Source organism: Stieleria magnilauensis (assembly GCA_007753675.1).
In the GTDB taxonomy this organism is placed as follows: Bacteria; Planctomycetota; Planctomycetia; order Pirellulales; family Pirellulaceae; genus Stieleria; species Stieleria magnilauensis.
The window spans coordinates 1029793-1491165 of record CP036432.1; the positions used below are offsets into that span (position 1 = coordinate 1029793).

Sequence of the window (461373 nt, forward strand, 5' to 3'; positions counted from 1 at the left end):
ATGCCTACTAAGCCACCTCCCCTCGTTTTGTGGATACACTAAACCGACAGGCCGCGAGCCGTCCGGTATCAGCTTGAAAGGCCGGAGGGCTCGCGTCCTTCCGCTTACAAGCCCTGACGGTGGTAGCGGAACGGCGCGAGCGGCCTGTCGATTTAGTTCCTGGGGACGGTTGATTCGATTTTGGTTCCGGACGAGGCTTTTATGGTGCTATGCGGGGCATCCAGAGTCGTTGGTAAGCGTGTTGACGGGATCGTGGCGTTCGCTTGTGGCGGATTTCGTTCGAAATGCCCCCTATCTCCCCTAGTTTGCTGTTCCGAGCGATTGTGTCGCCGCGGCGGCGCGCAGCTTCGCCAAGTAACTCATGATTTTCTTCAGATTGAATCCGGTCGCCGCCCAGCGCCATTCTTGATTCACACCTGCGATACCTCGAAGCAGGAATCGCCGCATATCAAGCGTGCTCTTGATCACGGCGAAAGGCGTTTCACCGAAATGCTGACGACGAGAGTAAGCCTCTTTGGCTGCAGGCGTTTCCATTCGCGCACGCTGCCGACGTCGCGCTCCTTCATGCTCATCATGCATCGTCTCGCGACCACGTGGCGGGCCAGGCTTGCGACCACGTCGCTTGCCCGCTCGCTTGTCCGACGAGGTCGCTTCGCTGGACTCCTGGGACGATGCCTCGCTGCTGCTTGCCTCGTCTTTTGGCTTCACGTTCTTGCGACAACGCCCAGCCAGCGTGCAGCCCTCGCATTCAAAACAGGTGTAAACCTTTCGCTGCACCGGAGAGCCGTCGCCATGCGTCGTGTTCTCGGTCGTCCGATGTGAAAGCACTTTGCCTGCCGGGCAGTAATAGCAGTCGTTCGCTTCGTCGTACACAAACGCTGCTTTGTCAAATCGTTTGGTTTGTGGATTAACCGGCAACTGATCAATCTGATCGGCGGCAACGGGCTCAGTCAAATCCGAACGCTCGGCAGGGTTGTTCTCGCGATTGGTTTCGGCAAGCGGGCCAATCAGTTCGATCTGTTTTTCCTCAGCCGCAGTGAGGTTTTTGCCCGTCGTGTAAGCCGAGTCAGCCATGACTCGCTTAATGTCAATTCCAAAGTCGTTGGCCACACAGTCGACGATGGTGGCAAATTCGTGGTGTTCGACGTTGCCGATCAAGACGTCCGCCGCAACGATCAGGCCGCTCTGCGTTTCGGTCGTCGCCATCGGAGTAAAGTTGGCTGCGTAACCACCCTCCTTATTGGGAAGAATGCGACTGTCCGTGTCAGTCTTGGGTAACTGGGCGGGGCCCTTCGTCCCATTTTTCCTGCGGACTTCGTCCATCGCATTGACCGTCTCCAGATGAGCGGCCAGTTGTGAGCGGCGTGACTTCAAGTTGGCGACGGCGGCGGGGAGGCGGTCCGCCGAAACGTCCTGGCCGATGAGATCTTCGTCGCATGCGTCGTTGACTTCGAAGGTTTCCAGGGCCTCATCAATTTGCGCGTCAAGTTCTTCGAGTGCTTTGGCTAATCGTTTGGCCGTCCAAGTCTTGTATTTGTTGGCGTCAGCCAGGATGCGTGTGCCGTCGATGCACAGTTCCGAGAGATTGGCGATCCCCAGGTTGATCGCCAGCTTGACCATTTGTTTGAAGATGCCTTTGACTGCATCACTATTGTTTCGGCGGAAGTCGCTGATCGTGCTGTGATCGATGCGGCGACCGCTGCTAAGCCAGATAAAATCGATCGAATGCTTGAGTTCGTATTCAATGTTCCGGCTGGATCGGATTCGCCGAATCATGGCAAACAGCAGGATCTTTGCCATTACGCTGGGATGGATCGGCGGCTGACCGAATCCGCCGTTGTAGGCCGCCTCCCAATCAGTCCAGTCCATCTGATCGAGGATCTCGTCGACCAAGCGAACGGGATGATCCTGAGGGATGAGTTCCTCCAGGGCGGTGGGAATGAGGACCAGTTGCCCGCGTGGTGTAGGAGCTTCCTGCCAATAGCTGGTCTTGGGTTGTCTCTGGCTCACTGGGCAAGCCTCCCTGCGTGAGAAGTGAATCGCGACGACGATCCGCCAAGAATAGCAAACATCGTGACGATGCCTACTAAGCCACGTCCCCTCGTTTTGTGGATACACTAAACCGACAGGCCGCGAGCCGTCCGGTATCAGCTTGAAAGACCGGAGGGCTCGCGCCCTGCCGCTAACAAGCCCTCCCGTTTGTTGTCAAAGTGGATGGCACGCCCCACGCCCACATCCCCCTCCTCGTCTCCCACACTCCGTCCATGGATGAAATCGTCTATCACGACCGTTACCGCGACGAGTCATGCGTCGAAAAAGTCTACGGCGACAAGGCGCTTCGTTGGACGTATGGGACGTGGGGCGGAAAACTCGCCCTGGCCGCGATGGTGAAACGGGCTTGGTTTTCCCGCTGGTACGGCTGGCGGATGGACCAACCGACAACCCGCGAGAAAATCAAACCCTTCATCGCGGAGTTTGGACTCGACGCGAGTGAGTTTGCCCGCAACCCGGACGAATTCGCCAACTTCAACGAGTTCTTCTTTCGCAAGCTGAACCCGTCGGCCAGACCGATCGATCCCGATCCCTCGACCCTCGTCTTCCCCGCCGACGGACGACACCTCTGCGTGCCCGATCTGTCACGTTGCGAGGGGTTGTTCGTCAAGGGCCAGATGTTCGATTTGGCGACGCTGCTGCGTGATCCCGAACTGACGCGTCGGTATTCCCAGGGAAGCTTGCTGCTGTCTCGGCTATGCCCGGTCGACTATCACCGTTTTCACTTTCCCGCCGCCGGACGCCCCGGACTGGCACGCTTGATCAACGGACCGCTCTACTCGGTCAATCCGATCGCGTTGTGTCAAAACATTCACATCCTGGCGACCAACAAACGTGAGATCACGATTCTAGAAACCGAAACGCTCGGTAACGTCTTGCTGTTGGAGATCGGTGCTACCTGCGTCGGCGGAATCTGCCAGACCTATCGCCCGGGCGACCCGGTTTCCAAAGGGGATGAAAAGGGCTATTTCCGATTCGGCGGTTCATCGACGATCGTCATTTTCGAGCCCGGTCGCATCATGTTTGATGACGATTTACAGCAACACTCCGCCGACCAGCGTGAGCTGTACGCCCGAATGGGTGATTCGATGGGCAAAATCGTCTGACGCCTCGAAAGGAATACCCACCGATGGCAGCGCGAACCCACGGATGACAGCGCGCTCCAATCCGTGGGTTCGCGCTACTATCTGTGGGTTCGCGCTGCTATCCGTGGGCTCAATGGTCATTGCAACACTCTACAAGTGGCAGGCGGTCCCTCTTCCGCTCGCCAAAATCCAACCCGAAGATTCAACGCTGACACAGCGCAAGGTCAGCGTTGGCGGGAACTTGACGCGCGACAAAGGAGTTACAATACCGGACCGCAAGGAGGTCCCTGCTGTGAGTTCTTCCCCACCTGCCAAGAGTCTTTCAATGATTCGCCTGCTATCGTCCTGTTGCATTGCCCTGATTCTGACCGTTGCGACCACGGCATCTGGCCAGGAAGCAACGGCACCGAAAAAAACGGCCCCCACGCCGCCGCCCGTGATCGACCCGATCAATGCGGCCATGCAAACCTTCGTCGAGCAAGGGAAAATCTCCGGCGCGGTGACCTTGGTCGGCCACCGCGGCAAGATCGTGCATTTGGGTGCGGTCGGGTTGGCCGACATCGAAATACAAAAGGAGATGCGTCCGTTCACGATGTTTTCGATCGCTTCGATGACCAAGCCGATCACCGCGACCGCAATCATGATCTTGCAGGACGAAGGCAAGCTCAGTGTGGACGACAAGGTCAGCAAGTACATCCCGGCCTACAAGGATCTGAAGCTGAAAGACGGGTCGGCACCGAGCCGTGAGATCACGATCCGCGACGCCATCACGCACACCTCGGGACTGGCCGGTGATCAACTGTTCGATGGATCACTCGCAGAGGCGGTCGACCAACTGGCCGAGCGACCGCTGGCGTTTGAGCCCGGCACGAAGTGGCAGTACAGTCCGGGGTTGAACGTCGCCGGACGGATCGTTGAAATCGTCTCGGGTCAGTCGTTTCAAGCATTCCTGCAAGAGCGAATCTTTGAACCCGGCACGATGACGTCCACCACGTTCTTTCCTGACGAGAAACAACAGCGTCGCATCGCAACGTTGTATGGCCCGGGTGAAGAGGGACAGTCGCTGCAGGCGGTTGCCAATCGCATTTCGAATCCGGCCGAGGTGAAAGCGCCCAATCCGTCGGGCGGTCTGTTTGCAACTGCTCGCGACATGTTCCGGTTCTATCAAATGGTGTTGAACCAAGGGAAATTCCGCAAGCAGCAGGTCGTCTCCGAAGACGCGGTGACGCAGATGACGTCACCGCAGACCGGCGATTTGGAAACCGGGTTCACGCCCGGCAATTGCTGGGGGTTGGGCTGGTGCATCGTCCGCGAACCACAAGGCGTGACCGAAATGTTGTCTCCGGGAACGTTCGGACATGGCGGGGCATTTGGAACCCAAGGCTGGGTCGATCCCAAGACACAAACCATTTACGTGTTGATGATTCAGCGGACCAAAATGGGCAACAGCGATGGGTCGGACATTCGCAAGGCGTTCCAACAGGCGGCCAGCGAATCGCTGGGGCTGTAGGTCCGCGGTGATTCGGCATTAAAAAAAGGCGGCTCTGCGTGGATCACGCAAAGCCGCCTTTTTAGTGGTGAAGCGGAACGCTTGTTAACGCGGCTAGAGCGCCGGAGTGGTGTAGGGTTCGACGTCGCCAACCATGTGGAAGTGGTTGTGGTCGATGTAGACGACTTCGACGGCTTCTTGATCGTGCAGCGTGTGCGGCACGGGGTAGCCGATCGTGGTCTTCTCTTCGAAGTAGATCGTGCACTTGTAGTGTGCGTGGTGCAGTTGGGCGGGGCCGATCAGCGGATAGAATCGAGGCGGATCGACGTAATCGGCGATCTTCTCTTTGATGATCCGCACGTCGTTGCGTTGCTTTTCATACAGCAACGGAATGCCGCCTTGGACGGGACGTGCACTTTCGAGTGCATGCATCACTTCGTCGTCACTGGGGGGATCGAGTGCGACCGGGGCGCCACCAGAGGTGGTCGGGCCGAGGATCGGCACCTTGTCGTAACGCTCTTTCTTCCAGAAATCCTCTTCCGCCTTATGTTGATAATAAGGACTCACCGGGATCGGAAATCCCAAGAATCCGAGGTTGTAGTTCGTGCCGACGCCCCAGCAACCCGTCGTCCCGACGGCGACACACGCCATCGTAACCAGGGTGACTTTGCGTGCGAGAGACGAAAGGGCATGGCTGCCTTTCGTGGCCGATTCCAGACGGTCTGCCTGGGCGGCGTGTTTTGTTTGACTGTTCGTCGTGTTGGTCATCCGAGCAACCTTCCCTGGTGTTCGATAACAAGACCGCGCGTCGGAGCACGGTTAGGTTCCGCTTGTACAGACAGTTATCGTGTGAACTTATACGGATCTTGCGGGTAATTCAGGAGTTTTAGCGAATCGCCGAGCTGCCGGCTGTTTCACGACAGCGGATGTTCCACACCAAGCCGCTCGTGCTTTGTCAGATGGAAAAGCGACCTGCCCAAAAATGGCTCGCTTCTCTCCCCGATCTGTTGGAGTTGCGTTGGCCGAGCGGATCAGAGGGCAGGCTGTCACTTGCGGAACGAAGAAACGATGACTGGGCCCAGCGATCGCAGCGCGAACCCACGGATTTCTCGCACCCTGTCATCGGTGGGTTCGCGCTGCCATCGGTGGGTATTGTTTTCGATTGTTACCCCGGGTGAACGTGCTGGAGTGCTTTGTCACGATTGAATCGGAGGGTTGACGCCGCAGCGGAAGCCGCCAACGCTGTCTGCGGATCGCCATCGGAGCCATCGTGTTTTCTGTTCGCGTTTCAATAAAAAAAGCCGCGAGGGACAAATGAGTCCCTCGCGGCAGCGATTTCCAGAACTGTGGCTGGAGTCACCTTCGCCTACCGAGTTCGCCTTAGCGATCGGTGAAGTCCAGGAACCACCATCCGTCATCCCATTCCAGTGACACCTTACGCCATCCCATCGGGACTTGAGGGTAAGGATAGAAGGGACCGATGTAGGGCCACGCCGAGGGGCTGTACTGCTGAGGGTAAGTCAGGGCAGCATAGTTCGGGTAGGATGCGTAACCTGGCCAAGCGTAGTTGGGCAGATTGGGAGCGTCGTAGCGTGGGGCTCCGACGCCGGCACCATGATTCATCGCAACAGGAGTGCCTTGCATCGGCATCCCCATCGCGGGGGAACCCATGACCGGAGTCGCGGCTTGGGCGACCGGAACGGGCTGATTCATGTGGTAGGGCGACGCCATCGCGGGCACTTGGTCCACGTTGACTGGCGCCATCCGATTGCTTGCCAGTTGAGCTGGCACGCCGGTGGGGCGGCTGAGTGCCGGTGCGGGCTGACCGATCACGGTGATCGCTTGGTCGATCCCTTGAACACCGGGTGCGGATTCAGCAATGCTGATGATCCGTTGGCGTTGCTCGACCGATCCGGCTCGGCCTTCGATCGAGACGATTCCATCAAGGCATTTGACATCGACGCCAAATCCCTTCAATCGTCCGTCTTTTTGGGCGGCACTGAGAGCCTGGACGACGCCGGCAACGACTTGTTGGTCGCTCAATCCGGCGGGTGCAGCCAGCTCGACCGCGGCCGTGGTTTGAACTTGTCCGGGGGCGATTTCCAAAGCAGCAACGCTTTGGGGTGCGTCCGCGATGATCGGCTCAAACGCCACTTCAGGTTTGGTTTCGGCGGGTTGCTGCAGACCGGCCGTCAGCATGTTGCGGAGCGACTGATCGCTCGTTGCAGCTGCCGGCTCAACCGGTTGCGGCTCCGTCGCCTTCTCTGCTGCTTTCGCAGCCTTGACGGCGACTTCGTCGACGACCTTTTCGATCCCTTCAACGCCTTCGGCCGCTGACAGGACGAGCTGCTTTTGTTCGCTCTCGCTGACACTGCCGCGGAACAGGACGACGCCCTGGTCTACTTTCATGTCAAGCGTAAAGTCTTTGAGGGCACCGGAGTCACGGCTGCCCTTCAAACGGGTCATGATTTCTTCGGCAATCTCTCTGTCGCCGCCAAAGGCCGAAGCGGGGCCCAACGCGGTGATCGCAGCGATCGCCAATCCTAGATACTTTCGTCGCATGGGAAATGCCTCCTACAGTTCCAAATCGCTCCGGCCGGTGACGTTGCAAGAGCCGCCCGCGACGTTCGCGGGACTCTTTATCACGGGTGGCACAACGCCTACGGAAAATCCGTGTGGGACCGGTGTTGCTGTAGATTTCGGCGGTTCCGCCTGCTATCAGGTAGGTTTTTTCGGATTTTGCCGTCGAATCAAGCGTGCGAAGCCGTAAAGATTACCTAGCTTGCCGCAGAGGTCACCGAATCAATCGCCGATCGCAGCTCGGCAACAAATTTGGCGACCGCATCGCGTGCCTCGGCGGCGTCGGCATGCTCTGCAATCCGTCGGACAATCGCCGAACCGACGATCAGCCCATCGGCGACCGGAGCCAGCTTGGCCGCGATTTCCGTGCCGCTGATCCCGAATCCGATGCAAATCGGCAGCTCCGTCTGGCCCCGCAACCAGCTCACGCTCTCCAATAGATCCGCCGGAAGCTCATTTCGCTCGCCCGTGATTCCGGTCACCGACACATAGTACAGAAAGCCGGACGAGGAATTCGCGATTTCAATCTGACGCTGCCGCGGCGTCGTCGGCGTGACCAGTTGAATCAGACTGAAATCTTCGTCACGACAGATCTGTGACAGTTCGCCGGCCTCCTCGACCAACAGATCCGGCACGATGGCGCCGGCGTACCCCGCCGCTTTGGCCCGTTGGACGTATTCCCGCAGCCCCACCCGAAAAATAATCGCGTAGCTGACCATCGTCACCAGCGGCATGCCCAGCCCGGTGGCCTTGTCCTTGCCCAATTGAAAGGCGTCCTGCAACCGGAATTTGTGATCGAGCGCCCGCTGATAGGAGGCTTGGATCACCGGGCCGTCGGCAATCGGATCGCTGTACGGAATCCCGATCTCGCATAAATCCGCACCCGCGGCGGCCAAACCGTCCAAAATGGTCCCGGTCGCCTCGATGCTCGGATCACCCGCCGTGATAAATGGCATCAATGCCTTTCGTTGTTCGGATTTCAAACGGCTAAAGAGGTCGTCGATGGCGGACATTTCGAGGCGTCAACGGGATGGATAGGAAAATGGAATGGCAGAGAGTGTGGAAAGGGTACTCAAAACAACGGGCGCGGTTTAGACCCCCGAGCCAATCTGACCGGCCGCCACTTCGGATTCGATCGCCGCAGCCAACATCAACATCTGCAGCAATTGGCCCAGAGAATGGGTGTCGATCACCGGCAGGCGGATCAGATTCTGCCGTACACCTAACGTCTCAAGCTGTCGCCGGATCACGGGCAGCTCATCGCGGTGCAACTGCGGCAGGGCCGACGAATCATCCAAACCGGTGACCGAACCGGCCGGCGCGATGGGAAGCGGATCGGTACGAATGGCGTCGACGACGACATGGTTGCAAACGATCGAATCACCCGTCCGATGCCCGTGTTCGAGTTGCCCCAGCAAGTCGCTCCGGGCAAAATCCGTTGCCAAATCAATGGGCTCTCGGTCCCCCCGAGGTTCGCACCGGTGCAACGTTTGTCGCCACCGGTCCAGCCCAGCGAGACTGCGTGCCCACCAGGCAAACACCCGTGACGGCTCGATCGATGACGTCAAACCGTCCGGTCCGACCAGGCCGTTAGCGGCCAAAAAACGCAAGACGAGATTCGTCTCGAATGGGTCGCTGCGAAAGTTCGCGTTGACCGCCGCGGCCCCGACGAGCAGTTGGATGCAATCGAGTCCCAGAAACGCCGATGGCAGCAATCCCAACGGAGCGAACACACCCAACCCGCCGGTTAGGTTGCTCGACACTTGCAGCCGTTCGCCGCAGCCGGGGGAACACTTTAAAATCTCGGCGGCAAATCCGGCGTCTCCGATCGGCGTGACCAGACGCGACCTCAGCGCCGAATCAAGCTCCTCGCCGGCGATCCTGTTTCGGTGCAGCAGATGCTGAAGCACTGGACGATCATGGACCGGTTCCGCGTTACCGGCGGCGATCAACGCCCACCTAGTTTCCGCGGCGCTGTCGCCGTATCCGCCGACGGCCAACCGGTTGAGCAGCGATTGCAGCTGATCATTATCCAGCTCGTCGTCGACAAAGTAGATCCGCGGTTTGCTGCCGCGGGCCGCTCGATCGAGTTCATTGTGATATGGATCGCAGCACGCCTGGAACAACGCTTCGCCGCCGGCAACATCGCCGAAGGATCCGACGACGACCAATGCGTCAATGAAATCGTGCGTCTGGTTGGCAATTCGAAAGACATGCCCCAGTTCACTCGCCTCGCGATACTTCTCATACGCCAACAACTGTTGTTCCGGCAACGAAAAGAACGTCTGCGTTTCGGGCAATCGCGGTGTCAGCGCTTCGGCGTCATCGAAATCGATGGCCTGCGAGTCGACAAACGTGTCGCGGACGCGTTGCAGTGCGGCGATCAACGGCCCAGATGGCGTTTCTTGGTCGGTTTCGAATCGCAGCAGCGGCATTGGCGGGAGGGTTTACAAAAGCAACAACAAAAAGAAAACGCCATCGAAGGTAAAGGCCTCCGATGGCGTGAATGTCGTTCTTTTGCACGATCAATGCAATGAGCGATCGATCAGAATTGCGCCAGCAACTCGTCGAGTGCACGCAATGACTCTTCGTCGTCGCTATCCGAACCCGAATCGGACGACGTGCCGTTCAGGGCGGAAGCGGCTCGAAGCTGGTCAGCGGCGAGCAGATCCAAATCCGACGTCGCCGGTCGTGCCGCGGCGGAACTGGACGCTGCGATGTTTGCCGAGGACTCAGCCGAAGCGGCAAGTGTGGCGCCGTCCCAATCGCCCGTCAAAGGCGTCCATCCGGCATCACCAGCGGGACCGAATGCGAACAGGTAGTCGGACGCACCGGACCGGAACGTGTCGATCAAGTGGAAGATCGAATCGTCGGGCTGATACAGACCGATTGTGTCGATCTTGTCGCCGTTCCAGTCACCCACCAAGGGCGTCCAACCCACGTTGCCCGAGGCGCCGAAGGCCACATAGATATCCGATGCACCGCCGGCGAACGAGTTGGACAGGTGGAAGAGCGACAAGTCGGGCTGATACAAACCGATCGTATCGGTTCCATCTCCGTTCCAGTCACCGGCCAGCGGTGTCCAGCCGGCGTCACCGGACGGTCCGAAGAAGGCGTAGATGTCGGACGAACCCGATCCGAAGGAATTCTTCAGGTGGAACAGAGAGATGTCGGGTTGATAAAGCCCGATCGTGTCAACGCCGTCCCCGTCCCAGTCGCCAGCCAGCGGGATCCATCCGGCATTCCCGGACGGGCCAAAGGCGAACAGTTGATCCGACGTACCTTGGCCCAGCGAGTTGACCAGGTGGAACATCGAGGTGGAGGGTTGATACAGACCCACGGTGTCGGTTCCATCGCCGTCCCAGTCGCCGGCCAGTGGAATCCACCCGGCGTCATTGTCCGGTCCGAAGAGGGTGTAGTCGACCGAAGCGCCCGTGGCCAATTCACTGTTCAGATGGAACAGTGAAATGTCGCCCTGGTACAAGCCGACCGTGTCCATCTTGACCAGATCGTTCGCCGAAACGATGACGCCCGCGTCGATGTTGATCAGGTTGGTTTCGCTGCTAAAGTCCAGCACTGCCGTGGCACCCGTATTCGGGTCGATGTCGCTATCGATCGAAACGTCGCCGCCGACCATCAAGGGGGAGAATTGGTCGAGGGAATCCAGCCCGTCGATGCGTACCCGGTAATCACCGCCGCTCAGGTTGTAGAAGGAGTAATGCCCATTGGCATCAACTTCCATCGACGCGACTTCGGTGTCACCATCGAGCAGCACAGCCGTTACGCCGGTCAGTGCGACATCGCCGTCTTCACGCACCCCATCGCCATCGACATCGACGAACACGCGGCCGGAGACACTTTGCTGGCTCGGATCAGGGAAGTCCGCCGAAACAACGTTGGTTTGGGTGAAGGAGGTTTGGAACGACTCATCAAACGCACTGCCCGAGACGTTACCGCTGACGTCCACCGACAACGTGCCGCTCAATTCGCCGCTGGCGAAGTCCAACGCGGAGTTCAAAATCGCGTTGAATTCTGCGTTCGTCACCGTAATGCCGCCCACGGTTGCCGAGAACGTTCCATTGATGTGATTGGGCGAGATGCTGTTGATCTGCAGCGTCATCGGGTTCGAATCGGACACGACTTCGATGTCGCCCGATTCCGCCGACGCTTCGAAGGTGCCGTCAACGTTTTGGCCATTGACCTGTCCATCCAAGCCACCGTTGCTGGTGATGGTGACGTTGGTCAGGCTGATGTCGCTGGCGTCATCCAGTTTCGGATCCAGAATGGTGACATCGAATCGCAGCACCACGTCACCGTCGACTTCCAGTCCGTTGGAAAGGTCCGAGAATGGGATCGTGACATCGATAGGGATCAATCCGCTGCGGGCGTTATAGTCCACCGCGGCACGAACGCCGGCATCGATATTGAGCAGGTTGGTGTTGCTGGAAAAGTCCAGCGATGCGGTCGTCCCGGTCGTGGGATCGATGTTGCTATCCAGCGTGCCGTCGGCGCCGACCATCACCGGCGAAAATTCTTGCTCGGCTCCCAAGCCGTCGATGCGGATTTTGAAATCACCGCTGCCGAGGTTGTAGAACGAATAGAATCCGTCGGCGTCGACGTTGACCGAGTCGATTTCCGTGTTACCGTCGAGCAACACCGCCGTCACATCGTCGACGGCGAGGTCGGTTTCGCTGCGGACTCCATCACCGTCGGCATCCAGGAAGACACGGCCCGAAACACTCTTCAAACTCGGGTCGGGGAAATCCGCCGTCACGACGTTGGACTGTGAAATCGTGACTTCAAAGCTCTCGTCGATCGCACTGCCGGACACGTTACCGGAAAGGTTGATGTCCAAGGTGCCGTTGAGCCCACCGCTGCTCAGGTCCAGATCCGAATCTAAAATCGCCTGGATGATACCGGCCTGCCAAGCTTCGCTTCCGATCGTCGCGTCGATGGAACCACCGAGATGGTCAGGAGCCACGCTGTTGACTTGCAGAATCGAGGCGCCGCCACTGGCAAGGATTTCCAAGGCGTCGTTGTTGGCCGAGGCGGAGTAACTTCCTGAAACGTTTTCGTTGTTGACTTGCCCGCTCAGCTGAGCGTTGCTGGTCACTTCGAAGTTCGTCAGATTCACATCATCTGGAGAATCCAGATGCGGATCAAGCACGACGGCGTTGAATTTGATCACCGCGTCGCCATCGATGTTCAGCCCGTTGGAGCTATCCTGGATCGGGATCGTGGCGTTGACCGGGATCAAGCCCGCCGCCAACAGGTTTCGCTTTTCAAGACTTTCTATCCGGTTGAATCTACGTTTCATTTTTGGGTTCCTCGGTGCTTTTCATCGTGGGGGGAGGTGGCGATCGGAGAGCGACGCGGAAAGACGGAGTCAGTCGCCGTGCGCTGGTCGATTGCCGACAGTCGCCGACTCCATCAACGGAGCCGGTCTTGAAGGATTTGGATGATTCAGCAATTGGCTGCTTCAGCCGACCGAGGCCCGAACGCAAGTGATGTGCCAGAAGAGGGACTTGAGCTTTGCGTCCGCCGCGGAACACCCGCGGGGTGCCGTCCGCGGATGTCCGGAATATCACGGTAAAACCAGCTGTGCCGGCAACGTTTTCGGTTCTCTGAAAATTCTTCCGGTCAGAAAATTCCATGGTCAGAAAAATCATTCATGCGACTGACCCGATCCCCGACGGAAGTGTTGCGATGGCCGATTCTGGATCAACGTGTTTCGTCGCTGACCGCCCTGAAGCCGTTCCAGCCGGGAATCGAATTCCCTCTCGAAGAAGCGATCGACAGGGCATGGATTGATGCCTGGCCCACTTTGGAGGACGCCCCGTCTGGGCTAACATTCTCCTTATTCGCTGCCGAGAATCGCCGGCAGGTTGGCAACCCAGCCCCTTTAGATCCACGCCTTATCGACTCCAGAACCATGACCGAAGTCCGCCGAAAACCCGTCGTTTTGATTGTTCGTGATGGATGGGGCGAGAACCCGTACCCCGAGTGGGACAAAGCCAATGCCGTCGTTCAGGGTAAAATTCCTGTCTCCGACTCGCTGATGGAAACCTATCCCAACGTGTTGATCAAGACATCCGGCGAAGACGTCGGGCTGCCCGCCGGCGTGATGGGCAACAGCGAAGTCGGCCACCAAAACATCGGTGCCGGACGGATCGTGGATCAAGAAGTGATGCGAATCACCCGTTCGATCCGCGAAGGCGAATTCTTCAAGAACGACGTGCTGCTGGGGACGCTCGAGCACATCCGCAAGACCGGCGGCGAACTGCACATTTTGGGGCTGATGTCCGACGGTCGCGTCCACAGCGATTTGGATCACGCACTGGCCGTCGTCGACATGTACAAAGACAGCGGGCTGCCGGCGGATCGGTTGGTCGTGCATGCGATCACCGACGGTCGCGACACCTCGCCCAACGGTGGCTTGGGCTACGTGCAAAAAGTCCAAGACAAACTCGATGCCGCCGGTGTGGGCCGTGTCGGAACCGTCGTCGGCCGCTTCTATGCAATGGACCGCGACCTGCGATGGGATCGCGTCCAAAAAGCCTACGATGCCTTGACCAAGGGGGCTCAGCGCACCGCCACGTCGGCCCAAGAGGCGATCCAGGCGTACTACGACAACCCCACCGAATCGAGTCGCAGCGGGGATGAGTTCATCGAAGCGACGTCGATCGTGCCCGATGGCGGTTCGGCCGCCACCATCGGCGACGGAGACGCGGTGGTGTTCATCAACTATCGCGGTGACCGAACCCGCGAAATCACCAAAGCGTTTGTGTACGACGACCAACAATGGGCGGACATTCCCGGCGGTGGTTTTGATCGCGGTGCCAAGATCAACGATCTGTACTACGCCACCATGACGGGGTACGAAACCGGATTGCCCGTCGAAGTCATTTTCGAAAAGCCTCCCAAGATGCCCAACATCCTTGGCCAGTACGTCAGCGAGAAAGGGCTCAATCAGTTCCGCTGTGCCGAGACGGAAAAGTACCCCCACGTCACGTTCTTCTTCAACGATTACCGCGACACCCCGTTCCCCGGCCAAAACCAGGAAATGGCTCAATCGCCTCGCGACGTCTCGACCTATGACCAGAAACCCGAGATGTCGGCGGCGGAGGTCACCCAATACGTACTCGATGAAATCAAGTCCGGCCGCAGTGAACTGATCATCGTCAATTTTGCCAACGGTGACATGGTCGGTCACACCGGAGTCTTAGCCGCGGCGGTCAAAGCCGTGGAAACGGTCGACGCGTGTGTCGGAAAGCTCGTCGATGCGACCTTGGACGCCGGCGGATCGCTGGTGATCACCGCCGACCACGGTAACTGCGAACAGATGATCAACCCGGAAACCGGCGGACCGCACACGGCGCACACCACCTACGATGTTCCGCTGATCGTCGTCGAGCCTGGGTTGGAAGGAAAAACATTGCGGCAGGGCGGCCGACTGGCCGACATCGCGCCGACGGTCCTGGCCTTGATGGGGCTGGAAAAGCCGGCCGAAATGACGGGCGAAAGCCTGATCGACCTGTCGTGATCTCGATTCGGAATCCGCAGGGGCGGCGCGCCACCGGTGACAATTTCGCTCGCCCCTGCTAATTTTTCCTTCGCGTTGTCGCCTGTTCTTTTGCCCGCCGATCCGCCAACCCCGCCCCTGAAACGACCATGAGTGATTCTGCATCGAGCATCGTTTACACATTCACCGACGAAGCTCCCGCGCTTGCCACGCTGTCTTGGCTGCCGATCGTCCAAGCGTTTGCCGCAAAGGCTGGCGTGGCGGTTGAGACCAAAGACATCTCGTTGGCGGGCCGCATTCTGGCAAATTTCCCAGAGTCGCTCAGCACCTCGCAACAGCGTGAAGACGCGCTGACCTTGCTCGGCGAACTGGCCAAAACGCCAGCAGCCAACATCATCAAATTGCCCAACATCAGCGCCTCGATTCCGCAACTGACCGCGGCGATCGCCGAATTGCAGGCCGGCGGTTTCGACATTCCCGATTACCCCAGCGATCCCAAGACGGATGCCGAGCAGGAGATTCGTGCCCGTTACGCCAAGGTGCTCGGCAGTGCGGTCAATCCCGTGCTCCGCGAAGGCAACTCAGATCGCCGGGTGGCAACCGCGGTCAAAAACTACGCCAAAGCCCATCCGCACTCGATGGGCGAGTGGTCCTCCGACTCGCCGTCGCACGTCGCCCACATGACCGAAGGCGATTTCTACGGTAGCGAAAAATCAGCGATACTCCAGAACGCCGGTGCTTTGAAAATCGAGTTGGTCGCCGCTGACGGAACACGCACCCCGCTGCGTTCGCCCGTGCCCGTCGACGCCGGCGAAATTGTCGATGCCTCGGTCATGTCCATCAAACAGCTGCGTGCGTTCTATCAGGACCAAATCGCCGACGCGCGAAAGTCCGGAATCCTGCTGTCGTTGCACCTCAAAGCAACGATGATGAAGGTCTCCGATCCGATCCTGTTCGGTCACGCCGTCAACGTCTACTTCGCAGACGTGTTTAAAAAGCATGCCGACACCTTCGCCGAACTGGGCGTCAATCCCAACAACGGCGTCGGGGGCCTGGAGGCTAAGCTGGCGGGGCTGCCCGAAACGAAAGCCGATGAGATCCGCAAGGACATCCAAGCGGCTTACGAAAACGGACCCTCGCTGGCGATGGTCGATTCCGACCGTGGGATCACAAACTTGCACGTGCCCAGCGATGTGATCATTGACGCGTCGATGCCGGCGGCCATTCGCAGCTCGGGGATGATGTGGGGACCGGACGGAAAACTGCATCCCACCAAAGCACTGATCCCCGATCGCTGTTACGCGGGCGTCTATCAAACCGTGATCGAGTTCTGCAAACAGAACGGCGCGTTTGACGTGACCACGATGGGTTCGGTCAGCAACGTCGGACTGATGGCGAAAAAGGCAGAAGAGTACGGCTCCCACGACAAGACCTTCGAAATCCCCGCCGACGGGACGGTCGTGGTGACCGACGACTCGGGGGCGGTGATTTTTGAGCACGCTGTCGAAGCCGGCGACATTTGGCGGATGTGCCAAACCAAAGACGTGGCGGTTCGAGATTGGGTCGGCCTGGGCGTCCAACGGGCGCGGCTGACCGGAAACCCCGCCATCTTCTGGCTCGATGACCAACGCGGTCACGACGCCAACCTGATCAAAAAGGTCAATGAGTATCTGGCCGATCACGATACCGACGGCTTGGACGTCCAGATCATGAACACCGTCGACGCGACCCGACATGCTTGTCAACGTGCACGCGATGGTCAGGACACCATCGCGGTGACGGGCAACGTGCTGCGGGACTACTTGACCGACTTGTTCCCGATCCTGGAACTCGGTACCAGCGCCAAGATGCTTTCGATCGTTCCGCTGTTGGCCGGCGGAGGCTTGTTTGAAACCGGCGCTGGTGGTTCGGCCCCCAAGCACGTCCAGCAATTCGTCTCCGAAGGTCACCTGCGATGGGATTCGCTCGGCGAGTTCTTGGCGTTGGCCGTTTCGCTGGAAGACCTGGGGCGTAAAGCGGGTGACGAAAAGATTGCCGTCTTGGCCGAAACGCTCGATGCCGCGACCGATCAGTTTCTGGTCGAAGACAAATCGCCCAAACGCAAGGTCGGCGAGCTGGATACCCGTGGCAGTCATTTCTACATGGCGCTGTACTGGGCCGAAGCCTTGGCCGCGCAAACGAAAGACGCCGAGCTTGCCGCCGCCTTCACGCCGGTCGCCAAGACACTGCGTGAAAACGAAGCCAAGGTGGTCGACGAACTCGGCGCGGCACAAGGCCAGCCGGTCGACCTGGGAGGCTACTACCAGCCGGACTGCGAAAAGGCCACCGCCGCGATGCGCCCCAGCACCACCCTCAACGAAGCGATCGCAAGTTTAGCGTGAGCCGTTTGATCTCCCGCGCACCGTCAGCCGTTTGGCGTGAGCCTACGGGCGCGCCGAGCGCGTGACCTTGCACGATGCCCGAACGCTAGCGCGAATCGGCTGATACCCCGCGCACCATCAGCCGATCGGCGCGAGCCTACGGGCGCTCTTTGGTCGCTGGGATGACCCCGGCGGGGTCAAAGCGAGTAGCCGGAGGTGAGCGGAGCGACACCTCCGGACGTCCCGCCCCGCGCCTGACGCGACCCCGAAGGGCGTCGGTGGGAATTCCGCGACGGCCTTCCCGGAGGTGTCGCTGCGCTGACCTCCGGCTACTGGCTGGAATCCCTCCGGGATACCGGATTCGCTGGCGCGAATCGGTTGGCGTAAAACGCGGTCGTACTGTTAGCGGTTGGGCGCGAGCCTTCCGGTCTGCCAACGCTGACACCGGACGGCTCGCGCCGTTCCGCTGACACACGCGGCTATTCGTCGCGATCCCTCACTGCTCGCGAACTTCCGCCGCTGACAAAAAAAGATCGTCGTCTCGATCCAGCTCGCGGAACGACTCGATCGGACCGAGGAATTCGTTTTCCGACACATCGCCGTCTCGATTGGCGTCCATGTGAATCGCCCAACTCGGCCGTTCGTCGGACTCCTCGGTAACGCGGCGGCTGAACTGAAATCGTGCGTCGTCTTGATCCGGTTCGCCACGGCAGAACTGGATCATCAGGGTATCGGGGATGTCGCTGGCCGAGAGCGCGACGTTTTCCGTGGCCAAGGCTCTCAATCGCGCAGATGCCGATTGAATTTCGCGCGTGGAGAGGAATTGATCATGATCCAGATCCAACCAGGCAAAGACACCGTCGGGATGTTCGGCCGCCCTGCCGCGGACTTGAAAATTCCAGATCGATTGTTTTTGCTGCAACGCCTGATTGATCTCCAGAAAACTCAGCTTGCCGTCGCCGTTCTGGTCCAATGATTCCAGCGGAAATTGATCCTTTGCACCGTCGGGGATTTCACTTTCATCAATCGCGCCGTCCTTGTTGGCATCGAGCTGAACGAACACTTGGCGTGGAATTCGGTTCTGTGTCGTCGGCATGTCCAGTGCAACGGCACCCACTTGGAACGCCTGTCCCGCGATCCAACAGAAACCCGGGTGATGTTCGATCCGGACGTCGTCGCCAACCGCTGCGTGCGCCTGTGTCTCCACGGTCGATGCCGACGGATCGGAGCTGTCGAACCGGACGGCGAGCGTCAATGCCGGGGCAAGTGTCAGGATTGACTCCGCCTCCGCCTCCGAGATCCAATGGTCCCGATCGGCGTCAATTGATTTCACCGGGTTGGATGGATGCAGAACGGGATCCTCTTTCAGCATCCCGCCCATGGTGTAAGACAGATTCGACCAATTGACGTAACCGGAGAGATCCATTGCGACATCGCCTTGACGGTTGGATCGATGACGCCGCCAGGCATCGGTTTCGTTTTCACGCAGTCGCGTCAACTCGGCAAAGTCGATGCAGTGATCAGAATTGAGATCGATCTCCCGCAGTAACGATTCGCTGGCCTGTTGGATCTCGGTCGGATCGAGTTTTCGGTCTTGGTTTCGGTCGATGGCTGCATACAGCGGCGAAGCCGAACGGTTGGCCCATCGAAATGCGTCGGTCCCGAACAGGCGAAACGCTTGCGAAACATTGGAATCACGAAAGAGGAACCGAACCAACTCTTGCTCGTCGACCCGTTTGTCTTTGTTGCGGTCGTAGCGTTTGATGAGTGCTTGTTGTTGAGACTCGACGCGTGAGGCGGTTTGCCCGAAGGTAGCGGGGTCGCCCGCGACGTGTTCCAGTAGCTGATCCCAGCCAATCGCATCCTCATCGGACTTTTTCAACGTCGCCCGCACGGAAGCAAGTTTCTCCGCAAACGCGTCGTCAAGCGGTTGGTCGTCGACCCACACGTCCAAGTCGACCAACAAGGGGCCTTTCGACGTCGGCAGCCATAGACGGTAGGCGGCTCGAGGTTCTTCGGTTGAATCGGGCTTGTCAGCTGAATCGGATGCCACTTCAACAGCCGAACCTTCGCCCATCGCGGCATCGAGCTGTTTTACAACGTCCGCACTGATGTCTGCGCCGGCGTCTGCTCCGGCAACTGCCTCGTTTTCCGCTGGAGCAGGATCCGCGGCGACGGGATTAGACTTGACCGCGTCGTCGTCTTGCTCGCGTTCGGTTTCGGACGTTAGCGACGCATCAGGGGACGGGACGATGGCAGGCTCAACGGTTTCTTCCACCGTCCCATCGGGCGTGGTGATCGTCTGGGACGGCGATCGTTTTGGCCCACGATCGCATCCGGCCAGTGCGATCGCCGCTGTCATTGCGGTCGGGATCAGAAACGATCGACGCATCAGCGTTGCGAGACCGCTCCGGCGTTGTCCTGTTCGTGGGATCACAACAACACCTGATCGATCGGGTTGCCTTCGGCGATCGCGATCGGTCGGCCGCCTTCGGCAATGTTTTCGCTTTTCGGGTCCACACCCAACGCTTTGCAGAGCGTCGCAAGCAGGTCTTGCTGATCGATCTTTCCGTCAATCACTTCCATACCGTCAGCGCTGGTGGCGCCGAAGGCCTGTCCGCCGGCGACGCCTCCGCCGGCCAGCACGCAGGAGAACGCTTGGGGGAAATGGTCTCGTCCGCCGTTGGAATTGATCACGGGCGTGCGTCCGAACTCGCCCGCCCACAGGATCGTCGTTTTTTCAAGCAACCCGCGATCGGAAAGTTCCGTCATCAACGTCGCCCAGCCAGCGTCCAGCTGTTCACTCAGCCGTTGAACCTGTTCAAAATTGTTCGCATGCGTGTCCCAGCCCAGCCCATCGCCCAACGTGACTTCGACCAGCGGAACACCGCGTTCAATCAACCGCCTGGCCATCAAACAGCCTTGCCCAAACGTGCCACGTCCGTAGGCTTCGCGCACCGTGTCCGATTCGGCAGACAGATCGAAGGCGTCTTTGGCGTCGCTGCCCAACATGTCGATCGCCGACCGATACACCGTGTCTTGGGCGATGATGTTGGGGGCGTTTCGCGTCTTCAAGTACGACGCCTGCATCGACTCCCAAAGCGTCAACCGGCGTTCAAAACGTTCCGAGTCGACGAATCCATGTGGCTGTAAATGATCGACACGAAACTGGGCGAAGTTGTTCGCCGCCGGTGGCCCTGAAACACTAACAGAGGTTGCGGCGAATTTGGGACCCAAAAAACCGGGACTCTGCGAGCCGCGGGCGAAGGGTCCCGGCGCGACCGTGACGTAGTGGGGCAGCTTGGAATCGGGGTTCCTCAATGATTTCGAAAGCGAGCAGCCGATCGCCGCGTAGCGGACCGGGCCACCGGCGATGTGACCGGTGCGCATCACCGTGGTGCCGCGCTGGTGGTCGCCTTCCTTGGTCGCCATGCCACGCAGGATCGCCAGTTGATCGGCCTGTTTGGCCAGTTGGGGAAGGTGTTCGCTGAACCGCAGTCCCGGTACGGCCGTCGCGATCTCTTTGAAGGAGCCGCCGTTCTTGTGCTTCGGCTTCATGTCGAACGTGTCGAGCTGGCTGGGACCGCCCGACATCCAAAGCAACACGCAGTGGCGCTGATCGTTTTCCGTCGCCTCACTGGCGACCGCGGCGATCGATTGCAGTAGCTGACTCATCCCGATCGTCCCGCCGATGGAAACGGCGCCGGCGATCGTCTGACGGCGATTGAATGCGGGGGATTGGAACATTTCGATCTCGATGTCGGGTGTGCGGTCTCGTTCCCAAGCGGAACCCGCGAATCAGGGGAACATTGCCCCGCGCTGCCTCTCCTACGGACAAACAAAACACTCGGCGGTGTTGAGCAAGATCCAAGTCAGATCACTCAGCCGCGCCGAGGAAGACGGGGAGGATGGTTCGGCGGACGCTTCGTTTAGGTAAGCCAGAAACTGTTGCAGTTCGGTCTCGCTGGGCGGTCGAGACAGACAGGCCAGGAATAGGGTTTCAATTCGATCGGAATCCGAAAAGAACGGTGCTTCCATCGACGCGATCAGACCGCTTTGTTCTTTCGCGGTCGCGACCAGCATCTCCGGGCCGTTCATCATGCCCAGCACCTGAACGACGCCGTGCGGATAGTCACTCGGCGCAGCCTCGGGGGCTTTCATGCGGCGAAGGAATTCGTCACGAACCGCTTGTTCGGCTTGCGGCGAATCCACCGCTGCATTGAACCGCCCAAGCAACACGTTTTGATGAAGACTGTCGAAGTACTGGGACGCCGAAAGGGTTTTGACATTCATCGCGGCGAAAGCATCCGCCCTTGGTTGCTGGCCTTCGCTGATCGCGCTGGTCCGATGATAGACCTTCGTGCGGGTCAGCATGCGATAAAGCTCACGCAAGTCAAAGCGGTGTTCCACCAAGTAGTCGGCCAGGTACTGCAGCAATTCGGGATGGCTGGGCGGATTGCTGGAATCCATCGCGTCGACCGGATCGACAAGCCCACGTCCGAACAGATGCGCCCAAACGCGGTTGGCCGCGGCGCGTGCGAAGTAGGGGTTGTTGCGCGAGGCCAGCCAGATGGTCAGTTGACGCCGTCGAAAGTCTGTCGGATCGGCTTCCGGTGGCGAAGTCGCGCCCGGATACCGCGGCGCCATGACTCGATCGGAATCGGGGAACATCACTTCCGCACCCGATCGATCTTCGATCGCTTGGCCGCCACCGCGCAGATTCGTCTCGCTCAATTGCAGCTGCGCAAAGAACGCGGCGAACGACCAAAAATCATCTTGCGTCCATCGGGCAAAGGGGTGGTCGTGGCACTGGGCGCATTCCAGTTGAACGCCCATGAACAATCTGGATGTCGCCGCAGCCAGTTTCACCGGTTCCAAGTTCCGCGACGTGTAAAAAATCGCCGGCCCCTGATCACTCTTCCCGCCGGCGGTCAAGAATCCGCCGACCAGATGATCATACGGCGTGTTGTTGAGGAACTGTTTTCGTAACCAAGCGTGCAGGGCCGCCGCATCAACCTGGCGGTCGTCAGACGTTTCCGCCGGAAGCAAAAATTCATTCCAGCGATGGGCCATGTGGGTCGCAAACCGAGACGAGCTCAGCAGCGATTCGATCAACTGTTCCCGTTTGTCGATCGACGGGTCCGCCAGAAAACGTCGCAGTTGCCAAACCGGCGGGGCGACGCCGGCAAGGTCCAGCCAGGCACGTCGACAGAACTCGGCATCGCCGCTTCGCGGGCTAGGGCGTGTCGCCGTTTCCTGCCAAGATTCGCTCAGGTACTGATCCACACGATCCGATGGCGACGCAAATCGATCTCCCGTCGTTTCGCCACAACGGGCGACGCTTCCGATGGAAACGATGAGGGCGAGAACGCAGTGAATGCAAACAATTCGCATCATGAGGCCAATGGAGAAGTGAGGCATTGCTATTGTGTTATACCACTTGTCATGGCGCCACGCACGGAGATTCAGACTCAGCAGAATCAGGCTCAGGGATCCAGGCACCTCAATCAGAACGAAAGAATTCGGGCGGTTTGACGCCGCTGACTCGTAGCCGGGGCGCCGAGACGTTAACATTGGCGTGACGCGGAACAAACTTTTGAGATTGAGCAGTAGCGGATGATCCCAACGACCCTGAGTGCGGCCAGAATTAAACAGGTGGTCGGCGTTCTTGTGATGTGCGGTTTGATGGCCTTGCCTCCGGTTTTCTCGACCGGTGTGCTGGCCCAGGAGGATGTGTCCGAAAGCACAGTCGGGTCGCCCGCAAGCGACCCCCAAGCGAAGGAGCCTGCGGGTGTTGCCGTCACGGTCATGCCGTCTGGCGTCCAGCGGTTTGCCAGCGGCGGATGGGCGTCACTAGCTGTCGTGGGAGTCAATCACACCGATCAGGATGTCGAAGAGGTCGTATCGGTCTTTGTGGGAGATGATCCCAACCTTCAATTTTCGACTCGGTTTTGGCTCCCCGCGCGAAGTAAACGCCAATCCTGGTTGCCGCTTGCGATTCCGCCGAGCGAGCGGATCGACGGCAATCGTGTCGACCTGTCGATGATTCGCATTGCCGAGTCGGAGGGAGAAGAGTCGTTTACCGAGAACGTGAATCAGATGCCCGTGTCGGTGCGGTCGTTGATGTTGGCCGACAACGAGATCAACACGGGGCTGTTTGCCGGTCCACTTGATCTTGAAGGGGAGACGCGACGTGAAGCTACTCGGGAGCGATTGAACGCTGTCCTGAACGCGGGGCGTGATTCGGTCACCATGAATCCGAGTGATCTGCCGATCGTCAGTTTCTTGTCCAATTTTTTGCCACCGACCTATGGTGCATTGGACGAACTGGATCAAGTTGTGATCGCCGGCGACCAATTGCAGTACGATTCCGATGGAGTCGTCGCGATCCGGCGTTGGATCCGCCGCGGTGGTAGGGCTTGGATCATGTTGGATCTGACCAGCCAGTCTCTCGTCAACGATCTTCTTGGTGACGACGCGGACTTTACCGTGATCGATCGCACCGAATTGAACGAGTTTGAATTGCAGACCACCGATCCGGTCAGGGGAACGGCCGGTTCGACCGAAAGTTGGTCGTCGGAAACTCCAGTCGCAATGCTGCGGGTGTTGACACAGGCCGACGACGTCATCTGCCGGATCGACGGCTGGCCGGTCGCGTTTCGCAAACGTGTCGGTGATGGCGACGTCCTGTTCACAGCGTTGGGCGCCGATGGCTGGATTCATTCCGACCAAAAAGTGATGGCCGGCTTGAACCAACTGGCGCGAGAATTTTTTGAACCCAAGAACCAACCGCAGGATCTGGTCGCCGCGATGAAACCGATCGTCGATGACCAGATCGGCTATCAGATTCCCAGCCGTTCAACGGCCGCCTTCGTGCTGGGCGTCAACGCGTTGGTGATCTTGATCGGCGGAGTCTGGTGGGCCCGCCAACGACGACTCGAACGCATGGCGTTTCTAGTTCCCGTCTCGGCTATCGTGACCACGCTGATCATGTTGGCGATCGGTTCCTCACATGCCACCGCAATCCCCTCGACGGTCGCCACCAGCCAAGTCGTCCAGGTTCAGCCGGCCACCGGCGAAGCCGATGTGTCCACGATCCGCGCCGTCTACAGCCAACAAAGCGGTGACTTGGGGTTGGTGTCCAATCACCAGGTGATGACGATGCCGCTGGAGAACACGGGGGCGTCGCAAACACACCGAGTCAGTTTAGAAGACGACGGCACCAGCCGCTGGCTCGGTCCAGGGCAACCGCCTGGCGTCGTCCGACATCTAGTGTCCGATTCATCCACCACGCTCCAACAGCCGATCCGCGTGCGTGGCACGTTTGATGGCCAGGGTTTTCGAGGAACACTCTCCGGGCTCGACCCCCAAACCTGTCAGGATGGACTGATCGTCGCGTCGCCGGGGCCGATCACCGCGGTGACGATCGACGCGGATGCTTCCGCGGGGCAAGTCATCGCGGCAGCCTCCGATCGGCTTCCGCCCGGTCAGTTCATCCCCGGTTCCATTTTGACCGACCAGCAGCGGATGCGTCAGGACTTCTATGACGCGGTGCTCACCTCCTCCGAAGGTCATTCGCTCGGCCAGGGACCGTCGCTGTTGGTATGGACCGATCCTTTCGAACTCGGCGTCCAGTTCGACAACCGTTTCGATCAACGCGGGGCGGCGTTGGTGTCCATTCCCATTCAATTAGAACGACCCGCTGGCGGCGTCGAATTTCGAATCCCGTCCAGTTTCATCCGAACCGACGCTTTCTGGGGAGCCCAAGGGCGAACGACGCTGTTTAGTCCGCGCACCGGAATGTGGCTTGCCGAGATGACGAAGGCGGCCGAGGCGCAGTTGCTGTTTCGTTTCCCCGATGTCGTCGCACCGATGACGCTGCAACAAGTCAATGTGACGATGAAGATCAACGCGCCGTCGCGCACGTTTTTCGTCAACGCACTTGTCGATGATCAGCCCACCCGAGTCTTTCAGCTGGACAACGCCACCGGGGTGATAACGTTCACAATCGACCGTAGGGATGCGCTGCGTTTGCATGCCGACGGCGGGCTGTATTTGGCGTTCGGCGTCACCGAATCGTTCGAGGCGACGGAGCGAAAGGCCAACGCGTCGGACTCGGGCGAAGCGGGCGATCAAGTGGTCGACAACGCGACTTGGCAAATCGACTACGTTCATCTCGATGCAGTGGCGCAGATCAACACCAGCGACCTTCCCCCTCTTGACGAAGCTTCCGACACAGGCAAACCGTGAGCGATCAACAACCCATCATTGAAACCGTGGATCTGACCAAGCGGTATGATGAATTCACCGCCTTGGATTCCCTCTCGATCACCGTCCACAGCGGCCAGATCTTGGGGTTCATTGGACCCAACGGTGCCGGCAAAACGACCACCATCCGAATCCTGGTCGGGCTGCTCAAGCCGACCAGTGGCACGGCCCGAATTGCCGGTGCGGACTGTCTGACCGAATCGCGAAAGATCAAACGGCTGGTCGGCTACATGCCCGATGATTTCGGCAAGTACAGCAACATGCGGGTCGGTGAGTATTTGGATTTCTTCGGCGCCGCCTACGGGATCGGACGACGCAAGCGGATCGTACGCATTGATGAAGTGCTGGAGATCGCCGGCGCGACATACATGAAAGACCTGTTCGTCGATGCACTCAGTCGCGGGATGCAGCAACGCGTGGCAATCGCCCGAACCTTGATGCACGATCCCCAAGTGATGATCTTGGACGAACCGGCCAACGGGCTTGATCCACAAGCACGGATCGACATGCGAACGATGTTGTTGCGGCTGGCGGACATGGGAAAAACATTGATCGTCACCAGCCACATCCTGCCCGAGCTGGCGCGGGTGTGTGACATCGTGGCGATGATCACCAAAGGGCGGCTGCGGGCGTTCGGGACGCTGGACGAAATCATGCGTGATATCCAGCAACGACGCACCTTCGAAATTCAATTGGTCGACCACGACCAAGTCGATCGTGTGGTCGCGTTGGTCGAGTCGTGGTCCCGCGAGATGAACCACGAATCCGAGGTGACCGGGGCGACGACCGAGACGATGGTTCGTTTTACCACCGGATTGAACGACCGGGAAATCACGCCGTTGTTGACCCATCTGGTGGGGTCTGGCGAAGCGATCGCCCAGTTTCGCGAAGTGCCGACCGATCTGGAGGATGCCTTTTTGTCGGTCGCCAGCGGAAGTCACGGCGGCGATGCCCCGCAGACTCAGCCGGCAACGCAAGAGGCGGCTTCATGAGTTCGGCATTCAATCCCGTCGTGCAACGCGAGTTTTTCGGAATCGTCCGCTCGCCCAAAGCATTCGCAACGCTGTTGGCGCTGACAATCACGTTTTCGATTGCCGTGCTGATGCGCTGGCCGACTGATGCCACCGTCGACTTGAGCGGTGTGCAGTCGATCCAGGTGTTTCGTGTGTTCGGTTACGGCTTGTTGGCAGGCGTCGTTTTTTTGGTGCCCGCGTTTCCGGCGACCTCGATCGTCAATGAAAAGAACGCCGGCACGTTGGCCCTGTTGTTGAATTCGCCGCTCAGCCCGCTGTCGATCTATTTCGGCAAGCTCGCCGGCGTGTTGTTGTTCGCCCTGCTGGTCTTGCTGGCCAGTTTGCCGGGCGCTGCGGCCTGCTACGCGATGGGAGGCATCGACCTGAAGAGCGGGCTGGGGCTGTTTTACTTCGTGCTGTTGTTGTTGGTGTTTCAATACGCTACGTTGGGGATGTTGATCAGCAGCTATGTGCAATCGACCGACGCCGGAGTAAGGCTGACTTATTCGGTCATCTTCGCGCTGTTCTTTCTGACGCTGATCCCGAATGCGTTTTTTCCCGGCGGATCCGGAGTGATGGGAACCGTCGCCCAGTGGGTGCGCTACCTTTCCCCCGTGCCGGTGGTGATGCAGATCATGGGACAGGGCGGATTGGGTTCCAAGGGACTGATCACCTCACCCGGCAACATGCAGTTCATTCTGTTCACGCTGGTCAGCAGCCTGGTCTTTGCCGCGGTCACGATTTCCAGATTGAACTATCGGATTTTCGACCAGTCACGGGCACAAGGCGTGATCACCGATGACCGTGGATTGGTCGCCCGCTTGCTTCGACGTTTCCTGTTTATTGTCGACCCCCAACGACGCAAGCCTGGCATCCCGTGGTACCTGAACCCGGTCATGGTCAAGGAGTTTCGTTGCCGTCGCTTCGGCCGATCTCAATGGCTGTTTCGATTGGTCGCGCTCTGTGCCGTCGTCTCCATGGTGCTGACCTTTGCCGCTGCCACGAGTGTGACGAGTTGGGGCACCGAAACCATCGGCGGGTTGATGGTGATTTTGCAAGTCATCCTGATCGTCGTGATGACTCCCAGCCTGACCTCGGGGCTGATCAGCGGCGAACGTGACGGCGGTGGTTGGGAATTGCTGCGTCTGACACCCCTGTCGTCGCTAAAAATCGTCCGCGGAAAATTGCTCAGCGTGCTCTGGACGCTGTTGTTGGTGTTGATGGCGACGCTGCCGGGGTACTTGGTGATGATCTACATTCAGCCCCAGATGTGGTACCAGGTGAACTTGGTGCTGGTCTGTCTGGCATGGACGGTGGTGTACACGGTGGCGGTCAGCGCCGCGGTCGGCAGTCTGTTTCGAACCACGGCCGTCGCGACCACCGTCACCTACGTCGTCGTGATGTCTCTGTTCGTGATTCCGCTGTTGGTCTGGCTCGGACGCGGCGCCCCGTTCGGATTCGAAATGGTGCAACGCGTGTTGCTGATCAACCCGGTTGGCGCGGCACTCAGCGTGATCGAAACGCCCGGTTTTGAGCATTACAACCTGCTGCCCGCCGCGTGGTACGTCGCCGGTGGCTTTTCGGCCCTCATGTTCTTGGTCTTTGGTTTAAAAGTATGGCGTCTCACTCGTCCCGTCTAATGGTTGCGGTTTGGATTGCCGTTGCCCTCGCGTCGCTTCCCGTGTGCGGCATCCCCTCAGGGGCTGCCGATCCGGCGGCCGCCGCGTCATCAATCCTGGACGTCGATGACGTGATGGAGACGGACCCTGCGTTTGCCTATCGGGAATCGCTGCTGGTAATCTCCAACGATGCGATACCGCTTTGGTTGGAAGCGCTGTCCCGGCCCAACGCCCAATTGCAACGTGTCACGATCGACACGATTGCTATCGCACACCGCCGTGGAATGGAAGGCATTGACGTCGCTTTGCCGGCACTGGTCGAATTGGCCGGGCAGAGCGAACTGGACGCCTCGGTCAGACGAGCGGCGGTTCGTGCATTGATCGCAATGGACGCCCGCGATCAGTCGCCGCTGTTGGCGATGTTGGCTGAGAAATACGGGATCGCCATTTCCTCGCTCGTCGAACCCGCGTTGGTGAAATGGAAGTCGCCCGAAATGTCTCAGCAGTGGCTGACGCGGCTCAGCGGCAGCGGGGCGCGGCGGCAATCCCTGTTGATTGCGATCCAAGGCGTGGGCGCCCTGGAACTGCACGACGCATCCAAACCGCTTCGTCGCTATCTCCGAGATGTGTCCTTGCCCGGTGGAATCCGATTGGCCGCGGCGCGGTCGCTCGGACAACTGTCCGCCTCGGGGCTTGAGCCGCTGGCTGCCGAGTTGATCGATGGCGCGCAGGATGACGGCGATGTCGTCGCGGACCTGTTGGCCATTGCACTGTTGAGCCGACACACCGACCCGGCGACGATCCAGTTGCTGCAATCGCTGATGGGCCGCAGCAGTACCGCGGTCCAATCCGAAGCGTTACAACGGCTTTATGAAATCGATCCCAAGCTCGTGCTCGATTTCACCGAGCAGGCGATCACCAGTCCAGACGTCAATGTCCGTTGCACGATTGCGCTGGCGCTGATCGACAGCAAACAGGTGCCTCACATCGCGTCCCTCGCCACGCTGCTCGATGATGTCAATCCAAGTCTACGCCGGCAAGTGGCAGCGGCGTTGTTTGAACTGGCCCAGCTTCCGCCGCTTCGCGATGAAGTCATCTCGCAAGCGTCTGGGATTCTCGATCAAGACTCCTGGCGTGGCTGCCAGCAAGCGGCCCGCGTGCTGGTCAGTTTGGACTACAAGCCCGCCGGGGATCGACTCGTTGATCTATTGCGACATCCACGCGGCGAAGTGATGGTGACGGCCGGTTGGGGGCTCCGTCGATTAGGGCAAAAACAACACCTGCCGGCAATGCTGGGACGCGCCACCGAAATCCATCAGCAGTTTCGACAGGGAAAACTCAATGCGGGCTCACCCGGCGCGGTCGATCTGATGTCCCAGCTCTTCCAGGCCTTTGGACAGATGCAATACCGCGAAGCCGACGGGCTGGTCCGAGCCTACGTGCCGCGCAGTTTTTCACTCGGCGAGCGGGCGCGGACCGCCGCATCGTGGAGCGTCGGGTTTCTGTACCCCGACGAGGCCCCCGACGATCTGGTCAACATGCTGCTCTCGCGACTCAATGATGTCGAATCGCTGGAACCGGAGTACGGGACCGTGCGAGCGATGTGTGCGCAAAGTCTGGGGCGGATGAAGGCGAAAGCTGCCGTGCCGGATTTGCGACGGTTCGCCACCGACTTTGGCAGCCAAGTCAGTTTCTCCTGTCACTGGGCGATCGAGCAGATCACCGGACAGTCCTCGCCGCCGACCGTCTCACCGATCATCAACGACTACGAAGACTGGTTCCTGAAACCGGTGTCCGCCGACGAGTGAAACGGTGCAAAACGGGGCAAAACGATGACGGGCAAAACGATGGGGGAGGCAGAATGATGGGGGAGGCAGAATGATGGGGGAGGCAGAATGATGGGGGCATAGGCACCAAGTTAAGAATTAACCCGCCCTGGTAGGGAGGTGCGAGCGCAGCGAGGGGCATGCGCATCAATTTAGGAAGTCGCCCTCCCGTGTGAAGGTCGCGCAGTTTTTAAAGGCGCTGATCATAAAGGGCTTTCGTCACTCTCCCCCTGGGAGGGTCGAGCGAAGCGAGACATCTGAGCTCTGAGCAAGTGGCTTGTTTTCGGATTTCAGGAATTTTCGAGGTAGGGGACGATACCGGGTAATCGGCGTTTGAGAGTTTCAATGTATCGACCACAGTCGAACGGGATGCGGGTCTGCCAGACGCGGTAGAGAATCCGGATCCAACTACGTGCGAGCTTGCGTAGCACCGCGTGGTGTTTCATTCCTTGGGCTCGTAACATTTGGTAGCGAGCTTTGGTCCACGGACACCATGTCCGGGCTGCGGCTGCAAACTCATGAAAGGTTTGGCGAAGGTATTTCGGGCAGGCATAGCGCCGTTGAACATGACGCTGCTTTCCGCTTTGACGCGTGATGGGTGCGATTCCGCTAAAGGAAGCCAGTTCATCGGCATCGGACCAGCGATCACGCTGCGAACCGAACGCACACAGAAGTCGAGGCGCAAGTGCTGGGCCGGCTCCTCGGAGCGAGGAGAACAGGTGGGCATCGCCGTGAGCCTTGAACGACTCGCTAATCTGTTGGTCGAACTGCTCAATCGTTTTGATGGATCCTTCGATTTGCTGAGCCAAATGCTTAACCGTCATGGACATGGGAGTGATCAGGGCAGAGTCATCGCAGAGCAACGGCGAGCTACGAATGGCATCGAGGGCTTCTTTTTGCCGCTCCTCATTTCGGACTCCGTGTTCTCGCAGAACCCGAACAATCAACCGACGATCAGCACGACGGAGTTGCCTGGGATCAGGCCACCGCTTGAGTACAGCCAGTAGCAAATCCAGCTGGTGGGATTTGCCGAACAGCTCCAAAACTACAGGAAAATACTGTTTAAGTACGCTGATAAGCTGCTGACGCAGTTTTGTTTGGCTGCCTACGATGAAGCGTCTTTGCTCGCAAAGCCGGTTCAGCAATCGCGTCTGCTCATCATCAGGCAGCCATGCCTTAAGGGTCTCGATTCGTTCGCGAAGAAGCCTGGCCAGATACATCGCGTCGGTAGGATCACTTTTGCCATCGCCACCCGGATAGCTTTCTCGATAGCGAGAGAGTTGTTTAGGGTTAATCGGGTAGAGAACGATGTTCTGACGGAACATCAAGGCATGGATCAGGGGGCCCTTGGACTGTTCGAGCATGATCGCGATTTTCCCGCCCTTGGCTTTCTCAGTCATCTTGGCGATCCATTGGTTGATCGCTTCGGGGGTGTGGGGCAGTTCCATCGCCGATTCTCTGCCTTGAGAATCAATGATGTGGCAGTCATGTTTCTGATCAGCCCAATCGATTCCAACAAAAAGCGCGATGGATTGGTTGAGTGTGGGTGAATTGTCGTTCATGCTGTAGTCTCACCGAGTTGAAAGGCTTGTGTGATTGGTAGTCCAGCCTCACCCACTTCGGAAACCTTATAGAGAGCCCGCTAAGCTACATCTGAGTGATCCGTTTTGGGATGAAGCGAGCGGTGTGCTCGGAAGTCTCGCTAAGCCGTCATGCGGCTGGGGAGGGGATCCGTAGCACTCCGCTGGCTACCGCTTCAAATAATAATCAGCGCGGCGTTGAGAATCCGCCATGCCAAAGCTGCGCTGCGGAAAGGGCTGCGCGATGGCAAGGACGCTCAACGCCGAACACTGAGGAGATGCTATAAGGGGAGGGTTGCGCGGCCGGGCACCCACCAATGCCACCAATGACGCAAAACCTCCCTCCCAGTGTCGTCGCACACTCCTCCGCGACCCTCCCTGGAAGGGCATTGGTATCTACACATTTGTGCGTGTCAGATCTGTTCTGAGTGGATGGTTTCGGCCAACGGCCGTTCACATCCAAAGCCTTGGGCATCGCCCAAGGTCCGCAAACGAGAACGAGAGTGATTGGCCAACGGCCATACACAAAGGCCTCGTCAAACGCGAAGGTTGTGCATGGCCGTTGGCCAAATCTAAACTCATTGCGATCAGGTTCCTGGGGCAACGCCTGCCTACCTCGTTGAGCTGTGTCACCGTGAAAGTTCGTCAAACCAGTGCGAGTCGGCTTGCACCCTTGGCCAGGTCCAGACAAATGATCAGCTTGCCATCGGCACGGGCAAAGGTGCCGCTTTTTAACCGTGAAACCGAGGCAACTTCTGTCAACAAGATCGGCTTGCCCGCGTGCGTCAGCGCGGGAGCCTGGGTGATTGACGTGGCGTCCACCGAGATCGTGAAATCTTTGCACGCCAGCGGGGCTTCGATAGCGATCGTGCCAGCGTCGTGTCGTGTCAGCACCGTCAGTTTCTTTGCCGCCCAATAACGCGCAATTTCACTGACCTTCATCCATAACGTCTCGTTGCCGAATCGTGACGCCAGCGATTCGACCACGCGTTTGAACGCCTCAAATCCCGTCTTGGTCCCGTTGCAATACATGCCCGGCCAATGGCACAGCATCACGGCCGGCTGGCCGCGCTCGATCAAGTCCACCATCCGCCCCGACGTGGCATCGGCGCTGCAGTACAGATCCGGCTGCGACACCTTGCTGCCTTCCCAGCTGCCGAACCAGTCACCCGTCCCCGCCGGCACGTTCATCGTCAGGTTGGAAAGAACCTTGTCGCCGTCAAATTCCAGCTGGGGTTCGGTCGATTCATCACCGGTTTTGACGTACTTGAAATAGTGCGGCAACTCGCTGCCGTAAACATCACGGACCGCTTGGCCGGCCGCGACGGACAGCTTGTCTTTCACGCGGTTTCCAAATCCACCCGGTGTGGTGATGCCGTCGCAGTGCAAGCCGCAATTCTTCAAGATGCGAAGCGCATAAGCCAGGTATTCGGTCAAGTGATCGGTGCTGATGTCGGTTTGTGGATAGCTATTCTCCATCGTCCCCGCGTTGACTTCGGCCATCGGTCGGCCGGTCTTCAGATCGATCACCCGAGTGTGGGTGATCATCTCGGGATGGATGTCCCAGTTGGGCATCATCAGATCACGTACGAGCGCCAAGCTCTGGTCCAAGTCCTGTCGCGACCATCCAGGCAGCGTCCGGTCCAGCCAGCCGACACAGGCGGGATAGGGAACGATGCTGTATTTTCCTTTGACATCGTGCTGAGCGCACCATTCGCCAAACTCGCGGACAAACTGGTCGGGAATTTCACGCGGCCAGTCACGCCACGGCTGTTTGTAGACGTCGCGTTCAGGCCACGCATGGGCGAATTGCGGCATGCAAAAATGGCCCATGTTCACCAGGCAAGTCGAATCATCAATGATGAAGGACAGCGGCACCCGTGCCCGCGGATGGAGCACCTCGATGGTTGCCGAGTTCGGTGACGTGTCCTCAGCGACGGATACGCCAGACGAAGACAACGCGGCCATGCCGCCAAGGGATGCGGCCGTCAATCGGATCGCATCACGTCGGTTGATGATCATCGGCTAGCCTTTAAGCCTCGTGTGTGTCGGTCAGAGCACTAGAAACGGCGTCAGTATAGCGTGCGGCGCGCCGGCGAGGGAAAACCCTTGCTCGCGCCGCATCGGGTTGCACCTGTTGTGCGGAACACGCTTCTTCCCCCGTGTTTCTTCATGATTTCCAGCATCCTGCCGAGAGCGTTTGCATCGTTTGCTCGAACGGCAATCCGCTCAATCACAGTTTGACCTGTAGGACGATGATTCCACCATCCGACAACAGAAATGCGTCTAGAGAGACTCATCCCAGCTGTTCCATTGGCCTGCGTATCGCGAATGTCAGTCACAAAGACCACGCATCGGATCGATCGAAAGGTCGTCCAAGATGACGTGCTGCACGTCGGGGCGCCGAATGTAGGTGACCGCGCCTACTTCAATCAACTCGTCGACCAGATGTTCGAGCGGCGATGGTTTACCAACGACGGTTGCGTGGTCAAAGAGTTGGAAGCGAAATTGCGTTCCTATTTGGGCGTTAAACACTGTTTCGCCGTTTGCAACGCGACCAACGGTCTGCAGTTGGCCTATCGCGCGCTGAATCTGACCGGCGAAGTCATTGTGCCATCGTTCACCTTCGTCGCGACAGCCCATGCGGCACAGTGGTGCGGGCTGACACCCGTCTTCGCAGACGTCGATCGCGACCATCATACGATTTGTCCGCACAGCATCGAGTCGTTGATCACTGAGGAAACCAGTGCGATCGTCGGCGTGCATCTATGGGGAAACCCCTGCGACACCCAGGCGATCGAGGACTTGGCTCGCAAGCACGGTTTAGCGGTCGTCTACGATGCGGCGCATGCGTTTGCCTGTTCGAAAGACGATCAGATGGTTGGCAACTTTGGTGACTGCGAAGTGTTCAGCTTCCACGCCACCAAGTTCTTCAACACGTTCGAAGGCGGAGCGATCACGACCAACAGCGACGCGCTGGCGGAGCGACTGGCGTTGATCAAAAATTTCGGGTTTGCCGGAATGGACACCGTCGTCGACTTGGGCACGAATGCAAAAATGCCCGAAATTTGCGCCGCCATGGGATTGTCGCTGTTGCCGTGCCTGGATCAGCTTCTGGAAAGGAACCGACACAATCACCAGCTCTACCGTGCGCACTTGGACGGGATTCCCGGGTTGCGGCTGTTGACGTACGACCACCTTCAACAGAGCAATTGGCAATATGTGGTCATCGAAATCGACGAGAGTCGCTTTCGCGCCAGCAGAGACGGATTGGTGGCTCAGTTGCACGCGCAACAGATCCGCGCCCGTCGATACTTTTATCCCGGCTGCCATCGGATGGAGCCCTATCGGTCGATGGCTCGCAATCAAAACTTGACGCTACCCCACACCGAGACGCTTTGCAATCGCGTGGTCTGTCTGCCGACCGGTTCGGCAATTGACGAATCAGACATCGAACGAGTCTGTCGGGTGATCCGCGGATATTAAGGTCCAGCCTTCTCGCACCCCTCTTCATTTGGAATTAGGTCACGATGGCACGCAGCAAACCCAAAAGCCCGAAACGACGAAGGCCGCGACCGCGCCCGCCGCAGCGTCCCGTTACCGACACGCAAGCACTCGCGGCGAAAATTGACACCGCGTTAACGCTGCAGAAAGCGGGGAATCTGGAACAGGCCAAGCAATTGTATTGCGAAGTGCTGAGCGTGGATCCAAACCACTCCGATGCCTGGCATCTGCTCGGCATGACGCTCTACTCCGCAGCGGCCTATCCGAGTGCGCTGGAGTGTTTGGAAAAGGCGCATGGGCTGCTGGGGGATAACCCGGAACTGATGGGCCATCTGGCGCTGGTGTATCACGCGCTCGGAGACCTCCAGCGGGCTCGGCAAATGCTCAGCCAGCTCGTGTCAGTTGATCCAAACAATGCCGACACACGCAACAACTTCGGAGTCTTCTTGCTGGAGCTCGGGCAATTGGAACAAGCCGAGGAGCAGTTTCAGCATGCACTTCGGATCAATCCGGGTTCCGAACAGGCCTCGATGAATCTGGCAAACTGTTGGGTCCGGCAGAATCGTCTTCACGACGCCGAACAGATCTATGATGACCTGGTGCGACGCAACGGAGACAACCTCGACGTCCTGGGCAATCTCGGTGAATGCTACCGCCGCCAGTGTAAATGGGAGCAGTCACTGGAGTTGCTTCAGCGTGTGGTGCGGGCCCGTCCCGGTGACGTGGTTTCCAAATTGACGCTCGCGCGGACGCTGGTGAATCTGGGGCGGCTTGACGAGGCGGCCGAGCGTTTGGAACAGCTCATTGCGGAGTTTCCCCACTATCCCAAGGCGCACCATTATTTGGGGACTGTGTCGCTCACTTTGGGCGACGTCGCGAAAGCGGAGTCGGAGATTCAGTTGGCCTTGCAGCTCGACCCGGCGGACGCGCACGCACTCTGCTCGCTGGGGTTCGTCTATATCGAAACCGACCGGCGTCGTGAAGCGGCCGAATGCTTCGCCGAAGCTGTCAAGCTCGATGCCCGCATGAGTGGCGCGCATGGCTGTTTGCTGTATTTGATGAGCGGCGATCCCGACATCGACCCAAAGCAACTGTTCGAAGAACACGTCCGCTGGGGCGAGGTGCATGGAAACGTCCAGCCGCTTCAGCGACACCTCAACGTGCGTGATCCGAACCGCAAGCTGAGGATCGGTTACGCGTCGGCAGACTTTCGCGAGCACGCCGTCACGGCGTTCTTCGAGCCGCTGTTGAGTCTTCGCGACCGATCAAAGTTCGAAGTCTATTGTTATTACGAGTCCGGTGTGGAAGACCACGTGACCGGGCAATTGAAGTCGCTCTCGGATCATTGGCGCGTAACACTCGGTTACTCGGACCAGCAGGTGGCGCAGCAGATTCTGGATGATCAGATCGATATCATGGTGGATCTGGCCGGACACACGTCGGGGAATCGGTTGCCGGCGCTGGCCTATAAACCGGCGCCGATCCAGATCTCCTGGCTCGGTTATCCCAACACCACGGGATTGAAGGCGATCGACTATTGCCTGACCTGTGACGTGCAAAATCCCGTCGGCGAGCCCACGTTGCACACCGAGGAACTGATTCGGATTCCCGGTGGGTCGTTTTGTTTTGCACCGCCCCAAAACGCTCCCGAATTGTCATCCTTGCCTGCCCGCCGCAACGGCTATGTGACGTTCGGATCGCTGCACCGACCGTTCAAGATTTCCTCCTCGACGCACGATTTGTGGGCGGCTGCCTTGAAGGCCTGTCCCGATGTAAGGTTACTCGCGTTCAACACGCGGTTCAACGACTCGTTGAAGCGGGAATTGATCAGCGCGTTGGTTCAACGTGGTATCGATGAAAGTCGAATCGAAGTCCGCAGCACCTATCGCGGCGAGTCGTATTTAGAAACGTATCACGAGATCGATCTCGGGCTCGACACGACTCCGTGGGCAGGCGGGACGACGACGATGGAGGCCTTGTGGATGGGGATCCCGGTCGTCGGCTTTTATGGTGCCAACCGACCCTCGCGGGGCACCGCGGGGATCGTTCACCACCTCGGCAAGCCGGAGTGGATTGCCAAGTCGATCGACGATTATGCGTCCTCCGTTGGCCGACTCGCCGGCGACCTCGACGAGCTGGAACGTCTGCGAGGTACGCTGCGCGAGACGACGCGGCGCACGATCGCAGACCAACAGCGTTTCGTCACCGAGCTTGAGAAAGCGTATCGCCAAGCCTGGAAACGCTGGTGCGACCAACAGCTCGCACCCGCAATCACGTCGGCCATCCCCACCATCGAAACGGCCGCACCCAACGTCTCTGGCGATGTCTGCTCCTAACACCTCAGCGTTACGTTAATGGCAACTTAACGATCATTCCCCGGGGACCGACCCCGCTCCAGACCAATCGCAATCCTCCTACCCCAAAATCTTCCTACCTCTAATCATCCTACCCCTAATCTTCCTACCCCTAATCTTTCTGCCCCTAATCTTTCTGCCCCTAATCTTTCTGCCCCTAATCTTTCTGCCCCTCTTCAAGTAGGTCACGCTGTGCGTGACAATACTCTAAAATCATTCTGCCCCGAAATATTCTGCCATCCAGCTCGCCATCTTCATCCCCGCCGACGCGACCGTCCGCACTACTGATGGATCAAACGTCTGAAGAACCCCTGACCGCGAGGCCGGCGCAGCATGGCAATCACGGACGCCCTGATCCTGTTGAGCACTCCGTCTGCACCACTGGGAATGGCGGTTGTGCACTCACCGGAGAACGATTCGTCAGGGGAAAGGGGTGGGACGTCGATCTCCGCCTGACCGCGGAGACCAGTCTCATCACTCGCCAATGGTTCCGTTTGCGGAGCGTGTAAATCACCACCCTGGGCAGGCCCTGCGAGCTGGGGGCCGCCCCCTTCCGACGCTGCGTTTGTCTTTTCCGCGTTCCGCAACTCCTGCAAACGATCGAGTGGACTGACGACGTCCTTCTCGGCGTCGTTCAAACAATGCAGATAGATCATGGTTGTCTTGACGTCCTTGTGCCCCAGCAGTTCCTGGACTTGGCGGATGTCCGTATTGTCCTGCAACAAATGCGTTGCGAAACTGTGGCGGAACGCATGCGATGTGATTCGCTTCAGAATCCCGGCACGCTCGACCGCTGGCTTCAATCGAGACGGAAAGGTGCCCTCATGCATGTGATGACGGTGCATTCGACCGCTACGCGGGTTCTTGGATCGTTGACGAGAGGCGAACAGAAATTGCCATCGCAGCTCCTTGTGCGCGTTGGGATACTTGCGATCGATCGCGCGAGGCAAGTACACCGAAGCGGCACCCTCATCGAGGTCGCGCTCGTGCAGCGATTTTCGCCAAGCCAATTGCCGGCGTAATCCATCCACCGCAGTGTCCGGCAGCGGCACCCGCCGATCTTTCTTGCCCTTGGAATCGCAGACGATGATCAACTTCTGGTCGAAATCCAAATCCTTCACACGCAAGCTCAAGCATTCACTCAGCCGTAACCCGGCACCGTACATCAGCTGCGCCATCAGCAAATAGACTCCGTCAAGTTGCTCCAACAACACTGCAACTTCTCGGTGGCTCATCACCACCGGTGTTCAGACGCATTGTGCGACGCATCTGCTGAATCACCGGGGGCTCCGTGGCGTCGATCTGCCCGACAATTTCGTTCATTTCGGGGCCCGATAGCTCTGCCTGACGCTCCGAACTCGCCTTGTAACGCAATTGCGCCACGATCCGGTCCAGTCGCTCACCGCCATCCCGGTGAAAACGTTTCTGATAGTCCCAGAGCGCCTCAGCGATTTTCAATCTCTTCCAAGCCGGCGTGCCATTCTTCTTGCGGTCTATTAGGAATTCGATCACATCGGATTGACGAAATTGCCAACCCGCATTGGCTCCCGCACCATGAAACTTGGCAAGCTTTTTGTGCCAAATCAACGCCCAGTCGGGCTTGCCAGACTGCTGCATCCCACCGCCATTCTGCGTCGCCATCGGCCCATTCCCCCTCTGCGAAACCGGTTGGTAAGCCCGCTGTAGACAGTTTTTCGCTACGGAGGGGGTGGGTCAACCCTATCGGGTTGCAATTCTGACGAAAAACTGGATAATTCTGTGACAACTTATCGCCGACCCGCGGATAAGGCCGTCAAAAACTTATCCACCCGAGGATAAGGCGGCAGATAAGCCCCCCACCGCGGGCGACCAGGTAATAAACAAGTTCCTCGTCAGTAGCGAGACAACTCCAGACGTCGATCTGATTTGACGGATTTACTGGGCTGATTGCATGAGTGTCACGCTCTTTCGCCCAACGGAATATGCGTTGAGCTTTGGGCATCGGACGGTTTCGGTCGATTGATCGATGCCGCACGTTTGGATCGATTGCTTTGGATCGTCACGGCCTCTCGGCTGATGCAAATCGGAGACTTGGTCCGCGCCGCGAAGGACCTGCGTGCAGTTCCGATGAAACGCACATCAGCCTCTCCACGTGCCACCATGCCTGTTCTCTTTTCGTGTCATTTGTGTTTTTCGTGGTGAACCACCGCTAAATTGGTCCGCCAAATTCACGCCGCTCGTTTCGCAGACAAAGATTTGCGTCGTCTGTTTCGCCGCGGTATCCTCTTGCATCGGTCGCATCCAACGCTGCCGCCGAGCAATCGACGAGATCCGAGGAACAAAGCCGTGCACCTGAGCACTCGATCGCGTCTGTTTTGAGCTCAAATTTGTCCGCTCGTGCCAGGTGACGGCGGCCGTTCTGCCTATTAGTTCACCCAATGGGATCAACATTCCTTTACATCGCTGATGACGCAATGTATCCCTGCGGCGGAACCGAATGCCACCATTGTGAACGCCAAAACGTACCGATATTCACGTATTTCGGTCACATTGTGGACGCAAAACTCGCGAAGAATCCGCAACTCGCAGAAGACGAACCTGACATCGACGAACTTTGCGCGGATTGCATCTTGTCGGGCAACGTTCGCAAACATCTGATCGATGAGATCACAGCGACAATCAACCGTTTCGCCTACGACAAAACCGCCGCAACCGAGGCCTACCATAGATTCCCCGATATCCCGCTGTTTATGCAGTATCGAGACTGGCCGATCTGCTGCGGCGATTGGTGCGAATTCATGGGTTGTCCGTCAGCCTACGAAGAATCAAAGAGGATTCCGAACATACATGCTTACTGGGAGCGTGGCCCAGTCGCATGGAAATCTGAATTCGACCTAATGCCGGAGTCTTTACGGGAGGTTAGCTTGTTCAGGTGTCAGGAATGTTGGAGAATGTGGTTCACATGGCAGTTCACGTGAGGCAGAACCAAGCAATGCACCCGAGTCGCGAAGTCGGGCGTTTGGCAATTGAGAATTGCTCGTCGCGACCGGGTGATTGCGGACGTTCACGCTGCTAACCGACGCCTGACAGCAACGGCCCACCTCTTCTCTGTGTCCCTTCGTAGCCTCGGTGGTTGTTCATTCTCCACGGCTTGACTGGTGCGTTCAAAGGACGCCCACCGGAGTTGATCAGACGTCCATTTCCTAAGATTCGCATTTGATGTCATCGTTCGATAGGTACGCTGACGTACTTGCTGGAAGGACCTCACGCAAAGTCGCCAAGCCGCAAAGATCTGAACCCACTCCTTCGCGGCTTAGCGTCTTTGTGTGATTCTTGACTCTCTTGATGCGCGCTCGACTCGGTTGAACGAGACAAACCGACGCCTGTCGATTCCAACGCTGACAACCCACGCCTGACGTGCCGGCCGCAAAATGGGATTTTCGATTTCCCACTGCGTTTCAAATTGAGTACATTGGCAAAGAGCGGCGATGGCGAGGGCCGTCGTCGTGGCCGGTCGCGTGAACCATGTGTTCCTGAAAGAGTTTAGGCCTTTCGATTGATTTTCCATGCTTTTTCAACTTGATCGTGAGTGCGGATTCACGATAGGGGCGACAGCACCATCTTGGTGCCTTCGTTGTGGTTCGACTGACAGATGTTGTTGACGCTTTGAACGTCGATGGTTGGATCTGATTTCGGGCAGTTGCGGGTCGTTCTTTTCAGAGCCCTCAGCGTTGAAGACCCAGCGACCGCACCCCATACATTCCTTCGTGGGTCCCATCAATGCGTTTGCAATGATGCCTTGGCACGATCGGCCAAGCACAGATTTTTCGATGCGATCCGCCCACCGCAATCCAAGGCTCCTAATCAGTGCAACGTTCGACTATCAGGCTGTGAAGTGAATCACAACGAGGTCGGATCTACACATGGTTCCGGGCGAATTGGATAGGGTGAGCAACTCGGGTCCACAAGACTTGTCACGGTTGTGTCAAGCAGCAGAGGCCGAGCCGATGCCATCTCTGTTTCAAAGCTTCATGAGGCAAATTCGTGAGGGTGATGTATGAGTTGGGTTGTGAATTAGATTTAAGCTGCACGCTTGTTTCTTGTCTTCAATTGACTTTTACGGCGAGCGATCATGGCGTCGCGGCATTCGGTGTAGGATTGTTTCTCAACGAGCATGTTCCGGATGATCACCGACATCCGTCGCATTACCGCGGTCCGTGCGATACGACTTCCACGACGTGCACGAATCGGCTTGTACCACTGCTTCATGACAGGGTCGCGACGCAACACGTGTTGCGTGACTTGAGCGAGCAACCAACGCGCCATCGTGCTCCCCGTCTTGGTGATATGTCCGCGTCGCCCTTTGGCGTCCCCGCTGTCGCGAACACCGGGAGTCAATCCCCAGTAGTTTGCAAGGCTCTTGCCACGTGGGAAGCGTTTTGCATCACCGATACGACTGGCCAATGCCAGCGCGGAGTAGTATCCACATCCGGGGATGGTGCGAAGCAATTCGACTTCTTCGATTCCCTGACCACGAGATACAATGGTTTCTTCGAGTGACTTCATTCGCGTCGTTAAGCGTTCGAATTCCCCGAGGTGATAGTCCATTTCAGTTCGATCCCACGAAGGTAGTTTGACCGTTTTTAGCCAGGCGATGGCCTTCAACGTCGGGAAGGTTTTGGTCGGCATAGACCACTGCAGGTTGTGACGTCTGAGGATGTGTTTGATTTGATTGGTCGCACGGGTTCGCTGCCTCCCGGCTTGTTGCCGCAGTAAAGTGATGCGTTGGTTCTCGGCATCAATTGGAGAGGCGGCAATGACCTGTCGAACACCTCGAATCGGAATCCGATTGGCGATGCGCTCGCGATTGATCCACAGCAGTTCGCTGAGTGCGTGAGCGTCGCGGCGGTCTGTTTTTACTTTGGGCTTCTTCTCTGGTTGGATCAGAATGACTTCGGTGCATCCGAAGTTTGGCAGGGCCAGGAGCAGCCAATCGTTGAATCCACAGACTTCGACAATCGCGAAATATCCATCTGCTTCGGCCCTGGATTTCAGTCCGTTAAAGAACTCCTCGAATCGTTTGGGCTCCGTGCTGACTTGGCGATTGAGGATGACGTTTCCGTCGGATCCACGAAGTGAAAGAGTGAGTTGCTTTGCGTGTTGATCGATTCCGAGGTACAACATGGGTTCGGTTCTCCGAGAGGGACTTTGTATCAATTTGGGCTCGTGGGCTTAGCTCCCGATCACCCGACTCCCAGCATCTCGGAGAGCCGTTTTTTTGAACACCCAACTCTTTCATCGAAATCGGTGCACCGCAGTCGGCGAGTCAAGTTTGTTTTTGAGTTCCGGTCGATCGCGCCGACGCGGTGACCACCGCCGTTATGTCGCTTCAGTGTTCGCGTGAGCACGATTTGCGAATTTACAACTACGATCAAAAGGAGTTCCCGATGGGGAATCGACAATTTACATCGGAAGAAGCAAAAACGATCGGCGACCAACTTGGCGTCGATTGGAACAAGATCCCAATCGACGAGTTTCGCATGGGTTTATCCGTCGAACTGGAGCATGGTGCAAATGCCGCTGAAACGAATCTTACCGATGATGATTTGATCGCAACCGGAAAGATCGCGTTAGCACACCTCAAAGAATTCGCAGATTACTATACGCGCCTCGGAAAAATGGAAGCGGAGGCCGACGACTACTGGTCCAAGAAAAAGTAATTCCAAACCAACAGACTGCAAAAACCCAAATGTCTCCCCCTGGTCGTGCTGGACGTCATGTCCAGGCCAACCTGAAAGAACGCATTGTCTCCCCACAAAGAACTTCATCGCACCGATCGCATCGGCTGGCTACGCGCCGCCGTATTGGGCGCTAACGACGGCATCGTTTCAACGGCCAGCTTGGTTGTTGGCGTTGCTGCGGCTGACGCGACACACAACAACATCATGATCGCTGGCGTTGCTGGTCTGGTCGCTGGTGCCATGTCGATGGCCGCAGGTGAATATGTTTCCGTTAGTTCTCAAGCTGACACGGAAAACGCCGACCTTGCCCGTGAGCGAAACGAACTTGCCACCGATGGCGATGCGGAGCTTATTGAACTTACCGCAATCTATGTCCAACGCGGATTGGACGAATCGCTTGCGATTCAGGTTGCCGAACAGCTCACGAAACATGATGCAATCGGCGCACACGCACGCGATGAATTGGGCATCTCCGAGACAATGAGCGCACGTCCCGTTCAGGCGGCGTTTGCATCCGCCGCCATGTTCTCTGTTGGCGCGGCGCTTCCGCTTGCCACCGCGTTTTTACTTCCTGAAAAACGTATCCCGATCATTGTTTCCGTTACTTCACTGTTCTTTCTTGCGTTGCTTGGCGGCGTTTCCGCTCGCGCGGGCGGTGCTCCGATTGCAAAGGCTGTTGCACGCGTGACATTTTGGGGCGCACTGGCAATGGCAGCAACGGCCGGGATTGGTGCTATTTTCGGGGTTGCAGCATGATGGATACACCAACGACAATCACAGTCGCGACATAACCAGTAAGGATTTGACTTCGCGAGCTTGCGAGCCGAAGTTCAAGTCCTCTGTTCAAGAAGCCCGATAACGCTCGCTCGGCCGCCTAAATCTCTCTTGGATTTTGCTTCGATGGCCCGGGCTCGTTCAAGACGTATCTGCCAGGTGCGATGCTCTTCGGCGGTTGCCATGCTGGTCTCGATACGGTGAGCCGGCGGCAGCGGATGTGCGTTTTGCCTGCCAAGGTGCGCTTCGGCACCACGTCTGCGCGAATTTGAACGCGATCAGCGCAGAGCGTCTCTGTTCGCCTCCCCGATGACGTTTGATTTTGTGTCTCCGATTTCCGTTGAACGTTCAATTGGCTCTCCTTTGAAACGCCGCCGGTGGAGGTCCACGAGGAAGTGGCATCGGGTCGAAGCTGACCGTCACCACACGCAGGTCACCACCACAGTGGGCACAGCGAGGCTCGCTGACGAGACGTTCCGGTTGTGGAGCATGCCCGCTGGCCAACCAGTACACCCAGCCCAGATGCATCCACACAAGGAGTTGCAGTTCATCCAGGCGGATCGCCGAATTGCTGCTCATCCAGCCATAGTGCCGCACTTTCTGGAATCCGCTGGGGAGAATGTGCTGCGCGAATCCCTCGACGAACTTGACACCTTTAACGTTCCGCTCGATCGTCCGCTTGGCCTTTGTGGGCGTGACGGTGTACGAGACCGAACTGTCGGTGACCGAGACGATCCGTTTGTCGCTGATCGCGACTCGATGGATGTAGGGCGCGAGGTAACGCAATGAGCCCCACGCATTTCCGACCGCTTCGATGTCCACCACGAAGTTCTTCTTCCACGCTTCGCGCGGCACCGAATCGTAAAGTCCACAGCGGCGAAGCTCGTCAGCCAACTTCGCTTTGTAGACCCGAACCAGGGTGCCGTGGCGAAACAGGAAGCCTTGCGGTGTGCTCTGCCAGCCGATCGCCGCGCCCTCCTCATCGACCTTCACTCCACCGCCGGGGATGATGTAGTGAATGTGCGGATGATAGACGAGCGGATCTCGCCCCCAAGTGTGCAGAACGCCGAAGTAACCGAGCTTGCATCCTTTCAGTGCTTTGGTTGCGGCACCGACGTCCCGAATGCTCTGTGCCGAAGCATCAAAGAGCGAACGATAGCCTTCACGTTGGTTCGCGCGCAGCACCAAGCCGACTTCACGGGGAACCGTGAAGGTGACGAAGAAGTGATGAACCGGTAGCAACCGCTTCTGATGCTTCTCGATCCAACGTTGCGACTTCTCGTGACCACAGGTGGCGCAGTGACGATTTCCGCAGCTCCGTCCCGTCCAATGCGTTTGGCCGCAGCCGTCGCATCGATACAGGACTCCGCCAAGGGCACCGGTTCGGCAAAACGGCAACAACGAGATCACGCGTGCAACCTGATACAGTGACTCGGGGAGCGGGTCGGGAAGCTTGGCGAGGTATGCCGGTCCATGCTTGGCGATGGCTTCGGCCAGCGTGGACACGTTTCGGCGACCGGTTTACTTCAGTCGTGCGGGACAGCCGAGCGCATCGGGATCATCGTCGTCCCCCGGCAACTTTCCGAACAGTCCGTCGATCGCTCCCCGCGCATTGGCCTCCGCATCTTCGGTCAGATGTAGATAAACGAGGGTCGTCTGCAGCGAGGAGTGCCCCATGTATTTCTGGATGACCTTCAGCCCAACTCCGGCTTCGAGCAGATGCGTTGCGTAAGCATGTCGCAACGTGTGGATCGTGATTTTCTTGCCGAAGTTGAGCTTCTTGGCGATCTGCTTCATCGCACCTTGGACGGTGGTTTCCGACATCGGACGCTCGGCCTTGCTCTTGCCATGGATGTCGAAGCAGTACCCGGGCGAAACGGCGGGGAAGATCCACGTGTCGTGATGATGGGTCAGCCAATAGGCACGCAGCAACTTCAGAGTTGATTCTGGCAGCGGGACGTAACGATCCTTTGCCCCTTTGCCGCGGTGGATGTGGGCAAAGCCGCGTTGGCTTTGCAGATCCGTCGTCTGCAGATGAAGCGCTTCGTTCAGCCTTAAGCCCATCGAATAAGCGGTCCAGAAATACGCGTAAATCCGCAAGGTGTTCGCCTGACCGATCAACTCGTGGGTTTGGCTGATGGTCAGGACTTCCGGCAGTGCGGTGATGTTTTGCAGTTTGAGCATGGAAAAGATGTCCCAGTCTCGCTTGCAGGTGCGGGTAAAAAAGAACTTCACTCCCGAGAGGGCACACGCAGTGAACCGTAGGCGAAACCTCGGTCGTTCTTGAGGTGCAAGAAGAATTGGCGAACATGGTTCTCAGTGACTTGGTCGGGGGAGCACTTGGCGAAATCGGAGAGTTGCCGGATGGCACGGATGTATCCGTCGTGTGTCCGCTTGGCCATCCCGGAGAGTTGCAGGTCTTCGCTGAGTTTTTGACGAAGATCCTCGGGAAAGTAGGCCCCCAGAGCAGCAGACTTTTGCGAATTGCGGCGACGATTGTTAGACTTGGACATCGAAAGTTCCTTGTGGAAGGAGTGTGTGAAGCGGTTCACCGTGAACCGCTCCTTCCATCAAGGTCTCATACCCACCAAAATCCCGCCGCGAAGCGGCTTACTTGAACAATCGGATGCACGACGAGTCGCCGAGTAGTGGTTTTTGAAGTGGAGGATCGCTCGCGGCGACCGCGTGATCCGTTACGTTCCTCGTAGGAAGCGAGACAACTCCAAACGTCGATCAGTGGTGATGGATTTACTGGGCCGATTGATCGAGTGTCGTGCATTTTCGGTCAACGCAATCCGCGTTGAGCTTTCGATGTCGGACCGTTTCGATCGATTGATCGATGCCGCACGCTTGGGCCGAATGGCTTTGGATCGTCACGGCTCATTGGCTGACGCGAATGGGAGACTTGGTGCGCGCCGCGAAGGACCCGTGTGCGGTTCCGGTGGAACGCACATCAAACTCTCCACGTGCCACCATGCCCGTTCTCTTTTCGTGTCATTTGTGTTTTTCGTGGTGAACCACCGCTAAATTGGTCCGCCAAATTCACGCCGCTCGTTTCGCAGACAAAGATTTGCGTCGACTGTTTCACCGCGGTATCCTCTTGCATCGGTCGCATCCAACGCTGCCGCCGAGTAATCGACGAGATCCGAGGAACCAAGCCGTGCACCTGAGCACTCGATCGAATCTGTTTTGAGTTCAAATTTGTCCGCTCGTGCCAGGTGACGGCGGACGTTCTGTCGTCACTTACTGCGACGTCATTTCCGAGGGTTTTGTTTTTTGCCAAGTGTCAAGTTTAGCCTTCGAACGCTGCTCATCCTTGTCGCGGTGCTCGCTGTTGCAACGCAAATTTGGATGAATCTGGAGTACAATAAACGTTGGCAGAGGACTCGAGCAGACCTTCGAGTTTGGGCCACCAACGTGGGTGTTGGTGAAAAACGACGTTCATCGCATTTCACTTGTAGATTTGCCACTCAGTCAACACCATCGGCAACTTTCTCCGTTTCGACTTTTAGGTTACGGAAAGCGAAGGATGGTAGTTGGATACAAAGTACGGGGCCAACTCACCCTACTCGAATTTTTGTTGTTCCACCAGGAAAATGGGTCGATAGCGTAGAGGACGTCATCGAGACATGGGACCAGTTCCGATCGCACTAACTCGTCCTGAACACGTCAACAGCAAAACACTGACAGAACCATGAAATGCACGGCAGGACGGGAGTCGCGATTCTTGGACTGCTTGCAAGTCTTTCGCCCGTCCACCGTGATTTCTACCGTTCTGACACAAACAAACACTGTTTCGATTTTTAACTCTTTGGAGGGATTCGTAATGTATCGCTTTATTGCTTGTTCAATCGTTTTTCTATTGGCAGTTTCGTCAAACGCCGCCGAACCACCGAGTCGCCACCAGGACGAGCTTTGCGAGATCAAACACCTGCTGTCCGATCTCACCCGTCGTGTTGCCAATCTTGAAAATTCGATTTTGAATCAACAGACGAGTGCGGACGTTTCGATTCACTTCGATCTACTCCGTATTCCGTACAGTTCTGATGACGAACGCGAACTAGCACGAACCCAAATTTCGGCCAAGGGGCGCGACACTTACTTCGCGGGACATTTCTCGACAGATGCTGGATGGCGCAATATTTTGGTTGATGATTCTTGCGACATCGAATCAGGTGTGGTTCGAACTGCAGCCCTCTCGCTAAAGACCGGGTTAATGAGTGAGATTCTTGACGACGGCAAGGCGTTGTACATCGTGCATGTGACCAATCGGACTCACTAGGGACGGTCAGAACCAGCGGATGCACGTGAGCCGCCGAATTGACTTTATTGAAGTGGTCAGTCGATCGCGGCGGCCACGTGATCCGTATCGTTACGTGAAAGAATTGGAATATCGACCGATTCAACGAAGCATAGACAAGTTCCCGAGACGCAAGCCGTCACGCCCACTGAAGTTCTCAATCGCTCGTTTGCTATTCGCTACTGCAGGCGTCGCGATGGTGATTGCAACGATGCGGACCGTAGTCGCTCGCACGGGCTTGGACGCCCCATACGCGAGCATTGTTGGTTTCGCATTCGCCGGCGCATTTCTACTGGCATCGCTACGAGGCGACTGGGATCAACTAGGTGCTGCCTGTATACTCTTGTTTCCGACATTGCTCGCAGCCGCGTTTGTCCCGGTCGCGATCCCGTTCATCTTGGTTTCCGTCTTCGAGTTTGGGTTCGTAGGTGCATTCATCGAGAATCGTAGACGCAAAAAATCACCCGGCGCAAAGAAGACGAGAATCACGTAACCATGCCGTGCACCGAAGGACGGCTTGCGCGGTTTTTGGAGTGGAAAATCAATCGTCCGTCCTCGGTGACGGCTGCCGTTCTGCCATTGAAGATGCATGAAACTGTTCGCTGATTTGACAGCTGACGACATTCGCAACCACCCCGTGTGGGAATTCTGCAATGACGTTGAATCCAAATTCGGCGACGCAACTGTCATCCGACCGGTGAATGACGTACCGGTTTCCGACCTTGGCAATCGCGTGGTTGGGACGACACTGCAATTTGCAAATGGTGACTCCGTTGTTGGCATACTGAGTAACATCGACCTTAACGATCACACGCAAACAGAGCATTTCGTTGCACTGACCTTGTACCGTGATGACGGCAAGCTGTTCCATTTGGCCCGGTACCATGACTTCAACATCGACACTCACGGCCCAAACGAATGCGCTGCTTTCTTCGGCCTCGGCATCGCGGACGTCTTTCCAATCACCTACGATATCGGCTCTGTAGCGATCGGTGTTCCGGCTTCAATTCGTCGCGAGATACACGCTCAGCCGAAGCGACGTCTCGATGACGACGAGTTGATGCGGATGGCTGTTTCTGGCTGATGCGACCGAAGAAGGCAGAACCATCCGATGCAACCGAGCGGCGAAGTCGGACGTTTTAAAGTGGATGATCAACCGTCGCCGCCGGCTGATCGGTAACGACTATGAAGTCCGACATATGCAAGTGGCGGGTGCCACAATTTTTGGATTTTTAATTCGACATGGTCAGTGGTTCCTTGGGAGTGTCTTCGTTGGTGAGCGTTGAGGGAGTGGCCGCCTCGCGGTGATTCGTCGTGACGTTTCGACAAGGATGTTGATTAAACGACTATTCGAGGTGTGAACGCAATTGAACTTCTCGTAGATCCGCACTCGGCGGACTGCGTTCCCTCAGTGGTCCTTACACGGTTCAACCATCATTGATCGGTGGTGTGATTCCGCGCTGGATGCAGCTTGCCTGGAGGCTTCTTTGACTGGAGGCGTCATTGAGCAGCAAGCTACCTTCCGTCGGTGTGGCACATTCTTTAGGGCGACGTGTCTGAACCCTCTGCCGATTCGCTGCAGCGAATGGCTCCTATTGCGAAGGTCCAGTGTCAGCTTGTCTCGGTACTCACACACTCGGGTAGGTCTTCTCCTTGATCGATCGTCTCGGCGAGTCTCGCGGGGGCTCCCCGTCGGCTCGTGATTGGTCTTTGTGGTTGTTGGTGGAACGGGACGTGGTGGGTTTGAAAGCGAGGAGGTCCGATTCGTTACGCCGGCATCAAGTTGCCAGTCAGCCGGTACTGGTTGTCCTCGTCGCTCGGTGATTGATAAAGCGAGCAGGGCTGATTCGTTACGCCGATGTCAAACGCATCAGTCACGCGATACTAGCTTTCCTGCTCGCCGTGGCTTGGAACGCGACTTCGTCGCTGACTTGACGGGAGTGGACTTTTTCTTCGGTTTGGTCGCTTGTGGCGTCGCCTTTTCAGTTCGGCTTGAAGGGTTCGATGACGGACGCGTCTTCTTGTTCGTTGGCTTGGCCTTAGAGGTTTGTTTCGCATCTTTGGCTTGACGGGCCTCACGGCGCAGTCGGGCTTTACGTTGGTCGCTGTTCTCCTTGGGTTTCATGTTGAGCAGGGACTCCTTCAGCTTGTCTGGCATTTCGCCATACGACTCGGTGACCTCGACCATCCGTTTCGGTTCCCAGTCCTTTTCGTCACGCAGCATCGCCCAAGCGATCACGGCGATCTTGCGTGCCAGTGCGATTCCGGCCTTCTTTTTGCGGGTCTTTTGTTTGCCGCAGATTCGTTCGTAGATGCCTTTGGCCCATGGATTGTATCGCAGCGATGCCCACGCACACTCGACAAGGATGGTTCTTGCCAGCGGGTTGCCGCGTTTGGTGATCCGGCCGTTGCGATCGGTCTCGCCGGATTGATACTGACGTGGCACGAGCCCGAAGTAGGCGGACACTTGGCGTCCATTTTTGAATCGATGGGGGGCGTCGATACAGGCGACGAGGATCTCTGCGGTCCGCGGTCCGACACCTGGAATCGTGCGCAGGCGCTTGATGCGTTCATCGTTCTTGCCGAGTTCTTCGAGCCTCTTGACGATCGTGTCGAGTTGCTCGGTCAGTGAGTCGAGGATGGTCAACTCGATGTCGAGCTGGCCTTTCCAGAGTTCATCGGGAGTGCAGTCTTGGATCCCTTTGCGGAACGAATCGATGCGTTTTCGTCCGGTGTGCCAGGCCTTGTCTCCTTTGTCGATTTCGATCCCATGGTTGACGAACCACGCGCGAATGGTGTTCTTGGTTTTGTTGATTCGGCCGTCGAGCGTCTTTCGATACTTGACCAGTGATCGGAATTCTCGGTGCTCGGGCGAAGGCATGTGGACGGACTTGAGTTCCCCCATGGCAGCCATACGGGCCAGCTTCAAGGCGTCGTCCTTGTCGGTCTTTCGTTTGACGTTTGCCCAACGCCAGGCTTCTTCATTGGTCGAACAGACGAGTGTGTTTCGCTCGAAGGACTGCGCCAGATCGTTGATCCATCCGGAAGGCCCGCAAGATTCCATGACGACCAGATCGGCCAGCCGGCCTTCGTTTTGGAAGACACTCTGCAGGTGTTCGCGTTTGGTAGGCGTCGTGAGGAACGTTTTCTTTCGAGTTTTTGAATCGTAAACGCAACAAACAGAGTTGAATTTGCCGAGATCAAGGGCGAGAATTTTCATGGTTACTGTGTCCTTGGTTTTGGTGGGTGGAGCGAATGTGACTGGCAGTCGCAAGCTGCCAGAATCACGGGTCCGAGTCGCCAGTTTACAAACAAATGACTCCCGCCCACCAAGCCTCGGACTTACATGGATTCTTTCGCCGAATGGAATTGCTTGGCCGAATCCGCTTCATCGCATGCCGCACAACGAAGAACTCGTCGCCTTTTCGATCTATATTGTTTTTAGCGGGTTGGCCGTTCCGCTGGTCGCAAAACTGAACGTTGCGTATCCCAATGCTTCAGCGATACTTCTCGTCTTAATCGCCACGCCAATGCCTTTCTGGGTTGCAGCAATCCGATACAACATTCACGAGAGGTTGTTTTCCGCGTTGAGATGGCACTTGATGGCATTGGTCGCCGGAGTGCTGATCGCGATCCTCGGCATTGCATTACTGGCACTTTGCAACCACGTGGTCTAAACACTGCGTCCGTGATCAACCAGTTCTTGATTGCATGCGACGGCATGAATTAAGATTGATGTCATCGGGTGGACTGATCGACACGACAAGTCTCGGCGAACCAAGGGGTACCACTGAAATCATGACTCCGCTCGACGTCTCAACGATACTTGGCAACAAAACTCGTCCGTGGTTTCACGTTTGCCAATTGAGCATTGGCCGACAGGCCGCAGCAGAATTCTTCGATGTCGATGCCGTTGCTGCAGACGAACCCGGATTAGGTGATGGCGACTATTGGGCCGTCAAATTTGACTGCGGACTCAAACTTGCATTCGAGTTTTTTCACTGGAGCAAAGGTGGATCGGTGTTTGCGGACCTTCCCTGCTCCCAGCATGCTCGCCGCCATTTACGTCACTGGGACTCTGAACTCGTTGACGTACCTCGTGACATGCAAGAGCCTGATCGTGGCGCGATGATCGAGCGGTTCGCCGGCGAAATGCCAGAGCTGCTTGAACTTGATGCCTTTCAAGTTTGGCGACAGGGTGACGATGGCAATCAGGTGAAGATTGGTATGCCGACAACCAAGCGCGACGCAGATTGTTGGGTCGCGGAATTTGAATCACACCACCACAAACAGATATACTGGGCATCCCGGTGCGTCAGCGCTTCAACGTGACGCATAAGAGGGCAGAACAATGCCGTGCCCACGGAGCACGGCTTGCAAGGTTTCGCAAATGGAAAGTGGTCTCTCCATGCCCGGTGACGGCTGCCGTTCTGGCAAGATGAGTGCTGCACTGAATCCCTACGCTCCGCCACAAACCTTGAGCACCGACCTCCGGTCGTTTGGCTCACGGTATCGCGTCGATAATTCCAGAACTACGATTCGTGAGTTCCAGAACTTATCCGGCAGACCAATCATAGGAGCAATCGTCTGGTTAGCAGCGCGAGCCGGATTGACAGAGCTCAATGGACAGATAATTGACGGCCCCAAGGCATTAGCTGAGGACCAATGCGAAGTTGATGATCTCCACGATCCTGTTCGCAGTCACCTGCTATCAGTCTGCGATTCTGCCCGGACGCTTGGTTTTCATTCGCCCGTTTACTCAGTGTCAAACTCAACGGGTGTTGAGGTTCACGGCGGAGCCATACGGATGTTGCATGACACCGGACGATCGTTTCTTCAGATACTCGCTTCCGCCTCGGGCACATTAATGCAAGGCTACGAGATAATCGTGTCTGCAAAATCAACACCTGCATCCGTGTTTTCGACTACAAACGGCCCACCGAACTACAATTTGTCTGATGGGGTAACAGCGCGCCGGCATCTGGGGGCAACGCTGAATGAGTTGCTCGACTACCACAACGAAATGACCGACCAAATCAACGACCTGATGATGTTTCGGTCATTTGTGGACGCTGGGGCAGTCATGGACCACCTTTCGACGTTATACTATCGTGACAAAATCGCCCGTGGGATATTCGTGGAAGAGCCAGAACCATGACAATCGGGATAGGGGTCCGGATCGCTCCGGAACCCCTCCCACACCACCGGACATGCGGGTCCGCATCCGGCGGTTGAGCACGAGTTTCAAATCTTCGCGTTGCCGCGAAGACTTGGGGCCATTGAATCACGACCAGCGCCGCAACTGGTTGACCGCCATACGGCGATTTGTCTCCGAAGAGACAACAGCACGAGCTACCCACGATACGTACTTGCTCGTTCCCTTCGGGACTTCGCCGGCCACAAGGGTCCGCTACGATGCCCTCTGCTGACTTCCAGTCGGCACCGAGTCACTTTCGAATGCACGGCCCTGGCTTTCGGGCAAGCCCTACTCCCAGGTACGCCAACTGGATCTCCCCAGATAAGAACGCGATCTGTCCCTGCCCAAGCTCCCCATTTACCTACGCCCAGAGCTTTTTCAAGGCATCCGCCTGGCTTCCGGTTCGGCTTCGCGGTCAGCAGCCAGCTGGAACGCTTTGGGTCGCTCTGCGACGGGCCTGGAGTCGTCGGCCTCGTATGAGGTTTCTGTTCGTAACAACCGCAGGTCTTGGCGAGCATGTGGTCAACGGCGTGATTCAGGTTGACACTTACGCACACATTCCTAGGCTTCCTCTCCACGGTCTGTTGCTTCGCCGCAGTTGCCCTCGCCTCGTACTGTCTTTCGTTAGAGATTCATTTGGTATACTGACTCCAAGAAAGTAACCGGAACTAAGTACAGGGGACTTGCACCCCACAAGATCACGCTCATGCTGGACGTACTGCACCGGAGAACGCGAGCTGGGCGGATTGAAGTTGAGAATCTTTCGCGCGTTCCCGGTGACGCGTGCCGTTATTTGGCAGAGAAACGATTGGACCACACATTGCCGCAATCTGATTGGGAGGCCGACATTCGGGCAGAGTTCCCAGATTGGCAAACAGATGCTGCCGTTGAACGGTGGCCTGCTATCAAGGAATCACTCCACGTAGGACAATCCGTGACTGGCAACGTCATATCACGCGCACCATTCGGTGTATGGCTCGACATTTCCGTCAAACAACCGGCGCTTCTGCTGGTCGTGAATGTGGACGGTGCAAACAAGAAAGGTATATCATTTGCCGACTATCCGCAGATCGGAATTGAACTGACGGCACGGATCAATGCTCTTGGTGACAAGGGCGAAATTGGACTCACTCAACAAAATCCAGACAGGATGATCGAGGGCGAGGAAGCCAAATAACCAAGCCGTGAACTGGCGCACTCATTCACGCGGCAACTGAATTCAAAGCCTTCCGTTCGTGCCCGGTTACGGCAGGCGTTCGTCCGCTCAAGTGCCTACATTGAATGACCGTCGAATCGAATTTCCGTCAATACTTGACTGATGCGGGGGTGCGATGGTCCCTACTCGATTCCGCTGCTGCGATCGACGCCGAGCGGAGGTGGCGAGACGTTTATGGTCAGACGTTTGTTGAGCGTTCGCGTGTGAAGACCGGGGCGAAGGCGGACAATGAATATCGGATGGAACTAAGTGCCGCGTACCTAATCGTGCCCTTCACGTCCGGTGTCAACGGACTTCCCGTTCATGTGCTGCATCGCCGCCTCAGCGCGTACGAATGCAACGGCCCACTTGTCGACTTTTCCAGTTTCCACGATGTAGAACTGTTTGTATCGCCTTTCGACTACGAATGGACGATGGTGTACACTCACGAGGATCACGCATGCGGCGGCCCTTACTTCCATCGCCGAGAATGGATCAACGCGGACGAACCAGGCGATGCACCCAAGTCGCGGAGTCGGCGTTTTTGACAGTTGAAAATCTTTCGCCGCGACTGGGTGATCGCGGTCGTTCACGCCGCTGACCGACGCCTGACGGCAGTGCCGATTTCTCTTTCGTGTGTTTGGCGTGTTTCGTGGTTCCCTCTTCTGCGATGTTCTCAGCATCGTCCAAAACCTGAAATTCAGGCAGCGACTGGTGCGCTCGAAGTGCGCGCAACGGATTTCATCAGACCTCCGTTTCCTGGGATTCGCTTCTGATGTCATCGTTCGACAGGTACGCGGTCGACTGGGCCGAACGAAAAGAACCGATGGCTGAAATGGTGACCTCTCAGTGTTTGCCGAGTCCAACGGAATCGATGGATCGTCTTTGGTTGGTTGGGCGATGTGTCTTAGGCCCGGAGGGCCGATAGAGTATTTGCCGGTGGTGTCAGCCACCGGGGATGGATTCCATACAACGCTCAAGGCCCAGCGGGCCGACACAGTAATCGGGGTTTGAGCGTTCCCGGGCGGCTAAGAGAACAATTGTGTCGGCCCTTCAGGCCTTTGTACTTCATTGCCCTAAAAACCGGTGGCTGACACCACCGGCAAACACTGTGCCAGCCCTCCGGGCTTCATCGTACCTGTCCAGCGAAAACAAGTCTGAGCCAGACACCTCGAATTTCCATCGGCGATTCCAATCGAGTACATTGGCCCCCAGCGATGATGGTTCAAACTGTCGTCGTGGCCGGACGCGTGAACCAAGTGGTGCACCGCAGTCGGCGAGTCAAGTTTGTTTTGAGTTCCGGTCCATCGCGCCGACGCGGTGACCACAGGACGTTCCCCGACCGAATGGCAGTATTGAATACGCTTCATGCTTTGGCCCATTGTCCTACCGTTTCAAATAACGGGCGTTGCTTTCCTGCTTGCGGTCGTACTTCTGACTGCCACGCGAACGCCACGGAAATGGACTCGCATCAACACACTGCTGATTTCGTCCATCGCGGCGATCGTTCTTTTCATACCCTCGTGTACTGGTGTCATGTTCGTCGCGGACTCCATCCGCTTCGGGCACTTCCATTACGACTCGTTTGACGCAATCCCCGACTTTCGATCGCAACGCTACTTGCCTCGCGCCGCATCGAACATTGAGATGCACAAGCACGCCAATGGCTACAGAGCACGGTACGACATATCCGCCACCGACTTTAAGGCCTATCTCGACGGATTGTGGACGCAATACGGTGAGCATTCCGCCGTCGAGCGTGGTGGTTTCATGGAGGAGGGGCAAACGGTGTCACCTGAGCTATTCAACCATGCATTTGACGGACTAAACTGGTCGTGTCCCGCGACTGCTATCGTCTATTACAGTCCATCCGAGGGTGATGGCGGTGGCGCAACGTACTACTTCGATGCTGACGCTGGCCTAATGTTTCAACGAACGGGGTTCTGGTGATCTGCATGGAGAGGCGGGGAACCACCCCGTGCACCGGAGCCGGGCTTGCGGGCGTTTTGGCAATGGTTGACTTTACACTCCCGGCCCCGTGACGGGCACCGTTCTGTGGAAACAACATCGAAGTTTAAGAGGCGAGTTGATTGTCTGACGTGCCGCATTTATTGATCGTCGGTGGACCGAACGGATCCGGCAAGACAACGGTCGCGATGCGATACTCAGCGTTTCTGTCTGTGCCCTACATTGGAGCCGATGCAATCGCGGTGTCGATCTGTCCCGCGGACCCCGCATCTGCAAGGATTGCTGCAGGACGACAGTTCAGTCGAAGTGTAGGAGAATTCCTTGCAAGTGGAACATCCTTTGTTGCTGAATCGACATTATCAGGACGATCCCTTCGCAGGAATCTGATCAAGGCAGGGCAACGCGGCTTTGAGATCACGATCGCATTTGTTTTTGTCGACTCGGAAGACGTTTGCGTCGCCCGAGTGGCGGAGCGAGTTCGCAAAGGCGGACACGATGTTCCGGAAAATGATATTCGACGCCGTTTTGGTCGAAGTATCAATAACTTCTGGACAGTCTATCGAGGATTGGCTGACAATTGGGTTGTATTGTACAATGGAGGTGGTCGCATTCAGGATGTTTCAGCAGGGTCACGTTCCCATCTGACGATTCGCGACTCAACGCTCCACTCCCTTTTTATGACCTCGGTGCAATCGCAAGATGATTAGACGGGCCAAGCTAACTGCCAAGACATACGCTACCGTTGACGAGCTCATCCGACTCGGAGGAATTGCCGTCGAGGACGCCCAGGATGAAAGCAGACGTTTAGGCGTACCCAACGTCTACTCGATCAACGGTCGACTGTACTACGAAACGCCATCTGGTGAACTGTCGTCGGAAGACCCGTACAGGGAGAAACAGTCAGCCACAGAACCAAGGGATGCAACTGAGCGGCGGAGTTAAGGTTCTTTGTGAGATGATGTCACCCGCCGCCGCCAGTTGATCCCGGTCGTTCACGCTGCTGACCGACGCCTGACGGCAGTGCCGATTTCTCTTTCGTGTGTTCAGCGTGTTTCGTGGTTCCCTCTCCTGCGATGTTCTCAGCATCGTCCAAAACCGGAAATTCAGGCTGCGATTGGTGCGCTCGAAGTGCGCCCCTCGGATTTAGTTCGACCTCTGTTTCCTAGGGTTCGCTCCTGATGTCACGGTTCGATAGGAGCGCTGGCGCGCTTGCTGGAAGAGCCTCACGCAAAGTCGCCAAGCCGCAAAGATTTGAACCCGCTACTTTGCGGCTTCGCGTCTTTGCGTGATTCTTATCTTTCTTGGTGCACGGTCGTCTCGGCCGAACGAGGCAAACCGACGCCTGTCGATACCAACGCTGACAACCGACGCCTGACGCATTGGCTGCTGATTGGGAGACGCGATTTCCCTCGGTGATTTCAATCGTGTACATTGGCAACCAGCGATGACGGCTCAAGCTGTCGTGGTGGCCGATCCGCGTGAACCAAGTGGTGCACCGCAGTCGGCGAGTCGAGTTTGTATTTGAGTTCCGGTCCATCGCGCCGACGCGGTGACCACCGCCGTTCGCCCGTCTATCGAATGAAAGCATTCACACCGAAGTCAACGGCTTACCTGAGAGCAGGGCAATACTGGAGCCTTCCGCTAAAACGCGGCCTCTATGGTTGTGGTGTTGTGCTTTCACGTGTTGAACGCGAAGGAAAACCAGACACTAGAATGTTCCTAGCCGGACTGCTTGAGTGGATCAGCGATTCGCAACCGACAGACGAAGCAATTGTGAATAGGCCAATCGCCTCAAGACACTTTGCGCACATCAAGATGATTCAAATGACGGGTGGCCAACTTATTGGCGAGCTTACTCCTTGGTGGGAAATCGATAATCTTGGTTCATTTAGCGACGACATACCGACGGCGGGATACAATGTTTTTACCATCCTTGCCCAAAAGCAAGCCGATGCGAAGTAATGCTTAGGGGCGAACCATGCGATGAACCGAAGTCACGGAGTCGTCGTTTTTGACAATGGAAAATCTTTCGCCGCGACTGGGTGATCGCGGTCGTTCGTCCAAACTAGCTTCACGGAGCCTGGAGTCGCAGTGTTGCCCGACGCTCATCAAGATACTTCTCGATTGCGTTGTGACCGCGTTGCGTTTGATTGACTACAAGTGACAGATTTTGCGGGTATGGCGCGATCTCTGCGGGTCCGCCATTTGTGTCCCAGGAGTTTTGTTCAACAGATTGCTGGATGCTTTGAATCAGCTTCCCAAAGTCTGCAATCGATTCTGGTCCGTCTGCCAACACCAAATCGGAAACGCGATAGTGCCGCTTGACCAGCTTGGCGTTCTGTGATTCCGCCCAACCATTGTCGTATCCTTTCGCGTAGCCTTCACTGCCGCCCCGTTCTTTTCCCAATTTGAATGCACCAAATCCGACTGCGAGCAAAAGTATCGCGAAGAGCATAGCTTTCAACCCAAATTTCGCTCTGGGATGAATTGGGACCTTGATGTGAAACTCAAACGCATCCATCTTAATGCACCCTGTGTTTTCGATCTCAACTTGCAACCTGCACATCCTATGGCATCATCCGCTCAGTGGACAACAGGCTGTCTGAGTGGACGGACGAACCAGCGAATGCACATGAGCGACGGAATCAGCTTTGTCCTTGAGTTTAGAACGTATGCCGTCACCATGTGATTCGTATCGTTCACGCTGCTAGGCGACGCCTGACACGCTAGTCACTACGATTCGTGTCATTCGAGTGATTCGTGGACAAATCTCTTCTCCGCCGATTTCGTGAATGTCCAACGCCTGACATCCCGACTGCGATTGGTGCGCTCGAATTACGCCCACCAGATTGCATCAGACCTCTGTTTCCTGTGATTCGCTCATGACGTCACGGTTTGAAGTGTACGCCGATGTAGCTGCTGGAAAGACCTCACGCAAAGTCGCCAAGCCGCAAAGATTTGAACCCGCTCCTTTGCGGCTTCGCGACTTTGCGTGATTCTTATAACTCTTGGTGCGCGGTCGCCTCGGCCGAACGAGGCAAACCGACGCCTGTCGATCCCCACGCTGACGACCGACGCCTGACATCCCGACCGGAAAATGGGGGCCTCGATTTCCCGTGGCGTTTCGGATTGAGTACATTGACAAAGTCCGCCGATGGCTGTGCTGTCGTCGTGGCCGGACGCGCAAGCCATCCGCTCGCACACGCCGTCACAAAGTTGGCGTCAATTGAAGACACATGCTCGCTCGCGGTGCCTCGCTAAACGGTGGACGTTGAAATCAATCGCATTGCTTTCCGCTTTGACGGTTGGCGTGCGGTCACGGTGGGGCGGCGTTGCGTGGGACTCCGGGTCGGAAGGCTGACGCCAGCTTCTTGAATCCTCTGGCCGCAGGTCGTCAGCGTTTTGGTGCGGTCGCCGTCTTGATCTCTTCTGGACCGTTGAGTGATTCGCAGGCGTATGGCTCCCCCGTCACTCGCGTCGTGTGGTCCGCGGTGTTTGTCTTTTAGTGAAAGACCAAACCGACCGAACGCACGACGCGATGATCCTTGGGAGTCGAGCGGCATTGGAGGTTGGAGGTGCACCTGTTAGATCCGAACGTACTGTGTCGGCCTTCCAGGCCTGCGCGGAAGTTGCATCGGGGACCGGGCCCTGACGGGCCCGGCAGTCACTCTGTCAGCCCGCTGGGCTTTTTTATCGTAGGGTGACGCTGCGCTGACCTCCGGCTACTCGCTGTGATCCCTCCGGGATGTCGATTTGCTTGCTCTGGCAAGTGAATAAGAAAACGCGGCGGTGCGGGAGGCGGAGCCGGTTCCGCCTCCCGCCACCCAACTCGATTTTGCCTGGGACAAAAACGCTGGCACGCATTGGCAGGATCCGTTCTAATCGAGTCCGATCACGGGCCCAAGGGAAGGCCGACAAAGTTATGGCGTCGATCTATCCCTGTTCCTTCGCATGCGTGGATAGATCGCAAACGTTCTGTCTACAACTGGCACATCGTGAGGTCCAAAATGATGCGTCCCGGTTTCGTTTGTTTGCTGGCCTTCACCATGGCCGCGGCCATTGCTACCGAGTTACCCGCTCAGGTCCCCACACCGGAGTCGAGCGCGCGTGAACAGTTCAACCAAGTGTTCGTCAAAGTCATCGTGCCCATCACCCCTCACACTCCTAAGCAGGACGGCCCCGTCGTTGAGTCTTGGGTTGCAGAGCAGCTCAAACAACTGGGCGAGTCCGAATACTTTGCTGTCACGAACTGGGTGCCTGTTTGTGACGGGCTACTTGCGGACGATCTCGTAGACAATCGCGTTCGTCTTCACGGCAAACTCCCCTTTTGCCCTGTTGGCGGAGACATTCCTGAACGGGAAAACGGTCGCTTGTTGGTTCGCGTTGGAGGCTTTACGCCAGGCGGTGGCGAAGCGAACATCAGGCTACCGGATGAACCAGGTAGTCGAGCCGTTGGGCCCGTGCGGTTGCTTGTTGGGAAAGAAGGAAAGCGGATGAAGATCGAAGAAGGGCTCCCATATGTGGCAGTCATCATTGCGCCGCCACCTCTGGAGAGAGTCACGTTACGCGGCGATGCCAAATAGGCAGATCAAGGTGATAAACCGGAGCCGCCGATCACGCGAATTCTGAAATCATCGTTGTTTGGCGGCGGCCCGATTACCGCCGGTGTCTCTGCGACTCAATCGATTGTTGTCATGAATGTGGATCAGCTTGCAGCCGAGCAACTTAAAGACTTTGACCGGCAACGTCCCGGTAGTTCTTTCGCGAATCCCGAAGTTTTCCTTTCTGTTGAACAGTCTTACGCGTTGCAGTTCCAGGTAGCAGGGCTTCGCGAGCAGCGCGGTGAACAAGTGGCTGGCTACAAGATCGGCTGCATCAGTCGCACGATGCAAAACCAACTCGGTCTCGACAGTCCGGTTTTCGGTCACGTTTGGCAGTCAGAACTGCACGCGTCTGGTGGCACGCTCCACGCGACGAGGTTTGATGGGTTAGCGATCGAAGGTGAGTTCGCAGTCCGATTGGCCGACGACGTGCCGTCTGCTCAATGGTTGCGGCGGAATGCCGAGGTCCTCGCGGCAGGCTTCGTTGTCATCGAGCTTCACAACTATGTCTTCCGTGGATTACCCGATCGACGTGCGGCCGAATTGATTGCCAACAATGCGATTCACGCTGGAGTTGTGCTTCCCGTCGAGGAGACGCCGCTTGAGAACGCCGAAGCTCTCTCCTCTGCAACCGTTCGAGTCTTGCGTAACGGCGAGCTTCTCGGAGAGGCTGCGGGAAGTGAGCTTGAGGGCGGCCCGCTGGCCAGTGTGGTCAGCCTGGCAGAACACCTCGAGAAATACGGCCGCCGATTGCGTCGCGGCCAAGTCGTCCTGACCGGCTCCCCATTGCCACTTTGGCGCGTGGCGGTCGGGGACGTTATCGAAGTACAATGTGACCCGTTTGGCAAGACGGCGAGGGTGCGCGTTGACGATTAGAAACGCTGAGCCATTGCGTGAACAGTAGCGGCGAAGGCGTCGCGTACGCGTATTTGCCGGGAGGATTGCCGCAAAAGTTGTCGTCTGTTTCGTTTCAACCATGAACCAGGAGTTGTAGTGCGGGAACTGAAACGAAGGGTGATTGGGCTATGCCTTGTCCCCGTCCTATTGGCTGTGCTCGATGGATCCGTGACACTGATTGGTCAGCCGGTGGGTTACTGGGGCGGAGATTATTCACAAGCTCTCGAAGGTACCCCAGCATTTCGGATTCTTCTTAGACAAGGCCCTGCAGTGTTCATGGCAGGGTTAGCAATCTATATGTCAGCATTTGTTGGCATGATTGTGATGCTGCCGCGAACACTAGCCCTCGCTATTTGCCTTCAATTCACCCTCGGTCACACGATTGGCGCGTTTTCGTGGATCAACCGCTTTCCGCACACTCGAATGTTGCCCTTCGTCATCAACTCGGTCGCTGCACTCAGTCTAGCGTTAGGCATTCATTGGGTGTGGACGTCCCCACTGCAGGAAGACACCTTGTTGGTTTCAAGTTTGCCAACGGTCACTCGCTGGGCACTCGTTGCGACGCTGTGTTTCATCACGATTCTGTTCATGCTTCCGTGGGAGTGAGTCGACCTGAGGCCCAGGTGCTAGCTGCACCGCACTTTTGATCCGCCGTAGAACGATGTGTTGCACACGGAGCGGCGGGGGGCGGCGCTACTGAAATCAAACTCGTTGAACTTAATCGAATTGCTTTACGCTTAGACGATTGACGTGCGGTGCCGATGGTGCGGCGTTGCGTGTGGGTTCCGGGCGTCAGGCTGGCGCCCGCTTCTTTGATTCTCTGGCCGCAGGTCATCAGCGTTTTGATACAGTCGCCGTCTTGATCTCTTGTGGCCCATCGTGTGATCCGCAGGCGCATGACTCCCCCGTCAATTGCGTCGTGTGGTCGGAGAGTGACGACGCTCGATTGAGCGGGATTGAATTTTCGGGGGCAGATTGCGGTGGCTTGCCGGCAAACGCTGCGGCGTTGAGCTAAAATTCGGCCATCAGCGTTCGATAGGCGGCGAAGTGAGACGTGGAAGTGAGTCGGCGGAGACGATGAATCAGCATGCACGTACGATCCGGTTGCGATCGCGCGATCGGGTGCACCCGCGACGGCGTCGACTCCGCGGCGAGGTTTTGGAACGCCGAGATTTGTTGGCCAGCGACTTCGGTGACGCGCCGGCACCCTACCCGACCACGTTGGCAGCCGATGGGGCCCGACACATCGCGACCGGCCCAACGCTCGGGTTCTTTCGTGACACCGAAGCGGACGGAGTTCCGTCCGTCGTCGCGCAGTCGGACGGGCCTGATGAAGACGGGGTCACGATCGGAAGCCTACGCGTCGGCCAAGTCGGGGCATCGCTGATCGTCAACGTTCAAGGTGGTCCGGCGAAGCTCGATGGCTGGATCGACTTCAACCGCAACGGCCGGTGGGACGGCGGATCGGAAAAGATCGCCTCCTCCATATCGCTGGTGAGTGGTTTCAGTACCTTGAATTTTGATGTGCCCATCGATGCCAAACCGGGGTTGTCGTTCGCCCGCTTTCGATTGTCCACAGTGGGAGGGCTCGGCGTGATCGGCGAAGCGGCCGATGGTGAGGTAGAAGACTATCCGCTGACGATCGGCGGGCTTGCCGCGACAGATGCGGTGTTGCCGCACGAGTTGATTGGAGTGGCAGGAACGCCGGAAATTGCAGCGTTCACAACGTCTGACATGGACGGTGATGGTGACGTGGATTTGATTGCAACGTCCCCCGCGACGAACCAGTTGCTGTACTTCGAAAATGACGGGGGGGAGCAATTTGAGCAGCACGTGATCGACCAGGTCAACGCGACCGAGATTGTTGTCAGTGACCTGGACCGGGACGGTGACACGGACATTGTCATCGCACAGGGCGCGGGCGACCGAGTCGTTTCCTGGTATGAGAATACTTCCCCTGGAGTTTTTGTGGCTCGTTCGATCAACATCAGATTCTCATCATTCGGGGTGACCACGTTAGACGTTGGCGACATTGATGGAGACGGCGATATCGACATCGCGTTCGGGGTACCTCGCGACGATAGCGTGTATTGGTTTGCCAACCGGGGTGACATGAACTTTGACTTCCGATCGACGAGCACGTTTGGTTTCATTGCGGACACGCCCCGCGACCTGACCCTCGTCGACTTTGAAGGCGACGGAGACCTGGACATTTTTGTCTCTGACGAAACGGCAAACGATTCCACGGGAATTGTCTACTTTGAAAACCTGGGGGCGTTAGGCTTTGGGATCGACAGCGTGGGCGGGGTTGCCAATCGTACGTTTGTGTCGTTCGACGTTTCCGACATCGATGGCGATGGTGATCTTGATCTGCTGACGGGAGCATCGACCGGGACGATCGAATGGTTCGAGAATCGCGGGACCGGCGTTTGGTTCAATGGCGGAACGATTCGATCGGCGGGCAATCCGGTCGGCACCGTCCAAACCGGTGACCTGGACGGTGACGGTGACTTCGATGTGGCGGCGACACTTGTTGATGACGATCAAGTCGTTTGGTATCGCAACGATGGGGCTGAGAACTTTACCGAAGTGTTGGTGCGGTCGATCGATGCACCGAATCCAATCGCCATCGTCGACCTGGATCAGGACGGTGATCTGGACGTTGTGACTGCGGCCGCGGGAGACGACGGCTTCGTTTGGCATCGCAACATCAACGCGCCCGATTTTGGAGATGCCCCGGCGCCTTATCCGACGTTGCTCGCTGACCGCGGTGCCTACCACGTGGCGACGGGACCCAGACTGGGAGCGACCCGCGATGTCGAAACCGATGGGATGCCGTCGCCAAACGCCGACGGCGACGGGCCCGATGAGGACGGCGTTTTATTCGGCGATATCGAACCCGGGCAAATGGCCGGATTCAATATCGATCTACAAAACGCATCAAGCGGGAAAGTCACCGCCTGGATCGACTGGGATGACGACGGGATTTGGGAAACTGATGAGAGAATTCGTACCGGTGCCGACGTGATCCCTGGTCTGCAAACGTTGAATTACAACGTTCCCGCGGACGTCCAACCGGGCCGGCGCATGGCCCGAGTCCGACTCGCATCAGAGACCATCACCGACCCCACCGGCTACGCCGCCGACGGTGAAGTGGAGGACTTCCAGATTGCGATCGGCGGGGACGTCGAGGTCGTTCTGCCTGATTCGCTATCCAGCGACGTGTATGTGGAACTCAGCGGTAGCGACCTGCAGGTGGTCAGCTCTACCTTGCCGACGCAGATTTTCTCGTCGACTCCTTTGGCTACGACCCGCTCGTTGTCGATTCGAATGGGGGCCTTCGACAACGGAACCTATCGTAGTCGCGTCGTCGTTGATTTCCGTGACGGCTTCTTTTCCCTTCCCGGTGGGATTCTGATCGAAGGGCAATGGGTGAACGGGATACCGCAAAGCCGCCAAAATGTTGAAATCATCGGCACGGGAGCCACCAACGCAGTCTACAGGACGGAGAATCTACCGCTGGGCAACGGTCGGTTCGAAGTCGAGCAGGGTGGGATTCCGTCCGTGATTCGCTTGAAGGAGATCAACGATGTTCGCATCAATCAGATGGTACAGATCACGATTGATGGTGATCTGGAGCTTCGATTCAATGAGCTGTATCTCGATGCGGATGACCCCATCAAATTGGGGCCGGTGACCAAGTTCACTGGAGGGCAGCTCGATACCCTCCATTCCACCAGTCCGATCGTGTTCGGCAGAGATTTGATCGTAGATGTCGTCTACCGTGGCGGAATCAAGGTAGGAGCCTTTGCAGATCTCTTCTTCGCCCCGAGCTATAGCGGAGACTTTTCGTCGAGGACGTACCAGGACCATCCTCTCGGGACCGAATGGGGAATTCGAACGGACGAAGCGTTTTTCTATACGCTGCAATTGTTCGACGTCGCCCAAGTTGGTGGAGTCGTCTTGAACAACCGTCCCGATGACACTCAACGATCCACCGTGACCGAGGTCAACGTTGAAATCGAAGGTTACGTTGAGGTCGATCCGGGGGCATTTCAAGTCAGAAAGCGTGGCACCGGTGGTGGAACCGTCGATCACAGCGTGACGGTTGCGACGGTCCAAGGAAATACGGTCGCCACCCTTGCGTTCAGCGGAGCGATGACGCGTGGCGCGAATCATGCGTTGGTCGACGGCAACTATGACTTGACGATCGATCCCACGAAAGTCCGTCGCCGTCGCAGCACCGTCATCCTCGATGGAGACGGTGATCAACTTTCGGGCGGAACGTTTGAATTTGGGGTCGCAGAAACAGACGGGTTCTTTGCACTCTACGGAGATAGCGACGGCGACCGCGACGTCGACGGCCAAGACTATGGCCGTTTCGGATTGACGTTTTTGAAATCGGAGAACGACCCGTTATTTAATTCCGCTTTCGACAGCGACGGCGACGGAGATGTCGACGGTCAAGACTACGGCCGTTTCGGTCAACGATTCCTGACGACACTGGCATTTGATTGAACTCCCCTACGCCGTCGCTCGACTCGCTCAATCAACAGGCCCCGATTAGGCGATCGATTCGAAGGTGTCGGTTTCGGGGAGCGCGGGGATGGTGCCTTGACGTTCCATCTCGTTGGCTTGGTCGGCGATTTGGGCAAAGCCATCGCGAATTTGACCGAGGAGCTTCTTGCCGGTTGCGTAGTCCTTGGCGTCGAACTGGACCATCACGAAATGCAGCAGACGCGCGATGTTGAAGGCGACTTCGTCTTCGTCGGGTTTGAGTCCCGCGTGAATCGTCATGATGGTTTTTCGCAGCGCCAACTCGTGCTTGCAATACAGCGTTTGGTCGCCCGCTTCGGCGGCAATTTCGCAGGATTCGATTTCGCCGATCGCACGATCGTAAAGCATCAGCAATAAGTCGACGCGTGTCCAACCACGTTTGATACTCGTTCGTTGGTAGGTCTTGAGCAGATTCATTCACTATCCCCTGTGCACAAATGCCGTGTGAAGTTGCCGTATGGAGTGTTACTTTTTGTTGTTGCTGAAGTTACCCAGCGACGTTAATTGGGTTGAAATGAAGTTCCCGGTGGTCTGCAGTTCGTTGATGATGCTTTCCAGCGCCGTGAATTCTGCGATCAGGTATTCACGTTTGGATTCGGTCAGTTTTTCGACCTGTTCGATGGACTTGTCGATCGACGCGATTCTGGATTCGAAGGTTTCGTTGACTGTCTTGAGCAGTCCGGTTTCGGCATCCAAGACGCTGCGGATGTAGTCGTTGAGGCGACCGGTGATGCCTTGCGTCACCGTGAGTTCGGCCTCGCTACCGGAGTTGATCTGGGCGGCCGTGAGGGTGACTTCGACCCGCAAGTCGGCGGTGTTTTCGTTGTCGGGATCGCCGGTGAGTATTCGTCCGGTTCCTTTGGCGATTTCTTCGACGCCATTGACCAGAAAGCGACCGGCAACGTTTTGGCCGGCATCGTTTTCGCTGCCGGTAAATCCGAGGATCGAGGCTGCGGTGCCGTTCAGGCTGGAGATGTTGGCGGCGGAACCGTAAGCCTCGGTCGTGATACTGAGTCGGTTGTCACTGCCGACACTGACATCGACTTGATGGACGCCGAGGGTGGAGGAACTGTTGATGACCGATTCGAGGTGGGCGGCCAATTCGCTGGTGGTGTAGGTTCCGGGATTCAGTGTCAGGGTTTCGCTGACGATACTGTCGACGGTGATTTCAAAACTGTTGTTGGTTCCATCGACCACGATGCTTGCTGCGGCGGCGTTGGTGGCGGTGACCAATGCCTGCTCGGCGGCTTGTGTGATGTCGACTTCGTAGGGCGTTTGAGACGGCTCGGTTCGTCCGGTGCCGCCGAGGAATCGGACACCGGAGCTGGTGGAGACGCCATTGAGTCCGAACAGATTTCGGATGTCTTTGACGTCGATACCTTCCAGTTCGCCTTTGAGGGCCTGGTCCAGTTTTGCAGAATCGATGGCCAGTTTCCCCTGCAGGTCCAGATCGACACCGATTTCACTGAGCCGCGCGACGGCGGAATCGGGCACCGTTTCGGAGACGATGGTCAGCAATTTGTTCTTGATGGTGCTGGCCGACCGATCGCCCAGCAGTGGGTTACCGACTTCGGTATCGGGGTTGTATTGCGATTGAGTGTCGATGAATTCGATGATCGTGTTGAAGTTATCGACGAATCCTTGCACTGCTTCCTTGGCCGATTCGGTATCGGCTTCGATATTGATGTTGATCACACCGCCGGGATCGGCCTTGTTGAGTTCCAGGGCGACGTTTTCGATCAGGCCATCGACGGTATTGGAGTCGTATTCGGCCGAGATCGCCCCGATACCCGAGCCGAGTTTGACGATCGCGTTGAGCGGGGGTTGAACGGCGGGGCCTGAAAAATCGGGCAGCACACCGCTCAGCGGATCTTGCGCGCTGTTGACGGTGATGGAATTCACTGCACCGGTGCGTTTTGAAGACAGCAGGATGCGGTGGGAACCGGCAGCTTGGTCGAACACGATGCTCGCATTGATGTCTTCGACTTGCTCATTGATCGTGTTGACGAAGCCTTTGAGCGTATTGTTGCTGGCGTTGATATTGATCGTCTGTTCGGCTCGGTCGCCGACTTTGAACGTGATATCGCCGCTGGCGATTTGATCGGTGGTCGAGGAGAAGCCTTGCGAGGCGACCTGGTGGGCGGTGGCGAGTTGCTCGACGCTGATTTGGTAATTGGAGGCGATCGCACCGCTGCCGGGCGTCGCGGTGACGACGTCTTCGTTGGTGCTGGAGGCAACCCGGGCGTCAAAGACCGAGTTGGTGGCTCGGTTGAGACGCGTCAACGAGGACTGAAGCGTGACTAGTTGCGCCTCGATGCCTTTAAACGAAGTCTGCTTGGTGGCGACCTCGGCTTTGCGCGAGTTGAACGTATCGATTTGTTGTTGCTGGAACCCGAGCAGGCTATCGATGATGCCGCTGGTGTCAAATCCAGAAACGATCCCGTCAATGGTGAACATCGTCAATTAACTCGTGGCGAAGTATTGCCGCGTGGGCATTTCGAGCGTCAGGAAGCGGGCTCTCACGCTGCGGGTCGCGTCGGAACATGGCAGCCCAAGAGCGCAGCACCCTGACGGGTTTCAGTCATCCAAGTTGATCACGTCGCGAGTCCGTTCTGGTCTCACCCCAGATTGCTCCATCGGAAACCTAGATCGCTTGCATCGTGATGTTCACGCAAAAGTTTGAACCGACGGTAAACCCCCACGCCTAATCCGAAGGACGGCTAAGGTTTCACTTTGCTTAAAAAAGATCAGCGTACCCACCGCGGTCGCGCCGCCGATTTGATCAGGCGGCGGGAGCGCGGAGAGTACGCTGACGCGGGCCGCCGAGAGTGGAAAGGGTGGATTTCCAAACTCGGCGGTGAGTCTCAGTCTGGTCTGTCTTACTGAAGCAGTGACAGAACCGATTGCGACGTTTGGTTGGCACTGGAGAGCACCGAAGTTCCTGCTTGCACCAAGATTTGATTGTTGGTGAATTTGGAGATTTCTTCGGCGAAGTCCGTGTCACGAATGACCGATTCGGCGTTGACGGTGTTTTCCAGAGTCGATCGCATGTTGTTGGCGATCGATTCGAGCGTGTTGGACTGGAACGCACCCAGTTCGCCTCGCATGTTCGACAGCTCGTCGATCGATGCGTCGATCACCTTCAACGCGTCTTGAGCGTTGTCGAAGGAGGTGACGTCGATTTCGTTCAAGCTGTTGAACTTCGATCCGGTCACTGCAACGCCCATGGCGTCGGCGTTGACCGATTGGATCGAGATTTGAGCGGTCTGGTTTTGGTTGGCACCGATTTGGAAGACCAGGGCGTTGTTCTGGATCGAAACGTTGCCCTGAGCACCGGTTTCGGTCAGAACGGCGTTGGTGGCCAATTCGCCGATGCGGACGACCGTGCCTTTGGACGAACCGGAAACGCTGGTCAGGGTGTTGCCCTTACCGGAAGCGGCAACGCCGTCGATGGTACCGGCGATGTTGGCACCTTGGTCGGTATCGAGGGTCGTACCGAAACCGGACGACGTACCCGCAGCAGCGGTATCGGAAACGACTTCGATTTCTGCTTCGGAGCCGAATTCGATCGATCGCAGACGGGTTCCGCCGGAGATGTCTTCGGCGACGACGCCGGTTTGGTCGGTGAATTCGTTGATTCGAGCGACCACGCCGGCTCGGCTCAGGCCCGAGTTCAGGGTGATGCTGACGCCGTTGACCGAAAGGACTTCGTCGGCGGCCAGGTTGCCGGTTTGCGAGGTCCCTGCGGTGATGTTGGCTCGTTCACCTTGGCCGGTGATGGCGACGGCGTAGGTTCCGTCGCTGGTGTTGCTTCCGCCCTTGAGGAACGTGACATCGGTGTCGGAAGTGGTACCGGTGACACCGGCGGTTCCGTCGAGCAACGTTTTCTCGCCGAACTGGGTGTTGGCGGCGATCCGGTTGATCGTGTCCAAGGCGTTGTCGATTTCCGCCTGGTTGGCGGCGAAGGCGTCGGCGTCGTTGACGCCAGAGTTTGCCGAATCGAGTGCCAGCGAACGGACCTTGATCAGGATGCTGTTGATCTCGTTCAGAGCGCCTTCAGCGGTTTGGACGACGGCGACAGCCTTTTCGGTGTTGTCGATGGCGGTTCGAAGACCGGCGATTTGAGCACGTTGTTTCTCCGAAATCACGAGAGCAGCAGGACCGTCTGCACCCCGGTTGACTTTGAAACCCGTCGACAGTCGTTCGATCGACTTGTTCAACGCGTTCGAAGATCGGTTCAAATTGTTGCGGGCATTCAGAGCGCCGACGTTGTTGGTTATTGTTAAGCTCATTTCTCTTGCTAACTCTGGATTAGGGATTCAAAGAAACGTCCGTGACAATGAGTGCATCCGTGGCTCTTGCGTGTGAAGGAGGACCCCCCGCAAGATTACAAGTCGAGAATTGACCTGGCCGTATCGACCGCAGCCTCTTTGGTCAGGTATTCGCCGCTTTGTATTTTCAGTTTGACTGCTTCCACCACGGACTCTCGCACATCAGCTGACTGCTTGAGGACCTGTGATAAATCGCGGATCGAATCAAGTTGAATCGGGGTCGAGGGCGCCGAAGACTGAGCCGCCGAAGCCTGGGTCGGCGATGACGTCTCACTCTGCTGTGCCGTCGACTGGGAATCGAGCCGCTTGTATTGAGCGGGCTGCGAATTTCCAATTGGGTTGATTCTCATTTTTCTCTCTCCGCAATGGGTGACTGAAATGGGTTGTCGAGAGGCCGGTGGCGAACTTGCGTATAAATTCTTCAAGCCGCAAAGCTTTTTTAGTCGATACAGTCGTAGCGAATGAAGGGACAATAGCGCATGTCCGGAATGCGCCAAATCCATCGCTTTTCCAAGCCCCATCCGATTGATGCGGGCGACGTCTCATGCAGGATGCAACACGGTGTTTCGAGCGGAAGTCTTGTGGATTTCAGTGTTTCTGGCGATCGGTGCGGTCGGCGGGCTGGTCTACAATTGGCCCTCGGAGCCGGAGGTGGACGTCGAGTCGCCGGTTGTCGTTGAGCCGTCCCCGGCCGTCGAGGTTGCCGCCGACTCCGCTGCCGAACCGGCCGCGAGCGAAGAATCGGGAGCTGTGAAACCTGCATTGGGGGTGAACCCTCAGGCAGCGCTGGCGGATCCCGATGCGGTCTCGGGGATCTGGAATGACTCCGGTCCGTCGTCGCAGCGTAGCCAGCCGATCGACTTCGGCGTGCTCGAGTTGGGCGATCGCCTATTGCTCGGCGGGAATTCGATCGGTGCCGTCAAGCACTACAGCAAGCTCTGGCAGCAAGCCAATCTGCCGGTCGACTGTGCCGTTCTGATCCGGCTGGGTTTGGCGTCGGAGTTGGCGGGATTGCATCAGCAAGCCGAAAAGCATTACCACAGTGCCATCCGTGTTGCGAAGAAGGGCTCGGCACAGCAATTGGTCAGTCTGTTGGGGTTGGCCCGGCTTTGGGAACGCGAAGGTCAGTTGGGTGAAGCGATCTCGCTGTTGGGTGAGTTGTTTCTGGTCTACTCGCATGAGGGCTACCCGGTGATCATTCGGGAGTCGATTCATCAGCAATTGGCCGACTGCCTGCAGCGGCGACTGCTCGCCAGTCAAGTCGTTATCGAGGCGCTGCGAAAAGAGCCGATGGAGTACCATTGGTCCCCGGTGATGGTGGAGCCGATTCTTGAGCTGGCTGATTTCAAGTCGCCGACCGACCCGCCGGCAAATCCTGCGTCAGGGTTGAAGCTGCTGCAGGACTATGACGGTGGCGTCTCGCTGATGCTGGTGCAGGCTCATATGGAAGGCATCTCGGTGTTGGAGCTGATTTCAGAGTTGCAGCGACTGTCTGGGTTGCAGGTCATTGTGACCGAGCAGGCCAAGTCGTCGCTGGTCGGGCGTCTGGCGGATGTTGATTCGCCCGTGATGCCCGTCTCGATGTTGTTGGATCACGTGCTGGAGCCGATGGCGTTGGCTTGGAGTCAATCCGAAGGCGTGTTGACGATCATGGCACGCGATGAGTTGACGTCCAAGGATCTGGCTTCGTTCGACTTAGCCCGTGCGCAGCGAATCTTGCGGCAGGTTCAGTTAAGCCTCAACAAGGAGGAAGGGCTGGGGCATGCCAGCGGTGTCGAGCGTACCGCCGCGGCGATCATGAACGAGGGCAACAACGCTCGTCTGTCTGGCGGCTGGGATGTTGCGGTGGAAAAATACCGTTCGGCCCGAGATGTTGGTCCGGCTGATGAACTCAGTGCCAAGCTGTATTTCAACGAGGCATCGCTCTCGCTTGTTCGTGGCGAGAAACTTAACGCCTTGCATTCGAGTTACATGGCGCTCGATCAAACCTTGTCGGCGGAGCTTCAGGCTCAGGTCTATTCAATGATCGCGGACTTGGAGTTGGAATTTGGTCAGTTGGAGAAATCGATCACGGCGGCGTCACGTGGATTGCGGCGGGCCGACGACCCGGCAGTGTTCGCACGAGCCGCGATGACGCTTGCGAAGGCGTATTTGTTGACGGGAGATCCGTATTCTGCGAATGCCGTGCTGTTTGAAGCGTCGCCTAGCTTGAGCGGCGGGGCATTGGAGCGGCTGGCGAGTGTGTTTTCCTCGTTCGCGAGGTTTCAGCATGTCGGGCCAACGCTCGGGTTGCAGGATGAAGGGCAACGCGTGGTGTTGGCCCTGGCGGCGCTGCAGCCGGACGATGTCGTTTCGTATGCTGATGCGTTGGTCGTTTCCAAGGCCTATTCGGCGGTCGGTTTGCGATCCAATGCCATCGATCGCTTGAACGAGGCATTGGACATCGCCCCGGCTGGTTATTGGAACGAGCGGATTCGGTTGCAACTTGCAGAGATGTACTATGCTTCGCAGGCGTTAGACAAAGCGAACGAGACGATTGAGTCGTTCGGGACGGTTTCTGCAACGCTGTTGCCCAGGGTGTTGTACCTGCACGCGTCGATTCAATTGGAATTAGGGAATCTGGAGCAAAGTGAAGCGATCTGTCGGCGTCTGTTGAGCATGGACATCGATCAGGAGATTCAGTCCAGTGCGCTGGAAAAGCTCGGTCAAACGCTGCAGCGATCGGGTGACCACTACGCTGCCGCCTTGTGCTTTGCGGGGCTGTTGCCCAAGTCCGAAGGGGCGGCGTCAGAGGCTGGCGGTGAAACGGCGGTGTCGCCATGAAAGTTCGAACACAACCCTCAGAAGGCTGCGTCACGTTGATTGCAAGAGTATTCGGTAAGCGTCTGTTGGTGTTTCCGCTGGTCGCGTTGTGGGGGCTGGCGGGGCCGGTGTGTGGTCAAGCGACCGAACGGGACGCGCCGTCGCTGCGTTCGATGATGACCGGTAATTCTGCAAGTAACCAAAACGTGCAAGATCGTCTCGATGCCCTGATCAAGACCACGCAGGAGGCCCGGTTGGAACGTCAATCGGCAGGCGATCCAGCGTCCCAGCCAGAGACGCAGCCGGCGTCCCAATCGGGGCGGCCGAGTGCTTGGGTTCCTGGCGGCGGCTCTGTCGATGGTGACGGGGCGGCCGATGGCACGGAGGCTGGGTCATCGGCGGGGCGGTCAACCAGAAGTCTGTCTGAGATTCGCGAACGCATTCGGATTCTTCAGCGGCTTCGTCGTGACCGAATGATGGCCGCGCCGACCGGGCAAGCGTCCGGGATCCCTGGGGGGACCGCAGCGCCCACGCTGTCCGTGCCCAGCGGCGACGTGATTCAAGCGGATCCGGTTGGTCGTCCCGGGGCGGCAGCAGACTCTGGCTCGGCGCTGTCGTCCATCGACGACAGCTTGAACAATGCGGCTCCGGTAAGCGATGCCGCTGAAGAACCTGCGCCCGAAGCCGACAGGCCCGCTGAGCGGATTCTGCCCAATCCGGTCAATGCCATGGCGCTCGGCGAAAGCCTCTACCGTACCGGAAATTATGAATCGGCACTCAAGGCGTTTCGCTCTGTATCGGTCGATGCGCTTTCCCAGTCCGACCGCACCTGGCTGGATCTGCTGATCGCGCTGTGCCAACGTAAACTCGGCGAATTTGAGAAAGCTCAGGGAACGCTGCGGGAGATCGCCAATGAAGAATCGACGGATTATCCCGTCAAAGCAGCCAAGTGGTGGCTTAAGTATGCAGAGGCTGCGGATGGAACACAGGTGAAATTCAATCGCGTGTCAACAGAATTCGATGCCCTCCTGGAAAGGTCAGAAACCTATGTTAGCCCATGAAGAACAGACGCTGATCGACTACACCATCAAGCTCAAGCAGCAGTACCAGTCTCTCAGTGAGATCGTCGATGCGATTGAACGCGAGCCCGGACGTGGTGTCGAGGCGATCAACGAGCAGATGAAGCAAATCAAGCAGACCGAGGATCTGCTGCGACCGCTCCGCGAGCGTTATCAAGAGGAACATGAGCACGCCAGCGGGCAGATCAAGGCCTTGACGGACGAGACCATCGACGTGGTCAAATCGTTGATGCCGAAATTGGCCGGCCTGGAGAAAGCGTCGGTCGACTCACTGCGACGGCTGTTTCCAAAAATTCAAGGAAGTGTACGCGCGGTGCAAATGCAAAACGCCTATCGGGGGAACCATCACGCCTGACGCGACCTTCGGGATTCGCATCCGTGCGTCTTTAGGATGATTATCACTCAATCACCAAAAATCAAACAGCTGATCAAGTTTGCTCAGCGAGCGGGGCGTTCGAGTGCCCCGGTGTTGCTGACCGGTGAAAGCGGTACCGGCAAGGAGCTGTTTGCCGAACTGATCCATCAATCCAGTCCCAGGTCGTCCAAGGCCATGGTGACGGTCAACTGCGCCGCGCTTCCAGAGAATCTGCTCGAAAGCGAACTCTTTGGGCATGAGAAGGGCGCTTTCTCCGGCGCCGTCGCGGCGCGGCAAGGACGGTTCGAGTTGGCCAACGACGGCACACTGATGCTCGATGAAGTCAGCGAAATTCCGATCGCGTCTCAGGCGAAATTGCTGCGTGTTTTGGAATCGAAGCGATTCGAACGCGTCGGCAATAGCACGCCGATTGACCACGATGTACGAATCGTCGCGGCATCCAACAGAGACCTTCAACACGAAATCGACGAAGGCAATTTTCGGCTGGACCTGTTCCACCGAATCAATGTGATTGAAATTGTGATTCCGCCACTGCGTGAGAGGATCGGTGACATTCCGCCGTTGGCGATGCATTTCATCGGGCAATTCAAACACGAGGGCGAAGTCGAAATCGAAGGTTTGGATGCGCCTGCGATGAAGGCGCTGGCCCGTCATGATTGGCCGGGAAATGTTCGCGAGCTACGCAATGTGATTCACCGGGCTTGCGTGTTGTCGGACGGTCCGAGAATCAGCGTCGAGCATCTGGGGCTGCCCGAGACCGCTGAGTCCGTGGACCGGCGGAGCGGCCACAGCGCTCACGCCGGCGTCGCAGACCGTACAGCAGACCGCGAATCGGACCGTGCAGCAGATGGCGAGGATCAACCGGAGCCGCTGCCGGAGCGTTGGCTGCATACGCATTTGGAAGAGGTCGAACGGCAGATCATTACCGCTGCGATTGATCGCTTCGGCAATCGGCGTTTGGTTGCGGAAAAATTGGGAGTCTCGCCGCGAACGCTGACCAATAAAATCAAGCGATACCGCGAAAGTCCGGGCGAGGGTCGCAAGGCAGCCTGAGTGCTCTGTCCAGATGAAGTTGCGGTTGCGTTTGTCGCGCGGAAAAGGGGTCAGGTACCAAAAACCAAATGGCCCATTGGGTGCTTCGCATTTTTGGTACCCGACCCCTTTTCCGCGGCACCCTAAATCAAATAGCTGACGGAGCACTGAGGAAACAATTGCCTCTGGCGATGCAGGATTTTCCGCGCCGATGACTTGAGGAAATTTCAGAAATGACGGTTGATCATTCTGCGTAAATGACCCGCCGATAAGCAAGCTATTTTGAGCCTCTGATGAGTTTGGCACAGCGTTTGCCAAGTGTTCCGCTGACGTGTCTGCGGACTGAAACTCACTTCGAGGAAAAAATGGCAAACCTCATTTTCGATTTCCCTTGCACGACGTCTTGCTCCGATAAGCTGCCGTCGTCTCAATCGAAGGGCAAGTCGGCAGATGCAGCCGGAGCGGCTGAGTCGTTTGAGTCAGTTGTGAAGAAGCTTCTGGCAAGCGATGATCCCGACGCCCAAGCGGAGGCGTCAGCAGTTGCGACGGCCAATGCCGCGGCATCCACCACTGAATTTGTCGTCGCTCAGGCAACTGGCAGCGATGGCGAGACTTCAGAGCGGCCGGACACCGATTGGGAATCGGCAAGCTTGGTGGTCGACGCGATGCCGCAAGATGATGCAGGCGACGCGAGCGACGTCAGCACGCAAGGTGATGCGATGGCGATCCCAGTCGATCCGTTGCTGTCGCCGCATTTCGGGCTGACCGATGGTTTGTCGTCCGTCCTTCGTGACGACGCGAATCATGGCGACGTCGATGCGGTCTCCACAGCAGATGCCGACGCTGCAATGGAAGCTGAGGTGATGGAAGCTGAGGTGTTGGAAGCTGACGCCGAGGGATTTGCCGATCTTGGGGCCGAGGGGCTGCTGGTCGACGGCACCGAACCGGTGAATGGTGCGGATGCTTCCGATGACGATGCTTCCGATACCGATACCGATGCTTCCGATGCCGAGCTTTCCTCGGACGCTCGAAGCGATGCAACGGTTTTCGACGCGGTCAGCAACGCGGACGTTCAGCCTGCGGAGACTCACGCTGCCGAAACCAAAACACCGCTGGACGACCGCGGTAACGCAAACCAACGCGAACGTGCCGAGAAAGCCCATCTGCCCGATGAGTTCGCGTCATCGAAGGACGATCAGGCGAACTCGCAAGCAGGGGCTGTGCCGTCACAGGTTGATCGGGTTGGTAATGCAACGGCCGAGGCAGGAAATGGCGAGCGCCAGGACGACCGATGGGAGTCAGCAAAGCTCGCGGATGATGCAGCGGCGATCTTCGGGACTGCCGAGGGACTGCAAGTGCAAGCCGTTGTCGGAGCTGACTCGGTCGATGGAGTCGAGGGGCTGAGTGAATCCAGCGGACCGGTTTCCGGAGTCGCGACGCTGCAGCAAGCCGCCGAGTCACCTGGAGTCGCCGAATCACCCGAATCCGCCGAGTCAAATTCTCGGGTGGCAGATCGTTTCGACAGCGAAGTCACATCGAACGAACGAGACCGGGCGAACGATGTTGATGCGGCCGCCGACGACACCGTCACTGAACAGCTTGCCGGGCAAAATGCTCAACCACAAATCGCATCGGGGTTGGCGTCCGACTCGGCCGGTGAAACCGCCCATGAAAATGCTCCCGCCATGGGAGCAATCCAACCGGTGTCGAAAGAGTCGGCCGACGACTCGGAATCGCTGGACAGTCAAGATGCCGGCGAGCTGTTTGTCGATTCAGAAGTGCTTGAGTCGGTGTCGATCGATACGCAAAGCCAAACCGAACTTGATGGGCAACCGTCTTCTCGCGGTGATTCGTTTGACGCGATGGTTTCGGGTGAACCGATCGATGTGACCCCGGACCTGAGCGAACAGCCCTCGGTCGTGCCGATCGAGTCTCCGTTCAATGCGGCGGCCGAAATGGTTGTCGACCAGGAGATCCTGGAGACACTTTCGTTGGAAGAATTCATTTCGCAGTCACCGGCATCACCGGAAGCGGTCAAAAAGTCGGCTGAAGTGATCAGCGATGCGATGCGATCGAGTCTGCAGCTTGAAGGACAGACCGTCCGTGTCGAAATTCATCCGGCCGAACTGGGAACATTGAAGATTCAGGTCACGCAGTCCGATCAAGCGATCGAAACACAGATCATCGCAACCGAATTCGTCACCAGCGAGTTATTGACCAGTCATCGCGACCAGTTGATGGAGGCCCTCTCGGATCTCGGATTCGAAACATCCGACATCAACATTTCATACGACGATCAATCGTCGACAGAATCGGATGGTCGTCAACCGACCGCCGAACATCGCTACCAATCAAAACCAGAAACAACGCAGACGCAGGGGAGCCGAGCATCGGTTTCCGGCGGCGGCGTCAACATCGTGGCATAAGGAGAGACAGATGGAAGGAATCACCTCGCAATCCGCTTCAATCGACTACTTTCAGTTGTTGACCGTTCAACTTCAGCACCAGGATCCGGTGGATCCCGTTGATCAGGAAGGTTTGATCAATGACTTGACGCAGTTTTCCATTTTGGAAGGGATCGAAAACCTCAATGCGTCATTCAACCAATACATGCAGCTGCAGGAACTGACGCAGGGTGTCAACCTGATCGGCAAGTCCGTCGACTACCTCGATGAAGCATCGGGTTCGATCAAATCCGGTGTCGCGACCGACGTCTTCAATATCGATGACTCCATCCAGGTACTCGTCGATGGTCAGACCGTTTCCCTGGATCAAATCGCACGCGTGGCCGAGGCCGCGTAACAACCGGGACGGCTACCAAACCGGGAGGTCGAACCTCCCGCTGAACTCTCTCCCTTTTTCTCTCTTTCATTTCATTTCCATCCAAACATCTACCATCTTTAGGGGCAACCTATGTCTAGATCTTTGATGACCGGCATCACCGGACTTCGCACCCATCAACAAAAACTTGACGTCGTCGCCAATAACCTGGCCAACATGAACACGGTGGGGTTCAAATCTCAATCGGCCGTGTTCAGCGACTTGATGTACAACGTCGCTCGGGGAGCGTCGGCGGCCACCGAAGACAGCGGCGGCATCAATCCGCAAGCGATCGGAACGGGGGTGCAGACTGCACAGATCACGCGAAGCTTTACTCAGGGGACGTTGGAATCGACCTCGCAAATCTTTGACTTTGCGATTCAGGGCGAAGGCTTTTTTACGTTAGCTGGTCAGTCCAACGACAACGTCTACTCGCGTGCGGGAGCCTTCTCGCTGGATTCAAACGGTCGCTTGGTCGACCCGGCGACCGGATTTTTGGTGCAGCGAATGGGGGATGTCGGCGAAGGGGCCGACGGCGGTGTCGCGTTCCAAGACATCGGCGAAAGCTACATCAACGTTCCGATCGGCGCGCCGATCGCCGGCGAAGCAAGCAGCATGGTGAACTTCACCGGCAACCTGCCGTCAAGTTCTTCGCCGCCGGTTGCCGAAGTGCTGCAGTCCTTCACTGGATTCTCCACGTCGTCCGGAGTGGCCGATGGAACCACATTGCTGAACGATTTGACCATCAACACGACGGACTATGTCGCCGGTGACGTGATTGAGATCTCCGGGACGAATCCCGACGGGACGCCCTTTTCCGCGAACTTGAACGCGGAGACCGCTACGCTTCAAGATCTCGTCGACTCGCTCAACGGTGCGTTGACCGGCGCGACGGCTGCTCTGGCCGCCGACGGTACGCTTTCGGTCACTTCGGACACGACCGGCGAGGGGTTTCTCAGTCTGTTGCTTCGCGATGCGTCGGGCAACGTGGGCGGATCAAGTTTCTCTGCCAACTCGATGTTTCTCAGCACCCAGGGCAGCAACGGTGACACGTTTGAGTTGTCCATGGAAGTGTTTGACGTTCGAGGCGAAAGCCACCGGATCAATTTTGACTTTTTGAAAGAGTCCGCGAATACCTGGTCGGTCACCGCCGACATTCGTGCCGAATCGGGGGTGTTGATCGACAACTCCGTACTGAATCTGACGTTCAACGAGGACGGCAGCTATGGTTTGGCTGGGCTGACCGGGGTGGGCGACGCGAACATCGAGATCCAATTCAATGGAATCACCGCACCGCAAGAGATCGCGTTGGATTTCTCCGGACTGAGCCATCTCGCGACGGATTTTTCGATCACTCAGATGCAAGACGGTATCCCACCGGGGTCGCTGACGTCTGTCGCGGTCTCGACAACCGGCGAGCTGACGGGCTTGGCTTCCAACGGACGGGCGATTCCGCTTGCCCAACTCGCGATCGCCACGTTCAGCAATCCCAACGCACTCGACGCCGTGGGCAGCAACTATTTCAAGCAGTCGATGAGCAGCGGAGAAGCATCGCTGGGAAGCGGAATGTCCGGTAACCGAGGACAGATCATGGGAGGCCAGCTTGAGCGTTCCAATGTGGATATCGCCCAAGAGTTCACCCAATTGATCGTCGCCCAGCGTGGTTTCTCGGCCAACGCACGGACGATTACCGTGTCGGACGAAATGCTGGAAGAGCTGACCAACATCATCCGGTAACGTGAGCGTGCTTAGGCAGGCTTCGGTTTGACACCATGGGTACGTCGATGACGCCAAGGGGCATTGAGCCTCTTGGCGTTTTTCGTTTCAACGGCTGCGTTTGCCGAGGTGTTAGCGGCAGGACGCAAGGCCTCCGGTTCCTCATCGTTACCCGAACACCGGAGGGCTCGCGCCCTGCCGCTAATAGTGCTTCACAGAACACCGGAGGGCTCGCGCCCTGCCGCTAATAGTGCTTCGCGGAACACCGGAGGGCTCGCGCCCTGCCGCTAATAGTGCTTCGCAGCGTTGCCTATTGGGTCCTTGTCCGCAGCTTACATGATGCCGCCGTGAGTCCGGATCGGAGTCAGGTGACTGGGCGAATCAAGGAACCAGAATCGTTCCCACTCGTCGATCACCGACCGCATGTCTTCGGAGGTGTAGAGCAACTGCTGGACGCGGCGTTCAGGACGCGGCGAATAGATCGGAAGAAAGCATCCGACGGAGCTGCTGACGCAGACGGCCAGCATGGTGAGTTGGAACAAGCGACGCATAGGACGTTCCTCCGTGAACGTTTTCAGTTGGGCCACGACCCCTGTGACGATCGATTAATCTTCGTCCCAGCGACCGGTAATCTTGTTGGACGGCGTGGTATCGGTTGGGGAAACCTGGGCACCGGCGTTCGCTTCGTCAACGTCACCTGACAGCTCGTCATGGTGAACGTCGAGTTCTGCGTCCTGAACCCTGACCTCCATGTACTTACCAGGCTTGAAGGTAACGACGTACTTTTCCGGTACGATCACCTCGTCGCCTGTCCGGGGATTGCGCGCACGGCGTGCAGCCCTCGGCTTGACTTCAAAGACGCCAAAATTCCTCAGCTCGATTCGACCCTCGCGGACAAGCGTCTCGATAATCGAATCAAAGGTCTTTTGGACGATCTTCTTCGTCTGTTGTTGCGTTAGGCCTACTTCGTCAGAAATCGTTCGGACGATGTCTTTCTTGGTCACTCCCGACTCCTGCTGGCTCTCCGCCGACCCAAAATACGCTTGAGGGCGAATGATGTAACCCTTTGCAAGCTTTCAACTTAAAGGCCGAAGCATAGGGATGCCGGAGTCGGTCGTCAAGCCAACGCCCCCATGTGATCGGGGGCGGATTTCTGGCAAAGCAGACCGCTCTTGGTATGAATGTCGGCATCTTCGCACCGGATTCTTGAAGCATTCCGCATAACCGGAAAAATTGTTGCGACTGGAGCGTCGTCGGGGCCGGTTGCCTGGCTGCCGTCGCCGGACGGCGGAGCATCCACGCTCTGGCGGGCGTGGATGCGGCAGCTGTTTGAGGATGAAAACTGCGGTTCCCATTGATGGCGGGAAGGTACCGGTGCGTTTTCGGTAGAGAGCGGGGGGGCGGGCGGTCAGGCAAACCGACATCAACATTTTCCCCCGACGATTCGCCCCTCGCCGTTGATGCCGCCGGCGAGCGGCAGCGAATGTGGTCGACGTCGCAGCAGTTACCGCAGAGCGCTATACAGGCTACGCTTGCTGGCTTTGGGGATGGCAATCGGTGTCGGCTGGACGTCAAACGGGATCATGGCGACATGATTCGCTGCGACGCCTTGGCGACCGGGAACACGTTTGGCGTGTGCCGCATTGAGGGCGCTGTATTGTTGCATCAGCCGACGAATTTCCGGCTCATACTGAAATCCACCGCCGGGCAATTCACGACCGAGTGATTCAAAGCTGCCGATGGTGACGACGGAGCGATCGCGGTCGTGGTACTGGTAGGCTTCCTCGCCCTGCTTGCGAAGTTCTTTGACCATCTTGTCCGCTTGACGGGCGAATTTGGCCATCCGCTCTTCGCTCGGCTTGAATTTGTCCTGGTTCTTGGCGCCAAGAATCGTTCCACAGGCGTTGAAGGTTCGGACCACGACGGTGAACTTGCCATCGGCTTCCAACAGGTTGTGGTCGGTGCCTTCGTTGAGTTGTTTGACGAATGAATCGACTTCGGGTTGTTGAAAGAACCCTTCGGGCAGCAGCGGATTTCGGGTGACGAAGGCGGCGGCCATTGGGTTGCGACCGCGGCCTTTACGTGATTTGAACAATTGCTCGCCGAACGCCTTGATCATCGACGCGGGAGATTCGGTGTTGTATTCGGCGGCGACATCGTCGGGATCGCGGAACACATCGAGGTCTGCCGATTTGAGGCGTTCAAGGTCCCGGTCGATGCTTTCGTGGTTGACCGAGTCGTATTCGCCGACCAAGACGGCATACGCCTGGTATTGGTGGGGGTTCGCATAGCGGGCCCGTCGGCCGGTCGCGTTGTCTTCGCCGGCGGTGCCGGTGAAATTGAATTCTTCTTTGTAGATGAACGCGGGCAATCGAAGCTCACTGCGGATTTCGACAGCGGTTCGTTGGGCACGGTCTTTGGCGTCTTCACCCACAAAAGTCGTTGCGAGCAACAGCCAGGGTCCATCCTCTTCGGTCAGCACGAACGAGTCCGCTTCGTCGATCGGTTTTGATTTTCCGAACAGCCGCAACAAGCTCGGTGGGGCAGCCTGGGCTGGGGCGGCGGACAGCCCGGTGACAACGGCGGCGGTGCAAAACGCGGCAAACGAACGTCGGGAGGGACGCATCATCGGTTGGTTTCCCTGGATTATCGAGTCGATAGATCGTCAACTCGTCCCTAGGTAACAAATCCGATGTCGGGGGCGAAAGAGAGTTTTGGCGGGAGAGGTGCATCACGCGCCGGTCGCTGACGCTTCCCGCTGGAAACACGTCGCCGCGTCCGGTTCGGGCTACAGCTTCGGCACGGGGCGTTTGGGTGCTTTTTGGAGCATCCGTTTTTGATCGTCGCTGGCCGGCCGCGGGGGATTGTTGTTGTTGCCCGGGTTGCGTCGTGGCGGCGGCGACAGATCGGTAAAATCTTCGGTCCATGTCCATCCGATCGGCACTTCCAGCTCCTTCTTGGCGAGCAATTCCCACGGTGTTCCGGGGTGCTCCTTGACGACGGTCTCGAGCAGCATTTTGGCCGTTTCGGCTTCGCGTTTCCATTTGCTGCCGACGGTCACTTCGTCGCTCGGCTCGAGAATCCAGGTGTTGTTCTTTTCTTTTTCGAACGACATGCCCAATTTCGCTTTGGCCAACATGGCATTGTACGTTTCGGTGCGGACTTTCTGGGCCAGGACGCGTCCCATGGCGAGATCGAAGCCGGCGCGCCAACGCGGACTCTCTTCGGACTCTCGGTACTTCATGCCCGGTTCCAGCGTCATCGCCATCCGTGCCAGGGGCTGCTCGAGTCGCGCTGCGTCTTGCTGTGCGCGGGTCAAGTCGCCCGACAGTCGGGCTTGGTCGGTTCCGATGAAACGCAGTCTTGGGCGGCTGATGCCGGTGACCGGTTTGAGTTGGGCCGCGGTGACCAGGGCGGTGCGCAAGGGGCTCGATTTGACTTTGGCGACGTAATCGCGCGGCGACAAATAGTCGGGGCGATAGCGAGACATCGCGGCCGGGTCAAAGAAGTACTCCATGTCCGAAGCGTACGCGGCCACGTCACGCTTGTTGACTCGGCGAGAAACGTTGCGATTGGGGTGGACGTTGAAGTAGATCCCACCGGTTTCATAGCTCAGACGCGTCAACGCGTAGGGGCCGAAGCCGCTGTCGATCGTCGGCTCTTCTTCGAAGTTGGCGGTGAACGGCAATTGGACGCGCTCGGGCAAAAACGACTCGGGGCCTTGGTCGACCGATGCCCATTGCGGGGATTGGTCGTACTTGGGATCGGGATCGATGTACTTGACCAACGTTTCGCGGCGTCCGAAGGGAGCCGGGACGCCGATGATGTGAACCGGCATACCGTATTTGCGGCAAATCTCGATCGTGTCTTCGACCTGCTGTTCGTCATCGCCACGTTCGTCGGTGACGACGATCAACAGCACGTTCCGCTGCGGTTCGTTGCCGCCGCGGCTGACGCGCAGCGACTTGTACTGTTCGGCGGCGCTTTTGACGGCGGTGAAGACGCGTTCCATGCCGGATGCGTCGGTTTCGATGTTGTCGACGATCTGTTTGATTTCGTCGACGTCTTCGGTAGGCGTCTCGGTGTAGAGCGTGATTTTTTCGCCGAACCCGATGACGGAATTGAGCAATTGGGCGTCGTGGTTCATGCCGCGTCGACGTTGCGCGGCCAGCTCTTTCTCGTCCTTGGCTTTGGCGTCAGCGATAATGCCCAACTCGTCATAGATCCGGTCGAATCGGTCGCGGATCTCTCTTCGTTGGCGGTGCAGCGATCCGCTTTGGTCGAACAGCCAGACGACCAACGTCGGACGCTCTTCCATCGATTGCAGAATTTCGAAGGTGAGACGATCGACGGCACCGGCCGCGCCGCTGGCGCCTTCGCCGACGGTGCCTTTGCGGTCGGTCAGGCGGTCCATGGGGGCCATCGGTTGGGAAAATATTCGATTGACTTCGATGTCGCCCAAATCGCTTTTTTCAAGTTCGACGGGACTGGGGATCTCGGCGATTTCCGCGAACATTTCAGCCGACGCGTCCGCCATCTCGGCCTCGGCGGTGCTGTTGGCGCCGATCGCGATCTCCGGCATTTCGCTGAACACCACCTCTTCCACCAGCGGTTCGGATTCGGTTTCCACCGGGGGTGAAACGATCACGACCGCTTCTTCGTCTTTAAAAACGGCGCTGGGCGCGATCGCCAACGAGACGATGATCAAGATATGCACGGCCATGCTGCCAATCAGCGCCGCGGACTCGTCCGTCTGCAGAACCGGTTCTTCTTCCAGCTCCTCCTCGTCCCAGGCATCGACCTCTTCCAGATCCTGATCCCCCAGACCCTGATCCTCCAGATCGACAGCGTCGACGGGACGCTCCGGAAACTCGGCCGAATCGGTGCTGGGAAATTCAGTGGTACTCATGCTAACATCCGATCCTGGAAAACTTGCAGAGAGGGGGTGAGCGAAGCACCGCAAAAGCGGGCCTGGCGAACGGGGAAAGCCTTGCCGTCGTGATCGCTGCCTAGACAGTGTCGCTGAGCTTTCACAAACTTTCAACGTAGAAACGACTTTGAGACCACCTGTTCACCTGAACTCTATTTAAACGAACGCTGATCTCGCACACTTTGTACCCAAAACGACCCTGGTGGGGGGGCAGAGTGTGCAATGCCCGGGATCGCTGGAAACGCCGGCTACGATAGGAATATTTGTGACGCAACGATTGATCGCGATCGGAGACATCCATGGTTGTCGCACCGCCCTGGAAACAGTGTTGGATGCGATTGATCCGACCGGCGAGGACATCATCGTCACGCTGGGCGACTACATCGATCGGGGACCGGATTCTCGCGGGGTGATCGACACCCTGATTCGACTCGCCGATCGTTCGCAGTTGGTCGGCGTGCTGGGCAACCACGAAGAAATGATGTTGGAGGTCCTGCATCACGGCGGATCGCACCACGCCTGGTTGAAATATGGCGGCGTGGAGACCTTGGAAAGCTATGGCTTCGACGGCGATCTTGATTTCTTGCCGCCTGAACACCAACAGTTTCTCGATTCGCTCGGCGATTTTTATGTCTCCGGTGACTTCTTCTTCACCCATGCCGCCTACGATCCCGAGTTGCCGTTGGAAGAGCAAGCGATCGAAATGCTGCGTTGGTATTCGCTGACCAATGGCATTCCGCCCCAACATCAAAGCGGCAAGACCGCGGTGGTCGGACACACCGCCAATCGAGACGGAGAGATTCTCGACTCGGGCCACCTGATTTGCTTGGACACCTATTGCTATGGCGGCGGTTGGTTGACGGCGATGGACGTCAACACCCGGCAGGTTTGGCAGGCGAATGAAAAGGGTGAGCTGCGGCAGTAAGCACGGCCGCAGGAAGTGCTACCGACGACGACGCTGAAGGACCACGCCGCAGCTGGCGAGCATCAGCATCGTTGCCGCAGCGGGTTCCGGAATGGCGACCGCGCCCACCGTCACGACGCCCGGGGTGAAGCTGAAATCGATCTCGTCACCGGAGGCTTGTGCGAAGAATGATTCCGGACGGACGCTCACGCCATATTGGTCACCCGCAGTTGCCGCCGCCGATGACCCGCCGAGAAGATGTGCAAGGTCAACGCTCGCCAGCAGGTGTCCGCCGGTGACCGACGTGTTCGAAAAATCCGCGGTGCCGTCACTGACAATGATTTCGACGGGCGATGAGACAAGCGTCGCATCGAATCCGTTGATAACGGAATCACTGTTGCCCACAAAGATGTAGTCGGCGTTCTGAAGAAACGTTTCCGATTGTGGATCGACGAAAACCAATGAACTGCCCGGAGCGGCGCTCAGCGGTGTGATCTGCAGAATCAACTCAAATTCAGCCAAATTCTGCGGCGGTGCGTCGCTGGCGATCCCAATATCCAACAACAGGTTGCCGCCCGGATCGACCGTTCCGCTGCCGACGGAGATTTCAAAATCGGCCTTCGCCGGGGCGACCGACAACAACAACGCGGTCGAAACGGCAATCAGTAGTCGGGCAATCGCGTTGGACTTGGGCATCAGTCGTGGTCCGAGAAGAGCGTGTGGGATCGCCCGGTGCGACGGGAGAATCACGGGAGTGTTCACCCAGTAGAATAGTTAGAAACCGAACCGGGATCGAACACTTTCCCGACCCGTCCCGATTTTTGCACCGTTGCCCCCGTTGTGATCGCGTTGATCTTTCGTCCCAATCACAATGTCAATGAACCCAGCCATGACCCGACCGACGCGGATTGGAAACAGCTACGCATGACTTCAACCCTGACCCCCCGCCGGCCGGTCGCTTTCCCCCCGGGGTTCGTCCCACGAACATCGTTTCGCCACATCGCGATCGCATCGATCTTGTCCCTGGCGGTGCTGGGGTTTGTCGAAGCGGTTCAGGCGGGGATGAGTAGCGAAAATGTGGTGGTGGTGGTCAACGGTGATTCGATGGTCTCGCGGACCGTCGCCAACTATTACATCGATGCACGCAAGATCCCGACGAAGAACGTGGTCGTGCTGAGCGACGTCCCGAGCGGCCTTCATGTCGAATTGGAGGCGTTTCGCGATCAGATTCTCAAACCGCTGTTGGCCGAGATTGATGCGCGGGGGATCTCGCCCGTCGCCCGTGTGATCGCCTATTCGGCGGGCTTTCCCACCGCCGTCAAGATCTCGTCGCATTGCGACAAGCTCACCGATCCGACGGCGAAAAAGTACCAGTTGCCGGTCGCTTCGATCACGGGCCTGACCTATTTCTATCGCTACGTCTTGGCCGACGATCCCGGATACCTGAGTTTTGCGTCCAACCTGTATGCGCGGGGAAAATTCGAGCGGCACTTTCTGAACCCGTTTGCGGGAGAAAAAAAGTCCGAGTTTGAAGCAGCCATGAAACTGCTCAAGGAAGAAAAGTACGCCGAATCGGCAGCCATTTGGAGGAAGCTGCACGAGGGGCACCCGAAGACGATGCCGGCGCTGGCGCTTCGCGCCGCCGAGGCGTATTCACTCGATGGGCAAGCCGAACCGGCGGTCGAGATGATTCGTGCGGCACTCAAAGCCGGCTGGCGATCATCCAGTTATCTGACCGAGACGCCGGCACTGGAAAAACATCTCGACGACCCACTGATTCAAAAAGCCCTGCCGTATCTTGATGACAGTCCGATCGCTTGGCAGGGACCGCAAGCGTTTTCGTCCAGCGTGGGGTGGACGTTGACCGGCAGCCCGGTGGAAATCAAAGACGGTGGGATCCCCTATTTGTGCGCGTGTTCGTTGGCCGTCGTGCATCCAAATGGTTCCACCCTCAGCGATGCCGTTCGGATTCTGTTGCGCGCCGGCAAGGGCGATCGAACGTTTCCCCGAGGTCGCTTTGCGTTCAGCACGACCGGAGACGTTCGATCAAAAACCAGGTTTCCGGGCGTCGCCGACACGATCGTCTATCTGCAAGAAAACGGATTCGAAACCGAAGTGTTCAATGCCGTCGTTCCCTTCAAAGAAGGAGCGATCGTTGGTCTGATGCTCGGCACCTCGACGGCCGATGTGATGGGAAAGCCATGGATCCTGGTGCGGGGGTCGATTGCCGAGAACTTGACCAGTTACGGCGGGGCATTCGATATCGGATCCCAAACCAAGTTGACGGCGTTCCTCAGTGCCGGCGCCGCGATGTCGAGCGGTGCGGTCGCCGAGCCCTTTTCGCTGCAGTACAAGTTTCCCACACCGATGCTTTATGGGTACTACGCCCGGGGACTTTCGGCGATCGAGTCCTTTTATCAATCCGTTGCGTCACCCTATCAATTGCTGATCGTGGGCGATCCGCTCGCGCAACCGTTCGCAAAAGCGCCCGATGAACTGGTGGAAGCACGCTTCGTCACCGACGGCAGAAGGCGGATGAAAATCTCACGTCGTTCGCTGCGATTAAAAGTCCCCAAGTCGCGACCCGCTTCGTTGGAACTGTCCATCGATGATCGGATGTTTCAAGTCGTTCCGCTGACCGGTGCCGTGGAGGTCCAAACCGTCGACATCAATTGGCCCGAAGGCACGTCCGGAATCTATGACGTCCGTGCAACACTAACCGGGCTCGATCGTACCGAACCTCGCGTCACGTTTGTGTCGCAAGTCGACGTTCAAGGCGATCGCCCCGCGCCGACGGCCACCGTCACCAAGGCACGCCAACAGGCCGACGGGTTCGGCAATGACGGCAGCAACGCGACAGCGATCGACGTCAGCCTGCAATGTCCCGGTGCCGACCGAATCGAACTCCATCATCTCGGTCAAAGCGTCGCGAACGTGGAGGGCGACGAGGGCACGGTGACAGTGGAAACCAAGGCTCTCGGTGGTGGCCCCTTGCGGTTTCGTCCGATCGCGTTTTTCGGCGAAACGAAAGTCCGTGGCAAAACGCTGATCGATCAGGTCGACGCGCTCAAATAGTTCTCCACCGCTTTTCGAATCTCCGCCTGCACTTCCTCAGGCGAACGCGCGGCGTCGATCACGGCAGTGAATGGACTCGCTCGGGGCAGCTCGGTCAGAAACGATTGGCGGACCGACTCCATGTATTCCGCCCCACGAGATTCCATCCGGTCGGTGGGCCCTTCGATCCGACGCAACGCTTGTTCAGCCGGCATGTCCAGCAACAGCGTCAAATCGGGGTGGACCCCCCCGTTGGCCAGCTCTCCCATTTGCCAGAGCAAGTCCGGGGAAACCCCCGTCGGGCCATCACTGACACTTTGGTAGACCACGTTGGCCAACAAAAAACGATCGCTAATCACGCTTTTTCCGGCGGCGAGCGTCGGTCGAATGGTCGTTTCAACCATTTCACAGCGGCTGGCCATGAACAGCATCGCCTCGGTTCGTCGATGCATGGTCAGCTGGCTTTCGAGCAACAGTGCTCGTAAGCGTTGACCGATTTCCGAACTTCCAGGGTCGCGTGTCGTCAGGAACTCCATGCCGAGTTCACCCAGGAGACGCTCCAGCCCATGGATTTGCGTGGATTTACCGACGCCGTCGATCCCGTCGATGGCGATGAAATGACCTGTTTTGGGGGGCATTGAGACTTATTTTGAAACGTAAAAAAGGGAATCAATCAACGGTGCGATTCGACTGGATGGAGCCGATTTTCGGTAGGGGAAGTCGGCTGATGTTGCTGAAATGCGGCGTTCTGCCACCTCCGGCGACTCTGTGAATGCCTAACAAGAGTGGTTTTGGGTTTTTAAGCTTGATTAATGTGCTCAGAAGGGGTAAGTTCTTCCCCTTGCAGCCCTAGTCAAAGGATGTCTCTCTTTAGGAATGGCTGATGAGTACTAACAGTCTTGTTCGCTTCACACGGTCTTGTCCTACGTGTGGCCGGCGAATTCAGATCCGTGGCTCGTTGCTCGGTCGAGTCGTCGCCTGCCGTCATTGCAATGCGGAGTTTGTGGCGTCGGCATCGGATGACGCAACCGGCAGTATTGATGACGCGCAGCGGTTGATGGATCGAGTGGAATCGGTGCTGTCGCGAAGTCAGCCGCCAATGATCGACACCCCTACTTCGACCACCACGCCCGCCTCGACGACCACGCCCGCCAGCTGAGGCGCAACGGGACCTTGAGCTGTTCCTCGTCGTGGTGGCGTGCATTACGAGGGCAAATCTCGCGCTTTGTAGCACAATACTGCAAAGTGAAGCGTCGTTTCTTCCAGTCCGGGCCCGTAGGCTCGCGCCAAACGGCTGATCATGGTTTGACATCAGCCGGTTCGTGCCAGCGTCCGGGCCTTCCCATTTGGCTGATTGGCCGTTTAGCCCGCTGGCTGATTGATCGAGTGCCCGCCAGGCTGGACACTCGCTGACCAAGTGGTTGTCATTAAACCGGCGATGGGCGAGCCGACGTGCGACCGGACGGGGGATCACGTGGCTGGTTGCGCATTGGCCCTCTTTTTGCTCCTGGACTTTGTTCGGGCATCTGCCGCGAACTATGGAGCTTGGCAATGGGCAAGGCTGAACGTTTAGAGAGACGATTAGAAAGACGACTCGGAGCAATGGCGCCTGCTTCGCAAGCCATGACTGCCGAAGAGACCCAAGTCGTCGACGACGAAGAGGCATCGGGCGTTCGCGTTGATCGGCCGCTTGTGCCGGCGATGACCGCTGCGGAAACATGGAATCCAAGCGAGCTGTTTCAGGTCAAATGTTTCACCGCCCGTTCGCTTCAAGATTATGAAGCAGCTTTTCGGACGTTGCACGACAGTTACGTTCGCGCTGGGCTTTGTGATCCGACTGCGAGCGGGATGCGTGTCTTGCCGTTTCACCTGTGGCGAGAGACACAGGTCTTTTCCGGGCGGGCGGATCACAGACGCGTCGCAACCCTTTCGTTGGTGTTAGATGAAAACAATCGACTGCCGATGGAGGAAGTCTTTGAGGAAGAAGTTCAGCGAGAGCGCGAGAGACACGAATTGACCGCTGAGCTTTCTTCGTTCGCCGTTGCACCTGATTTTTCCCAGCCCCGGACGGAGCATCTGGTTGCCATGACGGCTGCCGCCGTGCAGTTTGCGCGTTGGCAGGGCGTCGACGATCTGTTGGCGACGGTGCACCCGAAACATGTCCGTATCTATCGCCGCATCATGGGATTTCAGCAAATCGGAGAGGTCGCGCCGCACGGAGGAGTGATGGGGCGACCAGCGGTCCCGATCGCAGCACCGGTCAACGACATCCAAGCCGTTCATCCACGGTTCTTGCAATGGTACTTTGGCAATCGGATTCTGAAGGAACAGGTTCGTCGGAGTTATCTGTCCGAGCAGGGCTATCGGTATTTTCGACCGTTTGCCATTGGTGCCGAGGATGGTCGGTACCGCCGTCCACGTTGATCAGTGCGTCCGCCTGGCCAGTCACTGTTCGACCAAGTGTTGTTCACGTGTAGTGGGCGACCATCTCTCGCACCGATTCGGCGACCGTCTCGCGGAACTCGGCCGGCTCGATGACCTCCGCATCCGCACCCAGGGAGAGGACTTTGGGCAGGATCTCCCGCGGGTGAGCGGCCGGGACGGTCAGCATGGTCTGGTCGTCGCCCAGGTCTTCCAGCGATTGTTCCGGATGCCAGGGGTCTTCGCGAAGGTAGGCGGCACTCCGTTTTCCCAAGCGAATTTTGACCAGCGTCGTGGAATCACCCGAGAAGATTCCGATGCTGCTGCCCAGGTACTTCGACAAGTCGATCTGTGGATCAGGCTTGAAGTATTCGTCCAGCAGCGTGGCATGATGAAATCGATCCAGTTTCCAATTCCGTAAACGCTGGCGGTTCTCCGCTTGATCGGTCGTTGTCGTGCCCGGGACCGCTGCCACGATGTAGATGCTGCTCTGATAGACGGCCAAGCCGTAGGGTTCAATTTTTCGAGTCGACACCGGTTTGCCGATCGATTCGTATTCGATTTCGACGAGTCGATGCTCCAGGATCGCGCGGTTGATCGTTTTCAGCATCCCTTCTTGGCGTTCGTAGGATTTGCTGGGCGAGCCGAAGACGTGCAGCGCGGCACGGTACCGCGCGTAGTGATCGAAGACGCCGTTGGGCACCGCTTCTTGGACTTTATTCCAGAAGGTCTCGATGCCACGCCAGTATTGGGTGCCCATCAGCGGATAGAGCAGTTCGCGTCCGATCGACAGGGCGATCAATTCGGTCGCCGAAATGCCGATCTCGTGGACATCGGTGGTGTTTTGGCCCAATTTGAACACGCGTCCACGTTGGACGGTTTCCGATTGGATGTCAAAGCCCGCGGCCTGCAGTGCTTCTAGATCGCGGCGGACCGTCCGCTCGTGCAGTTTGGTCAGACCCAAGTCCGCGACCAAATCGCCTCGCAGTTCTTCCAGGGTGCGACCGAAACGCGACAATTCGAGCAGTTGGAGCAACTTGTGCTGGCGAATGAGTTGTTCATTGCGTGCCATTTGGGATTCGTCTCCTTACGAGTCGCGACCAAAAGAGAACACGAGTTGTGCCGCTCGTGAAGCCCCGGCGTCGAGTCGGGGTGGCCGGATTCTACGCGTCACCTCGGCTGCGGAGCAGTGGTGTGCCACTGGATGGACCAAAAATCGATCCCATTTCTCGCGTCGCTCCCACCGCCCGGGGTCTGTCCCCGCAGTGTACATTCCGTACACTACGGGGTCTGTCCCCATGCGGAAATTGTGTACACCTCGGGGGCTGTCCCCATGCACCTCGGGGTCTGTCCCCATGCGGGAAATGTGTACACCCCGGGGTCTGTCCCCGGGTGGGGAATGGGACGGATGGGACGAATAGGACTTATGCGTCTTATGGGTCCCCTGGGTCCTATGTCGCTGCGGGGCTTTGGGTTTTGCCTGGTCACTTGTGCACACCTGGGGTCTGTCCCCGGGTGGGATGGGGTCTGTCCCCATGCGGGAATTGTGTACACCGCGGGGTCTGTCCCCGGGTGGGGAATGTGCACCGTGGGGTCTGTCCCCATTCGGGAATTGTGTACACCGCGGGGTCTGTCCCCGGGTGGGGAATGGGACGGATGGGGCGAATAGGACCTATGCGTCGTATTGGTCCACTGGGTCCCATTCTCGTGGCGCTTGGGGTCTGTCCCTGGGCTGGGGCGTGGGACCGGGACCGCTTGGGGCGTGTTCCTGGGGAAGCGGGCACGGGGATTTCGCGAGCGTCGGGGATGTTCCCAAACTCAGGTGATTGCATCATCATGCGGGTTCAGACATTTCGCTCTTTTAACTTTGCCAACCCATGCCTCTCGATCCAGATTTTGAGACCGCCCTGAAGAACCATGCCGTCGAACTCGACGGCAACGTCGCTGCTCGATTGCAGGCTTATGCGGAGGCGATGTGGAGCTGGAACGAAAAACTGAATTTGACCCGTCACACGACGTGGGACCTGTTTGTCGGCCGTGACTTGCGAGATTGCCTGCAATTGGCACCCATCCTCGATCCGGGCGAGGAAGTCTTGGATCTGGGCAGTGGCAATGGCGTGCCGGGGATCCCACTGGCGATCCTGCGACCGGACATCGATGTCTCTCTGGCCGAATCGGTTGCCAAGCGAGCCAGCGTGCTGGGCGAATTGATTGCCGACCTGGATCTGCCGGTACCGGTCTATTCGGCGCGGGGCGAGGACCTGTTGGAGGACTTCCGCTTCAGCAGCCTGGTCTGCCGCGCCGTGGGAAGCATCTCGAAACTCTGCCGCTGGATCGAGCCCCATTGGAGCAACGTCGACCGCATGCTGCTGATCAAAGGCCCGAAATGGATCGAGGAACGTGGCGAAGCCCGGCATCAGGGCTTGATGGGCAATTTGCAGTTGCGCAAGGTCGCGTCTTACCCGCTCGGCGACGAGACCGATGAAGAGCAAGGCGCCATCGTCCAGATTTGGCCGAAGGGACGCGAGCTGTCAATGAAAATCAGCTGACGGGCAAAGCTGATGGGCAATGCGACGGGCGGGCGACCACGCCCACGTCCAGGGCTGGATCATTCTTTCTCCGCTGGTCGTTGATCAGCCCGTTTGATGGGAGGCCCTCAAACGTAGTTGGGCGTCGGCGGACGGTAGTCGCCCAGGTCGATCGACTTGAACCAATCGATCGTTTGCCGCAATCCATCGGCGAGCTTGATCTTGGGTTCCCAGCCGAGTTCTTGCTTGGCCAGCGAAATATCCGGCCGCCGACGGGTCGGATCGTCTGCCGGAAGCGGTTTTTGAACCAATTTGCTCGCCGACCCGGAAATCTCGATCACCTGTTCGGCCAATTCGCGAATCGTGAATTCGTCCGGATTGCCGATGTTGACCGGTCCGACAAAATCATCGTGATTCATCATCGCGATGATCGCGTTGACCAGGTCGTCACGAAAACAAAACGAACGAGTTTGAGAGCCGTCGCCGAAGATCGTGATGTCTTCGCCGGCCAAGGCTTGACGAATGAAGTTTGAAACGACGCGTCCGTCAAAGGGGTGCATCCGGGGGCCGTAGGTGTTGAAAATCCGCACGATGCGGACGTCAACGCCGTTGCTGCGGTGGTAATCCATGAACAGCGTTTCGGCCGCCCGTTTGCCTTCGTCATAACAGGCGCGAATCCCGATCGGGTTGACGCTGCCGCGATAGGATTCCACCTGCGGATGGACTTCGGGGTCGCCGTAGACTTCGCTGGTACTGGCTTGCAAGATTCGTGCGCCACAGCGTTTGGCGATGCCCAGCATGTTGATCGCCCCCATCACGCTGGTTTTCATCGTCTTGATCGGGTTGTACTGGTAATGCCCGGGGGCGGCCGGGCAGGCCATGTTGTAGATCTGGTCGACTTCCAAAAACACCGGCAGGGTGATGTCGTGACGGATCAGCTCAAAATTGGGCAAGTCGAGCAAGTGGGCGACGTTGGTCTTCTGGCTGGTAAAAAAATTGTCCAAACAGATGACATCGTGGCCCTGCTGGACCAGACGTTCGCACAGGTAGGAGCCCAAGAATCCGGCACCGCCGGTGACAAGAATGCGTTGAATCATGTGTCGGATGGGTAAGTCGTTGAGAATCACTCGCCCGTCCACTTGCTCGGTGAGCGAGTGAACGGTTGAATCGGCCGCCGCACTTGGACGGACATCGTATCGAAACCTGCGTCTCGGCACGACCGCGATCGCGGCAGTTTCGCTGCGATCGCGGTGCTACGTCAAAATGGAAGGCTTCTTGACCCGGAAAATGCGACCTGATCTTCCATTACGGGTCGATCAGTCGGTTGTCGATCAACCGCGTCGCGCCGACTTTGGCTGCGATCAGCGCGACGGCTCGGTCGTCGAGCTGCCGGATCGGTTGCAAGGTTTGCGCATCGACGAGTTTGGCGTAGTCGATGGAGTCGACGCCCTGTTCAGGTCCGTCGGCCAACAACGTCGCCTGCATGATGCGTTCGATTGTGGCGGCATCGCGTTGCCCGTCGTGGACCGCGTGCTCGGCGGCATCAAGCGCCGCGAACAGCCGCAGCGCCCGGATTCGTTGTTCGGCGTTCAGGTAACGATTACGGCTGCTCATGGCCAGTCCATCGGTTTCGCGCACGGTCGGACAGGCAACAATCTCAATGGGAACATTCAGATCTCGGACCATCGCCCGGATCACACACAGTTGCTGATAGTCTTTCTGGCCAAAAAATGCGTGCGTGGTCGGAAGGATGTGAAACAGTTTCAGCACGACCGTGGCGACGCCTTGAAAGTGCGTCGGTCGGAACTCGCCTTCGAGGGATTGGGCGACACTGGGCGGCTGGACCGACGTGCTGAATCCGGGCGGGTAGATGTCGTCCGATTCAGGGACAAAGACGGCGGAGACACCTTCGCGGCGCAGCCCTTCCAGGTCGGCATCGATCGTTCGCGGATAACGGCTCAGGTCTTCGTGGGGCGCGAACTGGGTCGGGTTGACGAAAATCGTGGTGACGGTGTGGTCGCACTGGCCGACGCTGGTGCGTGCCAAAGAAAGATGGCCTTCATGCAACGCCCCCATCGTCGGCACCAAGCCGACCGATGCATCGCGACGGCGCCATTGCCAAACAAGCTCGGTGGCCTGTTTGGTCGTTCTTAGAATCTGCATTTCGCTCGTCGGTTAAGGCATGCTCGAGGTCGCTTCGGCAAGCACATGCTCTGCGACAAAGATCGGCAACGGCGGCGAGAAGGTGACGGCGACGGCGATCGCGTCACTGGGGCGAGAATCGATTTCGATCATCTCGCCGTCTTCGGTCTCAAGCCGCAATTGAGCGTAATAGGTTTGATTGCTCAAGTCGCTGATCACGACGCTATGGATCGAAGCGCCGAGCGCCTCGGCCGTTCGCACGACCAAGTCGTGGGTCAGCGGTCGGGGCGGTTGATAGCCGTCTTCTTTGACACGTCGGTCGATGTTGGTCGCTTCGAAAATGCCGATCAAGATGGGGAACTCACGCTCCCCATCGATCTCGCGCAAATAGATGACTTGGCTTTCGGTCAGCTCGGAAATGATGATCCGAGCAAGTTGCATTTGAACCGGCATCGCGGCGGACCAGAATGGGACTGGAAATCAAAAAACGTTACGCTGGTTCCAAGTTTACCACCGATCGCGGCCACCGACACGATGCGACGGCGTGCTATTTTTCCAGACGGAACATCGTGACACCCAGCGGCGGCATGTTGACAAGGATGCTGTCGGGGCGTCCGTGGTGGCCGTCGCCGGTCGATTTCGAGCCGGGATAGTTGCCGACGTTCGATCCGCCGTAGCGTTCGCTGTCGCTGTTGAAAATCTCTTTCCAAAAACCGCTCTTGGGCACGCCGACTCGGTAGTTCGACCGCACCACCGGTGTGAAATTGCAGCAGATCAAGATCGGCTCGGTCCCCGGCAGGCCCTTACGCAGGAACACCAACGTGCTTTCCTGCCAATTCATGCAGTCGACCCATTCGAAACCGTCGCCGGTGAAATCCAATTGGTGCAACGCCGGGTTTTCGATCACCAGTTTGTTCAGATCCGAAACCAGATCCTGCACGCCGCGATGAGATTCGAAATCCAACAGCAACCAATCGGGGCCATCGTCGTGGTTCCATTCGTTCCACTGAGCCAATTCGCCGCCCATGAACAACAGCTTCTTGCCGGGGTGTGTCCACATGTAGGAATAGAGCAACCGCAGGTTGGCAAATTTCTGCCACACGTCGCCAGGCATCTGGCTGATCAGTGAGCCTTTGCCGTGAACAACTTCATCGTGCGAGAGCGGCAGCATGAAGTTTTCGGTGAAGGCATAGATCATGCTGAAAGTCAGATCATTTTGATGATGCCCGCGGTGAATGGGTTCCTTCTGCATGTACGTCAGCGTGTCGTTCATCCATCCCATGTTCCACTTGTAGGTGAAACCGAGTCCGCCGTCATAGACAGGTCGTGAAACGCCCGGCCACGCCGTCGACTCTTCGGCGATCGTCACCGCACCGGGATGGTGTTCGTGAACGGCCACGTTGAACTCGCGGAGAAAATCAATCGCTTCCAAATTTTCGCGACCGCCGTACTGGTTCGGAATCCAGCCGCCGTCTTCGCGGCTGTAATCCAGGTACAGCATTGAAGCGACCGCGTCGACTCGCAGGCCGTCGATGTGGTATTTCTCCAACCAGAAGATCGCGTTGGCGACCAGGAAGTTGCGGACTTCGTTGCGACCGAAGTTGAAGATCATCGTGCCCCAGTCCGGGTGTTCACCCTGGCGTGGGTCTTCGTGTTCGTACAGCGCCGAGCCATCGAAGCGCCGCAGCCCGTGCGCGTCTTTGGGGAAGTGGGCCGGAACCCAGTCGACCAACACGCCGACATCATGTTGGTGCAGGTAATCGACGAAGTACATGAAGTCTTCGGGGCTGCCGTGCCGACTGGTGGGGGCGAAGTAGCCGACCGTCTGGTAGCCCCACGAACCGGTGAAGGGGTGCTCGGTGACGGGCAGCAATTCGACGTGGGTGAAATTCATCCGGTGGCAATAATCGACCAGACGATGCGCCAAGTCACGATAGTCCAGCCAGCCGTGCGTGCGGCCGGGGCCTTTTTGCCAGCTCCCCAAGTGGCACTCGTAGACGTTCATCGGGGCGTGCATCGGATCGGTTGCCGCACGCCGCTCCATCCACGCATCGTCGTTCCACTGGTGCTTGTCCAAATCCGTGATGATCGATGCGGTCAACGGGGGCAGCTCGGCGGCGAACCCGACCGGGTCTGTCTTGTCGATCCATTGACCGTGCTGGTCCAGAATTCGGAATTTATATTTCTGACCCGCCTTGGCACCCGGGATGAACAATTCCCAGATCCCGACGGACATGTCCAGCTTGGCGACGTGACCGCGTCCGTCCCAGCCGTTGAAATCACCGACCACCTGGACGATTCGGGCGTTGGGCGCCCAGACGGCGAAATTGACGCCATCGATGTCGTCGACGGTACGCAGTTGGGCGCCGAGTGCTTCGAAGAGCCGATAGAATTTGCCTTCGCCGAGCAGGTAACGATCGAAATCGGTCAGAATCGATGGCACCGCGTAGGGATCGTTCGTCTCGATGAGTTTGCCAGTTTTGTCAGCCATTTGAATTCGATAACTTGAGTGCGTCGAGGGTGTCACCTCATCATTATGCCCGATCGAGGTCGCGTCGACCGTGCCTGAGCAGATTGCCTCAAAAAACCCCGCTGGATGCAGTTTACGCATCGGTCGACGCTTTCCGGTGGGCTGATCGACGATCCAAGCGGCCTGGGCATCCGGCAAAAAACTGCGGACGGCCGTCGCTTTCGTGCCGCGGTAGTCGACCGTGTGCGGGCCGAGGATTGACGAAGGATTCTCCAAATGACCGTCAACGAGTCGTCCGAGATCGGTGAGGGAAATCTGTGTGTGCATGTCGAAAAACGATGGGTCCAAAAGGGGCAAATTTGACAAGCGACTCGCAAAATCCATTGCGGAGCCGGGATTGAATGACTGCGGAGCCGGGATTGAATGACTGCGGAGCCGGGATTGAATGACTGCGGAGCCGGGATTGAATGACTGTGGAGCCGGTGAAACCGGCAAACCGCCAGGGGTGCGAACTGCCAACGAGGCACGCCGCGGCGATGGTCGGGAGCGGGATGTCCCGGTTTATTCCGATTCCAGGTCTTCGGCGGTAAACCGTCCGCGGCGGCGGAGGCTGGATGGTGTCGGGGGGGCGGCCGCGTCGCCGTTGATCAGCCGACGCAACCGTCGGCTGGGGGCCGGAACGCTGCTGCGAACGTTGTGTTGTGATGCGTTGGACGCTGTGTTTGGGAGGTTGCCCAGACGTGACTGGCTTGCCGGTGGGTCGATGCGGTAGTGGGATGGATCGGCCGGCGAGGGCTGCCGCGGCAGTCGCACCGAAGCCGAGCGGGTGGTCGGATCGAGATCAGCGTCTTGGCCGAGATCAGCGTCCTGACCGAGAGCGTGGTGCCCGTGGCTGACCAGGCAGGAACTGACCAGGCAGGCTTGCACGCGATGAATCGCCAGGGTGCGATCGATCCGGCGCCACAGGTCGGCGTGCTGCACATCGATCCGACGGCCAAAGTGTTCCCAGCGAAAGTTGTTTTGGCGCCAGCGGGGCAGCGAGTTGGAGAGCGAACGAATCAGGTAGCGATTGTTGCTCAACAGCGTCACCGCGCTGGGGCCTTCGAGTGATTCCAGTCCCCGGACGGCAGCCAACAACGTCAGCCGATTGAGGTCGCCGAGTTCTTGGTCTTCGGCATCTAAAATCAATTCCCCGTCGGCCGCTTCGAGTGTGAATCGCCACCGTCCATCGGTGAGCGATCGCGAGTAGGCTTCGCAAACGAGCAGGTAATCCGTTTCAATTGCTGAGTTCTGGTGGGAGGGGAGTCCAGAGGAGGGCACGGCAATTGGTGGATTATGGAGGGCTCGGTTTTGCGTCATCAGCGAAGGGCCGACGGGGTCCATTGGGAATGACAGCTTCACGGCACGCAGCTCCATTGACGATGCTTCGGGAAGAAAACAGACTCGCGTGACATCAGCGAGTGACTTGGCATCCGGGCCGCCTGACCAGTGATCCATTCCATTGAGTGCGACGACGAGAGTTGCCCGCAGGATTGGGAGGGGCAGGCACTCTCGTCGTGCAAGAGTGGACTCGTCAAACTTTGCCGCGTCGCCAAAGTTTGTCCAGTAGATTTTGCTTGCGCCGATTGAAGGCCGCTGTCAGGACGCTACCATTCGCTACAATCGGTGCCCTTTACGGCTCGACCCGTCTTCGCGCCGGCCTGTTGATGGAGTCGGTTTTTCGAATGCACGCGATCAGGTCAGTCACGATGCGTCAGCGAGGGACGCCGCGTGGCCCCTTGCTCACGCGTGCGGGCTTGGATCAACTGGCCGGCGCGCCTCCCGCACCACCGCATCGCCAAGTTCATTTCTGTTTCCAATCATCATGCCGAGCAACACTCAACGCCCCTGGTACCACGACGGTTTGCGGTTCGAATGCACGCAGTGCGGAGCGTGTTGCAGTGGCGATCCGGGCTACGTCTGGGTCGAACAAAACGAGATCGATGCGATGGCCGAAGCGATGAGTTTGTCGGTCGACGAATTTGAATCTCAATTCGTCCGCCGCGTCGGTGCGCAAAAGAGTTTGCGTGAGTATCCCGACGGCGATTGCATCTTGTTGGATCCCCAGCAGCGGACGTGCTTGGTTTACCAGGCACGCCCGATTCAGTGCCGGACCTGGCCGTTCTGGGATTCAACGATCGAGACCAAGAAAGCATGGCGGGAGACGTGCGAGGAGTGTCCCGGCGCCGGCAAAGGCAAGCTGTACACGTTCGATGAAATCGAAGTGCAGCGAAAGCAGAAGAGTGTCTAAACCTGCCACTGGCAGATTTGTATGGCGTCGGCGGCCAGATTGCCATCGAGCAAGGGCGACACTTCACCGCTACGAATCGATTCGGCCGCCGCGTCGAGTTCCTTGACGAAGCTGGAGATCGGATCGCCGCCGCCCAGATCAGGTCGTTCGACGCGTCCGTCTTGATGAAGAATCACCAGCGGGATGGTCGCCGTGGTTTCGTCGGCATAGGCGGCGAACTCAAACTGAATCGTTGCCCGTTCGAAGGAGACTTCGTAGCCGTGGGTGAAGCCCCGCGCCGGAGAATCGATGACGCCGCCGCCGGCCGAAACCGGTCGCCCGTCGGGATAGCGGAACAGCGTTTCGTAAAACTTCGGCACCGAGTCTTTGCGTATGCAACTGCTTTCCACCGAGTCCGGCATCCCGAACAAGACGCGAATCAAATGGGCGTCATGGACGTGCAGATCGATCAGCGGCCCGCCGACACTGGTCGGATCGTAGAAATCCGGAATCCAATCCGGCGGTGAGATCGTGCGTTTGAATCGTCCCGCGATCGGCCGTCCGAAGCGACCATCCTGTGCGGCGTCGACCAACAGCCCGAACTCGGGCATGAACGGCAACACGTGGGCGACCATCACGTCGCCGGGGCCGCCGAGTTCCGCCAACCGCCGCGCATCGTCGGCGGTCAAAGCCAACGGTTTCTCGCACAGCACTTTTTTTCCGGCGGCGATCGATTTTTCGATCGCTTCGGCGTGCAAACTTGGCGGCAAACAGATGTCAATCAAATCGATCGAATCATCGGCCAACATCGCGTCGAGTGATTCGTACACGTTCATGCCGGAAACATCGATTTGCTCGCCGGGAGGGCCAAAGTTACCCTTGATCCCCGTCCAATCGCCGCCACGTTTTGCTTCGTTTCGACTGCAGAAAGCCACCAAGTCAGCTTGATCACTTCGCTGGTAAGCCAGATAGTGGATCCAGCCCATGAACCCGACGCCGACGATTCCCGCACGCATACGCTCTGTTGTCCTATTCAAAGTAAGTTTTCGGGCCATTGTAGCTCGTCGTCTCCAACGAGTCAGTCGCCCGCAGCCGCCGAGGGATCCGTTGGAACCGCCGAGTGATCAAGACGAACAAGTGACCAGGCCGATGCGTGAAAACCTATCATTGATTCCGTTTCGCTTCTACAGTTTTAAAATGAAACATTCCAACGCACCGACGAATCGGCTCGGCTTGATCGCCATCCTTTGCCTCAGTCTATCAGCCGGAGGGGTCGGATTGGGGCAGGCCCCCGAAGCGGGGCCGTGGCCGCAATGGCGCGGCCCGACGTCGGACAATCACGCCTCGGGCGATGTGTCGTTGCCGCGTCATTGGGACTTGCGGACGGGGGAAGGCGTCGCCTGGAAAACCAAATTACCCGGCCGCGGGCATTCGACGCCTATTTTTGTTTCCGACGCGATTTTTTTGACCACGGCGGATGAGGACGCCGGCACGCAATCGGTCGTAGAACTCGACGCGCGATCCGGAAAGCTGCGTCAAGAGATCGTGTTGCACCGCGGCACGCTCCCGCCTCGCATCCATCCCAACAACTCGCACGCCTCTCCGTCGATGGCCTATGACGGCGAGCGCTTGTTCGCATCGTTCCACACCGACGATGCGATTGTGGTGACGGCGCTGTCGACCGATGGCAGCCAGCTTTGGCAGACCCGCGTCTGTGAGTTCAAACCGTCCAGTTTTCAATTCGGGTACGGCGCTAGTCCCATCATCGAAGACAACGTGGTGATCGTGGCGGCCGAGTATGACGGCAAGGACAGCGGGATTTACGCGCTGGATCGCACCAGCGGCAAGCAAGTGTGGAAAATTGCCCGGCCGCAGAACTTGAACTTTGCGTCTCCGATCGTGACGACCATCGCGGGATCGCGGCAGTTGTTGATCGCCGGGGCGGAGACGTTTTCGGCCTACGATCCGTTGAAAGGACGCTTGATCTGGCAGGTCCCGACGACGACCGAAGCGATCTGTGGGACGGTGGTCTGGGACGATCGTCACGTCATGGTCAGCGGCGGCAATCCGGACGCGGGGACCTGGTGCGTCGCCGCCGATGGAACGGAGAGGCTGATGTGGAGCAATCGTGTGATGTGCTACGAACAGTCCCTGTTGGCGATCAAAAACTACCTGTTCGCCGTCGCGGACAATGGTGTCGCCTACTGTTGGCGGACACACGATGGCAAAGAAATGTGGAAGATGCGTTTGTTCGGTGGCGGAATCAGCGCGTCACCACTGCTTGCCGATGGACACGTCGTCGTGGCAACTCAACGCGGCGAAGTGTTTCTGTACTCGGCGTTCCCGGATCGCTTTGAATCCGTTGCCAAAATCCAGACCGGTGACTCCATCTTCGCCACCCCGGTTGCCATCGAAAACCGTCTTTATGTGCGAACCGGCATCAACGAATCCGGTCGTCGTCAGGAATACCTGATCGCCATCGGCCCGTAGTCACTCGGCTAGCGGCCGGCTGACCGAAGTGGCGTCCGCTTCCAGCTTGCGTCAACGACCGTCAGGTCACGCCGTGCGTGACAGGCTTGCTAAACTAAAACACACGACGCTTCTCCATCATTTCCTGGTTTTCAAACGACTCATGAAATTCCTTTGTTTTAGCGATCTGCACCGCAATACCGAAGCGGCGCGAAATCTGGTTCGGCTTGCCGATGAAGTAGACGTCGTGATCGGCGCCGGAGATTTTGCCAATCGTCACGAAGGTCTCGCCGACACGCTGGAGATTCTGGCGGAGATCGAGAAGCCGTCGATTCTGGTGCCGGGCAACGGGGAGACCGTGGAAGAACTTCGCAGTGCCACCGAGGACTGGAAGTCGGCTACCGTGTTGCACGGAGAAGGATGCGAGATTGGTGGCGTCCCGTACTGGGGCGTCGGGGGCGGGATTCCCGTGACACCGTTCGGCGATTGGTCGTATGACTTTGACGAAACGCAGGCGAGTGAGTTGCTCAGCGGTTGCGACGAGGGAGGCGTGTTGGTGGTGCACTCGCCGCCGCTTGACACGGTCGATCGCGACAGTGGTCGCAGGGTCCGGGGCAGCCAATCGATCCGCGATTGCGTGTTGGCCAAGCGTCCGCGATTGGTGGTCTGTGGTCACATCCACGATGACTGGGGAAAGCAGGTCAAGCTCGAGGAAAGCCTGGTGCTCAACGCCGGTCCGCGGGGCGTGGTCGTCGAAATCGACTTCGACTGACACCGCGGCAGTGGATTCATTGCCATTTGAATGGGCAGAATCATCTTGCCAAGGCCGCCTTCTGGCGACGGCAGCTGCGCAACCGTTTTTTTTCTGTCGGCACTATTGCCAGAAGCTGTCCGTCGTGGACCGGTGCGGCAGCGACTCGATCGGTTTCGGTTGCGGGGGCGCTGCCGCAGGTTTAGCCGGGGTGTGTTGCGGTGGTTGGACGACCGCTGACCAGATGGCGACCGGGGCCTTCCGTTCGACCGGCGTCGGTACGGCACTGATCGGCGCGGGGGAAACCGGCACGGGGGAAACCGGCACGGCGATGGGCGGAAGTTGTTGTTGGGGTACGTAGGTCGCGGGTGCCCGATGGTACTGGGTCGCGCTCGGCAGGCGGCGGTGATAGCTGGACCCGCGCGAGGGTTGGGAACGCTGGCGGCTGAAGTTTGCGTTTTTGTTGCTCGTGTAAAACGCGCCCATCCGCTTGTTCATGGGTTTGGCCCAGCCCCATCCGCTGTTGCCCCCGGCCGATGCATCGCCAGTGGCCAACAGGCCGGATCCGAGGACGGTGAGAGCGACAAGCAGTGCAAAAGGTTGGGGGCGGTTCACGGTGTTGACCCTTTCAGATTCGGGATGGGATGGAAATCACGCGGGAGACGTTTACCAAGCGGCACCATCAAGACGATGTTACGGCGTCGGCGCCGAGAAAGAAAATAAAATTCTCAACGAGTCTCTCGAGCGGTCAGAACCCTTCCCCGGAGCATCATTCTGCCACCGATGATTCTGCCAAACGCTTGCCTGAATCACGCGGCACGTTAGGATAGTGTGAACCGAGGAGGTGATTTTGTGTCACTTCCGACGCATCGATACTCGCCGGCGAGTCGCAGAGTTTGCGGTCCGTCGCGGGCACCGACCAGTCAGGGGGGCGACTTGGATTCGACCGGATGATTGGAAGCGTATGGTCGCGTGTCGTGGTTGATCAGTTGGCCACGTAAAAAGCTGATCACAATTTTTAATTGCAGATGAAAATCTCCAATTGGCTGCCTAATTACAGGCTGCCCGGACTGATGGGGGCTGCCAGAGTCGCCTGAAAGTCCGTCACAATTCTGGATCGCCCGCCGTCCTGCTCGAGACGCGGCGGGTTAAACAAGATTCGAGCTAGCGAGCCACGTAGTTTGTCCAGCAACGCCGTGGTAAGCGAAGCGAGTTTCGGCTCATAACCGCAGGACTACACACGTAGACGCCGTCGTGGACGCATCGCGGGACGAGGGTTCAATTCCCTCCGCCTCCATCACAAGCCGATTTGCGAGAGATCGCAAATCGGCTTTTTTTCGTCGATTCGATGCTGCTGGCCCAATCGTCCGCGACTTTTAATTGCGCGGTTTTGGGTTGCCGTGCGTTGAGGCTATGAACCAAGTTGCAACCAGGACGGACGAAGGATCATCACCAATCCGAGCACCAGAATGACGGCCCCGCTGAGCAGTTTTAGCCACCTCCCCTCACGCTCTTGCAGTTTGCGGTGCGAAAGCGTCACGACGACCACTGCGACCAGCAGCGTATCGTCCAGCATGTAGGCCAGGATATACAGCGATAGAAACGCGTAGTTCTTCCAGGCGGGGTAGTCCTGGATCGTCAGCACTTGAGTGTACAGAGCCGGCAGCCCGGCCGTGCACAACAGTTCGATCATGTTGACGATCACCGCCAAGACCACCGCGCCGGTCAAGGCCACCGTCAAATACTTGGCGCTGACGATCTCGCGGACGCGTCGGTACAACCCCGGTTTGCTCGATTCGGGAATCGAAAACGAAAGACCTTTTTTGAACGCAAAAAAGTCTTTGACGTTGATCACGCCGATGAACAGCGCCAGGAATCCTAACGCAAGTTGCACCGGTCTGGCGATTCCGATCAACAGGAAAATGTTCAGCCAGGCCGCCATGAATGCGAAGTAGGCCAGTCCGCTGATGAAGACGAACGTCCCTGCGATCAGCAGGATCTTGCGGCGGTCTTTGATGTTGACCAACACCGAAAGCAAAAACACCAACACCCACATGGCGCAGGGGTTGAATCCGTCCACCAGCCCGATCGCCAAAGTGAACAAGGGCATGCCTAGCTTCGAAGCGCTGACCGGACCCAGCATCGGAACATCGATCGTATCGCTCGTGACCACTTCTATCGGCGTTTCGCTTTCGCCGGACTGCGACGGCGTGGCTTCCTCGGGAAGCTCCAACAAATCCATCGGGATCTCGACGGCGTCATCCTCCTGCTGCGTCGCTTGAGCAACCAGCAGTGCCATCGGCAAGACAGTGGCGTAAGCTTCCAGCTTGCGATCGGTGTCGCCGGCAAGTTGGAAGCTTGCGCCACTTGTTCGCCGACGGCTCAAGGGTTCTGGCCGTTCCATCCCGGACACGTCCCTGATCAATTGCTCCAGTTGGGCGCCCGTGCTTTCGTCGCCCTGGTAACCGATCAAGATGCGTCTGGCAAAGTCAATTGTCGGCAACCCCGGCGGGCTGCCGGCTTTGCGACACAGCGTTTCCCACTCTGTCCTGGCCGTCGCGGATCGATCGACATCATGGATCACGAAACGAATCGCCGGCCACCGTTGTTGCAGGGTCGGCAGAAACGCTTTCAGTTTGCCGCACTTGGGGCAAGTCGTTCGAGTGTAGAGGTTGGCGGTGAAAAGCTGTTCGATCTCCGGGCCGGTTCGCCTGGCATCGTCGAATCCAAAATACATCCTGTCGCAGGCGTAAAATGCCGGCAGCAACGGTTTCTCTCGGCCCGCTTGTTTGGACAGTTCGTACAGGCGAATCAGTTGTGTTTTGTCATGCAGCACATCATGAAGACGAATGTCCAGCCCGTTGATTCGCTGCTTCAATTGATCGCAATACTCCTGAACCGCATCGGCGGATTCGCGATCGCTGCGGACAAACACATCGAGGCGAATTTGATACGTTGCTTGATCGGGCGGAGGGTCGTCGGCGCGTATCCAGGTCAGCGATGCGGACGACCAGAACAGACAGCTCAGTAGCGCAATTCGGAAAGCCATGGTTGATCGGCCCATGATGCGTGTTGGAAATCGGTAGCCCCTCTCCACACACACTCTCGGTGCACGACGCATACCAATGGCGTGCTTCCAATCGTCACAGGCTCAGGCTGACTCTTCAGCTTTAGCGCGAAGGTTGGCGACCGAGTAACGTCGCGTCGGTTTGGAATACAGCGTTCGCTGCGCGTACTCGTCGTCGGGCTGTTTGCACCGCTGAATGAACTCTACAAACTGTTCGACAAACAGGTCGACCTGCTTCCAATTGGTGAACTCATAATCAAAACGCGTGTCGGTCGGACCGCCCCCTTTCTTGACGACCAACTGCACCAGTTTGCGTTTCAGCCAGTTGTACTTGGAATAGGTCAACGCGCCGGCGAAATGCGTCGTCAACAAGGGGTTCCAATCCGTCTCGTGCAAATAGGCTTCGGTGATCTTTCGAATCTCATCCTGTTCACTTTCGTCGTTGCTGAGGATGCCCAGGCTGACCGAAAAAAACGCCGACGGCATTTCGTGCAGGATGTCGCGAAACTGTTTGAGATACTCCGCCAGACGGACGTCGTAGTGGGAGTAGTGAATCGGGGAGCCGACGATGACCGCGTCGTAGGCATCCAGCGCGATCGGCCGATTGGGACCGACTGCAATGTTGTGCCGGTCCGATGCAATGCCTTGCGCGGCTAATCGTTCGGAGATGCGACGGGCGATTTTTTCGGTTTGGCCTTCGTCAGTCGCAAAGAGAATCAAAGTCCGCATTCAACCTGTCCTTGCCGGAGCGTTGAGACGTTAAAGCATCGCGGTGAGCGTTCCGGACACCGTTTTTGCGAAGATCAACAGCGACATGATGGCGATCACGATCACCGATATCCAAAAAACCTTTTCGTGCGGAGAGTCCTTCCAATCGATTCGACTCATCGTTCTGCCTTGGGTTTTAAAGACCAGCGTGCTCGGTTCCACGCTTTTCGAACGCTTTGACACGACGCTAGGAATTTGCAGAATGCATCTTCTGTGCCAAGTCCGCCGTGTCGCGATTGACCGTCACATCGTGCAACATTGTCGCGCGTTTGTCGCGGATTGGCCATTTTCGCACACTCCGTCCACGAGGCCGTTCGATTGCTTTGGATCCTGATTGTCGCGCAGTTTCTGCTCGCCGCGGTGCTCGTTTTGTCCGCCCGCTGGTCGCCGCTGCCCGTCGTGACCTTGATGATCGCCGCGCCGGGGATCGGCTTGGCGGTTTGGGCGTGGGCGAAAGTGGGATGGCGGAAAATTCGAATCCACCCGGCGGCGACCGAGCAGACAGAGTTGCTCACTGACGGGCCGTACGCAATCGTGCGTCACCCGATGTACGCGGGATTGCTGTGGTTTACCGCTGCGTTGCTGTTGACCCCGCTGGTGTGGTGGCGGGTGGTCAGTTGGGTCGCGCTGCTCGTCGTCCTGTACGCCAAATCTGCGCACGAGGAGCAATCGATGCGCGAGCGGTTTGACGGCTACCAGGCCTACCAGAACAGGGTGGGGCGTCTGTTTCCGGTGCGCCGGTAACCGGATGAACCATTCTTGGTCGCGACGCCTGGCGTGATCGCCGCCGCGGTTAGCGTCCGATCAGCGGTGGTGTCGCGCCCAACGGCACGAAGTCTGCTGGTGTATAATCAAGCCGACCCGACGGTGTTTTCTGGTGACGATCCTAGGACCACGGAACTGCAGGCGGTGTGTCATGGATAATGCGGAGTCTCCATCCTCAAATTCGTCCCTTTCGTCCGTCGACGATCCTGCCGAGCGGCGACGCGTCGGGTTGGACGAAAACAGGCGGATCGCAAATCATCTCGGCGAGATCGCCAGTTTGCTGGAATCGCAACACGCCAGCGAATTCCGTGTGTCGGCCTACCGCAAGGCGGCCGGCACGTTGTTGAACCTTCAAACCCCCGTGCGATGGATTGACCAGAAGCATGGGATCGAGGGCTTGATTCGAATCGAGACGGTCGGGCAATCGATCGCGAGTCTGATCGACCAGTATTTGAGAACCGGTCGAGTCCCGCTGCTGGATCGGTTGCGTGGTGAGGCGACCGCGGAAAGGATCTTTACGACATTGCCCACGATCGGTCCCGAACTGGCCCATCGAATCTATGACGCGCTGCACGTGGAAACACTTCCCGAACTGTACAACGCGGCGATCCACGGCAAACTCGGTCAGGTCCCCGGGATTGGGCGGAAACGGGCCGCCGCGATTCAAGAGGTGCTGGCTGAACGATTGCGGCGAAACCCCAGTCCGATGACGCCCTTGTATCCGCAGACAGATCGTTCGATTCCGGTTGCCGAGATCTTGGACGTCGACGCCGAGTACCGTCGCAAAGCAGAACAGGACAAACTGCCCAAGGTCGCGCCCACCAAATTCAATCCCGGCGGTGTCGCCTGGTTGCCGATCTTGCACACCCAGCGTGACGACCGCCACTACACCGCCTTGTATTCCAACTCGGCACGCGCGCATGAATTGAACACGACGAAGGATTGGGTGGTGATCTACCGTGACGACGACCAACAGCACGGCCGCTGGACGGTGATCACGTCCCAGTTCGGGAAACTACACGGATGCCGAATCATTCGAGGCCGCGAAGACGAATGCCGCGACATCTATCTGAGGTCCCAGCAACGAAACCAGTAGCGTCCAAAGCCGTGCTTCAGTGGTTAATAATATGGCACGAAGGGCGTCGGCACGTAGATCTCCACTTCGTAATGCTGTTGCAAGAACGTGACCAGATCCGCCAATTGCGTCACCGTCATTTCGTCATTGTACGACCGCATCTTGGAAACCTCGCCCTCTTGGATCTCGTCGGATTTGTAACCGAGCGCGAAGCGGTGGGACGGGTTGATGATGGACGTCACGAGGTCTCCGTAGGTCACCACGTATCCCTTTTTGCCACCCAGGGCGACCGTCGTCACGTCTTCGGACACGCTGGCGTCCAACTCCACTCCGTCCACCGTGTGACACCCGTTGCACTGCAACGCCACAAACGTCGCCTTACCACGTTCGGCATCGCCTTCGGGCAACGTGAACCCCCAGCCGGACTTTGGATTCGGCGTGCATCCAACTAGCGCCGACAAAAAAAGCACGCCCAACGCAGTTTTGAATGACTTGATCATCGATCGATTTCGATTGGGGAAAGACCTCGAACCGTAACAGACCAAGCACAATCGCAAGCGTTGTGCCAACCGTGATGTCGTGCTTTCTGACGCAGCGTTTGGCCGGTGACGCACACTTCGCGAAATGGTGTGCGTTACCGCTCAGTACGCTTTGGCCAGATCGGTCAAAGCGATGGACGGAAAATGAGTGGGACCCGACGTTTGTTTTCCGTTGGTTACTAAATGACCAACGTCATGCCCAGCACCAGACTCTCTTGCACCACATCCCGATCGCTAACGGTTGTGATGTCGATCAGCGGGGCAAAGCCCGAACTGCGGACGTATTCAGCCGACACGCTGCAATAGCCGTTCAGGTGGCGGAAATAGCCGATCACCAACTGGCGATTGAATTCAAATTCTGAGCCGTCGGAGCCCTGGTCACCCGCACTCCAGCTGACACTGACGTACTGCGGGCAGGTGTCCCGATCGATCCAATAGGCGGCTTCGGTTCGATAGGCGCTGACCAATGTTCCGGTGACCGGCCAGGGATGGGTGGTCGAAACAAATTCTCCCGCCAAGGACAATCGGCCCTTGTCGATACGGCCGTTGACGTTCCATCCGCTGTTGTAATCGGACCCGAATTGGTTCGACTCCAAATGCTCGGCACTGAAACCGTCATAGATGGTTCCGAGTAGGAATCCGACGCCCAGTTGGACCGAGTGTGTGGAGGAGTCTCCGGTATGCCAAGTCGCGTTGGCCGCCAGGTTGTTCAGTTTGCCGCGCTCGGGCGAATCATTCAGACGGATTCCGCGGCCACCGTTGATTGCCGCCGCGGTCAGGTCCCAGCGTTGATCGTGGTATCCGATGCCGACGCCTTCTGCCAACGCGGCGAAATAGTGCCAAGTGACGGCCTGGGTGAACGGGCTGAGCGTGCTGAAATCGCCAAAGCCGACATTTTTCTTGCCGAGATAGAAGTAGAACGGCGAAACGTCCAGATCACCGATCAAAGCGTACGCCTGTCTGACTTGCAGGCTGCCCTGTTTGAAATCACCGAAGCTGAAGACGTCGGAAAACAATAGTTCTCCGTGGACGCTGACCGTGGGCGCGACATACGCGGTCGCGTGCGCGTTGGCTTGCAGCATCCGCGCGTCGGTGGCTGTTTTGCCGCTGAAATCCGTCGGAAATCGGCCCAGGTAAGGAAACTTGTTTTCTGTGTTGGTCGTCGCCGCCAGAAACGAAAGCCGTGCCTGGCCGCCGACAACCACGGCGGGCGACGTCGATCCGAATTGCCGGCGGTGATGCAGCAGATGCCGTTCTTTGTCCGTCTGTCGGTTCTGGAAATCGAGCATCTGCTGGGTCAATCTGCCGTTGAGCCGCAACCAGTGCCGAGACGCGGATCGCTCAGCGGTCGACCATCGCTGGCTGACCGGTGCGCTGACCGGTGCGATTTCCGGTGCGATTTCCGGTGCGCTGACCGGTGCGATTTCCGTCACCGGATCCAACTCGACGTCCGCCTCCCAGTCCGCTGGTTCTGCACCACCGTGCGTAGGAGCGGGCTGCGCGATCGCACACGTCGCGGTCAAAAACGGCCCGGTCAAAAACGAGACCGCGATCCACAACAGCATGAAACGACCGGTGGTGGCAGCGCCGCAACAGCGGGGCAGGCTTTTCACCTCGCTGTCGGCTGGTTGATGCCGGCCGAACGATCCGTGTCGATTCCCCATCGGCTTATCCGCTATAAAAAGGCGTGTCCATTTTCGGCTCGATCGCAATAACGCCGTCAATCACATGCGTGCCCGACGCGTATCGAATGAATCGGTTGGGACGACTTTGCAGGTTAGGATACTTTTCCGGCCGGCAGCATTTCTCAATCAAAACGCGGCCTTTGACACAGACTATGAGCGCAACAAAGGTCCAGACCGATAAAACCAGCGTGTTTCACGCCATCGACATCGCCAAGATCTATCAGATGGGCGAAGTGCAAGTGCACGCGCTGCGCGGGGTCAGCCTTGAGCTTTACGAAGGCGAATTCGTCGTGCTGCTGGGGGCATCGGGCAGCGGAAAGTCGACGCTGCTGAACATCCTGGGCGGTTTGGACTCGCCCACGTCAGGAACGGTTCATTACCTGGATCACGAACTGACCGCCAGTGATGCCTCCGAGCTGACGCGTTATCGCCGCGACAACGTCGGTTTCGTGTTTCAGTTTTACAACCTGATTCCCAGTTTGACGGCTCGTGAAAACGTTGAATTGATCACCGAGATCGCCACGTCGCCGATGGACGCAATGGATGCGTTGGATCTGGTGGGATTAAAGCCCCGCGCCGACCACTTTCCCGCTCAGCTTTCCGGGGGAGAGCAGCAGCGCGTCGCGATTGCTCGGGCGATCGCGAAGAATCCGAACGTGTTGCTGTGCGACGAACCGACCGGCGCGTTGGACGTGCAAACGGGGATCGTGGTGTTGCAAGCGATCGGGCAGATCAATCGACAGTTGGGGACCACCACCGCGGTCATCACACACAACGCGGAGATCGCCAAAATGGCCGACCGGGTGATCCTGTTGTCCGACGGTCACATCGCCGGCATCGAAACCAACTCGACCAAGGTCGCGGCGCAGGACCTGAGGTGGTGAGCGATGCGAAAGCTGGACCGCAAGCTGCTCCGAGACCTGTATCAATTACGTGGGCAAGCGGCGGCGATCGTGTTGGTCATTGCCGCCGGCGTCGCCACTTTTGTGATGTCGATGTGCGCCTATCGTTCGTTGACGGCGACCAAGGACGCGTTCTACCGCGACTATCGGTTTGCGGACGTCTTTACCTCAACACACCGGGCTCCCGACGCGCTGTTGCCGCGACTGCGCGACATCGAGGGAGTCGCGGCTATTGAAACCCGCTTGGTCTACGACGTCCTGTTGGATGTGGTCGGCATGTCCGAGCCGGCCACCGCTCGATTGATCAGCGTGCCCGACCGCGGCCAAAGCGAGCTGAATCAAGTTTACATCCGCCGTGGTCGCATGATCGAGCCGTTGCAAAGTGGCGAAGTCGTGGTTTCGGAGGTGTTTGCCGCGGCGCACGGATTTGTGCCCGGTGACCAGGTGCGTGCGATCATCAATGGCAAGACCCAATCGATGAAGATCGTCGGGATCGCGTTGTCGCCGGAATACGTCATCCAAGTTCAACCGGGCAGCGTTTTGCCGGACGACAAACGGTTCGGCATCTTCTGGATCGGCCGCCGGGACTTGGAAGCCGCCTTCGACATGACCGGCGCCTTCAACAGCGTTACCGTCCGTTTGGCACTCGGTCACGAGACGGCACGCGTGATCGATGAACTGGATCGCTTGCTCAAACCCTATGGCAGCGTCGGCGCGTACGACCGTGACGAGCAATTGTCGCACCGGTATTTGTCCGACGAATTGTCACAGCTTCGCGGCATGGCGGTGATGGCACCGGCGATCTTTTTGGGCGTTGCCGCGTTTCTGCTCAACATCGCAGTCTCTCGAATCATCACCCAGCAACGCGAACAAATCGCCGCGCTCAAGGCCTTCGGGTATTCCGATTTCGAAGTCGGCGCCCATTACCTGAACCTGGTGTTCGTGATCAGCGTGGGCGGTAGCATTGCCGGTTCGTTGATCGGGTTTTGGATGGGGGCCAATATGATGGGAATGTATGAGGAGTTTTACAAGTTTCCGGCTTTGACGTTTCTGATCAATTGGCCTGCCGTCGCCGCCGCATTTTTGATGACCAGTGCTGCCGCGGTGGTGGGGACGTTTCTGTCGGTACGATCAGCCGTCACATTGCCGCCGGCCGAAGCGATGCGGCCCGAGGCGCCGCCGAGCTACCGAACGTCTTGGTTTGAGCGTGTGGTTCCCAAGCGGTTTTTGGCACCGGAAATGCGGATGGTCGTCCGTAACTTGACTCGGCGACCGGTCCGTGCGGCACTTTCGGTCGTCGGAATTGCCATGGCCGTCGCGGTGATGGTGCTCGGCAATTTTTCCCTCGACGCGATGAACTACATGATGGAGTTTCAATTTCGTCTGGCCCAGCGTCAGGACCTGACCGTCACCTTCGTGGAACCGGCGACCGAATCGGTGATGTACGAAGTGCAAAACCTGGACGGGGTCTTGGAGAGTGAAACGATGCGGAGTGTCGCCACCCGCATTCGATTCCAGAATCGTTCGCGTCGGATCGGCATCATGGGGCTGCTGCCCGATCCCCAACTGTATCGATTGTTGGATGCCGATGAACGCGAAGTGCGAGTGCCCGAATTCGGGATCATGCTCAACAGCAAACTCTCGGAGGTCTTGGGGGCCTCGATCGGTGACGAAGTGATCGTCGAGGTCTTGGAAGGCAAGCGTCCGACGTTGACGATGGAGGTTTCGGCGATCGTGGAAGAATACGCGGGAATCAACGCGTACATGAACAAACGCCGCCTTCACGAGGTCCTGTTGGAATCCAACGTTGCTTCGGGGGCGTTTTTGAAAGTCGATCCGAATCGCATCGATGCGGTGTTCGCCGAACTGGAAGAACGCCCGGGGGTGGGCAGTGTCACGATCAAGGACGCCATGATGCAAAGTTTTGAACAAACCGTCGCCGAGAACATCTTGGTCATGCGGTCCTTCATCGTGATGTTCGCCGCGGTGATCGCGATCGGCGTGGTCTACAACACCGCCAAGATTTCGTTGTCCGAACGGCAGCGTGACTTGGCGACGATGCGTGTCATGGGGTTTACCAATCGTGAGGTATCCACCGTGCTATTGGGAGAGATCATCATTTTTACCGTGTTGGCGATCCCGCTCGGTTGCGTGATCGGGTACGGTTTGGCGGCGGTGATGACGGCGGGGTTGGACACCGACAACTACCGGATTCCGTTGGTGGTCAGCCGAAACACGTTGCTGTTGGCTTCGTCGGTGGTCGTGGTGGCGACGATCCTTTCGGCGCTGCTGGTGCAACGACGCGTGAAACGTTTGGATCTGATCAGCGTGCTAAAAACAAGGGACTAGTGGTGCGATTTTCGCTAAAGACATTGCTGTGGGGAATCCTGGTGATCTCGCTCGTCATGGTCGCCGTCGCTGCGCTGTTCCCCAAACCCGTTGCGGTCCGAGCAACCCCGGTCACGGTCGGGCCGCTACGGGTGTCGGTGGTCGAAGACGGTAAGACCCGGATTCGAGAAAAGTACACCGTGTCCGCGCCGGTTTCGGGCCGTTTGTCACGCATCGAACTCCGCGAAGGCGATTACATCAGTGTGGATCGCTTGCTGGCGGTGATTCTGCCCAGTGACCCCGCGTTGCTGGACCAACGTTCGTTGGCCGAGACCCATGCCCGGGTTCAAGCCGCCGAGGCCGCCGTGCTGCGAGCCGATTCCAGGGAGCAACAGGCCAGGATCGATTTCGGCTTGAGCCAAACAAAATTCGATCGTGCCAAACGTCTGCTGCCCCAACGTGGCATTTCGCAGGACGAATATGACATCGCCGAATCGCAAATGCTGGCGGACAAACAAGCGATCGAAACCGCGTCCTTCGAATCGGAAATCTCACGATTTGAACTCAAGATGGCCAAGGCGGCTCTGAATCAATTTGAACAAGACGACGACGAGGTCCAAGTCGCTCCCTTTGAAATCTTTTCTCCCATCGACGGTCGAGTGCTGCGGGTGATGGAAAAAAGTTCCACGGTGGTCAACGTCGGAACACCGTTGATCGAACTGGGCGATCCACGCAACCTGGAAATGGAGATCGACGTGTTGTCGACCGACGCGGTCAAAATTCGAACCGGCGCGGACGTCACGATCGAGCACTGGGGTGGGGAATCTCCGCTCAAGGGCAGCGTGCGCGTGGTGGAACCCGGGGCGTTTACCAAGATTTCATCGCTCGGCGTCGAAGAGCAACGCGTCAACGTGATCGCCGATTTCAACGAACCGCCCCAGCGAATCGCTTCGCTGGGAGACGGCTATCGAGTCGAGGCTCGGATCACCATCAACCAGCTCGACAAGGCCCTGTTGATCCCCAACAACGCCCTGTTTCGCTACGAGCAACAATGGCATGTTCTGGTGGTGCAAAACGGCGCCGCCGAACTGCGGAAGGTCGAGATCGGCATCCAAAACGAATCACAAGCCCAAGTCGTTTCGGGATTGGTCGAGGGGGAACGCGTGATCGAATACCCCAGTGACCAGCTCAACCCGGGTACGCCGGTCACCGTGCTGAAGGATTAATACTCCGCCCAGATCTGAAGGCGGGTTTCGTTTTTCGAGCGGAAAACGGGGCAGGCTGTAACGTGTGGAGCGACGAAACGACCACCGAGCCCACCGATGGCAACGCGGCCCCACGGAATTTTTGAACACTATCATCGCTGGGGCCGCCCTGCCATCGGTGGGTAACAATTTCGATGGTTTCTTGGACTTGCGGCCCTGGGACGCGGTAGAATTTGGATTCAACTTTTCAGTTGTCGCGCCCGATGCAATGTCCGCCCACGCCTGCTCAACAGGTCCGCTTCACGGCGACCGAAGCGTTCGACGCGATGAGTTCACTTACGTCTTTTCGAGAACCGGTCACTGGGGAAGTCAACATGGCAACGACAAGTATGCTTGGCAACGCGACGCCGAAGCCTGTGTCACGGGTGAGACCGTCGAAGGTCGATCCACGGACAGCTCAACCGTTTACCTTGGATCAGGAACTGGAGCCGTTCGGAACCTGGGCCGGCGATCCGATTCTTGTGCCGCCCAAAGACGCGAGCAAGGAAATGGCCGAGACGATGCTTCGTCAATCGGGCATCTTGACGTCCAAAGAGAAAAGCTGGGAATCGGTCGTCGAAGAACATCGCGGCCAATTCACGCAAGTCCGAGAGCTGGAACTGACCAAGGCTTCGATCCGGCTGCCCCAAAGCAAGTTGTTCTTCACCGTCACTCAGCAGGACCACTTTGACAAGATCACCGATCCGATCCCCGCTTGTGTGCAGACCCGCCTGGACGAATTCCTTGCTGGGCCCGGCAAGCGACGCGGCGTCAAAGTCTATTACCTCAAGCCGCTCTGCATTGAAGTCGATCACGAACTGATCTTCACTTCCCGCGAAGGCCTGATGTCCGCTATCACCAAGGTTCAGGAGGAAGTGTTTACCGAATACCGTCGCATGTATCTGTTCCGACGTCCTCGGCACACGCTCGGAAAAATGGCTCACGCAACCATGGCCATGCCGCGAGCGATCGCAAATCGGGCGATCCAGCGGCGTCAGAAAGCGATCGATGCCTATCAGGCCAAGCTGGAATTTCAGCGTCGTCGAATCGCGTTGCGGGCGGCCAAAACCTTTGAGAAAAATCGCACGACCGGGTGCTCGTTCGATGAGATGTTGGAGCTGACCAACCCGCTGCAACGTCACGACGTGATCGAGCAGTACGGCGTGGAGAACGAACTCTCGCGCGCCAAACGCGATCAGTTGATTCGTATGGCGGCGGGCCAGATCCCCTGGTTCGTCGCGTTCACACTCGGGATGTCGTACTTGGTTTCGGTCGGCATCACCATCGGTACGTCCTTGTCGCCGCCGGTCATGGTTTGCGACCCCGCGTTCGTCGCGGAGTTCCCCGGATCGAACGGGCAAGTGCTCAAGATCGGCCACTTCGATGAAGTCGCGGGTGTGACCCACGTCGAAATCTGATCCAGTTGCTTTAGCGATGATCCCGTTGTGTCGAGTCGTCCAGCCCTCGCCGACGACTGGTTAGAATGGTGGGACGGCGACAGGGCGTTGCGCTGTCGCCGGATTGTTCCGACACACAGTTCTGACACACTGCCCATTTCGTCGAAGACACTGGAAGCTCCCATGGCCACACGATTCATCTTCAATCCACCCGTCGATGCCGCTGAGTTCGACGAAAAGGTCGCGTTGCAGCAACACCCCGAGCACCGCATCTCCATCAAAAGCGGCAGCACAGTCGTCGATGAACTCACCGTCGAAACGGATTCGGAGACCGAGATCCTGAATCTGCAACAGGAGTTGGCCAAACTGTTCGGAACCGTGACTGTCCAACGCGGTGTCCATTTGCTTTAGCACGACCGCTTTGAGGCGTGTTCGCGTTTTCTGTATGGCCGCCTCCTTTGGTCGCTGGCCTCCCCCTCTCTCCATGGCACCTTCGCTGCGGACGACGGTCTCTACACAGCCAAAGCAACCCTCCCTGGCAGCATTGGTATCCACGAATCTTTTGCATGTCAAATCAGTTCTGTTTGGATGGTTTCGGCCAACTGCCGTTTACATCCATCGACTTGGGCATCGCCCAAGATCTGCAAACGAAAACCAGAGGGATTGGCCAACGGCCATATACAAATGCCTCGTCAAACGCGAGGGTTGTGCATGGCCGTTGGCCAAATTGAACCTCGTTGCGATGAGGTTCCTGGGGCGGCGCAACCTTCGCAAATGCTCGGTTTGCTTGCCCCAGGCTAGGGATATGCATGCCCTTTGGGCAAAAAGCGACTTGTGCAGATACCAATGCCCTGGCAGAGAGAGTCGAGCGCAGCGAGGGGAGGGTCGATGGTCATCTTAGGCAGCGTTTGCGCGGATTGGCGTTCGTAGACTCGCGCCAAACGGCTGATCATCGATTGATGTCAGCCGGTTTGCGCCAGCGCGAGCGACCTCCTCATTCGTGTTGGTTTAGCGGTATCGGGAACCTGCCGCGTCGGGCTGTCGCGCCGGCAGGGTGCCGCCTCCAAATGAGGATCACTTCTACACCTTAGCGAGCTACCTTTCTTGCCCAACGCTCAGGTGAACTCGGTGGTGACACTTGATTTCCGATTGCTGCGGAGTGATTCGATCTCGGGCTTGATCAGGGAGATCACTGACCACTCACTGTAGGGTCCGTCTCGTTCTTTTGGTTATTCATCATGCCACCCTGATCGACGCTTGGGTGGGCAACCTTTCGCCCGGAATGGTGTTCTATAAGCTAAAGGACATATCGATGATAAAGAGAGGAGAGGTTGGGTTTATGGTTGTAGCAACACGCATTAGAAACACCGCTAGGAGCCGTGGCCGCATCTAAAGACGGCCGGGGCAATAATTCGCAACCTCATCCCTTGACAATAATTTCGAATGAGCAAGCATGTAGGATCCCACCCTTATGCAAGCACTTCGTCCAGCGGTCTCATCGGTGCCGTCACTCGCCCACCCAAAAGAAGCGTGTTGAAAGATCCGGATGCGCGCAATGTGAAGTTCTTTAATTGCGCGTGAAATCAACGAAACTTATTGGCCGCAACGTAAGTTAAAAAGACTTGTATTTCTGAACTACCTTTTCACTTTTACATCGAGACCCTTCAATGAAGCGTTCCGCTCGCCCGAGCAACGGTTTTACACTTGTTGAGCTTTTGGTTGTTATCGCCATTATCGGTATCCTCGTCGGTCTATTGCTTCCCGCCGTCCAGGCAGCTCGAGAAGCCGCCCGACGAATGAGTTGCAGCAATAACTTCAAGCAATTGGGGTTGGCCGTCCATAACTATCACAGCGCCTACAAACAGCTTCCTATCCATGGCGTAGGCACCGGCAGCACCGACGGAGGCAGCGCCCCCTTCGGTGTCGTCACCGCTACCACCAACTGGTGGACGAACTATGGCGATGCCAACGCGTGGCGGTTGAGTGCCCTGGTCGGTTTGACTCCATTCATGGAGCAGCAAGCGATTTGGGACGAGATTTCAAACCCCAGCTACATCAACGCGATTGATCCGACCAACCGACTGAGCGTTCCTTGGCCCGCGATGGGGCCAACCGTGCAGTTCATCCAATACCGTCCCTGGGTCACCGAGATCCCGATGCTGCGTTGCCCCAGCGATCCCGGCGTCGGTCTGCCCGCTCAAGGGCGAACCAACTACGCCGCCTGCCTGGGCGATTCGATGGAATGGTCGGTTCGCGGCCCGAAGCAGCACCAAGCGTCGACCGGAGAGGTCGTCGCCAACTCGAGTTGGGCCATGCGTTCGCTGGCCGCCGACCGCGGAGTGTTTGTGCCTCACAAAGACTCCAAGTTTCGCGACATCCTGGACGGCTTGTCCAATACGGTAGCCTTCGGTGAAATCCTCACCGACCTCGGCGACCGCGATGCACGGGGAACCCAAAGCATCAACGGTAACCCGCCCAATGAAATTCGTTTGAACCCCAGCTATTGCGTCGACAACAATCAGCTCGATCCCGATCGACCGGGATATTGGGCACCGGCGACGCCGACGGAGAATGCAAACAATGGACGTGGGTTCAAATGGGCCGACTTCCGACCGAACTTCAGCGGTTGTCATACGATTTTCCCTCCCAACGCACCTATCGGCGGCGGCAACAACTCCGGGCAAACCGGCATGTTTCCTCCGTCTAGCCGCCACCAAGGTGGGGCGCATGTTCTGTTGGCCGATGGTGCGGTGATCTTCATCACCGACTCGATCGAATCAGGCGACTTGCACCAAGAAATGGTTTGGCAGTCCCCCGTCAACGGTGTCTCCGTCCCAGGCTCGAAGAGCCCCTATGGACTTTGGGGAGCACTCGGCACGCGAGCCTCTCGCGAAACGATTCAAGAACAATTGAATCAATAGTCTGGTGAATCGCTAGCCCGCCGCAGCGTTGGCTTTGGCGGGCACCGAATCCGATAACATAAAAAAACTCTCGGCCCCGCAGCGGGCCGAGAGTTTTTTCGTTGTTGGTCACCGCACCAAAAGGCGATGTTGCAAAACGCGGTGCGGCACCGCTGCAAGCGGCGCACTCGCTGAGATCGCTCGATGTTATTTCGTGGCTTTGTCGGCGTTCTTCATCTCGCCGGCCAGCGCCGATTGCTCGGCGGCTTCGGTTGCCAAGTACTCGTCAATTGCAGATTGGTCGGCATCGGAGACGGCATCGGGCGTTGGTGAGGAGCACCCGGCCAGACATAAGGCCAGCAGACCTAGCGATAGCGTTTTTGCGAACGGCTTCATTCATATATCCTTGTAAAGACGATAAGTGTCATGGGACAGGCCAGAATTATAACTGTCCAGTCATTTTAGCATAGCTGGCATTTTAGCTTCGTCTCGAACAAACAACGCCGTGTTCCGCTGTCGGGGCAAGCAGTCCGCAAGCGATTAGGTGGCGATACGAATGCCTCGAAACCAAGCCGCCAGCCACGGCGCGACGAACAGAACGGAAATCCCGATCGGCATCAGTCCACCCTGCTGCAGGTTGTAATCGGCGGAAAGTTGTTGCCACGAGAGGCCGGCCACAAACCGGCCGAAAAGCAGTTCAAATGCCAGCGTCAGCACCAACCACATCACGCCCGCCTGCAGCAGGTCCCTGCGGCGTGTCGGACCGATCCAGCGGATCGACAACGTGGCGATTGCGAACAGGATTGCCGAGCCGGTGAAAACGCCGAGCTGGTTCGAACGAAACTGGCCGACCAGAGGGACCAGGGTCAGGGCTCTGGTGATTCCATGAGCGATTTCGGCGACGATCATGACCAGCCAGATCGCGATGATGCGTGCGGTGAGCTTCACGGCGTTTTTTCCTCAAGCAACGGGCGACTTCAGCACGTTCGGTGTGTGCCTGGTGGGGCGATCGGACCGGCCTCAGCGGCGTAGCTCAATCCCCAGGCTCTTGATTCGCGACGCAAGTGTGGTCGGTTTCATGCCGAGCAATTCTGCAGCGCCACCGGCTCCAGACACCTTACCCTTGGTTTGTGACAGGGCGCGGCGAATGTTGTTGGTTTCCAGTTCACGCAGTTCAGCGACCGTCATCACGCGTTCGTCCTCGGCGGGCCCGGTCGCGTCGTCGGTCGCGCCGGGGCCGCTGGCGGAAGGTCGGTCGCTTGCGGATCGACCGGGGGCAAGCTGGAATCGTAACCGTCCGGCTTTGGCTGTGATCATGGCGCGTTCGAGGACGTGCTGGAATTCGCGAACGTTGCCGGGCCAATCGTAACGTTGTAACTCATGCACGTTTGCCTTGGTCAGCCGGGGTGTCGGACGGCCGAGCTTGCGGGCGAGCTGTGTGAGAAGGTGTTCGGCGAGCAGCGGAATGTCTTCCTTGCGTTGGCAAAGCGGTGGCAACTCGATCGGAAAGACACTGAGGCGATAGTAGAGATCAGCGCGGAATCGTCCGGCATCGCTTTCCGCTTTCAAGTCGCGATTGGTCGCCGCGATGATCCGCACGTTGACGCGGCGTGTACGCTCTTCGCCGACACGTTCCAGCTCTGATTCTTGAAGCACTCGCAATAGCTTGCTCTGCAGATCAAGTGGGATTTCACCGATCTCATCCAGGAACAACGTACCCCCGTCGGCCAATTCGAAACGTCCGATCCGATCACGCACCGCGCCGGTAAAGCTGCCTTTGGTGTGGCCGAAAAATTCACTGTCATACAGTTCACGCGGGATCGCGGCACAGTTGACTTTGATCAGCGGTCGATCGTTGCGTGTCGAACGCCGATGGATTTCGCGGGCGACCAGTTCCTTGCCGGTGCCGCTTTGGCCGGTGACCAAAACCGTTGAATCGGTCGGTGCGACAAGCTCAATCTGCTCGGCGACTTTTCGCAGCGCCGCACTTTGGCCGACCATGTCACCGAACGCATTTCTCGTCCGCACTTCCTCTTGCAGATAGTCGTTCTCCATTTCCAAGCGGCGGCGCAGCGATTCGATCTCTTCCCACGCCGACGCATTGGCAAGCGATGCCGCTGCGTGGTTGGCGATCGAACGCAGCCAGTCCAGGTCGTCGTCGTTGATCGTGCTGCGACTAAACACGGCCAGCACCCCGAGCACTTTACCGCGGTACACCAACGGTTGGCCACCGAAACCGCGAATGCCTTCCGCTTCGGCCCAATCGGGGTGGACCAGCCAATCGGGCTTGCCGGCCAGATTGCCGACTTCCAATGGTTCGCCTGTCGCCGCGATCCGGCCCACTTTGCGGACTCCGATCGGGAACCGTCGAAAGGCGCCGTCGGTTCGCGACAGGTCACGCTGCGGGTCCACTAACGACGCACCGCCGCTGGCTACCAAATGAAGACACCTGGTTTGGTCGGGGCACTCTTGCCGCAGCGGACACGTTTCGCAGCCCGCTCCCGGACGAATCAGCCAGATCCTCACCAAGGCCACCGCCGGCGACGCGGCAATGTGATCGACGATCAGCTTCAGCGCATCGTTGACCTGCAGCCGTTGGGCCATCTCCAGCAGCAGCGTCTTGGGCTGTTCAATCAGGGGGGGCTTGTCATTGAGCATCTGCGAAACATAAGCGAAAATTCGTGAGAGGCAACCGAGATTTCGGGGATCTACGAGATGTCGGTACTTGGCAGATTCTCGTGTGCGTTCCGTAAAACGTGTGTGCGTAGGCACTTGCGGTTTTTTTAGCGGCTTTGGTCCGGGGCTTGCGATAGGGAATCGCAATGAGCAGTGACTTCCACTGCTTGCCGTTCAAAACCCCTTTGTATGAGGACAGTAGCGATGACCCGAATCAGCCCCATCAACCCTGCAACCGCAACCGGCACCGCCCGAGAATTGCTCAATGGCGTCGAGTCCAAGTTGGGCATGATCCCGAACATGATGTCCACGATGGCCAACTCACCGGCCGTCTTGGACGCGTACCTGAAATTCAGCGGCGCGCTCGCCGCAGGCGGACTGTCGGCCAAAGATCGCGAGCGAATCGCGTTGGCTGTCGGGCAAGCCAATCGATGTGACTATTGCCTGAGCGCTCACACGGCGATCGGCAAGATGGTCGGGCTGACGGCCGAGCAGATCCGCGATGCCCGGTCGGCGGCCGACGCCGATGCAAAGTCCGACGCGATCGTGAAGTTTGCGGCACAGTTGGTTGAAAAACGCGGTTTGGTTTCCGACGACGAAGTCGCGGCGGCCCGTCGTGCAGGGCTGGGGGACGGCGAGATCGTCGAAGTCGTGGCCAACACGGCGCTGAACCTGTTGACCAACTACTTCAACCACGTCGCGGAAACGGACAACGATTTCCCGCCTGCCGAGCCGATCGACTCAGCTTCGTCCTGTGGCTGCCACAGCGACACGTGCAGCGTGGCCTGATTAACGCCACGAGCCGATCACCGTATTGACCATCTTTTTGAAAGGAGGATGACAGCATGCCAAAGCCAACCGACATACGACCGCCGTTCACTCGCGAAACGGCGGCGCAAAAGGTCCGGGCCGCCGAGGATGCATGGAACACGCGCGACCCAGAACGTGTTTCATTGGCCTATTCCGTTAACAGTCAGTGGCGAAACCGTGACACGTTCGTCCAAGGGCGTCCGCAGATCGTCGAGTTCTTGTTGGGAAAGTGGGACAGGGAGCAGGAGTACCGTTTGGTCAAACAATTGTGGGCATTCACCGATAACCGGATCGCGGTTCGGTTTCAGTATGAATACCACGACGAAACGGGAAACTGGTTTCGTGCTTACGGCAACGAGAACTGGGAATTCGATGATGACGGTTTGATGCGACGCCGCGAAGCCAGCATCAATGACGACGCGATCGACGAATCGGATCGCAAGTTCCACTGGCCCCTTGGGGTTCGCCCTGCGGATCATCCCGGCTTGGGAGAGTGCGTGAAGTAGGCGAGGCGTGATCGGAAAGTCGGCCGCCCCAGACGGCGGCCGACTTGTCGCGAACGCGGGTCAGACTCCCACCACCTCGCGCCAGGTTTTGGCCATCAGTTGGTGCCCGAGTGGGGTGGGGTGGACGCCATCGCCGGCCAGCATTTTGGGCTCGGTTCCTTCGGCGACTGCATCGTCGAACATGCTTTGGAAGGGCACCCAGATTGCTCCGGCGTTCTTGGCGACGTCTTTGGCATACTCGCGGCGGACGGCGAATTCAGGGAACCACTTGTCGCGGTTTTCCTTGACCGTGCCGCTCATCAAAACAAACGGCTCGCAGATCACGAAGGTGGTCGTCGGAAGTGCGTTTCGCGTGCGTTCCAGCAACGCGGCAAATCCGTCGCGATAGGTTTCCGAAGTTCCGTCGTAACGGCCGTTGAGCTTGTGCCAGATGTCGTTGACTCCGATCAGGATGCTGAGGATTTTGGGTTCAATTTCGAGACAGTCTTTCTCCCAGCGGCGGTCCAGGTCGGGAACCTTGTTTCCGGAAATGCCCCGATTGTGGATTTGCAGGTTGAGATCCGGGTAATCGTGATGCAGCGATTCGGCGATGAAATTGGGATAACCGCGTCCGAGTCCCTCGTTGGCAACGGGCGATTTTTTGTTTCGCCCGGCATCGGTGATCGAATCACCTTGGAACAGGATCACGTCGTCCTTGGACAAGGTAGTCTTCTCCGCAGCAAGAAGCTCGGGCTGGTTGAGGCAGGCAACGGTGCCCGCCGAGGCGGCGACGGACAAAAAGGTGCGACGTTTCATCTAGGATCTTGCCAAAAGGGGGTGAGTGTAAAAACAGAGCCGAGCGGGTGTGTGCCATGGTATCACGCCAACGCCACCCGACCGTGCCGCAAAGTTTAATCGATCGCGCCCCCGGCATCATCTCGCCTCCGCCGCCGCATCCCCTCCCAAATGGTGCCACCCGCCTTGATTGTTCAGCGCGTTCAAGGCGCGGCGGCTTGTTCGAGGTAGCCGGCGATCACCGATTCAAGAGTGCGGTTGGCTTCAGGCTCTTCTCGTGACATAGGGGCTGCCTGCCTGGATGGAGAACGGATGCTGTTCCGATACCCTCTTTTTCTATCAGTTCCGTGCGCCCCGATCCACTATTGGAGGGGTGGCCTCGATGGTTGGACTGGCATTGATGGGCGATCATTCAAGCTCCTGATCGCTTGCCATCTCGCTGCGCGCGTTTTTCGTGGCGTGGCGCTCGGTCATCGCCGCACGCGAGTGACCGACCAACGCCTGGGTGGGCTCGACAACCAACGTATCGGCAATCGCTGTGCCGGCACGTCGACCCGTTGCTCAGCGACAGCGTGTATCCAGATCCGGACGGTGGAGATCGTCTTGGTTGGTACACCGCGTTCAGGCCTGCGTAATGTGCAAGAATCTTGGGCGAGTCATGTGGTCCAAGATCGATGGCGGTGCAAGCGGTTCTGAAGACAGACTGCCAGCGGATATGACACCGGCGGGCGGAGACTTTGCCGTTGGGGGCTAGCCATCGGCTGGGGCTCCCGTTTTGAATCCGTGCCAGTCCGCTACGACGGAGATGCAGTACAGATTCCAGATTGAACCGGGGCCGCAGACTAAAGAGGTGGTCACGCTCAGGGGCGTTCCGGCCGGGGTATCACGGCATTTTAAGATAGCGACGCGGACGGGACTCGAACCCGCAACCTCCGGATCGACAGTCCGGGGCTCTAACCAATTGAGCTACCGCGCCGAAGTTTGGTTCGCAAAATGTTGCGTGCCATCCTTCGTGGATGCGGGATTATATCGATGGTCGATCCCGCCGCAAGACCATGCTTCGGCTCATTTGCATATCTTTCTTTAACGTTCTGGGTCGGATTGTTTTGGCTGGTCGCATTTTGCCTAAAAAACCGCGTTCGTGACCCTTCGGATTTCTGCACAGCGGTCAGATTTTGTCTTTCGATGCTTGGTGGAGACCTAGCATTTTTACGGTGGATTGCGTGCCGAGTCGCGAAAATCCACGCCTTGTTTTCGATTGCCCGTTCACTCGCCCCAAAATCGTCGCCATGTTTTTTAGCGTTCACCCGCCCGTTCTGGCCTCCGTCAGCGACTTGATCCGAGATGTCGGCAACGAATTGACCACGTATTCGAGCCAAATGACCACCACGCACTGGGGAATTGTCGCCGGATGCGCCGTCGCTTTCGGCTTTTTGTGCTTGAAAGGCAGCGGTGTAAACCGATAACAGCTTGGCGACGTAGAATCACGAGAGATCTAGAATCATTTGTTGGGACCGACCGTTGACCGGTCCGGTCGGCCCACCACCCGGCGAGCCCTCTTCGCACGGAGAACTGGAAATGCCACTTTTTGAAATAGAAACTAATTCCCACATCATCATCACCTGGGCAGAGAACGAAGATGCCGCTCGTGATGTGGTCCATGACGCCTATCCCCACGATGAGGTTGTCCGGCTGACCAAACGTCCTCGCGACACGTGGGTGATCAGTAAGGGCGCGTTGGGATTGACCAACACCACGCTGGATCCGTGCATGGTCGCCCGCGAATGTCTGAATCGATCGGCCGGTGACAAGGTCAATGCGATTCGTTTGTACCGGATGGAAACCGGCAGCGACCTCGATCAGGCTCGCAAAATGATCGAATCGAACATGGTCATGGGCTGGTAGCGAAAGCCAAGCCACCAAGGCGTCGGGCATTCTCCGACGCCACCTGCGCAGCAAGTTCCGCTGCTTGGCGTATTTCTTGCCCTCGTGCGTAGCCGTGCAGGAACGCGCCGTGAAAAGTGTCACCGCAACCCGTCGTATCGACCGCCAATTCTGGTGAAACCGCCGACTGGTGAAAACTCGCTCTGTCTCGCGTGACCCAATCACTTCCCGCCGGTCCGTCGGTGACCGCGACGATCTCGCAATCGAGTTCCTCCATCAGTGATTCAGCCAACTCTATTGCAGGGAGGCGGCGCAGGGAGTCGGCCGGCAATCGGACATGCGCTTCGGCAAACTGCCGCGCCAGAATCGCGAAATCAGCGGCGCGGAGCATCGGCAGAATCTCCGCGCGATAGCGATACGCCCCACCGTCGAACGAGATCTTGACTCCACACTCTTTGGCGACGCGAATCGCCCGCAAGCAAATCTCGCCGTGCCGTCCATTGAAATGCAGGATCTTGGATTGCGAAATGAGCTGCTCGATTTGCGGCGTCCACTGCAACCGTTCACACGCTGAGCCGGGCGAAAAGACGATCGTCCGCTCGGCGGATCGTCGTTCGGACCAGATCGACGCGGCCGAACTGGTCAACCCCGCGTGACGGGCGACCGCTTGCGTGTCGATGCCCTCGGCGCCGAGCGTCTGGTGAATTCGAATTCCCGCCGGGTCATCGCCGAGAGAATCAATCAGCGCGGTTTTAGAACCCAGTCGTGCCGCGGTCGCCATCGCGACGGTGATCCCACCCCCGATGCCTTCGACGTGCCGCTCGGCCTGAACGACCGAACCGGGTTGCGGCAGCGAATCGACCAGCATCAGGCTGTCCCAAACGGAGACGCCGATACCGACGATGTCAATTCGGTGACTCATCCTTGATCGATCATTTCTTTCGCACCACTGGCGACCGAGGCCGACGCGGCCAAACACATTGCCACCGACCAACGTCCGTCTTGGGCGGTGCAATGCAGCGGGCGACCGGTCTGAATCGCCTCGGCGACGCGGACGATCTGGTCTTCCAATTCGAACAGCTCTCCGGTCGGCTTTTCGATCGGCACGTCGACCACTTCGTTGCCGTCGAAGGCGCGTAACTTGAACGTCGGGTGTCGGGTCCGATCCATCGCCCCGCTCCAGGACGCCCACAGCGCGCCTTTGCTGCCGGTGACCTTGGCGGTTTGGTGGTGTTCGAACGCGCTAAGCGTTTGTGAGACGACGGCGTAGGCGTCGCCGGCAAAGTGCATGATCGCACTGAAGTTGTCTTGCAACTCGGGACGCTCCGGATCTCGAGAATTGGCCGTCGCGTAAACCGACTGGGGGATGCCCGCCGATTCCAGGTACCAGCGTGCAAGATCGAAGAAGTGGATCGGTTCTTCCAGGATCCAGTTTCCGACCCGATTGATGTCGTAACGCCAACCGCCGGCGCCTTGACGATACGGGTTTCTGGACAGTTCGACCAGACAATATTGCGGCGTGCCGATGAACCCGTCTTCGATCATCTCCTTGACCTTGCCCCACATCGACGACAATCGCAGCTCGTGACCGACGCACAGCAATCGATCGTGTTTTTCAGCTGATGCGATCATTGAGTCGCATTGGTCCAGGTCGATGCCCATCGGTTTTTCGAGCAACAGATGCTTGCCCGACTGGAGCACCGCCGTGGCGACTTCGTGGTGCAGATAGCTGGGGACGACGACGTCAATCACGTCCAAGTCGTCGCGTGCGAGCAGGGCGTGATAGTCGGTCGTGACGAAGGCGTCGGGATACGCTTGCGACGCGTCGGAGGCCGTCGCCTGACTGTGCGCGGCGATCCCGATCAGCTCGGCGTTGTGTGCTTTGGTGATCGCATCGGCATGGTGTTTTCCCCAGGCGCCGAATCCGATCAATCCATATCGAACCAAATTCATCGTGTGTTTGAAAAAGTGAGGAAGGGCATTGGAAGTAAGAAGACTCACGCGGCAAAAGGTTTGTGGAGGCCGAACAGTCAGACGGAATCAATTTCGTAGCCGGAGCGATACGCCCGCGACATCAACCCGTGTGCTTCATCGTCGCTTACAACACGTTCCGATTCGGCATCCCATTGAACGGTGCGGCCCAACCGCAAGGCCAGATTGGCGAGGTGGCAGGTCGTCAACACGCGGTGGTGCGTCGCGATATCGGAAATCGGCACGTCACGCGTCTTCAAGCAGTCGACGAAGTCTTGCATGTGCGACGTCGGTTGCCTACCTCGATACAACTTCGTGATCGCATCGTCGTCGAGTGGTTGATCTTTCAACGCGTCGACCGGGATGCCTTCCAGCGTCCCCCGATTGACGAAGAAGCGTCCGCGGTCCCCTTCAAAGGTGATTCCATTCCGCGTCGAGTCGATCAGCATTTCGATGCCGCCGGGAAAGTTGCACGTCACCGAAAACTCGATGGGGGTGTTGTACATGTCACTTCGGGTCGGCATGCCGCCCCGCAGCGGCTGGTTCATCGTGGCGGTCCCGCCGACCGAAACCGGTCCACCATTTTCTTGGCCGATGGCCCATTGTGCGATGTCGACATGATGGGCTCCCCAGTCGCACAGCTGCCCGCCGGCGTATTCGAACCACCACCGAAACGTGCGATGGGTCCGCTGGGGAATGTACTCGGTCAGCGGTGCGGGACCGAGCCAGCGTTCCCACTGGAGCGTCGTCGGTGGCGTGGCGGTGGCGAACGGGCCACCCTTCCATCCCGGGCCCAGTCCGATATGGATGCGTCGGAGATTGCCGACGCGGCCGTCGCGAACCATCGCGATCGCTTTCAAAAAACGTTGGTCGTATTCGGTCCGTTGCTGCGTGCCGACCTGGAACACTCGGCCGGTCTCTTGTGCGACCTTGCGCAGCCACTGGCCTTCTTGGATCGTCACAGCGACGGGTTTTTCGCAGTACACGTCTTTGCCCGCCCGCATCGCTTCGATGGCAATTTTGGCGTGCCAGTGATCCGGGGTGGCGATCAACACTGCTTCGATCGATGGGTTATCCAGGACGCGGCGGTAGTCGTCCACAATCGTCGCTTTGCCGCCGCAGATTTTTTGGTTCGCAAAGTCGGCGGCGACCGAATCGAGTTCGCAGATCACGGGGATGTCGGCCAGTGAAGCGGCTTGGGTGCCGATCGCAATGCCGCGGCCTTGTCGTTTGGTTTCCGGTTGCCAGCCGGCGCCGATCAGTCCGAACACCGGCCGATCGTTTTTGGCCGCAATCGTGGTGTCCGTTTGATAGGCAACGGTGGTGGCCGCGATGCCGGACGCACAGCGTGCCAGAAAAATTCGCCTGGTCGTTGACATGGTGGTGCTCTGGGGAGGGAGATGCGAGTCGCAAGCTGACGCCACGGTCACAGTGTAACACCAGCTGGTCGTCATCGGGTAAGCTGTTGATTCGTGCGGCTTGAATGCTGTCCCGCCCTCCCTCCTTCCTTCATTGCACCGGTATTCATGACTCCCCTTCAAGGTATGCGTGACGCTGCGGTTCCCGGTCAGCGAAACGAGAATGACTCGTTGTTTCCATTGGCGATGACCTGTGACGAAGGCGCGGTGACGCTGGATCAATTCATCGATTGGGTGTCCGAAAGTCGTGAAGACTTGTTGGCGCTTTCCAGTCAGCACGGCGCGGTGGCGTTTCGCGGGTTTCCAACCCCGACGGTGGACGAGTTCGATGCCTTCATTCAGGCGCTCCATCTCGAAAATTTTCCGTATGCAAAGTCGCTGTCCAACGCGGTCCGCATCAACCGGACGCCGCGGGTGTTTTCCGCCAACGAAGCCCCGCCGGAGGTGAAGATTTTTTTTCACCACGAGATGGCTCAAACGCCGCTGTATCCCAAGTACATTCTGTTTTACTGTGAGACCGCGCCGGAATCCGGCGGTGCGACGCCGTTGTGCCGAAGCGATATTCTGTTTGCGAAACTGGCCGAGCAGTGTCCGGAGTTTGCGGCCAAGTGTGAATCGACCGGATTGCGTTACACCAACGTGATGCCTGGAGTTGACGACGCAAAATCTGGGATGGGACGAAGCTGGCACAGCACGCTGGGGGTGGAAACCAAGGCGGAAGCGGAGGCTCGACTCGGCGAGTTGGGTTACCGCTTTGAATGGTTGGCCGACGATTGCTTGAAAGCGACGACGCCGCAATTGCCCGCCGTCATGGAAGTTTCACCGGGGCAGAAAACGTTCTTCAATCAGTTGATCGCGGCCTATTGCGGTTGGAAGGATGAACGCAACGACCCGTCGGACGCGATCCGGCATGGCGACGGTACGAAGCTCGATCCGGACGCCGTCAACGTGGCCGTTCAGCTCTCCGAAGAACTCACCTATGACCATCAGTGGCAGGCCGGAGACATCGTGTTGCTGGACAACACGGTGGCGATGCACGCGCGGCGTCCTTTCCAGGGAACTCGCAAGGTGTTGGCGTCATTGGCGGAAATGCGAACGCATGCCTTTGACGCAGTGGGTTAACCGAAATGGATGACGAAAAACGGAATCCCGAGGAGCCGTCGGTCGATCGTCCGGGCGAACCGGTTGTGTTGGACCCCGGCGAGAATTCATCGGGTCGCTGGTACGATGGAGTAACGCGTTACCAGTGGCTGATTCTGATCATCGCCTGCGCGGGTTGGGTCTTCGACGTTTATGAAGGCCAAATCTTTAACATCACTCGCAGCGACATGTTGCTGGAAGTGTTGGATGGTGACGAAGCGGCGGCCAAGGCGTGGGGCGACAATTTTTTGGCCATCTTCCTGGCCGGTGGGACGATCGGCGGGCTGTTGTTCGGATCGCTGGCCGACCGATGGGGCAGACGCCCGATCATGATCGCGACGATCCTGATGTACTCTGTCTTTTCAGGATTGACCTATTTCGCCAACGACATTTACGTGATCGGAGTGTTGCGTTTTCTCGTCGCACTCGGGATCGGCGGTGAATGGGCGGTCGCGGCAAGCTTGGTGGCGGAGGTGTTTCCCAAGAAAGCGCGCGCCCAGGCGGCGGGGATTTTTCATGCTTCCAGCATCTTGGGAACGTGGCTGGCAGCGCTGTCGGGGATTCTGGTCGGCAGCCACTGGCGCTATGCCTACCTGCTGGGGGTGCTGCCCGCGCTGCTGATCGTTTGGGTGCGGGCGAGCGTGAAAGAACCCGAGCGTTGGCAGGCGATTCGGAACAGCGAGGTGGGGCAGAAGTCCGGCAGTTTTCGCGATCTGCTGTTGAACCCGAAATGGAACGGTTTGGCGTTTCGTGGGATGTTGTTGGCCGCGGTCGGATTGGGAACGTTTTGGTCGGTGACGGTTGCGGGCCAGGACCTCGTCAGAGCGTTGTTGTTGTCGCTCGGCAGCGATCCCGAAGCCGCCGGGGCGAAGAGCAAGTTTGCCTATGGCATCGTGCAAGCGGCCGGCGGAGGTGCGGGCTTGCTGGCGTTTGGTCCGCTGTGCGCCCGTTTCGGCCGCAAGCCGACGTTTATCGCCTATCACATTTTGGCTTTGTTGATCGTGCCCGTTGTGTGTTTTCTGCCGCAAACGTACACACAGATGCTGTTCATCCTGCCCGTGTTCGGGTTCCTGACGTTGGGGATGCACTCGGGTTATGCGATCTATTTTCCGGAACTGTTTCCGACACACATTCGCGCGACCGGAGCGAGTTTCTGTTTTAACGGGGGACGTCTGTTGGCGGTCCCGGTGCTGTTCTTTTCCGGCTGGCTGAAAGGGCGTGAAGATATCTCGCTTCAGCACGCCGTCTGGTGGTTGTCGTCGTTGTTCTTGGTGGGCATCGTGGTGATGTTGACACTGCCGGAAACCAAGCAGCGAGACCTGGTCGAGAACTGATGTTTTCTGGCGACCTGACCGTTTTCTTGTACATCGGCGTGATCGCATTGGCGGCGGGATTTGTCCACAGCGCGATCGGGTTCGGGTTCGGAATCGTCGCGGTGACACTGTTGCCGTTGGTCGTCGAAGTTCGCCAATCGCACGTGGTCATTTCAACGGCCAGTGTTCCGGTGTTGATGATGGCCGCGTGGGCGTATCGCGACGGGGCTGATTGGTCTGCGCTGTGGCGCGCGTTGGTCGGTGCGGCGATCTGCATGCCGTTGGGGTTGTTGGCGTTCGAGTGGGTCTCGCCGGACTGGTTGATCCGGGGAACGGGGTTGGCGATTCTGGCGATGGTGGGGATCAGTTTTCGGAATCGGCGTCGGGCAAAGATGGACATGAAATCGAGCGGCGGATCGTCATGGTTTGCCGGCGCGTTGGGTGGTTTTTTGGCCGGTGCCGTCACGATCGCGGGGCCGCCCGTCGCCGCGTACGCGTTGTCACAGCCCTGGGAACAGGCCCGATTCAAAGCGTTCTTGAATCAGTTCTTGTTCGCGGTGTCGCTCTACAAAGTCACGGGGCTCGCGGTGCGTGGGTTTATTGATCAAGAAACGCTGGTGCAATCGGCGGCGCTTGCGCCGATGGCGATCATCGGCATCCAAGTCGGCGCGATTTTCAGCCGTCGACTTTCGACGCAGCGGTTCCACGTCTTTGTCGCGATCGCGTTGGTGGCGGTGGCGATCTATTTCGTCGTCAGAGGGGCCGGCGAATAACGTTCTGGTCCACTAGTGAATCCAACCCAGGTAATCGCGAAGGATGGACCAGCGGGGCTCGTTTTCGCCGTTGGTTTTGCCCAGCACCCAGTGGTCGTAATAGTCTTGGGCGGTGCCGTCTTTCTGACGCAAACCGACCCAATACTCCAGGAAGTCGCGCATCTGGGCGTCTCGATTTCCCACGGCATAAAACAGCGGCAAGCTGGCCTGCAGTTCCGTCGGGATGATGACTTCGAATCGGGGGTACATCAACGTAAACGCCGCGCCGCTCTCGGCGCTGATCAGTAGGGCATCCAGGTCGGGATGATTGCCGATGAAGAAATCTCGATTGTCGGCGATCTCGACGAGCGTGGCATCGGGGAGCGCGGTTTTGATTCGGTTGACGAAACCGCGGCTGACGTCAACGAATCCGATCCGCAAGTCATCCAGGGCCGAGATGCGTTTGAGCGTTCGGAAATCGTTGGACCGAAAGTCGCGGGTGACCAATGCCAAGTTGACGTCCATGTAACTTTCTGTGTGCGCCATCGCTTGGGCGCGTTCCAGCGTTCCCACCAGTCCGGACATGACGATGTCGAAGTGGTCGGCGTTGAGTTGCGCGACCAGCGTGTCCCGATCAAATCGCACCAGTTCCAAGGTGACGCCCAGGTCGCGGGCGAGAGAGTGGGCCATTTCCACGTCATAGCCGACCAGCGTTCTGCGATGATTGAAGTAGGCGAAGGGCAGTTTGTCTTCGTTGTAACCGACGCGGATGGCACCGCGGCGGCGGATCCGTCGGAGCAGAGATTCTCCGTCGCGAAGGGGTTCTGGATTTGGATGGGGCTGTTTGATGACGATGTTTTCGACCGGCTGTTCGAGTAACTGCATCCGCTCGATGACGTCGTATTTGTTGTCGGCCATCGAGATCACTCGATACAAAACCAGTCGCACGCCGACCAGAATGATGATCCCGAAAACGCAGACCACCAACGCGTATTTGGCCAATCCCCAAAACTGAAAACGCAGCAAACGGTTGAAACCGAAGATCGAGATCAATGTCAACACGCACAGGTGCATCGCTCCGACGGCATCACCGAGACGTTCGCCATAGACGCCGGAGACCAGGAACAGCTGGAACATGTCATGCGGCAATTGCATTTGGTCCAGCAGGAACGGGATGGCGACGATCGGCCCACCGAAGAATGAAAACAACCCCGAAAAGAGAAAGCCCGGGTACTCAGACGCCTTGATCGGGGCGCCCAGGAACCATGCCGCGAACGGAATGAACAGCATGCTCAACAGTTTGCCGACATGGGGAAACGGATAGGCGGTTCCGTAGAGCAGATCGATCGTCGGCGATTCATCTTTTCCGTCGATCTTGACCTGTGTTTCAAAAAGCCGTTCGGTGTTTTCGATCAGCATGGGCAGCACGATGATCAGCTTTCCGGTGGCAAAGGCGGTCAACATCGGCTCTTTGACGACGAACAAAACTTGTCGATAGGTCAACGGGGTCAATGTCGTCACCAGCAACGGAAGCACGACGAAACCCAGAAAGACGGCACCGGCGGTGTAGGCCACCAAATACGCCTGAAGCCGTCCGACTTCGGCCAGTGAGACGGTCCCCGCGGTGCTTGCGGCAATCGCGAAGATTCCGACTGGTGCCAACCGCGTGATGAACTTGCTGATCCGCAGCAACACGTCGGCGGCGACATCGAGTTGGCTTAAGACGATCGTGCGATTGCGTGATTTGGACAACGCCAACCCGCAACAGATGCCGAACAGCACGACGGCCGGTACCTGGTTGTTCGAAAGCGACTCAAAAATGTTTGCAGGGATGAAGTAGGAAAGGACGTTGAGCGGCTCGGGGCTTTCGATCAGCGCGGTGCTGAAGAACGATCCCGCACTCCATTCGGGAAACGACGTGGGCATCACCCAAACCACAGCCAAGCAACTCGCCCACAGGCCCAACAGGACCGTCCCGCCGATCAGGGCCAACCGACGGCTACTACGCAGCCTGAGTCGACCCAGGCTGACGACCAGCGTGACCAAGATGTAGGGCAGCACGGTCATCCGCAACAGTCCCACAAAGGCCTCGCCGATGATCGCCAGCGGTGCGCACAGCTCGCCGGCGAACAGGCCACCGAAAATGCCCAAGGCCAGTGCGATCAAGATTTGCGTCGACAGGTCCACGCGGCGGACGAACCGCGCGTAGTATCCCTGGACCGATGGTCGCGTTGAATCGGTCGGATTCGACTGCTCCGGCATGACATCTCAAAAAGGCAGAACGGTGGCGTTGCTCCGGCGACGCACCGCGATGGATCGACGCGATTCTCTGGTGAATCGTCTGACGATCGTTATAGCGAAAGAATGGAAGTCCCGTTCACCCCGCATCGGGATTGCCAGCACGTGATCCCAGCACGTGGCGTGAGCCAGTGGCGCGTGAGGGTTGTGCGTTGTGGGTACGCGCCGGTCGCTAACGCTTCCCGCTGGGTGCCGGTCGCTGACGCGTCCCGCTGGGGTGCCGGTCGCTGACGCGTCCCGCTGGGGTGTTAGGTTCCGTCGGATGCTGGGGTTGGGGGGGGAGTGGCCGCGGTGTCGTCGCTGCGGCGGCGGTTTTGTTCGGCCAAGCGGGCTCGATCTTCGGCGCGACGGTTCTGGCCTTCCAGATGATCGGTCCAGCGCCGGCGTCCGTGTGACTGAGTCGGGCCTGGGGCGATCAAGAAAACAGCTCCGAGTCCGAAGATCAATCCGGCCATCATCGATCCAAACGTCATCGTCGTCGTGCCCGGTCCCAGCGGTTTGTCGGAGACTTGTGGTGGCCCGAGTTCGGCAACCAGGTTGGTCGACAGCGCTGCCGATCGACTGGCCCGGGCATCGACGAGTCGTTGTTCTGCTTCGGCCAATTGTTCTGATCGCTGTCGGAGTTCGGAATCGATCTCGGCGTACGTGGTCCGCGCTTCGGCCAGCATTTGCAGTTTGTCGGAGAGGTTGTTGACCTTTTCCGAGAGCTTTTTGACTTGGGTGACCTGCAATTCCAGCATCGGCTGCATGGAAGCGATCACCGACAAGGTTTCCTGGATGATGCGTTCACGGATCTCTCGTTCGGTCGCGATCGCGGCTTTGCGTTTCGGGTTCTCCAACGTGTAGACGCCGGACAGTTGACTGGCCCGCAGTTGGGCGTCGATCAATCCATCTTTCAATCGCTGCAACGACGGTTGGCTGTTGAGTAGATCGCCTCCGCTGATCAATAACTTGGTCGGGTCTTTCGAGCCGGCAACGAGCAACGCATGCAGTGACTGGAGCTTTTCAAGTTCCAATTCGGCCAGTTGCAACTGTTCTTTGGTGGCCACCAGTGAACGCCGGTAGCTGCTGTCGCCGCCGTAGGTGTCGTTCAGATTGCGCAGCTCGCCAAGGTCGGCGCCAAATTGGACTTCGATTTCTTGCATCCGCGAAGACACTTCGTCGAGATTCTGTTTCGCCAGGTCGCGGGCATGGGTCAGTTCGACGATCACGCTATCGGCGCGAACGCGTCGGACATCGCGCAAGTGTTTCGTCAGGGAGTCGAACATGGCGTGACAAAACTGGATGGCGCGCTCGGGGTCTTCCGCTTTGACTTCCAGATAGACGACTTCGGTGTTGCCGAAATCGGCGCCTTGCGGAGCCAAGAGATTGACGGACGATCGGATTGTTCCATTGACCTTGGAGAGCGACGGCCAGTCCTCGTCCAATCGCCGATCGGGCGGACCGATCTCGCGCAATGCCGCCGCCACGACTTCGCGGTTTTGGGCCATTTCAAGAATGGTTTCCTGTGCCGCTTTGAGTTCCGTTTGGCTGGCGAAGCGGCCGAGTCGGTCGACCGCACGCGTCGCTTCGTCACGCACCACCAGTGGCTGGCGGGCGGAATAGACGTCCGAGGTGAAGAAGGAATAGGAAACGCCGATCAGGCCAAAGACCAGAACGGCTCCGATCCAAAGAGGCGCGAAGAGCACCAGGACGTTCCGAATGTGTTTCCAGGGGATCGGCGCAGCAGACATGGCATGCTTCAGAAGGGTAAGTGGAAATCTCTCCCAACCCTACGAGCGCCTTAATTCGGCGCGATCGCGATGTCTGTTTCAGTGACCGCAGTCCGGCCAGATGGATGCGGCCGGTAAAGATTGTGCGGGAAATGACGATTAGGGATCACCGAGGGTGATCCCTTGTCCCGCCCTTGTCCCGACTAGGCGACTGGAGTCGGCTCGTAGGGGATGTCTTCGATCAAGTCCATCGGCAGCGGTTTGACTTCTACGCCCGCTGCGGTGCAGATCGCGTCGATCGCTTCTTGAGCTTCCTTGACGGTGTTTTCACGCGTTTGGCCCTTGTAGCGGGTCGGCGACGCGGAGGGGCTGATCGGACCTTCGAATCCGGTCGCGATCAAGTGCTTGACGACATTGACGTGGTTCAATCCGCCTTCGACGGCCGGCAGCACGCAATCCAAGCGGGTGGCTTTGGACGGATCGGCGTCGTCGGCCAGCGTTCCCAAGCGGACCGCAACGATGCTGGATCCGGGGATTTCGCTCAGTTGGTCCATGCCGCCGTCACCGACTGCCCAGTCCCAGGTGTCGATGATGTAGCCGACGTTCGGGTTGGAGACGGCTTTGACGATGGCGATCAGGCCTTCGACGTTGCGGACGAAATCAAACTCTTTCGATTCACGAAGCACTTTGCTCGCGTTAAACCCAACACCCAGCTGAATCCCTTTGGCCGACAGCACGTCGGCGACCTGCGACAGGCGGTTTTGTTGGGTGGTGAAGTATTCGTGGTAGGGCAAGCGGTCGGTGGCAGCGGGCAAATTGATGTAGGCCCGTTTGGCTTCCAGGTCAGCAGCCAGTTCGGTCAGCGGATGCAGTGCCCCGACTTGACTGGTGAACGCGTCATCGTCGGCATCCAAGTTGATTTCCAATTGGAAGCCCCCGATTTGCTCCAGACGTCCCATCCCTTCGCCCATCGCGGCTTTGAGAAACTTTGCCGCGTCATCGGCCGTGGTCCGTTGCGAGCGACGCAGGATCTCGTACATGTCGATGTCCATCGACGCAAAGCCGTAAGTCAGTGCGAGTTCGATCAGTTCGCTTTGGCGTCCGTTAATTCCAAGAGACTTGGGCGAGAAATTCTTGAGCATTCGTGATCCTGTCAGTGGTTTGCCAAGACGTCTTTCCCCGGGGCCAGCGACGCGTCGGCATAAAGGACGCCGAAAGGGTGGTCACCGTAGGGGGTCTGGCTGCCTGTGAAAAAGGGTGGTGAAAGTGATTGGTTTGCGACTTTGGCGGCGTAGTATCGCAGAATCACCCCAAATCAGCCAAGGGGCGTTTCACCAGCTAATTGACGAGAATTTCAGCGATCGTTCGGAAACAGGCCACTGACGAGGCGTTCACGGCCCGCGTTTTGCAAAGGACGGAAATTGGGGCCGAATTCCGCCGAAAACCATTCAAACTCGGACGATAATCTGCTTTAATAGCACGATATCGGGCCGTTGAGGTTCGATCCCCACCCCCAAACGCGTAGTGAAATTACCCACCTTACTACGCCCCACATCCGATTTCAGAACCTGTCGCGGTTCGACCTGCCCTGTCCGGCCACGACGTGGGCAGGCCGCGATTGCGATGGGCAGGTTTGCTCGAATCTACACTCTCGCGAAGAATCAACAATGATTTGATTCAACCCCAGCGAGATGGATCTGGAATCGGATCCCCCACCACAGTTCCGCGTCACTTTATGAACAGCTTTCCAGCGTTTGACGCCGCACGGCTCCCCGCCGCGCCGCTTGCCCCGACAGGGCGACTCCGGTTGCTCGGAGCGATCGGTGTGGTCTTGCTGTCCCTGGGGATCGCTTGGCACCAACCGGTGGCAGCCGAATCGCCGGTTGACGATCAGACACGAGCGACATTGACACGGGGCCAACAAATCTACGCCCAGCAATGCTTGTCCTGTCATGGAGAAGGCGGTCGTGGAGAGACGGACGGATACGCTGATCCGCTGGTCGGTGACGCTTCGATCGGCGAGTTGGCAGAAATCATTTCGGACACGATGCCCGAGGAAGACCCCGAGCTGTGTACCGGCGATGACGCGAAAGCCGTCGCGGAGTTCATCTACGAATCGTTTTATGGCGAAGCGGCACAGCTGAGAAACCGCCCCGCCAGACAGCAGTTTTCACGGCTCACCGGCACGCAACTGCAACAGAGTTTGGCGGACCTTTATCAACACTTCTTTGGCGCACCGTTCCGTGTCAAGGAACGTGGGCTGAGTGCGTCTTATTTCAACAGCGGGCGTTGGGACAAAAAGCACCTGAAGGTCGAGCGTGTTGATCCGGTGCTGGATTTCGACTTCGGCCACGACCCGCCGGTAGAAGGTGTGACGCCGGAAGAGTTCTACGTTCATTGGTCCGGTTCACTGCAAGTCGAGCATACCGGACGCTACGAAATCGTGGTGCACTCGACGTGTTCGATGAAGGTTCGTTTCGGGCATCACGAACATGTGTTGATCGACAATCATGTCCAGTCTGAAGGGCGAACCGAATTCCGTCGGACGTTGAACTTGATCGGTGGGCGTCAGTACGCGATCCAAATCGACTTCACGCAACGCAAACGGAAGACCGAACAACCACCGGCGAAGTTCTCCTTGCGATGGGTGCCGCCGGGAGGAACGGAAACGGTCATCCCGAACGAGTACTTGTTGCCGTCGACGTTGCCGAGCGGATTCGCGCTGCAAACCAAATTGCCGCCCGATGATCGCAGTTACGGCTACGATCGTGGAACGCGTGTGGATCGTCAGTGGGAAGATGCGATCACGTCGGCGGCGTTGGAGTTTGGCGACGCCGCGGTCAAAGAATTGTGGCCTCAGTACAAGCGACAGCACCGCAAGGATTCGGATGAAAACCGCGGCCGGCTGCGAGGATTTCTGACGGAGTTGGCGTCGGTCGCATTTCGTGGTCCCATCGATGATGAAACCAAACGGCTTTACGTCGACGATCAAGTGGACGCGGTCGAAGATGATCAGATGGCGATCGCGCGGGCTTGTTTGATGATCATCAAATCACCGCGGTTCTTGTATCCCACGTTGGACCACCAGGCACCGATCAGCCGGCGTGTTGCGACGCGCTTGGCGTTGACGCTGTTTGATTCGCTGCCCTCGGACGCTTGGCTGCAAGACCAGGCCGGTAAGGACAGCTTTGCCATCGATCCCAAGTCAGATCAAAAGAAGGTCGAACAGCGGATCCGTCAGGCAGCGCTGCGAATGTCGGAGGATCCGCGACTGCACGGGAAAGCGATGGAGATGTTCTTTGATTGGCTGGATGTCGATCCGGCGGCGGAAATCTCCAAGGACCCCGAAAAGTTTGCCGGTTTCGACACCCACCTGCTGCTCGACTTGCGGCGGTCCCTGGAATCGACGATCAGCGACGTGCTCTGGTCCGAATCAAGCGACTATCGACAGCTGTTTCTGCGTGATTGGAATTGGACCAACGAGCGGCTCGGTGCGTTTTATGGCGAGGGTTGGATGCCAGCGTCAGAGAGTACCGGCCACCAACTCGTGCGCAGCAAACCGGCCGCGGGCAAAACGTTTGGTGTGTTGACGCATCCGTTGGTCATGGGCCACTTGAGCTATTACGACACGACATCGCCGATTCACCGCGGCGTGTTTCTGATTCGGCGTGTGCTGGGACGAACGCTCCGACCGCCCAACGAGGCGTTTACGCCGATCGATCCCGAACTGCACCCTGACCTGACGACGCGACAGCGGGTCGAACTTCAGACCGGCGAAGCGAAATGCCAAGTCTGTCACCAGAAGATCAACGCGCTCGGTTTTCCGCTTGAAAACTATGACGCCGTGGGACGCTATCGTGCGACCGAAAAAGGCAAGCCGATCGATGCTTCCGGCGGCTATGTGACGCGTGACGGCCAACAGGTCGAGTTTGCCTCGCCCGAGGATTTGGCCCGGTTTCTGGCCGAGAATGACGACGCCCACCGGGCATTCGTCGAACGGGTTTTCGAACATTTTGCAAAACAACCGCTCGCCGCTTACGGTGAAGAGGTTGCCAATGACTTGGTGAGACGATTTCGTGAGAGCGATTTTCACCTCCGCCACCTGATTGTCGAAATCGCGGTCGTGGTTGCGACAGACGAGTTCAATAAGGAGAACTTCAATGAATCGACGTGAGTTTCTTGCGCAGTTGGGTGTCAGTTCAGCCGCGGCAAGCCTGCTGATGGGGCTGCCGAGTCTTGCATTTGGGGCCGAAGCGTCGGCGCGACGGCGGCGATTGGTGTTCGTGTTCAGCCCCAACGGTGTGATCCCGAAACACTTTTGGCCTGACAGCACCGGTAAGGATTATGACCTGAAACGTATCCTGGCGCCGCTGGGCGAATTCAAGGATCAAATGCTGACCGTCAAAGGGATTTGCAACCAGATCCAAGGTGACGGTGACGGCCACATGCGTGGGATCGGATGCCTGTTGACGGGCATTGAATTGTTCCCAGGAGACATCCAGGGCGGAAGTGATACGCCCGCGGGTTGGTCGATGGGGATCTCCGTCGATCAACACATCAAGAATCGATTGCAAGCCGATCCCGCAACGCGAACTCGTTTCGGTTCGTTGGAGTTTGGGGTGATGGTCCCCGACCGCGCCGACACCTGGACGCGGATGTCCTACGCCGGGGCAAACCAACCGGTCGCTCCGATCAGCGACCCCTATCAGATGTTCGACAAGCTGTATGGTCAAACCAAGAATCGCCAAATGCTCGCCAGCGTGTTGGACGACTTGGCCGGTGACTTCAAACGCGTCAGCCAGTCGCTCAGCAGCGAAGACCGCCAACTGTTGGACCTGCATTTGGATTTGGTTCGCAGCGTCGAAAAGGATCTGAAGACCGAGTTTGCCGCAGCGACCAAAAACGATGGTGCCGGACATGCCGTCCCCAAACTGCCTCCGAATATCGAAGAGCAGAACGACAACATGCCCGAAATCACGCAGATGCAGACGGAGTTGTTGGTCAACAGTTTCGTCGCGGATTTTGCCCGCGTGGCAAGTTTTCAAATCACCAACAGCGTCGGTCAGCCGCGCATGAAGTGGTTGGACATCAACGAAGGTCACCATGGACTTTCGCATGAACCGGACAGCAACGAAGAAGCCTACGAGAAGCTGATTCGCATCAACACCTGGTATGCCGAACAGGTGGCGTACATGGCCAAGCGAATGAAAGAAACGCCGGACCCGTCGGGCCATGGATCATTGTTGGACAACACCACGATTGTCTGGACCAATGAGCTGGGCAAAGGAAACTCGCACACCCGCAATGACATTCCCTTCGTGATGGTCGGCGGCGGATTGGATTTTCAATTCGGCCAGGCCTACGACTTCGGTAAAGTCGCGCACAACCGATTGCTGCTTAGCTTCTTGGAAGGGATGGGAATGCCCGAGACGACGTTCGGCAATCCCGACTTCTGTGGCGACGGAGCACTGACCGGTTTGATGGCGTAGGGGCCATTGTTGCGTCGCTGCCGTCGCCAGGGCGGCCTGTTGATTGTAGCCCGCACGCGTTAGCAAGGGGCCACGCGGCACCCCTCGCTCGTGCGTCGCGCCCGGCATCATGGCGTTGATTTCGGAACATCGATTCAATCGATAGTCCGAGACGACCGAACGTCCCCGTTCGAGCATCCGGCGTTTGGTTGTTACGCGACGCCCGAGGTGCAGCAAGTAGCTCGAATTCCGTTTCCGACGTCTGAAAGTGGCGGCTGACCGACATTTTCCCACGCGAACACGGCGATTTGTGACGATCGGGTGGGGAGTGGCGGCGGATTCCCTAAGAGAAGCGGGAAAGATCGACAGTTTCCACTCGACGGGGAAACATTCTGGCATTAACCTCTTCTACAGCGGTGACGACAAGTCGACACCGTTAGCGTTCAGGTGGTTTTGCCCCAACCTCCTGGACGCGTTTTTTTTGCGCCGACGGCAAGGTCTCGCCAGATTCCGTGTCAAACCCGGCATCACGCACCGGGCGGCTGGAGCGATTTGATGTACCACGTCACCTTGGCGCTGCTCTGGTGAGCGACCAGGGCGTCGAACAACGCGTTCGCGGCATCGCGGCGAAGCGGGTTCAGATCGGCGACGTTTTCGTAGGGAATCTGTTCGACTTGCTTTTCGTGCACCAGAACCAGGTGGAAGCCGAGCGGGCTGCGGACGGGCTTTGACACCGCATCGGTTTCGGTTTCGCGAATCGCGTCCATGACCGCTGCCGGCAGGTCCCCGGGCTTGGACACCCATCCGATTCCGCCGCCTTGTTTGGCCGTCGCGCCTTCGCTCTGGCTGATCGCCAGTTCTGCGAATCGTTTCTTCAATTTGTCCGGCGAGCCAGATTCGGATTGGAGCTGCGAAGCGATCGTCTGGATCCGCTGTTCGGCGATGGCTTCGGCATCCGGGATCTCTTTGTCCACTTCAATGAACAGATGCGAAACGTTCCATCGCGCGGACGAATAGTTTTCTGAATGAAGCTCGTAGAAGCGTTTCAAGTTGGCGTCGGTCATCTTGCTCTTTAGATAGCGGCGCCACGCGGAATCCCAGTCACGTGCGTTTCGAACGGAGCGTTCGTCGGTTCGCCGTTGGGCGCAATACTCGTCGAGGTTGGATCGTTTGCGGCGCAGGTCATCCAAGAACTCTTCCCAATCGCGGTCCAATAACGCTTGCAGATTGGCACCGCCCTGCTGACGCAGTGACTTCATGGCCAGATGCTGCCGCACGAGCAACGCGGATGACGCTCGCTGGACGTCCAGGCTCACCTGCGAAAGGTCGTTCGCTTTCAGTTTCGAGGTGAGCAAAAAATGCAGTTCGCCGAGGAACACGGGTTCGCCGTCAATCGAAGCGATCGGATCGGTGGGCCGCAGCGCTGGTGGTTCAGCGAGCAGCGTGGAAGGCAGAACGAGCAGCGTGGTAGGCAGAACGAGCAGCGCGATTAGAGCGCCGTCAATCCACCGTGCGGTGTGTGGTTGGCGGTCGACGAATGAGGACGAAGGCTGGGAACGGGCGATCATGGCAGCACGATGTCTTGCAAGACGAAGTCGACTTCGTTGCGAACAACGGAGGTCGGGGATTCATAAATGAGTTTGGCACCCTCGAGTTTGTCGATCTCGAACAGGTAGCCCATGCCGACGCCGGATTCGGTTTGTCGGTACAGTTCGTAACCTAGATTCTCTACCCGATTCCCGGCGGCGTCACGAACGTACACCGGGTTTTGAAAGATCCATTGGCGGTGGCTTTCCAGGGCTCGGTCGGCGTCTTTGAGTTCGACCGAGAATCGAATCTCGTAGAGTGCTCCGTTGCGTTGGACGCGTTCGAGCGTGACCGTCATGGCGTCAACGTTTTGGTTGCTGCCGACTTCGGTCAACGGCAGTTCAAACGTGTGACGTTTGCCGGGCAACAGGGATTGGATGGTTCCGCGAAGCGATTCGATCCGGGTCGGGCTTTCGGTGGGCAGTTCCAGCGGCAGATAAAATTCGCTGAACGCCAATTCGCTGTTGGCAGCGATGTCGATGGTGTTTTCGGTCGTTTGGGGTTTCAGTGATTGACCGTCATCGAGTTTGCCGGAGAGTTGTGCGACGGGGATGGTCAACCCGATCGGTGTCAGCCCCGGTTGCCAGGTGATTTCCATGGACAGGTTCAAACCGCTTTGCCCGGGTTGGTTGAACACGCGGCGGGCGCTGACCGCGGTCGGTTCGATGCGATACACACCGCTGTAGGCCGCCGAGTCGACGCGCGATTGGCGGGTCTCCTGACGCGGAACCAGTTGCAAGGTTTCGCGGTCGCCGGCGTAGTGGTTGATGTCCAAGTTGGTTTGGTCCAACACCAGATCGACGGCATGCCAGAACGAGAGCGGTGCGTTGGACGATTGAACGGGCAACGACTCGTCGGCGGAGTGTTCGAATTCGATTTCGCTTTCACGGCTGATCACTTCCAGTGCCTCGCCGAGCGTCGTGACATCGCCCAAGCGGATTCGAATCGCCTTGGACTGTGTTTTCGCTTTCAGCGTCATCAGTGCCGCTTTGACGCGTGAGAGTCGTTCGCTGGCTTCGATCGAGAACTCGGGGCGCGACTCAGGCAGATACGGCAACGCGTCGGCACCGGCCTCGATCAAAGCTTTTTCGGCGGCACTGCGATCACTCGCCTTGCGGGCGTCCAACTGATCGACCCATTCCAGCACGTCGGTCTTGGAAACCGGTGGCGTGTCCTCGAGAGGTTCGGCCTGTTGGCCACGGGCATTCGGTCCGGCAATCAAACCGATTAGAAGTGCTGCGATCAGCGGGGCTGGGCCGCGGCGACGGGGCGTCGTCCGCAGAATCGTTTCGACCGTTCGATTCATCTCGTCTCCACAAATGTATCCGATCACGAATGAACAAGTTTTTGAGCTAGGTTTGGATTGCATCATGTTACCAGAGCTTCCCGTGAGGTTACGCCGACCCGGTGAATTCGGCAACGAAAACGGTTGGATTTGCCATTTTCGAACTCCTGTTACCGATCCCGGAACCGGCGGGACGCTTGTCATCACTCGCCCCACACCCGCTTGAGTCACGCAACCACGATGAATCAAACCATCACGCGACGTGAAGTCTCCTCGTTGTCCTTTCCCGCGTCCCTTTCGGCAATTCGAACGCGCTGCTCGGCAATTCGATCGCAAAACTCGGTGAAACGCTTCGTCGCCGTGACGCTTCTACAGGTGCTGATTGCCGGCGGGATGTTGTCGGCCGGCCGATGCAGCGGCGGGGCGCCGGGGTTGATCGAATTCACTTTGGGCAGCAATTCACTGTTGGGGATCCCGATCATGGACTTTCCCTCGGAACTGATCGTGTTGGCTCGCGACGGGCAGTTGCACACGTTGACGGGCAAAGCGAAAGAGACGATTCGCGCGTTGGATGCATCGTATCAGCCTGCGACGTTGATGGAGATGAAGGTTGATCTTCAAAAGGAATTCGGCCGCGACTTTGAAGTCATCAGCACGCAGCATTTTCTGGTTGTCCAGCCGCGGGGGCGCGGCGAGCGCTGGCCGCAACTGTTCGAGCGATCGCACCGTGCCTTCGTCGCCTACATGTCGCGACGCGGCGTCAAGATCCGCCGGGGACGATTCCCGATGGTGGCCGTCGTGATGCCCGATTCGGCGGCCATGTATGCCGAGTTGCAGCGGATGAACGTGGACGTCAAACGGGTCGCCGGAATCTATGCCCGAGAGAGCAACCGTGTGATCACGCACGACGGCGGGCATCTGCGATTCATCGCCGACACCGTTCGGCACGAGGCCGCGCACCAGTCTGCCTACAACTACAACGTGCATAGCCGCGTCGTGATCACACCCCGCTGGGTGACCGAAGGCGTCGGGCAAATGTTTGAACCCGAAGCGATGGTGCGGGGCCAGTCCGGGCTGCACACGCGAGACCGCGTCAATCAATCCAGTCTGGAGCAAATCAAAATCCGATATGACGGGGGGCGTTCGCCGGAGTTTGCCGAAGCGGTCCGCGATCTGGTCGGCGCCAACGAGATGTTTAACAACCCCGCGACGACCGCTGACGCCTACGCCGTTGCCTGGGCGATGATGTTCTATTTGGCTGAGCGTGAGCCGGAGCAGTTTACCGCGGTGCTCTCGGGAACCGCATCCCGGGGGACCTACCAGCCGTACGATCGATTCGCCCGACTGAATGACTTTGAGCGTTGGGTGGGAACGGACATCGATCAATTTGCGAAAAAAGTGTCTTGGTTTCTCAAGTCGCTTTAGCCAGGATGTTTCAAAACAATGGCCGAGGGCGTAAACTAGCGCGTTAGGTCGCAGTTCGCGTCCGCCCTGAAACCGCCCGCCTGGGACTCTGCACTGATGATGACGCCGCGATATCTGGTCCCTTTTGACACGCGTCACGCGGTCCACAGGTTCACGGATGTCTTGATCATCGGCGGCGGGCTTGCCGGATTGCGCGCCGCCAATGCCGTCGATTCTCACCTGCGGGTCTTGGTGGTCACCAAAGATGTACTGCGAGAATCCAACAGCACCTACGCCCAGGGCGGGATCGCCGGTGTGCTGGATCCCGACGATCGCTTTGAAAATCATATCCGCGACACGCTGGTCGCCGGTGCAAACCTGTGCGACGTCGACGTCGTCAACATGGTCATTCGCGAGGGGCCCGGACGGATCGAAGAGCTGGTCCGCTGGGGCACGCAATTTGACCTGGAAGAAGGCGTGTTGGAACTCGGTCGCGAGGGCGGCCATTCTCATGAGCGCATCGTTCACGCCCAAGGCGACGCGACCGGGGCGGAGATCATGCGGGCGGTGATTCAGCGGACGCGGTCCCTGAAAAACGTTCGCATCTTGGAAAACACCTTCACCATCGACTTGCTCACGCACGGCGGACAATGCCGTGGCGCGATCGTTTCCGAAGACGGCGGACCACCGATGATGGTCTGGGCCAAAGAAACGATCCTGTGCACCGGCGGTGCCGGCCAGATTTTTCGTGAGTCGACCAATCCCGCCGTGGCGACCGCCGATGGTTCGTCGTTAGCCTATCGCGCGGGTGTTCAACTGAGCGACATGGAATTCATGCAGTTCCACCCCACGGTGTTGTACATCGCCGGTTCCTCGCGGTCGTTGATCACCGAAGCGATCCGCGGCGAAGGCGCCCATCTGGTTGATTCCAACGGGCACCGATTCATGCCCGACTACGACGAGCGGGCCGAGTTGGCACCCCGAGACGTCGTCAGCCAATCGATCATTCGGCAGATGCAGGTGACGTCACATCCCTGTGTTTACTTGGACCTTTCGCACCTGGATGCCAAGCACGTCGTGGCGCGGTTTCCCGGGATCGCCGAACTCTGTGCCAAGTTCGGACTGGACCTCGCCAGTGATCGCATTCCGGTTCGACCGGGTGCGCACTACATGCTCGGCGGTGTGACGGTGGACCGGCAGGGACGTACCAGTTTGCCGGGGCTGTGGGCGGCCGGTGAAGTGACCAGCAGTGGCTTGCATGGCGCGAATCGATTGGCCAGCAACAGTCTGCTCGAAGGGTTGGTCTATGGTGCGGCCGCCGGCGGGGCCGCGTCGCGGTCGGCCAGCGAAGGCGATCATGAGATGCGGGCGATGCAGATTCGCCAGTCCGCCACGTCGCCCACCGAATCGTTCGACATCGATGATGTTCGCATCTCGCTGAAGAGTTTGATGGGACGATTGGTCGGAGTCGAACGCGATGCCGAGGGGTTGCAAAAAGCCGCCGACACGATTCGTTCTTACGCCGCGTACGCGATGAATCATCAATTCGAAGATGAAGCCGGCTGGGAACTGCAAAACCTGTTGACCACCGCCGCGATCATGGTTTCCTCGGCCATGGTGCGAACGGAATCGCGGGGCGTCCATTTTCGAAGCGATCATCCCGCGCAAAACGATGAACAATGGCGCCGCCATCTGACCGTCCAAATCAACGTGGACGGCGGTTACCCCCAACGCGGCGCCTTGCTCGAGCCGGAACCGGTGACGAACAGTCGCTGAGTGTGGGTAGGAAGATTTTGGGGTAGGAAGATTGGCGAAATCGAAGGGATGGTGCATTGCATTATTTTCTTACCCTCGAAATCTTCTTACCTGTTTTTCGTAACGGCTAAGCAAGCGAGGGGGCCGAACGCGTACGCGAATCAACTGACGTCAGTTGTGTTTTCCTGCCTATTCGCTGCATTTTCGTCGCGGGGCGATCACAGAATCGATTCGGCAGAGATCGAGCGATGATTGGATTCGCGATGTTGCGCGAGCGAGGCAGGGCTCCGGGACCGGTGTAAGACTCTGCTCTGGACCGAGTAATAGAGTGTGGTAACTGATTCCACATCCGTACTCGTTTTCCATTGGCAACACCAACTGATGTCCCATTCGCCGAACTTGATGCAACCGTTTGATCTGCGTGGCCTGTCGCTGGCCAATCGCGTGGTGCTGGCACCGATGACCCGTGCGCGGTCGGGCGGTGACCGTGTCCCCAACGCTTTGATGGCTGAGTACTACTGGCAACGCGCAACCGCGGGATTGGTGATCACCGAAGCGACGGTGGTTTCAAAGCAGGGGATTGGATGGGTGGATTCGCCGGGAATCTACACCGATGAAATGACCGAGGGCTGGCGATCGGTCACCGAGAGTGTTCATGAGGCGGGTGGCAAGATTTTCATGCAACTGTGGCATTGTGGCCGCGCCTCGCACAGCAGTTTCCACGACGGCGAGCCTCCGGTGGCACCTTCGGCCATCAAGATCGACGGCGACACCATCCACACGCCGCGGGGGAAAGAACCCTACGAGGTGCCGCGCGCGTTGACGACCGAAGAGATTCCCGGCATCGTTGCCGACTATCGCGCCGCCGCGGAACGCGCCAAACAAGCGGGCTTTGATGGGGTCGAAGTGCACTCGGCCAACGGTTATTTGCTCGATACGTTCCTACAATCCAAAGCGAATCATCGTGACGATCGGTACGGGGGCAGCATCGAGAACCGCTATCGGATTCTCGGTGAAGTCGTCGAAGCGGTTTCCGAAGTGTTTGGCTCGCAGCGCGTCGGCGTCCGCTTGTCGCCCAACGGTGCGTTCAATGCCATGGGGTCGCCGGACTATCGCCAGCAATTCACGTTCGTCGCCCAAAGTCTTGATCGGTTGGATTTGGCCTACCTGCACGTCATGGACGGACTGGCATTCGGGTTCCATGAGCTTGGCGACCCGATGACGCTGGGCGAATTCCGCGAGGTCTTTCGTGGACCATTGATGGGAAACTGCGGGTACACGCAAGCGACCGCTGAACAGGCGATTGAATCGGGAGCGGCAGACCTGATCTCATTCGGTCGGCCGTACATCAGCAATCCGGATCTGGTGCGCCGTTTTGATGAAGGATTGGAGTTGGCACCGGAGGCGGACATGGGCGATTGGTACCAGCCCAACGGCGAGAAAGGTTACACCGATTTTCCGTCGTATCAGACGGTTTGATCGGCTGCTGCTAGCGGCATCGTGACCGCTTACAGCGTCATCGTGACCGTGGTCGGGCCGCCGGGGGCGGACTCGACCGTCACGGTTTTTCCGACCAGTCGGGCACGGCCTTTCATGGAGCGAATCCCAAACCGGTTGGGATCGATTTCGGCCGGGTCAAAGCCTGTACCGTCGTCGGCGATCACCAAGCGATCGGGCTGGCAGCGGATCGAAACGGTTTTTGCGTTGCCGTGACGCGTCGCGTTTCGTAGCGCCTCGATCAAAACGCGATAAGCGGTGGTCGCCTGGTCGCGGTTCCAGTTTGAATCGCAGACCGGGCTTGCCGGATCGACGTCCCAAACCACCTGGCAATCCGAGCCACCGATTCGGTTGGCGGTGTCTTTCGCCGCGGCCAGCCAGGACAACTGATCGAGTTCGGGCGGATAGATCTGAGTCAGCAGATTTCGCGCAAGGGCCAAGGCTTGCTGGAGCCAATCGTCGGATTTGGCGATGCGATCCAAAAGCGGCGCCAGCTCGCCGGCCGCAGTGGTTGGATCGTCAGCCGAACGCAACGCGGCCTGCAGATTTGCCGACGCGGCAAACATCAACGGGATCAACAGGTCATGCACATCATGACCGATCTGTGAGCGTTCCAGATCAATGATTTGGGCGGCGGTCAGTTCGGAGGATTGCGAATGAGAATCTTCCGCGTCACCGTTTCCCGTCACGCCGGCGGGGCTCAACCGAACCAACCTTTCTTTTCAAAGCTGGCGATCGCCTTGTCTTCGCTGCCCTGGATGTCGAACAGTTTGTTCAACTTCGTGATTTTGAAGACTTCCAAGACGTTCGGCGAGACTTCACAGAACTTCAGTGCAACGCCCTGGGCTTTGCATCCTTTGTTCAGCATCACCAACTTGGTGATCATGGCCGATGACATGAATGAGACGCCACGAAAGTTCAGCAACAACTTTTTGTGGATTGCCTGGGGAACGGCGTCTTGCAGCTCACGGCCGACTTGCTCGATCCGTTGGCTGTCGAGAATCTTGCTGTCCATGAATCCGACAACCAAGATTTCGCCGTTGTTTTCCGTTGTGGTGGCGGACATTGCGAGTGGTTCTGAGAGGGGAGTGACAAGCGGAAGCTGGATGGGCTGTCGCGAAAACTCGCCCCATCCAGCCGCTGTAGGTTAGCAGCGTCGGGCGCCGGTCGCAATTCTCCGGCCGACAAACGGGATCGGAGAGGCCAAAATTAGTGGGCGGACTTTCGGAACACACCCGTGGCGTTGACCATCACGGTGTTGACGGCTGGGTTGTATTGCGCCATTCCGGTGACGTAAACGACGTCGCCCTTTTCCAAGGCCAGCGTTTGGCGGGCATCGCCTTCCAAAATGCCGCCGTCTGGTCCCTTGAACTGGACGATCGCCCGCGGGGCGTTTTCCAGTTTGCGCTTGCAAAACGGGCAGTTGTCGGCGTGCTCGGGGTCACCCTCACCGTGTCCTTCGTCGGGCAGCTGGGAGATCATGAAGGCCAATTGTCCCGGCTGGAACGGATCGGCCGCACCGGCGTCAATGCGGCCGCCCAGGACGACCGAGACCTCGTCGCTGCCCGCTTCTTTGATCTCCGTCGGCGTGGAGACTTCGCCATCGGGCATTTCGGTCAAGACGAAGGAAACGTCCTGTGTGGGTGTCGGGCCGAGGCTGGTCGAGGACGCGTTTTCGAAGCTCGAATCGGAGCTGCCGCTACAGCCGGCGAGTGTCCAGCAGGTCAGCAGCAAGGCGGTGCCGCAGAGGAATCTGGCCATCAGTTCGCGTCCTTTTTCAGCGTTTCAATTGCTTCGTCGATCGACTTGCTGACGTCGTCGTAGCTCTTGCCCTTGGCGTTGCTCTCTTCGCTGCCGTGCAGGCCTTGATCGACGGCGGTGAAATCATCCAACAGTGAATCAACTGCCGCAGCCGCCGCCGTTTTCTGCTCGGAGTCGTCCATGGTTTGGATAAAGTTCTCGGTCGCAATCAGGACTGCGCCGATGTGGTGCAGCGGACCGTGAGCGGCATCGGTATCGCCGGCGGCGAATTCGTCGCGGATCGTGTCACGCAGTGATTCGATCTCTGTGACCGCTTCGGACAGCGACTTGAAGTCATGGCTGTGCGCTTCGGCGTGATCGTCGTCATGGTCGTGCCCCTCGTGGTCGTCATGGTCGTGATCGCCGTGCTCGTCATGGTCATGGCCGTCGTGGTCATGATCACCGTCATCGTGGCTGTGGTCGTGATCCGCATCGGACGCCTCCGTCACCGTCGTGGTCGATTTGTCTTGGCAACCCGGCAGGACTGCAAAACCAAACGCGGCGAGAAATCCCAAGGTTAGCGAGAACGATTTGGACGTCATCGAATTGGTATCCAGAAAGTGTAGACGGGGGAAAGGCCGGCGGCGGTGCTGCGCCCGCGGTCCGGGGGGCCAATACATTATCACGTTCTACGTCGATTTGGCCAATCGGTTCGCCGGAGGGGTTGAGACGGGGGGCGAGTTGCGTGGGTCACGCTGTGCGTGACGTTCGGCTCAGGCATCCGGCATGCACAGCATGCCGCGCGTGGCATCTGGCATGCACAGCATGCCAGATGCGTGTCATCCGGCATGCACAGCATGCCCTACGTATTTTATCTCCCCCCCCTCCTTGTCTCCTTGTTTGTCCTATTTCCGGCTGTTTCGTCGGCGATCGGACTCTTTGAGCAGGATTTTTCGCAGACGGATGCTTTCCGGGGTGACTTCCACCAACTCGTCGTCTTCGATGTATTCCAGCGCCGCTTCCAGCGACATGTCGCGTGGCGGTTTCAGGATGACGTTTTCGTCGCTTCCTGAGGCCCGCATGTTGGTCAGCTTTTTTTCGCGACAGGGATTCACGTTCATGTCGTTGTCGCGTGCGTTTTCGCCCACGATCATGCCTTCGTACGTTTCCACGCCGGGACCGACGAACAGGTCACTGCGGTCCTGTAGGGCGAACAGTGCGAAGGGCATCGTTTTCCCCGAAACCATCGAGATCAAAACGCCGTTGGCGCGGCGGGGGACTTCGGGTTCGACGGGGCGATAGCTATCGAAGCGGTGGTGAATCTGTGCGGTGCCACGCGTCGCGTTGAGCAGCCGGGTTCGCAATCCGATCAGACCGCGTGAGGGGATCGTGAATCGGAGCAAGCTGTAATCGCCGCGTTGTTTCATTTCCTCCAGCGTCCCACGGCGCAGCCCGACCAGTTCCATCACGGGGCCCATCGCGTCGGTGGGCACTTCGACCCGCAGCGACTCGAACGGTTCGTGGGGTTTGCCATCGATGTCGCGATTGATGACGCGTGGTTTCCCGACGCTCAGTTCGAATCCTTCGCGCCGCATCGTTTCGATCAAGATCGCCAAATGGAGCACGCCACGTCCCTTGACCGCATAGGACTCGGTCCCGGGGATCAATTCGACGCGGAGGGCGACGTTGCGTTCGAGTTCTTTTTCCAGCCGAGCCTTGATCTGACGCGTGGTGACGTATTTGCCTTCCCGGCCCGCCATCGGAGACGAGTTGACGGCGAACACCATTTCGAGGGTGGGTTCATCGACGGCCGGCCGATCGAACGGGTTATTTGCGTCGACTGCGCAAACCGTGTCCCCGATTTCGACGTTGTCGAAGCCTTCGATTGCCACGATATCCCCGGCACTGGCGACTTCGGTTTTCGCCCGTCCGAGATTATTGAACACGTACAGCCCCGCAATCTTCTGTTTGACCGGCCCTCCTTTTTGGTGCAGGTCAATCGTCTGGCCGGCGCGAATCTGGCCCGATTGAATTCGGCCAACGGCGATCCGTCCGACGTACTCACTCCAATCAAGCGTCGTCACCAGCATCCGCAGCGGGGCTTCGGCGTCGATTTCGGGACCCGGCAAATGATCGACCAACAGATCCAGCAGTGGCCGCATGTCGTTGTTGGGCTGGTCGGGGTCCGTGGTCGCAAATCCCTCTCTGGCGCTGGCATAGACATAGGCGACCGAATCGAGTTGGTGCTCACCACCGAGGTCGGCCAACAATTCGAGTGCTTCATCGAGCGCCTCGTGCGATCGCGCATCGGGGCGGTCGATCTTGTTGACCACGATGATCGGTTTGACCCCCGCCGCCAGTGCTTTTTCCAAGACATACCGCGTCTGTGGCATCGGGCCTTCGGCCGCGTCGACCAACACCAGGCAGCCGTCAGCCATCGTCATCACCCGTTCGACTTCACCGCCAAAATCCGCGTGCCCCGGCGTGTCGATCAGATTGATCTTCACGTCGCGGTAGGGAATCGCAATGTTTTTCGAAAGAATCGTGATCCCACGTTCTCGCTCCAAGTCATTCGAATCCAGGATGCAATCGCCCTTGAGTTCCGCGTCGCGGAACTGACCGCTTTGCCGAAGCAAACAATCAACGAGCGTGGTTTTTCCGTGGTCAACGTGGGCGATGATGACAACGTTTCGAATATCGGTGCGGCGATCAGCCAAAGTGGAGTTGGTCACGAAAAACGCTTGCAGGGTAATGGAGAGACTTCGAAGGGACTCAGCGGGCCGTTGACGTGGCACCGATGTGGGGAGGGGGTGTCGAGTTGTTTCGCAACGAAAATCGGTAGGAAATGAGGATTCGCGCCAACCGTTTGAGTCACAGAAACGAAAAGGAATTTTCCTTGTCGGACAGATAGTGAATACGCTTGGGCGATTTCTCGCTAGACCTTTCCTGCCGTGCGGGTGTCAGCTTCGCTAGCCGCTCGCACAGGCGTTCCGTTGGCCCTAAGGGTTTTGGGAGCGTCCGTCTCCGGTCTGCAGATCGGTGTACCGTTGCGAGTTATGGTCAGCTATGTAATATTCCCTGGCCAAGGAACTTGCCGTTTTCGTTTGCCCACCGACGTGGGCATTTGCTCGCTGCTCGCTTGTGAAAAAAATCACAAAGTGCCCCGTGTCTGCTTGATCCTCCGGCGCCTGATTCCGTCCCCGCGTTTGTTTTCGTTCCCGCGTTCAGTCCAGCGTTCAACCGTTTTTCGAAGCCTATGATCACGATCAAAGAAGGATTGGATCTTCCGATCCTCGGCACGCCCGCTCAGCACATCGAAGTCGCCAAGCCGGTCACGCAAGTGGCGTTGGTCGGGGACGATTACATCGGCATGAAGCCCACGATGTTGGTGGCCCCGGGCGACAAGGTGAAATTGGGTCAGCCGTTGTTTACCGACAAGAAAACCGAAGGCGTGACGTACACGTCGCCGGCGGCGGGAACGGTTGCGGACGTGATTCGCGGTGAAAAGCGGAAGTTTGAGGCCGTGGTCATCGACGTCGATCCTTCGCCGGGCGAATCGGACAGCGTCATTTTTGACGTCGGCGACGTCAATGCGATGGATGCGGCGGCGTTGACGGAGTTGCTGACCACCAGCGGGCTGTGGACGGCCTTGCGGACGCGTCCGTTTGGCAAGGTTCCTGCCCCGGGCACGAAACCGAGTTCCATTTTTGTCCAGGCGATCGACACCAATCCGCTTGCCGCCTGCCCGGCCACGGCGATGGCCGACCGCAAGGATCAATTCATTTTGGGGCTCACCGCGATCACGAAGCTGACCGACGGCACCGTTCACGTCTGCAAGGCTCCCGGATCAGCGATCCCGGGCGGCGCGGTCGATGGCGTCACGGTCACCGAGTTCGGCGGCCCCCACCCGGCCGGATTGGTCGGAACCCATATCCACGAACTCGATCCAGTCGGTCCGACCAAGACGGTGTGGTACCTGGGTTATCAGGACGTGATGGCGATCGGCGCCCTCCTGACGACCGGCAAGTTGGACGTGCGACGTGTGATTTCGCTCGCCGGTCCCGTGATCGGCAAGCCGCGTCTGTTGGAAACCCGCATCGGAGCCGACATCAGCCATTTGGTCGAGGGCGAGTACGATGCCAGCATCAAGGTCCGCCGGATTTCCGGATCGGTACTTTGCGGACGCACCGCCAGTGCCCCGCACAACTTCTTGGGACGCTACCACACCCAGATCTCGGTGATCCAGGAAGGTGACGAGCGAGAGTTTCTCGGCTGGCAGAAACCGGGCTTTGACAAGTTCAGCACGACCCGCGTGTTCGCGTCGACGATGTTGCCGAACCAGAAGTTTGCCTTCACGACCAGCACCGGCGGCAGCGAGCGGGCGATGGTTCCCTTGGGGACTTACGAGAGAGTGATGCCGCTGGATATCTTGCCGACGCAATTGCTTCGCGCGTTGATCGTCCGCGACACCGACCAGGCGCAGCAATTAGGCGCTCTGGAGCTGGAAGAAGAAGACTTGGCGTTATGCACCTTCGTCTGTCCCGGAAAATATGAATATGGCTCGTTGCTTCGCGAGAATTTGATCACGATCGAGCGCGAAGGCTGATCCGAACCGTTCACAGACACCTAGCGGACGCGGCGGGGAGCTGCCGAGCCGTTCCATTTACTCAGAAAAAACCGTTATTGGGCAAGACTGACCAATGAAAGCACTCCGCGCTGCTCTGGACAAAGTCCATCCGCTGTTTGACAAGGGCGGACCGCTGCAGATCGCGTATCCGGTGTACGAATCGATTGACACGTTTCTGTACACGCCGGGCGAAATCACTCACGGGCAAACGCACGTGCGTGACAATATCGATCTGAAGCGAATGATGATCACCGTTGTGATGGCTCTCGTGCCAGCGACGCTGTTTGGAATGTGGAACGTCGGCTATCAGGCGAACACCACCATTCAGCGTGCCGCAGAGGCCGGCGAGAAGTATGTCGGTGATTGGCATTACACGATTCACAACGCCATGGGTTTCACCAATGACCCGGGCAGTATCGCCGACTGCATGATGCTCGGGGCGATCTTTTTCATCCCGATGTACTTCGTTTGCATGTTCGTCGGCGGTCACATCGAAATGGTCTTCAGTGTCCTGCGCGGGCACGAGATCAACGAAGGCTTCCTCGTCACCGGGTTGCTGTTTCCGCTCACCCTGCCGGCCTCGATTCCCCTCTGGCAAGTGGCCGTCGGGATCGCTTTCGGCGTGATCGTGGCCAAGGAGGTGTTCGGGGGAACCGGACGAAACTTCTTGAACGTGGCCCTGACCAGTCGAGCGTTCCTGTACTTTGCACACGCCGGCCAGATCAGCGGCGACAAAGTTTGGACGGCGGTCGACGGTTTCAGCGGTGCGACCGCGCTGGGGCAGATGGCCGTCGCGACGCCCGATCCGGGCGGCGAAACCAACGCGGCCTTGGCCTCGCTTGAATCAGTCAATTATTCACTCGGTGCGGCCGATCCGGTGACCTGGACGGAGCCGATCACGTGGACCAGTGCGTTCCTGGGTACGGTTCAGGGATGCGTGGGCGAGACGAGTGTGTTGATGTGCCTGATCGGTGCGGCGATTCTGATTGGGACCGGGATCGGTTCCTGGAAGATCATGGCCGGTGTGCTGGGCGGTGTCGCCGCGACGTCGTTGTTGCTCAACGGTGTCACCACGGGTAGCAACCCGATGATGAGCGTCCCGTTCTACTGGCACTTCGTCGTCGGCGGTCTGGCGTTCGGGCTGGTGTTCATGGCCACCGACCCTGTCAGTGCTTCGATGACGGAGAAGGGCAAGTGGATCTACGGCGCGCTGATCGGTTTCATGACCGTCTTGATTCGATGCATCAACCCGGCGTTTCCCGAAGGCATCATGTTGGCCATTTTGTTCGGCAACGTGTTCGCGCCGCTGATCGATTACTTCGTTGTTTCCGCAAACGTTCGCCGGAGGATGGCACGCTATGTCACAACGTGATTCAACTGTTAACACCCTGCTGACGGCGACCATCCTGTGCGTCGTCTGCTCGCTGGTCGTCAGCGTTGCCGCTGTCGGACTCAAGGGCAAGCAGGAAGAAAATAAGATGCTCGATCGCCAGAAGAACATTCTGGATGCCGCTGGGCTGTCGATCGGCGAATACGGTAAACCGGCCAGCGAGCTTTCCAAGGCGCAGATCGAAGAGCTGTACGCCTGGGTCAGCGAAGAGCTGGTCGATTTGGAAACCGGCCAGATCGTCAAGGACATGGATCCCGCCGATTACGACCCGCGCGAAGCGGCGGACAAGGTCGACACGAGCACCGAGATCGGCGAAGTGCCGTACGATCCAGGTGTCAGTCGCCGCGAGAAGGTGGCGAAAGTTTACTTCGTCACCAAGCCCGGCACCGATGGCTTTCAACAAGTCGTGTTGCCGGTCTACGGTAAGGGCCTGTGGTCGACGCTTTACGGATACCTGGCACTTAAGGGCGACCTGGAAACGATCCAAGGGTTGACGTTTTACGAACACGCCGAGACGCCCGGATTGGGTGGCGAAGTCGACAACCCGGCGTGGAAGGCTCAATGGGAAGACCAGAAGCTGTACGACGAAAACGGGCAGCCGGCCGCCTTGGTCTACAAAGGCACCGCGCCTCCGGGAAACCCTTACGCGGTCGATGGATTGTCCGGAGCGACCATTACCAGCCGGGGCGTGACGAATCTGTTGCGTTACTGGGCCAGCGAGGATGGATACGGACCATTCTTGTCACAACTGAAGAACGGCAAGTCGAAGACATCGGGGTCCTGAGAGATGGCTGAAAGAACTACAAAATCTGTGATCGTCGATCCGCTGGTCGACAACAACCCGATCGCCTTGCAAATCCTCGGGATCTGTAGTGCGTTGGCGGTGACGACCAAGATGGAAACATCGATCGTGATGGCCGTTGCCGTGATCGCCGTGACGGCGTTCAGCAACCTGGCCGTCAGTGCGATCCGCTCCTACATCCCCAGCAGCATCCGGATCATCGTCCAGATGACCGTGATCGCCTCGCTGGTGATCGTCGTCGACCAATTCCTGAAAGCTTACTTCTTCGACATCAGCAAGCAGCTTTCGGTGTTCGTCGGCTTGATCATCACCAACTGTATTGTGATGGGTCGCGCCGAAGGATTTGCGATGAAGAACGGCCCTTGGCTGAGCTTCTGGGACGGGATCGGCAACGGACTCGGCTATGGCCTGGTGTTGTTGTTCGTCGCGTTCTTCCGCGAACTGTTCGGCAGCGGAACCTTGATGGGCTACGTCATCCTGCCGCTGGACCGCAACGGCGGCTGGTACAACCCCAACAACTTGATGCTGTTGCCACCGAGTGCTTTTTTCTTGATCGGCTTCCTGATTTGGTTGATCCGAGCATACAAACCGGAACAAATCGAAGAGTCCTGAGGATAGAACCATGTCAGAAATCATCGAAACCCATCTCAGCATCCTGCTGAAAGCCGTCTTCGTCGAAAACCTCGCGTTGGCGTTTTTCCTCGGGATGTGCACGTTCCTTGCGATCAGCAAGAACGTCAAAACGGCGATCGGGCTCGGCATCGCCGTGATCGTGATCGAAGCGATCACGGTGCCGGCCAACCAGTTCATTTACGCCTGGTTCCTCAAGAAAGGGGCTTTGACGTGGGCGGAGGGATTCCTTCCTGTTTCGCCCGGTTACTTCGCGACCGTTGACCTGACCTTCCTCGGGTTCATCAGTTACATCGGCGTGATCGCCGCCATGGTTCAAATCCTGGAAATGTTCTTGGACAAGTTTTTCCCCGCGCTTTACAACACGCTGGGGATCTTCCTGCCGCTGATCACGGTGAACTGTGCCATCTTGGGTGCGTCGCTGTTCATGCAAGAACGCAACTATTCGTTCGCCGAGTCGTGCACCTACGGCTTGGGCTGCGGGATCGGTTGGGCGCTCGCCATCGCGGCGCTGGCCGGCATTCGAGAAAAGATGAAATACAGTGATGTCCCCCCGCCGCTTCGCGGTTTAGGAATCACGTTCATCACCGTCGGGCTGATGGCGCTCGCATTCATGTCGTTTAGCGGAATCCAGCTCTAACGCGGCTGTTGTCCGTTCAGCGAAAGCAACTTTGACCAGACGATACTCAGAAACCTCAAATCAAATCGATCCGATATGGGCACCGTAATCCTTGGCATCGCAATGTTCACCCTGGTCGTGGTGGCGTTGGTGGTCTTGATCTTAGGCGCGAAAGCGCAACTTGTTGCGTCAGGCCCCGTAAAGATCATGATCAATGACCAAAAAGAGATCGAAGTACCCGCCGGCGGAAAGCTGTTGGGCGCCCTCGCCGATGCCGGCGTGTTCGTCTCCAGTGCCTGCGGCGGCGGCGGAACCTGTGCCCAGTGCAAGGTCAAGGTTCACGAGGGCGGCGGCGAAATCCTGGCGACCGAAAAAGACCACATCTCCAAGAAAGCGGCTCGCGAAGGCGAACGTCTCTCTTGCCAAGTGGCCGTCAAACAGGACATGAACGTCGAAGTTCCCGCCGAAGCGTTCGACACCAAAAAATGGGATTGCACGGTCCGTAGCAACCACAACGTGGCCACCTTCATCAAAGAGTTCGTGCTGGAACTGCCCGAAGGCGAAGACGTCAATTTCAAGGCCGGTGGTTACATTCAAATCGAATGCCCGCCGCACGTCGTCAACTACAAAGACTACGATATCGAAGAAGAGTACCACGAAGACTGGGACAAGTACGACATCTGGCGATTCGTGTCGAAGGTCGATGAGCCGGTGATTCGTGCCTACTCGATGGCGAACTATCCGGGCGAAAAAGGCATCATCATGCTGAACGTTCGCGTCGCCACCCCGCCGCCGAGAAATCCGGAACTGCCGCCGGGGAAAATGAGTAGCTGGATCTTCAGCCTGAAGCCCGGTGACAAAGCCACCATCAGCGGTCCCTACGGAGAATTCTTCATCAAGGACACCGACGCCGAGATGGTCTACATCGGCGGTGGTGCCGGGATGGCTCCGCTGCGGAGTCACATCTTTGAACTGTTCAAACGGCAAAAGACGGATCGCAAGGTCAGCTACTGGTACGGGGGCCGAAGTCTGCGTGAATTGTTCTACATCGATCACTTCCGCGACATCGAAAAGGACTTCCCGAATTTCAAGTTCAACATCGCTCTTTCCGATCCCTTGCCCGAAGACAACTGGGACGGCTATCAAGGGTTCATCCACCAGGTGCTGCTGGACAACTACCTGAGCAAGCATCCGGCTCCCGAAGACATCGAGTACTACATCTGTGGACCGCCGATGATGAACCAGGCCGTGTTCCGCATGCTGGACGATTTGGGTGTCGAACCGGAAAATATCGCCTACGATGACTTCGGCGGCTGATCTCGATTGAGACGATGGAGTCGGCACGGTCCATTCCCCAACGATCGGTAACAACCATGATGATCCAACAAACGCGACGAGCATTGCTGCTGGTCGCGTTTCTTTTGTTTCCCCTGACAGGTTTCAGCACGTCCCCGGCGAGCGCCCAGGACGAATCGGCTCCGCGAACCATTCGCGAGTACCGCGGCAAGACGATGGGCACGTCGTACATGGTCAAAGTCGCCGGTGCGGGGGCGCTGGACGACCAGACGCTGCGGTTCGCCATCGATGCCGAACTGAGACGCGTCAACGACCAGATGTCGACCTATTTGAAATCGTCGGAGATCAGCAAATTCAATCAGTCGACGAGCACCGACTGGTTTGACGTCAGCATCGAATTCGCCCAAGTCGTCGCGGCGGCTCAATCGATCGCCGAGAAGACGGACGGCGCGTTTGACATCACGGTTGCGCCGTTGGTCAATGCATGGAACTTTGGTCCCACGGAACGTTCGTCGGCGGTTCCCGACCCGGACACGATCAAATCACTGATGGCGACGGTCGGCTACAAGAAGTTGGAAGTTCGAACCGATCCCCCCAGCGTGCGAAAGCTGATTCCCGAGCTGCAGATCGATCTCTCGTCGATCGCCAAGGGGCACGGTGTCGATCGAGTGGTCGACAAACTGGACGAACTCGGCGCGCACGACGTGTTTGTCGAAATCGGTGGCGAGGTGCGGACCAGCGGCGACAAGCCCGGCGGCGCCTGGAAGGTCGGTATCCAATTGCCCGATGCCGCCAAGGACACCGTGATGATCGCCCATCCGATGTTGCGGAATGAACCGGCCGGCAACGCGATGGCGACGTCGGGAGACTACCGCAACGTGTATGTCGTCGACGGCAAACGGTATTCGCACACCATCGATCCGCGGACCGGTTCCCCCGTGGAACACGACCTCGCATCGGTGACCGTCATCGCCAAGAGCTGCATGGAGGCCGATGGCTGGGCGACCGCCCTGAATGTGCTGGGACCGGAACCTGCCTTGGCGATCGCGACACAAAACGACCTTCATGCCTTGCTCGTCTCGCGCAGCGGGGCGAAGGAGTATCAAATGGTGGGCACCGGAATTTTGGCTCAGTACGCCCAGGCGGCGCCCGATGCGGCGGAAACCACCAGTTGGTTGGCGGCACTGGTACCGATCGCCATCCTGACCTTCGGCGTGTTTTCCATTCTGCTGTTCGCGATGGCGATCGGAGTCGTTTTCGGTCGGCGATCGATCAGCGGTTCCTGCGGCGGATTGGCCAACAAGACCAACGAAGACGGCAGCACCAGTTGCTCCCTGTGCAGCAATCCCTCCGACGCCTGCAAGGAACTGCGTGAAAAGATGGACTCCAAGCAATCCACGATGTAGCGACAAGTGGCGTAAGCTTCCAGCTTGCGTCGTCGGAATCGCAAGCTGGAAGCTTACGCCACTCTTTCGAACCGGATTCTTCTTCCCGTCTGTCGCTCGTCGTCCGCCGCACCTTGGTTATCGGGTAGGCGGTAGTGGACGAGGCGACGAGTCCTTGCCTTTCGGGTAGTGGACGAGGCGACGAGTCCTTGCCTTTCGGGTAGGCGGTAGTGGACGAGGCGACGAGTCCTCTGTAGTTGGCATCTCGGCACGGACTCGTCGCCTTGTCCACGACCCGAAATCAACGCAATGTTGCCAGACGCGAAGTGTGAGCGAGGGACGCCGCGCGGCGCCTTGCTAACGCGTGCGGGCTTCAATCGACAGGCCGCTAACGCAACAGCTGCCACAACCGCTGGTCCAGCAACGATTCGGCGACCAACATCGCGCCGCTAAAATCCTGCTCGCGCGTGTGTTCGTTGGGGATCGCAACGACGTTTGCGCCCGCGGCGACGCCCGCCGCGCAGCCGTTGCCGCTGTCTTCGAGCACCAGCATCTGTTGCGGCTGAAGCTGAAAGTTTTCGGCCGCGGTCAGGTACATCTCGGGGTGCGGTTTGCCTTGGCGGACGTCGTCGCCGGTCAACACAAAGGTGAGTGATTGCCGCCAGTGCAGTTCGGCGAAGATCACGTCCACCCACTTTCGGCGACTGCTAGTGGTCAATGCAAACGGGACGCCACTGCGTTGAAGGTGATCGATCCACTCTTCCAATCCCGGCATTGGCCGCAGCAGGCCCGGCAACAGTTCCCCGTACAATTGGTCCGATTCGGCCAGCAATTCCTCCGCGGAATCGTCCAGTGCGTGGTAATCGATCATTTGTTGGACGGCTGCCGTACCGATCCGCCCCATCATCCGTGCCTGCAGGGCCGCACTGTAGCGGTGTCCGCGACGTTGTAAAATCGTGTCGCCGACTTGCCAATAAATTCGTTCGGTATCGAACAGCAATCCGTCCATGTCCAGGGCGACTCCCGCCACCGCGGGAATCGGCTCGCTATCATCTCGCTGGGGGATCGGTTCAAATACTCGGTGTGGCGGTGTCGCCATTTCTGTCCCTTTTCGCTTTTGCGCAATTGCCGTGTCTGGATCGGTCGACCGAATTCTTACCAACTGGTCCATCGACGGAACAGGCCCGCTGACGCGTGGGATCAGCGAAGTCAGTACGTCGGGGTGGATCGATGAAGACGCGGCGCATTGGTCGATCGAACCCTTTTTGCCGATCGAAACGCAGACCTTGGTCGAATACCTGAGCAACCGGGTGGAGAAATCCGCCGGACTGGATCCAGCGGGACGCGAGGCCTTTCAATCCGCGGTCCAACAGATCAGTGAGCACGTGGCGGCGAAGACGTCGCAGTACCATGCGCAATTTTCGGATCGGTACCACGCGGTGGATCCGGACAGCGATTGCAAGATCCCGATTGATCTGCAAAGCGAGCAGGTCGTCGACCACTCCCAGCGGCTGATGGCGTTGTGTGATCAAATCTTAGCCGATGCCGCCTACCAGAAGCTGAGCCAAGAGGAGATCGAGAAATGCGTCGGGGTTTCGAGTCATTGGGGTGTCCCGATGAGTGCGAATTTCGGCCTCTTTCAACAACTGGCCGTCTATGCTCGAGGGGACATCATCGGGCGGCGATGCAAACGGCGTCTGCAAAATCTGTATCGCATGGAGATGGTCGATGTTGCCATCTATCAACGGCTCGTCGTGCTCTTTCAACTGGCCGAAGACCACGAACGCGGCGAGATGCTGGCCGCCGGACAGTTCCATCTGCGGATCTTTAAAAACATTCCCAAACAGGACGTGGACATGTTGTTGCCGGGCACGCAAGTTCGGCTCAGCAAACTGGATCGCGTCAAGGTGATCGCGCCCAGCCTGGGTGGATGGCTATTGTCACTGCAAAAGATCTCGCGGTTCGTGTTGGTGACACTTGCGTTGGCCGCGTACTACTCCACCGCCCTGGTCATCGGTTTAATCCTCGCCGGGATCGGCTATTGTGTCAAAAGCTTTTTCAGCTACTTCCAAACCAAGAACCGTTATCTGTTGGATCTGACACGGAACCTCTACTTCCAAAAGCTGGATACCAACGCCGGCGCCGCGTTTCAAATCATTCAACAAGCCGGCCGCCAATCGACCAACGAAGCCTCGCTGGCGTACTATGCGCTGGCGACCGAACCCGAACCGGTCAGCCGGCGCAGACTGAGACGCAAGTGCGAGCGATTGATCCGCGAGGCGATCGAAGTCGAAATTGATTTCCGGGTCGACCGGGCGCTCGAAACACTCTTGCAACTCGGTCTGGTAACAGAAGCCGTCGACAACAAGCTAAGCCTTGCCGCCGCGCCGAGCCGGGAGGGGGAAGGTGGGGTGGCAGAATGATACGGGGCAGAATGATGGCGTAGCAAAACGATGGGGGCAGAACGATGGGGGCAGAACGATGGGAAGGCGGAATGATGGGAAGGCGGAATGATGGGAAGGCGGAATGATGGGAAGGCGGAATGATGGGAAGGCGGAATGATGGGAAGGCGGAATGATGGGAAGGCGGAATGATGGGAAGGCAGAATGATGGGAAGGCAGAATGATGGGAAGGCAGAATGATCAGGCAAATACATCGATCCCCCCTTTCTCCATCATTCTGCCATCCCCTTTTCATTGTTTTGCCCCCATCGTTTTGCCCATTCGCTCGGCATGAGGAAGAAAGAATAAGCGGCAATGCGACCACAATCAGCGGTCCCTTCCGCCCGCCCCTTACTGCCCGCTCCCAAATCCGATCGGTCGATTGGCGCGCCGATGCTCATTGGCAAGCGACTCTTGAGCCGACCCGCGGTAGACGGCATTGAATTCGTACCGGTCGTCGTAGGCGGACCAAGGATGCAGGGATTGATAATGGGTTTCCCCTGGGGACATCGGCCGGCTGCTAATGCCGTCACCTGCGGCCGAAAACATCTCCACCGCGCACCCAATTTCCTCAAACTCCGCGCGGACCTCTTCCCCGCGATGGACGCCCCAGAATTGAATCATCCAGTTGCCGCCCATGTCAGCCGTGACAGAGGCACTGTCGATTCGATCTCCATCGGAGCCGTAAAGTGTTGCGATGATCCTGGCCCCCGGACGCGCGGTACCCGAAAAAATCGGGTCTGTGGCCAGATCGGGCACCACTTGGCTGAGCAATCGATTGGTGAACACCGACGATTCACTTTCGTACCGTCGGGCAACATCAAACGGGTTGCTGAAGTTGTTGAAACCGTCAAACGTAAAGTACGTCAGCGACGTCGGCGTTGGATCGTTGAAGCCGCCGGTGTCGCCCGGTGCGTTGGGGTTGTGACTGCCCGGATCGCTGCCAGAGTCCGACCAATCGGTCACACGACGAATCGTTTGGTTGGATTGATTCAACACGGGACGGCCCGCCGCATCGACGGGCATGCCCGCCGCCATCGCCTGATTGACCAAGTCCACGTTGGCTTGACCGGGTATCGGTTTGACGCGCACCACCAGTTGCACCAAGATCTGCTCGCCCGGCGCCAGACGCCCGCTGCTGCCGTCAAACATGTTTTGTGACGGGGCGTCAGCGTATCCGGGCTGCAGGTTCGGATCGACCGTTGCGGAACTTGCAATGATGGTGGGCTCGGTGACCACGGAGTCAAAGTTGTCTCCAAATTGGGATTGGACATCGTCGAGCAGTTCGATGTTTTGCAAATAAACCGTGCCGGTGTTTTCGACCATGATTTGGATCGTCACCAGCGATGACATCCCAACCCGTTGCACGTGCGTGACGCGTTTGGCGACGCCGATTTCCACGAATTCCAACGACACCGGATCGTCGGGGTCATTGTCATCGTCGCTATGGTCATCGGGGTTGGCCGGATTACCATCGACGTTGGTCGGATCGGTGGGGTCGTCCGATCGGTCCCAGACCATTTGACCCGTCGCCGGATCCTTCGCCGCGACGAGGGCTTGGGTTTCGAAATCGCCATTGGCGTCATCGCGGACCGAATCGAGCCTGCGACCAGGACCATCGGGATCGACTTCGATCGTGAGCCGGATCACCAGGAACTGGCCGGAATCCAATCGCCCCGATTCAGCGGCGTCGATCAGCGACGTCCCGGTTCCCTGCCCGGAGTATTCGGCATTCAATTTCGGAACGTCGCTGGCATCACCGTCTACCACGGACGGTGCCGAGACGATTCCGACAAAGGCGCCGCCCAGATGGTCTCGCAGGTCCTCCACCAACACCAGCTCCTCGAGGGGAGTCGAGCCGTTGTTGTCGATGCGGATTTGATAGGTCACGTCGTAGTTGCCCGACACCCCGCTAGCCGACGGGATGGGCGATCCGATGATCTGCTTGGTCAGGCTAAGCATTGGAATCCGGTGGATGTTCGGATCGTCGGGCTCATTGTCGGCAATCGGATCCAGTTCAACATTCGTCGGACGATCCGGGTCATCACTCAAGTCGACGGCGGTTAACCCAGAAACCTCGCCGACACCGCTCGCCTGGGCTTGAGCGATCATGGAGCCATTGTCGACCGAGATGCCTGGTGCGTCTGGATCGACTTCCACCGTGAATCGAATCGTCACGGATTCGCCTTGCAGCATGCGATTGAAGACGCCGGCAGAGTTGTCGACGATCGAGGGATTGATCGAGGTCCCGTCGTAGGCGGTGTTTAACGTCAGGGGGCGGTCTGCTGTCGTGTGGATCACCGCCGGCGGGACTACCACGTCGATGAATCCGTTCCCGAACAGGGTCGAGAAATCTTCGTCGATCGCGATCCGTGTCAATGGATCATTGCCGGTGCTGGTGATCGTCAACTCGTAGGTGATGTCAACATTGCCGGTGGCTCCCGACGCGGCCGGCGTGGTTGCGACGGTTGCTTGGGTGAGCTCCACCAACGGATGGGTGATCGTGGATGTATCGCGGGCGTCTGCCACGTAATCGTCTTGCCCGGTGTGGCCGCCATCGCCGTCGCGTTCGCTGTTGTCTCCGCTGAAAACACTGTCCGGCAACGACGTCCAATGGACGACCGCATCATTCTGGACCGTGTTGGTGATCGCGGCCAGATTGTCGGTGACGCGGACGTCGTACCGGATCGTGGCGGTTTGTCCGACAGGAAGCGAGTCCAGTCGTAACGCCACTGACCCCGAATCGGAGCCGTCAAATTCCACGCCCGCTCCCGTGACCGTCACCCCCAGCAACTCCATTCCGGCGGGAAGTGTGTCCAAAAAGCTGAGGTCGTGAGCGGTCGCATTGCTGCCAGCGTTGTGGCTGATCGTCGTCGTGTAGCGGATCACTTGATTCAGGGAAGGCGTGTGATCGCTGACGGTGACGGCAAGAGCGAGCTGAGGTTCGTGGACGGTGACAGAACCGGCTGACACCGGCGGGGTGGTTTTCAGCGTCCCACGGTGGTTGTAGGTCAGCGTCGCCGATTCGTCCAAGATCGTTGCGCCCGAGACGGGGTGGGATGCGTTGGACGGAACATTGGAAACGCGCGCCGTGTAGGTCAGCACGATCGATTCGGTGACGCCGTTGTCGGTGTCGAAATTGGTGACGTCGCCCAAGTCGAACGTCAACGTTTGGGCGCCGGTTCGGCCGTCACCGGAGATCGCTGGCGAAAACGTCGCGGTGGTCCAGGTGAGGCCGGCGGAGTGGATGACCGAATCGAGCGAAACAAACTCTAGTCCCAAATCCATTGTGTCCGAGATCACGAGTGCCTTGGCGTCACCCTCGGGCAGCGTGACTACCAACTGATACGTCACCGATTCTCCGATCACGGCATCATTGAATCCATTGTCGAGACCATTGATGCTGGTGCCGAGCGGTGACTTGGAAAAGCCAATCGGATTCACGCTGAAAGTGGTCCCATCGGTCGCCGCGTAGTTGTTCAAGGGGGCCGATCCACTGGTCGGAAAACCGTCCACGCCGGTCCGCTCCGTGGGGGCGTCTCCGTTCAAACTGGACCAGGCGATGGCCGCGTTGCTGGAATGAAGGTCACCCGGCATGACATCGGCACCGATCGTGCCGATGACCGCGATGGTCAACGATTCCGTCAACGCGATATCGATCGTTTGCCCGGCTTCGAGTTGCAATCGGTTTCCGGCCAGCAGTTCAAATGCGGCAGTCAAATCGCCCAGGACACTGTGCGTGACAGTGTACGACGTGATGTCCATGTCCGTCGGCAGCGATGCGGAGTAGGTCGTGTCGAAGGCGTCGGCCTGGCTGTCCGGTGTGTGGCGGATCGTCGAAGTGTAGGTGACCGCATCCAAGGCATCGCCGGTCGATGTGCTGACCGACTGAATGACTTGCAAGCTCGGCTCGATGACCGTCACGTCCGTGGCACTGCTAACGGCCGTCGCATCCGAGACGCCACCACGAATCCAAACAAACTGCACGTCATTGCTGAGGGTCTCGGACTGTTGATTGACCGACGCATTGACGACTCGGGCCGTGTAGACAATTTCCAACGACTCGATCTTGGAATTGTCAGCGTCGCGATTGATGATTTGTCCAAAATCGAATGTCAGTTCCTGTCCGACGACAGAGGGATGGTGCGCTGCGAGCGGGCCGATCGGAACACCATCGCTGGTGATGATGTTGGTCGCGGCACCGCCGCTGGTTACCGCGAGACTGTCGACGGAGACGAATTCCAGCCCCGGATCCAACGTGTCGATGATTCGCGCGTCGTCGATCGTCGACTCCGGAATCTGAACGCGGATCCGGTATTGGACCAGTTCTCCGATGACGGCTTCCGTCGTCGAGTTCCCGGCGTCGGTGATACTGGTTCCCACCAGTTCCTTGGTCGTGACCGGGCGAATGATGCGCAGATCCTTCGCGCGGGTGGCGCGATAATCGTTGACGCCCCCATCCCCGGTGCGTTCGACTGCGGTCGCCCCGTCCATGCTGGTCCAGCGGGCGTCAGCATTGCCGGTCAAGGTTTGCGCGGGGGTGACCGATTGGCTGACGAAGCCGGTCACTCTTAGTGTCAACGTTTCGCCCTTGCGAAGATCAAATCCCTCCGCCGCGATGGTGGTGACCGAATTGGTGCTCGGCGACAGATGGAACAGCGAGGACAGATCGCCGGCGCTGGAATGAATCGCCGAAACCAGCGAGACGTGTTGCAGCTCGCTGGGCAAGACCTCCGAGAGGATGACGTCAAACGCATCGGTGTCACTGGAAGCGGAGTGGCGAACGACCAAATCCAGCGTCACGCGATCACCGGCGTCGACGTGGTTCGGCGAGGCCACATAGACCAATTCTAAATCAGGTTCGATCACGGTGACGTCGGCCACAGCGCTGGCGGTCGATCGGGCCACACCATTGAGGTCCCATGTCACCCTGGCGGCATTGGAGAGCACTGTGCCGTCGTGGTCGCCTTGGTTTCCGGCGGTGTTGTCGGTGCGTACGGTGTAACGGATCGTGATCGTTTCTGGTGCCGCATCGTTGGGAGCGTTGATCAAATTTCCAAAATCGAATCGAACCTGTTGTCCACTGATCTGCGGCGTGACCGGACCGGAAGCATCTGACACGATTGCGTCATCGACGGTCACGGCATCCAGACTTTCAAACACCAACCCGGGTTCCAGCGTGTCGATCACGACCGCGCGGTGCATGGTGGTTTCGGGAATGGTCACCACCAACTCATAAGTTGCACGCTCGCCGATCACGGTTTCCGCCAGCCCGTTGTTGGCGTCGACGATACTGGTCGAGACGAGCGATTTGGTGACGGTCGGTGAGAACACGGTCAGCAGCGCCGATGCGTTGTCGAAATGGTGATTCACGCCGCCGGCGCCGGTTCGTTCGCCCGTTCCGCTGCCCGAGCCACCGGGCACATGGCTGCCGGTCGGGTTTCCGACGGTCCCCGATGCCGGCAAGCTGGTGTAGGTCAGATGCGCGGGTGTGATGAGAGCTTCACCCGGTTGTACGGACGGTTCGAGCGTTGCGTCGAAGGTCACTGTCACGCGACCGCCGCTGGGGATCTGGGCCAACGCGATGTTGACCTGATTGCCGGTCGAGTGGTCGGTGATGGTTCCGAATCCACCGCTGTTTTGGACTCGGATCGTGCCGGTGTGCAGGGTGTATTGGTCGGGCAACAGGCTGGTCAGTCGAGCTTCAAAGGCGTCCGAGGTGCTAACATTGTTGTCGTTGCTGAAATTGATGGTGAATGTCACCCTGTCTCCGGCGTCCGCGTTGGGTTGAGAAACACGGATCGCCAAGTCGTCGATCGTCGGTTCGACGACGCGCGTATTGGCTTGATTGCTGGTTCGCAGAGTTTGCCGCCCGGGCTGATCCGTTGGGTTGATAGAAAGTTGAAAATCATTGCGCAGCAGCGTGTTCTTTTGTGCCGAGGCGTGATTGAGCACCAGAGCATTGAACTCGATCACGATGAATTCGGCGTTCGCATCGTTGTCTCGATTGACGATGGTGCCGAGCTTGAACTGGGGATCGGTGCCGTTGTTGTAGGAATCGATGTCAGTGTTCAGACTACTTGTTGAACCGACATTGACATCCGGAAGTGCGAATGTCGGTGAGATGACGGTGCCGCCGAAAGAGTTTGCGGCGCCGCCGAGGCCGACCGGCAGCCTGGCCGATCCGTTTGCCGAGGAAATGCCGGCGTCGGAAAGGAAGGCCAACGTGGCCGTGCCATCATCGAGGTACCGCATTCCGCTCCGCAGACGATCGCGGATCACCAGATCCGGTAATGTGCCTTCGGGGATTTCGACAACCAGCTGATAGCGTATGACTTCGCCGATTGCGACACGCTCGCTGCCGCTGGTAAACCGGGTGTGCGCCTCGCTGGTTGCCAGGATCGAAAGGTAGGTCGCGACGTTTTGGACCGTGATTGTTGCATCGTCGGCGAGCGACCCCGCCGGCAGGCTGTCCGCGTGATTCGCTCCACCGTCGATCGCACCGTAGGCGATGATCTCGGCAGAGGTTTGGTAAGTCTGGTTGATCTCCACGTCCTCACTGAGCTGAAGATCGTAGGTGATGATGATCACGTTGGATCCGCTGCTGCCCCCGTCGGCTTGTTTTTGGATCGCCCCCTCCGCGGCCGATGGGTCCGTGATCTCGATGCCGGTGGTAAACAGATCGCCGGTGAAGTGCAGCGCCGTGCCATCACCACGATGGACTTGCAAATTCAGCCCCGACGCGGCGATTGCGAATTGGGGCAGCAAAGCGTCGACAATGGTCAAGTTGAAGCCGTCGGCGCCGCCCGAGTTTTCGATCGCAATCGCGACTTTCACGCGATCCCCCGCATCGACGTCGCGAAGATTGGCATCGATCGGATGGACGGCCAGATCAGCACCGGTGATCCGACCGGTAAAAGGGATTGCCGTGTCGCCGGGCGACGCGAACGCCGTCGGGGCCGGGGTGGCAGTGAATCTGGGGCTGGTGCCATCGGTCGACACCATCCCCTTGCTGATCGTTAATTCGGGCGCCGCGGCGAGGTTTTGGGTGATCGTGTTCGACGAGCGGACTTCCGTCGTAGTCAATTGATACGTTGCGATCGCCTGGTTGGTCAGTAACAACCCGTCGTCAAACCGCATGTCCTGCGCGGTGACGGTGAACAGGATTTCGATGGTTTCCGCGTCACTATTGATGACATCAAAATTTCCAAAGTTGAAATGGACGCTGTTGGAGTCACCATCGACCGCCAGCGTCGGAGGGTCGGTGCTCGCTGCGACCTGGTTCAACGTGTGAGACGGACCGTAGCTGAACATGCCCGCAGGCGGCGGTGTGGCGGAAGGGCCACCGCCTGCGAACGCGGTGACTTCGGTGGCCTTGTAGATGGGCAGCGGCAGGAAATCGGTCAGGATCAAATTTTCGAAGTCGGCGGTAGGCATCGAAAACGCGAGTCGGTACGTGATCGATTGCCCGGCCATGATCGGGTCGTTTCGCTTGTCCGTGTCTCCATCGATGGCGTAGACGGATTTGCTGATCGTCGGGCCGACGATCGCGACGCTGGTCCCGCTGGAATCGGATTCGAACTGTGTGTCGTTGACTCCGTCGCGCACGCGACCGGTCACCGTGACCGAACTGGCCAACGGATCACCGGCATCGACCGATCGGTCCCCCGACAGGAAGTACGTCGTGAAGTCTTCTTCAATGACGGTCCGGAAACGGATTTCCACCGTCGTGCCGCCGTCTGAAACCGCATCGTCAAAGAGGTCGCCCGTCAGGATGCCATCGCTGATCACCGACGCGAGGTCGAAGCGAACTTCGGTCGCTCCGGTTCCGGAGGTGTGCTTGGTGACGGAGTGTTGTGTTGGAGAGAACGTCCCACTGGTAACGAGGCCTTGCTCGCGTATCACAAAGTGCGGCTGGAAGGAATCGTCCCACAATTGACCGTCGCTCAAAGTGTCTTGAACGACTAGGTCGGCGAACTCGAAATAGTCCGAGACTTGAAAGTGCATGACGTATTCCAGCGTGTCGCCGGGAGTCGCACCGCGTGCTCCGGTGTCGTGGACGATGGAGACGGACTGTTGAATCGACAACGATTGTTGCGAAATGGCGGTATCGGTGGAATTGTCGTTGTCGGTCATCGGAGCTGATTGATAGACCCCGGTGACCACCGCATCATTCACGGCGATCGTGTCGTCGCCGCTTGCAGCATCAAGGACCGGATTGCCGTCGGCATCGGTGCGGTCGATCCAGGCGTGATAGCTGATCACCGCGTCGAGCCCGCCGGATCCGGTCAGGTTGCCCAGATCGACTGTGAGCCGGTTTCCGGGCGGGTTTTGCGGGGATCCAGCGATGGGCTCCGTCGTCGAATAACCGCCCGCCGTGATGACCTGAAGCGATCCGGGGACATAGACGTACGAGTGAGGCAGTATGTCTTCCACCAGAACCTGTTCGACCGTTTCGCCCTCGGCCAGTTTTAACGTCAACGTGTAGGTGATGGGGAAGTTTGGGCCCGTGCTCCGCTCCGCCTCGGCGGCGTCGCTGGTTTTCACCAAATGCAACACCGTCGGCGTGACAGACCCTGTCACCGCCGTGCCCAGAATCGGTGGATCGGTCATTCGGTTGTCGAGCGGATCGTTGCCCAGTGCAAAGAAACCGACCGCAGACAGATCCAGCGGCGTGCCGACGGACGCTCCGTCTGCCTTACTAAGCGTTGCGGTCAAAAGAACGGTGGCATCGGGCTGTTCGGGGACAAAGCTTCCAAACGGCAATTGATACACCAGCAAGGTGTCGCCGGCAGTGCCGGATACCGTTTGTCCCGTCACCGGATGCAGGATGGGATTGCCGCTATCGTCGATAAGATCTCCATTGACATCGAATCTGCCTGCCACGGTCGGGGTCAGTGTCCCGCCGAAGATCGTGGCGTGGTTGATGCGAATTCCTTGCGGTACGTGCAGATCAAAGTAGGGCGCGAATCCGGCGTCCGAGGGTGTCGTGGACGTGTTGTCGAAGCTGACGGCGAATTGAAACCCTTCGTTGAGAAACGCTTCTGATGGCAGTTGAAGGGAGACGTTTGGTGTCGGAGCCGTCGCCGGGGCCAGTTTGCCAAGCCATTGTGTTTGCGTCGTGTCACCCCAGAGTGACTTTGTGTCGAGCTGTCCCCGATGGATCTCTCGTTCCCCGTCGCCGCCGTCATCGCGAGTTCCGGGGGTGTCATCGGAGTTGGCTTGCTGGGCGCGGGCGTTGGCATTCGAAATCGTCTGGATTTCCGGCGCTCGTTCGTCTGGGCGATCTGGATTGGCGATCCCGGTGTCGTCCGGTGTCGCATCGAGTGCGACGAAATCTGCGACGTCGGCATCGAATAGCAGGCGTTCTTCAAGCTGTTCGGACAGACGCCGTCGAAGCGGCTTTTGGGAGAGATTCATGGGCGTCATCGTTCAACGGCTCCGTGCAGCCGACGAACGTTGGGGAGGCGCCGGCTGCCGAGTGGTTCGGGGGGAGATCGACATTCACGGTGGGCGTTTGTGTGAGACATGCGCGGTCACCGGATACCGATTTCTGTTGATAACGGCTGGGGGCAAACCCTCAGTGGAGTGAAACCTGCGGGTTTGCCCTCGCGATTAGCCAAGGACTGACAATCAGGGGATCCGTGACGTCTGTAGCGATCGGGTGACGTCAGGGCGTTGCCTCGAAAGATTTACTTCTTGACAGACGAGCCGCTACCGTTAAGCTTAAGGAATTAAGCGTAAGGCACTAGTCTTCCGTCTCAGCATATTTTTCGCGTAGTGGACGAGGCGACGAGTCCTTTGCCAATATGCCGACTGCAGAGGACTCGTCGCCTCGTCCACTACCCGAGAACCAAGCAGTGGACTCGTCGCCTCGTCCACTACCCGAAACGCAAGGTGACAAGGAGCCTAGGAGAACCGGATGTCTGAGCAACTGCCTACCGATCGTGAACTGCAAATCCTCGGCGTCCTCTGGGCGCGCGGTGAGTGCACCGTGCGCGAGGTGTACGAGGAATTGCGTGGGCAGGGCGAAGCGTTGGCTCAAAACACCGTGCAAGCCTTCCTGCGGTTGATGACCGAAAAAAAGCTGGTCACCTATCGGCAACAGGGGCGGGCATTCGTTTACCAAGCGGCTGTCGCTGAGAAACGCACCCGCGGTCGATTGGTATCGTCGCTGGTGCAACGCGCGTTTGACGGAGCGGTCGACGCGCTGGTGCAGAGCGCTTTCGACGCCAAGCCGCCCAGTGAAGCAGAGTTGCAACGACTTGAGGAATTGTTGAAGCAACATCGAGCCGGCAAAAAGAAATCCCGCTGACGATCGTAGCGAGAGTTGGTTTCACGACACGTCCACATCCATCGAGATTGATTATGTCTGACTTCTCTTTTGAATGGCTCGATTCCGTTTGGATCAGTTCGGCGGTCGTGTTGTTTTTCTGCTGGCTAGGCAGTTTGGCACAGCGCAGCCCGCAGCGACGCCAGCGGTGGTGCGAGGGAGGGATCGCGTTGTCGCTGTTGGCGGTGGGCTTGGTTTTTGTTCCGATTCCACGTCCTGTCGTTTTTGAAACAACAAGGCAACTGCAAACGATCCGGTCGTCGACGATCATCGAAGCATCGCCAACCCTAGTGACAGCACAGAGTCAGGTCGATCCGCCGGCGATCGACGACTCGGTTGCAGCCGTATCCGCCGCGCCCCGTTCTGTGCGGCCGGTGTCAAGCATGCGTTCGTCGATTCGATGGCGAGGGTTGTTGACAGACGCTTATCTGGCCGGCGCCGGACTCTGTGTGCTTTTCTTATTGATCGGGCGATTGCGGCTGCATTGGATCGAATCGGCGGCGCGGCCGGAGTGTTCCAGCGAGGTCGCCCCGCGTGTTCGTCTGCTGGTCAGTCCACGAGCGAGTCGACCGTTCTGCTGTGGAATCGTTCGGCCACGGATCGTTTTGCCGCCGCTGGTCGCCGACAGTGAGCACCGCCGGCATGTTCTTCGGCATGAGGCGATCCATCTTCAACGAGGCGATGCCTTTACGCGCGCCATGATGAACTTCGCGATTCCGGTGTTGTATATCAATCCGTTTTATTGGTTGCTGAGACGATCGGCGATCATGGCTTCGGAACACGTGGCCGATGCGATGGCGTCAAAGTCGACATCGGTCGATGCCTATTCCACCGGAATGATTGATTTGGCGCGATCGCTCCATGCCACTCCTTCGGTCTTGTCGGTTGTGGGCGCATGGACCAGCCAAACCTCGCTCACAAAACGGCTTCACTGGTTGTTGCAACACCGCCGTCAATCGCGTCGGTGCACTGCGCGATGGTCTTGCATGAGCGGCTGTCTGGCGGCCGGATTGTTAGGCGTGGTGACGTTTCTATTTGGCTGCGCGCCGGAGGCGGCGCGAACGGGTGAAGTTGAGCGCGTCGGTGATTCGATCGCCGGCAGCATCTGGTCGATGACACCCGATTTGCCTGGCAGTGCCGGTCGGATCAGCGATTGCGACGTGAAAGTGGTTCGCGGACAGGTGATGGACGACGGGATGCCGGTCGGGGACGCCGAGGTCTGGGCGGTCGGTTACGGACGGATCGGCGGACGCGAAAAAGTCGTGACGGATCAGGACGGGCGTTTTCAACTCACGCTGCCGATCGATCCGCGAATGGCAATCCGTTCGTGGAACCTTTCCGTGTTCAAAGGCGATCGATTTGGGCGATCGGGAAAGGTGTCCCAAGACGGCGACGTCACCATCAGCCTGCAATCGGGGCATGCGGCGGAATTCGAGGTTCGGGATCGATCATCCGGTGATTTGATTTCCGGTGCGCGCCTGTTCTTGACGGATGGTCGTATCGTCGATGCGGCGGACGGTCGTTGCCGGATCGGCGGCCTGCCAAAAGGGCTCACTCGTCTGGTCGTGGTTGCACCGGGATTTGCCCGTCGAGCGATCGAGGTTGATCTCTACTCCGGAGACCAAGAGCGTCTGGTGGTCAAGCTGGACACGGGCGGTCGAATTCATGGGCGGATCCTTGATCGAGCCGGCCAACCCGTTGCGGGCAACCCCGTCGGTTTACTGATCGGCCACCAAAGCCTGCAGCCGGCCATGCAGCAACTCACCGACAACGATGGGGACTACTCCATCGACGGCATGCCGATCGATCGCCCCGTGCGCATCAGTACCTATTCCCACAAGACCGCGGGTGGGGCTTCGTGGGAGACCCACACGGTGTCGATCGGTACGGCGAAAATCGCGGAAGTCGACTTTTCCGTCGATGGTGATCACGCGGCACCGCCCGAAACGGACTCGCCCGGAATTCGCGCGCTCTCGTCCGACGACCCGGATCCCGGCCGAGGGGCGATACGTGGCCGCGTGTTGCTGCCCGACGGAGAACCGGCGACGGAATTTGAACTGTCGTTCCAGTGGCCGCGTGATTGGCAGCCGGGTGAAGAGATTATCAGCGGTGGTCCGGTTGGAAACGCGTGCTTGTTCACTCCCGCCGATGGCCGTTTTGAGTTCACGGGGCTGAAAAAAGGCGGGACGTACCGACTCGTCGCCGCCGCGCCGGGATACCAAGACGCCGTTATGTCCCGAGCAGATGCGGTGGCGCTCGCGGAGCTGGAATCAGCCGCCTTGATCAATTTGCAACTGAAGCCGGCGAGCGATGCAGTCATCACGGTAATCGATCAGGCGGCGCAACCCATTGCAGGAGCGGATGTCTGGTTGGTGCCCGAAGACCCAAATCGTCCGCTCGATGCGCACCCGCTTGTCCGTCGGCGTCTGCATGGCAAATCGGATGCGGACGGGAACGTTCAATTCTCGGCGATCCCATTTGCCGACGGAGTCTTGATTGTTGAAAAGGATGGCAAGGGGACCGAGCAACTCGCATGGAACGGAACGAACACGTCCGTCACCCTGTCGAGTCCGGCCGACCTGAAGGTCCAGCTCTCACGCCCAGGCAGTAGTGCCGAACCTGTGTATGTCTTTCTGCAACGCGTCGGAAGCAACTGTCTGAGCGCCCAGACGGCGAAATCCGGTGAGACGGAGGTGGTGTTTGAAAACATCACCTCGGCCGAGTACATGGTTTCCATCGAGTCGAACGATTACCTGCTGAGCGACGGTACCTGGGAACAGGAGATCGGTAAGGTGGAACCCGGCAGCATGAAAGTGGTCAAATTGAAGTTGAAACCGCGTGGAAAATAGGTCTTGGCCGGAGGAACTGTGATGCGGGGAGGTGGCAAAACGATGGTGGCAGGAGGGTGGGAGGAGAGATGGCAGAATGATACGGGGCAGAATGATGAAGAGCAGGATACGTGGCGTATCCTGCTCAGGCTTGATCGCTGAGCATCATTCTGCCAACCATCATTCTGCCAACCATCGTCTTGTCAGCGGGCGACGTGGAGATAGCGACCGCCAGGGCTATTGGGCTTGGCGGTTGATCGGTTCGTCGACGACGATGGATTTCGGGAAATCCGCCGCCTCATGGCCTCCACGATCATCCCAGCGTTTGTTTTGGCTGTTGCCTTTGGGCTGGTTCATCGGGATGTCCATTCCGCCGGCGTCTCCGAGCATCGCGTACAATTTGTTTTCCATCTCTTTGGCCACCGACTTGTAGTCTGGGTCATTGATCAGGTTTTTGGTTTCACCCGGGTCGGTCGTCAGGTCATACAGTTCGTCGACGTCCCAAAGGCCGTAATAGGTGATGTACTTGAAGCGATCGCCCCGCAGTGCGAATTGCGTCGGTGACTGCGGAAAGTTTTTCTCCCAGTAATAGACGTACAAGAAGTAGTCGCGCCACGGGGAATCGGGTTTGTTGGGAATGTCCAGGAAACTTTCGCCATCCATGTACGAGGGCGTCTGCAGGCCGGCGGCGTGAAGGATGGTGGGTCCGACATCGATGTTCCCGATCACGTTTTCGATGACTTTGGCGCCTTCAAACAGATTCGGGCATTGCATCATCATTGGGACGCGGATCGACGCTTCGTAGGAAACGCGTTTGTCGATCAAGCCGTGTTCGCCCCACATGAACCCGTTGTCGCCCATGTAGATGACCAGGGTGTCGTCGTGCACGCCCATGTCTTTGAGTTGTTGCATCACGCGGCCGACACTGTCGTCAACGGCCAAGATCGATTCGCAATAACGGCGATACAGGTAATCCAAGCCTTTATCGCTGTGGTAAGAGAAATCGATTCCGTGCCAGCTGTTGCGTTGGTCGCGGACCCAGCGCGGGGCATCGTTTTCTGCCTTGATGTTCTCACCGCGGGGCAGGAAGCTGAGGTCGGCGTCGGCGTAGCGCCCTTGGTGTCGCTCGGCGGGCGTGAAGTTGGCGTGGACGGCCTTGTGCGACAGATACAAAAAGAACGGTTCGTCACCATCGCGTTGCTTCAACCAGTCGACGGCATAGTCGGTCAATTCGTCGGTGATGTAGCCTTCTTGTTTGACGCGTTTGCCATTCACGTTGAGCGTGTACTTCGGGCCGGGCGGAAGATAATTGCCTTGGCCGCGAAAGCTGATCCAATGGTTGAAGCCGGGCCGCGGATCATCATGGTCGCCGCCCATGTGCCATTTTCCGATGAACGCCGTTTCATAGCCCGCACGCTGCAGATACTGTGGAAAGAACAGCGTCCCGTCCGGGACCAGGCGATTGTTGTCGATCACACGGTGCTTGTGGGTGTACAGTCCCGTCAAGATGGAGGCTCGACTCGGCGAACACAAGCTGGTCGTGACGAAGGCGTTCTTCAGGTGCGCACCGTTGGCGGCCATCGCGTCCAGGTGCGGGGTTTCCAGAAACGGATGCCCGGCAAATCCCATCGCGTCGAAGCGATGATCGTCGGTCAAAATAAAGACGACGTTGCGCGGTTTGACACCTTCGCGCTGGGGCGTCGCGGGAAGTTCCGCTGACCGTGCTTCAGGGTGCAACAAAAACAGAAACGCCAGCGCGGTGGAAAACGCCGGCGTGAGAAGACGCGTCTGGATGAACATCTTGGGGGTGGGCTCCGAATTCGGCGGGATTAGACAATCGAGAGCCCCGTAGTCTAAACCGAAAGTGGCGTCAGCTTCTAGCTTGCGTTTCGGAGATTCTGGCCGCTGGCTGCTAAAGCAGCCTGGAACGCAAGCTGGAAGCTTACGCCACTGCCAGTTGTGGCTAGCGGGTTGGTCGGGTGGCGATGCGTTGGCCTTTGGGACGCAGCACGTAGACCTTCGGATCGTCGACCACAAACGTCGTGCTCCAACGCTGTCCGTCATCGGCGCTGCAAACGTTGTAGAAAAACGTTCGGAAGCGTTCGGCGCGATAACCGTATGGGAACTGGCTGGTGATGTAGTCGTCTTCGGTCAAGTCATCGACTCCGGGCGAAGCGTAATAGTGCACCATTCCGTCGGGGGTGACACTCATGCCCAGAGTCCACCAGCCGGTCGTCGTGATTTGGGGGCCGCGGAAATCACCGCCGCGTTGGTTGCCGCGGACACGCAGGTACGCGTAATCGTGGTCCTTGCGGGTGGTGGACTTGCTTTCGAATTCCACGAACATCCCGGGCCAGTAGACTTCGTTGCCCATTTCCTGGGTGGTGCGTTTGAAGATCCCGACGCCGACTTCTTTGTCGACCATCGCGGTGGTTTCCAACGCCAGTCGGAATCCGAAATGCGGTCCGCTGCGGTTTTCCCAGCTCTCCACCGGCGGAAGATAGACTCGCGTCGTCACGCTGGGGACTTCGGCGATGTCGATCCGTCGTTTCAGGCGGTATTGGACGTTTGCGACGAAGTCGTCTTGGTGCATGGTGCCGCTGGGCCGGCCGGGAATGCCGGTGAACTTGCTTCGCATCAACAACGCTCCGGTGCTGCCGGGGATTCCGCCCGGTGGAGTCGCTACCCGTTTGACTTCGTCGGGATGCCCGCGTTTGATGCCTTCGTACCAGCGACCGTTGGTGCTACGCCCCATCGGGCCGCGTTGATTTTCGTCGATGTCCTCGGTGCTCTTGGGGTTCCGCGGCACATAACCCCAATTGGGGTCTTCGAAGTCGTCCGAGACGCCAACGATTTCACTGCCGGTGCCGGGGACGACAGGCCGCTGGGCGTTGACGTCGGTTCCTGAATTCGCCAGGCCTGCGAACAAGGTGACAGCGAGGCCTCGGCCGCACCATTTCGAAACGGCGGCGAAGGTTTCCTTGAGCGAGTTTGTCATCGCTTTTTCCGTTGGTTTGGATCAAATCATCAGCATGAAACAACGGAGATCGGCTATCGCTGGGCGGGATGCAATGAAACGCACCCGCGCATGCGGTTGGACGATGGCCTTCCCCCTTGTCAAGATTGATCGGCAACCAATTGGAAGATCTGTAACGGTTTTCCCGATTTCACCGGTGACGCGGGGCGATCCGCGCAAAGCTTGCTCGGCGTTCTGTGGTGGGCTAGGCTGGCGGAATTCAATTCAAAACCTGGATCGAGACCTCGATGCGTTTGACATTCATGCTCCTTTTGGCCTGCGGTTTCAGTTCCCTCGCAAAGGCCAAAACGATCTCGGAGGCGGAGCTGGAGTTCTTTGAGGCGAAGATTCGGCCGGTGTTGGTCGAGCATTGTTATCCGTGCCACAACTCCGTCGACTCGTCCGAGGGGGGATTGGTAATGGATCACCGTGACGCGGTGCTGCGTGGCGGTGACGAAGGTGCGGTCGTCGTCGCAGGCGATCCGGGCGCAAGTCGTCTGATCAAGATCCTGCGTCACGAAATCGAGGGCCTGGAGATGCCCGAAGGTGGGCCCAAGCTGGACGAATCCATCGTTCGTGATTTTGAAAAATGGATTCGCATCGGGTTGCCCGATCCCCGCGACAAACCGCCGACCGACGAGGAGCTTCAAGCGTCCCGGTCGTGGGCCGAAAAGTTGGAGCGGCGAAAGCAGTGGTGGAGCTTCCGACCCATCGTTTCCAATGATCCGCCCGCCGACCGAAACGATTCGCCCCATCCGATCGACCGCTTTATCAACCGTGAACTGGAAAGTAGCGGGTTGCAGGCGTCTCCTGCCGCCGATGGTGCGACCCTGGTTCGCCGCTTGTATGTGACGTTGACTGGCCTGCCGCCGTCAGCCGATCAGGCAACGAGCTGGACACGGCGGATCGACGATGCGCCGGATCGTCAGGCGGCCGTCGAAGAACTGATCGACCAGCTGTTGGAGAGTGATCAATTTGGTCCGCGGTGGGCGCGACATTGGATGGATTGGATTCGTTACGCCGAGTCCCACGGCAGCGAAGGCGATCCGCGGATTCAAAACGCCTGGCACTATCGCGACTATCTGATTCGCGCGCTCAACGCAGATGTTCCCTATGACCAACTGCTGCGGGAACACGTCGCCGGCGACCTGTTGCCTGAACCGAGAATCAATCCGCAGCTAGGGATCAACGAGTCGATCGTCGGGACGGCACATTGGCGGATGGTGTTTCATGGATTCGCGCCCACCGACGCTTTGGATGAAAAGGTTCGATTCATCGACGATCAAATCAATGTCTTTAGCAAAGCATTTTTGGGGCTGACGGTTTCTTGCGCCCGTTGTCACGATCACAAGTTTGATGCGATCAGCCAGGCCGATTACTACGCGTTGTTCGGTGTCTTGGCTTCGTGCAGACCAGGACGGCAGGTGATCGACCTACCGTCCAAACAAGAACTTCACCGCGAGACGCTGGCGGAACTGAAAACGCAGATCCGCGAATCGGTCGCGTCACAGTGGCTGGTCGAATCCAACGTCGCCACGGAGCGATTGTTGAATTCAGATTCGAAACCCGGCAAGTCGGTCGGCTTGGTCAACGTCTTGCAGGGGCTGCGTCAAAAGGTCTCCGATGGAACACCCTTTCAGGCGGCCTGGACCGAGACGGTGGAGTCTCAATTGAATCATCATAAGATGTATGACGAGTTCTTTACAAACTCGGCAAGCGCGCACTGGGGTCTGGGAGACGATGGTGCACGGTCCCGTTGGTATTCGTCTGGCTTGGGACTGGAGGGAGATACAGCCGCGGGGCAGTTTTCGATGGACGTAAATGGCGAGGCGGTTTTGTCTGGCATCTACCCGGCAGGCGTCTACACGCACGGGCTTTCGTCGAAGCATCCCGGGCGGCTGACGTCACCCGATTTTTATTTGAAAGACGGCCAGGCGATCTGTGCCGAGGTGATCGGCGCAGGCGACGCCAGCATTCGTTACGTGGTACAGGACTATCCGCGCAGCGGGACCGTCTACCCGGTCACTCGACTCAACGGCGACTGGAAACTGGAGCGGTTCGATCTGTCGTACTGGAGTGGCGACGCGGTTCATTTGGAGTTGGCGACCGCGATGGACGCGCCCTTGTTGACGTCCGACAAGCCGCGGTCGTGGTTCGGCGTGCGGCGAGTCGTCGTGACGGACAACGATCGCGAAGTTCCCAAGCCGGCATCGGAAGCGTTCTTGGCGTTGATCGAGTCTGATCAGGCCGCGGGTGCCGCCGATGCAACCGAGGTCGTTGTGCCAGCCGATTGGTCGGAACTGGAGTCGTTGTTGCTTGCGTCGATTCGACGTGCCGTGGTGGATTGGAAATCGGGCTCGATGACAGACGCACAAGCGATCCTGCTGGACGATTGCATGCGGACCGGTACATTGCCCAATGCGTTGGGTCGGCTTCCCGAGTTGAAAGCGCTGGTGGACCGATACCGAAAACTTGAAAATGAGATCCCCGTTCCGACACGTGTTCCCGGTTTAGAGGAATCTGAGGGAGTCGACCAGCCGCTGATGGTCCGCGGGAATCACAAGCAACTGGCGGAGCCGGTGCCGAGACGATTTCTCGAAGTGATCGATGACCGCGCGTATCAATCGCCGATCAGCGGACGTGCGGAGTTGGCCGAGGATTTGTTGCGGGACGACAATCCGCTGACTCGGCGTGTGATCGTCAATCGCATTTGGCACCATCTGTTCGGCAAAGGGATTGTCTCCACGCCGGACAATTTTGGACGTCTAGGAAATCCGCCCTCGCATCCCGAGTTGCTCGATTGGCTGGCGATTCGGTTCGCCAAGGACGGATGGTCGATCAAGAAATTGATTCGGCTCGTCGTGACTTCGGAAACCTGGCAACGCTCATCGTTGCCGCTGCCGGGCGTCGAGAAAGCGGACCCGGAGAATGTGCTGCTGGCTCGAGCGAACGTACGGCGGTTGGAGGCCGAAGCGATTCGGGACGCATTGTTGAGTGTCTCGGGGCGATTGGACGACCGACAGTTTGGCCCGCCCGTCGGGGCCGCTGCGCCGCGCCGGAGCATTTATGTTCGGGTGATCCGCAATGATTTGGACCCCTTCCTACGCGCCTTTGATTTTCCCGAACCGTTCAGCAGCGTCGGCCGGCGGGACGTGACCAATGTTCCCGCTCAGTCGCTGGCGATGATGAATGATTCCCAGATCGCCGGCGTCGCCAATGATTGGGCAAGTCGAGCCCTGGCGGAGGCAGCGTCCGATGGCGACCGCAACGGTATCGTTCGCATGTTCCTTGAAGCGTTCGGTCGGCAACCGTCGGATCAGGAAATCGCCCAATCGGAAACGTTCTTGGACGAGATGCGTTTGGTCGTTGCCGAGCGGACACGACAGCGAGCCGAGTTGCAACTGCAGATCAACCAAGTCGAATCGGCGATCGGCGCCCGGTGGCAGATGGCCCGCGAGCGTCTTGACGACCAAGCCGAATCCGGCGGCCAGCAGTCAACGGTCGAAGTGCCTTCGCCGATCGGCCGTTGGGACTTCACGACGGGGCTGAACGATCAAGTCGGTAGTGCGAACGTGACGCTGAAGAATGGTGCGCGGCAAACCGAACAGGGGTTGATCGTGACCGGTGGCGGCTATGCCTTGACCGATCCGATCGACGTCCCGCTGTCACAGAAGACGTTGGAGGTTTGGGTGAAGCTGAATGATCTGAACCAGCGCGGCGGCGGTGCGATGACACTGCAATCGAAAAATGGCGTGTTGTTTGACGCGATCGTGTTCGCCGAGCGAGATCGCCGGCAGTGGCTCGCCGGCAGCAACAGCTTCCAGCGCACCGAACCGTTTGGCGGCCCCGAGGAGTCGTCGGCCGATCGCCAACCGGTGCAGATTGCGATCAGCTATGATGCGGACGGCCAGATCGTCGGTTATCGCAACGGTCAGCCTTATGGGAAGTCGTATCGCAGTCGTGGGCCACTGGCGTTTGACCCGGGCGAGTCCATCGTCGGGTTCGGGATCCGGCATCTGCCCGCGGGCGGAAATCGCTTGCTATCCGGCACGATCCTGCAGGCGAGGCTTTATGACCGTGCGTTGACGGCGGAACAGATCGCGGCATCGGCGTCGAATTCGGCATCCTTCGTTTCCGAAGAAGTCCTGCTGAAACAACTGACCGAAGCCGAACGAAATGCGATGCAACGGGATCGCGCATCGCTGGAAGAATTGAACCGTCAATGGAAGTCGATTCCCGAATCCAAGCTCAGCGAGACGGGGCAGGCCTGGTCCGAGTTGGCTCGCGCGTTACTGTCGTTCCAGGAGTTTCTTTATGTTCGCTGATCATCGACCACACCCGCCGCTGCCAATGCGTCGCTCACGCAGACTGTTTCTGGAACGCTGTTCGACCGGATTCGGTGCCGCGGCGCTGACGGCGATGATGCAGTGCAACGGATGGGGAAACTCGGGCGGGGCGGCGCCGGAAGCGGTCTTGCCCGATGACGCGGCGCTGCGAACGTTTCATCACCCGCCCAAAGTCAAGCATGTGATTTTTTGTTACATGTCCGGCGGCGTTTCGCACGTCGATTCGTTTGATCCAAAACCTAAACTGGAAGCGTTGCACGGACAGCCGATGCCGGTTCAGGTGGAACGGACTCAGTTCAATCGTAACGGCAACGTGATGGCCAGCCCGTTCACGTTCAAACCGTCCGGCGAGTCGGGGTTGCCGATCAGCGACATGTTTCCCGAAATTGCGTCGGTGGCGGATGAGTTGGCTGTGGTTCGTTCGATGACGACACCGGTCAACGAGCACGCGCAGGGTAACTTTGTGATGCATTCGGGGTTTCCCTTCATGGGGCATCCCAGCGCGGGGGCGTGGTGCTCGTACGGACTGGGCAGCGAGAACGAGAACCTGCCCGGTTTTGTCGTCTTGCAGAGCGGCAACGCGGTCGTGCCGCACGGCGGATTGAGTCTGTTCAGCAGCGGGTTTCTACCGGCACAACATCAGGGATCGGTCTTGAAAGCGGACCAGGCCGAAGCGATCCGCAATGTGCGTGCGCGAGGCTTGCGTGATGATCAACGGCGGCGCATGGAATTTGCGAAATCGTTCGACCAACAGTTTTTGAATCAAGCCGGGGGCGACCCACAAGTTGAAGCGGCGATTGAGAACTATGAAACGGCGTTTCGGATGCAGACGTCCGTGCCGGAGCTGTGTGACATCTCTGACGAAAGCGAGTCGACGCGACGCCAATACGGGTTGGATTCCAGCGATCAAGAGAAAGCGGCGTATGCGCGTCAGTGTTTGCTGGCTCGACGGTTGGTCGAGCGCGGTGTCCGGTTCATCGAACTGAGTTGTTTGACGAAAGGGATCGGTGCCGGTGGAGCGGCCAACCCATGGGATCAACACGGTGATCTGGAGAAAGGACACCGGGCGATGGGATTTCAAGTCGACCAGCCGATCGCTGCGTTGATCAAAGATCTGCGGGCCCGAGGGTTGCTCGATGAGACGTTGATCGTGTGGGCGGGGGAATTCGGCCGGACGCCGTTTTCGCAAGGCAGCAACGGGCGGGACCACAATCCGCAAGGGTTCAGCGTTTGGCTGGCCGGCGGCGGGATCAAGGGCGGCACGTGGTACGGTGCAACCGATGAATTGGGCTACCACGCGATCGAGAACAAGTGCACGGTCTATGACCTCTGGGCGACGGTGCTGCACCTGCTAGGCGTCGATCATGAGAAACTGACCTTCCGTTACAGCGGACGCGACATGCGGCTAACCGATGTCCATGGCAACGTCTTGACGGGCATCCTCAGCTAAGTAGTGGAAGCACTAATTGCCGAACGTGCTTTGGATCAGCACCAGCATCTCGCCTTGGTTGTCGGTCGGGTCGACGTCGAACATCCGTAGGAACAAACGTCCGGAAGCATCGGCGACAAAGTCGCCACCGTGTTTGACCACAAACGGCTTGGCGGTTTCCAGTTCGCTGGGCGATGATGCGATCACGCCGATCAGCGTCCCCAGTTTGATTCGCGAGTCGCGTGGTCTCATCTTTTCAGGGATCTCAATTCCCTCCGGTCCGGTTTCCAACACCACTCTCCACGTGCCTTTGACTTCGACGTGAACCGGCATGCCCTTGATCAGCTGCGCCCCAGAATCTTGCCAGCCTCCGGTTGCCTCGACTTTGATCACCTTGCGATCCTTCATCGATTGCATCTGCAGCATCCGCTTCACGCCCGCGTCGGCTTCGGGGTATTTGGGGACCAGACGCGCCATCGCCTCGAAGACTTCGCGAGCCTTGTCGTATTGTTTTTTACGTTCGTATTCCCCGGCCAGTTTTTCCGCTTTGACGATGAACTCTTTGTGCAGCGAAAGCAATTCAGGGTCGCTGGGGAGATCCGGCTGATTCTTCGCGGCATCCTTCACCGCCTGGTCCATCCGCCGCTGCATCTGCTGTTGCTGCTGCTGGAATCGTTTCAGATTCGCATTTTGGGCGAGAGCGGTCTGCCGGCAGTCATTGGCCAGGCAAACGGCGAGGACGACGAGGAGCAACGGGAGTCGATTCATGGTGTGAATGAGATTGTGTGACGGCGTCTTGCTGGGTCGGTACACGTTGATTCTAGAACGGGCAAAAAGGGGATTTGTCATTCGAAAACGGGGGAACTCCGCAAAAATCGTGACGGAGGTGCCCAGCATTCTTGGCAGGAAGAGTTGGTCAAAAAATGGGTTGGTCAAAAAATGTCGGGGGTGGCGGGAAGGCCTGCAGGGTGACAGCATTTTTTGACCAACAAATTTTTTGACCTTCTCTCTTTTCCCCGGCGACACGGTGCAGGTGACGGCTGATGGAATGGTCGGACGCAGGCAGACGGTGAGTGGAAAGTACAGTATCGTCGAGAAACGGCGAAACCTCGCGGAAAAATGCGACCTTTGAGCGGTGCTAGACGCTTTCAGGACGGGCGGTGCGGGGTGTTGCAGAGCCGGTGGTGCGCTTATAACGTTCGCGTTTCTGGTCTCCCTTCACCGTCTCTCCAGCGAAAAACCCCTCCGATGCCACGCGTTCAACCGTTTCGTGCCGTTCGCCCCACCGCGGAAAAAGCCGCCCAGGTCGCCAGCGTTCCTTACGATGTCGTCAATCGTGACGAAGCGGCAGCGTTGGCCGATGGAAACCCGGACTCGTTCTTGCATGTGGTTCGCCCGGATATTGATCTGCCGCCGGAAACCGATCCCTACGCGGATGAAATTTACGCCAAGGCCGCCGAGAACCTGCAGCGTTTGATCCGCGACGGGGTCCTCAAACAAGACGCCGAGCCGAGCGTTTTTCTGTATCGCCAGATCATGAACGGCAAGAGCCAAGTCGGTGTCGTGTGCTGCTGTCACGTGGAGGATTACGAGAACAACTTGATCCTGAAGCACGAATTCACGCGACCGGCCAAAGAAGACGACCGGACCCGTCACGTGATGACGCTCAACGCCCACGCCGGCCCGGTCTTTCTGACCTATCGGGATGATCCCGACTTGAACGGGTTGGTCGATGCCGCGATCCGAGAAACCCCACTGTACGACTTTATGGCCGACGATGGCGTCCAACACACCGTTTGGCGTGTCGCAAAAAGTGCCGCCTACGTCGCGTCCCTGACCGCGGTGCCGGAATTCTATGTCGCCGACGGGCACCACCGGGCGGCCAGTGCCTGGCGCGCCGGGAAAGCTCGACGTGAAGCCAATCCCGATCATAACGGAACCGAAGAGTACAACTGGTTTTTGACGGTGTTGTTCCCGGCGTCTCAATTGAACATTCTGGCGTACAACCGAATCATCAAAGATCTCAATGGCCAAACACCCGATCAGATTCGCGAGCGATTGAGCGGCGTCGGCAAGCTGGAAGAAACCAGCGATCCGGTTCCAGACCGCGCGGGAACGTTTTGCATTTACCTGGATGGGAAATGGTGGCGGCTGCGGGTTCCGGCCGATTCGATTGATCATCACGATGCGATCAACAGCCTGGATGTCGCGATTTTGGAGCAGCGGGTGATTCGCCCGATCTTCGGAATCGAAGATGTTCGCACCGATCCGCGCATTGACTTTGTCGGCGGGATCCGCGGGACGAAGGAACTGGAGAAACGGGTCGACTCGGGCGAGTGGGCGATTGCCGTTTCGATGTTCCCGACATCGATCGAGCAATTGATGGCGGTTTCCGATGCCGGAGAAGTGATGCCGCCCAAGAGCACCTGGTTCGAGCCGAAGTTGCGAAGCGGATTGCTGACGCACCTGTTGGACTGAACCCGTTGATAGCGGCAGGGCGCGAGCCCTCCGGTCTTTCGTGCCGCCGAGCGGCGGCACCGGACGGCTCGCGCCGTTCCGCTAACACTCGCTTGTGGCACCTTACGGCTCGCGCCGTTCCGCTAATCGCGGGGACCGAACGGATCGCGGCGGTTCACCGAATGTTTTAGAGTCCGATCCGCGCCAGAAATTCGGACTCGGTCAGGATTTCTAATTCTGCTCGACCGGTCAGGTCATCGACTTGCTGTCGATCGACATCGGACGATCCGAGCACCACGCAATTGGTCGATGCGTCGATGTCGACTTGGTGAACGCCGCCGCTGCGACGGGCCAAGTCAATCGCTTGTTCATTGCTGATGACCTGAAGCCGGCCGACGAAGACGATCTGTTTGCCACGCAGCGGCTGAATGAATTCCGCCCGGATCGACAGCCGCTGCAAGTCGATGGCGGATTCGGTCGATGTCAGTGATCGTGTCGTCGCGTCCGCGTAGCCGGCTTGCGACTCACCAACGATGGCGGCTTCGTCGAACGGGTTCATCGGAAGCGGCAACAGTTGGCTGCCGCCACGCCGTAGCGTCCGCTTGGGAAGTCCCTTGTCGGTTTTTCGTTTGGACGCCGACTTGCGCGGGTTGCCCTTCTTTGACGCGTGGCTGACGCCCCAGGGGCCCGCTTTGCCACGCTCGATGCGGAGTTTCTGTTCCAGGTCTTCGATCGACTCGGCGGCTCGGGCGATTCCCGCCGCCAACAAGACTTTGGCGCACGCCCGCGAGTCTTCCAGTGCGTCGTGATGTTTGAATTCGACGCCCAGCCAATCCGAGAGCGGCTTGAGCCCGAAGCGTCGGCGGTCGGGCCAGGTTTGACGTGCGATCAGTCGCGTGCAGGAGAACCGCAGATCGGGGATGTCGCACTGGTGCCGCTGCAGGCACCCGATCAAGACGCCGATGTCAAACGGGGCATTGTGGGCAATCAGGCAGTCGTCGGCCAGGAACGCTGCAATCTCGCCCCACAACTCGCCGAAGGTCGGTTCGTGTTGGACGTCTGCCGGGGAGATGCCGTGGATGCGAATGTTGCCCGGTGAAAAAAAGAACGGGTCCGGGCGGATCATCCACATCTTTTCCCGAACCATCTGGCCGTCGCGCACGACGACCGCGGCGAGTTGACAGGCGCTGTCGCGACGTCGGTTCGCCGTTTCGAAATCGATCGCCGTAAAATTTGCCAGGAACGTCATGGCGAAAGTTTACGGGCCGACGCCACGATTCCCAAGTGGCGTAAGCTTCCAGCTTGCGATTCTCTTTTTTCCAGGCTCCGCCTGGGAGCATCACGGTCGTGGAGGCTGCCACCATCGGAACGAGGTGGACGCCAGGGTGGGAACCCTGCGAAGCGGCAAGCAGGAATGCTTACCCCACGAGTATTCCGCCACACCTTGGTTTTCGGGTAGGCGGTAGTGGACGAGGCGACGAGTCCTTGCCAATCTTCCGGCTACAGAGGACTCGTCGCCTCGTCCACTACCCGAAAATTGAGCTGCGATAGTCGACTAGCCGGCCATGCGGGAGATGCGGTTGCCGGGTTGGGCGATTTCGCTGGCGCTGGGGTGGTAGCGGTACTGCATCAGGTAGGCGTCTTCGACGGTGTCGTCGTAGAAGTCGCGGAGCACGCTGATGGCCCGGAACCCGAGATTCTTGAAGAACAGCTGGGCGTCCAAGTTCGTTTCTCGGACTTCCAGCATGATGCGATTGCGGCGCTCGTGCGACAGTTTTCCGAACAGCTTGCTGCACATCGAGTTTCCGACGCCGTGGCGGCGTTGGTCGGGATGGACGGCGAAATTCAGAATGTGCAGTCGGTTCTTGTGCAGTTCGTAGATCATGAAGCCGACGATTTCGTCGTCTTTCTCAGCGACCATGCCGATGCAATTGCGTTGTCGCAGGCAACGGATGAAATCCTCCTCGGTCCAGGCAAATTCGAAACAGCTCTGTTCGATTGCGAGGACGGACGGCATGTCGCGACGAATCATCCAGCGGATGTGCACGCAGACCGGAGTTTCTTTGGCTTGTTTCACTTCTGGGCTCCTTTCCAGCGAGACGAAACCCGGCCGGTGTCACCGGTCCGGTAATTCGAAAAATGCGTCAACAAAACCAGCAAATCGTCTCGATCATCGCGTCGTTTGCCGTGTGCGGGGAAAATAGCAAACGACCCGGCCCGAACCAAGACAGATTGTGAAGTCTTTCGAATTGGCGCGTTTAATTCTCTCACTGCATGTGTTCCGGGACGCGTGTGCCCCGCCCCGACCGGATCCGCAAGACGTTGCGAATCAATCATCGAGGGCGCTGCGTCCTTCCCATTGAATAATTAGATTCAAACGGTTCTGTCGGGGGGACGCTACCGAAAAGACAGCAATCTGGGGAAAATTTTCTGGCTAACTCAACTCAGCTTGCCAAAGCCCTAAAGCCGGGTTCTGGATGTAGTAGAATTCGCTGCCGTCGACGTCGGTGTGCCAGCCGTCGGTCAACGTGCCGACGTTGTAACGGTTCATCAACGCGTTGATGTCGCCGGGCGTGTATCCGACCGACGAGATCTCTTGCGAAGTGAGCTTTCCAGCCGCATAGACGACTTCAAAACGGTTTTCATGGGAGCCATGAACCAGGTGTGCCGCGGCCGATGGGTTGGCGGCCAAGTCTTCGTTTTCGGCGACCAACTGCACGATCTCTTTTTTGGTGCGGTAGCCGTACTTGCGAATCAGCCGATCAATCTCGCCATCTTCTCCAAACTCTTCCACCGCCGGGCCCAGGATGGTCAGCCGTCCGCCGGTCGCGATCGCCAATCGAGTCCGGTAGATCGCCTTGTTCCCCAGCCAGGTGCTTTTGAATTCCGACGGATCCAGGTAGGCGACGACGTGTTGGGGAGGCTTTTCCAGGTGCGTGATGTTGACTTGGTAGGCGAGCTCGGCGGCTTTGAAGAACGTTTCGTGATCATCGCCGATGTACAGACCACGCGTGTGCAGCGTTCCGTCGCGCATTTGCTGGATCACGGTCAAGGCGTAGACGATCGGCATGCCCTTGCAAAACTCGTCTTGGGCGTAGTTGAGGATCTGCCGCAGAGGCGTGTTCGCCCGTCCCAGTGTTTGTTCGATGCCGTAGACCGCGCTCAAGTAGTGGCTCTCGTTGATCCCCTCGACGCCACCGGTTCCGACAAAGACGTTTTTGTTGTAGTTGGCCATCCCGATGACTTCATGCGGCACGACTTGGCCGATCGAAAAGATCAGATCGTGGCCGCCGTCACGGAGCAATTTGTTGACTTGGGCTTTCCACGGTTTGTCATACACCCCACCGGTGACGTCAGAAACATACGACGCCGGTACCGTGCCCAAGGTGACCACGTCATCGCGCCAGCGGTGGGGGCGAAACAGATCCAGCGGCACACCGGGGAACATGTGCGACAGTTGCTCGGGCTTCATCGCGCTATGGGTGCCCAGTGCCGGCATGATGTCCGCGACGCGTTCGCCCAGCATCTCGTGGCACAGCGCCGTGATTTCACCGGCGCGGCTGAACAGTCGTGTGTGGTCGGGCGGCAACAACAACGCTTTTTCGGGCAGCCCGATCTTGGCGAAGGTTTCTTCGAGCGCGCGACGCAAGTCGTCCGATGTGAGTGAAGTCGATTCGCTGCCGGTTTCAAAATAGGTCGTCATGGTCCGTGGTCCGGTGTCATTCTTCCTGGCTGCCGTGGCAATCGCGGGGGATCATCCGCCCGGGGCCGTCGCTGCCGTAATGGATTTGAAGCGCAGATTCGAAATCGTCGCGCGTTTTAATTTTGACAAACGCCTGGCGAACCGATTCATAGTCCGGGTGCGATTGGCTGTATTTAATGGCGAATTTTCTCATCAACAAGGGGGCCCGCCCCGCGCCATAGGTTTGCTCACAGAGCGTAAAGTGTTCGCGCATCACATCGGCTTGCTGGTACAGCGACGGCGGGTCGGGCAGCGGTTGTCCGCCGGCCAACGCGCGGGCTTGTTGGAAAATCCAGGGGTTGCCGATCGCGCCGCGGGCAACCGTGACGCCGTCGATTCCCGTTTGGTCGATCATCCGCAGGCAGTCTTCGGCGGAGAACAGATCGCCGCTGCCGAGAATCTGCATCGATCGGCCGACGTGTGATTTCACTTCGCTTAAAAACTGCCAACGACTGGGTCCGACATAACGCTGGACGACGGTTCGGCCGTGGACGGTGGCGGCGGCCAAACCGGCGTCCAAGGCACCGTCCAAGATTTCGAAGAACGCATCGCGGGATTGTTGTGTGTCGTCGATGCCGCGACGCATCTTGACGGTGACCGGGATGTGATGCGGAACGATGTCGCGGGTCCGCTGCAAGATTTCGATCGCGACCTTCGGCTGTGACAGATGAAAACCGCCCCGGCATCGTCCCAAAACCTTTTTCACCGGACAGCCGAAATTGACGTCGATGATGTCGAACCCGGCTTCGACCAACTTGAGCGCCCCGAGCGAAAACTGCTCCGGTTCGGCGCCCATCAATTGTCCGCCGACGGGGTGTTCGTCGGGATGAATGTCCAAGAAGTGTTTCGTCTTTTGTCGTTTACCCAGCGCCAACAAGAACTGGTCCAGCATCACTTCACAGACGCTGTAGCTGGCGCCATGTCGTCGCGCGATCACACGCATGGGCAGGTCGCTGTAACCACTCAATGCCGCTTGCACGACCGGGAAACCGATCCGAACGTTGCCGATGTTCAGGTCAGGGTATCGACCGGGGGCCGCCGTTTCAGAGGTGTCCATGGGGGCGGATGCGACAGAACGCGACCGCCCGCCGGATGCGACCTGTCGATCGCCGACGCCAACGGTGCCCCCATTCAATTCCCCAAGCGGACCCGTCATGATGTGGTGTTACCTGAGCTTGCCGTCGATTGATTTCGTTGCATTGTCTCGCATTGTCTCTGTTTTTCCCGTCGTTAAAACCGCCTATCCCATCGACCATGAAGATCGAAACCGCACCGTTTGGAACCGCCGACGACCAACCGATCACCCGCTACACGCTCATCAATTCGAGCGGCCACCGAGTCAGCGTGATGAATTTCGGCGCCACGCTGCTGGACGTCGAAGTGCCCGATCGCGACGGAAAGCTGGCCAATGTCAATCTGTGTTTTGATTCCCTGGATCGCTATGTCGCCGGGCATCCGTACTTTGGCAGCAGTGTCGGTCGGTTCTGCAATCGCATCGGCAACGCGAAGTTCACGATCGACGACACTGAGTATGCTCTGGTCGTCAATCATGGAAAACACCAACTGCACGGCGGGATCAAGAATTTTTCCTACCAGGTTTGGACGGCGGAGACACTGGAGCAGGACGGATCGGTCGGCGTGCGGTTCCGCCTGACCAGCCCCGATGGGGACAACGGCTTCCCCGGCAACGTCAATGTGACCGCCGAGTACAGCTGGAACGACGCCGACGAGCTGAAAATCGTCTATTCGGCGACCACCGACAAGCCGACGCACGTCAATTTGACCAACCACAGCTATTGGAATCTGCGCGGTGCGGGGACGGGGACCGCCAAAGACCATGTGGCGACGATCCAGGCGGATCAGTTCTTGGACGTCGACGAGGACTTGATCCCGACCGGTAAGTACAACGACGTGCAGGGGACGCCACTGGATTTCCGCACGCCGACCCCGCTGGGCGACCGCCTCGACCAGCTCCCCGCGACCAAGGGTTATGACCACTGCTACGTCGTGCGTGGCGAGACGGGCCAGTTACGAAAAGCGGCCTTGGTGGCCGATCCCGAGTCGGGGCGGACGTTGGAGATTGAAACGACACAGCCCGGGATCCAACTCTACACGGCCAATCATCTCGGCGGCGGACCCGAAAACGCGGGCAACGGATCGCACGACGCGTTCTGTCTGGAGACTCAGCATTACCCCGACGCGCCCAACAAGCCGAACTTTCCCAGCACGCTGCTGCGACCGGGGGACAAGATTTCTGAAACGACGGTGCATCGTTTCGGCGTCAATTAGTATTCCGTCTCAGCTAGATTTTCGGGTAGTGGACGAGGCGACGAGTCCTCTGCAGTCGGCATATTGGCAAGGACTCGTCGCCTCGTCCACTACCGCCTACCTGACCCCTTTTCCGCTTGCGGGCGACGACCAGCGCCGCTCACAGTTCTTTCAACCGCACGTTGCGATAGTAGACCTCCAGCGGCGGCCCGCTGTGGACCTGCAGCCCGATCACGCCCTCGCGTTCGATCTCGGGATCTTGCTCGGTGTAGTCCACCGTTTGGACGCCGTTCAAAAAGATCTGGATCCGGTCGCCGCGGGCGATGATTTTCAGCGTGTTCCACTGGCCGCGTTTGACCGTCTTCATCGCCAACTCAGGCGATTCGGCCAAAAACTTTCGTCGTCTGGATTCATCGTACAACGCCCCCCAACAGGTGCCGTTGGGCATGAATCCGATGTCGGCCTGATAGCCGATGACTTCGGTATCATTCGGGATGCGTTTGGTGCGGAATTGCACTCCGGCGTTATTGCCTTGACCGACCAGTTTCGCGTCGACGGTCAATTCAAAATCGCGATAGGTCTTGTCGGTACACAAAAACTGGTTGGCGGGTATTTTTTCCGTCGCACTGCCGGCAACGATCGCACCGTCCTGGACGCGGAACCATTGGGTGTCACCGTTCCATCCGTCGAGGGTTTGTCCGTCGAACAAGGGAACCTCATCGCCCGGGGAGGTGTCAGCGGCTGGCGAGCAGGCGGCGGGTACCAGGCAGGCGGCCAGCAAGACCAGGCACGACCATCCGGACAGCAGGGTTGGACGCGGGAAGTTGGGCATGGCGGGGAATCCGATGGCGGGAATCGCCGAAAGTCCGGCGGATTGTGAAACGGGCAGCGATCATGATAATAGCCGTCAGAGCTCCCGTGCGATGAACTGCCTCGGTTTTTTGCCCCCACCGCAAGCTGGAAGCTTACGCCACGTCTTCATCCCCCTTTCCCCAAACACCGTTACCGATGTCCCAGCTGAACAAATACTCGAGCAAAATCACGCAGCCGAAAAGTCAGGGTGCCTCCCAAGCGATGCTCTACGCGACGGGATTGACCCGCGAAGACATGGACAAGCCCCAGGTCGGGATCGCGAGTGTTTGGTACGAGGGCAACAGCTGCAACATGCACTTGCTGGACTTGGCCGCCGAGGTCAAGCAGGGCGTGGAAGCGGCGGGCATGGTTGGGATGCGTTTCAACACCATCGGTGTCAGCGACGGGATCTCGATGGGCACCGATGGGATGAGCTACTCCCTGCAAAGCCGCGATCTGATTGCCGATTCGATTGAAACCATCATGGCGGCCCAGTGGTACGATGGGCTGATCGCGCTTCCCGGCTGTGACAAGAACATGCCGGGTTGTCTGATCGCGATGGGACGCTTGAATCGTCCGGCCATCATGGTTTACGGCGGCACGATCAAACCCGGGTTCCGCAACGGAGAAAAACTGGACATCGTCAGCGCCTTTCAGTGTTACGGCCAGTTCATCGCCGGCCAGATCACCGACGACGAGCGTCAAGAGATCGTCGAGAAGAGTTGTCCGGGCGCGGGAGCCTGTGGTGGCATGTACACGGCCAACACGATGGCCACCGCGATCGAAGCGTTGGGCATGTCGCTTCCCTATTCCGCCAGTGCTCCGGCGGAAGATCAACAGAAAAAAGACGAGTGCCGATTGGCCGGCGAAGCGATGTTGGAGTTGTTGAAGAAGGACATCAAGCCGCGCGACATCATGACGCGCGCCGCATTCGAAAACGCAATGGTCACCGTGATGGCACTCGGCGGCAGCACCAACGCCGTGTTGCATTTGATCGCGATGGCACGCAGCGTTGACGTTCCGCTTTCGATCGATGACTTCCAATCGGTTAGCGATCGGATTCCCTACCTGGCCGACCTGAAACCGAGTGGAAAGTTCGTCCAAGAAGACTTGCATTCGATCGGTGGGACGCCGGCGGTGATGAAGTACCTGCTCGAAAAAGGACTGATGGACGGTTCGTGTCTGACCGTGACCGGCAAGACGCTGGCCGAAAACGTCGAAGGTCTACCCGGACTAAAAGAAGGGCAAAAGATCGTCAGCACGGTTGAAAAACCGATCAAACCCAGCGGCCACATTCGAATTCTCAAAGGCAGTTTGGCGCCCGAGGGCGCGGTGGCAAAAATCACCGGGAAGGAAGGATTGAAATTCACCGGCCCGGCCCGTTGCTTTGACAGCGAAGAAGCAATGTTGGCGGCGCTGGAGCAGAAGCAGATCCAGAAAGGCGACGTCGTCGTCATCCGGTACGAAGGCCCGCAAGGTGGTCCCGGAATGCCGGAGATGTTGACGCCGACCAGTGCGATCATGGGAGCCGGTTTGGGATCCGACGTCGCGATGATCACCGACGGTCGATTCAGCGGCGGGAGCCACGGGTTCATCGTCGGGCACGTCACCCCCGAAGCGCAGCTCGGTGGCCCGATCGGATTGCTCCAGGACGGTGACCAAATCACCATCGACGCGGAAACCAATTCGCTGGATGTGTCGCTGTCGGCCGAAGAAATCGCATCGCGGAAATCGGCGTGGAAAGCCCCGGCGCTCAAGGCGAATCGCGGGACGCTGTACAAGTACATCAAGACCGTCAAATCGGCCAGCGAAGGTTGCGTGACCGACGAGTAGGATGGCGTGATCAGAAAGCGTTACAATGAAGCTTGATGATTCCCCCCCTCGATTCCCTCCTTGCTCAAAATGCGACTCATGAAAATCCGTTGTTTAGCCGCGTTATTTCTTGGTCTGCTAACGCTCTCTTGCCAAGCTGACGATTCCGGCGGCGGACAAGCCGTCGATTCCGAATCGCTTTGGATCACCTCGATTACCGCTGCCGGTGACGGAAGTTTTGTCGCCGGCACGGCAACCGGATTGCTGTTACGCCCCGGATCGGTCGCAAGGTTCCAAGCCGACGCGCCCGGCCAACTGGAGCAGCTTTACGAGCATCCCGCGGCCGTGTGGACGGTGGCGACCACGTCCGATGGCAAGAAGATCGCCAGCGCGGACTACAAGGGCAACTTGGTCGTCTACGATGTCGACGCCAAAACGCCAACGACCCACGAGGGGGCCTTTGAACGATGGTGCCAAAAAATCCTCGTTTCACCCGATGACCAGATGATCGTCGCGGGGAACGAATCGGGGAAACTGTTTGCCTGGAGCATCGCTGACGCCAAGGTGTCCAAATCAGTGGAGCTCAGTCAGGCGTCAATCACGTCGCTGGCGTTTTCTCCCAACAAGACCCAGCTGGCCGCCACCGATGGTGAAGGAAAAGTCCATCTGCTGAAATGGCCCGAGCTGGAAAGCACCGGGGCCGTGGCGGTGGGTGAAGAGACCGCATGGTGTGTGGCGTATGAAAGCGATGCGTCGCTGATCGTCGGTTCGGCCGATCGCAATCTGTACCGTGTCGAAGCCAAACCGGATGCGAAACCGGAATCGATCGCCAAGGGCACGGACTGGATCACCCGAATCGCCGTCTCGGACGCCGGCCAGATCGCGGCATCTGAAGTCAGTGGCAAAATCCACTTCGCGTCCGGAGGCAGCGTGTCGACGATCGGTGCCGAAAGCGGTGTTTGGGCGCTCTGTTTTCGGGGGGCTGGGCAATTGCTCGTCGGCACCCGCAAGAACGGCATCGTCACCGCCGGGCAACGTTGGGCGTGGCAACCCGCCGTCGCGAAAACGGCCGAGGCCAAAGAATGACGAGTCCGGATCTGCCGGAACGTGTGACGGAATCGGAACCGCCCAAACCGAAAAAAAACTGGGAATATGTCGCCCGGTTCGGCTCCATGCGAATTCTCGGCGTGCTCAGTGCGCGGGAGAGTTTTCGCTATAACGATCAGGTGGTCGCGCGGACCGAACGCGGGACCGAGATCGCCACGGTGCTCTGTGAAGCGACGCCCAACGCGCTGGATTCGATGAACGAACCGACGGCGGGAAAGATCGTCCGGCGGCTTTCCGAGGACGACCGCAAGCAGTGGGAACACATCCAGGGGCAGACCCGCGATGATCTGGCGATCTGTCAACGCTGCGTCGACGCGCGGGCGTTGAAAATGGACCTGGTGGACGTGGAACGGCTGCTCGGCGGAGAACGGATCGTCGTCTACTACGTCGCCGAGGGGCGGGTCGATTTTCGCCAGTTGGTCCGCGATCTGGCCGGCGAGTTCCAGACCCGGATCGAAATGCGGCAGATCGGCGTCCGCGACGAGGCAAAGCTGCTGGCCGATTATGGCGATTGCGGACAACCGCTGTGCTGTGCGACGTTTTTGAGCAAGATGCCGCCGGTCTCGATGAAGATGGCTAAACTGCAACGATCGACCCTGGATCCGACAAAAATCTCTGGGCGATGCGGGCGACTAAAATGTTGTTTACGCTATGAGTTTGAGACCTATGAGGCGCTGGCGGCCGAGCTGCCGCCGATCGGTGCGGAGATTTTGACCCGAGAAGGCAACGCTTCGGTCTTGGCTCACGACATTCTTTCGCAACAATTGATGGTGCGGACGGAGGACAAACGGAGGATACTGTTAAGTGTCGACCAAGTCGTTCGCGTGACCAAGGCTCCGCCGCCAGCCAAACCCCGCCGCAGCGGGCGCCAAGGCGGCACCCGAGACGCTTGACGGTTGGTCGAGGACGACGGTGTGATGAATCTGATAAAATCGAATCAAGATAGACCGCGACATGAGCAATGAATTGACCAACTCGCCCCTCCAAGCGATGCGAAAATTGTTGAAGGAGGACGCGCGGTACAAGTACGAGGCTTATCAGTTCATCCGAGAAGCCCTGCAGTTTGCCCACGAGCATCTGCCCGAGCTGACCGAAGCCGCCGTCTCGGCGGAATCGATGTCCAAAGGGCGGCCCAAACACATCACCGGCCAGCAACTCTGTGAAGCCTGTCGTCGATACGCCATCGACCAATACGGCTACCTGGGCAGCATGGTCTTGGGGTCGTGGGGAATCAAATCGACCAGCGACTTCGGTGAAATCGTCTACAATCTGATTCGCATCGAGCAGATGCGAAAGAGCGAGTCGGATCGTCGTGAAGACTTTGACGACGTTTACCCCTTCGACGGCGCGTTCGAACCCGAGTTCTCGTTGTCGAAAGTCGTTGACGATCTGGAATGCTAAGCACGCATTCGGTCGCCAAAGTGGGGTCAGCCTCGTGATTGCCATTGCATCCGGCAGCCGTTGTGAAACATAAGCAAGCTGGAAGCTTCTACCACCATGCCATCCATGATCTCACCCGCCCAGCTTTGCGTGATGCGCGTTGCATGCTGCTTGATGGTCGCGTTCACGTTGAGTGGAACCCTGACGCTTCATCCGGACTGCGTCGCACAAGACGCCGCCGTTGAAGAGAGTTCGCCGTCGGCAAACGAGACCTCTCAAGCGGCTGACGAAAAACCCAAGGAGCAGGCACGCAAAAGTTATCTGGGACGTGTCGTTGCTAAACCGATGAGCCATCTCGGCGCGTCCTGGTTGGTGCGACCGGAACGCGACGAAGAAGAAAGTGCTTCCGAATCGTTTCAGAAACTCGAACTCAAGCCGGGAATGGTGCTTTGCGATCTCGGCTGCGGCAACGGTTATTGGACGCTGCCGATGGCTAGAAAGGTCGGGCCGGAAGGAGCCGTCTATGCCGTCGACATCCAGCCGGAGATGTTGCAGAAACTCCGTCAACGCGCCGATCAATTCGGCCTGAAAAACATTCGCCCGGTGTTGGGAACGATCGACAATCCGAAGTTGCCGGAGAACACCATCGACTTGCTGTTGATGGTCGATGTCTACCACGAGTTTTCGCACCCGCAATCCATGCTCTGGGAGATTCGGCGTTCCTTGACGCCTACCGGAGTCGTGGCGTTGCTGGAGTACCGAAAAGAGGATCCGACGGTTCCGATCAAGCTGCTGCACAAGATGTCGAAGCGTCAGATCATGAAGGAATACCACGCCAACGGGTTCAAGCTGGTGCGTGAATACAACGAATTGCCGTGGCAACATCTAATGTTTTTCGCCCGCGACGACAGCCCACTCGAAGTGATCGAACCGGAGCCGACCGAACAGGTGCTCAAACGCATCGGCCCCGCGCGAGAGCGGTAATCGCGCTGCTGTCCAGCCTTCAGACGCTACGTTGGTGTCCAGCCTTTAGGCGCATCTGCAACGCCGCAGGCGTTCCGCGTGTCAGGCGTTCTGCCCACGCCCCGCACCAAAACGTCAACATTCATGCAGCCGCCGCCCGGACGCTGGCGCGAACCGGCTGATGTCAAACGATGATCAGCCGTTTGGCGCGAGCCTACGGCCTCCAATCCGAGGAAACGACGCGTCACTTCGCGGTGTCGGCTAACGCCCAAACACCAACGCGTTCCCGCTACAACACATTCGTTTTGATCGCCGATCCGTCGGGACGCGTCAATCGGAATTGGAATTGCCAATCTTGTGCCCAGGGTTCGGTTTGGGCGTTCTGCATGACTTTGATCATCACCGTGTTTTCGCCATCGACCAACTCGCAGTCTTCGACATATTGGTCGATGCGGGTTCCCGAGTGATAGACTTCGTTGCTGGACACGAGTTTGCCGTTGATCCAAACTTTGTTGGCGGTGATGCAGCCGATGCGAATCTGTGCCGGCATCGGCGTTGCTTCGCCGTCGACGGTGAAGGTGGCAAACAGGTAAGCGGCGGCATCTTTCTCGTTGGACAGCGGTCCGTTCAGATCGACCATGCCCAGGTTGTCATCGCTTTCAATTTGTTGCCACGTGACGGTTCGTTTCTTTCCTGTTTCCGGTTTGGGTTCGCCGGCGGCATCTCGGGCGATCGGCGATCCCGATTCGAGGTAACGGTTTTCGGGAACGTAGGCCGTGTCGAAGTGTTCGCTGTCGGTGTTGTCGAAGGGGCCGATCAGCCACCAGCGACGCATCATGCCCAGTTCTTCGGCGAGGTCAATGTTGACGTCCAGGTCGGCCAGGAGCTTGGCCGTTTTTTCTAGCTGTTTGGGGCTTCGGCCATGGGCGATCACTTGGCGAAAGACCTGCTTGGCCTGATCGGGTTGCGTCGACATCAGCTCCGCGCCCGCCTGGATCAACGATTCGATCTTCAGGTAACGGATCGGCAGCGAGGGGTCGGTTTCGGCATCGGCCAGCAATTCGGACGTCAGCCCCTGGTCGTGTTGGGTCAACAGCTGGTACGCGACGTAGCGAGCGTCGGCGTTCTTGGAGCGATCGGCAAAGAACCCCAGCAACGCGTCTTTGGGAAAGGGCCCATTGTCACTGACATCGGCCGCGATCGCCCGCAGCCAGTTTTTCCCGCGTTTGGAGGCGTTGTCAAAACCCTCCAGAACATCGGTGACTTGAGAACTGGGCAGCGACTGAAGCTGGTGGGCGGCTGCCGACGCGTCTTGGTCGAGTGCCACCGAGCCGTCGGTCTTGGCAATCGCTTGAAGCGACTGTTCCAAGTCGGGCTGGGCTGAAAACGCCGCTGGAATGAACCACATCATCGCCAGCGCGATTCCCACGAGAGGTCTCACGCCCGCGCGGGACGCGAACCAACGGGAGCGTAAGCGGCAGCCGGGATGACTAGGAAATAGACAAAACGTTCGAGTCATGTTCATCGATCAAGTGAGTCCGGTTGGGGCGGGCGAGATTGGCAGCATGATAGCCGAATCGGACACCGCCCGTCGAACACCTCGATCGGGAACGTCGCTTAGAGCAGGTCTTCTTTTTCCAGGATTTCTCGATACTGATCACGTTCGCGGCGGGTCGCTTCGAGGTCGAAGACGAGATACTTCATGTCCAACCGAAGTTGCGACAGGGCCTCTTGGACGAGGTTCAGGATGCGACGCCGACGGGTGCTGCAATCGATCGCTCGTGAAAGCGCCGGCGCGACAGTGTCTCGGTAGCGTGCGGGGAGGGCGTCGATCGCTGCAGTCAGCTCACGCAATTCTTGAGGAACTTCGTCGCCAACTTGTTTGTTCGATCCGATCGTCGTCTTTTGCATGCGCCAGGGCTCCGGAGAGAGATACGTTGAAGGGTTGCTTTGATTGCCGTCCATTGCACTCGCGATGCCGAATCCAGCCAGCACAGCCGAGGTTTCTGCGTAAGGTGTGTTGCGGCAATGGTTTAGGGTGATCGCAGTTTTTGCGTTGTCAAAAGGAAACGGTGAAAAAAAACAACACCGTTTCGGCTTGGCTTGGCACCCTAAATCTTGATACACAAACGTCTTACGTAGTAAGCGACGGGTTGCGACGGGATGTGGAGTTTTCTCTACATCGTCGCGTCAACCGCACACTTTGTTACACGAGTCACCGGCAGGCTATCAGTGGTTGCTCCGATAGCGACGTCCCCGTCGTCCTGCTGATTGTTTGGGCAACGCAGATTTGGGTCAACAATTGAAGTTCAAATACCGAGTGCCGCGTCCGAAAGTGTTGTCAGTCGTTCGGGCTCGGCAAAGCTTGCCGTCGGGTGAACGTTCCGGGATCGCACCGCAGGGCCGAAGGCCGGGTGGTGCGGAGCGCGCAAAGAGCGAAAAAGACGCATCCGTGCCCCCGGTCGGATCGCCTCGGCAGCCATCCCTCGCTGCCATCTTGATCGCCGTGCTTGTCACCGTTTTCGGGCTCCTGGACGACTCGGCCGCGCGAGCCGATCTGTTCGATTCGCTGGATGCCTATCCGCCCCGCTGGCACCTGGACACTTCCGATTGCGACGCGCGCGTGATCGATCACAAGAACCTCGCCGGTGGCGGAGTTGATGGTGGCGGTTGCGAGTCGCTGACGTTTCAAGCCGGCGTCGGCAGCGAGTCGATCTTGATCTATCCGATCGAACCGGTTCGCGCGTTCAATGATCTGGTGGCCAACGTTTCGATCATGAGTGCCCGCAAGGGCGCACGGGTCGGCTTCCGCGTTCGGTTTCCGTTCGTCCGAGATCCACAGACCAGACGCCCCGTCGCGGCGATCATCTATGGCGCGACCTATGAGCATCCTGGCAAATTTCAATCGCTTGGGATCGGCAATGTGGAGCGCGAGCTGCGAATCAAAATTGCAAAGCTGCGCTCGGTCCACGGAAGTGATGCGAACGTCAAGAATCCCTACATCGATGGGATTGCGATCAACGCCTACAGCGGTCCGGGGACGACGACGTTGCGGATCGACCAAGTGTCCGTTCGCGGAATGATTCCGGTGGGAGATCACGGCCGTGTGGAGATGGTGCCGCCGAGTCGTGAAACCGAGACCGTGGACGCCCCCGGCGAAAACGCTTCGCTGCAAGTACCGCGATTGTTGCAGATGCGACGCCCAGCCGCTTCGCCAGAACGTTCCGGTCAAAACGTTGTGGTGTCGGCGTTTCCACAGGACAACGTGATTCGCATCCTGGAACATCGTGGAGAACCTCTCGACTGGGTTCGCTCGTTGGGTTTCGATGCGGTCTTGTTGTCGCGTCCTCCGACCGCGGATCTTTTGCGTGACGCGATCCAGTCGCAATTGCTCGTTTACGCACCGCCGCCGGTGGCGCCCGATCCGACGATCGCCGCGTTGCTCGATCCCGTGATGGCGTGGTACCTCGGCGGGGGCGTCGCGCTGGACAACTCTCGTGTTTCACAAACCGATCAAACCGTTCGGCGTCTGCGACTATTCCCCGAGACCTGGCAACGCCCGATCGTGATTGCGCCGGTCGAACGTTGGGCGGGTTACGCGTCGGTCGCTGATGCGATCGTTTCCGATGCGGCGCTCCGCAGTCGGGGATTGTTGGCCGCGGAGCAGACGCTGCTGTACCAGGATCGTCGCGCCCGAATCGGCAGTGGCACCGAAGTGGCTGTTGCGATCGAATCATCGCCACCGAAAAAGTTGGCGGAGATGAATCGATCGATCAGTGCTGCGATCGGGGCGCCCCCGGGAGGCAACTTTCGCTGGCATTCGATGTTCACTCAAGTCGTTCAATCGCTCGAACAATCACCGCGCGCGATCGTGTTTCGGTCACACGAGTCGCTCGTCTCCGGATCGGTGTTCGCTCATCAGCGATCGATGGCGCTCAGCTATGTCAATCGATTTGTAGCCATGATGGGGCCGTGGATCGCCTCGTCACGCCCGTCTGCGGCCTATCGAATTCAGGGCGCCGCCTATCGCTGCGGCCGACTGGACGCCGACGGAGACCAGTTCTTGCTGTTGACGTCTGACCAGTCGGTTCGCGATCAGGTGCTGGCGGGTGATGGCCGCGCCGTCGAGATCTTGTTGCCGCCGGAGATGGTCCATCGCACCGCGTGGCGTTTGACCAATTTTTCGGCCCAGCGGATCGACATCGCCCCGACACCCACCGGTGCCCGGATCGAAATCGTTTCACCGGATGTCGCGGAAGTCATCGTGATCAGTGCCGATTCGTCGCTGGGCGCCCGGCTTAACCAATCCGCGCGACGCTTTGCCGCCAGGGCAGCGTCGGATCGGTGGCAGTTGTGCGTCGATCAGGTCCGTCAGATTCGTCAAGACTGGGATCATGCCGTCAGCTCCGGCGCGACCGAGGCGATCATGCCGGTCGATTTGCTGACCGCGGCGCGTCGAACGCTCGATGACGCCGAGGCTGTTTTTCGTGCCGGCGACGCCGAAGCCACGTTGCGACTGTCGCGCCGCGCCGACGCCTGGTCGGTTCGATCCAGTCTGCAGCTTTCCCAGGCACTGCTGTCGGGAACCCTGCCATCGTTTTCGCCACGGCACGTCAGCAGCCCGCCGCTCGATGAAGGGCGTCCGACGTTGCAAACGGCGTGGCAGCCCCTGATGGGAGACGAGGGCTGGAGCGAGAGCTTGATCGCGACAGGCGGCCTGGACCAGCCGGAGGTCTTGTCGTCCGGTGGTTGGACGTTTGGACAGCGAAAACTGGTTCGGGCGCAGTCGGACGCCCGCTGGATGTCCCGTGGATTCTTCAGCGGCCAAGGTGCGATCGCTCTGTCCGCCGCCGCGACGGTCGGTGAGTCACTCGGCGGCGGCTATGAAGGCACGATCGCGATTCTCTCCAGCCCCACGGTCAGGATTCAGCCCAACCAGGCCGTTCGTGTCGATGCAATGATTCGTACGATCGGGTTCGGTGCGCCGCATCAGGGGATTCTGGTCTATGACAATTTAGGCGGCCAAGAGATGGGGATCTTGGTTCGCGGCGCCACCGACTGGACTCCGATTCGTCTGTACCGGCAAAGCACTGGCGAGACGGAGGTGCGGGTGATGTTTGAGGTGATCGGCGATGGAGAAGCCGTGGTCGACGAAGTCGGAATTCGTGTCTGGGATCCCGCCCCGTTGCCTGCACTCCCCTTGCGAAGTATCACTCCCTAGCTCCGGCACGTTCGCATTTTGTTTACGCTGTTGGCAATCACTCCTACCCACGCAAGATAAAAATCCCGAGCCGTCAAGCATGCCAACGACCATCAATGGAATTGGGACCCAGTACTACGGCCGAAAGAACCCGCGCGTTTATGGCGGTATCTGTGAATCATGCCAGCGACACGTGACGCTGACTGACTACGAGACCGGTTATTACGTCGTTGTGTTGTTCATTCCGGTCATCCCGCTGGGGAAGAAACAGATCATCGGGGAATGTTCGGCTTGTCGGCGGCACCGTGTGATGCCGCTCAAAGAATGGGAGCGGATCAAAGAGGAGAACTTGGAGAACGGGTTGGCCAGCTTGGCGGACAACATGGACGACCCGTCGAAGGCGCTCGAGTTGCTGCAGAGCATGACGGTCTTCAATCAGCTTGACGAAGCGATGGAGCTTGCCGCGGCAACCGCCAAGCAGCATGCCAAGGACTTTGACACCCTGATCGACATCGGATCGTGGTATGAACGCCAAGGACAGACGGAGCTGTCGAATCGATGTTTCGACCAGGCGATCGCGTTGGACCCCGCGCATCCGACCAGCAAACGGATCCAAGGCGTCGACGCACTTCAGTCGGGCAACCCGAACGAGGCTGCGAAACACTTCGAGCCGCTGCGCAAGTCGGCCGACTTCTACGACCCGTCCTTGTTCTACATGTTGGCCGGCGCGTATCAAGCCAAGGAAATGCACGAAGAAGCGCTGGAAGAGTTCAAGGATCTGTTGGTCCGAATCCCCGAGTTCGGCAAAGACAAGGAATTCCGCAAAGCCGTCAAAAAATCTGAAAAGGCGATCGGAAGCCCCACCTCAATCCTGCCCAAGAAAGGGCTGTTCGGTTGATTTCGCTGTGAACAGGAGTGAAGCCGAAGCTCCCGTTCGTCAATGAACGAGACACTCAACGCCTGCGAGAGCTGGCCACGTTTGGCTGCAGAGCAGCGAGACGGAACGGCTAAAGCCCCATACCGCGAAGTAAACATCGATGAGGGGCCCGGACGCTGGCGCGAACCGGCTGATATCAAACGAATATCAGCCGTTTGGCGCGAGCCTACGGGCCCTCACCTTAGGAACCGACGCTTGACTTAACGGTATTGGGCTAAAGCCTGGACGCCAGCGCGAGCAGCCTGTCGAACGGTTTTCAGGGCATTCTGCTATTGCGTGCGTCTGGTTTAGTCCGTTGGCGAATCGGCCGCAAAGACGTGGAAGTACAACTGTCGGTAAACGAGGGAGTTGACCCAGTTGCGCAGAGCATACCCACAGTGCTTCAGATTTTCCTCGCTATAGTTGTTCGACTCGCCGCCGCTGGGATGGACGCCGTCATTCGAAATGATCGTTCCATTCCATGACTTCCCCGGGCGAACTCGCAAGCACTCGGCATGGAAATCGGCCAAAGGGACTTGCTTTTCACGGGCAACCACTCGGATAATCTTGTTCGCGTGTTCGACAGGCTCGTCGTGGCCGCGTCGCGGAGGAATGGTGTTTAAAATCGGTACGCAGTGGACCGCGATGCATCGATCCACGACTTCCTCTAGACCCGCGCGGTACCCTTCCGGAACTCGCCCACCGGAAATGTCATTCGTGCCAACCATGATGATCGCTGCTTCTGGTTTTTGCTGTTCCAGCACGTTGTTCATCGTCCCCAGAATCTCTGCGTATCCCCAGCCAATATAGGGTAGGTCGGCACGCGGTGCAGACCGCAAGTTCGGACGTGGCCGATGGCACCAATCCTGCCGCTCTGGAGCGGCTATAATCAGTGCCCCTGCAATCTGATCCTACCTCCCATAGCGTGAGTCACCGTGATGTCAAACCGAAGAACCGTCTTGAAGGCTGCCGGCCTGGCCGCTGTTTCTCAAATCGCCTTGGGAACCGCCATGCGGCCGGCGCCGGCCAGTGCCGCCGCCAGCGAACGTATTCGTTTGGGGGTGATCGGGATCGGGCCGCGCTGCCGGTATGTGTTGGGTGGGATGCTGAAACATGCCGACGTGCAGTGCGTGACGATTGCCGATGTCCAAGCCTCGCGTCGCGAGCAAGGGAAACAGTTGGTCGATCAGCAGTACGGTGACGCGAACTGCGAAACGGTGATCGATTTTCGGCGTGTGCTCGATCGCAAGGACATCGATGCGGTCCTGATCGCGACCGGCGATCGTTGGCACGCCACCGCGTCGATGTTGGCCGCCGAAGCCGGCAAAGATGTTTACAGTGAAAAGCCATGTGGGATCACGATCGATCTGTGCCGCCGACTCTCCGAGACCATTCGCCGAACCGGACGTGTCTTTCAAGCCGGGACGCAACGCCGCACGGTCGCAAACTTTGCCCAGGCCGTCGAGCTGGCTCACACGGGAAAACTCGGCAAGCTTCAGAAACTGCATGCCACGGTTTACATCCCAGAGATCAACACGACGTGGTTGCCGGGACAACCGACGCCGGATCCCAAGGTGTGCGACTGGAACATGTGGCTCGGCCCGGCGCCGTGGCGACCCTTTCATCAAGACTACGTGAACGGTCGTTGGCGCGGTTACGTTGATTTTGATTCGGGCGCGCGGTTGCTGGACTGGGGCGCCCATACCGTGGACCTGTGTCAGTGGGCCAACCAATCCGATGACACGATTCCCGTGGAGTACTCGCCGGATGAAACAGGCATCACGGCGCGCTATGAGAGCGGTGTGGAATTGAGAATCCATTTCCTGGAAACGCCGTTCGGGGAGCGTCCCGGTTGGGTGCAATCGTTGGGCACCTGTCCGGTTCGTTTCGAAGGTACCGAGGGCTCGGTCGAAGTCGGCGATAGCGGCGGCATCGTGATCAAGCCTGAATCGATCGGCAGAGGGTTGCCGCAATTGCCGAAGAAGGAATCCGGACTGGATGTGGAGGCTCATTCGAGGAATTTCTTGGACTGCATCAAGTCACGTGAGTTGCCCAACGCCAACCACATCGTCATGCGTCGATCGCACACCGCATCCCACGCCGCCGCGTTGTGCTGGCTGCTGCAGCGGAAGTTGCGGATGGATCCGTCGACGGAGACGTTCATTGGCGATGACGAGGCAAACCGATTGCGGTTCCGCCCCGAGCGGGATTGGGCGTAGGTCCGCCTGCACTTGGGCATCGCCCAAGGTCTTCAAACGAGAACGAGAACGAGAGGGATTGGCCAACGGCAATAAACAAATGCCTCGTCAAACGCGAAAGTTGTGCATGGCCGTTGGCCAAATTGAACCTCATTGCGATCAGGTTCCTGGGGCGGCGCAACCCTCGCAAATGCTCGGTTTGCTTGCCCCAGGCTAGGGATATGCATGCCCTTTGGGCAAAAAGCGACTTGTGTAGATACAAATGCTGCCAGCGAGGGTGACGGCGAAAACGGAACGACCGGCGGGGGGACGGGTTCCGTATCCTGCAGACGATTGGGGAATGCTTTAAACTGCTGGGGGTACGTCCAGCGAACGCCGGGCTGACCATCTGCCCTGCCCCATCCTGCCTGCCCTGCCCCCTCTTTCGACTTACCCCGATGCTTTTCAGGTTTAAAATGCTTCGCTCTCGATCTTCGATCTGTTGTGTCGCCGTCGTCGCACTCGCGTTGAACTCTGGCGTGGTCGATGCCGACGATTGGCTCGGATTTCGCGGCGACGGTCGCTCGTTTGCGCCCGATGCGAAAACCCCTGCCGAGTTTGATGCCGAATCCGGCAAAAACATTGCGTGGAGGGTGGCGACGACGGGGCGTGGAATTGGCGGCCCACTGGTCATCGGAGATCAAGTGATCGTGACGGGGTGCGGGGGGGAAGACGAACGAGATCTGTATGTCGAATCTTATTCGGTCGCTGATGGAACGTTGCAGTGGTCACGCCCGATGCGTGCCACGGGCCGACCGTTCACGCACCCGACCAGCTCCAACGCGTCCCCCACGCCGGCGAGCGACGGCGAGCGGATCTTTGCATTGTTCAGCAGCTGCGATCTGGTCTGTTATGACTTGCAGGGGCATTTGGTGTGGTATCGGGCACTGGCAATCGACCGTCCCAAGACGGGCAATGACATCAGCATGAGCAGTTCACCGGTTGTCGTTGGCGGCGTGGTCGTCGTGCAGCTCGAGAACCAAGGCGACTCATTTGCGGCGGGGATTGACGCCGAGTCCGGCGAGATCTTGTGGTCCAACGCGCGAAACGCGTCGTCCAACTGGTCGTCGCCGCAGCCGGTTCAAACCGAGGACGGCATCACAGCTGTCGCGATGCACAACGGCCGGGGAGTGGAATTGGTGGATGTCAAAACCGGCGAGGTGCTCAAACGCTTTGACGTCTCCGGCGATGGAACCGCGTCGAGTACGTTTGCCTCGCCCTACATCATCGTTCCCGGGCAATCCACGACAGCGATCCGGTTGAGCGCGGCGGAGACCGTGGGTGAAGATGCCGTGGCGACGATCCAGTGGCAGAGTAACAAGCTTCGCCCGCAACGCTGCAGCCCGGTCGCATCGAACGATCGAATCTACATGGGACGCGGGAGCACCTTGATGGCCGGTTCGATCAGCGACGGATCGATTCTCTGGCAAGCGCGGCTCGGTAAGTTGAGTAACGTTTGGGCCACGCCGGTGATGACGGCGACGGGGATTTACATCGTCGGTTCGGATGGAAAAGTGATCGTCGTGGAGGATCAGGGCGACAAGGGCGAAGTGATCGGGGAGTCGGAGCTGGGCGAGTCGGTGTTGGCCAGCCCGGCGGTCAGCGGCGACGCACTGTACTTTCGCAGCGAACGCGGATTGATCAAAGTCGCCGGCTGAGCGGCAGAGATCCTGATCGCGATGGCGACGGAGAAGACGCGGACGATCGCAAGTTGGACGCCTGCGCCACTAGGCGGTCATCGATTTGCGATAGTACTTACGTCCGGCTTGGTCGGGCGCGAAGGTGCGATCGAGTTCGGCGGGATTTTTTTTGAACCAGGAAGCAACCGTGCCGAGCGTGTAGGGGAACGGGCCGTGGCCGCGGTCGGCGGCACTTTCCAAGGTGGCTTTCCAACTGTTGATGATCGGCTTGATCGCTTGATAGCCGTCTCTACCGATCGGTGTGGCCGCGACGGCGCTGACTTCGCCGCAATGAATCAGGTACCAGCTGTGGCAACCGTCATAGCCGGGGACCGCATACACAAAGCTGAACTTGCGGCGCGCGTTTGCCAACATGGTCAGTTTGCGGTGCACGTAGCGAAGCGATTTGAGCGTCTGGTACGCCCTGCCGGCGAGTTCGTATTGTCGATTGGCCGAAGCGGATTCCATTTGATCCTGGAGCGCGATCAACGGTTCATCGTTGAATCCATCCAGAAAGCTTTCCGCCGCGTTGACTTGACTGGCGTATTCGCTACGCGTGCAGGCGGCCGCACAGGGACCCAGGCAGGTGTTCAATTCCAATCGCAGGCAGCCGGGGCGATGATCGATTTGGAACAGTGAAAGCTGTTCGGCAAATTCGAACGTTTGTTGTTGGCTGCAATCGCGCAATCGAAACACTTTGTTGAGCGCGTCGACGGCGTTGGCCATTCGTTTGGCACCAAAGAACGGTCCCTGCAGTGCGATGTAGTCTTTGGGGATTTTGGGCGAAAGGAAGAACTGTGGTGCCGGGGCGCGTCCCAGGCACAGGTAGACCGGCCGTTGACGTTTGGGGACGCCCTGGACGTTCCACCGCGGCGTGAATTGGCGAATCAGCTGTTGCTCGCGCAACAAGGCTGCAAACTCACTCGGTTGCGTCTCCCATTGAATCGCGCGGGTGTTTTCGATGATCCGTCCGCCCTTCTCTTCTTCATTGGCGGCACTGAAATAGCTGAGCAGTCGATTTCGCAGCGACTTGCTCTTGCCGACGTAGATCAGGTCCCCGGAACGATCGAGCATTCCGTAGACACCCGGCACCCTGGGGCAGGATTGGCGGATTTGGCGGTTCAGCTTTTCTTTGGTCGTGGCCCCGACGGCTTCAACCGGGCGAGCGACGCGGGGATTGAAGGGATCGATCCCGAATCCAAATTCGTCGTGATTTGGCGATAGCACGTCCACTTCGAACCCTTCCCTGAGATTTCTTCACCCGCGATCAATCGGAGCATTATGACCGATAATGGGGCGGATTGAAAATCGCAGTTTCCGGCAGGGCGTTTGGGGTGGGTTGCTGGCAAAGATTGGGCGGGGGGGACCGGTTGCTGACGCGTCCCGATAGGCGGTATTTCGGCACGTGGCGTGAGCTAGTGGCGGGTGTGGATGGCTGACGGGGCTATCCCACCGGGGTCTCGTTTTCGTGCTGGTGCTCGATGAGTTCCGATTGGGTGGTGCGGCACAGCTCAAGCAATTCGTTGGTGTCGCGCAGCAGGTCGAGCCAGGAGATTTCTTGTTCGCTGGCTCGCTGGCGGATGCGATCAGCGGCTTTCGCGATCGATTCGATGTCACAGCGACGGGCGTACATTCCCAAACGTTCCGCCAGCGTTTGCATCCCCTCGGTGTCTTGGCTGTCGATGGCCGCGGCGAGGCGTTCGACTTGAAATCCGATTTGGATTGCGGCTTCGCTGTTGACCGTCGCATCGGGCTCGGGTTTGCTGGTGATGACGCTGGCGAAGTGCTCGACCAATTCGGGATCGAACTGAGACCCGGCGTAGCGTCGCAGTTCCTCGATGGCAACTTGATGCGAGCAACCGTCGCGGTAGACGCGGTCGGAAATCATCGAGTCATAGCTGTCACAGATCGACAGAATGCGAGCCCCGATCGGGATTTCCACGCCGACCGGCAGATTTCGGAAGCGACCGGAGCCGTCAAAATGCGCTTGTCGAAACTGGACGGTTTCGGTCAGCTCTTGGCACTCGAACGCGGTTTCGATCAGTTCAACGCCGATGCGATCATGCCAGGCGATCAATTCCATTTCGTCGGGGCTGAGTTTTCCGCGTTTGAGCAAGATTTCATCGGAGACACCGACTTTGCCGATGTCGTGAAGCAACGCGGCGATCTCCAGAACGTATTGGCTGGCCGAGTCCATGTACTGTTTGGAGACGCGGGAACAGAGGTCCGCCACACGGCGGCTGTGTTCTGCGGTGGCGGCGTCGCGGTAGGAAAGCGATGCGATCAGTGCGGTGACCGCCTGGTAGGGGATTTCGGCGCGCTCCCGCGATTCGGTTTCTTCGCCATCCATTTGCGACAGTTCCGGGCTGTAGGGAATCACGCAGTTGCGTCCGCCCCGTTTGGCCGCGTACAGGCAAACATCGGCTTGATTGATCAGTTCCTGGGGATCGGACGCGTTGAAGCGTGTTTCCGACACGCCGACGCTGGCGGTCAAGCGAAGTTGAGCGGGTTCCTTGAAGGTGATTTGCTCGATCGACGCCCTGGTTTGTTCGGCCAAGTCGAGTGCATCCTCAAAATCAATGCCCGGCAACAGGACACAGAATTCTTCACCACCGTAGCGGCAAACCAGCCCGTGGTCGCCGTGGGTTTCTCGGAGCACCCGAGACACTTCGCGCAAGACGTCATCGCCGACACCGTGCCCGTAGGTATCATTGACGCGTTTGAAGTGGTCGTTGTCGAACATGATGCACGAAAGCGGCTTCTGTTCCGCGGCAGCCATCTTCCACAAGTGGCCGAACCGTTCGAAAAAGGCGCGACGGTTCAGGCAGCCGGTCAGTGCATCGGTGGTCGCCAGGATTTCCAGTTCCCGGTTTTTCTCTTCGATCTCATCGCGACTTTCACGCAGCATCGTCAGCATCGCTTCGAGCTGTTTGCGATGTTCTTCGATGTGGGTCACGTCACGGAAGGTCGCCAAGGCCCCTCGTCGAGCGTTTCCGCCACCGATCGGAGCTGCATTGACCGAGAAAATGCGTTCGGCGCCGTCGTCGACTTTTAGATGCAGAATCTGTTCGGTGATTGTGGCGGACTCATCGATCGCGGTCATCCAAGGGAAATCGTTCTTGGATTGGTCGTGCTCAAACGTCCAAGGCAACTCGTTGGCACGCGATTCCACCAACAACTCGGTCGGCACGTCGACGGTTTCGGCGAACGCGCGGTTGGCCAGCACGATCTTGGCTTTTTCGTCCAGGACCAACAGGCCTTCGGCGAGCGTGTCGAGGGCTTGGCGAACACGTTCGGGCACGACTTGGGTGGTGCTGAACACCCTCATCACTTTGCCCACGAACAGCGTGTAACCGAACACGCCGGTGATGCAGTAAAACGCCAACAAACGCATCAGAGGGTGTTCGGCGATCGCGCCGAAGGTCGATTGGTCGGGGGCTCGAAAGCAAAACTCGACCTCGCCCCACTCGCGTCGGTTCAGAGTGATCGGAACGGTGATCGCATCGATTCCCCGGCTGTCGCTGGCCACCTGGCGCCATAGATCGTCGTGGTGGCCGGCATTGACCTTCAAGTCCCCGTGCTTGCTGCGAACCCCAATGGAAAGCAGGTCGGCGTCGCGATCGACGAGGGTTTCGGCCGTCGCACGCAGGTCCACCCACTGTTGTTTTCGAACGTGGGCAGCCGCGTTGACCGCGACGGCTTCGCTGAGTCGCCGCCGTGACGCACTTTCAATCTTCGTCACATCAGGCATTAGCCCGAACCAGTGACTAGCCAAAATCAGGCTAGCACCGAGGCAGACCAACGCAATTGCGAGGCGAATCGATTGGAGATAGACCCTACCCAAGATGCAGCTTTCAGCGAAAACGAGATGATGTGGTCGGCTTGGGGTGTCGTCACCCCGGTAGTGAGCCAAGTTTTGCTTGCGCCTATGGGCATGGGGGCGCGGAATCGCCAGCAAGTCATACGGCACACGAAAAGAAAACGGGATCGCGCCGCGATGGGAGGTTGTACCGATCGTGACGGCCGGCGAGCGTCTGACGCCGCCACGGATGGCGCTGGGCGTCTAGTTCTCAGGGGCGGGGCGAGTGTGCCTTCCCGGCGAGCTCCGATGCTGGCAATTGGCAAACCTTGACGGCTGTGACGATTGTCCTCCGCGGGGCTGCCGTGAACACGCCAATTCAGCGTGGCGGATCGATCCGATTGATCGTTGCGACCGATCCCTGAGGTTGCGTACCCCTGCAAACCGCAGGGGAATGCGTTTTCGTGAAGGACTGACTCGAGAATTTGATGCCACGGATGGGATTCGATCTGCATAAGCTCTTCGCGCTTGTCATGGTGTTCGCCATGACGATGGTGCAAGGTGTGTATGCCGAACGCCCCACGGGCAGCCAAGCAGTGGGGATTCCGCAGGCGAATGCGTCTTCGACGGCCCCTTCCATGCCCGCGGTGGGGAGCTTGCCGAAACGGTTGCCCCCCGCACCAATGCCGCGTCTGCCTGATCCGACGCTCGCCGGGGAAGCGGCGCCGATGCAGTGGTGGACCGATCGGGTCAGCCAACAAGTGCTCGATCGTGATCGCTGGGTTCGCTTTGACCTTGAAACCATCCTGCTGGATACCCTCGCCCACAGCCCCCGCATCTTGAGCGTTGGGTATGAAGCGAGTTCTACGTTCCAACGGATTGTTCAGCAGGACGCCGAATTCGACTCGACGATCCTGTTGAGTGGCAACCTCGGGGCGACCAATGACCCCGTGGGGAATACCCTCACGACCGGTGGGGCAGACCGATTGCGTGAAAAGTCGCTGAACTTCAGCGGCGGCGTGCGAAAGAAAACGCGGACCGGGACCGAGTTGGAATGGAACCAGGAAATCGGTTTCTTGGATAGCAACAGCTCCTTCTTTGTGCCGCGAGACCAGGGGAACGCCCGGCTGAGTCTCAGTTTGACCAAGCCGCTGTTGTCACGCGGCGGGCGCTATTACAACGAGCGTTTGGTCACTCAGGCTCGGATCGAAAGCCGTGTCGCGTGGCAAGACATGCGTGGTGCGGTCGAGCAACGCATCGCCGATGTCATCGCCGCTTATTGGAAATTGTACGAGGCACGCGCCCAGCTGACCCAGCAGCGTGAATTACTCGCCCGCAGCCGCAACATTGAACGGTTGTTGGTCAGCCGCAAAGATTTCGACGCCGCCTTGATCGAGATCACCAAGGCCAAGCAGCGGGTGGCGCGTCGCGCCGACCAGGTCATCGACCTGGAAGCCGATCTGAAGAAGCAACAGGCACGGCTGGCCGCCCTGGTGGGCAGTGAAGCGATAATCGGAGCGGACAGCGATTTGGAGCTGATTCCGATGGCAGGTCCGTTGATCGACGGAGTGCGGTGGAATCTGCGTGATGCCGTCGCACAGGCCCTGCAAAACCGTCCCGAGGTTCGCGCCGCGACATATGACGTTGAACTCTCCGCGTTGGAATTGCGGGTCGCCCGGGCAGAGCTGGAACCGCAGCTCAACTGGGTCTTTAACGGATACCTGTCCCAGCTCAACGGCGCCAGCAAGGTCGCCAGATCGTTCGGCGAACAGTTTGACAATGCCCCCGGCATCTCGACGGGACTGGAGTTCGAGCTTCCCCGGGGGCGACGGGCGTTTCGGGCTCAGCACCGTGAAGCCCTGTTGAGGGCGCGGGAGCGATCCCAGCGGTTGCGCGAAGTGATCCAGCAAACCCAGTTCGACGTCGAAACCGCACTGATTGATCTGGAACGTTTTGAAAAACAACTGATCAGCAAACGCAACGTGTTGTCGACCGCGGTGACCGAAGAAAACATCTTGACGGTCCAGTGGCGGATCATCGGTGGCGATGACTCTCGCGTCGGCATCAAGCTGGAGAACCTGCTCGACGCACAGCAACGTCGGACCGATGCGGAAAAGGATTTGGTGAAGGTGGAATCGGCGTACATGATCGCGCTGGTTCAACTGCAACGCGCGATGGGAACGCTGTTGATCAACGAGGGAGTTCGCCCCGTGCAATCGGAATGTTCCGGTGAGATCAACTTTTTGCACGACGACTATCAAGCCACGGTGATTGCGCCGTCCGTCGAAGCCGGCGATGAAACTCAGGCGGAGCCGGAATCACCCCAATCGAGTCCGCTTGATCTGTCTGGGTTGAACGGATCGCAGCGTGCCGCATCCAGTCTCGAGCTGACCCCGACGCGGATCCCTTTCACACAGGCTGCCGCGGCGCCGAGCCCGTCGACGAGCCCGTCGGCGGCCGCGGTGACCGAGAGCCCGAGCCGCGACGATCGCGAATCGGCCGAACCCGGACCGCGGAACGTCGCGGTGCCGCGACGCATCGGTCGACCGACAGCGACTCCGGCGTCCACGCCAACCCAGCAGCCACCGCAACTACCTCAACCGCAATTACAACCAATGCCACGCGCCGATTGGCGAACACCATCGGCGGGTTGGACGCAATAGCGACGACCGCGTCACCCACACGGCGCCCCGGGCGTATCAATACCGTCAACCTTTCAAAGACACCACCGAATCGCATGACCGTCATGAAGTTCACACAAAACCATTCAAAACGAAAGCGATCGAAGCGGCTCCCGATCACGGCGACGGTTGTGTGCTCGTTGCTCAGTTGCGGGCTGGTGATTGTCTCCGCGACCGTGATCGCTCAGGACAACGCCGGTTATTCACAAACCTCTCGTTCCTCGCAAGGTTTCCGGGGCGGTTCGGTCACGATCGATTACGAAGGTTTCACCATTCCCAAGTTTGACATTCTTGTCGCCGCGACGGAGATCGGGCGTTTGGAAGAGGTGAATGTCAAAATTGGAGATCGCGTTACCAAGGGGCAGATCGTTGCCAAATTGGAAGACGGATTGCAAGTCGAAGCGGTGGCGACGGCTCGCTGGCGGGCTCAGATGCATGGTGAAACCGACGCCGCCAAGGCCGAAACGGCGCTGATGAAACTGCGGTTCGAGCAACTGCAATCGTTGGCCGATCAAGACATTGCCCGCCCCGACGAATTGAAACGAGCCTACGCAGACTGGGAGATTGCGAAATCCCGAGAACTAAACGCGGTGGAACAAGACCAGCTTCGAAAACTGGAACTGTCACGCTACGAACTGCAATTGCGGCGACGGAAGGTGCTCGCGCCGATGGATGGAGTGGTCGCCGAACTTTTTCATGCCCCCGGCGAGTACATCACGCCGGCAGACCCGGCCGTGATTCGGCTGGTCGTGCTCGATCAAATCTACGGGGTGTTCAACGTCCCGGTCGAAGAAATCGGCATGATTCAACAGGGCGATCAAGTTCAGGTGTTCATGGTCAGCGCGTCCAAAAGCGTGCGTGGGGAAGTCGCGTCGATGGCACCCGACATTGACGGGGAAAGCGGCACGATCATGGTCAAGGTGTTGTTGGACAACCAGACCGGTGAGCTCCGCGCCGGCGACCGATGCCGGATGAGACCTGCACGGAACCAGACGGCGCAGCAGAAGCGGATCCAATTGCCGGTGACGCGGCGTATCGGTGCAAACGTCCCCTCCGATGTTCCCACCAGCCCGTATGGAGTGTCGCGAACCCGATGAGCGCCAGGCCCCCTATGCTCACCGATGGGTCGGGAAAGACGGCCCCCAACGCACCAGCGTCAGTATCGCCGGATAGCGATGCTGCGCGTCGGGACGCGACACGGGCAGAGTCTGGTTCGTCGGCGGATTGGGCCAAGACGGTGACACTGATCGAAGTGGTCGCGGAGGTCAGCGATCAATCCGAGGCGGTGATGGCATTGGTGCAATGCATCGCCAAGCAATTTCCCGCCAGCAGCGTGCGCTGTGGCATCGGGACGACACGACTGCGCCGGTTCTATGAATCCCGGCTGGGTTGGCTGGGGCCCGCAAGTGAACTTTATCAACACGCAGCCGAAAGCTGGGATGAAGAAGCGTCGCCGGTTCCGACCCGACCCGCCGTCCCAACGGAACTTGCAGCGAAGAACCCACAAAGAGACAGCGACGCGATTCGCTTGAACCTGGATGACGACGTCGGGTTAGGGCGTTGCGTGTTGTGGATCGAGGGTGGGCCGGTGACGGCTGCCGACCGAACTTGGTTGCGACGTGCGTTGCCGGCGCTGCGGGCGATCATTTGGACTCGCAGCGGCGGCGTGGCGGCACAATTGTCGCGATGGCTGGCCCAAAGCGGTTTGAGTACACGGATTTGTGTGGGGTTGGCCGGCTTGGCCGTGCTGCTGCTGGCGATTTGGCCGGTTTCCTATCGCGTTCGTTGCACCACGCTTGTCCGCCCCAAACATTCGCGAATCGTCTCGGCGCCGTTTGACGCGACCTTGTTGTCGACCCACGTGCAACCCGGCGACGCCGTCCAGCGAGGTGATGTCTTGATCTCACTCGATGGTCGTCCGCTCCGCTTGGAACTGGAGACCGTGGAAGCTCAGATCGGACAGGTGCTAAAGGAACGCGACGTCGCGATGGTCGGCGGTCGGGTCGCCGAATCCCAGCAGGCCAAGTTAAAGATCCGAGAGTTAAACCGACAGCGTGACCTGCTGCTGAGTCGATTGGATCGCCTCAACGTGATCAGCCCGATCGATGGCGTCATCGTATTGGGTGATCTGAACCGATCCATCGGCGCTCCATTGGAAACGGGGCAAGCGGTATTGGAGATCGCGCCCCTGAATGAAATGTTGATCGAACTGGAGATCCCCGAGTATGAGATCAGCTATGTCGACAAGGGGACGTTGGCTCGCATCCGGTTGACAGCCGCGGAAGGCGACCCGATTGAACAACCGATTGACGCGGTCTACCCCAGCGCCGAGCTGCGCGATGATCAAAATGTGTTCGTCGCGCACATCAATGTCGACAACCGCGCCGGCACACTGCGTCCGGGAATGCGCGGCGATGCGATCGCGTATGGTCCCGTTCGGCCCTGGCTCTGGTCGATGGTCCGTTCGGGCTGGGAGAAGACCTTGTGGTGGATCGGGTACTGAGACATTTCTATGGACGATCAATCCAGCCATTCGCCCCCCGACGGAGCCACGATTGACCCGTTGTCGGTCATCGTTAAAGTCGATCCGGCGGTGGAATTCTCATCGCGCGGCCAACGCACGCAAACCGTTTACGTTGCCAACGATCGACGAACCGGAAAATTTTATCGTTTCGGCACGCGCGAATATCATGCCGTGACGTTGATGGATGGTGAGCGCACACTCGGCGAAATCTACCGCCAACTTCAGCATGACGGTTTGTTGTGGTCCGAAGTTGACGTGATCGCGTTCGCCAAGGAGTTGACGCAACACCGGTTGGCGGTGGTCGTCACCGCTGCCGACGACGCTCGCGCAACCGGTGAAACGCCGGATCCGCCACCCGGAGTATCCGAGACGGAACCCGGCGCTGCATCGGCCGGAGCCGCGGCAGCCAAGACTGCATCGACACCACCAAAGCGGTGGTTCGGTGTGACGCTGCGGCTGCTCGGCGGGTTGCTGACGCAGCGTTTTCCCCTTGCCGACGGAGACCGGATCGCCGCGAAACTGCTGCCCGGCTTTGGGTTTCTGTTCGGCGTTCCCGCGATGATCGTCTGGGCGGTGCTGGTGGGGGCTGGAGTCGGCGTGGTGTGGTCCAACGCCGACGCCTTCTCCGCCGAGGTGCGACGCGTCTTTGACCAACAATTGTGGTTGGTCCTGGCGGTCTTGTGGTGCGTGTTGAAAGTCGTTCACGAATGTGGACATGCGGTGTGTGCGAAATACCACGGTGTTCGCGTCGGACGGATGGGGATCATGTTTTTCCTGTTCGCACCACTGGCCTATGTGGACGTGACCGACGCATGGAAACTGGTGCGACGCCGTGATCGAGTGCAAATCGCCTTGGCCGGCGTCTACGTGGAACTCGCCATCGGAGCCGCCGCCGCGTTGCTTTGGTGGTTCTGTCCTGTCGGATTCACCAAACATCTCGCCGCACAGGTCTTCTTGGTCGCGGGGCCGGCGACGATTCTGGTCAATGCCAATCCGCTGCTACGGTTGGACGGCTACTATGTGTTAAGCGACTTGTTGGAAATCCCCAATCTTCGTGCACACGGGCGGGCACGATTGGGGGCGATGGTCGAGGCCTTGTTGTTTCGCATCCGGATGCCCGAGAGTCCCTTGGCCGGTTGGCGTAAAGACTTCGCCGCCTTTCATGCATTGTGCTCGGTGGTGTTTCAAATTGTCTGGATGTCGGGTTTGGTGTTTGCCATTGCGACGTGGGCCAAAGGTTTCGGAATCGTGATCGCGATCGTGGCCGCGACGATGTGGGGCGTGTTACCTCTATTGCGATGGATGTTCAAGATTTGGACACTCGAGCCACGCAACCGTTGGGGATTAAATTTCTATCAACGGCGTCTGCTTGGTATTTGTACCCTCGTCTGTCTCGGCGTTCAGTATGCGTCGGTGCAGAGTTCGCCGTTGGCGCGTCGCGTGCCGGTGGTGGTGCAGTTCCAAGACGAACAAATCGCGCGGGCCCCCGTGGATGCGTTCGTCGCGTCCGTCTTTGTACGGTGTGGCGATCGCGTCGAACGAGGAACCTTATTGTTGGAACTGGATCAGCCGGAACTGGTGCTGCAGCGCGATCAGCTGATGGATCAGCGTGACGTCGAGTTGGCCAAGGCGATCCAGCACCGTCAGCGCAGCGAGCTTGCCCTTTCCGAAGTTGCACAGCAGAACGCTGAAAGTTTGGACCGCCGGCTCGCCGAGATTGACCAACAGATCGACAGCATGCGTATCTTGGCGACCCGCAGCGGTAAGATCACCACACCGGCGACGAACCAGCTGCTAGGGCGTTACGTCAAACAGGGCGAAGAACTGCTGCGGGTTTCCGATCCCCAGGAAAAAGAAGTCTTGGCGATCGTCGCCGAAGACACTCTAGAAGCTTACAAGAAGGCGTCCTCGTCCAAGCAAGTCGCTTCGATCCGTCTACGGGGCGGCGTTTCAATCACAGCACCGCTACAGGATTTACAACCTTCCGCCAGCCGGAACCTGCCGCACCCCGCCTTGGCGGCGACGGCGGGAGGTCCATTGGCGGTGCAGATGCTACAGCAATCGGAGTCCAACGAGTTGGTTCATCCCCAGTTGCGTTCCGTGTTGCCCTTGGATCCGTTGACTAGTCTGGCGGTACAATCGGGGCAAATCGGGCGTCTCACCATCCCGGATGATCGCAGTCTGGTCTCGCGGATCTGGGATCACCTGCAGTCGCGTTAGCAATGAACTGTCCAACTCGCCGGCAGGCGAAATGACTGAGTGTTCACTATCATTAACGAATGTGTTCTCGGCGCTGGCCCGGTTGGCCTGCCTGGCGGTCCTGCTGGTGACCGCGGCGACCCTGTTCGCCCGTTGGTTCTGGGTATCGGACCTGCTCGCCAATCTGCGGACCCAACAATTGATCGCCATTGCGGTTGTGATCGCGCTGTCCGCGATCGTCAGGCAGTCTCGCTTGGTGTGGATCGCCGCGGTCTGTTTCATGGTGCACTTCGCTGCCATGTTTGCTCAATGGATTCCCGACCCGATGCCCGCGGCGGGCGTTGAGCCATCGCTGCGCGTGATGACCATGAATGTGTTGACCAGCAACCGGTCGTATCAGCGGGTGTTGGACGAGATCCGCGAGGTCGATCCGGACGTGGTCGCGATTCTAGAACTCAATCGCGGACTGGACGATTTCTTGACGGACCAATTGAGTCCCCGATACCCGCACGCCGTGACGCGTCCCCAAGATCACGGAAATTTTGGAATCGGCGTCTACAGCAAACTGCAATTCGCTCGTTCCGAGGCGTTCGAATTGAACGAGAACATCAAATCGATCGAGGTCGAGTGTCTGGGGTGTCGATTGATCGCGACGCATCCCTTGCCGCCGATGGGCGCTGGTCGGTTTCGTTCGCGCAATGAACACTTGCAGTTGCTTGCGGAACGAATCCAGCGAACGCAAAAACGCGCCCCTGAGCAGCCGATCGTCGTGATGGGCGATTTGAACGTGACGCCCTGGTCACCGCATTTCGGCGCATTCGGTCGACGCTCGGGGCTGCGGCGGGCCAAGCAAGGGCTCGCCGTCACGCCGACCTGGTACGCCGGCGGTTCCAGTTTTCCGATGGGGCTGGTCCTGGATCACATCTTGATCAGCCGGTCGCTCGAATGTGCAAGCTATCGCGTCGGACCGCACATCGGTTCGGATCACCGCAGCGTCAGTGTCGATCTGAGGCGATTGCCTGCTGGGCAGGCGACACGGTAGCGAAGGTCGCGCGATCGGTGTTCGCGACTTATTTTGCGGCGTCGCCGATAACGCCATGTTTGTGACGTACGATTTCACCTTCGACCAGATAGATCGTTTCCTCGGCCAGGTTTTCAGCCAGATCGCCGATGCGTTCGAGGTGTCGCGAGGCGCTGAAGCAATGAAACGCCGGTTCGATCAGCGACGGGTCGGCTTTGATCAACTCCTGTAGATGTTCAATGATCTGGCGGTTATGTTGATCGACCAGGTCATCCATCTTGATGACTTCGACCGCCATCTTCGCATCGTTGGTGACGAACGCATCAAGGGAACGCCGGACCATACGAATGGTGGCATCGACCATTTCGGTCATCTGTTCCGGGACGGTAAACATCGGAAACGCCGACATGGCTTTGGCACGTTCGGCGATGTTGCACGCCGTATCGGCCATGCGTTCCAGTTCTCCGTTGACCTTGACCACCGTGATCAGCCAACGCAGATCGCCCGCCATGGGTTGGTGAAGCGCCAGCAGTTTCAGGCACTCCTCTTCGATTTGTACATCGGTGATGTCAACGCCCTCATCGCTTTCGACGACGCGATCGGCGAAATCCGTTCGGCGTTCGACGAGCGCGCGAACCGCCATTTGGATCATCTGCTCGACGACCGTGAACTGGTTGACCAACTGCTCGCGAAGACTTTCCAGTTCGCGATGGAGGTGTTTTGACATCAAGGTTCTTATCCAAATTTGCCACGGACGTAGTCGTCGGTCTGTTTCTGCTGTGGCCGGGTGAACAGTTGCTCGGTGGGACCGGCTTCAATCAATTTGCCTTCGAAAAAGAACGCCGTTTTATCACTGCAGCGAGAGGCTTGCTGCATATTGTGTGTCACGATCACGATCGTGTACTGGGTTCTCAGTTCAAAGATCAGGTCTTCGATCGCCAACGTACTGGATGGATCCAGTGCGCTACAAGGTTCGTCCATCAAAAGCACTTCCGGCCCCACGGCGATCGCCCGGGCGATGCACAATCGTTGTTGCTGTCCACCGGACAGACCGAGTGCCGGTCCATGCAGCCGATCTTTGACTTCGTCCCAGACCGCGGCTTTTTGCAAGGACCATTCGACCAGTTCGTCCAGTTCGGACTTGGACGTTTTCATGTGCAGTCGCGGACCGAAGGCGACATTGTCATAAATGCTTTTGGGAAACGGATTCGGTTTTTGAAACACGATTCCGACTTTTCGGCGGAGCCCGACGACATCCAATCCGGGGTCCAGGACGTTGATTTCGGCGTGGTCATTAGACGCGTCACCGCTGATCGCAAGCCGCCCCTTGGCACGCGCGCCGGGGACGACATCGTTCATCCGATTGATCCATTTGAGCAGCGTGCTTTTGCCGCAACCGCTGGGACCGATGAACGCGGTCACCTTGTGCTTGGGGATTTCCAGTGACAGGTCGTGGATCGCTTGGAAATCGCCATACCAAGCATTCAGCTTTTCGATGTGAATCAGCGTTTGATCGGGGAGTGCATCGGAATTCTCCTCCGACTCGATCGCTGGCGTTACGCTTGACATGACTTCGCGGGGTTCAAGATTGAGCTTTTTGGACGTGATGACGAATATAGATCGCCGTCGAGTTCAAGAGAAGTAAGATGACCAGCAGGACGATGATGGCGGCGGCAGAAAGTTCCTTGAACTCGTCCTGTTGGCGTCCGGCCCAGTTAAAAATCAGCACCGGCATCGTCACCGCGTCGTCCATCAGGTGTTTGGGACCGCTGCTCTTGGCCACCGCGGCACCCATCACGACCAGAATCGGTGCGGCCTCGCCGATGGCCCGTCCCATCGCCAGAATCGAGCCGGTCATGATGCCGGGTAACGCGGCCGGCAAACAGACATCACGGACGGTCTGCCAGGTCGTTGCCCCCAGGCCCATCGATGCTTCACGCAGCGATGACGGCACCCCGCGGAGCGATTCCTGGGACGAAATGATGATGATCGGCAGAATCACCAGCGCGAGCGTCAGCCCCCCGGATAAAAAGCTTTTGTCGAACGGGAGCCGAAAGTAATACCAGTTTCGCTCGGTGATCGTCCCCCCGATGGCGCCGGCCCGAACCGTTTGACGCCGAATCGCAGGGTCGGAGGGCTTGGGAGTCCCCGGCGTCCAAATCGAGATCTTGATCGGATTGCCATCCGGATCGACGGCTTGGAATGGCTCGTCAAACGTGGTCTGACGCTTGGTGGGATCCGATTGCGGCACAAACACGACGTGTCCCGGTTCCAACGTCAGGACCTGGTAAAAGTGCTTGTATCCCATGATCTCCATGCCCGCCGACTCGTTGACGCGAATCTGGCCGAACACGTTGAACATGTAAACGAACACGGTCAGCCCCAGCAGCCCGTAGACGATCGATGGCACGCCGGCGAGATTGGAGATGTTCAGTTGCACGAATCCATGGATCCACCGCAACAACTTGTTCGTCGGTTGAAACTCTTCCAAAAAGACAGCCGTTCCCACGCCCAGCGGCAATGCGACGACTGCACAGGTGCCACAGACGAACAGCGAACCGAGGATGGCGGGCCACATCCCGCTTCGCTCGATCTCCAATTCGCTGTGGGCCCGCGTCAACAGATCGGTGGACAACCGAGACTGGCCTTGGCTCCAAATTGAAACCATCAAGACGATCAAGATGACCACACTGATCAACGCGATCGCGACACAGAGAAAATAGAACCACAGGCTGAGCCGCTTACGCCGTTTTGCGTTGTCGGTCAAAAATTTTGCGTCCTGGTTGACGATCGCGTCAGGGATGGAGCTCATTGGTACGACTCCTTGAAGCGTCGGCGGATGATTTGGCCGCCCAGGGTCATGAGAAACGTGATCGCGAAAAGCGTCACCGCGACCGCGTAAAGACTGTAGTACTGCACGGTCCCGTATTCACTTTCGCTCTTGATCATCTCCACGATGAACCCGGTCATGGTCTGAGCCTGTTGCGTCGGGTCGAGGGTCATCGTGGGCAGGGTTCCGGCGGCCAATGCGACCACCATGGTTTCACCGATCGCTCGACTGAAGGCGAGTAGGAACGCCGAGATGATGCCGCTGAGCGCCGCGGGGACAACCACTTTGACAGACGTTTCAAACGGGGTGCAACCGAGTCCGTAGGCGCCTTCCCGCAAGCTGCGAGGCACCGCACGCATCGCGTCCTCGGACAGGCTGCACACCATCGGCAGACAGAGGATGCCGACCGCGATCCCCGCGCCGGTTGCATTGAAGGTCGAGAACGCGCCGTCGCTGATCAATTGAAGCGACGGGCTGATGACAAGAATCGCGAAGTAGCCGAGCACGACGGTGGGCACCCCGGCGATGATTTCCAAGGTCGGCTTGAGCCAGGATCGGATTCTCGCCGATGCGAACTCGCTCAGGTAGATCGCGGTGATCAACCCCAGCGGCAACGCGATGATCATCGCGATCAGCGTCACACGGAACGTTCCACTGAGCAGCGGCAGGATGCCAAACTTGGCCTGTGCCAAGTCCTTGCTCTGCAATGCGGTCCACTCGGTGTCGGTGAGAAACCCCGACATCGTGACCGCTTCGCTGCGAAAGAAGCCGGCACTTTGCGTGATCAGCATGTAAATGATGCCGACCGTGATCAGCACGGTTGCCGTGGCGCACAACGCCAGCGAAATCACGATCAGACGTTCCGAGAAAGCACCCGAGCGGGTCGACCGAAACTCGCGATTTTGAAGCGCTTTAGGTAGCGGCATCAGTTCACCCTCTGTTTCGGTTGGCGGAAGAGTCGAACGATGCGGTGTTGTTTTCGACCACGGGTTGTCATCGCTATTGTCGAGACAAAGGACCGCGTCACCACGGGGCTGACGCGGCCAAAACGTCTCTCGTTCTACTTGATCAAGTTTTCCGGCTGATAGATGTCAGCGACCGCACCACTTCGCGAATTGCCTTCGGCATCGATGTAGTGGGTTCCGGCATTCTCTTCGTCCAAGTTTTTCATGCCACGCTGCATGATCTCGTCGGGCAAGCGGACGTAGCCGACGCGTTCACATAGACTCGGCGCGTTTTCTAGGAAGTACGACACAAAGGTAGCAACTTCGGCGCGGGGCAACGAGGCGGTGCTGACGTAGATAAACAACGGGCGGCTGAACGGTGCGTACGCTCCGCTGGCGATGTTTTCCGGCGTCGGCAAGTAGGCTTTCTCGTCCTTGGGGTTGACGATCTTTGCGGCCTTCAGCTTGTCTTTGCTCTCTTCGTAATAGGCCACCCCGAAGAATCCGATCGCGTAAGGGTTTCCGGCGACACCGTTGACCAGGACGTTGTCGTCTTCGCTCAAATTCATGTCGTTTCGAAGCGCGTCCTCGGATTTTCCGATCACGACTTCGCGGAAATAGTCATACGTCCCGCTACCGGTTCCCGGGGCAAAGATCTCGATGGTCTCGTTTGGCCAACTGGGGTCCACATCGCTCCACTTCTTGGCCGCGTCGGGGCCGACAAAGATTTTCTTCAGCTGATCGACCGTCAGGGTATCGACCCAATCATTTTTGGGGTGGATCACGATCGTCAGTCCGTCATAGGCGACGGGGATCTCGATGAATGCGACGCCGTTTTCTTTGCAGGCTTCGAATTCGCCCGGTTTGATCGGACGCGAAGCGTCGGAAATGTCGGTCTCTTTGTCTTGGAACAGTTTGAATCCGTTGCCAGTGCCTTTCCCGTCGACGCTGACCGTGACGTCGGGATACAGCTTGGCGAATTCCTCTTTGACCGCGTTGGCGATCGGTTGCACCGTACTGCTGCCGTTGATTTTGATCGTGCCGGTCAGGTTGGACGCGGCGACCGCGCCGCTCGATTCGGTCGTCGACGTTTCCGTCTTGCTGCCGCATCCGACCATTCCGACCAGCAGACTCGATACTAACGCAAAACAGCCGATCGCTCGTTTCCGATTCAGGGGCATCGGGCGAGAAGTGATTTGGAGGAACATCCCAGCAAAACTCCGCTAAAGATTGGGGGGGAACCCGTGTCGCGATTCAAAAGCCCGCCGATCCCTGAGGGAGCGACAGAGCGTGCCCCGAAGTGGGCCATGCGCGGAAAGATAGCAGCGACTGTCGGAATTGACGACCGTCTAGCGGACGCTACCCGTGTGAAGATTAGATGAACATCGACCACGCCAGACGAATTCCCCAGGAATCGTCGAGTCACGCTCCGTTTTCTACCTGAATGGCGGGCACAAAACGGTCGATTTTCCACACTTTTCTCGTCGCATGTTCACCGCTATTCGGCAATTCATGCCCATCGGAGCAGGGAGGACACTGACGGGCCCCCTATTCGGCGGACTCGCGGACTTTCTCCAGAATCTCCAACAGCACCGAATCGGTTTCGATGCCCTCGGCTTGGGCTTCGAAGTTCAGCAGGACACGGTGTCGCATCGTCGGCAAATAGACGCGGCGAATGTCTTCGAAACTGACGTTGTAACGTCCGGCCAGGATGGCGCGGACTTTCGACGCAAGCGCCAGCGTTTGGGCTCCCCGCGGACTGGCGCCCCAACGCACGTATTGATTGGTGGCATCGACCGAATGGGCGCCGTCGGGATGGGTGGCCAGTGTCAGGCGGACCAGGTAGTCGCGGATTGGAGGCGTCAGTACGACGTCGCGCACCATGGTTTGCATCCCGCGGATCTCGGCCCCATCCATCACCTTATCGATCTGCGGTTTTTCGCCCCGCGTGGTTCGTTCGACGATCGTGTTGAGATCGTCACGGCTGCTGTAGCCGACGACCAACTTGAACAGGAACCGGTCCAGTTGTGCTTCCGGCAGCGGATAGGTGCCTTCTTGTTCGATCGGGTTCTGGGTCGCCAAGACGAAGAACGGTTGTTCCAGTTCGTATCGTGCCCCGGCGGCCGTGACCGTGCCTTCCTGCATCGTTTCCAGCATCGCGGACTGCGTCTTGGGCGTCGCGCGGTTGATTTCGTCGGCGAGCAGAATCTGGGTGAAGACCGGTCCGCGTTGAAATTGAAACTGACGTCGACCGTCTTCGGATTCGACGATCATGTTGGTTCCCAAAATATCTGCCGGCATCAAGTCCGGGGTGAATTGGATTCGATTGAAATCCAAATCCAACACTTCGGACAACGTTCGCACCAGCATCGTTTTGCCCAGCCCCGGCACACCTTCGAGCAAGCAGTGGCCGCCACACAGCATCGCCGTCAACACACCCTGGACGATGTCGTCATGCCCCACGATGACGCGGCCGATCATTTCACGAACTTGTTCATAACGCTCGCGAAAGTGGTCGGCTTTCGCTTGGGTCGATTCGTCAGCGCTGGTCATAAATCACTCAAGAGGAGAAAAACGTTGGTGGAGTCGTCGCCCGGTCGCGTCAACGGTCCCGGGCGCGTCAGTGGAGCAGTCTAACGAATTCAGCGCGGGTGTGTCCGGCTCCAGCCGCCGTTGACTTGAATCGTCTGTCCGTTGCAAAACGTGTTGTCCGGATCGGCGACGAAACACACCGCCCGGGCCACGTCTTCGGGCGTCCCCCAGCGATTCATCAACGATTGCCGCCGAGCCCGGCCGTCCCAGTACGAATCCGTTGTTTCGCCCCACGCTGTTTTGATCCAACCGGGGGCGACCGTGTTGACTCGAATGGTCGGGCCGACCTCTTGCGCGACGCTGTTGGCAAACGCCATCACCGCGGCTTTGACCGGACCGAACATTTGTCCGGCGTCGCCTTCCATGCCCAGGGGCGCTTGGTCCCAACCGATAAACGTCATCGACGGCGGCTGCGCTTCGCTGCCGGAAATGTCTTGACGCCAGCGCCGGATCACTTGGCGGCTCAGATCGATCGTCGCCAGGACATCGGTTTCGATCAGCCGCCGCAGTTTCTCGGCGAACGATTCGTTTTCGAACTCGCCGGTCAGGACGTCTGCACCAGCGTTGTTGACCCAAGTGGTCGGCGGGCCGAGAAAGTCCCAGCTCTCGTCGACCAACCGTTGCCGCTGCTGCGATTGGCAGATGTCGGCTTGAACCAGACAGGTCGTCGCGCCGAGCGCTTGGACCGCAGCGGCCGTTTCTTCTGCGCCGCGCTGGTTCTTGCGGAAATGAATCACCAATTTTGCTGCGGCGGTTTCACGGTCGGCCGAGCGTGCCTCAGAGCGGTGCGATCCGTGTTGTCGCGCCAGTCCGATCGCGATCTGACGACCGATCCCCGAGGAAGCACCGGTCACGACAGCTCGGAAGGGGCACACTTGCATGATTTGGGCGGATCGGACCGGGGATGCTCGAATCGCTTCGATAGGCAAAATTGACGGCGGTGACAGCCCTGTGGAGGGGGTTTGTTCACTGGGCCGTCGGAAGCTAAAAAGTCGCAGTGGCAATTGCTGCCCCTGTCTGTCCGCCACAATGGACGCCAGGACCACGTATTAACGCCAGGCCCTTGTCGTCGCAAGCCCCCGGCGGCTACCCTTTTGGGGCTGCACAAATGCCATAAACTCTTCAAATTGGATCAACGGTGGCCTTCGAGTTACCGTAACGCTTCGGTTGTTGTGAAGAATCAATATCACCCGCCTGGATTACCATCGGAGTGAACATTGTGCGTTTGAGACGCCGAAGAGTGGAACGACCCGCCGAATGATTCGGTCGCTGACTTGAAACGGTCAGCGCGACCGCTGATTCGATTTGTGAACTTGCCTTCAGGGAACTTGCTTGTATGAACGACTCGAAGATGATCGCCCAGGATGAAGTGAAGAAGCAACTTGGCGAACTTGAGCGGAACGCTGAAGTCGACATTGATGCTTCAGAAACGAAGGAGTGGCTTTCGTCGCTCGAATATGTGCTTAAGAGCAAAGGTCATGACCGAGTTCGTTTTCTGCTCGAAAAACTCCGTGACCGCGCCGCCGAGCAAGGCGTCCAAGCGGCCGCCGACACGACCACGCCGTATCTGAACACCATTCCGGTCCATGACGAGCCGGCCTATCCGGGCAACCGTGATTTGGAACGACGCATCAAATCGATCATCCGCTGGAACGCGATGGCGATGGTCGTCGGAGGCAACAAGCGCGGCGGGGGAATCGGCGGTCACATCAGTACCTTTGCCTCCAGCGCGACGCTCTACGAAGTCGCCTTCAATCACTTTTTCAAAGGCCGCGGCGAAGACGGATACAGCGGTGATTCGGTTTACTTCCAAGGCCACGCGTCACCGGGGATGTACTCTCGAGCCTTCCTGGAAGGCCGATTGGGCAAAGAAAAACTGATCAATTTTCGACGCGAACTGGAACCCGAAGGCGGGCTGAGCAGCTACCCGCACCCCTGGTTGATGCCCGATTTTTGGGAGTACCCGACGGTCTCCATGGGGCTGGGACCGATCATGGCGATCTACCAGGCCCGATTCAATGAATACCTGCGCGATCGCGGGATCAAAGACACCAGCGGTCAAAAGGTCTGGGCGTTCCTCGGTGACGGTGAATGCGACGAACCGGAAACACTCGGCGCGATCGGATTGGCCTCGCGAGAAAAGCTGGACAACCTGATCTTCGTCATCAATTGCAATCTGCAACGATTGGACGGACCGGTCCGCGGAAACGGAAAGATCATTCAAGAATTGGAATCGATCTTCCGCGGTGCCGGCTGGAACGTGATCAAAGTCATCTGGGGCGGCGAGTGGGACGAACTGCTCGCCCGCGACACCACCGGATTGCTGGTCAAGCGGATGGGCGAGGTCGTCGATGGTCAGTACCAGAAGTACACCGGGATGCCGGGCAGCTACATTCGCGAACACTTCTTCGGCAAGTACCCCGAACTGCTCAAGCTGGTCGAAAACTACAGCGACGAAAAGCTGGAAAAGATGCGACGCGGCGGGCACGATCCCGAGAAAGTCAATGCGGCCTATCAAAAAGCCGTCAGCCTGCAGAACGGCAAGCCGACCGTCGTGTTGGCCAAGACGATCAAGGGCTATGGTTTGGGCGAAGCCGGCGAAGGTCGCAACGTCGCCCACAACCAGAAAAAACTGAACGAAGCCGAGTTGCTGGAATTCCGATCACGGTTCGGGATTCCGATCAGCGACGATGAAGTCGTCAACACGCCGTTCTACAAGCCGCCGGAAAACAGCCACGAAATCAAGTACCTGCACGAGCGGCGCAAGGCCTTGGGCGGCTACCTGCCCTCTCGCCCGACCGAGCATCCGACGCTGGAAGTTCCGTCGCTGGCCGACATGCAGAAAACGATCAAGCGGCTGGAAAACAAAAGCATCAGCACGACGTTCGCCGTGGTTCAAACGCTGATCGCCCTGTGCCGCGACAAGAAGATTGGCAAATTCATGGTGCCGATCGTTCCGGATGAATCGCGGACGTTTGGGATGGAAGGGATGTTCACCCAATTCGGGATCTACGCCCACGCCGGGCAGCTGTACGAACCGATCGATTCGGCGATTCTGCAGAAATACAAAGAGGCCCAAGACGGCCAGATCTTGGAAGAAGGCATCACCGAGGCGGGGTCGATGGCCAGCTTCAATGCCGCCGGAACCGCCTACAGCTGTCACGGCGTCAACATGATTCCGTTCTTCATCTACTACAGCATGTTCGGTTTCCAACGCATCGGTGACCTGATCTGGGCCGCCGCCGACATGCGAGCCAAGGGATTCCTGGTCGGCGGAACGGCTGGCCGAACCACGCTCAACGGCGAAGGCCTGCAGCACCAGGACGGGCACAGCTTGCTCAACGCGATCGCCTTCCCGACCGTGCGGTCCTACGATCCCGCGTTCGCCTACGAAGCGGTCGTGATCATCCAGGAAGGCTTGCAGAAGATGTACGCCGAGGGTGAGCAGTGCATCTATTACCTGATGAGCGAGAACGAAGAGTACACGCATCCGGAAATGCCCGAAGGATGCGAAGAAGGAATCGTCAAAGGCATTTACAAATACCGCAGCCGAGACGTCGACAAGGCGAAAGCTCGTGTTCAGTTGTTCGGCAGCGGAGCGATTCTCAATAGCGTGCTTGCCGCACAAGAGTTACTGGCCGAAAAATATGGCGTTGCCAGCGACGTTTGGAGTGTGACCAGCTACACGCAACTCCGGCGCGATGCCGCCGCGTGTGACCGCTGGAACATGTTGCACCCCACCGAGACTCCGAAAAAGAGCTACCTGGAAGAGGTGCTCGATGGAGTCGAAGGCCCGTTCATCTCGGCCAGCGACTACGTTCGTGCCTTGGGCGAGCAACTGACGCCTTGGATCCCCGGCGACTACTTTGTCTTGGGGACCGACGGCATGGGCCGTAGCGAAACCCGCGAAGCGCTGCGTCGCCACTTTGAAGTCGACAAAGAATCGATCACGATCGCGACGCTCAGCCGACTTTCCAAGGCCGGCGTCTTTTCACCGAACGACGTCAAACAGGCGATCGATGACCTCGGCTATGACGCAGACAAGCCCGACCCGTATTATGCTTAGTTGATCGTTTTTGATCTGAATTTATCCTTCGACCGAGCGAGGGCACGATGCCTTCGCGCTAGATCTCTCCTATCGCTGATAATCCATCTATGGCTACTGAAGTTACCCTTCCCGATCTTGGTGACGGCATCGAATCCGGTGACGTATTAGAAGTGTTCGTCTCGGTCGGAGACGTGATCTCCGAAGGCCAAGACATCGTTGAAATGGAGACGGACAAGGCGACCGTCCCGGTCCCTTCGTCGGTCAGCGGAAAGGTTTCAAAGATCGCGGTCAGCGAAGGGGACACGGTGCCGATCGGTGGCGTGTTGATCGAAGTCGAAGCCGAATCGGGCGCCGCGGCACCGGCCGCCGAACCCGCTCCGGAAACCCCCAAGGCGGAAGCACCCCAAGCAGAACCGCCCAAGGCTGAAACGCCCGAACCACCGGCCCCGGTCGCGTCGACGCCCGCTCCTGCCGCGGCGACTCCCGCTCCCGCTCCCGCAGCACCGCCGGCCCAAGCTGCCGCCCCCGCACCTGCTGCTGCACCCGCTGCGTCGGCTGCGGCACCGGTCGAGCCGGCCGATTCCGATGGCGAAGGCGGCGTGATTCCGGCCGGTCCGGCGGTCCGTCGCTTTGCACGCGAAGTCGGCGTCGATTTGGCGCGGGTGACGGGAACCGGCGAGGGCGGACGCATCACGCGTGACGACGTGTTGGCGGCCGTTCGTGCCGCCAGCCAATCGGCGGGCCAAGCCGCCGCCAGCCAGGCTGCCGCTGCACCACCCGCCGCCACCCCTGCGGCGCCCGCCGCCGCCGCCGCGGAACCTGCGGCCGCCTTGGGGTCCGACCGACCCGGCACGCCGGCGATGGATGACTTCGGCTCGATTCACGTCGAACGAATGAGCAAGATTCGTAAGACGATCAGTAAACAGATGCACGCCAGCTGGTCGAACGTTCCCCGGGTGACCAATTTCGATGACGCCGACATCACCGAACTGGAACATCTTCGCCAAACCAGCAAGGACGACTACGCCAAGCAAGGTTTGAAATTGACGACGATGCCGTTTTTGATCAAAGCGGTTGCGACGGCCCTGAAGCATCACCCGGCGATCAACGCGACGATCGATCAAGAAAACGAGCAGTTGATCTACAAAGACTACGTCAACATCGGCATCGCCGTGGATACCGACCGTGGCTTGGTCGTCCCGGTGATGAAGGATGCCGACCGGATGAGTGTTCCCGGTGTGACGCGGACACTGGCCGAAATGGCCGGCAAAGTGCGCAGCGGGCAATTTGCCGTCAACGACCTCCGCGGCGGATCGTTTACGATCAGTAACTTGGGTGCGATCGGCGGGCAGTATTCCACGCCGATCATCAACATCCCGGAAGTCGCGATTCTGCTGGTCGGCCGCAGCCGCAAGCTGCCCGTCGTGATGCCCGACGATTCGATCCAGCCGAGATTGATGATGCCGCTTTCGCTTTCCTACGACCATCGCCTGGTCGACGGCGGCACCGCAGCACGGTTCCTCAATGATGTGATCGGCCTGTTGGAAGCGCCCAGCCGTCTGCTGCTGGCATTCTGATCTCCATTTTCGATCCCGTTGGTGACATTGGGGGAACGAGAGTTCCCTAGTGGTTTAATGCTTCATCCACCCTGCCCAAGACGATGGGGCGGGCATCGGACGCTGCGGGGTTTTGCGAGCCGTGCCGACTAGAGCGGCAGCGGCCAGCGCGAAACTGCGGTTTCCGGCAGGATGTTGACCGGTGATTGAGCACGTCTGATAGACTATTCTGTTCTAAGGTCGTGTCGTGGCGCCGTCGGGCTTCTCTGTGTGCGCCCTGAGGCGTCGTTTGCCCACCACTATCCCATCAAGTTTCCAGCTTTTCTTTCGGAGATTGTCGTTGATGACCAACGTGTATGGCCCGCTCCAGGTACTTGGGCTCCCCAGCCGATCCAGTGTTGTTGTCAAGGCCGCGATGTTGATCGTCACGGTCCTGTTTTGCGTCTCGGGGCCGGTTGGAATGGCGGTGGCTCAAGACGAGGCAATGGATGAATTCGCCGACATCGCCGGTCCCGGCGAAGAGGCTGCGGCGCCGGCCGCTGATCCCGCCGGCGGCGGAGGCGTCATCGGGGATGGAGCCGCGCCCGGAGGCGGAGGCGGAGGCGGGGATACAGCGCCGCCCCCATCGGATTCGCTGCTGACCTGGGTGCTCGATTCACTCGGCTACACGTATTTGATCATCTTCCTGCTGCTGTCGGTCACACTGGTTTCGCTGTTTGTGATGAACATGCTGGCCGCCCGCCGCGAGACGCTGTGCCCAAATGAACTGATCGAAAGCTTTGAAGAGAAACTCAACGCGAAACAGTTTCAGGAAGCCTACGACATGGCTCGCACCGACGAATCGGTCCTCGGCCAAGTGCTCTCTGCCGGCCTGGCCAAGATCTCCCGGGGCTACAACAAAGCGATCGAAGGGATGCAGGAAGTCGGTGAAGAAGAGAGCATGAAGCTCGAGCACCGATTGAGCTACATGGCACTGATCGGAAACCTGAGCCCGATGATCGGCCTGTTCGGGACAGTTCAAGGGATGATCGCATCGTTCCGCGTGATTGCCACCAGCCCGCAAACACCCAAACCGGCCCAGCTTGCCGAAGGGATTTCGACCGCGTTGTTCACCACCCTGGTCGGCTTGGCCGTCGCCATCCCCGCCATCGCGGCCTACAACATCTTGCGAAACCGGGTCGCGCGGTTGCTGTTGGAAGTCGGGGTGCAAAGCGAAAACTTGATGAGCCGTTTTGAAGACATTCAACCCGGAGGCGGCGCGCAGTGAAGGTCAAGTCCAAGAAGCCGAACCTGGCCGAAGGCGATTTGACTCCGATGATTGACATGACGTTTCAGTTGATCGCGTTCTTCATGGTGCTGATCAACTTTTCGCAAACCGAGTCAAACGAACGGGTCGTGTTGCCCAGCAGCCAATTGGTCAAGCCGCCGGAAAAGCCGCTGGAGTTTCCGATCATCTTGCACGTCGCCAAAGACGGCGAGATCATTCTTGGCGGCGACAGCTACACCACCGAAACGCTCAGCACCGGACTGCGCCGTGAACTGGCCGTCTTGAGAGCCGAAAAGAAATCACCCAAGGACGCCAACGTGATCATACGTGGTCACCAAGACGTCGCGGCCGGCCAGGTTCAAGAGATCATCCGCGTCGCTCAAGATCAGCAACTTGAGCAATTCGCGCTGCGCGCCAAGGAGGATCGATCATGAGAATGCGGCATGAGGTCGAGCACGAAAAGAACGAGTTGAACATGACCAGCATGATCGACATCGTGTTTCTGCTGCTCGTGTTCTTTGTGATGACGTTCAAAATCGTCGAAATGGAAGGCGACTTCACCGTCCGGATGCCCTTGGCCGGTGACAGCAATGCCACCTCCGACGTCACGGACCTGCCACTGAAACTGCGTCTGCGGGCCGACAATGATGGAAAATTGACATCGATGTCGCTCAACGAAATCAATCTCGGCACCGATTTCACCAAGCTCCGCGCCAACGTGATCGGCTTGGTCGGAACCGACGAACCGGCCGAAGATGCCGATGGCCCCGAGATCGAAATCGATACCGATTACAACCTTCGCTATGCCTACGTGATCCAAGCGATCACGTCGGTCAGTGGCTACCGAGACGACACCGATCAAGTCGTCAAATTGATCGAAAAAATCAAGTTCGCCAAGCCGCGACGCTAAGCAACGATCGGGCGTGACACGTTCGCGACGAGTGTCTGGCCCGCATTGCATTGCCGTCGGACGCGGGTTTAGATCGACAATCGGAGTCGTGAGAGAGTGGGTGTACAGTGTGGATCGCTGCTGGTGGCGAGCAGCGAGTCCGCCCGATCCATCAACTCCGATTCGTCTTTGCTGCTGCCGGTGGTGTCGATGGCCCGGAAATCACCGTGGCAATGTCCGCAAGTCATGCTTTTTCCGAGGCAGTGGATGGGGATCAAGCTTTTGCGTCCACAGATCGGACACGTCTTGCAGAACTTCAGTTGAGGCATGCGATCACTCCGTTGTTTTAAAAACACCGCTGAACGAGACGCCGCGGGAATTCGCAAAGCGTCGGACAGCGCAAACCCGAGACAAAAAACGAGACACGCAGGGTGACGGACGAGTTCGGTCCATCACTTGGGGACGATCACTCGCAAGCGGTTCTCGACCGGCGCTGTGGCGTCGACCTTTCGTACAATTTCCTGTGCCAATTGTTTCAGGTAATACGATGTCACTCGCCCTGACAGCACGATTCGCCCGTCGCAGTAGTCACATGCGACGTTGGCGAGTTGGGTATGACCACTTTCGCCGAGCGTCCGCAACAAGATCTGTTCAAGCTCTTCTGGTTGCGTTTGTTTGAAGTCACTCTCTAGCACCGTTGGTTTCTGCTCCTTCATAAGTGGCGCGCATAACATCATCATCTCCTTGCGTGAATGAGTCGTTACCGCAGCGAAGCCGATTCGACAGCAAAGCCGGTCATGCTGTTGGGCGAAACGGTTGCCCGTTTTGCTACGGCCAGTTGATGAACTCTCCAGGGACTACAATTTCCCAAGGTGCCCGGATCATCAGGCGCAAGAATCTTTCTTTGATGAGAGAATCACGATTGGTCGCCAACCGCGATTGGGCCGATTCTAGAGTATGCCCAGTCGCCGTCAACTGAAGAGACTTTCACTATCGTCGAATTCAACCCAGAACAAGTGACGTTCTAGCAAAGCGCATGGTAGCGGAACGGCGCAAGCCGTCCGGTGACGCCGCAAAGCGGCGCGCCGGACCGGAGGGCTTGCGCCCTGCCGCTAACAGGGGAACGAAGCCATGGTAGCGGAACGGCGCGAGCCGTCCGGTGCCGCCGCACGGCGGCGCGCCGGACCGGAGGGCTCGCGCCCTGCCGCTAACAGGGAAACGAAGCGCATGGTAGCGGAACGGCGCGAGCCGTCCGGTGACGCCGCAAAGCGGCGCGCCGGACCGGAGGGCTCGCGCCCTACCGCTAACAGGGGAACGAAGCGCATGGTAGCGGAACGGCGCAAGCCGTCCGGTGCCGCCGCACGGCGGCGCGCCGGACCGGAGGGCTCGCGCCCTGCCGCTAACAGGGGAACGAAGCGCATGGTAGCGGAACGGCGCAAGCGGCCTGTCGGTTTAGTGTATCCACAAAACGAGGGGAGGTGGCTTAGTAGGCATCGTCACGATGTTTGCTATTCTTGGCGGATCGTCGTCGCGATTCACTTCTCACGCAGGGAGGCTTGCCCAGTGAGCCAGAGACAACCCAAGACCAGCTATTGGCAGGAAGCTCCTACACCACGCGGGCAACTGGTCCTCATTCCCACCGCCCTGGAGGAACTCATCCCTCAGGATCATCCCGTTCGCTTGGTCGACGAGATTCTCGATCAGATGGACTGGACTGATTGGGAGGCGGCCTACAACGGCGGATTCGGTCAGCCGCCGATCCATCCCAGCGTAATGGCAAAGATCCTGCTGTTTGCCATGATTCGGCGAATCCGATCCAGCCGGAACATTGAATACGAACTCAAGCATTCGATCGATTTTATCTGGCTTAGCAGCGGTCGCCGCATCGATCACAGCACGATCAGCGACTTCCGCCGAAACAATAGTGATGCAGTCAAAGGCATCTTCAAACAAATGGTCAAGCTGGCGATCAACCTGGGGATCGCCAATCTCTCGGAACTGTGCATCGACGGCACACGCATCCTGGCTGACGCCAACAAATACAAGACTTGGACGGCCAAACGATTAGCCAAAGCACTCGAAGAACTTGACGCGCAAATTGATGAGGCCCTGGAAACCTTCGAAGTCAACGACGCATGCGACGAAGATCTCATCGGCCAGGACGTTTCGGCGGACCGCCTCCCCGCCGCCGTCGCCAACTTGAAGTCACGCCGCTCACAACTGGCCGCTCATCTGGAGACGGTCAATGCGATGGACGAAGTCCGCAGGAAAAATGGGACGAAGGGCCCCGCCCAGTTACCCAAGACTGACACGGACAGTCGCATTCTTCCCAATAAGGAGGGTGGTTACGCAGCCAACTTTACTCCGATGGCGACGACCGAAACGCAGAGCGGCCTGATCGTTGCGGCGGACGTCTTGATCGGCAACGTCGAACACCACGAATTTGCCACCATCGTCGACTGTGTGGCCAACGACTTTGGAATTGACATTAAGCGAGTCATGGCTGACTCGGCTTACACGACGGGCAAAAACCTCACTGCGGCTGAGGAAAAACAGATCGAACTGATTGGCCCGCTTGCCGAAACCAATCGCGAGAACAACCCTGCCGAGCGTTCGGATTTGACTGAGCCCGTTGCCGCCGATCAGATTGATCAGTTGCCGGTTAATCCACAAACCAAACGATTTGACAAAGCAGCGTTTGTGTACGACGAAGCGAACGACTGCTATTACTGCCCGGCAGGCAAAGTGCTTTCACATCGGACGACCGAGAACACGACGCATGGCGACGGCTCTCCGGTGCAGCGAAAGGTTTACACCTGTTTTGAATGCGAGGGCTGCACGCTGGCTGGGCGTTGTCGCAAGAACGTGAAGCCAAAAGACGAGGCAAGCAGCAGCGAGGCATCGTCCCAGGAGTCCAGCGAAGCGACCTCGTCGGACAAGCGAGCGGGCAAGCGACGTGGTCGCAAGCCTGGCCCGCCACGTGGTCGCGAGACGATGCATGATGAGCATGAAGGAGCGCGACGTCGGCAGCGTGCGCGAATGGAAACGCCTGCAGCCAAAGAGGCTTACTCTCGTCGTCAGCATTTCGGTGAAACGCCTTTCGCCGTGATCAAGAGCACGCTTGATATGCGGCGATTCCTGCTTCGAGGTATCGCAGGTGTGAATCAAGAATGGCGCTGGGCGGCGACCGGATTCAATCTGAAGAAAATCATGAGTTACTTGGCGAAGCTGCGCGCCGCCGCGGCGACACAATCGCTCGGAACAGCAAACTAGGGGAGATAGGGGGCATTTCGAACGAAATCCGCCACAAGCGAACGCCACGATCCCGTCAACACGCTTACCAACGACTCTGGATGCCCCGCATAGCACCATAAAAGCCTCGTCCGGAACCAAAATCGAATCAACCGTCCCCAGGAACTAAATCGACAGGCCGCAAGCCGTCCGGTGCCGCCGCACGGCGGCGCGGGAGACCGGAGGGCTCGCGCCCTGCCGCTAACAGGGAAACGAAGCGCATGGTAGCGGAACGGCGCAAGCCGTCCGGTGCCGCCGCACGGCGGCGCGCCGGACCGCAGGGCTCGCGCCCTGCCGCTAACAACACACCCACGTTTTGCCTCACAGCCGCTAAAATGAATACCGGTCGACTCGCAACTAACTTCGACAAATGCATGGAGTTTCAACCATGAAAGACGATCCGATCGCGTTCTTCATCACTTGGACCTGCTATGGAACATGGATGCCGGGTGATGAACGTGGCTGGACAAAGTGGCATCGAGGTGATCACGTCCCACAACCTCGGCTGGCAGATTGGTGCCGTGACCAAATGATTGAATCGGCCATTGAACTCGATGCCGAGCAGCGAAGGAGTGTTGAGTCCGTTGTCGCAGAGCATTGCGTAAAACGCAAATGGATCCTTCACGCAGTGAATTGTCGATCAAACCATTGCCATGTTGTTGTGTCGGCAGCGAATTGCGACGGCGAACTCGTGCGAGATCAGCTAAAATCTTGGGGAAAACGACGGTTGAAGGAGCGGGAGCAGAAACTGGGTGAAACAGGAAATTACCTTCGAGAACATTGGTGGACACGAAAGGGAAGCGTGAAATTTCTGTTCGATGAAGACTCGCTCGCAGCAGCAATCGAGTACACGTTGGAAGCCCAAGACGCAGGTGGCTCGAAAGCGAGTTTTTTGTAACGCGAAGCGGATCGTAGCGGTACGCCGCGAGCCGTCCGGTGCCGCCACAGGGCTTCGCGCCAGACCGGAAGGCTCGCGCCCTGCCGCTAACAACCGATCGGAGTGTCATGGTAGCGGAACGGCGCGAGCCGTCCGGTGCCGCCACAGGGCGTCGCGCCAGACCGGAGGGCTCGCGCCCTGCCGCTAACAAGGGAACGAAGCCATGGTAGCGGAACAGCGCAAGCCGTCCGGTGCCGCCACAGGGCTTCGCGCCAGACCGGAGGGCTCGCGCCCTGCCGCTAACAACCGATCGGAGTGTCATGGTAGCGGAACGGCGCGAGCCGTCCGGTGACGCCGCAGGGCGGCGCGCCAGACCGGAGGGCTTGCGCCCTGCCGCTAACAACCGAGCGGAATGTCATGGTAGCGGAACGGCGCGAGCCGTCCGGTGCCGCCACAGGGCTTCGCGCCAGACCGGAGGGCTCGCGCCCTGCCGCTAACAACCGATCGGAGTGTCATGGTAGCGGAACGGCGCGAGCCGTCCGGTGCCGCCGCAAAGCGTCGCGCCAGACCGGAGGGCTCGCGCCCTGCCGCTAACAACCGATCGGAGTGTCATGGTAGCGGAACGGCGCGAGCCGTCCGGTGCCGCCACAGGGCGGCGCGCCAGATCGGAGGGCTCGCGCCCTGCCGCTAACAACCGAGCCGAACGTCTTGCCAAACCGTGTGCTCGTGCGGCACCCCATCACGAATTCGCTTCGGTCTTTTTCGGTAACACCCAGTCGGGGCGGATGAAGTGACAGGTGTATCCGCCTGGATTGCGCAGCAGGTAGTCTTGGTGTTCCGGTTCGGCTTCCCAGAAGTCACCGGCGGGTTCGACTTCTGTAACGACTTCGCCCGGCCAAATCCCCGACGCGTTGACTTCTTGGATCGTTTCCAAGGCCGTGCGTTGTTGTTCGTCGTTGGTAAAGTAAATCGCGGAGCGATAAGACATGCCGCGGTCGTTGCCCTGCCGGTTCACCGTGGTCGGGTCATGGACCTGGAAAAAAAATTCCAATAGCTTTCGAAAACTCGTTTCGCTGGGGTCGAAAACCACTTCGATTGCTTCGGCGTGTGTGCCGTGGTTTCGGTAGGTGGCGTTGTCGACGTCCCCGCCGGTGTAGCCGCATCGCGTCGACACGACACCGGGTTGTTTGCGAAACAGATCTTCCATGCCCCAAAAGCATCCGCCTGCTAAAACCGCTCGTTCTGTCATCGTCATGGCTCCCTTTTTCGTGGACGACAATACTCGTCCGATTGATCACATCTCTGTCTCGGCATCGGTCCTGACGCCGAGGGCATCGCCTATGCATCGATTATATCGGGCCAGAACAGTGCACATGGGACCAAAATCGGGTATTGGAGAACCGCTATCGGGTGGTAAAATCAGGGAATGAATACTCCCGCCTCCCCGTGCGTCCGCATGGGTTTGCTGCTGGCATTGAGCCTGGCAGCCGCTGCCAGCCTGATCGCCGCCGATCCCAACCTTCCGACTGACGCTCCGCATGCCGCGCGAACCGAATTCGTTCAGCAGTACTGCGTGGATTGTCACGATGGGTACACGCAAGAAGGCGATCTGAATCTGGCCGAACTGGAGTTCCAACCCGCCGACGCGTCCAATCTGCGACGCTGGGTGACGATTTTTGACCGGGTTCAATCCGGCGAAATGCCTCCCCAAGACGCAGAGGTTCCCGACCAACAGCCGCGGGAAGATTTTTTGGCCGCCATCGCCGCGCCGATTCATCAAACGCTACAGCAACAAACGCGGACGCTCGGACGGGTGCGTTCGCGGCGGCTGAATCGAACCGAATACGAAAACACGATGCAAGACCTGCTCGGCATCGATATTCCGCTGCAAGAGTTTCTCCCTGAGGACACGTATCACGACGGTTTTGCCACTGTTGCTCAGACGCAACAGATCTCACTTCATTTGATGGAGAAGTACCTCGACGCCGCCGACGCATCGCTCGACGAAGCATTTCGCCGTGCCTTGGACGGGGATGCGAAGCCGTTCCGCCACACCTTCACCAGTGCGGAACTGGGGCGTCAAGTCGGACAACGTGACCCTTGGCATGTCGGCGACAAAACGATTGCCTGGTCGGCCACCCTGATCTACCACGGACGTGTTCCGGAAACGGAAGTCCGCCGCACCGGATGGTATCGCATCACGCTTCATGATGCTCACGCGGTGAACATCCAACCGGGCGAAGGCGTCTGGTGCACGGTCCGAACCGGCGTCGGCTTTGCCCACGCGCCGATGATGTTCTTGGCCGGTATCTTTCGTGCCGATGAACAGCCCCGCGACCAAACTTTCGAGGCGTGGATCCGCAAAGGGCATCTGATCGAGGCACGCCCCTCGGACCATACGGTCGAACGCGTGCGTGGCACGGGGCTGAACAATTACCGAGGGAGCGCTCGCGACAAACGCCCACTGCCCAAGGTACCGGGACTAGCGTATTCATCAATCACGATGGAATCGATTCACAAGGCACCACCGCGCGAACAGGTCGCCCAATTATTGTTCAGTGAGACAACGATCGATCAGAACCTGTCGCGTGACGAGATCGCCGCGTTGATGAAGCGGTTCGCGACGCGGGCCTTTCGCCGTCCGCTGACCGATCAAGCGCTCTTGCCCTACTTGGCGTTGGTCGACGAGGACTTGGCGGCGGGGATCGGGCCGCGGGAAGCACTGAAACGCGGCTACCGCACGATCCTTTGTTCGCCCCGTTTCCTGTTTCTCACCGAAACACCCGGCGAACTCGATGACCATGCGGTTGCGTCGCGATTGAGTTTTTTCTTGTGGTCGACGATGCCCGACCAGACGCTGATGGCGGCGGCCGATGCCGGTGAATTGACCCAACCGGAAACTCGTCGTCATCATGTCCAACGCATGCTCAACGACGACCGTGCCGAGGCCTTGGTCGACGCGTTGGCCGATCAGTGGCTGAACCTTCGCGAGATCGATTTCACGTCGCCCGACGCGGGACTGTATCCCGAATTTGACGAGACGCTTCAGCAGTCGATGATCGACGAGACCCACGCGTTTCTGGCAACATTAATTCGCGACGATCTGCCGGCGGCAAACATCGTCGATTCCGATTTCGCGATGTTGAACGAACGATTGGCGAAACATTACGATATTCCAGGGGTTCATCATCAGAATGTCCAGACAGTGTCGTTGGCCCCCGAACACCATCGCGGCGGATTGATCACTCAAGGCTCGATATTGAAAGTCACCGCCAACGGCACCACCACCTCACCGGTGGTCCGCGGCGCGTTCATCAATGAACGCATCCTCGGCGTCGAAATCCCTCCGCCACCGGACAACGTCCCGGCGATCGAGCCCGACATCCGCGGCGCGGTCTCGATCCGTGATCAACTCGCCAAGCACAGCGATCAAACGTCCTGCGCGGCCTGCCACATCAAGATCGATCCGCCGGGCTTCGCACTGGAAAACTACGATGTGATCGGTGGTTGGAGGACGCGGTATCGTAACTCCAAAGCCGCCCGGAAAGGATTGCCGGTCGATCCGCATCACCAAACCGCCAAGGGCGAAGCGTTCGAGGACATCGAGCAATTCAAGCAAATTGTGTTGCGAGACCCCGAGCAGATCGCGCGAAACTTCACGCATCAGTTGGTCACCTATTCGACCGGTGCGCCGGTTTCCTTTAGCGACCGACGGGTGATCGAAGCCATTCTTGATCAGACCCAACCCCAACGCTACGGCATCCGCTCGCTGATCCAAGCGGTCGTCGACAGCCCGATCTTTCTCACCAAGTAGGCCCGTCATGAAGTTCACCAATACAAAACTCGATCGACGCACGGTGCTGCGAGGCTCGGGGCTGGCCGTCGGGTTGCCGTTTCTCGACGCGATGGTGCCGGCGATCGCGAGTGCCGCCGAAACCGAAGCCCCTCGACGCTTTGTCAGCTTCAGCCTCGGCCTCGGCTTGCACGGTCCGAACCTGTTCCCGAAACAGTCCGGTTTCAACTACACGCCGTCACCCTACCTGGCGGAGATCGCGGACATTCTGCCCGAGATGACGGTGTGCTCGGGCGTGTCTCACCCGCAGGTCGCCGGCGGACACCGCGCCGAAGGAACGATCCTGACCGCTGCACCGCTGAGTCGATCGGATGCGAACTTTCGCAATTCGGTGTCGCTGGATCAATTGATGGCCAAGCACTTGGGAGACCAAACACGGTTCCCCTCATTGGTGCTCAACGCCTCGGGGGACAATTCGAGTCCTTCGTATACTGAAAACGGCGCGATGATTCCGCCGGAAATGTCGCCGTTGCGGTTGTTCGAGCAACTGTTTGTCGCCGACGCCCCGGCGGTTCGCAAACGAGATTCGGCGCGGATGCGACACGGTCGCCGGGTCATGGATCTGGTCGCCGAAGAAGCGAAGTCGTTGCAACGGACGCTGGGAGCCGGTGATCGCGACAAATTGGACAACTACTTTACGGCTGTCAACGAGTTGGAGAAACGACTCGCCGCCAATCAGGCTTGGATCAATCGCCCGAAACCACAAGTCAGCAAACCCGAATCGCTTGCCCAATCGGTTTCTGACGGGATCGAAAAACAGCGGGCGATGTTCGACGTGATGGCGTTGGCGCTGCAAACCGATTCCACGCGTTTCATGACATTGCACTTGGGCAATGGCGGCAAAGTCGAACTCGACGGGGTCACCGAGGCGCACCACGCGCTCAGCCACCACGGCCAGGACGAGGAAAAGCTGCGGCAGCTCGCGATTCTCGAAAACGCGCTGCTCGCCGAGTGGGCCGATTTCGTTCGAAAGCTCAAGACGGTCCAGGAATCGTCCGGCACGCTGCTGGATCAGACGATGGTGTTGTTGACATCCAACCTGGGCAACGCATCCAGTCACGACAACAAGAACATGCCCGTGCTGTTTGCCGGCGGCGGGTTCAAGCACGGCCAGCACCTGGCGTTCGACACCAAGAACAATTACCCCCTGCCCAATCTGTATCTGTCCGCGTTGCACCGATTGGGATTGCACCACGACCGTTTCTCGACCAGCACCAGCACGATGACGGGACTGGAACTGGCCTAAAGGGCCGGTTGATCGAATCGAGACTCCGCAATCAACGCGATGTTCCTCTTGAAGTAGGGCATGCTGTGCATGCCGGTCGCCTGAATCGGCGGGAATCCTAGCGAATCGCCGATGACGGGCCCCGTCTCGGCTGACGGTCGCCTCCGACAGTGAATATGATGTGCGTCCCTCCGCATCCCACCTTCACGCTTCACTGATTCACACGCAATGAAGAAACCCGCCCCTTTCAGTCTGATCGTCGCCGAGTCGCTATGAAAGCAGAGACACTCACACGACGCAGACCCATCGTTGCTCGGTCTTGGTGGCCGTTTGTATTCGCGATTGCAATTGTCATCCCCGGCGTCGCACGAACCGAGGAACAAACGCCCGAGACGTCAGACGCGGATTCGATCGCCGCACCGATGGTCAGCGGTTTTGATCGATTCGCGCGGTATGATGAACTCTCCCCGACGCTGGCCGGGTCGCTGATGATCAGCGAATTGAGCTGTGTCAGCTGCCACGCTTCGGACGATCCTTGGCTGCAACCCAAACGCGGTCCGCGGCTGACCGGTGCCGGTAATCGGCTGCAACCCCAGTGGCTGAAACAGTATCTGGCCGATCCCGCGGCGATGAAACCTGAAACGACGATGCCCCACGTGTTGTCGCAGCTTCCGGAATCGGAACGCGGCGAAGCGATCGACGCGCTGGTGGCATTCTTGGGTTCCCAACAACAACCGTTTGCCGTGATCAAAGCCGGTGGTGCCTTGCCGGTGGTCCACGAGTTTTGGAAACGGGGCGACGCCGATCGCGGCAATAAACTGTATCACACGGTCGGTTGTGTGGCTTGCCATGACCCCGACCCGAATTACGAAACGGTCGAATCGAAACCGTCGGCGATCGACGAGCTGATCGAACAACTCGATCCCGAAGAAATCGCCGACCTGGGCTTGGCCAGCGAGGCACGGCGAGTGGATTCGGTGCCGCACGGTAATCTGGTCAGTAAGTACTCGCAGCGCTCGTTGACGATGATGCTGCTGGACCCGACCAAGACGCGCCCCAGTGCGCGGATGCCCTCGTTGCGACTCTCACCGCTCGAAGCCGCGGACATCGCCGCCCATCTGCTTCGGGACCAAACGGCGAAACAGATCGACATGCAGCCCAACAGTGCGCCGCAAACGATGGTGGAAAAAGGACGGGGGCTGTTCGTCGCCCTGCGCTGTGCGTCGTGCCATGATGCATCTGACGCATTGACTGGAGAATCGTCCGGTGCGTTGACCGTTGCGGCGGCAAAGCCCCTGTCGCAGCTGAATGCCGACGCCGGATCAAGTTGCATCGAGAACCCCGACGGCGAGATACCCCGATATGCGTTGGACAACGAACAACGCCGTGCAATCCTCGCGCGTCTGACTGACGGAGGATCGGAAAATCGCACCGCCGCCGATGAGGTGGATTTCCGGATGCTGCAACTGAATTGTTATGGCTGTCATCGTCGCGACGAACGGGGTGGAGTCGGACGGTTTCGCAAGGCCTACTTCGAAACCGTCGGCCACGTGGACTTGGGTGACGAAGGTCGGTTGCCGCCGACGCTGGGCGGAGTGGGCCGGAAATTGCTTCCCAAAGCGCTGGCGGCCGTCTTCCATCCCAAGACAGGCCCCCACCGTCCCTTCATGGCCGCCCGCATGCCGTCTTACTCCGCGGACACGGTTGATCCGCTGGTCCGTGGATTTCAAGAGGCCGATCGAGTGGACCAATCTGACGCGGTTGACATTCTGCCGCCGCAAAAGGAGATGGCTGATGCTGGACGCGACCTGGTCAACACGGGCTGTGTCGGTTGCCATGCTTTCCGCGGCGAGAGTTTGCCCGGTGTCGTCGGGATCGATTTGGCGGGGACCACCAACCGCATCGATTCAAAGTGGTTCTATGAATTTGTGCTCAATCCCAGCGCGGTCAAAAAGCGGACACGTATGCCCACGTTTTTCCCAGACGGAAAGAGCAATCGGCCGGAGTTGCTCGACGGCAATGTGCGGCACCAGATCTCTGCGATCTGGGCCTATTTGAAAAACATGGATAGGGAACCACTGCCGGAAAAGATTGAGACGGTGCGTTCGGCTAACTACGAACTCGCACCCAGCGGCAAACCGATCGTGCTGCGGACGTTCATGGAACAAGCGGGAACGCACGCCATCGCGGTCGGTTTTCCGCAAGGCGTCCATTTTGCATTCGATGCCGAGCAGATGCGGTTGGCAATCGGATGGAAGCAGCGTTTCCTGGACGCCCGTGGCACTTGGTTCGAACGTTTCACCCCGCCGGCGGATCCGTTGGGCGACGCCCAGATCGCAATGCCGGCCGGTCCCGTGGTGATCGCTGATGAAAACGGCGGTGAACACGAGGGTGAAAATGCCGGCTACCGATTCCGCGGCTATCGGCTGGATGCTGCCGGCGTACCGACGTTTTTGTACGACATCGCTGGCTGGTCGATCGAAGACCGCATCGAGGCAACGGAGTCCGGAACGCTCAAGCGTTCAGTGACAGCCAGACGCGCACCGTCAGTTCGCGGCGATACCTCAGACCAGAAACTACACCTGCTCGCTCATGCGGCCGAGCGACTGAAACCGCAAGGCGAGTTCGCCGTTTCCGATCAACAAGGTTTGACCGTCACCCTGACGGAGGCTCTGGCGCGAACGGGTTCGTTGCGTCGGTCCGGTGACAGCGACCAGTGGCTGATCCCCTTGGACTCGCAAAACAGGAACACCGCCATTTTGGAGTATCGTTGGTGATTCGAATTTTGATCTTGGCGTTGACGACGCTCACGTTTCCGCTGTCGATGGCGCGGGGCGGTGAAGAAGAATATTATCGGCTGATAGATGTATCGGTTGCCAAAGCGGCGACGGACTCGCGATCCAAGAACTGGAAACCCGCGCCCGATGGGTTGGCATTGGAAGTCGGTGGGCTGGCGCTCCTGGATGATTCGCGGCTGGCCGTGGCGATTCGAAAAGGCGAGGTTTGGATCTTAGACGGTGTCTATGACGACCCGCCCAACAACGTGTCGTTCAAACGATTCGCCACCGCGCTGCACGAACCACTCGGGCTGCTCTATCACAAGGGCGACTTGTACACGGCCCAGCGAAGCGAGTTGACGCGGCTTCGCGACGTCGATGGAGACGACGTGGCGGATGAGTATCTGACCGCCGCAAAAGGTTGGGGTGTGACCGGACACTATCACGAATATGCCTACGGCCCCAAAATGGACGGCGATGGCAATTTGTGGATCACACTGAACATCGGTTTGGGACTCAAAGACGATCAGCTCAAACGCATCGTGCCCAACGCCGCACTGGGGTATCGACAAGGCCGGTGGCGCGGCTGGGGCATGAAGCTGACCCCGGCTGGTGAGTTGGTGCCGGTTTGTGCCGGGATGCGATCACCATCCGGATTGGGGGCCAATGCCGCGGGCGACATGTTCTATACCGATCAGCAAGGCAATTGGGTGGCCACCAATTCGCTGCACCACATGCGTCCGGGCGCCTTTTTTCATCACGCCGAAGCGCTCGCGTCGATGAACGAGCCGGGATCGACGATCGACGGCGTCGAGAAGGTGCCCAGTGGTCTGCCGCTGCCAAAGGCGTTGCAGCAATTCAAACAACTTCGTCCGCCCGCGGTTTGGTTCCCCTACAAAAAAATGGGGCAGTCGGCGACCGACATCATGCTGGACCAAAGCGGTGGAAAATTCGGGCCGTTTGCCGGTCAACTATTTGTCGGCGAATTCACGCAGGCGGGCATCAACCGTGTGTTCCTGGAAAAGGTCGATGGCGAGTACCAGGGCGCTTGTTTTCCCTTTCGGCTCGGGTTCGCGTCCGCGGTCCTGCGGATGATCCAAGGGAGTGATGGCAGCGTGTTTGTGGGGTTGACCAATCGAGGATGGAGCAGCTTGGGACGCGCCAGTTACGGATTGCAGCGTCTGGTCTGGACGGGAAAGACGCCGTTTGAAATCAAGGAGATGCGCGCCCAACCGGATGGATTCGAACTCACCTTCACCCAACCGGTCGATCCGGAGTCGGCCGGCGACGTCGATTCCTATCGCATGCTCAGTTACACCTACCTGTACCACGCAACTTATGGCAGTGACGAGATTCAAACCAAAACACCGAGCATTGTAGCGGCCGAGGTTTCGGAAGATCGCAAACGTGTACGTCTAAGTGTCGACGGGTTGCGTCCCCACTTCGTTCACGAGCTGAACGCCGACGGCGTCCGCAACGAATCGGGGCAACCGCTGCTGCATCCCGAAGCGTACTACACGTTGAATCGAATCCCGGCGAGAGAGTGAAATCGCCGGCGCTCGTCTTCACTAACGAACGAAGTTTAGATCATCGTAGCGGAACGGCGCGAGCCGTCCGGTGCCGCCGCAGAGCGTCGCGGCAGACCGGAGGGCTTGCGCCCTGCCGCTATCAATGGAACGAAACGCATCGTAGCGGAACGGCGCGAGCCGTCCGGTGCCGCCGCAGAGCGTCGCGGCAGACCGGAGGGCTTGCACCCTGCCGCTAACAACCAGGCGAAGCGCATCGTAGCGGAACGGCGCGAGCCGTCCGGTGATGCCGCTGGGCGTCGCGGCAGACCGGAGGGCTTGCGCCCTGCCGCTAACAACCGGGCGAAGCGCATCGTAGCGGAACGGCGCGAGCCGTCCGGTGATGCTGTCTATCGCTCGTCGGGGCTCATCTCTTCTTTTTCGGCATGTTTGCCGGACCATCGTCGACTGCCGATCGCGAGCAGGCTGGCGATGATGGCGGCGCCGGGGTAAGCGATTCCGGAAATGCGAATCGGATGCGTGTCAACGTTCGTCTGGACACGAGGTGGTTGCTCGCTGGCGATGGAGTCGGCGAATTCACTCGCGATGACGGCCAGGATGGCGCCACGGATCTCGCTTGCCGGGTCGGGACTGAGATGCGTCTCCACGCCCGCGATCAAGCCGACGCTGCGATGCATGCCGACGGTCGCGTCCAAGACGACGTCGACCACCGACGCGTGGATGTCGAGCATCACCGACGGCAGATCATGTTCAAAAACGATGCCTTCGATCAATCCGGTTGACTCGCCAAACCACTCATCCATCGCGTGATCGTAGACCGACCGTTCCTGATTCGGACGATCATCATTTCCTCCCTCAGCGACTTCACGAAGTCGTTCCAAGGCATCACCGCCAAGTTCCCATCGCTCGTCGTCGGTTGAGTCATCGGCATGGTCATTCGATGCCTGGAAATGATGATGCCACAACGGAAGGGTTTCCACGGTGACGGTGAGATCTGATTCGCGATCGACCGCAATCGGCTCCACCACTTCCTCCACCAACGACTCGCCAAAAATGGCTTCTCTCGCCGCCGTGGTTTCCGAGATCTGATTGACGGGGACGGTGTCGCTCGCGATTGCTTGAGCTTGCTCACGGTCTCTGGAAACCGGTTTGACGACTTCGTTTTGGGTTGCGACGCCGGTCGATGACGGTGCGGAAACCGGCGTTTCGGTCGAAGTCGCGATCGGCGTCTCCGTCCCGGTCGCGTCGAGCACGCCGCCATGGTGCGACGTGGTGCTGCCGCCCCTGTCGCTGTTGGTTGAACCCGATTGAGTTGAACCCGATTGAGACGACGAGGGGACAACGATCAGGCTAATGGTCGTCGACGGCGTGGATCCCCGCGGCTGGAGAAACGCCTGACGCTGTGCCTGGGCCAAACCCTGCGCGTCAGGAAACGGTCCACGGATCGATGGGCCGCTTTCACGGATCGAGGCATGTCGATCGCCCATCAGTCGATTCGATTGCGTGCGTTGCGAATGACTGTCGTGATGCGACGCTCCGGCAACGATTGCGGCTCGATCGCCAGCGCCGCCGCGATCGCCACCATCGCCGCGATCAAACACCGTGGCCTCGCGGGGTGTGACCTGGAACAGGATTCCAGCCGCCAGCATGCAACGAGATTCCAATCGTTCCAACAACAGTGCGCGGGACTCTTCTGGATTGCTCATGATGCTGCCCTCCCAAGGTCCACGGTCGCTACGGCGACCGTTCGGTAGTTGCGTTGATGTTTTTTCAGGTAGTCTTGGAAACGCGCCACTTCGGGGGCCAACCGGACCGCGGTGGATTGCCGCTCGATGGCTTCGTGATAGGCTTGGGCGGCGGCCTTGCGATCACCGAGCTGTTGGTGCAGAAAACCGAGGTTGTTCAACACACCACCGAGCATGCTTTGCGTCTCGGCATCATCGCGAAACCGTTCCGCGAGCGGACGTCCGAGGGAGAGTGCCTGGTCAAAGGCGGCGAGTGCGGCGGTCCGTTGATCGGATTTGGACAGCGCCAGACCTAGGTGGTTGTAGCTGAGCACCAAGTCGCGACGATACGTTGCTTGTTCGGGCCATCGGGTGAGCAATTCGTTGCCGATTTCGATGGCTCGATTGAACGTGTCGATCGCCGCGGCGTTTCGCTGTGCTGCCGATTGAGCCGCCCCGAGCGTGTTGAGCGTGACAATCGTCTGCGTCGCCAGTTTCGCGTTTCCACGATCGGCCTGGAGGGCATCGAGCTGTCCCGCGAGTGCTTCCCGCGCGTACACCACCGCACGCTCCGGTGACGTCGTGGTCAGCAAGCCGCTGAGATTGGTTCGGACCGTGGCGAGCTGTTGTTGACTCTCCGAGCTTGTCGGCTGACCGTTCTCTGTAAGAAGACGGATCGCTTCCAGATAGGTTTCTTCGGCTTTTTCTTTGGCTTCGGTTTGGTTCAGCAGCAAGCCCAAGTTGTTCAGACTGGTCGCCAAGGCCAGCCTGGCGGTTTGATATTGCTCGCTGGCCGCTCGCCGCACAATGCGTTTTTGTGTCACGATGGCGCGGGCGAAGAATCGCGCGGCGTCTTCGAGCTTGCCGCCGCGGACATATGCCTGGGCCAGGTTGTTTTGACTGGTTGACCAGTCGAGCAAGGTCGCATCGCTCGCCGTCGGCTGGGCGGCAAGCTGGGCGTAAAGCGATTCGCTGCGGGCGAGGGACTCGATCGCCTTGTCGTTTTCGCCGAGTTCGGACTGCAAGGAACCCGTCTTTCCCAGCGTCACCGCCAGGTCTTCGCGCAGTTGCGGATCATCTTGGGCTTCCGCGGCAAATCGCTGGTAGTAATCCAACGTAACAACTAAGAACTGACGTCTGACGGAGTCCGCGGCGGGGATATCGGAGAGCTGTTCGGCCACCTGTGCACCGAGTCGGTCGAGGACATCACGGGCGAGCGCCTCGCCACGCGTGGCGCGCAGGGCGCTGTCATCGGAGGCCTGTTTGGCGGCAGCCAGCTTCGCCGTCGCGATCGCTGATCCCAGGAAACCCAGCATGACGACCAATGCCCCGGTCATCACCACGTTGCGATGTTTGGCGGCCAGACGAGCAATGTGGTCGGCGATCGAGGGAGGCCGCGCGACGGTGGGGCGGCCCTCTAAAACGCGACTCAAGTCGCTGGCAAAGTCTTCGGCCGTGTCGTAACGATCTTCGCGACGTTTCGACATCGCTTTGGCGATCACGGTTTCCAAATCGCGCGGCAGATCCGGTCGCAGACTGCGCAGCGGTGTGACGCTGTCTTGGTCGATCTGTCGCAGAATCGTCGGGGCATCGTCGGCATCGTGAGCCGGACGCAGGGTCAGCATCTCGTACAGGGTCGCCGCGAGCGAGTAAATGTCGGCCCGCCCGTCGATCAACGCCGACTCGCCGCGCGCCTGTTCGGGACTCATGTAACGCATCGTGCCGATGACATCGCCCGATCGCGTCAGCGTCACGTCGGATTGGCAGCGGGCGAGTCCGAAATCAGTGATCCAGATTTTCCCAGATTTGTCCAGCATCAGGTTGGACGGTTTGACGTCGCGATGGACCACCCCGTTCTCATGCGCGACGTGCAATGCCCCCGCGATGTCGATCGCCCAGCGTATGGTTTGCGACGTGCGGGCTTCGATCCGATGCGTTGCTTCATGGCGGGCCGATGTCACTTTCACGTCGATCGACTCTCCGTCGATGTACTGCATCGCATAATAATGAACGCCCCGCTCGCTGCCGACGCTGTAGATCGGCACGATATTGGGATGCTGAAGCAAGCCTGCCGCGTGGGCTTCATTTTTGAATCGAGCGATTTGCCGAGCGTCGAGTAATGATGCGAGCGGCAACAGTTTGATCGCGACCCGGCGGTCAAGCGATTTTTGACTGGCTTCGTAAACGATCCCCATTCCGCCGCGTCCGATTTCACGTTGGATCGTGAAATCTCCCAGCGTCATTTTGCGATGCTGCTCAGGCGAATCGGTGCGACTCGGATCTTGGAAACCGGGGGACACGCCATACAACGCGTCGAGCTTTTCCAAGTACGCGGCAAAGACGTCGGCGAGATCTGGGTTCGCCTGGTTGACTTGACTGACATCCATGCGTTCGCCGTTTTCGAGCGCGAGCAAGTATTGATCGAGCAGCTCGGTCAAACGCGTCTGCTGATCTTCGGTTAACCCTTGTAGCATCGAGGGCTGCGAACCCGTGGCGTCGATGTCGGATTGATTCAGTGCCACCATCAATGCATCGCCCCGGTTGTTTTAAAACTTTCCAACGCCCGCAACCAAAGCATCCGAACGGCGCCGCACTTGCGATCCATCCGCTGGGCAATCTCGTCGAACGAGAGACCTTGCAAGACGCGGAGCACAATGACCTCGCGATAATGAGGTTTCAGCTTGCTGAGTTGGTCGGCCAGGATCACCGCGCTTTCGCGGGCCTGCAGCGGAGAACTGGGCGAAGGACCGCCGGCGGGTAACATCCCGGCCAGGTTACACGCAGAGTTTTCCAACTGATTGTTGACCACTTCCAACGACACTTCGCGGCGGATGTCACGCTTTTCGACTTTGATGTGACGTTTGAAACTGCGATGAAGCGTGTGGATCAAGATCGTCCGCAACCAGCACAACAATTCGCCTTGGCTGGTCCCCCGAAAATCGGCAAAGTCCTGATGGGCTGCCAACATCGCTTCTTGAACGATGTCAGAAGGATTCAATCGACGACGCAATCGGCGGTCCAGTTGGGTGCTGGCCAGGATGGTCAAATAGTTGGCATACCATTGCAGCAGCTGGCCGAGTGCATCACGGTCACCATTGCGGGCACTGGCGAGCAATTCGGGAAAACCGGCCTCGTCGCCCGGGTCTGCGGGGGGAGCGGAATCAACCGAATAGATTGGGCTGGGGGAGTCGGTGGTGACCATGTTGCGGACTTCAGCAGGAGAGAAGAAAGAGGGGCGGAAAAGCAGCCGAGCGGGGAGAGGATTTCACCGTTTTGCTGCCCGCTGTTAAGTCAGTTGCGACGAGAGACGTGAATCCGCCGCGCTTTTGAACATTTTTTTCAAAAGATTGTTCTCCGTCACTTTGCTCACCGAAACGATCGACGGGCTCGGAATTGACCGCCGCGGGTTCGCCCCAGCGAAGCAAAAAACGCATCCGATGGCACGTGATGGCGATGTCGTGGACGCGTCATCTCGCCCGATTCACTTGCCAGATCGCGGAATGCCTGCAGCTCTTCAAACGACACGCCGCCGTCGTCGTCGACGTCTGCGGCCGAAATCTTCCGCCACCGCCGCTCGCCGAGTTCGGTCTCGGTCAGCAGCCCGTTTCCATCGCTGTCTTTTTCGTTGAACGCTTCCAATTGGAACGCCAGCAATGCCGAATCGATTTCGTCCAGGGTGATGAGCCCATCGCCGTTGCGATCGGCATTCAGCGTCGTCAGTTTGTTCCAAAGCCGCTCGGACACTTCCGCTTCCGAAAGCGCGCCGTCTTCGTCGGCATCAAAACGGGCGACGAAGACTTCGGTTTCTGCTCCGAACAGGCTTGCAGGGAAACGCCGGACGAGATGATGACCGTGATCGGTTTCGTCTGTGTCGTCCGCGCCGTCATCGGTCTGGTCCACCAGGCCCCCGTCGTCGATTGGGTCGGTGCTTTCGTCTGCGTCATCGCTGGCGTCCACCTCATCCATTTCCTCGACCTCGCTGCTGTCATCCAGTTCGTTGTCCATTTCCTGTTCGTCACCCTCCTCCAGTTCGCCGCTTTCCTCCAGCGTTTCGGTGTCCTCCGATTCGGCGTCGGCGGTGATCGAATCGAGGGTTTCCGAATTGCCGTTGTGGAGCGCGTTGATGACCGTCAAAGCATCGAGAGCCGTGATCGCATTGTCGCCGTTGACATCACACAAGCCGACGGTTTCAACTTCCGACACGTCCGTCAGTCCGCTGGACGTCGCCCGATCGAGTTGGTTGATGACCATCAACGCATCCAACGGTGTTGTCGTGTTGTCTCCATTGACGTCGGTCGGATTGGTGTAGTTAAAGTCCACTTGCTCGGCATCCAGTCGACCACCGAACGGATGCCAGCGTCCGCCGCGTCGCCATCGACTCGGCGGGAACGGGTAGTCGTCGCTGTCCCCGCTGTCGGTGTCAACGTTGCCGGTCGGGGTTTCGTCCATCGGTTCATCGGTCGTCGATTCATTGCTTGTGTCGATGTCAACATCGGACGTGTCAACGACGTCGGTCGTGTCGGTGCTGGCGGCGTACAGTTCTTGGATCGCGGCAACATCGACACTGCTCAGGCTGGTGAACGATTGACTGGGCGAAACAAACGGGGCCAACACGCTGGCGGCCGAATCGGTGTGATCGAGTCCCAGAGAGTGACCGATTTCGTGAACGGCGACCCAAACCAGATCAAAGGCGTTGTTCCCCAGTGCGTTTCCCACCTCCCAAACTTCAGACACGTCAAATTGAATGTCGCCGGCAATTCGGGCCGGATTCACGTCGTCGGGAAAGTACGCTTGGGCCAAGGTGCCTGCCGTGCCATCGATGTTGACAAAGGAAATGTCGATGGAATCTCGCAAACCGAGTTGGTCGGTGGGTGTGAAGGTGATGTCCGCAACACTGGACCAGACGTCGAGTGCCGCTTCGATGGCCGCCGTGGTTTCGGCTGGCGAGAGTGAACTTGGTGATCCGTTGATGGTGTAAGTCAGTTCGGCGCTTCCCAATCCGACACCGTCCCAACCAAAACTGGCTGCCAGGACACGTCGCGTTTCGAGGGGCTGGATGGACAGACGACGCTTTCTTTTTTTGGGGTGTTTCATGAGCGGTTTTGAAAAGTCGATTCGTAGCGGCGGTCGGAAGTCGTGATGAATGGGAAAGCTCATCAGCGGCTGCGTGCCGACACGATCGTTCCCGATAGACAGGGGACTTTTTCGACCGGCGATGTCACAATCGACGCCAAAACTCTGGGTGGCGTGTTGATTTCGCCGCGAGTTCCACTTGCGGACAAGTGCTCCAGTCACACGCATCACTCTTCGAAATCGTTTTCGGGATCGTACAGGGGCATGTGGCGGTAGTAGACTTCCAGGCAGTACACGGAAAAACAGGTCGTATACAGACGACCGGCATGGCGTCCCCAGGCGTCATTTTGAGGCGACCAACTGCCTCGTTCGCGGCCATGCAACACTTGCCGCGCCGGCAGATCGACTTTCAGTTTGTCGTTCCATTCCGTCCAATGCCGCCCACCGTAGTGATGCAGGGCTTGGGTCGCGTAGTACCAGTAGTAGACATCCGGCTGGCGAAAACTGATCGGATGGTTGATTGCCAACGTTCCCAATCCTTGTGCCATCCCGGGCATGTTGCGATGCCATCCCAAGTATTGTCGACAAAGGAGTCCTTCGGCGGTCATTGACGGCGAGGCCACGTCGCCGACGGTGTAGGCGTAACCGACGGCGTAGTAGTCATTTTCACGTCCGGCACGCACCGAATCGAGGTACCGCTGGACGTTGGGCCAAATGGAATCGTCGACCTCCAACCCCCCGGCCTCGCCGCTTTTCAGCCCCATGACAAACCAACCGGTCACCGAAGTATCGCTGTCGATCCGTGGTTGGTAGCGCCAACCGCCTTGAGGCGACTGGGCGCGGACCGCGAAGTCACAGGAGCGTTGGGCATAGGGACGAATCCATGAATCGCCGGTCATCGCGTACAGTTCGCACAACGCGATCATCGCTTGCGCTTGCGCGTACATTTTTTCATGCGGCGCCGACTGGACCGCCATGAAGCCTTGACGGTCTTGCTGCTTGACCAACCAACGCACCGCCCGCGCCAACTCCTTCCGATACGGTCCGCTGTGATGCGTGCTGCCGGACCCCATGAATGCGATCATCGCCATTGCGGTGGCGCTCACCTTGTTCTCTGATCGGGCGCCATCGCTGTACGGACCAAGAAGACTCCAGCTTCCGTCACCGAGTTGTTGTCGTTTCAGCCACTGCAATCCCAGCTTCACCGCGTCTTCGGTCGCCTGCGTCCCCCCGGATCGTTTTAGAAGCTCTTGTTTCATTGCCCCGCTGCGCCCGCCAAACATGTTCTTGGGAGACGGTGGCAATTTGACGACCGATGCCTCGACCAACCCTTCGCCTCGTTCCAAGACCGGTTCCAGAGAAACCAGTTCAACGGACGCGTCAAAATCGAGCGGATCGATGTCTAGTTCTGATTCGTTTGGCGTTTCCGTCGGCAGATCCTCCCATTGAATCGGTTCGATCGAGAACTCAGCGAATTCCGGCGTCTCCGCAGACTCTCCCTGGGTGATCGTCAGCACCATGTCGCCAATTTGCCCCGAAGAAGTGCTGATCAACGCCAGCAACAACAACAACAGCAGGTGGACGAACAAGCTAAACAGCCAAGCCGGCATTTCTTCCAGTTGGCGTTTGAGGGTTCGATAATGAAAACGACCCTCCAATTGCTCCAGGTCCTCGTCCGTCGGCGCCGCGTCGTGGATCGTCGGAGCCACCGGCTTGGTGACGTGGGGCTTGTCGCGCCGCCAACGATCACGCAAGGACGGAGTCCGAGGCCGCGCCACCGGCGGCATGATGACGGCGGGGGGCAGGTTGGGCGTGCCGAAAGTCGATTGAGAGGAGGCGTGCATGGGAGGGAAACGAAGAAGAGAGTTGGGGTGGAAAAGCCGCGTCAAAACCAAGGATCGGGAAAGGCTTCCTGTCCGCCTATCTTTCAGCCGGTCAACGCGGCGTCGACGGACCGAAAGCCTCTCCCACCCAAGTGACGCTTGCTAGTTCGTGACCAACGAAACCAGCGAGTACCGGTCGGCCGTGTCACCGCCAGTTTCGTTCTCACGTTTCTCCACAAGCCTTGCGATCCGTTCGGCGCGTGCAGCCCGCTTGGCCTCCGCCCGCGCCAGCCGCATCGGTCGGACACGCTCTTCATATGCGATTCGAGCCGCGCGTTGGCGTTGGGCGTTTTGATAACCCATCGCGTAGATTTGGTTTTGAACCTGTGCCGAGTATTGTTGAGCCATCAGTCCCAACGATTGTGGATAATTCGACGCCAGGACGTTGGACGAGTACGGAAGGCTGGTGTTCAACTGAGTCGCGCTGCCGGTCGGCATTCCACCGCCCCTGCCTCCCCCGCCGCTGCATTGGGCGACGACTTGGTCGGACGAACACATCGCCACTGATACCAACCCCGCGACCAAGATTCCCATTGTTTGTTTGCCAATCACGACTACACCTCCGCGTGCACTGAATTGAGAAAAGAGTGGAGCCGCTGTCCGGCTCACTGATTCAGTAGGGAATGTGAGTCGAGATTCGTCACAGAGAATTTTGCTTGAGGCGTTCTGATTGAGGTTAACTTGGTGGTGCTGGTTTTTGGCGGATGAGTGATACGCCGCCTAAAGGCGGCGTGTGGGAGCGCCTAAAGGCTGGACACCAACGGTTGCCGGATTGCGCGTCACGAAACACCAACGAGCCCGTCAATTGAACGCGCGGGGCAAAGGGGCGCGACAGCAGTCTACTCTTCGATCGGCGGGCGTTCTTGCCCACGTCCTTCGGGTCCACGTCCTCCCGGACCGCGTCCTTCTGGTCCATGCCCTCCCGGACCACGCCCTTCGGGACCACGTGCGTCAGGTCCACGTCCTTCGGGACCACGTGCGTCAGGTCCACGTCCTTCGGGTCCACGTCCTTCAGGTCCACGTCCTTCGGGTCCACGTCCTTCGGGTCCACGTCCTTCGGGTCCACGTCCTTCGGGTCCACGTCCTTCGGGACCGCGTCCTTCGGGGCCGCGTCCTTCAGGTCTACGTCCTTCGGGACCACGTGCGTCAGGTCCACGTCCATCGGGTCCACGTCCTTCGGGGCCGCGTCCTTCGGGGCCGCGTCCTTCGGGGCCGCGTCCTTCGGGGCCGCGTCCTTCGGGGCCGCGTCCTTCGGGGCCGCGTCCTTCGGGACCACGTCCTTCGGGACCACGTGCGTCAGGTCCACGTCCTTCAGGGCCGCGTCCTTCAGGGCCGCGTCCTTCGGGTCCACGCCCTTCGGGTTCACGTCCTTCAGGGCCACGCGTGTCGCGGCCGCGTCCGTCGGGTCGAGGACCGTCGGGTCCGCGTGCATCCGGTCCACGCCCTTCGGGACCTCGTGCGCCGGCGTCAGGTCCGGCGGGGCCGCCGCTGCGCCGTCGAGCATCGGGGGCTCGCCGCAGTCGCTGGCGTTGATCGGCCGTCAAAATCTCTGCCAACCGGCGATCCACTTTCGCTTGCAACTTCGCGATCGCTTCGCGTTGGACCTCCGATAAATCGAGTTGCGAGTGAAGCATCATTGGCAGGATCTGCCCGACCGGCGGTGCCCCGTGCCGTTCCGGGCCCCCATGCGTGTCGGCTCGGTGAGGCGGTTGATGCTGGGGACCGTCCCCTCGATGATCTCGTGAGGGAACGCGACGGTCCGAGTCAGCGGGCGGCTGAGCGGGTGGCTGGGCGAGCGCGGAACCGGCGAGCAGGACTGCGGAGCCGGCGAAGAGTGTAGCAAGACGGGTTTTCATAAACGTTTCCGGTGTGAAAGGGGAGCGGGCGGCGAAGGCGTGTCCCGAGGAATTGAATACGCGTTCGCTCAACTGCAATGATCGGTCAACCTCATGTGCTTGACCGGACCCCATGTGCCCGGTCGCTTAGAACACCAGTTGCGAGACCTCGGACGAAACCGTCGCCAAAAACAAATTTATTTTAGCCTTGACCGGTCAGTTCCGCGTTTTGCTCCTCTTTCAAGAGTGGGTAAGCATCATGCCTGCCGTCTTAAATCGCAGGGCAGTCGAGCAATTTCACTGGGCTAATTCACTGGGCTAACAAACAAAACAAGACCCACCGATGGCAGCGCGAACCCACGGATGACAGGGTGCAGAAAATCCGTGGGTTCGCGCTGCCATCCGTGGGCCAAGTAATCGTTTCATCGTTCCGCGGCACCCTGAATCTAAAAGCTGACGGAGCGCTACTGCCGGAAGGGTTTTCCAACCAACATGTTCCACGTTTGACGTTGTGTCGGGGTCAAGATCTTCAAAATCTCGTTGACGGTGTTTTCGGTTGCCGCCTGGTGGGCCGGATCGCGTGGGGGACCGCCACCGAAGTCATGCATCGGTGGCCCTTTGCCGCGGCCGAATCGGTCACCGCGCCGATCCTCCGGCGGTTGACCCTTGTTGAATCGGTTCGGCGGTCCAAAATCGAATCCGCCCGGCGGCGGGCCGCGGCGACCGTCCTCCCGACGGCGCGGCGGTTGACCATCACGCGGCGGTCCGTCCCTGCGGTCGGGGCGTGTCTGTTCGATGATCCGATTGATCTCCGAACGTTGCTGCCGCGTCAATTCCAGCGCCGCGACGATTTCCGATGTTTTAAAGGTGAACGGCAATCGCCGCTGTCGGGCGATCTGCCGCAACCGCGTCAGCTGTGCGTCGGACAATTGTTGCGAGACGAACGCATCGAATTCTTGAAACAGCAGCGTCATGTCTGCACTCTCGTTGCTCAATCCACCCGGATTCTGGTTCAGCAGCGAACGCCGCTCGGACTCCAACACCGCGATGGCGACTTCTAGATTGGCCGCCGTCGTTTGATCAATCGACAATTCTTCTTGCACGGCGGGGTCGGCCAGTTGCATCAGCGGAGAAACATTCTCAAGCACACGCAATTCCTGAACCATCGTTTCGACGCGTGATGAGGTGGCTGCCAGTTCACTTTTCAGTGCCGGATCGTCCGATCGCAAGTCGAGGAAATCGCGGTAGAATTCGAGCGAGGTTTCCAAAAAGCTGCGTCGAAGGTCTTGCAGGTCTCCGCGGTAGGCGAGTTCGCTTTCGCTGAGATCGCTGAACGTGTCGACGGCCGATCGCGCTTGTTGGAAACTCTGTTCGGCCAGTCGGCGTTGCTCGGTTTCCCGGTCGAGTGCTTGCTGCGTCGCGCGGTGTTCTCGCCAAACCATTAGCGTGGTGATCAACAGTGCCAGCGTGGCGATGACCAACATTCCGACCGCTGCGGCAACCAGTCCGCTGTTACGTCGACGCCATTTCGTCAATCGTTCCAGCATCGTCGGCGGCTTGGCCTTGATCGGCTTGTCGTCCAGCCAGCATTGCAAATCGTCTGCAAATTCCTGCATCGTCGCGTAGCGTTCGGCGGGCAACTTGGCGATCGATTTGCGAACAATGTTGTCCAGTTCGGGCGGGATGTCGGGGGCAATCGACGCCGGCGAGGGTGGTTCGACTTCGACGACCCGATTCAACAATTCGCGAAAGCCGTCCCCTTCGATCGCCGGCCGCAGCGTCAGCAATTCATAAAGCGTCACGCCCAACGAATAGACGTCGGTGCGGTGATCCAAGATCGTGCGTTGACCGGAAGCCTGTTCCGGTGACGCATACCGCAAGGTTCCCATCGGATCGCCGGTACGCGTCAGGTTGCTGGGGTCGGATTCAATCTGGGCCAGCCCAAAATCGGTCACCCAGACTTTGCCGGCGCTGTCGATCAGCAGGTTGCTGGGTTTGATGTCACGATGGATCACGCCGTACTGGTGGGCGTGCTGGATGGCGATCGCCGCTTCATAGGTCATCCGGACGGCCGATTCGAAGTATCGGCGGCGACCGGACTGGTTATCGCCGGACGCGAACGTCGCAGAGAGTTGTGGGATCGTCGAAGACCGAAGTGGTTGTGCGGTGTCCCGACTGCCACCGGGCTTGGCGTCACGCATTTCATGGATCACGTCGGCCAACGTGTGCCCTTCGATCAACTGCATGGCGTAATAGTGCAGCCCCCGATCGCTGCCGACTGCGTAGACCGGAACGATGTTCGTATGGTGCAGCGCCGCCGCGGCGTGGGCTTCGTTGCGAAAACGTTGCAGCCGAACTTCGTCCAAGCCGCTGGCAAACGGCAACACCTTCAGCGCCACGCGACGCCCGAGCGACAGTTGAATCGCATCGTAAACCACCCCCATGCCTCCGCGCCCGAGTTCACCGACGATCTGAAAGTCGCCGATCGGCTTGGCCGTGAACTCTGCGTCGGGCGAGACCACTCCGAGCGGTTTCGCCGGCGCGGGGCCGGCCCGATGCACCAGCGCCAATCCTTCCAGCGAGGGACGAAGCTCTGCGGCGATCTCGGCGTGCTCGGCCAAGTAGACGTCGATCGGCGGCGCTTTGTCTGCATCCAGCAAACGCATGTAGTCTTTCACCGCCGAAACCACGCGGTCGTCTTCGGTTTCATCCTTTGTTGTCACCGTCAAACGTCTCCCATTGTGGTCTTCAGTTTCGCGAGCCCCCGCACCCACAATTTTTCGACACTGTCGACACTGCGTCCCATCGACTTGGCCACCTCCGCAAACGGCAGCCCGTCGACGTGTCGCAGCACAATTACCTGTCGATAATCCTCCGGCAGCGATTCGAGTGCCTCGGCGAGTTGCAAAAACGCTTCGTTGCGGGCGAAGTGTTGACTCGGCGACGTGATCTCGGCGGCAATGCGTGACTGCAGAAACCCCGAGGCACTGGCCAAACTGGCGTTCAGATTTTGCTCCAACCGCGGATCTCGCTTCTGTGTCCCCAGAAACTTTCGGACATGCATTGCCAGCAGATTTGACAAGATGCCACGCAGCCAGCCGGCAAATTCTTCCGCCGACTCGCCCTGAAAGTCAGCGATGTTGCCGTGCGCGGCCAAGCAAACCTCTTGCGCGATGTCCGACGGGTCGGCTTTGCCTTGCAGGTGATGGTGCAGTCCGGTTCGCGCCAAAAACACCAGGTATTTTCGGTAGTGGTTGAGCAACTCACCGAGCGCGTCGCTGTCGCCGGCCTGTGCCGCTGCGATCAATCGGGTCGTGCGTTGCTGTGGTGCATCGAGCTTGATGCGGTCGTCGTTGGTCAAAGGTCCGCTCGGTCGATCATGGAAACGTTTCAAAAAGATCAGTTGCGGTCACAAGCCAAAACCGTCACCGAAAAGGACGATTTTAGCAAGATGACGACGTGTTCTTAGGACTCCGATGCATCGACCGGCGGATTGCGGTTAAAATGGTTCTGCCCCCCCTCGGCGACTTCGCTTGATTCCCCACCATACGCCGGCAGCGAGAAGAATAAGACGTGCGACAATCGTCCGGTAGGAAACCGATGCAGAAAATGCTTCTTCGAATCGCTCTGATCCTCCTTCCATCCGTCCAGACCCTGGCGTCGGAAGTGGATTTTGTGCGCGACGTGCAGCCGATTTTCCAGAAGCATTGTGTGTCCTGTCATGGCGCGGAGAACCAGAAGAGCGGGTTGCGGTTGGACATCAAGTCCGAAGCGTTCAAGGGCGGCGATGGCTGGGGACCGAGCCTGATCGCGGGGCAGGCGGACGAGAGCCCGGTGATCGAGTTGGTCACCAGCGAAGACGAAGATTCTCGGATGCCTCCGGAAGGCGAACCGCTTTCGGATACCGAGATCCAAACGCTGACGCGATGGGTCGACGAGGGTGCTTCCTGGCCGGACGGTGTCGATCTGGCGAAACTCGAAGACCGACTGGATCACTGGTCGTTTCATCCGATGACGTCGCCGCCGATCCCCGATGTCGAACACGTTCGTTGGCCGCGCGGCGCGATCGATCGATTTGTGCTGGCACGATTGGAACAACAGGGCCTGACGCCCGCCGTCGAGGCGGACGCGGTAACCTGGCTGCGCCGCGTCACGTTTGACTTGACCGGACTTCCCCCGACGCGGCAGGAAGTGGACGCGTTTTTGGAACAGGTCCGACGAGGTGATGCCGCCTACACAGCCGTCGTCGACCGCTTGCTCAAATCCCCCCGTTACGGCGAACGTTGGGCGCAACACTGGTTGGACGTCGTGCGTTATGCCGACACCCATGGATTCGAAGTCAACACCGAACGGCCCAATGCATGGCCCTATCGCGACTACGTCATTGCCGCGATGAATGCCGACACTCCTTACGATCGTTTCATCAAGGAACAAATCGTGGGCGATGCCTTGGGTGCCGACGCCGCAACGGGGTTCCTGATCACCGCGTCGGTCCTGTTGCCCGGCCAGATCGGCAAAGACGCTCCCTCGATTCGGCTGGCACGTCAGGATTCGCTCGATGAGATCGTCAATAACGTTTCACAGACCTTTCTCGGTCTGAGCGTCGGTTGTGCGCGATGCCACGATCACAAATTCGATCCCATCTCGGCGAAAGACTACTACAGCATGCAAGCGTTTGTCGCCGGTGTCGAGTACGCCGATCGCGAGATGCGTTCGCCCGAATCCGACGCACTGAAGCAACAAGCAATAAGCTTTCGCCAGCGCGTTTCCGAAATCGACGAACAACTGCTCCAGTTCGTCCCGCTGGCGCATCCACGCGTCGATCACGATCTGGAAGCGTACTCCACCAACGCAGCTGAAAACACGGAATCGTTCGAACCGCTGTCGGCCAAGTATGTTCGGTTTACGATTCATGACGCCAACCTGCACCCGAGTCTCGGGTTGATCGAACCGTGCGTGGACGAGTTTCAGATTTTCACCGACGGCGCTCAACCACAAAACGTTGCCCTCGCCTCGCATGGAACCAAGGTCACCGCGTCGGGCAGCAGAGCGTCGGCGAATCATCAACTCGAACACGTCAACGACGGTCAATTCGGGAACGCCAGGAGCTGGATGTCAGATCAGAAGGGCCGCGGCTGGTTGATGTTTGAACTTCCCGAGGCCACTCGAATCAACAAGATCGTCTGGAGCCGCGATCGCAGGGGGCAGTACACCGACCGGCTCGCCACCGCCTACACCTTGGAAGCCGGACCGTCGATCGAGGCCATGACGACGTTGAAGCACGTTCCGCCACAACGGGCCGCCGTCTCCCCGTCGATCAACGTGGATCGGTTCTCGCCGGTGCGAGCCAAGCGTTTGCGTTTTACCGTGCTGGCGACCAACAATCTTGAACCGTGCATCGACGAACTGGAAGTGTTCAATGTTGCCGGCGAAAACATTGCCTTGGCAACCGCCGGCACCAAACTCACGACCTCCGGCGATACGCTTGTCGCGGACCGTCACGAGCCAGGGTTCATCAACGACGGCCGCTATGGAAACTCACGCAGTTGGATGTCCGCTCAAACCGGTGCCGGCTGGGTGGAATTGGAGTTTGCCGAAGCACAGGAAATTGTGCGAGTCGCGTGGAGTCGCGATCGTTTGGGAGAGTTCCAAGACCGATTGGCGACAGAGTACCGCATTGAAACATCGGTCGATAAAGATTGGCAACTGGTGGCCGATTCCAGCGACCGTCGTGCCCCAGACGCCGACATGCCAAAAAACCGGCAGTTCTCCACGGTGGGTTTGAATGCCGAAGACGCGCAGCAGGCGACGCGTTTGATGAAAGAGAAACAAACGCTGGAAGCCAAGATTAAGTCTGCCGAACAAGGAAAACTGGCGTTCGCGGGCAAGTTCCGAAAACCCGACGCCATCCACCGACTCAATCGAGGCGATCCCGAACAACCGCGTGAGCCGGTGGTCCCCGCCGTGCTGACCGCTCTCGGAGAATTGACGTTGCCGGCGGAGACGGCTGAACAACAACGCCGCCGAGCATTGGCGGAGTGGATCGCCAGCCCCGAGAACCGTCTCACGGCACGTGTCATGGTCAATCGGATCTGGCAATGGCACTTTGGCACCGGGCTGGTCGACACGCCGAACGACTTTGGCCGCAACGGGGCTGAGCCATCGCACCCCCAGTTGTTGGATTGGTTGGCCCAGGAGTTCATTCGATCGGGTTGGTCGATCAAACACATGCATCGTCTGATCACCTTGTCGGCAACCTACCGCCAGTCCACGCAACATGACGCGTCGGCCGCGGCAAAGGATGCCGACGCGCGACTGTTATGGCGTTACCCGTTGCGACGACTGGAGGCGGAAGCGATCCGCGATAGCATGCTCGCCGCCAGCGGTCAGTTGAACCTGACGATGGGAGGCCGTGGATTCAACTTATTCAACAAACGCGGTGGGTTGTCCGGATTCACGCCCGTTGAATCCTTTACCGGTGATGGCCTGCGTCGAATGATCTATGCCCACAAGGTGCGACGTGAGCGTGACGCCATTTTCGGAGCCTTTGATTGTCCCGACGCGGGGCAAAGCACGGCGCGACGGATCGAATCCACGACGCCGGTCCAGGCACTCAATTTGCTCAACAGTCGCTTCACCATCGAACAAGCCGTTGCGTTTGCCGACCGATTGCAAACCGAAGCAGGCGATGATCTCCGTCGACAAATCCGACTCGCTTACCAGATCGGGTTCAACCGCGAACCGAATCCCGATGAATTGGCCGACGTGCTGCCGGTCGTCCGCGAGTATGGATTGCAGACGCTTTGCCGAGCGATGTTCAACAGCAATGAGTTTTTGTTTTTTCCGTAGTACTCTGGCCACGAGATGAAACCACTTTCCAACATCGGACGCCAATTCCTTAGCCGCCGCGGGTTCCTGACCAACGCCGCGACCGGCCTGGGATCGATCGCGCTGCTCGATCTCCTTTCCCAGGACCGTTTGCTGGCTGCTCAACCGGCGATCGATCCGGCGCGTCCCTTCGCGCCGCGTGAAAGTCATTTCCCGGGCAAAGCAAAGCGTGTGGTGGTGATTTTTTGTGCCGGAGCGGTCAGCCAGTTGGAAACCTGGGACTACAAACCGGAACTGATCAAGTTGGACGGTCAGCCGCTCAAGGATGGCCCGGCGGTGACGTTTCAGGGACCGGCCGGAAACCTGGCCCGACCGCAATACAAGTTTCGTCAACGCGGGGAAACGGGAAAGTGGGTCAGCGACATGATTCCGCACTTGGCGGAATTGACCGATGACATCGCCTTCATTCATTCGCTGACCAGCAACAGCAACACGCATGGGCCGGCGGAAAATTTTCTGTCCACCGGTACGCCGCTTGATGGTTTCCCCAGCCTCGGGTCTTGGGCCAGTTACGCTTTGGGCAGCGAAAACCAAGACTTGCCGGCCTACGTGGCCATCCCCGATCCCCGCGGTGTGCCGCAAAATGGATCCAACAATTGGGGACCGGGTTTTCTGCCGGCGGCCTTCCAAGGCACACCACTCAGCTCCAAAGAACCGATTCGTCATCTCCGTCCGCCGATCGTCTCCAGCGACGAAGACCACGCAACGCGGTCGTTGCTGCAGCGGATGAACGCACGGCATATGGATCAACATCCCGCCGACAACAAATTGGCAGCCCGGATCGCCAGCTACGAACTGGCCGCGCGGATGCAATTGAGCGTTCCCGAAATCACCGCGCTGGATTCCGAACCGGCCCACGTTCTGAAGAGCTATGGGGCGGACGACGAATCGAACCCGATTCGCGCCGCGTTCGCCCGCAACTGTATCCTCGCCAGGCGGTTGATCGAAAGCGGCGTTCGATTCGTCCAACTGTTCAATGGTGCTTATGCCAGCGGCGGGGAACTGAATTGGGACGGGCACAATAAACTGAAAGAACAATACGACAAACACGCTGCCATCCTCGACCAACCGACCGCCGCATTGATTAAAGACATGAAGTCCCGCGGTTTACTGGAAGACACGTTGGTGGTTTGGTGCACCGAATTCGGTCGCATGCCGTTTTTCCAGAAAGGCGCCAAAGGCCGCGATCACAACCCCGACGGTTTCACCTGCTGGATGACCGGTGCAGGTGTCAAACCGGGGGTCAGCCATGGGGTCACCGATGAACTGGGACAGAAAGCGGTCCAGGACGTTCATCCGCTGTACGACTTCAACGCCACGATCCTGCATCTGTTAGGGCTCGATCACGAGCGTTTGACGTTCGAACACAACGGCATTCAACGCCGCCTGACGAACGTCGAAGGCCACGTGATCCGAGAGATCTTGGCGTAGCCGATTCGACGTTTACGTTGATGATCGTTCTGCATGCAATCGTTTGACGCTGCCAGAGACAGTATCAGATTACTTTTTCCCGCGGGTTCGCGTGACACCGGTCCGACGGCGTGTGCGGCGCAGAGAAAGGACACAGCCAGCGAGTCCGAGCATCACTAGGCCACCGGGTTCGGGGACGGCCGTGATGTTCAACACGCCAACCCCAAGCCCTTCACCGAGCCGAAAGTCAAATCCGCCCGAACCGGAGGTCATCCAGTTGTCGATAATCGGATTGCCCCGGCTGTCGGTAAAGGACCCATCGCCGGGAATGTCGAACAGACGCACATACTGAATGTTGTTCAGATCGAGCAGCCCGCCGCTGACGAGCGGATCGGTGCTCAGATCATCAAGGTCGAATGGAGTGCCGAAACCGGCGGCGTGTTTGCCGGCAAGGTTGTAAACATTGGTGACATCGAAGGGAGAAAAATTGTTTCCGAAACCACCCGGCAATGGCCCCGTGTTCAGACTGACGCTGGGGAAACGAGCGAAATCGGTGCCATTGGTTGAGACATCGACGTACGCGAATTCTGCAAAGAGCCCCGGCGTACCGGCGGCATTTTTGCCGAACAAGAACCCATTTTCGAACACGGCAAAATCGTGGCCGGCTCCATTGCTGATTCCGGTAGCAAACTGAACCGTCAAGTAGCCCGGGGAAACTCCCGCCGCGATCTCCGTCGCATCCAGATCGCCGAGGCTATTGAACCCGCCGGTTTGATTGATCGACGTGCTACCACGCGGCCCAAACATCGTCCGCGTCGAATCGATCACGTCGGCCCAGCCGACGAATCTCTCGTCGTCTGCCGCGATCCCGCCGTCGATCGCATGGCTGGTGTCGTTCGGGCCCGAATAGATTTCGGCAAACAGCGTCGATGGGGTCGATGCAAACAAGACGGCACAGGACATGATCAAGGGGCGAAACATGCCAGGAAACTCCTTTGTGAATCCATTCCAAAACGCAACCGTCGTTCGAAAACGCGTCCCCGCACTCGCATCCAGGGGTCGCCATCAACGACTGACGAGGACACGGGCGTAAACGACCGCTGTAGAGAGACGAACGCAAAGTGGAATGGCAGGTTGAATACAATCCAGTGCGAGAATCAACCGCGCACTGCAACGTTCGCCTCAATCCAGGAAGGCACCAAAACGTCTTCGCGAGGTAGGTCTTCTGACTCACCACCTTTTCCGATCGCTCACTGCCTTCTCGTTCGCATTGATTGCGAACAATGGCTGTTTTCAAGAGAGAAGCGATGGATGCGATCCAAACGGAATCGCGGGTGGCACACAGCGGCCGGACCGTCCCGGAATTTCACCGGAGTTCCCTGTTCACTCGCCCGGCTGAGACCGGGCGAGTCACCTCGAACGCGTCGTAGGATAGAAAAAGTTTTGCTTCTGTCAACACGCGCCGCTTAGTGATCATGTCCTTCGTGATCATGCCCTTCATGATCATGCGTCACGTTTCCGGTATACGACTTGCCTTTGATTTCGATCGTCACCGCACCTTCGGCACCGGCATCGAGCCATTGATCCAGCCTTTCATCGGCCGAAGTAAAACGCGACGATTGTTCCGGCGGATCGTTCGTGTCGGGATTGGCCGACAAATCAAACGAAGCGACTTGGCCATCGTGCTTCAGACTGACCACCAGTTTGTCGGCCGCGATGGGAACCGGCTTCGTTGCTGAAGAGTCCAGGACGTACATCGAGGTCCCATCGGCGCCATGGACCAACTCTGCATGAAACGCTTCTTTGCCGAGTTCAACGAGTTCGCCCCCATGCGGACCGTGCTCGGGGTGCCCGTGGTCATCGTGCGTGTCGGTCGACGCGTGGGATCCGGTGTCGGGGTCTCCGGTCGCTGAAGTCGGTGGGTTTGTCGAGGAATTGCATCCGGTCAACAAGACGGCCAATGCGACAACGGAAAAGCAAGTGAAAGTGGTTTTCATCGCGTTCTCTCAAGTGGTGAGGGGGGATTCATTATCGGTGGATGTCGCCACGACGTGTGACGATCTGTCTTTCAAAGTTTGGCGTCCGGCACCGACCCCGATGGTCCAGAACAGCGCCGGGCGGACAAAGAATTCCGCCAGCGTGCTGGTCAGCAACCCGCCGACAATCACGGTGGCGATCGGGTACAGGATCTCTTTTCCGGGTTCTCCGGCGGCCAACGCCAACGGCAGCAACCCGATTCCGCTGGTCAGCGCCGTCATCAACACCGGCGCCATCCGTTCCTGACCGGCTCGCCTGACCATCTCTCGCGTCCAAGATTCGCCTTCGTGCTCGACCAGATGTAGGTAATGGTTCAGCAATAGAATCCCATTGCGACTGGCGATCCCACACAACGAAATAAAACCGACCATCGCAGCGACGGTCAGGTTTTGTTCGGTCAGGACCAGCGCGGCGACGGCTCCGATGAACGCGGTCGGCAAGGCAACCAGGACCTGCAACGAGAAGTTCACGTTGCCGAACAGCGTGTACAGCACCAAAAACATGCCGACCAACGCGACGACCGACAGCACGGCCAGTCGGCGGGAAGCGGACTGCTGACTCTCAAACTGGCCGCCGTATTCGATGAAGTAGCCCGGCTCCAACTCCATTGTGGCCAGTTCGGTCTTGATGTCGTTGACGACATCGACGACACCTCGCTGGGACACGTTGGCTTGCAAGACGATCCGTCGACGGACCTGTTCGCGTTTGATCATGTTGGGACCGCCACTCTCGTAGATTCGCGCGACCGATTCCAACGGCACCACCCCGCCGTCGGGCAACGGAATGACCAGCCGCTTCAATTTCGAGACGTCTTCGCGAAATGGTTCGTCCAGTCGAACGAGCAGATCAAACGTGCGTTGACCGAGCAGGACCTGACTGACGACTTCACCGTTCATCGCGGTCTGAACGATTTCCATCACGTGAGCCGGGCGTAGACCGTTTTGCGTCAACGCCCTGCGGTTGAGTTCAATCCGCAGTTGCGGGATATTGGTTTGCTGTTCGATCAAGACATCCGCCAGCCCCTCCACTCGAGCAATGCGCTGCTTCATCTCTTCGGCTTTGTTTCTCAAGACGTCTAAGTCGTCGCCGTAGAGTTTGATCCCGATCTGGGCCTTGACCCCAGAAATCATGTGGCTGATCAAGTGGGCGAGCGGTTGTTCGGTGCTGGAAACGACGCCGGGGATCTCATCCATGGCGTGTCGAATTTCGTTGATCGTGTCTTCGCGATCCGCATCGTCGTCGATTTCCAAAAACAGCTCGGTGACGTTGACGCCTTCGGCATGTTCATCCAACTCCGCTCGCCCGGTGCGGCGGGCGATCGATTTGACGTTGTCGATTTCCATCAGTCGTTGTTGAACGCGCTGGCCGATCTTGTTGCTGGTGGCTAGCGACGTACCGGGGGCGAGCAACGCGTTGACTTGCACCGAACCTTCATTAAACGGTGGCAGGAAATCACGTTCCAATTGAGACGCTGCGACCAGCGCAAAGGCGACCAGCACGGCGGCAATGCCCAGCACCGGGCCAGCCATTCGCGTGCTCATGTTGATTGCAAATCCTGCGATGCCCTTGAGCCCCTCCAGCAACCGACCTTCCTCGGCGGTTTCTCCACCGAGCCATATTTCCAGCGTCTCGATCACGATCCAGATGACCGGCGTCAATCCGATCGTCCACCAGAGCGGATCACCGGGCAAGCCGATCGGTAGAGCCAGCAGATGAATCACTCTGGGCAGCACCCAATAAACGACGAGAGCCGCGATACCCAGCGACAAAACCGACAACACCCATCGCCACACCCGCCGACCGACCAGTAGCAACGAGGCCAAGACCGGGGTGACGGTCAACGAGACGGCCAGGGAGACAATCAATGAAACGACGTATCCCATTGCCAACGGCACAAACAACTTGCCTTCCATGCCTTCGAGCGCGAACAACGGAATGAAGACCAGGACGACGATTGCCGTTCCGTACACGACGCTGCTGCGGACTTCGATGCTGGCTTCGTAGACCACTCTCAAGATCGGGCGTGGATTGGCCGCGTTGCGATTCTCTTTCAGTCGCCGAAAGATGTTTTCGACATCGACGATCGCATCGTCAACCAATTCACCAATCGCGACAGCCAACCCGCCCAGCGTCATCGTATTGATCGACAATCCGAACGCGGCGAAGACGCAAGCGGTGGCGATGATGGACAGCGGGATGGCCGTCAGGGTGATGAAGGTGGTGCGAAAATTTAGAAGAAACAAGAACAGGATGACCAACACCAGCACGCCGCCGTCGGCCAGCGCCTCGACGACGTTGTCGATCGCTCGGTCGATGAACGATCGCTGTGAATAGACGTTGGCAATGCGGATGTCATCCGGCAGCGCGATCTTCAGTTCTTCCAACGCTTGCTCAATCGCCTGGTCGACCGCGCGGGTATCGCTTCCGGGTTGTTTGTTGATCGTCAGCACCACGGCCGGGCCGCCTTCGACGTTTTCGCTTTCGTCGCGTGTGTAGGCAGACGAATCGCCGCGCATTTCCTGAACGCCCTTGACCACACGGGCAACGTCGCCGAGCGTGATCGCCCGACCTTCGCGAAGCGTGATTGCGATTTCCCGCAACTCGTCCAAACTGGTGATTCGCCCCAAACCCCGGACGAGCAATTCATTGGCACCGCGTTCATCCAGATAGCCACCGGTCGCATTCAGGTTCGATTCGGCCACCGCGGTATGCACATCGTGCATCGTCAGGTCAAACGAACGCAGTGCGTCGGGGTCGACCAGGACCTGGTACTGCATCCGGCCGCCGCCCATCGTGAACACTTGCGACACACCGGGGATCGTCAACAGCCGTTGGCGGACGACCCAGTCGGCCAAGGTTCGCACTTCCATCGGCGGCGTCTGTCCTCCTTCACTCCACATCCCGTACATCAGGATCTGTCCCATGATGGACGAAATCGGCGCCAGGGTCGGCTTGACACCGTCGGGCAACTGATCGGTGGCAAGCTGCAGCCGTTCGGTGACCACCTGTCGATCGTTGTAGATGTCGGTGTTCCAGTCGAATTCGACGTAGATGACTGACAGGCCGATGCCGCTGCTGCTACGGACGGCTTCGACACCGCTGGCCCCGTTGAATGCGGTTTCCAGCGGAAACGTGATCAACGCTTCGACTTCTTCGGGCGCCATGCCCGGGGCTTCGGTGATGACCACCACCCGCGGGCGATTCAAGTTGGGGAAGACGTCGATCGGCAATCGCGTGGTTTGATAGCCGCCGACAAGCAGTAAGACCGCGGCAACGGCCAGCACGATCAGCCGGTTGTTGAGCGAGAAGGAGATGATTTTGTCTAACATGGTCGCAGAGCGGTCGAATTCCGGTTCCGGAGCAGGGGGTTCGGTGGCGGGTGAGGGGGCTTTCGCTCGACGATCAGTGGTTGTGACCGGCGTGGGGATCAATCGCCCCGCCGGACCGGTTCTTCATGGCCATCTGCAATTGATGGGCGCCGCTCACGGCGATCACCTGCCCCGGCCAGACTTGCCCGTCATTGTGGATCGCGACGTTGATCGAATCGCGGGCGATGACCGAAACGGGGATACGATCGAAGTGGTCGCCGTTTTCGACGAACAAATAGCGTTCGGCACCTTCCTCGGCGACGGCGTCCTTGGGAACGACGATCGCATTTTCGACTTGCGAAACCGGCAGACGAACCGTTAATCGTTGGCCCGGTTTGTACTGCCAACTGATGTAGCGTTTGTTGCCACTTTGTTCCGTCCGTTCCACCTTGTTGGTCAGCGAGACATAGAACGGCAGCGCACGTGATCGGCGATCGACTTCGGTGCCGATGTAGACCACTTTCAGTCCGTCGATCAGCTCCGGCCCTTCGCCGGACGATTCGATGATGGCTTGAACGTCGGCGCCGGTATCGGCCGCTTTCCGCAACGCCTTTCCGTCGCGTTGGAATGCCTGGCCTTCGATCAACACCTGACTGAAATCAGACAGCTGAGCCAATTCGTCGCCCGCACTGACCGATTCGCCGCGGCGAGCGAGCAACTCGGTCACCAGGAACTCCGCCTCCACATGACGGTGTTCTTCCGTCGGCAGCGGCGGTTGAAGCATCGATGCGTATCGCTCCGTCGAGGATTCGGAGAGACGGTCGTTGGCGTGACCGAGCGATTCATGGTGCAACGAATCGTCTTCATGAATCAGCGGAGCGTACACCGTGATCTCGCGAATCAACACCCGCGATCGTTCGATCTGCATGATCTGTTCTTCGGTCAAACCGTGCAGCAACATCGCCTGCCGCGCGGCCCGTACACCCGCCATCAACTTGTCTCGCTCGTACTGACGGGCCAACAGCGTTTTGCCGGCGATCGCACCCGATGATGCGACCGACGACAGGCGATCGATCTCGCGCTGTTCGACATCCAATTCGCCCAGTTTCGTCAGAAACGTCTCCTGGGTGTTGACCAAGTCTTGGTGCGTCAATCGCAGCGTGAACAGCGGCGCGCCACTTTTGACCAGTTCGCCACGCGAAACCAAAATCGAATTCAGCACGCCAGTCAGCGGGCTCGTTACCGCAATGTGCGTGCGTCCCGGCCACTGGGTCACCACACCGGGGACTTCCATGTATTGCGTGTATCGCCGTACTTCCACCGTCGCCGTTCGCAGCCCCATGTTGGCCCGAGCCTGTTTGCTGAGTGCAACCGACTCGGCTTGCGAATGTCCGTCGTGGTCATGGTCTTCGTGCAGGTCATGGTCTGATTCGGTATCCGCCGTCACGGGATCGGCCCCGGTGAACCGAGACAACGGATTCGTGCCGACAGCGATGCCAACAGCGATCGTCACTAAGACGGCGACGAGGGTGATCGACGCACCGCGCAATCGCGCTAGCCACGGGTGAGGCGTAGGCATGGTTTGGGTTCCATAGAATGGGCTCGCACATGCGCAATCAACGCATGACGCGGATCATCAATCCGATGCGTGATCGCGATCGATGAAAGTGCAAGAAAGATTTGACAACGGCGAAGCGATTCGCGCGGTCAAATCTGCCACGAGCAATGCAGGGCGCAGCGGGATAGAGAGTCGTCCGGGACGACGCCGGATCGGACGCGTTCAACGTACAAGCGACCGCGTGACGATCGAGCCGACGACGCGTCTGTATCGGCCGCAGCGAACACCACCTCAGCGAAGTCGACCGAGAACGTGAATCCGCTGGAAACGATGAAGCTGCATTGGACCACCGAGCAACACGGCGAACCATCATGCGGGCAGGGTATCTGCGGACACTGTGTTTGCTGACAACCGTCGTCGAAACTCGCCACCATCGTTTCCACCGCAGCACGCTGCTGCATGGCTGTAAAGGATTTTTTAGCGGTAGGGCGCGAGCACTCCGGTGTTTCGGTAACGATGAGGAACCGGACGGCTTGCGCCCTGCCGCTAACACCTCGTGAAACACGGGAAACAAATCCTTCACAGCGTTGCCGCTGCTGGTCGATCGCGTCACGATCGGTGCCAACATGACTGTGGCAGTCGTGACCGTCACACGTTTCCGTTGACTCGATCTGTTGGTGCGCCCCGTGGACGTGCTTCGCATCGGCGCAAGCGTGATGAAGCGTGCACCCGAAAATCGAGTGCAGCAACATCGCTGCGGCGGTGAAAAGTCTGTACGTGGCGTTCACGCGAGGAATCCCTGTGGTGGATGGCTAAACTTGTTATCGACGATCCGATCATTCTGGTAAAGTCATTTTTGCGGCCTGACGGATCTCGGAAGTCGCTGACGACTTTTCGATCGAAGCCCGCACCGGAAAGCGGGGGGCGGCTCACGCCCCTCGCCCGAGGCCGTTGTTTGATGCCTGCAGCCCGGAAACCGCCGAAATCAGCTCCGATGGTGGATCAAGCTGCACAGGGAGTGCCGGAAACCGAAAAATTGCCTGACAACTTCGCGCAATCGGCGCCGATCCAGCCGTTTGACCGAGTGTGGAGGCGGCTGGGAAAGCGCCCAAGGCCGCTAAATCGACAAGGTTTTGCCCGGCGCAGGGCCTGTAGGCCTCGCACCAAACGGCTGATCATCAATTGACATCAGCCGGTTCGCGCCAGCGTCCGGGCGCCCCTTAATGTCGATTTAGCATCGAGCGGGAAATAAGAGTCGCATGGTCGTGGATCGCTCCGCCGATCCAGCGTAGGATCGCGAAGCGATCGCAGAAACTCACTAATCGCCCGTTGCTTGGCGGTTTACCAGGCGCCTGCCAGGAAATCAATTTGATTACAACGTGTGATCAACCGTGTGGCGCCTTTTGGCGAGACGCTGAGCGAGCCGATCGACGGGGCTGCCACCGGCTTGGTTCCCACGCGACGCACAGGCGACCACGGTAGACGTCATCGCTCGGCCAGTTGCCGCCTCACCCCATTCCCGCTCGGACCCCCACAAGATGGAACTTCTCGATCGATACCTTGCCGACGTGTCCAGCATCCTGCCGTTGCTCGGCACCATCGCCGTCGTGCTGGTCGGGTTGGTGCTGGTCGATCGAATCCTGAAACGACGATGGGAAGACAAACCAGACGCGCAGTTTCGTTTTCAACTGATCATGCTGTTGTTGACGTTTGCCGGCTTGTTGTTGATCATCCTTGCCCTGCCGGTGACGGTCGAAACGCGTGGTCAATTGCTCAGTCTGATCGGCATCTTGCTCAGTGCCGCGATCGCTCTTTCCTCGGCGACCTTTATCGGCAACATCATGGCCGGGATCATGTTGAAGGCCGTCAAAAGTGCCCGCCCTGGCGACTTCATCACGGTCGCCGACTTGACCGGCCGGATCACCGAGATGGGGCTGCTGCACACCGAAGTCCAAACGGAATTGCGCGACCTTGTCACGGTGCCCAACCTGTACATGGTCACGCACCCGATGCGGGTCGTGCGTGCTTCAGGCACGATCATCACGACTGACATTTCATTGGGCTACGATGTCCCCCGACAAGACGTGTTTCGAATCCTGTCCGAAGCGGCCGCCGACGCGGGACTCAAAGACGGTTTCGTTCAAATCCGCGGGCTCGGCGATTATTCGATCACCTATCGTGTGGCCGGGTTACTCGAAGATGTCAAAGGCCTGATCTCGTCGCGCTCTCGTCTCAATGAAGCGGCACTGGACGCCTTGCACGCGGCCGACATCGAGATCGTTTCGCCGTCGTTCATGAACACCCGCGCCATTCCCGAAGATAAACGGTTCATTCCTCACCCGACGCTCAGGGTGGTTGCCCAACAGTCGGGGCACACGCCTTCGGCAGAAGACGTCGCGTTTGACAAAGCAGAAGAGGCTGCGACGATCGAGCAACTCCGCGCGTCGATCCAGCTGACCGAAGCGGAAATCCTTGCACGCAAGAACGATAACACCGATGCCCCTGGGCCCTCGGTTGAACAGCTGACCGCGCGAAAAGAACGTCTACTGGAACAACTCCACGCTGCCGAAGAGGGGCTGAAGGATTGATCGAGCCGACGGTTTTACATTCTGGCCAATAACACCAAAATACAACTTCCGTCGTCGATCACGTTAATGCCAGCCTCACGGGCGGACGCGCTGGCCTGTTCGTCTTCGGCACCCGGCTGCATCCAAATGTGTTGCACTCCGGCGGCAATCGCGTCCGCCACAACCTTGCGGGTGACGGCCGGCGGGGTGATGATCGAAAGGGCCTCGGGCACCAGCGGCAGATCAGCGATCGACGGAAACGCCTGATGCCCTTCAATCTCTTCCTGGGCAGGATTCAGCGGATACGCTTCCCGCCCGGACGCTAACAGCGCCCGGAACACCTTGTTGCCATACTTCTCCCGGCGTGTGGAAGCCCCCGCAACGGCGTAGGTTTTTGATGCGAGAAATTGTTGAAGATTGCTCATGGCGTAGCGATTGAAATTCAAAGGACAACAAAAAACGGGATGGGGCACCACGCACCTCGAATCGACACGGGTGCCGAACGTTGACCAAGCCGTGTGGCGATGCGCGAATGATCGACATAAAGAATTTACCGCGCCAACGCGGGGGCGTGACCGTGCAGAAGAATGTCCAGACGCCAGAATGATCCGCCCAAAAATCCTTGAACCCTTGTTGGCTACGCTGTGAAGCATTTATTCCGTGCGTTTCGCAAGTTGTTAGCGGCAGGGCGCAAGCCCTCCGGTGCCTCATCGTTACCGAACACCGGAGGGCTCGCGCCCTACCGCTAAAAAATACTTCACAGCGTTACCTTGTGGTCAGAACTGCTTCGCCGTTTCATACGGGCGTCTCTGCCCCCATCTACGGACTGTCCGATTCGTCTGAACTGTAATTTATTTCACGAATCAACGTTTTTCTAGAAAGGTATTCACCTGCGCTCGGGTTATTACCCGTTGAAGACCCGCGTGGCGACTGCCCGGGGCTTTGTCCAAATCATGACGTATTCGAGCTCTGCCAAAAATCGATGGGGAATCCAACGAGACCATGTTGAATTTGAATCACGAGAAAACAATATCCGCAGGTTTACTGGCACTGCGAGTCGGCATCGGCTGTTTCATGTTGGTTCATGGGCTGGCAAAGCTGAACGGTTTCAGCACGATGGCCGACAGTTTTCCAGATCCGATCGGCATCGGAAGCACGTTGAGCCTGGTGATGGCGATCGGCGCCGAAGTCGGTTGCTCGCTGCTGTTGATCGTCGGGTTGGCCACCCGATTGGCGTCGCTGCCGTTGGCGTTCACGATGATCGTTGCGCTGTTTGTCGTTCATGCGGCGGATCCGTGGAAGGTCAAAGAATTGGCTGCGGTGTATCTGCTGGTTTATGTGTCTTTGGCGCTGACCGGGCCAGGTTTGTTTTCGGTCGACCATGCCTTGTTCGGGCGGAAAACGTCAGCATCACTTACTTCTGAGGAAACGGCGTGAAGACGATGATTCGTGGAACAGTACTCGGTTCCACCGTGTGTGCCGGTGCGCTGCTGTTGTTGTCAACCGGCTGCAATCAAGCCCCCTCGGGCCCGCCGCAGATGCCGGTTCCGTCGGTCACGGTCGCCAAACCAGTTGTCAAGCAAATCGTCGAATGGGACGCCTACACCGGCCGTTTGGAAGCGGTCGATTTGGTGGAGGTGCGGGCCCGTGTCGGCGGTTATTTGCAATCGGTGCATTTCGATGAAGGACAGGTCGTCAACGAAGGAGACCTGTTGTTCGTCATCGATCCCCGACCCTTCGAAGCGGAATTGAATGCCGCCAAGGCAACCCTACAACAGGCGCAATCGGGTTTGAAACAAGCGATGGCGGTGCGCGATGAAGCCAAGGCGCGGGCGTTGCAATCCGACGCACAACTCAACCTCGCCGATCTGCGTTACAAACGCGCCAAGGTGTTGAACCAACAAAGTGCTTCCTCCCAAGAGGAAGTCGACGAGCGAGAAGCAGAATTCTTGCAGGCCAAAGCCGACATCGAAGGCGCAAAAGCGGCCGTCAGTTCCGCCGAAGCCGCGATCGCGACCGCCCACGCTCAAATCGAATTGGCCAAAGCGGGCGTTGAAACCGCGGAATTGAACCTTCAATACACGCGTATCCGAGCCCCGGTAACCGGGCGGATCAGCCGTCAGGCCGTCACCGAAGGCAACTTGATCGCCGGCGGGACGAACACGTCCTCTCTGCTGACCACGATCACCTCGATGCAACCGATCTACTGCGTGTTTGACGCCAGCGAACAAGACGTGTTGAAGTATATGCGGTTGGCAAAATCCGGGGAACGCGAAAGTTCCCGCGTGGTCAAAAACCCGGCCTTCATCGGATTGGTCGACGAAGACGGATTTCCACACCGCGGACACATGGACTTTGTCGACAATCGATTCGATATCGATACGGCCAGCATGCGTGCCCGATGCGTGTTCCCCAATGACGATCAACTCTTGCTGCCCGGCATGTTCGCCCGCGTGCGTATCCCCGGCAGCGCTTCTCGCCAAGCCGTCTTGATCCCCGACTCGGCCATCGGAACCGACCAATCGTCGCAATACGTGTACGTCGTGGTCGATGAAACGATCCAGCGCCGCTCCATCAAACCGGGGCCGATCGTTGATGGATTAAGGGTCATTCGCGAAGGGCTTCAAGGTGATGAAACCTTGGTGATCGAAGGCTTGCTGCAATCCCGGCCGGATCAAAAGGTCCAGACGGTGGAAGGAACGATCGAAGTCGTCGAAGACGGGTTGCCGGATGATTACGAACCGGTTCCCGAAAGCGAATGGATTTCTCCCGTCCCCGATCCGCTGCCAGAAACTCCATCGCCAGCAACCACGTGGCGTCAGCTTCCCGCTCGCGAGTCCACCCAACTGGCGCACGGTTCATCCACTTCAAACGCCGTTAGCGGGGAACGACTGTCATGAAATTTCCCCACTTCTTTATCGAACGCCCGATCTTTGCGGCCGTGCTGTCGTTCTTGATCGTGCTGGTCGGCGGCATCGTTTATTTTTCGCTGCCCGTTTCACAGTATCCCAGCGTCGCACCGCCCACCGTTTTGGTGCGAGCGTCCTACCCCGGTGCCACACCGCAGGTCATCGCCGACACGGTTGCCACACCGATCGAACAAGAGATGAACGGTGTGGACGACATGTTGTACATGGAATCGTCGTCCAGTTCCGACGGCACCATGCAGCTGACCGTCACCTTCAAGCTCGGAACGGATTTGGACGACGCTCAGGTGCTGGTGCAAAACCGTGTGGCGATCGCCGAATCACGCTTGCCCGAGCAAGTCCGCCAGATCGGCGTCACGACGACCAAGCAGATCCCCGACATGTTGATGGTCGTCCACCTCAACTCGCCTGACAACAGCCGGGACCAACTCTACATCAGTAACTACGCGTTTCTGCGGGTCCGCGACGCGCTGATGCGACTCGACGGCGTCGGTGAAATCCGAATCGCCGGCGGGAACGAATACGCGATGCGCGTGTGGCTGGACATCCAAAAGATGACCCACGTCGATTTGACGGCCGGTGAAGTGGTCGAGGCGATCCGCAGCCAGAATGTGCAAGTCGCCGCCGGAGTCATCGGACAACCGCCGATCGATGATGCGGGTGATTTTCAATTGAACGTCACCACCCAAGGCCGCTTGATCCGCGAGGAAGAATTTGGCGAGATCATTGTTAAACGCGGCACCGATGGCCGTGTCACACGCCTTCGCGACGTCGCACGGATCGAATTGGGTGCCCAAGACTATTCGCGTCTGAGCTATTTGGACGGAAAATCCGCCATCGCCGTGCTCGTCTACCAGCGACCAGGCACCAACGCGGTCGACACGGCTGCCCAAGTCAAGCAGACGATGGAGGCGATGAGCAAGGAGTTTCCGGAAGGGATCGGTTACAAGATCGCTTACAACCCGACCGATTATGTCGAAGAGTCGATCAGCGAGGTGTTTCAAACGCTGTTCATCACCACGTTGTTTGTGGTGTTGACCGTGTTTCTGTTTTTGCACGGCTGGCGGCCCACGATCATTCCCGTGATCGCTATTCCGATTTCGTTGATCGGGACGTTCGCCATCATGCAGTTCCTCGGCGTGACCTTGAACACGTTGTCGTTGTTCGGATTGGTGTTGGCCATCGGGATCGTGGTCGACGATGCGATTGTGGTGGTCGAAAACGTCGAACGCCTGATTGCCGAGGGGCTGACGGCGCGCGAAGCGACGCACAAGGCCATGGACGAAGTCGGTTCGGCGTTGATCGCCACCACGCTGGTGTTGATTGCCGTGTTCGTACCGACCGTCTTCGTGCCAGGGATCAGCGGCCAGTTCTACCAACAGTTCGCGCTGACCATTTCCATCTCGACGGCGATTTCGACCTTCGTCTCGTTGACGCTTAGCCCCGCATTGTGCGCGATCTTGCTGAGACCCAAAGACGCACCGAAAAATCGCATCGGCCGCGTGGTCGATCTCCTGTTCGGCTGGTTCTTTCGGCTGTTCAATCGGACGTTTGACTTTTCCAGCAACGTTTACGCCGGCATCATCGGCCGACTGGTCAAAAAGAGCGGCATTGCGATGGTCCTTTACGGCGTGCTGCTCGTGTTCACAGGGCTCAGTTTTGGTCTGGTGCCCACCGGATTTATCCCCGAACAAGACCAAGGCTACGTGATTGTTGCCATCAACCTGCCCGACGGCGCGTCGCTCTCACGCACCGATGCCGTGGTGCGCCGCGTCGCAGAAATCGGCAAAGGCATCGACGGCGTCAAGCATGCCGTCGGAATCGCCGGCCTGTCCGGGGCAACGTTCACGATTAAACCGAACGCGGCGGTGACGTTTTTGCCCCTGCAAGATGCAAAGGAACGCGCCGAACGCGGGCGAAGTGTCCAGGCGATCGTCGCCGACATGCGACGCGGTGTCTCCGAAATCAACGAGGCTCAGATTTTGATCATTCCGCCACCCCCGATCCGCGGCATCGGACGCGGTGGTGGTTTTAAGATGTATGTCCAGGATCGCAGCGGAGCCGGAATCGATGCGCTCAATCAAGTCACCGGAACCATGCTGGCCAAGGCAAACGCCCAGCCCGGCGTGACGCAGGTGTTCACCAATTTGCGGGCGAATGTGCCGCAGGTGTACGCGGACGTCGATCGAACCAAGGCTCAGATGCTGGACGTTCCGGTCAACAACGTGTTTGACGCGTTGCAGATTTATCTGGGGTCGATGTACGTCAACGATTTTAACTTTCTGGGGCGAACCTATCGTGTGACCGCGCAAGCGGAACCGGAGTTCCGTGATGACGCCAGCGACATCGTCAAGATTCGCACCCGCAGTGCCCGCGGGGCGAGCGTTTCGCTCGGTTCAGTCGTCGATGTCCAACAAACCGCCGGACCCGATCGATTGGTGCGTTTTAATCTGTTTCCATCGGCCGACCTCAACGGCACGACGGTACCGGGATTCAGCACCGGCCAATCACTCGCGACCATGGAATCGCTGGCGGAACAAAACCTGCCTGCCGGTTTTGGTTACGAATGGACCGAGATGGCGTTTCAAGAAAAGCAGGCCGGCAACACGATCGTCTTCCTGTTTCCGTTGGCCGTGCTGTTTGTCTTCTTGGCATTGGCGGCCCAATACGAGAGCTGGTTGTTGCCGCTGGCGATCATCTTGATCGTGCCGCTGTGCTTGTTGTTCGCACTGATCGGAGTCTGGTTCCGAGACATGGACAACAACGTGCTGACCCAAATCGGATTCATCGTCTTGATCGGATTGGCATGCAAGAACGCGATTCTGATTGTCGAATTTGCCAAAGCGGAGGAGGACGCCGGGAAGAATCGTTTTGACGCCGCGGTGGCCGCCTGCCGTTTGCGACTGCGCCCCATCTTGATGACCGCATTTTCGTTCATCTTGGGCGTGGTGCCGCTGTTGGTGGCAACGGGAGCGGGTTTCGAAATGCGGCGGGTGTTGGGAACCGCCGTGTTCAGCGGCATGCTCGGCGTGACTCTGTGCGGGTTGTTCCTGACGCCGGTGTTCTATGTCTTGCTGCGACGGTTCGCACAAAAGAGGCAAACCGCTGCGACAGTCACACCGCAGCCCCATGAACAAGCCGAACCCGAGCCACCGAGTGATGAGGCGGAGCTGTTGGCCGAAGGCGCGACGTCGGCGTAATGCGGCAGTCGACCGCATCGCCGAATCTTAGCGAAAGAAACGGTGTGTTCGCGGCTTGTCGATTGAAACCCGCAGGCATTAGCAGGGGGCCACGCGGGGTCTCTCGCTGACGCGTTCGGGCCGGCACCATCGCGTTGCCCGTCAGCGATTCAGCTCGCTCGGACCGTCAGGGGCGGGGAATTGACCGATAACGATTTCCCCGATTGAATCGGCCGCTCGTTGTCGCTACCTTCAAGTAATAGGTAGTGACGATGGGAAACCACAACCAGGGAAGTGACGTGTCGAATCGAATGACCGAGGACCAAGCGGAAAAAATCTCCCGACAGATCAAGCTATTGATCTTTCTGTTGGTCGTCGTGCCGATCGTGCTGATCGTCATTTTTGTTGAGTTTCGACTGCGTTCGATCGCCGGCAGCATTCCCTATCAAACGCCCAGCCTGCGCGACGAAGCTCGCATGGAAGTCGACGTGTTGCCCTGGCATCCGGTCCAAGGACAACGGCTTTATGTGCCTGCCTATTCGCACGTTTATCACCAAAAGGGTGAGCCGTATCCGCTTACGGTGACGCTGAATATCCGTAACACCGATACGGCCAATGAGATCGCCATCACGTCGGCACGATACTTCGATACCGCCGGCAAGGAACTACGCTCCTTACTAAGCAAACCGCTCCGTCTGGGACCACTCGCGGCGACGGAGTTCGTGATCGCCCGCGATGACAAATCGGGCGGTGCCGGCGCCAGTTTCATCGTCGAGTGGCAGGCCGGGACGAAAGTCACCCAGCCGGTCGTCGAAACGGTGATGGTCGACACCACCAACACCCAAGGCCTCTCCTTCATCGCCCCGGCGGTCATCCTCAGCGAAGGCGTCCATTCCTCCGACGACGCCGAATGAAGATTTGAAGTGGCGGAATGATACGGGGCAGAATGATGTCCTGACCGCTCAGATGGCGGAGCCAGAATCATTCTGCCACCCCCATCATTCTGCCTTCTTATCGTTTTGCCCCCATCGTTTTGCCCCCCTCCCGCCGAAACCGTCATCCCTCTTCAATCGCCGATCTCAATCCGGTCGATCTGTGTGAACTTTCCGATCTCCATGTCCGCACCGCCGACCATCAACAACGCACCATCGCCGGTCGGCAACATGCGGTGAAAGAATCGAGCGCGTTCACTTTTGGCGATCGTCTCCCAACGCTGTCCGTCGCTGGAGAGTCGATGCAACAATCCGTCCATCGTGCTGACGTAGAGGGTTTCTCCGGCCGCAAAGGACGCCGCCCCGAATCCCATCATGCCGCGTCCGGGCAACGAAGGTGCCAGACTCCACGATTCCTCTTGCGGATCAAACACGTCCACGCGTGTGGTCGGCTTGCCATCAGAATTCATGCCGCCGATGACATAAAGTTTGCCGTCGTGAGCGGCGACGCTGATCGCCCGTCGCTTGAACGGCGGCGTGGCCACGGGGTGCCATGTTGCCGCAGGATCGCTGAGATCCAACGACCACGCGGTTTGATGCCATTGGCTCTCGGTGCTCTTGCCATCCAGCTTCCAACCACCGAACACGTACACGCGATCGCCGAGGACCGCGGCGTCCAGCGACGAACGGGCTTCGGGAAGCGCCGGCAGATCCGTCCAAGCGTTCGATTCGGGATCGTAGCTGGCGACGGAGGCTTGCGAACGCAGGTCCTGCGCTTGGCCAAGTTCGTTGACGGCAGTGAATCCGCCGATCCGAATCAATCGGTTCTGATACGCGACGAGCGCCAACCCTTGCAGCGACGGTCCGCCGGGCAATGATTTCCATTGCCCCGATTTGCCCGCCGACAGATCCAGGCTCCAGAACCGATCGGATTGCTCCTCGGTCGAGTACGAATGGGCGTCGCCGGTGTGGCCGCCGTAGACATAAAGCGTCTCGTCGGCGATCGCCGCGCCGAAACTGGTCAGTTCCTCGGGCAGGTCGGGCAACCCGGCGGGACCGATCGAGACGCTGTTGTCCGTTTCCATGATCGGTCGTTGAGGTTCGCGTTGGGGTCGGGGTTTCGGTTCGGATGAAGACGACTTGCCGGGAATTCGAAAGGTCGCCGTCAAGTAATCGGTCGTGCTGCCGTATTGCTTTCCATCGAGCGTTCCACTCGCTTGCTCGTCGGTCACCCCCACCACGATCGCATTCAATCCTGGTTCCACGACTTGCTTTTTAAACACCACGATCCCCGCGATGTCCGTCTCACCTGACGCTTCTTCGTGGCCGTCCTCGCAATATAGCTTCACTTGCAGACCTTCCGCCGGCTTGCCGTCTCGCAACACCGTTACCTGAACGCCTCCGCCAGTCGATGCTGTCACGATCGACTGCAACGATGCGTCCGGTCGTGGTTCGTCCGGCCAATCACTGGGATCTGCGTGGGGCAAGTGTTCGACGTGATAGGTCAACTTCGTGTCATGATACAGCCCATAGGTCACGCTGCCAGCAATCTCACGCGTCGGATCGACTGGATTTTTGCTGCGAAGCCCGATCAACGACGCGTTTTCAATCGCCGACGTCGCGATAGCCGTCTCGCCGCTGGAAAGCTCGATCCCGGCGATCGGGCCGGGCAGGTGGTAGGTCCGGTCCGCCGGTGATTCGCCGAACCACAACACGGCATGGCCTTCATCATCGGTTGCCAACCAAGGCATATGCCCCCGGACGGTGGACGTGGTAAGCAAGCAGACTGCGACCGCGACTTGAAACGGTAGGAAAGATTTCATTTTGATTTCAGAGGTGTTTGATTTACTAAAGTGGGAAAGGCGCCAAAATTGTCAATTCCAACGAAACGGTCTGTTAGCCGATGCTGCAATTCATGCGCCCAATCATCATTTCAAAAACTCGACCACAAACGCCAACGCGTTCGGCTGATCGGGCTTCAATTCGCACGTCAGTTGGCTCTCCGCATCGAACGATGGATCGATCACCGAGTCAGCCGGCGGCAACGACGCGGCTTGCTCGCTGGGCAATTTGGCGAGCAATTCGGCAGGGATCATCGCCACGCGAACGCGGTACGTCCCGCCGTGCAGGCCGGCGCTGGCGGGCACCTGGAACCGTCCGTCAAACACCGGCGCCGATGCATTCGGCCCCGTCGTTTGTCGCATCGGTTCCAGCGTGATGACGGCCCCCGACAGAGGTTCGCCGGAAACGTGCACCGTTCCGGTGGCCGTGACGTTCGGTTGCGACGGAGTGGTGCATCCGGTGGTCAGTAGCATCATGGCAAGAACCGACGTTGCGGCGAACGGCAATCGATCGGCACCGTTGATCTTGCGATCCGACATCGTCAACCTGTTCATCACCACGGTGCCCTGTCCACGACTTCGCCATCGTTGCGATTGGTCAATCGATGCAATGTCACCGCATCGACCGATTCGGTCAAATATCGCACGCTGCCGTCGCTCAACACAAACTGAACGCCGGCCGCATGGGGACCGCGAAACGATTCGTAGGATGGGATGTCGAACAGCGAGATCTGGTTGGCGTTGAAACTGCCGAACGTCGAGGCGCTGGAATGATACGGATAACTGATCGCCCATTTGCCCGCACTCTGACCGCCGGATCCTGGATAGGGGAATGGCAACGAGGACGTCTCACGAACCTGGACGCCAAACTCGCCGGCCAGCAGCGTGTTCGAAGTTCCATCGGCGTTGGAGATGTCATCGACGTCCACCCAGGACATCCACGACGAGGCTTCGGGGATTCCCGCCCTGACCCGCTCGCTTTGGAACACGTTCATCGCATCGACGATCGCACCGTTGTGAAGTTGGTTGCGATACTTTTTTGTTCCGGTGGAAATCGCATAGCTTGAATACCCGTTGGGCGTTCCGCCGCTGTCGGGCAACGACATCGACGGGCACAAATACACTTCCGGTGTCTGCTTGGCCGGTTCCTCGTTCTCCGGTGCCCAAGCATCAGCGTTCAGATCAAATCGGCCGAACAACGCGTCTTGTTCGACGAATGGCAAAACGGAAACGAACGCCGTCAGCCCGGCGCGGTGGATCGGCCGTCGACTCGACCCACCGACGCGAATCCCCAACGCACTCGGCGGCAGTGCTCCGTGAACATTGTCATAGTTGTGCATCGCCAACCCGATCTGCTTTAAATTGTTGCTGCACGACATCCGCCGCGCCGCTTCGCGTGCCGCTTGCACACCGGGCAACAGCAGACCGACCAGGATCCCGATGATCGCGATCACGACCAGCAGTTCGACCAACGTGAACGCATGGCGCGCGGTTCGCGGCAATCGTCGGGGGGAACGGCCAACCGACGGACGCGCGCTTTGAAGTCCCACCCGGCGTCGGCGCCGCAGCACCAGCCCGCCGGCGACGATTCCCAACAACGCCACGCTACCCGGCTCCGGCACCGCTGATGGCGTGATGAAGGGCGTGTTTTGGGTGAACGTGTCGACTCGAAATTGATCCAGCGACATGCTGGTGGATTGGGCGTTGAAGTCGAACCGATACTCCGGCTGCGACGAGTCCAAATCCCACAGGGCGAGGTAGCTGACGCCTTCGCCGCCAAAGGTTCCACCCAACGAAGTACGCGCGGTTTCGATCATGAAACTCGGTGCGATCGTGCCGGCGGTGGCCGCGGAGGCACTCAGCAAGATCGATGAGTAGTCCAGCTCGGATCCCAACGTTTCAAACTGCGCCACGATCCGCGTGAATCCGCCGCCGGAGGTTCCCGATCGGACCGTCGCGTACGCTTGGGTCAAGAAACTGGAACTGTCCCCAGGACCGAACAGACCGCCGTACGCGTTGCCGCTGGAGGCCAAGGACTGGTTGGATTCGAAGGTCAGCGAACTGGCCGGTCCGCCATCACCAAAACTCTCGTTCGCGGCCGGCGACGTCCCCGCAGGCAGGAATCCGGGTGTCGACCCGCCCGGGAAATCGTCGAAGCGGTCCCAGAACGCAAAGGTGCTGTCCGCGGCCGATTGGGACCACGTGAACACCTCGCCGTTGACATCCGGTACCGAATCGCCGGGAGTGAAGATGGCTGCGGATGCAACCGGCGCGGTGGCGATCGGACCACAGCCGATGGCAACCGCCAAGAAAATAAACTGACACCAACGCACAGCATTGACCTCTCGATGCAAGTAGAAAAATCGCCCACGCGTCGCCCAGTGCGACGGGGGATCGAAGCTTCGTTCTTGCTCGCTGGGTCGTTCAGCGACTGCGGTGCGAATTCGTCGATTCAGACGGCCGATCGCGGCGTCGCTTTGCCTGGCTAGCTACCTTTGAAAGCTATTGAGAACAGGTCTCAACAAAAACGGAAGATAGCCGCTGAGAGATCGTTTTGAAAGCCCACCTCTGGCTGTGAATCTCGCCGCGTCTTTGGGGTGGCTACGATTGGAGCGGGAAAATACGGATCAAAAAGTTTTCACAACGAATGTTGACAAAATTACCGAAAGCGGGTTTCTTATTGAGATCCACTCGCAAGATGCTGTTTTTGTGGTGAGTCTCCCCCCAATTCGGCCTGCCCATGTCTTCCAATCCCAGCGACGATCCGACCGCCAATCTGTCGGAAATGGCGGGAATGAATCTCGACAATTCGCTCCGCAAGATCGTGCGTTTTTTAGATCTCTCGCGTTGCGGAGACGAGGTTTGGATTGAATACCAAGGCAAGCTCTACCGCCTGCAAAGCACCCGCCAAGGCAAGCTCGTCCTGACGAAGTGACTGGCGAACGGCGCCACGTTGCCGTAGTGGACGAGGCGACGAGTCCCACCAACCACGAATGGTGCCATCGGCTGTCTTAGTTTCTGTCAATGGCGAGTGATGGCTCGTCGGGAATTTTTTTTGGTTTTGCATCTTTGGCTCTGGTTGGTGAGATTCAGCTCAGGGTGGTATTGAGGGGGGCTGACGCTCGTTCGGGACTCAACGAAATGGGCCGCCCCATTCCGCATCGCCGTCACATCGGCCTCATCTGCTTGCGCAGGCCAATGTGACGGCGACGCGAAAGGGGCTCACCAAACGTCTTGTTGTATGAAGGGGATGAGTGACTTCAGATGCGACACGTATGCATGTGGGACTTTGCCATGTCGGACCGATGCCAGTGTTGCCCCAGAGGCCTACCCCGCAGGCGCGAGAGTGGATTCACGCCAAGGCGTTCCTTCGCGCACCATGACATTCAGCGTTACCAAGAGCTTTCGCATCACCGCCACGATCGCCACCTTCGGCGGCTTGCCTTTGGCCAGCAGGCGTTGGTAGAACGCTTTCATGATCGAATTGTGTCGCGTGGCAACCAAAGCGGCCATGTAAAGCACTTTGCGGACCAGGGAGCGACCGGCAAACGTGCTGCGTTTGCCTTCCTTTTGGCCGCTATCACGGACGATCGGCGCGACGCCAACGAGCTTGGCAATTTGGCCGCGGTTGAGCGAGCCTAGTTCGGGGAGCTCGGCCAGAAACATCGCGACCGTTGCGGTGCCGACACCGGGGCACGAAGCGAGTAGCGCTGCTCGCTCAGACAGGGGTTGGCTGGCATCGATCAGCGCGGCAATTTTCTTCTCAATCCCCGCGATTTGCCGTTTATAGAAGTCCAACGCTTCCTGGATGACTTCACGCACTTCCTCGTCGCGGGCTTGGGCAAGGCGGTTCCGTTCGGCCGACTGTTGCGAGAGAATTTGATCACGTCGATGCACCAGCGCCTTGAGCTTGCGTTGTTCGGGAGAAGGTTTCTCACGCAACTTTGGCGTGACGACCTCACCAAACCGGGCGATCATTCTGGCGTCGATCGGATCGTTCTTTTCGATCAGTCCGATCCCTTTGGCGAACGATCGCACCTGCGCGGGGTTGCACACGCAACAATCCGTGTCGGCTTCGTGCAAAGCGTCCACCAGATTGCTTTCGTAGCCTCCGGTGGCTTCCATCACCACGATTGTCTTGGCACGCTTGCGGCGGAGAAGTTTGATCCACGCGTTGATTGCTTCCGGTGTGTTATCGATCGTTTGATGTACTTTTGCCACCGAATCGAAGAGATCAAGTTTGCGGCTTGCGACGTCAACCCCAATGAATCTTTTGTAAACTGTCGTCATCGTTTGGTCCCTGGATAGTAGTGCGAGCTCACACTTGTCGGTGGCTCCCTCGGCTGTTCGGGCTGAGAACGAAACGGACCGGCGATCTAGATGGCACACGACATCGGGTGTCTACCCACAACGATCTACCGAGTCCGCGTGCCTGCCGGCAGCTAACCGGCAGGCACTTTTCGAATCATGGCTCACGCGTAAGCCCAGCTTGAAAACGAATTCAATCGTGGACAGCGAGGTCGAGCCGCCGTTTCCAAGACACTACCCACCAACGGCGTGAGCGATTCTGACAGGCTGATTTGCTATCGCACGATCTGCCTGTCGTCGGTTGCGTGTTTGGTGGGTGGCACCAAGTTGTAGGTGGCGCGGGTTTGGTAGTCGGCGTCGAAATACGCCTACGGCGTTTATGAAGTCACGACGTGGGACTCGTCGCCTCGTCCACTACGGCGATACGTGTGCGCTGGACTCGTCGCCTCGTCCACTACGGCGATACGTGTGCGTGGGACTCGTCGCCTCGTCCACTACGGCGATACGTGTGCGCTGGACTCGTCGCCTCGTCCACTACGGTGATACCTGTGCGTGGGACTCGTCGCCTCGTCCACTACGGTGATACCTATGCGTGGGACTCGTCGCCTCGTCCACTACGGTGAAAGGGAGCGGACTGCTTGTCGTTGCCCGCTGGGTTGGTGCGTGGCCCCAAGGTTCGCCCAAGTTGCATCAGTGATCGGGAAGACGCCGGGGGCGAAGTCGATCGGCACGGAACAATTCCGCGGTTCGATGTGATTCAGCTTCCAGTCCAGACGTCGCCAGAATGACAGGCCGCGGGCCCAGCGGTCGATGGCCGACCGAATTTCAACGGCCGCCGGCGCGTCGCGGTCTTTCAAGTCCCCCAACACGTCGAGCGCTCCGCTGGGCAAGTTGCCTAGCAGTAACGCGGTGGCGTAATTGATCAGCAACACATCGTCGGCGTCACCGCGGACGATGGTCGTACCGGGGCTGAGCGCCAGGCCACGGAAGATCTGGATGGCTTCATCGAATTTTGCCGTGCGCATCGCGCACACACCTAAACAACTTCGATAGAGGTGGTTGGGGGGAAGCGTGCGTAACGAGTGGTAGGCAGCTGCGTAGTTGCCACTACGGATCTGGTTGAAAACGGACCTCGGAAGGTCGCCGCCGTCGGGGCGGGTGGCGGCGGAGTCAGGTTGATGGGCAGCACCGACGGCTGCGGTGATGGCACGCGAGAGAGTTTTGGGTTTGGACATTGCGATCTCCAGGCAGATCGGTTGCGCGGTTCAAGCCGGCAGCCGAATCTGAGACGGGTTTAGTTTGCAGAAAAAATCAACAACAACGAGAAATCGTCCTCGTCTAAATCTGCAAACGGACCCCGAGCGAGGTGAGAGACAATCGTCCGCGCCAAGCCTCGCCGGATCGCAAACGCGAATCGTTTCCGCGCGGCAATCGGTCAAAACCACGAAGCGGATCGAAGGCACATGCCGCATTCGGTTGCCCCGGCTTGGAGCCCTCTCGATCGAATTGGCCGATCGATTCACCCGGCAACGCGGCCTGATCCAGAACGCTTCCAACCAGACGCGCCTGTCGGTCTTCCCGGTCGAAACGGGCGGCGCAAGGCGAAGCAAAGAGGCCGAAACCGAAACCGACGAAGCACGCCCAGACTAGCGTCTGGCGTAAGTCGAAAGCACGGCTGAGTCGGCGCGATGTCATGTTCGAGCGTACTAAGAACGGATGAATTCCGGTTTCATCATCACACGTCCGAATTGCCAGTCAAGGGGCGCGCCTCATCTGTCATGGGAAATATGAAAGTTCGCCGTAGTGGACGGGGCAAGGAGTCCCGGTGATTGGTGATGATAGGGGACTCGTCGCCTCGTCCACTACGGCGGGATCGAGCCTAGTACATGTCGTAGTCGCCGCCGTGGCCTTTCTTGCCGAACTTGCTTTCGTCTTTCGGCTTTTCAGCGATCAGGGCGTCGCTGGTCAACAGCAACGTCGAGACGCTGGAGGCATTTTCGAGTGCGGTCCGGACCACTTTGGTGGGGTCGATAACGCCGGATTCGACCAGGTCTTCGTAGGTGTTGGTGGCAGCGTTGTAGCCATAATTGCCGTCTTCGGCAGCCACTTTCTCACAAACCAGCGAACCATCTTGACCGGCGTTTTCGGCGATCCAGGTGGCCGGTGCGCGACAGGCTTTGAGCACGATGTTGTAGCCCGTCCGTTGGTCATCGGACAATTTGGATGCGTCGCAGCGGCTGGCCGCGCGCACCAAGGCCACGCCGCCGCCGGGCAGGATGCCTTCTTCGACCGCCGCGCGGGTAGCCGACAAGGCGTCTTCGAAACGCATTTTCTTTTCCTTGACCTCGGCTTCGGTTGCGCCGCCGACGCTGATCTTGGCAACGCCACCGACCAGTTTCGCTTTTCGCTCTTGCAGCTTCTCGCGATCATAGTCGCTGGTCGATTTTTCGTGCTCCGTTTCGATCTGCTTGATCCGGGCCTTGATGTCGTCGGTCTTTCCGGCGCCTTCGATGATCGTCGTGTTGTCTTTGTCGATGATGACTTTCTTGGCACGTCCGAGATCGGCCAGTTCGATGTTTTCGAGTTTGACACCGAGACTTTCGAAGAACGCTTTGCCGCCGGTCAGGATCGCCATGTCTTCCATCATGGCCTTGCGGCGGTCACCGTATCCGGGAGCCTTCACCGCCGCAGCGACAAAGGTTCCGCGCAAGCGGTTGACCACCAGGGTAGCCAGCGCTTCACCTTCGACGTCTTCGGCGATGATCAACAACGCCTTGCCGGTCTTGGCCACCTTTTCCAGCAACGGCACGAAGTCGCGCAGATTGCTGATCTTCTTTTCATGAATCAGGATGTACGGTTCTTCGAGCACGCACTCCATCGTTTCCGGTGAAGTCACGAAGTAGGGCGACAGATAGCCCTTGTCGAATTGCATCCCTTCGACCCACTTGACCTCTGTTTCCAGACTCTTGCCTTCGTCGATCGTGACCACGCCGTCTTTCCCGACCTTTTCCATCGCATCGGCAACGACTTGACCGATCTTGGCGTCTTGGTTGCCGCTGATCCGAGCGACTTGCTCCATCTCTTTGCGGCCTTTGACGGTGGTCGACATCGACTTGAGGTGACCGACAATGTCTTCGACGGCTTGCTCGATCCCCTGTTTCATCGCGATCGGATTGGTGCCGGCGACGACGGCCCGCAGCCCTTCATTGAAGATCGCTTCGGCCAACACCGTTGCGGTGGTCGTGCCGTCGCCCGCCACGTCGTTGGTCTTCGAAGCGACTTCGCGCACCATCCGCGCCCCCATGTTTTCATAGGGGTCATCCAGTTCGATTTCTTTGGCCACCGTCACGCCGTCGCGGGTCACGATCGGCGATCCGTAGCTCTTCTGAATGATCACGTTGTGTCCGCCGGGCCCGAGGGTGCTGCGGACGGTTTTGGCCAACTTGTGAACCCCGCGACGCATCGCCTCGCGGGCATCTTGTTCAAAGGCAATGATTTTTGACATATCGAATCGTCCCCCACTTAGTTCTCGATGACGGCCAGGATGTCGCTTTCTTTGACGATCGTGTACTTGATGTCGTCGACGTCAAATTCGTCGCCGCCATATTTGTTTAGCAACACGTAATCGCCGGGACTGACCGACAGCGGGTGAACGGTGCCGTTGTCGTCGCGTCTGCCGGGGCCGACCGCGATCACGCGAGCGCGGTTGACTTTCTCTTTGGCGGAATCCGGTAGCACGATCCCGCCAGACGTCTTTTCGTCGGCTTCGTCACGTTGGCAGACGACGCGATCGGCAAGCGGTTTGAGTTTCAGATTGGTGGTCGATTCTGACTTTGTAGCAGTCGCCATGAAATGTCCTCCATCTTTCCTTGGACATTGCACAACAGTGTGGCCCTGCCGCTCCGGAGCCACCGTCAATTTGGCACAACGCCAGCGGCGGCGGACGCTATAGCAACCGCTGTACCAATGCTGAAACCCCTTCCCGTTGTAGCCCGGCCTTCGTGTCCTAGATGGGTTTGGATTCGTACGGGTTTGGCAGCGCCGCCAGCACGTCGGACGCTTCGGCGAACGACTTGTACGGGCCGCCCTCGACCAGGACGCCGCCGGATTGCGTGGCGACCGATTCCGGAGTCGAACCCGCGGGGACTTCGGCAATCGTGAACCCGTCGTCGACTTCGATGATGATGAAACCAATCATTTCGTGTCTCCTTCGGTTGGGGGGCGGTTGTCAGATTCCCTCTGCCGCACAGAGTTTCCGTGTCGGCAGTTCAAGCGAGTTCCCCTGCAAATCTCGATACCAAACCATCCTTGATCTCTCCATCCGCTCGAAAAATCACCTGGATCACAAGGTGCGCATCCCTCGGCGGTGTCGCCCTGAAGCGGGTGCCAGCACGGCGTTGAGATTCACTGTTGACGAATTCTACTAAGCTCCGATCCGCCTCCGATCCGATTGGATGTCTGCTGTCGTGATGCGGTGACACGGAAACGACAAAATGGCATCGGAGCACGACAAGTCGGCCGCATGGCCCGTAACATGCTGTACAATGTGGTGTCAGACTTTTGTCGCAATGCGGAGGTCAATTCGATGGATATTTTGGGTCACGTTCTGACGCGGACCAGCCAGTGGATTGAGCACTGGTATGTAGCGTTTACCACGTTCGACAGCGATTTACTCGATCGAGACGAATGGGTCGAGTTCGTGGGCGGACCGCTCGACGGCTACCGACATCTCGTCGACCCCGCCAAGATCTACCATCTGCCGCCTTCGTTGGTGTTGCCCATTAGCGCATCGCGAATTGCCCGTTTTTTCGACATGGACGAGAGCGAATCGGTTGAACCGACGGATCTGCCGAGCAGTTACGCCTTGTACGACCTGGTGGCGTGCGGCGACCGATGGTGCTATCGGTTCAGCCAAGAAGAGGCTTGAGCGTGACGACGAGCCCAGGCCGCTTGCGTGGCGACGCCGGTCGGACTGCTTGATTGGCACGCTGGATGCATACTCTGCGGCATGAACGTTTCCCGTCGATCAAACGGAGGAACCTTTCATGCCCGCTACATTGGATCAACCACGACACAGAACCCACCGGTCTTCATCAACCGAGCGAACGCGGCGGCCGCGCCGAAGTGAGCGTCGTCCCCGCGAGAACGATGCCCGCCAGCCGCGGCGACACGCGATCAAACCGACATGGGATCGATCGAATCGACCCGACGCTGCGGCGGTTGCAACCGGGGCACCCGCAACGTCAACCCGACCGACGTCGCGACGACGCAAATCCAGGTTGGGGAAATTCTTCAGCGGTTTCACCCTTGAAAAGTCGTTCACGATCCTGTCGTTTCTCGTCGCCAGTGGGCTGATCGTTCTCTGCTCGCTCGACCTGGCGTTCGCCTGGCCCTGGATGCACGCCAGCTTACTGTTCGATTGGACTTACCTGGGTGTGGGCCTTGCCATGTTGTGGCTGACCTGGGACGTCTTCAACGATCAATCGCGTTGACCGTCGAAAAACGTTGACTCCTGCCGAAGGTCCGCTGGCGTGCAATCAAGACTTGCCAAGCGGATGGGCAACCAGAATCAGCTGATTGGCACAAACGTTGCATCCGGCAGAGTCAACACGCGACAGCTCAGACGCTGTTGGCACACTTCACGTCAAAACCATTCAGGGGACGAAACATGTTGGTGCTTTCACGGAAAGAGAACGAGCGAATTCAAATTGGTGATAAAATTGTGCTAACCATCACGGCGATCAAGGGAAACCGCGTTTCAGTCGGCATTGATGCCCCCAAAGAGGTCGCCATTCGAAGGAGCGAACTCGGTCTGAGTGGAGCATGTGAGCCGAGGACGCGGCCGTCCGATTCCCGCCGCCGCCACGTGGCATGAGACATTTTGTCGTGTTGCGACCGCGACAAAATGGCATCTAACGACAATCTGTCCAACACCTCGGCCCGAAACGCCAGGCCGAGGTGAACGGTCGGAATCGATGTGAGCCGTCGGAATCACTGGGCGACCGCTTGATGCTCCATCACCATCGCTTCGATCGCATTGAATTGGTCGTCCTCTCGGACCTCTTCAAGGAGTGCGTCGTCGTACCACATGTGTTCGCTATGGCCGGCACCGCTGAGGAAGCCGATCCACTGGGCCGCCGTCGGAGTGAAGTTGGTTTCGCCGGGAATGATCATGAAATCGCCACCATTGTCAAACGGGAAGATCGTGATCGTTCGGCCGATGTGTTGGTAGTAAACCCATCCGGTGAGAAAGTTGATTCCGATTTGTTCCTTTTCCGGAAACGTCGTCGCCGGATCGCCGCTGACGACAAACCGTGTCGTGACCTGTTGCAGACTCCAATCGTCGGCCCCCTTGTCGTAACAGAACGCTGCAAAGTTTTCGTCGCCGACTTTGGGTGATCCGAACGTCATCAATCCATCGACGGGAATCTCGTCGGAATAGTGCAGCCGTGTCGCGGCCAACGTGGCCCGAGCCGCACCGAGGCTGTGACCGGTCAACCAAACCTTCTTTCCGCTGGCATGCGCGTCCAAGGCGCGAGCGAGCACCCAGGGGTAAACCGAATCGACACTGTCCCAAAACCCGAGGTGCACGAAGAATTTTTTGTTGTTGATTTCGATCGGCCAGGGATCATCGTTCAAGTCGGTCGTGGCATCGACGTAGGGATTGATGTTGTTGGTCCCTTCGCTGCTGGTGCCGCGGAAGGCGATCACAAGGGTATCGCCGATGGTGAACGCCGCCGCTTCGGTTCCGGTGTCGTCGTTCATGATGACGTCAATGTTGCCCTCTTCGATGCCCTGCGGATCAAGTCGGTCGATCAAGTCTTCTTCAAAGGCGGCTTCGCTGGTCGCGTCGCTGTAAACGGTCATGCTCAATTGTGCCAGCAAGTAGGCGTTGAGCATCGCCTTGCTGCCATCGGCGGGGTCAAAATGATCGTAGAGCGATTGAGGCTCCTGTTCTGGTTCCGGCGAATCCGACGGCAACGCCAGCGTTCCTCCACCGCTGGTCTTGGTCGGTACTTCGACCGGCTTGGTGTGGACTTCGCCGGTGACGGGATCGATCCAGATTTGTTGGTCGACCGTCGCCAAACTCTCGGCGGTGCGGGACACCACGGGGGCAGTTTTCGTCGCGACCTTGGTGTCGTCTCGAAATTCAGCAGCGGTGGCGAAGGTTCCGAACAGGGCAAACAAGGAAAATGCGGTGGCGAATCGGCAGAGCATCTCAGATCTCGGCAAGTGGTTGGAAGGGTCTGTTCCCACACGCTCCGGTGTGGTTCTGCCTAGCCAAGCGGAGCAACGGGTGAACTGTTACATCCCGTGGCCTACAATGTCTGGCATCTGGACCCCACCATCGAAGGAGAACCGATGAAAATAAATCCATGGACAACGCCCCTGACCACCTTCATCGCGACGCTGCTGCTGACCGCAGGAGCGTCTGCTTGGGCGAAAGAACCCCTGACCGAGGGCGAGCAGGATCCGGTCATGTTGGATCTGGATCCCTACCTGATCGACGCCTTGTACGGCAGCGATCCGAAGGGACAAACCGGACGATTCGGCGCAGAAGGCGGGTTGGCGGATCTGTTGAGCGAACCCGAGTTCGTCAACTTGGTCGAAAAGCACGACCTGAAACTGTTCAACGGGCCCATGCTCGGCGACCTCAAGCCGACGTCGGCGAAGTTCTGGGTTCGCACCGCGGGGCCGGCGCGGGTTCAAATCAGCGTCGGGGCGCAGTCGTCCGACACGGTTCAGACCGCCGCCGAAGATGACTTCACGGCCGTCATGACGGTGACGGGATTGCAACCCTTCACCGACTACGCCTACACGGTCAACATCGATGGCCGCACGATCCAATCCCCGACGTTCAAATTCCGGACGGCACCGGACAAGGGGCAAGACGTTGACTTCCACGTGACGTTCGGCTCGGGATCACGTTACGTCCCGCCGAATGAATTCGCCTGGCACAACATGGCCAAATCGAGACCCTTGGCCTACTTGGGTCTCGGTGACAACGTTTATATCGATGTCGTCAATCGCCGCGGAGCGCAACGGTTGTTCTATTACCGTCGATGCCTTAGCCCGGCCTACCGCGAACTGATCGCAGGCGTTGGCATGTACGCCGTTTGGGACGACCACGACATGGCGATGAATGATTCCTCCGGCGGGGCCGGTTTGGACGCGGCTTGGAAACGCCCCAATTGGAAGGTCTTTGCCCAGAACTGGAACAATCCACATTACGGCGGTGGTCGCGAAATGCCAGGCACGTGGCATTCATTCTCACTCGGAGACGTCGACTTTTTCATGACCGACGGACGTTTCTACCGCGACAAAGGGGACCGAACCATGTTGGGGCCGGACCAGAAACAATGGCTGCTCGATGGATTGGCCAATGCGAAAGGCAAGTTCAAAGTCATCGCGTCGGGAACGATGTGGTCCGACGGTGCCGATAAAGACGGCAAGGATTCATGGGCCGGTACCTGGGCGCGGGCCGAACGCGACGAGATCTTTGACTTGATCAATGACCGCAAGATCGATGGCGTGATTCTGATTTCCGGAGACCGTCACCGTTCGGACATCTGGAAAATTGAACGTCCGCGAGGCTATCCGCTGTATGAGTTTGTGTCCGCAAAAGTGACGAATCAACACACACACCAAACCTTCCCCAACGCCGTCTGGTCTTACAATCAAGGCAACTTTTGGGGGCAACTTCACTTCGACCTGCGCCCGGATGATCCCGTGATGACGTTCAAATGCGTCGACAACAGTGGAAAAGCGGTCAAGGAATTCCCGCTGAAACTGAGTCAGCTGAGTCACGATTGAAACGCGACATCGCGTCAGATCATTCAGAGGTCGTCAAGCAAATGGCGCTGCGACACCAAGCCTGGGAACAGACCTTGGCGCCACTCGGCGAGATTCCCAAGGTGCGCGCCGATCGGCCGATCATCCCAACCGGTCACGGCTGGGCGACGGCGGAGTGATGCTGTTCGTCCCACGATGTGAACCAAGGGGATGGAACACGATCCATTGGTCCGTTATTCCGCAATCAGCGAAAGCAGCAATTGCGGATGGTCGGTGTAGATCCGTTCGACGCCGAGCTCGAGTAGGCGTTTCATCGTCTCCGGATCGTTAACGGTCCAGGCACCGACACTGATCCCGGCCGCCTTGATTTTTTGCACCTTCTCCGCCGTGACGCCTTCGTGATGGAGCACCAATGCTTCAAAGCCGTGTCGCTGTGCGATCGTAATGTCCTGGTCGATGTCCGTTTCCTTGCCGCGATCCCAGAACACGGGGATCGTCGGGTCAAGTTGTTTCACCTCGGTCATGTAATCGAGGTTTCCATCATTGAACCCGACCCATCGCTCGGCGTTCATCTCTTTGATCAACGCCACCGCGTCTGCGACACAATCCATCTTGGGCTGGATCGAAACCCGAGTCCGGTCCTGCGTCATGACCCGCTGCAACACCTCTTTCAACAACGGAATCCGCTCGACCGGGCATTCCTCGACACTCTTGCCGTTCCGCCGCCGAAAATCAGTGGCCACGTCAATTTTCGAAAGCTGCTGATAAGTGGATTCAGCGACGACGCGATCTTGGTCGCCGACACGTTTGGTGGTCGGGTCATGAATGACAACGAGCTGTCCGTCTCGGGTGCGTAGGATGTCCAACTCGATCCAGTCGGCGCCGACATCGATTCCGCTTTCCAATGCCGGCATCGTATTCTCAGGATAGCTTCCTGAATTGCCTCGATGAGCGGTAGCGCCGTTGCGGAGAAACGAGGCCGCCTGTCCAACGATCTCGTCGCGTTTCTTTTGAAACAGTTCCAGCCAACCCAACGTCAGTGCCTCGGGGATCGTCTTGGCCGGGCGAATTTCATCCGGCGTCTTTCCCCAGTAGAATCCGATCCAGCCCGTCGCGTAGGGCCGAGATTGATCGATGAACTGTTCCAGTTCGTCGGCGCCACACTTCAACGTGAAGGTCTCTTCGATGACGACGGGCTTACCGACCGCTGCAAATCCCTTGACCGTCTCGATCGCCTCGGCCAGCTTGCCGGATTCTGGGTAGATGTGCATGGCGATGAAGTCCAGTTCGTCGGCGATCGCTTCGGGAACAAATCCCGAAGTCATCCCCGGGCGGTCCAGACTCCACGGCACCAGGCCGACGGTGACCAAGTGCTGTTTATCGTGCTTGCGGATCGCTGAGACTAATTTGCGGATCCAATCTCGTGCCACATCAGGACGATTTCGACTGTTTCGATCCAGAGTGATGAACTGCACAAAGTGCTTGCCGCCGAAACCCGGTCCCAGCCAGTCGTCGCGTCGCTGGTCGCCTCCGGGCACGACCGGTTCGTTCATCAGGTCGTAGCAAAAGATCGCGGGGCTTGTCGCACAGGTTTTGGCAACCGCTTCCCAGAACACCGCTTGCGCCGCCCAACGGTCCTCTTCGCTGAGCGTGTCATACCAGGCGGGCACGTCCTGTTTGTGGTAGCAGCCCAGCCCGGTCAGATCGAGGTACAGTTCGGTTTGCTCGGCCAGTTGAACCAGACGGGCGAGTTGGTCGAGTGAATGTTGCCGCGGCTCGGTCGGGCTTTCCATGAACCGTCCGAACTGGAGATGGATGCGAACCACGTTCGCGCCCAGCGCTTTCATCTCACCAAATGCGGCTTCCACGGTGGGCCATTGGTCGTCCCAATAGTCTTCGAGCAGTTTGCCGTCGCCTTCGTGGTCGTAATTGAAGCCCCACGGTATAAACGGCGTCCCGGATTCCGCACGGATAAACTTCTGCCCGTCGTCGCTGACCCGGATCCACTGGAGTTCAGCGGCAGCGAGTTGGCTCGTGAGAACAAGCAGTGGCAGTAGTGCTCGGTAAATCATCTGCATCAGTCGGTGGCGAACAGTTGGGATTGGATGTCCGCGAACGCCTTGAATTCCAACGCGTTCCCACTGGGATCCTCGAAGAACATGGTGTGCTGTTCGCCCGGCTGACCCTTGAATCGGACGTGGGGCTCGATGATGAACTCGTCCACTAAGCTGGCGACACGCTCCGCGAATGGCTTCCACACGTCGACCTCCAGCACCACGCCGAAATGTGGCACCGGCACCGCATGGTCATCGACCGGGTTATGATGCTTGGCCACCCGACCATTTTGTCCCAAGGCAGGATTGAGATGCGTGACCAACTGATGGCCGAACAGATTGAAGTCGATCCATGCCGAGTCGCTTCGCCCCTCGGCCAGTCCCATCTTGACCCCATAAAAGTCACGCGCTTCGTCGACGTCGCGGACTTGGATGGCCAGATGAAAAGGTGTCAGCATCGGAGTGCTCCATCGTCGGGTTTGGTGCTTCTCAAGCCATGATAGCGAGTCTATCGGTCGTATTGGGCGATGGAAGTAAATTGAAGTGAAGATGCACCGCGCGCTGGTGTCCAGGCTTCAGCCGCCCGTCTTGCTGCTTCGCAGCGCGTGGGGATGCGCCTGAAGGCTGGACACCAACGAGTGCTGGTGTCCAGGCTTCATCCGCCCCGTCTTGCTGCTTCGCAGCGTGTGGGGATGCGCCTGAAGGCTGGACACCAACGAGTGCTGGTGTGCAGGCTTCAGCCGCCCGTCTTGCTGCTTCGCAGCGCGTGGGGATGCGCCTGAAGGCTGGACACCAACGAGTGCTGGTGTGCAGGCTTCAGCCGCCCCGTCTTGCTGCTTCGCAGCGCGTGGGGATGCGCCTGAAGGCTGGACACCAACGAGTGCTGGTGTGCAGGCTTCAGCCGCCCCGTCTTGCTACTTCGCAGCGCGTGGGGATGCGCCTGAAGGCTGGACACCAACGAGTGCTGGTGTGCAGGCTTCAGCCGCCCGTCTTGCTGCTTCGCAGCGCGTGGGGATGCGCCTGAAGCCTGGACACCAACGAGTGCTGGTGTGCAAGGCTTCATCCGCCCCGTCTTGCTGCTTCGCAGCGCGTGGGGATGCGCCTGAAGCCTGGACACCAACGGTTGCGGTTACAACGTGTATTGATAACCGAACACGGCGTTGAATCCCGCACCGTCCACTCCGCTGCCGAGCACGCGATAGTACTTGTCGGTGAGATTCTCCAGCGACAACGAGACTTGGTGCTGATTGGCCGTTCCGAAGGAGCGCCCCATGCGGACATTCAACGTCGCGTATCCGGGGGTGCCGCCGGCGATGAACCGAACATCGCTCAAGTTTGATTCGCTGTAGCGATCGGCGCGATCGACCATCCAGGTATAGACATCGACGTAGGATCGGCGACACGGTTCGGTCAGTCGCACTCCCAAGGTTCCTTGCATCGGCGGGATCCGCGAAATCGGATCATCGTTGCTCGTGATCGTGCCGTAGGTGTAGTAGAAGTTTCCATACAGGGCCAGGTTGCGGGTGAGCAGGTATTCGCTGGCCAATTCGGTTCCATGGATGTATGCTTCTTGATTGGTCAGGAAACGTGAGCCGCCGATCGTTTCGCGGTTGATGAAACTGTCGAAATCCGTCCAAAACTCGGTCAGTTGGAGTCGTAATCGGTCGTCATTGAACTTCAACCCGACCTCATACGTCTTGCTGTGTTCGGGTTCGACGTCCAGATTGCCGACCAGCGGCGTCGATTGGTTATTTTGCAGGAACGTTTTGTTGGCCGTCAGATCGTCGATCGTCGGCGCCCGAAAACCTTCGTAGTAGCCGCCGACCAGACGCACTTCATCGGTCAACTTGTACCCCAATCCGACGCTCGCGATCCAGTCTTGATAAGACCGTTCAAAGTAGGTCGGGCCGATTGTGTCAAAGTTCGGCGTGGCCGACACGTTGATGTTCTCATACCGCAGCGACGTCGTGGCATCGAGCCGATCGGTCAACGCCACGTGCCACGATGCGTAGACGCCAACCCGATCGGCTTCGGAGTCATTGGGATATTGCGGATCGGTGACAGACGGCGTCGCACCGGGCGAGTTCGGGTTGTTGATTTCTACGCGTTCGGCATCAATCGACTCGCTGTAGTAATCGGTTCCGTATGTCAGCTTGCCGTAGTCGTGCATGTCTTTGACGAACGAAAGCGTCGTCCCCCATCCCCAATCATCGAACTCGCCGATTTCACGACGCGTTACGACGGCGGCCGGGTCGTTGCCGGAATAGCGATCGACGACGGACGCTTCTTTGGTTCGCATTCCCGAGAGCGTGACGGAATACAGGTCCGCGAGAACGGCATCCTCTGGCAGCAAGCCTTCCAAACGCCCGTACAACAAGTCGCGTTGCTGCGGATCGAAGACGGTCGGTCGCTGCGTCGGCACGCTTCCGTCGCTGGCCGGGCCGAGTACAAACGGCAAGTAGCGATCGCTGCGTTTCAAGTCCTCTTGTTCGAAGTGCTGCATTGCGACGGTCAACAGGTGATTCTCCGTCAGCATGCGTTGCAGTTTCAAGTCTCCGGCGTACTGTTGGTAGTCGGTGCCAGGTTGTCGCCCCAGGTCGCCACCGCGATCGAGCCGACCGACGTCCAAGTACGATACGCCTCCGGTGAATCCCGTCGCCCCATACCAGCCGCTGAATCCGGTTCGCGTGTACGATGAGGCTTCGGCGGTGCTGTAGAATTGGCTGAAGTGGGGACTCGCATAGTCGCCGCGCAACGGATCGGCGCTGCGTGTGACGACATTGATCACGCCGCCGATGGCATCGCTGCCCCAGAGTGCTGATTCGGCGCCCCGGATGACTTCAATGCGATCGATCGAACCGGGGTCGATCGTTGCCGCGTACTGGTTCGGTCCCGGACGCAAAATGCTGGTGTTCATCCGGATGCCGTCGACCAAAATCAGAATCTGTTGCCCGGTCAGGCCACGGATGAACGGCGACAGTTGCCCGTTGCCGGTTTGTTGCAACATCACGCCGACCTCGTTCTGCAACGCTCGATAGACCGTCGATGCTTGTCGACGGTCGAGTTCGTCGCGGTCGACGATGGTTCCCAGACGAGGCGTTTCGAACAGATCACTCTCGCTGCGGAAGACGCTATTGAGTCCGGTCGGGTTGCTCATCGTGCCGCCGAACAGCTGCTCGCTGAGCGAAGGGAACGAAGCATTCTGAGACGCAGCGCTCGGTTGCGGCGTCGGATCGATCGCGCCAGTTGTCGAATCCTGCCCGGTAAATGGCGTTTCGATGCCAGAGGTTTCGATGTCAGATTGCCCAACCGGCGGGGCCTGATCGGTCGCCGGTGGCCGCACCTCGATTTCTGGCAGCGTGGGTTCTTGGCCCGACAAACGCGTCTGCCACAGGCCGATCCCGAGAGCGGGAACGAGCGCCAATGCAATAATGGTTTGGTGTTTCACGATGTAGTACATCCATCTCAGAACGAAAATGCTCCCGTGGCGACAATGCTAGGTCGGCATTTCCGTTCAAACTGATCCATAGGTTGTCATCGGCGTATTCGATTCAATCGCTTTCGGGGTGGCCGAGGGTGCCGTCAAAGTCAACGCGACGCGAACGATGCGGACCGGTTAGGCAGAACATGACGATGGAAAGTCCGCCGGCGCCGGTGGGAAATCCGCCAGCGGTGCCCGCGTCTGCGGTCAAACCGACACGCGCCGAGCCACGAAAACCGGCCGTTTCCGACCGGATTTGGCATCAAGACGCTCAGAAACACGCGCCGGATCCGGATTGGCATGTGATCTGCAAAAGGAAATTGGGATGCAGCAATCCCATGACGAACCCGACGACCGTATGGCCGACCCGCCGGCAGAGCACGGTCCCACCCCATCACCGAACGCGTCTCCGTTGATCATCGCCTCCCAAGATCTGTTTCGTGGCCGCGCCGAGATCTGGATCGAGCATGGCGAGTTGATGTACCGCCTTCGACGAACTTCGGCGGGAAAGTTATACTTGTGCAAATGAGTTTTCCCGTTCGCTCCACACTGATCTCCCTGTTCCTTCATGCGATCGGTGCTGCAGTGTTGTGCGTGGTTCCGATGGCGGCAACCGAGCGATTCAGGTCTGCGGGACAACAACAGGTCGTCGCGATCGAATTGAGCGTTGCCAGCCCGACTGCCCTCGATTTTCCTGCACAGATTCTTCCACTGCCGACGATCCAACCGCTCGCGGCCTGGGAACAGTCGCCTCCGGATCGATCAGAAGACACGGCGAAAGCTTCGCCAATTGTAACCAGCAGGACCAGTCGGCTTCCCCCTCCCCCGGACTTCCCCGAGTTTCGTTCGCAAGCCGACGCGGCGTTTGAGCGTCAAGCCATCGAAGCGGCGACGTTGCCCACGATTGAAACGGTGGTACCGGCACGTCCGCCCCGCCGATTGGTTCGAGACGTCACGCCGCCGGCGATCGATGCGATTCCGATTCCCCAACCGGTCGGATTGTCACCCGAGACACCCGTCGATTTCTCGTCCAATCCGCCGCCGCAGTACCCACTCGATGCGGCCCGCAACCGACTCGAAGGCACGGTGTTGTTGCGGTTGCAAGTGGACACCGATGGCAAAGTCACCGAAGTCGAGATCATCGAATCAAGCGGCCATGGTTCGCTCGATCAAGCGGCCGTCGAGGCGGTGAGACGATGGAAAGGCCAACCGGCCCGACGCTTCGGCCGCGCGATCGCTTCGGAAGAGGTCTTGCCGGTGCGGTTCCGGTTGTGAGCATCCGGCATCGGTATCGACGTCACGCGATGTCGTCGGTTTTATGCTGCCCGTGCTTTGGCTCAAATCAATGTTTGTGAGTTCTGCTAGCCCTTGAACTAGCTGTGACAAAGTACTAGGGACCGAGTCACGGACCGGGTGGCCGAACTTCGAGACCTGCGTAAATGGGGGCTTGAAAACCGAGTTGGTTTTGCTGTGCGGCGGCTGCCGAAACTTCACTTGCGTCGAGATCAAAGCTCGCCACTGCGAACCATTTCAGCGCCGGCGTCTCGCATTTCTGCAAGGGCGCGTTCGCTGTCACCGGGTTGCATTTCGACGCCGCGACAGCCATCAACGACTAAAGTCACGCGAAAGCCTTCGCTGATCGCATCCAACACCGTGGCTCGAACGCAGTAATCGGTAGCCAATCCCATTGCGATCACGTGCTCAATGCCGTGACGACGCAAGTCGTCCGCCAGGCCAGTCGAATGCTGGTGTCCGTTGTCATAGAACGCGCTGTAACTATCAATCAGCCGTTGCGTTCCCTTGCGAACCACGTGATCAATCCGATCCTGATCCAACGCTGAGACAAACTCCGCACCGTGTGTGTGTTCGATACAGTGATCCGGCCAAGCAACTTGCGGAATTCCCTCCAGCAAGAACTGATCTCCGATGGCCAGTCCGGCATGTTGGCTGGCGAAACTCTGGTGATCGGCGGGGTGCCAGTCCTGCGTCGCAACCACCCAAGAAAATTTGGGGATCAACGTGTTGGCCACTTCGATCACCTCCAATCCGCCCGGTACCTCCAGTGCTCCGCCTTGGACAAAATCATTCTGCAGATCAACCAGCAACAATGCCCTGTGATCTCTTGTGGTGGTGTTAGATTTCAAAGTTCACTCCCTGTTTGACCATCTCGCGATAACGTTTCTGATTGAATCGGTACAACCGTGCGGCTCGATGCGCCACATCGGTCTCCACCTCATCAAGCTCTTCAAGCACATCCATGCCCAGGATCTTTTTCCGGAAGTTTCGTTTGTCGAGTGAGCGGTCCAAAATGATCTCATAAAGTCGCTGCAACTGCCTCAACGTAAACTTTCTCGGCAGCAGTTCAAAACCGATCGGTTCGTATCGCACCTTGTTTTGAAGCCGTTGGTAGGCGGCGTTCAAAATGCGGTCGTGGTCGAACGCGAGCCGTGGAACATCGTGCACGCCAAACCATGCCGCATCGCGGGCGTCCGTCGCCGCGACGACACGGTGATCCGAAAGCCTGACCAGTGCATAGTACGCAACTGTGACCACGCGTTCGCGCGGATCGCGATCCACATCACCGTACGTGTAAAGCTGTTCCAGAAAGACTTTTTCGAGCCCCGTTTCTTCTCTTAGCTCTCGTTTGGCGGAATCGTCCAGCGATTCGTCGACATGGACGAAACCACCCGGCAGTGCCCATTTTCCTCGATAGGGTTCCAATTCACGTCGAATCAGCAAGACCTTTAAGTCGGGTTCATCGAGTCCAAAGACGACGCAGTCCACGGTCAACGCGGGCCTCGGGAACTCGTACGTCGACGTCATGCCTCATCCCCCGCCTTGCTGCGTTGCCTGGATTCGAGCACCATTTCAGCCTTCAAGTCATGCAGGGCTTCTTCAAGTCCGACACGATAGCGGTGGGGATGATCAAGCCGCAGAATCGTGCGATCGAATTGCTGTAACTGTGCGAGCGCACGGTTGCGAATCTCGTCCAGTGGGATCGATCGGCCGACAAAGTCGCCTCGCCGGATCATCGGCTTGAGCAAGTCTTCGAACGCAACCGTCGCGTCAAACTGACTTCGATGGGTGGGATCCTGGAAATCGACCGCGACGCATGTTTCCGGCAACGGATGAAGTTCGTTGTAAATCATGTCGGCGATTGCCATTCCATCGCCGCCCACGTAGCGACGCACTTGTTGGATCCCTGGCGTCGATGTCTTGATCAATTGCTCAGAGACTTTAATGCGCGGCTGCCATTGCTCGGATTCGTCTTTGATCGCGCCGAGTTTGTAGACGCCGCCCAGGGCGGGTTGCTCGTAAGCGGTGACCAACTTGGTACCGACGCCCCAGACCGTGATCGCAGCGCCTTGAAACTTTAGGCTTTGAATCAACCGTTCGTCCAAGTCATTGCTGGCGACAATCACTGCATCCGGGAATCCGGCCGCATTGAGAATCTTTCGAGCCTCGATGCTCAACCATGCCAAGTCCCCGGAATCCAGGCGGATCCCGACCATCCGATGGCCCGCATCGCGAAGCCGCTGCCCTACTTCGACCGCATGGCGAACACCCTGTAGCGTGTCGTACGTGTCCACCAGAAACACGCAGTTGTTCGGCATCGCGTCGGCGTAGGCGGCAAAGGATTCCGGTTCGCTGTCGAATGACATCACCCAGCTGTGCGCGTGGGTCCCCTTGACTGGAATCCCGAACCGCTTGCCGGCCAACACATTCGATGTTGCGGCGCAACCGCCGATGTATGCCGCGCGACTGGCCGCCAGACCACCATCGATTCCCTGGGCCCGCCGCAACCCGAATTCCAGCACGGCGTCGCCCTGGGCCGCCATCACCACGCGAGATGCTTTGGTTGCGATCAACGACTGGAAATTGATCATGTTCAACATCGCCGTCTCGATCAACTGACATTGCAAGATCGGCCCGCAAACCCTCAGCAGCGGTTCGTGCGGAAAAACAACCGTGCCTTCCGGGATCGCATCCAGATCCAACGTCAGTTCGAGTTCGGCGAGGTACTGTAAGAAGTCCGCGTCGAAAAGGGGCCGACCGTCATTGCCGAGTATCGTTGCCAGGTACGCGATGTCTTCGGTTTCAAATCGAAACGAGCGCAAAAACTCCAGCACCGGTTCCAGACCGGCGGCAATCGCATACCCGCCCTGAAACGGGCTTTTGCGGAAGAACAGATGAAACGCGGCGGACTGCTCCGCTTTACCGCATTTCCAATAGCCATAGGCCATCGTCAGTTCGTACAAGTCGGTCAGCAACGCCAGCGAATTCGATGATGCGTTCATTTTCCTTTGTCCTCTTAGTGTTAAGTATACACTAAGAGGGCAAGGAAGTCACGCCTTTTTGACGAATTCGGATTTCAGTGACATCGCACCGATCCCATCGACCTTGCAATCGATGTCGTGATCGCCGTCGACGATCCGGATGTTCTTGACTTTGGTGCCACCCTTGACGACGCCGCCCCTCGCTCACGCGGCGTGCCTTGCGTCATTGCGTAGACTTCGGAACATCGATTCAATCGACAGGGCGTTACGGCACCGGTGAAGGGGATGAAAACGAACGGAGACTCGTTTAAGGAATCAATCACGTCGAAGTGACTAGCGTGAATCTTTTCTCGAGAGCATCTTTGCGAGTTCCAGTAAGTCGCTGACAACGTAGTCGGGCTTGGGTACGTTCGGATACAGCGTCTTTCCGGGGCGTTTGACGAACGCGGTCTGCAAGCCAACGTTTTGGGCTCCCGCCAAATCCCACGCGTGTGCGGCAACCATCAGGACTTCTTCCGGCTTGACACCTAGATCGTCCAGGACCATCTGGTAGGTGGCTGGGTGCGGCTTGAACTTTTTGACGCTGTCGACGCTATAGCGCTTCTCAAAGAACTCTGTCAGTCCGGCGTTTTTGAATTGGGTTTCAACCCCGATGGACGATGAATTGGTCAAACTGACAATTTGAAAACCCTTGGCCTTGAGTGCCTTCAGTCCTTCCACGACGTCCGGGTGAGGCGGCAGAGAACGCAGCGGTGTGACGATGGATTGCTTCGCTTCGTCGACATCCAGCGTGATGCCTTGTGTTTCTGCAACCATCATCAACGCCGCCGTTCCGATTTCACCGAAGCTGTGGTATTGGTCGCTGAGCGTTTCCACCAGCGAGTAGTGAAGCATCGTGGAGAACCAAAGCGGCAACAGGTCTTCGCGTCCGCCGAGTGCTTGTCCGACCGACGTCTTCAGCGGATCAAGACTGAGCAGCGTTTCATTGACGTCGAAGATGATGACTTTTGGTGCCGGCATAGCGTGCTTTGACGGTTCAGCGTGTTGGGCCGTTGGTTTGCCCTCGTGTGCACTGGCCGCAGCGGTAAACAGTGCCGCCAAGAACGAGGTGAGTGCAAGGGCAGTGGTGATGCGATTCATCGCGTCTTTCCTGTTGGGGCAAAACTTTTCAAAGGCCATCGACTTCGACGACGGGTCAACTCGCCGGTTGAGCTTCCGCGCTCCACTCGTTTTTTGCGAAAGGCTTGTCCAGTGGCGTCTCGGCCACGTGGTTGGTGTAGTTGGACAGCACCTTGAACGCTGTTCCGACAATCACGTCAAAGACCGTTTGTTTGGTGTATCCAGCCGCCAACAACGCGTCGATCTCGCTGTCGTCGACCCAGCCACGCTTGACGTTGACCGTCTCGGCAAAGACGCGTAGGGCTTCCAGTTTCGGATCGGCAATCGGAGTGCCATCTCGAAGCGACTGGATCACATCGTCGGGCACGTTCAACCCTTGCATGATCGTCGTGTGCGCGGCCATGCAATAGATGCAACCGTTCAGCCGATTGTTGGTCATTGCAATGATCTGTCGCTCGGTGTGGGACAGGTTGGTCTTGGTGTCGAAAATTTCCGCGACCGATCGGTAGGCCTCCAGAAGCGCCGGAGATTCCGCCATGACGGCGTGCAGATTGGGCACAAATCCGTATGTCTTTTTACTCTTTTCCAGAAGTGGCTTGCTTTCGCCGGCGGTTTCGATCGTGTGAATCGTGAAGTCTGCCATCGTGATTCCTCGTTTTGAGTTGACCATTCGTACCGTTTTGGAAGTCGTGATGTGTTGTGAATGGTTTCTCGGCTTTTCCGTCCGCCACCGCGATCACGACAATGGCAATCAACCGCTTCGCTTGGCGAACAATCCGCGGCAGAGACGGTCTGCGTACTCACCTCTTATGCCTTATCACAGGAGCATGCTTTCCGTGACTGCGATCATTCCGATCGCATCTCGACTGGTTCTGCGTCCCACTGGGGTGCAGTTTCAACGTGAGAGGCAACCAATCACAGTGGACGTTGGGGCCGACCGTTGGCACGGTTTCCAGGATCATCGCCGGCGCGGTCGGGCCCGCGCGGCGGTCCGGAGTTCTTTAGTTGCTCTTCTTGTTCGTCATTCAGGATTGCGGCGAGACGCTTGTCGACGTCGGCTTGCAACGCGGTCAGTTGTCGCGTTTGTTTGTCGTTCAGGTTCAGCGAGTGCGCGATCGGTTCGGGTAAAACTTGGCCGGGTTGTGGCGGCGGGCCTTGAGGGCCACCGTCTTGCGGTAGTGGGTTGAGGGCTTGCTGGTTTTCGCGACCAAAGTTGCCGCCCTGTGGAGGCGGCCCCCCGCGTCCGAACTGATTGTTGCGACTTTGGCTTTGCAACACCGCCGTCAGTTCCGCTCTCGTCACGCATCCGTCTCGGTTGGCGTCCGCTTGGGTGAACAGCTGGATGATCATTTCCGTTGGGGGGCCGCCGCCTCCACGCATGCCGCCAGGACCGCCGCGTCCAGGTGGTTGAGCGAACAGGATGCTTGGACTTGACGCGATGCCGACGAGGACGGCGACTTGGAAGAGACGATTCATGGTTGAATTCCACAGAGAGTGTGAGTGACGAGTCAAGGATTAGCGGATGGCGTTTGCCAGACAACCGTGCCGAACGGTAATGCGCCATTGGTCGACGCCGAGGGCCACGCTTTGCAAAGATTTTTGCGAATCAACAAAACGCTGCAGAAACTCGCGGTGGAAGCCCCGCACCTCGAACGGCTCGTCGAGCTTCGTTATTTCACGGGGCTGACGATCGGGGGAAACCGCCGAAGTCCTCGGCGTTTCTCCACGAACCACGAAATGAAATGGGGCCGATGCCAGAGCTTGCCTGCAGCGGGAAATGTGCGGATAGGGAGCATCAGCGATCCAAACTGTGACATTTGTGACGAAGAAACGCACTTAAGAAGTGAGCCACCAGCGATCGCGAGTCGGCGTGAAGCGGTGGCGATGATCTTCTCTCACTTCGTCTGAATGAAAAACGCACAGGTGGTCCCATGGCACGCTTCTGGAATCGCTGGATAGGACGCCAAACTCTTTCTCGTCGCAAGCATCGCATGAAGCGAAAGACGATGCGACGACGAGCTCAACCCGAGAACCTGGAGACTCGCCAGCTGCTTGCGGCGAACCTCTTTCACAACGCGGCTCTGCCCGAAGACGTCAACGAGGACGGCGTGGTCTCGTCCCTCGATGCCCTGACCATCATCAACCAGATGAGTCGCCAGGCGGCCAACGGTCAAGCTCAGGACGCTGACGGCGGCGTCGATCAACAACGCGGGCGAGGACTGATGACCGACGTGAACAACGACGGCCGTGATTCCGCACTCGACGCGCTGATGGTGATCAACCGGCTCAGTCGTGAACAAGGACCGTTCGGTGGATCGTCGCAGTCTCCCGGAGATAACCGAGGCCAACCAGACGATCCTCCCACCACGGAAGCCCCCGCAACCGACGACTCGACCGATGAGGACCCGATCGCTGCGGAGCAACAGTCGGACGCCGTGCTGTTTTGGAATGATCTCTTTGGCGAAGTATTGGTCGATAACACGGAAAACCAAAACCCCGGCTACGCGTCGCGCTCCAACGCCATTTTGAATTTGGCCATTTTTGATTCGGTCGCAATCGCATCGGGCAATTCCGACGGAACGTTCTATGACTACGACAGCACCTTGACGAGCACGACGGGCGACGTTTCCGCGGAGGTCGCCGCAACGGCTGCGGCTTACACCGCGCTGAGTGGCCTGTACCCGGACCAACAAGCAGAGCTCGATGCAGCCCTGGAGGACTGGATCGCGGCCCAGGATTCGCAAGTCGATCTTGCCGACAGCTTCGCGCTCGGTGAAGACGTGGCCAACCAAATCTTGGCGCTCCGCGTCGACGACGGTTCGGATGTGGTCGGCGAGTACACCTACACCGACGAAGCCGGATACTTCCAACCGGACCCGTACAGCCCAAACGTTCCGGCTTGGGGACCGAATTGGGGTGACGTGGACACTTTCTCCATTTCATCCGTTGACGAGTTCTCCCCCGACTCCCCGCCTGATCTGACCAGCGAAGAGTATGCGGAGTCCTACAACGAAGTGTTGGCGTTGGGTTCGGTCGATAGCACGGAGCGGACTGCCGAGCAAACCGAAATCGGTCTCTTCTGGGCCTATGACCGCGAAGGGCTCGGCACACCGTTTGGGCTGTTCACTGACGTACTGGAAAGCGTCGCGACTCAACAGGACAATACCTTCGAAGAAAACGTCGCGCTATTTGCTCAAGCCTCCGTCGCCATGGCGGACGCTGCGATCGTCGCTTGGGAGACAAAATTCAGCGAAGAGTTTTGGCGGCCGGTCACTGCGATCCAACAAGGCGATCGCGATGGGAACGAGCTGACCGAAGGCGATGAGGATTGGACGCCGTTGGGAGGCCCCGACGGTGACGGAGACATCGTCGGATTCACGCCCCAGTTCCCGACGTACATCTCCGGCCACGCGACCTTCGGTGGTGCCCTGTTCGGGACGCTGCAAGATTTCTATGGAACCGATGAGATCTCGTTCGAAGTGACGTCCAGAGAGTTGGAGATTCTGTTGGAGGATCCCGAGTTGCAGGAGGCGTACGGTTTGGACCTCGACGACGCGACGCGTCAATTCGATTCGTTCAGCGAGGCGATGGCAGAAAACGGGCGCAGTCGAGTCTACTTGGGCATCCACTTCGACTTCGATGACCTTGTCGGCCAAGAGGTGGGACAAGCGATTGCCGCCTCCGTCGCCGCTGACTTCGCGGCACTCAACGAATCCTCCGGCGCATCTGACGGTTCGGATGCATCGGACGCCTCGGATTCATCGTTCTCGATCAGCGGGACGGTCGTCGCCGCCCCCGAATTCGATGACTTCACGGCGATTTCCCGCGAGGTCAGCGACACGGACTTGAGCCTGCTGGCGCAAGATCAAGTGAATCAACGTGGCAATCAGCGGTTGGACCAGGCACGCGGTCAAACCGGTGGTGATCGACAAACGGAGAAGAACGAGGGCGTGGAAGGCGTGACCGTGGAGTTGCTCGACAGCGCCGGAGACCTGGTGGCACAAACCACCACCGACAACCGTGGGCGATACACGTTTGACGCGATCAGCGATGCGGGAACCTACCAAGTTCAGATCGCTTCGACCGACTTGTGGATCGTCCTCGGCGAGGATTCGCATGAAGTCGAACTGACCGACGTCGACAACTTGATTATGCGGATCAACTTCCAGGTGCAATTGGCCTGACCCGGGATTCAGCCTTGGCGTTGGACGCTTTCCGCCCGACGAACACCCCAGTTTTCCGTCCAGATGCGGATTTAGGGTTAGGTTTGTCGAGCGGAAAGGGGGAGCAGACTGTCACTTGCAGAACGATGCAATGAATAATGAGCCCACGGATGGCAGTGCGAGCCCGCGAATTTTTTGCCCCCTGTCATCCGTGGGTTCGCGATGCTATCGGTGGGCATTCTTTTCTTGGGCGACTGTCGATCGAACGACCTCGGGCGGAATCACGCCAGGGTAAACACAGACGCCGCAACGTGCACTTCTCGCGTCGGGGGGCGGGAATCCATCGTTTTCTTCTGAAAGGAGCGGTTTGCCGCTTCCACGTGGAGGCGGATGCGGTGAAACTCAACCGTCTATCGCGTGCCCGATCCGGTCATCGCGGACGCATACCGAGAGACGCTGCCCCAGAGTTTGCCGTTGATGTTTGACAGGATGAGCGAGACAACGATCCTCGCTACAAGTTGCGCTTGGACGCGTCGGTTCGGGATCGATCTGATCACGCTGCTTTGCTGCATCGCGACGCCGGCAGTTGCGGTTTCGCAAGAACGATTGGTCGATCACTTTCCCCAAGCGGCCGAGTCGGGCTGCATGGCGTGTCATGGGGAAATCGAGCCGATTCGCGAAATCGGTTCCGAAATGCTGAACCAAATCATGGCCCGCGGGAAAGAACTGGGTGATCCGGCCGGTTGTGTTGTTTGCCACAACGGCGATCCCACCGAGACCAAGGATAAAGCGATTGCGCACGGCGGCGACAACTTCTTTCCCGATCCTGGCAGCCCCTGGGTGAACGAAGAGACTTGCGGCCAATGCCACATGGAACAAGTCGAGATTCAGTGGAAAAGTCTGATGATGACCGAGGCGGGCAAGATCCAGGGAACGTGCTGGTCCTTCGGAGCGCTGACCGGTTACGAGCACAAGTTCGGCAATTACGCGGTGGAAAACCCCGCAGACCCCGGCGCGAGGCTCGGCACGGACGCCTATCGCGACTACATGGAACGGTTGCGAAAGCTGGAACCCAACGTGTTTGTCGATCGGCATGAACCCTTGCCCGACGCCGTGGGGTTCGACGAATTGGACAAGCTGAATGACAACCCGGAACTCGCCGCGTTTACCTACATTCGTCAGGAATGCAACCGCTGTCACCATGCCGTGAAAGGGCGATCTCGGCGAGGCGATTTTCGCGGCATGGGGTGCTCGTCATGCCATATCCCTTACAGCAATGAAGGCTACTACGAGGGAAACGACCGATCGATCCCGACCGATGAGCCGACGCATCCGCTGACCCATCAAATTCAGGGAACGCGTGAAGCGACCGTCACCGTGCATGGAACGAGTTACCACGGCTTGGCGGTTGAAACATGCACGACGTGCCACAATCGCGGCAAACGCGTGGGAGTCTCTTTTCAAGGGTTGATGGAAACGCCGTATACGTCTCCGTTCAGCGAAACGGGAGCCGGGACGCCGGACTTGCACTCCAAGCACTACATCGCCATGGAGCAAGACATTCACTACCAGATCGGCATGAAGTGCCAGGATTGCCACACATCGATCGACGTGCACGGCGACGGTTTTCTCAATCCAACGACTTTAGCGGCCGTGCAAATCGAATGCTCCGATTGCCACGGAACGCCCGACAAGTTCCCCTGGGAACTGCCGCTCGGTTACATGGATGAATTCGACATGTCACCGGCCGATGGCGATCCGCGTGGCGTCACCGATGAACAGCTTCCGCACACCTGGGCCGGCTATCAGCACGACAAGAAGGACGGGTATTTGCTGACCGCCCGCGGCAACCCCTACGAAAACACGGTGCGTGACGGCGACGAAGTGATTGTCTACACCGCCGAAGGCAAAGACCTGCGACTCAAACCATTGAAGAAGCTGGTGGCAGAAAAGCAAATCAGCACGCGAGGGTTGGTCGCGATGCAGGGTGTCGCCAAGCATTTGGACCGGATGGAATGCTACACCTGTCATGCAAGTTGGACGCCGCAGTGTTACGGGTGTCATGTTAAGGTCGACTACAGTCAGAAGGATCGTTGCCCGGAATGCAATGAGTCACAGACCGGGTTCGATTGGGTGGCCGCCGGTCGCAAACACATGCAACCGGAGTTCCGAACGACGGACGGAGAAGAGCAGTTCCAGACGGTGATTCCCGGCAAAGTCACCGAGAGTCGCAGTTACCTGCGGTGGGAGGAACCGATGATGGGAATCAACGGCGAAGGGCGTGTGACGCCGTTGGCACCAGGCTGCCAGCCATCGGTCACCATCATCGGCCCCGACGGCAAGACGATCCTGCAGAATCATATCTTCAAAACGCCGCCCGGTACCGAAGGCAGTGGAGAAAGTGGCCAATTGGCGATCGACATGAGCCCCACCCAGCCGCACACGATGACCAAGAATGCGCGCAGTTGTGAATCATGCCATGCGTCGGACAAAGCCGTAGGCCTGGGAATTCCCGGGACACGTCCGTGGAATGAATCACATTTCGCAGATCTCGAAACGACCGACGGAACGGTACTCTCCGAACGCGCCAGGCCCCAACAACCCGCGATCGAAAACCTGGATCATGATTGGTCGCAGATCGTTGACCGTGACGGAAACCAACTCGCCACCGTGGGCCACCACTGGAAACTCTCGCGAGCGCTGAACAAAGACGAGATCGAACACATCCAGCGTGAAGGTACCTGTATCGCCTGTCATCAGGAGATTCCCGCCAACTCAGCCGCCATCAACCTACTGCATCATGTCGCAAAGTACACCGGACAGCTTCCCGAAACCAACGACCAGCACGCGGCGCTGATCCACAAAATCGTGCTCCTGTCCGCTTGGGTGCAAGTCACGGGGGTCGGTGGAGGATTGCTGGTGGGACTGGCCGGCGTCACCTGGTGGCGACGGAAACGTCGTGCTGCAACCCGCTGATCACGCGCACCGGATGCCATTGAAGTTAACGATCGTTTCAGCGGGCTAGAGCCCATAGGCTCGCGTCAAACGGCTGATAGTCCTTTGAGATCAGCCGGTTCGCGCCAGCGTCCGGGCCTCCCCATTGATGTTGACGTAGCGGTAGCCTGCGAGCCCTGCGGTGTTTCGGGAACGATGAGGGACCCGAGGGCTTGCGCCCTGCCGCTAACACCTCGTCAAACGCCGGGAATCAATGCGTCATAGCGTTGCCCAAAGGGCGTCGAAGCAAATCGCGCCAGTGCCCTCGGACCCCGTCTACCGCCCCACCTGAACAAGTCTCCCGATCAACTCATTTTCCGCACGCTGCTAAATCGATGTTTGCAGGTAATCATCGATGGTTCGTGCGAACGATTGTAGAATCGGCTCCAGTTTCTCCAGCCGGTTGACGGCGCGGTCGAGGTTGCCCGCTTTGGCGTCGGTTTCCAAGGATTGAGTCAGTTCGCAAGCCTCGGCGCCACCAGACGACGCCGAGGGGGCGACGATTCCGGCAATGGACAACGAAGGATTCGACACACTCATCGGACGTTACCGCCAAGGCGATTCGCCGAATCTGTACGACGATGTCATCGGTGAGGTCGAACAACGGCTGGTCGAGCACGTCTTGCAGGCCACCGAAGGTGATAAAGTCGAAGCAGCTCGGCGGCTTGGGATCAATCCAGCGTTGCTGCGAAGTCGCGCGGCGTTGAAGCTGCTTGACCTTGAAACCTTGCATGACAACGGACACGCCACACCATTGATCCGACCGAACATGACGCTCGCGGAAATCGAATCCGAAGCCATCCGCCGAGCGATTGACCAGACCAACGGATGCCGCAAACAAGCCGCGAAACTGCTGGGCGTCAGCACGCGAACGATGCAACGACGCGTCAAGGAACTAGGGATCTAGGGATGAAGAAGGATCGCTGCACTGGAACAGAGGCCTACCACTATTGTTAGCGGCAGGGCGCAAGCCCTTCGGTCCCTCATCGTTCCCGAAACACCGGAGGGCTCGCGTCCTAACGCTAGAAGATGCTTCACAGCGTTGCCCGGAGGGGGCAAAGCCAGTAGCCGGAGGTGACCGCAGCGCTTAGGTTTGACCACATCTTTTTGTTTGCCAGCGGATGTGTCGAGTTGGCGCGGCTGTGAAACCAATTGTTGATCTTTGTAAATGAGTCAAGCTTGGTAAGGTTGATCTGGTAATTTGGCGATGCCTGGAGTTTTTTCCCTGTGGGAACCGTGGCGTGGAACACACGCTGCGATTGATTCGCGACGGCGGGTTGAGATGGTTGCTGGTGACGGAATGGCTACCAGCACTCGTATCACGGAAGGCCCCCCATGGTTTTGCCCCTGCAAACATTTGGACAAGTCAACTTTGCCAACGCTCAACTCGGCGACAAACGTAGAACAAATCGTCTCGTACAACTTGCTGACTCAATGGCTCGACGACCAAGTGGAACATTGCCACAGAAATTCAATAGCCCCAAAGACCTCAGGGCTTTCTACCGGTTGATGGACCGTGACCAGGTGACGCATGAGGCAATTCTCGCATCTCATCGTGAGGCAACCTGGCACAAGATCAAGCAAATCAGAGGCCCAGTCCTGATTCTTCATGATGCCACCGAGCTGGATTTTACCAATCACAAGTCACTTTCCGATGACATGGGCCAAATTGGCAACGGCAATCGCCGTGGGTACATCGCGCAAAACAGCTTGGCCGTGAACCCGAAAACACGGCAAGTAATTGGATTGTGCAATCAGGTTTTGCACCATCGGGAGGATGCTCCCAAAGACGAACTGACCGCTCAGAAACGCAAGCGTGAATCACGAGAGAGTCGATTGTGGTTGCGCGGTGCCGATCCACTGGCTAACAGCGAGAAACTCGTTGATGTTTGTGATCGAGGAGCTGACACGTTCGAGTTCCTCGAACATGAATTGGCCAGCGGCCGTAGGTTCGTCATTCGTGCCTCTCATAATCGGGCGATCATTCCTGGACATGGCGATCAAGGCAGTAGCGATCAAGCCTGTTACCTTCGCAACTATGCTGCCAGCCTTCCGCCAGCAGGACACTGGACGTTATCGGTAACGAGCAAAGTCGACAAGAAAGTACGGGTTCGCAAAGGCAAAAAGAAATCAGCCAATCGACGGGCTCGTGAGGCGAAGATGGCTGTCTCATTTGCCCCGGTTCAAATCAAACCACCCGCGAAGAAACTAGGAGAACACGGCAACGATCCGCTTGCCGTCTGGGTTGTTCGAGTCTGGGAAGAAGATCCGCCCGCCGGAGAAGAGCGTCTGGAATGGTTTTTGATTACAAACCAACCCGTACTTGATTTTGAAGATGCCTATCAGGTTGTCGGTTGGTACGAATGTCGCTGGATCATTGAAGAGTATCACAAAGGGATGAAAACAGGATGTAGCATTGAGAGCCCGCAATTCACTAGCGAAGAACGTTTGCAGCCAGCGATCGCTTTGATTTCAGTGGTGGCGTTGACTCTGCTGCAAATGCGTGATGCCAGTCGTCGTTGGGACGCAAAGAAACGCAAAGCGACCGAAGTTATCTGCAGCGACTACGTGAGTGTGCTGAGCGCTTGGCGACATGGCCAAATCAAACCCGACTGGTCAATTCACGATTTCTACTATGCACTGGCGAGACTCGGCGGTCATCAGAACCGCAAATCCGATCACCCACCGGGATGGCAAACGATTTGGCGAGGCTGGAACGACCTCCAAGCGATGCTCTGCGGCGTTGACGCAATGAAGATTGTAAAAAGATGTGGTCAAACCTAAGCCGCAGCGACACCACCGGACAGAGTCGCGGATATTGTTATCGTCGTATGACTACGCCAGCTTGGCTCCGTCGGGAACCGATTGGTCGGGAACCGCCAGGATGACCGATCCGTCGTCGCGATAGAATCCGACGATCAGAAACTCTGACATGAACGTTCCGATCTGCTTCGGGGGAAGATTCACTACGCCGATGACTTGTCGGCCGATCAGTTCCGCCTTGGTGTAATGGACCGTGATCTGGGCGCTCGTCCGCTTGGTGCCTAACTCTGGGCCGAAGTCGACCGTCACCTTGTATGCAGGCTTGCGTGCCTTCGGAAGGTCTTCGACGGCGGTGACCGTGCCCGCTCGCATGTCGAGGTTTTCGAACGCCTGCCACGCGGTGACGCCGGTTTGCATTCCCAATTCCGCCAGGCACAGCGCGATCACCTCGTCGACTCGCCGCTCCCGCGTCTCCGCCTTCTTTGCCGTCGACACTCGCAGACATTGAGCACGACGCTTGCCAGCGGTCCAGCTTTCCCACACCGACATCGCCGCCTCGTTCGCTTCGAGCGCGAACTGCAACTCCGTCGGCACGACAACCGCTTCAGGATCGGCGATGTCGAAACGGACGTGAGCCATCTCACCCGGCGAAATCCCGCACTCTTTTTGCAACTTCTTCGACACCATGAAACACCATTTGCCCTTGTTCGGCATCAACCCGCACTCGATGCGAATCCCGTTGATCTCGCCGTCGATCCGCAATCGCTTCGATTTGCCGAAGTCCAACTGCGAAGCAATGCGGTTTGGTAAATAGACGAGCGTGTCGGTGATCTTGACGTCGAAATGGTAGCGATAGTCACTCATGGTGTCGAAATCCGAGGCAACCGATAAAAACTTTCGAGACGGACGAACGGTTTAGTCAACATCCAGGATGCGCTCACGGCGGAACGGGTTCAAGAATTCTCGCTACAAACCGGAACGCGCAAGGCCCCACGGTGGTTCTCGGTCCCGTCTCGCCGATTTCTCAACTGAAACACGCAGCATCGCTCCCAAAATCGGGTTGGCATGCTTCTTGTATCACGTTCCAACGCTCGGGTGCCGTGATCACCCGTTGAATGACGAATCCGTCAGATTGCCTGACACGCTCCCAGCCGAGGAGCGCCCTCAATGGTTTCGTGGCTTCGAAGAAACCAATTCGCTGCCGGGAAATCGACCAGATTGGTCGCGCGAACGTCACCACGAGCGCAACCGTTTGTCTTGTTCACGATGAAATTTTACACAGTTTGTGGCATGCAACCGCAGTTATCCGGCACGTAAGACGGTCCACAGCCGACACGACGAGGAGAATCCTTCCATGAAGATGGGATCACGTGGCGTTTCGCGTCCGATGGCGGAGTCAAAAATGCGTGAAGCAAACGATGACGACACAAAAGCCGGCGGCTCTCACGAACACCACATGTCCGGCGACGACCGATTTTCGATGCTGGAAATGCATCACAAGCAGACATTGTGGGTCTATTGGACGCTGCCCCTGCTCGGCGTCTGGTTAATCACCGCTCCCTTCAACTTTGGATACCTCAACCAATCGTTGTGGGTCGATCCCAGTGGCGGTCGCGGCCCTTGGTTTGCTGAGGAATCAACGCCCGAGTTGCGTGAGCTGCGCGCCTGGTTGATGACGTACAGCGACGTGATCAGCGGCGTCTTGTTGCTGATCTTTGGCTATCGGACGCTCAAGCCGAATCGACCTTACAGCCTCTGGGTATGCTGCTTTGTCGGCGTTTGGTTAACCGTCGCCCCGATCGCGTTTTGGGCTCCCACGGCGGCTGCCTACGCCAACGATTCATTGATCGGAATCCTGGTCATGGCGTTGACCATTTTGATTCCGGGGATGCCGAACATGATCATGTTCATGCAGCACGGCCCGGCACAGCCACCGGGATGGAGCTACAACCCATCGAGTTGGCCTCAGCGATGGATCATGATTGTGACCGGGTTTCTAGGCTTTATCGTCTCGCGCTACCTGGCAATGTTTCAACTGGGATACATCGACTATGTGTGGGATCCGTTTTTTGGTTTCGCCAACAATACCGAAAAGGTGCTGAACTCACAGATGTCGCACATGTGGCCCGTTTCCGATGGAGGCCTGGGCGCGATGTCCTACACCTTTGAGTTCATGATGGGGTACATGGGCAGTCCCTCTCGCTGGCGGACGATGCCCTGGATGGTCGCCTTCTTTGGGGTTCTCGTCATTCCACTCGGGCTGACACACATTTTCTTGGTCATTTCACAGCCGGTCATCGTTCACGCATGGTGTGCGATGTGTTTGCTGGCGGCGTTGATCATGTTGCCGATGATCCCGCTGGAGGTTGATGAAGTGATTGCGATGTTTCAACACGTCCGGCAAGCAAAGCGGCGAGGCGATCGAGGTGGATCGTTCTGGGCGATCTTCTGGAAGGGTGGCAAAGTCGACGGTTGCACAGACGATGAGCGATCCCCAACGATGATCGCGTTTCCTGACAAACCGGTCCGACTTTTCAAAGCATCCATCTGGGGAATGAGCTTCCCCTGGACGTTGGTGACCTGTTCGGTGTTGGGAGTGGTCACGATGTTCCTACCGACATGGTTTGGGATCGACATCAAGACCACCGCAGCCGACATCGGACATCTCAGCGGAGCGCTGATCGTCACCGTTTCAATCGTCTGCATGGGCGAGGTGATCCGTTTGGGCCGGTACTTGAACGTCGCCTTGGCGATGGCACTTGCCGTCGGCCCGTGGCTGCTCGGAGACTCGCCAACTGGGTATGCGATGACCGCTACGATCATTGGCATAGCCGTTGCAGTCCTGTCGATACCGCGCGGACGGATTGAACAGACCTACGGAAGCTGGGATCGATTCATTCGATGACCGAAACTTTCGGCAGTACGCGCGTCCTTCGTATGGCCAGAAATACATAGCCTGCGATTGATGGTTGAGTTGTAGTGTGACGCCGCATTTCAGGGGACGGCGGCGACACCAATTGTTTTTGTCCCCATTGAGGAAGAAAAAATGACGTCACGAAAGTACCAAAACTGCATTGAAGCCTGTCTTGATTGTGCCCAAGCTTGTGAGCATTGCGCCGACGCTTGCCTGGGTGAAAGCGACGTGCAGAAGATGGCGGATTGCATTCGCACCGACCGTGACTGCGCCACCATGTGCTGGACCGCGGTTGCGTTGATGAGCCGCGAATCGAATTTCAGTGCACAAACCTGCCAGTTGCTCGCGGAACTTTGCGAAGCGTGCGCAAGTGAATGCGAAAGACATGACATGCAACATTGTCAGGATTGCGCCACGGCGTGTCGCAAGTGTGCCGCCGAATGCCGCGAGATGGCAGGCGTTGGGGCCTAGCGGGCTCCATCGGTCGGCGGAGCAACCAACTTCCGTACTAGGTGTGGTGTTAGCGGTAGGGCGAGAGCCCTCCGGTTTGTCAAACACCGGAGGGCTACCGCCCTACCGCTAGAGAATGCTTTACTGCGCTGCCCGCCTGAATGGTTCTGGCGTGTCGGTTACCGTTTCGGTGGTGTTCGCTTCACTTCACACCGAAACAGCGGTCGCTCTGTCGACGTCAATTTCCGATCAACTGAGAAATGACTAACCCGCCGATCGTGATCGATAAGGCAAGCGCGATGCCGGCCACCAAACCGTCTTTGGCCAACAAGGCGATCGCGAAAGCCGCAATCGCAGCTCCCGCAATGTTGGCGCTAAAGGGAATAAATTCGAGAACCGGCGTTGTCATGGCAATCAAGATGCACGCGACGGCGATCAAGGATGCTCCGGCGTGGTCGATGAGCCACTGGTACCGTGCTTTGGTCAGCCGATCCATCCAGCGGGCTGGAGTGCGAACCCACGAGATCATCGTCCTGGCACGCTCCGCGGTCACTTTCATCCGCTCGATCCAGGACGGAACCCAAAGATGCTCGCGGTGCATGACGATCTGAACACCGACAATGATGACAAGTAGCCCCAGTATCACGGGCACTCCCGGAATGTCTGCCGGTCCAGGCACCACCATGATCAATCCGATCAATAGCAAAATGGGCGTGAACGATTGCTGGCCCAGAACGTCCAGCACCGCACCAAACGTTAACGGATCGTGCTGATCTGCCGCGTCATGGAGCTCGTCCAAAATGTTTTCAGTAGGGTGCGCTGGCGAATCGGACATGGCAACCAATGAATCTCTCAATCGATCGATAGGGGGACGTTCGAACGAATCAAGTCCAAGACGAGGTGCCTGCGGAAGGTTCCAGAGGCAAGACGCATTCTTAGGTAGTGCTAAGCAGATGCACTCGTTGCAAACCCGATGCCAATTCGTTCGTCTTTGATTCGAAAGTTGAACTGCCTTTCACGAACTGTGCTTGGTCAGCACTCGATGAAGGCAGGGAGTGCCGGCACGTGCAATCGAAGTCTGTTTAGCTGGATCCGTCGGTGTCATCCAACATGCGAAGGATCTCCGTGAGCCCCATGCTTCGGTTGACGGGTGACTTGCGAAGCGTGGCAATGAGAATGTCGCGAAAGACAGGTGAGACGCGCTGGATGGCGGATGCGTCAAACTCCTGATCCGAGAGCGTCTGGGAAAGCACACCCTCGATCCCGTGCCCCGCATTCGGTGGCCTGCCGAACAGAAACCAGTGCAGCAGCCCGCCAATGGCATAGATGTCCGTCTTGGTGCTGATCGAACCGAATGCGGGGGCAATTTGTTCGGGAGCCGCGAATCCCAATGTACCACCAAGAATGGGCAACACCGATTTCGTGGACGCCTGAGAAAATCCAAAGTCGGTGATGGTGATTCGATCCTCCGCGTCGCAAAGAATGTTGCTTGGTGTCAGGTCACCGTGAACGAGTTCGGCCCGATGCACCGCTTGAAGAGCTGCGCAAATTTGCTTCAGCCAGCCGATGAACCGCGACGTGTTGACACCGTCGACCTGTTGCAGCGATTTTCCGTCAATCCACTCGCTGATGATGTACGGACCACCGGGAGGAGATTCACCGTAGCCGAGATAACGGATGACGCCGGGATGATCGATTTGGGATGCGAGATTGATCTCTCGCAGGAACGTCTGCCGAGCGTCTTCGTTCTGCCAGAACGCTTTGCGAAGGAATTTGACCGCGACGGTCCGATCATCGGATTGCAGGCGTGCCCGATAGACTTTTCCGAAGCCGCCACTGCCGATCAGTTTTCCGAGGACGAACTCGTGGTAGCCCACGCGAGGCAGCTTTGGAGGGCCGGTTGCCGTGTGTTGCGTTGGCACCACGCCCATGTGTTCGTGGCTGAGTCTTTCCCGAATTCGCGACAGCCGGCGACGCACGGTTCGCTCGTCGATCCCATACGCATCCGCGATCTCTCGTTGAGTCTGGTCCGCTAGCACCCCCTCGACGACCACGAGCAGTTCTTGCGGAAGCTCGCTCCGCAGTATGGCGAGAAAGGCGTTTGCTTCCTCTTCGGCCGTGGGAATCCGGTCGGTACTTGGTTGGGGTGGCACATCGTCCAGCGAAACTCGGGTCTGACCACCACCACGCTTGGCTGCGGACACTTTCTCAATCGACCGTGCCATTTTTCGGCGAGCGAACGAGGCCAGTAGCCTCCAGAGGGAGACACAGCCGCTGACCTGGATGCGACTGTGCTTTGCGGCATCAAAAAAACTGCCCATCGCGGACTGGACGACCTCGCTCGGATCAATTTCGGATCGGTACCGACGATTCAAGCGGCTGGCCACCAATGCGACCAACCGCATGGCGTAGCGATCGAACAGGACTTCGGCGGCTCGCTCGTCGCCGTATTTCCACTCGCGCAGCAGCCACCCGTCCGGTCTGTCGTTGATTGACTCAACAAACTCGGATTCTTTTTCGTGGATGCTGTCCGGTTCCAAAATCGTTTTCTCACTTCCTAGGTAACACGGCGATCGTCCGCCGTGAATTCTATCTTAGGAGACACGAAAATGACGATGGTGGTTACCCAGCCCTGCATCGGGTGCAAAGACAAAGCTTGCTTGTCGGTTTGCCCGGTGGAGTGCTTTCATGAAGACGAATCGATGGTCTACATCGACCCCGACGAATGCACCGAATGCAGTGCCTGCGTCGCCGAATGCCCAACCGAAGCTATTTTCCATGAAGACGATGTGCCAGAGCAGTGGAAGAACTTCATCCAACTCGGACGCACCAAGTCGGCTGAGTGCCCGCCGGCGCATCCGTAGAAAAGTACCGCGCAAGTCGGTCAAAGCGCTCGTGAAGCAGGCATCAATCTTGTCGACATCCGGCATGCCCGACGAGTCTCCGAGACCACTAATGCTGCCGCTTCCAAAGTAGGTTTCCCGGTTTCCGCCGGGAGGCCGATCCGCTTGTCGCTATGCGTCCACAACCGGGGTCGACGACCAGTATCCAAGACCCGCTTGATGTTTGGCGTCAGCTGCGCTGCCGCCTCGGTAATCAGCTGCATCGAAATCGGTGCTTCGATCGTCGACAGCGAGTTCGACCGGTCATTGCATCGACGTCTGCAGCGGACGGTGTAGCGCTACCGAGAGCGGTATTCGCTTGGCGACAACTGCATGATCTTCCGAAAACTGCGACTGAAATGCGCGTGATCGTAGAAGCCACATTCGTGGGCAATCTCGGAAACCGTTTTGTCCGATTCTAAGAGCATCCGCGCGGCGTGCTCCACGCGGATCCGTACCAGGTATTGTCTCGGCGAAGAGCCAAAGCCGCGGCGAAACCGTCGCTCGAAGTGACTGACCGACAGCCCCGCCATCTCGGCAAGCTGGTCCGTCGAGAGCCGGTCGGCAAAGTTCTGATGCAGGTGCGTGATGACCTTGGCGAACGCATCCACCGTCCCCGACGGTGTCTGAATCCGTTCGATCTGACGCGAAAAACCTGCCACGCCGATCACCCGATTGCGTTGATCCCGTAGAGGGATCTTGCTGGTCATCACCAGCCTCGGCGACCCCGCATCCTCAGGAGCACTTTCGACGCGGTCCACAATCGGCTCGCCGGATTCCATCACCGCCGCGTCATCGGCCCTGTATTCGTCGGCACGTGACTTGGGAAAAAAGTCGTAATCCGTCCGGCCGATGGCCTCTGCTTCCGACGCCACGCCGCAGTACTCACAGCCGCGGCGGTTGAGCGCGATGAAGCGTCCGCGGCGGTCTTTGACAAAGAAGGACAAGCCGGGAAGAAAGTCAAACAACAAGAAGACTTGGCTATCCGGCCACAAACGGCCAAGAAACCGTTCACGCAGATCGGTATTTTCCATGCATGGATTTTACACAAGAAAGATTCTTCCGTGCAAGACAATCCAAATGCTTTTGCACACAATGACAAGCATGAAACACACTTTCACCCAAATCCTGCTGCTCGCCGCGGTCTCGTTTGCTGCCGGCGGATTGCCCGCTGCTGACCTCGATTTCAATCGGGATATCCGACCGATCCTGTCGGACAAGTGCTATTTCTGTCACGGGCCGGACGACGAAAACCGCGAAGCGGGGCTTCGTTTTGACATCCGCGAGGAGGCGATCGACGCCATCGAGGCCGGTGAACTGGTCGATCGCATTGACAGCGATGACCCTGACATGATCATGCCGCCTCCACGAGCGAAACTGCCGCTCACTGAAAAAGAAAAGCGGCTGCTTGAGCAATGGGTCGAGCAAGGTGCTCCCTACGCGGGGCACTGGGCGTTTGAGAAATTGCCTCTGGCGGTCGATGTTCCGCGCGGCGGCGATTCCGATTGGCCACGAGAGACGCTTGACCGATTCGTGCTTGCGAAGCTGAATGAACAGGGGCTCTCGCCAAGCGACGAAGCGGACCCTGCCCGCTGGCTTCGCCGTGTCACGCTCGACCTGACGGGATTGCCTCCCACGCTCGAGCAGATCCGGTCTTTTGACGAGTCGCTGCGCGCCGACCCGCAACACGCTTATCAGGACGTCGTCGATCGCCTGCTGGCTTCCACTGCGTTCGGAGAGCAGATGGCGGTCGCTTGGCTCGACGCCGCCCGCTATGCCGACTCCTATGGCTATCAATCTGACAAGCTCAATACCCAGTGGCCCTACCGCGACTGGGTCGTCGACGCGTTCAACGACAACTTGCCATACGACCAGTTTTTGACCTGGCAGCTTGCCGGCGACCTGCTGGAAAACCCGACACGCGAGCAACGGGTCGCGACGGCATTCAACCGCATCCATCGGCTCAACAACGAAGGTGGAGCCGTGTTCGAAGAATGGCGTTTGGAAAACGTCGCCGATCGCGTGCACACGTTCGGAACCGCCGTCCTCGGCTTGACGATGGAATGTTGTCGCTGCCACGATCACAAATATGACCCGATCCCGATGCGAGACTATTACTCGCTTTCGGCTTACTTCAATTCGATCGACGAAAGTGGCGTGTACGATCGCACGGAAAAAGTCCCGTGTCCGTCGCTGCTGCTGCCTACCGCGGACCAGGAGGCGGCATTGCAGGACGCCAAGCAGAGGATCCTGGAAGCCGAAAAAGAATCTGCGAAACAGCTTGCCGAAGCGAAAAAGCGTTATCAACAATGGGCACCGGAGCCGGGAACGCCGCTCGAAATCCCCGATCTGCGAATCGCGTTAGCGTTTGATCAAGATTTCGACAACTCGATCAAGGAGATCTACCATCCGTCCGAATCGGATCGCAGTTGGACGCAGATGCCAAGCCTGGTGGCTGTCGAGGATTCGCCGGTCGAGCGTCTGGAGAATTCAATCGCGGCGGATGCTCGGGACGGTGACACACCGCCAACTCGACGTGCGCTTCAGCTCGATGGGGAACGCGGGGTCACCGTACACGGAATCGAACCGTTTGATCGCTGGCTGCCGATGTCGGTCGTGGTGACGTTCCGAGAAACGGTGCGGTCACCCCAGCGTAGCCTGATTGCCCATCACACACGCGGCACTGATTGCGGGTACAACGGCTGGGACTTGACGATCGAAGACGGGCACCTTGAATCTCGCATGGCTCGGGTTTGGCCTGGCAACGCGATCAGTGTGCGGACGACCGAGCCCATTGCTGTGGACAGGTGGCATCAAGTGACGGCGACCTACGATGGTTCGTCACGTGCTGCCGGCTTGAAGCTCTATCTCAACGGAGAGGAATTGGAGTCGCAAATTGTCCGCGATCGCTTGAAGAAGCGTTGTAACGTCAAGGTCGATCATGGCGGCGAATTCGTCGTGGGGCAACGGTTTCGCGCCCGAGGCTTGGCCGGCGGGCTGATTGACGATGTCCGCGTGTACGACCGCGAATTGACAACCGTCGAGTTGAAGACGCTGGCGTTCGGTCAACAACCGTTCGACGCCGACAAGCCTGGCTTCAGCTACTACGCTTCCGCGATCGACGAAAAGGTTCGTGCCGCGATGTCCGAGTTGACAGAAGCGCGCAAGGCCTTTGTGATGGCCGAAGAAGTGATGGACGAGATCCCGATCATGGAAGAATCCGAGACGCCGAGATTCGCACACGTTTTGGCACGCGGTGAATACGATGCGCCGAAAAACAGCGACACGCTCGTCAACCGCCAAACACTGTCCGGGATTGAAATTGCCATGCCCGAAGACGCGCCGAACAATCGCCTCGGTCTGGCACGCTGGGTGACCGACCCGCAACATCCGCTGACTGCGCGTGTTGCCGTCAACCGTTTCTGGGGAAACTTCTTCACGTCGCCCCTGGTTCGCACCCCCGAAAATTTCGGCTCCCAAGGCGATTTGCCGACACACCCCGAGTTGCTCGATTGGCTTTCGCGTGACTTTGTCGACAGCGGTTGGGACGTCAAACGATTATGCAAGTCGATCGTGCTGTCATCGACCTATCGACAGGACTCATCGGCCACACCCGACAGGCTCGCGGCCGACCCCGACAACCAGTGGCTCTCGCGCGGCCCGGCCCACCGATTGGGCGCCGAACAGATCCGCGACTTGGCACTTGCGGCGTCCGGGTTACTCGATCGCGAACTGGGCGGGCCGCCGGTTTCGCCCTACCAACCGGGCGACGATCTGTGGAAAGAATCCAACGGCATGTCGCCTCCCTATCAGCAATCGGTCGGCAAGGCTTTGTACCGACGGTCACTGTACTCCGTTTGGAAACGCACCGCTCCGCTGCCCAACATGATGGCGTTCGACACGACGACGCGAGAGGTCTGCACGGTGGAACGCTCACGAACGAATACCCCGTTGCAGGCGCTGGTGTTGCTCAACGACGTGCAGTTTATCGAAGCGTCCAGGGTGCTCGCAGCCGATCTCGCCGAGCAGCCGACTGGCGAACAACTTGAAAACGCATTTCTGCGGCTGACCGGCCGGACACCTGATCAGGTGGAGCGACAGAGACTCGGCGAACTGCTCGCCGATGAAGAAGCTTACTATGCCGCGCATCCCGATGCCGCGGAAAAACTGTTGGAGCTCGGCGATGCGGAGCTCAATCCCGATGTTGACGTCGCCAAACTTGCCGCACTCACCAACGTTTGCCAGGCCATTCTGAATCTCGACGCCACGATCTGGAAACGTTAACAATCTTCAAGATCATGCGTCCTTCACCACATTCTTTCAGACCGATTCCCATGAATCAGCCATCATTTGCGTTCAATCGCCGGCACTTTTTCAGGACCAGTTCAACCGGTGTGGGCGTCGCGGCACTCGCCAGCCTGCTGGGCACGTCAGGCGGAGCGTCAGCGCAAGCGGCGAGCGGAGGATTGTCCGCCGGGACACACTTCGCGCCAAAGGCCAAACGGATCATTTACTTGTTCCAATCCGGCGGCCCTGCCCAGCAGGACCTGTTTGACTACAAGCCGCTGCTCAACGAAATGAATGGTCAAGAGATTCCTCCGGCGGTACGCGGCGAGCAACGGCTGACCGGCATGTCCGTCAACCAATCGTCTCTACCGCTGGCTGGCTCCGCATTCAAATTTGCGCAGCACGGCGAGTCGGGGGCGTGGTTGAGTGAATTGCTGCCGCACCATCGCGACATTGTGGACGATGTCTGCTTCATCAAGTCGATGCACACCGAAGCGATCAACCACGACCCGGCGATCACGATGTTCCAAACCGGATCGCAAATCGCGGGACGACCGTCGTTGGGTGCGTGGCTGTCGTACGGACTGGGAAGCGAAAACGAAGACCTGCCGGCATTCATCGTGCTGGTTTCGGCGGGCCAGGGAGGCCAGCCGTTGTACGCAAGATTGTGGGGCAACGGATTTCTGGATTCCAAGTACCAAGGTGTGCAGTTTCGCGGCGGCAGCGACCCCGTCCTGTATCTCTCTAATCCAGAAGGCATCCCCGCGTCGCGTCGCCGCGCTCAGTTGGATGCCATCAACGGGCTCAATCAACATCAGTTTGCCAAAGAGCTCGATCCAGAGATTGAATCGCGAATTGCGCAGTACGAAATGGCTTACCGGATGCAAACCTCGGTGCCGGACGCGGCTGACTTTTCCGACGAACCCGAGTCGACCTTCCAGCTGTACGGGAACGACGCCAAGACGCCGGGCACGTTTGCGGCCAACTGTTTGCTGGCCCGACGACTGGCCCAGCGGGACGTCCGGTTCATCCAGCTTTACCATCAGGGCTGGGATCAGCACTCGAACCTGCCGAAACAAATCAAGGGTCAGGCTGCTGAAACCGATCAAGCCTCAGCGGCGTTGGTGAAGGACCTCAAGCGACTGGGACTGCTCGACGACACGCTCGTCATTTGGGGCGGTGAGTTTGGCCGCACGTCTTACACCCAAGGCGTTTTAACCACGGACAACTACGGCCGCGACCATCACCCGCGTTGCTTTACCACGTGGATGGCCGGCGGAGGCATCAAGCCCGGCATGACCTACGGAGAGACCGACGAGTTCGGATACAACATCATCCGCGATGGCGTGCATGTTCACGACTTCAACGCGACGATCCTGCACCTGATGGGAATCGACCACGAACGTCTGACCTTCAAGTACCAGGGCCGCCGATTCCGTCTGACCGATGTCCACGGCGAAGTCTTGCATGACGTCCTGGCCTAATTTCCGACCATGCGTGCCTGACGGTGCGAGCGATTACGATGCAGGCGGCGATCGCCAATGGAAGAAATCAATCAGGTGTTCCGTATAGAGTTGTATCCATTCGACCAACTCCGGATCCAAGAACGGCTAAGCGTGCTGTTTGGAAAATCGCTGGAGACCATCGTCAAACACGCTCTGCGTGAGACCGTCTTCGACAAAAATGCTTGTCACGCCGAGACCGGAGACTTCATGGATGTTCCTCATCTCATCATCGAAAAACAGCATTCGATCGTACTCCACTTCCGTTGTCGTGCGAAGGGATTCGAAGTGCTTCAGCTTGGATGACGGGTAGATCTCGGAGTACGCAAAGCGATGTGTCGCTTCCAAGAGCTGTAGCAGCTCCCTTGCCCAGCTTGGTTGCTCCGTTCTGGATGCCACGGCGGTGACAATCTGCCTCTTATCACAGAAATCGAGCACCTGCATGACATCAGAATATAAACGCACCTGCCTGCCGCCGCGATCGACGAGTCGCCCGTGCTGCATCCGGAATGGAGGCGAGAGGCAGTCACACCACGTCCCGCCACAATCCCAGAGGGTGAAGTCAAGGTCGAAGACGATTAGCGCGGGTAAAATCACGGTCGTGAATCTTGTAGGTTCGGTCGCCTAAAAACAGAAAATCGCATCAGTTTGCCCCGTCAGCACCTTCAACGGTTTCAAACGTGTCGGATCCAATTCTCATGTGCCACTGCATTTCTCGGCGCAAACGCTTAAGCTTGATGGTTGAAAACAGACTCTCACCGAAACGCGAGGAACTCAACTGAGATGAACGTCATTGTAGATTTGTGTGTCGTCCCGATGGGAGTGGGGGTCTCGGTCAGCAAGTACGTCGCAGAGTGCCAGAAGGTCTTGCAGGAAGCAGGATTGGAGCACCAGCTGCACGCATACGGCACGAACATCGCGGGTGACTGGGACGAGGTGTTCGCGGCGATCAAACGCTGCCATGAACGTGTTCATGCCCTCGGCGCGCCGCGAATCACCACCACCATCAAAGTCGGCACCCGTACCGACCGCGAGCAATCGATGCAGGAAAAGATCGACAGCGTGACGGACAAGAAGTCATAACGGCCGTCCGGAGGGCGTGCTCTTGGGCAGTCCTCCGCACGGTCGCCCGAAGCTTCTCCCGTGCTGCTCTGTCCTTTGGTACCTGCGATCGTTCACACGGACCAAAGGGTTATTCTGGGCGATTCACGGCGAAGTACTCATTTTAACTTCTCGACTTCGGCCAGAATCGTCTTCGTATCCAATCGCTGACGATAATTCGTGTCGCTATGCGCGAAGACGACCTTGCCGTTCTGATCAATGATGTAAACGGCCGGTACCGGGAGTGCATGATGATCGCGACCCGATGCCTTTTCCAAGTCGATTCCGAAGCCCTTGTATCTTGTCAGCGTTTTTGCATCGACCGTGAAGGCGAGGCCGAATGCCTTTGCAGCGTTTACGTCGGCGTCTGAAAGAATGGGAAACGGGATCGAATTCTTTGTCACGTTTTCCGTCGAGTTCTTGGGACTATCAGGACTGATTGCCACCAGATTCACGCCATGCTCTTTGAGCTGCGGGTAGATCTTGATCAAGTCCTGCGTGTGCCTGGTGCAGAACGGGCACCACCCGCCTCGGAAGAAAACGAGCACGGCGGGCCCGTCTTGATGGAGCGACTGAAGTGATACCGCGTTTCCCGCCGCATCCGCGACCGTGACATCGGGAATGGAGCTGCCTACTTCCAGCGGCTTGGTGCCGTCGGGCGCTGATGCAATGATTCGATCTTGACCGATGCCGCTGGTGGCAAGCAGGCAGGAAGCAACGCAGGTGAAAAGCGTTGTTCGATAGTTGGCGATTGGCATTTTTTATTCGTCTGAAAGAGGGTCTGAAATCCACGCAGTGGAATGGTCATTGTACGGGCGACGGATTCGGTGATGCTGGCAAACCTCCAGAAACGATAGACTGACTCATCAATTTTCGGAGGCGGATCACGGTTCGCTCAATCCCCAATCGAAATCGAGAGACGAGTTGGAGAACGAATTCGCGATCACGGCATCGTAGGAGTCTCCGTTTGTTCGTCGAGGCAACTGAAACGAACCGCTTCCGTAGCGTCATTCGCTATTCAATGGCCATCGGATTGGACGTTCCGCCAAAGAGTCGCATCCGCAGCATGACCCGTCTGCTGATCACACGCCCGTTTGCGATTACTCATGCTTGGCTCCTTCGTGACACACGTTAAAGCAGCGGTGTAGTGCGACGCCGCTATGATTCATTCCTGCATGCTAAAATCTCCAATCGGCGTTCGCAATTCGTGAGTGTGTCCATTGAAGAATCCGCACAACAAGCAGAGGGAAGACGGTGCCGAGACCAAGCAAAATTGAACCCGTACTGATACGTCCCGAAGACTGGCTGAAGAACTCCAGCCCACCTCTTGGGTCGCAAGAGGGGCGTCATTTTGGCGTCGATTGCGTCGTCATCCGCTACAGCACCGACGTGATCGGTGAGGGACCCAATCTACATGTACATCCGTACGACGAGATATTTCATATTCTGGAGGGACGCGCCCTCTTTACCGTGGGCGAGCGACAATTCGAAGCGGCGGCTGGTTCGCTTGTGATTGGTCCGGCGAACGTGCCGCACGCCTACAAGAATCTAGGCCCCGGTCGCTTGGACTCGGTCGACTTTCACTTGAGCCCAGAATGGATCCAATACGACCTGCCTCGCGATGACGAGTCGCTGAGCGCGCCGACGCTTTCGTAGGTGCGGGGCGATGCAAACACAGACGCTCCCTTCAGGCTTCGATCAGGCGGACGACCCGTTTCCCGGCCGTGTGCCCCACTTCCAGCGCGAGCAACGCGTCAACGACCGAATCCAATGTATGCACTTCCGACAAAACCGGCCGGAGTTCTTTGTTGTTCACCATCTCGCAGAGCACTTCAAGGTCTTTGCGAGTCGGGACCGAGAGGTATCGGCACAGTCGCTGCTTGGTGAACGGCGAAAGGACCAGCGGCTTGAGCAATCGAGCCCAGAAACGCAATCCGGCCGCACCGGTGCCGCTGTTGCAAATCAACGTTCCGGTCGGCTTCAGGACGCGACGGACTTCGGACAGATCGCGGTTCTCGACATTGTCCAAGATGCAGTCGTATTGAAGCCTGGACTCGGTGAAATCGTCCTTCTTGTAATCGACGACATGGTCGGCACCGAGCGACTCGATGAGCGCTACATTTGAACTGCTGCAAACACCGGTCACTTCGACGCCAAACATTTTGGCGATTTGCACCGCAAAACTCCCGATGCCGCCCGAAGCTCCATTGATCAGCAACGATTGGCCGGCCTGCAGTTTGGCGACATCCCGCAGCGCATGCAGTGCCGCCAGCGCGGACGTCGGCAGGGCAGCGGCTTCGACAAAGGACAAGCCCTCAGGTTTCGCAGCCAGTTTCTCCGCGGACACCGAGACATACTCGGCGCAGCTCCCCGGACAGTAACCAAACACCTCGTCGCCGACGTCAATACCGACAACTGCGTCGCCAACCTCTTCGACCACTCCGGCAAAGTCGTAGCCTGGAATGCCTGTGGTCGGCCGAAGCCAGCCCGATTCCATGCGGACAACAAAGGGCTTGCCACGAACAGTGAAGCAGTCACCGACGTGTAGGCCCGCCGCGTGCACGCGCACCAGAACGTTTGCATCTTTGATTGCCGGAGTGGGGACCTCGCCCACTCGTAAATTTTCCGGCGGACCGTAACCATTCGCGAAAACTGCTTTCATGTCGAGCCTACTTGGGTGTGAGCCACAAAGTCATGACGGTCGTGCCCCGTTTAATCGCCATCGGCGAAACGGCCTGTCGATTTAATCGATGTTCACAAATAAACAGGCCGAAAAGCCGCCGGGCGGATGGCTTGCAGGCTAACACTTGCCGTGACTTTCAAACTCCAACTCCATCCGCTTGATGCTGGGCGCATCGTAAACCACCAGTTCAATGCGTTGACTTCCCTGTTGAAGGCTCCACTTACCCGGGAGGATCTGCCTGCATTCGAAATCGTCCGACCAAAGTAGGCGACGGCCGCAGGGCAGTACCAGGCCTCTCTCATAGACCGAAATCTTTGGAAACCAAAACCAGGCTGCAGCCATCCCGGCGGCCATTGCGAGAAAAACGGCAATCACAAACCGATACCCCCAGATAAAGTTGCCTGTCGGGATGCGTCCCGAGCCACGTACGAAAATGGTGCCGGTGGTTTCCAAATTCCACAACCCCATCAGCCCCAGCACCAACATGATGGTTCCCGCAACACACAACCCCCATTTAAAGATGGGGGCGGGCGTCGACCATTTCAGGGGACCTAAATCCATCGCACACTCCTCGCCAAACACACTGGTTCTTCGTTCGTCGGATCAACCAAAACAGATTTGTAACAAAGCGGTGGCACGAAAACGACGGATCGCCGTACACGCCGTCAGAGAAAAACGCGTCACGTCCTTAATCTTCAAGATTCATTCGCTTGCTTGTTCAGTCACGACTGTCTGTTGACGTTCCGCGATCAGATTCATGGCGTGCTCTTCGCCCCATTGCTTGAGTAACTGCAGGACTGGCTCAAGCGATTTGCCTTCTTTGGTCAGCTCGTATTCGACTCGCGGCGGCACTTCGGCATAGACGATCCGGTTAACCAAGCCACTGGCTTCGAGTTCGCGAAGTTGCTTGGTCAACATCCGCTGTGTGACGCAACCGATTTTCCGCTTGAGTTCACTGAAACGAAGCCGGCCATCGAGCAAATAGAAAAGAACGATGCCTTTCCACTTGCCGCCAATCAACTCCAACGTCGCTTCGACCGGACAGGCGGGTAGCACGTAGCTGGTGTGCCGGGTTTTGTTAATAGTATCCATTTTGTGCCTACCTGTCTGAAATGTGCGTACTTGTTTGCGTGAGGCGTACCCGTATTATGCACCCGGACAAAGCTTTGAGTAGTGGACGAGGCGACGAGTCCCTGGTTTCGTGAATCGCGGGGGACTCGTCGCCTCGTCCACTACCAGCTGAGCCTGAATGGACTCGTCGCCTCGTCCACTACCAAACCTGTTTCCCTCACCCCTTACAGAGAAGATAAACACGATGAAAGCGATGCTCATCCATGCCTATGGCGAAGACGCGACCTTTGAAGCTGCGGAGGTTGAGAAACCCGACGTGAAGGCCGGCCACGTGCTGGTCAAGATCGCCGCTTCGAGCGTGAACACGGTCGACACGATGATACGCAGCATGGGAAAGGACTTGCCTTTGTCCCCCGACACGCCCGCCATTCTCGGGATGGATTTTGCCGGAACGGTTGAGGCAGTCGGCGACGGAGTGACGGACTACTCCGTCGGCGATGAGGTCTATGGCTGTGCCGGCGGGTTGGCTGACTTGCCCGGCGCGTTGGCCGAGTACATGGTCGCCGACAGCCATTTGATTGCCCACAAACCCAAGAACCTGTCGATGCGAGAAGCCGCCGCATTGCCGCTGGTCGCGATCACGGCCTACGAAGGCTTGGTTCGCGCGGGCATCAAACCGGGCCAAAAAGTTCTCGTGCATGGTGGCTCGGGCGGCGTTGGCCACGTCGCGCTGCAACTGGCCAAGCACTGGGGCGCCGACGTCTACTCAACCGGTGGCGGCGAGAAACAGCTGGCGCTAATTGAGCGACTGGGTGCGACCGGAATCAATTACAAGACTGAGACGGTTGAGCAATACGTTGCCAAGCACACCGGCGGGGCGGGGTTTGATCTGGTATTCGACTCGGTCGGCGGTGCAAACCTGACGAACTCGTTTGAAGCGGCAGCACTGAACGGTCAAGTCGCGACGACCGTCTCGATGTGCGAGCTGGATTTGACTCCGGCCCACTTCAAGGGGCTGTCGTTGCACGTCGTGTTCATGCTGATTCCGATGCTGCACGATTTTAAACGAGAACAACACGCCGAAATCCTCCGCGACTTGGCTCAGATCTGTGAGTCCGGTGGGCTCAAGCCTGTACTGGATGAAGAACCGTTTTCGCTCGAACAAGTCGGACAAGCCTACGCTCGCTTGCAGAGCGGAAAAGCGATGGGCAAAGTCGTCGTCGAAAACTAATCACCAAAGAACGTCGACGGAATCATTGACGCGGTAGTGGACGAGGCGACGAGTCCCGTAGTTTCAAACGGTCAAGGAGGACTCGTCGCCTCGTCCACTACCAGCTGAGACTGAATGGACTCGTCGCCTCGTCCACTACCAGCTGAGACTGAATGGACTCGTCGCCTCGTCCACTACCAGCTGAGACTGAATGGACTCGTCGCCTCGTCCACGATGGGAAAGGAATTCAGTGCACTGCATATCTGCTGAGAAACATTTCAACCGTGTGCGCGACGATCTGATTTCGTTTGCGGCCTGAGGGCGGGGGCTCGCCGTGGACAATGATCGGCCAGAACGCGAAGGTGCGCAGCAAGCCGACGAATTGCATCGCTGCGAACTCTGCGTCGGCTTCGAGAAGGCAACCGGATGCCTGCGCCTGCTTCATCCATGTCGTCACTCTCCTGATAAAAAAGCGTTGATCGACCTGTTGGCCAGCATCCGGTTCGCCCAGCACACGCGACAATCCGGCTCGGGAAAGAGCCTGAACGTCCTCCGACGTGAAGAAGTCGATTTCGGTCTGCGCAAGTTCCGTCAATTGCTCGACGAGGCCTCGCGAAGCGTCGAACTCGCACTCCGGAAGTCGCTCGACGCGAAACTTCAACTCCTCGACAATCGCATCAAACAGGGCTTCCTTGCTGTCGAAGTGGTTGTACAGGGTTCGCTTACTGACCGATGCGGCGTCAGCGATGCCATTCATGCTGGCGGCGAAATAGCCGTACTGTTGAAACGCCTCCACCGCGGCTTGCACGATCGACGCTCGCTTGCGATCCGTCAGTCGGTCCCGCGGCTCTTTTTCGCGACTTACACTCTGGGGTTTACTTTTTCCGGGCATGAGATAAAGTGTACCGCGCGGTTTACTTTTTGCAAGTCATGGCGTGGCCTCTTTCACTTGACAAGTTATGCATCTTCGAGAACACGGCGTCGGCTTTATCGTCTTTGTATGCGGTCTGACCATCACCGGTTGTGCCCCGCAACAGGACGATCCCGTCCCCACTGAAAAGCCTCCCAAGCCGGTCACAATCGCTACCTTGCGGCAAACTTCTCCGACAAATTCCCAATTCATGACGGGGTCGGTTGTGCCTTGGAAATCGGAGCAGATCGGGTTTGAGGTGGCCGGACGCGTCGCCGAAGTCATCGAGCCGAACGAATTTGTTTCGCCACAAATCGGTGGCCAGACCGATGACCGGCGACCAGGTCCGACTCCGCTGGCCCGTCTCGATGATGAAGCGTTGAAAATTGCCGTCGAGTCGGCCTACGCCAGCGTCGAAGTCGCGAAACTGAACCGTGATGCGAATCTTGTCACGATTGAGCAGCAGTTGCCCGCACAGATCGAATCGGCAAAGGCCGAGGCCGACCTCGCCGACATCGAGCTGTCCCGCGCGTTAGAGCTTTCGAAACAGAATGCCGTTTCACTCTCGGAACTTGACGCCACTCAAACCAATGCATCGACGACGAAATCTCGCCTTGCCAGTTCCCGGGCCGAGTTGGCTCAGGCGAAAGCTTGCCAGCTGGCACTCGAAGCTCAAATCCTGCAGGCCCAACAGCAACTCTCCGAAGCCCAGCGCAGCCTCCGAAACGCCGTGCTCTACAGCCCGTTTCCCGGGCTGGTTTCACAGATTCACGCCGTCCCCGGCACGTATGTCAAAGAAGGCGATCCGGTGGTGACGGTACAGATGATGGATCCGATGACCATTGAGTTTGAGGTGACAGCCCGCGACTCTCGCCGCTACCGTCGCGGTGACATGTTGTCGGTCCAAGTGACCGATGGCAGCGGAACGTCTCGCCAGCTTAGCGGTATGGTGTACCGGGTCGATACGGTGGCTGACCCGGCGGCGCGAACTTTTACCGTGACGCTGCATGTGCGCAACGAGATCGACGACTCCGCATACCAGTCACCGGACACTGACGAGCCGATCGCATGGACGGATCAGATTACACCGTTGAACATCGGGCCCATGATTACGGGCGACCGCCGACAGCTTGTCGTTCGCGAAGCGGTTCATACGATCGGCGGCCAAACGTTTGTCTGGAAGGTCACCAATCGTCGTTGGGGAACTCCCTCGCCACCGGGCGATCGTCTGCTTTCGGTGACAAAAGTCCCCGTGCGAATCACCAGCGACGTGATTCCCTATCTGGGGCGGTGGAAATTCGTCGCGATCGAGTTCACCGACCCGAATCAGGAGTTGGACGTTGATCATGATCTAATTACCGGCAAACTTTTTTTCAAGGCGAGAGAGTCAGAGCCGTCTATCGCCGCGGCAAGCGAACGTCCCGATCTGGAAACGTGGCGCGGTTCCCGGGTGATGCTTGACGAGCAACGCTGGCTGTTGCGATCCGGCGACGTTGCGCAAATCTCACTAACGACCGACGAACCGACCGATGGGTTCTATGTCCCGATGAAGGCTGTCCGGGAAGAACAGGGGCAGACCTTTGTCCACGTGCTCGATGGCACTGAGAGCCAAGCGAATGCGCGGCGAGTGTTTGTCGGCGTCGCCGAAGGGGAATCGGTCCTCGGTGAAACGGTTCTGCTTCGAATCTCATCGATTTCGAGGCAACAGTTGCGTGAGGGAATGCAAGTCATTGTCGAGGGCACGCACTACCTCAACGACGGTGACCGTGTGCTGGTTTTCCCGCTCGGGGGCGCCCAGCAATGAGAGGTCTTCCCGAGTTCGCAGTGCGTCGCCCGACGATCACGATCACGCTGGTGTTGTTGCTGGTCGCTTGGGGCAGCGTCAGCTTCATCACCATGCCGCGCCGCGAAGACCCCGAATTCACGCTCAAGATCGCCGTCGTGACCACTCGGTGGCAAGGTGCATCGGCAGAGCAGATTGAAAAACTGGTGACCGATCCGCTGGAAGATGCGATCGACGGATTGGAAGAAGTCCGGTTGATTCGATCGACATCCAGCAGCGAACAATCCGTCATTTTCGTCGAACTCGAAGACAATGTGCCGGGCGCGAGGGTGGACGACGCTTGGGATCGCGTCCGCGCCCGGATTCGCAACGTGCCAATGCCTGACCAAAGCATTTCGCCGTTTCTGTTCGATGAATTTGCCGATACCAGTGTTTTGCTGTACGCCGTCCACCAACGGCCGCTCGACGGCGACTCGGCCGTTGATCCGAAGTACGCTTACTCGCCGCGGCAACTGGATCTGTTCTCCGAACGCATTCGTGATTCGCTTCGGCTTCTGCCGGGCGTCTCGCAAGTCGGTCGGTACGGAGTCCAGGAAGAAGCAATTTACATCGAGACCGACGAAGGGAACTGGTCAACGCTGGAGCTGACGACCGCTCAAATCGAATCCCTCGCAAAGTCGCAAAACATCGTCGCGCCGGGCGGAAGGATCGACGGCGAAGACGGTCGTTTTTTTGTCAAGCCCAGCGGTGATGTCAGCGCGGTGGAAGCGTTTGACTCGTTGGTCGTCGGTGTCGTGGCGTCCGGTGATGAATCGGGCGATGCAGGTTTCAATCAAGTTCAACTCAAAAACATGGGGTTAAACGTTCGTCGTGGCTACAGCGACCCGCCCCAACGCATTTGCCGCTACGGAACACCCCAGTTCGAGACGCCCGCCATCATTCTTGCGGTCTCCATGAAATCGGGCGCAAACATCATTGACATTTGCGACCGTTCCAAAGAAAGCGTCGCCCAGCTGCAAAGCACGGGGGTGTTGCCGCCCGATTTGTCGGTGTCCATCATTTCTGATCAGTCGGACAGTGTGAAGCATCGAATTCGCGAGGTTGGCGTCAACATCGTCCAGGCGATTCTGGTGGTTGTTGTCCTGGTGTACTTGGTTGTCGGCTTTCGCACGGCCGCCGTCATGGCGGCCAACATCCCGTTCGTTGTCATCTCGTCGCTGGCGATCATCACGCTTTTCGATGTGCAACTGGAACAGATGTCGTTGGCATCAATGATTATTTCGCTCGGATTGTTGGTCGACAATGCAGTCCAGGTGTGCGACCAGAGTCGTACAAACCAGATCGCCGGGATGAGCCCGCGTGATGCCTCCGTTGCGGGCGCAAAAATGCTTGGTCCGTCGATGCTGAGCGGCACCGCGACAACGGTTGCCGCTTTTGTCCCGATGTTGATTGCGATGGACGGTGCCAATCGTGAATTCATCTACAGCCTGCCAATCACGCTGTCCGTCATGCTGGCTGTCAGTTGGGTTCTGGCGATGACTTTCTGTGTCATCCTCGCCGCGTGGTTCATACGGCCGCCCCAAGATCCGACTCGTCCAACCGCGCCGCTGCCCTGGTTGATGGGAAAACTCGGAACCGCGTGGCGCAAGCTTGGCCGAAAGAAGGACGCAGCCGCAGCTTCGCAATCCGCGACCCAACATGGCGGTTTCTATCGAATCTACGCCAACGCGGTGAGTTGGGCACTACGTCATCGCTTGGTCACCATTCTCGCCTCGATCGGAATGATTGTGCTTGCGACCCAGCTTCCGGTTTCGAGCGAGTTCTTTCCACTTACTCAGCGCGACCAATTTGCCGTTGAAATCTATTTGCCCGAGTCCGCTTCGATTGAACAAACCAACGGCGTCGCTCGCCAAGTCGAAGAGATGATCCGTGCGCTCAGCCCGCATGTCGATGCCGAAGGAAGGTCACACCAGCGTTTGCTCAATATGCGAACCATCGTCGGCGGAGGTGGATCGCGCTGGTACCTCGCATGGGAACCGGAGACCCAGAAGCCAAACTACGCCGAAATCCTGATCCATACGACCAAGGGAGAATTGACCCACGACTTTGCCGAGCAATTGCGTGCCGTTGCGAGGCAGGGAGATGAATCGTTAGGGCTGTCACCGATCACCGGCGCTCGAGTGGTGCCTGTCGAACTGGCGCTCGGCCCGCCCGCAGATCCCGTCGTGTTGCGGGTCATGGGGAACGGGCTCGCCGACGCCGACGAACTCAGACGGATTGCGAATCGCGTCAAGTCGATCGTGGACGCCGAGCCTGAGACTTGGGACGTCAACGATTCGTGGGGCGTCTCCGGCCAGCAGTTGTTCGTCGCTGTGGATTCCGATCGGGCGAGCCTTTCGGGGATTCGCAACGCGGAAGTCGCGTCAACGCTTGACGCCTACTATTCCGGAAAGCTGCTGACGATGTATCGCGAGGGTGACCGGCAAATCCCCGTTTACTTTCGGTTGAATCCCGAAAGCCGGCGGTCGCTTGGTACCGTGAACAGCTCCCACATCGAAACCCGCGTCGGCAAGGTTTCACTGGCAGCCATCGCGAACGTCGAACCGCAATGGCGTTTGGAAACCATTGATCGACGCAATGGAAATCGAACGATCGAAGTCAGATCGCGGATCAACTACGGGGCGTCCGGCAACGACATCACGACGCGAGTCTTCAACTCCGCGCCAATGAGAGAGTTGAAAGCCGAGTTGCCTCCCGGATTTCGCATCGAGATCGGCGGCGCGCTTGAAGAGTCGATGAAAGCCCAGTGGAAAATGTTTCGTTCATTTGGCATGTCATTCATCGCAATCATCTTGTTGTTGATTTTTCAGTTCAACAGTCTTGCCCGTACGTCGATCATCATCGTGACGTTGCCGCTTGCGCTCGTGGGAGCACTGTTCGGCCTCTGGGTGACAGACAATGCGTTCGGATTCATGCCCCAACTTGGCGTGCTGGCGCTGTTCGGAATCGTCTTGAATTCGGCAATTTTGTTTGTCGAGTTTGCTGACATCGTCATGAAGGAAAAAACGTCCGGAACCGACCAGCCATTGACGCGCCAAGCCTATCACGAAGCGATCGTCGACGCCGCTCGACAGCGGCTGATGCCGATCTTTTTGACGACCGCGACGACCGTGGGCGGACTCGTTCCTCTCGCCCTCGACGGTGGGCCGCTGTGGCAAGGTCTGGCATGGCTGCTCATCTTTGGCTTGACCTTCGCCACAGTACTGACGCTCTTCGTCGTCCCGGTCCTCTATTCCTTCCTGTCGCCGGCGTCTCGTCATTGAGTCGGCTAACGTAGTGGACGAGGCGACGAGTCCTGCGGCATAACCAAAAACCAACGTAGTGGACGAGGCGACGAGTCCCCGGCCAAAGACCAAAACCAACGTAGTGGACGAGGCGACGAGTCCTGCAGCAAAACCAAAAACCAACGTAGTGGACGAGGCGACGAGTCCTGCGGCAAAACCCAAAAACTAACGTAGTGGACGAGGCGACGAGTCCCCGGCAAAACCCAAAAACTAACGTAGTGGACGAGGCGACGAGTCCTGCAGCTTCATCCGGACATTCAGGACTCGTCGCCTCGTCCACGACGATTACGCCACCAATTGATAAGTCGTTTCTAAGGAGCTTGTAAGATGATCGCCACAAAAAACTTTGGACCAAAGGGCTGGACACCGGAGCGGCTCGGTTCCCTCGTTGGCAAGACTTACGTCGTCACCGGTGCCAACGCAGGCGCCGGATTTGAGGCGACGCGGGTGTTCCTGTCCAAAGGTGCATCCGTCGTGATGATGAACCGCAGTGCCGAAAAGTCAGCCGCCGCCATCGCGAATCTGAAGCAGGAATTTGGTAGTGATGCGGACGTGAGGTTCGTGCGCATGGACCTGGCGGTGTTAGATTCCGTGCGGGCGGCGGCGGAGGAGGTATTGGAGAAGGTCTCCCAACTCGACGGGCTCCTCTGCAATGCCGCCATTGCGCAGGTGGCCAACCAGGAGATCACCGTGGATGGCTTTGAAAGCCAGCTCGGTGTGAACCACTTCGGTCATTTCCTCCTTTGTGGTTTGCTCTTCGATCGGATCGAAGCGTCGGCGGGACGCATCGTGGTCGTCGGTAGCAACGCATACAAAATGGGGCTCAAGAGGATTCAGTTCGAAGACCTCAACTTTGACAAGAATTACACCGCCTGGAATTCCTACGCCCAGAGCAAACTGGCGCAGATGATGTTCGCCTACGAATTGCAGCGTCGTGTCGAATCTGCTGGAAAGAACGTTACGGTCCAGGTTTGTCATCCCGGTGCGTCGCGAACCAATCTGTTGAAGGACACGGCCAGTACCTTCAACAAGATTGTCTGGTCCATACTCTCTCGTATCGTCGCACAATCCGCCGAAAAGGGATCCTGGCCGGAAGTGATGTGCGCAACGGAACAGGAAGTTGCCTCCGAAAAGCTCTACGGCCCTACAAAACGAGCAGAGATGGTCGGTCCTATCGACGAGTGCCCGTTGGACGAGTGCGCCTTGGATCGGGAAGCTGCTACCAAGCTTTGGACACTATCCGAGCAGAAGACTTCATTAACTTGGTCACCGTAGCCTCTCTCCACATCCTGCCGGATCACCGGTTCATCCATTTCGTTCGATCTTCCCTCGAAAACTTCTCAATCGAGTAACGCAGCATCGTTCGCGGCATCGTCTTGGCATGTTTTTTCAAGAACGTTTCCAATCGAGGCTGATCGCGTTGGCCCATTTCGCGTAGCATCCATCCGATCGCCTTCGCCGTACCCACCGGGCACAGCTTTAAAAAATCCAGGCAAAAATGCCGCCTTCTCTTCGCGAGCCACCTCACGAAGCGATGATAGTACCTGCTTCGCCGTCATCTTACCCGTCATTGGTTCAAAGCTCTTGCGATTGAACAACGACGAAACATCCGTCAGGTGTGACGTCGGTCAATTGCTCCTTTATTCTACCGTCAACCCCGTTAGCCAAACCGCCCCCATTCGTGTGTTCGGTCGGAAAGGTGCACTCAAAAATCAAGGCCTCAACGGGCGAACCAGCGATAATCATTCCCACGGATAGCAGCGCGAACCCACGGATGACAGGGTGCAAACATCCGTGGGTTCGCGCTGCTATCGGTGGGCTCAGAAATCGTTTCATCGTTCCGCAAGTGACAGCCTGACCTTTTTCTCTTACTGCCCCGTTTTTCCCCTGCCGCCTGGCGAATCTCCATCGCGGGTTGCTAAGCGAGGATCTCTGCATCGGGCAGTCCCGTCCGCAGCGTGTCCACACCTTGCGGTGTGAGCTGCGTGTCTGCGACGTCAAGGTAGTTCAGCGTCATGCCAACGAGGGTGGAAACCGATGCGTCGGTCACTTGCGTCCCGCACAGGTTAAGTCGTGTGAGTTGAGGGAGCTGAGCAATCATCTCGATCGCACGATCGGAAACGTCAGTCTTCCAGAAACTGATTCCCTCGAGGTTGGTAAGCGACAGTAACGCTTCAACGTCATCGTCGGTGATTTCCAGCTGGTTGAAGTTGACATCGACGATGTCCTCGTTCGGGATCTTTTTCCAGCTGCGAAAAGGTTCACCGAGGAATGTGAAGCGAACCCCTCGGTCCGCCAGGTCGATCAAAGCGGCGTCCATCAAATCTGTCTCCGTCCTGAAACGTCGGAAAGTAGGGACCACCAAGACGCGACCGCGCCGTCGGCGAGCACTGCTCGGCTAGCAGACTGCAATCCCCATGCCAGTCTCCGCGGAAGGATCTTTCCCGCTTCCGGACGGACCATACGTGCAACCGCAAGGCCGCTTTCGGAACACGTAACGGTTACGGTCGTAACCGCTGTTCTTCATGCCCAGTGGTTGCAACGATCACGTGCGCGTCCTGTGTGAAGCAGGCGTGATGGACCGGCGAGCGCCGAACATGCTAAACTCGCCGATTGGGAAGCTTAGCCTTGCCCGACTATGGGTGCCTTGCAATCACTCGCATTCACGGTTTCGCGTCAGAAGGGCATCCTTTTCATGACGGCTACGACTGTGACAGGTTGGGGCCTGCATTGGAAGCAAAGTTGTCACTCACCTGACTGATGCCTGGGGGTTTCATGAAACAGATTCAACTGCACTGGCGGCGGATGGCACGTCACGGAACCATCGCCATCGGCGTGTGGATGTTCGCACTGGTCACGCCCGCCGTCGGACAAAAGCTGGACATCGCGAAAGAGCGCGTCATTCAAAGCGGGCGTCCTGATGGGCGACATGTGAGCACACGGGGATTCCAGCTGCATCTGCTCCGTAATGCCAAACCTAAACTTGCGTTCAACCCGGAATTCACCTCTGAGGAACTCGAACAGTGGCGGGCACAGGTGCGCGCCAAACTGCTGGAATTGATGAATTTCCCCGAACCGGTTCCTCAACCTGCGCCGCGCAAGCTTTGGTCCCAGGGGCGCAAAGGTTATGTGCTTGAGAAATGGGAACTCTATCCCGAGCCCGGCAGCGTGGTGCCCTTTCTCGTGCTGATCCCGGACAACGCCACGCCTGAGAATCCCGTGCCCGCGATCATGTGCCTGCCGGGTTCATCCGGCACCAAAGAGAATCTGGCCGGCGAGCCGCCGCTGGTGGCGGCATTCGAGCCGGACGATCGCAATCATGACGGCTGGCTTCACGCGGAGCGCAATCAGCAGGCCGTGCAATTCGCCAGAGCCGGGTTCGTCGCGGTGGCGGTCGACCATCCAGGAAACGGCGAACTCTCCGACCTGGCGATGCATCGTGGCAGCACCATGGACGATCGCAGCACACTTTCCCGCTACCTCATCGACATGGGCCGCAATTACATTGCCCTCTCCGTGTTTCAAAAACGCCAGATCCTGAACTGGCTGCGCACTCAGCCGCGCGTCGATGGCGCACGCGTTGCCGTGAGTGGTCATTCACTCGGAACAGAGCCTCTGCTGGTGCTGGCTGTGCTCGACCCGAAAATTCAGGGCATCGTGTGGAATGACTACCTCGCCGCCACGATCGAACGGGCGAAAGTAAGCAGCATGCCCAATCAACGCGGCATCAGGCCGACGGCAAACTGGCTGGGACACTGCATTCCGGGCCTATGGGAGTGGTTCGATTACCCTGATTTGGTCGCCGCCTTTGCGCCGCGTCCACTGATCGTGACCGAAGGCGGGCCGACTCATTCGTTGAACCTTGTGCGCAAGGCTTATCAAATCGCCGGGGCTGCGGAAAACGTTTCGATCCACTACTATCCGCAATACAGTGATCCGGGTGATCGGCGAGATGATAAGCCGATCCCAGAGGGCCTGAGCGCGACCGAGTGGTTGGAGCATGCCAACGTGAACGCGGCCCATCATTACTTCAAAGCGTACCTGGCAATTCCATGGCTGACTCGCCATTTCCAACTGCCTGATCCCGGCGAAGTCTATCCGCCAGCGCCGCCTGAGGCCGTGCAAAAGCTGCGAAAGTGAGAGAAAGAATCGGCCCGGCGACAAAGTAGGCTGCCGCCGGCGCTTGGCAATGAGTGCGTTTAAATGGATCAGGAGCCTTTTCGGCAGACTGGGGTGTCTTGCCTTGCCCAGTCTACCTTTACGGCTCCTGACCCCTTTTTCTCCTAGCCTGGGCGAACCAGCGATAATCATTCCCACGGATAGCAGCGCGAACCCACGGATGACAGGGTGCAAACATCCGTGGGTTCGCGGTGCTATCGGTGGGCTCAGTAATCGTTTCATCGTTCCGCAACTGACAGCCTGACCTTTTTCTTTTACTGCCCCTGCCCCTGCCCCGTTTTTCCCCTGCCGCCTGGCGAATCTCCATCGCGGGTTGTTAAGCGAGGATCTCTGCATCGGGCAGTCCCGCGCGTAGCGCTTCAACGCCTTGTGGTGTGAGCCGCGTGTCTGCGACGTCAACGTAGTTCAATGCCATGCCGACGAGGGTGGAAACCGATGCGTCGGTAACTCGCGTTCCACACAGGTTGAGTCGCGTGAGTTGAGGGAGCTGAGCAATCAGCTCGATCGCGCGATCGGAAACGTTGGTCCTCCAAAAACTGATTCCCTCGAGGTTGGTAAGCGACAGTAACGCTTCAACGTCTTCGTCGGTGATTTCCAGCTGGTTGAAGTTGACATCCACGATGTCCTCGTTCGGGATCTTTTTCCAGCTTCGAAAAGGTTCACCGAGGAATGTGAAGCGAACCCCTCGGTCCGCCAGGTCGATCAAAGCGGCGTCCATCAAATCTGTCTCCGTCCTGAACCGTCGAAATAACTAGCTCCTCGACAAGCGAACGCCCTCGTCGGTGAGCACTTCACCGCATGCAGACCGCAACTCCCATGCCAGTCCTTGCTCAGGGAATCCATTTGATGCGAAACCAATCCAACGCAAACCGGTCACGGAAGAAGTTAAACTCCGCGCGGTTTAACTTGTTGTCGTTTACGCTGGCATGGTTCGACAGCGAAAGTTCCTTGTGTGCTATCATCGCAGGCTCTGCAGTACGCGGGTCGAGTGATGTCGTCGGGACGACCTAATGTCCATCAGCAGGGAAACATCCAATTGAATCAACTGAAAATATGGCTGTCCGTTGCCCTGTTTATGTTAGCGATCGCCGCCCGCGAAACGGTGTTCGCGGACCAGCCGAACGTCTTGTGGATCTTGACGGACGACCATCGTTACGATTCGATCCGCGCGTTTAACAAGATGCTACATGGCAGGGAAATGAGCGGGTTGGGTTATGTGGAATCGCCCCATACGGATCGGTTGGCGAAGATGGGGACCACGTTCATCAATGCCTATTGCCAGGCTCAAGGCTGTGCACCTTCGCGGGCTTCCATGCACTACGGCCGCTACCCGTTTCGCTCGGGAATCTACGAGTTCGAGTACCACAACAATAACGCGGAACATTGCCGACCTACGCTTCCCGAAAGCATGGCCGAACTCGGGTACCAAACGACACACTTTGGCAAGCTAGGCGTGCGCGTCAAAACCATCATGGGAGACGGCAAGTGGGCGGCGCAGCACCCTATCTACCAACAAAGTTTCTACTTCAAGGACCTTGCCAAGGACGGGCTGTGCGCTTGGGGCAAAGGCTGGACGACACAGATCAACGATGTGAAGTTCGAGAAACCGTTTCAGAACCTTGAATTCTTCGTCACGCCGGAAGGTGAGTTCGAATACTGCTCGCTGGAACTTGAAAAACTCATGCCTCAGTTTGCGGGCACCGCAGCACGCACAATGGAGAAGTATGACCTGCTGCGGCACTACAACCCCCAAAAGGGAAAGCACATCGATAGCGGCATGATCCTGGCCGGTGTCAGTTCTCGCGAAGCCGGAAAGACTCGCGACGGATACTATGCCTCGATCTTCGTCGATTTTCTGAGGAACAAAAATCGCAAGTTCAAGGTCGGCTCAAGGGACTATGTCGGCGTCGACACATCAAAGCCGCTCTATTGCCATATCGGTTTTGATTTTCCTCACACGCCGGTCCTGCCGCCGGCTGATTTTCGCGAGCGTTTCCAGCAACACACCTACAAAGTCCCTTCATTGGACGACAAGGAAATGGAAACGATGCCCAAGCAGCTGAAACAGCAAGTGCGACATGGCTATTCCGATCACTTCACCGACGCGGAGAAGCAAGCCATGGTGCAGGACTACTACGCGTTCTGTGCCTACGGCGACACGTTGGTCGGCCAGGCGGCGGATGCCTTCATCCAGTACAGCGAATCGCAACAGCAAGCCTGGACGATCGTCTATGTGTGTGGTGACCATGGCTGGAAACTGAACGACCACGGCTCGGTCTCGAAGTTCACGCCCTGGGATGTTGATAGCCACAATCCCATCATCGTGGTTTCTTCGGACAAGCAAGCTTTTCCGGCAAACAAGGTCGTCACGGACTTCACCGAGTTCGTGGACATCGCACCGACGATTCTGGCGGCGGGCGGGGCCAGGCTTGATGACAGACAATATGAATATCTTGACGGCACGGACATGGCCGAAATGGTTTCCGGCAGGGTCCCGGCGCGTGATTACGTCATCGGCGAAAGTCATGCGGTGATCGGTCCGCGCGCCTTCATTCGAACCAAAAACTACGTGTTCTCGATGCAAACGCGGCCCGACAAGAATCGTGGTAAGAACATGGAATGGGCGTTAAACGCATCGTACGAGGAACTCGATCCAGCCTTGTATCACATGCCTTCGGATCCGGGGGAATTGAAAAACCTTGCGTTCAGCCCGGAACATCAGCAAGTTGCCACGGTGATGAAGGATAAACTAATGAAGATTGTCTTAGGGGACAACCGTGTGGAAGTGGATTGGGGCGACAACAAGGCGTTGGGAACCACCGTTTATCGCAGCAACTTCGCTCCCGGTGCCCACGACAGACAGTTGGTCCTGCCAAGATAGCAACGGATGGTTAATTTCTGTGGTAGTGGACGAGGCGACGAGTCCCCAGCCGCAGGACTCGTCGCCTCGTCCACTACAGCTATGGATGGGTAGCAGGACTCGTCGCCTCGTCCACTACAGCTATGGATGGGTAGCTGGGACTCGTCGCCTCGTCCACTACAAATATTGATGGGTAGCTGGACTCGTCGCCTCGTCCACTACAGATATGGATGGGTAGCTGGGACTCGTCGCCTCGTCCACTACAGATATGGATGGGTAGCTGGACTCGTCGCCTCGTCCACTACAGCTATGGATGCCGATTGGACCTGGGGTAGCTGACGATCCGCGGGGAGACGGGGACTGATTCCCTCGCTCTTCGCTGCTTGTGTCGCTGCGCGATGCACAGAAAGGGTGAGTTGGGGTGTCTTGCCTCTCATGGAATTGGAATTCTGCCTCTGGTGAGATAAATTCAATTCGCAGTTTTTATTCCTTCAGCGTTTCCCTGATTTCGCGCATGTCGACGTAAGAATGCGACTGAGATGAAACGAAGTTGCCTTCGCCGGGATCGTCCAGATAGTTCGGCAGGTGCCAGACCTGCTTTCCGTTGTGCTTTAGCCATAGTTCTTGAAACGCCAGTGAGCCCGGCGCGTACCTCCACGACAATGAACCGTCCCTCGAGTGGCATTCGATCAGGAGCGTGAGTTCCGGATCGGTCCCCAATTGGTTGGTGAACAAGAACAGGCACCCGTCGATGACCGAAGAGTTCGCTTGGGACAGCTGCGCCGCGTCGAGTCGAAACACGGCCTTCGGTTGTAGCTTTAGGGGATGAACCTTGCCCGTCTGTGCCGATCGCGTCTCAGCGGTGAACTGCTTTGCCAGGCCGCGCATTTGGAGATCGCGTCGACGGCGAGCCAGCGGATCTTGCCCGGTCGGTGGGATCGGTGCCTGCGAAATCGATCGCAGCTTGACTCCGGGGGGCGACCACATCTGCCCCCATTTCATCGGGCTTAGGAAAGGCATCGGCGGCGTTTCGATCAGAGCTTGAAACTCTTGATAGACCTCCCGGCCTTCTCCCAACGGCTGCGACAGAACGCCGCCGGCAACAACGGCCCGGCCTTCATAGGTCCAGACATAGACATCGCCGGAATTGGGTGCCGACGTGTTCCGCAACGCTTGGTAATCCAGCCCGGTCCAGGTGAACACAGGTTCTTCGAGCTTCAGGCGTTTCTGTCCGGCCGGGTCTAGGCTAAAAACAAATGACTTTGCACGATGCCGATAGAATTGTTTAAGCGTTTCGTAATCTTCCTCCACATCCTGGGCGTTCAAGCTCGAAATGACTACGAAGGTCAACAAGAGAGTGGCGATTCGCATGGTCCTTGCCCCGAAGTATGTTCCGCAGTTCCTATAGACGGATTGTCTTTGACGTTCCATTCTCCATGAAACTGGGTGTGAAAACAATCATCGGACCAGCAAAACCCACGTGAATTCGACAATTTCGAGTGCGCTGGTCTAGCTTCTCGAGGTCCAGACCACGGTGATTCACAGCTCGGTCGGGTCGGTCTTGTTTCAAGCGGACCGCGATTGCCAAGATCAGCGATCGACACTGGGTCAGATCCGCGGGCCAGTCTCTATACGTTACACGAATGCGAATCGACTAAAAGTCGTTTTCGAAGACGACTTCGTTGAGTGGGAGTTGGCCAGGCTTCGGCCACGCGTCCTTGGTGCCTTTGCCGATCGCGAGCCAACGATGCCGGGAACGCCTACGGAAAATGTGGAGCGAGCTGAATCGCTCAGTTGGTACGCCGGAGAACCAGGCTTGACGCCCCGTTCAAAACGCTGGGGGATTGATTCCCTTGGCTTTTAGGTCGGCAAGGTATTTGTCGGGTTCAGCGACTAGCTTTTTGGCGCAGCCGGGGCAGCAGATATAGACGGCTTTGCCGTTGACGTTCACCTTGCCAGGAACGCCCATCCCGCCGAGTGGTTCGTCCATCACAGGGCAAGTCTTCTGGGCGGCGATCGCGGCGGCGTCGGCGAGCGTTGATTTAAAAACGCCTTCGCGGACTTGTTCGCCCTTGGCAGTGTAATACTTGGTGAGGTACTGGTCGGGTGAGGCTTCGACTTTCTTGGTGCAGCCAGCACAGCAGACGAAGAGCGATTTATCACCAATCGTGATCTTGGGTGGTTTGCCCATCGAGCCGAGAGGTTGGCCGCTGACGGGGCAGGTGGCTTGAAGGCTAATGAGCAGTTCGTCTGAGAGCTTGCCGCTGGCGAGTTTTCCCATGGCGTGGAAGACTAGCGGCTCGCTGCCGATGTTTGTGATCTGGACGTTCATGTGCAGTTGTCGGTCGACCACTTTAGATAGGTCCACGCCGACACCGATGGCAAGGTTCTTGAGCGTCTTGAGTTCGTAGGTGTATTCCTTGTCGCTTTCGCCGACTCGCAGTTTCAGTGTTCCTGTGGCATCCGGCGGTGCGATGGGTTGATCGTTCTGGCCAAGGATCATGAACATGATGCCTTTCTCGGCGATCACCGTTTCGATTCGGCGGTCGCCAACGGTTTGCACGGTGCCTCCATGTGGGCCAGTTGCCTCGGCGGCGTGGCTGTGGCCAGCGTGGTCGTGTGCCGCATGGTCATGCCCGGCATGGGCGTCCTGTGCGGTCAAGAGTTGGGGCGACATTAGCAGCGTGGCTACGACGATTGCGGTAAGGATACGAAGTTTCATCGAGATCGGCCTTGGAGAGTAGTGATGGCGTTGGGCGGCGAGCGCAGGATTATTTGTTGAGTTTCGCTAGGTACTTGTCTGGGTCGGCGAGTAGTTTGTCTTTGCAGCCGTCGCAGCAAATCCAGACCGAAGTTCCGTTCACGTCGACCTTTTCAGGTGCTCCCATCGTCCCCAGCATCTCGCCGCTGACTGGGCACATGTGCTGGGCCATCGCGGACTTGTAGTCCTCTGGCGAAAGCTCTTTTAGGCCCGGCATCATCTTGGCCATCGGAGAATCGGCATCGGCATGGTCGCCGTGTTCGTGATCGGCGTGGTCGCCATGGTCATGGTCGGCATGGTCGTCAGCGGTGTCGCTAGCGGGAGTCGCGGGTTGTATCACAGGGTCGGATTCGGGCGAGTTACACCCGTAAATGCCGAGAATGAGCATCCCGCCGAGCAGGAAAGGGATGAATTTCGTGAGTCGCATGGGATATTGCCTTCGCGGATGAGGAGGGCGGATTTTTCGATTGACGTGCATTTGGATGCTTAGGCGGTCGATTTCTTCACACGGCGCGAAAAGAATTCTGCTAATTCACCTGAATGGGTGAAGAATCGCTCACTTCGGGCATCCAAAACACATCAGCAGAACCATCTCCCAGAGAATTAGTGGGTCATGTCAACCAACGATTGCAAAACCGTGCAGCCATACCTGTCGGCTTATCACGACGGCGAGCTTTCGGCTGGACAAGCGGCAACTGTGGCACAACACGTGGAGGCATGCGACTCGTGTGCATCAGAGCTTCAAGCGTTCGTGTCACTCGGGTCGGCTTTTTTGCAGGCTCCTCTCCCCGCCAAACCAGCGGATCTTTGGCAGCGGATTGAGCGCGAGCTTCCAACGTCCGCTGGATCGCTGACACTATCGCGACGGTTCAGCATTTGGGTTCGCGAGTCGCCCTATGGTGCGGGACTGGTGTCGATGGCTGCGTCCGTGTTGGTGTTGCTGGGTGCGGGACTCTGGTACGGAGGAGGAAGAGGGGGAGATAGGGAGATGGGGAGTGGGGGAGCGATGGCGATGCATTCGCACGAAGGCGAAGACGGCATGTCGGCCGAGCACATGGTCGAATTCGCCGGCGTGATGGATGACTATTTGCAGAAGCTGCCAAGCGATCCGGATGGAGCGGAACAGATGCTGCTGACGAAGTACGACGGTGAGAAAGTCGACGCAGAGGGAGCAGTGAAGTTGGTCGGTTATCGACCGATCGTCTCCGGCGGATTGCCAGAGGGCTATTCGTTGGCGTCGACCAGCGTGTTGAAGATGCCTTGCTGCACCTGCGTGAAAGCGGTTTGCAAACGGGATGACGGTTCAACGCTGGTTCTGTTTGAACACGACGACGAAGAAACGGCTTGGTTCGGCGATCGCCGCCAGAGCATGGCAACCTGCGGCGACAAGGACTGCTGTCTCGTTGATCTCGATTCCAGCATCGCGGCGACTTGGAAGCAGGGCTCGCGGAGCGTCACCGCCGTCGGCGTTCGAGACCAAGACGAAGTGGCGAAGCTCGTGACCTGGTTGAACAAATCCTAGAGCGAACTCATGAACGAATTCTTCAAACAACACCGCGGAAAGCTCTGGATTGCACAAGCGGTGGCGTTTGTGCTGCTAGGTGTCTTCGTCGCATCTTGGTTTAACGGAGGCTCGGGCGGGTCGAAAGTCTCCGAGACTTCCGCAACAGCGAACTTGGAGGCAATGCAAAGCAAGCCTTCAATTTGGACTTGTTCGATGCACCCGCAAATACGTCGCGACGGTCCGGGCAGTTGTCCAATCTGTGGCATGGACTTGGTGCCAGTCAAGGAATCGGCCGGGGGCGTTCGCACGGTTTCGATCAGCCCTGAAATCAAGAGCCTGATGAACGTGCAGGTCAGTCCAGTGCGGCGACAGTACGTCACAGCCGACGTTCGCATGGTTGGCAAGGTCGAATACGACGAAACTCGTCTTGCCCACATCACCGCTTGGGTGCCCGGTCGATTGGAACGCATGTTCGTCGATTTCACTGGCGTCGAAGTCAACAAGGGCGATCACATGGTCCAGATCTACAGCGAGGCACTCTACACCGCGCAGGAAGAACTGCTGGCGGTGACCAAACGCGATCGGCCGCAGAGTTCCTCTCGTTTTATCGAACCGCTCGATCTTGCCGAGTCCGCTCGCGAGAAGTTGCGTTTACTCGGTTTGACGACGGAGCAGATTCAAACAATCGAAGAGCGCGGTAAGTCATCCGAAACAGTCACGATCTATTCGCCTGTCGGCGGTGTGGTGGTTGCGAAGAACAAGCAAGAAGGCGACCGCGTCCAAACCGGCGACCGCATCTACACGGTCGCCGATCTGAATCACCTGTGGGTTCAAATGGATGCGTATGAATCGGACCTGGCTTGGTTGCGATACGGGCAAGACGTCGAGTTCACGACTGAAGCCTATCCTGGCGAAGTTTTCCGCGGCCGAATCGCGTTCATTGACCCAGTGCTAAACGAAGACACACGGACGGTGAAAGTTCGTGTCAATGTGTCGAATGGTGATGGCCGATTGAAGCCGGAGATGTTTGTGCGAGCGGTCGTCAAGTCGAACGTCGCTTCGGGTGGCCGAGTGCTCGACGCATCGTTGGCGGGGAAGTGGATCAGTCCGATGCACCCGGAAATCATCAAAGACCAGCCGGGCGATTGTGACATTTGCGGCATGCCGTTGGTGCGGGCGGAATCGCTTGGTTACGTCACGGCGGAGCCAACGAGTGCCGCGAAACCATTGGTCGTACCGGCGTCGGCCGTGTTGCTAACCGGAACGCGAGCGATTGTGTACGTGCAGATTCCCGACGCCGACAAGCCGACTTACGAAGGTCGCGAGATTGTGATCGGTCCGCGCGCCGGCGACTTCTACCTAGTGAAGTCGGGGCTCGAAGAAGGCGACTTGGTCGTGACCAACGGCAACTTCAAGCTCGACAGTGCGCTTCAGATTTCCGCAAAACCTTCGATGATGACACCACAAGGTGGTGGCGGCGGTGGACACAATCACGGAGGTATGGAAACGCCAAAGGCAGACGAAGGCGTCAAGATGGGTGCGGGTCCGATGGACTTGGTGCCAGCGGTGCGTGATCCGATGCAAGGCATTGTTGAGCAATATAAGACAATTCAAGCAAAGATCGAAGCGGCGAATCTTGCGGAGATTCGCGGAAGCTACGACCAATTAGGTGAAGCTGTCAAAGCGGTGCCGGTGGACTTGATCGGTCCTCAAATGCGACCGCAGTGGTTGGAGGTCGCGATGCTATTGCGGAACGATGTCACCGAAGGCCGCGAGGTAAATTCCATGCGTGAAGCCGATCGGGTGTTCGCGGTGACTCGCCAGCACGTCGATCAAATGAAGGCTCAGTTTTCATTGCCGTTGTCACACGACGAAATGCAGATGCCATCCATGACGAACATGGCCGCTCCGCCAGAAGTCGTCGAGCAACTCAGTGGTTTTGTCGCTCCCTATTTGCAACTTAGTCAAGCACTCGCGGCAGACGATTTGGATGCCGCGAAGCGAGCGGTCGAGCCGTTGCATCAGCGATTGGCTTCATTGCTGCCAATCGTCTCCGAAGACAAATCGGTCGAAATGTGGAGCAAAGAGAAACGCGACTTGTCAGAGATCATTGCAAGATTGCAGAAGGCGAACGACCTCGCCGCCTTGCGTAGCGGGTTCGCGTTGCTGTCCGAACAGATGTTGAGCCTCGAGCGGATGTTCGGCCTACCGACTGACGAAACGCTTTATGAGCTTCATTGCCCGATGGCCTTTGAGGGTCGCGGTGCCTCTTGGATTCAATCCGATGATGCCGTTCGCAATCCCTACTATGGCGCTTCGATGCTGAAGTGTGCGGATCGAGTGGAGGAGTTGGGAAGCAAGGAGACAAGGAGAGCGGGAGACTAGGAGACATCCCCTTCCCCGTGTCTCCCCCTCTCCGTGTCTCCCAGCTAAATCATGCCCGACTCTCAACCCTCAACTATCGACTCTCAACTAGACGGAGCGAAGCGTAGTCTTCTCGGCCGGCTGATTTGGTTCTGCTTGACCAACAAGCTAGTTGTGTTGTTGCTGGTCATCGCGACGCTTGGTTGGGGCGTCATGGTCGCTCCGTTCGACTGGGACACCGGAGGATTACCCCGTGATCCGGTCCCCGTCGATGCGATCCCTGACATTGGCGAGAACCAGCAGATCGTGTTCACGCAGTGGATGGGGCGCAGCCCGCAGGACGTGGAGGACCAAATCGGTTATCCGCTGACGGTCGCGCTGCTAGGCATTCCCGAAGTCAAGACGATCCGCAGCTATTCGATGTTCGGCTTTTCGTCGATCTACATCATCTTTGGCGAAGAAGCTGACTTCTATTGGTCCCGAACGCGGGTGCTGGAAAAACTGAATAGTTTGCCGGCCGGCACGCTGCCTGATGGTGTGCAGCCGACACTGGGACCAGACGCGACAGCACTCGGGCAGATTTATCTTTATACGCTCGAAGGCCGCGATCCTGATGGAAACCCGACGGGCGGTTGGGATTTGCGAGAACTGCGTACGATCCAGGATTACTACGTTCGTTATTCGTTGACGTCGGCCGAAGGCATCAGTGAAGTGGCATCGATTGGCGGCTACGTTCAGGAGTACCAAATCGATGTTGATCCCGATGCGATGCGGGCCGCTGGCGTGACGTTGGCCAATGTGTTCGAGTCCATTCGGATGACGAATGTTGACGTGGGTGCTCGGACGATTGAACTGAATAAGGCCGAATACGTTATCCGTGGTTTGGGCTTCATCGAGAATATCGAAGACATCGAGAAGACCGTCGTGAAGGTGACGGACAACGTTCCGATCACGGTCGCCGACGTGGCCGACGTGTCACTTGGGCCAGCGCTGCGGCGTGGTGCGTTGGACAAAGCCGGTGCCGAAGCCGTCGGCGGCGTCGCGGTCGTGCGTTACGGTTACAACCCACTAGCAGCGATCAAAAACATCAAGCAACGCATCAAAGAAGTCTCACCGGGTCTGCCCACAAAGGTGCTTGTCAATTACACGAAGACGTCGGCCGACGAAGTTGACTTGTACGCCGATCGCCATGGTCTGGAACCGATCACCGGAGCAACGGCGAGCAGCGATGCTTGGGTGAAACATCTTCGTGGCATGCCTCAAGAACAGTGGCCGACATGGATCACGACCAGTCAAGTCGCGGTCGTTCCGTTCTATGATCGCACCGGTTTGATCTACGAGACGTTGGGTACGTTGAACACGGCGCTCTTTGAGGAAATCCTCGTCACGATCATTGTGATTTTGGTGATGGTCATCCATTTGCGCAGCTCGTTCCTCATTAGCGCGTTGCTGCCGCTGGCCGTATTGATGTGCTTCATCGCCATGAAGACCTTCGGTGTGGATGCCAATATCGTCGCCCTGTCAGGCATCGCAATTGCAATCGGGACCATGGTCGACATGGGGATCATTCTCACCGAGAACATTCTCAAATATCTCGACGAAGCCGCACCGGAAGACGACAAGTTGACGGTGATTTTCAAGGCGTCTCACGAAGTCGCCGGTGCGGTGCTGACCGCCGTGACGACGACTGTGGTCAGTTTTTTGCCCGTGTTCACGATGATCGGAGCGGAAGGAAAGCTGTTTCGGCCGTTGGCGTTCACCAAGACGTTTGCACTCGCCGCATCAGTGATTGTCGCGTTGACCATCATTCCGCCTGCGGCCCACATCCTGATGGGTGGGCGTATTGAATCGAAGAGCTTGCGTCGCGGAGCCTGGTTCGCGTTGCTGATCCTGGGTATTGCCGCGTCAATGCTAGTGACATGGTGGGTCGGAGCTATTTTGATCGTGCTGTCGGCGTACAAACTGAATGAGGAAAGGATTCCCGCGCGTTATCACCGTTTTGGGCCGTACGCAGCCAGTGCACTTGCGGCGTTGGTCGTCGGCGTGTTGCTGACTCAGGAGTGGTTGCCGCTGGGGCCACAGAAAGGTTTGCTGTTGAACTTGCTGTTCGTCGGCGGATTGATTGGTGGCATCCTCGGGTTCTTCACCGTCTTTCAACGATTCTTGTACGAACCGATCCTACGTTGGTGCTTGAACCACAAGCTAGCGTTTCTTTGCTTGCCAACGGCGATCCTGCTTTTCGGCGGATCGGCTTGGTTGGGCTTCGACAAGGTATTCGGTTTCGTCCCCAAATCACTCTCGATGATTGGAGTGTCTGAAACGACCGTTCGTCAATCCGGTCCTTGGAAAGCAGCAACCGACGTGTTACCGGGACTCGGCAAAGAGTTCATGCCGCCGCTTGATGAAGGCTCGTTTCTCTACATGCCGACGACGATGCCGCATGCGTCGATCGGCGAAGCGATGGATGTTTTGCAGATGCAGAATCAACTGTTGGTGTCGATTCCCGAAGTCGAATCAGTGGTCGGCAAGATCGGTCGCGCCGACACCCCACTCGATCCTGCCCCCGTGTCGATGATCGAAACCTACATCACCTACAAATCCGAATACAAATCGGACGAAGACGGTCATCGGCTAAACTTCCGCTACGACGAGGAAGCCGACGAGTTCGTCCGTGATGAAGATGGTGAGCTGATTCTCGATCCCGCTGGCCGACCGTTCCGCCAATGGCGTGACGAGATTCGTACGCCGGATGATATCTGGCAAGCAATCACCGCGGCGGCTGAAATCCCAGGCACGACATCGGCACCCAAGCTGCAACCGATCGCAGCTCGGATCGTGATGCTGCAAAGTGGAATGCGTGCACCGATGGGGATGAAGGTCAAAGGCCCGGACCTGGAAACGATCGAGCGAGTTGCCTTGGAATTGGAATCGCTACTGAAGCAAGTTCCGACCGTTCAATCATCCGCCGTCATCGCCGACCGAATCGTCGGCAAGCCGTACTTGGAGATCGACATCGACCGTGATGCGATCAAGCGATACGGGTTGCACATCCGAAGCGTACAGGATGTGATCGAAATCGCGATCGGTGGCCGGCAAATCACAACGACGGTCGAAGGTCGCGAGCGGTTTCCTGTCCGCGTGCGTTACGCCCGAGAGTTGCGTGACGACCTCGAATCGCTCGAACGGATTCTCGTTCCAACGCCAGCGGGCGCACAAATCCCGCTCGGCCATCTGGCCGACATTCGCTACACCCGCGGCCCGCAGGTCATCAAGAGCGAAGACACGTTTTTGCTCGGTTATGTGCTGTTCGACAAGAAACCCGGCGAAGCGGAAGTCGACGTGGTCGAGGATGCTCAAGCATTTCTGCAATCGAAGATTGACTCGGGCGAGTTCACGCTGCCGGCCGGTGTGACGTACACGTTCGCGGGCAACTACGAGAACCAAATCCGATCGCAGAAGACATTGTCGATTGTGTTACCGCTAGCCCTCGGAATCATCTTTCTGATTCTGTACATGCAGTTCAAATCCGCCATCACGACATCGCTCGTTTTCAGTGGGATTCTGATCGCGTGGGCGGGCGGCTTCATCATGCTGTGGTTGTACGGCACCGATTGGTTCCTCGACTTCAGTTTGTTTGGCACGAACATGCGAGAGCTGTTTCAAGTCAAGGCAATCAACCTCAGCGTCGCCGTGTGGGTCGGCTTTCTCGCCCTGTTCGGCATCGCCAGCGACGACGGTGTCGTGATTGCGTCCTACCTCGACGAAAGCTTCCGCAAAGATCGCATCGCAAACGCCGAGCACGCTCGCGAAGCCACCGTGACCGCCGGCATGCGCCGCGTTCGACCGTGTTTGATGACCACGGCAACCACACTGCTAGCACTCATCCCCGTCCTCACCTCCACCGGCCGAGGCAGTGACATCATGGTGCCGATGGCGATCCCCAGCTTCGGCGGCATGACGATCGAGATCATGACGATGCTGGTCGTGCCTGTGTTGTACTGCAGTGCGATGGAGTGGAAGTTGAAGCTAGGAATCAAGGACGAACGATTCGCCGAGAATGCATAGAATCGCACGGCATCAACTTCTTGTAGAATAGCCAACTCACTTTCTTTGCCAAGCTCATGGGAAAAACATGCCTTACTTCCATCTGACACCAACGCTCCGGGTTTTCGCATTTCTGTGCCTGTTCGCTGGCGGTGAAATCATCGATGCAGCCGATCCCATTGTCCTCGTATCGGAAAGTGCGGTCCCAGGACTCCGGCAACCGCAAGCGTCGGTCAGCAACACTGGGAGTATCGTTGTCACGTTTGGAGCAGGCGATGTCGTCTACTTTTGTAAATCGGCAGATCAAGGCCGGTCGTTCACTACGCCAGCGAAGGTTGGGCACGTTCCAAAATTGGCGTTGGGAATGAGACGCGGACCTCGAATCGTTGCGATTGACGATCTCGTTGTCATCACTGCGATTAGCCACAAAACCGGCAACGTGCTAGCTTGGCGTTCACTCGACGGCGGCGCGTCCTGGAGCGACTCTGCGGACGTGAACGATGAAGTCAGATCGGCTCGCGAGGGACTTCACGACCTAGCGGCTGGCCCTGGCGGACTGCTTTTCTGCACATGGCTCGATTTGCGTAACGGTCGAACGCAAGTCTACGGCGCGAGATCGGAAGACCGCGGCAAGACTTGGGAGAAGAACGTTCATGTTTACACTTCGCCGTCGGGCACCGTATGTGAGTGTTGCCATCCTTCGGTGGTGACTGATCAGAGCGGTAACGTTCATGTCCTGTGGCGTAACCTGATAGATGGCAACCGTGATATGTACGTCACTACATCCGAAGATGGTGGCCAGAGTTTCGGTCGTGCTGAAAAGCTCGGCGTTGCCAGTTGGCAATTAAACGCATGCCCGATGGATGGCGGCGATATCGCCGTTGATTCCGACGGCGAGTTGCGAACTGTTTGGCGTCACGATCGAAGCATCTATTCGGCTGAGCTTGGTTTGAAGCAGGAGAAGTTCCTCGGACGTGGCGAACAGCCTTCGATCGCGGCTACGCTTGATGGATGCTACATCTCATGGGTCGATCGTCGTGGCGGTGATCTGCGCCTGATGCAGCCGGACTCCGCCACCCCCATAACCGTGGAAACAAAGGCATCCGATCCAGTACTTGCGGCTTCGTTTTCAGGCAATGGCCCAATCGTCTTGATCTGGGAGTCGAAACAGGATGATGTCTCATCGATCCGATTGGCGATTGTCCGCGAATGACGCCGGCCGACGCGACGTTATTGATCGCGAAACTTGTTAGATTTCCATCAACCAAGCTCGGGAAAGCGAAGTTGGTAAGGCCTCGCTGGCCCCCAGGTCACCCAGTGCATTCTGGTAATCCTATAGCAAATTTATGGACGGACCGTTAAAATAATCGCATGGACCGACTCCTTTCATTGCTGATGATACCCTTTCTCGTGCTGGGGCAAGCTTCTCCCCATTCGCACGCGGGGACTGGTATTGCGGAACCAGACGGACATTCTTTGCGTCCGCACGTGCATTTGCATGGAAATGAGCACTCGCATGACGGCCACGATGACCATGCTGACGAGGGCGAATCAGCGTCGGCTAACGGATCACTCACGTCCGCAGCAGGACACGATTCTGATGCCGTTTACTTGGCAGCTTGTGATCAGTTGTTGACGCGAGTGTCTGGGGCGTTCGAAGTTGATGATCACTCGACCGATTGGGTCGCAGCTTCGTCTCCGATCGTCGTTGACACTCGGTTTTCAGTCCGCAGCAGTGATCCGCCGGATCGCTATCGGGCTCTGCCAATCTATCTCCTTACAGCCGCTCTACGGCTGTAATGGACGCACATCACCGGTACTCGGCGTTCTAGACGCTGTGTTTTTGTATCAGTGATCTTCTCAAGGTGAATTTCAATTTGAGGCTTCTCGGTCGCTTGCGCCTGCGCGATGGGCCGATGCTGCGCCTGCGTCGTTGTGTGGCCTTCTTTAATGGGACTGTTTAGATGAATCGTTTGGTTTCGATTGCCAGATCGCTAGTGGGTCCAGCGATTGTGGTCGCCGTGTTGTTTGGGGGATGGGTGTTCCGCAGGCAGTTGTTTCTGCAGCAGGAAACAACCGTCGTGTCGGAGGATAAGTCGTCGAGAGAGTCTGAGGAAAGGCAGGACATGCTCGAAATCAGCGAACAGGCTCGGAAGAATCTGTCACTGGTATCAAAGGCTGCACGGCCTCAATCTTATTGGCGGACGGTCGTCATTCCAGGAAAAGTCGATGACCGACCAGGGCTGTCCGATCGGGGCGTCACGTCACCGGCAGTGGGTGTCGTTACCGCGATCCACGCTTTTCCGGGCGACACAATGCGACCAGGCGAACCGCTGTTTTCGCTGCGTCTGTTCAGCGAGTACTTGCAGGCCACACAGACTCAGTTGTTTAAAGCGCGGCAGGAAACTGCGATCGTCCAAGCCGAGATTGATCGCTTGTCTGGAGCAGTTAACACAGGTGCCGTTTCTCGATCCAAGATGATCGAATTGCGAAGCGAGATTAGTCGACAAAGCACACTGATCCAAGCCGCTCGCCAGGAATTGTTGACGCGAGGTCTAACGCCTGAGCAAGTGCAACAGATTGAATCAGGAACATTTGTTTCCACCGTCGACGTAGTCGCTCCGCCAGTGAGAGATCTTGATGCGTTCACGAATCGCAAGGCCCCTCAGGAGACTCAGCAGGTCAGCTTCGAAAACGAACTGGCTCAGGACGAACCGATTGCATACGAGGTTCAAGAGTTGGCCGTCGAACTGGGACAACAGGTTCAAGCGGGCCAGTTGCTGGCGAACTTGTCGAATCACCAGATGCTTTATGTCGTCGGTCACGCATTCAAGCGTGAGGCGACATTTCTGGAACACGCTGCACAGGAGAAGCGGCCGATCGAGATCGAGTTCGCCGAGGATGCGACAGGCAACTGGCCGAACTTGCAACAGACGTTCAATATTCGTCACCTGTCGAATTCCATTGACGCGAACAGCCGGACGTTCGACTTCTTTGTTCCACTGACAAACCAATCTCGATCGTACGGCGACAATGGCAAGGTCTTTCTCGTTTGGCGTTTTCGCCCTGGCCAGCGGGCTCGTATCCATGTCCCTGTGGAGGAATTCGCCGACGTATTCGTGCTGCCCGCCGATGCGGTCGTGCGAGAGGGGCCGGAAGCTTACGTGTTCCGGCAAAACGGCGATCTGTTCAAACAGATTCCCGTTCATGTACTGCACGAAGATCGACGTTCGGTAGTGATCGCCAACGATGGCAGCATCACCTCCGGAACTTACTTGGCACAAAACGCTGCCGCTTCGCTCAATCGAGTGCTGAAGTCACAGTCTGCGAGTGGGCGGCAACCTGGCGTCCACGTCCATGCAGACGGCACCGTTCACGCGGCCCATTAAGGAAACATGAACATGCTTGATGCTGTCATCAAAGTTTCGCTCCGATACCGCATGCTGGTCGTCGTTGTCAGCCTGTTCGTGCTGGTCTACGGATCGTACCTGGCAACTCAGATGTCAATCGACGTTTTTCCCGACCTCGACCGCCCTCGTGTGGTCATCATCACCGAAGCTCCAGGACTTGCTACCGAAGAAGTGGAGACGCTGGTGACACAGCCGATCGAGATTGCGCTGATGGGGGCTAATGGCGTCCAGGCGGTTCGCAGTCAATCGACAGCGGGATTGAACGTGATTTATATCGAGTTCGACTGGTCAACGGAAATCCGCGCCGCTCGCCAAACAGTTCAAGAAAGACTGGCCACGCTGGAGGGTATTTTTCCGGATGGGATTCGTCCGCAGATGACGCCACCGTCTTCGATCATGGGGCAGATCCTTGTCGCAGGGATCTACCGGCAAAACGGCCCCGACGGTGGGCGGCTGACTCAGGTCGGCAACACCGACATGATGGCCGAAATGGTCATTGGCACAAACGATAACCAAACGTTTCAGATCAGTGTCTGGACGCCGGGTGAACGGCATGACTTTTCGACCTGGAAGAAAGTTCAGCCACAGGACATTCAGTGGGATGCTGATCCCAACACCAATCCACAGACATCCCGAATTCCCGTCGGAACGGCCGAGATCAAACTCAACGGCAAGTCACACGATGCACATTTCTACAGCGAAGCCAAACAACAGCTTGAACTGCGGACGGTTGCTGACTGGATCATCCGGCCACGACTGTTGAAAGTCACCGGGGTCGCGGAAGTGTTCATGCAGGGCGGAGATCGCAAGCAGTACCAAATCCTGATCGATCCGACCGCGCTGCTCGAATATGGCGTCACCGTTCAAGAGGTCGAACAGGCGCTTCGAGCCAGCAACATCAACACCAGTGGAGGCTTCGCCGTCACGGGCGAGACCGAGCGACCGATTCGGGTTCTTGGTCGCTTGGGACCGGAATCGTGGGTTGTGATCGAAGACTTGAAGAAAGTCCCCGTCGGTAACCATCCCAAACGAGCTGTCTTGCTGGGACAAGTCGCACGCGTCACCGAAGGTCCGCAATTCAAGCGTGGCGATGGTAGCGTCGATGGTCGCCCAGGAATCGTGTTCACGACTGTCAAACAACCACACGTTGACACACGCGATCTGAGTGATGCGGTCGCAGAGGCATTTGTCGAAGTCGAGGCATCTTTGCCTGCGGACATCGTCGTCAACTCGGAACTGTTTCGGTTAAGAAACTTCATCGACCGGGGAATCTTCAACGTTGCCGAGGCGCTCGTCATCGGTGCGGTACTGGTCATCATTGTGCTGTTTCTATTCCTATTGAACTTTCGCACGACATTCATCACGCTCACCGCGATCCCACTTTCGCTCGTCCTAACAACACTTACTTTCCGATTGATGGGATGGATCAGTGGAACTGAGTTGTCCATCAACGTCATGACGCTCGGTGGAATCGCCGTGGCAATGGGCGAACTCGTCGACGACGCGATCGTAGATGTCGAGAACATTTTCCGCCGACTGAAGCAGAACAACCAGTTGCCGGTCGAAGAGCAGAAGTCGCCGATCGTCGTTACATTCAAGGCAAGTAAAGAGATTCGTAGCTCGATCGTATTTGGAACGGCGGTCGTCATCCTTTCCTTCATGCCGCTATTCGCATTGTCAGGCGTCGAAGGTCGGTTGTTCACTCCGCTGGGCTTCGCCTACATCGTGTCAATTTTGTCGTCCTTTGTTGTATCGATGACTGTCACGCCAGTCCTTTCCTACTATCTATTGCCGAACTCGCGTGCAACGCATCACGAAGGCGACGGGTTTCTACTGCACGGCTTGAAAGCGGTTGTGACTCATTTGATCCGCCTCAGCATGGCACTGCCGCGAACGCTGCTGATTCTGACATGGCTCGCCGTTGCTCTGGCCGCTTGGCAGATGTCGATGTTGGGTCGAAACTTTTTGCCGCCCTTCGATGAAGGCAGCATCCAAGTGAACGTGACACTGCCACCGGGATCGTCGCTGGATGCTTCGAACCAAGTATCAGGGGCGATTGACTCCGTCTTTGAGTCAATGCAAAAGACAGCGAGGAACCCCGATGGCGAAATACTGCACTTCGTTCGTCGAACCGGTCGAGCGGAAATGGACGAACATGCTTCGCCGGTCAATTTCGGTGAATACATTCTCAGCATGAATCCTGAGTCGCCGATCGACCGAGAAGAAATCCTGGCCCGTCTCCGCGAGAAAATTAGCAATGAAGCACCCGGAGTGGACATCGAAGTGGAACAACCGCTTGCGCATTTAATCAGCCACATGATCTCGGGCGTTTACGCTCAGATTGCGATCAAGATTTATGGCGATGATCTCGATACCTTGCAGCGAGTCGCCGAACAAGTAAAAGGGACCATCCAGGAGGTGCCCGGCATCACGCCGCCCGTTGTAGAGCCAATCCAAGAGACGGACGAATTGCACATTGCTCTCCGCGCTGACGACTTGGCTTTGCATGGACTGTCTCGTGAGTATGTTGCAGACGTTTTGCAAACGGCGTTACAGGGTGAAGTCGTCTCTCAAGTCCTGGAAGGCCAACGCCGATTCGATCTGCTAGTGCGATTGGAGGAAGAGTATCGCACCGACTACGCGAACCTTGATCGACTTCGCATCGACTTGCCCGATCGTCAGGGACAACCAGATCGTGGACAAATCGAACTGCGCGACGTCGCAGATTTGGGTGTCGGCACCGGTCCAAATTCGATTAATCGTGAGAATGCCCGTCGTCGGATCGTCATTCGCTGCAACACCGAAGGCCGCGACTTGGCTGGTGCCGTGAACGAGATCAAGAGTCGTCTTGGCAGCCACGTCGAGATCCCAGTGGGCTATTTCATTGAATTCGGAGGGCAGTTCGAAAGCCAACAACGTGCGACGCAATTGATCATCGTCCTTGCTGGGATCTCGGTGATTGGGATGTTCGTCATACTCTTGGTGCTGTTTCCGTCGATTCGGATTGTTTTGCAGATTCTGAACGCCCTCCCCACTGCGTTCATAGGTGGCGTAATGGCGCTTGTCATGACGCAGCAAAGTCTCACCGTTGCAAGTCTCGTCGGCTTCATCTCACTTGGAGGCATCGCGGTTCGCAACGGCATTTTGTTGGTCACTCACTACTTCCACCTGATGAAGGAGGAAGGAGAAGAATTTACGCAAGAGATGGTTTTGCGTGGGAGCCTTGAGCGTCTCGCGCCTGTCTTAATGACCGCGCTGACTGCCGGCATCGGACTGATACCGCTCGTGCTGGGTGGTCAAGAGCCGGGACGCGAAATTCTGTATCCGGTTGCCACGGTCATCCTAGGTGGACTGACGACATCGACCTTCTGCGAATTTCTGATCCACCCCGGATTATTTTGGAAATTTAGCGGCAAGGATGCGGCACGGTTCGCAAGGCTCGAAGCAGAGGAGGACGAGCTGATGTGAACCAAAAACAACAATAAGACGCGATCGTCGTGACGCAATCGCATCGCCGAACCCTACAACTCAAATGTTAAATTTACACCCTCGAAGGTCTACAAAATGAAAGTCCTCTCAATCACAAGTGTTCTTCTGGTTTGCCTGATCAGTTTTGTCGGTTGTAAACAGGAATCTGCTTCGACCACACCCCTGCCGAAAGACCATGGGAACGACCATGTCGATGGCGAAGAATACACTGACCATAGCGTTCTCGGTCACGGCCATGGTGCAGGGCCTCATGATGGCGTAATCGTGGACTGGGGCGGAGGTAAATATCATGTGGAATTTATCGTCGATCACGAGAAACAAGCAGGCACGGTCTACATCTTTGGTGCAGATGAGAAGACGCCGAATCCGATTGATGCGACAGAGATTGAGATGAGCATCACCGATCCGGTCATGCAGCTGACGCTCAAAGCGGCACCTCAAGACAATGATCCTGCCGGCAAGGCATCTCGGTTCATCGGTACCCACGAAAAGCTGGGTGTCGTCCAAGAATACGCAGGTACGATCACGGGCGTTATCGACGGCACTCCCTATTCAGGCGACTTCGCGGAAGAAGCACACGGACATGAGTGATTGTCGCGATCAGCATTCTCGGGATTAACATGGGCTGAAACAAGGACCATGACACCGTCGCAATCAGCGAAGTCACGGACGACAAGGATGCGAGAATCGTTGTCTATTGTGCCGTCGGCGGACGCGCGGAAAAGGCGAAAGCGAAGCTTGAAGAACTCGGCATTACCAACGTCGAAAACGGTGGCGGTTTCGACGACGTGAAGGATCGCTTTCAGTAAACCTGGACGTACAGCGCCGCAATTCGGCATAAACCAATGAACCCGCAAGGAGCAATCACGCTGTAGGACTCTTACTGGAAGGGTTTCATTCGCAGGATGACTTCCTGAAAATTCTGAGCGTTGGAGTGAAAACGAGGGATTCCATCCACAGCTTCCGCGGAAGAGCTGAAAAATCGGAACGCTATCGCGACGCCATGCTCTCGGATTTCTCAGCCTCCAAATCCGCGATTAGCTTTTTCATCTCGGCGATTTCCTTCTTTTGTGTCTCGATGATCTCGTCGGCCAATTCGCGGACTCGGGGATCGCTGATCTTGGCCCTCTCGCTCGTCAAGATCGCGATCGAATGGTGCGGAATCATCGCCTTCATCCACGACACATCCTCAACGGTCTTTTGACTTCGGACAAGGTAAAGAGATGCTGCGAAAACGGCGACGCTGCTAACGAAGATTGCGACATTGGTCTTCGTGCTTTTGTACATCCCCAGCATGAACGACAGCATGATCATCGCCATCGTCGCGCCCATCACGAGTGCCATGTAGAAGCGAGTCTCGCTCCAGTAGACGTGATCGAAGGCATAGGTGTTCAGATACATCAACAACAGCATGACCGCGGTCGATGTTGCGATCATTGCTCCAAACAGACGGTAATTTGACACTTTTGATTCTCCCTGACTTATTGTGAGTTGAGTGACAAACACGTTGGCAAATACGGTGCCAAGGTATTTCGATGACAAGGAAAATTCGATTACCTCCGCGAAACTGCGATGGAGTGTTCGATGCGCGATCGCGATGGTCAAAATGCGTCCCGTGCCACAGCGGGAAAAGACTCCTGGTACCCCCTGCGGGTATCTGTACAATCTGGCAAATGGAGCTTCCGAATGATTGCAGTGCGAACGAGATGGTCGACGGCGCAACGGTCCATGCCGCTGCCGCCGGAGATCGTTCTGCGCTTCAGGCTATCTACGAAGTGACATCGGATCGCGTGTTCCGCTTAATGGTACGGATGGTCGGTCAGCAGGATGCAGATGACCTGACTCAGCAGACCTTTGTTCGCGCATTCACAAAGCTTGACCAGTTCAGCGGCGACTCCAAATTCGAGACTTGGCTGTACCGTTTGGCCACGAACGAGGCCTTGCAGCATCTGCGACGCGAAAAGCATCGACGGACGAAAGAACTCAAGGTCGACCCAGCGATGGATGCTACCGACCAGGTCGAGCAAGACGAGCGAGTCGCGATGGTTCGCAAAGCTCTCGCTCAACTCGATCCGGAGCAAAGGGCAATCTTCACGCTCAAAGAAGAAAGCGGCTTGTCGTACCAAGAGATCGCCCAGACCCTAGGCATCCCCGAAGGTACGGTTGGATCGCGGCTCAACCGGGTGCGGCGGGGATTGCGAAAGTTGGTCGAAGATCGTGACGAGTAGCGCGCGTCGTGCCCCACGCCAATTCAATAGGGACAGCCGACCGTGCGATCCAATTGAGCGATGGTTCCGGCCAGTGTGGCGTCGATGCGGGCGAGCTGTGTCTCGAACATCAATAGCTCGCGGTAGGTTTCGATCAACGTGAAGAAGTCCGAGCGTTTGCCTCGGTAGTCGGCGATCGACAGCTTGAGTGTGTCTTCGGTACGCGGAATGATCCGATCTTCGTAGATGTCACGCTGTTCCACCAAAGCATCGGCTTGAACGATCAAGCGACGGATTTTTCCGTAAAGCTCGTCTCGTTCCGCTTCCAGGCGTCGAGTCGTGCTACTTCGACGATGAGCTGCTTCACGGATTCCGGCGTTGATCTTCTCCCTCCAGATCGGCAATGTCGTTCCGAAGCTTACACTGAGTTGATCGCGTCCGTTGGCCACTGGACTAAGAACGTCGTGGTTGTCGCTGACCAATCCCCAATTCAATCCGACACTGAAGTCCGGATACTGCTGCAAGCAAGCCAAGCGTTCTTTGTCGCGATCACGTTGGATTTCCCAGGCCAGGCCGCGTAGCTTCGGGTTGCACTGTTCAGCCAACGCGATCAGTTCTTCAATTTGCCGTGAAGTATCGGTGATACCGAGTTCCTCCATCGTTTCGGGAAGTATTCCGACGGGTTGCTGTAGCAGAGTAGCGAGGTCGGCTTGGGCAACCAGCTTTTGCTTAGCAAGCGAGACGAGCTGGTCGTCAAGCCGATCGGTTTCGAGTTGTGCACGCAACACGTCCTGTTGTGACCCACCGCTGCGGTAGCGTGCTTCGGCAACATCGGTCAAGTCGGCAACAAGGTCTTTGGTTTCCTCGATGATCGAAATTGCTCGAGTTGCGAACCAGACTTCGTAGTAGGCGAGGCGAACGGACTCAGCAATCTCGCGAGCAATCGCGTCGACTTCCGCTTGAGCAATCTGAACCTCGCGGCTGGCGATGACGGCTTTGGTTTTCAGCTTGTCGGGAAACGGCACCATCTGGTTGACCGACATCTGGTTGGCGACGCGGCCGGCTGCGGTTTGAATGGCGTTGTCGTGCAAGGGCCAGAAGGTGTTGTTGAATGTCGGGTCGGGTAAAGCTTTAGCTTGCGGGATCACATTGGTCGCTGCAGCAACACGTTGCTGGGCAGCGAGGATTTTTGGGTGCCGCGCGAGTGCGGTGCTGACGAAATACTCGACGGGCTGGCCAGTGGGGACGCTAGGAGAGGGGGCGATAAGGAGAGGGGGAGACAAGGAATCAACCACGTTCTCTTTGTCTTGCTCACTCCTTGTCTCCTGGTCTAGCGTGTCTCGCTCCACTGCCTGGCTTCCCCTCTCGCGAACTTCCTTGGGGGGATCGAGTTGCAGGAAGTCCCCGATACTTCGTTTGCCCTCCTCCGTGGGGGGCTGTGCGAAGACCGCGGGCGCCGCGATGACTGCCTCGTCGTTGTAGCCGGCGGGCTGAATGGCCCCTGTTTTCGGTTCGCAAAGGACTTGCTGCCAATCGACATCGCTGGTTGCGACCGATGTCGGGTTCGACTTGGCGGGCGCAGTGGTGGCTTGTGCTACTTGAACACGACGCTGGGAGGCACAACCGGACACCGCTGCGGCAACGAATGTCGCTAGCAATAGGCGCTTCGCTTGGTTTGTTCGGGGGCTCAAAGAATACCGATCCATGGCGTCCAGGTCCTGATGAGCTATATTTGAGGGGTCAAAGTTTGCCTAAACGGCTAATTCCTATTGAACTCTTCGGCCAAATTTCCGATACAGTTCGTATACCGTGTATGGGTATCCTTTTCGGAAGGTCACAGTGAGTCACTCCCCCCTAATTCGCATCGCCGTTCATCTTTGTCTGATCGCTGCAATGGTGATTCAGCCGATGGCGTTGGTTGCTGCGCAGGGAGCTTGTGCTCAGGGTCAGTGCTGCCAGAGCAAAACGATTTGCCACGCTTGCAAATGCTGTGAAGTGAAAACGGACAGTGATTTGTGCGGCTGCTGTCGTGGCAATGAAAAACGCGCCGGCAGTTGCTGCACGAAGAATTCCGAACGGTCTAGGCGCGATGAGTTGTTCGGAGAAATCTCCGATGTCGTGCCAGTGCCCCCAAAATCCGACGACGAAGAAGCGATTCAAGACCAAGTCGTCTTACCATTATGCATGTGCAGCATTCGATCGGAGCCGATGGCACCGGCACCTCATCGCGTCCCTGTTCCACAGGTTCGTGAATTGGTCGTGATCGCTTATGTGGATCACGTCACTTCAGACGCTGGACTTTCCATTCGTCCAGATCAACTGAGTTTACGGCTGCCGATCGGCGACCACTCACGGCATTTCTCTCAGCGATTTCTTTGCATCTGGCGCATCTAGCGTCGTCATGTTAGGAGAGCTGCGCGCTCGTCGCTCTTCGATTTCAAATTGGCTTTCACCCGAATGATGCTGCGCGCTCATTTCGTATGGTGCCTATCCAGATGCAATCCCTACGCGATCCGATTCGCGTCACCAAACAATGAACCGGCCACAGCCAGGAGGCGATGACTGATTGACGATGCGATTCCCCAAGTCGCATCATCGGCCAGTTACCTCTTGAGTTGGTGTCTGTGGATGGAACCACACACGCATGAAGAAAAACGATACGAGAACTGTCATGAATCAGGACGAACCAATCAAACCGGATGAAGCCGAGGCCGATGGCGAGATCAGCAACGTGGATGCGGATGCGCCAACTGATAGCGCGTCAGTGGAAGCTGTGCTCGAAGACGCACCTACGCCAGTCGAAGCTCAATCGAGCGCTACTCTAAGTGGTGGAGGGATGAAGTGGCTCATGCGCACGGGCGTGCAAGGCGCAACTGTCGTCATCGTCGCCGGCCTCGTGTTTTTCTTGCTCGGTGTCGCACAACGAACGAAGTGGTTGACTGCTGACGGATTCTCGGGCGGTCGTGGCGGAGCGGTGGAGGAAGCCGGCGGTGGCGAAGAAAAACGGTACATCTGTCCGATGATGTGCACGCCGCCTTCGACGGAGCCAGGACGATGTCCGGTTTGTGCGATGGAATTGGTCGAAGCGACTGGCGGTGGAGGTGGTGATGGCATCTCGGTCACGATTGAACCCTCGGCTCGTCGACTGGTTGGCATTCAAACCGCCATGTCTAAGATGGGCGAAGTCAACCGAACGATTCGCACCATCGGCTCGATCGACTTCGACGAAAGCCAACTGTCGACGATCAGTGCGTATTTCGACGGTCGCCTAGAAAAGATGTACGCGAACTATGCCGGTGTGAAGGTCAATGAAGGTGACGACCTTGCATTGATTTACAGTCCGCAGCTCTATACGGCCCAAACCGAGTTCATCGCCAGTATGAACCGTGACGGAAAGATTGGGCGATTTCAAATTGCTGGCGGCGATCTCAATAAGATGGCTCGCGAGAATTTGGCTGAGCTTGGAATGACGCAAAGTCAGATCGACGAGTTGGGGACGTCGGGCAAGCCGAAGTCACGCATCCGCATCAAATCGCCGCAAAGTGGAACGGTCATTGAAAAGTCTGCCGTTGAGGGCGACTACGTCAAAACGGGACAAAAGCTCTATCGAGTCGCTGATCTCAGTAGCGTCTGGTTGATGCTTGATCTGTTCCCCGATGACGCATCGGCAGTTCGATTCGGCCAGCAAGTCGAAGCCGAGATTCAGTCGATGCCCGGCGAGGTGTTTACCGGGCGCGTCGCTTTCATTGACCCGACGGTAAACCCGATGACTCGAACCGTTCGCGTCCGGGTTGAGATCATGAATTTCGATGGGAAGCTGCGGCCGGGCGACTACGCCACCGCTCGTGTCACCGTGCCCGCGATTCCAATGGATCAGGTTTACGACCCGGCGCTTGCGAACAAGTTTATCAGCCCGATGCACCCGCAAGTCATCCGCGACGAGCCGGGCAAGTGCCCGCTGTGCGACATGGATTTGGTGCCAACGTCGCAACTTGGTTTTGCTTCGCAGCCGTTGCCGATGCAGCAAGTCGTTACCGTTCCGCGTGACGCTGTGTTGCTGGCAGGCGAGAATAGCGTGATCTATGTCGAAACCGAACCAGGACGATTTGAGATTCGCCGCATCACGGTCGGCCCGATGAATCGCAAGGAAGCGGTGATTGTCGAAGGTTTGTCCGCCGGCGAGACAGTGGCAACTGGCGGCAATTTTCTCATCGACTCGCAAATGCAGCTTGCCGGCAACCCATCGTTGATGGACCCGACGAAAGCACCAAGCTATTCGCCGGGACCGCTCGAGCTACCTCAAACGAATCCGGTCATGTTGGCGACCGACGCGGGAATGCAGTTTGATCGCACCTACGACGCTTACTTTGAAATCCAGTGCGCGATGGCGGCGGATCAGACTCCACCCCCGGTCGCGCTGAATACGCTGATCGAAGGACTCCGCGAACTGGAAATGTCGGCGGAAGTTCCCGATGAGGCTCAACGCAGGTTCGCGACCGCTCGCCGCGCGGCGTCTCGCCTGGATGGATCGTTGGAAACCGCTCGCGAAGCCTATCGCGGCGTTAGCCACGCGATGTTGCGAGCGGCGACGGTTGCTCGCGGTCCGAAGACGGCAGTGAAGCTAACGCATTACTACTGCCCCATGGTTCCCGGCGGCGGAGGCGACTGGATGCAACCCGGCGGCGAATTGCAGAACCCGTATTGGGGCAGCGAGATGCTGACGTGCGGCGAGGTCGTCAGGGAGATGGGGAGACAAGGAGACACGGAGAGCGGGAGAGTTGGCGTGATTCAATCTGGGTGGGATGGAGGTGATCTGAAATGAGTGATCGTGTCTATAGCCATCGCGATTTGATCGTGTATCAGAAGTCGTTTGCAGCAGGGAAACGGATCTTTGAGTTGTCGACATCGTTTCTCCTTGTCTAAAAAGCCGGAGGCTCCCGATGCTTAACCTAATCATTCGCTTTTGCGTCAAAGAACCTTGGCTGGTCGTACTACTGACGATCGGCTTGAGCGTTGCCGGCTGGGTCAGCTTCAAGTCCATCCCAATCGACGCAATTCCGAACATTGGCGAAAACCAAGTCATCGTATTGACGCCTTGGCCGGGTCGCTCGCCGAAGGACATCGAAGACCAGGTCACCTATCCGCTCAGCGTTTCGTTACTGGCAGTGCCGGGTGCCGAATCGGTGCGTGGCAAGAGCATGTTCGGCTACAGCTTTGTGCAGGTCACGTTCAAAGACGAAATCGACTTCTATTGGGCACGAAGCCGAGTGTCCGAGCAACTTGGCAGTGCGGCGTCACAGTTGCCCGATGGCGTTGTGCCACAACTTGGGCCAGACGCGACGGGACTCGGGCAGGTCTACTACTACACATTGCAGCCACCCGATGAAGGCATGGGGCTAGCAGAACTTCGCAGCATGCAAGACTTCGTCGTGAAGTACGAATTGCAGGCGGTTGAGGGCGTCAGCGAGGTTGCTTCGATCGGGGGGTACGTTCGCCAGTATCAGATCGAAGTTGACCCGGATAAGCTGCGATTCCACAACGTGTCGCTGGATAAATTGGCGATGGCGATCGAAGAATCGAACCTCGACGTCGGTGCAAAGACCGTCGAGACGACTGGAATGGAGTTCATCGTCCGCAGTAAGGGTTTCCTCGGCTCGGGCGGTGACAAGGATAAAGCGGTCGAGGACATTGAGGACACCGTCATCATGCAGCGTGACGGAGTTCCCGTTCGTGTCCGCGACATTGCCAATGTGCAGATTGGGCCGGACTTTCGTCGCGGTGCGTTGGACTACAACGGTGCCGAGGCTGTCGGCGGCGTGGTCGTCATGCGATACGGCGAAAACCCGCGCGTCGTGATCGACCGAGTCAAAGAGAAAATTGCCGCGATTACGCCATCGCTGCAGGGTGTGACCATTCACGGCGTCTACGATCGCAGCGGCTTAATTGATGAGACGATGGCCACGCTGACGCATGCGTTGCGCGACGAAATCATCATCACTGCGATCGTCATTCTGCTGTTCCTACTGCACATTCGTAGCAGTTTCGTCGTCGCGATCTGTTTGCCTGCTGCTGTGCTGATGTCGTTCATCGCGATGCAGGTCGTTGGCGTCGGTGCGAACATCATGTCGCTGGCGGGAATCGCAATCGCAATTGGAACGATGGTCGACATGGCGATCATCGTTTCGGAAAATGTCTACCAGCATTTGGCAGAATGGGAGCGAGAAAGACAAGGAGACAAGGAAATTGATGGCTCCGTGTCTCCTCGTCTCTCACACTCTTTGTCTAGAAAGCGAAGCGAAGTCGTCTACGATGCAACGGTCGAAGTCGCACCCGCCGTTGTGACTGCCGTCGCAACAACGATCGTCAGTTTTTTGCCGGTCTTCTTCTTGACCGGTCGCGACTACAAACTGTTTTCGCCGCTGGCTTATACCAAGACATTTGCGATTGCTGCAGCGATGATCGCTGCCGTCACGATCGTTCCGGCTTTGTGCCGTCTGATGCTGCGAAGCTCGGTGCGTCGCAAGAGCACAGCTTTGCTTGCAGGGATTTCGTTGGCCGGGCTACTCGGCATGGCTTCGCATTTCCTTTGGGGGTCGAGACTTGCGGAACGCTTTGGCCTGGATACTTGGATTGTGACCGCGACCGCAGCCATGATTGGCCTCATTGGTGGCTGGCAGTTGATGCGAGAACGAATTCGTCCAATCGAGGAAATCCCGTCCAGCCGCTTTGTTCGCTGGATTTATGCGGCGCGACTACGGCATGCTCTGAATCATAAAGCGTTCGCCTTGTCGTTTCCGCTCGTCCTGTTCATCATCGGCGTGGGAGCCTACGTCGGCATGCCAACCATCCTTCGTCCCGTCGAGAAGGCGGCAAACCTGTTCGGTGCCGAACTGAATGATTTTCCCGGTTACGTTGACGCCAAGCACGTCTTCACTGGCTTGCAAAGTGACGACTGGATCGCGTTGGACGAGGGAAGCTGGTTCTACATGCCGACGCTGTATCCGGCGGCCAGTTTTTCGCAGGCAATGCAGGTGCTGCAGACCCAGGATGTGCTGATCGGTCAAATTCCTGAAGTGAAGGATGTGCTGGGCAAGATCGGTCGCGTCGAATCGGCACTCGATCCCGCGCCTGCGGCGATGGTCGAAACTTATGTGATGCTGAAACCGGAAAGCCAATGGCGTGAAGGCGTCACCGCTCGTGACGTTTGGGACGAAATTAATCGAGTCGCAACGCTGCCCGGTGTCACGCCCGCCTCGGCACTGCAACCGATCGAAGGCCGTGTCGTGATGTTGCAGTCCGGTATCAAGGCTCCGATGGCCATCCGTGTTTACGGCGACAATTTGGAGACGCTCGCCGACGCCGCAATGGATGTCGCGGCCGAGTTGAAGAAATCACCGCTGATCAATGCAGGCACGGTGAATCCCGATATTGTGCTTGGTAAGCCTTATGTCGAGTTCACGGTCGATCGCGAGGCCGCATCGCGTTACGGAATGAGTTCGTCGATGGTGAACCAAGTCATCGAAACGGCGCTCGGCGGAATGAATTTAGTCAAGACGGTCGAAGGCCGAGAACGTTATCCCGTGCGGCTTCGATACAACCGCGACCTTCGCGAACAGATCGACGGCCTAAAACGTTTGCCAGTCGTCACGCACTCAGGTGCGGTCGTACCGTTGGAAGAACTCGCGGAACTGGATACGACGTGGGGGCCAGGCGCAATCAACAGCGAAAACGGGCGACTGGTCGCGCATGTTTCATTCATGACCAATGGTAGCAAGGGTGACCTGGAATCGGTCTCCGCAATTGAAGAGCAACTACGCACCGCACAATCCCTGCCGCCCTCGGACCGAAATCGGCTGTCACTGCCAGCCGGCTATTCCCTCGAAGCCGTCGGGAGCTTCCGAAACCAGATCGAAGCGAACCTTCGTTTGATGTGGATTATCCCCCTGGTCATCTGCATCAACTTGCTGCTGATCTACATGGAGTTTCGCAACTTCTCAATCTCGCTTGCCGTGTTTTCAGGCATCCCGGTCGCATTTGCCGGCGGCATGATCGCCGTCGCGACAATGGGCGTGGAACTCAACACGGCGGTCTGGGTCGGCTTTATTGCGTTGTTCGGCCTAGCCGTCGACGACGGCGTGGTGATGGCGACCTACATTCACCAGTTGTTGAAGAAACGCAAAGTCGGATCGGTTGACGATCTCCGCAACACGGTTTACGAAGCCGGCCTCAAACGGATTCGCCCCTGCATGATGACGACCGTGACGACGCTGGCGGCGCTCGTCCCAGTGTTGGTTGCAACCGGCCGTGGTGCCGACGTGGCACGAGCGATGGCGATCCCGGTATTCGGTGGAATGCTAGCCGAACCGTTCACGTCGTTCATTGTGCCGACGCTGTATTGCGGCTATCTGGAACTGCGAATGCGATTCGGTTTTCGAGACGAGCTTTGGGACGGAACTGACGCAATGCCAGAGGAGGAGCTGATGAAGGCGGCATAAAATCTTTTGATTGCTCGTGAAGAAAACTTCGACTCGAGCATCCAACTAACCAACCTCACCAAGAACGACGGATCCAACGGATGGCGTCCAGACTTTACCAACGGAGTTCACTTATGAAACAAGCACTTATCCTCACCGCATGCTCGGTTGCATTTTCCGCATCGAGCGTCTTCGGTCAAACGATTCAACTACAGCACGATCATGCCGGCCACAACCACCCGATGACCGGCAGAACGCAGGCTCGTGAAGTTGCCCAGGCGGGGCCGCATGGCGGCAGCTTAAAACAAACCGGCAACCTGCAAATCGAAACGATGGTTTCCCAAGGCGGGTTGAAAATGTTTATCTACGATCGCGCTGGCCAACCGGTCTCGGTCGACCGTGGACGCGGTGCCGTCTCTGTCCGAGTCGAAGGCAACGCGAAACGCTATCGCTATGACTTGCTGCCCGATGGCAAAGGCGCATTGACCGCTCCCGTGAACTTGTCGCAACTCGCTGGCCGGCAAATCGACGTCGACATTCAATTGGTCGGCATTACTGCCAGCACTGTGAGCTTCAACGAAGTCGCCACGGTTCCCGCCAGCGAGCAACAACTGGCTGCCGCCGCGATCGCACGCCAGAAGATTTGTCCTGTTAGCGGTAAACCGCTTGGCAGTATGGGGGATCCGCTTGCTGTCGATGTGAATGGCCAGAAGCTCTACGTCTGCTGTGCGGGCTGCGTGAACGCAGTTGAATCAGACCCAACAAAGTACGCCGCCGGTCGACCGCAAATCACCGTTACCACGGCGACACAAGCCGACGCGGCTGGGATCGCTGCCCAGAGGGTTTGCCCGGTGATGGATGAGCCACTTGGTAGCATGGGCACGCCGATCAAGGTCATGGTTAGCGACAAACCAATCTATCTTTGCTGCAAAGGCTGCATCAAAAAGATTCAAGCCGAGCCGGCGAAGTATCTTGCGATGGTTTATGGCTCCGCGCAGACGAATCCCCCGACTGTATCGGCCGTTCCGGCAGGAATTGAACAGGTTCGTGAGGGCATCTTCAAAGTGGTCGCGGCCGACGCACCTTTCATTGCAGCACAGAAGAAGTGCCCCGTGATGGACGAACCGCTCGATGCGATGGGTGGACCTTACAAAGTGAACGCGGCCGGCAAAGCGATCTACATCTGTTGCCCCGGTTGCGCAAAGAAGATTACCGCCGAACCGCAAAAGTGGTTGGCCGTTTTGAAGTCACAAGGAGTCGAAGTTCCCGTAATTCGCTAATCAACTCAGGAGCGAGATTGCAAGTTGGATCCTCGCTTCCCCTCTGACTCACGCGGGGGCGGTGTCGCGTCTGATTCACGCAAGTGATGGCGTCACCACGCCGCCCCTGCCTTTTTTATTTCAACTCACGACAAGGACGTCGTCATGGAATCTCAATGGAAATCCTGCACCACTGTTGCGCTCATTTACACCCTCTCAGTGTCGGCCGGATGCCAATCGCTGCCAGCAACAAGACGGCAAACATCTGGATCAACAACGAGCGACGCGTTGCTCCCACAACGGCTGAACGTTTCTCAGATATGTAGACAGTACCCGCTGGTCCGGTGAACGCCCCGACAACTAGCAAGCCGTTGGCTTTGGTGTCGGTGTCGATTGATTCAGCTGCGGAGCGCATGGCAGAGAGTATTTCGTCGGAAGCATGCCCATGCGAGATCGCTTGGTACGCCAGCCCTCGCCAATCCGCAGGCGGTAGTCAACGAGAAGAAACGAAACGACAAACCCGAAGAGAATCGCGTTGACGAGGACAATCAGTTGCCGGCTGATCGGTAGCTGAGTCCATCGGTGTTTAAATGTGTCCATCATGGCACCTTAAAGAGAAAAGCCGGGCGAGTTTTCAAGCTCGCCCGGCTGACAGGACTCGAACGGGATCAGAAGCGATTAGCTGCGCCCGGCAGGTTCGACTTCCGTGGAATTTGACGATCCTTTGCCGAAGCACGCAGCGGCAACGCTGCAGCAGTACGCTCGCTTTGCACAACAGGTCGGTTGGCCTGCGGTGCTGGCGACATCGGCGTTCGCGGCTTTCGTTTCAGCGTGCTTTCCGCAGCATCGTGCGTTCACCGAGCAGCAATACGCCCGCTTGACGCAGCAGGTGGGTTGAGAAGTTGTACTCGACACTTCGTCCGTGGTCGCTTTGCCTTCAGCATGTTTGTCACAGCATGGCGCTTGAACCGCGCAGCAGGACGCATGCTTGGCACAACACGTCGGCTCGCCCGAGGCGCTGGCGTCAACATTGCCGGGGACGAACGAAACGGCGAACAAAACAGCAGAGAATACGGTCGCTAACATTTTGGAAACTCCAGGATTGATGGCGCAGCCGACATCGACATGCACCGATGGGGAAACAGATACATCTTCATTTTTGGATTGGGTCTGGCTTCGCAAAATCGAAGCAGGATCAACCGCTAAATCTGAAGACGAACGTTCCAATCAACCAATGAGTGGGGGCGGACAGTAGAAACTGACCGGCCGAGAGCGACCGAGTCGGTGTTCCAAGTGATCCGCGAAAGGTCGGTGCGATTCAAACCGCGAGGCGTCAGATCGTCGCCAGACGTTCGCGGCGGCAGCCAAACCTTCGTGTCGCAGGACGCCATTGCAGGGCATTCGTGCGACGGCTCGCCGTCACAACAACTGTGCCCAACCGGCAGCGACTGGCAGCATAGATGAGGGCAAGGTTTTGCTGCGTGTGATCCCGCCCGAGCGGCCGGCGAAGACGCCAACAATACCGCGATCACTGCAAAAGCAGAAAAAAATCGAGCGGCAGAGTTGGTGTGGCGGCGGTTCATGACAGGCATTTCCAAGAGCGTTCAAAGGATCCGCACGAAGGAATCTCTTCTTTGATGCTCTTTGGATGCACGGCCCCGACGTTTCTTCACGACTTCGCAAAAAGATTCTAGATTACCCCCTTCCCCATTTCTGATGACCGAAGACATAAGTTCTGCGGCAAGAACGATTCCGAGCGAATGCGGTTCTCTGAGACGACTTAGTGTCGATGAGTGCAGATTAGTGTTCCCAATTTCCCAGATCGTGCGTCGCCGATGATCTCCAAACCGTGTTGGAACAATTCTCGAGGATCAACTCGGAGTTACAGGGCTAACCGCACCAATGCTGTGAATGCAGAGCTTGAGCTTGCCACTGTGAATTTACTGAGAGTGCGAGCAAAGTGCGTCGTAGTGGTCGATCACATACTCAACCTTTTGAACAGTGCTGGGCGTTTGTTGCCCTTCGGCGTCGGACGGGACGTTCGCTAGACGGCTCGCAGGGTTGGATCGTTCTGGAATTGCCCACGAAAAGTTGACAGTGGATTGGCAGATGTCAGACTTCTCTGACAGGAGAACCGATTCATGGACAAGCGTCGAAAATTCAGCCGAGAATTCAAACTGGCCGCCGTCAAGAAAGTGATGGAACAAGGACTGTCGTATACCGTTGTCGCCCGAGACCTTGGCGTTGGCGATAACCTGATCCGCAATTGGAAGAAGTCTTTCGAGGAAGATGGGACTCTCGCAGACGGGGTCGCTGGTAATCAGTCGGTTGAAGCTGAACTCAAACGACTGCGTGAAGAGAACCGGCAGCTCAAAATGGAGCGAGACATTTTAAAAAAAGCGACGGCGTTCTTTGCGAAAGAAAGCAACTGAGGCTGCAGTTTATCGGCGAACATCGCGATCGATGGCCGATCGCGGTCCTCTGTCGAGTCCTGGAAGTGACGCGTGCGGCATACTACCGGTTTGTCGCCCGTGATCCTAGCGAAACCAAAGTCAAAGAAATGCAGGTCACTCAGGCCATCCACGAAATCCGGTTGGAGAATCACTTCGATTCCTACGGAAGTCCGCGGATGCATCGTGAGGTCATTAAGCAAGGCATCCAGTGCTGCCGAAACACCGTAGCCAAATACATGCAGAAGGCCGGAATCCAGGCGAATCGGCGGACTAAGTTCCGAATATCGACAACCGATTCCAATCACGATCAGCCGATCGCCCCCAATCGACTCAACCAAGATTTCTCGACAGAAGACATCAATCAAGTCTGGCTTACCGACATCACCTACATCCCTACAAAAGAAGGATTCACCTACCTGTGCGCGTTTGTCGACCTGCATTCACGAAAGATCATCGGATGGAAAACCAGTCGTAAGATCGATTCCGAGCTGGTGATTGAATCGCTCGATCAAGCGATCGCGTTTCGTTCCCCAAGTGCGGGGTTGATCGTCCACAGCGATCGCGGTTCTCAGTATGCGAGCGCAGCGTTTCGACGCCGGTTGGCCGAACGTGAACTTGTTCAGAGCATGAGTCGCCGCGGGAACTGCTACGACAACGCACCGATGGAATCTTTCTTCAAGAGCTACAAGACCGAGGAAGTCCAAGAAGTCTACGGCACCCATGAACACGCCACACGCGGCGTGTCAGAATACATCGAACAATTTTACAACCCTCGCCGCTTGCACTCGTCACTGGACTACCGAAGTCCAATCGACTTTGAGCAAGCGATTACCAGAACGTCACTCGTTGGTGAAACCTGATCCATCAGGGCTCGCTATTTACCTTCCCGTTAAGATCGGTCCACTGTCAACTTTTCGTGGGCAATTCCATTCCCAATCGAAGCCGAAAGCATTGTTGCCAGCAGAAGCGTCGTTCACATCCGGTCAATGAAAACAACCCGACCGAGCTTCCAAGCTCGGCCGGGCTGTTGTAGCTTCAGCGTGGGAAGGACTACCCCGACGTGTAATAGATGGGTTGCGGAGATGAGCTGTCAGCTTCCAATGAGTTGAGGAATTCCTCCAATTCGCCCTCTTGAATCACGACGTCACCCTCGCTTGGGGTCTCATCGGCGGTGTAATCGAAATGGCTTGTGTAATAGTTTGCACTTGAGTACGAGTAGTAAGACGTCGAGTTGTGGTATGTCAGAGGCGAGCACTCGACGAAAATGTGGGCCTGTCCAAAACTTTGTGTCACCGGTTCAGTTGTTTAGTATCGGTGGCTCGGCGGTAGGCGGTCCTCAAAGAGGATTGCAAAGTGGTTGAGTGCTTGCTTCCAATACTTGATCGGGCGGGTCCAGCGTTTGGATGCCTCCATGATCGCCATATAGATCAACTTGGTTGCTGAGTCCTGGCTCGGGTAGATCTTGCGGTTCTTAGTAAACTTGCGAATCGTGCTGTTGACCGACTCGATTGCGTTGGTCGTGTAGATCACCTTACGAATCTCGGGCGGGAAGTCAAACAGTGTGATGATGTCCGTCCACTTATTTCGCCACTGCCGCGAGATCGTCGGATACTTCTTGTCCCATTTCTCCGAGAACCGCTCCAGTTCGCTTTCAGCCTCTTCGGTTGTCGATGCGCGGTAGATTGATTTTAGATCACCTGCGACTGCCTTGCTGTCTTCATGCGAGACGTAGCGAAGGGCGGCGCGAACCAGGTGCACCAAGCAAAGCTGAATTCGAGCTTGTGGAAAGGCGGCTCGAATGGCTTCGGGGAACCCGGCAAGGCCGTCGACACAGCATACGAAGATGTCGGAAAGTCCGCGGTTTTTCAGGTCGGTTAAGCAGTTCAACCAGAATTTCGCCCCCTCGGTTTCAGCGATCCAGAGGCCCAAGAGCTCTTTCTTACCATCCAGATTGATTCCCAAAGCAACGTAAATCGTGTGGGGGCTGACCTTGGCCGATGCACCCCGAACGTTGACGACGATCCCATCGAAATAGACGATCGGACACACCGGATCGAGACGCCTCGACTGCCAAGTCTTTAGCTCGGCTTCCAGGTCCTCGGTGACGCTAGCGATCAGCGTTGGTGAAACATCCACGCCGTAGAGGTCTTTGACGATCTGCTGGATGTCGCGGGTGGTCAATCCTTTTGCGTAGAGGGCCAGGATTTTGTCATCGAATCCATCAATGCGACGCCGGTGCTTTTCAATGATCTTCGGCTCAAACGTCGAGTCTCGATCCCGAGGTGTTTCGATCTCCAGTTCCCCAAAGTCACCCTTGAGCTTCTTTGAAGAATGTCCGTTGCGACAGTTGTTTCGTTTTTCTTTGGAAGGCGTGCTGCCGGAGGCCGGTTCGGATTGTTCTTGATCGAGATGGTGATCGAGTTCGGAGTTGAGCATCGTTTCGATGCCCGACTTCATCATTGTTTTGACCAATGCATTCAATTCACCGATGCTCGAAGCATTGCGAGCAAATTCAGCAGCAAGTTGTTCGACTTGCTCTTTCGTCTTGGTATCCATGGGAAGGGGCTCCTGCAGGAGAAAGTGTTTGGGTCAGCTTACAGTTATTGCTGGCAAACACAAAATTCCTGACAGGCCCAAAATGTCGGCACCAGCGTTGCCCTCTAAGAGGTCAAAACGTTGATCCATTCCGCCGATGAGAATGTCGTCTCCAGTTCCGCCGGAAAGGATGTCCGCGCCGTCCCCGCCATTAAGCTCGCAGTCGATGTCGAACCAGCCGAAAAGCCAGTTGTAGTACGCCATTTGGCTGACATTCCAAAAACGAAAATCGTCGTCTCCGCCACCACCATGGAAGATGATTCGCGAAACTTGTTCCGGGCCGAACCAGCGAACATCCTGTGTTCCGATCGCTGAAGTTACTTCAACACGCAATAGTCCATTGCTGCCCGTGTAGACGATGCATTCGTCGTCGAAATCGGTTCCCCAAATCTGAAATGTCCCAGTCGCCCAGTCGAACTCCGACGATGGTGATAGTGGATTGGCTTCAGCCGAGCCATCCGACGTTTCGGATTCATTGGCCGTCATTGCCGTAGCCGACGTATAGGAGCCGGTGTAACCCGTCCCGCTGACGCTTGCTGTGGGGCTGTAATAGTACAACGACTGCGCGTGGGCGGTTGTGGCCAGAGTGAAAGTAGCGATTGCCGCTAAAAAAATTGTTTTGAGCATGGTTCTTCGTCACTGAGCAAAGGGTTGTGTTTGTGAGTACCCCTTTCCAAGCGGAGCCATTCAAACATTGTTACATACATTTGGGATTAGAAGGCAGAAATGATGTCCGTTTCGCCAACGAGCCGCTTTACAGACAAGCGGAGGGCGAGGGAGTCAAACCCTCGCCGAAAAAGGCCCCCTTCCCAATCTAGGATTCTTTTCAGGATTCGCTTCTGGTGCAAACAGCCAGTGCGTTTAGATCTTGGCGGCACGCGGATTGCTGATCGACGAAGGCAGCTTGTAATTGGCTTGCTAGGTCATCAGAATCGCCGATCGACTGCGAAATCTCGATCGCCAGTCGCGGATCGGGATCGTCGTGCGTCGAGTGACAGATGACGAATTGCCGTTTGGTCTCCTCTAGCATCTGCATGCTGGCGTGCCAAAGCCGATCGACGGGCTCTACGCTCGCGGCGGGCTTGTGCCCATCGACCTGTCGCGCCGCTCGCATCATCGAAGAAACCTCCAAACAGAATCTCAGCATGCGGCTCATGGCGTACCGCGGTTCGCCGAACCGAAAGTAATGCAGTACCGGATAGAAATGATGCGATTCCAACAACTCCGCCATGTTCGACGACAGCGTGGGAAGGTCCTGGTTGACCAAGGAAGGAACGCTGAAACCCACGATTGATGACTTTCGTGATCGGGCCAACCGTTGCCCGTGGATGGAGAACTGCCATGAAGGTTTCCCAGACTCCAAGGCAAGTCAACAGAAACCCGCCAGCAGTCAGGAACCAATTCATCACGCTAATGCTTCACTCGCCGTACTTCCGAAAAACAGTCATTAGCTCTTCGATCTTCTCGTCGCGGTCCTTGGCATCCTCGCTCTTGATTGCATCGCTAACGCAGGTTCGGATGTGCTGTTCCAGAATAATCTGACCGACTTTGTTCAATGCCCCGGTCGCGGCGGACAACTGCATCAGAATATCGACGCAGTACTCCTCGTCCTCGATCATACGACCAACTGCTTCGACTTGTCCGATGACGCGTCGAAGTCGGTTGTTGAGCTTCTTTTTCCCGTCGTCTGAGAGCATTGGTGAGAACGTTGGAGAGGCGGATATCACAGAATCTCGGATTTTACCCTCAAAACGTCTCCTTGGTTAGTCCGCTTCACATCATCATCTTGGGCGCGGCTTCATAAGCGTGGAGATCACCGAATCGGCGAACGATTTCAGCAAATACCGCACCTTTTTCAACGGGCTGGTCGCTGTTCATCACCAACTCATACAGGTCGTCCGGCAGGACCCGGAGTACCGTCATCAATCCCTTCACGCTCATCGGGTAGCTGGCCCGCATTCCGCGAACTTCTTTTCGGCTCCAAATCGCCTTCATGAAGTCATCGGACATCTCCATGCCCATCATCTTCTGGGGATAGCCCGGACTTGAACAACAATGATCGCACTGAAAAATACTCCTGATCCGAACAGCATCCTTTGGAATACTCGTTAGATCGGCAGGATACCTGAGTGGGGTATATAAAAACCAAACTCTCAGGCCACTTATCGTGCAAAGCTCGGCTTGAGCGGGAGAATAGGAAAGCTCGCAATTGCCCCGCCCATTACGCAAGCTTCGCAGCCCGCAATCTCAACGCATTGGGCATCGCTTGGCGGTTACAACCTATCGCTGCTCGCACCCGAGATCCAAGAGGGGTTGCTGTACCTGCCTTGCGAGATAACGGGGCGTTCCAAAATTCACGAATGGAACCTGCGTCCGATCACCAGGCAACTGCCTTGGGAACGCCAACGAGAAATGTGGTCGAATCTGCTCGCTACAGGACAAGCATCGCATTCGAGTTCAGCGAACGACTGTTAGATGTGTCCAATCAGCGATTCAGTCATTGCTTTCTTTTCCTGCCACAAGAAAAGCGTCTTACACTGTAATTCACTGCTGCAAATACACACTGCCGCGCGACGGTGAGCCATCATTCGCCGGGACACTTCTACAATCGCATACAATTGCATACGAATTTCGTGTAGTCACGTGACCGATACTCAACGTTCAATTGAGTAGCATCCGTGGCTCACTACGTCGCCTCGGAGCGTTGAAAAACCAAACAGGAAATCCGTTGCATGTGGAAATTTGGATTGCAGTTCGCGCTGACCGTGCTGTGTTGCATGCCGTGTTGTTCGGCTGAGACAACGCCTCGCAGCCATCTTGGCGATCGTGTCGAATCGTTCACGTTGGACAATTGCCATGGAAAATCCGTGTCTCTGGATGATTTCGCCAATGCACTGCGTGCTCAGCGGACGCCGGAAGTCTTTCTGCTGGCCCATGAACGCGTTGTCCGATATCACGGTCGCATTGACGACCAGTATGGCGTTGGGTACTCGAAACAACGTGAGTTGATCTCTGCTTGGGTTGAAAACGGAATGCCCGAGGGCGACGCCGGTGACTTGCCGGAGCAACCGGAATTCGCCGAGGGCTGGCAGATTCAGAAGCCGCATCAGGTCATCGCAATGCGAGACAGGCCATTCTCCGTTCCGGCTGAAGGCGTCGTCGATTACAAGCGTTTCGTCGTTGATCCTCAGTGGGATAAGGACAAGTACATCGTGGAATCGGAAGCTCGGCCGGACAAGCGCTGCGTCGTGCATCACATCTTGGTATACGTTATCCCGCCGGGTGAGAAACGTCGTGATCTTCGCCAGACACTTGCAGGGTATGCTCCGGGAAGTCCGGCGCTGCAACTCAAAGATGGAATTGCGATCGAGGTTGAAGCAGGTAGCAAGCTGCTGTTCGAGATGCATTACACGCCCAATGGAACACCCACAGATGATCTGAGCTATGTTGGCTTTCGCTTCGCAAAGAAGGAAGACGTGCGGAAACGTCTGCGTAGGCGACTCGCCGCGAATCACAAGTTTGAGATTCCAGCGGGAGCGGCGAACCATGCGGTGAGAGCTACTTATGTATCGCGACAGGAGGAGAACCTCCTCAGCATGTCACCGCACATGCACTTGCGAGGCAAATCGATCCGCTATGACATCCGCTTTCCGGATGGGCGTGAAGACACGTTACTGAACGTTCCCAATGACGACTTCAAATGGCAACTCAAGTACATACTCGAGGAACCGCTCACGTTGCCAAGGGGAACGCGGATCGAATGCACGGCCGTGTTCGAAAATAGTGAGTACAATCTCGCCAATCCCAATCCTTCAAAGCCGGAACGCTGGGGCGACCAGAGTTTTGAAAAAATGATGATCGGATTCATGGACACCGTACCTGTGAAGGATGAGTTTTAGTGAGAGCACCAACGCCACTCCTGCTCTTGATCGTCTCGTTGGCCTTCGGCACGACAATATTGTCGGCCAATGACTTCACCCGTTTTCGTGGAGCTGACGCGACGGGCGTTGCCAACGATCATCCGAAACTTCCTGATCATTGGAGCAAGACAGAGAACGTTGCTTGGGTGGCCGACGTACCAGGACAGGGTTGGGGGAGCCCGATCATCGTTGGTGATCGCGTGTTTGTATCCTCCGTCGTTGCAGAGGAAGAGAACATCAAGCCAAAGGGAGGCCTATATCTTGGCCAAGGCGTGCGCGACCCTGCGAAGGGCATCTTTACCGCGTCGCCTTGGGCTTACAACGGGAAGTTATTTTGCTTGAGTGAGGATGGTTTGACCTACGTCATCAAGGCCGGCCCGGAATTCGAGATTCTGAACACAAATCCGCTGGATGAACTCTGCATCGCGACTCCAAGCGTTGTTGGTGACAAGCTGCTCGTCCGAACGCAGACGAAGGTCTATTGCGTCACACAAGGTGCCAAGTTGGCCGCAGTTGAGTCCAATGACGAATCAGCGATCGTTCAGACGCGGCTCGGTCCGGTGGCTGGTACTGCGTCGCGAGACGATTCGATCGAAGTGTTCAAAGGCATACCGTATGCTGCGCCACCGGTCGGCCATCTGCGATGGCGACCGCCTCAACCTGCGGCCAAGTGGTCGGATGTCAGAAAGTGTGACAAGTTCGCTGCGAGATCGCTGCAGACGAACAATCGACCGAATCAGTCAGAGGATTGTTTGTACCTGAACGTTTGGACGGCGCGCGAACGAGTCAGAGAGAAACGTCCCGTGATGGTTTGGATTCACGGAGGCGGGTTCACTCAGGGCTCGGGACATCAGCCCGGTTATGACGGTACGCAGTTGGCCAAGCGCGGAGTTGTCGCGGTCACGATCAACTATCGATTAGGCGCGTTGGGCTTCATGACTCATCCGGCGCTTTCGGCGGAGTCTCCGCGCGGTTCGTCGGGCAACTACGCTATTCTGGATCAGATCGCGGCGTTGGAATGGGTTCGCGACAACATCGCTAACTTTGGCGGCGATCCCGAGAACGTAACGATCTTCGGCGAGTCGGCAGGCGGCACCAGCATCTATCTCCTCACGGCAACGCCGTTGTCGAAGGGGTTGTTTCATCGAGCCATCTTGCAAAGCCCTTGGCTTGATCCCGTCATCTTTCGAGATCTGAAAGATGAAAACGCGAACGGTCCGCCAGCCGAGTTCGATGGTGAAGAGCAAGCTCGGAAGTTGCTGGGCAGCGATGCTGGTAATGGCGACGCCGAAGGTGATGCTGTGCTTGCGAAGCTGCGAGCGATCCCGGCGAGCGAAGTGCTCGGCAAAGTCAAGCAGCGCTGGCCAATAGCAACGGACGGCTGGGTCTTCCCCAAGCCTCCGCATCAAATCTATGCTGACGGCGAACAGCATGACATTCCCGTCATCGTCGGCACGAACCGCGACGAAGGAACCATGTTCGCACCCCGAAAAGCGTTTGGCGGAACGTTGGAAACGTACAAGCAGGCCATGGTCGAACGATTTGGCGAGCATGGAGACCAAGTCGCGGACTTTTATGCACCTAAGTCCCAAGACGATCTTTGGAAAGTAGCCGTCCAGCAGATCACGGACGTCTGGTTTATTCAGCCCTCTCGCGAGTTTGCTCGTGCGATGGACAAGCAAGACACCGACGTCTGGATGTACCACTTCACCAAACCCGTTTGGGGCTGGATGGGCGCGGCACACGCCGCCGAGATCGGATACGTTTTCGGAAATCTGGAAGAACCGAAACCGGACGACGCGGAATTGTCCCGTGCCTTCATGGATTACTGGGTGCAGTTCGCAAAGACTGGCAATCCAAACGTCGAAGGCAACCCTGAATGGCCGCGATATACGACCGCCGAGGACCGTCATCTTGTGATGGACAAAGCGATCGATGTCGACTCTGGCCTGCGAAGTGAAGCTTGTAACCTACTTAACGACATGCGGCGAGAACGACGGAATCAGGCTGTGCCACAACATGAATTCCGCAAAGACTGATTCATGGCACAATTGCACAAATTGTTGAACAAGTTAGCTGCCAAATGGGTTATTTTGGTGGCCGCTGTTTTCGCTAGCTCATCGTTGCTTTCAGCGCAGGAGCAACCTCCTCAATCGCTTGAAAAGAAGATGCAGCGATTTCAACAGCGTGCCGAGCGTTGGCATCGCGCCGGCGAGATCATGCGAGAATTCCATCCTCTGATGAAAGAGGGAGAGTTCGATCGCGCCGAGGCGATGCTTGACCGGGCACTCAGCATTCTCGAAAGCGGAACCGACCCGCAAGCAGCAGAACGACTTCGCAAGTTTCGACGGCAAACGGATGAGACACACTACATCATTCTGCCAGTCCCGGAAGCCGGGCATCTGCATGGCGGAAACCTCGAAGCCTTTGAGCAAGGAATCCTGCGAACCAAGCGGCAACTCGGTTCGGTCGCCGATCCCACGAGACATAATTGGGGCTTCCACCTGATGTTGCCTGCTTGGCGTTTTGACCCTGAACACCTTTTCAGCCCAAACGCCAGCCCGCAAGTCATAGCGCGTTCTGTAGAGGGAGCAATCGAAGTCGCTTTGCGCCACGATGTCGCTGTCTATATCACTGTAGAAAATCTTGAATGGGACAACCGGCCTGACCTCTGGAACTTCAACGATGAAGAAGAGCCGGGCTATGATCCGGCCAATGCAAAGAATGTCGAATGGATGGACTGGAACGGCACGCCGCATCCGCATCGCTATCGCGACTGGGGCCGCCCCGAACAGATGCCGCCAGTGATCTGTTACAACAGTCTCGCTGTCGAGCGCGAAGTGTCGCGTCTGGCCGAACAGGTCATCGGCCCAGCCATCGCAGCGGGACTGAAGAAGCTTGCTGATACCAATAAACAGCACCTTTTCGCAGGAGTGACCGTTGGCGCAGAGCCAGCGTTGCCGAACTACTCCGTCATAGACAAAGTCAATCCGCGGATTGCCGAGAAGATGGAACGTGACGGCGTTCCGCGCCGTCGTCTCGGCTACAACGCATTGACAAACCTTGGCTACGGCAGAGACAACCCGCCTGCGGACTTCGCTGCTACGCTGGCCAAGGTGAATCAGGACTACATCTCGCTGTGGGCGCGAAACCTTGCCAAGGGCGGCGTCCCATCGAACAAAATGTACAGCCACGTGGCGGCGGGAGCAGGAGTTGTCGGTTCGCCCGGAGTGGAATTCACGAACGCCCCTATTTCGATCGCGTTTGCCGAATCCTGTCGTCCCGGCTGGACAACCTATCCGGTTGGACCGTTGCAGCATGACTTTGGCGTGCTTTATGAAGCACTCGCCGCGCATAACAATCCGCCGTGGGCCAGCACAGAAGCAACACCCAGTGGCATCGGGCCGGGAGGCACTTCAATGCGCGAGTACCTTCAGCGGCACTTCGATTTTGGAGCGACGGTCGTGGTGTTCAACACGGGCGCGACCGATCCGGAGTTCGCCCGGCGACTGCACCGTGAGGTTTGGGGCGAGGACGCACTTCACGCCTATCAGGAATTTCTAGCACGCGATGAGTGATCATGACGAAGAAAATGCCGCGGCTATTCTGTGCCGCCGATACACAGTATTCCTCAGAGCAACAGCGCTGCATCCGCAGCAACAGCCCCCGCTTCCTTTGGGATGCCCGAAGTTGAAACAGCAATCGAACTCAGCGACGTTAGCTCGCCCAATCCATAATCGACGACGTACTATCAATAGCGATTGAAATGCAGGGCACGATCAAAACCGGCACGATCCGAGAAGAGCGATTTACTGTTGCGGATCAGCATTTGATCGATTTAGCAAATGACGGGATGCCCAAAATCCTCTGCACACCGTGGCTGATCTGGTTTCTGGAGCATGCGGCGCGCAACGCCATGCTCCCACTGCTTTCCCCGGGCGAAAGTACTGTCGGCGTTGTTATTAATGTCGAACACACCGCGGCGACTCCTGGCCGAGAAGCGTGCTCTGTAGCCAGCGAACGATGGTCTGTGTGACCACTTCCGGTGCGTCTTGTTGAACGAAGTGGTCAGCGTTTGGAACGGTGACCAAAGTAAGTGGCTTTTCGAGATAATTCCAAGTTCCGCTGAGCCCGTCGGCCAACAGGGCTGTGTCTCTGAGTCCGTGGATCATCAGCACGGGACATTTTACCTTGGGGAAATCGGTTTGCTGCTTGTACGGCTCCCGAGGATAGTTGGCCTTGTAGTAGTTCAGCATGCCGTCAAACGATGAACGTTCGAAGGCTTCGATGTAATTCCCGCGCGCCTCAGCGTCCTTGACCCAAAACGTCAGTCCTTCGGCTGTTAGCTTTGATGCTGCATCGGCCTGTTGAAAGCCCCGTGCGTACGCAGAGGCGTTCTGCTGCGCTGGATTGTTGGCAAGTTCGCGCGTCAGACAGGCGGGATGCGGAAGATTGAGAACGACGAGACGCTCTGTCATTTCAGGGTGCTGCATGGCGAACGACCACGCGATCATCCCGCCCCAATCATGCCCAATCACAGTCGCCCCGGTCTGTCCAAAGTGCTTGATAACGGCCTCCACGTCGCCAACCAGCTCGGGCAACGCGTAATTGTCGACGCCTTCCGGTTTGTCGCTTTTGTTGAAGCCTCGCAGATCGATTGCGACCACTTGATGATTCTTTGCAATCTCCGGCATCTGCTTTCGCCATGTGTACCAGTAGTCGGGAAAGCCGTGCAGCATCACAACCAGCGGGCCTTCACCAGCGGTGACGTAATGAATCCTGACGCCGTCATTGTCGGCGAATCCGTGCTCGCCCAGATCGTTTGCTCTTGTGTTCGCCGTGCCCGCAAACACACCGAGGAACGTGAAAGCGAAGAAAATTAGGTTGGGAGTATTCATTGGCATGACTCTGTACGGCGGAAAAAGCGACATCACCAGGGGAATTGTCGCATCCTCAGTGCAAATGACAAACCGCCTCTACAATGCAATACAAAACGAGACCAATTCGATGTCGATGAAAACGAATCGAATGCTGATACTGCTACGAACCATCTTCGTAAAGGAAGCCGCCGAGGCTTTCGGCTGCGGCAACGCGGAAACTCTTGGCAAATTCCGCTACGGAAACAACAGGAACATAAATTAGCAACAGCATGTCCGCCACCAAACTTACCCCCGAGTCTCGTCGTCACGATCTGGATGCTCTGCGTGCTGTGGCGATGTTGCTTGGCATTGGACTGCATGCCGCGATCTCGTTCATTCCGGGCGATGGGTTCTGGGCCGTGAAGGACACTCAGACGAATGAGTTCTTTGGCTTGTTGATGGCGTCGATTCATGGCTTTCGGATGCCGTTGTTCTTTCTGATCAGCGGATTCTTCACGATGATGCTCTTTCGTAAGCGAGGTCTGCGATCGCTGCTGGGGCATCGCTTCAAGCGGATTTTTCTGCCAATGGTGCTGGCACTCTTCACCATCATTCCCACGGTCTGGGCGGTTTCGTTCTATGTGGGATTGAAAATCAAATCAAAAACTGCCGGGCCAGTATCTGCGGAGCAGATTGACATTCATCTGGCCGCGGCGCTTGGGAAAACCGATCGCCTTGCCGGGTTGCTCGACGAAGGTGTTGATGTCGACTCTCGCAATCACGATGGCGTGACACCCTTGATGGTGGCGGCGTTGTTTGGCCGACCCGAGGCGGCAGAGTTACTGATTGATCGAGGTGCCGACTCGACAATCAAGGGAAACAAAGGCGAAACAGTTCGCGACCTGTTGAAAGTCGATCAGGGGACGACTCAGTGGATTGGCGGGATGATAGGCGTCGAAGTCGACTCCTCAGCGATGGACGAGGGTCGACATGAGATTGCAGCCATCCTTCCGTCGCGGGCAATCGGAACGATCGCTGCCAAGTCGGAAACGCCAGTAAGCAGAGAACAACCAATGGCTGCTGCGGTCGGATTGATTGCCGCTGGACTGTACTTCCCCCTCTTTGGGCACCTGTGGTTCTTGTGGTTTCTATGCTGGCTGGTGGTCGGATTCGCCGTTTGCATCAGTGTCGGTCGAGCCGTAAGTATTCCAAGAGCGCCGACATGGTTTACGCTTTCGCCGGTCAGTCTGCTGTGGCTCGTACCGCTAACCATGATCCCTCAATCCTTCATGGGACTCCAGGGGCAGGCATTTGGTCCTGACACGTCGATCGGTTTGATTCCGATGCCTGCCGTTCTTGCGTACTACGCAATCTTCTTTGCGTTCGGGGCGTTGTACTTTGACGCACGTGACGACGAGGGAAAGCTGGGAAGCCGATGGGCGATCACGCTTCCGTTCGCCGCTTTGGTGCTGCTTCCCATTGGATTGGCAACAAGTCAAATGTCCGAAGGCATAGGGCGATCGGTGTCGGTCTTCGTGCAGGCAACGTTCGTCTGGCTTGTATCGTTTGGGATGATGGGCATTTTTCGACGCTACCTGTCATCCGAAAGCAAGGCGATGCGATACCTTTCCGATTCATCCTACTGGCTATACCTCGCCCACATTCCACTGGTCATCTGGTTGCAATACGTGGTTCGCGATTATGACGTGTCGCCGCTGCTGAAGTTTCCGATTGTCTGTGTGGTCGCCGGCGTGATGCTGCTCGCCAGCTATCATTGGTTCGTTCGATTCACGCCAATCGGCACCTTGCTCAACGGCAAACGCTCGCGAAAGCCGCGCGAAGTCATCGTGGAGGCAGAACTGGGCGAAGATGACCAACGAACGCCCGATCCCGCGACGCTCCGTCTCTCCGGCGGTAGAATGGCCTCATGAGCTGCCAAACACACATCGTCAGAGCAACGCTGGTTGGACTTCTATTCGCGCAGGTTTCGAGAGCAGACACGATCGATCCCGCGATCACTGCACTGGTCGAGACGTCCTGCATCGCGTGCCACGATTCATCAACCGAAACGTCGTTAGACTTTGAATCAGTTGGCGGATTGGCTGATCCCGAGGCATTCCGAATGTGGGTCAAAGTGTTCGATCGCATACAAGGCGGCACAATGCCTCCGGAGTCCGAAGAACGACCAGACCCTGCGGTGTTGAAATCGGCCACCGGAACGCTCGAAGCTCGACTGCGAAAGTTCAGTCGATCTGGTCAGGATACGGCTGGTCGCGTCCCTGCTCGCCGATTGACCAAACGGGAATACGGATACACATTGCAGGACTTGCTGGACATCGAAGGCGATGTCACAAACCACCTTCCCGATGAAGTTGAATCGGGAAGCTTCGACACGGTTGGCAGCACGCAACGGTTGTCGGCGATTCACATGGACGGCCTTCTGCGCGCCGCCGATGACGCTCTCGGACTTGCCATTTCACTCGGTCCGAATCCGTATCATGAGCAGACATTCGATCTTGAGAACAATGCATTCCTGAACGATTTCCACGAGAAACCGTTGGAACTGGGTGGCAATATCTCGCGCCGTTTGGATGAAGGCGTGGCTCTGTTTCGAGACGTCGACTATCTGATCCAATCTGGCATTCTTGGATTGCAGGTGAATGCGCCGGGCACTTATCGAATCAAAGCCACGCTGGAGGCGTTCCAATCGAAACAGCCGGTGACCTACAAGATCATCGTCAAGCAACCCAGCGGCGGTGCGACGATTGTAAGGCTGGGCGACTTGCTGCCGGATAACCCGGAAGCAATCGAAGTCAACGCGTATCTGAATCCGGGCGACAACTTTTATGTGACTCTTGAGAGTGACGATTCCGTTTTTATCGGCTTGGCGACGCAGGGCGCGAAAAACTACACGGGTTCGGGCTTGGCGATTCGATCGCTCGGCGTGGCCGGACCGATTCAACAGCAATGGCCACCAAAGAGTACACGTGAGCTGCTTGTTGGTGTGGAACTCGTGACGAATGAGCAAAACGGCTCCACGATAGTCGAACTTTCAAAACCACGGATCGAACACGTCCGTGAAATCGTCGACGAGTTTGCCGAGCGAGCGTTTCGGCGTCCGGTCGATGCTGCGGAATTGGAGTCATTCGTCGACTTGGCGCTACCCGGAATCGAAGAGGGGCTGTCGTTTGATGAAGTCATTCGAGTGCCCTTGAGGTCTGTGTTGTGTTCGCCACAGTTTCTGATGCATTCCGGTCAGCCCGGTCAGCTGGATCCCCACTCGCTGGCCAGTCGGTTGTCGTACTTTCTGTGGAAGAGTCTTCCGGATGACGAACTGCTCGACGCCGCAAGACGCGGCAAACTGACGGAAGCCACCGAACTGTCGCGGCAAGTCGAACGAATGCTGGCCGACGACCGGTCACAACGATTCGTCAACGATTTCATTGGCCAATGGCTTCGTCTCGACAGAGTCAACGCGACGTCGCCGGATGAGAAGCTCTATCCCGAATTCGACGAACCACTCGGCGACGCGATTCCTCAAGAGACGCGGTCGTTCTTTACTACATTGATCCGAGAAAACGCTTCGCTCACCCACTTGATCGACGCCGACTATACCTTCGTTAATCGTCGGTTGGCCCAGCATTACGGGATGCAAGGCATCGAGGGGCAGCATTTCCGCAAGGTAAAGCTCGCAGAAGGAAGCCCGCGCGGCGGCGTTCTGACTCAGGCTGCGATCCTGAAGACAACAGCCAACGGAACGGTCACTTCACCAGTGACTCGCGGGAACTTTGTGCTTACCAGCCTCTTGGGTACGCCACCATCGCCGCCTCCGCCGGGCGTTGGCTCAATCGAGCCTGACACTCGTGGCAAGACAACGATCCGCGAGATCCTAAGAGCTCATCGCGACAACGCGTCCTGCAATACCTGTCACCGGATGATCGACCCGCCGGGATTCGCTCTGGAGTCGTTCGATCCAATCGGAGGACTGCGAACCCACTACCGTGCCAATGGTGCGGGCGAGGGTTTCTTTGCAAAAGTTTCGCAGGCGACGTATCACAATGGGCCACGTGTCGACTCTAGTAGCGTGACGGCCGACGGTCGTGAGTTCTCCGGCATCAAAGAGTTCAAAAACCTGCTGATGGAGCAAAAGGAACAGGTCGCCAGAAACGTCGTTTCGCAGTTGATCGTCTATTCAACTGGCGGTGAAATCGAATTCGCCGATCGAGATGTCATTGATGAAATCCTCAAGAACACGGAAAAGGGCAACTATCCGATGCGTGACCTGATTCACGCTGTTGTCCACAGCAGACTGTTTCGTGAAAAATAGAAATGGCATAAAAGAATGAACAACGCACTCCATCGCCGCACATTCTTGCGAGCTTCCGGCATCTCGCTTGCGCTTCCACTCTTGGAGTCGATGACGCCCGCGTTTGCGTCGAAACAGGACGCGCCACCGAAGCGGCTCGTCTTCGTATGCACATCGCTTGGGCTTCACCCGCCGAAACTTTGGCCCAAAACGACTGGAAAAGGCTACGAATCAACTCCATATCTTGACTTGCTGAAAAATCATCGTGACGACTTCACCCTTTTCAGCGGGCTCTCGCACGAAGATCAAACCGGCAGACAACCGCACGACAGCGAAATGACATGGCTGACCGCAGCACGCAAACCGGGGATGGCGGGATTTCGCAATACCGTTTCCATCGATCAGGTTGCGGCAAAGCACTTCGGTTACACCACTCGCTTTCCGTCGGTGACGCTTGGAACTGCGAAAGCTCAAAGCCAGTCGTACACAAGCGGTGGCGTTATGATTCCGGCTGAAACGTCTCCGGCGAGCGTCTTTGCGAAAATGTTCTTGGAAGGCAAGCCAAGCGAAGTAAAGGCTCAGCAACGGAGGCTTCGTGAAGGCCGCAGTATCTTGGATCAGCTCGGCAGCGAAACGAAGAAGTTGCGAAGCGAAGCCAGTGCTTCGGACAATCACCTGCTCGATGACTACTTTCATTCTGTGCGTCAGGCTGAAACAAAGATCACCGCTGTTCAAGGATGGATGGATAAAACGAAACCGGTTGTCGACGTGAATCCACCGCAGGACATCGCCGACCCGGCCGACCTGATCGGGCGGACTCAGTTGCTGATGGACCTCGTGCCATTGATTGTCCAAACCGACACTTCGCGAGTCATCACGGTGATGGTTCAGGATCACTACGTCGTGCCGAAGGTCGAAGGCGTTTCCGGCAATCACCACAACTTGTCCCACCACGGACAAGATCCCTCAAAGATTGATCAACTTGCCAAGATCGAAGCTGGCATCGTCGGCTGCTTCGGTAGTTTGCTGGAGCAAATCAAGCGGCCCGCCGAATCGGGAACTCGTTTGCTCGACAACACATCGATCGTTTTCGGCAGCAACCTTGGCAACGCCAACGCACATGAAGCCAAGAACTTGCCGATCTTCGTGGCGGGTGGCGGCTACGATCACGGACAGTATGTTGACTTGCGAAGAGACCACGATCTTCCTCTGTGCAACCTTTTCGTGCGATTGCTGCAAGATACTGGAATCGAGTCGGTCCGGTTTGGGCAAAGCACAGGCACATTGACTTGGAGCTGAACCGATCTGGCCAATTACGCAAATCGAGCAGCTCGATACACGATCGCGTTCTTTGTATTTACGATGCTCGCTACCAGTTGGATTGAATTCCCTTCGCTACTATTTCAAGTCGTGTATTCCGCGATCGCGACGACATCATCGCAGGAGGCGAAGAGAACTTTGAACAGACGATCGCTGAAGTTCGATCTCGTTTCGCCTATCCCGTTAATGTCGTCGACAGATCGGATCGGTCGACATCACCGAAGTTGGCTGCGCGTATCGATCAAGGCGAGGCAGTTCTCTACTTCGACAGAATGCTCCTGGCGATTCCCGATTCGCAGTGGCTGGTAGAACTCGGCCCGCTCCCGCAGTTCGCTGGTCCGACTCAAAGGGACGTACTGGTCGGTCTCGACTCGTCATACGCGGTTCAACGGCTCCGTACAATCCGCAACAAAGCAATACAGGTTTCTCACTGAGCGCAAGTCGATTCTCCTCTAGGATCAAGGTGCGTCGCTGGACTACGCGGCGCTGCCATCAACGAGGAGAGAAACGATGAAGATGCGATCACAAATTCAAATCTTTGCCTGTACTGCCCGCGCAGTAGGCGTAGTCGCCGCTGGAACGCTGTTCTGGTCAAGCCAAGTCAGCAAAGCTAGCAGAATGCTGAAAGACAAACCACTCAGCGTCACGTCTTGCGATCTTGTGGACTGTGTTTGTGTCCTGACGAATGATGACGACAAGCCGATTCCGTTGCACGTCGGTGGATTGGACATCGAGAACCAAATGGTGTTTCTCCTCGGCGACAAGCGTCTACGTAGGACCGAACGCGTGAGGTGGTTTGGCTGCGATTCCATGGCTGTATAATCGAACTCCTACAGTACTTTGCCAGCGTTACGAGCGGACACTTGGCTAGCGAGGACATCACAATGAACAGATCAACCTATCTTCTTGTCGTTGTCGGTATTGCACTTTGGTTTGTCGTCGGATCGATGTTCTCTCCGAGCGGCGCAGAGCTAGCGTCGGCAGAGAAGACGACAGCCGAAGCCGCGCCGCGAGAGCCGCTGGCTGTTGGGCATCCGACGTTTGCTAGTCCGCATGCATCGCCAATCGCAATCAGCGGCAACTTCGTCTTCGTCGTGAACACGCCTGCCGACACGGTCGACGTGATCGACGCGGAGAAGCGGAAGGTTCACACTCAAATCAGCGTTGGCGTTGATCCGGTTGGCATCGCAGTACGACCGGATGGCAAAGAAGTTTGGGTGTCGAATCATGTTTCCGATTCGGTCAGCGTGATTGACAACGATCCCGAGAGCCCAACCTATTTGCACGTCATCGCAACGATTCAGGAGTTCGATCTGAAGACGAAGGCCACGGCGTTCGATGAGCCGGTGGGAATTGCATTCGCCGGGAACGAGAAAGCGTACGTTGCCCTTTCCTCCGAGAATCAAATTGCTGTCGTCAACGTTTCATCACGGAAGATCACCAAGCGGCTGCGGATTCCGGCGCAGGACCCGCGAGCGATTGCTGTTCGAGGCGATCGTTTGTACGTCGTTCCCTTCGAGTCTAACAACAAGACACAACTGTCGGGCGGATCGCGTGACGACATTGACGGCCAACAGGTGACTTTTGACGCCTGGCAGCATTCGATCGCGGTCAACAACGTGCTGTCGCTGGGGCACGTCACCGATATCGTCAAACATCCCGACGTGCCCGATCGGGACCTGTTTGTCTTTGACACCAAAACGGACAAGCTTGTCGAATCAGTCGATACACTCGGCACACTGCTGTACGGAATCACGGTTGATTCCAAAGGCAACGTCTTTGTCGCTCAAACCGACGCCCGCAACGATGCCAACGGTCGTGCGGGTACGAAGAAACACGGCATGAAGGAAATGGAGAACCGTGCGTTCCTGAACCAGATCACGAGAGTCAGCTTCACCGAAGGGTCGCCAGAAGAGCCGCAACGAATTGACCTCGAACCATTGCCGCCGGGGCATCCTGAAAAGGGCATGGCTCTCGCGACACCTTTCGCCATTCAAGTCAGTGCCGACGACACAACACTTGTCGCCACAGCCGCCGGCTCGGACAAGCTCTTTACGGTCGATGCCGAAAGCGGAGAAGTGCTCGGTCGCATTCCTGTCGGATCCGTCCCGCGAGGCATCGCGTTACGGAACGCGGACGATGGCAAAGCCACTCAGGCTTGGGTCTACAACGCGGTGGCGAACACGGTTTCGGTGATCGACGTTTCCGATGCAGCGAAGCCACAAGTCGCCGGTTTTGTGAAGCTCGACGATCCAACCCACAAACAGGTCAAACTCGGACGCACTTGGTTCAACGACGCCGATGCGTCCTCGACCGGGACGTTCTCGTGCGAAAGCTGCCACCCCGACAGCAACACCGACCAATTGCTGTGGGTGCTGCAAACGCCAGTCGTGACCGGCGGCAACCAAATCATGCCCCGATCAACGATGCCAGTTCGTGGCTTGCGGGACACGGCCCCGTTCCATTGGGACGGTGTTCTCGGCGATCCTTATGGCGGAAACAACAGTGCGAATATCTACTCATCGGTCGATCCGGTTGCAGACGAGGACGATCAAATCACGGGCACGCGACATCTTGTCGACGTCAGCATGGCTGAAATCCTGAAGGCTCAAGGCGATGGCACGGTCAACGACGAAGGCAAGCCCGGTGGATTCACGGCAGCAGAGCGAGACGACTTGGCAACCTATTTGTTGAGCATACCGTTCCCTCCCGCACAACGACGTGCCTTTGACAATGTGCTTACTGACCGCGCGAAGGAAGGCTACAAGTTGTTCCATATCGACGGTGATCTCGACCCGTCGCGAACAACACCCAATGTCTGCGGCGACTGTCACCGCATGCCGCATCTCGTCAGCACAAACACTCCAGGCACGGGAATGGAAGCACCCACTTGGCGCGGCGCTTACGACCGCTTCCTCATCCTGCCTCAAGGACGACTCAACATCATCGAATTTCCCTTCTATCGCGACGTGGCCCATCGCGGACAGTCCGAAGAAGAAATCTGGCGTTTCTCATGGGGCGGTCGTCGCCGCTTCAATCCTGTCTGGAACATGGTGCTTGAAGGCAGTACGGGCTTCTCCGGTTCATTTGCTCGACAGATCACGCTTTCCAAGGCGACAGTTGACGATGTACTCACTGCCCAACTTCTCGACGCGCTGGAACTTTCGTCCCGCGAAGGTGGAGTCGTGCTCGAAGTCGACGGCGTCTTCATCAATGACAGCGAATCGAAGTCGATTTCCTTACAGTTCGATGATGAACACGCTGGCGGTTCCTACGTTGCCAAACCGGAAGTGTCCAGCAAACGTCGCCGCCGTTCATCCAGTCGAGACCGCGCCGTGTATGCGCGTGAGGAACTCGTCTCGTTTGCGAAGGAGGGCAAGTTCGTCGGGACCTTCACCGGTCGGCACGGCGCGCTGGCCGATGTCGAACACCCGCAACCCGCATTGTGGACACTTGGCCCGATCGAACAACAGCGAGGCCATCAGGAGTTTCCGATACTGCACAAAGGCAAGCGAAACATGTCGATCAGCGGTCGCAACTTCGACGAACACGCTGGCGTTTACGTCGACGGACGTCGTGTGGAGGGAAGCGTTACATACGGCGATGACAATGAAAATGAAGAAGTGATTGTGGAACTGGCAAGCTTGCCGGAAAACGGTTTACACATGCTTCAGGTTCAGAACGAGAACGGCATGTTCAGCAATGACTTCATCTTCCACGTCACGGCCGATGCGGACGCCGCAGCCAAGCTGAAACGCACTTTCGACGAAGCACAGGTCGACCGCAGCGCCGTGTTGTCGGAAGCGATCACAAGTGGCGATGTCGACAAAGTGAACGAAGCTCTCGATCGAGCACAGGCAGGTTTCGGCAGTTCGCCACGCGTCAACGTTCGCGATGCAAGTGGCTCAACACCACTCAGCGCCGCTGCACTGCTTGGCAACATTGAGATCGTGAAACTACTCCTCGAACGTGGGGCCAACGTCGCAGCGACCAATCGGGACGGCACTACACCTCTGCACGTTGCCGCATTCATGTGCCACACCGAAGTCGTGGAGTTGCTTCTCGAAAACGGTGCCTCTCCCGGGCGCGAGAACAACCGCGGAGACAGCGCCATTGACTCAGTTTCCGGCCAGTGGAGCGAAGGGCTCGCAAGCTTCTACTCCGGTATCGGCCGTGCCGTCGGCGTGGAGGTTGATCTTGACCGAATCCAAGAGCAACGACCAAAGATCGCCAAGTTGCTGCGTGAACACGCAGAGCAATAGTAAGCGCGTCGAGTAGCGGGACTCGCCAGTCGTTACGTCGTTCATTTCGATCTTCGCGAGTCGATGACCGAGGTGGATGTTGAAATCGTCTACCAGGCTGCGTTGGAAAAACCCACGGAGGTGAAGCCTCGAATCATTAGCGACAACCAACCCAATCGTCGTTAGGCGGCGGAAATCATCACCAACAAGTTTGCCGACCATTTGCCACTGTATCGAAGTGAAGACATCTTCGCCCGCGCAGGCATGATGATCCCTAGAAACACACAGTTTGGGATGCTTGTGAACATCGCGGCACTCGTCGCACCGCTGATCGCCTTGATGAAATCGCGAATCGTTTCGGGCCGCGTTCTGGGCGTCGATGACACGTCGGTGCGGCTGCAAGATCTTGCCTTGCCCGGCAAGATTCGAACGGCTCGCTTCTGGTTGTATCCTGGCCGCGAAGACCATCCGTACAACGTGTTCGACTTTACCGAGAGTCGTGGGCGCGACGGTCCGGCGGGATTCTTGAAAGATTTTCACGGCCACGCGGTGGTCGACGCTTATCGCCAGCTTCAGGGGTCTTCTGGCCGTAGGTTACCAGCGATGAGACCGCGACAGAAAGCGTTTTGATCTCTCGTGGCCCGTGGTGGATCGATAGACGCCTGACTCCCTCGCGACAGCGATGCGTGATCCAGTGGGACTTTCTCTTAGCAAAAGACCGAATCCCTTGACCGCACTTCGCGCCGCCCCTTGGGAGTCGAGCGGAAGTAGAGCTCAGAGACAGCCCAGTGAGATCAAAACGCAGCATCAGTTGCAGCGCCGATGAATTGCGTGCTAGAGACGCGGGAAGCGGACGCCACGGAATTGGTGGGGCGACGATTGGCCGTCGGCCCCGACAGCAAGGCCACCCTGGGCAGATAGAACGCTTACCATGCAGCCGCCTCAGGAATCGAACGCAGCGAAGTAGATGATGATTGGACGCTTCCCCGAGATATGATCGAAGGTCGTGTTCTTGATTGAATGAAAAATGGCGGCGTATCCTGTTGGAATCATCACACCCCAACGGCCCAACACGGGCACAAGGACAGGCCATGAATAAGACTAAAACAGACCGACGTGCGGTACCTGTGGACGAACAGCTCGATCCCGAAGTGATTTCTTTCCGAGCTCAGTTCGATCAGAAAAGCCCGCTGGATGAAATTGTCCGAGAAGGAGCCAGGCGAATGCTGAGTCAACGCTCGATGCGGAAGTCGATGCTTTCGTCGCCATGCATGAGGACCGTCGCGACGAGCGTGGCCGGAGGCAAGTCGTCAAAAACGGAAGCCTGCCGGAACGAGAAATCCTGACCGGTGCCGGGGCGATCCCAGTCACACAAGGCCGTGTACGCGACAAACATCCCTATCCTGAACAGTGTGTGGCGTTCACGCCAAGTGTATTACCAGCGTACCTGCGAAAGACGATGTTCAAGCTCGCACAGTCTGCTTCAAAGAAATGGAGACGATTGAACTGTCACGAAAAGATCACGTTCGTCATCGAAGGACGGTCCTTCAAAGACGGAATCATGCAGGAAGAAATTGCCGCCTGATCTTTTTTCAGAACACAACAATTGACAATAACTCGTTGATTGTCGATGAATCTTCTGTTCCTCGTGGCACTGAGAATGCGACAAACTTCGATCGCGTTGATTTGCGTGTTCTTCATCGTCGCCGGTGTGAATCACTTCGTTAAGCCGGGCGTGTACTTGAAGATCATGCCAGAGTATCTGCCTTGGCCATTGGCTTTGGTTCACGTGTCGGGGTTCTTTGAAGTGCTTGGCGGCGTTGGTTTGGCGGTGCCACGACTGCGGCGAGCGGCTGGAATTGGATTGATCGCGCTGCTCTTTGCCGTCTTCCCAGCGAACGTGGACATGCTGATGAACGCGGACCAGTTCCCGGCTATCCCGGTTTGGGCGCTGGTTGCACGGCTGCCACTGCAAGGCGTGCTGATCGCTTGGGTTTGGTGGACAGCCGTGAAATCGCGATGAGGTTCGCTTCTTCCAGCGATTCTCAGCGTCTCCAAATCACATGACCTGTCTGAAGACGTTTGGACTCCGTTTCGGTGGGTCGCTACAAACTTGGTGAGAGGAAACATCGCGATTTACAGAGCCAAACGATGTACTCAACTGGATCGAACGGGAGGTCGCTATGGCTCCTAACCCAAACTGGCTAAGAAACGGAGAACGTAAGAATCCTGTCCCAGAGACCGAAATCCGGCAGCGGGCGTCGGAAAGAGTGTTCTCGGATGTCTGAGACGACAGAGAAACCGCCGCGTCGATCGTTGACGCAAGTGGTTGCGGGATAACGGGATAAAACGAAAAAAGCCGACGTGGAGCACACGTCGGCTTTTCGTTTACCGTAGGGTCGGAACGTGTCCCAACCTTTCAGAGAAGTTGTGGGCTTCAAGTGGCAATCAAGCAAAGACGCCTTTTGGCCTTCTGGGTCATCTGTTTTGGCGTGATTACCCGCGAAATTCTCTGGAATTCGTTCTGGTTTGCTGCGCACCGTGGCTCTTGGGCTCGTCTTTACCCACGTTTCCAGATCGTTTTGTGAAACGTGGTGCGTTGGATGTGAGCGTATTTCCGTGCTCAGTCAATCCGTGAAACTGGAGTGTATTTGACACGTTATAGGCGACCGCGATGTTTTCGGTAGGCACGGGATGGATTGCCTGTTCAGTTGGTCGCCGGATCAGGAAGTGTCAACGCGGCCATCGAATCATTTGAACGGAATTTTGCAATGCTGGTCGTTGGTAATGAAAAATGGGTCGAAGACCAGTTCTCGACATGTGAACTCAAGCACAAGAAACGAACCCAGCGACTGCAGTTGGTCGCGGCCAATATGCTCGCGTCTCCAGAAGCATCGTTGCCAAGTCAAAATCCCCAATGGAAGGACCTCAAGGCGGCCTACCGACTCTTTGATCGGCCCGAAGTAACGCACAAGGCTGTTTGTGAGCCTCACTGGAAAAAGACTCGTCAAACGAAACCCGGCCGATAGGCGATGATCGTAACGACAGCGGTGCTTATGAAGGGCCGATAAGCTGGGAACCGCCGTGGAGCGGACCGTATTCCCGGCATAGCGGAAACTGATTGTCCTCGAGGACTCCTGCCTTCCTAGAATTGCGTTGACATCGGTGGTTATGCACCGAACTGATCCGACTGTGAGATTGCTCACAATGCCTGAATCCAATTCTGGTAAGATAAACGTCAACTATTTACGTTTGCTTGGAACCGAATGGAACAATCCGAATTGACCGAAGCCGACCAGAGCCGTGATCCGTCGGCCTGGGTTGATGCGTATGGCGACGCCCTTTTTCGCTATGCCCTTTCGCGGCTGCGCAATCCGGAATCTGCTGAGGAAGTGGTGCAGCAGACGTTTTTGGCTGGATTGCAGCATCAACACCAGTTTTCCGGTGCGGGATCACAGCAAGGTTGGCTGATGGGGATCCTGAAACGCAAGATCATCGACTTTGTCCGGCAGCGAAACCGTTCAGCCCAGTCGGAGTCACAGACTGACGCATTGGATACACGCGATCCACTGGACTCGTTTTTTGATCGTAGCGGGAAGTGGAAACAGAACGTCCGCGAAACGCTGCTTGAGCCACTTGATTCAGTTGATCGGCAGGAATTTTGGCCGGTTTTTCAAGCGTGCTTGAAATCTCTGCCTGAGCGGCAGTCTAACGTGTTTATGCTTCGAGAAATGGAGGATCTAGAAACGGGCGAAATTTGTAAGGAATTGGAGATCAGTGCGTCTAATTTGTGGGTGCTGCTGCATCGTGCACGTCTCCGTCTCGCCAACTGCATTAAACTACGTTGGCTTCAAGAAAAAGCATAACCGGACTACGCCGTCATGTTGTCTTGCAGAGAAATTACCAAACTCGTTTCTGAGTCGCTCGATCATCCCTTGCCTCTAAGCAAGCGGGTTTCGGTTTGGATGCATCTGAGCATGTGTCGGCTTTGCTCTGCGTTTCGCCGTGATCAGGTTGTGCTCAAGGAGCGAATTTCTGATGAGGTCGAGCATGCTTCCAATGAAGAAATGCCCGAAGGGGTGAAGTTGTCCGCCGCCGCGAAGCAAAGAATTGCGAAAGCAATTGACTCGCAGGCTTAAGACGCAACGAACCTTCTTATTGCCCGCATTTCCGTTGGCGGATATTCGGACGCCATCGCCATTCCGATCATATCGGTTGTCGGAACCAACCGTATCCGCGGTGTCTTGTGCGTTGACTCACGCGGCCATTGACGAAAGCTGCCATGCACGCGGACTCTCGTTTCTCATCACCAGGAAGATCTCACTTGAACGTCAGCATCGTTTTGAAAAGTCGAGTTCAGTTGACAGGCCGTGTTGGCGTTGAGCTTTTGACGTTAGCAAGAGGTGTGGCGAAGCTCGCGTTTATCGGCGCAGAGTTGCTTGGGGCAAGCAACGAAGGTCTGTGTCATGTGCGGTGCAGCGGTCGCTGTTATTGGTGGTTCCCCGAAGGTGGCCCACGATTGCTGGTCGCTCAACTTGGCCTTGGACAGGAGTTTGAGATTGGTGGTGCGTTTCGCGGCGTGATCGAGTCCCTTAACCAGCGTAGCGTAGGCTTGCGGGTGCTTGAATCGCATTCCACACGCAGCATCAGCAATTGAGGTGGTGACCTGATTCCGGGCGCGCTTGGGGCTTAGAATGGCCGACCAAGGAGATCCCCAGAATGAGCAAGAAGCCTCTTAAAGACAACAGCAAATCACGACGTCAGTATTCCGATCCATTTAAGCGGGACGCGGTACAGATGCTGCTCGACGGGCACACGGCGACCTCGATAGTCGACCGGCTCGGTTTATCAGGCACCAATTTGCTATACCGTTGGAAACGAGAGCAGCTTCGGCAAAGCGGCCCAGTTGCCTCGTCGCTTGACAATCGGGTGAAGGAATTGGAGGTCGAGCTGCGGCGAGTTGAGCGAGAGCGTGACATCTTAAAAAAAGCATTGTCTATTTTCAGCCGAAGCGACTGATTGATCGGTTTGTCGCCGCAGCAGAAGTCATTGACTCGACGAACGTATCGGCCAGCGAGGTTTGTAACGCTCTATCACTTTCGCGAAGTTCGTTCTACGGATTTCAACAGGTGAGTCGACGTGACGAGCCGACTCGGACCGAGGAGCTTTCACCCATGATTATCGACATTTTCTGGAAGCATCGGCGACGTTACGGCGCTCGGCGAATCGTCAGTGAATTGGCCGATCGCGGCATCGTCGTCTGCCGAAGGACGGTGGCGGAAGCGATGAAATTACAGGGATTGAGGGCAATTCAGCCCAAATCCTTCAAACCAAAAACAACCGAAAGTCGACATCGATTGGGATACAGTCCGAATTTGCTGTTGGATCCATTCGAACTCAACACCATCAACAGGCTTTGGGTCGCAGACATCACCTATATCCCCATCGCGGGTCGAAGGTTTGCCTACCTGTCGATGGTGATGGACCGATTCTCACGACGAATCATCGGGTGGAAATTGGATGTGACGATGACTGAACAACTTGTCATTGATGGCTTGAAGGATGCGATCAGGAGTCGGCAACCTGGTCGAGACCTAATCCATCACAGCGATCGCGGCGGCCAGTACGCTGGCAATCGGTTTCGTCAGATATTGAAGCGTTCTTCGATCCGACAGAGCATGAGCCGTGCCGGCGACTGTTACGACAACGCATTCATGGAAAGTTGTTTCGGAACGATCAAGACCGAGCTGGAGATAACCGAATACGAGACTGTGACTGAAGGAGAACGTAAGTTGGGAGGTTACTTCGGCTACTACAACCGAGATCGAAAGCACTCGAGTCTTGGCTACCAGACACCTACACAATTTGAATCCACTCACCCAGGTCAAAAATAAGACTTCGGCGCGCCCGGAATCAGGTCACCACCTCAAATCACCACACCCTCACGGTAAGAGCATGGGCGCTTTTAATCAACTTTATTTGTGTAAGGAATCGCACGTTCGGGCGTCTACCGGGGAACTTTGCGAGCATCAGGGCACGACGTGTGCCCTAATTCGCGGAGTCAACTCGGCGGAGAGGGAACCAGCGTGCCTCAGCAAATCTGGCATCTAAAGAATAACGAACTGTTCACCAAACTGAACCCAGACCAGTTGGCGCACCTCGAATCGCGTTGTCGGTCTCGTTCGTTTGCCGCGCACAGTCCGGTCTATTTGCCGAGCCAATCAGCGGACAGCGTATTCTTGCTTGCTAGCGGGCTGGTCAAGGTCTGCAACCTGACCAACGACGGCAAGCAGTCCATTTTGGCGTTTGTTGAACCGGGCGAGCTGTTCGGTGAGTTGGCAATTTTTGAATCGGAACAGCGGGACGAGTACGTCGAAGCTGTTGAGAAGTCGACGGTGGTGATGATTCCGGCTAGTGAGCTTCAGGAACTGATGGCTGCAAACCACGACGTCTCAATCGCACTAACGAAGATGATCGGACTGCGGCGGCATCGTGTCGAACGACGATTGAAGAATCTGCTTTTTCTTTCCAATCGAGACCGGTTGGTTCACTTGCTGCTTGACCTAGCGGAGCAGTTTGGCATTTGCGATTCCGAAGGGATACATCTGCGGATCAAATTGGCTCATCAGGAAATCGCTAACCTGATGGGAAGTACGCGTGAAACGGTGACGATACTGCTCGGGCAATTGAAATCCGAGGGGATGGTCGACGTTGGCCGGCAACGGATTGTCTTGATTCAAGCGGAGCAACTAGCGATATCAGTACACCGGAAAGCGCCAAGCCTGAACTCGTAGCCTAGGCTTCCAGCTTGGGTGCTGTATTCCCAGGCTGGAAGCCTAGGCTACGTCGGCGCATCAACCCATACTTCGCGATTGTATAGAGAATCTTGTACCCTGCCTTGATCGTGCCACTAACGGTGCCGCTGATCTTGCTGGTGCCAACTCTTGTTCGATACGGAACAGGGATTTCCAGGAAACGCAGTCCAAGCCTTGCCGCTTTGATCTGCATCTCGATCGTCCATCCAAAGTTCTCATCTTGCATTTGCAGTTCGCAAAGTCGACTGTAGTTGATCGCTCGAAAAGGCCCCAAATCGGTGTAGCGAACGCCGAAGAACCATCGCATCAGAAAGCACGCGAGCTTGTTTCCAAACACACTTTGAGGAGGCATTGCTCCCGGCTCGCGCTCGCCAAGCAAGCGTGAACCGAGAACGAAGTCTGCGGTTCCCGTTGCAAGCGGGCCGACCAAGAGGGGTAGTAGATCAGAATGATCGCTGTAGTCGGCGTCGACGAACGCAACTACTTTGGGCGCCGCTTGTCCCTCATTGATCAGCTCACGCAGCTTCGCTAACCCACGCAGGCAGGCAATTCCGTATCCTCGCTGCGACTCCGGAACAACGATCGCACCTGCTTCCTCTGCCACGGAAGCCGTGTCGTCCGTGCAACCATTGTCGACCACGATGACTCCGGCGACACAGGGCAAATCACGCAAGACGAGGCCGATAGACTTTTCTTCGTTGAGTGCCGGAATGACAACCCAGACCGATTCTCGAAGATAGCCATCGACGTCGGTCATCTTTTCAGCTTCGGACAAGTGGACCGGTTGTGTTTCATTGGACATCTCTTCATCGTCGCATGAATGCAGCTTTGCTTCTGTGAGGTCAATCACATTCGTGGGCGGAATTCTTTGGCCGAACCGTATGCAGTCTCACGAAGTTGAGCGTTGCTGTTGGACGATTTGAGTCGCAAGGATCAATTGCAAGCTTTGTGAGGAATCGTCACGTCCTTCAGCTGACTAGCTTTCAATTTTCCAATTCGGTTTCGCAACTTACGGCGGAAAGAGTCAGTCAATCGCAATTGCTCAGACATCAACATTCGTAACCCACACCCTCCATCGACTGAACCATAAGGTCATCCAAATGAAACTCACTTCCCTTGCCACCCTCGCAGTGTTGCCATTTGCATTCGTGTTGCTTGCCGGTTGCACGGACGGTGGCGCAATGGCATTTCGCAAGACTTCATCAAGCGAGATGGATGCTCTGCTATCTGAATCGCTTGTGACGCAGGAATCATACGCAAATGCACCGGAGGTGCTTCCGCGAAAGGAAACACTCGTCAGCACCGCCTCTGCAAGCATTTCACAACAATCATCGCTTGTTATCCTTGCACCAGGCGAAGACTTGATGGCAAAAGTCAACAACGCACGCGGACCAGTGCTGCTCGATTTCTACGCCGACTGGTGCGGTCCCTGCAAAATACAGGGGAAAATTCTCCACGACATGGAGCAGGAAGCGGAAAAACACGGAACGCTGATGATCAAAATCAACATTGATGACCACCCGCAGATCGCTGAACAACTACAAGTGGAAGGAATCCCGACGCTGATGATGGTCAAGAACGGTCGAGTTGTGAATCGACAGTCTGGTATCGCCGATAAACGCAAATTGACAAAGTGGATGCAGTAGTCATTTGACGTCGATTGTGGTTTCACATTCGACACCGTCGATCAGATGTTGACGAAGCAGTTCGATTGCCACCTGTTTCATGAAGTATGTTGGGACTCTACCGCACACGCACAAACGATTCTTCTGACACTGGCACGTCAGCGATCTTACCGGGCCGTAAGCGCAGCTTGTGATGGCCGTTCGTATCCGCTGTGCCGCACAAAGGGCTTGCTCTGAAGGTAGCAGGATGGGCTGAATCTCTGGCGATTCAAGGCTGTTTTCAATGCTCACAGGGATCTCAAAGGTTTGAATTTGCTGTTGTTTGAACCATAGTTTCTTGAGTTGAGCTTTTTATGTGTCGTTGTACTGCGTGAACCCGTAGAGCAAATCCTGCAGAAATCTCGTTCAAGTATTGTCCACCGATTCACGAGTGCGACATGATGTTACGCAACTGTTTTGAGTGGGCCGTTTTTGACGTCGCTCTCTGGTCCCAGTTGGGAGCCAATCTCAGCCCAAACTTCCTCGCGGTGGATGCCGATCGTATCCGCTGCAGCGATGCCCAGCCGAACGCGGTTACCGTCAATTCTCAATACTTCAAGCGTAGCGACCTCGCCGCCGAAACTGACAACAACCCGTTGACCCTGTTTTCTTGACAAGACAAGCATTCTTCAATCTCCGTATTGGATATGACTGCGTCGACCACACACCGTCGTGGTCATGTCTTATCAATCTACGTTCGACGCCAGCAGAGTTCTGTGCGTTTGAAAACCGTTTGGCGAATTGCCGATAAGATTTTCGTCCACCATTGGCATTTCGGCTTTTTTCATCGCTTCCATTTTCTCTTGGCAAACCGGACACTGCTGAAGGTGAGAAGTAAATGCCAGTTGTTGGTCGGGTGTCAATTGTCCCATCGCAAACTGCTGCATGGACGCTTGGACTTCGCTGCACGTCACGCCACCGAAGTTGAACTCCCGAAGCTGTTCTTGGTGCGCCGGTGAATTGCCTGATCCACCGAAGTTCCAAACGCCCAGTCCTAGCATTGCCATCACAACGATTGGAGCGCCAATGCGAACGACGGACTTACGTCGACGGTCGGCATTAAGGCGACTCCGCAAATCGCCTATGGTTCCTGGCGTGCATTCCTCCCAACCTGCATCGAACTCAGAATCTTCGCGGACCATATCTTGGCGGACCATGAACTCGTTCCTCTATTACAGTGGAAGTGGAAGAATGCAACCCGCGGGGCACTTGATCATCTCGGTTGATTGCATGTCTCTATCCTCGCCTCGAACCTGCCAAGCGTCTGTGTTGAATCTCACACGGCCTGGTTTTTCTTTGCTGATCGACGATTCTGTAAGGAAATCGCGATTCTTGCGTCGTCATGGTGTAACAGCAAGACCGTAGCTCCCGTGCTGCTTGTTCCGGGCACGATTCTGAATCTGGCGCCCGGTGCGATGTTCCCGCTGATCGTGTGAATCACGACAAAATTCCTAGCTCGCGCCAAAGCACAGAGGGCGGTCGCAAATCCATCGATTTGGCTTGTTCCATTCCGTAGGATCACGCAATTCATAAAGCTAACGTATGAACTCACCCATTGAAATTCTCAAACAGACAACCAAAAGTCTTGCCACGAGCAACTGGATTCGACTCGCCTGCAACCCGTCCGTCGTCAGACGCGGAATGGTGTATAGCTTGGTCGTTGGAACCCTGTTGGCCATCATCAATCAAGGTGATGTGATCATGCAGGGAAGTCTGACTTGGTGGCACGGCTTGAAGATTGCTCTGACGTACCTCGTTCCCTACGCCGTCTCGACGCTTTCGAGTGTCGGAGCGATGCAAACTTCTGTAAGGAGTTGACCACTACGGCGTCTCCTCAAGTACCTAGGGGAGCGACGAGCGTTGCTTCCAGTCAACACGAAACCTCAGTCAGTATGCCCATCATGGAAATCGCGAACAACCAACCCGCAGAACGCTCGACCGCCAACAAACGTCGCACCATGATCTTTGTCAGTGTTTCCCTATTGCTGGTCACTGCGGCAGCCTTCGCCTGGTTCAATGTGGGGGCAATCGAGCGTTCGTTGATAGGCTTGTTCGGACCACCTCAAGTCGAGCTACGCGAAGCGTATTCCGCCAACGCCGCTGGACCAACCATGGACCATTCGTCATTTGACTCGCTGCTCAAGAAGCATGTCGACGACGATGGCTGGGTTGACTACGAAGGGCTGGAAGGGGAGGAATCGAAACTTGACAGATACCTCCAGTCTGTGGCCGCCGCACCGTTTGATGAAATGGGGCGAGACGAAAAGCTGGCTTTACTCATCAATGGCTACAACGCATCGACGTTGAAGTTGATCCTCGATCAAATGCCAATCGACTCGATCCAAGACATCTCCGAAGCGGATCGCTGGGACGCAGTACGATGGAATATCGGCGGCAACCAGTGGAGCTTGAACCAGATTGAACACGAACAAATCCGACCCAAGTTCGCCGAGCCTCGTGTGCATTTCGCGTTGGTTTGCGCCGCCATCGGTTGTCCGCCGCTGCGAAACGAAGCCTATAACGCGACTCGTGTCAACGATCAACTCCAAGACCAAACCGAGTACGTCCATGAGCATTCGACGTGGTTTGCGTTTGATCCAGATTCAGGAAAGTTGCAACTGACCAAGCTCTACAGTTGGTACGGCGGCGACTTTGAACAAGCTGCTGGAAGCGTATCCACCTTCGCTGCAAGATATTCACCGGCACTGAAGCAGGCGATCGAATCCGGAGTCGCTTCGTCACCCTCATGGTTGCCATACGACTGGAACCTGAACAGTCTGAAAAACAAGCAACGACGCTAGGCAGTGCGAAATGATTGGGCCATCTGTGTCGATCAGTTCCACTTGCGGTTGGTCGCGTCCGGTTCTGTTTCGCGAGACGAGTTCCCCGTAGGGGAATTCGCACTGCGGCTGCTTGTAGAGCGTTTTCAAATACGAGTTGGTACATCATTCTCGAACTTGTTTTCGCGAATTTGAGCAGTGATTCAGCATCTTTCTGTAAGGAGTTGGGGCTTCCTGCGTCATCTTCGACAGACGCTCACTTCGGAACGAGTGGAGTGGAGCGATCTGGGCAGTCGATATTCACAACTTCGGAAAACCAATGACCACTGAGATTGAACAGCCACCCAAGAACAAGAAGTCCGGGATGGCGAAGAAAGCTGGCGTCTTTCTGGTTGTCGCCGCGATCATTCTGGTTGCTTACACGCAGTTCGGTGACCTGTTAAGCCTTCAGAATCTGGCGAATCAGGAAGCTCAGTTACGTGGGTTCCAAGCCGATCACCCCGTCCTGGTCTACGGAGCCGCTTTCTTGGTCTATGTCGTCGTCACCGGGCTGTCGCTGCCTGGTGCAGCCGTGCTGACACTTGTTTACGGATGGTACTTCGGGCTACTGCGGGGCGTTGTGCTGGTCAGTTTCGCATCAACCGCCGGCGCGACGATGGCGTTTTTGCTCAGCCGATTCTTGTTTCGCGACGCCATTCGAAAGCGGTTTGGCGATCGTCTGCATAGCTTCAACCAATCGTTGGAAAAGGAAGGCCCGTTCTTTTTGTTCACGATGCGGCTGATTCCGGCAGTGCCGTTCTTTGTTATCAACGCGGTAATGGGGCTGACTCCGATTCGCACCCGAACATTCTGGTGGGTCAGCCAATTGGGCATGCTTGCCGGTACCGCTGTTTACGTCTACGCAGGATCAAGCGTTCCCGATCTGCAAACGCTTGCTGACAAAGGCATTGGCGCAGTCTTTACTCCAAGTCAACTCACGCAAATTGTGATCGCCTTTGTGTTACTCGGTGTCTTCCCGCTGATCGTGCGATTCGCGATGAAATTCATCCGCCGCGCAAAAGCACAGTCACCAGTCCAAAACCCCTCGGTATAGCATGCTTCATTCCGTCGGATCACTCACCGTAAGCGTTCTATCTGCCCAGGGTGGCCTTGGTGGCGGGGGAAGCTGCCGACTGTCTAGCGACAATTGGTTTTCCCGGTTACCGACAATTAGCTTTCCCGGGTTGAGGCGATCTCATGTTGGCTTGTTTTCGGCCAGCGACAATTAGAATTCCCGGATTTTGGGATTCGGGTCATCATCGTAACTCCTTGTTTCCACGGAGATTGCGATGGTCACGGACGGACAAGTTAAAGAACTGCGGCGGTTGCTAGCATCAGGCAAGTCGCTGGCCGCCTCGTCAAGGATGACTGAAATGGATGAGAAAACAGCAAGGCATTATCGAGACGACGACCGGCTCCCTTCGGAGTGCAAGAAGCCGCGGACGTACCGAACTCGAATCGACCCGTTCGCCGGAGTCTGGGACGAGGTGCAACGCAAACTCGAGGCCGAACCTCGACTCCAAGCGAAGACCCTTTTCCAGTGGCTGCAAGATTGCTATCCCGGCCTCTATCCGGACTCGACTCGCAGAACTTTCGAACGGCGTGTGAGGAAGTGGCGCAGCATGCATGGCCCCGGAAAACCGGTCATGTTTCCACAAGAGCATCACCCTGCTCGCCTTGCCGCGAGTGACTTCACCGTCATGAACGAACTTCATGTCACGATTGCGGGAGTGTCTTTTGAGCACATGCTGTACCACTGCGTGTTGACCTACTCCAACGTCGAGTCCGTCACGCTCTGCTTCTCCGAATCATTCGAGGCACTCAGCGAAGGCATCCAGAATGCGTTCTGGGAATTCGGTGGCGTCCCCGAGCGTCATCGCACCGACAGCCTCAGCGCCGCGGTCAACAACCATTCATCACGCAAGGAACTCACGGCGCGGTATGCGGCATTGATGGATCATTACAGAGTCGAACCGGAGCGGATCAACGTTCGTTGCGCCAACGATAACGGTGATGTCGAATCGTCTCACGGTCATCTCAAGAACCGAATCGACCAAGCACTGCTGCTACGCGGCAGCCGCGACTTCGCCAGCCGCAAAGCCTACATGGACTTCGTGCGAGCTCTGATCACGCGAAGCAACCTCGCTCGCAAGGACCGTTTCGAAATCGAACAGTCGCATTTGAGCCGACTTCCCGATCACAGGCTCGATACCGATGACATCCAGCGGGGGCTCACCGTTGACAGTAGCAGTACGATCAAGGTGAAGAAGAATGTCTACTCCGTCCCCAGTCGTCTGATCAAGCACAAGGTCGACGTGAGGATCAGTGCCGAATGGATCGATGTAACGCACCACGGCATTGAAGTGCAGCGGATGCCTCGACTGATCGGTGTCGGCGGTTCGGCGATTAATTATCGCCACGTGATCGATTCACTGGTCCGCAAACCGGGGGCATTTGAGAACTACAAGTATCGGCAAGACATGTTCCCGACGAGTCACTTTCGGATCGCGTATGACATGTTGTGTGATGCTCACAGCGGGAAGGTTGCGGTGCGAAACTACCTGCAGCTCCTGCAAATCGCGGCTCGCGAGAGCCAAGACGCAGTGCAGGATGCGCTGCGTCACCAAATCCAATCGGGGCAATCCATTGATGTCGAGCTTATTCGGCAGATGGTGCGCGAAGCGATCGAAATCAAGCCGGCGACCGACATCGACGTCGATCCGCCCGACTTGAACGACTTTGATGTATTACTTCACACGTTCGACAAGGAGAGTCCAAACGATGAACCGCCCTACTACCACCAGCAAGCGTCAAACAAAGGCGACCCAATCCCCATCAAAGCGGACCTGCAAGACGACCCCGCCAGAGACGGCGCAAGTCGACAGCGGCCCGATGGAGGAACGCCTGACCGAGCAGTTCCGCAGCTTGCGACTGCCGATGTTTCGCGACCAGTTTCAATCGTCGGCCGACCGCGCGGCAGCGGAGGACCTGAGCCATGTCGAGTACCTGGCGGAACTGACGGACCTGGAATGCCAGGCCCGCCACGAGAGTCGGATCAAGCGTCTAATGACGAATTCCCGACTTCCGTTGGGCAAGACCTGGGAGACATTCAAGTTCGATCGTTTGCCGTTGTCGGTGACGCGGCAACTGGAAAGTCTTCGGGAAGGATCGTTCTTGGACCGTCGGGAGAACGTCCTGATTTTTGGGCGGCCCGGTGCCGGGAAAAGTCATGCGCTTTGTGCACTTGCGAATCAACTCGTGCAGCAAGGCCGAAGCATGTTGCTGACGACTTGCAGCCTGCTGGTGCAACAGTTGCTGATCGCCAAACGGGATCTTCGGTTGCAGAAGTTCATCAAGAAGCTGTCACGCTACGAAGGTCTACTGATCGACGACTTGGGTTACGTGCAACAGGATCGAGAGGAGATGGAGGTGCTGTTCACGCTGTTGGCGGAACGCTACGAACGGGGCAGCGTGTTGTTGACGAGCAACCTGGCGTTCAGCAAGTGGGACCAAATTTTCAAAGATGCGATGACGACGGCCGCGGCGATCGACCGATTGGTTCACCACAGCGTGATCATCGAGTTGAACGTGCCGAGCTATCGCGTGGAGACCGCCAGGCAAACCAAATCAGCTGGACAATCACGAAAGGGTTCGAAACAAAAATCGACTTCGTGATCGGGAATTCTAGTTGTCGCTAAAGCGGAGAACCAATTGTCGCCGAACAGCCGACGGCCAATCGTCGCCCCGTCAATTCGGTAGCCGCCGCTTCCCATGTCTCCAGCACGCAGTTCATCGGCGCTGCCACTGATGCTGCGTTTTGATCTCACTGGGGTGTCTCTGAGCTCTACTTCCGCTCGACTCCCAAGGGGCGGCGCGAAGTGCGGTCGAGGGATTCGGTCTTTTACTAAAAGAAAAACCCACTGGATCACGCATCGCACGCCACGAGGGAGTCAGGCGTCTATCGATCCACCACGGGCCACGAGAGATCAAAACGCTTTCGCGGTCTCATCGCTGGTAACCCACGGCCAGAAGATCCCTGAAGCTGGCGATAGCCTTGCTCGCCATCACGTCTGATTTCGGGTGCGCCCTAACGGAAGCGACCTGATGCATTTCACCACATCATGTCCAGGTCCCCGTCGCCGGTTTGCTGGGCGTACTCAAGGTGGTCGCACAGGTCAGCGACCGCTTCAACATCGGTACCCGCTTTGCCTTTGACGCACGAGTGGCTCAGGTCGCCGATGAGCCACTGCAGCTCTACCCGAGTCATTCCCACTCGGCGAATCGCTTGACCCTTCGGCCAACGACGCAGCGACGCTTCCAAGCGGCCTGAGACGTAGCCGTACTTCAGGATCAAGTCGCGATGTTCGCGCGTCAGTTGGATTCGCTCGGTCAGGTTCGCCACCACGCCACCCTCGCCTCGCGGCGACGCACTCGACGTTGCTGTGTGGTCAAGCGTCGCGCCTTCTGCTCGGCGTCGCGGTACGGACGGATCGACTCAGGGTGTTCCTTGCGCCACACGTCTGGAAGTAGGCGTTCGTAATCTGTGCTGCCACTTGCCAACTGACGGAGGCAATCGTCTACGTAGGCCCAAACATCCAGGTGATGCCGGGCCGCCGAAGACACCAGGCTATACATCGTCGCCGCCACTCGGCCTCCTCGGTTGGACCCAACGAACAACCAGTTCTTTCGACCGATCGTCAAGCGGCGAAGTTCGTTTTCAGTCGCGTTGTTGTCAATCGGAATCGCGCCGTCGCCAAGGAACACCGACAACTCATCCCACTGGTTCAACGCATAACGCACTGCCTTGCCGATCGAGCTCTTCGGAAGGACTCGCCGATCACCGTTCATCTGCAGCAACCAGTCATGCAGATCGTTCATGATCGGCACTGACTCGTTCTGACGCAGTTCCAGACGCTCGGCCGGCGAAGCTTCTCGGGCGCGATCCTCAACCTTGTACAGGCCACGGTAAAACGCCAGTGCCCGCGCAGCGGCGACCGGGTCGTTCGGCTTGGCTTCGACGAACTTTCGACGTGCGTGCGCATTGCAGCACGCGGCAAAGATTTGATCCTGTGCTCCCAGATAGACTCCGTCGTTGACTCCATAAGCATCGACCACCGCGTGGCCGTGAAAATCACGAAGGAATTTTGCCGGGCCGTCGCGCCCTCGGCTTTCCGTGAAGTCGAACACGTTATACGGATGATCCTCACGGCCTCGATACAGCCAGAATCGTGCAGTCCGCATCTTGCCCGGCAAGCTGGGGTCCTGCAGCCGAACCGACGTATCATCCACACCCAGCCCGTCGCCCGAAACGATTCGCGACTTCATCAGTTCCACCAACACACCGGCCATTGCCGCGATGTTCGCCAGCATTCCAAACTGCGTGTTACGAGGGATCAGCATCCCGGCGCGGGCGAAGATGTCTTCTCCGCGATAGAGCGGTAGATGATCGGCGAACTTGTTGACGATCAGTTGCGTGTAAACACCGAAGCCATAATCGCTGCCGGGGATCGGAGTTGTCATTCCGCAGGGCTCCTCACCGGCGGGCACCTGAGCGATCGATTCTTTGCACTTGCAGCACGCGCGTTTGTGGCGATGGATCTCCCAAATGAAAAACTCTGCCGGAATGAAATCCAGTCGATTGCTGATGTCGGTGCCCACAATCGGCATCTCGTCACCACAGCAAGGACAGATTCGCTGTTCGGCCGGAACGTCTGCCTCAATGACCTTGCGTTTGAGATGGTCCGGTAGCTTCTCGGACTTCTTCTTGCGACGACGCCGGCGTGGCTGGCTTTCTTCATCGCCTTCAGCATCGTCAACCTCGACTTGCTGCTCACCTAAGTCGAACAGATGCAACTGCGAGTCATCTTCGACGTGCCGCTCGGAGGATCTGCCGAACAACTTGCGGCGATAGAGGTTCAATTCTTCGCGGAGTTGTTCGTTGGCTTTCTGCAGTCGCTCAACCGTTTCGATCAGCTCCGCGTTGAGCCTCAACACGCTCTGCAAGTCGTCTTTGTTTTCCGAAGCAGCCATGCAGTTGTTATCGCCATCGAAACAAAAAACGCAAGGCTCTATTGGGCCTTGCGTTGATCCTTTTCAAAAAGACTTGCTCGACTAACTCACGCCGCTTCGGGAAGGTCGATCGAGTAGCGTTTGCGTCGTTGCGAACCTTCGATCTGCACACCGCGGAGCATCATAACCAGGCCGGCCGAGTCGATCTCGAAGCTGCCATGCTCTGCGGAAACAATCTTTTCGAAGCTTCCACTTTCGAGTCGCTTGATTCAGACATCAGGATATCCCTGTTTTGGTTCCATAAAAGAAGTTGGCGAGAATGAATTCGAAGTGCTTATGAATCAGGATCGGACGGTCGGTCTTTCGGCGTGACCAAGACTGGATGATTTTTGGCGATGTACGACCCATGCAGCTTCTTGAGTTTCCGAAGTCTGCGCAGTTCTTCTCGATCGGCCCAGACAATCCAGTGCTTCCCTGTGGGCGTCCGCCGCGAGTGAACCCAGCCTTGCCTGGCCCAGTAGTGGACCTTCTGCTGAATGACGCCAAGCTTGTCAGCCAGATCTGGAATCCACCATTCATCTTTGCCGAGCATGCCATCGCGAAACAATTCTCCACGTAGGTTCAAACGCCGTATCAAGTCTCCCACATTTTGCGTCGTGAACTTCCCGCGCCTGCGAGCTGTGCGAAATCCTTCTTCATTAAGTTGAGCTGCAATCTCTCGATGGTGAAGCCCTTGCCGGTGAAGTTCCTCAATTCGTTTGCAGAGCTGTTCGTAGTCACTTAGTTGTGAGTATGATCCAACCGCTTTGCAGATCGCATGTTGACTCCGAAAACCACCTTGCCAGAGAATGGTTACATCAACATTTTCAGTGCCATCCTCGATCGTCAAGATGACTTGATCGACGAGACAGCGAATGATGATTTTGCGATGTTCGTTCGTTGTGCTTTCCGCCCTCCAGACTTCAGGGACAGATGATGACAGAGACTTGATCCGCAGTTTCTCTTGATCGCTGAGTTGAATTGGAGAAGTCGACTTGAACCGCTCGTAGTCATCCTCAATGTTTTGAAGGTCGATCAGTAGGGCCTCCCAGTCTGACTCCAAAGTCCGTGCGACAAGTCGATTCTCGGGTTCGACAGCTTCATATCGACGTCTTGCCCGATCGCATTCTTGCTGAGCGCGTTCGATCTTCAAGTTCCACTGTCGATGTAGATGTTGTCTCTCGATTTCGATTTCTTTCGTCGCTGCTTCGCTCAGTTCGATCGCTGCGGGCGCAACAGCTCGAAGCACTTGTGATGAAACAAGCTCGTCGATCCACTTCGCAGCGAGGCGACCACAGTATCCTTCAAGAGTCTGGTTTCGCACGAACTCATCGCAGCAATACGACGGCAATTTATCGGTCTTATAAGACGTGATCATTTGCCTGTGACAACGTCCGCATCTCACCAACCCAGCAAGCAACGCGTCCCCACGCCTCGGAATTCCCTTGCTTTTCCGCGTCGAACGATTTTCTTGAAGCTTCGCTTGGTTAGCGAGATATTGGTCCCACGTGATATACGCGGGCATTCTGTCTCTGAGGCAGACGCCCATGTCTTCCGGCGATAAGAACCAACCCTTCTCATTGAGATTGTCGACGTTCCGATGCATCTTGCAATTGCGTCGCATTGCGTAGCCATAGGCACCGGCATAGATGGGGTGCTTCAAAATGTTGAGCACGCGAGCTGATGTTGGCAAACGAAACTCAAGTTCGCCTCGACGGGGCCCCTTGTGGAGGCGAAATCCCATTTTTAATTGATTATCGGCAAGATATCGAAATACGCCGTAAGCCGAACCCGTTTCTTCAAACTTCTCGAAAACAAGTTCAACCATCGATCGAGCTTGTTCATCAGGGTCTTTCACAACTTCGCCACCAGACAATTTGACGTATCCGATTGGCACTGAAAGAATCAGTTCGCCGCGCGCAGCTTTATTCTGCACACCACGTGTCAGCCGGTTCTTGATAGTCACCAATTCGAACTCGCTCATCGCACCCTTCATTCCCAGGAGGAGCCGATCGTTTGAATCGAGAGGATCGTAAATACTGTCTTCATCTCCAAGCAGCGCACCAAACACCCCGCAGACTTCGATGAGATGATGCCAGTCTTTACAAGACCGCGATAGGCGACTGAGTTCCAGCCCCAACACGATTCCAACATGCTTGAGGGAAACTTCCGTCATCAGTCGTTGAAACCCAGGTCGATTATCCGCCGAGCTGCCACTGATCCCTTGGTCGTCGTCAATGACGAGGATTCTCTCTTGAGCCCACCCGAGTTGTTCGGCGCGATTAACTAGGCCGTATTGACGCTCACGCGATTCCCGGTTTTCGACAACTTGGCGCTGCGTGGACTGTCGAACGTAGACAACTGCAAGTTTGCAGAGATGTCGATCTTGCACCTTTGAAGAAAACTTTCCAAGCAGCGACACACTCTGCTTGTCATCGTTGTAATCGCAAATTGCTGTGGTCTTAATCGCGTTCATGATCGGCCTCCTTTTCCGGTAGAGCCGCTAACGCGTTGTCCACGATTTGCACGAGTGCCCGTGCTGCCTTTCTCTTCTGTTCGTCTGGAAGAGCTTCCCAAAGCTCCGTCAGACGCAATGTTGTTTGCGGCCGCCGGGCTGCTGTGGTGGGCGCGCTGTCCCCCTTTTTTGTTTTGCTGGCATTTCGTTCCTCCGTGTTCTTCTGGAAAGGTCTTTTCGATCCATGTCGCAAGCTGAAGTAGCGAAAACGCTGAAACTATTGGTTCTTGCGACTTTTGTAAAGACTTTGAAACGGGGGTGTTCTGGCTCGTGGGCCTTAGACCAGAGAGCCAAGCCATCGCAGTCCCACATCAGAATCTTGACATAGTCGCGCCGGCGGTTGAAAAAGACGAACAGATGACCGGAGAACAAGTCGACCTGGAAATGCTCTTTGACGAGCCCGGACAAGCCATTGAAACTCTTCCTCATATCGGTCGCCTCGGTGTAGACAAAGATCCGCGTGGTGGGTGCAAGTGCGATCACGATGCCACCTCGCTGAGAGCTTCGACGATGTTCTTAATCAGCCTGCGTTGCTGCTCGTCGGTGGCGTTCCCGTCGAGGCAAGCAACAGCCCCGCCAGGCAATTCAATCTTCAGGTCGTTCAGCTGCGACGCTTCCATCGCGTTGGGCTGAAGCTCAACCGCGACGAAGGAGGCCGGTCGATCGCCGGGGCCCGTTGGGCGATCGGGAACGGAGGATCGCAACTTCCGTCGCCACTGATAGAAGGAGGCGACCGAATAGCCTTCGCGATCACAAAAATCTGCGACGGTCAGACCGGATTGGGCGAACCGTTCAATGCGGTCACGCCACTGCTGTGCGAGCTGCGGATTGGGGAACTGCGGCATGGGTTTCTCCTGAAAGTGGAAAGAAACCCCTCACGCTAACCAAACGGTCAACATGGGCAGATAGAACGCTTACCTCTCCCATAGAAACTCTCAAACAGTCAGCCAAAATCGAAGGCACAGCGTCCATGACATCCGAACTTGTCCAGCTTCAAACAAACGACGAACACAATCAGCAACTTGAAGCGAACGTGCACCCACCCCAGTGGACTAATCCAACGCCAACGCGTCCCTACCACTTGGTCGTGATCGGAGCTGGCACGGCTGGTCTGGTCACAGCCGCCGGTGCAGCGGGACTGGGGGCACGCGTTGCGTTGATCGAACGCGATTTGATGGGCGGCGATTGCCTGAACGTTGGTTGCGTTCCTTCAAAAGGAATCATTAGTGCGGCGCGAGTCGCAGCGGGCGCGAAAGACGCCAGCGAATTCGGTATTGACGTGCCAGAGGTCAACGTCGATTTCGCCGCCGTGATGCAGCGAATGAGAAAGCTGCGTGCTGGGATAAGTCACAACGACTCAGCTAGTCGGTTCCGTGATCTCGGCGTCGATGTCTTCTTTGGCCAAGCCAGTTTTATCGATTCCAGCACGATCGACGTCGATGGCACCGAACTCCGTTTCAAAAAGGCGGTCATCGCCAGCGGTGCTCGGGCAGCCGCGCCTCCCATTACGGGCCTGAACGAAGTTGAATATCTGACCAACGAGTCGGTGTTCTCGTTAACAGAATTGCCACGTCGGTTGGGGATCATTGGAGCGGGGCCAATCGGCTGTGAACTGGCGCAATCGTTCGCCCAACTCGGCTCGGAGGTTTTTCTGGTCGAATCGGAGCACGGCATCATGCCACGCGAGGATCGAGAAGCCGCCGAAATTGTCCAAAAGGAGATGGTACGAAACGGAGTGAAATTGCTTTGCTGCGGTCGTAACCTCGTCATCAAGAACGAAGGTGGAATTCGTCTGACTGTCGAGTCTCATGGAAAAAGCTACGACGAACCGATTGACCAACTTCTGGTCGCCGTCGGTAGAGCGCCGAACGTTGAAAACTTGAACTTGGAAGCAGTGGGCGTTGATTTCGACAAAAAGGGCGTCAAGGTCAACGATAACTTGCAGACCACGAATCCGAGAATCTACGCGGCTGGCGACGTCTGCTCGAAGTACCAATTCACGCATGCGGCCGACTTCATGGCTCGCATCGTCATCCAGAATGCTCTCTTTGCGGTCGGACCGTTCGGCAAGAAAAAGGCCAGCGACTTGGTGATTCCATGGGCGACTTATACGTCCCCCGAAATCGCTCATGTTGGCATGTACGAAATCGAAGCCGAGGAAGCAGGAATCGAAGTCGATACTTACGTCCAACACTTTAGCGACATCGACCGAGCCATTTTAGAAGGTCAAGACGACGGTTTCGTGAAAGTTCACACCAAGAAAGGGACAGACCAGATCGTCGGCGCGACCATTGTTGCCGAGAACGCGGGTGACATGATTTCCGAAATCACGGTCGCTTTGACGGGAGGGCTGGGACTCGGCAAGATTGGCAGTGCCATTCACCCCTATCCAACTCAAGCCGAAGCGATCCGTAAGCTCGGCGACCAGTTCAGCCGCACGAAGCTAACGCCGCTGAACAAGAAAATTCTCGGCCTACTGCAACGAGTGAATGTCGGAAGCTAATACGCAGTCCTGAAGAAGCGTGTAGTGTTCCAAATCGGTGAACGCTCGCTCACTGAAACCCTCTATCAATGTCTCCGTACCAAGGAAAGTGACCATGCCGCGACTCAACGTAGTTACCCCGAACCAAGCAACCGGACCTCTCAAAGAGACCTACGACAGCGTCACGAAAAAGATGGGCAAGGTCGTGAATATCTTTCAGGGGATGGCCAATAGCCCGGCTGCTTTGAATGCCTATCTTTCGATGTCGGCCGCGTTGGCCGAAGGCGAGCTTTCTCCACAGGACCGCGAACTCGTGTACTTGGCCGTGAGCGAGAGTAACGGCTGCAACTATTGCGTTTCGGCTCACACGATGATCGCCACCACGCAAGCCGGTTTATCGGAAAGCGATACGTTGGCGGCCCGGCGTTTTGAATCGACCGACAACAAGCGTGCAGCGTTGCTGGAATTTGTCAGCAAGGTCATCGCGACCAAGGGATTTGTCTCGGATGAGGATCTGGTCAAGGTCCGAGATGCGGGATACACCGATGGTCAGATTGCAGAGGCAATCGGCTACATCGGCTTGGCGACTTTCTCGAACCTGTTCAATCACGTCCACGACACACCGCTTGATTTCCCACCTGCCAATAAATTGTCGTAACACAATCATGTCGCGTTTTCAGATTCTATCTTTGGCCGGAGGCGGCATTCGCGGTGCTTTCATCACATCGTTTTTGAATGACCTCGAACAAAAACTTGGTCGCCCAATCGCCGAATCGTTTGATTTAATCGCGGGCACTTCGACAGGCGGAATCATCGCGGCTGGATTGGCGATGGGGCTCCCGGCCTCGAAGATGCACGATTTCTATGTGCGACACGGCGCGGGCATCTTCTCAGCGAGACCGCCCTATCGTGGTAAAGGGCTGATGCGATTCCTTTTCCCTTCAGCCAACTGGGTATTCAAGCGCAAGACCGGTAGCGGACTCGACGCGGCATTTCGTGCTCGGTATTGCCCGCATGCATTGCAAGAAGCATTCGACGAAGGGTTCGGCGAATCAACGTTGAAGTCGGTCGAGTTCACACGCCTTGTTATTCCCTCAGTCAATCTAACCAAAGGTGAACCACATGTCTTTCGCTCACGGCATCTGCCCAAGGGTGTGCGAGACCAAGATTTCAAGATATCGGATGTGGTCATTGCAGCGACTGCAGCTCCTACCTATTTTCCACACCGACAAATCGGGGAATGTAGCTATGTGGATGGGGGTGTCTGGGCAGCCGATCCAAGCATGCTCGCTGTAGCAGAGGCAATGCGAATTCAGCAATTCGGTGAATGCGAAATAGACGGGACATGCTTCAGCACCGACGACGTCCATCTACTTTCCGTTGGCACAGGATTGGCGGAGTATTCATTGACGCCTCCTGGCTCGGATGCTGGCACACTGTTTTGGGCGACGCGTATCGCTGATTTAATGGGCATGGCGCAGGTTCAAGGGATTCATCTACCTTTGAGATTTTTGCTCGGCGATCGCTATCGGCATATCAATTTTAGGATGCAGGAAAAATTTGGACTCGCCGATGTCCAGCACATCCCCGAACTTTTTCGCCTCGGTTCAGTACGGGCTGTCGAAGCTTTTGACACGATTAACGATGAATTCTTCCAGCACAAACGGGTTCAATTCGAGCCGTTCACCACTACCGACGGAGAAATTGAATTGGATGAGTTTGGGTTTCATTAGACAAAACATCGCTCAAACTCTTACGTCGATTCAATGTTAGATCTTGATCTACATCCGACGATCAACACAACGAACCACGGCGCGAACTCGATCCAGGTGATGACGAAGTCAAAGAAGGCGACTCCCGTATATCGTGTTCCTAGCACCGCCGTCGTTGGAAAATGGTAGTCCAGCCAAAACCGCAGATAGTAAATGAGGACGAGGCCACTGACGGCGAGCCATGCGCGGCCTCTGGCAAACGGCAACAGTGGCAAAGCCCAGGTCCAATACCACGGATTCAATGTCGGGCAGAGCAGCCAAAACCACGCGATCGTCAGGAATGCGGCTTCAGAAAAACTCGCAGAATCCTTTGCTGCGGTCCGCCAAGCGAGAGTGATTGCGAGGACAAAGAAGATGAACGCAGTCGTGGCACGCGCGATCATGAACGGGGTTTCGCCAGGATCAATGTCCAAACGAGCAGAAATTGAATCTACCATCGTTTCGCGAACCGACTCGGGAATCACGGTGAACCAGGCGGTTTCATGGGGACCGCGCTGTGCGGTCGGCTTTATGTTCTCGATGAGGAGGAGGAATAGAAAATCATTCATTTCCCAACGTCGAAGGAAAGTTACCACGCCGAGACTGGGATCATGAATTTGCTCTTGATGCGAATCCGATCTTTCCCCAGGAACCATCGCCGATATTAAAACCGCGGTCGTCACAGCGAATGCCAATGCCGGAGCGAGGGTCAAACGCCAGCCCAACTTTTTCGCGAGGGAGAAAAAGACGAGCGGGGCGAGGATGATGGGGTAGAGCTTCGCACCGACCGCCAATGCGAGCACAAAACCGGCCAGCACGGCGAAGCCTAACGTCGTCTTAGCCTGGCTGCTCTTGTCATTAATGCTACGGACGACCATGTACAAACCGAGTGTGGTCAAGAACACCGCGATCGCGTCCAGGTGTCCACTGTTTGCAACCTCTTTCATGAGCAGTGGACACCACGCATAAATCACGCAAAGGCCGATGGGTTTCGCACACCGGCGAAGGAGGCCAATCACGACGAACAGCGTCGCGATGTCCAGCCCGATGAACCACGCCTTCATGATGAACACTCGCGTCAACACTGACGACGATGATGGCGTTGTGAGATTGGCTGCTGCAAATACGGCTTGACTGGTAGGCGGATAGATCGTCGGTAGCTCGGGAAAATGCACCCGATTCAAAATTTCTGCGAGTGCTGGATCATCGTCTCGCATCTTGGCCAGCGTCAGTAAATCTTTATCACCGTTTGACGCTAGCTCGGCAGAATTCACTTGCCCTGGACTGTAACGAAACGGACTCACGCCGGCGGTGCTGACGGCTCCGTCCCAAACGTAGCGATAGATATCGACCTCCTGGATGGGCAGCGAGAACAGCATCACCACGCGGAACACGATCGCAGATCCGATCACCAGTTTCAGCATCCGCGCACTATGTCGCGTCCGCCATGCGATCCGAATCGCACCCAAGTAGCACGCGAACGCGACTGCAAATAGGCCCAGGACTGCGATGATGGGCCGGTCCGTCGTCACGCTGTCAAAGTCGAACCGCCAGCTCAATACCGCGATGATTCCGTAGACGCAAATAGACAGACCAGCAAGTACCGCCAGCAAGCCAACACTGGCGTCTGCGTTTGGCTCGTTCTTTTCCGCTTGCGTCGACTCGTCCGCCACATTCGTGCTCTGCGTTAGTGCCTGATGAATGGCTCGCAGCGTAGCAAAACGCTTCCCCATTGTCTGTAAGCGATCTCACATCAGCGGCATGAAGGAGCGGTGAGAATGCGTGAAATCCATGAAATGTACGGGATTTGCAATGAGCGTTAGCAACAACACAGACCCAGGAGTCTTGTCGTGCCGACAAGCTTCAAACCGATGCCTCGCTCAACTCCCTTACGGTCATAGATGCGCTCCGATGAAAACGAAACTGATGCTGCTTCTAATCGGCTGTATTCTTCTCACCGGCTGCCACTCGATCGGTCACCGCAGCCAGTCAGACGCCTTGTCGTACCGCGATGCAAAGACAGAAATCCAGGTTGAACGTGGTCGCCCCAACGCGGTCATTGACGGACTTGGATGGGTCGTCGGGACGCCGACGAAGTTGGCACTCTGGGATCGACGCGCTGATAATCATGACGTTTCGCCGCAAACGGAGACCGCACTTGTTCAATACATGGAACGAAACGGGCTAGACGGAAGCATGGTGCGGATCAACCAATACGATCCGTGGGGCGAATGGGAGCGTCTGACCTCCAACAAGCGTATCCATCCGGGTTGGCGTTACACGGTGGGCACGTACAACCATCTGAAGTACACGCTGCTGCCGGGGCGGGTTTTCGGTGGTGATTGGTACAACCCGTTTACGGATTCCACGCACGTCTATTCTGACATCGCACCATTAGCCATTTCACGCGCTGCTTATGCAAAAGATATTCGGGCACAGAAGCAACCTGGAACGTACGCAGCGATCCAAGAGCTACCGCTGGTCAACATGGTCCACACGACCCGTGCAACCAGCGACGCTCTCAAGTACGCCGCTCAACATGGAACCGCACAGGAGCAAGCGGAAGCGAAACGAATTCTATCACCAGACTACGGAAGTAACTGGGGTGGCCAGATCGCTTCGTTTGTTCCCTTCGGTGCACCTCTGGGTCGTCTCGCCGGCGCGGCTGTCGGTCATGCCACCAATCGACTCAGCAGACGAGGCGGCTCAGATGACTCGCAGTCGTTAGACGAGACCAGTTGCGATACTGCTGACGTCGACTGGAATCCTAGCAATCTGAATGATTGATCCTCCATGAGAATCCCGTGTCTTCGCCTTGTCATTCGTTCGGGATGGAGCCGGAACCGAATTGACCCTTCTTGCTGGCTGGTTTGGGTGCGAGCGATCCGGCGGCGGCTTGTGAGTTGAGTGACCAATCGTAGTCGAGAAACGCGACCGACGTTTCGTTGCGAGACGCTCGAAGGATCGCTTGCTTGATCGCATCGTCCTGGACTCGAGCGGCCAGCCATGGCAGATAGCCTCCAACTTGATCCCAGTCACTGCCGTACCAGTCCAACAGCGGACTCAGCTTGAGTGTGTCGCTGGTCGCGTCATACGTCACGTATTTTGGTTGGTTTGCAAACTGAATACTCTGGTCCTCCAATTGTTTCGCTAAACGCGTCCCAGCATAGGCTTCGGACCGGATCGCCGGACAGCTTTTTGCAGCGCAAACCAAGGCCACGTGAATACGAGGTTCACGAAATCGTTTTCGGATCAACTCGTGCTCGATCTGGTTAAGGCTGAGCGTTTCGCCGTGCAGGATGTGTTCTTTCAGATCAAAGAATTCAGCACCTTCGACCTTGTATTTCATCACCGAATCACGAATCTCATGAGTGATGACGCCATTGATGACGAACGCATTGTAGGCATTGCACAACAGTGCCAATTGATCCGCCGACGTGGTCAACTTGCCGGGGTCTGATTCGGAAAGCTGTCGCAGGTAGGTGCGAAAGAGGTGGTCGCGAGCGATCCCGTCGTAGTCCACCAACCCGTTCTCCACGTGCGTCTTAAGTAAGTAATCCCACAACGCATGGTCGACCCCCGATGCATCGGGATGTGGCGTCGGCTTGGTCGTCAACTGCACCTCACGGAAAGCTTTGGCTGCGACGACAATCGGCACGGAGAACGAAACGATCGCCAACCAGAAGAAGGGGCCGTAATAGGAAACGCTTTTCTTATTCATCGGTTTTTTACCTGCAATTAGCTTCTGTGTGTTGTGGCTTCGCGTCGTCAGGCAACATTGCGTTTTCGAGGCTTGACTAATGGTGGGTCGATTATGGGAAGCGATGGTGATGCTTTTTGTTTCGCGACAGGCAAGTCGCCAAGGTGCAAAATCTCCATCGGGCAGCGGACGATGCATTCATTGCAGCCGACGCAGGGCGAATCTTTCAAAGTGATCGGCTCGCCTTTCAACGCACTCGATTTGATGTCGATGCCCATCTGGCAGTACTGATTGCAAACGTTGCAGTCAATGCACTTACCTTTCTCGGGAGTGATTTTGAACTGCGACCAGCGTCCCCAAAAGTTCATCCAGAACGCCAGTGGACACCACATCCGGCACCACACTCGCTGCCCCAGGAACGGATACATGCCGATCGCGACCGCACCGGCGAGTGCTGATCCAACCCACAAATTGTATTGGCCCAGCGGTCCCTCAAACCCGTAGAGATCGGCGATTGTTGCAACGGTCGCTAATGCGATAAAGATGAAGCCCATTCGCTCCATCTTGCGTGGCGTATCGCCCTTCGGTCCACGATGACGAAAACCATTCCCGACCGTTTCTGCAAGCGCTCCGCACGAGCAAATGTACGAACAGTAAATCTTCCCCCAGCGAATCGTCACCAGTGGAATCACGATGAAAGTCAGCACAGCAGCCCAAACGACACCGACGACCGCGACCGTGTGCCACCAAGCGGGATCGCCAGGCCCAACCGCTGGATCAACTTTGAAAGCGCCCATGTTCAATGGCCAGGCATTCAGCGATCGAGTGAGCAGCGGTGTCCACGGATTGCGACCAATGAACACGGCTAGGAAAGTCGGAATCCCCCACCACAAAGTCCACTGCGTCGCGATGATCGTCAGGTTCCGACGCCAGACCAGTCGGTGATTTGCCTTGATGGCCCAGTACAAACCGAAGCCCGCGATCGCGGAGAAGTAAAGCAGATAATAGAGCCCATACGCGTTACTGAAGTACTTCGGGACAACGTGATACAACCAAGTAAAGCCTGGCACGAAATAGGGCCCTTCGCCTGCTGCGGATGGATCGAGTGTGAGGACGCTCGGTGCAACCAGCGATCCCGCATAGAGCAAGCCACCAACGATCAGCATGAAGGTGGAGTGCGGTATGCTGAACAACGCAGCATGCCCACGCGCTTGCATGTTTCCATTGATAAGATTCAACGCCAGCAGACTGAGCCAAGCGATTGGCAGGACCGTTCCCGCCAGAAACGCGGCAAATCCCAATTGTGTCGACCCGATGAGCGACTCCAGTCCAGGCAGCAACAGCTTGCCGTCGCCCGCCGCATCAGGGTGCAGCACGAAGTTCTTTGAGTAGAAGTAGACGAAAACGCCGACGAGCAAACCGACGACCGATAACGCGAGTCGCTTGGCGGTCCAAACGCCGTCAAGTTCCAGTCCCATGTCCATCAGGAAATCGACCGGCGGCAAGGTTCCGATTTGCACGATTACATGATCGTTATCCAGCGTGTGCGTTTGCCCATCGACGTCGATGTCAACTTCGTCGTCGCGCACCGCTTTGAGATTACTCTTGTAGAGGATGTTGAGCTGACCGTCGCGCTCGGCCTGTTCGATCAACAGGCGGTTTTCTTCCTTGGCGCGAAACAAGTCATCGCCGCGATAAGAAAGAGTGACGCGATTGTGCGGCATCAACAGCAGTGCCGCTTCGATCGCCGAGTTGCCACCGCCGACGACCATGATGTTTGCATCGTGGTAGTCTTCGGGAGTGTGCAGGCGGTAAGTCACTTTTTGAGCGCTGTCGGCACCAGGGCACTCCAGTAGTCGTGCCTGTCCTTGCCGACCAACGGCGACCAGCACTTGCTGTGTCGGGAACGATTTTCCCGATTTCGTCTCGACCTCGAACCGCCGTTCGCCAACTTTTCGTACGCGGTCAACTTCCGTGTCTTCCTTGATGTGCAACTTCTTCTCAGCAACCAAGCGATTGACGCGTGCGAGGAATTCGTCCTTGTCCAAGTCTTCGTCGAACTCGAGTTTGCTTTCATTGCGCACGAACTGCGGTTCGGCATAGACTTTCTTACCGGGCGGAAAGCTGCGGACCGTGCTGGCAACTTTGTTTCGCTCCAGAACGACGTACTTGAGCCCCCGCTCTTGCGCTTCCATCGCGGCGGACAATCCCGCCGGCCCAGCGCCAATGATGACGAGGGCAAGCCGACCATCATCCGAGGTGGAGTCCTCATCGAATTTCATCTTCGCGATGACGCTGGCGCCCTGATTCGCGGCCACCTTCACCAGGGGTAGCCCCGTGACATCGCCGATGACATAGATGCCTTTCACGCTGGACTCGTAACGGCCATTGACGATCGGCAGGATTTCCTGCGGCGGGACCGTGGCAAAATAGGTCGTCTTCTTACGGTCCGATTTCAATGCGTTTGCAGACATCGTACCTCCCTGTACGAGCAAAATGATTTCGCCTTCTCAGCGTAATTCGAGCCAGAACATTCGCAAAACTCAGGCGTAGTGTCTGTGAGTTGGCTTACAGAGTGTCAAAATAGAGTCAGGGAGTGGCTTGAAAATGGACCCCAGTTCCCTTTTGCATCGCGCACTAGCCGCGATGCAATCCTGCAACCACATCACAGCAGTCGCTCTTCTTTTGCTGTTCGCACTGTTGCAACGCCGACTTCAGGACACGCCGAACGTGGCGAAGGTCTTTTAATCGACGTTCCGTATCGGTAAGTCGATCTTCAATCAGCCCACGAACGTTTCCACAGGTCGGCGTCCCGCCAGAGTCATCCAGAAGCAGTGCCTTCACGTCATCGAGCGTGAACCCAGTCGCTTGTGCCGCTCGGATGAATTTCAGCTTTTTAAGTGATTCGTCACTATAGAGCCGGTAGTTCCCCTGACTACGTTCTTCGGGTTCGACGAGACCGACCCGTTCGTAGTATCGAATGGTCGACGTTGGAATTCCTGCTGATTTCGCCAGTTGGCTGATGGTGAATTGACCGCTCATAACTCGCCTGTCGAAAGAAACCATGAAATGGACTTGACCTTACACCTGGGTGCAAGGTCGATAATAGAGGAAAGACAACCGTATTACACGGGATGCAAAGTAAGGAATTGCGATGAGTAATCAATCGAACACTCAAAATCGAGTCGAGTGTCCAGCCTGCGGCAAGAAGGCGAAGCGAGTCGCAACGGCTACGCTGCGAGCGTTGCTACAAGACGAGTTCGCTGGCGAGTTTGCGGCCGATGACCACTCCAGTTGTAGTTCCGCTGGTCGCGGCGATGGTGGGTGTTCACCGTTGACCAAGGACAGCGACTGGCGGTTTTGCGATTCGCAGAATTGCGACGTCGTCTACTTCGCTGAAATCGATGAACGGGCATTTACGAAGGACCATTTGCGTGTCGATGTCGGAGTCAAAGAAACGACTGGTGAGCGGCCCCTGTGTTACTGCTTTGGTCACTCCGTCGCGAGCATCAAAGAAGAGCTTCGCTCAGAAGGCGAAAGCAACGCCACAGAAGACATTCTGGCGAAAATGAAGAACCCTGGGTGCCAATGCGAGACTAAGAACCCATCCGGCTCGTGCTGTTTGGGAAGCGTCCGAAAAGGAATCAAGACTGCAAAAGGAGAACTTGAAATAGATGCTACAGATACGATAAAGACACTTGCGAAGCCATCAGGCAGCAAAGGCGAGAAAATTGCCAAGGTTGGAACGCTCGTCTCGGCGATCATGGCTTCCGCTTGCTGTTGGTTGCCGCTGGTCTTGCTGGCCGTCGGTGTCTCTGGGGCGGGGATTGCAGCAACGTTGGAAGCATACCGCCCGCTATTCATGGTTATTACGTTCGGCTTCCTTGCTGCTGCGTTCTATTACACCTACCGACCGAAGAAAACGAGCGAGACCGCTGAGGGGCACGGTTGCTGTGCTACAGATCCAGCCAGCGGTGAAGCATGCTCTGCGACAGCCACTGGCCGTTTCAACATGATGACCATGAATAAGGTCATGCTGTGGGGCGTGACCGCCATGGCGGTTTTGTTCCTGTTCTTTCCAAGCTACGTTGGAGTGTTTCTCGGCGGTGACGGGAAGACGGTGACGGACAACATGAATCGCGCGGTCATTAACGTGGAAGGCATGACATGTGAAGGCTGCTCAGCCATTGTTGCCAAGGCAATTCGGACGGTGCCGGGCGTGTTGGCAGTCGACGTCAACTATGAAAAAGGTGAAGCCATCGTCGGCACCGAAATCTGCTGCCCCGTCCCAAAAGAGCAGATTTTCGCATCGCTCCGGGACGCGGGATACACTAGCCATTAACGATTTGATGGAGATTGCACGTAACGCGGTGACTGAAGTAACAAAGCCAGCACGTTGTCGGTGAAAACGGGGTCGCTCGTTAGTTTGCGGTGGCTGGTGTGCAGGAACATGACACTAGTCCAGTGGATCGGTGAAGCTGGGCGTGTCGAGACGGCCTCGACGGGCTGATCGCTCATCAGGGCGCTGTGCCGCGTGGTCGTGTCATCACCAGGCACGCTTTTCGCTACTTCCAGCTTGCCGGTTTGAGTGTCGACGGACATTACCGCTGGCGTTGCAATCGCGTCGCCAGCGTACAGATGCAGCGTCACTCCAGGTGGCGGCGCGGCCGGGATGTCGAGTGCTTGATGCAATTGCTTGGCTTTGAGCAAGCACTTGCGCTGATGGTCCAGTGCAATGCACTCGCGTGATTCACGCTCCGCAACATCCGGCAACAACTCTTGCAAAACGGCGTCTTGGTCCGGATCGGCCAGTCCCCATTTCATCTGTCGCCACAACTCGGGATCGTAAAAGTCATAGGCTTGGTCTGGATCTTGGGCATCGACGAGCGTCTGATGACGCGGACGCGGCAGCATCTGGTAAATCGACGGCATCGTCCCCAACGCGGCCGGTGGATAGTAAGGAAGCACTCGCGATAGCTGATGTCCGTTGACCAAGTCCCGAATCGCGAATACCGAGCCGGCATTTGGCGTTCCGATCATCACGAGTCGCTCAACGCTGGCCGCGCCCGCCCAATCCAACGCAGGAAGTGAACCGTCTTCGGGCAACTGCTGCGAACCGTATCGCAAGTAATAACGTGAGAGCAGTCCGCCGAGTGAATGCGCCACAATGTCAAACTTGATCTCTGCGTCGGTGATTCCGTACCGGCTTGCGTACTCGCGGCGAATGTACTCTCGTTTTTCGGCAATGAATTTGTCAAGCAACGCTGCGTTCTCTGCGACGTCGCGCCGCCAGTCGTAGTCGAATTGGAAACAGGTGAAGTGCTCTTCTCCGTAATTGAATTCATCTGCCCTGGGGTGTGACGAATCGCGATACCCACCCACGCCGAGGGTTTGAAGTATCTGGTTGTAGGCTTGTAGCTCGACCGGAATCCCGAACACACTCAGTTCCAAGTAAGCCAGGGTCCCGTCGCTGCGAACGCGATCTCGCAATTGTGAAAGCGGAACACCTTGGCGCATTGGCAGCGATACGGCTGGAAGATCGTCCGATTGCCGCCGTCGAAAACGAATTTTGTCGTACTTTCCCCAAACGGTCTTGCCGGTCTCATCATCGACCAGTCGCGACCCCAACACTCCTGGAATCACGATCACGGGATTGCGTTCATAGTCAGGCCGCTGGGCCAGCGGGTTGTAGATCGCAGCGAGCGACGCGTTGGGTTTTTGAGCCACACAACCTGGTGCGAACACAACCATTGCAAGCACGGGCATCAACAGCCTGCTCGCACGAAGGGAATATTGCACAACGGTGTCGGCAAATCGGTGTGCAGTCATACGCTCGGACGATCGCCCGTTCACCACGAAGAGTCGTAGAAACCATGCGGAGATTCCTAATAACAGAAGCGGCCACAGGGCAGCCAGCATGCCCGTTTGCGATACTTGTCCCGCTTCGGGAACCAGCGTGCCCACGCGAACGAGCAGATAGGTTGCAGGCAACATCCCGACCTGGCTAATCAGCCAAAACTGCTTGATTGACAATCGAGAATGTCCTGCCAGCACGTTGACGGCAAAGAACGGCATCACCGGTGTTAGCCGCAGGAGTAGTAGTTCCCATTTCCCGAGCCCCGAGTTCCCAAGCCACCATTTCCCAGGTCCTGGACATATCGACTGGCACTCATCGTTTTGATGATGCTGCACATTACAAAACATATAACGGCGACTTGCAGAGAAAGCGATCGTGGCTCCGGCTGTGCTCGCGAAACTGGCGACGATGGTTCCCGGTCCAAGTCCGAAAAAGGGACCGGCTAGAACCGTCAGCAACACCGCGCCAGGGATCGCAAGTCCGGCCATGATGACATAGACGCAGCTATAAACCGCCAGTCGGATCAACAGATGAGATTCGGCTGCATTGGAAACGACCAGATGCAACGGGTCACGAGCGAACCAAGCAGCGATGGCGATCACTACCCAGACAGCGCGAAGTGTATTGTCTTTCTTCCTGATGCAAATCATCGAGGTCATCCTTGACCAAATGAAGTGTAAGTTTGGCGGAACGTTGGTTCGCCGGAGATCTAACAAACGCCGCTCAACACCTTTGCGTCTTCACGCCTTTGCGTGAGGTTTTTCAGCCTCCGGAAGGGCTCAAGCAAAGGCGCAAAGCTCGTGGAGGCATTGCCGCATATTAGCGACGTGCCGTTCGAGCGGATGCCTGATCATTCAATCCCCAGTCGTAATCAAGATGGGAGACGGAAACCGAGTTCGCGATCGCTGCATCGTAAGCTTCGCGTGAGGGCAGGTAGGGTGCAATTGTGCGGAGCTGGGCGGCTTGGTCGCTACCAAAATCTTCGCCAAACCAGTCAAGGATCGATGAGAGCTGGAACTTGCGTCCGACTGCGTCATATCGAAAGTTGCCAGGGTTCGCAAAGAAGACTTTTGTGTTGGTGGTCAGCTGCGCATCCAGTTTCTCGGCCGTATAGGCCTCGTTCAACAGCCGCGGACAACTGCGAGAGGCACAAACGATGGCGAAGTGAATTCGCGGCTCGCCCATTTTTCGCAACACTTCATGTTCCATCTGATTGAGCGAAAACGGCTGTCCGCCAACCGTCAACAACAGGTCGTCCCAAATGTTGTAGCCAATCAGTTTCGCGGTGTGATTGCGAATACTGGTCGTGGGATACTCACGGAGAATTCCATGTACGGTTACCGCGTTGTAGGCGTTGATCCAAAACGCCAGTTTCGCTGCCTGCGTCGCCTGCGCACTGGGGTTTGCTGACGAAAGGTGTCCCAAAAATGCTTCAAGTGCCTGTACGTCCGTAGCGGACTTTTTCCACCCCGCGTAATTGACGTTTCCGTTTTCATCCACGTACCGTTTTAGCAAGGCGCCCCAATTGCACGGGTCGATCTGGTCCATCGAAACTTGCTGGTTCGCAGGTACACTGGCACCAACGGTAACCTTTGGGCCGGCCAAACACGGGTTCATCGAAAGCAGCGTGAGGACACCAGTGGCCAACGCGAACATGATGTAAGTGGCAAAAAATTTTCTCATTGGGAGTGTCCGTTCGTTCATTGAGGCAACTGGAAAGAATGGATTCCGTTACGCCATTCGCTATTCAATGGCCATCGGAATGCATGTTCCGCCCAAGAGTCGCACCCGCAGACTGACGTGTCTGTGAGACACAATACAATTGCTGGTGAAATAGCGAGTTACTCCATTGCCAGCAGGCATTTCGCCGATTGAACTAGAGCTGATCTGGAATCGTGTCCGTCATGAATTCGTCCGGTGCGAACGGAACCAACTCGGGGACTTGGCACGAAGCCGCGTCACAGGAATCGCACGATTCCGCAGTCTGAAATTCGTTGTCGCCGCGCGACACCAAGTTCTTGAAGGGCTTCAGTGCGGGGGACGCGATCGAGTAAGCACGATAGGGAATTGCGGCGAGTTTCACGCCGACGGTTGGGCATTGGTCGTTGAGAGACCAGTCGTAACCAAGGTACCTGAACTTCCAATCGCAATGCTGCGACAACCATTGCCGATCTCGCTGCGGAAGATAAGCCAACACCGTCGAAACGACTTCACGATCAGTTTGGCCGAAGTCGTCTCTGTACCATTCCAAGATCGGCGACATCCGAACCGTTCGCGTGATCCGCGATATGTGAAATCTTGAATGGCTGGAGAAGAACTCACGAGCGTTATCGTCGAGTTGCCAGTGAAGCGCGTCCGCGGTGTAGGCTCGATTGCGCAGCCGAGGACACCCGCGAGCCGCACAAACGAGAGCAAAGTGTATGCGGGGATCTCCCAGCGGACGCAACACATCGTTTTCGATCCCGTTGAGCGAGCGGTAGCTTTCTCCGTCCCAAAACTGCAGGTCATCAAAAATCGCAAACTGCGTCCGCTTGCCGTCGATCCGCTGAATGCTGGCGACAGGGTATTCATACAAAATGCCCCAGATGGTCATCGCGTTGTACGCGTTGATATAGAACGCCATTTTGGCTTCTCGCCGCGACGGAAGTCCAGCATCAACCTGTGACAGCCCATGAAGGTACGCTTCCAATGCTTGCACATCGCAGCACTGGTTCCGCCATTGGCTGTAGCAAACCAACCCATTGCAATCAACGTAACGGCGAAGCAACGCGTCAAGCGGAGCATGAGAGACGTCCTCAAACGACAGGTGGCTTGCCGAGGGACCTCCGAAACGCGGCTGCGTCTGGGCGAAAGCGTTATTCCAGCATGCAAGCTGCAAGATTGAAGTGGCGAGAAAAAAAATGGCCATACGAACAGATTTGTTCTTTCGCGATTGAGTCATACTCATTTTCTTTGTCTTCATCCTTGAGCACTGGTGGGGCGACTGCATGTTTCCTCGGACTGAAAATGCATCGGTGGTGTGAGGCGACACACACAACGAAAAACCAAGCTCAAACCGAGACTTGACGATTCCGGGGAGATGGCTTGGGATAGATAGGGTGCCTCACTCGCAACACGTCGTTGGCGTGTTGGACAACACCAACTGTGAGTCACTTCACAGATCAAAAGCTCCGTTTTCTGTAAAACAATTGCCGCTCCTGTGTGTAGGCTCACACTGCAAACGGACTTGCCTAGCCGATAGGAACAAGACAGGAATTCTCGTTCCAAGCTAACCAGTGCTAAACTTTCGTAAGGAAGCCCCTCAATGTCTCGTAAATTACTCACCAGTGCGTCTGTTGTCGGCATTGCTACGTTTGGATGCTTGCTGCTTGCCGGATGCCGCCAGCCCGGAGGCTGTCACAACGGTAGCTGCTCGGCTCCTTCGGCAGGATACAGTTCACCCGCCTACTCTGCGTCACCTTCGTATTCTCAACCCGCATATCAAGGTTCTGCCTCGAGCAATTCGATGCCTTCGACTTCTTATTCCGCCCCAACGCAAAGCTACACAGCTCCTCCGCAGAGTTACTCTGCTCCGGGCGGGTCTGGGACGCGTTCTGCGCCATCTGGCGGTTCGGGCACGCGTTAAGCCATCCAGGAAGCGACAAGATGAAACGATTTAAGAGACATCGATATGGCTGGCTGATAGGTGTAGCTGCCTGCGCGTCCGTATACGCATTTGGTTTCGCCGTGCGGTCGCTACTTTTGCCCCAAGAAACGGCCGTCACGGCGGAGCCCTTTTCAACGGACGCGGACGTTGACCTGATCTACAGCCAGCACGAGCCGGTCGGTTGGGTGTTCGGTCGGGTGATCGGTTTTCAAGGCGCAGACAAGCCCATGCTCCCGCAGCGATCGTACCCGCCGATGAATGATGCACCATTGGCCTGGCCCGCGAAACGCTAGAATCGCATTGCCTTGTGTTTTGGCGACGCAAAGTGACTACGAAAAACTTTTCTTGAATTCTGTAAGGTTCTTGTAGGTCTACCGTCTTCCCTTGCGAACTGCCTCGCGTTTCTCAGTGCGGCGAACGCAACTCGCATCCGAAAGGAAGTCGGTCCTATGAAAATAGCCTTGTCCAGCGATCAACACGTCGCCGAGTCTTCGGTCTACCAGCGTTACGCCGCTGCCGCCCAAGCAGTCGAACCGGCGCTTTGCTGCCCGGTCGAATACTCGACCGACTTGCTGAAGGTGATCCCACAAGAAATCATCGAACGGGATTATGGATGCGGCGACCCCACACCCTACGTTCGCTCGGGCGAAACGGTGCTGGATTTGGGCAGCGGCGGAGGCAAGTTGTGCTACATCGCTGCCCAGGTCGTCGGTCCCGACGGACGGGTGATCGGTGTCGATTGCAACCGTGAAATGCTAGGACTCGCTCGTAAGCACGCGCCAGCCGTGGCCGAGCAACTTGGCTACGCAAACGTCGATTTCCGATACGGCCTGATTCAGGACTTGGCGCTTGACCTGGATCAACTTGCGGGCGAATTGTCAGAACACCCTGTGAATGATCCGGCAGGCTATCTTGCTCTTCGACACACCGAGGAACGCCTGCGTCGCGAGCAACCACTTGTCTCTGACGATTCAGTCGACTGCGTTTTGTCGAACTGCGTTCTGAATCTGGTGCGGCAGCAAGACCGCCGACAATTGTTCGCGGAAATCTTCCGAGTCTTGCGTCGCGGCGGCCGTGCTGCGATCAGCGATATTGTGAGTGACGAGAGTGTCCCGGAGCGCCTGCAACAAGACCCGGAGCTTTGGTCTGGATGTATCACCGGCGCGTTTCGCGAAGATGAGTTTCTAAAAGCATTCGAGGACGCAGGCTTTCATGGAATCGAGATTGTCAAACGACAAGCTGAGCCATGGCGGACTGTCGAGGGAATTGAATTCCGCAGCGTGACGGTCGTGGCCCACAAGGGTAAGCAAGGTCCTTGCTTGGAACGCGGGCAAGCGGTGTCGTACCGCGGCCCATTCAAGAAAGTCCAGGATGACGACGGTCACACGTATTATCGGGGCGAGCGGATGGCGGTTTGCGACAAGACGTTCAAGCTGCTTCAGCAAGAACCGTACACAAACATGTTTGACGCGATTGAGCCCCGCAAAGTCGTGCCGTTGGAAGATGCAGAGCCGTTCGATTGCCGGCGCAGTGCACGACGGCATCCGCGTGAAACGAAAGGACTCGAATATCACGCGACCACCGGAGCGACGGATGGCTGCAATGACGAAGGTCCGTGCTGTTAGGCCGTAGCCGACTCAGCTTTTCAGCGTCCCAGGTTTCTCAACGATTCACAGAGACGCTGGCTCATGCAATATTCCTCGACATAAGCAACAACATGCAATTATCACTCCTAAGAAAAAAAAGCGAACTTGCCAACGCAGCCATGCAGCGAGAAATCCTTGAAGGAGAAGCGAAGCCGCGACAGCCGTACTTCGACGAAAAGCTACGATCAAGCGGTCTGTCAAATCTTCGTGCAACTGCCATCGAAGTACTGCAGATCAACGTCGGTAAGCTGTGCAATCAAACTTGCACTCATTGCCACGTGGACGCCGGGCCAGACCGTCGCGAAAGCATGTCGCGAGAAACGGCTGAGCAGATCATCGCCGTCCTAGCGAACAACGACATACCGACGCTGGACATCACCGGTGGTGCACCGGAGATGAATCCCAATTTCCGCTGGCTTGTCGAGCAAGCTCATAAGCTTGGGCGCAGAGTGATTGACCGCTGCAACCTAACGATCTTGATGGCCAATGGATTCAAGGACTTACCCGAGTTTCTTGCCAAGCATGATGTCGAAGTCGTCGCCTCTTTGCCGTGCTACATGGAAGAGAACTGCGATAGCCAACGCGGCGACGGCGTTTTCAAGCGTTCGATCGACGCGCTTCGTCGACTCAATGCACTGGGCTACGGGCATCCGGGTTCAGGGCGAAAGTTGACTCTCGTTTACAACCCGACCGGAATCTCGCTGCCACCTTCGCAAGACAAACTCGAATCGACGTTCCGTGACGAGCTGAAATCGCGATACGACATTGTCTTTTCGGAACTGCACACCATCACCAACCTTCCAATCAGCCGGTTCCTTGATGATCTGCTTCGCAACGACCAACTCGATGAGTACATGCAGAAGCTGATCGACAGCTTCAATCCGGTCACGGTCGATGGCGTCATGTGTCGCACGATGATCTCCGTCGATTGGCAAGGAAACTTGTTCGATTGCGATTTCAATCAGATGTTGCACATGGGACTGCCTGCGGAACTCCCGCAACATATTTCGGATTTCGATCCCGCGAGACTTGGCGACCGCGTGATTCAAACCGGCCGACATTGCTTCGGCTGCACGGCCGGGTGCGGATCGAGCTGCCAGGGCGCGGTCGTAAAGATCGGAGCAGCATAATGATCGTCCTACTTGCTCTTATTGCCGGCATCTTGCTGGCGTACGCCAACGGTGCGAACGACAACTTCAAAGGCGTCGCCACACTGTACGGCAGTGACACAACGACGTACCGCCGAGCCCTCGTGTGGGCGACGGTAACCACTGCGGCAGGTTCGCTGACGGCCGTTTGGCTCGCTCGCGAACTACTAGAACGATTCTCTGGCAAAGGAATCGTGCCGGACGCACTCGTGGCTCAGAATGAATTCGGTGTTGCAGTCGCGTTGGCTGCAGGCGCGACGGTGATGCTTGCTAGCCGCCTGGGGTTTCCAATTTCTACGACTCACGCTCTGGTGGGGGCGATGGTCGGAGCGGCGGGTGCCTCATCGTTTGCCGTCGATTGGCATGTTCTGTCATCCAAGCTGATGGCACCGCTATTGCTGAGTCCACTGATTGCGATCCTCGTTACGGCAGTCCTTTATCAGATGTTTCGTCGAACCCGGATTGCGATGGGGATTACGAAAGAAACATGTCTTTGCAGCGGTCGCGAAGTCGTCGAAGTTGTTCCGTTGGGATCGGGCGCGATGGCAATGACGCGTGCTGAGGAGCTTTCGATCACGTTGGGGACCAACGTCAGCTGCCGAGATCATTATGCCGGTAACCTTGTGGGGATCGACGCTCGTCAGTCGCTCGATACCATGCATTTTCTTTCCGCCGGAATGGTGAGTTTCGCGCGTGGCTTGAATGACACGCCAAAGATCGCCGCGCTGCTATTGATTGTTCCAGCCCTCAATTCGCTCACCGCGTCAGTAGTCTGCGGATTGGCGATTGCCATTGGTGGCTGGTTCGGTGCGAAGAAGATCGCCGAGAAGCTGAGTCACGGCATCACTGAAATGAACGCCGGCCAGGGTTTCTCCGCGAACCTCGTCACGTCGGTCTTGGTCGTGTTCGCGAGCCGCTGGGGGTTGCCCGTATCGACTACTCATGTTTCCTGCGGCGCACTGTTTGGAATCGGAAGTGCGACAGGTCAAGCGAACTGGAAGTCGATCGGTCAGATCTTGCTCGCATGGGTCACGACCCTACCCGCTGCTGCAGCAATCGCCTGGTTCGTTTTTAGCGTGTTAACGTAGCCTTGTCCACACGCGACTATTCACGAAGCGACACGATGAAGCCACCAAACAATCGCGTCATCGTGTTCTCGAGGTATCCCGAACCAGGTGTGACGAAAACTCGCATGATTCCGGCGTTGGGGCCAGAACGCGCCGCACAACTTCAGCAGGCACTCACGAAGCGCACCCTCGCTGTCGTGAATAGCTTCGGTGCAGACCATCCTTGTGACTTGGAAGTACGGTTCGCTGGAGGCGAGTCTTCGCGAATGAGTTGTATGTTTGGAGCGGGCCTAACGTATCGTTCGCAGAACGGCGGCGACTTGGGCCAGCGATTGACCGATGCCTTTGCGACCGCGTTCAATGAGGGGGCAACGCGAGTCGTGGTGATGGGGTCGGATTGCCCAGAAATCGACTCGGCGACTCTCGACGAAGCAATCAACGCTTTGTCACACGCCGATGTGGTTCTGGGGCCAGCGATCGACGGTGGCTATTACTTGATTGGACTGAAAGCGAATCAGCCTGACCTCTTTCAAGAGATCGACTGGGGGAGCGAAAGCGTATCACGACAAACCGCCCGGAAGGCAAAGCAGTCGCGATGCATAGTTCATCGTTTGCAAACACTTTCTGACGTCGACTATCCAGAGGACTTGGTCGTTTGTCGGCGTTTTCCCGAAACATTCGACAACGTGCTTCCCCAGACTCGTGAGGGTGTGTTGTCGGTGATTGTGCCGACGCTGAATGAAGAGCGATGTATCGAACGGACGCTTAGACGAATCGCTGGACTTCCCAATGTCGAAGTCATTGTCGCGGACGGCGGCAGCGAGGATTCGACGATCGACATCGCGCGACGGATGGGTGTTACGGTCGTCATCAGCAATCCAGGGCGTGGACGCCAGATGAATGCTGGTGCTGCGGTGGCCAGCGGTGATGTACTGCTGTTTCTGCACGCGGACACCCAACTTCCGGACTCGTTTCATCATCACGTTCGGGCGACACTCGAACAAGACGCAATCGCGGGCGCCTTCTCGTTGCGAATCGACGGCGACCGTTTGGGGTTGCGATGGATTGAGCACGGCGTGAACTTCAGGTCGCGTTTCCTCGGGCGACCTTACGGAGACCAGGGGTTGTTTGTGTCCGCAAATCGGTTTTTCAAGCTGGGTGGTTTTCCGAACTGGCCGCTAATGGAAGACGTCGAGCTATGCCGCCGCTTGCGGAAGCACGGAACCATCTCGCTGGCCGAAGCCGCCGTCACAACTTCCGCCCGCCGGTGGTTGCATTTGGGAATCCTGAAAACCACGCTCATCAACCAACTTTGCATCGCCAGCTTTAACCTTGGTGTCTCGCCAGCGAAACTCGATCAGTGGTATCGGTCGCGGCGTTAGGTTTCGTAAGTTTTGAAACCATTGGTTGGGCAATGCGGAGGACTACGTCAGCGACTCGCAATCTCGGTTTCAGGTCGAAACGCATACCACGCAAACCAAAACGAATTCATCCACCGAAGTCCAGCCTCCGACTTGACGACTCGGATCGTTTGATCGTCGGCGTCGAAGGCCACGGTGAATTTTCTACCGCCGAGCGACTTTTCGATTTGCATCGACTTCCCTCCGAACGCGGAAATGGGAATCGCCAATGCGCTGGCATCGTCCCAAACTCCCAGCACACTTTCCTTCAAGGGCAACGCGTTGCTGATTGGCTTTACCGGAAACATGAGATTGGGCTGTTTGAAATAGCGTGTGTACGGACTGCCTTGGTAGTTTCGCCGGTGACCGGTTTCCGATGAGACCACGGTTGTGTTTGGATGGCGTTTTCGCCAGCCAGCCCACGTGGAAAGTTCCATCGGCAAAACGGTCAACTTCATTCTGGCAGCGGGGCCAGAAACGCCTTCGCCTTTCACCTGCGACCAGAGACTTTCCGTATCGGATCGGTCGTACATCAGTACGTTGCTGTTGTAGAGTAAGCCCGAGACGCCGAATTCCCGTTCTCCCAGCGGAGTCCGACGATCAAAGACGACTGCGGAGTCACACAGCGGACAATAGGTCACTGCGATCGGTAGCTCGCCGATGCGATCGTTGATGATTTCGTGGTAATTCAAAATGGCAAGTGGATAGGCACGCGATTCACGACCGGACACGACGCCAATCACTCGATCGCTGGCTCGCAAGTAAGTCGCTTCTGCGGCCGAAATCATCCTCGGATTGGAAAGTGAAGGAATACCGTCTTTGGGAGGGCCACCGGAGCGAATCTCTTGGACGGGAATCGTTGCCTGCCTCAAGTCAAACCCGCTACCTCCTAGTCCTCGATGCTGCACCGGCTGGGCAATTAGCTGATCGCCGTGAAAACGATCAACATGACGCTGTAACGACCATGTCACTGCGATCGCCAGCGGTGTGAAAAGCAGTAGACTGCGGATAAGTCCAGACTGAATACTCATTTCGGATTGACTCCCTTTCGACTGATCGACGTGTTAGTGACTTTGACACTTGTGTGAGATGCCTCACGGACGTACCGAACCGATGCAAGTGATACTTGGTCTCGGTAAAAGAACTTTTCCCTGTCCAGCGATGGAAACCACAATGTTCAAAAACATGCGATTGACACTTTTGGCGATGATTTTTTGCGTTCCGTTGCTCGGATGCTCATCGAGCAGCTCACCTGAATCACCCGACTCTTCGCCTGCGGCCAACACCGACGCACAGGCCGACGATTCAACGAATGCACCTTCCCAAGGATCAGGCACGTCGAACTAGGCTCGTTACCGATGGCGAAACAACCGATGTCGGGTGTGGCAGTGCGTCTTGGTGTATGTCGCTGGAGCAGCTTGATAGTAGCTTTGGTGGTACTTCGTCGTCGGTTGGTACTGCGTCGTTGGTTGGTACAGGGGAGTGTAGCTCGGGTGCGACATTGACGACGAATAACTAACCGTCGGGCTGGCGGAGACGCTGCCGCCACAGTTACCTGACGCGCATCCGGAGCCGACTGCGATTGGTGCCGATTGAACTGGGGCAACCGACTGAGGGGCGAATGACTGCGTGGGGGCGGGCGACATGCGAGGTGCTGGAGGTGCAGACATTGCCGGTGCAGAGTATCCGCCGCCGCGTGATCCGCTTTGTGCTTGCGCATCACCGCAGAGTGAGCTGACCAAAAACACGAACACAACGCTTGCACAACTCTTCGTAGCAGATTTCATCTATCGAGCCTATTCATCGAGTGAGGAAGGGAAGCCGTGCTCCCGGTAAATTCAACGCCTGCATTCTGGCCTGGCACGATTGGCGAGGTTGTGAGTGGCCTCACAGACGAGAAAACTTTTCGTGGCGAAATTTATTGGTGTAAGGAAACCACTCGCACTGCGTCTTCCTTCTGAAGATAGAAAACCAATCCATCACTCGAACTTTCAAAGAGAGAAACGATGAACCGCCTCCTTTCCCAAGCACACCTGTTGATCACCCGCCGCTTTGCGATTGGCGCGACCACACTCCTGTTCGGCTCGCTCCTCACAACCGCCGCTAATGCTCAATCGGGCACACGAACCACTCCATCCGCTAGACCCCCAGCTGCTCAGGCAGGGAGCGGCACCAAAACCAACGCCGGCGCAGTGGGACTGCAAGGCTATTGTCCTGTTTGCATCATCGACATGAAAAAGTGGGTCAAGGGCGATGCGCAGTACTCAGCACAATACGATGGCAAGACTTACCTGTTCCCTGGCGAAGAACAGAAACAAATGTTTTTGAAAGACCCCACGAAGTACACACCCATTCTTGGTGGCGACTGCATCGTCGCCTTGGTGGAGATGGGAAAACGAGTCCCTGGCAGTCTTCAATTTGCGGCATTGCACGAAGACCATCTGTATCTGTTCTCGAACGAGAAAGCGAAGAGTATGTTTCAAGCCAACAAGGAGAAATATGCTCACGCCGACATCGCACTTGGCGGCAAGTGCACGGTTTGTCGGGTCGAAATGAACAAAGACGTTGACGGCGTCGCCGAGTTCACCAGCCTCTACAAAGGAATGCGATACTTGTTCCCAGGCCAAGAACAACAACAGATGTTTAATCAGAACCCGAGCAAGTACGAAGTAACCAAGTAGAGATCGATTGAATCCACTCTGGTGGTTTCAAGATCGCAGCTTTTCTCTGTTTCTCTGTTTCGCATTACCCAGCGTACTCGGCGGTTCTCTGCCGAGACCACCGAATAAGGGGGTAGCAGAAACACACGTTTCAAAAAACCAAGTGTTTTGCTGTATCAAACCCTTTTCACGTAGTGACCGTCTGAGAGGTCGCTACGTTCGTTAACCCAGAGCGGTAGAGAAACGAAGAAACAAAGAAAACCGGCCAAGAGACGCCAAATCACCGCCGATCCCATAACCCAGGTAATGACGGGGCCAAAGAAACGAAGAACGCGACGTGGCGGTGGTGAATTCGCAAACACCGCGAAATACGGGGCAAAAACGAAAAAAGGCCGGCATGGAAACCATGCCGACCTTTCGTTCACATCAGGGTCGGAAACGCGTTTGATCGTTCCGAGAAGTTGCGGGAGCCGGATTCGAACCGACGACCTCGAGGTTATGAGCCTCGCGAGCTACCGGGCTGCTCCATCCCGCACCGAAGTTATCGTCGATCGCTTCTCTCGCGCCTAGCCGTTTCGATTCGAAAGTGAAAAATTCTTGCAGATGAAATCGTTACCGCCGGAACTGCCGGCGCGCAGCAAACGTTGGTCGCGCCGACAGACGCAAACGGAGAGGTCGTCGGTGACGATCAATCGCTCACGCGCCGGTCGCTCACGCTTCCCGCTGGGGTGTCAGCACGTGGCGTCAGCTAGTGGCGCGTGGAAACCCTCCCCTCGCTGCGCTCGACCCCATAGGCATCAAGTTAAGGAATATTCGAGCAAGTTGGGATCGCGGAGCAATTCCGCAGTTCCCGGCTTTTTCCGCCTTTTTGTTCGCTTGCAGATCGGTAGGACTCGGTTTCGGATTTTTGCGAGATATTCGCAAAGTCTTGAATGCGATACGAGGCAACTGGCCAATTCATCCATCCAATTTGCAAGCCGCTTAGCTATCTTTGCGAAGCTTAGCGATGAATTCTCGAACCAGCCCGCCAGTATGACCAACCACTGCTGGAGAAGTGCACCACAGAGGCGGACCCAAAACCGGGCCATCGAAATGGTGTCCGTGCGCCCATCCATCAGATCGATCTGGCAGTACGTTTTCCATCGCTTGAAGAGCAATTCAATTTGCCAGCGGCTGCGGTACAAAACGATCGCCTCTTGGACGCTCAATTGCTCTACTGCAAGATTGGTGGCTAAAAAGTTCCAGTCGCAAGCCGCCAAGCGGTCCTGACTCGGTGTACGGCCCTTCTTTTTCGCCCGTTTGCGAACTTCCCTGCGACGTTTCGCGGCGATTGCCTTGGGGATTCGCCATGCGATCAATCGGCAGTCCAGCGGAGTGCCTTGGCCGACTGTGACGTCGCAGTCGATCAGTGAGTCATTTTGTCGGCTCAGCCAAGCAACTAGCCCTTCGGAGTGATCGTCCACCTTGATTTTCACGTTGTAAAGCAATCGCGTCAGGAAAAAGGCTCCCCACGCTGCATAACACGAAAGGACGGCGGATGAGAAATAGCCGAGGTCAGCGATTCGAAGTGAGCCTTTCTGGAGTGGCACGACTTGACGGTTTGTTGCCTGATCGGGCGACTTCCCTGGTTCGAGTTGAATGCACTGCAACTCCCCATTGGCCAGGTCAAGTTCGGTTTGAAGCTTCACTGCAGCGGTATTGTGCTCCCCTACACCGCCACAACCTGCAAATTCTGCTGCCAAACTCGGCGGCAAGCTGATCACCGAACTGTCGATCAGCTTGACCGACGTAAATCGTTCCAAAAGCGGGGCGAGCTTCGACTCGGAGTGCATGACCTGCATACTCATCTTGGCAAACAGCGAACGAAAGAAGGCGACCAATTGATCGCTATATCGTTGCTCAACGGCCTGGGGAGAAATCGTCAGCCCCACAGAAGCAGCCATGCTGGCAATGTCCTCCTCGTTGGCGGTCGGTTTGGCTAGCATGGCCAAAATGAACGACTTCGCGAGCGTTGAGGCATCAAACTTTCGTCGTCGTTTGATGACCTTGGATTCGGCGGCAGATTGCTCGGCAAGTTCTCCGAAACTGGTCTGTAACAAAGTGGCCAATCGATCTATGGTCTTCACGGCGGAAACTCCTTCTTCCGAGGTTGTGGTGATAACTACCTCATGAAGGTTTTTCCGCTTTTTTTCTACCTCAATTCCTTAACTTGGTGCGTATGCCCCTCGCTGCGCTCGACCCTCCCGCACACGGGAGGGTGACGTCCGTAACAGGACGCTGCCGACGTGCAAGGACGTTTACTGAAAGACTTCGACGGGCAACGTGAAAACTTTTCCGTCGCCGATTCGTCCGCTCCGCGCCGCCGTGACGACTTTCTCTAACGTCTCTTCGTAACGTGAGTCGTCGACCCACAGCGTGATTTCGACTTTCGGCAGAAACGCTTCGGAGAATTCTGTTTCTTGATACTCGTCCAAGTAACTCTTTTGGCGACCGTACCCTTTGACTTCGCTGACCGTGAGGGCTTCCAACGGGGCTCGCTTGAGCGTTTCCAAGACCCGTTCGGCCAGGTGGGGGCGAACGACGGCGATGATCTGTCTCACGTGATTCCCCATTGGCTTTTTTTCGTCGCGATGTATTCCACGAGTGTACCCGCTCGGATCGCTTCTCGCGCACCCCGCATCACTTTCTGGTAATACGTCAAGTTGTGCAACGACAAGAGTGTCGGGCCTAACATTTCACCGGCGATGAAAAGATGCCGCAAGTAGCCGCGACTGTGACGCGTGCAGGTCAGACAGTCACACGATTCGTCTAAAGGTGACGTGTCGGTTTTATGCTTTGCGTTGCGAATTTTGATCGGTCCGGTGTCGGTAAAGGCGAACCCGTTGCGGCCGTTGCGTGTCGGCATCACGCAATCGAACAGGTCGATCCCCCGAACGATGCTTTCCAGCAGGTCGATCGGGCGGCCGACGCCCATCAAGTAGCGGGGCTTGTCGGCCGGCAACTCCGGCGTGGTCGCCGCGGTGATGCGATACATCTCATCGGGGGTCTCGCCGACGCTGAGTCCTCCGACCGCGTAGCCTTCAAAATTCATCGCCGCCAACTCGCGGGCACACTGCACCCGCAGCTCGACGTCCAGACCGCCTTGGACGATTGCAAATTTCGCCTGGTCGCCGCGGCTGGCGTATTCCAGGCAACGTTTGGCCCAACGAATCGACCGTTCCATCGCCTGTTGCACGTCGTCTCGCTCGGCCGGCAGTGCGACGACGTGATCCAACACCATCGCGACGTCGCTACCGAGCGATTCTTGAATCTCGATCGAATGCTCGGGCGTCAAATCAATCAGCGCCCCGTCGATGTGGCTGCGAAAGACGACGCTGTGTTCGGAGATCTTGTTGATGCCTTTTAAACTGAAGACTTGAAACCCGCCGCTATCGGTCAGGATCGGGCCTTCCCAGCCTGACATGGCGTGCAACCCGCCGAGGGCGCGAACGGTTTCATGCCCGGGACGCAGCCCCAGATGATAGGTATTGCCGAGAATCATGTGCGCCCCGGTGGACGCGACATGGTCGATCGTCAGCCCCTTGACGGTGCCCTGTGTCCCGACCGGCATGAACCCTGGCGTTTCCACCGGTCCGTGTGGCGTGGTGAACGTCCCGCGCCGTGCACCGGTCGCCGTGTCGGTTTGGTGTAGATCGAAGCGGAAGGTCATGTATTGTTAGTTCCGAGTTCCATGTTCCAAGTTCCATGTTTTGGATTGAAGACCAAGAACTGGAAAGAACAAAGCCAGCCTTACCGAAGGCTGGCTTTGTAGATTTTCTATCGTGCAGTCGTGATCAATCGCCACGCAGTTTCAGTCCGAGGTCGGTCAGCTTCTCGCGGACTTCGGTCAGGCTGGTGACACCGAAGTTCTTGCACTCGAGCAGCTCGTCGCCGGTCTTGCGGAGCAACTCGCCGATCGAGTTGAGCTGCAACCGTGCCATGCACTTGCGGGCGCGAACGGAGAGGTTCAGATCGGAGATCGGTCGCTCCAGCATCGCTTGTTCGTCGGGCGACAAGTGGCTGGTATCGACCGGCGGCTCGGGAGCTTTTTTCTCATGGGCGAATTGTCCGAGCTTGAGTCCCTTGCTGACCAACATCTCGCGGATTTCGATCAGGCTGGTTTCGCCAAAGTTCTTGCTCGACAGCAGTTCGGACTCGCTGGTGCGGGTCAAATCGCCGATCGTTTCGATGCCCATCTTGGACAGACAGTTACGGCTTCGAACGCTCAATTCGAAATTGGCGACCGGCATGTTCAGCGTTTGGGCCAAGCGATCGTTGCGACGCTGCATTTCTTCGTCGTACAGCATGTTGCCGTTGGCCGACGCGTCCTTCATGTACAACCGCGTGCGTTCGTCATCGGGGTGTGCGTCCAAGATTCGCTTGTAGCACATCTGTGCCTTGTCGAACTCATTGCGATCTTCGTAGATCAGGCCGAGGTTGATCAGGGCACCGACACCGGTCGGAAAGGCTTTGGCCGCACGCTCGTACAAACGCAGCGCTTCTTCGTCATTGCCCATGCGGTCATTTTCCCAAGCCAACCCGAATAGGGCACCGGCATGGTTTTCGTCGGTTTGGACGGCACGCTGGTACAACGTGATCGCTTCGTCGCGGCGTCCGCCGACACCGGCGACGGTCGCGGCACGTTGGTACATGTATTCGGCGGTTTGTTCGGCCGGTCCGAAAATGTCATCGAGCAGCAACATCGCTTTCTCGATGCGGCCGCTGTAACGATGTGATTCGGCGATAAAAATCTTGCACTGATCTTCGTTGTAGCCGGCCCGTTGGGCTTGTTCGTAGGTCTCGATCGCGGCATCGAAATCCTTGAGTTCGAACAGCGAGCGGGCGCAGTAGAACAGAGCCGTCGCGCTGCCATCGGCGGCGCGAAGGGTTTGCAGGGCTTCGGCGAAATGGCCCAGTAAGAACTGGCAGACGCCCATCTTTGTCTTGCCGGCCGGCGTCAGCGCCGGATCATCTTCCATTTCATTGACCGCGTCTCGAAGCTCGGCGAAATGGCCGTAGTTTTCCGCGATCATTTGCCGAATCTCGGCGACATCATTCGGTCCGAACGAATTGTTCGACAGAATGAGTTCTTTCAAGTCGACGACGTCCAGTTCGACTTCATTCATCGAGTTCAGTTCTCCTGCCCGCGGCTGCGAGCGATTGTTGTGTTGGTCCGCCGGTCCAGAAACATTGGCTGCCGCAACAGCCACGCGTACAAGCTGTCTGGCCGACTTTTTGGGCCTGGGCGGCGACGGGAGCTCGCCCAGCATTAAAATTTTTAGCGAAAAAAATATTTTTTGTCGAGTCGTGGCACGCCGATCGCTCGTGAAAAAGCTCGCTAGAACGACGTTTTTTAACCATTAACCGGAAAAAGATCGAAAAAACTTGGAAGAATTTGCTTGGATTTCCTGACTGTAACGTTTTCTATTTACCAAATTTTGCCGGTTAGGCGACGTCCTTCAGGCCGGAGGGCCGGCAGAGTGGATGCCGGTGGCGTGAGCCACCGGAGATGATTCCAAGGAGTCTCTGAGGCCCAGCGGGCCGACACAATTCCCCAGCTTTTCCAATGCCCTCAGCTTATGAGACCGATTGTGCCGGCCTTTCAGGCCTCCGTGATCGAGGTCTTTCCATTCCGGTGGCTGACGCCACCGGCAAGCATTGTGCCAGCCCTCCGGGCTTCCTCGCGAACAAACATAGAAAACGTTAGAGTCAGCAACTTTTGAATTCCTGCAGGGAACGAGGCGAGGAATCCTGAGTTTCGGCGCGCAACCGAACTCGCCACGTCGTCCCGACACTAAAAGAAATCTGTCTCGCAGACACGGCGGGCCATCGGATGAACCCTCGCGGGTTTGCGGTGTCCGTAAAGGGGGCAGATTTCACAGACCACCGTGCAGTGAGAGAATTTCGTTACAGGTTGGCGATCGCGAGGCCGAATAACGTAGTTGTGCCGAGGGTTCTTGGTAGAAATCTTGCAGCAGCCCGATGGGCCCTGGTCGACCAGGCTTTGGTTTTGTAATTTGCACGCATCAGACGTTGATTGCCACGCCCGTGGCGGATTCGTCGATCGAAACACGCCGACGTAGCTCAGCTGGTAGAGCAATTCATTCGTAATGAATAGGTCAGGGGTTCGAATCTCCTCGTCGGCTCTTCTTAAGTCGTGTATTCGCTGTTGAAGCGGACGTATTCGACGGTCAGATCACTGGCCCAGTGGATGGCGGTTCCCGGCCCATCGCCAACGAACAGGTCCAAGTCGACTTCTTTCTTCGCCTTGATCGCTTTGCTGACCTCGGCGGCATCAAAATCGGTCGGGACGCCGTTGTGATAGATTTCTGTCCCGGCGAGTTTGAGTGACGTTTGTTGGGGATGGATTTTGGCATCGGCATAACCGGCCGCCGAGACGATGCGTCCCCAGTTCGGATCGCCGCCGGAGATCGCCGTTTTCACTAGCGGGCTGGCACCGATGGTCCGCGCGATCGTGGCGGCGCTGGCATCGTTGTCGGCACCGACGACGCGGATTTTCATCACGTGCGTGGCGCCTTCACCATCGGCGACCAATTGTCGCGCCAAGCGACAGGCCAAATCGGTCAACGCACGGATGAAGTCTTTCTCATTGGAATCGCCGATGCGGACGCCGCTGGCGCCACTGGAAAGCAACAGCAGCGTGTCATTGGTGCTGGTGTGTCCATCGACACTGACGCAGTTGAAACTTTTCGACGCGACTTCGCGAAGGATCCGTTGAGATTGCTGGGGGTCTAACTGGGCGTCGGTCATCACGACGGCAAGCATGGTGGCCAGATTGGGCGAGATCATGCCGGCACCCTTGGCCATCGCGGCGATCCGAATCGTTTGTTCGCCGAGTTGGACTTCGCGACACTCCGCTTTGCGTTCCTTGTCGGTTGTCAAAATGGCGTCCGCCGCCGCAGTGAAGTCGTCGATGTCGCGACCGAGTTTTGAAACCGAGTTCTTGATGCCTGCGTTGACGCGGTCCATCGGCATCTTCTTTCCGATGATCCCGGTGCTCATCACCAGCACCTCGGCTTCGGAGGCGGAGATGGCGTCTGCGACACTGCGGCACATCTCCGCGGCGTCCAACGCGCCTTGCCGCCCGGTGCAGGCGTTTGCGTTGCCGCTGTTGGTGACGACGGCGCGGATCCGTTTGGAGGGTGTCAAGCTGCGGCAGATTTCGACGGGCGCAGCGACCACTTGGTTCTGCGTGTAAACGCCGGACGCGACCAAACGGTCGTCCCCAACGATCAGCGACAGGTCTGGTTTTCCGCTGGGCTTGATTCCACAGGCGACGCCGGCAAATTGGAATCCGGCGGGAAGTTCAGATGAGGTCATGGACAAGCTTGCGAATTGGGGGGCAGGAGCAGTGAAAAGAAAGATTGCAGTGCGGTAGCGGAAGACGCCCGGGCGATCGAGAATGGTGGGCGAGGTCCGGCAGTTAGATTCTAAGGTTTGACCGACTCACACAATAGACCGATCGAATTTCCACTATTAGGTTCAGAGTCTGTCCTTGAAACACCAGCCTTCCCTGACCGAATTGATCGACTTGCCGGGCCAGATGGCGACGCCGACTGCGAATCCAGCGCCCACGGCCGCTGCTGCCGAGACCGGGCAACGTCCGCCCGTGGTGGTGTGCGACGGATTGTCCAAACACTACGGCAGCTTTCGGGCGTTGGTCGATTGCAATCTGGAAGTGCTTCAAGGTGACATTTTCGGGCTGCTGGGGCCAAACGGCGCGGGCAAAA

General features: G+C 57.6%; 351 protein-coding genes, 3 tRNA genes, 1 other RNA gene, 4 pseudogenes and 1 riboswitch (1 of these 360 only partly in view). Of the genes and pseudogenes, 190 read left to right on the forward strand and 169 right to left on the reverse strand.

Annotation, left to right across the window (positions count from 1 at the left end; all coding sequences use genetic code 11):
• Positions 1-300: 300 nt before the first annotated feature.
• The gene (locus TBK1r_RS03750) at positions 301-2010 is read right to left on the reverse strand and encodes an IS1182 family transposase (protein WP_419580133.1); all 1710 of its coding nucleotides are present in this window, start codon (positions 2008-2010) and stop codon (positions 301-303) included.
• Positions 2011-2264: 254 nt separating this feature from the next.
• Between TBK1r_RS03750 and TBK1r_RS03755 the strand changes: the two genes are divergently transcribed.
• Positions 2265-3158, forward strand: a complete 894-nt coding sequence (locus TBK1r_RS03755; protein WP_145207596.1) for a phosphatidylserine decarboxylase — start codon at positions 2265-2267, stop codon at positions 3156-3158.
• Positions 3159-3462: 304 nt separating this feature from the next.
• Positions 3463-4647 (forward strand): serine hydrolase domain-containing protein, encoded by a 1185-nt coding sequence (locus tag TBK1r_RS03760; protein ID WP_145207597.1) that lies wholly within the window; start codon positions 3463-3465, stop codon positions 4645-4647.
• Positions 4648-4740: 93 nt separating this feature from the next.
• Here the strand turns inward: TBK1r_RS03760 and TBK1r_RS03765 are convergent, their stop codons facing one another.
• The 5 genes from TBK1r_RS03765 to TBK1r_RS03785 all read right to left on the reverse strand — a co-directional run bounded on the left by TBK1r_RS03765 (position 4741) and on the right by TBK1r_RS03785 (position 12523).
• Positions 4741-5394 carry a hypothetical protein gene (locus TBK1r_RS03765; protein ID WP_419580936.1) on the reverse strand — a complete coding sequence of 218 codons (654 nt, stop codon included), beginning with the start codon at positions 5392-5394 and terminating at the stop codon, positions 4741-4743.
• A gap of 612 nt (positions 5395-6006) precedes the next feature.
• Entirely contained in the window at positions 6007-7188 is a 1182-nt protein-coding gene (locus tag TBK1r_RS03770; RefSeq protein WP_145207598.1) for a BON domain-containing protein, read from the reverse strand.
• Between the two features lie 215 nt (positions 7189-7403).
• Positions 7404-8219, reverse strand: coding sequence for a tryptophan synthase subunit alpha (trpA, locus tag TBK1r_RS03775; protein ID WP_145207599.1), 816 nt, complete (start codon positions 8217-8219; stop codon positions 7404-7406).
• A 78-nt stretch (positions 8220-8297) separates the two neighbouring features.
• A complete protein-coding gene (locus tag TBK1r_RS03780; protein WP_145207600.1) occupies positions 8298-9641 on the reverse strand; it encodes a hypothetical protein in 1344 nt (447 codons plus the stop codon).
• Positions 9642-9751: 110 nt separating this feature from the next.
• A complete protein-coding gene (locus TBK1r_RS03785) occupies positions 9752-12523 on the reverse strand; it encodes an SdrD B-like domain-containing protein (RefSeq protein ID WP_145207601.1) in 2772 nt (923 codons plus the stop codon).
• Positions 12524-13138: 615 nt separating this feature from the next.
• Between TBK1r_RS03785 and gpmI the strand changes: the two genes are divergently transcribed.
• Both gpmI and TBK1r_RS03795 read left to right on the forward strand, forming a co-directional pair.
• On the forward strand, positions 13139-14749 hold the full coding sequence (gene gpmI, locus TBK1r_RS03790; protein WP_145207602.1) for a 2,3-bisphosphoglycerate-independent phosphoglycerate mutase: 1611 nt from the start codon (positions 13139-13141) through the stop codon (positions 14747-14749).
• A gap of 128 nt (positions 14750-14877) precedes the next feature.
• A complete protein-coding gene (locus TBK1r_RS03795) occupies positions 14878-17109 on the forward strand; it encodes an NADP-dependent isocitrate dehydrogenase (RefSeq protein WP_145207603.1) in 2232 nt (743 codons plus the stop codon).
• Positions 17110-17584: 475 nt separating this feature from the next.
• On the opposite strand, the gene TBK1r_RS03805 is transcribed toward TBK1r_RS03795, so the two are convergent.
• From TBK1r_RS03805 to TBK1r_RS03815, 3 genes are all read right to left on the reverse strand, one after another.
• Positions 17585-19480 (reverse strand): hypothetical protein, encoded by a 1896-nt coding sequence (locus tag TBK1r_RS03805; protein ID WP_145207604.1) that lies wholly within the window; start codon positions 19478-19480, stop codon positions 17585-17587.
• Between the two features lie 41 nt (positions 19481-19521).
• Positions 19522-20835, reverse strand: coding sequence for a DUF1501 domain-containing protein (locus TBK1r_RS03810; RefSeq protein ID WP_419580937.1), 1314 nt, complete (start codon positions 20833-20835; stop codon positions 19522-19524).
• A gap of 81 nt (positions 20836-20916) precedes the next feature.
• Positions 20917-22485: a DUF1549 and DUF1553 domain-containing protein gene (locus tag TBK1r_RS03815; RefSeq protein ID WP_419580938.1), complete on the reverse strand. Its 1569-nt coding sequence runs from the start codon at positions 22483-22485 to the stop codon at positions 20917-20919.
• A gap of 219 nt (positions 22486-22704) precedes the next feature.
• On the opposite strand from TBK1r_RS03815, the gene TBK1r_RS03820 reads away from it, so the two are divergent.
• The 4 genes from TBK1r_RS03820 to TBK1r_RS03835 are packed head-to-tail and all read left to right on the forward strand — an operon-like array spanning position 22705 to position 29796.
• On the forward strand, positions 22705-25338 hold the full coding sequence (locus TBK1r_RS03820) for a hypothetical protein (protein ID WP_145207606.1): 2634 nt from the start codon (positions 22705-22707) through the stop codon (positions 25336-25338).
• Positions 25335-26348: an ABC transporter ATP-binding protein gene (locus TBK1r_RS03825; protein ID WP_145207607.1), complete on the forward strand. Its 1014-nt coding sequence runs from the start codon at positions 25335-25337 to the stop codon at positions 26346-26348. The genes TBK1r_RS03820 and TBK1r_RS03825 overlap by 4 nt, the downstream gene beginning before the upstream one ends.
• The gene (locus tag TBK1r_RS03830; RefSeq protein WP_145207608.1) at positions 26345-28009 is read left to right on the forward strand and encodes an ABC transporter permease subunit; all 1665 of its coding nucleotides are present in this window, start codon (positions 26345-26347) and stop codon (positions 28007-28009) included. Before TBK1r_RS03825 ends, TBK1r_RS03830 begins: the two co-directional genes overlap by 4 nt.
• Complete coding sequence (locus TBK1r_RS03835; protein WP_419580939.1) at positions 28009-29796, forward strand: HEAT repeat domain-containing protein; 1788 nt, start codon at positions 28009-28011, stop codon at positions 29794-29796. The genes TBK1r_RS03830 and TBK1r_RS03835 overlap by 1 nt, the downstream gene beginning before the upstream one ends.
• 308 nt (positions 29797-30104) lie before the next feature.
• Here TBK1r_RS03835 and TBK1r_RS03840 read toward each other — a convergent pair whose 3' ends face one another.
• On the reverse strand, positions 30105-31376 hold the full coding sequence (locus TBK1r_RS03840; protein WP_145206998.1) for an IS110 family RNA-guided transposase: 1272 nt from the start codon (positions 31374-31376) through the stop codon (positions 30105-30107).
• Between the two features lie 663 nt (positions 31377-32039).
• On the reverse strand, positions 32040-33416 hold the full coding sequence (locus TBK1r_RS03845) for a hypothetical protein (RefSeq protein WP_145207610.1): 1377 nt from the start codon (positions 33414-33416) through the stop codon (positions 32040-32042).
• 309 nt (positions 33417-33725) lie between these two features.
• On the opposite strand from TBK1r_RS03845, the gene TBK1r_RS03850 reads away from it, so the two are divergent.
• Together TBK1r_RS03850 and TBK1r_RS03855 are read left to right on the forward strand one after the other, a co-directional pair.
• Positions 33726-34880, forward strand: a complete 1155-nt coding sequence (locus TBK1r_RS03850) for a DegT/DnrJ/EryC1/StrS family aminotransferase (protein WP_145207611.1) — start codon at positions 33726-33728, stop codon at positions 34878-34880.
• Positions 34881-34924: 44 nt separating this feature from the next.
• Complete coding sequence (locus TBK1r_RS03855; RefSeq protein WP_145207612.1) at positions 34925-37234, forward strand: O-linked N-acetylglucosamine transferase, SPINDLY family protein; 2310 nt, start codon at positions 34925-34927, stop codon at positions 37232-37234.
• A 299-nt stretch (positions 37235-37533) separates the two neighbouring features.
• On the opposite strand, the gene TBK1r_RS03860 is transcribed toward TBK1r_RS03855, so the two are convergent.
• Both TBK1r_RS03860 and TBK1r_RS03865 read right to left on the reverse strand, forming a co-directional pair.
• Complete coding sequence (locus tag TBK1r_RS03860; RefSeq protein WP_145207613.1) at positions 37534-38487, reverse strand: integron integrase; 954 nt, start codon at positions 38485-38487, stop codon at positions 37534-37536.
• Positions 38447-38839: a hypothetical protein gene (locus TBK1r_RS03865; protein ID WP_419580940.1), complete on the reverse strand. Its 393-nt coding sequence runs from the start codon at positions 38837-38839 to the stop codon at positions 38447-38449. Before TBK1r_RS03865 ends, TBK1r_RS03860 begins: the two co-directional genes overlap by 41 nt.
• Positions 38840-39669: 830 nt before the next feature.
• On the opposite strand from TBK1r_RS03865, the gene TBK1r_RS03870 reads away from it, so the two are divergent.
• The gene (locus TBK1r_RS03870) at positions 39670-40209 is read left to right on the forward strand and encodes a CbrC family protein (protein WP_145207615.1); all 540 of its coding nucleotides are present in this window, start codon (positions 39670-39672) and stop codon (positions 40207-40209) included.
• Positions 40210-41311: 1102 nt separating this feature from the next.
• Here TBK1r_RS03870 and TBK1r_RS03875 read toward each other — a convergent pair.
• Entirely contained in the window at positions 41312-42415 is a 1104-nt protein-coding gene (locus TBK1r_RS03875; protein WP_145207616.1) for an IS110 family RNA-guided transposase, read from the reverse strand.
• A gap of 263 nt (positions 42416-42678) precedes the next feature.
• On the opposite strand from TBK1r_RS03875, the gene TBK1r_RS03880 reads away from it, so the two are divergent.
• Positions 42679-42951: a DUF5661 family protein gene (locus TBK1r_RS03880; protein WP_145207617.1), complete on the forward strand. Its 273-nt coding sequence runs from the start codon at positions 42679-42681 to the stop codon at positions 42949-42951.
• Positions 42952-43035: 84 nt separating this feature from the next.
• Positions 43036-43728, forward strand: a complete 693-nt coding sequence (locus TBK1r_RS03885; protein ID WP_145207618.1) for a VIT1/CCC1 transporter family protein — start codon at positions 43036-43038, stop codon at positions 43726-43728.
• A 366-nt stretch (positions 43729-44094) separates the two neighbouring features.
• On the opposite strand, the gene TBK1r_RS03890 is transcribed toward TBK1r_RS03885, so the two are convergent.
• Genes TBK1r_RS03890 through TBK1r_RS38230 form a run of 3 tightly spaced genes read right to left on the reverse strand, consistent with a single transcriptional unit; the run spans position 44095 to position 46259 of the window.
• Entirely contained in the window at positions 44095-45252 is a 1158-nt protein-coding gene (locus TBK1r_RS03890; protein ID WP_145207619.1) for an IS91 family transposase, read from the reverse strand.
• Positions 45253-45267: 15 nt separating this feature from the next.
• Positions 45268-45930, reverse strand: coding sequence for a tyrosine-type recombinase/integrase (locus TBK1r_RS03895; RefSeq protein WP_419580941.1), 663 nt, complete (start codon positions 45928-45930; stop codon positions 45268-45270).
• Positions 45931-45977: 47 nt separating this feature from the next.
• A complete protein-coding gene (locus TBK1r_RS38230) occupies positions 45978-46259 on the reverse strand; it encodes a site-specific integrase (RefSeq protein WP_419580942.1) in 282 nt (93 codons plus the stop codon).
• 1313 nt (positions 46260-47572) lie between these two features.
• On the opposite strand from TBK1r_RS38230, the gene TBK1r_RS03900 reads away from it, so the two are divergent.
• Together TBK1r_RS03900 and TBK1r_RS03905 are read left to right on the forward strand one after the other, a co-directional pair.
• On the forward strand, positions 47573-48028 hold the full coding sequence (locus tag TBK1r_RS03900; protein ID WP_145207620.1) for a hypothetical protein: 456 nt from the start codon (positions 47573-47575) through the stop codon (positions 48026-48028).
• A gap of 607 nt (positions 48029-48635) precedes the next feature.
• Complete coding sequence (locus TBK1r_RS03905) at positions 48636-49130, forward strand: hypothetical protein (RefSeq protein ID WP_145207621.1); 495 nt, start codon at positions 48636-48638, stop codon at positions 49128-49130.
• Between the two features lie 786 nt (positions 49131-49916).
• Here the strand turns inward: TBK1r_RS03905 and TBK1r_RS03910 are convergent.
• Positions 49917-51266: an IS110 family RNA-guided transposase gene (locus tag TBK1r_RS03910; RefSeq protein ID WP_419580540.1), complete on the reverse strand. Its 1350-nt coding sequence runs from the start codon at positions 51264-51266 to the stop codon at positions 49917-49919.
• 7 nt (positions 51267-51273) lie between these two features.
• Between TBK1r_RS03910 and TBK1r_RS03915 the strand changes: the two genes are divergently transcribed.
• The 8 genes from TBK1r_RS03915 to TBK1r_RS03950 all read left to right on the forward strand — a co-directional run bounded on the left by TBK1r_RS03915 (position 51274) and on the right by TBK1r_RS03950 (position 58368).
• Positions 51274-51723 (forward strand): hypothetical protein, encoded by a 450-nt coding sequence (locus TBK1r_RS03915; protein WP_145207622.1) that lies wholly within the window; start codon positions 51274-51276, stop codon positions 51721-51723.
• A gap of 121 nt (positions 51724-51844) precedes the next feature.
• Positions 51845-52378, forward strand: a complete 534-nt coding sequence (locus TBK1r_RS38235) for a hypothetical protein (RefSeq protein WP_419580943.1) — start codon at positions 51845-51847, stop codon at positions 52376-52378.
• A gap of 475 nt (positions 52379-52853) precedes the next feature.
• Positions 52854-53204 (forward strand): hypothetical protein, encoded by a 351-nt coding sequence (locus TBK1r_RS03925; protein ID WP_145207623.1) that lies wholly within the window; start codon positions 52854-52856, stop codon positions 53202-53204.
• A 745-nt stretch (positions 53205-53949) separates the two neighbouring features.
• Positions 53950-54420 carry a hypothetical protein gene (locus TBK1r_RS03930; protein WP_145207624.1) on the forward strand — a complete coding sequence of 157 codons (471 nt, stop codon included), beginning with the start codon at positions 53950-53952 and terminating at the stop codon, positions 54418-54420.
• 104 nt (positions 54421-54524) lie between these two features.
• Complete coding sequence (locus TBK1r_RS38240; RefSeq protein ID WP_419580944.1) at positions 54525-54986, forward strand: hypothetical protein; 462 nt, start codon at positions 54525-54527, stop codon at positions 54984-54986.
• Between the two features lie 820 nt (positions 54987-55806).
• Complete coding sequence (locus TBK1r_RS03940; protein ID WP_419580945.1) at positions 55807-56388, forward strand: hypothetical protein; 582 nt, start codon at positions 55807-55809, stop codon at positions 56386-56388.
• A 149-nt stretch (positions 56389-56537) separates the two neighbouring features.
• Positions 56538-57113 carry an ATPase gene (locus tag TBK1r_RS03945; protein WP_419581520.1) on the forward strand — a complete coding sequence of 192 codons (576 nt, stop codon included), beginning with the start codon at positions 56538-56540 and terminating at the stop codon, positions 57111-57113.
• 871 nt (positions 57114-57984) lie between these two features.
• Entirely contained in the window at positions 57985-58368 is a 384-nt protein-coding gene (locus tag TBK1r_RS03950; RefSeq protein WP_145207627.1) for a hypothetical protein, read from the forward strand.
• A gap of 109 nt (positions 58369-58477) precedes the next feature.
• Here the strand turns inward: TBK1r_RS03950 and TBK1r_RS03955 are convergent, their stop codons facing one another.
• Complete coding sequence (locus TBK1r_RS03955; protein WP_145207628.1) at positions 58478-58963, reverse strand: hypothetical protein; 486 nt, start codon at positions 58961-58963, stop codon at positions 58478-58480.
• 1450 nt (positions 58964-60413) lie between these two features.
• Between TBK1r_RS03955 and TBK1r_RS03960 the strand changes: the two genes are divergently transcribed.
• The 4 genes from TBK1r_RS03960 to TBK1r_RS03975 all read left to right on the forward strand — a co-directional run bounded on the left by TBK1r_RS03960 (position 60414) and on the right by TBK1r_RS03975 (position 66422).
• Positions 60414-60989 carry a hypothetical protein gene (locus TBK1r_RS03960; RefSeq protein ID WP_145207629.1) on the forward strand — a complete coding sequence of 192 codons (576 nt, stop codon included), beginning with the start codon at positions 60414-60416 and terminating at the stop codon, positions 60987-60989.
• A gap of 111 nt (positions 60990-61100) precedes the next feature.
• Positions 61101-61883: a 2-keto-4-pentenoate hydratase gene (locus tag TBK1r_RS03965; protein ID WP_145207630.1), complete on the forward strand. Its 783-nt coding sequence runs from the start codon at positions 61101-61103 to the stop codon at positions 61881-61883.
• Positions 61884-62072: 189 nt separating this feature from the next.
• Positions 62073-62510 carry a hypothetical protein gene (locus TBK1r_RS03970; RefSeq protein WP_145207631.1) on the forward strand — a complete coding sequence of 146 codons (438 nt, stop codon included), beginning with the start codon at positions 62073-62075 and terminating at the stop codon, positions 62508-62510.
• A gap of 471 nt (positions 62511-62981) precedes the next feature.
• Positions 62982-66422 (forward strand): FG-GAP-like repeat-containing protein, encoded by a 3441-nt coding sequence (locus tag TBK1r_RS03975; RefSeq protein WP_145207632.1) that lies wholly within the window; start codon positions 62982-62984, stop codon positions 66420-66422.
• Between the two features lie 45 nt (positions 66423-66467).
• On the opposite strand, the gene TBK1r_RS03980 is transcribed toward TBK1r_RS03975, so the two are convergent.
• The 4 genes from TBK1r_RS03980 to TBK1r_RS03995 all read right to left on the reverse strand — a co-directional run bounded on the left by TBK1r_RS03980 (position 66468) and on the right by TBK1r_RS03995 (position 71142).
• Positions 66468-66878: a flagellar protein FliS gene (locus tag TBK1r_RS03980; protein ID WP_145207633.1), complete on the reverse strand. Its 411-nt coding sequence runs from the start codon at positions 66876-66878 to the stop codon at positions 66468-66470.
• Between the two features lie 48 nt (positions 66879-66926).
• Entirely contained in the window at positions 66927-68918 is a 1992-nt protein-coding gene (gene fliD / locus TBK1r_RS03985; RefSeq protein ID WP_145207634.1) for a flagellar filament capping protein FliD, read from the reverse strand.
• A 422-nt stretch (positions 68919-69340) separates the two neighbouring features.
• A complete protein-coding gene (locus TBK1r_RS03990; RefSeq protein ID WP_145207635.1) occupies positions 69341-70753 on the reverse strand; it encodes a flagellin N-terminal helical domain-containing protein in 1413 nt (470 codons plus the stop codon).
• A 95-nt stretch (positions 70754-70848) separates the two neighbouring features.
• Positions 70849-71142 carry a flagellar biosynthesis anti-sigma factor FlgM gene (locus TBK1r_RS03995; RefSeq protein ID WP_145207636.1) on the reverse strand — a complete coding sequence of 98 codons (294 nt, stop codon included), beginning with the start codon at positions 71140-71142 and terminating at the stop codon, positions 70849-70851.
• A 211-nt stretch (positions 71143-71353) separates the two neighbouring features.
• Here TBK1r_RS03995 and TBK1r_RS04000 point away from each other — a divergent pair, with 211 nt between their 5' ends.
• From TBK1r_RS04000 to TBK1r_RS04030, 7 genes are all read left to right on the forward strand, one after another.
• Positions 71354-73615: a tetratricopeptide repeat protein gene (locus tag TBK1r_RS04000; RefSeq protein WP_145207637.1), complete on the forward strand. Its 2262-nt coding sequence runs from the start codon at positions 71354-71356 to the stop codon at positions 73613-73615.
• Entirely contained in the window at positions 73612-74655 is a 1044-nt protein-coding gene (locus TBK1r_RS04005) for a tetratricopeptide repeat protein (protein ID WP_145207638.1), read from the forward strand. The genes TBK1r_RS04000 and TBK1r_RS04005 overlap by 4 nt, the downstream gene beginning before the upstream one ends.
• Positions 74642-75028, forward strand: a complete 387-nt coding sequence (locus tag TBK1r_RS04010) for a hypothetical protein (protein WP_145207639.1) — start codon at positions 74642-74644, stop codon at positions 75026-75028. Before TBK1r_RS04005 ends, TBK1r_RS04010 begins: the two co-directional genes overlap by 14 nt.
• A 36-nt stretch (positions 75029-75064) precedes the next feature.
• Entirely contained in the window at positions 75065-76102 is a 1038-nt protein-coding gene (locus TBK1r_RS04015) for a sigma-54 interaction domain-containing protein (RefSeq protein ID WP_145207640.1), read from the forward strand.
• A 464-nt stretch (positions 76103-76566) separates the two neighbouring features.
• On the forward strand, positions 76567-78507 hold the full coding sequence (locus tag TBK1r_RS04020; protein ID WP_419580946.1) for a flagellar hook-length control protein FliK: 1941 nt from the start codon (positions 76567-76569) through the stop codon (positions 78505-78507).
• Between the two features lie 10 nt (positions 78508-78517).
• A complete protein-coding gene (locus TBK1r_RS04025; protein WP_372896381.1) occupies positions 78518-78883 on the forward strand; it encodes a flagellar hook capping FlgD N-terminal domain-containing protein in 366 nt (121 codons plus the stop codon).
• A gap of 111 nt (positions 78884-78994) precedes the next feature.
• A complete protein-coding gene (locus TBK1r_RS04030) occupies positions 78995-80638 on the forward strand; it encodes a flagellar hook protein FlgE (protein ID WP_145207643.1) in 1644 nt (547 codons plus the stop codon).
• A gap of 311 nt (positions 80639-80949) precedes the next feature.
• Here TBK1r_RS04030 and TBK1r_RS04035 read toward each other — a convergent pair whose 3' ends face one another.
• The 4 genes from TBK1r_RS04035 to TBK1r_RS04050 form a co-directional block, all read right to left on the reverse strand.
• On the reverse strand, positions 80950-81168 hold the full coding sequence (locus TBK1r_RS04035) for a hypothetical protein (RefSeq protein ID WP_095740768.1): 219 nt from the start codon (positions 81166-81168) through the stop codon (positions 80950-80952).
• 54 nt (positions 81169-81222) lie between these two features.
• Complete coding sequence (locus tag TBK1r_RS04040) at positions 81223-81621, reverse strand: HU family DNA-binding protein (RefSeq protein WP_145207644.1); 399 nt, start codon at positions 81619-81621, stop codon at positions 81223-81225.
• A gap of 500 nt (positions 81622-82121) precedes the next feature.
• Positions 82122-83246: a hypothetical protein gene (locus tag TBK1r_RS04045; RefSeq protein ID WP_372896383.1), complete on the reverse strand. Its 1125-nt coding sequence runs from the start codon at positions 83244-83246 to the stop codon at positions 82122-82124.
• Positions 83247-83405: 159 nt separating this feature from the next.
• Positions 83406-85526 carry a vWA domain-containing protein gene (locus TBK1r_RS04050; protein WP_145207645.1) on the reverse strand — a complete coding sequence of 707 codons (2121 nt, stop codon included), beginning with the start codon at positions 85524-85526 and terminating at the stop codon, positions 83406-83408.
• 286 nt (positions 85527-85812) lie between these two features.
• On the opposite strand from TBK1r_RS04050, the gene TBK1r_RS04055 reads away from it, so the two are divergent.
• A complete protein-coding gene (locus tag TBK1r_RS04055; protein ID WP_145207646.1) occupies positions 85813-86472 on the forward strand; it encodes a metallophosphoesterase family protein in 660 nt (219 codons plus the stop codon).
• Positions 86473-86490: 18 nt separating this feature from the next.
• On the opposite strand, the gene TBK1r_RS04060 is transcribed toward TBK1r_RS04055, so the two are convergent.
• Complete coding sequence (locus TBK1r_RS04060; protein WP_145207647.1) at positions 86491-87147, reverse strand: hypothetical protein; 657 nt, start codon at positions 87145-87147, stop codon at positions 86491-86493.
• A gap of 228 nt (positions 87148-87375) precedes the next feature.
• Between TBK1r_RS04060 and TBK1r_RS04065 the strand changes: the two genes are divergently transcribed.
• Complete coding sequence (locus TBK1r_RS04065) at positions 87376-89526, forward strand: hypothetical protein (protein WP_145207648.1); 2151 nt, start codon at positions 87376-87378, stop codon at positions 89524-89526.
• On the opposite strand, the gene tmk is transcribed toward TBK1r_RS04065, so the two are convergent.
• Positions 89505-90143, reverse strand: a complete 639-nt coding sequence (gene tmk / locus TBK1r_RS04070; RefSeq protein ID WP_145207649.1) for a dTMP kinase — start codon at positions 90141-90143, stop codon at positions 89505-89507. The genes TBK1r_RS04065 and tmk overlap by 22 nt on opposite strands.
• A 245-nt stretch (positions 90144-90388) precedes the next feature.
• Between tmk and TBK1r_RS04075 the strand changes: the two genes are divergently transcribed.
• Positions 90389-90664 carry a response regulator gene (locus TBK1r_RS04075; protein WP_419580947.1) on the forward strand — a complete coding sequence of 92 codons (276 nt, stop codon included), beginning with the start codon at positions 90389-90391 and terminating at the stop codon, positions 90662-90664.
• Between the two features lie 443 nt (positions 90665-91107).
• On the forward strand, positions 91108-91929 hold the full coding sequence (locus TBK1r_RS04080) for an N-acyl amino acid synthase FeeM domain-containing protein (RefSeq protein ID WP_145207650.1): 822 nt from the start codon (positions 91108-91110) through the stop codon (positions 91927-91929).
• Between the two features lie 43 nt (positions 91930-91972).
• Here the strand turns inward: TBK1r_RS04080 and TBK1r_RS04085 are convergent, their stop codons facing one another.
• A complete protein-coding gene (locus TBK1r_RS04085) occupies positions 91973-92998 on the reverse strand; it encodes a helix-turn-helix transcriptional regulator (RefSeq protein WP_145207651.1) in 1026 nt (341 codons plus the stop codon).
• An 805-nt stretch (positions 92999-93803) separates the two neighbouring features.
• On the opposite strand from TBK1r_RS04085, the gene rsmG reads away from it, so the two are divergent.
• Complete coding sequence (gene rsmG / locus TBK1r_RS04090; RefSeq protein ID WP_145207652.1) at positions 93804-94475, forward strand: 16S rRNA (guanine(527)-N(7))-methyltransferase RsmG; 672 nt, start codon at positions 93804-93806, stop codon at positions 94473-94475.
• Between the two features lie 107 nt (positions 94476-94582).
• Here rsmG and TBK1r_RS04095 read toward each other — a convergent pair whose 3' ends face one another.
• From TBK1r_RS04095 to TBK1r_RS38245, 5 genes are all read right to left on the reverse strand, one after another.
• Positions 94583-95551: a UDP-glucuronic acid decarboxylase family protein gene (locus tag TBK1r_RS04095; RefSeq protein ID WP_145207653.1), complete on the reverse strand. Its 969-nt coding sequence runs from the start codon at positions 95549-95551 to the stop codon at positions 94583-94585.
• Positions 95552-95759: 208 nt separating this feature from the next.
• Positions 95760-96617, reverse strand: a complete 858-nt coding sequence (gene panC, locus TBK1r_RS04100; RefSeq protein ID WP_145207654.1) for a pantoate--beta-alanine ligase — start codon at positions 96615-96617, stop codon at positions 95760-95762.
• A gap of 12 nt (positions 96618-96629) precedes the next feature.
• Positions 96630-97049 (reverse strand): bifunctional nuclease family protein, encoded by a 420-nt coding sequence (locus TBK1r_RS04105; protein WP_145207655.1) that lies wholly within the window; start codon positions 97047-97049, stop codon positions 96630-96632.
• Positions 97050-97143: 94 nt separating this feature from the next.
• Positions 97144-99393, reverse strand: coding sequence for a 1,4-alpha-glucan branching protein GlgB (gene glgB, locus TBK1r_RS04110; protein WP_145207656.1), 2250 nt, complete (start codon positions 99391-99393; stop codon positions 97144-97146).
• A 234-nt stretch (positions 99394-99627) separates the two neighbouring features.
• Positions 99628-100563 (reverse strand): hypothetical protein, encoded by a 936-nt coding sequence (locus TBK1r_RS38245; protein WP_419580948.1) that lies wholly within the window; start codon positions 100561-100563, stop codon positions 99628-99630.
• A gap of 367 nt (positions 100564-100930) precedes the next feature.
• Here TBK1r_RS38245 and TBK1r_RS04120 point away from each other — a divergent pair, with 367 nt between their 5' ends.
• A complete protein-coding gene (locus tag TBK1r_RS04120) occupies positions 100931-101356 on the forward strand; it encodes a YkgJ family cysteine cluster protein (RefSeq protein WP_145207657.1) in 426 nt (141 codons plus the stop codon).
• On the opposite strand, the gene TBK1r_RS04125 is transcribed toward TBK1r_RS04120, so the two are convergent.
• A complete protein-coding gene (locus tag TBK1r_RS04125; protein ID WP_145207658.1) occupies positions 101353-102351 on the reverse strand; it encodes a Gfo/Idh/MocA family protein in 999 nt (332 codons plus the stop codon). The genes TBK1r_RS04120 and TBK1r_RS04125 overlap by 4 nt on opposite strands.
• Before the next feature lie 133 nt (positions 102352-102484).
• Between TBK1r_RS04125 and TBK1r_RS04130 the strand changes: the two genes are divergently transcribed.
• Both TBK1r_RS04130 and TBK1r_RS04135 read left to right on the forward strand, forming a co-directional pair.
• A complete protein-coding gene (locus tag TBK1r_RS04130; RefSeq protein ID WP_419580949.1) occupies positions 102485-103825 on the forward strand; it encodes an outer membrane protein assembly factor BamB family protein in 1341 nt (446 codons plus the stop codon).
• Positions 103826-103967: 142 nt separating this feature from the next.
• On the forward strand, positions 103968-104576 hold the full coding sequence (locus TBK1r_RS04135) for a metallophosphoesterase family protein (protein WP_145207659.1): 609 nt from the start codon (positions 103968-103970) through the stop codon (positions 104574-104576).
• A gap of 102 nt (positions 104577-104678) precedes the next feature.
• On the opposite strand, the gene TBK1r_RS04140 is transcribed toward TBK1r_RS04135, so the two are convergent.
• Positions 104679-105170, reverse strand: coding sequence for a hypothetical protein (locus TBK1r_RS04140; protein ID WP_145207660.1), 492 nt, complete (start codon positions 105168-105170; stop codon positions 104679-104681).
• Between the two features lie 312 nt (positions 105171-105482).
• On the opposite strand from TBK1r_RS04140, the gene ssrA reads away from it, so the two are divergent.
• Positions 105483-105855, forward strand: a transfer-messenger RNA (tmRNA) gene (ssrA, locus tag TBK1r_RS04145).
• 111 nt (positions 105856-105966) lie between these two features.
• Here the strand turns inward: ssrA and TBK1r_RS04150 are convergent.
• The 3 genes from TBK1r_RS04150 to TBK1r_RS38250 all read right to left on the reverse strand — a co-directional run bounded on the left by TBK1r_RS04150 (position 105967) and on the right by TBK1r_RS38250 (position 108510).
• Positions 105967-107604, reverse strand: a complete 1638-nt coding sequence (locus TBK1r_RS04150) for a glutaredoxin family protein (RefSeq protein WP_145207661.1) — start codon at positions 107602-107604, stop codon at positions 105967-105969.
• Between the two features lie 102 nt (positions 107605-107706).
• Positions 107707-108351: a menaquinone-dependent protoporphyrinogen IX dehydrogenase gene (gene hemG / locus TBK1r_RS04155; protein ID WP_145207662.1), complete on the reverse strand. Its 645-nt coding sequence runs from the start codon at positions 108349-108351 to the stop codon at positions 107707-107709.
• 30 nt (positions 108352-108381) lie between these two features.
• Positions 108382-108510, reverse strand: a complete 129-nt coding sequence (locus TBK1r_RS38250) for a hypothetical protein (RefSeq protein ID WP_419580950.1) — start codon at positions 108508-108510, stop codon at positions 108382-108384.
• A 198-nt stretch (positions 108511-108708) separates the two neighbouring features.
• Between TBK1r_RS38250 and TBK1r_RS04160 the strand changes: the two genes are divergently transcribed.
• Entirely contained in the window at positions 108709-109134 is a 426-nt protein-coding gene (locus TBK1r_RS04160) for a methyltransferase family protein (RefSeq protein ID WP_145207663.1), read from the forward strand.
• Positions 109135-109306: 172 nt separating this feature from the next.
• Complete coding sequence (locus TBK1r_RS04165; RefSeq protein ID WP_145207664.1) at positions 109307-110251, forward strand: helix-hairpin-helix domain-containing protein; 945 nt, start codon at positions 109307-109309, stop codon at positions 110249-110251.
• 23 nt (positions 110252-110274) lie between these two features.
• Here the strand turns inward: TBK1r_RS04165 and TBK1r_RS04170 are convergent, their stop codons facing one another.
• Positions 110275-110730 (reverse strand): c-type cytochrome, encoded by a 456-nt coding sequence (locus TBK1r_RS04170; RefSeq protein WP_145207665.1) that lies wholly within the window; start codon positions 110728-110730, stop codon positions 110275-110277.
• Between the two features lie 218 nt (positions 110731-110948).
• Complete coding sequence (locus tag TBK1r_RS04175; RefSeq protein ID WP_145207666.1) at positions 110949-112433, reverse strand: hypothetical protein; 1485 nt, start codon at positions 112431-112433, stop codon at positions 110949-110951.
• A 173-nt stretch (positions 112434-112606) separates the two neighbouring features.
• Here TBK1r_RS04175 and TBK1r_RS04180 point away from each other — a divergent pair, with 173 nt between their 5' ends.
• The 6 genes from TBK1r_RS04180 to TBK1r_RS04205 all read left to right on the forward strand — a co-directional run bounded on the left by TBK1r_RS04180 (position 112607) and on the right by TBK1r_RS04205 (position 121246).
• Entirely contained in the window at positions 112607-113338 is a 732-nt protein-coding gene (locus tag TBK1r_RS04180; RefSeq protein WP_145207667.1) for an ABC transporter ATP-binding protein, read from the forward strand.
• Positions 113339-113341: 3 nt separating this feature from the next.
• Positions 113342-115705 (forward strand): ABC transporter permease, encoded by a 2364-nt coding sequence (locus TBK1r_RS04185; RefSeq protein WP_145207668.1) that lies wholly within the window; start codon positions 113342-113344, stop codon positions 115703-115705.
• Between the two features lie 2 nt (positions 115706-115707).
• Positions 115708-116910: an efflux RND transporter periplasmic adaptor subunit gene (locus TBK1r_RS04190; RefSeq protein WP_145207669.1), complete on the forward strand. Its 1203-nt coding sequence runs from the start codon at positions 115708-115710 to the stop codon at positions 116908-116910.
• Between the two features lie 353 nt (positions 116911-117263).
• The gene (locus TBK1r_RS04195; RefSeq protein WP_145207670.1) at positions 117264-118346 is read left to right on the forward strand and encodes a hypothetical protein; all 1083 of its coding nucleotides are present in this window, start codon (positions 117264-117266) and stop codon (positions 118344-118346) included.
• A gap of 162 nt (positions 118347-118508) precedes the next feature.
• Complete coding sequence (locus TBK1r_RS04200; protein WP_145207671.1) at positions 118509-118736, forward strand: hypothetical protein; 228 nt, start codon at positions 118509-118511, stop codon at positions 118734-118736.
• Positions 118737-119992: 1256 nt separating this feature from the next.
• Entirely contained in the window at positions 119993-121246 is a 1254-nt protein-coding gene (locus TBK1r_RS04205; protein WP_145207672.1) for a DUF1559 domain-containing protein, read from the forward strand.
• Positions 121247-121432: 186 nt separating this feature from the next.
• Here the strand turns inward: TBK1r_RS04205 and TBK1r_RS04210 are convergent, their stop codons facing one another.
• The 3 genes from TBK1r_RS04210 to TBK1r_RS04220 form a co-directional block, all read right to left on the reverse strand.
• Positions 121433-121621 carry a hypothetical protein gene (locus TBK1r_RS04210; RefSeq protein ID WP_145207673.1) on the reverse strand — a complete coding sequence of 63 codons (189 nt, stop codon included), beginning with the start codon at positions 121619-121621 and terminating at the stop codon, positions 121433-121435.
• A 144-nt stretch (positions 121622-121765) separates the two neighbouring features.
• Positions 121766-122173, reverse strand: coding sequence for a hypothetical protein (locus TBK1r_RS04215; RefSeq protein WP_145207674.1), 408 nt, complete (start codon positions 122171-122173; stop codon positions 121766-121768).
• Between the two features lie 72 nt (positions 122174-122245).
• A complete protein-coding gene (locus tag TBK1r_RS04220; RefSeq protein WP_145207675.1) occupies positions 122246-123883 on the reverse strand; it encodes a sigma-54-dependent Fis family transcriptional regulator in 1638 nt (545 codons plus the stop codon).
• A 222-nt stretch (positions 123884-124105) separates the two neighbouring features.
• Between TBK1r_RS04220 and TBK1r_RS04225 the strand changes: the two genes are divergently transcribed.
• A complete protein-coding gene (locus tag TBK1r_RS04225) occupies positions 124106-124690 on the forward strand; it encodes a carboxymuconolactone decarboxylase family protein (protein WP_145207676.1) in 585 nt (194 codons plus the stop codon).
• A 56-nt stretch (positions 124691-124746) separates the two neighbouring features.
• Positions 124747-125217: a nuclear transport factor 2 family protein gene (locus TBK1r_RS04230; protein ID WP_145207677.1), complete on the forward strand. Its 471-nt coding sequence runs from the start codon at positions 124747-124749 to the stop codon at positions 125215-125217.
• 60 nt (positions 125218-125277) lie between these two features.
• Here the strand turns inward: TBK1r_RS04230 and TBK1r_RS04235 are convergent, their stop codons facing one another.
• Together TBK1r_RS04235 and TBK1r_RS04240 are read right to left on the reverse strand one after the other, a co-directional pair.
• Positions 125278-126012: an SGNH/GDSL hydrolase family protein gene (locus TBK1r_RS04235; RefSeq protein WP_145207678.1), complete on the reverse strand. Its 735-nt coding sequence runs from the start codon at positions 126010-126012 to the stop codon at positions 125278-125280.
• A gap of 881 nt (positions 126013-126893) precedes the next feature.
• Positions 126894-126967, reverse strand: a tRNA-Asp gene (locus TBK1r_RS04240).
• A gap of 313 nt (positions 126968-127280) precedes the next feature.
• On the opposite strand from TBK1r_RS04240, the gene TBK1r_RS38255 reads away from it, so the two are divergent.
• Together TBK1r_RS38255 and TBK1r_RS04245 are read left to right on the forward strand one after the other, a co-directional pair.
• On the forward strand, positions 127281-127457 hold the full coding sequence (locus TBK1r_RS38255; protein ID WP_161501623.1) for a hypothetical protein: 177 nt from the start codon (positions 127281-127283) through the stop codon (positions 127455-127457).
• 112 nt (positions 127458-127569) lie between these two features.
• The gene (locus TBK1r_RS04245; protein ID WP_145207679.1) at positions 127570-127896 is read left to right on the forward strand and encodes a DUF6793 family protein; all 327 of its coding nucleotides are present in this window, start codon (positions 127570-127572) and stop codon (positions 127894-127896) included.
• Here TBK1r_RS04245 and TBK1r_RS04250 read toward each other — a convergent pair.
• From TBK1r_RS04250 to TBK1r_RS04260, 3 genes are all read right to left on the reverse strand, one after another.
• Positions 127883-128797: a carbohydrate kinase family protein gene (locus TBK1r_RS04250; protein ID WP_145207680.1), complete on the reverse strand. Its 915-nt coding sequence runs from the start codon at positions 128795-128797 to the stop codon at positions 127883-127885. The genes TBK1r_RS04245 and TBK1r_RS04250 overlap by 14 nt on opposite strands.
• The gene (locus TBK1r_RS04255; protein WP_145207681.1) at positions 128794-129828 is read right to left on the reverse strand and encodes a Gfo/Idh/MocA family protein; all 1035 of its coding nucleotides are present in this window, start codon (positions 129826-129828) and stop codon (positions 128794-128796) included. Before TBK1r_RS04255 ends, TBK1r_RS04250 begins: the two co-directional genes overlap by 4 nt.
• A 77-nt stretch (positions 129829-129905) precedes the next feature.
• Positions 129906-131225 carry a Gfo/Idh/MocA family protein gene (locus TBK1r_RS04260; RefSeq protein WP_145207682.1) on the reverse strand — a complete coding sequence of 440 codons (1320 nt, stop codon included), beginning with the start codon at positions 131223-131225 and terminating at the stop codon, positions 129906-129908.
• 147 nt (positions 131226-131372) lie between these two features.
• Here TBK1r_RS04260 and TBK1r_RS04265 point away from each other — a divergent pair, with 147 nt between their 5' ends.
• The 3 genes from TBK1r_RS04265 to TBK1r_RS04275 are packed head-to-tail and all read left to right on the forward strand — an operon-like array spanning position 131373 to position 134490.
• The gene (locus tag TBK1r_RS04265; RefSeq protein WP_145207683.1) at positions 131373-132386 is read left to right on the forward strand and encodes a TauD/TfdA family dioxygenase; all 1014 of its coding nucleotides are present in this window, start codon (positions 131373-131375) and stop codon (positions 132384-132386) included.
• Positions 132387-132391: 5 nt separating this feature from the next.
• Positions 132392-133738, forward strand: coding sequence for an MFS transporter (locus TBK1r_RS04270; protein WP_145207684.1), 1347 nt, complete (start codon positions 132392-132394; stop codon positions 133736-133738).
• On the forward strand, positions 133738-134490 hold the full coding sequence (locus TBK1r_RS04275) for a sulfite exporter TauE/SafE family protein (RefSeq protein WP_145207685.1): 753 nt from the start codon (positions 133738-133740) through the stop codon (positions 134488-134490). The genes TBK1r_RS04270 and TBK1r_RS04275 overlap by 1 nt, the downstream gene beginning before the upstream one ends.
• Positions 134491-134502: 12 nt before the next feature.
• Here TBK1r_RS04275 and TBK1r_RS04280 read toward each other — a convergent pair whose 3' ends face one another.
• From TBK1r_RS04280 to TBK1r_RS04290, 3 genes are all read right to left on the reverse strand, one after another.
• A complete protein-coding gene (locus tag TBK1r_RS04280; protein WP_145207686.1) occupies positions 134503-136731 on the reverse strand; it encodes a cation:dicarboxylate symporter family transporter in 2229 nt (742 codons plus the stop codon).
• A 284-nt stretch (positions 136732-137015) separates the two neighbouring features.
• Positions 137016-138500 carry a GumC domain-containing protein gene (locus tag TBK1r_RS04285; protein WP_145207687.1) on the reverse strand — a complete coding sequence of 495 codons (1485 nt, stop codon included), beginning with the start codon at positions 138498-138500 and terminating at the stop codon, positions 137016-137018.
• A 182-nt stretch (positions 138501-138682) separates the two neighbouring features.
• The gene (locus tag TBK1r_RS04290) at positions 138683-139621 is read right to left on the reverse strand and encodes a TIM barrel protein (protein ID WP_095742103.1); all 939 of its coding nucleotides are present in this window, start codon (positions 139619-139621) and stop codon (positions 138683-138685) included.
• A 593-nt stretch (positions 139622-140214) separates the two neighbouring features.
• Here TBK1r_RS04290 and TBK1r_RS04295 point away from each other — a divergent pair.
• Both TBK1r_RS04295 and TBK1r_RS04300 read left to right on the forward strand, forming a co-directional pair.
• On the forward strand, positions 140215-142653 hold the full coding sequence (locus TBK1r_RS04295) for a DUF1588 domain-containing protein (RefSeq protein WP_145207688.1): 2439 nt from the start codon (positions 140215-140217) through the stop codon (positions 142651-142653).
• Complete coding sequence (locus TBK1r_RS04300) at positions 142640-143968, forward strand: DUF1552 domain-containing protein (RefSeq protein WP_145207689.1); 1329 nt, start codon at positions 142640-142642, stop codon at positions 143966-143968. The genes TBK1r_RS04295 and TBK1r_RS04300 overlap by 14 nt, the downstream gene beginning before the upstream one ends.
• Positions 143969-144474: 506 nt before the next feature.
• On the opposite strand, the gene TBK1r_RS04305 is transcribed toward TBK1r_RS04300, so the two are convergent.
• Positions 144475-145515 carry a peptidylprolyl isomerase gene (locus TBK1r_RS04305; protein ID WP_145207690.1) on the reverse strand — a complete coding sequence of 347 codons (1041 nt, stop codon included), beginning with the start codon at positions 145513-145515 and terminating at the stop codon, positions 144475-144477.
• Positions 145512-146840, reverse strand: a complete 1329-nt coding sequence (locus TBK1r_RS04310; protein ID WP_419580951.1) for a hypothetical protein — start codon at positions 146838-146840, stop codon at positions 145512-145514. The genes TBK1r_RS04305 and TBK1r_RS04310 overlap by 4 nt, the downstream gene beginning before the upstream one ends.
• Before the next feature lie 219 nt (positions 146841-147059).
• Between TBK1r_RS04310 and TBK1r_RS04315 the strand changes: the two genes are divergently transcribed.
• The 3 genes from TBK1r_RS04315 to TBK1r_RS04325 all read left to right on the forward strand — a co-directional run bounded on the left by TBK1r_RS04315 (position 147060) and on the right by TBK1r_RS04325 (position 151457).
• Positions 147060-148244 carry a DUF1570 domain-containing protein gene (locus tag TBK1r_RS04315; protein ID WP_145207691.1) on the forward strand — a complete coding sequence of 395 codons (1185 nt, stop codon included), beginning with the start codon at positions 147060-147062 and terminating at the stop codon, positions 148242-148244.
• Between the two features lie 96 nt (positions 148245-148340).
• The gene (nadB, locus tag TBK1r_RS04320) at positions 148341-149999 is read left to right on the forward strand and encodes an L-aspartate oxidase (RefSeq protein ID WP_145207692.1); all 1659 of its coding nucleotides are present in this window, start codon (positions 148341-148343) and stop codon (positions 149997-149999) included.
• Between the two features lie 360 nt (positions 150000-150359).
• Positions 150360-151457, forward strand: coding sequence for an alkene reductase (locus TBK1r_RS04325; protein ID WP_145207693.1), 1098 nt, complete (start codon positions 150360-150362; stop codon positions 151455-151457).
• A gap of 29 nt (positions 151458-151486) precedes the next feature.
• Here TBK1r_RS04325 and TBK1r_RS04330 read toward each other — a convergent pair whose 3' ends face one another.
• The 5 genes from TBK1r_RS04330 to typA all read right to left on the reverse strand — a co-directional run bounded on the left by TBK1r_RS04330 (position 151487) and on the right by typA (position 155947).
• Positions 151487-152179, reverse strand: a complete 693-nt coding sequence (locus TBK1r_RS04330) for a sensor histidine kinase (protein WP_419580952.1) — start codon at positions 152177-152179, stop codon at positions 151487-151489.
• Positions 152176-152541 carry an STAS domain-containing protein gene (locus TBK1r_RS04335; protein WP_095742109.1) on the reverse strand — a complete coding sequence of 122 codons (366 nt, stop codon included), beginning with the start codon at positions 152539-152541 and terminating at the stop codon, positions 152176-152178. Before TBK1r_RS04335 ends, TBK1r_RS04330 begins: the two co-directional genes overlap by 4 nt.
• 143 nt (positions 152542-152684) lie before the next feature.
• Positions 152685-153236 (reverse strand): hypothetical protein, encoded by a 552-nt coding sequence (locus TBK1r_RS04340; RefSeq protein ID WP_145207695.1) that lies wholly within the window; start codon positions 153234-153236, stop codon positions 152685-152687.
• Positions 153236-153817 (reverse strand): hypothetical protein, encoded by a 582-nt coding sequence (locus tag TBK1r_RS38260; protein WP_419580953.1) that lies wholly within the window; start codon positions 153815-153817, stop codon positions 153236-153238. The genes TBK1r_RS04340 and TBK1r_RS38260 overlap by 1 nt, the downstream gene beginning before the upstream one ends.
• A gap of 303 nt (positions 153818-154120) precedes the next feature.
• Positions 154121-155947: a translational GTPase TypA gene (gene typA / locus TBK1r_RS04350; protein ID WP_419580954.1), complete on the reverse strand. Its 1827-nt coding sequence runs from the start codon at positions 155945-155947 to the stop codon at positions 154121-154123.
• 524 nt (positions 155948-156471) lie between these two features.
• On the opposite strand from typA, the gene TBK1r_RS04355 reads away from it, so the two are divergent.
• The 7 genes from TBK1r_RS04355 to TBK1r_RS04385 all read left to right on the forward strand — a co-directional run bounded on the left by TBK1r_RS04355 (position 156472) and on the right by TBK1r_RS04385 (position 163985).
• Positions 156472-157821 carry a Na(+)-translocating NADH-quinone reductase subunit A gene (locus tag TBK1r_RS04355; protein WP_145207696.1) on the forward strand — a complete coding sequence of 450 codons (1350 nt, stop codon included), beginning with the start codon at positions 156472-156474 and terminating at the stop codon, positions 157819-157821.
• 94 nt (positions 157822-157915) lie between these two features.
• Positions 157916-159214, forward strand: coding sequence for an NADH:ubiquinone reductase (Na(+)-transporting) subunit B (locus TBK1r_RS04360; RefSeq protein ID WP_145207697.1), 1299 nt, complete (start codon positions 157916-157918; stop codon positions 159212-159214).
• Entirely contained in the window at positions 159201-160016 is an 816-nt protein-coding gene (locus TBK1r_RS04365; protein WP_145207698.1) for a Na(+)-translocating NADH-quinone reductase subunit C, read from the forward strand. The genes TBK1r_RS04360 and TBK1r_RS04365 overlap by 14 nt, the downstream gene beginning before the upstream one ends.
• Positions 160017-160019: 3 nt before the next feature.
• A complete protein-coding gene (locus tag TBK1r_RS04370; RefSeq protein WP_145207699.1) occupies positions 160020-160646 on the forward strand; it encodes an NADH:ubiquinone reductase (Na(+)-transporting) subunit D in 627 nt (208 codons plus the stop codon).
• A 19-nt stretch (positions 160647-160665) separates the two neighbouring features.
• Positions 160666-161304, forward strand: a complete 639-nt coding sequence (nqrE, locus tag TBK1r_RS04375; RefSeq protein ID WP_372895925.1) for an NADH:ubiquinone reductase (Na(+)-transporting) subunit E — start codon at positions 160666-160668, stop codon at positions 161302-161304.
• Between the two features lie 75 nt (positions 161305-161379).
• Positions 161380-162600, forward strand: coding sequence for an NADH:ubiquinone reductase (Na(+)-transporting) subunit F (nqrF, locus tag TBK1r_RS04380; RefSeq protein ID WP_145207701.1), 1221 nt, complete (start codon positions 161380-161382; stop codon positions 162598-162600).
• 56 nt (positions 162601-162656) lie between these two features.
• Positions 162657-163985 carry an FAD:protein FMN transferase gene (locus TBK1r_RS04385; protein WP_419580955.1) on the forward strand — a complete coding sequence of 443 codons (1329 nt, stop codon included), beginning with the start codon at positions 162657-162659 and terminating at the stop codon, positions 163983-163985.
• Between the two features lie 367 nt (positions 163986-164352).
• On the opposite strand, the gene TBK1r_RS04390 is transcribed toward TBK1r_RS04385, so the two are convergent.
• Positions 164353-165063 carry an HAD family hydrolase gene (locus TBK1r_RS04390; RefSeq protein ID WP_145207703.1) on the reverse strand — a complete coding sequence of 237 codons (711 nt, stop codon included), beginning with the start codon at positions 165061-165063 and terminating at the stop codon, positions 164353-164355.
• A gap of 31 nt (positions 165064-165094) precedes the next feature.
• Between TBK1r_RS04390 and TBK1r_RS04395 the strand changes: the two genes are divergently transcribed.
• Entirely contained in the window at positions 165095-166387 is a 1293-nt protein-coding gene (locus TBK1r_RS04395) for a DUF3754 domain-containing protein (RefSeq protein WP_419580956.1), read from the forward strand.
• Between the two features lie 369 nt (positions 166388-166756).
• Here the strand turns inward: TBK1r_RS04395 and TBK1r_RS04400 are convergent, their stop codons facing one another.
• Positions 166757-175825, reverse strand: a complete 9069-nt coding sequence (locus tag TBK1r_RS04400) for an isopeptide-forming domain-containing fimbrial protein (protein WP_419580957.1) — start codon at positions 175823-175825, stop codon at positions 166757-166759.
• Positions 175826-176327: 502 nt separating this feature from the next.
• Here TBK1r_RS04400 and TBK1r_RS04405 point away from each other — a divergent pair.
• Both TBK1r_RS04405 and TBK1r_RS04410 read left to right on the forward strand, forming a co-directional pair.
• Positions 176328-176720, forward strand: coding sequence for a BlaI/MecI/CopY family transcriptional regulator (locus TBK1r_RS04405; RefSeq protein ID WP_145207706.1), 393 nt, complete (start codon positions 176328-176330; stop codon positions 176718-176720).
• 53 nt (positions 176721-176773) lie between these two features.
• Positions 176774-179587, forward strand: coding sequence for a M56 family metallopeptidase (locus TBK1r_RS04410; RefSeq protein WP_145207707.1), 2814 nt, complete (start codon positions 176774-176776; stop codon positions 179585-179587).
• A 216-nt stretch (positions 179588-179803) separates the two neighbouring features.
• Here the strand turns inward: TBK1r_RS04410 and TBK1r_RS04415 are convergent, their stop codons facing one another.
• Both TBK1r_RS04415 and TBK1r_RS04420 read right to left on the reverse strand, forming a co-directional pair.
• The gene (locus TBK1r_RS04415) at positions 179804-181366 is read right to left on the reverse strand and encodes a sulfatase family protein (RefSeq protein WP_145207708.1); all 1563 of its coding nucleotides are present in this window, start codon (positions 181364-181366) and stop codon (positions 179804-179806) included.
• Positions 181367-181529: 163 nt separating this feature from the next.
• A complete protein-coding gene (locus TBK1r_RS04420; RefSeq protein ID WP_372895490.1) occupies positions 181530-182564 on the reverse strand; it encodes a hypothetical protein in 1035 nt (344 codons plus the stop codon).
• A 266-nt stretch (positions 182565-182830) separates the two neighbouring features.
• Between TBK1r_RS04420 and TBK1r_RS04425 the strand changes: the two genes are divergently transcribed.
• Together TBK1r_RS04425 and TBK1r_RS04430 are read left to right on the forward strand one after the other, a co-directional pair.
• Complete coding sequence (locus tag TBK1r_RS04425) at positions 182831-186907, forward strand: DUF1553 domain-containing protein (RefSeq protein ID WP_145207709.1); 4077 nt, start codon at positions 182831-182833, stop codon at positions 186905-186907.
• Positions 186897-188378, forward strand: coding sequence for a DUF1501 domain-containing protein (locus tag TBK1r_RS04430; protein ID WP_419580958.1), 1482 nt, complete (start codon positions 186897-186899; stop codon positions 188376-188378). The genes TBK1r_RS04425 and TBK1r_RS04430 overlap by 11 nt, the downstream gene beginning before the upstream one ends.
• A 12-nt stretch (positions 188379-188390) precedes the next feature.
• Here TBK1r_RS04430 and TBK1r_RS04435 read toward each other — a convergent pair whose 3' ends face one another.
• Positions 188391-189125 carry a hypothetical protein gene (locus TBK1r_RS04435; protein WP_145207710.1) on the reverse strand — a complete coding sequence of 245 codons (735 nt, stop codon included), beginning with the start codon at positions 189123-189125 and terminating at the stop codon, positions 188391-188393.
• Positions 189126-189605: 480 nt separating this feature from the next.
• Here TBK1r_RS04435 and TBK1r_RS04440 point away from each other — a divergent pair, with 480 nt between their 5' ends.
• Positions 189606-190835, forward strand: coding sequence for a DUF1015 domain-containing protein (locus TBK1r_RS04440; RefSeq protein WP_145207711.1), 1230 nt, complete (start codon positions 189606-189608; stop codon positions 190833-190835).
• Between the two features lie 166 nt (positions 190836-191001).
• Here TBK1r_RS04440 and TBK1r_RS04445 read toward each other — a convergent pair whose 3' ends face one another.
• The 4 genes from TBK1r_RS04445 to TBK1r_RS04460 all read right to left on the reverse strand — a co-directional run bounded on the left by TBK1r_RS04445 (position 191002) and on the right by TBK1r_RS04460 (position 195613).
• A complete protein-coding gene (locus TBK1r_RS04445) occupies positions 191002-192063 on the reverse strand; it encodes an exonuclease domain-containing protein (protein ID WP_145207712.1) in 1062 nt (353 codons plus the stop codon).
• Positions 192064-192369: 306 nt separating this feature from the next.
• Positions 192370-192846, reverse strand: coding sequence for a ribosomal protein S18-alanine N-acetyltransferase (rimI, locus tag TBK1r_RS04450; RefSeq protein ID WP_145222016.1), 477 nt, complete (start codon positions 192844-192846; stop codon positions 192370-192372).
• Between the two features lie 402 nt (positions 192847-193248).
• Positions 193249-194517 (reverse strand): nickel-dependent putative hexonate epimerase, encoded by a 1269-nt coding sequence (locus tag TBK1r_RS04455; protein WP_145207713.1) that lies wholly within the window; start codon positions 194515-194517, stop codon positions 193249-193251.
• Positions 194518-194533: 16 nt separating this feature from the next.
• Entirely contained in the window at positions 194534-195613 is a 1080-nt protein-coding gene (locus TBK1r_RS04460) for a tRNA dihydrouridine synthase (RefSeq protein ID WP_145222019.1), read from the reverse strand.
• Positions 195614-195810: 197 nt separating this feature from the next.
• Between TBK1r_RS04460 and TBK1r_RS04465 the strand changes: the two genes are divergently transcribed.
• A complete protein-coding gene (locus TBK1r_RS04465; RefSeq protein WP_145207714.1) occupies positions 195811-196845 on the forward strand; it encodes an aldose epimerase family protein in 1035 nt (344 codons plus the stop codon).
• Positions 196846-196984: 139 nt separating this feature from the next.
• Here the strand turns inward: TBK1r_RS04465 and TBK1r_RS04470 are convergent, their stop codons facing one another.
• Positions 196985-197656: a 3-keto-disaccharide hydrolase gene (locus TBK1r_RS04470; protein ID WP_145207715.1), complete on the reverse strand. Its 672-nt coding sequence runs from the start codon at positions 197654-197656 to the stop codon at positions 196985-196987.
• A 176-nt stretch (positions 197657-197832) separates the two neighbouring features.
• Here TBK1r_RS04470 and ilvD point away from each other — a divergent pair, with 176 nt between their 5' ends.
• The 5 genes from ilvD to TBK1r_RS04495 all read left to right on the forward strand — a co-directional run bounded on the left by ilvD (position 197833) and on the right by TBK1r_RS04495 (position 202959).
• Complete coding sequence (gene ilvD, locus TBK1r_RS04475; RefSeq protein WP_145207716.1) at positions 197833-199509, forward strand: dihydroxy-acid dehydratase; 1677 nt, start codon at positions 197833-197835, stop codon at positions 199507-199509.
• A 78-nt stretch (positions 199510-199587) separates the two neighbouring features.
• A complete protein-coding gene (locus TBK1r_RS04480; protein WP_145207717.1) occupies positions 199588-200574 on the forward strand; it encodes a WD40 repeat domain-containing protein in 987 nt (328 codons plus the stop codon).
• Entirely contained in the window at positions 200571-201488 is a 918-nt protein-coding gene (locus tag TBK1r_RS04485) for a PSP1 domain-containing protein (protein ID WP_419580959.1), read from the forward strand. The genes TBK1r_RS04480 and TBK1r_RS04485 overlap by 4 nt, the downstream gene beginning before the upstream one ends.
• Positions 201489-201549: 61 nt before the next feature.
• Complete coding sequence (locus TBK1r_RS04490) at positions 201550-201996, forward strand: Minf_1886 family protein (RefSeq protein ID WP_095739432.1); 447 nt, start codon at positions 201550-201552, stop codon at positions 201994-201996.
• A 105-nt stretch (positions 201997-202101) separates the two neighbouring features.
• On the forward strand, positions 202102-202959 hold the full coding sequence (locus TBK1r_RS04495; RefSeq protein ID WP_419580960.1) for a class I SAM-dependent methyltransferase: 858 nt from the start codon (positions 202102-202104) through the stop codon (positions 202957-202959).
• A 268-nt stretch (positions 202960-203227) separates the two neighbouring features.
• Here the strand turns inward: TBK1r_RS04495 and TBK1r_RS04500 are convergent, their stop codons facing one another.
• Together TBK1r_RS04500 and TBK1r_RS04505 are read right to left on the reverse strand one after the other, a co-directional pair.
• Complete coding sequence (locus TBK1r_RS04500; protein WP_145207718.1) at positions 203228-204349, reverse strand: hypothetical protein; 1122 nt, start codon at positions 204347-204349, stop codon at positions 203228-203230.
• Positions 204350-204555: 206 nt separating this feature from the next.
• Positions 204556-204849, reverse strand: coding sequence for a transcriptional regulator (locus TBK1r_RS04505; RefSeq protein WP_095739454.1), 294 nt, complete (start codon positions 204847-204849; stop codon positions 204556-204558).
• Between the two features lie 586 nt (positions 204850-205435).
• Here TBK1r_RS04505 and TBK1r_RS04510 point away from each other — a divergent pair.
• Positions 205436-208159 (forward strand): hypothetical protein, encoded by a 2724-nt coding sequence (locus tag TBK1r_RS04510; RefSeq protein WP_145207719.1) that lies wholly within the window; start codon positions 205436-205438, stop codon positions 208157-208159.
• A gap of 79 nt (positions 208160-208238) precedes the next feature.
• Complete coding sequence (locus tag TBK1r_RS04515; RefSeq protein ID WP_145207720.1) at positions 208239-209036, forward strand: tetratricopeptide repeat protein; 798 nt, start codon at positions 208239-208241, stop codon at positions 209034-209036.
• Positions 209037-209362: 326 nt separating this feature from the next.
• On the opposite strand, the gene TBK1r_RS04520 is transcribed toward TBK1r_RS04515, so the two are convergent.
• A complete protein-coding gene (locus TBK1r_RS04520) occupies positions 209363-209893 on the reverse strand; it encodes an SGNH/GDSL hydrolase family protein (protein WP_419580961.1) in 531 nt (176 codons plus the stop codon).
• Between the two features lie 99 nt (positions 209894-209992).
• On the opposite strand from TBK1r_RS04520, the gene TBK1r_RS04525 reads away from it, so the two are divergent.
• Both TBK1r_RS04525 and TBK1r_RS04530 read left to right on the forward strand, forming a co-directional pair.
• A complete protein-coding gene (locus TBK1r_RS04525; protein ID WP_145207722.1) occupies positions 209993-211273 on the forward strand; it encodes a Gfo/Idh/MocA family protein in 1281 nt (426 codons plus the stop codon).
• A 434-nt stretch (positions 211274-211707) separates the two neighbouring features.
• Complete coding sequence (locus TBK1r_RS04530) at positions 211708-212949, forward strand: outer membrane protein assembly factor BamB family protein (RefSeq protein ID WP_419580962.1); 1242 nt, start codon at positions 211708-211710, stop codon at positions 212947-212949.
• A gap of 69 nt (positions 212950-213018) precedes the next feature.
• On the opposite strand, the gene TBK1r_RS04535 is transcribed toward TBK1r_RS04530, so the two are convergent.
• Both TBK1r_RS04535 and TBK1r_RS04540 read right to left on the reverse strand, forming a co-directional pair.
• Positions 213019-214203 carry a GIY-YIG nuclease family protein gene (locus TBK1r_RS04535; protein WP_145207724.1) on the reverse strand — a complete coding sequence of 395 codons (1185 nt, stop codon included), beginning with the start codon at positions 214201-214203 and terminating at the stop codon, positions 213019-213021.
• A gap of 211 nt (positions 214204-214414) precedes the next feature.
• On the reverse strand, positions 214415-216721 hold the full coding sequence (locus TBK1r_RS04540) for a diguanylate cyclase (protein WP_145207725.1): 2307 nt from the start codon (positions 216719-216721) through the stop codon (positions 214415-214417).
• 731 nt (positions 216722-217452) lie between these two features.
• On the opposite strand from TBK1r_RS04540, the gene TBK1r_RS04545 reads away from it, so the two are divergent.
• The 5 genes from TBK1r_RS04545 to TBK1r_RS04565 all read left to right on the forward strand — a co-directional run bounded on the left by TBK1r_RS04545 (position 217453) and on the right by TBK1r_RS04565 (position 225215).
• A complete protein-coding gene (locus tag TBK1r_RS04545; protein ID WP_419580964.1) occupies positions 217453-219432 on the forward strand; it encodes a TolC family protein in 1980 nt (659 codons plus the stop codon).
• Positions 219433-219515: 83 nt separating this feature from the next.
• Positions 219516-220547: an efflux RND transporter periplasmic adaptor subunit gene (locus tag TBK1r_RS04550; protein ID WP_419580965.1), complete on the forward strand. Its 1032-nt coding sequence runs from the start codon at positions 219516-219518 to the stop codon at positions 220545-220547.
• Between the two features lie 140 nt (positions 220548-220687).
• Positions 220688-221953: an efflux RND transporter periplasmic adaptor subunit gene (locus tag TBK1r_RS04555; RefSeq protein WP_419580966.1), complete on the forward strand. Its 1266-nt coding sequence runs from the start codon at positions 220688-220690 to the stop codon at positions 221951-221953.
• A gap of 9 nt (positions 221954-221962) precedes the next feature.
• Positions 221963-224194: a site-2 protease family protein gene (locus tag TBK1r_RS04560; RefSeq protein WP_145207729.1), complete on the forward strand. Its 2232-nt coding sequence runs from the start codon at positions 221963-221965 to the stop codon at positions 224192-224194.
• Positions 224195-224225: 31 nt separating this feature from the next.
• Positions 224226-225215, forward strand: a complete 990-nt coding sequence (locus TBK1r_RS04565) for an endonuclease/exonuclease/phosphatase family protein (RefSeq protein WP_419580967.1) — start codon at positions 224226-224228, stop codon at positions 225213-225215.
• Positions 225216-225243: 28 nt separating this feature from the next.
• On the opposite strand, the gene phoU is transcribed toward TBK1r_RS04565, so the two are convergent.
• From phoU to TBK1r_RS04600, 7 genes are all read right to left on the reverse strand, one after another.
• The gene (gene phoU / locus TBK1r_RS04570) at positions 225244-225921 is read right to left on the reverse strand and encodes a phosphate signaling complex protein PhoU (RefSeq protein ID WP_419580968.1); all 678 of its coding nucleotides are present in this window, start codon (positions 225919-225921) and stop codon (positions 225244-225246) included.
• Positions 225922-225929: 8 nt separating this feature from the next.
• A complete protein-coding gene (gene pstB / locus TBK1r_RS04575) occupies positions 225930-226763 on the reverse strand; it encodes a phosphate ABC transporter ATP-binding protein PstB (RefSeq protein ID WP_145207732.1) in 834 nt (277 codons plus the stop codon).
• 13 nt (positions 226764-226776) lie between these two features.
• Positions 226777-228006 carry a PstA family ABC transporter permease gene (locus TBK1r_RS04580; RefSeq protein WP_145207733.1) on the reverse strand — a complete coding sequence of 410 codons (1230 nt, stop codon included), beginning with the start codon at positions 228004-228006 and terminating at the stop codon, positions 226777-226779.
• Positions 228003-228950, reverse strand: coding sequence for a phosphate ABC transporter permease subunit PstC (gene pstC, locus TBK1r_RS04585; RefSeq protein WP_145207734.1), 948 nt, complete (start codon positions 228948-228950; stop codon positions 228003-228005). The genes TBK1r_RS04580 and pstC overlap by 4 nt, the downstream gene beginning before the upstream one ends.
• Before the next feature lie 134 nt (positions 228951-229084).
• Positions 229085-230149 (reverse strand): PstS family phosphate ABC transporter substrate-binding protein, encoded by a 1065-nt coding sequence (locus TBK1r_RS04590; RefSeq protein WP_145207735.1) that lies wholly within the window; start codon positions 230147-230149, stop codon positions 229085-229087.
• Between the two features lie 367 nt (positions 230150-230516).
• Entirely contained in the window at positions 230517-231521 is a 1005-nt protein-coding gene (locus tag TBK1r_RS04595; RefSeq protein ID WP_145207736.1) for an AAA family ATPase, read from the reverse strand.
• Between the two features lie 89 nt (positions 231522-231610).
• Positions 231611-232414, reverse strand: a complete 804-nt coding sequence (locus TBK1r_RS04600) for an SDR family NAD(P)-dependent oxidoreductase (protein ID WP_419580969.1) — start codon at positions 232412-232414, stop codon at positions 231611-231613.
• 482 nt (positions 232415-232896) lie between these two features.
• Here TBK1r_RS04600 and aceE point away from each other — a divergent pair, with 482 nt between their 5' ends.
• The 5 genes from aceE (at position 232897) to TBK1r_RS04625 (ending at position 239341) form a co-directional block, all read left to right on the forward strand.
• Entirely contained in the window at positions 232897-235626 is a 2730-nt protein-coding gene (gene aceE, locus TBK1r_RS04605; RefSeq protein WP_145207738.1) for a pyruvate dehydrogenase (acetyl-transferring), homodimeric type, read from the forward strand.
• A gap of 89 nt (positions 235627-235715) precedes the next feature.
• Complete coding sequence (locus TBK1r_RS04610; RefSeq protein ID WP_145207739.1) at positions 235716-237185, forward strand: 2-oxo acid dehydrogenase subunit E2; 1470 nt, start codon at positions 235716-235718, stop codon at positions 237183-237185.
• A 394-nt stretch (positions 237186-237579) separates the two neighbouring features.
• Positions 237580-238431: a MotA/TolQ/ExbB proton channel family protein gene (locus TBK1r_RS04615; protein ID WP_145222028.1), complete on the forward strand. Its 852-nt coding sequence runs from the start codon at positions 237580-237582 to the stop codon at positions 238429-238431.
• Entirely contained in the window at positions 238428-238865 is a 438-nt protein-coding gene (locus tag TBK1r_RS04620; protein ID WP_095742184.1) for an ExbD/TolR family protein, read from the forward strand. Before TBK1r_RS04615 ends, TBK1r_RS04620 begins: the two co-directional genes overlap by 4 nt.
• Positions 238862-239341 (forward strand): ExbD/TolR family protein, encoded by a 480-nt coding sequence (locus tag TBK1r_RS04625; RefSeq protein ID WP_145207740.1) that lies wholly within the window; start codon positions 238862-238864, stop codon positions 239339-239341. The genes TBK1r_RS04620 and TBK1r_RS04625 overlap by 4 nt, the downstream gene beginning before the upstream one ends.
• Positions 239342-239409: 68 nt before the next feature.
• Here TBK1r_RS04625 and TBK1r_RS38265 read toward each other — a convergent pair whose 3' ends face one another.
• Complete coding sequence (locus TBK1r_RS38265; protein WP_419580970.1) at positions 239410-239649, reverse strand: hypothetical protein; 240 nt, start codon at positions 239647-239649, stop codon at positions 239410-239412.
• A 123-nt stretch (positions 239650-239772) separates the two neighbouring features.
• Complete coding sequence (locus TBK1r_RS04630) at positions 239773-240036, reverse strand: BON domain-containing protein (RefSeq protein WP_145207741.1); 264 nt, start codon at positions 240034-240036, stop codon at positions 239773-239775.
• Between the two features lie 847 nt (positions 240037-240883).
• Here TBK1r_RS04630 and TBK1r_RS04635 point away from each other — a divergent pair.
• On the forward strand, positions 240884-242593 hold the full coding sequence (locus tag TBK1r_RS04635) for an IS1182 family transposase (protein WP_419580133.1): 1710 nt from the start codon (positions 240884-240886) through the stop codon (positions 242591-242593).
• A 406-nt stretch (positions 242594-242999) separates the two neighbouring features.
• Positions 243000-243509: a transposase gene (locus TBK1r_RS04640; protein WP_145207743.1), complete on the forward strand. Its 510-nt coding sequence runs from the start codon at positions 243000-243002 to the stop codon at positions 243507-243509.
• Positions 243510-244227: 718 nt separating this feature from the next.
• Here the strand turns inward: TBK1r_RS04640 and msrA are convergent.
• Entirely contained in the window at positions 244228-244737 is a 510-nt protein-coding gene (gene msrA / locus TBK1r_RS04645) for a peptide-methionine (S)-S-oxide reductase MsrA (protein ID WP_145207744.1), read from the reverse strand.
• Positions 244738-244914: 177 nt separating this feature from the next.
• Here msrA and TBK1r_RS04650 point away from each other — a divergent pair, with 177 nt between their 5' ends.
• The 4 genes from TBK1r_RS04650 to TBK1r_RS04665 all read left to right on the forward strand — a co-directional run bounded on the left by TBK1r_RS04650 (position 244915) and on the right by TBK1r_RS04665 (position 252890).
• A complete protein-coding gene (locus tag TBK1r_RS04650) occupies positions 244915-247302 on the forward strand; it encodes a DUF1592 domain-containing protein (RefSeq protein WP_145207745.1) in 2388 nt (795 codons plus the stop codon).
• A 7-nt stretch (positions 247303-247309) separates the two neighbouring features.
• Positions 247310-248587, forward strand: coding sequence for a DUF1552 domain-containing protein (locus TBK1r_RS04655; RefSeq protein WP_145207746.1), 1278 nt, complete (start codon positions 247310-247312; stop codon positions 248585-248587).
• A gap of 251 nt (positions 248588-248838) precedes the next feature.
• The gene (locus TBK1r_RS04660) at positions 248839-251343 is read left to right on the forward strand and encodes a c-type cytochrome (RefSeq protein WP_145207747.1); all 2505 of its coding nucleotides are present in this window, start codon (positions 248839-248841) and stop codon (positions 251341-251343) included.
• Positions 251344-251390: 47 nt separating this feature from the next.
• Positions 251391-252890 (forward strand): hypothetical protein, encoded by a 1500-nt coding sequence (locus tag TBK1r_RS04665; RefSeq protein WP_145222031.1) that lies wholly within the window; start codon positions 251391-251393, stop codon positions 252888-252890.
• Positions 252891-253258: 368 nt separating this feature from the next.
• Here the strand turns inward: TBK1r_RS04665 and TBK1r_RS04670 are convergent, their stop codons facing one another.
• From TBK1r_RS04670 to TBK1r_RS38275, 10 genes are all read right to left on the reverse strand, one after another.
• Positions 253259-254575 carry a hypothetical protein gene (locus TBK1r_RS04670; protein ID WP_145207748.1) on the reverse strand — a complete coding sequence of 439 codons (1317 nt, stop codon included), beginning with the start codon at positions 254573-254575 and terminating at the stop codon, positions 253259-253261.
• Complete coding sequence (locus tag TBK1r_RS04675; protein ID WP_145207749.1) at positions 254572-257118, reverse strand: serine/threonine-protein kinase; 2547 nt, start codon at positions 257116-257118, stop codon at positions 254572-254574. Before TBK1r_RS04675 ends, TBK1r_RS04670 begins: the two co-directional genes overlap by 4 nt.
• A complete protein-coding gene (locus tag TBK1r_RS04680; RefSeq protein ID WP_145207750.1) occupies positions 257118-257795 on the reverse strand; it encodes a sigma-70 family RNA polymerase sigma factor in 678 nt (225 codons plus the stop codon). The genes TBK1r_RS04675 and TBK1r_RS04680 overlap by 1 nt, the downstream gene beginning before the upstream one ends.
• Positions 257796-257959: 164 nt before the next feature.
• Positions 257960-259687, reverse strand: a complete 1728-nt coding sequence (locus TBK1r_RS04685) for a matrixin family metalloprotease (RefSeq protein ID WP_145207751.1) — start codon at positions 259685-259687, stop codon at positions 257960-257962.
• A 206-nt stretch (positions 259688-259893) separates the two neighbouring features.
• A complete protein-coding gene (locus TBK1r_RS04690; protein WP_419580971.1) occupies positions 259894-261510 on the reverse strand; it encodes a prenyltransferase/squalene oxidase repeat-containing protein in 1617 nt (538 codons plus the stop codon).
• A 141-nt stretch (positions 261511-261651) separates the two neighbouring features.
• Positions 261652-262101 carry a hypothetical protein gene (locus tag TBK1r_RS04695; protein ID WP_145207752.1) on the reverse strand — a complete coding sequence of 150 codons (450 nt, stop codon included), beginning with the start codon at positions 262099-262101 and terminating at the stop codon, positions 261652-261654.
• Positions 262102-262225: 124 nt separating this feature from the next.
• Positions 262226-263053, reverse strand: a complete 828-nt coding sequence (locus TBK1r_RS38270) for a hypothetical protein (RefSeq protein ID WP_419580972.1) — start codon at positions 263051-263053, stop codon at positions 262226-262228.
• A gap of 795 nt (positions 263054-263848) precedes the next feature.
• Positions 263849-266107 carry a serine/threonine protein kinase gene (locus tag TBK1r_RS04705; RefSeq protein WP_419580973.1) on the reverse strand — a complete coding sequence of 753 codons (2259 nt, stop codon included), beginning with the start codon at positions 266105-266107 and terminating at the stop codon, positions 263849-263851.
• Between the two features lie 2 nt (positions 266108-266109).
• The gene (locus TBK1r_RS04710) at positions 266110-266745 is read right to left on the reverse strand and encodes a sigma-70 family RNA polymerase sigma factor (RefSeq protein ID WP_419580974.1); all 636 of its coding nucleotides are present in this window, start codon (positions 266743-266745) and stop codon (positions 266110-266112) included.
• A gap of 104 nt (positions 266746-266849) precedes the next feature.
• On the reverse strand, positions 266850-267092 hold the full coding sequence (locus TBK1r_RS38275; RefSeq protein ID WP_419580975.1) for a hypothetical protein: 243 nt from the start codon (positions 267090-267092) through the stop codon (positions 266850-266852).
• A gap of 3 nt (positions 267093-267095) precedes the next feature.
• On the opposite strand from TBK1r_RS38275, the gene TBK1r_RS04715 reads away from it, so the two are divergent.
• Together TBK1r_RS04715 and TBK1r_RS04720 are read left to right on the forward strand one after the other, a co-directional pair.
• Positions 267096-270233: a DUF1553 domain-containing protein gene (locus TBK1r_RS04715; protein ID WP_419580976.1), complete on the forward strand. Its 3138-nt coding sequence runs from the start codon at positions 267096-267098 to the stop codon at positions 270231-270233.
• Positions 270234-270248: 15 nt separating this feature from the next.
• Entirely contained in the window at positions 270249-271703 is a 1455-nt protein-coding gene (locus TBK1r_RS04720; protein WP_145207754.1) for a DUF1501 domain-containing protein, read from the forward strand.
• A gap of 69 nt (positions 271704-271772) precedes the next feature.
• Here the strand turns inward: TBK1r_RS04720 and TBK1r_RS04725 are convergent, their stop codons facing one another.
• The 4 genes from TBK1r_RS04725 to TBK1r_RS04740 all read right to left on the reverse strand — a co-directional run bounded on the left by TBK1r_RS04725 (position 271773) and on the right by TBK1r_RS04740 (position 278606).
• Positions 271773-272663 carry a PEP-CTERM sorting domain-containing protein gene (locus TBK1r_RS04725; protein ID WP_145207755.1) on the reverse strand — a complete coding sequence of 297 codons (891 nt, stop codon included), beginning with the start codon at positions 272661-272663 and terminating at the stop codon, positions 271773-271775.
• A gap of 215 nt (positions 272664-272878) precedes the next feature.
• A riboswitch (cobalamin riboswitch) is annotated at positions 272879-273115 on the reverse strand.
• Positions 273116-273148: 33 nt separating this feature from the next.
• Positions 273149-273679 carry a hypothetical protein gene (locus TBK1r_RS04730; RefSeq protein WP_145207756.1) on the reverse strand — a complete coding sequence of 177 codons (531 nt, stop codon included), beginning with the start codon at positions 273677-273679 and terminating at the stop codon, positions 273149-273151.
• 9 nt (positions 273680-273688) lie between these two features.
• Entirely contained in the window at positions 273689-277048 is a 3360-nt protein-coding gene (locus TBK1r_RS04735; RefSeq protein WP_145207757.1) for an efflux RND transporter permease subunit, read from the reverse strand.
• A 73-nt stretch (positions 277049-277121) separates the two neighbouring features.
• Positions 277122-278606, reverse strand: coding sequence for an efflux RND transporter periplasmic adaptor subunit (locus TBK1r_RS04740; protein WP_145207758.1), 1485 nt, complete (start codon positions 278604-278606; stop codon positions 277122-277124).
• Positions 278607-280123: 1517 nt separating this feature from the next.
• Here TBK1r_RS04740 and TBK1r_RS04745 point away from each other — a divergent pair.
• On the forward strand, positions 280124-281173 hold the full coding sequence (locus tag TBK1r_RS04745) for a mechanosensitive ion channel domain-containing protein (protein ID WP_145207759.1): 1050 nt from the start codon (positions 280124-280126) through the stop codon (positions 281171-281173).
• Positions 281174-281187: 14 nt separating this feature from the next.
• Here the strand turns inward: TBK1r_RS04745 and TBK1r_RS04750 are convergent, their stop codons facing one another.
• Positions 281188-281577 (reverse strand): CoA-binding protein, encoded by a 390-nt coding sequence (locus TBK1r_RS04750; protein WP_145207760.1) that lies wholly within the window; start codon positions 281575-281577, stop codon positions 281188-281190.
• Between the two features lie 577 nt (positions 281578-282154).
• Between TBK1r_RS04750 and TBK1r_RS04755 the strand changes: the two genes are divergently transcribed.
• The 4 genes from TBK1r_RS04755 to TBK1r_RS04770 all read left to right on the forward strand — a co-directional run bounded on the left by TBK1r_RS04755 (position 282155) and on the right by TBK1r_RS04770 (position 288172).
• Complete coding sequence (locus tag TBK1r_RS04755; protein WP_145207761.1) at positions 282155-282589, forward strand: DoxX family protein; 435 nt, start codon at positions 282155-282157, stop codon at positions 282587-282589.
• Positions 282590-282594: 5 nt separating this feature from the next.
• Complete coding sequence (locus tag TBK1r_RS04760) at positions 282595-284052, forward strand: efflux RND transporter periplasmic adaptor subunit (protein ID WP_419581521.1); 1458 nt, start codon at positions 282595-282597, stop codon at positions 284050-284052.
• On the forward strand, positions 284049-287279 hold the full coding sequence (locus tag TBK1r_RS04765) for an efflux RND transporter permease subunit (RefSeq protein WP_145207762.1): 3231 nt from the start codon (positions 284049-284051) through the stop codon (positions 287277-287279). Before TBK1r_RS04760 ends, TBK1r_RS04765 begins: the two co-directional genes overlap by 4 nt.
• Positions 287280-287557: 278 nt before the next feature.
• A complete protein-coding gene (locus TBK1r_RS04770; protein ID WP_419580977.1) occupies positions 287558-288172 on the forward strand; it encodes a DUF3124 domain-containing protein in 615 nt (204 codons plus the stop codon).
• Between the two features lie 152 nt (positions 288173-288324).
• On the opposite strand, the gene TBK1r_RS04775 is transcribed toward TBK1r_RS04770, so the two are convergent.
• The 3 genes from TBK1r_RS04775 to TBK1r_RS04785 form a co-directional block, all read right to left on the reverse strand.
• Complete coding sequence (locus TBK1r_RS04775) at positions 288325-290013, reverse strand: Kelch repeat-containing protein (RefSeq protein WP_145207763.1); 1689 nt, start codon at positions 290011-290013, stop codon at positions 288325-288327.
• A 105-nt stretch (positions 290014-290118) separates the two neighbouring features.
• The gene (locus tag TBK1r_RS04780) at positions 290119-290586 is read right to left on the reverse strand and encodes a peptidase associated/transthyretin-like domain-containing protein (protein ID WP_145207764.1); all 468 of its coding nucleotides are present in this window, start codon (positions 290584-290586) and stop codon (positions 290119-290121) included.
• The gene (locus tag TBK1r_RS04785; RefSeq protein WP_145207765.1) at positions 290586-292364 is read right to left on the reverse strand and encodes a DUF1559 domain-containing protein; all 1779 of its coding nucleotides are present in this window, start codon (positions 292362-292364) and stop codon (positions 290586-290588) included. The genes TBK1r_RS04780 and TBK1r_RS04785 overlap by 1 nt, the downstream gene beginning before the upstream one ends.
• A 407-nt stretch (positions 292365-292771) precedes the next feature.
• Between TBK1r_RS04785 and hemP the strand changes: the two genes are divergently transcribed.
• Positions 292772-292966 (forward strand): hemin uptake protein HemP, encoded by a 195-nt coding sequence (gene hemP, locus TBK1r_RS04790; RefSeq protein ID WP_145207766.1) that lies wholly within the window; start codon positions 292772-292774, stop codon positions 292964-292966.
• Positions 292967-293358: 392 nt separating this feature from the next.
• On the opposite strand, the gene TBK1r_RS04795 is transcribed toward hemP, so the two are convergent.
• Both TBK1r_RS04795 and TBK1r_RS04800 read right to left on the reverse strand, forming a co-directional pair.
• The gene (locus TBK1r_RS04795; protein ID WP_145207412.1) at positions 293359-294321 is read right to left on the reverse strand and encodes an IS110 family RNA-guided transposase; all 963 of its coding nucleotides are present in this window, start codon (positions 294319-294321) and stop codon (positions 293359-293361) included.
• A gap of 632 nt (positions 294322-294953) precedes the next feature.
• Positions 294954-295574, reverse strand: a complete 621-nt coding sequence (locus TBK1r_RS04800) for a tetratricopeptide repeat protein (RefSeq protein WP_145207767.1) — start codon at positions 295572-295574, stop codon at positions 294954-294956.
• A 271-nt stretch (positions 295575-295845) separates the two neighbouring features.
• On the opposite strand from TBK1r_RS04800, the gene TBK1r_RS38280 reads away from it, so the two are divergent.
• Entirely contained in the window at positions 295846-295989 is a 144-nt protein-coding gene (locus tag TBK1r_RS38280; protein ID WP_419580978.1) for a hypothetical protein, read from the forward strand.
• A 229-nt stretch (positions 295990-296218) separates the two neighbouring features.
• Here TBK1r_RS38280 and groL read toward each other — a convergent pair whose 3' ends face one another.
• The 3 genes from groL to TBK1r_RS04815 form a co-directional block, all read right to left on the reverse strand.
• Positions 296219-297844, reverse strand: a complete 1626-nt coding sequence (gene groL, locus TBK1r_RS04805; protein ID WP_145207768.1) for a chaperonin GroEL — start codon at positions 297842-297844, stop codon at positions 296219-296221.
• A gap of 17 nt (positions 297845-297861) precedes the next feature.
• Positions 297862-298188 carry a co-chaperone GroES gene (locus TBK1r_RS04810; RefSeq protein WP_145207769.1) on the reverse strand — a complete coding sequence of 109 codons (327 nt, stop codon included), beginning with the start codon at positions 298186-298188 and terminating at the stop codon, positions 297862-297864.
• Between the two features lie 157 nt (positions 298189-298345).
• Complete coding sequence (locus tag TBK1r_RS04815) at positions 298346-298537, reverse strand: hypothetical protein (protein WP_145207770.1); 192 nt, start codon at positions 298535-298537, stop codon at positions 298346-298348.
• A gap of 387 nt (positions 298538-298924) precedes the next feature.
• Between TBK1r_RS04815 and TBK1r_RS04820 the strand changes: the two genes are divergently transcribed.
• From TBK1r_RS04820 to TBK1r_RS04830, 3 genes are all read left to right on the forward strand, one after another.
• Positions 298925-299266, forward strand: a complete 342-nt coding sequence (locus TBK1r_RS04820; RefSeq protein ID WP_145207771.1) for a hypothetical protein — start codon at positions 298925-298927, stop codon at positions 299264-299266.
• 118 nt (positions 299267-299384) lie between these two features.
• Positions 299385-299831: a hypothetical protein gene (locus TBK1r_RS04825; RefSeq protein WP_145207772.1), complete on the forward strand. Its 447-nt coding sequence runs from the start codon at positions 299385-299387 to the stop codon at positions 299829-299831.
• A gap of 176 nt (positions 299832-300007) precedes the next feature.
• Positions 300008-300214, forward strand: a complete 207-nt coding sequence (locus TBK1r_RS04830) for a carbon storage regulator (RefSeq protein WP_145207773.1) — start codon at positions 300008-300010, stop codon at positions 300212-300214.
• Positions 300215-300330: 116 nt separating this feature from the next.
• Here the strand turns inward: TBK1r_RS04830 and TBK1r_RS04835 are convergent, their stop codons facing one another.
• Positions 300331-301557 (reverse strand): lipase family protein, encoded by a 1227-nt coding sequence (locus tag TBK1r_RS04835; RefSeq protein WP_145207774.1) that lies wholly within the window; start codon positions 301555-301557, stop codon positions 300331-300333.
• A gap of 144 nt (positions 301558-301701) precedes the next feature.
• Here TBK1r_RS04835 and TBK1r_RS04840 point away from each other — a divergent pair, with 144 nt between their 5' ends.
• Together TBK1r_RS04840 and TBK1r_RS38285 are read left to right on the forward strand one after the other, a co-directional pair.
• Entirely contained in the window at positions 301702-303153 is a 1452-nt protein-coding gene (locus TBK1r_RS04840; RefSeq protein ID WP_145207775.1) for an alkaline phosphatase D family protein, read from the forward strand.
• Positions 303150-303311, forward strand: coding sequence for a hypothetical protein (locus tag TBK1r_RS38285; RefSeq protein ID WP_419580979.1), 162 nt, complete (start codon positions 303150-303152; stop codon positions 303309-303311). Before TBK1r_RS04840 ends, TBK1r_RS38285 begins: the two co-directional genes overlap by 4 nt.
• Before the next feature lie 54 nt (positions 303312-303365).
• On the opposite strand, the gene TBK1r_RS04845 is transcribed toward TBK1r_RS38285, so the two are convergent.
• The 3 genes from TBK1r_RS04845 to TBK1r_RS04855 all read right to left on the reverse strand — a co-directional run bounded on the left by TBK1r_RS04845 (position 303366) and on the right by TBK1r_RS04855 (position 308634).
• Entirely contained in the window at positions 303366-305210 is a 1845-nt protein-coding gene (locus tag TBK1r_RS04845; protein ID WP_145207776.1) for a glycerophosphodiester phosphodiesterase family protein, read from the reverse strand.
• A complete protein-coding gene (locus tag TBK1r_RS04850) occupies positions 305210-305644 on the reverse strand; it encodes a VOC family protein (RefSeq protein ID WP_145207777.1) in 435 nt (144 codons plus the stop codon). Before TBK1r_RS04850 ends, TBK1r_RS04845 begins: the two co-directional genes overlap by 1 nt.
• Positions 305645-306315: 671 nt before the next feature.
• On the reverse strand, positions 306316-308634 hold the full coding sequence (locus TBK1r_RS04855; RefSeq protein ID WP_419580980.1) for a TonB-dependent receptor: 2319 nt from the start codon (positions 308632-308634) through the stop codon (positions 306316-306318).
• Between the two features lie 358 nt (positions 308635-308992).
• Here TBK1r_RS04855 and TBK1r_RS04860 point away from each other — a divergent pair, with 358 nt between their 5' ends.
• Positions 308993-309196 carry a hemin uptake protein HemP gene (locus TBK1r_RS04860; protein WP_372895913.1) on the forward strand — a complete coding sequence of 68 codons (204 nt, stop codon included), beginning with the start codon at positions 308993-308995 and terminating at the stop codon, positions 309194-309196.
• On the forward strand, positions 309193-309942 hold the full coding sequence (locus TBK1r_RS04865) for an energy transducer TonB (RefSeq protein WP_145207779.1): 750 nt from the start codon (positions 309193-309195) through the stop codon (positions 309940-309942). Before TBK1r_RS04860 ends, TBK1r_RS04865 begins: the two co-directional genes overlap by 4 nt.
• A gap of 230 nt (positions 309943-310172) precedes the next feature.
• Here TBK1r_RS04865 and pncA read toward each other — a convergent pair whose 3' ends face one another.
• From pncA to TBK1r_RS04905, 8 genes and pseudogenes are all read right to left on the reverse strand, one after another.
• The gene (gene pncA, locus TBK1r_RS04870; RefSeq protein ID WP_145207780.1) at positions 310173-310811 is read right to left on the reverse strand and encodes a bifunctional nicotinamidase/pyrazinamidase; all 639 of its coding nucleotides are present in this window, start codon (positions 310809-310811) and stop codon (positions 310173-310175) included.
• Positions 310801-311490: an NUDIX hydrolase gene (locus TBK1r_RS04875; protein WP_145207781.1), complete on the reverse strand. Its 690-nt coding sequence runs from the start codon at positions 311488-311490 to the stop codon at positions 310801-310803. Before TBK1r_RS04875 ends, pncA begins: the two co-directional genes overlap by 11 nt.
• Positions 311487-312965, reverse strand: coding sequence for a nicotinate phosphoribosyltransferase (locus TBK1r_RS04880; protein WP_145207782.1), 1479 nt, complete (start codon positions 312963-312965; stop codon positions 311487-311489). The genes TBK1r_RS04875 and TBK1r_RS04880 overlap by 4 nt, the downstream gene beginning before the upstream one ends.
• Before the next feature lie 48 nt (positions 312966-313013).
• Positions 313014-313142 (reverse strand): annotated as a pseudogene (locus tag TBK1r_RS04885) (PhnA domain-containing protein); the annotation flags it as partial.
• Positions 313143-313277: 135 nt separating this feature from the next.
• Positions 313278-313964 (reverse strand): haloacid dehalogenase type II, encoded by a 687-nt coding sequence (locus tag TBK1r_RS04890; protein ID WP_419581522.1) that lies wholly within the window; start codon positions 313962-313964, stop codon positions 313278-313280.
• Positions 313965-314139: 175 nt separating this feature from the next.
• Positions 314140-314706: a carboxymuconolactone decarboxylase family protein gene (locus TBK1r_RS04895; protein ID WP_145207784.1), complete on the reverse strand. Its 567-nt coding sequence runs from the start codon at positions 314704-314706 to the stop codon at positions 314140-314142.
• A gap of 272 nt (positions 314707-314978) precedes the next feature.
• Complete coding sequence (locus tag TBK1r_RS04900) at positions 314979-315539, reverse strand: EF-hand domain-containing protein (protein ID WP_145207785.1); 561 nt, start codon at positions 315537-315539, stop codon at positions 314979-314981.
• Between the two features lie 39 nt (positions 315540-315578).
• Complete coding sequence (locus tag TBK1r_RS04905; protein ID WP_145207786.1) at positions 315579-315899, reverse strand: hypothetical protein; 321 nt, start codon at positions 315897-315899, stop codon at positions 315579-315581.
• Positions 315900-315994: 95 nt separating this feature from the next.
• On the opposite strand from TBK1r_RS04905, the gene TBK1r_RS04910 reads away from it, so the two are divergent.
• Both TBK1r_RS04910 and TBK1r_RS04915 read left to right on the forward strand, forming a co-directional pair.
• Positions 315995-318247 carry a dockerin type I domain-containing protein gene (locus tag TBK1r_RS04910; RefSeq protein WP_473772486.1) on the forward strand — a complete coding sequence of 751 codons (2253 nt, stop codon included), beginning with the start codon at positions 315995-315997 and terminating at the stop codon, positions 318245-318247.
• Between the two features lie 396 nt (positions 318248-318643).
• Entirely contained in the window at positions 318644-321202 is a 2559-nt protein-coding gene (locus TBK1r_RS04915; RefSeq protein WP_419580982.1) for a cytochrome C, read from the forward strand.
• 345 nt (positions 321203-321547) lie between these two features.
• On the opposite strand, the gene TBK1r_RS04920 is transcribed toward TBK1r_RS04915, so the two are convergent.
• Positions 321548-321739: a hypothetical protein gene (locus TBK1r_RS04920; RefSeq protein ID WP_145207787.1), complete on the reverse strand. Its 192-nt coding sequence runs from the start codon at positions 321737-321739 to the stop codon at positions 321548-321550.
• On the opposite strand from TBK1r_RS04920, the gene TBK1r_RS04925 reads away from it, so the two are divergent.
• Positions 321732-322127: a helix-turn-helix domain-containing protein gene (locus TBK1r_RS04925; protein ID WP_145207788.1), complete on the forward strand. Its 396-nt coding sequence runs from the start codon at positions 321732-321734 to the stop codon at positions 322125-322127. The genes TBK1r_RS04920 and TBK1r_RS04925 overlap by 8 nt on opposite strands.
• 428 nt (positions 322128-322555) lie before the next feature.
• Complete coding sequence (locus TBK1r_RS04930; RefSeq protein WP_145207789.1) at positions 322556-324004, forward strand: IS4 family transposase; 1449 nt, start codon at positions 322556-322558, stop codon at positions 324002-324004.
• A 51-nt stretch (positions 324005-324055) separates the two neighbouring features.
• On the opposite strand, the gene TBK1r_RS39425 is transcribed toward TBK1r_RS04930, so the two are convergent.
• Positions 324056-324847 (reverse strand): tRNA-binding protein, encoded by a 792-nt coding sequence (locus TBK1r_RS39425; RefSeq protein ID WP_145207790.1) that lies wholly within the window; start codon positions 324845-324847, stop codon positions 324056-324058.
• A gap of 490 nt (positions 324848-325337) precedes the next feature.
• Between TBK1r_RS39425 and TBK1r_RS04940 the strand changes: the two genes are divergently transcribed.
• Together TBK1r_RS04940 and TBK1r_RS04945 are read left to right on the forward strand one after the other, a co-directional pair.
• Complete coding sequence (locus TBK1r_RS04940; protein ID WP_145207791.1) at positions 325338-326888, forward strand: vitamin K epoxide reductase family protein; 1551 nt, start codon at positions 325338-325340, stop codon at positions 326886-326888.
• Positions 326889-327029: 141 nt separating this feature from the next.
• Positions 327030-327368, forward strand: coding sequence for a four-helix bundle copper-binding protein (locus TBK1r_RS04945; RefSeq protein WP_145207792.1), 339 nt, complete (start codon positions 327030-327032; stop codon positions 327366-327368).
• A 217-nt stretch (positions 327369-327585) separates the two neighbouring features.
• On the opposite strand, the gene TBK1r_RS04950 is transcribed toward TBK1r_RS04945, so the two are convergent.
• Both TBK1r_RS04950 and TBK1r_RS04955 read right to left on the reverse strand, forming a co-directional pair.
• Positions 327586-328182 carry an exopolysaccharide biosynthesis protein gene (locus TBK1r_RS04950; protein WP_145207793.1) on the reverse strand — a complete coding sequence of 199 codons (597 nt, stop codon included), beginning with the start codon at positions 328180-328182 and terminating at the stop codon, positions 327586-327588.
• Positions 328183-328429: 247 nt separating this feature from the next.
• On the reverse strand, positions 328430-329887 hold the full coding sequence (locus tag TBK1r_RS04955; RefSeq protein WP_145207794.1) for a protein kinase domain-containing protein: 1458 nt from the start codon (positions 329885-329887) through the stop codon (positions 328430-328432).
• Positions 329888-329956: 69 nt separating this feature from the next.
• Here TBK1r_RS04955 and TBK1r_RS04960 point away from each other — a divergent pair, with 69 nt between their 5' ends.
• Complete coding sequence (locus TBK1r_RS04960) at positions 329957-330211, forward strand: indolepyruvate ferredoxin oxidoreductase subunit alpha (protein ID WP_145207795.1); 255 nt, start codon at positions 329957-329959, stop codon at positions 330209-330211.
• Positions 330212-330528: 317 nt separating this feature from the next.
• Here TBK1r_RS04960 and TBK1r_RS04965 read toward each other — a convergent pair whose 3' ends face one another.
• The gene (locus TBK1r_RS04965) at positions 330529-331263 is read right to left on the reverse strand and encodes an AraC family transcriptional regulator (RefSeq protein ID WP_145207796.1); all 735 of its coding nucleotides are present in this window, start codon (positions 331261-331263) and stop codon (positions 330529-330531) included.
• Positions 331264-331333: 70 nt separating this feature from the next.
• Between TBK1r_RS04965 and TBK1r_RS04970 the strand changes: the two genes are divergently transcribed.
• On the forward strand, positions 331334-334513 hold the full coding sequence (locus tag TBK1r_RS04970) for a DUF1553 domain-containing protein (protein WP_419580983.1): 3180 nt from the start codon (positions 331334-331336) through the stop codon (positions 334511-334513).
• A 50-nt stretch (positions 334514-334563) separates the two neighbouring features.
• Complete coding sequence (locus TBK1r_RS04975; protein ID WP_145207798.1) at positions 334564-336000, forward strand: DUF1501 domain-containing protein; 1437 nt, start codon at positions 334564-334566, stop codon at positions 335998-336000.
• 126 nt (positions 336001-336126) lie between these two features.
• On the opposite strand, the gene TBK1r_RS04980 is transcribed toward TBK1r_RS04975, so the two are convergent.
• Complete coding sequence (locus TBK1r_RS04980) at positions 336127-336615, reverse strand: magnesium-dependent phosphatase-1 (protein ID WP_145207799.1); 489 nt, start codon at positions 336613-336615, stop codon at positions 336127-336129.
• Positions 336616-336801: 186 nt separating this feature from the next.
• Between TBK1r_RS04980 and TBK1r_RS04985 the strand changes: the two genes are divergently transcribed.
• Positions 336802-337101 (forward strand): MTH1187 family thiamine-binding protein, encoded by a 300-nt coding sequence (locus TBK1r_RS04985; protein ID WP_145207800.1) that lies wholly within the window; start codon positions 336802-336804, stop codon positions 337099-337101.
• 137 nt (positions 337102-337238) lie between these two features.
• Here TBK1r_RS04985 and TBK1r_RS04990 read toward each other — a convergent pair whose 3' ends face one another.
• Entirely contained in the window at positions 337239-337877 is a 639-nt protein-coding gene (locus TBK1r_RS04990; protein WP_145207801.1) for a peroxiredoxin-like family protein, read from the reverse strand.
• Between the two features lie 496 nt (positions 337878-338373).
• Here TBK1r_RS04990 and TBK1r_RS04995 point away from each other — a divergent pair, with 496 nt between their 5' ends.
• The gene (locus tag TBK1r_RS04995) at positions 338374-338775 is read left to right on the forward strand and encodes a cupin domain-containing protein (protein WP_145207802.1); all 402 of its coding nucleotides are present in this window, start codon (positions 338374-338376) and stop codon (positions 338773-338775) included.
• Positions 338776-338806: 31 nt separating this feature from the next.
• Here TBK1r_RS04995 and TBK1r_RS05000 read toward each other — a convergent pair whose 3' ends face one another.
• From TBK1r_RS05000 to TBK1r_RS05010, 3 genes are all read right to left on the reverse strand, one after another.
• Positions 338807-339781, reverse strand: a complete 975-nt coding sequence (locus TBK1r_RS05000) for an NAD(P)-dependent alcohol dehydrogenase (RefSeq protein ID WP_145207803.1) — start codon at positions 339779-339781, stop codon at positions 338807-338809.
• 138 nt (positions 339782-339919) lie between these two features.
• On the reverse strand, positions 339920-340363 hold the full coding sequence (locus TBK1r_RS05005; protein ID WP_145207804.1) for a hypothetical protein: 444 nt from the start codon (positions 340361-340363) through the stop codon (positions 339920-339922).
• A 141-nt stretch (positions 340364-340504) separates the two neighbouring features.
• Positions 340505-340894, reverse strand: coding sequence for a winged helix-turn-helix transcriptional regulator (locus tag TBK1r_RS05010; RefSeq protein WP_145207805.1), 390 nt, complete (start codon positions 340892-340894; stop codon positions 340505-340507).
• A 223-nt stretch (positions 340895-341117) separates the two neighbouring features.
• On the opposite strand from TBK1r_RS05010, the gene TBK1r_RS05015 reads away from it, so the two are divergent.
• Complete coding sequence (locus TBK1r_RS05015; RefSeq protein WP_145207806.1) at positions 341118-342104, forward strand: zinc-dependent alcohol dehydrogenase family protein; 987 nt, start codon at positions 341118-341120, stop codon at positions 342102-342104.
• A 226-nt stretch (positions 342105-342330) separates the two neighbouring features.
• On the opposite strand, the gene TBK1r_RS05020 is transcribed toward TBK1r_RS05015, so the two are convergent.
• On the reverse strand, positions 342331-342975 hold the full coding sequence (locus TBK1r_RS05020; protein ID WP_145207807.1) for a TetR/AcrR family transcriptional regulator: 645 nt from the start codon (positions 342973-342975) through the stop codon (positions 342331-342333).
• Between the two features lie 67 nt (positions 342976-343042).
• On the opposite strand from TBK1r_RS05020, the gene TBK1r_RS05025 reads away from it, so the two are divergent.
• From TBK1r_RS05025 to TBK1r_RS05035, 3 genes are all read left to right on the forward strand, one after another.
• Entirely contained in the window at positions 343043-344797 is a 1755-nt protein-coding gene (locus TBK1r_RS05025) for an efflux RND transporter periplasmic adaptor subunit (RefSeq protein WP_145207808.1), read from the forward strand.
• Positions 344794-348099 carry an efflux RND transporter permease subunit gene (locus TBK1r_RS05030; protein ID WP_145207809.1) on the forward strand — a complete coding sequence of 1102 codons (3306 nt, stop codon included), beginning with the start codon at positions 344794-344796 and terminating at the stop codon, positions 348097-348099. The genes TBK1r_RS05025 and TBK1r_RS05030 overlap by 4 nt, the downstream gene beginning before the upstream one ends.
• A gap of 348 nt (positions 348100-348447) precedes the next feature.
• Positions 348448-349395 (forward strand): SDR family oxidoreductase, encoded by a 948-nt coding sequence (locus TBK1r_RS05035; RefSeq protein WP_145207810.1) that lies wholly within the window; start codon positions 348448-348450, stop codon positions 349393-349395.
• Positions 349396-349417: 22 nt separating this feature from the next.
• Here the strand turns inward: TBK1r_RS05035 and TBK1r_RS05040 are convergent, their stop codons facing one another.
• Positions 349418-349561 (reverse strand): DNA alkylation repair protein, encoded by a 144-nt coding sequence (locus TBK1r_RS05040; RefSeq protein ID WP_145222055.1) that lies wholly within the window; start codon positions 349559-349561, stop codon positions 349418-349420.
• 477 nt (positions 349562-350038) lie between these two features.
• Positions 350039-350440, reverse strand: coding sequence for a leucine-rich repeat domain-containing protein (locus TBK1r_RS05045; protein WP_145207811.1), 402 nt, complete (start codon positions 350438-350440; stop codon positions 350039-350041).
• A 455-nt stretch (positions 350441-350895) separates the two neighbouring features.
• On the opposite strand from TBK1r_RS05045, the gene TBK1r_RS05050 reads away from it, so the two are divergent.
• Positions 350896-352260, forward strand: a complete 1365-nt coding sequence (locus TBK1r_RS05050) for an alpha/beta hydrolase family protein (protein WP_419580984.1) — start codon at positions 350896-350898, stop codon at positions 352258-352260.
• A 355-nt stretch (positions 352261-352615) separates the two neighbouring features.
• Here TBK1r_RS05050 and TBK1r_RS05055 read toward each other — a convergent pair whose 3' ends face one another.
• On the reverse strand, positions 352616-353017 hold the full coding sequence (locus TBK1r_RS05055) for a leucine-rich repeat domain-containing protein (protein WP_145207813.1): 402 nt from the start codon (positions 353015-353017) through the stop codon (positions 352616-352618).
• A 318-nt stretch (positions 353018-353335) separates the two neighbouring features.
• Here TBK1r_RS05055 and TBK1r_RS05060 point away from each other — a divergent pair, with 318 nt between their 5' ends.
• Positions 353336-355180 carry a sulfatase-like hydrolase/transferase gene (locus TBK1r_RS05060; RefSeq protein WP_473772487.1) on the forward strand — a complete coding sequence of 615 codons (1845 nt, stop codon included), beginning with the start codon at positions 353336-353338 and terminating at the stop codon, positions 355178-355180.
• Positions 355181-355642: 462 nt separating this feature from the next.
• Here the strand turns inward: TBK1r_RS05060 and TBK1r_RS05065 are convergent, their stop codons facing one another.
• From TBK1r_RS05065 to TBK1r_RS05080, 3 genes are all read right to left on the reverse strand, one after another.
• Positions 355643-356530, reverse strand: a complete 888-nt coding sequence (locus tag TBK1r_RS05065; RefSeq protein ID WP_145207816.1) for a hypothetical protein — start codon at positions 356528-356530, stop codon at positions 355643-355645.
• Between the two features lie 457 nt (positions 356531-356987).
• Positions 356988-357881, reverse strand: a complete 894-nt coding sequence (locus TBK1r_RS05075) for a hypothetical protein (protein WP_145207818.1) — start codon at positions 357879-357881, stop codon at positions 356988-356990.
• A 49-nt stretch (positions 357882-357930) separates the two neighbouring features.
• Entirely contained in the window at positions 357931-358347 is a 417-nt protein-coding gene (locus TBK1r_RS05080) for a hypothetical protein (RefSeq protein ID WP_145207820.1), read from the reverse strand.
• Between the two features lie 186 nt (positions 358348-358533).
• Here TBK1r_RS05080 and TBK1r_RS38300 point away from each other — a divergent pair.
• The 9 genes and pseudogenes from TBK1r_RS38300 to TBK1r_RS38310 all read left to right on the forward strand — a co-directional run.
• Positions 358534-358641 (forward strand): annotated as a pseudogene (locus tag TBK1r_RS38300) (anti-sigma factor family protein); the annotation flags it as partial.
• Between the two features lie 291 nt (positions 358642-358932).
• On the forward strand, positions 358933-359442 hold the full coding sequence (locus TBK1r_RS38305; protein ID WP_419581525.1) for an anti-sigma factor: 510 nt from the start codon (positions 358933-358935) through the stop codon (positions 359440-359442).
• A gap of 9 nt (positions 359443-359451) precedes the next feature.
• Positions 359452-361809 carry a heavy metal-binding domain-containing protein gene (locus tag TBK1r_RS05090; RefSeq protein WP_145207824.1) on the forward strand — a complete coding sequence of 786 codons (2358 nt, stop codon included), beginning with the start codon at positions 359452-359454 and terminating at the stop codon, positions 361807-361809.
• A gap of 51 nt (positions 361810-361860) precedes the next feature.
• Positions 361861-365853: an efflux RND transporter permease subunit gene (locus TBK1r_RS05095; protein ID WP_145207826.1), complete on the forward strand. Its 3993-nt coding sequence runs from the start codon at positions 361861-361863 to the stop codon at positions 365851-365853.
• A gap of 343 nt (positions 365854-366196) precedes the next feature.
• Positions 366197-367045, forward strand: a complete 849-nt coding sequence (locus TBK1r_RS05100) for an exo-alpha-sialidase (RefSeq protein ID WP_419581526.1) — start codon at positions 366197-366199, stop codon at positions 367043-367045.
• Between the two features lie 1102 nt (positions 367046-368147).
• Positions 368148-369221, forward strand: coding sequence for an efflux RND transporter periplasmic adaptor subunit (locus TBK1r_RS05110; protein WP_419580985.1), 1074 nt, complete (start codon positions 368148-368150; stop codon positions 369219-369221).
• A gap of 12 nt (positions 369222-369233) precedes the next feature.
• On the forward strand, positions 369234-372710 hold the full coding sequence (locus TBK1r_RS05115) for an efflux RND transporter permease subunit (protein WP_145207835.1): 3477 nt from the start codon (positions 369234-369236) through the stop codon (positions 372708-372710).
• A 96-nt stretch (positions 372711-372806) separates the two neighbouring features.
• On the forward strand, positions 372807-373322 hold the full coding sequence (locus tag TBK1r_RS05120; RefSeq protein ID WP_145207836.1) for a hypothetical protein: 516 nt from the start codon (positions 372807-372809) through the stop codon (positions 373320-373322).
• A gap of 62 nt (positions 373323-373384) precedes the next feature.
• Positions 373385-373540 (forward strand): rhodanese-like domain-containing protein, encoded by a 156-nt coding sequence (locus TBK1r_RS38310; RefSeq protein WP_419581527.1) that lies wholly within the window; start codon positions 373385-373387, stop codon positions 373538-373540.
• Positions 373541-373721: 181 nt separating this feature from the next.
• Here the strand turns inward: TBK1r_RS38310 and TBK1r_RS05125 are convergent, their stop codons facing one another.
• Positions 373722-374195 carry a DUF305 domain-containing protein gene (locus TBK1r_RS05125; RefSeq protein WP_473772488.1) on the reverse strand — a complete coding sequence of 158 codons (474 nt, stop codon included), beginning with the start codon at positions 374193-374195 and terminating at the stop codon, positions 373722-373724.
• A gap of 209 nt (positions 374196-374404) precedes the next feature.
• On the opposite strand from TBK1r_RS05125, the gene TBK1r_RS05130 reads away from it, so the two are divergent.
• Positions 374405-374959, forward strand: coding sequence for an RNA polymerase sigma factor (locus tag TBK1r_RS05130; RefSeq protein ID WP_145207838.1), 555 nt, complete (start codon positions 374405-374407; stop codon positions 374957-374959).
• Positions 374960-374982: 23 nt separating this feature from the next.
• Here TBK1r_RS05130 and TBK1r_RS05135 read toward each other — a convergent pair whose 3' ends face one another.
• Both TBK1r_RS05135 and TBK1r_RS05140 read right to left on the reverse strand, forming a co-directional pair.
• Complete coding sequence (locus TBK1r_RS05135) at positions 374983-376644, reverse strand: TolC family protein (RefSeq protein WP_145207840.1); 1662 nt, start codon at positions 376642-376644, stop codon at positions 374983-374985.
• Between the two features lie 148 nt (positions 376645-376792).
• Positions 376793-377098 carry a hypothetical protein gene (locus TBK1r_RS05140; protein WP_419580986.1) on the reverse strand — a complete coding sequence of 102 codons (306 nt, stop codon included), beginning with the start codon at positions 377096-377098 and terminating at the stop codon, positions 376793-376795.
• Between the two features lie 511 nt (positions 377099-377609).
• On the opposite strand from TBK1r_RS05140, the gene TBK1r_RS05150 reads away from it, so the two are divergent.
• From TBK1r_RS05150 to TBK1r_RS05185, 6 genes are all read left to right on the forward strand, one after another.
• A complete protein-coding gene (locus tag TBK1r_RS05150; RefSeq protein WP_419580987.1) occupies positions 377610-379760 on the forward strand; it encodes a heavy metal-binding domain-containing protein in 2151 nt (716 codons plus the stop codon).
• 118 nt (positions 379761-379878) lie between these two features.
• Entirely contained in the window at positions 379879-383433 is a 3555-nt protein-coding gene (locus TBK1r_RS05155) for an efflux RND transporter permease subunit (protein ID WP_145207844.1), read from the forward strand.
• A gap of 113 nt (positions 383434-383546) precedes the next feature.
• The gene (locus TBK1r_RS38315) at positions 383547-384692 is read left to right on the forward strand and encodes a hypothetical protein (RefSeq protein WP_419580988.1); all 1146 of its coding nucleotides are present in this window, start codon (positions 383547-383549) and stop codon (positions 384690-384692) included.
• 685 nt (positions 384693-385377) lie between these two features.
• On the forward strand, positions 385378-385569 hold the full coding sequence (locus TBK1r_RS05170; protein WP_145207846.1) for a hypothetical protein: 192 nt from the start codon (positions 385378-385380) through the stop codon (positions 385567-385569).
• A 90-nt stretch (positions 385570-385659) separates the two neighbouring features.
• Positions 385660-385926, forward strand: a complete 267-nt coding sequence (locus TBK1r_RS38320; RefSeq protein ID WP_419580989.1) for a hypothetical protein — start codon at positions 385660-385662, stop codon at positions 385924-385926.
• An 886-nt stretch (positions 385927-386812) separates the two neighbouring features.
• A protein-coding gene (locus tag TBK1r_RS05185) for an IS3 family transposase (RefSeq protein WP_145207848.1) occupies positions 386813-387984 on the forward strand; the annotation gives its coding sequence in 2 pieces (ribosomal slippage) (positions 386813-387062 and positions 387062-387984; 1173 coding nt in all).
• Positions 387985-388174: 190 nt separating this feature from the next.
• On the opposite strand, the gene TBK1r_RS05190 is transcribed toward TBK1r_RS05185, so the two are convergent.
• From TBK1r_RS05190 to TBK1r_RS05215, 6 genes are all read right to left on the reverse strand, one after another.
• Positions 388175-388417: a hypothetical protein gene (locus tag TBK1r_RS05190; RefSeq protein WP_145207850.1), complete on the reverse strand. Its 243-nt coding sequence runs from the start codon at positions 388415-388417 to the stop codon at positions 388175-388177.
• A gap of 12 nt (positions 388418-388429) precedes the next feature.
• Positions 388430-389680 carry an IS256 family transposase gene (locus tag TBK1r_RS05195; protein ID WP_145207852.1) on the reverse strand — a complete coding sequence of 417 codons (1251 nt, stop codon included), beginning with the start codon at positions 389678-389680 and terminating at the stop codon, positions 388430-388432.
• 33 nt (positions 389681-389713) lie between these two features.
• Positions 389714-390346 (reverse strand): hypothetical protein, encoded by a 633-nt coding sequence (locus TBK1r_RS05200; RefSeq protein ID WP_145207854.1) that lies wholly within the window; start codon positions 390344-390346, stop codon positions 389714-389716.
• A gap of 199 nt (positions 390347-390545) precedes the next feature.
• A complete protein-coding gene (locus tag TBK1r_RS05205) occupies positions 390546-391007 on the reverse strand; it encodes a hypothetical protein (RefSeq protein ID WP_419580990.1) in 462 nt (153 codons plus the stop codon).
• Positions 391008-391137: 130 nt separating this feature from the next.
• On the reverse strand, positions 391138-391416 hold the full coding sequence (locus tag TBK1r_RS05210) for a metal-sensitive transcriptional regulator (protein ID WP_145207856.1): 279 nt from the start codon (positions 391414-391416) through the stop codon (positions 391138-391140).
• Between the two features lie 76 nt (positions 391417-391492).
• Positions 391493-391729 (reverse strand): hypothetical protein, encoded by a 237-nt coding sequence (locus tag TBK1r_RS05215; RefSeq protein ID WP_419580991.1) that lies wholly within the window; start codon positions 391727-391729, stop codon positions 391493-391495.
• Positions 391730-392586: 857 nt separating this feature from the next.
• Between TBK1r_RS05215 and TBK1r_RS05225 the strand changes: the two genes are divergently transcribed.
• The 4 genes from TBK1r_RS05225 to TBK1r_RS38325 all read left to right on the forward strand — a co-directional run bounded on the left by TBK1r_RS05225 (position 392587) and on the right by TBK1r_RS38325 (position 397675).
• Entirely contained in the window at positions 392587-393618 is a 1032-nt protein-coding gene (locus tag TBK1r_RS05225) for a hypothetical protein (protein ID WP_145207858.1), read from the forward strand.
• Positions 393618-395678: a carboxylesterase/lipase family protein gene (locus TBK1r_RS05230; protein ID WP_145207860.1), complete on the forward strand. Its 2061-nt coding sequence runs from the start codon at positions 393618-393620 to the stop codon at positions 395676-395678. Before TBK1r_RS05225 ends, TBK1r_RS05230 begins: the two co-directional genes overlap by 1 nt.
• Positions 395679-395681: 3 nt before the next feature.
• The gene (locus TBK1r_RS05235; RefSeq protein WP_145207862.1) at positions 395682-397217 is read left to right on the forward strand and encodes a hypothetical protein; all 1536 of its coding nucleotides are present in this window, start codon (positions 395682-395684) and stop codon (positions 397215-397217) included.
• 275 nt (positions 397218-397492) lie between these two features.
• Complete coding sequence (locus tag TBK1r_RS38325) at positions 397493-397675, forward strand: thioesterase family protein (RefSeq protein WP_419581529.1); 183 nt, start codon at positions 397493-397495, stop codon at positions 397673-397675.
• On the opposite strand, the gene TBK1r_RS05240 is transcribed toward TBK1r_RS38325, so the two are convergent.
• The gene (locus TBK1r_RS05240; RefSeq protein ID WP_419581530.1) at positions 397602-398570 is read right to left on the reverse strand and encodes an alpha/beta fold hydrolase; all 969 of its coding nucleotides are present in this window, start codon (positions 398568-398570) and stop codon (positions 397602-397604) included. The genes TBK1r_RS38325 and TBK1r_RS05240 overlap by 74 nt on opposite strands.
• Positions 398571-398788: 218 nt before the next feature.
• Here TBK1r_RS05240 and TBK1r_RS05245 point away from each other — a divergent pair, with 218 nt between their 5' ends.
• From TBK1r_RS05245 to TBK1r_RS05310, 16 genes and pseudogenes are all read left to right on the forward strand, one after another.
• A complete protein-coding gene (locus TBK1r_RS05245; protein ID WP_145207864.1) occupies positions 398789-400429 on the forward strand; it encodes an acyltransferase family protein in 1641 nt (546 codons plus the stop codon).
• The gene (locus TBK1r_RS05250; RefSeq protein ID WP_145207866.1) at positions 400426-402825 is read left to right on the forward strand and encodes a DUF1592 domain-containing protein; all 2400 of its coding nucleotides are present in this window, start codon (positions 400426-400428) and stop codon (positions 402823-402825) included. The genes TBK1r_RS05245 and TBK1r_RS05250 overlap by 4 nt, the downstream gene beginning before the upstream one ends.
• 15 nt (positions 402826-402840) lie before the next feature.
• Positions 402841-404103, forward strand: a complete 1263-nt coding sequence (locus tag TBK1r_RS05255) for a DUF1552 domain-containing protein (protein ID WP_145207868.1) — start codon at positions 402841-402843, stop codon at positions 404101-404103.
• A 531-nt stretch (positions 404104-404634) separates the two neighbouring features.
• Positions 404635-404946 carry a hypothetical protein gene (locus tag TBK1r_RS05260; RefSeq protein ID WP_145207870.1) on the forward strand — a complete coding sequence of 104 codons (312 nt, stop codon included), beginning with the start codon at positions 404635-404637 and terminating at the stop codon, positions 404944-404946.
• A 62-nt stretch (positions 404947-405008) separates the two neighbouring features.
• Complete coding sequence (locus TBK1r_RS05265) at positions 405009-408386, forward strand: ankyrin repeat domain-containing protein (protein ID WP_145207872.1); 3378 nt, start codon at positions 405009-405011, stop codon at positions 408384-408386.
• A gap of 177 nt (positions 408387-408563) precedes the next feature.
• Positions 408564-408995: an IS66 family transposase gene (locus tag TBK1r_RS05270; RefSeq protein ID WP_419581531.1), complete on the forward strand. Its 432-nt coding sequence runs from the start codon at positions 408564-408566 to the stop codon at positions 408993-408995.
• Between the two features lie 461 nt (positions 408996-409456).
• Positions 409457-409824 (forward strand): annotated as a pseudogene (locus TBK1r_RS38330) (IS256 family transposase); the annotation flags it as partial.
• Complete coding sequence (locus TBK1r_RS38335; RefSeq protein WP_419581631.1) at positions 409825-409950, forward strand: hypothetical protein; 126 nt, start codon at positions 409825-409827, stop codon at positions 409948-409950.
• Positions 409951-409995: 45 nt separating this feature from the next.
• Positions 409996-410388 carry a DoxX family protein gene (locus TBK1r_RS05275; protein WP_473772489.1) on the forward strand — a complete coding sequence of 131 codons (393 nt, stop codon included), beginning with the start codon at positions 409996-409998 and terminating at the stop codon, positions 410386-410388.
• 748 nt (positions 410389-411136) lie between these two features.
• Positions 411137-411394: an IS4/Tn5 family transposase DNA-binding protein gene (locus TBK1r_RS05280; RefSeq protein WP_145207875.1), complete on the forward strand. Its 258-nt coding sequence runs from the start codon at positions 411137-411139 to the stop codon at positions 411392-411394.
• A gap of 252 nt (positions 411395-411646) precedes the next feature.
• Complete coding sequence (locus TBK1r_RS05285; RefSeq protein WP_419580992.1) at positions 411647-412231, forward strand: sigma-70 family RNA polymerase sigma factor; 585 nt, start codon at positions 411647-411649, stop codon at positions 412229-412231.
• Positions 412232-412246: 15 nt separating this feature from the next.
• Complete coding sequence (locus TBK1r_RS39430; protein WP_145207879.1) at positions 412247-412504, forward strand: anti-sigma factor family protein; 258 nt, start codon at positions 412247-412249, stop codon at positions 412502-412504.
• A gap of 185 nt (positions 412505-412689) precedes the next feature.
• Positions 412690-413022, forward strand: a complete 333-nt coding sequence (locus TBK1r_RS05295) for a hypothetical protein (RefSeq protein ID WP_145207881.1) — start codon at positions 412690-412692, stop codon at positions 413020-413022.
• A gap of 62 nt (positions 413023-413084) precedes the next feature.
• Positions 413085-413384, forward strand: a complete 300-nt coding sequence (locus TBK1r_RS05300) for a transposase (protein WP_419580593.1) — start codon at positions 413085-413087, stop codon at positions 413382-413384.
• Positions 413385-413413: 29 nt separating this feature from the next.
• A complete protein-coding gene (locus tag TBK1r_RS05305) occupies positions 413414-414259 on the forward strand; it encodes an IS3 family transposase (RefSeq protein WP_419581532.1) in 846 nt (281 codons plus the stop codon).
• Between the two features lie 192 nt (positions 414260-414451).
• Positions 414452-415159 carry a Crp/Fnr family transcriptional regulator gene (locus TBK1r_RS05310; RefSeq protein ID WP_145207885.1) on the forward strand — a complete coding sequence of 236 codons (708 nt, stop codon included), beginning with the start codon at positions 414452-414454 and terminating at the stop codon, positions 415157-415159.
• Position 415160: 1 nt separating this feature from the next.
• Here TBK1r_RS05310 and TBK1r_RS05315 read toward each other — a convergent pair whose 3' ends face one another.
• Entirely contained in the window at positions 415161-415982 is an 822-nt protein-coding gene (locus TBK1r_RS05315) for a glycosyltransferase family 2 protein (RefSeq protein ID WP_473772490.1), read from the reverse strand.
• 298 nt (positions 415983-416280) lie between these two features.
• Between TBK1r_RS05315 and TBK1r_RS05320 the strand changes: the two genes are divergently transcribed.
• Complete coding sequence (locus TBK1r_RS05320) at positions 416281-416826, forward strand: thioredoxin family protein (protein WP_145207889.1); 546 nt, start codon at positions 416281-416283, stop codon at positions 416824-416826.
• A 422-nt stretch (positions 416827-417248) separates the two neighbouring features.
• Here the strand turns inward: TBK1r_RS05320 and TBK1r_RS05325 are convergent, their stop codons facing one another.
• Both TBK1r_RS05325 and TBK1r_RS05330 read right to left on the reverse strand, forming a co-directional pair.
• Positions 417249-417470: a carbon storage regulator gene (locus tag TBK1r_RS05325; RefSeq protein ID WP_145207891.1), complete on the reverse strand. Its 222-nt coding sequence runs from the start codon at positions 417468-417470 to the stop codon at positions 417249-417251.
• A 60-nt stretch (positions 417471-417530) separates the two neighbouring features.
• On the reverse strand, positions 417531-418001 hold the full coding sequence (locus TBK1r_RS05330; protein WP_145207893.1) for an anti-sigma factor family protein: 471 nt from the start codon (positions 417999-418001) through the stop codon (positions 417531-417533).
• A 385-nt stretch (positions 418002-418386) separates the two neighbouring features.
• On the opposite strand from TBK1r_RS05330, the gene nrtS reads away from it, so the two are divergent.
• The 5 genes and pseudogenes from nrtS (at position 418387) to istB (ending at position 423338) form a co-directional block, all read left to right on the forward strand.
• Positions 418387-418662, forward strand: a complete 276-nt coding sequence (gene nrtS, locus TBK1r_RS05335; RefSeq protein WP_145207895.1) for a nitrate/nitrite transporter NrtS — start codon at positions 418387-418389, stop codon at positions 418660-418662.
• Positions 418663-418745: 83 nt separating this feature from the next.
• Positions 418746-419645 (forward strand): DUF547 domain-containing protein, encoded by a 900-nt coding sequence (locus tag TBK1r_RS05340; RefSeq protein ID WP_419580993.1) that lies wholly within the window; start codon positions 418746-418748, stop codon positions 419643-419645.
• Positions 419646-419943: 298 nt separating this feature from the next.
• Positions 419944-420717, forward strand: coding sequence for a TVP38/TMEM64 family protein (locus tag TBK1r_RS05345; protein WP_145207899.1), 774 nt, complete (start codon positions 419944-419946; stop codon positions 420715-420717).
• A gap of 235 nt (positions 420718-420952) precedes the next feature.
• Positions 420953-422047 (forward strand): annotated as a pseudogene (gene istA, locus TBK1r_RS05350) (IS21 family transposase); the annotation flags it as partial.
• A 397-nt stretch (positions 422048-422444) separates the two neighbouring features.
• Positions 422445-423338, forward strand: a complete 894-nt coding sequence (istB, locus tag TBK1r_RS05355; RefSeq protein ID WP_419580138.1) for an IS21-like element helper ATPase IstB — start codon at positions 422445-422447, stop codon at positions 423336-423338.
• Between the two features lie 436 nt (positions 423339-423774).
• Here istB and TBK1r_RS05360 read toward each other — a convergent pair whose 3' ends face one another.
• The 5 genes from TBK1r_RS05360 to tnpA form a co-directional block, all read right to left on the reverse strand.
• Positions 423775-424065 (reverse strand): hypothetical protein, encoded by a 291-nt coding sequence (locus TBK1r_RS05360; RefSeq protein WP_145207901.1) that lies wholly within the window; start codon positions 424063-424065, stop codon positions 423775-423777.
• Positions 424053-425693: an IS66 family transposase gene (gene tnpC, locus TBK1r_RS05365; RefSeq protein ID WP_145207903.1), complete on the reverse strand. Its 1641-nt coding sequence runs from the start codon at positions 425691-425693 to the stop codon at positions 424053-424055. Before tnpC ends, TBK1r_RS05360 begins: the two co-directional genes overlap by 13 nt.
• Positions 425694-426006: 313 nt before the next feature.
• Positions 426007-428187, reverse strand: a complete 2181-nt coding sequence (locus tag TBK1r_RS05370) for a recombinase family protein (RefSeq protein WP_145207905.1) — start codon at positions 428185-428187, stop codon at positions 426007-426009.
• 108 nt (positions 428188-428295) lie between these two features.
• Positions 428296-428709 (reverse strand): IS66 family insertion sequence element accessory protein TnpB, encoded by a 414-nt coding sequence (gene tnpB / locus TBK1r_RS05375; RefSeq protein ID WP_145207907.1) that lies wholly within the window; start codon positions 428707-428709, stop codon positions 428296-428298.
• Complete coding sequence (tnpA, locus tag TBK1r_RS05380) at positions 428706-429071, reverse strand: IS66 family insertion sequence element accessory protein TnpA (RefSeq protein WP_145207909.1); 366 nt, start codon at positions 429069-429071, stop codon at positions 428706-428708. Before tnpA ends, tnpB begins: the two co-directional genes overlap by 4 nt.
• 125 nt (positions 429072-429196) lie before the next feature.
• On the opposite strand from tnpA, the gene TBK1r_RS05385 reads away from it, so the two are divergent.
• From TBK1r_RS05385 to TBK1r_RS05395, 3 genes are all read left to right on the forward strand, one after another.
• Positions 429197-430729 carry a mercuric reductase gene (locus TBK1r_RS05385; RefSeq protein WP_145207911.1) on the forward strand — a complete coding sequence of 511 codons (1533 nt, stop codon included), beginning with the start codon at positions 429197-429199 and terminating at the stop codon, positions 430727-430729.
• A gap of 94 nt (positions 430730-430823) precedes the next feature.
• Positions 430824-431366, forward strand: coding sequence for a carboxymuconolactone decarboxylase family protein (locus TBK1r_RS05390; protein WP_145207914.1), 543 nt, complete (start codon positions 430824-430826; stop codon positions 431364-431366).
• Between the two features lie 7 nt (positions 431367-431373).
• On the forward strand, positions 431374-432441 hold the full coding sequence (locus TBK1r_RS05395) for a CBASS cGAMP-activated phospholipase (protein ID WP_419580994.1): 1068 nt from the start codon (positions 431374-431376) through the stop codon (positions 432439-432441).
• A 20-nt stretch (positions 432442-432461) separates the two neighbouring features.
• On the opposite strand, the gene TBK1r_RS05400 is transcribed toward TBK1r_RS05395, so the two are convergent.
• Complete coding sequence (locus TBK1r_RS05400) at positions 432462-434192, reverse strand: MptA/MptB family glycosyltransferase (RefSeq protein WP_419580995.1); 1731 nt, start codon at positions 434190-434192, stop codon at positions 432462-432464.
• A 193-nt stretch (positions 434193-434385) separates the two neighbouring features.
• On the opposite strand from TBK1r_RS05400, the gene TBK1r_RS05405 reads away from it, so the two are divergent.
• A complete protein-coding gene (locus TBK1r_RS05405; RefSeq protein WP_419580996.1) occupies positions 434386-435246 on the forward strand; it encodes a hypothetical protein in 861 nt (286 codons plus the stop codon).
• A gap of 31 nt (positions 435247-435277) precedes the next feature.
• Here the strand turns inward: TBK1r_RS05405 and TBK1r_RS05410 are convergent, their stop codons facing one another.
• From TBK1r_RS05410 to TBK1r_RS05420, 3 genes are all read right to left on the reverse strand, one after another.
• Positions 435278-436180 carry a DUF547 domain-containing protein gene (locus TBK1r_RS05410; protein ID WP_419580997.1) on the reverse strand — a complete coding sequence of 301 codons (903 nt, stop codon included), beginning with the start codon at positions 436178-436180 and terminating at the stop codon, positions 435278-435280.
• 47 nt (positions 436181-436227) lie between these two features.
• Positions 436228-438633 carry an NAD(P)-binding domain-containing protein gene (locus TBK1r_RS05415; RefSeq protein ID WP_145207922.1) on the reverse strand — a complete coding sequence of 802 codons (2406 nt, stop codon included), beginning with the start codon at positions 438631-438633 and terminating at the stop codon, positions 436228-436230.
• 163 nt (positions 438634-438796) lie between these two features.
• Positions 438797-439201 (reverse strand): heavy metal-responsive transcriptional regulator, encoded by a 405-nt coding sequence (locus TBK1r_RS05420; RefSeq protein ID WP_145207924.1) that lies wholly within the window; start codon positions 439199-439201, stop codon positions 438797-438799.
• 112 nt (positions 439202-439313) lie between these two features.
• Here TBK1r_RS05420 and TBK1r_RS05425 point away from each other — a divergent pair, with 112 nt between their 5' ends.
• Positions 439314-440501, forward strand: coding sequence for a mercuric transporter MerT family protein (locus TBK1r_RS05425; RefSeq protein WP_145207926.1), 1188 nt, complete (start codon positions 439314-439316; stop codon positions 440499-440501).
• Here the strand turns inward: TBK1r_RS05425 and TBK1r_RS05430 are convergent.
• From TBK1r_RS05430 to TBK1r_RS05440, 3 genes are all read right to left on the reverse strand, one after another.
• A complete protein-coding gene (locus TBK1r_RS05430; RefSeq protein ID WP_419580998.1) occupies positions 440498-442666 on the reverse strand; it encodes a VTT domain-containing protein in 2169 nt (722 codons plus the stop codon). The two genes, TBK1r_RS05425 and TBK1r_RS05430, sit on opposite strands and share 4 nt — an antisense overlap.
• Positions 442667-442835: 169 nt before the next feature.
• Positions 442836-443699: a DUF547 domain-containing protein gene (locus TBK1r_RS05435; protein WP_145207930.1), complete on the reverse strand. Its 864-nt coding sequence runs from the start codon at positions 443697-443699 to the stop codon at positions 442836-442838.
• Between the two features lie 193 nt (positions 443700-443892).
• Positions 443893-444639, reverse strand: a complete 747-nt coding sequence (locus tag TBK1r_RS05440) for a DUF547 domain-containing protein (RefSeq protein ID WP_419580999.1) — start codon at positions 444637-444639, stop codon at positions 443893-443895.
• Positions 444640-445661: 1022 nt separating this feature from the next.
• Here TBK1r_RS05440 and TBK1r_RS05445 point away from each other — a divergent pair.
• The 5 genes from TBK1r_RS05445 (at position 445662) to TBK1r_RS05465 (ending at position 450905) form a co-directional block, all read left to right on the forward strand.
• Positions 445662-445955: a hypothetical protein gene (locus TBK1r_RS05445; RefSeq protein ID WP_145207934.1), complete on the forward strand. Its 294-nt coding sequence runs from the start codon at positions 445662-445664 to the stop codon at positions 445953-445955.
• A 156-nt stretch (positions 445956-446111) separates the two neighbouring features.
• Positions 446112-447287 (forward strand): methyltransferase domain-containing protein, encoded by a 1176-nt coding sequence (locus tag TBK1r_RS05450; protein WP_145207936.1) that lies wholly within the window; start codon positions 446112-446114, stop codon positions 447285-447287.
• A 92-nt stretch (positions 447288-447379) separates the two neighbouring features.
• Positions 447380-448438 carry an arsenosugar biosynthesis radical SAM (seleno)protein ArsS gene (gene arsS, locus TBK1r_RS05455; RefSeq protein ID WP_145207938.1) on the forward strand — a complete coding sequence of 353 codons (1059 nt, stop codon included), beginning with the start codon at positions 447380-447382 and terminating at the stop codon, positions 448436-448438.
• On the forward strand, positions 448369-449544 hold the full coding sequence (locus TBK1r_RS05460; protein ID WP_419581000.1) for an inorganic phosphate transporter: 1176 nt from the start codon (positions 448369-448371) through the stop codon (positions 449542-449544). The genes arsS and TBK1r_RS05460 overlap by 70 nt, the downstream gene beginning before the upstream one ends.
• Before the next feature lie 35 nt (positions 449545-449579).
• The gene (locus TBK1r_RS05465) at positions 449580-450905 is read left to right on the forward strand and encodes a TIGR04283 family arsenosugar biosynthesis glycosyltransferase (RefSeq protein WP_145207940.1); all 1326 of its coding nucleotides are present in this window, start codon (positions 449580-449582) and stop codon (positions 450903-450905) included.
• Between the two features lie 47 nt (positions 450906-450952).
• On the opposite strand, the gene TBK1r_RS05470 is transcribed toward TBK1r_RS05465, so the two are convergent.
• Entirely contained in the window at positions 450953-451954 is a 1002-nt protein-coding gene (locus tag TBK1r_RS05470; RefSeq protein ID WP_145207942.1) for a DUF3179 domain-containing protein, read from the reverse strand.
• Positions 451955-452929: 975 nt separating this feature from the next.
• Between TBK1r_RS05470 and TBK1r_RS05475 the strand changes: the two genes are divergently transcribed.
• Positions 452930-453604, forward strand: a complete 675-nt coding sequence (locus TBK1r_RS05475; RefSeq protein ID WP_145207944.1) for a hypothetical protein — start codon at positions 452930-452932, stop codon at positions 453602-453604.
• 440 nt (positions 453605-454044) lie between these two features.
• Here the strand turns inward: TBK1r_RS05475 and TBK1r_RS05480 are convergent.
• The 5 genes from TBK1r_RS05480 to TBK1r_RS05500 all read right to left on the reverse strand — a co-directional run bounded on the left by TBK1r_RS05480 (position 454045) and on the right by TBK1r_RS05500 (position 458748).
• Positions 454045-454118 (reverse strand) — tRNA-Met (locus TBK1r_RS05480).
• A 262-nt stretch (positions 454119-454380) separates the two neighbouring features.
• Complete coding sequence (locus TBK1r_RS05485) at positions 454381-455709, reverse strand: IS4 family transposase (RefSeq protein ID WP_419580149.1); 1329 nt, start codon at positions 455707-455709, stop codon at positions 454381-454383.
• A 171-nt stretch (positions 455710-455880) separates the two neighbouring features.
• Positions 455881-456183, reverse strand: a complete 303-nt coding sequence (locus TBK1r_RS05490) for a P-II family nitrogen regulator (protein ID WP_095740930.1) — start codon at positions 456181-456183, stop codon at positions 455881-455883.
• Positions 456180-457292, reverse strand: coding sequence for a tRNA guanosine(34) transglycosylase Tgt (gene tgt, locus TBK1r_RS05495; protein WP_145207946.1), 1113 nt, complete (start codon positions 457290-457292; stop codon positions 456180-456182). The genes TBK1r_RS05490 and tgt overlap by 4 nt, the downstream gene beginning before the upstream one ends.
• A gap of 124 nt (positions 457293-457416) precedes the next feature.
• Positions 457417-458748, reverse strand: a complete 1332-nt coding sequence (locus TBK1r_RS05500; protein ID WP_095740928.1) for a tetratricopeptide repeat protein — start codon at positions 458746-458748, stop codon at positions 457417-457419.
• 947 nt (positions 458749-459695) lie between these two features.
• Here TBK1r_RS05500 and TBK1r_RS05505 point away from each other — a divergent pair.
• Positions 459696-459768 (forward strand) — tRNA-Thr (locus TBK1r_RS05505).
• Positions 459769-459772: 4 nt separating this feature from the next.
• Here TBK1r_RS05505 and argJ read toward each other — a convergent pair.
• On the reverse strand, positions 459773-460963 hold the full coding sequence (argJ, locus tag TBK1r_RS05510) for a bifunctional glutamate N-acetyltransferase/amino-acid acetyltransferase ArgJ (RefSeq protein ID WP_145207948.1): 1191 nt from the start codon (positions 460961-460963) through the stop codon (positions 459773-459775).
• Between the two features lie 175 nt (positions 460964-461138).
• Here argJ and TBK1r_RS05515 point away from each other — a divergent pair, with 175 nt between their 5' ends.
• Positions 461139-461373, forward strand: the beginning of a protein-coding gene (locus TBK1r_RS05515; protein WP_419581001.1) for an ABC transporter ATP-binding protein. Its footprint extends 869 nt past the window's final position; 235 of the gene's 1104 nt are visible here — the first part of the coding sequence; the start codon lies at positions 461139-461141; its stop codon lies off the right edge, out of view.

Excerpts from the sequence above, each read along its gene's own strand:
- TBK1r_RS38255 (WP_161501623.1), top strand. The coding sequence starts at position 127,281 with ATGTTTTTTAGCGTTCACCCGCCCGTTCTGGCCTCCGTCAGCGACTTG.
- tmk (WP_145207649.1), bottom strand. The coding sequence starts at position 90,143 with ATGCCCCCCAAAACAGGTCATTTCATCGCCATCGACGGGATCGACGGC.
- TBK1r_RS04820 (WP_145207771.1), top strand. The coding sequence starts at position 298,925 with ATGGATATTTTGGGTCACGTTCTGACGCGGACCAGCCAGTGGATTGAG.
- TBK1r_RS05110 (WP_419580985.1), top strand. The coding sequence starts at position 368,148 with ATGCGACCAGGCGAACCGCTGTTTTCGCTGCGTCTGTTCAGCGAGTAC.
- TBK1r_RS04045 (WP_372896383.1), bottom strand. The coding sequence starts at position 83,246 with ATGATGCGTCCCTCCCGACGTTCGTTTGCCGCGTTTTGCACCGCCGCC.
- TBK1r_RS03940 (WP_419580945.1), top strand. The coding sequence starts at position 55,807 with ATGCTTTGGCCCATTGTCCTACCGTTTCAAATAACGGGCGTTGCTTTC.
- TBK1r_RS04985 (WP_145207800.1), top strand. The coding sequence starts at position 336,802 with ATGAACGTCATTGTAGATTTGTGTGTCGTCCCGATGGGAGTGGGGGTC.
- TBK1r_RS04260 (WP_145207682.1), bottom strand. The coding sequence starts at position 131,225 with ATGTCAACGACCAGGCGAATTTTTCTGGCACGCTGTGCGTCCGGCATC.
- TBK1r_RS04220 (WP_145207675.1), bottom strand. The coding sequence starts at position 123,883 with ATGCTCAATGACAAGCCCCCCCTGATTGAACAGCCCAAGACGCTGCTG.
- trpA (WP_145207599.1), bottom strand. The coding sequence starts at position 8,219 with ATGTCCGCCATCGACGACCTCTTTAGCCGTTTGAAATCCGAACAACGA.
- TBK1r_RS03835 (WP_419580939.1), top strand. The coding sequence starts at position 28,009 with ATGGTTGCGGTTTGGATTGCCGTTGCCCTCGCGTCGCTTCCCGTGTGC.
- TBK1r_RS04005 (WP_145207638.1), top strand. The coding sequence starts at position 73,612 with ATGAAAGTTCGAACACAACCCTCAGAAGGCTGCGTCACGTTGATTGCA.
- TBK1r_RS03830 (WP_145207608.1), top strand. The coding sequence starts at position 26,345 with ATGAGTTCGGCATTCAATCCCGTCGTGCAACGCGAGTTTTTCGGAATC.
- TBK1r_RS04750 (WP_145207760.1), bottom strand. The coding sequence starts at position 281,577 with ATGAGCAATCTTCAACAATTTCTCGCATCAAAAACCTACGCCGTTGCG.
- TBK1r_RS04755 (WP_145207761.1), top strand. The coding sequence starts at position 282,155 with ATGTTGAATTTGAATCACGAGAAAACAATATCCGCAGGTTTACTGGCA.
- TBK1r_RS04075 (WP_419580947.1), top strand. The coding sequence starts at position 90,389 with ATGAGTACTAACAGTCTTGTTCGCTTCACACGGTCTTGTCCTACGTGT.
- TBK1r_RS04865 (WP_145207779.1), top strand. The coding sequence starts at position 309,193 with ATGAGTTTTCCCGTTCGCTCCACACTGATCTCCCTGTTCCTTCATGCG.
- TBK1r_RS05470 (WP_145207942.1), bottom strand. The coding sequence starts at position 451,954 with ATGAGTATTCAGTCTGGACTTATCCGCAGTCTACTGCTTTTCACACCG.
- phoU (WP_419580968.1), bottom strand. The coding sequence starts at position 225,921 with ATGTCAAAACACCTCCATCGCGAACTGGAAAGTCTTCGCGAGCAGTTG.
- glgB (WP_145207656.1), bottom strand. The coding sequence starts at position 99,393 with ATGCACACACAGATTTCCCTCACCGATCTCGGACGACTCGTTGACGGT.
- TBK1r_RS04405 (WP_145207706.1), top strand. The coding sequence starts at position 176,328 with ATGTCTGAGCAACTGCCTACCGATCGTGAACTGCAAATCCTCGGCGTC.
- TBK1r_RS03870 (WP_145207615.1), top strand. The coding sequence starts at position 39,670 with ATGGGATCAACATTCCTTTACATCGCTGATGACGCAATGTATCCCTGC.
- TBK1r_RS05475 (WP_145207944.1), top strand. The coding sequence starts at position 452,930 with ATGAACCGCCTCCTTTCCCAAGCACACCTGTTGATCACCCGCCGCTTT.
- fliD (WP_145207634.1), bottom strand. The coding sequence starts at position 68,918 with ATGTTCACCATTGACGGGATCGTTTCTGGATTTGACACCAGCGGCATC.
- TBK1r_RS04800 (WP_145207767.1), bottom strand. The coding sequence starts at position 295,574 with ATGTCCAAACCCAAAACTCTCTCGCGTGCCATCACCGCAGCCGTCGGT.
- TBK1r_RS05420 (WP_145207924.1), bottom strand. The coding sequence starts at position 439,201 with ATGAGCGGTCAATTCACCATCAGCCAACTGGCGAAATCAGCAGGAATT.
- TBK1r_RS39430 (WP_145207879.1), top strand. The coding sequence starts at position 412,247 with ATGTTGTCTTGCAGAGAAATTACCAAACTCGTTTCTGAGTCGCTCGAT.
- TBK1r_RS04730 (WP_145207756.1), bottom strand. The coding sequence starts at position 273,679 with ATGAAAACCACTTTCACTTGCTTTTCCGTTGTCGCATTGGCCGTCTTG.
- tgt (WP_145207946.1), bottom strand. The coding sequence starts at position 457,292 with ATGACCTTCCGCTTCGATCTACACCAAACCGACACGGCGACCGGTGCA.
- TBK1r_RS04015 (WP_145207640.1), top strand. The coding sequence starts at position 75,065 with ATGATTATCACTCAATCACCAAAAATCAAACAGCTGATCAAGTTTGCT.
- TBK1r_RS04485 (WP_419580959.1), top strand. The coding sequence starts at position 200,571 with ATGACGAGTCCGGATCTGCCGGAACGTGTGACGGAATCGGAACCGCCC.
- TBK1r_RS05135 (WP_145207840.1), bottom strand. The coding sequence starts at position 376,644 with ATGGATCGGTATTCTTTGAGCCCCCGAACAAACCAAGCGAAGCGCCTA.
- TBK1r_RS04150 (WP_145207661.1), bottom strand. The coding sequence starts at position 107,604 with ATGGCTTTCCGAATTGCGCTACTGAGCTGTCTGTTCTGGTCGTCCGCA.
- TBK1r_RS04335 (WP_095742109.1), bottom strand. The coding sequence starts at position 152,541 with ATGTCCGCCACCACAACGGAAAACAACGGCGAAATCTTGGTTGTCGGA.
- TBK1r_RS04415 (WP_145207708.1), bottom strand. The coding sequence starts at position 181,366 with ATGTTCATCCAGACGCGTCTTCTCACGCCGGCGTTTTCCACCGCGCTG.
- TBK1r_RS04105 (WP_145207655.1), bottom strand. The coding sequence starts at position 97,049 with ATGCCGGTTCAAATGCAACTTGCTCGGATCATCATTTCCGAGCTGACC.
- TBK1r_RS05400 (WP_419580995.1), bottom strand. The coding sequence starts at position 434,192 with ATGGGGAAGCGTTTTGCTACGCTGCGAGCCATTCATCAGGCACTAACG.
- TBK1r_RS04180 (WP_145207667.1), top strand. The coding sequence starts at position 112,607 with ATGAGCGCAACAAAGGTCCAGACCGATAAAACCAGCGTGTTTCACGCC.
- TBK1r_RS38265 (WP_419580970.1), bottom strand. The coding sequence starts at position 239,649 with ATGCCTCAACTGAAGTTCTGCAAGACGTGTCCGATCTGTGGACGCAAA.
- TBK1r_RS04185 (WP_145207668.1), top strand. The coding sequence starts at position 113,342 with ATGCGAAAGCTGGACCGCAAGCTGCTCCGAGACCTGTATCAATTACGT.
- TBK1r_RS04860 (WP_372895913.1), top strand. The coding sequence starts at position 308,993 with ATGCAGCAATCCCATGACGAACCCGACGACCGTATGGCCGACCCGCCG.
- TBK1r_RS05130 (WP_145207838.1), top strand. The coding sequence starts at position 374,405 with ATGGAGCTTCCGAATGATTGCAGTGCGAACGAGATGGTCGACGGCGCA.
- TBK1r_RS05385 (WP_145207911.1), top strand. The coding sequence starts at position 429,197 with ATGACATCCGAACTTGTCCAGCTTCAAACAAACGACGAACACAATCAG.
- TBK1r_RS05320 (WP_145207889.1), top strand. The coding sequence starts at position 416,281 with ATGAAACTCACTTCCCTTGCCACCCTCGCAGTGTTGCCATTTGCATTC.
- TBK1r_RS04840 (WP_145207775.1), top strand. The coding sequence starts at position 301,702 with ATGAAAATAAATCCATGGACAACGCCCCTGACCACCTTCATCGCGACG.
- TBK1r_RS38270 (WP_419580972.1), bottom strand. The coding sequence starts at position 263,053 with ATGCTCGACGGCGCAGCGGCGGCCCCGCCGGACCTGACGCCGGCGCAC.
- TBK1r_RS05410 (WP_419580997.1), bottom strand. The coding sequence starts at position 436,180 with ATGAATAAGAAAAGCGTTTCCTATTACGGCCCCTTCTTCTGGTTGGCG.
- TBK1r_RS04315 (WP_145207691.1), top strand. The coding sequence starts at position 147,060 with ATGAATCAAACCATCACGCGACGTGAAGTCTCCTCGTTGTCCTTTCCC.
- TBK1r_RS04370 (WP_145207699.1), top strand. The coding sequence starts at position 160,020 with ATGGCTGAAAGAACTACAAAATCTGTGATCGTCGATCCGCTGGTCGAC.
- TBK1r_RS03910 (WP_419580540.1), bottom strand. The coding sequence starts at position 51,266 with ATGAAAATTCTCGCCCTTGATCTCGGCAAATTCAACTCTGTTTGTTGC.
- TBK1r_RS04310 (WP_419580951.1), bottom strand. The coding sequence starts at position 146,840 with ATGAATCGAACGGTCGAAACGATTCTGCGGACGACGCCCCGTCGCCGC.
- TBK1r_RS03770 (WP_145207598.1), bottom strand. The coding sequence starts at position 7,188 with ATGCGACGAAAGTATCTAGGATTGGCGATCGCTGCGATCACCGCGTTG.
- TBK1r_RS05005 (WP_145207804.1), bottom strand. The coding sequence starts at position 340,363 with ATGGATTTAGGTCCCCTGAAATGGTCGACGCCCGCCCCCATCTTTAAA.
- TBK1r_RS04205 (WP_145207672.1), top strand. The coding sequence starts at position 119,993 with ATGAAGCGTTCCGCTCGCCCGAGCAACGGTTTTACACTTGTTGAGCTT.
- TBK1r_RS05020 (WP_145207807.1), bottom strand. The coding sequence starts at position 342,975 with ATGCCCGGAAAAAGTAAACCCCAGAGTGTAAGTCGCGAAAAAGAGCCG.
- TBK1r_RS04540 (WP_145207725.1), bottom strand. The coding sequence starts at position 216,721 with ATGCCTGATGTGACGAAGATTGAAAGTGCGTCACGGCGGCGACTCAGC.
- TBK1r_RS05095 (WP_145207826.1), top strand. The coding sequence starts at position 361,861 with ATGCCCGACTCTCAACCCTCAACTATCGACTCTCAACTAGACGGAGCG.
- TBK1r_RS04175 (WP_145207666.1), bottom strand. The coding sequence starts at position 112,433 with ATGGGGAATCGACACGGATCGTTCGGCCGGCATCAACCAGCCGACAGC.
- TBK1r_RS04255 (WP_145207681.1), bottom strand. The coding sequence starts at position 129,828 with ATGAATTTGGTTCGATATGGATTGATCGGATTCGGCGCCTGGGGAAAA.
- TBK1r_RS04265 (WP_145207683.1), top strand. The coding sequence starts at position 131,373 with ATGACTCCCCTTCAAGGTATGCGTGACGCTGCGGTTCCCGGTCAGCGA.
- TBK1r_RS03820 (WP_145207606.1), top strand. The coding sequence starts at position 22,705 with ATGATCCCAACGACCCTGAGTGCGGCCAGAATTAAACAGGTGGTCGGC.
- TBK1r_RS38230 (WP_419580942.1), bottom strand. The coding sequence starts at position 46,259 with ATGTCCAAGTCTAACAATCGTCGCCGCAATTCGCAAAAGTCTGCTGCT.
- TBK1r_RS38245 (WP_419580948.1), bottom strand. The coding sequence starts at position 100,563 with ATGGATCACTGGTCAGGCGGCCCGGATGCCAAGTCACTCGCTGATGTC.
- TBK1r_RS04890 (WP_419581522.1), bottom strand. The coding sequence starts at position 313,964 with ATGCCGGCACCAAAAGTCATCATCTTCGACGTCAATGAAACGCTGCTC.
- TBK1r_RS04135 (WP_145207659.1), top strand. The coding sequence starts at position 103,968 with ATGAAATTCCTTTGTTTTAGCGATCTGCACCGCAATACCGAAGCGGCG.
- TBK1r_RS04035 (WP_095740768.1), bottom strand. The coding sequence starts at position 81,168 with ATGCGTCGCTTGTTCCAACTCACCATGCTGGCCGTCTGCGTCAGCAGC.
- TBK1r_RS04580 (WP_145207733.1), bottom strand. The coding sequence starts at position 228,006 with ATGAGCTCCATCCCTGACGCGATCGTCAACCAGGACGCAAAATTTTTG.
- TBK1r_RS04930 (WP_145207789.1), top strand. The coding sequence starts at position 322,556 with ATGGTTTTGCCCCTGCAAACATTTGGACAAGTCAACTTTGCCAACGCT.
- TBK1r_RS05115 (WP_145207835.1), top strand. The coding sequence starts at position 369,234 with ATGCTTGATGCTGTCATCAAAGTTTCGCTCCGATACCGCATGCTGGTC.
- TBK1r_RS04085 (WP_145207651.1), bottom strand. The coding sequence starts at position 92,998 with ATGGCACGCAATGAACAACTCATTCGCCAGCACAAGTTGCTCCAACTG.
- TBK1r_RS04495 (WP_419580960.1), top strand. The coding sequence starts at position 202,102 with ATGATCTCACCCGCCCAGCTTTGCGTGATGCGCGTTGCATGCTGCTTG.
- TBK1r_RS04625 (WP_145207740.1), top strand. The coding sequence starts at position 238,862 with ATGAGAATGCGGCATGAGGTCGAGCACGAAAAGAACGAGTTGAACATG.
- TBK1r_RS04195 (WP_145207670.1), top strand. The coding sequence starts at position 117,264 with ATGGCAACGACAAGTATGCTTGGCAACGCGACGCCGAAGCCTGTGTCA.
- TBK1r_RS04365 (WP_145207698.1), top strand. The coding sequence starts at position 159,201 with ATGTCACAACGTGATTCAACTGTTAACACCCTGCTGACGGCGACCATC.
- TBK1r_RS04425 (WP_145207709.1), top strand. The coding sequence starts at position 182,831 with ATGCGTTTGACATTCATGCTCCTTTTGGCCTGCGGTTTCAGTTCCCTC.
- TBK1r_RS05415 (WP_145207922.1), bottom strand. The coding sequence starts at position 438,633 with ATGTCTGCAAACGCATTGAAATCGGACCGTAAGAAGACGACCTATTTT.
- TBK1r_RS04775 (WP_145207763.1), bottom strand. The coding sequence starts at position 290,013 with ATGAAATCTTTCCTACCGTTTCAAGTCGCGGTCGCAGTCTGCTTGCTT.
- aceE (WP_145207738.1), top strand. The coding sequence starts at position 232,897 with ATGAACGACTCGAAGATGATCGCCCAGGATGAAGTGAAGAAGCAACTT.
- TBK1r_RS03840 (WP_145206998.1), bottom strand. The coding sequence starts at position 31,376 with ATGAACGACAATTCACCCACACTCAACCAATCCATCGCGCTTTTTGTT.
- TBK1r_RS04490 (WP_095739432.1), top strand. The coding sequence starts at position 201,550 with ATGAGCAATGAATTGACCAACTCGCCCCTCCAAGCGATGCGAAAATTG.
- TBK1r_RS04470 (WP_145207715.1), bottom strand. The coding sequence starts at position 197,656 with ATGCCCAACTTCCCGCGTCCAACCCTGCTGTCCGGATGGTCGTGCCTG.
- TBK1r_RS04975 (WP_145207798.1), top strand. The coding sequence starts at position 334,564 with ATGAATCAGCCATCATTTGCGTTCAATCGCCGGCACTTTTTCAGGACC.
- TBK1r_RS05055 (WP_145207813.1), bottom strand. The coding sequence starts at position 353,017 with ATGGACGCCGCTTTGATCGACCTGGCGGACCGAGGGGTTCGCTTCACA.
- TBK1r_RS04385 (WP_419580955.1), top strand. The coding sequence starts at position 162,657 with ATGATGATCCAACAAACGCGACGAGCATTGCTGCTGGTCGCGTTTCTT.
- TBK1r_RS04355 (WP_145207696.1), top strand. The coding sequence starts at position 156,472 with ATGATCACGATCAAAGAAGGATTGGATCTTCCGATCCTCGGCACGCCC.
- TBK1r_RS04925 (WP_145207788.1), top strand. The coding sequence starts at position 321,732 with ATGGACAACGAAGGATTCGACACACTCATCGGACGTTACCGCCAAGGC.
- panC (WP_145207654.1), bottom strand. The coding sequence starts at position 96,617 with ATGCAGATTCTAAGAACGACCAAACAGGCCACCGAGCTTGTTTGGCAA.
- TBK1r_RS04590 (WP_145207735.1), bottom strand. The coding sequence starts at position 230,149 with ATGCCCCTGAATCGGAAACGAGCGATCGGCTGTTTTGCGTTAGTATCG.
- TBK1r_RS04650 (WP_145207745.1), top strand. The coding sequence starts at position 244,915 with ATGAATACTCCCGCCTCCCCGTGCGTCCGCATGGGTTTGCTGCTGGCA.
- TBK1r_RS03765 (WP_419580936.1), bottom strand. The coding sequence starts at position 5,394 with ATGACCAACACGACGAACAGTCAAACAAAACACGCCGCCCAGGCAGAC.
- arsS (WP_145207938.1), top strand. The coding sequence starts at position 447,380 with ATGCAATTATCACTCCTAAGAAAAAAAAGCGAACTTGCCAACGCAGCC.
- TBK1r_RS03880 (WP_145207617.1), top strand. The coding sequence starts at position 42,679 with ATGGGGAATCGACAATTTACATCGGAAGAAGCAAAAACGATCGGCGAC.
- TBK1r_RS04530 (WP_419580962.1), top strand. The coding sequence starts at position 211,708 with ATGCTTCGCTCTCGATCTTCGATCTGTTGTGTCGCCGTCGTCGCACTC.
- TBK1r_RS04610 (WP_145207739.1), top strand. The coding sequence starts at position 235,716 with ATGGCTACTGAAGTTACCCTTCCCGATCTTGGTGACGGCATCGAATCC.
- nqrF (WP_145207701.1), top strand. The coding sequence starts at position 161,380 with ATGGGCACCGTAATCCTTGGCATCGCAATGTTCACCCTGGTCGTGGTG.
- TBK1r_RS04795 (WP_145207412.1), bottom strand. The coding sequence starts at position 294,321 with ATGACGACAGTTTACAAAAGATTCATTGGGGTTGACGTCGCAAGCCGC.
- hemP (WP_145207766.1), top strand. The coding sequence starts at position 292,772 with ATGTCTTCCAATCCCAGCGACGATCCGACCGCCAATCTGTCGGAAATG.
- TBK1r_RS39425 (WP_145207790.1), bottom strand. The coding sequence starts at position 324,847 with ATGAGTGACTATCGCTACCATTTCGACGTCAAGATCACCGACACGCTC.
- TBK1r_RS04275 (WP_145207685.1), top strand. The coding sequence starts at position 133,738 with ATGTTTTCTGGCGACCTGACCGTTTTCTTGTACATCGGCGTGATCGCA.
- TBK1r_RS04875 (WP_145207781.1), bottom strand. The coding sequence starts at position 311,490 with ATGACGTCGACGTACGAGTTCCCGAGGCCCGCGTTGACCGTGGACTGC.
- TBK1r_RS04825 (WP_145207772.1), top strand. The coding sequence starts at position 299,385 with ATGCCCGCTACATTGGATCAACCACGACACAGAACCCACCGGTCTTCA.
- TBK1r_RS04170 (WP_145207665.1), bottom strand. The coding sequence starts at position 110,730 with ATGATCAAGTCATTCAAAACTGCGTTGGGCGTGCTTTTTTTGTCGGCG.
- TBK1r_RS05015 (WP_145207806.1), top strand. The coding sequence starts at position 341,118 with ATGAAAGCGATGCTCATCCATGCCTATGGCGAAGACGCGACCTTTGAA.
- TBK1r_RS04545 (WP_419580964.1), top strand. The coding sequence starts at position 217,453 with ATGCCGCGTCTGCCTGATCCGACGCTCGCCGGGGAAGCGGCGCCGATG.
- TBK1r_RS05330 (WP_145207893.1), bottom strand. The coding sequence starts at position 418,001 with ATGGTCCGCCAAGATATGGTCCGCGAAGATTCTGAGTTCGATGCAGGT.
- TBK1r_RS05370 (WP_145207905.1), bottom strand. The coding sequence starts at position 428,187 with ATGAACGCGATTAAGACCACAGCAATTTGCGATTACAACGATGACAAG.
- TBK1r_RS05155 (WP_145207844.1), top strand. The coding sequence starts at position 379,879 with ATGCTTAACCTAATCATTCGCTTTTGCGTCAAAGAACCTTGGCTGGTC.
- TBK1r_RS05445 (WP_145207934.1), top strand. The coding sequence starts at position 445,662 with ATGAAACGATTTAAGAGACATCGATATGGCTGGCTGATAGGTGTAGCT.
- TBK1r_RS03805 (WP_145207604.1), bottom strand. The coding sequence starts at position 19,480 with ATGCGTCGATCGTTTCTGATCCCGACCGCAATGACAGCGGCGATCGCA.
- TBK1r_RS05465 (WP_145207940.1), top strand. The coding sequence starts at position 449,580 with ATGAAGCCACCAAACAATCGCGTCATCGTGTTCTCGAGGTATCCCGAA.
- TBK1r_RS05200 (WP_145207854.1), bottom strand. The coding sequence starts at position 390,346 with ATGCTCAAAACAATTTTTTTAGCGGCAATCGCTACTTTCACTCTGGCC.
- TBK1r_RS05030 (WP_145207809.1), top strand. The coding sequence starts at position 344,794 with ATGAGAGGTCTTCCCGAGTTCGCAGTGCGTCGCCCGACGATCACGATC.
- TBK1r_RS05405 (WP_419580996.1), top strand. The coding sequence starts at position 434,386 with ATGCTGCTTCTAATCGGCTGTATTCTTCTCACCGGCTGCCACTCGATC.
- TBK1r_RS04445 (WP_145207712.1), bottom strand. The coding sequence starts at position 192,063 with ATGACGTTCCTGGCAAATTTTACGGCGATCGATTTCGAAACGGCGAAC.
- hemG (WP_145207662.1), bottom strand. The coding sequence starts at position 108,351 with ATGCGGACTTTGATTCTCTTTGCGACTGACGAAGGCCAAACCGAAAAA.
- TBK1r_RS05010 (WP_145207805.1), bottom strand. The coding sequence starts at position 340,894 with ATGGATACTATTAACAAAACCCGGCACACCAGCTACGTGCTACCCGCC.
- TBK1r_RS05450 (WP_145207936.1), top strand. The coding sequence starts at position 446,112 with ATGAAAATAGCCTTGTCCAGCGATCAACACGTCGCCGAGTCTTCGGTC.
- TBK1r_RS04735 (WP_145207757.1), bottom strand. The coding sequence starts at position 277,048 with ATGTTAGACAAAATCATCTCCTTCTCGCTCAACAACCGGCTGATCGTG.
- TBK1r_RS03975 (WP_145207632.1), top strand. The coding sequence starts at position 62,982 with ATGAATCAGCATGCACGTACGATCCGGTTGCGATCGCGCGATCGGGTG.
- TBK1r_RS04690 (WP_419580971.1), bottom strand. The coding sequence starts at position 261,510 with ATGCACGCCTCCTCTCAATCGACTTTCGGCACGCCCAACCTGCCCCCC.
- TBK1r_RS04655 (WP_145207746.1), top strand. The coding sequence starts at position 247,310 with ATGAAGTTCACCAATACAAAACTCGATCGACGCACGGTGCTGCGAGGC.
- TBK1r_RS03925 (WP_145207623.1), top strand. The coding sequence starts at position 52,854 with ATGTTGCATGACACCGGACGATCGTTTCTTCAGATACTCGCTTCCGCC.
- TBK1r_RS04065 (WP_145207648.1), top strand. The coding sequence starts at position 87,376 with ATGACTTCAACCCTGACCCCCCGCCGGCCGGTCGCTTTCCCCCCGGGG.
- TBK1r_RS05050 (WP_419580984.1), top strand. The coding sequence starts at position 350,896 with ATGAAACAGATTCAACTGCACTGGCGGCGGATGGCACGTCACGGAACC.
- TBK1r_RS05390 (WP_145207914.1), top strand. The coding sequence starts at position 430,824 with ATGCCGCGACTCAACGTAGTTACCCCGAACCAAGCAACCGGACCTCTC.
- TBK1r_RS04950 (WP_145207793.1), bottom strand. The coding sequence starts at position 328,182 with ATGTCCGATTCGCCAGCGCACCCTACTGAAAACATTTTGGACGAGCTC.
- TBK1r_RS05425 (WP_145207926.1), top strand. The coding sequence starts at position 439,314 with ATGAGTAATCAATCGAACACTCAAAATCGAGTCGAGTGTCCAGCCTGC.
- TBK1r_RS04725 (WP_145207755.1), bottom strand. The coding sequence starts at position 272,663 with ATGTTTCGCCCCTTGATCATGTCCTGTGCCGTCTTGTTTGCATCGACC.
- TBK1r_RS05435 (WP_145207930.1), bottom strand. The coding sequence starts at position 443,699 with ATGAGAAAATTTTTTGCCACTTACATCATGTTCGCGTTGGCCACTGGT.
- TBK1r_RS04285 (WP_145207687.1), bottom strand. The coding sequence starts at position 138,500 with ATGTCTGCTGCGCCGATCCCCTGGAAACACATTCGGAACGTCCTGGTG.
- TBK1r_RS05025 (WP_145207808.1), top strand. The coding sequence starts at position 343,043 with ATGCATCTTCGAGAACACGGCGTCGGCTTTATCGTCTTTGTATGCGGT.
- TBK1r_RS04270 (WP_145207684.1), top strand. The coding sequence starts at position 132,392 with ATGGATGACGAAAAACGGAATCCCGAGGAGCCGTCGGTCGATCGTCCG.
- TBK1r_RS04430 (WP_419580958.1), top strand. The coding sequence starts at position 186,897 with ATGTTCGCTGATCATCGACCACACCCGCCGCTGCCAATGCGTCGCTCA.
- TBK1r_RS05325 (WP_145207891.1), bottom strand. The coding sequence starts at position 417,470 with ATGCTTGTCTTGTCAAGAAAACAGGGTCAACGGGTTGTTGTCAGTTTC.
- TBK1r_RS03795 (WP_145207603.1), top strand. The coding sequence starts at position 14,878 with ATGAGTGATTCTGCATCGAGCATCGTTTACACATTCACCGACGAAGCT.
- TBK1r_RS04660 (WP_145207747.1), top strand. The coding sequence starts at position 248,839 with ATGAAAGCAGAGACACTCACACGACGCAGACCCATCGTTGCTCGGTCT.
- TBK1r_RS38305 (WP_419581525.1), top strand. The coding sequence starts at position 358,933 with ATGCATTCGCACGAAGGCGAAGACGGCATGTCGGCCGAGCACATGGTC.
- TBK1r_RS05250 (WP_145207866.1), top strand. The coding sequence starts at position 400,426 with ATGAGCTGCCAAACACACATCGTCAGAGCAACGCTGGTTGGACTTCTA.
- ilvD (WP_145207716.1), top strand. The coding sequence starts at position 197,833 with ATGTCCCAGCTGAACAAATACTCGAGCAAAATCACGCAGCCGAAAAGT.
- TBK1r_RS04815 (WP_145207770.1), bottom strand. The coding sequence starts at position 298,537 with ATGATTGGTTTCATCATCATCGAAGTCGACGACGGGTTCACGATTGCC.
- TBK1r_RS04340 (WP_145207695.1), bottom strand. The coding sequence starts at position 153,236 with ATGGCCAGATTCCTCTGCGGCACCGCCTTGCTGCTGACCTGCTGGACA.
- TBK1r_RS38250 (WP_419580950.1), bottom strand. The coding sequence starts at position 108,510 with ATGAGTCGAATCGATTGGAAGGACTCTCCGCACGAAAAGGTTTTTTGG.
- TBK1r_RS04615 (WP_145222028.1), top strand. The coding sequence starts at position 237,580 with ATGTTGATCGTCACGGTCCTGTTTTGCGTCTCGGGGCCGGTTGGAATG.
- TBK1r_RS03755 (WP_145207596.1), top strand. The coding sequence starts at position 2,265 with ATGGATGAAATCGTCTATCACGACCGTTACCGCGACGAGTCATGCGTC.
- TBK1r_RS04965 (WP_145207796.1), bottom strand. The coding sequence starts at position 331,263 with ATGGAAAATACCGATCTGCGTGAACGGTTTCTTGGCCGTTTGTGGCCG.
- TBK1r_RS05440 (WP_419580999.1), bottom strand. The coding sequence starts at position 444,639 with ATGGCGTTCTATATCAACGCGTACAACGCGATGACCATCTGGGGCATT.
- TBK1r_RS03785 (WP_145207601.1), bottom strand. The coding sequence starts at position 12,523 with ATGAAACGTAGATTCAACCGGATAGAAAGTCTTGAAAAGCGAAACCTG.
- TBK1r_RS04900 (WP_145207785.1), bottom strand. The coding sequence starts at position 315,539 with ATGAATCGTCTCTTCCAAGTCGCCGTCCTCGTCGGCATCGCGTCAAGT.
- TBK1r_RS04245 (WP_145207679.1), top strand. The coding sequence starts at position 127,570 with ATGCCACTTTTTGAAATAGAAACTAATTCCCACATCATCATCACCTGG.
- tnpC (WP_145207903.1), bottom strand. The coding sequence starts at position 425,693 with ATGGCTGCTTCGGAAAACAAAGACGACTTGCAGAGCGTGTTGAGGCTC.
- TBK1r_RS05075 (WP_145207818.1), bottom strand. The coding sequence starts at position 357,881 with ATGAAACTTCGTATCCTTACCGCAATCGTCGTAGCCACGCTGCTAATG.
- argJ (WP_145207948.1), bottom strand. The coding sequence starts at position 460,963 with ATGACCTCATCTGAACTTCCCGCCGGATTCCAATTTGCCGGCGTCGCC.
- TBK1r_RS04210 (WP_145207673.1), bottom strand. The coding sequence starts at position 121,621 with ATGAAGCCGTTCGCAAAAACGCTATCGCTAGGTCTGCTGGCCTTATGT.
- TBK1r_RS04505 (WP_095739454.1), bottom strand. The coding sequence starts at position 204,849 with ATGCAAAAGACGACGATCGGATCGAACAAACAAGTTGGCGACGAAGTT.
- TBK1r_RS04810 (WP_145207769.1), bottom strand. The coding sequence starts at position 298,188 with ATGGCGACTGCTACAAAGTCAGAATCGACCACCAATCTGAAACTCAAA.
- TBK1r_RS05150 (WP_419580987.1), top strand. The coding sequence starts at position 377,610 with ATGAATCAGGACGAACCAATCAAACCGGATGAAGCCGAGGCCGATGGC.
- TBK1r_RS03810 (WP_419580937.1), bottom strand. The coding sequence starts at position 20,835 with ATGTTCCAATCCCCCGCATTCAATCGCCGTCAGACGATCGCCGGCGCC.
- TBK1r_RS04225 (WP_145207676.1), top strand. The coding sequence starts at position 124,106 with ATGACCCGAATCAGCCCCATCAACCCTGCAACCGCAACCGGCACCGCC.
- TBK1r_RS04830 (WP_145207773.1), top strand. The coding sequence starts at position 300,008 with ATGTTGGTGCTTTCACGGAAAGAGAACGAGCGAATTCAAATTGGTGAT.
- TBK1r_RS04435 (WP_145207710.1), bottom strand. The coding sequence starts at position 189,125 with ATGAATCGACTCCCGTTGCTCCTCGTCGTCCTCGCCGTTTGCCTGGCC.
- TBK1r_RS03995 (WP_145207636.1), bottom strand. The coding sequence starts at position 71,142 with ATGAGAATCAACCCAATTGGAAATTCGCAGCCCGCTCAATACAAGCGG.
- TBK1r_RS04440 (WP_145207711.1), top strand. The coding sequence starts at position 189,606 with ATGCCACGCGTTCAACCGTTTCGTGCCGTTCGCCCCACCGCGGAAAAA.
- nrtS (WP_145207895.1), top strand. The coding sequence starts at position 418,387 with ATGAACTCACCCATTGAAATTCTCAAACAGACAACCAAAAGTCTTGCC.
- TBK1r_RS38260 (WP_419580953.1), bottom strand. The coding sequence starts at position 153,817 with ATGACGTCCAAATCGTTCTCGCTAACCTTGGGATTTCTCGCCGCGTTT.
- TBK1r_RS04740 (WP_145207758.1), bottom strand. The coding sequence starts at position 278,606 with ATGCCTACGCCTCACCCGTGGCTAGCGCGATTGCGCGGTGCGTCGATC.
- TBK1r_RS05430 (WP_419580998.1), bottom strand. The coding sequence starts at position 442,666 with ATGATTTGCATCAGGAAGAAAGACAATACACTTCGCGCTGTCTGGGTA.
- TBK1r_RS05065 (WP_145207816.1), bottom strand. The coding sequence starts at position 356,530 with ATGCGAATCGCCACTCTCTTGTTGACCTTCGTAGTCATTTCGAGCTTG.
- TBK1r_RS04685 (WP_145207751.1), bottom strand. The coding sequence starts at position 259,687 with ATGAAACACCCCAAAAAAAGAAAGCGTCGTCTGTCCATCCAGCCCCTC.
- TBK1r_RS04720 (WP_145207754.1), top strand. The coding sequence starts at position 270,249 with ATGAAACCACTTTCCAACATCGGACGCCAATTCCTTAGCCGCCGCGGG.
- groL (WP_145207768.1), bottom strand. The coding sequence starts at position 297,844 with ATGTCAAAAATCATTGCCTTTGAACAAGATGCCCGCGAGGCGATGCGT.
- TBK1r_RS03760 (WP_145207597.1), top strand. The coding sequence starts at position 3,463 with ATGATTCGCCTGCTATCGTCCTGTTGCATTGCCCTGATTCTGACCGTT.
- TBK1r_RS04550 (WP_419580965.1), top strand. The coding sequence starts at position 219,516 with ATGAAGTTCACACAAAACCATTCAAAACGAAAGCGATCGAAGCGGCTC.
- TBK1r_RS05235 (WP_145207862.1), top strand. The coding sequence starts at position 395,682 with ATGGCACAATTGCACAAATTGTTGAACAAGTTAGCTGCCAAATGGGTT.
- TBK1r_RS03845 (WP_145207610.1), bottom strand. The coding sequence starts at position 33,416 with ATGATCATCAACCGACGTGATGCGATCCGATTGACGGCCGCATCCCTT.
- TBK1r_RS04680 (WP_145207750.1), bottom strand. The coding sequence starts at position 257,795 with ATGGTCACCACCGACTCCCCCAGCCCAATCTATTCGGTTGATTCCGCT.
- TBK1r_RS04290 (WP_095742103.1), bottom strand. The coding sequence starts at position 139,621 with ATGCTCAAGAATTTCTCGCCCAAGTCTCTTGGAATTAACGGACGCCAA.
- msrA (WP_145207744.1), bottom strand. The coding sequence starts at position 244,737 with ATGACAGAACGAGCGGTTTTAGCAGGCGGATGCTTTTGGGGCATGGAA.
- TBK1r_RS04780 (WP_145207764.1), bottom strand. The coding sequence starts at position 290,586 with ATGAACAGGTTGACGATGTCGGATCGCAAGATCAACGGTGCCGATCGA.
- TBK1r_RS05340 (WP_419580993.1), top strand. The coding sequence starts at position 418,746 with ATGGAAATCGCGAACAACCAACCCGCAGAACGCTCGACCGCCAACAAA.
- TBK1r_RS04230 (WP_145207677.1), top strand. The coding sequence starts at position 124,747 with ATGCCAAAGCCAACCGACATACGACCGCCGTTCACTCGCGAAACGGCG.
- TBK1r_RS05000 (WP_145207803.1), bottom strand. The coding sequence starts at position 339,781 with ATGAAAGCAGTTTTCGCGAATGGTTACGGTCCGCCGGAAAATTTACGA.
- TBK1r_RS05210 (WP_145207856.1), bottom strand. The coding sequence starts at position 391,416 with ATGCTCTCAGACGACGGGAAAAAGAAGCTCAACAACCGACTTCGACGC.
- TBK1r_RS38275 (WP_419580975.1), bottom strand. The coding sequence starts at position 267,092 with ATGCTTCTGGAAAATCGGCTGCACGTCGCGCACAAAATCCACTTCCGA.
- TBK1r_RS04390 (WP_145207703.1), bottom strand. The coding sequence starts at position 165,063 with ATGGCGACACCGCCACACCGAGTATTTGAACCGATCCCCCAGCGAGAT.
- TBK1r_RS05265 (WP_145207872.1), top strand. The coding sequence starts at position 405,009 with ATGAACAGATCAACCTATCTTCTTGTCGTTGTCGGTATTGCACTTTGG.
- TBK1r_RS05255 (WP_145207868.1), top strand. The coding sequence starts at position 402,841 with ATGAACAACGCACTCCATCGCCGCACATTCTTGCGAGCTTCCGGCATC.
- TBK1r_RS04080 (WP_145207650.1), top strand. The coding sequence starts at position 91,108 with ATGGCGCCTGCTTCGCAAGCCATGACTGCCGAAGAGACCCAAGTCGTC.
- TBK1r_RS03930 (WP_145207624.1), top strand. The coding sequence starts at position 53,950 with ATGCTGGACGTACTGCACCGGAGAACGCGAGCTGGGCGGATTGAAGTT.
- TBK1r_RS03855 (WP_145207612.1), top strand. The coding sequence starts at position 34,925 with ATGGCACGCAGCAAACCCAAAAGCCCGAAACGACGAAGGCCGCGACCG.
- TBK1r_RS04745 (WP_145207759.1), top strand. The coding sequence starts at position 280,124 with ATGGAACTTCTCGATCGATACCTTGCCGACGTGTCCAGCATCCTGCCG.
- TBK1r_RS04765 (WP_145207762.1), top strand. The coding sequence starts at position 284,049 with ATGAAATTTCCCCACTTCTTTATCGAACGCCCGATCTTTGCGGCCGTG.
- TBK1r_RS03895 (WP_419580941.1), bottom strand. The coding sequence starts at position 45,930 with ATGCTCAAACTGCAAAACATCACCGCACTGCCGGAAGTCCTGACCATC.
- TBK1r_RS04460 (WP_145222019.1), bottom strand. The coding sequence starts at position 195,613 with ATGGACACCTCTGAAACGGCGGCCCCCGGTCGATACCCTGACCTGAAC.
- TBK1r_RS04560 (WP_145207729.1), top strand. The coding sequence starts at position 221,963 with ATGGACGATCAATCCAGCCATTCGCCCCCCGACGGAGCCACGATTGAC.
- TBK1r_RS04030 (WP_145207643.1), top strand. The coding sequence starts at position 78,995 with ATGTCTAGATCTTTGATGACCGGCATCACCGGACTTCGCACCCATCAA.
- TBK1r_RS05195 (WP_145207852.1), bottom strand. The coding sequence starts at position 389,680 with ATGGATACCAAGACGAAAGAGCAAGTCGAACAACTTGCTGCTGAATTT.
- TBK1r_RS05090 (WP_145207824.1), top strand. The coding sequence starts at position 359,452 with ATGAACGAATTCTTCAAACAACACCGCGGAAAGCTCTGGATTGCACAA.
- TBK1r_RS03990 (WP_145207635.1), bottom strand. The coding sequence starts at position 70,753 with ATGAGCTTAACAATAACCAACAACGTCGGCGCTCTGAATGCCCGCAAC.
- TBK1r_RS03980 (WP_145207633.1), bottom strand. The coding sequence starts at position 66,878 with ATGAATCTGCTCAAGACCTACCAACGAACGAGTATCAAACGTGGTTGG.
- TBK1r_RS04675 (WP_145207749.1), bottom strand. The coding sequence starts at position 257,118 with ATGGTGGCACTGAATCAATCCGACATCGACGCCACGGGTTCGCAGCCC.
- TBK1r_RS03950 (WP_145207627.1), top strand. The coding sequence starts at position 57,985 with ATGAAAGCATTCACACCGAAGTCAACGGCTTACCTGAGAGCAGGGCAA.
- TBK1r_RS05215 (WP_419580991.1), bottom strand. The coding sequence starts at position 391,729 with ATGTCCGATGACTTCATGAAGGCGATTTGGAGCCGAAAAGAAGTTCGC.
- TBK1r_RS38240 (WP_419580944.1), top strand. The coding sequence starts at position 54,525 with ATGACCGTCGAATCGAATTTCCGTCAATACTTGACTGATGCGGGGGTG.
- TBK1r_RS05345 (WP_145207899.1), top strand. The coding sequence starts at position 419,944 with ATGACCACTGAGATTGAACAGCCACCCAAGAACAAGAAGTCCGGGATG.
- TBK1r_RS04165 (WP_145207664.1), top strand. The coding sequence starts at position 109,307 with ATGGATAATGCGGAGTCTCCATCCTCAAATTCGTCCCTTTCGTCCGTC.
- TBK1r_RS04525 (WP_145207722.1), top strand. The coding sequence starts at position 209,993 with ATGTCAAACCGAAGAACCGTCTTGAAGGCTGCCGGCCTGGCCGCTGTT.
- TBK1r_RS04360 (WP_145207697.1), top strand. The coding sequence starts at position 157,916 with ATGAAAGCACTCCGCGCTGCTCTGGACAAAGTCCATCCGCTGTTTGAC.
- TBK1r_RS05260 (WP_145207870.1), top strand. The coding sequence starts at position 404,635 with ATGAAGATGCGATCACAAATTCAAATCTTTGCCTGTACTGCCCGCGCA.
- TBK1r_RS04010 (WP_145207639.1), top strand. The coding sequence starts at position 74,642 with ATGTTAGCCCATGAAGAACAGACGCTGATCGACTACACCATCAAGCTC.
- gpmI (WP_145207602.1), top strand. The coding sequence starts at position 13,139 with ATGACCGAAGTCCGCCGAAAACCCGTCGTTTTGATTGTTCGTGATGGA.
- TBK1r_RS38235 (WP_419580943.1), top strand. The coding sequence starts at position 51,845 with ATGACTCCGCTCGACGTCTCAACGATACTTGGCAACAAAACTCGTCCG.
- TBK1r_RS04945 (WP_145207792.1), top strand. The coding sequence starts at position 327,030 with ATGACGTCACGAAAGTACCAAAACTGCATTGAAGCCTGTCTTGATTGT.
- TBK1r_RS04670 (WP_145207748.1), bottom strand. The coding sequence starts at position 254,575 with ATGAGCAATCCAGAAGAGTCCCGCGCACTGTTGTTGGAACGATTGGAA.
- TBK1r_RS03815 (WP_419580938.1), bottom strand. The coding sequence starts at position 22,485 with ATGATGCGAATTGTTTGCATTCACTGCGTTCTCGCCCTCATCGTTTCC.
- rimI (WP_145222016.1), bottom strand. The coding sequence starts at position 192,846 with ATGATTCGTCGCGACATGCCGTCCGTCCTCGCAATCGAACAGAGCTGT.
- TBK1r_RS04910 (WP_473772486.1), top strand. The coding sequence starts at position 315,995 with ATGGCACGCTTCTGGAATCGCTGGATAGGACGCCAAACTCTTTCTCGT.
- TBK1r_RS05080 (WP_145207820.1), bottom strand. The coding sequence starts at position 358,347 with ATGCGACTCACGAAATTCATCCCTTTCCTGCTCGGCGGGATGCTCATT.
- TBK1r_RS05300 (WP_419580593.1), top strand. The coding sequence starts at position 413,085 with ATGAGCAAGAAGCCTCTTAAAGACAACAGCAAATCACGACGTCAGTAT.
- TBK1r_RS05275 (WP_473772489.1), top strand. The coding sequence starts at position 409,996 with ATGAATCTTCTGTTCCTCGTGGCACTGAGAATGCGACAAACTTCGATC.
- TBK1r_RS04760 (WP_419581521.1), top strand. The coding sequence starts at position 282,595 with ATGATTCGTGGAACAGTACTCGGTTCCACCGTGTGTGCCGGTGCGCTG.
- TBK1r_RS05500 (WP_095740928.1), bottom strand. The coding sequence starts at position 458,748 with ATGAATGAAGTCGAACTGGACGTCGTCGACTTGAAAGAACTCATTCTG.
- TBK1r_RS04050 (WP_145207645.1), bottom strand. The coding sequence starts at position 85,526 with ATGAGTACCACTGAATTTCCCAGCACCGATTCGGCCGAGTTTCCGGAG.
- TBK1r_RS03965 (WP_145207630.1), top strand. The coding sequence starts at position 61,101 with ATGAATGTGGATCAGCTTGCAGCCGAGCAACTTAAAGACTTTGACCGG.
- TBK1r_RS04845 (WP_145207776.1), bottom strand. The coding sequence starts at position 305,210 with ATGCAGATGATTTACCGAGCACTACTGCCACTGCTTGTTCTCACGAGC.
- TBK1r_RS04940 (WP_145207791.1), top strand. The coding sequence starts at position 325,338 with ATGAAGATGGGATCACGTGGCGTTTCGCGTCCGATGGCGGAGTCAAAA.
- istB (WP_419580138.1), top strand. The coding sequence starts at position 422,445 with ATGAACCGCCCTACTACCACCAGCAAGCGTCAAACAAAGGCGACCCAA.
- TBK1r_RS04325 (WP_145207693.1), top strand. The coding sequence starts at position 150,360 with ATGTCCCATTCGCCGAACTTGATGCAACCGTTTGATCTGCGTGGCCTG.
- nadB (WP_145207692.1), top strand. The coding sequence starts at position 148,341 with ATGATGACGCCGCGATATCTGGTCCCTTTTGACACGCGTCACGCGGTC.
- TBK1r_RS04465 (WP_145207714.1), top strand. The coding sequence starts at position 195,811 with ATGAAGATCGAAACCGCACCGTTTGGAACCGCCGACGACCAACCGATC.
- TBK1r_RS04895 (WP_145207784.1), bottom strand. The coding sequence starts at position 314,706 with ATGGCAGACTTCACGATTCACACGATCGAAACCGCCGGCGAAAGCAAG.
- TBK1r_RS04200 (WP_145207671.1), top strand. The coding sequence starts at position 118,509 with ATGGCCACACGATTCATCTTCAATCCACCCGTCGATGCCGCTGAGTTC.
- TBK1r_RS05040 (WP_145222055.1), bottom strand. The coding sequence starts at position 349,561 with ATGCTACGCGAAATGGGCCAACGCGATCAGCCTCGATTGGAAACGTTC.
- TBK1r_RS05100 (WP_419581526.1), top strand. The coding sequence starts at position 366,197 with ATGAGACGCGGACCTCGAATCGTTGCGATTGACGATCTCGTTGTCATC.
- TBK1r_RS04130 (WP_419580949.1), top strand. The coding sequence starts at position 102,485 with ATGCGTGAAAACCTATCATTGATTCCGTTTCGCTTCTACAGTTTTAAA.
- TBK1r_RS04595 (WP_145207736.1), bottom strand. The coding sequence starts at position 231,521 with ATGACCAGCGCTGACGAATCGACCCAAGCGAAAGCCGACCACTTTCGC.
- TBK1r_RS04060 (WP_145207647.1), bottom strand. The coding sequence starts at position 87,147 with ATGCCCAAGTCCAACGCGATTGCCCGACTACTGATTGCCGTTTCGACC.
- pstC (WP_145207734.1), bottom strand. The coding sequence starts at position 228,950 with ATGCCGCTACCTAAAGCGCTTCAAAATCGCGAGTTTCGGTCGACCCGC.
- TBK1r_RS04295 (WP_145207688.1), top strand. The coding sequence starts at position 140,215 with ATGAACAGCTTTCCAGCGTTTGACGCCGCACGGCTCCCCGCCGCGCCG.
- TBK1r_RS03900 (WP_145207620.1), top strand. The coding sequence starts at position 47,573 with ATGTATCGCTTTATTGCTTGTTCAATCGTTTTTCTATTGGCAGTTTCG.
- TBK1r_RS04120 (WP_145207657.1), top strand. The coding sequence starts at position 100,931 with ATGCCGAGCAACACTCAACGCCCCTGGTACCACGACGGTTTGCGGTTC.
- TBK1r_RS05045 (WP_145207811.1), bottom strand. The coding sequence starts at position 350,440 with ATGGACGCCGCTTTGATCGACCTGGCGGACCGAGGGGTTCGCTTCACA.
- TBK1r_RS04305 (WP_145207690.1), bottom strand. The coding sequence starts at position 145,515 with ATGATCGCCCGTTCCCAGCCTTCGTCCTCATTCGTCGACCGCCAACCA.
- TBK1r_RS05035 (WP_145207810.1), top strand. The coding sequence starts at position 348,448 with ATGATCGCCACAAAAAACTTTGGACCAAAGGGCTGGACACCGGAGCGG.
- TBK1r_RS03860 (WP_145207613.1), bottom strand. The coding sequence starts at position 38,487 with ATGAGCCACCGAGAAGTTGCAGTGTTGTTGGAGCAACTTGACGGAGTC.
- TBK1r_RS04280 (WP_145207686.1), bottom strand. The coding sequence starts at position 136,731 with ATGCCGGAGCAGTCGAATCCGACCGATTCAACGCGACCATCGGTCCAG.
- pstB (WP_145207732.1), bottom strand. The coding sequence starts at position 226,763 with ATGTCAAGCGTAACGCCAGCGATCGAGTCGGAGGAGAATTCCGATGCA.
- TBK1r_RS04095 (WP_145207653.1), bottom strand. The coding sequence starts at position 95,551 with ATGATTCAACGCATTCTTGTCACCGGCGGTGCCGGATTCTTGGGCTCC.
- TBK1r_RS04400 (WP_419580957.1), bottom strand. The coding sequence starts at position 175,825 with ATGAATCTCTCCCAAAAGCCGCTTCGACGGCGTCTGTCCGAACAGCTT.
- TBK1r_RS04960 (WP_145207795.1), top strand. The coding sequence starts at position 329,957 with ATGACGATGGTGGTTACCCAGCCCTGCATCGGGTGCAAAGACAAAGCT.
- TBK1r_RS04410 (WP_145207707.1), top strand. The coding sequence starts at position 176,774 with ATGTCTGACTTCTCTTTTGAATGGCTCGATTCCGTTTGGATCAGTTCG.
- tnpA (WP_145207909.1), bottom strand. The coding sequence starts at position 429,071 with ATGCCGCAGTTCCCCAATCCGCAGCTCGCACAGCAGTGGCGTGACCGC.
- TBK1r_RS04565 (WP_419580967.1), top strand. The coding sequence starts at position 224,226 with ATGACTGAGTGTTCACTATCATTAACGAATGTGTTCTCGGCGCTGGCC.
- TBK1r_RS04455 (WP_145207713.1), bottom strand. The coding sequence starts at position 194,517 with ATGACGACCTATTTTGAAACCGGCAGCGAATCGACTTCACTCACATCG.
- TBK1r_RS03850 (WP_145207611.1), top strand. The coding sequence starts at position 33,726 with ATGTCAGTCACAAAGACCACGCATCGGATCGATCGAAAGGTCGTCCAA.
- TBK1r_RS04850 (WP_145207777.1), bottom strand. The coding sequence starts at position 305,644 with ATGCTGACACCTTTTCATCTGGCCATCCAAGTCCGCGACGTCGACGAA.
- TBK1r_RS04300 (WP_145207689.1), top strand. The coding sequence starts at position 142,640 with ATGAATCGACGTGAGTTTCTTGCGCAGTTGGGTGTCAGTTCAGCCGCG.
- TBK1r_RS04880 (WP_145207782.1), bottom strand. The coding sequence starts at position 312,965 with ATGAACGCATCATCGAATTCGCTGGCGTTGCTGACCGACTTGTACGAA.
- TBK1r_RS03780 (WP_145207600.1), bottom strand. The coding sequence starts at position 9,641 with ATGCCGCTGCTGCGATTCGAAACCGACCAAGAAACGCCATCTGGGCCG.
- TBK1r_RS04025 (WP_372896381.1), top strand. The coding sequence starts at position 78,518 with ATGGAAGGAATCACCTCGCAATCCGCTTCAATCGACTACTTTCAGTTG.
- TBK1r_RS04970 (WP_419580983.1), top strand. The coding sequence starts at position 331,334 with ATGAAACACACTTTCACCCAAATCCTGCTGCTCGCCGCGGTCTCGTTT.
- TBK1r_RS05395 (WP_419580994.1), top strand. The coding sequence starts at position 431,374 with ATGTCGCGTTTTCAGATTCTATCTTTGGCCGGAGGCGGCATTCGCGGT.
- TBK1r_RS38325 (WP_419581529.1), top strand. The coding sequence starts at position 397,493 with ATGCCCAAAATCCTCTGCACACCGTGGCTGATCTGGTTTCTGGAGCAT.
- TBK1r_RS04125 (WP_145207658.1), bottom strand. The coding sequence starts at position 102,351 with ATGCGTGCGGGAATCGTCGGCGTCGGGTTCATGGGCTGGATCCACTAT.
- TBK1r_RS04640 (WP_145207743.1), top strand. The coding sequence starts at position 243,000 with ATGAAAGACGATCCGATCGCGTTCTTCATCACTTGGACCTGCTATGGA.
- TBK1r_RS05280 (WP_145207875.1), top strand. The coding sequence starts at position 411,137 with ATGCTGGTCGTTGGTAATGAAAAATGGGTCGAAGACCAGTTCTCGACA.
- TBK1r_RS04420 (WP_372895490.1), bottom strand. The coding sequence starts at position 182,564 with ATGACAAACTCGCTCAAGGAAACCTTCGCCGCCGTTTCGAAATGGTGC.
- TBK1r_RS04990 (WP_145207801.1), bottom strand. The coding sequence starts at position 337,877 with ATGCCAATCGCCAACTATCGAACAACGCTTTTCACCTGCGTTGCTTCC.
- TBK1r_RS05240 (WP_419581530.1), bottom strand. The coding sequence starts at position 398,570 with ATGTCGCTTTTTCCGCCGTACAGAGTCATGCCAATGAATACTCCCAAC.
- TBK1r_RS05245 (WP_145207864.1), top strand. The coding sequence starts at position 398,789 with ATGTCCGCCACCAAACTTACCCCCGAGTCTCGTCGTCACGATCTGGAT.
- TBK1r_RS03960 (WP_145207629.1), top strand. The coding sequence starts at position 60,414 with ATGATGCGTCCCGGTTTCGTTTGTTTGCTGGCCTTCACCATGGCCGCG.
- TBK1r_RS04480 (WP_145207717.1), top strand. The coding sequence starts at position 199,588 with ATGAAAATCCGTTGTTTAGCCGCGTTATTTCTTGGTCTGCTAACGCTC.
- TBK1r_RS04250 (WP_145207680.1), bottom strand. The coding sequence starts at position 128,797 with ATGAGTCACCGAATTGACATCGTCGGTATCGGCGTCTCCGTTTGGGAC.
- TBK1r_RS04500 (WP_145207718.1), bottom strand. The coding sequence starts at position 204,349 with ATGATGTGGTTCATTCCAGCGGCGTTTTCAGCCCAGCCCGACTTGGAA.
- TBK1r_RS03905 (WP_145207621.1), top strand. The coding sequence starts at position 48,636 with ATGAAACTGTTCGCTGATTTGACAGCTGACGACATTCGCAACCACCCC.
- TBK1r_RS38315 (WP_419580988.1), top strand. The coding sequence starts at position 383,547 with ATGAAACAAGCACTTATCCTCACCGCATGCTCGGTTGCATTTTCCGCA.
- TBK1r_RS04630 (WP_145207741.1), bottom strand. The coding sequence starts at position 240,036 with ATGAAGGAGCAGAAACCAACGGTGCTAGAGAGTGACTTCAAACAAACG.
- TBK1r_RS05315 (WP_473772490.1), bottom strand. The coding sequence starts at position 415,982 with ATGTCCAATGAAACACAACCGGTCCACTTGTCCGAAGCTGAAAAGATG.
- TBK1r_RS03875 (WP_145207616.1), bottom strand. The coding sequence starts at position 42,415 with ATGTTGTACCTCGGAATCGATCAACACGCAAAGCAACTCACTCTTTCA.
- TBK1r_RS04235 (WP_145207678.1), bottom strand. The coding sequence starts at position 126,012 with ATGAAACGTCGCACCTTTTTGTCCGTCGCCGCCTCGGCGGGCACCGTT.
- TBK1r_RS05120 (WP_145207836.1), top strand. The coding sequence starts at position 372,807 with ATGAAAGTCCTCTCAATCACAAGTGTTCTTCTGGTTTGCCTGATCAGT.
- TBK1r_RS04515 (WP_145207720.1), top strand. The coding sequence starts at position 208,239 with ATGCCAACGACCATCAATGGAATTGGGACCCAGTACTACGGCCGAAAG.
- TBK1r_RS38335 (WP_419581631.1), top strand. The coding sequence starts at position 409,825 with ATGTTCAAGCTCGCACAGTCTGCTTCAAAGAAATGGAGACGATTGAAC.
- TBK1r_RS04835 (WP_145207774.1), bottom strand. The coding sequence starts at position 301,557 with ATGCTCTGCCGATTCGCCACCGCATTTTCCTTGTTTGCCCTGTTCGGA.
- rsmG (WP_145207652.1), top strand. The coding sequence starts at position 93,804 with ATGCCTCTCGATCCAGATTTTGAGACCGCCCTGAAGAACCATGCCGTC.
- TBK1r_RS04665 (WP_145222031.1), top strand. The coding sequence starts at position 251,391 with ATGGCGCGGGGCGGTGAAGAAGAATATTATCGGCTGATAGATGTATCG.